A 461,373-nucleotide genomic window follows, 5' to 3' on the forward strand; every position below is an offset into this window, starting at 1 on the left:
AATAGATCGGCACACTGTGCGCGTTCCTCCCCCAATGTTGGAACACTTCGAGGGCTTTCCGGATTGCCGGACGAGTCCTTTTTTTTGTCCGGAATTTGTAGAAGGATCGGTTTTACATGCTCGCTCGCTGGTTGCCCGCCGCCATCAATACCCGCCCCACCGAATGGAGCCGCGCCGCGATCGGCATGGCGCTCGGCACGCTGTTCAGTGTGTGGTTGTGCGCGCAGGTATTTGGCCATGACGTCGCGTACCACTTGATCGGGCCGCTGGGTGCTTCGGCGGTGTTGCTGTTTGCTGTTTCGTCCGGTGCCCTCGCGCAGCCGTGGTCGATTCTCGGCGGTTACTTGTGTGCCGGCGTCGTCGCTTTGCTGGTGGCTCATGTACTCGGGCGAACTCTCGGCAGTGCGTGCCTGGCGGCGGGCATGGCGCTGATTCTGATGTGTTGGCTGCGTTGCCTGCATCCACCGGCGGGTGCGTTGGCGTTGACGTTGGTGCTGGCCGATCCCGCAACGATCGCCATGGACTGGAAAGCCATGGAACCGGTGATGCTCGGCGCGGCGTGCATGCTGCTGAGCGCGTTGGCCTACAACAATCTGACGCGGATTCGTTATCCGAAACGCCCGGCGGAACCGGCGCCATCGGTGGCCCCGGTGGACAACCAGGCGATCACCGCCGAAGACTTGAAGCTGGCGCTGGCCGACATGGAAGCCTTCATCGACATCACCCCCGAAGACCTCGAACAACTGATCCACGCCAGCGAACTGCACGCCAAGCGCCGCAGCATCACCGCAACCTTCACCTGACCCTTGTAGGAGCTGCCGAAGGCTGCGATCTTTTGACTTTGTTTTTCAAGATCAAAAGATCGCAGCCTTCGGCAGCTCCTACAGAAGTAATCGCGTTAAGGCAAAAACGCAGACAGCCCCTGCACATATCCCCGTTGTACATGGCAAATTTGCACTGTTACGATCCGGTAACGCTCGCGCGCGAGCTTCTCGAATAAAGACAATAAAAGCAGGGAGTTACTGATGACAGCTCAGGCTTCATCCCCGCGGACTCAGTCCATGGATGCCACGCAAAACGAAGTGCTGGCCGAAGTTCGCAACCACATCGGGCACCTGACCCTTAACCGCCCCGCCGGCCTCAACGCCATCACCCTCGACATGGTGCGCCTGCTGCAACAGCAGCTCGACGCTTGGGCGACCGATGCCGACGTCCACGCCGTTGTGTTACGCGGTGCCGGCGAAAAAGCCTTCTGCGCCGGCGGCGACATTCGTTCCCTGTACGACAGTTTCAAAAGCGGCGACACGCTGCACGAAGATTTCTTCGTCGAGGAATACGCCCTCGACCTGACGATTCATCACTACCGCAAACCGGTGCTGGCCTTGATGGACGGTTTTGTCCTCGGCGGCGGCATGGGCCTGGTGCAAGGCGCGGATCTGCGCGTGGTCACCGAGAAGAGCCGTCTGGCGATGCCGGAAGTGGCGATCGGTTATTTCCCGGACGTCGGCGGCAGCTATTTCCTGTCTCGGATTCCCGGTGAACTGGGGATTTATCTGGGCGTCAGCGGCGTGCAGATTCGCGCCGCCGATGCGCTGTATTGCGGCTTGGCTGACTGGTATCTGGACAGCAGCAAACTCGCACTCCTCGACGAAAAACTCGACGCGATGGAATGGCAGGACACGCCGCTCAAATCGCTGCAAAACCTGCTGGCCAAACACGGCGTGCAAACCCTGCCCGACGCACCGCTCGAAAAACTTCGCCCAGCGATCGATCACTTCTTTGCCCTGCCCGACGTGCCGAGCATGGTCGAGCAATTGCGCGCGGTGACCGTAGCCGACAGCCATGAATGGGCAACCACCACGGCTGATCTGCTGGAAACCCGCTCGCCGCTGGCCATGGCCGTCACCCTGGAAATGCTCCGTCGTGGTCGCCACCTCAGCCTGGAAAATTGCTTCGCCCTGGAGCTGCATCTCGATCGCCAATGGTTCGCTCGCGGCGACCTGATTGAAGGCGTACGCGCCCTGCTGATCGACAAAGACAAGTCACCACGCTGGAACCCGCCGACCCTCGCCGCGCTGAACGCTGCGCACGTCGCGAGTTTCTTTCACGGTTTTGATGAGAGCGGGAGCTGAGCCATGCACGATCTCGAACTGACTGAAGAACAAGTGATGATCCGCGACATGGCCCGCGATTTTGCCCGTGGCGAAATCGCGCCGCACGCACAAGCGTGGGAAAAGGCCGGCTGGATCGACGATGCGCTCGTGGCGAAGATGGGCGAGCTCGGTTTGCTCGGCATGGTGGTTCCCGAAGAATGGGGCGGCACCTACGTCGACTACGTCGCTTATGCCTTGGCGGTGGAAGAGATTTCTGCCGGTGACGGCGCGACCGGCGCATTCATGAGCATCCACAACTCGGTCGGCTGCGGCCCGGTGCTCAATTACGGCAGCGAAGCACAAAAGCAAACCTGGCTGGCGGATCTGGCCAGTGGCAAAACCATCGGCTGCTTCTGCCTGACCGAACCGCAGGCCGGCTCCGAAGCGCACAACCTGCGCACCCGCGCCGAACTGCGCGACGGCCAATGGGTGATCAACGGTTCCAAGCAATTTGTCAGCAACGGCAAGCGGGCGAAACTGGCGATTGTGTTTGCGGTGACGGATCCGGAGCTGGGCAAGAAAGGCATCTCGGCGTTTCTGGTGCCGACCGATACCGCTGGTTTTATCGTGGATCGCACTGAACACAAGATGGGCATTCGTGCGTCGGACACCTGCGCGGTGACGCTGAATAATTGCAGCATTCCCGAGGCCAATCTGCTCGGTGAGCGTGGCAAAGGTCTGGCGATTGCCCTGTCCAACCTTGAGGGTGGACGTATCGGCATCGCGGCTCAGGCATTGGGCATTGCGCGTGCGGCGTTTGAAGCGGCGTTGGCCTATTCGAAGGATCGCGTGCAGTTCGACAAGCCGATCATCGAACACCAGAGCATCGCCAATATGCTTGCGGACATGCACATGCAGATCAACGCGGCACGGCTGCTGATCTTGCACGCGGCGAGATTGCGTTCGGCTGGGAAACCGTGTTTATCAGAGGCTTCGCAGGCCAAGTTGTTTGCTTCGGAAATGGCCGAGAAGGTCTGTTCGTCGGCGATTCAGATTCATGGCGGGTATGGGTATCTGGAAGATTATCCGGTCGAGAAGTACTACCGTGATGCGCGGATTACCCAGATTTATGAAGGGTCGAGCGAGATTCAGCGGATGGTGATTGCGCGGGATTTGAAGAACTATCAGCTTTAACGGCAAAAGATCGCAGCCTTCGGCAGCTCCTACATTGGAACGCGTTTCCTGTAGGAGCTGCCGAAGGCTGCGATCTTTTGATCCTGCACTCAAATACAGCGTTACTTGCCCTGGAACTCCGGCGCACGCTTGGCCACAAACGCCGCCATCCCTTCTTTCTGATCCTGCGTCGCAAACGCCGCATGGAACACCCGACGCTCAAAACGCACGCCTTCCGTCAGGTTCACTTCAAACGCACGGTTGACACTCTCCTTGATCATCATCGCAATCGGCAACGACTTGCTGGCAATCACCGCAGCGACTTTCAGCGCTTCATCCAGCAGCTCATCACTCGGCACAATCCGCGCGACAATCCCGCAACGCTCCGCTTCCACCGCATCAATCAAGCGCCCGCTCAAGCACATCTCCATGGCCTTGGCCTTGCCGACTGCGCGGGTCAAACGCTGGGTGCCGCCCATGCCCGGCAGCACGCCGAGGTTGATTTCCGGTTGACCGAACTTGGCGTTGTCGCCTGCCAGAATGAAGTCGCACATCAGCGCCAGTTCACAGCCACCGCCGAGGGCAAAACCGTTCACCGCAGCGATGATCGGCTTGCGGCGGTTGGCCACGCGATCGCTGTCGCTGAACAGGTCGTCCATATAGATCTGCGGGTAGGTCAGCTCAGCCATTTCCTTGATGTCGGCACCGGCGGCGAAAGCCTTTTTCGAACCGGTGATAACGATGCAACCGATGTTCGCGTCCGCTTCCAGCGTATCCAGCGCCTGGTTCACTTCGCTGACCAGTTGCGCGTTCAGGGCGTTCAGCGCCTGCGGACGGTTGAGGGTAATCAGGCCAACGCGGCCGTGGTTTTCCAGCAGAATCGTTTCGTAGCTCATACATAACTCCTCAATTCATTCCCTGTGTAGGAGCTGCCGCAGGCTGCGATCTTTTGACTTTGGTTTTCAAGATCAAAAGATCGCAGCCTCGTTGCACTCGTCAGCTCCTACACACGGGGTGGGGTTTATAGGTTACGCGAGATGACCATGCGCTGAATGTCGCTGGTGCCTTCGTAGATCTGGCAGACGCGCACGTCGCGGTAGATACGTTCCAGCGGGAAGTCGTTGAGATAACCGTAACCGCCGAGGGTTTGCAATGCCATCGAGCAGACCTTCTCGGCCATTTCCGAGGCGAACAGTTTGGCCATCGACGCCTCGACCAGTGCCGGCTGGCCGCTGTCACGCAGGGCCGCCGCGTAATGCACCATCTGCCGGGCGACGGCAATTTGCGTGGCCATGTCGGCGAGGCGGAACGCGACGGCTTGATGTCCGATGATCGGCTTGCCGAAGGTGTCACGCTCGCGGGCGTAATCACGCGCGGCTTCAAATGCGGCACGGGCCATGCCCACCGATTGCGAAGCGATGCCAACGCGACCGCCCTCAAGATTGGCCAAGGCGATTTTGTAGCCCTCGCCCTCCTCGCCCAAACGGTTGGCCACCGGCACTTTCACGTCTTCGAAAAGAATCTGGCAGGTGTCGGAGGCGTGCTGGCCGAGCTTGTCTTCGACCCGCGCGACTTTGTAACCCGGCGAATCGGTCGGCACGATAAACGCGCTGATGCCGCGCTTGCCAGCGCTCGGATCGGTCACCGCAAAGACTATGACGATCCCGGCGTTTTGCCCCGAAGTGATGAACTGTTTACAGCCGTTCAGCACGTAGTGATCGCCGTCCAGACGCGCGCGGGTTTTCAGGCTGCTGGCGTCGGAACCGGCTTGCGGTTCGGTCAACGCGAATGCACCGAGCATGGCGCCGCTGGCCAGCGGCTTGAGAAAACGCTCGCGCTGATCGTCGTTGCCGAACTTGAGGATCGGCACGCAGCCGACGGAGTTGTGCACACTCATGATCGTCGAGCAGGCACCGTCACCGGCAGCGATTTCTTCCAGGGCCATGGCGTAGGCCAGGTAGCCGGTGTCGCAACCGCCCCACTGCTCCGGCACGAGCATGCCGAAGAAGCCAAGCTCGGCCATTTCGCCGATGGCTTCCTTGGGGAAACGGTGTTCGCGATCCCACTCGGCGGCGAACGGCTTGAGGCGTTCCTCGGCGAACTGCCGGGCCATGTCGCGGATCTGGGTCTGGTCTTCGTTGGGAATCATGGTGAATCCTTAAATCCGGGTTTCCACAATCCCTTGTAGGAGCTGCCGCAGGCTGCGATCTTTTGATCTTGCTTTTGTTTTCCAAAAATCAAAGTCAAAAGATCGCAGCCTGCGGCAGCTCCTACAGGGGTGGTGTGTTTAGTAGAGGCATTCCACGGCCATGGCCGTGGCTTCGCCGCCGCCGATGCAGATCGCAGCGATACCGCGCTTGAGGTTTCGCTGGCGCAGGGCCGAGAGCAACGTCACCAGAATCCGCGCACCGGAAGCACCGATCGGATGGCCCAGCGCACACGCACCGCCATGCACATTCAACTTGTCATGCGGGATTTCCAGGTGCGTCATCGCCGCCATGCCAACCACGGCAAACGCTTCGTTCACTTCGAACAAATCGACATCACCCAGCGACCAACCGGTCTTCTTGATCAACTTCTTGATCGCCCCAATCGGCGCCACCGGGTACAAGCCGGGGGTGTCGGCGAATGCAGCATGACCATGAATCACCGCCAGCGGTTTCAACCCCAGTTTCTGCGCTTGCGATTGACGCATCAGCACCAACGCCGCCGCGCCATCAGAAATCGAACTGGAATTCGCCGCCGTCACCGTGCCACCTTCGCGGAACGCCGGTTTCAGCGAGGCGATCTTGTCGAGTTTGGCTTTCGGTGGCTGCTCGTCGTTGCTGATCAGCACCTGCTCTTTGCCGACGGTCACGGTCAGAGGGACGATTTCGTCCTTGAAGCTGCCGTCCTGAATCGCCTGTTGCGCGCGAGTGGTCGAGGCGATGGCAAAAGCGTCCTGCGCCTCGCGACTGAAGTTATTGGTCTCGGCGCAATCCTCAGCAAAGGTGCCCATCAGACGACCTTTGTCGTAAGCGTCTTCGAGGCCGTCGAGGAACATCGAGTCGAGCACACGACCATGGCCCATGCGGTAGCCGGCGCGAGCGCGATCCAGCAGATACGGCGAGTTGGACATGCTCTCCATGCCACCCGCAATCACCACATCGACACTGCCGGCGACCAGCATGTCGTGAGCGAGAATCGTGGTCTCCATGCCCGAACCGCACATCTTGTTGACGGTGGTGCAACGGGTCGACTTGTCCAGCCCGGCGCCCAGCGCAGCCTGACGCGCGGGCGCCTGACCGAGGCCGGCCGGCAACACGCAACCGAACAGCACTTCATCAACCGAATCACTGGCGACACCGGCGCGTTCAACCGCAGCCTTGATCGCCGCCGCACCGAGTTGCGGCGCGGTGAGGCTTTTCAGTTCGCCCTGAAAACCGCCCATTGGCGTACGCACAGCGCTGACGATAACAATCGGATCGTTGGAAATAGTCATGACAAATCCCCCTTACTTGGCGGCCATGCGCAAGGCGCCGTCGAGACGGATCACCTCGCCGTTGAGCATGCTGTTTTCGATGATATGCCGAACCAGTGCAGCGTATTCGGCAGGCTTGCCCAGACGCGGCGGGAACGGTACGCCGGCGGCCAGCGAGTCGCGGACTTCCGGGGTCATGCCGGCCATCATCGGGGTTTCGAAAATGCCCGGGGCGATGGTCATCACGCGGATGCCGAAGCGCGCCAGTTCACGGGCGGCGGGCAGAGTCAGACTGGCGATTGCGCCCTTCGATGCGGCGTAAGCTGCCTGACCGATCTGGCCGTCGAACGCTGCGACCGAGGCGGTGTTGATGATCACGCCGCGTTCGCCGTCAGCGTTTGCCTCGGATTCGGCAATCGCCGCAGCGGCCAGACGCAGCATGTTGAAGCTACCGATCAGGTTGACGTTGATCACTTGCGCGAAGCTGCTCAACGCATGCGGGCCGTTCTTGCCGAGGATTTTCTCGCCACGGACGATGCCAGCGCAGTTGACCAGACCATTGAGACTGCCAAATGCGGCGACGGTCGCTTGCACGGCGGCTTCGGCAGCGGCTTCGTTGCAGATGTCGGCAACAACACTTTGTGCGCCGAGTCGCTGAGCCTGTGCGGCCACCGCTTCGGCGTTCATGTCCACCAGCATCACTTTGGCGCCGGCATCCACCAGCAATTCAGCGGTGGCCGCGCCTAGGCCAGACGCACCGCCGGTGACGATAAAAACCTTGTTCTCGATCTGCATGACTGTCTTTCCTGATTCAAGCTGAAACGTTATGCGCCGCGACCTCTTGAGCCTTGGCGATTTCCTGGTTGCGCAAGATAAAGCGCTGCAATTTGCCGCTCGGAGTCTTGGGCAATTCGCTGACAAATTCGATTTCACGCGGGTACGAATGCGCGGCGAGACGTTTACGCACGTGTTGCCGCAGTTCCTCGGCCAGCTCTGGCGCGGCACGGTATTGCGCACTCAGCACGACAAAGGCTTTGACCAGCTCGGTGCGCTCCGGATCGGGTTTGCCGACCACCGCCGCTTCGACCACCGCCGGGTGTTCGATCAACGCGCTTTCAACGTCGAACGGGCCGACGCGATAACCAGAAGTGGTGATCACATCATCGCTGCGACCGACGAAACTGATGCTGCCGTCCGGGTTCCATTCCACGGTGTCGCCGCTCAAGTAGTAATCGCCGACGAAGGCCTTGGTCGGCGCGCCTTCGTAGCCACCGAACCAGCACATCGGTGATTGCGGACGGTCGATGGCGAGGATGCCGGGCTGGCCGACACCGAGTTCGTGGTACTGATCATCGAGCACAACAATGCGATGGCCCGGCGAGGCGAAACCGGCAGCGCCTATGTGTACCGCGTGGTCGAGGCCGTGGTGATTGCACAACACCATGCCCAATTCGGTCTGGCCGTAGTGATCGTGAATAACCACGCCGAGGTTGTCGGCGAACCAGCGGATCACCTCCGGGTTCAGCGGCTCGCCGGCGCTACTGACAATGCGCAATTTGCCTTTGATCGACTTGGCGAATTCGTCACCGCCAGCAATCAGCAGACGATAGGCCGTCGGCGAACCGGTGAGGTTGGTGATGCTGTATTTATTGATCACCCGGCAGGTGCTTTCGAGGGTGAACGGGCCATCGTAAAAGGTGATCGGGTGGCCCATCGACAATGGGCCGGTGACGCCGAAATAAATGCCGTAGGCCCAGCCCGGATCGGCAACGTTCCAGAACGCATCTTCCGGGCGCAGATCGACGGCATCGCGGGTGTAGCTCTGGAACGCGACGATGGCTTTGAGCGGTACTGAGAGTGCTTTCGACGGGCCGGTGGTGCCCGAAGTGAACATCAGCAGAAACGGGTCTTCGCCGGTCAGCAGCACTGGCTCGCAGAGGTTGGAATAATTGGCGAGTTCGGCCCAAAAACTGAAATCGCCACGGACGATGCCCTGGCCTTTGGCGCCGCCGACGGTGACCAGGGTTGGGCAATCGGCGACTTCAGCGAGTTTCGGACGGTTGACCGCATCGGTGACCACGACTTTGGCCCCGGAGCTGTTCAGGCGATGTTCGAGGGCTTTCGGGCCGAACGCGGTGAACAGCGGTTGATAGACCGCGCCGATGCGCCAAGTGGCGAGCACGGTGATGAGCAATTCGATGTTGCGCGGCAGCAGGCCGGCGACCTTGTCACCCTTTTGCACGCCCTGAGCGAGAAGGAAATTGGCGAAACGCGCAGCTTTGTCCTGCAGGTCGCTGAAGGTGTATGTCGCACTGGCGCCGTCGCGGCCTTCCCAGAACAGCGCAATGCGCCCGGGCAAGGCGTGGCGGTCGCAGCATTCGACGCAGGCGTTGAGCGCCTCCAGCGTACCGCTGAGCGCGGCATCCACGGTGTGCTGATAGTTGAACTGTGCGGTGGCAGACAAGTAATCGCGCATTGCCAGAATCCCTCTGTGTTTTTATTAGGCTGGGAACCGTAAACAACAGAGGGATAGTCGCGCTGTGCGGGGGTTGGGGCAATGGTCAAAGCCATCAAAGTGGCTGACTGGTTTGGCCAAGACAGCTCAACATCGCCCTCCCTGTAGGAGCTGCCGAAGGCTGCGATCTTTTGACGTTTATTTTTTTAGAACAGGATCAAAAGATCGCAGCCTTCGGCAGCTCCTACAGGGGAGTGCCTTTCAAATGTAGGAGTGAGCCTGCTCGCGATAGGGCCGGGTCAGACAACCTCATTGATGATTAGCGTCCGATAGTGCCCCGGATTCGACCCCGACCATTTACGAAACGCCTTATAAAACGAACTCGCATCGGCAAACCCCAACCGACTCGCAATCTCGACAAAACTGATCGAAGGCTCCGCCAGCCAGACAATCGCCAATTCCTTGCGCACGCTGTCCTTGAGCCCCTGATACGTCTGCCCTTCCTCGGCCAGTCTTCGGCGCAAGGTCGAGGCCGACATGCACAATTGCTGCGCCAGGGCCTCGGTTTCCGGCCACTGCTCGGCCGGCAACTCTCGCAAATCCTGCTTGATCCGACTCGCAAGACTCTCCGGGTCGCGGTACTTCACCAGAATGTTCGCCGGCGCATGGGCCAGAAAGCGTTTCAACTCTTCGGCAGACCGCTTGATCGGCAGATCGAGGCAATCCGCCGAGAAGATCATCCGCGTGCGCGGTCGATCGAAACGCAGGTTCTCGGAAAACATCACCCGATAGTCATCGGTGAAATCCGGCTCAGCGCAACGCAATTCGATCGCCAGAATCGGAATCCGCCGCCCCGCCAGCCAACAGGCGACGCCGTGGACGATCATCCAGTAAGTGAAATAGGTGAAGGCGCGACGCGGTTCGGGGTCATCCTCAAGCAGAACGATTTCGGCGAGGCTCTGCTGATGCACCAACTGCGCCGGCATGCGCTCCAGCATCAGCGAGAGAAAACTCAAACCCGTACTCAAACCCGCGGCAAGCGTGGGTTGCGCCATGGCGCTGCGGCAGAGGAACTCCAGACTGCCGGACTTGAGCCGGCGCGGATCCATGCCGAAGAATTCGTCGTCACCGCGCCGGGCCAGCAGACGCCAGAGTTTGGCGTATTGCGAGGCTGGCACCCGACCGTTGTCGGTTTGCAGCAGCGACGGATCAATCCCGACTTTGTTCAAGACTTCGTCCGTGGCCACGCCCGGGGCACAACTTTGCAGCAGCGCTTCACGCACCAGTTGAACGGCGATGGTGTCTTTTTCCGACATGGAGCGCGCGTATTCCTGTTGTTTTTTCGATGACACGCATCTTACCTCAGGCCACACGAAACCCTATGTAGGAGCTGCCGAAGGCTGCGATCTTTTGATTTTCAAAACCAAGATCAAAAGATCGCAGCCTTCGGCAGCTCCTACAAAGTTCCGGTGTCACCCGCATGAGAATGGTTGTTCTTTACTTTGTTCAGCTTCTGTTCAGGTTTGTGTCAATGATTGTCATGTGAGAATGGTTGTCATTATGTTACAACTTGTAACCCCTCAGAATGATTCGTTGGACACCTAATGCTCGTTCCTTTTCTGATCATGCTGCGCGAAGGCATCGAAGCCGCGCTGATCGTTGGCATCATCGCCAGTTACCTCCAGCAAACCGGCCGTGGCCAGTGGATGCCTGCCGTGTGGATCGGCGTTTTCCTCGCCGCCGCCCTCGCCCTGCTGGTCGGTGGCGGTCTGGAGCTGGTCAGCGCCGAATTCCCGCAAAAGCAGCAGGAACTGTTTGAAGGCATCGTCGGGCTGGTCGCCGTGGGGATTCTCAGTTCGATGGTGTTCTGGATGCGCAAAGTCGCGCGTTCAATCAAGCATTCGCTGCAAGCTTCGCTTGATCACGCGCTGACTTCTTCCAAGCATCAGGTCATTGCACTGATCGCCATGGTCTTCTTTGCCGTGGCCCGCGAAGGTCTGGAAACGGTGTTCTTCCTGCTCGCGGTGTTCCAGCAAAGCGAAGGCCCGGGCGCGCCGATCGGTGCCCTGCTCGGCCTGATCCTGGCGATCATCGTTGGCTTCCTGATCTACAGCGGCAGCATGCGCCTCAATCTTTCCGCATTCTTCAAGTGGACCGGCCTGTTCATTCTGGTGGTCGCCGCCGGGATTCTCGCCAACTCGGTGCAGGCGCTGCATGAAGCTGGGCTGTGGAACCACCTGCAAACCGTGCTGTTCGACTTCAGCGCGACGCTGCCGATGGATGGCCCGCTGGGCTCGGTGCTGGCCGGCATGTTCGGTTACCAGGATGCACCGACCATCAGCACCCTCGGTGCCTATGTGATTTATCTAGTAGTGGCGCTGGTGATGTTCTTTCTCCCCGCGCCCAAACCCGCCGCGCAATCGTCTTCCGTTTCCAGCCAATAAGGGCATTCATGTCAAAGCCTAATACTCCTCAGGCCTCCCCTCCCCGCGCCTTGCGTTGGGCGGTGGCCGGTTCGGTGGTCATCATGATCGCCGCCGGTGGCCTGTTCTGGTACGCCTCGAAAATGGCTGCGGCCAAGCGTCAGCACAATCACGATGAAGTGGTGGTGAACATCCATCCGGGCAGTTGCGAGCCGAATGCGCTGACCGTGCCGGCCGGTCGCGCCAGCTTCCGTATCGTCAACCGCTCCGACCGCGCGGTGGAATGGGAAATCCTCGACGGCGTGCTGGTTGTCGAAGAGCGCGAGAACATCGCGCCCGGCCTGAGCCAGGTGATCAACGCCAATCTGCAACCGGGCGATTACGCGATCACCTGCGGGCTGCTGAGCAACCCGCGCGGCACCTTGCACGTCACGCCGACTGCCGCCTCTGATGCGGCCGCGAAAGCCAAGCCGTCGATGGTGGCTTTCGTTGGGCCGCTGTCGGAATTTCGTGTGTACCTGGCCAGCCAGAGCAGCGTGCTGATCAAAGCCGTGACCGCGCTCAATCAAGCGATTGAAAGCGGTGATTTGAGTCAGGCTCAGGCGTTGTACCTGCCGGCCCGTGCGGCTTATCAGCGTCTGGCCCCGGCCGCTCAACGCCTGGCCGAACTGGACAACAGCATCAACGCCCGCGCCGATTATTTCGAAAAACGCGAACAGGATCCGGCCTTCGTCGGCTTCCATCGCCTCGAATTCGGCCTGTTCCAACAGCGCAAACTCGATGAACTGGCGCCGATTGGCCAACGTCTGCTCAGCGACGTCACCACGCTCAAACAGCAACTGCTCGCGCAATCGCTGCCACCGGAGCAACTGGTGAACATCGTCGTGCGCAACCTCAACACCTTGGCCGACGTGCGCGCCGCCAGCGGTGAAGAGGAACGCTACAGCCACAGCGATCTCAACGGTTTTGCCGCTAATGCTGAAACCGCGCACAAAGTCGTCGATCTGCTGCGGCCAATGCTGAGCAAGTCAGCCGCTGACCTGCTGCCGAAAATCGACAAGGCACTGACGGACTTCGACACACAACTCAACAGCTACAAGATCAAGGACGGCTACGCCAGCTACGACTCCGTCAGCGGCGAACAACGCAAGCAGATCGCCGACAAGGCCCAGGCTCTGGCCGACGCGCTTGATGGCATTGATCCCGCCCTCGGCCTCTCCGGCCTGTAAGCAGAAGACGAATTCGCGATGAAAGATTTGGAACCTCTCAACCTGCAACGTCGCCGTGTCCTGATGGGCATGGGCGCCGCCGGTGTCGCCCTCGCCGGATCAGCCCTGAGCTGCCCGGCCATGGCCGCCGCGCCGGCGCAAGTCACCGAAGCACCGAGCAGCGACAAAACCGAAGACCGCCACGATTTTCACGGCGTCCACCAGACCGGCATCGTCACCCCGCGCCCGGCGTCGGGCATGCTCGTTTCGTTCGACGTGTTGGCCAGTGATCGTGAAGACCTTGAGCGACTGTTTCGCACCCTCAACGAGCGCATCGCCTTCCTGATGAAGGGCGGCCCGGTTGAGCAAATCGATCCGAAGTTGCCGCCACCGGACTCCGGCATCCTCGGTCCGAACGTGACGCCGGACAACCTGACCATCACCGTTTCCGTCGGCGAATCGCTGTTCGACGAGCGCTTCGGTCTGGCCGACGCCAAGCCCAAGCGCCTGCAACGCATGGTCGGTTTCCCCAACGATGCGCTGGAGGCCGATTGCTGCCACGGCGACCTGAGTTTGCAGTTCTGCTCCAACACCACCGACACCAACATTCACGCCCTGCGCGACATCGTCAAAAACCTGCCCGACTTGCTGCTGGTGCGCTGGAAACAGGAAGGCAGCGTGCCGCCGCAAGCCCCGGCGAAACCCGGTGTGCCGGCGCAATCGGCGCGTAACTTTCTTGGTTTTCGCGACGGCTCGGCCAACCCGAATTCCAACGATGCGAAAGCCATGGACAACATCGTCTGGGTGCAACCGGGCAGCGATGAGCCGGCCTGGGCTGCGCATGGTAGCTACCAAGCGGTGCGGATCATTCGCAACTTTGTCGAGCGTTGGGATCGCACGCCGCTGCAGGAACAGGAAAGCATCCTCGGGCGGGTAAAAACCTCCGGCGCGCCTATCGGTGGCAAACACGAAACTGAAGTCCCGGACTATCACAAAGACCCGGAAGGCAAGCTGACCAAGCTCGACGCGCACATTCGCCTGGCCAACCCGCGCACCGCTGCGAGCCAGGCCAACCTGATCCTGCGTCGGCCGTTCAACTATTCCAACGGCGTCAACAAGAACGGCCAGCTCGACATGGGCCTGCTGTTCATCTGTTACCAGGCTGATCTGGAAAAAGGCTTTATCACCGTGCAGACCCGCCTCAACGGCGAACCGCTTGAGGAATACCTCAAACCGGTCGGCGGCGGTTACTTCTTCACCCTGCCGGGTGTCACGGGCGACAAGGATTTCATCGGTCGCTCGCTGCTCAACGCCACACAACCCAAAACCGCTGCCTAAAAACAACATTCAACACTGGAGCCGCCCCATGAAGAAGACGCCACTCGCGTTATTGCTGACCCTTGGTTTGCTCAACACCCCGCTGTCGGCGTTCGCCGCGATAGCGCCGCTGGATCTGGTCGGGCCGGTGTCGGACTACAAGATTTACGTCACCGAGCAACTCGATGAGCTGGGCAGCCACACGCAACAATTCACCGATGCGGTGAAGAAAGGCGACCTGGCCACCGCGCAAAAGCTCTACGCCCCGACCCGCGTTTACTACGAGTCGATCGAGCCGATTGCCGAGCTGTTCAGTGACCTCGATGCGTCCATCGATTCGCGCGTCGACGACCACGAGAAAGGCGTGAAGGCTGATGACTTCACCGGGTTTCACCGCATCGAGTACACGCTGTTCTCGGAGAAAAGCACCCAGGGCCTGAACGAGCTGGCAGACAAGCTCAACAGCGACGTCAAAGACCTGCAAACCCGCGTCGCCGGCCTGACCTTCCCGCCTGAGAAAGTCGTGGGTGGCGCTGCTGCGTTGCTGGAAGAAGTCGCTGCAACCAAGATTTCCGGCGAAGAAGATCGTTACAGCCACACCGACCTGTATGACTTCCAGGGCAACATCGACGGCGCGAAGAAAATTGTCGATTTGTTCCGTCCGCAGATCGAGAAGCAGGACAATGCGTTCATCGCGAAGGTCGACAAGAACTTCGCCACGGTTGACAAGATTCTGGCCAAGTACAAGACCAAGGATGGTGGGTTTGAGACGTATGACAAGGTGAAGGATAACGATCGTAAAGCGCTGGTCGGGCCGGTGAATACGTTGGCGGAAGACCTGTCCACGTTGCGTGGGAAGTTGGGTCTCAACTGACAGATTTGATTTGTTGGCAGAAAAGATCGCAGCCTTCGGCAGCTCCTACATTGGGCGGTGTACACCCTGTAGGAGCTGCCGGAGGCTGCGATCTTTTGCTTTTAACCGTCAGAGAATCCGGTACAGCAACCGCTCAATCCGTACCCGACTCACGCGCTTGAGAAACTTCGCCACCGCGCCCGGATACTCCGGCAACGTCTCAAGATTCTGAAAGCTGTCAATCCGCGTGGTATGGCGGAAAATCTCTTCCAGCTCCTTCGCTCGTGGTTCCAGCCATTCGCCTTTCGGATCTTCAATCAGCAGCGCGTTTTCCAGATCCAGACGGAACGCTCGCGGGTTGAGGTTATTGCCCGTCAACAACGTATAACGCTGATCGACCCACATGCCCTTGAGGTGATAGGTGTTGTCGCCATCACGCCACAAGTGCAAGTTCAATTGGCCGCTGTCGATATTGCGCTGATGCCGTTTGGCAAAGCGGCGCAGGCTGATCTCGTACAGATACGGCAGCGCGGCGATGACCTTGAACGGCTCGCTCGGCGGAATGTAGAAATCGTTGGCGGTTTTGTCGCCGACGACGATGTCGATCTTCACGCCACGGGCCAATGCGCGGTTGATCTCGCGGATCACGCCCAGCGGCAAGTTGAAGTACGGCGTGCAGATGGTCAGCTGTTTTTGCGCGCTGGCAATCAGTTCGAGAATCGCCCGGTTCAGCGGGTTGTTCTTGCCGACGCCGAGCAACGGTGTCACCGACAGACCGTCTCTGGCGGTGCTGCCAGTGGCCGTGTCGTACGTTGCATATTTGAGGCGGCTGCGCAGATCACCGATGTCGTTGCGCAGGCTGCGCGTAGTCGGCAGGTTCGGCAGGTCGAGGCGATGCACGGCTTTGGATTCGATCAGGCCGTGCTTGACCAGATGATGCATCGAGTCCGCCAGTTCGTGGCTTTGCAGCACGTGATAACGGTCAAACCGGTACTTATCGAACTTGTGCAGGTAAACGTTGTTCAGGCTCGCACCGCTGTAGACCACGCAATCGTCGATCACGAAGCCCTTCAAATGCAGCACGCCGAACAGTTCGCGGGTCTGCACCGGCACGCCGTACACCGGCACTTCGCTCTGGTGCGTACGGGTCATTTCCTGGTACCACGCGGAATTGCCCGGCTGCTTGCCGGCACCGATCAGCCCGCGCTGCGCGCGCAGCCAGTCGACGACCACGGCGATTTCCAGCTCAGGACGTTTGAGCTTGGCGGCGTGGAGAGCATCGAGAATTTCCTGACCGGCTTCGTCTTGCTGCAGATACAGCGCAACGATGTAGATGCGCTGGGTCGCCGCAGCGATTTTTTCCAGCAGGCAACGACGGAACTCGGCGGCGCCGGACAGAATGGTCACGGCCTCGGCGGTCAGCGGGAAGCTGCGCAGTTTAGGCAGCAAGGAACGTTTGAAAAGCAACGGCATAGGGCTCGCAATGGGTCGAATCCGAAGAACCCGAGAGCTTACACCATCGCATCCTTCGGGTCTTGTTAGAGCCCTCAAACAGATCAAAAGATCGCAGCCTTCGGCAGCTCCTACATTGGCCCGTGTAGGAGCTGCCGAAGGCTGCGATCTTTTGATCTTAAAAAACAATTGCAAAAGGAGAACGCCCGTTCTACTGTCGGCCACATGAACGAACTAATCAATACCGAAACCCGCGACATCATCCTCGACGTCACCGAAAAACTGATCTACAAAAGTGGCATCGCTGCCACCAGCATGGATCTCCTGGTGAAAACCGCCGGCGTCTCGAGAAAAAGCATCTACCGTTATTTTGCGGACAAAGACCAACTGGTCGCCGCCGCTCTGCAACGCCGCGACATTCGCTGGATGCACTGGTACCGAAACGCCGTTGATCAAGCCGAAACCCCGGCCGATCGCCTGCTCAACCTGTTTACCGTGCTCAAGGAGTGGTTCGCCTCGGAAGGTTTCCGTGGTTGCGCCTTCATCAACACCAGCGGCGAAACCGGTGATCCACAGAATCCGGTGCGTCTGATCGCCAAGGAACACAAACAGAAGCTGCTCGACTACGTGGTTGAGCTATGTACCGAACAGGGCGTCGCGGATCCGCAGCAACTGGCCAGACAGCTGCTGATCCTGATTGATGGCGCCATTACCGTCGCGCGGGTGATGGGCGATCACAGTGCCGCCGATAACGCGCAAAACATGGCGCGAAAGTTGTTGGATCTGTAATGCCTTTATAAGCCGGACTTGTTGTTAAACCGCAAACCCTATCGGGAGTCTGATATGTCTACTGCAGCGCAAGTACGTCCGCCATTGCCACCCTTCAACCGCGAGTCGGCGATCGAGAAAGTGCGTCTGGCCGAAGATGGCTGGAATTCCCGCGATCCGGAAAAGGTTTCGCTGGCCTACACCCTCGACACCAAATGGCGCAACCGCGCCGAGTTCGCCGACAACCGCGAAGCAGCCAAAGCCTTCCTGACGCGCAAGTGGGCGAAAGAGCTGGATTACCGCTTGATCAAAGAACTCTGGGCCTACTCCGACACGCGCATCGCGGTGCGTTACGCCTATGAATGGCACGACGATTCGGGCAACTGGTTCCGTTCTTACGGCAACGAGAACTGGGAGTTTGATGAGCAAGGCCTGATGTTCCAGCGCTATGCGTGCATCAATGACCTGCCGATCAAAGAGAGCGAACGCAAATTCCACTGGCCACTGGGCCGCCGCCCGGATGATCACCCAAGCCTTTCCGACCTGGGCCTGTAACAATCTTCCCTGTAGGAGCTGCCGAAGGCTGCGATCTTTTGATCTTGATCCTAAAAGCAACATCAAAAGATCGCAGCCTTCGGCAGCTCCTACAAGGGGATGTGCTGCGGTCAGGCAACGGCGGCGGTCTTCTCGGCCTCAAGTTCGCGCACTAGCGGCAACACCCGCTCACCGAAATATTCCACTTCTTCCTGAAAGTGCAGAAACCCCGCCACCACCAGATCCACACCCACCGCTTTCAACGCTACGATCCGCTCGGCGATCTGTAACGGCGTACCAATCAAATTGGTCTTGAAGCCATCGTTGTACTGCACCAGATCCTCAAAGGTTGATTTCGCCCAGTTGCCTTCACCCTCCGGCGACGCGCTGCCCGCCTGTTTCGCCGCATCGCCAAACGCGTTCACCGCTTCCGGATCGGCCTGATCGATGATCTGCGCCAAAACAGCTCGCGCTTCTTCTTCGGTGTCGCGGGCAATCACGAACGCATTGACGCCAATCTTCACCGCATGATTATTTGCCGCTGACTTGGCACGAATATCGTCAACCTGCGCCTTGATCCCTTCGACGCTGTTGCCGTTGGTGAAATACCAGTCCGACACCCGCGCGGCCATGTCTCGCGCGGCGCGGGAACTGCCGCCCTGAAAGATTTCCGGCCGCCCAAGCGGTTTCGGTTTCAGGCTGTAATGGTCGAAACGGTAGAAGTCGCCGCGAAAGGTGAAGTTGTCCTGACTCCATACACCGCGCAGGCAGCGAATGAATTCTTCGGAACGGCGATAACGCTCGTCGTGCTCCAGCCAGTGCTCGCCAATCGCCTGAAACTCGCCTTTGAACCAGCCGCTGACGATGTTCACCGCGATGCGGCCGTTGGTGAGTTGATCGATGGTCGCCAGTTGCTTCGCCGCGAGCGCCGGTTGCCACGGGCCGGGCAGGAGCGCGGCGATGACTTTGAGCTTGGTCGTCGCGGCCAGCAGTGCATGACTGAACGCAACCGATTCATGCTGAAACTCGGCGCCGTAACCGGCGGTGAAGCGGATCTGCGTCAGCGCGTATTCAAACCCGGCGGCTTCGGCGATCTGCGCGAGTTTGCGGTTGTAGTCGATGCCCCAATCGGTGCGCTGTTCGATCTTGCTGACCACCAGCCCACCGCTGACGTTTGGCACCCAGTAGGCAAATTTGACGGGTTGCTGGCTCATTGGCGTGTCCTCGGGATGTTTTGGGAGATGGGAGAGGTAGAGCAGCAAGTGTGCCAGCCTGAAAATGCCCGGTTTTGTTGGGTTTTTCAGTTGTGCAGATGTTTTGTGGAAGGGGATTTGTTGGTGGGTTGTTGTGTGGCCAACAGTTGGTTTGGGGCCGGCATGAAGAATGCCTTCGCGAGCAGGCTCGCTCCCACAGGGTGGAGTGCATTTCAAAATGTGGGAGCGAGCCTGCTCGCGAAGGCGTCCGATGGGTCGCAGCAACACTTGGAAATGAGTAACATAACCGCCCTCCCCGCAGCTCCCGTTCTGCGCCCTGCCGAATAAGCCGATTCCATGCCTTTCGAACTCAGCGTTGACCTCACCACCCTGGCGATTCTCGCCCTTGTCGCTTTCGTTGCCGGTTTCATCGACGCCATCGCCGGCGGTGGCGGTCTGTTGACCACACCCGCGTTGCTCACCGCTGGCCTGCCGCCGCACCTGGTGTTGGGCACCAACAAACTCAGTTCAACGTTCGGCTCGGCGACCGCCAGTTTCACCTTCTACCGCCGCAAGTTGTTCCATCCACGGCAATGGGTTCACGCCATTGTCGGCACACTGGTCGGCGCATTGACCGGTGCCGTCGTCGCCCATTACCTGCCGGCTGAATGGCTGAACAAGATGCTCCCGGTGATCGTCTTCGCTTGCGGCCTGTACCTGTTGTTCGGCGGCACGCCAAAAGCACCGCTGGACAGCGACGCGCCGATCAAAAAGAAATGGCAATCGACCCAAGGCTTCAGCCTCGGTTTCTACGACGGTGTCGCCGGCCCCGGTACCGGCGCGTTCTGGACGGTGAGCAGCCTGCTGCTGTACCCCATCGATCTGGTCAAGGCCAGCGGCGTGGCGCGCAGCATGAACTTCGTCAGCAACATTGCGGCGCTGTCGGTGTTCGTGTTTTCCGGGCAGGTGGACTGGATCATCGGCCTAAGCATGGGCCTGTCGGTGATGGTCGGCGCGTTCTTTGGCGCGCGCACCGCGATCAGCGGCGGCGCCAAGTTCATTCGCCCGGTGTTCATCACCGTGGTGCTGGGTCTGACCGTGCGCCTAGCCTGGCAGCACTGGTTCAGCGTGGCCTAAGCGCCGCGCCACGTAGACGTCGATCAGGTAACGGGCAATCGACTTGGACGCCGGCAACGGCGGCAGGTCGTGCACGTTGAACCACTGGGCGTCTTCGATCTCGTCTTCCTGACAGACAATCTCGCCCCCCGCGTATTCGGCATGGAAGCCGAGCATCATCGAATGCGGGAACGGCCAGCACTGGCTGCCCAGGTATTGGATGTTCTTCACCTCGATCTGCACTTCTTCGCGCACTTCCCGAATCAGGCATTCCTCCGCCGACTCGCCCGGCTCGGCAAACCCGGCCAGCGTGCTGTAGACCCCGCTGACGAAACGCGGTGAGCGCGCCAGCAGAATCTCGTCGCCGCGAGTGATCAGCACAATCATGCTCGGCGAAATACGCGGATAGCTGCGCAGATCGCATGGCTGGCAATACATCGCCCGCTCGCGCGGCACCTGCGTCATTGCCTGTCCGCAGTTTCCGCAGAATCGATGCTCGCGCGCCCAAGTGCCAATCTGCGCGGCGTAACCGAGCACTTTGTAAATCGTGTGATCACCCTCGAGCATGAACGCCCGCAGACCTTTCCAGATGCACCCCGGCACCTCGCTGGCGCTGCGCAACTCCAACAGATACACCGGCTCGCCGTCGAGATGGCCAATGCCGTGCTCGGTGAGGACTGACAAGTCCTGACGCTTGAGCCATTCCCGGGGGAACAGCGCGCCGTTGTCATCGAACAGAAAGCCTTCCGGGCTGCGCGCGACGGCCCAGCCGCCCGGTTGATCGGTGTCGAGTACTGCAGTGGTCCAGCGAGCTGTCATGGTTTCTCAGTCCAGGAATTCGGGTTTCTGTTTGCTCATATGGGCGGCCATGGCCACGCGCAAGTCGGTGGATTGCAGCATGGCGGCATTCCAGGTGGCAACGTATTCAAGGCCGTCGTCGATGCGATGGTCGCGCATGTAGCTGATCATTTCCTTGGTGCCGGTGACCGCAATCGGCGACTTCGAGGCGATTTCGCGAGCGATGTCGAGCACGCCTTCGAGCAGCGCGTCTTTATCGCTGTAAACGCGATTGACCAGGCCAATGCTGCGCGCCTCTTCTGCGCCGAAGGTGCGACCGGTGTAAGCCAGCTCACGCAGCATGCCGTCACCGATGATTCGTGGCAACCGTTGCAAAGTGCCAACATCGGCGGCCATGCCGATATCGATTTCCTTGATTGAGAACTGCGCGTCTTCGGCGGCGTAACGCATGTCGCAGGCAGCGATCAGGTCGATCGCACCGCCCAGGCAGTAACCCTGAATCGCCGCGAGCACCGGTTTGCGGCAATTGTCGACGGCGTTGAACGAGGCTTGCAGGGTGAGGATCTTGCGCCGCAGCAGGCGCGCGTTACGGCCGACGTCCTTGCCCAGTTCATTGGCGACGCCGGCGAGCATCATCAAATCGATGCCCGAGGAGAAATGTTTACCGTTGCCGCTGAGCACCACCACGCGCACTTCGTCGGTGTCGTCGATCCACTGGAAGATCTCGACGATCTCGCTCCAGAACGCCGCGTTCATCGAGTTGATCTTTTCCGGGCGATTGATCTGCACATGGGCGATGTTGTCGGCCAGTTCGACGCTGAAGGCGGAGTATTGAGTCATGGCAGTGATCCTTTACCGGGCAGAAAATGAGGCCCGAACTATAACAAGGCATCACGGTGGCGGTTCGGACAAATGCGGGACTGACTTGAAGAGATGTACTGCAACCCTCCACCCCGTAGGAGCTGCCGCAGGCTGCGATCTTTTGATGTTGTTTTTTAAAAGACAGGATCAAAAGATCGCAGCCTGCGGCAGCTCCTACGGGGACTTGCGTGTCACGAAGGCTGCGGTTTCGTAGGGAACCGTCACCACATCCCGGCCCCGCAGCTCCGGCTCAGACTGGATCAACGCGCGAATTTGCTCATCCACCGTCGCCCGCTGCGCCTCTGGCAGCGAGGCAATAAAACTGGTCGAACGCACCCGGTTGAACAGCACATCCTCCGCCGACCCGGTATGCCCATTGTGAAACTGCTGCACCTGCAACGGCCCAAACGCCGGATGCGGAAATGCTTTGCGCCATTCACCGGTGTAGTAACGCGGCGTATCGCCCTCCAGCGCATTGACGATCGCGTCCAGCTTCGGCACCCAACTGACTCGCGTATCACGCAGGTTCCAGATCAACCCGAGCCTGCCGCCGGGCTTAAGTACCCGAGCGATTTCCGTCAGCGCCTCTGCACTGGCAAACCAATGAAACGCCTGCGCACAGACCACCACATCCACCGAGGCATCCGGCAACGGCAAATCCGTCGCCGTGCCGTGTACAGCCAGCACCTGCGGCCAGGCATCGGCGAGTTTTTCCAGCATCTGCGCCACCGGTTCAACGGCAATCACCTGCGCGCCCGTCGCTAGCAACCGGCCAGTGAACTTGCCGGTACCAGCGCCCAGATCGATCACGGTTTGGTGATTATCCAGCCCCAACGTTGCGCTCAGCCAGTCGCTGACTTGAGGCGGGTAATCCGGGCGTCCTTTGACGTAGGTATCGGCAGCGGTTTTGTAGCCGCCAGTGGCGTGATGGAGCTGATCGTTCATGGCAGTTCCCCTATATGGCAGAGCTTCGGATCAACGGCAGACGCTCACGAGCATAGCGCCGGAATTTGTGCCTCACTTGAACAGTCACTGACAAAGCAATGAATAAAATTTCACGCTGTGGTGTTCAAAGTGAAACATAACCTCCTGTGGAGCCTTGCCCATGACTATCCGTTCCGTTATGTTCGCCGCCCCGTTGCTGCTGGTCGCCGCGATGTCCAGCCATTTGGCCTTCGCCAACGGTGATGAAGACGAGCCGGTGAAGAAGCCCGAATGCCCGAAAGGCCAGGTCTGGGACAGCAAGTCGCAGAAATGCGCGCTGCAAACCAGCAGCCTGTTGCCGGACGCCGATCGCACCGACTACGCCTATCGACTGGCCAAGGACGGGCGCTACGAAGAAGCGCTGGCACTGCTCGACACACTGCAACAACCGAACACCGCCAAAGCCCTCAACTATCGCGGTTACGCCACGCGCAAACTGGGGCGCACCGACGAAGGCATCGGCTATTACCTGCAATCGGTGAAACTCGATCCGCAGTACGCGCAAGTGCGCGAATACCTCGGCGAAGCCTATGTGATCAAAGGCCGCGTCGACCTGGCGCAAGAACAGTTGCAGCAGATCAAATCGATTTGCGGCACGTCCTGCGAGGAATATCAGGATCTGGCGCAAGCCATCAACGACTCATCAAAAACCTGACCTATCACAGCGGAGGCCATCATCGTCAGCGATCAGGCATTCAGAGCGGAACTCGGACAGCATCTGGCGCGATTGTGGCGCTACGGTTTGCTGCTGTCGCGCAATCGGCATGTCGCCGAGGATCTGGTGCAGGCGACGTGTGTGCGGGCACTGGAGCGTTCTGCTCAATACGCGGCGGGCACGCGCATGGATCGCTGGCTGCTGAGCATTCTGCATTCGATCTGGCTGAATGAAGTGCGCGCGCGTCGGGTGCGCAACGGCGCCGGTCAGGTCGATGCCGATGGTCAACTGGCGTTTGATGGCGAGTACGCGGCGCAGACGCATGTGATGGCTGCGCAAGTGATCCGCCGCGTTGATGCGTTGCCCGAAACCCAGCGCGAAACCGTGTATCTGGCCTACGTTGAAGGCTTGTCTTACCGCGAAGTCGCCGAGATCCTGCAAGTGCCGATTGGCACCGTGATGAGCCGCCTCGCCAACGCGCGGCTGAAACTCGCCGAATATCCGCCGCTGCAAGCCGTACCGAAAGCCACCGAAGGAGATCGCCCATGAACACGCCTTCGGATGAGCAACTCGTCGCCTACCTGGACGATGAACTCGATGCGGACTACCGGCGCCAACTCGACGACGCCATCGCTGATGACCCGCTGCTAAATCTGCGCGTGCAATGGCTCGCGCGCAGCAATCTGCCGTACAAAAACGCCTACGACGAACTCGCACAACAAGCACCGACGGAGCGTTTGCAGGCGCGGCTTGATGCGATCGCGTCGCCAGAACGTCCGGGAATAAGTCGACGCTGGTTCATCGGCGCGGCGGCGGCAGCGCTTGTCGGCGCAGGCGTACTGGCCGACCGCTTGGTGCTCGGTTGGCAAGCGAAGCAATCGCACAACTGGCGTGAATTGGTCAGTGACTACATGGCGCTGTACGTGCCGCAAACGCTCGCGCACTTGCCTACCGACGACGCCACGCAACGGGCGCAACTGCAGACCGTGGACAAGCGATTAGGTCTGAGCCTTTCAACGGCAAAACTGAAACTGCCAGGTGCCGAATTCAGGCGTGCGCAAGTGCTCGAATACGACGGCGTGCCGATCGCGCAGATCGTCTATCTTGACGCCAAATACGGGCCGCTGGCGCTGTGCGTGACGCGATCGAACAGCGGCAGTCGGCCAATCGCCCAGGAACACCGGCACAACATGAACGTCGTCTATTGGACCGAACGCGAACATGCCTGGATGCTCATCGGTTACAACCCCCCCTCCGAGCTGGCAGGGATGGCCAAGTCACTGATCAGTACTCGACTCTAATGTTGTCGAGGCTGAACCAGTCTCCGGTCGGACAGGTAATCTTGATGAACTTGATTCCCGCTGCGGCTAACGAAACCCCTACCGGAGTGCTGTATGAATCCCCCAGGAATTGGCTGCCGAGCAACGCTCCGTCAGCGGCGAAATATTCCGCAAAGCTGTCACCGAAGTTGACACTCACATGATAGAAGCCGATTTTTGAACAGGCCTTTTTCAATTCCAGTTCTACGACGACCGGTTTCGGCCCAAACGCATCGCGACCAATGCTCAGCACTTGGCCTTCGATCTGGCCGAGGAATGATTCGCCGATGTCGCAACGCTGCATGATTGCGCATTCGCCGTCGCCTGACTGGAAGGTGAATTTGAGGTTGGACGTTTCCATGACGCCTCCCTCTTTCACCGCTTGCGGGCTGGCGCTGGTGAAATCCTCCAGCAGCGTGGCGGGAGAGTCGAAGACTTTGTAGTCGATCGTCTTGTACGTCACGGCCGCACTCTCGTCCTTGCTTCCGTCGAAAGACACCTTCAACTCCAGCGTGACCGCACTGCCCGGTTTGAATCTCTCAAGCTCTGCGCGGGGCAACGTATTGTCCAGACCTACAAGCACTTCGGGCGCCGTCACAGGTGCACCGTTGGCAATCAGGATTTCGTACGGCGAACAGCTGCGATCAATGCCGATCAGGCGAAACCAGCGTAATTGGCCGGCCGCCATCGCTGCCCACGGCTTACAGACCGCCTGAGCGGGGCCGATGAAGGCCCCCATGTCCAGCGTGTCACCCAAGGCTTGGGCGATGCGAGGTACTGGCAACTGCCAGTGGCCGTGCGCGATTGGCTGCACGATGACATCAGCGGCGACTGATGGTTGTGAACCTCCAGCGCGCAACAATTCCCAGTACAGCTTGACGGTTCTACCGTGATTGGCAGCCAGTACTGCGGGCTTGAGCAAAAAGTTGGCACGCTTGTTTTTATTGAAGCCGATGGGTGCAAATACCGGAGAACCCAGCAGCGGCCTTCCCTCGACCACCAAGCGCGCCTGATCTCCGTCCTGTGCATCCGGGTAGTCCACGCGCGCAGTAACGCCGTCCGGAAATGCCAGCGGTTCAATTTCGCTGCCGGCGCCGACCAGCGTTGGCGGTTTCAGTTCAGAGGCCGCTGAGCCGGTGATGCTGACCGTCAGCGCTTCTGAACGATCCAGCAAGACACCGCCGCTCATCCGTGTGTAGTGAAAAATCGCTTTGCCGCCTGCAGCAGCGGCGAAATGCGCATGAGGTACCGGGATTGAATACATGAACGGCGTGTTTTTGATTTTCTCGATCAGGGTCAAGGCATCTTCGCCACCACCAGCGGTACGGAAGATGCAGCGCAGATGGATTTCATCGTCCTTCAACCAACTGCGCGGCACATAAACCTGCGCAGTGGCCGGATTGCCGTCCAGCTTGCTCAAATCAATTGTGTCCGGATCATCCTCGGCATCGTTCGGATCTTCACTGACAATTGGTGGGTCGTACCAATTGCCCGTGAGATTCACATAGATATGTTGCACCGCTGAATCGGGATTGTTGGTGTCCGGGCCGTTCCCGGCACAGTCGTACACGGTGTAACTCAGCGGAAAATCCCGATGATCGCCCGCTGCAATGAACGTTGCTTCATCGATGGTCATTGCCAATGGCAGGCCGCTGTCGGCCTCCGCCTGATTCACTGCGTGTTTCAAAACCACCCCGTTGCAATCGAGCAGGATCGTATCGAACGGCCTCATCAGCGGATAAAAAACACTTACGTTGACGCCATCGCGCGCTCGGTCGGCGTTCACCCCTTCATCGCGGATGGACTGCGCGATCTCCAGTGCCAGCTCCGAGTGCCCCTCGTTACCCGGATCGAAATCCACACCGCCTGGGCGCTTGCTGTGAAACCAAAGCAGCAATGGATGCGAAGTTTCGTGCTCCACACCGGCCCGCTCAAAGCCGTATTCAAGCGTATTGACCCCGTCCTTCCAGAGCTTTGCCGGCACAAACAGGGTCGCCTGCTGACTCTCCTCGCCTGCCGTAATGATTTTTTTATCAGCCACCGCGCCGTTCAGGCGCAACAGCAGCGAGTCATCCGCCGCCGTGCTCAACGATGGTTGAATGAATACCTTCACGCCTTCGGGATTGAGCTGAGTCAGCGCCAGTTGCACCGCGCCATCGACCGGTTGCGGTGCAGTTACCGGTTCTTTCATACCGGGAACACTAGGCTTGTCGAGAGTAGGCGCGGCCATCGGCTTCAGTCCTTTGCGAGGAGACGGGATTGATCAGGGCAGTAACCTGTCCCTTTCATCAAATCCCCTAACACCAAAGGGCGCAACTGTCAGATCTAACAGGGGTGTTTAAAAACCCAGCGGTCAACCGCCGGAAAAAATCACGTCAGCGACGGCAACCAAAGTCGAAAGCGAGCGCCACCTAAAGGCGAAGCCTCTACCGTCAGAGAACCGCCCTGCGCTTCCAGTGCCCGGCGACTGATTGCCAGTCCGAGACCAAATCCGCCCGTAGCGCGATCACGACTGCGGTCAAGGCGATAGAACGGCTCGAAAATCCGCTCACGCTCGTCATCCGGAATCCCGATACCGTCATCGTCGACCCAGATTTCACAACCTTCATCCTTGACCTGCACGCCAATCTGAATACGTTTCTCGCAATAACGCATGGCGTTGCGCAGCAGGTTCTGGATCGCCCTGGCAGTCAGGCGCGGGTCCAGCGCAAAGCGCTCAAGCTGCCCGTGCAACAGCACATCGATGACGATTTCCGGCGATTCCAGTTCCTCATCGACACTGCCCAAAATACTGTCGATAAACTCATCCAGCGAGACTTCGACCTGTTCCGGCAACTGCGCCGGGTTCTGCAAGCGGCTGTAGGAGAGCAACTCCAGCACCAGTTCATCGAGTTCACGAATGTGCGCGACCAGCCCTTGCAGACGTTCGCGGCTGGCGGCCGGCAGATCATCGGACAAGGCCAACGCAAGGCCGAAATCCAGACGCGTCAACGGTGTGCGCAGTTCGTGGGATACAGCGTTGAGCAGGTCACGTTGCTGATTGAGCAGGTTCTCTATGTCGCCGGCCATGGTGTCGAACACATTGGCGAGGCTGCCAATGTTCGAGCTACGGGCGATCTTCGTACGTTCGCTCAAATGGCCCTTGCCGAAACGTTCGGCGGTGCCCTTGAGGCGCTCGAGATCGCGCCAGTGCGGGCGCAACCAGAGCAACAGGCATGCGAGCAACGACGCACCGATCAGCACGTTGATGCTCCAGTACAACAAGTTGACGTCCATCGGATCCGGCGGCACCACCATTTGCACCGCAACGTCGTCATTGAGCGGCGCCACCGCCAGCGTGCGCCAGCCCCAATCACCGATGCGCACGACGTTTTCGCCACGGCGCAGGCGTTCCTGCTCGATGGCGGTGAAGTCGGCGCTGTCGATACGGGCGAGGACGATGTGCAGCGGCTGAAAGTCTTTGTCCATCGACTGCGCCAGCGCCGGCCACTGATCTTGCGGTACGGCGCGGAACTGCTTGGTGATCAGCGATTGCAGGCCACGGGAATAATCGAGGTTGTAGGTGACAAAGCGTTCGCGGAACGCCATCACCACCAGATCCGGCACCAGATAAATCGCTGCGCTGTACGAGATGATCGTCACCAGATACAGGCGAAACAGGATGCGAAACATCAGCTCAGCATTCCCATTCCGAACGGCTGAACAGGTAACCCTTGCCCCACACGGTTTTGATCTTGCGCGCCTCGCCGGCGTGGTCATCGAACTTGCGACGCAACTTGGAAATCGCCACGTCCACCGAGCGATCGGTGCCGTTGAATTCGATGCCGCGCAGGCGTTGCAGAATCTGATCACGGCTGAGCACTTCGCCGGCATGTCGGGCCAACACCACCAACAGGTTGTATTCGCCGCTGGACAGTTCCACCGGTTGATCGCGCCAGGTCACCGTGCGCTCGGACAGGTCGATGCACAGGTTGCCCATGAGGATGCGGTCGTTGGCGGTCACCGGTTCGCCGAGGCTGCTGCGCCGTAACAACGTACGGACGCGGGCGAGCAAGACGCGCGGCTCGCAGGGTTTGGTGACGTAGTCGTCGGCGCCCATTTCCAGACCGAGCACTTGATCGTGGCTGTCATCGCGCGCGGTGAGCATCAGGATCGGCAGCGTCGCCGAGTCGGCGCGCAGCAGGCGACAGACCTGTAAGCCATCAAGCCCCGGCAGCATCAGGTCGAGAATCACCAGATCCGGCGGATTGATCCGCGCCCGTTCACGCACGTGATCGCCACGGCCGATGACGCTGACGCTGTAGCCATTGCGTTCGAGGTAGCTGGAAATCAGTTCGGCGAGGGCGGTGTCGTCTTCGACCAGGAGGATGTTGGGCATGGGTGTTCCAGAAAAGTGCTGTGGCGACTGATAAATCCCAATCGCGAGCAGGCTCACTCCTACAAGTGATTTGTGGTCAACACAGAACAGTGTAGGAGTGAGCCTGCTCGCGATGGCGGTTCATCTGTCGCAATAAATTTCAAGGGCTAAAGGATATACGCCCTCACCCGTCCCTGAGCAAAACCCTTACACAATTTCACACAGCGCCTACAAAGCTTCACCGCTACTCTCGGCGACTGTCCGTAGGATGCGGGCATCAATATTGGGGGTAGTACATGTCGAACAAACTGCTGGCCGGGCTCGGCCTGATCGCATTCGCGCTGACGCTGAGCGCGTGTGATTCATCTTCGAACGCCGAAGAACAGGCGCCGCCGGCCACGGTGCGCATCGAAACCCTTGAAGCCCGCCCGTTGACGCTGAGCAGCGAACTCAGTGGCCGCATCGCCGCGCCGCGTATCGCCGAGGTGCGTGCACGGGTGGCTGGAGTGGTGCTGGAGCGCACCTTCCGCGAAGGCAGCGACGTGAAAAAAGGTCAGGTGCTGTTCCGCATCGACCCGGCGCCGTTCAAGGCTGACCTCGACAGCGCCGAAGCCGCGCTGCGCAAGGCCGAGGCCAATGCGTTTCAGGCCAAGTTGCAGGAACAGCGTTATGCACAGCTGATCGGCGACAAGGCCATCAGTGCTCAGGATTACGACAACGCCCGAGCCACCGCTCGCCAAACCGCCGCGGACGTCGCGGCCAACAAGGCTGCCGTGGAACGAGCGAAGCTGAGTCTGGGTTACGCCACCGTCACTGCGCCGATCTCCGGTCGTATTGGTCGGGCGCTGGTGACGGAAGGCGCGCTGGTCGGGCAGAACGAAACTACGCCATTGGCGCTGATTCAGCAGCTCAATCCGATTCACGCCGACGTCACTCAGTCGACCCGTGAACTCAATGAACTGCGCCGTGCGTTTCGCTCCGGGCAATTGCAGCAGGTCGGTCAGGATCAGGTCAAAGCCACGCTGATTCAGGACGACGGCAGTCTTTATCCGCTGCCGGGCAAATTGCTGTTTGCCGACATCACCGTCGACCCGGGCACTGGCCAGATCATCCTGCGCAGCGAATTCCCTAACCCGGATCTCGATTTGCTGCCGGGCAGTTTTGTCCGCGTGCGTCTGGAGCAGGCAACCATTGCCAATGGCCTGACCGTGCCGCAACGCGCGGTGCAACGTGACAGCGCCGGTATCGCTCAGGTGCTGACGGTTGACGAGCAAATGCGCGTCGCCTTGCAACCGGTGCAACTGGGCGCGGTGCAGAACGATCGCTGGATCGTCACCGGCGGCCTCAAGCCTGGCGACCGCATCGTAGTCGAAGGCCTGCAGCACGCCCGTCCCGGCGAGAAAGTGCAGATCGACGACACCCCTCTTCCACTTGCCCAGACCTCTGGTCAGTAAGCAGGACGCTTTTATATGCCGCAGTTCTTTATCGACCGCCCGGTGTTTGCCTGGGTGGTCGCGTTGTTCATCCTCTTGGCCGGCGCGCTGGCCATCCCGCAATTACCGGTGGCGCAGTACCCCGACGTCGCGCCGCCACAGATCGAAATCTATGCCGTGTACCCCGGCGCCTCGGCGCAGACCGTCGATGAAAGCGTGGTCAGCCTGATCGAAGAAGAACTCAACGGTGCCGATCACCTGTTGTACTTCGAATCGCAAAGCAGCCTCGGCAGCGCGACGATCAAAGCCACGTTCCAGCCGGGGACTAATCCCGAGCTGGCACAGGTTGATGTGCAAAACCGTCTGAAAGTGGTCGAGTCGCGTCTGCCGCAAGCGGTGAATCAGCAAGGCTTGCAGGTGGAGAAGGTTTCCTCAGGCTTCCTGCTGTTGATCACCCTGACGTCCAGCGACGGCAAGCTCGATGACGTAGCGCTCAGCGATTATCTGGCGCGCAACGTGATGAACGAGATCAAGCGTCTGGACGGCGTCGGCAAGGCGCAGCTGTACGGCGCCGAACGAGCCATGCGCATCTGGGTCGATCCGCAGAAACTGATCGGCTTCAACCTGACCCCAGCGGACGTCAACGCCGCGATCACCGCGCAAAACGCTCAGGTCTCCGCTGGCAGCATTGGTGATTTGCCGAACCCGTCGAGCCAGGAAATCACCGCGACGATTCTGGTCAAAGGCCAGTTGTCGACCCCGGAAGAATTCGCCGACATAGTGCTCAAGGCCAATCCGGACGGTTCGACCGTGCGCATCGGCGATGTGGCGCGAGTTGAAATCGGCAGTCAGGAATACCAGTTCGGCACGCGCCTCAATGGCAAACCGTCCACCGCTGTCGGCGTGCAGTTGTCGCCGGGCGCCAATGCACTCGCCACCGCAACCCTGGTGCGGGCGAAAATGGATGAACTGTCGCGCTACTTCCCGGCCGGCGTTGAATACAAGATTCCCTACGACACGTCGCCATTCGTGAAAGTCTCGATCACCAAAGTGGTTTACACCTTGGGCGAGGCGATGCTGCTGGTGTTTGCGGTGATGTTCCTGTTTCTGCAAAACATCCGCTACACGCTGATCCCGACGCTGGTGGTGCCGGTGGCGCTGATGGGTACCTTCGCGACCATGTTGGCGCTGGGTTTCTCGATCAACGTACTGACCATGTTCGGCATGGTGCTGGCCATCGGCATTCTGGTCGACGATGCCATTGTGGTGGTGGAGAACGTCGAGCGGATCATGGCAACCGAGGGTTTATCGCCCAAGGAAGCCACACGCAAAGCGATGACGCAGATCACCGGCGCGATCATCGGCATTACGCTGGTGCTGGTCGCTGTGTTTATTCCGATGGCGTTTATGCAGGGCTCGGTCGGGGTGATTTACCAGCAGTTCTCGCTGTCGATGGCGACCTCGATTCTGTTCTCGGCGTTTCTTGCCCTGACCCTGACCCCGGCGCTGTGCGCGACCTTGCTCAAGCCGATTGCCAAGGGCGAGCATCACGAGAAAAGCGGCTTCTTCGGCTGGTTCAACCGCCGTTTCGAGCAACTGACCGAGCGTTATCAGGGCTGGGTCGGCTATGCGCTCAAACGTACCGGTCGTTATCTGTTGATTTATGTAGTGCTGCTGGTGGGTCTGGGCCTGTGCTTTATGCGCCTGCCCTCCTCGTTCCTGCCGGTTGAGGATCAGGGCTACACCATCACTGACATCCAACTGCCGCCGGGCGCGACCAAAAACCGTACGGTGCAAGTGGCCGAGCAGTTCGAGGCGCACAACGCCGGCGAGCCGGGGATCAGCGACAGCGTGGTGATTCTCGGCTTCAGTTTCTCCGGTAGCGGGCAGAACGCCGCGTTGGCGTTCAGCACGCTGAAGGACTGGTCTGAGCGTGGCAGCGATGACTCGGCCAGTTCGATTGCCGACCGCGCCAACGCCGCCCTTAGCCAGATCAAGGATGCGATGGCGTTTGCCGTGTTGCCGCCGCCAATCGATGGCCTGGGCACCTCCAGCGGCTTCGAATTCCGCCTGCAGGATCGCGGCGGTCTCGGCCACGCGACGTTGATGCAGGCGCGGACAGAGTTGCTCGCCGCAGCGGAAAAAAGCCCGGTGTTGATGAACGTACGCGAAAGCGCATTGGCTGAAGCGCCGCAAGTACAGCTTGAAGTCGACCGTAAACAGGCGAATGCCTTGGGTGTGTCGTTTGCGGATATCGGCAACGTGCTGTCCACGGCTGTCGGTTCCTCGTACATCAACGATTTCCCCAACCAGGGTCGTATGCAGCGTGTGGTGGTACAGGCCGAAGGTGATCAACGCAGTCAGGTCGATGATTTGCTGAAAATGCACGTGCGCAACAACGCCGGAAAAATGGTGCCATTGTCGGCATTCGTCCAGGCCAAATGGATTCAGGGCCCGGCGCAGTTGACGCGTTACAACGGTTATCCGGCGATTGCGATTTCCGGCGAACCGACACCGGGGCACAGCACCGGTGAGGCCATGGCTGAGATTGAGCGCCTGGTCGCGCAAGGGCCGAAAGGCTTGGGACAGGAGTGGACGGGGCTGTCGTTGCAGGAACGCTTGTCTGGCAGTCAGGCGCCGATACTGCTCGGGTTGTCGCTGCTGATTGTGTTCCTGTGTCTGGCGGCGCTTTACGAGAGCTGGTCGATTCCGACCTCGGTGCTGCTCGTCGTGCCGCTTGGTGTACTCGGCGCGGTACTGGCGGTGACCTTACGGGGCATGCCCAACGATGTGTTCTTCAAGGTCGGGCTGATCACCATTATTGGTCTGTCGGCGAAGAACGCGATCCTGATCATCGAGTTCGCCAAGAGCCTGTACGACGAGGGGCATGACCTGATCGACGCGACGTTGCAGGCGGCACGCCTGCGTCTGCGGCCGATTGTGATGACATCGCTAGCGTTCATTCTCGGTGTAGTGCCGTTGGCGATAGCGACCGGCGCCAGTTCGGCGAGTCAGCAGGCGATCGGGACGGGTGTGATTGGCGGGATGATCACGGCGACGTTGGCGGTGATTTTCGTACCGGTGTTTTTTGTTGTGGTGATGAAGTTGGTCAAACGACCTCACGCCAGCAAAAAATAAGTTTCCGCCCGCGAGGTTATAACCGATTCAAAGGCAAATCTACTGTCAAGTCTGACAGTAGATTTGCCTGCTCTGGCGGGAGAATCTGAAGGGGATCCAACAAACCATTCAGTGTTCTGCAAAGGGAAGATGCCATGAGTAACGGGAAAAACGATAAAAAAGTGACGGGGAAACTTAAGGCTGAAATCAAGACCTCAAGCCGGTCATACGCATTCAACTCCCAAGATGTCACCACTAATCAGAGTGGAGGCACGTTTTACTATCAGGCCTTTCACTTCTTCTGGGATCCGAGCGATCTTGTCCAGGTCAATATTTCGTTCCCCGAGACCACCAAAGCCGGTAAGTATCTGCTGAATGGCAAATCAGGCATTTACATGTCTTTCGCAACGTCGTCTGAAAATAGCTTGGGCCCTTATAAAGCCGTCAGTGGCGAGATCGATATCAAGGAGGATCCAACCGCGAGCACATTGAAAGCAGTTTTCGAATTCAAGGGTGTTACCCCCGAAGGTAAGGAAGCCACCATCGACAAAGGTGATGTATCGATTGGCGCGTGATTAATGCAGGAGCTGCCGCAGGCTGCGATATTTTGATCTTTAGAACCAAAGTCAAAAGATCGCAGCCTGCGGCAGCTCCTACAAAAGCCCTCTGGCGTGCGCTATGGTGCTGGGACAGTTCGCTAACGTGAGTCCTCATGCGCTTTCTTGCCCGCACCCACCCTCGCCTGTCCGCCGCCGCACTGGTCGGTCTCGCTACCGGACTTCTGGCCCCCGCCGATTCCATCGTCAGTAAAATCCTCATTGGCTGGAACGCCGGGGTCTGGACGTACCTGATTTTGATGTTGTGGCTGACAATCCGTGCGAAAGCGCCTGACGTCCAGCGCATCGCCGAAGTCGAAGACGAGAACGCCGCGCTGGTGTTGTTCGTCGTGTGTATCGCCGCCATGGCCAGCCTTGCCACCATCACCTTCGAACTGGCCGGCAGCAAGGATCTGGAAACCAACCGCAAGTTAATTCACTACGCCTTCACCGCGCTAACGGTGATCGGTTCGTGGCTGCTGATCGGGGTGATTTTCTGTGTGCATTACGCGCGCCTGTATTACACCTGCAAAGACAAAGAGCCGGCGCTGCGCTTCGCCGAAGGGCTGACCACGCCCAATTATTGGGATTTTTTGTACTTTTCCTTCACCATCGGCGTCGCGGTACAAACGTCTGACGTGGGCGTGGCGACCCGGCAACTGCGCAAGATCGTGCTGTTGCAATCGTTGCTCGGATTTGTGTTCAACACGGCGATTCTGGGTTTCTCGATCAACATTGCTGCCGGCCTGTTCGGTTGAGCGCTGCACAAATCTTCTAGGCGACTCGCCAACAGCAGCGCTAAATTGCCCGAAACTTTGCCTGACAGGTGCGGCATGGACTCTCAAAACTGGATCGATCTGGCCCAGGATGCCGACACCGGCATCGAGACCCTGCGCGCGCATTTCAAGGGCCATGCCTACGATCCGCATTGGCACGACAGCTATCTGGTCGGCATCACCGAACAAGGCGTGCAGCAATTCAACTGCCGCCGCACCAAACACCAGAGCACGCCGGGCAAAGTGTTTCTGCTGGAGCCGGGCGATATCCATGACGGCGACGCGCCCACCGAGGGCGGCTTCACCTATCGCATGCTGTATCTCGATCCGGTGTGGATCGAACGCGAACTTGGCGCCCTGTTCGAAGATGCTCCGCTCAACAGCCAGTTGAGTTTCGCCAATACCTTGATCACCGATCCGCAACTGATGCTGGCCACGCAAATGGCCTTCCAGACGCTGCACGGTGGCGAACTGAAAATTGTCCGCCAGACTGCGCTGGACAATCTGCTCGGCCAACTCACCCGCCATTTGCACTGGCGCACGCGTTACGGCGCTGACCCACGCTTGCCGCTGGTGGCGCAAAAGGCTCGCGACTATTTGCATGCCCATGCGCATCAGGACATTGGCCTGGAGCAAGTGGCGGCCGCTATCGGTGTTGACCGCTTTCGCCTGACCCGCGCCTTCAAGGCTGCGTATGGACTGGCGCCCCACGCCTATCTGGTGCAACTGCGCCTGGCGAAGGCACGGCGCCTGCTAGCCAGCGGCGAACAACCGGCTGCGGTGGCGGTGGAACTGGGTTTTTCTGATCAAAGCCATCTCGGTCGCTGGTTCGTGCGCGCCTACGGCCTGACCCCGGCGATGTATCGCAATCGCTGCTCAAATCTTCCAGACATGGCACCGGGCAAGCACTGAAGATCGGCTTATCGATCTTCAACGGAGTTTGCCTGCGATGCTCTCTACTTTCCCGACGTTACTGCCGTTTTTGCTGTTCGCGTTTGTCGCCTCGATTACCCCCGGCCCGACCAATATTCTGGTGCTGAGCAACAGCGCCCGTTACGGTCTCGTTGCCGTATTGCCAATCATTTTCGGCGCCTGTGCGGCGGCGGCGTTGCTGGTGTTGGTGGTCGGCAGTGGCGCCGGTTCGGCGTTGACTGAATTACCCGGCGTACAGAAAGCCATGCAGTGGATCGGAGTGGCCTGGCTGAGTTACTTGGCCTGGCAGATATTTCGTGCGCCCGCCGCCGAACTGAATACACAACAAACAGGGGCTCGATTAGGGCTGGCGGGAGCGGCCAGTTTGCAATTGATCAATCCGAAGACCTGGATGATGGCATTGGCCGTGGTCAGCGTTTTTGCCGACAACGATGAAGCCCGATTGGCGCATGTGGTGATCCTGTCACTGGTGTTTTTCCTGATCTCGCTTCCTTGTTTGGGCATCTGGGCGCTGCTCGGCGCCGGCTCTGCGCGATGGTTGCGCTCACCGCGCGCGTTGCAACGATTCAACCGTTTGATGGCGGTTCTGCTGCTCTGTTCGGCATGGCTGAGCGTGTTGATTTAAGCCGCTCGTCGGTGCTCATACACCGCGCGGCGATCATTTACTTGACGGACGATTTGATTCTGGTGTTTCCTGAAACCGGTTTCAGCGCCTCTCACAGCGACTGAACCTATAAATCCAATAACAAGGTTTCAGACCGTGAACGACTTTTCCGCCGCCCAGCGCAGCCGCGTGACCATGCTTGATGTTGCCGAACGCGCTGGCGTTTCCAAGGCCAGTGTCTCGCGCTTCATTGGCGAAGATCGCGCCCTGCTCTCCGATGCCATTGCCCTGCGCATCGAACAGGCAATCGCCGAACTCGGCTATCGCCCGAATCAAATGGCACGCGGCCTGAAACGTGGACGCACGCGCCTGATCGGCATGCTCGTCGCCGATATCCGCAACCCTTATTCAATTGCCGTGATGCACGGGGTGGAAACCGCCTGCCGTGCGCACGGCTACAGCCTGGTGGTGTGCAACACCGACCGCGATGACGAGCAGGAACGCCAGCACTTGGCGCTGCTGCGCTCGTACAACATCGAAGGCTTGATCGTGAACACCCTGGGTCATCATCGCGACGAATTGCACGAACTGCACCGTGAAATGCCGATGGTGCTGGTGGATCGCAAAGTCGATGGGCTCGACAGCGACATGGTCGGGCTGAACAACCCGCACGCCGTGGAAATGGCCCTCACCCACCTTGAGCAACGCGGCTATCAAGAGGTGCTGCTGGTGACTGAGCCGTACGACGGCACCAGTTCGCGGATCGAGCGAGTCAGCAGTTTTCAGCAACAGATCGCCCAGCGCTCGAAGCTGAATGGCGCAGTGCTGGAGACCTCCGACGACCTTGCCGCCGAACTGCAAACCTTTTTGAAAACTTCATCTGCCGGCCCTAAAGCGCTGTTCTGCGCCAATGGCGTGGCGGCGTTGGCCAGCACACGCGCGTTGAAGGAAATCGGCTGCCGCTTGTTTGAGGATGTCGGGCTCATCGCGCTGGATGATCTGGATTGGTATCCATTGGTGGGCAGCGGAATTACCGCGCTGGCCCAGCCCACTGAAGAGATTGGCGCGCGGGCGTTTGACTGTTTGCTCAAGCGCTTGCGTGGGGATGATGCGGCGGCGCGGGTGCTGGATTTTGCGCCGGTGCTGGTTGAGCGTGGGTCGACCCGTGGGAACGGTGTTGTTTGATCTGACGCCTTCGCGAGCAAGCTTGGCTCCTACAAAAGCGGGCTGTATCCCCCGTAGGAGCAAATCTTGCTCGCGAAGAGGCCCTATAAAACACCACAAATCCACCTGATATTTTTTTGAACAAAAATGAAACCGGTTTCAGAGGTCAATAACAATGAATAAACCCGCCGTTTCCATCAGCCTGTCCAGCTACGGTGCCGAGCTCGTGCGCCAGCGCGGACAAGACTTTTTCATCGACGTTCTGGCCGCCGCCGGTGCCGATCGCATCGAGTGGCGCGAGGAGTTGCTCACCCGCGAAATCCCCGCGCAACTCGCCGAAGCCACTCAGGTTCTAGGCCTGCAAAGCATCTATTCCTCGCCGACCGAACTGTGGCTCGCCGGCCACGCGCAGCCCAACCCGGAGCTGATCAACGCGCTGCAACACGCCGAAGCGTTCGGTTCGAAATGGCTGAAGGTCTCCCTCGGCTACTTTACCGACACCAACGACCTGCAAGCCTTGGCCCAGCGTCTGCAACAGAGTCCGGTGCAACTGCTGGTCGAGAACGATCAAACCCTGCACGGCGGTCGCATCGAGCCGTTTCAACGTTTTTTCACCGCCGTCGAACAGCACAACCTGCCGATCAAGATGACCTTCGACATCGGCAACTGGCAGTGGCAAGACCAGTCCGCCGCCAGCGCCGCGCGTCTGCTCGGGCGCCACGTCGGTTACGTGCATTGCAAAGCCGTGGCCCGCCGCGCCGACGGCAAACTGGTCGCCGTGCCGCCCGCCGCCACCGACCTGCACGTGTGGGAACAACTGCTGCGGCACATGGCCCAAGGCGTTATGCGCGCCGCTGAATACCCGCTGCAAGGCGAAGACCTGGTGCAACTGACCACTGAACACGTCGCCGCCCTCGCCCGCCTCGGCCAATCCCGTCTGGAGCCTGCTCATGTCTGAGATCGATATTCTCTCGTTCGGCGAAACCATGGCGATGCTGGTCGCCGAGCAGAGCGGTGATCTGGCCACCGTCGAACAGTTTCACAAGCGCATTGCCGGCGCCGACAGTAACGTCGCCATCGGCCTGTCGCGGCTGGGTTTCAACGTCGCGTGGCTGAGCCGTGTCGGCAGTGATTCGCTCGGTCGCTTCGTGGTGCAGACGCTGGCCAGTGAAGGTCTGGATTGCAGCCATGTCGCGGTCGATCCACAGCACGTGACCGGATTTCAGTTCAAGTCGCGCAGTGACGATGGCAGCGATCCGCAGGTCGAGTACTTCCGTCGCGGTTCGGCGGCCAGTCACTTATCGCCGCGTTCGATCAACGAAACGCTGCTCAGTGCCCGCCATCTGCACGCCACCGGCATTCCGCCAGCGCTGTCCGCCACGGCACGGGAAATGTCCTTCGAACTGATGACGCGCATGCGCAATGCCGGGCGCAGCGTGTCGTTCGATCCCAATTTGCGCCCAAGCCTGTGGGCCAGCGAGCGCGAGATGATCAGCGAGATCAACCGCCTCGCCGCCCTCGCCCACTGGGTGCTGCCGGGGTTGAGTGAAGGTCGTTTGCTCACCGGGTTTGATGATCCGGCGGACATTGCCGCGTTCTATCTCGATCAGGGTGCAGAAGCTGTAGCGATCAAACTCGGCCCGCAGGGTGCCTATTACCGCACGCAGCAGACTCAGGGTTTTGTCGACGGTGTGCCGGTGGCGCAGGTGGTCGATACGGTCGGCGCCGGTGACGGTTTTGCGGTCGGGATGATCAGCGCTTTGCTCGAGCATCAGAGTTTTGCCGAGGCCGTGCAGCGGGCGAACTGGATTGGCAGTCGAGCGGTGCAGAGTCGCGGGGATATGGAGGGTTTGCCGACTCGCCTTGAATTATCCGTTGAATTTGAAACCGCTAATCGCGAGCAAGCTTTGCTCCTACAAGGGTAAGGCGTGCGTTCGCCTTTGTAGGAGCAGAGCTTGCTCGCGAGGGCGTCGGTTGACTCACCACACATTTTGATCCGTTACCTGCTGCGACAAAAACAACAAGCTCAGGAGCAACGCCATGAAAACCGCAACCCTCGCCGCCCGCCGCTGGTGGTACATCATGCCCATCGTGTTCATCACCTACAGCCTGGCGTACCTCGATCGCGCCAACTACGGTTTCGCCGCTGCTTCGGGCATGGCCGCTGACTTGATGATCACCCCGGGCCTGTCCTCCCTGCTCGGGGCACTGTTCTTCCTCGGCTACTTTTTCTTCCAGGTGCCGGGCGCGATCTACGCGCAAAAACACAGCGTGAAGAAGCTGATTTTCGTCAGCCTGATCCTCTGGGGCGGCCTCGCCACGTTGACCGGTGTGGTCTCCAACGCTTACTGGCTGATCGTCATCCGCTTCATGCTCGGCGTGGTCGAAGCCGCCGTCATGCCGGCGATGCTGGTCTACCTGTGCCACTGGTTCACCCGTGCCGAACGCTCGCGCGCCAACACCTTTCTGATCCTCGGCAACCCGGTGACCATGCTGTGGATGTCGGTGGTGTCGGGCTATCTGGTGCAGCATTTCAGCTGGCGCTGGATGTTCATCATTGAAGGTCTGCCGGCGGTGCTTTGGGCATTTATCTGGTGGCGTCTGGCCGATGATCGTCCGTCCCAGGCCAAGTGGCTCAGCGACGAGGAAAAGCACGACCTCGAAAGCGCCCTCGCCGCCGAACAGGTCGGCATTAAGGCGGTGAAGAATTACGCCGAAGCGTTCCGTTCGCCGAAAGTCATCATTCTCGCGCTGCAGTTTTTCTGCTGGAGCATTGGCGTCTACGGTTTTGTGTTGTGGCTGCCGTCGATCCTTAAGGCTGGCGCAGAAATGGACATGATCGAGGCCGGCTGGCTGTCGGCGCTGCCATATCTGGCCGCGGTGATCGGCATGCTGGTGGTGTCGTGGGGTTCGGACAAACTGCAAAAGCGCAAACGCTTCGTCTGGCCGCCGCTGCTGATTGCCTCCATTGCGTTCTACGGTTCCTACGCCTTGGGCGCGGAACATTTCTGGTGGTCGTACACGTTGCTGGTGATCGCCGGCGCCTGCATGTACGCGCCTTACGGGCCTTTCTTCGCGATCGTTCCAGAGATTCTGCCGGCCAATGTCGCGGGCGGCGCGATGGCGTTGATCAACAGCATGGGTGCGCTCGGCTCGTTCGGCGGCTCGTACCTGGTCGGTTATCTGAACAGCTCCACCGGTTCGCCCGGCGCCTCGTATTTGTTGATGAGCGGCGCGTTGCTGCTGTCGGTGGTGCTGACGATTTTCCTCAAGCCCGGCGCCAGTGATCGCGTCGTCGCCAAAGCCGTGGCCACGCGCGCCGTGCCGGCTCACTCCTGAAGAGATTTCTGCCATGAAAAAACACGTCGTGTTGTACAAAAAACTGTCGCCCGCGCTGATGGCGCGCCTGCAAGGGCAGTGCGAAGTGACGCTGATCAACAGCCTCGATGCCGACGGCCTCATGCAATTGCGCGATGCCCTGCCCCGCGCCCAGGGTTTGCTCGGCGCCAGTCTGAAACTGGATGCGGCGCTGCTTGATCTGGCGCCGCAACTGGAGGCCATCGCCAGTGTTTCGGTGGGCGTCGACAACTACGACATCGACTACCTGAGCCAACGAAAGATCCTGCTGACCAACACCCCGGATGTCCTCACCGAAACCACCGCCGACACCGGTTTCGCCCTGATCCTCGCCGCTGCTCGCCGTGTGGTGGAACTGGCGAACATGGTCCGCAGCAGTCAATGGAGCCGCAACATCGGCCCGGCGCATTTCGGCACCGATGTGCATGGCAAGACGCTGGGGATTATCGGCATGGGCCGCATCGGTGAAGCGTTGGCACAGCGCGGGCATTTCGGGTTTGGCATGCCGGTGATCTATCACAGCAATTCGCGTAAACCGGCGGTTGAGGCGCGATTTGCTGCGCAGTATCGAAGCCTTGAAGACTTGTTGCAGCAGGCCGATTTCATTTGCCTGACCTTGCCGCTGACGGCGCAGACCGAAGGTTTGATCGGTGCTGAGCAATTTGTATTGATGCGGCCAGAGAGCATTTTCATCAACATCTCGCGGGGCAAGGTGGTTGATGAGACGGCGATGATTGATGCGCTGCGTAACAACCGTATTCGTGCGGCGGGACTGGATGTGTTTGAGCGAGAGCCGCTCAATCATGATTCGCCGTTGTTGCAGCTCAGCAACGTGGTGGCGACGCCGCACATGGGTTCGGCCACGCATGAAACGCGCGAAGCGATGGCGCGGTGTGCGGTGGAGAATCTGCTCGCGGCATTGGCTGGGCAGAAACCGGCGAATCTGGTGAATCCAACTGCCTGGCAGGGCTGAGGTTTTGTAGCGCTTTCAAAGCCGCCTTCGCGAGCAAGCTCTGCTCCTACAAAAGCAGATCAGCATTGCACCTGTAGGAGCAAAGCTTGCTCGCGAAGAGGCCGGTGAAAGCAACACAAATCCATCAGGCACTGCGTACCTGTAAAAGCTGCGCCGCACACAACGCAATCCGCGCACAGGCATCCGCCAGTTTCACCCGATCGACCACCAACCCAATGCGAATATGCCCCGCCGCACTCGGCCCGAACGCTTCACCGGCCAACACCGAAACCCCATAACCTTCGAGCAACTGCGAAGCAAACGCCTGCGCACCCAATCCGGTCTGGCGCACATCGACCATCACAAACATCCCGCCATCCGGCCGGATCGGGTGCAAACCCGGGCATCCGCGCAAGCGATCGCAGACCAGATCCCGGCGCAAACGATATTCCTCGCGCATCTGCGTCACCTCCGGCAGATCCGTCGCCAACGCCACTTCTGCGGCTTTCTGCACAAAGTCCGGCAGCCCGAACAACATGCTCAACGACAAATTGACCAAATGCTCGGCCAACGACTTAGGCCCGATCGTCCAACCGATGCGCCACCCGGTCATGGCATGGGATTTCGACAGACTATTGATCGTCGCCGTGCGCTCAGCCATGCCCGGCAAACTCGCCGGGCTGACGTGCTGTCCTTCATAGAGCAGATCGCTGTAAACCTCGTCGCTAATCAGCCACAGATCATGACGAATACACAGCGCCGCCAGTTCCTGCCAGATCAGCAATGACAGGCTCGCGCCGCTGGGATTGTTCGGACTGTTGAGCAACATGGCGCGGGTTTTCGGCGTGATACGCGCAGCGACATCGGCAGGATCCACGCGAAAACCGTTCTCCGGCCGCACCGGCACCGGCACGACTTTCGCCCCGCAAGCACCAAACACCCCTTCGTAAGTCACGTACATCGGCTCAGCGACAATCACCTCGTCGCCGTGATCCAGCAGACATTGCGCCACCGAATACACCGCACATTGCGCACCGGGCATGACAATCACATGGTCGGCATCGACGGCCTGACCACTGCGCCGCCGATGCCGCTCGGCAATCAACTTGCGCAACGCCGTACGGCCACGCACTTCGGAATAATGCGTGTCGCCGGCCAACAAACTGTCGATGGCACCGTGAATGATCGGCAGCGGCGTATCGAAATCCGGATCCCCCACACTCAACAACAAAACATCGACCCCCTCGGCGCGCAGCTCCAGCGCGCGGTCGTGAATCTGCCAGGCAGCGGCTCCTTCCCCGGCGATTCGTTGGGTCAAGGCTGAATAGCGCATGTACGTCTCCTGATGGCGCGGATTCCAGCCTTCACCCTATCTCAAATCACAAAACGCGCCACCATCGCATTCAAATCCACCGCCAGACGCGACAATTCGTGCGTCGCGGCGCTGGTCTGGTTGGCCCCGGCTGCCGATTGCGTGGCGAGGTCGCGGATGTTGACCAGGTTGCGATCGACTTCGCGCGAGACTTGCGCCTGTTCTTCCGAGGCGCTGGCGATGACCAGATTGCGCTCGTTGATCTGGTGGATCGACTGGGTGATTTGCTCGAGTGCCACACCGGCGGCGCGGGCCATTTCCAGGGTGGATTGGGTACGCTGGTTGCTTTGCTGCATCGACGAGACCGCTTCACCGGTGCCGTTCTGGATACCGGCGACCATTTTTTCGATTTCCTGGGTCGACTGCGCGGTGCGATGGGCCAAAGCGCGGACTTCGTCGGCCACCACGGCAAAACCACGGCCTGCTTCACCGGCTCGTGCCGCCTCGATCGCCGCGTTGAGCGCGAGCAGGTTGGTCTGTTCGGCGATGGCGCGGATCACGTCGAGCACTTTGCCGATGTCGCGTCCTTGCGTGGCCAAGCCTTCGATCATGTGCGCGGTGTTCTGCACGTCGTGGGTCATGGTCTGAATCGCGTCGACGGTTTTCACCACTTGATCGCGACCTTCGCGGGCGGCTTGCGTCGACTGGTTCGAGGCTTCGGAGGTCGAGACGGCATTGCGCGCGACTTCTTCGACGGCGGCGGTCATTTCGTTGACAGCGGTGGCGGCTTGCTCGATTTCGTTGTTTTGCTGCTGCAGGCCACGGGAGGCTTCTTCGGTGACGGCGCTGAGTTCTTCGGCGGCCGCACCCAGTTGCGTGGCGGATCCGGCGATTTGTTCGATGGTTTTGCGCAGGTTGGTCTGCATCGACGCCAGGGCCTGAAGCAGACGCGCCGGTTCGTCGTTGCCGTCGACTTCGATGGTTTTGCTGAGGTTACCGTCGGCAATGGTTTGCGCGGCGAGTACGGCGCGATTCAGCGGAGTGACGATGCTGCGGGTCAGCAACAGCGCCAGTAGTACCGTGGCAAGGGAGGCAACCACCGCGACGATAATGATGCCGGTGATGGCGCTGTCGTAATATTTGCCTGCTTGGCTGGACGCAGTTTTCGCGTCAGTGGCGTTGATTGCGATCAGTTTGTTGAGCTGCTCGCCCATCTGGTCGGTGCCGTCCTTGATCCGCGTGTTGATCAGGGTGCGCATCTCATCAACCTTGTCTTGACGCGACAGCTCCATCATCTGATTTTGCGCTTGCATGTAATTGTCGAGCGTCGCGGCGAACGCCTTGTACTGCGCGAGCTCTTCACCGCCGGCCGGCAATGCGGCATAGCTGGCCTGAGCGCTGCGAACCTTGTCGACGAGCACGCCGATTCGCGTTTGCGCTTCCTGCAAACTCGCCGGCTCACGATTAACCAACACCCGAAACGACAAAATGCGCAGGCGCAGGACGTTCTCGGTCACGACGCCGAGATAACCGACGCTGGGCAGTTGGTTGGTTTCCATGTCGATGGAGGCTTGGCGGATGGTGGTCATGCGATTGACGGCGAACACGCCGAGCACGATCACCAACAAAGCGATAAAAGCAAAACCGAGGAAAGCACGCGGGGCAATGTTCAGGTTACGCAAGGACATAGTTGGACTCTCGGATGATAGAAGCGACGAGCGTCCATGCCCTGATCACTGGCCCGTGGGGTGGGCTTCAGTCCGGCGTCACTGTTTTAGAATGCTTGTGCTCGCCTGATTGCTGTATCGGCCAGGCTTGAGGAAGGTTGCGGGTAAAGCACAAATATTTTTCAGGGTGTTACAGCAATGAAACACCAATGCAACCCTTGTGGCGAGGGGATTTATCCCCGTTGGGCTGCGAAGCGGCCCCCAGCAATCTGTCAGGTAAACCGCGCCTACAGGTATTGCGACTGCTGCGCAGCCGAACGGGGATAAATCCCCTCGCCACAGGGGTTCTCTTTGCGGTTTAGAAATTACGGTGAGCCATCTGCCAGACGCGCGCGATATCGGTGGCACGTTCACGCAGCAAACGCGGCGCTTCGGCACACGCCTGCTCCAGCGTCATCGGGCCGCTGGTCACGGCAAATGCGGCATCGATGCCGTGACCGTAGAGTTCCTGATAGCCCTCGCCCAAGGTGCCAGCGATCACGATCACCGGTACGCTGTGCTGCTTGGCAATCCGCGCCACGCCAAACGGGGTTTTGCCGCGCAAGGTCTGCGCATCGAAACGCCCTTCCCCGGTGATCACCAGATCCGCACCTTTCACTGCTTCGGCGAGACCAACCAGTTCGGCCACCACCTCCACGCCTGCCTGAAACTGCGCACCAAGAAACGCCTTGGCGGCGAAACCCAATCCACCCGCTGCGCCGCTACCCGGCTCATCACGAACGTCTTTGCCCAATGCCTGCGAGCACAATTCGGCGAAATGGCCGAGGGCCAGATCCAGTTGCTGAACCTGCGCCGGCGAAGCACCTTTCTGCGGGCCGAAAATCGCCGAGGCACCGTGCGGGCCGCACAGCGGATTGTTCACGTCGGCGGCAATGTCGAAACGCACAGCGGCCAGACGCGGATCGAGGTCACTCAGATCCAGTCGCGCCAGTTGCGCCAAAGCCAAACCGCCCGGCACCAATGCTTGTCCTTGCGAATTGAGCAATTTCACGCCCAACGCCTGCATCGCCCCAGCACCCGCGTCATTGGTCGCACTGCCGCCAATCGCCAGAATCACCCGTTGCGCGCCGGCATCCAGCGCGGCACGAATCAATTCACCGGTGCCGAACGTGCTGCTGATGCACGCATCGCGCTGCCCCGGCGGCACCAATTGCAAACCACTGGCCTCGGCCATTTCGATAATCGCGGTGTGGTTGTGCGGCAACCAGCCCCACGCCGCCTCAACCGGCGCGCCCAGCGGGCCACGCACGCGGGTGCGGCGCAGTTCGCCTTCGCAGGCCGCAAGAATCGACTCGACCGTGCCTTCGCCACCGTCGGCCATCGGGCATTTGACCAAAGTGGCTTGCGGCCAGACTTGCGCCAGGCCAAGGGCAATGGCCTCGGCGACGCCTTGGGCACTCAGGCTGTCCTTGAACGAGTCGGGGGCGATGACGATCTTCATGCGAATTCTCCAGTTCCAATGCCCCTCATGCTGCCAGTCGGCATGCGCATTGACGCCTGTCCGCTGCACAAGTGGCGCGGGCGTTTATTGTTCATTTTCACAAAAGCAGGTTGCATACGCCCGTGTAGGAGCTGCCGCAGGCTGCGATCTTTTGATTTTGCTTTTAAAAGATCGCAGCCTGCGGCAGCTCCTACAGAGGGTTTGAGTCAGTCTGGGGAAGCAGCTGCACCCCAAGATAAAGCGCCAACATCCCATCCAGCCGCAGCGGATCAACCCCACTGAGCTCGGCAATCCGCTCCATTCGATATCGCAGACTATTGCGATGAATCCCCAGCGCATCCGCACAAGCCTGACTCTGGCCGTCGTGCTCGCACCAACTGCGCAGCGTCGCCAATAACTGGCCGTTAGCGTCCTTGGCGATGACCTTGCGCAGCGGTTTGAGCAACTCATCCAGTGCATCATCGTTGCGGTGCCGCCACAACATCACCGGCAATCGATAACGATTGAGCGTCAGCAAACGCGAGTGCGGCAACACCTCGCGACCATAAGCCAGCAAATCTCCCACGCGACGATAACAACGCCGCAATCCGCCAAGGCCGTCCGCCTGCCCGCCGACCGCAATGCGCAACACCTTCCAGCCGAGGCCATCGAGTTTTTCCAGCAAGCGATCATGCTCGACGTTCTGGCTCGCCGGCCGACACCACAGCAACGAGGTCTTCGCCGAACTCACGCACCAACTGTCCGGATAGCGCGAGGTCAGCCACGCGCTCAGCGCCTCGACCGTCTGCCCCGGCCCATGCTCCAGACCCAATTCGAACAGATACGGTATCCGCGTCAATTGCGGTTTGAGCCCCAGTTGCTGCGCTTCATCGACCAGGCGCGGCGAATCCCCCGCCTCACTCAACAGCAACGCCAGCAGATCATCACAACGCTGACGCCGCCATTGCTGCTCGGCCTGCTGATTGCGCTGGCCGACGAGCATTTCCGCGGTCATGCGCACCAACTCGGCGTAAGTGCGCAGCAATTCCGGCTCGCCGGTGATGCCGAGCACGCCGATCAAACGTTGATCGAGCAGCAGCGGCAGGTTGATCCCCGGCTGCACGCCCTTGAGATGCACCGCCGTCTGCGCATCGATTTCGACCACACGACCGTTGGCCAACACCAGTTGCGCACCCTCGTGACGAGTGTTGATGCGCTCCGGTTCGCCACTGCCCAGAATCAGACCCTGGCTGTCCATGACATTGACGTTGTAGGGCAAAATGGCCATGGCCCGGTCGACGATGTCCTGGGCAAGGTCGTGATCGAGTTCGAACATAACGGCGGCAATCCTTATTTTCTGGCACTGACAGTTGTTCAGCCGCACAGGGTCTGGCGGCAAACCCTGTGCTCAGGCACAAAGACAATCCGGCCACAGGTGACCGAGACTCTCGGGGCGATCAACGTTAACCTGTGCATCGCAAAAAATCATAATAAAGAGAGAGCCGCTATGTCGCACAGCGCCGCAGCTACCCAGACCAAAGACGACGATAAAAATGCCGTTTATAAACGCATCACCCTGCGTTTAATCCCCTTCATCTTCATCTGCTACTTGTTCAACTACCTCGACCGGGTCAACGTTGGATTTGCCAAACTGCAGATGCTCGACGCTCTGAAATTCAGCGAAACCGTATACGGCCTCGGTGCCGGTATTTTCTTCATCGGCTACGTGCTGTGCGGCGTGCCGAGCAACCTGGCGTTGACCAAGTTCGGTCCGCGGCGCTGGATTGCGGTGATGATGATCACCTGGGGCACGCTGTCGACCTGCCTGTTGTTCGTCACCACACCTACCGAGTTCTACACCCTGCGCCTGTTTACCGGTGCGGCCGAAGCCGGGTTCTTCCCGGGCGTCGTGCTGTATCTCTCGCAGTGGTTCCCGACGTTCCGTCGCGGCCGGATCATGGCGCTGTTCATGTCGGCTATCCCGGTTTCCGGTTTGCTCGGCAGCCCTTTTTCCGGCTGGATTCTCAACCACTTCGCCGCCGGCCAAGGTGGTCTGGCCGGCTGGCAGTGGATGTTCCTGCTGCAAGGCATTCCAACCGTGGTGCTCGGCGCCCTCGCCTATTTCCTGCTGAGCGACAGCTTCGCCAACGCCAAGTGGCTGACCCCGCATGAGCGCGCAGTGCTTGAGGCGGATCAGGCTGAAGATCTGGCGAACAAGCCGAAGACCACGTCCGACTCGTTGCTCGCAGTGTTCAAGAACCCGGCGATCTGGGCCTTCGGCCTGATCTACTTCTGCATCCAGAGCGGCGTGTACGCGATCAACTTCTGGCTGCCATCGATCATCAAAAACCTTGGCTTCAGCGATAACCTGGTGATCGGCTGGTTGAGCGCGATCCCGTATCTGCTAGCAGCGGTGTTCATGCTGGTGGTCGGTCGCTCGGCGGACTTGCGCAAAGAACGTCGCTGGCACTTGGTGGTGCCAATGCTGATGGGCGCGATCGGTCTGGTGATTGCGGTGAATTTCGCGGCTAACCCGGCGATTGCGATTCTTGGTCTGACCATTGCGACCATGGGCGCGCTGACCGGTTTGCCGATGTTCTGGCCGGTGCCGACAGCGATGCTGAGCGCAGGTGCTGCTGCCGGTGGTCTGGCGTTGATCAACTCGATGGGGCAAATGGCTGGGTTCCTCAGCCCGTACCTGGTGGGTTGGGTCAAGGACAGCACCGGTTCGACCGATGCGGCGCTGTATCTGCTGGCGGGTGTGATTGTCGGCGGGAGTTTGCTGGCGTTGCGCATGACGCGGACGTTGCGGGCTTAAATAGCAGCAAAGGTCAAAAGATCGCAGCCTGCGGCAGCTCCTGCCTTGGAATACATTTCCTGTAGGAGCTGTCGCAGGCTGCGATCTTTTTGCGTTTAACGAGCACAACAATTCACTTTGCCCCGCACCACGCTTCTGGTATTTGATTAACGCTTTCCCACCGATAAAAGGATGTCGGCATGAGCTATCGCACACTGGGTCACTCGGGGTTAAAGGTGTCCACCCTCACCCTCGGCACGATGATGTTTGGCGAACAAACCAGCGCCGAAGATTCGTTGCGAATCATCGACAAGGCCTGGGATCAGGGCATCAACTTCATCGACACCGCCGACGTTTACACCCAGGGCCGTTCGGAAGAAATCGTCGGCGAAGCGATTGCCCGTCATCGCCATGACTGGGTGCTGGCGACCAAGGTCGGATTCGGCCCGGTGGACGGCGTGCCGAACCGCAGCGGTTTGAGCCGCAAACATATTTTCAATGGAATTGATGCGAGCCTGACGCGGCTCGGCACCGACTACCTCGACATCTATTACCTGCACCGCGAAGACCACGACACGCCGCTGGAAGTGACCGTTTCAGCGATTGGCGATCTGATTCGTCAAGGCAAGATTCGCTACTGGGGCCTGTCGAACTACCGTGGCTGGCGGATTGCCGAGGTGATTCGCATCGCCGACCAACTCGGCGTTGATCGCCCGGTGATCAGCCAACCGCTGTACAACATCGTCAATCGCCAGGCCGAAACCGAGCAAATCACTGCCGCGCAAACTTACGGCCTCGGCGTGGTGCCTTACAGCCCGCTCGCCCGTGGCGTGCTCAGCGGCAAGTACGCGCCGGACGTAACGCCAGACGCCAACAGCCGCGCCGGGCGTCAGGACAAACGCATTCTGGAAACCGAATGGCGCGTGGAATCGTTGCGTATTGCTCAACAAATTCAGCAGTACACAGAACAGCGTGGCGTCGGCATGGTTGAGTTTGCGATTGCCTGGGTGTTGAACAACAGTGCAGTGACCTCGGCGATTGTCGGGCCTCGGACTGAAGAGCAATGGGATGCGTACACCAAGGCGCAGGCGGTGAAGATTACGGCCGAGGATGAAGCATTTATCGATTCGCTGGTGACACCGGGACATGCGTCGACACCGGGCTTCAACGATGTGAGCCATTTTGTGTCTGGCCGTAAACCCCACACAACCTGACGCCCCCGTGCAGGAGCTGCCGCAGGCTGCGATCTTTTGATCTTTAAAAAGCAAAATCAAAAGATCGCAGCCTTCGGCAGCTCCTACAATTACTCATCTGTATGTGTTGAAAATAATGACCATCCGGCCAATATTCAGCACAAAAACCACGTATCCTTCGCGCCCCGTTTGATCACCCACCCGCGAGGACAGTTTGTCTAAAGGTATCGCTTTATCGGTTTCGGCCTCGGTGCTGTTTGCCGTCATGTATTACTACACCTCGCTGCTCACCCCGTTGAGTGGCGTGGAAATCTTTGGCTGGCGGATGCTGCTCACTGTGCCGTGCATGACCGTGTTCATGCTGGTGTCCGGTGAATGGCGGCGTGTGCTGGAGCTGGTTCGGCTGATGGCCGCGAAGCCAAAGTTGATCGCCGGACTGATCGTCTCGGCCGCCCTGCTCGGCGTGCAACTGTGGCTGTTCATGTGGGCGCCGCTCAACGGCTACAGCCTCGATGTCTCGCTGGGCTACTTCCTGCTGCCGCTGGCGATGGTGCTGACCGGGCGCATTGCCTACGGCGAAAGCCTGTCGTACCTGCAAAAGATTGCGGTGTTCTTCGCCAGTCTCGGCGTGTTGAACGAGTTGTATCAGGTCGGCGGGTTTTCCTGGGCGACGCTGGTGGTCGTGATCGGCTATCCGCTGTACTTCGTGCTGCGCAAATACCTGAAGACCGATCACCTCGGTGGTTTGTGGGTCGACATGACGCTCATGCTGCCAATTGCCTACTGGTTTGTGCAGGGTGGCGAGCAAGGTTTCGGCGTGTTCGATCAATACCCGGGGCTGATGTGGCTGATTCCGCTGCTCGGTTTGATCAGCGCGTCGGCGTTGGTGGTGTACATCATTGCCAGCCGTTTGCTGCCGTTCAGTCTGTTTGGATTGTTGAGTTACGTTGAGCCGGTGTTGTTGCTCGGCGTGGCGTTGTTGCTGGGTGAGAGCATCAAGTCGGGGGAATGGCTGACGTACATTCCGATCTGGCTGGCGGTGATTGTGCTGGTGTTCGAAGGCTTCAAACACCTGATGCGTCAACGCCGTCCTTAAAAGCAAAAGATCGCAGCCTTCGGCAGCTCCTACAGGGAAAATGCATTCCAAATGTAGGAGCTGCCGAAGGCTCGGGCCGCGATCGGACGATCTTTTGATCTTAAAAAAATCCCGGCCCTGCATCTCTGCAGGCCGGGATTTTTCATTTCGTCAGCGGATTACTCAGTCGCAAGCACACCACGACGCACCTGATCACGCTCGATCGATTCGAACAGCGCCTTGAAGTTACCTTCGCCGAAACCATCATCGCCTTTACGCTGAATGAATTCGAAGAACACCGGGCCCATCAGGGTTTCCGAGAAGATCTGCAGCAGCAGACGCTTGTCGCCCTGATCCGACGCGCCATCGAGCAGAATGCCGCGCGATTGCAGTTGATCAACCGGCTCACCGTGGTTCGGCAGACGGCCTTCGAGCATTTCGTAATACGTTTCCGGTGGCGCGGTCATGAAGCGCATGCCGATCTTCTTCAACTGATCCCAGGTCTTGATCAGGTCATCAGTGAGGAACGCCACGTGTTGAATGCCCTCGCCGTTGAACTGCATCAGGAACTCTTCGATCTGCCCGGCGCCCTTGGACGACTCTTCGTTCAGCGGGATACGGATCATGCCGTCTGGTGCGGTCATCGCTTTCGAGGTCAGGCCGGTGTATTCGCCCTTGATGTCGAAGTAACGGATCTCACGGAAGTTGAACAGCTTCTCGTAGAAATTCGCCCAGTAAGCCATGCGACCGCGATACACGTTGTGCGTCAGGTGGTCGATGATCTTCAGGCCAGCGCCAACCGGGTTGCGATCAACGCCTTCGATAAACACGAAGTCGATGTCATAGATCGAGCTGCCTTCGCCAAAACGATCGATCAGGTACAGCGGCGCGCCGCCAATGCCTTTGATCGCCGGCAGGTTCAGCTCCATCGGACCGGTTTCGATGTGGATCGGCTGAGCGCCGAGTTCCAGTGCGCGGTTGTAGGCTTTTTGCGAGTCTTTAACGCGGAACGCCATGCCGCAAACGGACGGGCCGTGCTCGGCCGCGAAGTACGAAGCAACGCTGTTGGGTTCGTTGTTGAGGATCAGGTTGATCGCGCCCTGACGATACAGGTGCACGTTTTTCGAACGGTGGGTGGCGACTTTGGTGAAGCCCATGATCTCGAAGATCGGCTCCAGCGTGCCCGGCACCGGCGATGCGAGCTCGATGAATTCAAAGCCCATCAGGCCCATTGGGTTTTCGTATAAATCTGCCATGGTGACGCCTCATCATTTCTTATCAATTAACCAGAGTTATTTGTCAGTCATGCGAGGTCGGTGGGTGGCGCACAGGAGATGCCGCGCACACTGCGGGCGAGGAAGTCACCGTAGATCAGTTGAAACCCGAATATCTTCATTGTCGACCCAAGGCTCTTGCGGGCGAGGCTTCTGCTGCCAGAAGACGATTATTATTGTATGCGTAACCCGATTCTACACAGCGTAAATGGGCTTGTCTGCCCTCCCTATAAAATCCGCTTTTTTGCGCCCGGCGCAAGGGGTTTGTTGCACAGGTTGATCGGGCTCAACCTTGCGCGGCACCGGGGCCGAACAGCGCCGGCCCTGTTGATTCGCCGTGTCGGGTCGACGGAAAAGAGCCGCAGATGCCGTATCATTGCTGCCCCTTGATGCTCACCGAAGCGTTTGTTCGACGCTGGCGTGGTTTTTACCCAATTGGCAACACATATGCATCACCGATGAGCGGCGCAAGCGCAATCCGCCATCTATCATCCCTTCTGCCTGATCTCTTTTTCGGCGGCGCACGGTTGCCCGGCCTACATTCAAGAGCTCCACTTTTACGCGACAGGAAGCGCCCATGCCGTTAACCGTCAGACCCCGCCGCAAACGCAGCACGCGCCTTATCGTGACGCTGCTCAGCGGTTTGCTTCCCGTGATTCTGGGCAGCGTGATTCTTTACATGCAGGCCGAACGCACGTTGCAGCAGAGCACGGCGCACACGGCCGAAGAAGCGTTGCGTCAGTTTGACCTGATGCTTGATAACACTGCGCAAGCGGCGCGACAGCTGCTGCCATTGGCCGGGCAACCGTGCAAGTCGGTCACGCTGGCGTTGCGCGAGCAAGTCACCCGCCGGCCTTTCGTGCGCTCCACCAATCTGGTGTGGGACGACAATCTTTATTGCAGTTCGCTGTTCGGTGAGTTCAGTGAACCCGTCAATGCGGGCGATTACGCGCAGGGCAAATTGTGGTTGATGAATGGCAACCCGGTGACGCCCAACACCGCCCTGCTGATTTATCGCCTCAGTGAAGGACGCGGCGGCGCCTTGACCACCCTCGACGGTTACCACTTGAGCAATGTGCTGCGCCTCATTGGTCGGGACACGTTGTTGTTGCTGCAAGTCGGCGATAACTGGCTGTCCGCCGACGGCAAAACCCATCAGGGCGCACTGCCGGAATTGCCGGTCGCGCAAAGCATGCGTGACTCTGCTCACTATGCTTTCAGTGTGAGTGCAGGATTCCCCGAAGGTGAAACCTGGCGTTACATGAGCGATGAATATCCACCGTTGTTCAGCCTGCTGATCTTTTTCGGCGTGGTCTCCGGCGCGATTGGCCACATCGTGCAGAAGCGCTCGATCTCGCCTAGCCACGAAATGTTACGTGCGCTGGAGGCCGGTGAGTTCATTCCGTACTTTCAACCCGTGGTATATGGCGACAGTAAAAAATGGACCGGCACTGAGATGCTGATGCGCTGGAACCATCCCAAAGAGGGGCTGGTGCGGCCTGATCTGTTTATTCCGTTCGCCGAGCATTCCGGACTGATCGTGCCGATGACCCGCGCGCTAATGCAGCAGACTGCCGCCCTCCTCGGCCCTTTGTCGTCGACGTTTGTCGCGCCATTTCACATTGGCATCAACATCACCGCCAATCATTGCCAGGATCTGGAACTGGTCGAGGATTGCCGCGAGTTTCTTTCGGCATTCACTGCGGGCAGCATCACGCTCGTGCTTGAGTTGACCGAGCGCGAACTGATCGAGCCCACCGATATCACTCGACAGCTGTTCGAGCAATTGCACACCCTCGGCGTGAAAATCGCCATCGATGACTTCGGTACCGGGCACTCGAGCCTCGGTTACCTGCGCAAATTCAATGTCGACTACCTGAAGATCGATCAGAGCTTCGTCGCCATGATCGGTATTGATGCGCTGTCGCGGCATATTCTCGATTTCATCATCGAACTCTCTGCCAAGCTCGATCTGGGTATTGTTGCCGAAGGCGTCGAAACGCAAGCGCAGGCCGATTACCTGACCGCACATAACGTTAACTTCCAGCAGGGTTATCTGTACGGCAAACCCATGCCGGCTGCCGACTTCATTAGTGCATTAACTCATCATTAACTAAATGGGCTTAAGCCGGGTGCGCCGACCGCGCGCACCAAATTGATACAAAAGATCGCTGTTGTTACATGAAGACAACAACAGGATTTACTCTTGACGCATTAACAACTACAATTTTTGTTGCCTGTGCAGAATTGGCAGGTGAGCCATTATCACCGAGTCGCTACAAGGCTCTTGGCTTATAGCTTTGTTTGCGGTTGGTATCAGCCAAATACATTATTGGAGTAAAGATATTGTCCAGACTCGCTGAATTTCGTGCAGCTGAAAAGGCCCTTCAGGAACAGCTCAAGCAGCTGGAATCGCTGAAGAACGATGCCGGGCTCAAGAAAGAAATCGAATTCGAAGAAAAGCTCCAGGGGCTGATGAAAACCTACGGCAAAGGCCTGAAGGACATCATCTCCATTCTCGATCCGAACCCGTCAAAATCCGGCCTGCAAACATCCGCAGCCCCTAAGACCCGCCGCGCACGGGTGGTCAAGGTTTATCAGAACCCGCACACCGGCGAACTGATCGAGACCAAGGGCGGCAACCACCGCGGCCTGAAAGCCTGGAAAGAACAATACGGTGCAGCCACCGTTGATTCCTGGTTGCGCGGTTAATCTCACGCCAACACAAAAGCCCTGCAGAAGCAGGGCTTTTTTTTTGACGATATCTAACAAATGCAACGAATGTCGCCAAGCAAGTTGCGATTGCCGTGTAACGCGCACGAGTCATTTGCATCTATTGTTTCTTGGCTGAATGTTGCGAACGCTGCCGAAATTAACTTTCGGCTTAATGCCTTTGGGTATCTAGCACAGAACGGCGAATTAAAGTTTCAGGCTGTTTCGAGCCGCCGCTATTTCCTCAGCGCTTGCCTTATAAACCTCAGCCTGCCCCGCGTAAGAAAGAACATAAGCCTTTTCCGCATCGACCGCAGCGACCAAAGTTTGCGACAGCACATGACGACCGTTTTCAGTCACCGTACACGTCGTTTCAAGTGCACTCAACGAGCCTAGATTCGCTGGATGCACGCGGTTGCAAACACTTTGATAGCCGCTCTGAAAAAAGTCCTTCTGTATCGACTTGCGCATTTCCAGCAACACGCCTTGCAGGTTGACCTGATGACCGGTCTCGACTGGCGTCATGGTCAGCTCCATCACCATCACCTGATTGCCGTCGGCGTCATTTTTGACTGCGCGCTGACGTGAAACCTGCGGCGCGGCGTCCGTCAGCGTTTGCACCTCCCAGCCCGCGGGCCAGGTGATGCTCGGCGCATCGGCCAATGCTGCAGCGCTGATCAAGGCTACGCCGAAGAAAACCAACAGGGATTTGCACGGTCGGATCATTACCAAAGGCACTCAAAAGTTGAACCACAAAGTCTGAGGCCCGCCCGCACACAGGGCAAGCCCGCGCTTTGGGTTTGGCGATGCCGTTTGGCATGCGTATCATTGCGCCCATTCACTCGCCCATTGTTATTGGAGGGCCCATGAGCCTGCACGAACTGAACACTTTCCCCGGCGTCACCGCCACGCCAGACAGCGCAACCCGCAACTTCGTTTTCAACCACACCATGCTGCGTGTGAAAGACATCACCAAGTCTTTGGACTTTTACACCCGCATGCTGGGTTTCTCGCTGGTTGAAAAGCGCGATTTCCCGGAAGCCGAGTTCAGCCTGTACTTCCTCGCACTGGTCGATAAAGCCCAGATCCCGGCCGACGCAGCTGCTCGCACCGAGTGGATGAAGTCGATTCCGGGCATTCTGGAGCTGACGCACAACCATGGCACTGAAAACGATGCCGACTTCGCTTACCACAACGGCAACACCGATCCGCGTGGCTTTGGCCACATCTGCATTTCGGTGCCGGATATCGTCGCTGCTTGTGCACGGTTTGAAGAGCTGGGTTGTGATTTCCAGAAACGTTTGACCGATGGCCGCATGAAGAGCCTGGCGTTTATCAAGGATCCGGATGGCTACTGGGTTGAGATCATTCAGCCTGCGCCGTTGTAATCGCTGAAGAGCCCCTCACCCTAACCCTCTCCCAAAGGGAGAGGGAACTGATTGGGGGATATTGCAGGGTTACGCCGACTTGAACGATTGGTGTTGAATCCATAATCGACTGGGTTCTTCAGGTCGATGTACCTCTTAATACACCTCGGTCGGCTCCCTCTCCCTAGGGAGAGGGCGGGGGTGAGGGGCCAGATTTCACGCATAACAAAAACCCCATGATCACTCATGGGGTTTTTCATTTCTGGCTTTGCAGTTACGCCGGCGCCGAAGTCCGGATCAGGTGATCAAACGCACTCAGCGAAGCCTTCGCGCCCTCGCCCACCGCAATCACGATCTGCTTGTACGGCACAGTCGTCACGTCACCCGCTGCAAAGATTCCCGGGATAGAAGTCTCGCCACGGTTATCGACAATGATCTCGCCACGCGGCGACAGTTCGATGGTGCCTTTGAGCCAATCAGTGTTCGGCAACAAACCGATCTGCACAAAGATCCCTTCCAGCTGGACCGTGCGCAGTTCATCACTGTTGCGATCCTTGTAGCGCAAGCCGTTGACCTTCTGCCCGTCGCCCGTCACTTCAGTGGTTTGCGCACTGGTGATCACGGTGACGTTCTTCAGGCTGTGCAATTTGCGCTGCAATACCGCATCGGCGCGCAACTGGACGTCGAACTCCAGCAGCGTGACGTGAGCAACGATACCGGCCAGGTCGATCGCCGCTTCAACACCGGAGTTACCGCCGCCAATCACCGCGACACGCTTGCCTTTAAACAGCGGGCCGTCGCAGTGCGGGCAGTACGCCACGCCTTTGTTGCGGTAATCCTGCTCACCGGGCACGTTCATTTCACGCCACCGCGCACCGGTCGCCAGAATCACGCTCTTGGCTTTGAGGGTCGCGCCGCTGGCGAAGTGGACTTCATGCAACTCGCCGTTTTTGCCAGGGATCAGCTTGTCGGCACGCTGCAGGTTCATGATGTCGACGTCGTATTGTTTGACGTGTTCTTCCAGCGCCGTGGCCAGTTTCGGCCCTTCGGTTTCCTGTACGGAAATGAAGTTCTCGATGGCCATGGTGTCGAGCACCTGCCCGCCGAAGCGCTCAGCGGCGACGCCGGTGCGGATGCCTTTACGAGCGGCATAAATCGCTGCCGAAGCACCGGCCGGTCCACCGCCGACGACCAACACATCAAAAGCTTCTTTGGCGCTGATTTTTTCGGCCTGACGTTCAATGGCCCCGGTGTCGAGTTTGGCGAGAATCTCCTCCAGGCCCATGCGGCCCTGGCCGAAGTTTTCGCCGTTCAAGTAGATGCTCGGCACGGCCATGATCTTGCGATCGTTGACTTCATCCTGGAACAACGCGCCGTCGATGGCGACGTGGCGGATGTTCGGGTTTAGCACGGCCATCAGGTTCAGCGCCTGAACAACATCCGGGCAGTTCTGGCAGGACAGCGAGAAGTAAGTCTCGAAGCTGAACTCGCCTTTAAGCGAGCGAATCTGCTCGATCACTTCAACGCTGGCCTTCGATGGATGGCCGCCGACTTGCAGCAGGGCCAGCACCAGCGAAGTAAATTCGTGGCCCATCGGGATGCCGGCGAAACGCAGACTGATGTCGGCGCCCGGGCGGTTGATCGAGAACGATGGCTTGCGTGCATCGTCACCGCTGTCGATCAAAGTAATTTGGCTCGAAAGACTGGCAACGTCTTTCAGCAGTTCCAGCATTTCACGGGATTTCGCACCGTCGTCGAGGGAAGCAACGATCTCGATCGGTTGGGTGACCCGTTCCAGGTACGATTTCAACTGGGCTTTAAGATTGGCGTCCAACATACGGGCGATTTCCTTTATTTGAGGCGAAAAAAAGCCCGAGCGAATCTCGCCCGGGCATTTTTTTGGGCGGTGCAGCGTACTTAAGAAGGTGCGGCGTACCGCCCTGAGTTGCGTGTCACAGACTTAGATCTTGCCGACCAGGTCCAGGGACGGAGCCAGAGTGGCCTCGCCTTCTTTCCACTTGGCTGGGCAAACTTCGCCTGGGTGAGCAGCAACGTACTGAGCAGCCTTGATTTTGCGCAGCAGCTCGGAAGCGTCACGGCCAACGCCGCCATCGTTCAGTTCAACGATTTTGATCTGGCCTTCAGGGTTGATCACGAAGGTGCCACGGTCAGCCAGGCCAACTTCTTCGATCAGCACGTCGAAGTTGCGGGAGATGGCGTGGGTCGGGTCGCCGATCATGGTGTATTCGATTTTGCCGATGGCTGGCGAAGTGTTGTGCCAGGCAGCGTGGGCAAAGTGGGTGTCAGTGGAAACGCTGTAGATTTCTACGCCGAGTTTCTGGAAGGCAGCGTAGTTGTCCGCCAGGTCTTCCAGCTCGGTTGGGCAAACGAAGGTGAAGTCGGCTGGGTAGAAGAACACGACCGACCACTTACCTTTCAGGTCAGCGTCCGACACTTGAACGAAGTCGCCGTTTTTGAACGCGGTAGCTTTGAACGGTTTTACTTGGCTGTTGATGATAGGCATTGATGACTCTCCGTCAGGGTTGTGAATTCGATGGGAGAATCCTAACCACTCGCTCGACGGATGGCTCATTGGCAAACCTGATGCTGCTGATATGTTTTGGCTATTAGGCAACTGTATTAATAGAAGAAATGGATATCTAGGCGGGCACGTCGGTAATCCGCGCCATTCCTTGAAACGGGCTGACCTCGACATAACGCATCGCAGACTTCATGTCCTTCCAACCGACGTAGCTCATTAACGATTTCAAATCCCAACCACTTTGATGCGCCCAGGTGGCGAAGCCGCGCCGCAGGGAATGGCTGGTGTAGTTTTCGGCAGCGATCCCGGCACGCTGCAAGGCCTGGCGCAGTAAAGGGATGATGCTGTTGGCATGCAGGCCCTCCTCGTTCAGATTGCCCCAGCGGTCAATGCTGCGAAAAACCGGGCCGCGCACCAGCGCTGCTTCGGTGATCCAGTCGATGTAGGCCTGAACCGGGCACAGCTTTAACAGCGCCGGCGCTTGATAAGTCTGCCCGAGGTTTTCCCGATCGCCCTTACTGCGTGGCACATAAAGGGTGATGCCTTTGCCGGCATGCGCTTGCACATGTTCAATCTGCAAGCGGCACAGCTCATCGCTGCGGAAGCCCCGCCAGAATCCCAGAAGAATCAGGGCGCGGTCGCGGTAAGCCTTGAGCAGCGCCGGGCGATCCTGCTGTTCTTTAGCGGTTTGCACTTCGTGCTCCAGCCAATCGATGACGCGCTGCAAATCCTGCAACTGCAACGGCTCGGCCTGCTTCTCCTGTGCCGGGTGCAGGGCGCGAATGCCTTTGAACACCTGGCGCACCACCGGCGCCTTGGTCGGATCAGCAAAGCCCTGACTGTTATGCCACTGCGCCAACGCTGACAGACGCAGCTTCAGCGTATTGATCGATAACTCCCCAGCATGCGCCACCAGATACCGCGCGACGCTATCAGCCGTGGCTGGCAGGAACCCGCCCCACTTCACTTCGAAATGTTCAATGGCTGCACGATAGCTTCGGCGCGTGTTGTCACGGGTGGCGGCTTGCAGATAGCGATCCAGATCGCTCATGGGCTGTTTTCTCGCTGGCGTACTGATTCAAGGATGCAGATGTGCATTTTGCCGCCTGACACTGGGTAATACCAGTATATCCCGCGTCTTTAATATCAATGATTTAACTTTATTTTCGGCATGGTACACTGCGTACTTAGGTGGCATGTACCACAGTATGAAACCGTAGGAGTTCACATGGCCCGTGGCGGCATTACCAAAGCACTGGTGCAGATCGCGCGCACAGCGATTCTGGCTCGCGGAGAACACCCGAGCATCGATGCAGTACGCATTGAAATGGGCAACACCGGCTCGAAAACCACGATCCATCGCTATTTGAAAGAGCTGGATGATGGCGCTCAGCCGACTGAAGCATCAGCAGAACCTATCGACGATGAGTTGACCGCCCTCGTCTCCCGCCTAGCTCAGCGCCTGAAAGAACAGGCGCAAGAGCCCATCGAACAAGCTCGCGAGCAGTTCGAGGAACAGCGCGAGGCATTGGAATCGGAGTTGAAGCAGGTTCGTCAGGCGCTGGAAAAAATCGAGCATGAGCACGACATCCAAGGCGCAGCACTGGCGCGAGAATCCGAAGCGCTGAACAACACGCGCTCGATGCTGCAGACCGAACAAACCCGTAATGCCGGTTTGAATCAGGCCTTGGCCGACTTTGAATTGCGCCTGCAGGACAAGGACGAGCAGATTCGCTCGCTGGAAGAAAAGCACCTGCATGCTCGCGACGCACTTGAGCATTACCGCAACGCCACCAAAGAGCAGCGCGAGCAGGAACAGAGCCGCCACGAAAGCCAGGTGCAGCAGATTCAGGCAGAACTGCGCCAGGCACAGCAAAGCGCACTGGTGCGTCAGGACGAGATCACGCAACTGCATCGCGATAACGAGCGCTTGCTCACGGAAAGCCGTGGCACCCAGCGCGAATTGAGCCTTACACAGGATCAGCTCAAGCAAAGCAATCAGCGTCAGGATCAGTTACTGGAACAAGCGACGCGCGTGGATAGCGAACGCACCCTCCTCCAGGAACGTTTGCGCGTGGCCACACTGGAAAGTCAGACACTCAAACAGAACGTCGAAGAGCAGGCGCTCCTCAATCAGTCACTGGAAAAGGAATTAAGCAAAACGCAGGCGAGCCTGGAAGAAAGCCAGCGTCTGGCGGCTACCGTTGCGGCAGCGCCAGACTCGGCCAAACCGAAGGACGCTTAAGCGCCGACCGGTGTACGCATGGTGACAAACTCTTCGGCGGCCGTCGGATGTACCCCGATCGTGTCGTCGAAGTCGCGCTTGGTCGCGCCTGCCTTCAGCGCAATCGCCAGGCCTTGGACGATTTCGCCAGCGTCCGGGCCAACCATGTGGCAGCCGAGGACTTTGTCGGTCTTGCCGTCCACCACCAGCTTCATCAGCGTCTTCTCCTGACATTCAGTCAAGGTCAGCTTCATCGGGCGGAAGCGGCTCTCGAACACCACAACATCGTGGCCAGCCTCGCGCGCTTCCTCTTCGGTCAACCCGACCGTGCCAATGTTCGGCAGGCTGAACACCGCCGTCGGGATCATCTTGTAATCCACCGGACGATATTGCTCAGGCTTGAACAGACGACGCGCTACGGCCATGCCTTCCGCCAATGCCACTGGCGTCAGCTGCACTCGACCGATAACGTCGCCCAGCGCCAGAATGGACGGCTCAGTAGTCTGGTACTGATCATCGACTTTGATGAAGCCTTTGTCGGTGAGCTGCACATCGGTGTTTTCCAGTCCGAGATTGTCGAGCATCGGACGGCGACCGGTCGCATAGAAAATGCAATCCGCCTCCAGCTCGCGACCATCCTTGAGGGTGGCTTTGAGGCTGCCATCGGCCTGTTTATCGATGCGCGCAATGTCGGCATTGAATTGCAGATCCAGACCGCGCTTGGTCAGCTCTTCCTGCAAATGTTTGCGCACCGAACCATCGAAACCGCGCAGGAACAGATCACCGCGATACAGCAGCGTGGTGTTCGCGCCGAGGCCGTGGAAAATCCCGGCGAACTCAACTGCGATGTAACCACCACCCACCACTAGCACACGCTTAGGCAGCTCTTTGAGAAAGAACGCCTCGTTGGAACCAATCGCGTGTTCGTGCCCCGGAATTTGCGGAATCTGCGGCCAGCCGCCGGTGGCGATCAGAATGTTGTTCGCGGTAAAGCGTTCGCCATTGACCTCGACTTCATGAGGCCCAACGATCTTGGCGTGCGCCTCATGCAAGGTCACACCGCTGTTGACCAGCAAGTTACGATAAATGCCATTGAGGCGATTGATCTCGCGATCCTTGTTGGCGATCAGCGTCGCCCAATCGAAGTTCGCTTCGCCAAGGCTCCAGCCAAAACCGGATGCTTGCTCAAAGTCTTCAGCGAAATGCGCGCCGTACACCAACAGCTTTTTCGGCACACAGCCGACGTTGACGCAGGTGCCACCCAGATAACGGCTCTCGGCCACCGCCACTTTCGCGCCGAAACCGGCTGCAAAACGCGCAGCGCGCACACCGCCGGAACCGGCACCAATCACATAAAGGTCAAAATCGTAGGCCATTTCTATCTCCTCGGCAGGCGACCAGCATACCTGCCGACGCTCATTGAGCAAGTCTCCAACGGATTTGCCGTGCATTAGCAACGCCAAGACTCCTCCACCGCCTTAGCTTCAGGTATCCGCAAGGTGCGCCAGGTGATCAGCATCGCAACGAGCGCCAGGCCGAAAGCGGCCCATGACACCAGCCCCACACCACCCTCAAACGCCAACGCCGCTTGCGACATCAGCGTCTGCGCTTGCTCTGCGGATAACCCGGCGGCGACAGAAAATGCGCCGGAGAGCGTCTCGCTCGCCAACATAAACTGAATGTCGTTCAAGAAGGCCGGCATTTGCAAAGCGCCGCGATAGTAGGCCGTGACCAGACCGCCAAGCAGTGTAGTGCCCAGCACGACGCCCACTTCATACGCGGTCTCACTGATTGCGGAGGCTGCGCCTGCCTTCGCCGGCGGCGCGGCAGACAAAATCACATCGTTGGTCACCGTGGTAATCGCGCCCACCCCGATATTTAGCAAGGCGAACGCTGCCACCCATACCGCCAGACTGCCGCCCATGCTCGCAACCAACAGAAACGCCGCGCCGGCGAATCCAGTCAGGATTGGAATCAGGACATGCACAGGCACACGTTTCGCAATCGGCACGACAGCCATCCCGACGATGATCGCCATGATTTGCCCGGGCACGAGCGCCAGACTCGCACTCAGCGGCGACATCTGCAGAACGATCTGCAAGTACTGAGTGGTGAAGAAAACAAAACCTACAAGAAAAGCGAGGCTCATCAGATTGATCAGAATTGAGCTGCCGAAAGCGCCATTGCGAAACAGGCTCAAGTCCATCAACGGCTCAGCAAGGCGCGACTGACGCCGCACGAACATCCAGCCTGCTAACAGTCCAATCAGAAACGTGATCAACACGACCTCGTCGATACCGTCACTGGCGCCACGCTTGACGCTGTAAACAATAGCTCCCAACGCGACCATCGATTGCACAATGCTCACCGGATCCAGCGGCCCTGACGCATCCCGCTCCGACTCAGGCAGAAACAGCGGCCCCAAAACCAATAACGGTATCAGCACAGGCACCGCCAATAGAAAAATGGCGCCCCAATCAAAGAACTCCAGCAGCACCCCGCCGACCAAAGGCCCTAACGCCGAACCCACCGTCAACGTTGTCGCCCAGATCGCCACGGCCAGTCGGCGCTCGTCGCGATCTTCAAACACCCAGCGTATCAACGCTAAAGTCGAGGGCATCAGCATTGCGCCGAAAATCCCCATACAGGCACGCCCGATGATCAGTTGCATGGCTGTTTCGGAGTAGGCAGTCAAAACAGAAACGACAGCAAAACCGAAGGATCCCGCGAGCAGTAATTTTCGATGCCCGATCCGGTCACCCAAGCTGCCCATCGATACCAGCAAACCTGCCAGCACCAACGAGTAGGCATCGATCATCCACAATTGCTGACTAGCGGTTGGGTGCAACGCTGCGGCGATTTTTGGCAGTGCGAATCCCAACACCGTGTTGTCAACGGTCACCAGCAACACTGGCAGCATCAGAACGGCAAGACTCAACCAGCGCGTTTTACTTGCAGGCTTTGCTATCAACACCACGAGCAACTCTCCTTATTGCCAAAAATGATTCCACGGCAATGCCGTGAAACGCCTCAACTGCACTCATCCCTGGCAAGAGCCCGTCAGTTCAGCAGTGAATACACCTTCTGACAAACGCTCATTTGTTTCAGTTTGCATCCCAAGGACGAGGTCAGAGACCGTGTCTTTTTTCGGCGCAAAAAAAACGCCCCGAACCAGTCGGGGCGTTTTTTGGCCTTCACACAAATGACATCGTGCGAAGGTGCTACAAACGGATCAAGCGCTCTTAGTAAGCCTTGCCAGTCTTGTAGAAGTTCTCGAAGCAGAAGTTGGTCGCTTCGATGTAGCCTTCAGCACCACCGCAGTCGAAACGCTTGCCTTTGAACTTGTAGGCCATGACGCAGCCGTTCTGGGCTTGTTTCATCAGGGCGTCGGTGATCTGGATCTCGCCGCCTTTGCCTGGCTCGGTTTGTTCGATCAGGTCGAAGATGTCCGGGGTCAGGATGTAACGACCAATGATCGCCAGGTTGGACGGCGCGTCTTCCGGCTTTGGCTTCTCGACCATGCTGTGAACGCGGTAAATGTCGTCGCGAATCATCTCGCCAGCGATCACGCCATACTTGCTGGTTTCCTGCGGGTCGACTTCCTGGATCGCGATGATCGAGCAGCGGAACTGCTTGTACAGTTTGACCATCTGGGTCAGGACGCCGTCACCATCGAGGTTGACGCACAGGTCGTCCGCCAGTACCACGGCGAACGGTTCATCACCGATCAGCGGACGGCCAGTCAGGATCGCGTGGCCCAGACCTTTCATTTCGGTTTGACGGGTGTAGGAGAACGAGCACTCGTCGAGCAGCTTGCGGATACCGACCAGGTATTTCTCTTTGTCGGTGCCTTTGATCTGGTTTTCCAGTTCGTAGCTGATGTCGAAGTGGTCTTCCAGAGCGCGTTTGCCACGACCGGTGACGATGGAGATTTCCGTCAGACCAGCGTCCAGAGCTTCTTCAACGCCGTACTGGATCAGTGGCTTGTTTACCACCGGCAGCATTTCTTTAGGCATGGCTTTAGTCGCTGGCAGGAAGCGAGTACCGTAACCGGCTGCTGGGAACAAGCATTTCTTGATCATATAAGTCCTTGAAAAGGCTGTGTGTACGAGTTTCGGCGCAGTCTAATCAGACGGCGTGCACCTTACAATGCCCCGCGCTGGCTAACCGATGCCATCATAGAGAAATATTCTGGCGGATAGTTCCGCGGGCATCATCGAGCAGCGAAATCAGCGTAGCTCAAAGAATCTACCACCATACGCGCATCATCACCCAGCGCCAGCATTTGCCGGTATCATGGCGCCTTTGAAACAGCGAACGAGACAGATAGATGGCCGAACCAAAAATCATCAACGGGTACACCGTCGGCAAGGGCAAAGATGGCCAATGGCACATTACTGCCACCAATGGCGAGGATGTTTCCGGGCCGCTACCTACCGAAGCAATGGCGATTGAGGTGGCCTCGGTGCTCGACTACACCCCTCCTGCGCCTAAGCGTCGCGGCAAAAATCAAGACTGATTGACCGCGTTACGCCATAAGCCCTGCCAATACGCAGGGCTTTTTTGTGTCCACGTGCAAACAAGTGGCCAATCGCTATAACCTTTTCACGCCGGCGCTGTCAGAGCGTCTAGTCCCCCTACTCGCTGAAGACGACACCTATGAACATAAACAAATTTTTGCCACTGATTGCAGTACTGGCATTGGCCGGCTGCGCCACCTCTGAGCCGACGTATCTGAAAACCGGTGAACAGGGCTTGACCATTGATTGCTCCGGCGAAGCCAATTCCTGGGCCACTTGCTATGAAAAGGCTGACGCCTCCTGCGCTGGCACCGGCTACCGCATCGTTGGCACCGACGGCACACCGCAGCCAAAAGAGAGCGACAAAACGCTGGGCGTTGACGTCGGCAACTACAAAACCCGCAGCGTCGTGGTGGTCTGCAAATAATCGCTACATGTGAATTTCGGCGAACTTGATCCCGAGGCCGCGCACGACTTCGATCAAGTCATCGAGTTTGCTGAACGATTCGACTTCGTCGTTATCGTCGACCAGAAAATAGCTACGACCGGCGCTTTTCTTGAAAAAGACAATCCATTCACCCGAGTTCGCCGGGTTCTGGATGACATGGGTGGCAGAGATAAGGCCCTCTGCATGGCGCTCCCGCACTTGCTCTCGCTTCATCGCGACTCCAGAAATGAAAATGCCGCCACAGCATGACTGTGGCGGCATTGATGCTGATGACGGTTAGTCTATCAGCCAGAGATGCAAGCGTTGGCCGCGTTACGCACATCGCGAGGGCGTACCGGCACATTGGACATGCGCTCGTGCAGCTTGATGCTGCTGCCGCCGGAGCGGTCTTCGATGTCGAACACCGCCGCCGCGCCAGTGGAAAGTTTGCCGGGGACGATCACTTCGACACCGTCCTTCTTCGGTTGAACCTGCAATGCACCACGGCTGTCAGCCAGTTTTTCTGCCAGGCACTGCGCATACTCATGGGGCTTCTTGCCAGAGATCACGACCATGGTCGGCAACGTTTCATTGATTTCGGCAACATTCGCGCAACCACCCAAAGCCAAAACCAACGGCAGACACACCACACCCCACTTCATACAAATCCTCCTTTAAAGACCGTCCGACAGCACAAATGCCGTTTTTCTCCGAGGTCTTCTGCATTTAACCTGCATCCAATCGCGAATATCTGTTCAAAATTGTCAAACCAACGCCCGACGGCCAGATAATAACCCGTGCGGGCTGATAAACTGCGCCCAATCGACAAGCTATCGTTTTGATTTTGTAGAAAAAGCCCTTCTGGAGGCGCCCATGAAATTTATTCACCAGCGCGAGCACCTCAACGAAGACGACATCGTCGTCATCCAGTGCTCGCAAACCTGCAACATCCGTCTGATGAACGACGCCAACTTCCGCAGCTTCAAGAACGGCGGTCGTCACACCTACCACGGCGGCGCTTTCGACACGTTTCCGGCCCGCATCACCGCACCGAGCACCGGTTTCTGGAACATCACCATCGACACCGTCAACCGTCGGCCGATCAGCGTGACCCGCAAGCCGACCCTGACGCACTCGATCAAGATCATCCGCCGCTCCAGCACCAAACTGAGCTGAGCCGATCCCGCCAACGCACACAGGTAAGCATGAACGTGGCCCAAACGACCAAATACGTCATCAAGTACAAACTCAATGGCGAACGCCGCTTTGAGTTCGCGCAGTTGGAAAACGGTACCGCCGAAGAAGCCAAGGCTGCACTCGATGCCCTGCATGACAGCGAAGATGTGATCAGCGAAATCAGCGTCAGCAAAGCGTTGTAAGGCGCCGCTGCGAATTCGACCGCAAGCGGCGGAGTGTTCTGCCGCAGGGATGTGTCTAGCCTGATCACCTCGACTTTGCGTCCAGGAATCAGCATGCCAATGTCCCCTGCCCGACTGAATTCGCTCGACTGGTCAGCGCTGGAGCAGCAACTGGATCAGGATGGTTTTGTCATCATCCGCTCCCTGCTGCTTGGCCAGACGTGTGATCGTTTGAGTGACTTGTACCCGCAGACCGAACCGTTCCGTTCGCAGGTCATCATGGCCCGCCACGGCTTCGGTCGCGGCGAATATAAATACTTCCGCTATCCGTTGCCCACAGCCGTAGAACGGCTGCGCACAGCGTTGTATCCGTACCTCGCGCAGCTAGCGAATCGCTGGCAGGCGCGCATGAATCTGCCCGAGCGTTTTCCGACGACGCACGCTGAATTTATTCAGCAATGTCACGCCGCCGAACAGACGCGCCCTACTCCGCTGTTACTGCGCTATGGCCCGCAGGACTACAATTGTCTGCATCAGGACGTGTACGGCGAACGGTTATTTCCGCTGCAAGTGGCGATTCTTCTGTCAGAGCCTGGCGAAGATTTCACCGGCGGCGAGTTTGTTTTGACCGAACAGCGGCCACGCATGCAATCACGCGTTCACGTCATGGATCTGAAAAAAGGCGACGCCTTGATCTTCGCGGTGAACCAACGACCGGTCAAAGGCGTACGCGGCGACTATCGGGTGACCATGCGTCACGGCGTCAGTCGCCTGCACAGTGGAAATCGGCATACCCTAGGCATCATCTTTCACGACGCATTGTGAACACCATGCAACCGAGCAACTTCGACCTGTTCGCTGACAACGAACCGCAACAACAGCCTCGCGCAGACCAGATCGGTGAACAATCGTGGGTGCTGAGGGGTTTCGCGCTGCCTGTTGTCGATCAACTTCTACCGGCACTGGAAAACGTACTTGAAGCAGCGCCATTGCGCAGCATGATGACGCCGGGCGGATTCAGCATGTCCGTCGGCACCAGCAGTTGTGGCGCTTTGGGCTGGATCACCGACCGCAGTGGCTACCGTTACTCCAGCATCGACCCGCTTAGTGGAGCGCCATGGCCAGCAATGCCAGAGGCCTTTGCTGAATTGGCCCATTCAGCCGCCACCCAAGCCGGTTTTCCTGATTTTGTGGCAGATTCCTGCCTGATCAATCGCTATATCCCCGGCGCCAAAATGTCTTTGCATCAGGACAAAGACGAAAATGCCTACGCCGCGCCGATCGTTTCTCTGTCACTGGGTTTACCGGCGATGTTCCTGTTCGGCGGTTTTGCCCGCAGCGACAAGACCCAACGTGTTCCGTTGCTGCACGGCGACATGGTGATTTGGGGCGGCGTCGATCGGCTGCGCTTTCATGGCGTGTTACCGATCAAACAGGGTCGTCATCCGCAACTCGGTGAGCAGCGGATCAACCTGACCTTCCGCGTAGCCGGATAAGCTTAAGAGTTTGACCGCAAGGCCCGGAGTGTTGTCCTCGCCGGCGCTGGATAACCTGAATCAAACAGGCCAACGGATTAACCTTCATGAAAACGCTTTCGACCCACCTCAACATCGAAAACGATCCACGCTGGGCCGCCGTGGTTGCCCGCGACCCACGGGCGGACGGGCAGTTTGTCTACGCAGTGAAAACCACCGGCATCTATTGCCGCCCGAGTAGCCTGGCGCGCCTTCCAAAACCACAGAATGTGGAGTTTTTCGACAGCGCTGCCGAGGCTGAAGCGGCGGGTTATCGGCCGAGTAAGCGCGCCGGTAAAGATCAGACGGAGGTCAACGCTCAACACGCGATGACGGTGGCGCAAGCCTGTCGGCAGATTGAGTCGTCTGAAACGTTACCGACGCTGAATGACCTCGCGGAAACAGCAGGCTTGAGTCCGTTTCATTTCCACCGCGTGTTCAAAGCTTCTACCGGACTCACTCCGAAAGGTTACGCCGCCGCGCATCGCTCGCGCAGGGTGCGTGAACGCTTGGCGGACGGCGGCTCGGTGACCGATGCGCTGTATGACGCAGGCTTTAATTCCAATAGTCGTTTCTATGAATCGGCCAATCAGGTGCTCGGCATGAAGCCCGGAGATTACCGCGCTGCCGGGCAGAACAACGATATCCGCTTCGCTGTCGGCGAATGCTCGCTCGGGGCAATTCTGGTGGCGCAGAGTGATCGTGGGGTTTGCGCGATTCTGCTGGGGGACGATCCGCACCAATTGGTGTGTGATTTGCAGGATCAGTTTCGCCGCGCCAATCTGATTGGTGCCGATAGCGATTTTGAGCAGTTGATCGCAAAAGTCGTGGGGTTTATTGAAGCGCCGGCCATTGGCCTCGACTTGCCGCTGGACGTCAGAGGCACGGCGTTTCAGGAGCGAGTCTGGCAAGCGCTGCGGGAAATTCCTGCGGGCAGCACTGCCAGTTATTCCGAAATTGCCCTGCGCATCGGCGCGCCAACCTCGATGCGCGCGGTGGCTCAGGCCTGTGGTGCGAACCGGTTGGCGGTAGCGATCCCCTGTCACCGTGTGGTGCGCAGCGACGGTAACCTTTCCGGTTACCGTTGGGGCGTCGAACGTAAGCGCCTGTTACTGGATCGCGAAACGCAGGCCTAGCGTCGGCTGATTATCAGCGATTGACGTCGACCACAACCCGGCCACGAATGCGCCCGGCAAGCAACTCAGGCGCAGCATTAATCGCCTCGCTTAAAGCGATTTCATGGCTGATCAGGGGCAACAAGGCGAAATCCAGATCTTTGGCCAGACGTTCCCAAGCCTGCACGCGACGGGCCTTGGGTTGAGTCACGCTGTTGACGCCCGCGAGGGTCACACCGCGCAAAATGAACGGTGCAACCGAGCCCGGGAAGTCCATGCCCTGCGCCAATCCACACGCGGCAACGGTGCCTTCGGAACGCGTACTGGCGCAGGCGTTGGCCAATGTATGGCTGCCGACCGAATCGATCACCGCCGCCCAGCGCTCCTTCGCCAATGGCTTACCCGGTTCGGACAGGGTTGCACGATCAATGATTTCGCTGGCGCCGAGTTGCTTCAAGTATTCGTGCTCAGAAGCCCGGCCCGTAGACGCCACCACGCGATAACCCAGCGTGTTGAGTAGAGCAATGGCAAAGCTGCCGACGCCGCCATTGGCGCCAGTCACCAGCACCTCGCCTTGCTCCGGGGTCACGCCATTATGCTCGAGAGCGAGAATGCACAGCATCGCCGTGTAACCCGCCGTGCCAATGGCCATGGCTTGTGCAGCGGTGAAGGCTTCGGGCAACGGAATCAGCCAATCGCCATTGAGTCGCGCTTTCTGCGCCAGACCACCCCAATGGGATTCGCCGACGCCCCAGCCGTTGAGCAACACCTTGTCGCCCACTTTATAGTCGGGATGCGAACTGGCTTCGACGGTGCCCGCAAGGTCAATCCCCGGCACCATCGGAAACTTGCGCACCACCGGGCTGCTGCCGGTAATTGCCAGGCCGTCCTTGAAGTTCAGCGTGCTGTAGGCCACCTGCACCGTGACATCGCCGTCGGGCAATTGATCTTCATTGAGTTGCTGCAGGTCGGCGCGGTAACCGCTGTCGTCTTTGTTGATCACAATGGCGTTGAACATGAGTGCCCTCGCATAGCTGGATGTTGAGATGTCGTGCCTTGAAATACCACATCGCAACACGTTGCCACACTCGACTTTGTGCCTGGCTTAAATTTCATCGGGTAATTTCATTGTCGGCGTCTATGCTCTTTCGACTACCCTGCTGATCTTGGCCAAGCCCTCTAGAATCACCTTGTCGATGGAGTTGACGATGTCTCACCCGCGTTCTCTTGTAGTGATGCTGATGCTCAGTCTGCTGGCATTTGGCAATGCGTGGGCGGCGCCTGCCCCGGCTGCTGATGCGGCAACATCTGCAGCACCGAGTGAGCCGGCGTGGCCACAAGTCATTACCAGCGGCAAATCGAAATTGACTGTGTACCAACCGCAACTCGACAGTTGGGACGGTTACACGCTCAACGCTCGCGCCGCTGTCGAAGCTACCGGCGCTGATGGCAAATCCACTTACGGCATCGTCGAGTTCAGCGCCCACACCCTGGTCGACAAGGCCACCCGCTGGGTCGCGCTCGATCAATACAAAATCATCAAAGCCGATTTCCCGGCCGATGCCAGTCAAGCAGACACTTGGGCGGCAACGCTGCAAAAAGACGCCGACAAGCGCAAGAAAACCATTTCCCTTGATCAGCTCGAAGCCGCTGTCGGCGTATTGTCGGCAGAACAGAAGGCAGACAGCGCTCCGCTGGAAAACACCCCGCCGACCATCATCAGTTCCGACGTCCCGGCGATGCTGGTGTACATCGACGGTGATGCGGCGTATCGGCCGGTGGAAGGCACGTCGCTGCAACGAGTGATCAATACTCGCCCGCTGCTGCTCAAGGACGAACAAGGCAAACACTATCTGCACGTGTTTGATGGCTGGATGGTCGCAGACCAGATCAACGGTGATTACACACGTCTGGCAAAACCGCCCGCCGATCTGGAAAAAGCCAAACAGGCCGCCATCAAAAGCCGTCAGGTCGATCTGCTGACTGGGCAAAGTGATCCGAAAGACAAGATCCCCAGCCTGGCCAAACCGCCGCAGCCAAAGATCTTCATTGCGACCACGCCTACCGAGTTACTAGTAACTGATGGCGCGCCGCAATGGCTGCCGATTCAGGGCACCGGCCTGCTCTACGTCAGTAATACCACCGGGCATATCTTCAAGGAAATCGGCGATCAGAACAGTTATGTGTTGATCTCCGGGCGCTGGTTTCGCGCCAGCGACATGAAGGGCCCATGGACGTTTACCCCGGCGGATAAACTGCCGGCAGACTTCGCCAACATTCCCGACGACAGCCCGAAAGAGAACGTCAAAGCCTCGGTCGCCGGCACTCCGCAGGCGAAAGAAGCGGCGATTGCCGCGACCATTCCGCAGACCTCGGCGATCAAGAAAAGCGCGGTGAAAATGACCGCACCGCAGTTCGATGGCGAGCCGCAGCTCAAAGCGATCAACACCACGCCGTTGCAATATGTAGTCAACAGCGCCACACCGATCATCCGGGTCGACAACAACAGTTGGTACGCCGTGGAAAACGGCATCTGGTTTACCGCCACGTCGGTGAACGGCCCGTGGGTCGTGGCCAGCTCGGTGCCGGCGGTGATCTATTCGATTCCGCCGAGTTCGCCGATGCATTACCTGACTTACGTGAAAGTCTATGAGTCCAGCGGTGATACCGTGGTGGTCGGTTATACCCCGGGTTATCAGGGCTCCAATATTGATCCGGTGACCAACGTCGTGGTTTACGGCACCGGTTACCCGTACACGCCGTGGGTCGGTAGCGTCTGGTACGGGCCGCCGGTGACTTACGGTTTCGGCGTCGCGATCCGCTACACCCCGTGGACTGGATGGACATTCGGATACGGTTTCGGCTGGAGTTGGGGCGGCAGCACCGTGGCGATGGGCTGGGGCTGGGGCGCTTATCCGTGGTGGGGAAATTACGGTTGGGGTTACGCCTGGGGCCCGCGCTTGTATCCAGCGCCACTGGCCTGGGGCGGCGCTGCTTATGGTTATCGTGGCGGCGCAGTGGCGTGGGGCCCGGGCGGATGGGCCGGCACCACCGGCAATATCTATCATCAGTGGGGTGACCGCGCGACGGTCAGCCGCTACGGCGCCGGTTACAACGCCTGGACCGGCAATCGCTGGGCAGGTCAGGTCGGCTCCTCCTACAACTCGCGCACCGGTGTGGCGGCCGCCGGTCAACGCGGCGCGGTACACAACGTCTACAACGGCAATTACGCGGCCGGCCGCAGCGGTGCAGTCGTCGGGCCGAATGGCGGCGCTATCGCCGGCGCGCGCCTGACAGAGGGCAATACGCGCACCGGTACGCAGGTCACTGCCAATCGCGGCGCGGTATACAACCCTAATACCGGCAAGACCACCCAATATGGCGCTATCCACGGCCGCAACGGTGGCGCCGCGCAGGTCGGCAACAACGTTTATGCCGGGCGCGACGGCAACGTCTACAAAAAAACCGACAGTGGCTGGCAATCGATGGTCGGTGGTGGTGGCAGCACACGCGCGGCGCCGCTGAACAACAACCCACAGCTGCAAAATCTAAATCGCGATTCCGCTGCGCGTAATTTCGGCAACCAGCGCACCAACAACTTCCACAACTCCTCGCAATTCATGAATCACTCCTTCGGTGGTGGTGGAGGCGGCGGATTCCATCGACGTTAACGGCTTGTGAATTTCGGACTGGCCCTGAGTCCGGTTTTGCTGTTAAAAAACCGGCTCAGCCGTCCCTGCCCGTTTCAACGTTCGGAGTACCGCTTTCATGAGCCAATGGCCAGACACCCGCATTCTTGACCTGTTCGGCATCGAGTTGCCGATCATCCAGGGCCCGATGGCCGGCGCCACGAACTCGTCGATGGTGATTGCCGTGTGCAACGCTGGAGGCTTGGGTTCGATGCCCGCCGCGATGTTGAGCATCGAGCAGTTGCGTGAAGAACTAAAAACGATCCGCGAGCACACCGACAAACCTTTCAACGTGAATTTCTTCTGCCATCAGCCACCGGCAGCCGATGAACAGCGCGCGCGTGATTGGAAGAATTTGCTGGAGCCTTATTACCGCGAACTGGGCGTCGACTTTGATGCACCGACGCCGGTGTCCAACCGGGCGCCGTTTGATGCGCCCGCTTGCGAGGTGCTGGAAGAGTTCCGTCCTGAGGTGGTGAGTTTCCACTTCGGTCTGCCGGAAAAATCTCTGTTGGATCGGGTCAAGGCCACAGGCGCGAAAATCATCTCCTCGGCCACCACCGTCGATGAAGCCGTGTGGCTGGAGCAAAACGGCTGCGACGCGATCATTGCCATGGGCTATGAAGCCGGCGGCCATCGCGGGATGTTTCTCAGCGATGACCTGAGCAGTCAGGTCGGCACTTTTGCTTTGGTACCGCAGGTGGTTGACGCGGTGAAGGTTCCGGTGATTGCGGCCGGTGCGATTGCCGATGCTCGCGGGGTCGCAGCGGCGCTCATGCTCGGTGCGTCAGCGGTGCAGGTCGGCACGGCGTATCTGTTTACCCCGGAAGCGAAAGTCAGTGCCTCACATCACAAGGCTTTGCGTACAGCCAAGGAAAGTGAGACGGCCGTCACCAACATTTTCACTGGGCGCCCGGCGCGTGGGATTCTCAACCGTGTGATGCGCGAACTCGGGCCGATGTCGGCGAAGGCGCCGGCCTTTCCGTTAGCCGGTGGCGCGCTGATGCCGCTGCGAGCGAAGGATGATGCGCAGTTTGCCAATCTTTGGGCGGGTCAGGCGTTTACGCTGGGACGGGATGTCAGTAGTGCGGAATTGACGAGGCAGTTGGCTGAGGGGGCGTTGGCGAAACTTGTGAGGTAGCGGACGGATTTCGCAGCAATTGGAAAGAGGGCGTGCTGCGCGCGCCAACGGGGATAAATCCCCTCGCCACAGGGGAGTGTTTCGCTATATATTTCGCTATATAGCGAAACCACCCTCGCATCGGCGCAGTCCACCTCCAACAATAACTGCCCTCTGCACTTGCCAACAACGGAGCTGTTACATGACCACTCGTGCCTCACGTTTTGCCCCAAATTGCCTGGCCGCTTTGCTGGCGACCTTCGCCATCGGCGCCGCTCAGGCTGATGAAGTGCAAGTGGCAGTTGCTGCCAACTTCACTGCACCGATTCAAGCCATCGCGGCAGATTTCGAAAAAGACACCGGGCACAAACTGGTCGCAGCCTACGGCGCCACTGGCCAGTTCTATACCCAGATCAAGAACGGCGCGCCGTTCGAAGTGTTCCTCTCGGCCGACGACACTACCCCGGAAAAACTCGAGAAGGAAGGCGATACCGTTAAAGGCTCGCGCTTCACCTACGCCATCGGCACCCTGGCGCTGTGGTCGGCAAAAGAAGGCTATGTCGATGGCAAAGGCGACGTGCTGAAGAAGAACGAATACCAGCACCTCTCCATCGCCAACCCGAAAGCCGCGCCTTACGGCTTGGCCGCCACCCAGGTACTGGAAAAACTGAAACTGACCGAAGCCACCAAAGCCAAAATCGTTGAAGGCCAGAACATCACTCAGGCCTACCAGTTCGTTTCCACCGGCAACGCTGAGCTGGGCTTTGTAGCGCTGTCGCAGATCTACAAGGACGGCAAAGTCAGCAGCGGTTCGGCGTGGATCGTTCCAGCCAGCATGCACGACCCGATCAAACAGGACGCCGTAATCCTCAACAAAGGCAAAGATAATGCCGCCGCCAAAGCGCTGGTTGAATACCTCAAAGGCCCGAAAGCCTCTGCGGTGATCAAGTCTTACGGCTACCAGCTCTAAATGTCGCTGACGAGTGCCGATTTCGCGGCGATCTGGCTGACCCTGAAGCTGGCGTCCCTGACCACCGCGATCCTGCTGGTTGTCGGCACTCCGATTGCCCTGTGGTTGTCGCGCACCCAATCGTGGTTGCGCGGCCCGATCGGGGCGATCGTTGCCCTGCCCCTCGTGCTGCCGCCGACCGTCATTGGTTTTTATCTGTTGCTGATGATGGGGCCGCACGGTTTCCTCGGCCAGTTCACCCAATGGCTCGGGCTTGGCACGTTGACGTTCAGCTTCACCGGACTGGTGATTGGCTCGGTGATCTATTCCATGCCGTTCGTGGTGCAACCGTTGCAAAACGCGTTCTCGGCGATTGGCACCCGCCCATTGGAAGTGGCGGCGACCTTGCGCGCCAATCCGTGGGACACATTTTTCAGCGTGATTTTGCCCTTGGCCCGCCCCGGTTTTATTACGGCAGCGATCCTCGGTTTCGCGCACACCGTCGGTGAATTCGGCGTCGTGCTGATGATCGGCGGCAACATTCCTGACAAGACCCGCGTGGTCTCGGTGCAAATCTACGACCACGTTGAGGCCATGGAATACGCGCAGGCCCATTGGCTCGCCGGTGCCATGCTGGTGTTCTCATTCCTGGTGCTGCTGGCGCTCTATTCCAGCCGCAAAACCCGCGCAGGCTGGAGCTGATCGATGATCGAAGCACGTCTGAAAATCGCTTATTCGGGCTTCAGCCTGGATGTCCATCTGCATTTGCCGGGGCGCGGTGTTTCCGCGTTATACGGACATTCCGGCTCGGGCAAAACCACCTGCCTGCGCTGCATTGCCGGCCTGGAGCGCGCCGAGCAAGGCTTCGTGCAAATCAACGACGAAATCTGGCAGGACAGCGACAACGGCATTTTCGTCCCGCCGCATAAACGCGCGTTGGGTTATGTGTTTCAGGAAGCCAGTCTGTTTCCGCATCTGTCGGTGCTGGCCAACCTGCAATTCGGCCTCAAACGCATCGCCAAATCGCAGCGCCGGGTTGATCTGGCACAAGCCACCGAACTGCTCGGCATCGGCCACTTGCTCGAACGCCATCCGCAGCATTTGTCCGGCGGTGAACGCCAGCGTGTCGGCATCGCCCGCGCACTGCTGACCAGCCCGAAACTGTTGCTGATGGACGAACCCCTCGCCGCCCTCGACAGCCAGCGCAAAAGCGAAATCCTGCCTTATCTGCAACGGTTGCATGACGAACTGGATATTCCGGTGCTGTACGTCAGCCACGCGCAGGACGAAGTCGCGCGACTGGCCGACCATCTGGTGTTGCTCAGCGACGGCAAAGCGCTGGCCAGCGGCCCGATTGGCGAAACCCTCGCGCGTCTGGATCTGCCGATGGCAATGGGTGATGACGCCGGGGTAATCATCGAAGGTCAGGTCAGCGCTTACGATGCGCAGTACCAACTGCTGAGCCTGCAACTGCCGGCCACGGACATGAGCATTCGCGTGACCCACGAGCCGATGGCCGTCGGTCAGGCCCTGCGCTGCAAAGTGCACGCGCGGGACATCAGTCTGGCGCTGCACAATGACGCCTCCAGCAGCATTCTCAATCGCTTGCCCGTCACGGTGGTCAGCGAACAAGCGGCGGACAATGCCGCTCATGTGCTGATTCGTCTCGATGCCGGCGGCACTCCGCTGCTCGCGCGCATCACCCGCTACTCGCGCGATCACTTGGACATCCATCCGGGCCAGCAACTCTGGGCGCAAATCAAGGCAGTTGCAGTGCTCGCATAAATCATTCGGCACCACGGCGAGAGCGCGCGGTCAATCGTTTTACAGACCGCCGCGCCACTTAAGGAAGTCGCCATGTCCGAAACCGAGCTGACCGATGCACTGCCATCCGACCTGCACTACGTCGATGACACGCAGCCCGGCATCACCCGCAAAAAACTGCGCGGCAAGTTCGCCTATTTCGAGCCGTCCGGTCAGCGCATTACCGACCCTGACGAAATCAAACGCATCAACGCCCTCGCGGTTCCTCCGGCCTATGTCGATGTGTGGATTTGCGCCGACCCGCGCGGTCATCTGCAAGCTACAGGCCGCGATGCCCGGGGTCGCAAGCAATATCGCTATCACGCTCGCTGGCGCGAAGTGCGCGATGCCGACAAATATTCGCGGCTGCGCGAGTTCGGTCTGGCGCTGCCGAAACTGCGCAAACAACTGGAAACACTACTGGCCGCGCCCGGTTTTAGCCGCGATAAGGTTATGGCCACGGTGATCACTCTGCTCGACGCCACGTTGATTCGCGTCGGCAACACGCAATACGCCCGCGACAATCGCTCTTACGGGCTGACCACCCTGCGCAGCCGCCATGTCGAAGTGAATGGCAGCGCGATCCTGTTTCAGTTTCGCGGCAAGAGCGGCATCGAACACCAGATCACCGTCAAGGATCGACGCCTCGCGCGGATTATCAAACGCTGCCTGGATCTCCCCGGACAGAATCTGTTTCAGTATCTGGACGAACATGGCGAGCGCCACACCGTCAGTTCTTCCGACGTCAACAACTACCTGCAAACCCTGACCGGCGCCGATTTCACCGCCAAGGATTACCGCACCTGGGCCGGCAGTGCCTTGGCCTTGGCGGTGTTGCGTGAACTGCAATGGGAGTCGGAAACCGAAGCCAAACGGCATGTGGTCGACATGGTCAAAGGCGTCGCCAAACAGTTGGGCAACACGCCAGCGGTGTGCCGCAAGTGCTACATCCACCCAGCGGTGGTGGAAAAATTCATGCTCGGCGCCCTCGCCGAACTACCGCGCCCACGCGTTCGAAAGGGTCTGCGCAGTGAAGAAGTGGCCCTGGCGATGTTTCTCGAACGGATGAGCGAGATGGCCGTCGCGCCTTGATCGTCCGGGCATCGTCGTCTAGGCTAGCCACCTTCCCCTCTTCAGGATGACCGCAGAAGTGAACAATCAGGCCTTCTAAAAATGCAATCGCGACAGTCGCCGCTTGGCGTTTGTCAGTCTTCACGACATTTTTTGGAGGTGCCGATGACTCACGTCTCGCGTACGCCTGCCCTCGTCTCGCTCAATCAGCTGAGTTTCCAATTCGCCAATGGCGAGACGATTTTCAACGCACTGAATCTGCAGTTCGATCATGTCCCGACCGCGATTGTCGGTCGCAACGGTGTCGGCAAAAGCCTGCTCGCGCGGCTGATTGCCGGGCAGCTACAGCCCACATCCGGGAGCGTTTCAAGCGCAGTGCCTGTGATGTACGTACCCCAAACATTTGTCGGCGCCCCTGGCCAAACGGTGGCGGACGCGACGGGGACAGCCCAAGTACTTGAAGCATTGCAGCGCCTCGACCATGGCAATGCTAGCGCCGACGATTTCGACATCATCGGCGATCGCTGGGATTTGCCGGAACGCTTACGGCAGATGCTTGATGAATCCGGACTCAGCGATATCGCTGATACCGACCTCACCGAAAACCTCAGCGGCGGCCAACAAGTCAGAATCGCCCTGATCAAAGCGCTGTTGAGCCAGGCGCAATTGCTGGTGCTGGATGAGCCAACCAATCATCTGGACAGCGCCGGTCGCCAATGGCTGCTGAGATCACTACAACACTGGCGCGGCGGACTGATTGTGGTCAGCCATGATCGACAGTTGCTGGAGCGGATGCAGCGGATCGTCGAACTGACGCCGTTGGGCGTAAATGTTTTCAGCGGCTCCTACTCAGCCTTTACCGAACAACGGCGTCTGCAACACGCAGCCGCTCAGGCGCAACTCGATCAAGCCAGAACCGAACGCCAGCGCGAGCGTTCCCGCCTGCAGCGCGAGCACGACACGATCCAGCGCCATGCCGCCAACAGCCGTCGCAATGCGCAAACCGCGAACGTCTCCAGCATCGAACGCGCCGGCATGAAAGGCGCGGCGCGGGACATCATGGGACATGTGCGCGTTGGCCATCAGGCGCGTAAATCCGATCTCGATAACCGCGTGAGTGAGGCGTTTACAAAGGTGCTGCCCGAAGACAGCGTGCTGATCAATCTTCCGGGCAGCGTGGTGCCGAACAGCCGCCAAGTCTGCACGCTCGTGGACGCGTGTCTGCCGTGGTTATCGCCGGCGAGCCGACTGAGTCTCACGATCCGGGGACCGATGCGCATCGCCGTCAGTGGCCCTAACGGCTGCGGTAAATCGACCCTTCTGAACATGCTCGCCGATGAACTGGAACCGGCCAGCGGTACCTGCACGACTCATGTACCGATGGCATTTCTCGATCAACAACTGCGTCTGCTTGATGACGGAAAATCCATTGTTGACCAGTTGCTGGCTCAGCAAACACCGTTGAGCGAAGGCAACCTGCGCAGTTATCTGGCGCACCTTCAACTAAATGCCCAGCGTGCGACGCAGCCCTGCGCTTTGCTCAGCGGCGGTGAACGCCTGAAGGCTGCACTGGCATTGGCGTTGTGGCGCCAGATTCCGGCGCAATTGCTCTTGCTAGATGAACCGACCAATCATCTGGATCTGGCCTCGGTGGAAGCTTTCGAACAGTCATTACAGAGTTTTCCCGGCGCCATTGTCGCGGTTTCCCACGACCAGACGTTTCTACAAGCGTTGAATCCAAGCCATCGGCTAACGTGGCAGCCAAGCGGTTGGCTGCTGCAACCGACGAGTTGAGCTGACTATTTTTTGCACGATTGCCACAGGCTTCTATAGTTGATCTGACACGAATCAGCTGCGGTGACGCCATGGAAGACATTTTCGTTGTGAAGCGTTGCAACAAGATCATCATTCATGGTCGTCGCGCCGAGGACAGCCAGCACGAACCCGCCGAAGCCATCGGCTGGTTTCGCATTTGCGATACACGCACAGGCGGTTTCATCGGCGATGGCTACGACCGGGAGGAAGACGCACGGCGCGAATGCCTGCGTCTCAACGCAGCGAGTTCGATATTGCCGGCTCGCGAATCGTCAGCCTGATGCTGATCATTTGCGGGTCTATACTGAAACCAGCTGAGGGAGCAGCGCCCCAACGGCATAAAGCTCGCAGTTCGCGGGCTTTTTGCTGCCGCTCAGCGGTTTCACCGAACGGAGGTGTTCCATGTCCGAAAAAGAGTCCATCACCACCCTCCTCACCCTGCTCGACGCCCGGCAGGCGCGCCTCGCGGCCGCTTGCAAAGAGATCGCCGACTGGGTTGATCATCAAGGCGGTCACCCCACCGCCCTGCGTATTCGCGATCGTCTGAATGACATCGAGAAAGACGCGCCGTTGATTCGCAACACGCTGTCGGCGCTCAGACCCATTGACCGGCCTCTGCCACGGTTTAGATAACAAACGCGAATAGCACGAACGCCCCGCTGCGACTTTCGATCGGGGCTCTAGAGCGGCGACAGCTGTGTTACCGAGGGATTATCTGTCCGGCGTTTATATTTTCCTCGTTGATTTGTTTATTTTCACAAAATCATCACATCTACGCGCTTACTGTGAAGTCACTCCTTTGGAGATCACACTTAACACCCGCCCGCATGCGGGTGTTTTTTTGCCTGAAATTTGGCTCGGCGAACACCTGCGGCTATCAGTGGTCACAATTTAGTACACGTCACAAAGGAGACGATTCATGGTTATCCATTTCAACGTCGATGGTCATTTAGCCTGCGGTCATAAGGGCAAACATCTCACTGCCAGCCGCGAACTCAATCGCGTGAAGTGCCGCAGCTGCCGTAATACCGATGCGTACAAGCAAGCCAGAAAAGATCAGCGTAACGCGGCTCGACGCGCAACACGCCAGGCCAAAACCACACACCACGCCGTCAACTGGCGGTCCTCATGGGTAGAGCGTTTGGCTGCGATGCCGGGGCGTCAACGCCTGCCTCGCGGCTTTGCCGGACAAGCCTTCGTTTAGTCCGCAATAAAAAATGGGCCGGCGAGTGCCGGCCCATTGCTTACTAGTTGTTGCCCTGAACATCCTTCACGGTCTTTAAAGCCCGATTCGTTAAATCAATACACTTCTGTTTGTCGCCTGCCTTTTGCGCGGCCTCGGCATCTTTACGGTCTTGCTGGATATTGCCCAAAGCAGGCTGTCCCATCACTGCCGTCTGTTTGAGGTCGTGCAGTTTCTGCAAGTTAATGGCGCACAAGTCATCAGCGGCAAACAGCGGTGTTGCAACAACCAAAGACGCGAAGAACAGACCTAATCGTTTCATGACGAATTCCACCTGTTTGGACTTGGGAATTTGACTATAGATGCTGAATTGAAAGAGCGACGGCCAAGGCACATGAAACGCTGAAACAAACAGCCGAACACTAATCCAGCGGCTTGCCGGCGGTCTCCTTGACCCTCATCAAACCGATCAAGGTCAGACCGACGCAGAACATCATGTACAGGGCTGGCGCGTTGTTATTGCCCGTCAGCCCGATAAGCCCGGTGGCAAAAAACTGCGCAAAGCCGCCAAAAACAGAGACGCCCAGGCAATAAATGATCGACAACCCGGTCGCACGAATCGCCCGTGGAAACAGCTCGGTCACCAGCACCAGTGTCGGCACGGTAATCAGCACCAACAGAAACGTGGTGACCAATGAAACGGCCAACAGTGTTATCAGCGTCGGGTACAGATTCATCAACATAAAGGCCGGATAAATCAGCAGCAGCATCGGAATGCAGCCCAGCGCAATCGTGCGCCGCCGACCGATGCGATCACTCAACCGCCCCGCCCAGATCGACAAGCTGATCTGCACCAGCGCGCCGAGACAGGCAGCCGTCGTGCCCATGGTCATCGGCAGATGCAGGACAGTCACGGTGTAGTTGGTCATGTAGTCGAGCACGATATAGCTGGATGCCGTGCTGCCGATCACCAACAACACACCGCTGACGACCGTGCGCCGATAGTCCCGGAAAATGACTCGCAGACTGGGCGTCGATTCACTGCCCTCTGGCGTTTCAGCGGCGGTTTCCTTCAAGTGACGGCGGATGTAGATGCCGACCGGGATCACCAACATCCCCAACACAAACGGCAGGCGCCAGCCCCAGCTTTCCAGTGCCTCAGCGCTCAAGAATGAGCTGAGCGCCAGTGCCACCAGCGCGCCGAGCATGAAGCTCAACCCCTGACTGAACAGCTGCCAACTGCCATAAAAGCCGCGACTGCGATCGTCAGCGTATTCCATCAACATCGCTGTGGAGGCGCCCACTTCGCCACCGATCGCAAAGCCCTGAACCAGCCGCGCCAGCACGATGATCACCGGCGCCGCGATGCCGATCTGCGCGTACGTCGGCGCAATCGCAAACATCAACGAACCCAGCGCCATCAGCCATAACGTCACCATCATTGCCGGTTTACGCCCAACGCGGTCGGCGTAGGCGCCCAGCACCAGACCACCAATCGGGCGCATGCCGAAGCCGACACCAAAGGTTGCCAGTGACAGCAGCAATTGTCCTAACGTGCTTTCGACCGGGAAAAACTGCCGACCAATGAGCGTGGCAAAGAAGCTGTAAACAGAAAAATCGTAGAACTCCAGCCCAGAGCCGATGGTGATCGCGGCAATGGCACGCGCGCCAAGCGGTTTTCGAACTGAAGAAGTCGCAGGTATTGCGCTGGAAACAGATGCAGACATCGGGTGAACTCCTCAAAGATCGATCACGAATCAGCGCAGAAAGGTTTCGACCAGGCGCACCCAATAGCTGGCCCCTGTCGCGAGGCATTGATCGTTGAAGTCGTAACCCGGGTTGTGCACCATGCAGCCACCCTCGCCATCCCCGTTGCCAATCAGCAGGTAGCAGCCGGGGCAGCGCTGCAACATGACGGCGAAATCTTCGCTGCCGGTCAGCGGTTGCAGATCGCGGATTAGCCCCTCCTCACCCAGCCAGTCCACGGCAACCTGTCGGGCAAATTCGGTGCTTTCGGCATGGTTGATCAACGGCGGAAAACGCTGGGCCTGATCGACGACGACTGTGGCACTCGCGCCGAAGCTTGTTGCCTGCGCTTCAGCCAGGTCGGTGATTCGTAAGATCAATTCGTCGCGGACTTCAGGTTTCAGTGCGCGCACGCTCAGTTGCAGTTCGGCGTGATCGGCAATGACGTTCGGGGCGATGCCGGCGTGGAAGGAGCCGACGGTGACCACGGCAGTGTCGAGCGGATTAACGTTGCGCGAGACGATGCTTTGCAGCGCCATGACAATTGCAGCGCCGACAAACAACGGATCAATGGCTTTGTGCGGCATCGCGCCATGCCCGCCAATACCGTCGACTCGAATGGTCACGGTATCGGTGGAGGCCATGAACGGCCCCGGTAAAAAACCGAGCTTGCCGACCGGCAGGCCCGGCATGTTGTGCATCGCAAACACTGCATCGCAGGGAAACAGTTCGAACAAGCCGTCATCCAACATGCGTTGCGCGCCGCCATCGCCCTCTTCTGCGGGCTGGAAAATCACTACCAGCGCGCCATCGAATTCGCGACTGTCGGCCAGATGTCTGGCAGCAGCGAGCAGCATCGCAGTATGACCGTCGTGCCCGCAGGCATGCATCACGCCATCGTGTCGGCTGGAATACGCCAGGCCCGTTTGCTCAACAATCGGCAAGGCGTCCATGTCGGCACGCAGGCCGATCATTTTACTACCGCTGCCGTTGCGCAACAGTCCAACGACGCCGGTGCCCGCCATGCCGCGATGCACCTGATAGCCCCATTCTTCAAGTTTTCCGGCAACGAGGTCGGCAGTGGCGAACTCCTCAAAGCTCAATTCTGGATGGGCATGAATGTGTTGCCGCAGCGCAATCATTTCTTCCTCGATCGCGCGGATACCGGGCAGCGCAGGCAAGTCGATCATCACGTACTCCTCATTTTTTAAAGTCTTGTTTTCGGGTGTTCCGCTGATAGGCTGCGATGCTAATCAGTTGGCGATGGCCGTGGCAGTCGCAAAAAGCGGGGGCTGAAACCCGCTGGTTTACACCTTTGACTGGGAGAAGTGATGAAGCTGCATCAATTGCGCGCGCTGGTGATGACCGCCGACTGCGGGAGCATTCGTGCTGCCGCGCGGCAACTGGGTGTCTCGCAGACCTCAGTCGCCAAAGCGTTGCGTGAGCTCGAAGAACACCTGCATTTGCCACTGCTGGTGCGCAATGCCAACGGTGTGGTGCTGACCCAATACGGACAGTCTCTACTGCAACATGCGCGGCAGATGCTCAGTCAACTGGAGCGCGCGCAACTGGAACTCGCGCATCTGAGCCACGAGGCGCAAGGCCAGTTAAGGTTGGGGATCTCGCCTTGGATGGGCATGACGTTATTGCCGGAAGTGGTGATGCTGTTTCGTCAACGCATGCCAAAAGTGCGTCTGGAGATTTTCGAGGGGTTGATGGCGGTGGCGCTGCCAAGATTGCGTGACGGCACGATGGAATTTGCGGTTGGCCTGGTCTCATCGCTGCTACCGCGACCGGAGTTCGTCAGCGACCCCCTCTTTGCCTATCAGATGGCGGTCGTTGCCCGCCGCGAGCATCCACGGCGGCACAGCCAATCCATTCATGAATTGCTCGATCTGGATTGGGTGGTGAACTACCCGGATGCCAGTCACGAAGGCCTGATGACCGAACTGTTCTGGCAACACGGTGCGCAGATCGATATGCAACACATCCATCGCGCGCACTCCCCTCAGCTGACGTTATCGATGATTGAGCAAACTGACATGCTCAGTTACTTCCCCGAGCCGATGTTAACCGTGCCGATGTATGGCGAGCGTGTCGCGCGACTGCCGCTGAAGGAAGCGTTTGCGACTGACACGATAGGCATCGTCACCACCCGCAATGTGCAGTTGGGCGTGGCCGCTCAGTGTTTTGTTGAATGCCTGACGCAGGTTATACGCCGTCGCGCGCGTTCGGCGCGCAAAGAGGATGTCCAGTTGTTCGATACGCTGGAATTGTTGATCTGAATACTCGGCGGGTTTTTCTGGGCACAAAAAAGGGCTTGCATGAGATATGTCATGCAAGCCCTTGATATTCATGGTGCCCGAAGCCGGAATCGAACCGGCACGCCCTTACGAGCGGGGGATTTTAAGTCCCATGCGTCTACCAGTTTCGCCATTCGGGCGGTAGCGCGGTGTTGCTGTCTCCGACTGTTCAGTCGCGATCCAGACAGGATGCAGGCTTGAACAGCCGAGCGGGAAATATATACATCACTCCCCGGTGAAGCAAGTTCGCATTGGCTGTTTTAAAGACTAAATCTTACAGCGCAGTGCAAATAAAAAAGCTCCGTAAATCATGGATCTACGGAGCTTGTTTATAGTGGAGGCCGAGGTCGGAATCGAACCGGCGTAGGTGGATTTGCAATCCACTGCATAACCATTTTGCTACTCGGCCTCAAAACGTTTGCTATCAGTAGCACAACAACAAACGCGTTTTAAACTTGGAGCGGGAAACGAGACTCGAACTCGCGACCCCGACCTTGGCAAGGTCGTGCTCTACCAACTGAGCTATTCCCGCTTGGTGATGCGCATTCTATAGAATTAAGAAGCTCCGTCAACCCCTTGATTCAAAAAAGTTTTATTTCTTTTCAACATCGGTCTTCAGATGCGGCCAGGCAGCGCGAAGGTATTGAACCATCGACCACAACGTCAGGCCTGCGGAGATCATCAACAGCGAATAACCCAGAATGACCCAAAAGGTAAAGTCCTTCGGATTGGCCAACAGGATCACCAGCGCGAGCATTTGTGCGGCGGTTTTCCATTTGCCGAGATTGGACACGGCGACATGCGCGCGAGCACCCAGCTCGGCCATCCACTCACGCAGTGCCGACACGACAATCTCGCGACCGATGATAACGGCGGCTGGCAGAGTCAACCACAGGTTGCCGTGTTCTTGCACCAACAACACCAATGCGACGGCGACCATCAGTTTGTCAGCAACCGGGTCGAGGAAGGCGCCGAATGGCGTGCTTTGCTCCAGGCGACGGGCCAGATAACCATCCAGCCAGTCCGTTGCAGCGGCAAAGGCAAACACCGAAGCGGACGCCATGTAGCTCCACTGATACGGCAAATAGAACAGCAAAATAAAGATCGGGATAAGCAGGACGCGTAGAACGGTAATCAGATTAGGGATATTCATCGGCACAACTGGCTACGAGGTGAGGGGGCATTCTACTCGCTATGCAGGTTCGCATAAATCGACTCTGCGAGCTTTTTACTGATCCCCGGGGCTTTGGCGATCTCTTCGATGCTGGCACGAGTCAGCTCCTGCAATCCACCAAAATGTTTGAGCAAATCTCGACGCCGGGTAGGCCCGACACCGGCAACGCCTTCCAGCGTTGAGGTACGCCGGGTTTTGCCGCGACGTGCGCGGTGCCCGGTAATTGCAAAACGGTGCGCTTCGTCACGGATCTGCTGGATCAGATGCAGCGCCGGCGAGTCGCCGCGCAGCGTGAACTCATGCGCCGCATCATTCAGATACAGAGTTTCGAAACCGGCCTTGCGCGTTGCGCCTTTTGCAACGCCAAGCAAGATCAGATCCGGCACAGCCAATTCGTTGAGCACGTCACGCGCCATCGACAACTGACCTTTGCCACCGTCCACTAGCAGAATGTCCGGCAGCTTGCCCTCGCCTTCCTTCAGCTTGCTGAAGCGTCGGGTCAAGGCCTGGTGCATGGCGGCGTAATCGTCGCCCGCTGTCACACCTTCGATGTTGTAGCGGCGGTAATCGGATTTGATCGCGCCTTCCGGGCCGAACACCACGCATGATGCGACGGTCGCTTCGCCACTGGAGTGACTGATGTCGTAGCACTCCAGACGTTGCGGAGGCTCGTCCAGATTCAGCACTTCGGCCAATGCTTCGAAACGCGCAGCGGTGTGTTGGCGGTTGGCCAGACGCGCACTCAGTGCCTGTTCGGCGTTGGTGACCGCCAACTGTTGCCAGCGCGCTCGCGTGCCACGTACCCGGTGACTGATGGCTAATTCACGCCCGCGCAATTTGTGAATGGCTTCGATCAGCGTCGGGAAGTCTTCGTGGACGACGTTGACGATCAACTCGCTAGGCAGATCGCGTTCCGGGCTGCTGATGAAATACTGCCCGAGAAACGCCGCCATGACCTCAGAGACGTCTTCTTCAATCCCGACTTGCGGGAAGAAATTCTTGCTGCCGAGCACGCGCCCGCCACGGACACTGATCAGATGCACGCAGGCACCGCCCGGATTGACGAACGCAGCAATGACGTCGATATCGCCCGTACCGCCTTCCATGCTCTGCTGATCCTGAACCCGGCGCAGCAAGGCGATCTGATCGCGCAATTCGGCGGCGCGCTCGAATTCGAGGTTGATCGCTGCCTCCTCCATCGCCGTCGACAGTTCATTGGTCAGCGCGTGGCTACGCCCTTCAAGGAACATCACCGAGTGACGCACGTCTTCGGCGTAGACCTCAGGCTCGACCAGGCCGACGCACGGCGCTTTGCAGCGTTTGATCTGATATTGCAGGCACGGACGGGTGCGGTTCTTGTAATAGCTGTCTTCGCACTGACGGACGAAAAAGGTCTTTTGCAACAGGCTGAGACTTTCGCGAATCGCCCCGGCGCTCGGATATGGCCCAAAGTATTTACCTTTGGCCTTTTTCGCGCCGCGATGAATGCTCAGACGCGGGAACTGGCCGTCCGACAAAAACACGTAGGGATAGGATTTATCGTCGCGCAACAGAATGTTGTACGGCGGCCGCCATTCCTTGATCAGCGTCTGCTCGAGTAGCAGCGCCTCGGTTTCGTTGGCGGTGATGGTCGTTTCGACCTGAGCGATACGCCCGACCAGCGCAGCGGTTTTCGGCGCCAGCCCGGTTTTGCGGAAATAACTGGCCAAACGCTTCTTGAGGTTCTTGGCCTTGCCGACATAGAGCAGGCGCGCATCGCTGTCGAACATGCGATAAACGCCGGGGCGCCCACTGACGGTGGAGAGAAAGGCGCCGGAATCGAATACTTCAGTCATGGTCAGGCGCTGGCATCGACCATGCCGTGTCGGACTGCCAGAAGGGTCAACTCAACATCGCTGCTGATCGAGAGCTTCTCGAAAATACGGTAACGGTAGGTGTTCACGGTTTTTGGCGACAGGCACAACTTGTCGGAAATGATCTGCACTTTCTGACAACCGACAATCATCAACGCTATCTGGATTTCGCGCTCGGACAAGGCATCGAACGGCGAGTCGTTGGTCGGCTGAAAGGATTTGATCGCGAGTTGCTGAGCGATCTGCGGGCTGATGTAGCGCTGACCGGCAAAGACCAGGCGAATGGCCTGAACCATCTCTGGCAATCCCGCGCCCTTGGTCAGGTAACCAGCGGCACCTGCTTGCAGCAACCGTGTCGGAAAGGGATCTTCTTCGCACACAGTGACGGCAACCACCTTGATATCCGGATGACTGCGCAGCAGCTTGCGGGTGGCTTCAAGGCCGCCGATGCCGGGCATCTTGACGTCCATCAGCACCACGTCGGGCTTCAACTCACGCGCCTTGATCAGGGACTCTTCCCCGGACTCGGCCTGGCCGACCACTTGCAGGCCATCGATATCGGCCAGCATCCGTGTAATGCCTGTACGAACGAGATCATGGTCATCGACCACTAGCACCCTAATCAAGCAGACACCTCGCGATATGGTCTTATTGGGATGCCCGACACCTTAGCAAAAAGAGCCAGACAGACCTAGCGGAAAGCCGCATTTAAAAAGTTTCAATTCATCTTTGAGGTCTTGCCAGCCGTGGCTTTCAGAGCACAGGCGTGCTCAAATCGAGCTGCATGCGCAGGAAACACTCGTCCTTTCCATGAAGCTGTAGTCCTTTTCGCTGATACAAATTTTTTGCCGGATTGTTTTCGAATACCGTCAGCCGCAAAGCCGTACGCTTCTCATGGCGAGCCATCTCGATAACCTGATCAATTGCCCAGGATCCCGCGCCCTGCCCCTGAAACGCTTCAGCCAGCTGCAATTCACGTATATACAGTGCCCGCGCATCGCGGCTCAGGCTGAGAAACCCCAGCGCTATATCATTGCGGGTGACCAGCCAGTTTTCGCGGCCCGTCCAGGCGACGTCAAAGGCTTCATCCTGCCAAAGCAGCTCATGTTGAATGTAGTACGGCAACATGTTCCTGCAGGTGAGATCGCGGGCGAACGCCAAGTCCTCAGACGTTGCACGACGTAACCGGAACGTCATCGTGGCAGATCCACTGCAACAACCCGCCCGCTCCATTCGCCATCATGACGCTGTGCGACTACCAGACAATCGCCCGCTCCAGCTGCCGAAGCCACAAGATCGCCAGTTTCTGACCAGATCGCACTGCGCCCCGCAGACTGCCAGCCGCCGGTGAGACCTCCGTGATTGGACATCAATACGGCCATTGAATGTTGACGAGCATAGCCCTGCAGCAACGCAGAATCTGGCTCGTAGCCTTTCTCGCTGATCAATACACCCGCCGCGTACAGATTGGCACCCTGGTCAGCGGCAGCGACCGCGTGGCTGGCGTGATTGAAATCAGCGCAAACCGCCAGCGCAACCTTATCGTCACCCATTCGCAGTGTTGCACCGCCGATGCCGGGGGCGAAAATCCGCTCCTCGCCCGTGTGCAAATGTTGTTTGCTGTAAACACCGAGGGATCCATCAGCCCCCAAGACCAACGCGCCAATCCATACCGCAGTTGGTTTGTCCGCCCGGATCGGCATCCCGACGACAGCGGTGATGCCCAGCGTTCGCGCCAGATCGCGTAACGGTTGAATGACCGCATCGTGCGGATCAATGGCCAACGCTGCTGCCGCCTCACCTTCATAACCGGTCAGCGACAACTCCGGAAAGACCAGCAACTCGACGCCCTGCTCCGCAGCCACTTCGATGAAGCAAAAATGGCGTTGGATATTCGCCGCAAGATCCCCCGCAATGGAGATGGATTGGGCAGCAGCAATAGTCAGCGTCGACATGGTTCATCCTTGGTTTCAGGCAAAACGCTGAGTTTGTCACAACTGTTGCTACGCTCAAGCGATAGGCAAATTGTTCTTCACGCCATAGCATTTTCTGATTGCTGAGGCGCATCGGCCTCTAGTAAGCTCGGCGCATTCATTGGAGACAGACCATGTTCAACGCCCTTCCACAGCTTCGTATCGTCAGCGCCCTGCGCTCGATGGCGGCTGCGTGGGCGAAAGACGTTTGTGCTCCGGTCAGCTTTTATTTTGGGTATTGGTTTAGCCACTAGCGCGCCTGATACCCAAACGGCGCCCATGTAAAACGGGTCGCCTACCAGAGATTTCTCAACCCCCGGTCGGCCTCCCGACCGGGGGTTTTGTTTTTTCTGGCCCCTGCTTTTTCAGCAACACACCAGACACTTTTGAGGATTTACCCATGAACTACGCCACTTATTACCGTTACGACACTTTTACCGCCTGGCGATTTACCAGCCTCCGCTCGGGACAGCCTGCCGCCTCCGATCGGTCACCCACCGGTGGCAAACGCACACACGTAGCCAATACGGCCAATTGTCGAACACCCCAGTAGGGCCGAGCGAGCGGGAAGCACCCGCCGCCAGCCCAGGAATTGTGAATATGAACTCGTCCGTTTCTGCTCTGCCACTGTCCAGCCTCAACTCTGCCAACGAAGCGCTGACCCTGCGTCTGCCCAGCTCGTTGCAACTCAAGCAGCAATTGCCCCTGAGCACCGCCTTGAGCCAGCAAGTCGCCGCCCACCGCCAGGCGGTACGCGCCATTCTCAACGGTGAAGACCAACGTTTACTGGTCATCGTCGGCCCTTGCTCAATTCATGATCCTCAGTCTGCCCTCGAATACGCCGACAAACTCGCCCGTCTTGCCGATCAAGCCAGCAACGAAATGCTCCTGGTGATGCGCGCTTACGTGGAAAAACCCCGTACTACAGTGGGCTGGAAAGGTCTCGCGTATGATCCGCACCTCGATGGCAGCGATGACATGGCGGCAGGCCTGAGCCTGTCGCGCGAACTGATGCTGGAAATGATTCGCCTCGGTTTGCCAGTCGCTACCGAACTGCTGCAACCCATGGCCGCCGGTTACTTCGATGACCTGCTGAGCTGGGTCGCCATTGGCGCGCGCACCACCGAATCGCAGATCCATCGCGAAATGGCCAGCGGTCTGGGCATGCCGGTCGGCTTCAAAAACGGTACCGACGGTGGCGCCGCAGTGGCCGTTGACGCCATGCGCTCAGCCGCACACCCGCATCGGCATTTCGGTGTCGACAGCCAAGGGCATCCGGCAATCATTCAAACGCCGGGCAATGCAGATACCCACTTGGTACTGCGCGGCGGCCACAAGGGGCCGAACTACGACCGCAACAGCGTAACCGCCATCAATGCCGAACTGACCCGACTGAAAATCCCCGGCCGGATCATGGTCGATTGCAGTCACGCGAACAGCGGCAAGGATCCTTCGCGTCAGCCCGCTGTTTTCAATGACGTGCTAGAACAGCGTCTACAAGGTGACCGCTCACTGATCGGCATGATGATCGAGTCGCATCTTTTCGAAGGTTGCCAGCCGCTGAGTCCTTCGATGCGCTACGGCGTTTCCATCACCGATGGTTGCCTGGGTTTCAACGCGACGGAGCACCTGCTTCTGGATGCTGCAAAGCGCTTGAGTGCTCAGCCGCGCACCTGATGACAACGCCCTCCGGGACTTTTCGCACCGGAGGGCAATCGTGTTACTCAACCCGTAGCAGCGTTATCGCAGAGGCCTGGCTGTCATCTTCCGAACGCTCTACTGAATAGGCGATGCGCACTGTCGAGCCCTGATGCTCACGCCAGAACCGGTGGGGCACGATAAACACCAACGGCTGCCCCGCTGACTCGCGGGTAATCTCACGCTCATCGCGATGATTGAAATAATCACCATCGCACTTGAGATAGACCAACTCACCCTCCTGAGCTTGGGCATTGCCGATCACAACGGTGATGCCATCCGTTGAGTCCACCACATCAAGCACGTCGTCCTGAGCTTCGAGGACATCAGGTGCCTCGAGCAAACCACGAATCAAAGGTGCGATGACAAAGGTTGCGATGTCGGAATCTCGCGGCTCGCCAGTTTTCGGTTCAACCCGATAACGCGCTGTCACTTCGCCGCCAAGATGTCCCGCAATAAGATCAGCACCAATCCAGAAAGACAGCGTATTGCCTACCGCCAACGACTGCAGGGTCAATGCATCGTTAAACACCTCCGGCAGAACAGCGCCTTGCCAGGTCAACAACACTCTGTCGCCTTCGGCCATACGTGAATACGGTCGAAGGCTGATGCAGGTGCCTTCGCTGAGTCGCTCAGGATCAAGGATTGCGCCAACCGCTTCTTCGACATAGGGCGCAAGCAACCTCGGGCGAACATCGCCGACATCCAGTTGCAACCTGGCAGACGTGACCGGTTGCGCTTGTTTGGCACTGTAAAGCGTCCAGTAGATTTCCAGCGAGCCACCATCCAGCGCCGCGACATGCACGCCTTTGATGACGAATACGATTTCCTTGCCGACCTGTGCTTCGCTGACGAAACGAGCACATTCATGCTGATAGGTGAACCCATCGATATCGAGCCCTTCCCAGCGCAACAGCACTTTTTCGCCGCACGCCATGTTCGGGTAAGGCGGGATCCGGACGATGGCCCTCTTCAGGGACGGGTCAAGTACGGCTTGTGTCATCGAATCAAGATTCGGTGCGGGCAATGCAAGCACTGCCTCGGCATCCAGGGTATTGCCCGCTCGAAAGCAGAACTCCAGCGACGTTTCATCCGCTTTGAAACTCAGCGCGCCCTGTTTATCCAGTGCAACCCAGCGCTGCTGAAAAGTGCCGGGGTTCTGCGCTGACGCGACTGACAGATGTGCTTCTTGCGTAGTCATGGGTGCCTCCATTCCTTGGATTAAACGCTGTCGTCAATGACTGCGTTGACTGCCCCTATTTAACGCGCTCAATCATTCAATGGATATCAGCCGATTGCCTTTAAGCACGGAGGCAAAGGCATCACGCAAAGTAGGCAAGCCGCAAAAAAAACCAACACGCCGTCCGATAGACGTCCAAAGAATAGGAGCTGGATTTCAGCACTTTCCGAAGTTTCGTACAGCTTCTAGTCCAGATTCCAACGACAACCGAGGCTTATTCGTACTTCGCTAACAGAATGACTGTTTTAGAGTGGCACGCAGATTTCACCCAGAACCTCTGCGAAAAGGTAGTCAACATGCAACGGAATGCTACAACTCAGTACCCGATCCTGCTGGTACATGGCCTGTTCGGATTCGAGCGTATTGGCTCCTTCGAACTCTTCCACGACGTCAAGAAAGCACTTCAGGCTGTCGGCTGCCGAGTGTTTGTGCCGCATCTTTCAGCCACCCATGACAACGAAATGCGCGGTGAACAATTGTTGCAGCAAATCGACCGGGTGCTCAGGGGTACCGATTCGAGCAAAGTCAATCTGATCGGACATAGTCAGGGCGCACTCGCCGCCCGATACGCTGCGGCGCTTGCCCCACACGCCGTCGCTTCCGTGACATCGGTGAGTGGCCCCAACCAGGGTTCGGAATTGGCCGATGTGTTGCGTGAAGCACTGATTCCCGGGCAACTGCCAGAAAAAGTCGCGCAGACCGTCGTCACCTTGTTTGCCGATTTTTTGTCGGTGCTCAGTGGCCGCATAGCCATGCCGCAGAATGCGATCGCGGCGCTTGGCGCCTTGACGACGCAAGGCGTTGGCCGCTTCAACGAAAAATATCCTCAGGGCCTGCCCGACAGTTGGGGCGGCCAAGGGCAAGAGTCGGTCAATGATGTTCGTTACTATTCCTGGAGCGGCACGTTGCCGGATCACAGTCAGCCAACGCTCGATCCGGTGGAGCACATCTGCCGAAACCTGGCCAGATACTTCAAAAAAGACGCTGGGCAAAACGACGGATTTGTCGGCCGCTACAGTTCTCACCTGGGGAAAGTGATCCGTTCGGACTACCCGTTCGACCATCTGTCCATTCTGCGTAGCGCAAGCGCCTTGCGCGCAGTATCACCCGATCCGATCGAACTCTACGTGGCGCATGCCCGCCGCCTGCAGGCAGCTAACCTGTGAAGTTGCCGCGTCACGCAAACGGAACTTTGCCGAGAAATCGCCCACTGAATCCGGTAGGCTCCGCACTTTACTGATATTGATTGGAGATTTTCCCCATGGCTAAAGCCACTGCCCGTCACATCCTTGTTGCCAGCGAAGACAAGTGCAACGAACTCAAAGCCCAGATCGAAGCCGGTGCTGATTTCGCCGAAGTGGCCAAGGCCAACTCCACCTGCCCTTCCAGCCGTCAGGGCGGCGACCTCGGTTCGTTCGGTCCTGGCCAGATGGTCAAGGAATTCGACACCGTAGTATTCAGCGCACCGGTCAACACCGTGCAAGGCCCGGTGAAAACCCAGTTCGGTTATCACCTGCTGGAAGTGACCAGCCGTCAGGACTGATCCTTCGCATTGAATGAAACATAACGGCCCGCCTTTTGGTGGGCCGTTGTGTTTCAGTTACACGATACGGCTGGCGAGCCGCGCGCCGCTCGCGTACAAATTACGCTTATCGATCACCCGGCTCTAAGGCTGACAATGCGACTGGCTTTCCCCACATTGATGTTCACTGCCGTGACGCTGCTGTTGAGCGCCGTTGGTGTGAGCGCGGCACCGCAACATGCATTGACTGTTTATGGCGAGCCGGCGAAGTATCCCGCCGGTTTCAGCCACTTCGACTACGCCAATCCGCAGGCGCCCAAGGGCGGAACGATGCGCCGCTCGGCGATTGAAATCGGCCACTTCGACCATGTCCTTCCTTATATAGACAAAGGCATCGGCGTCACCCAGATCGACGGCATGCTCTATTCGCCGCTGGCGCAGCGCTCAATGGATGAGCCTTACACCGTCTACGGCCTCGTCGCGCAAAAAATCGAGCGCGCTGACGATGGGTTGTCCTTGCGCTTTTTCATCAACCCCAAAGCGCGTTTCGCCGACGGTACGCCGATCACCGCCGAGGACGTGCGCTTCACCTACGATTTGTTGATGACCCAAGGCAGCCTGCGCTATCGCACGCAATTCGCCGACGTCAAAGGCGTCGAAATCGAAGCGCCGCTGACGGTGCGATTCGATTTCAAGAGCAATGAAAACCGCACTCTGCCACTGGATATCGCGACCCTGCCGGTGTTTCCCGAGCATTGGTGGAAGACCCGTGACTTCGCTGGCGGTGGCGGCTATGAAGCGCCATTGGGCAGCGGCCCGTATCGCGTCGGCAAGGTCGACTCCGGACGCAGCATCACTTTTGAACGCAATGCCAACTGGTGGGGCAAGGATCTGCCGGTCAGCCGCGGCTTGTACAACTTCGATCACTTCAGCATCGAGTATTTCGGCGACACCGACGTCGCCCGCCAGGTGCTGCGCGGTGGCGCTTATGACTATAACCGCGAGTTCTCGGCCACCGGTTACTCGATCGGTTACGACAGCCCGGCATTGAGTGACGGGCGCCTGCAAAAGGCTCATTTGGCCACTGAGGCGCCGCAATCCGCGCAAGGTTTCGTCTTCAACCTGCAAAAGCCGATGTTCCAGGATCGTCGCGTGCGTCAGGCATTGGCCATGCTCTGGGATTTCGAGTGGAGCAACCGGCAGATGATGCGCAACCTGTACATCCGCCAGCAAAGCTACTTTTCCAACACTGAGCTCGCGGCGTCAAAACTGCCCGATGCGCAGGAGCTGCAGATCCTTGAACCGCTGCGTGGCCAGGTGCCTGACGAAGTCTTCAATCAAGTGTTCGAGGCGCCGAAAACCGACGGCAGCGGGATGATCCGCGATAAACAGCTGCAAGCCTTGCAACTGCTGGAACAGGCTGGCTGGAAACCGGATGGCGACCAGTTGGTCAACACCGAAGGCGAGCCACTGAGCTTCACGTTTCTGGTCAGCCAGAACGGCATGGATCGCTTGCTGCTGCCTTATAAACGCACGCTGAAACAAATCGGCATCGACCTCAACATCCGCCGCATCGATTCCTCGCAATACGTCAATCGCCTGATGAGCCGCGACTACGACATGATCGTCACTGGCTACCCGGTGAGCACTTCCCCCGGCGGCGAGCTGCTCAACTATTTCGGCTCGGCCTCGGCCAACGATCCCGGCGCCAACAATTACATGGTGCTGAAAAATCCGGCCGTCGATACGCTGATCAACGGCCTGATCCGCGCCTCGACACAATCCGACATGCTGCATTACGCCCACGCACTGGATCGGGTGCTGCAATGGAATTACTACTGGATTCCCAACTATTACCCGCCTGGCACCTCGACGGTCTGGTGGAACCGCTTCGGCATGCCGGCGGTGCAAGCGAGCAATGACGAAGCGATCGAGAGTTGGTGGGAAATCAGCAGCACACCGCTGACCAACCAACAGATGACGGCCGAGAAAATCGGACGTGGCAAACCCGGAGGGCCGCACTGATGTGGGGTTACATACTGCGGCGTCTGCTGCTGATCATTCCGACACTGGTGATCATTCTGCTGGTCAACTTCGTGATCATTCAGGCCGCGCCCGGTGGCCCGGTGGAACAGGCCATCGCTCACTTGCAAGGCATCGGCGGCGGCAATGTCGGTGGTGGTGCCAGTGAAGCCATTAGCAGTACATCGCGCGCCAGTCGCGGCCTCGACCCGCAACTGATCAAGGACATCGAAAAACAGTACGGCTTCGACAAACCCGCGCATGAACGGCTGTGGCTGATGCTGAAGAATTACGCGCAACTGGACTTCGGCAAGAGCTTCTTTCGCGGCGCCACGGTGACCGACCTCATCCTCGAAAAAATGCCGGTGACCATTTCCCTAGGGCTTTGGGCGACGCTGATCACCTATCTGGTATCGATTCCGCTGGGCATCCGCAAAGCCGTGCACCACGGCAGTCATTTCGATATCTGGAGCAGCACTGCAATCATCATTGGTTACGCGATGCCGGCGTTCCTCTTTGCGATGTTCCTGATCGTGGTGTTTGCCGGCGGCACTTCGCTGAACTGGTTCCCGGTGCGCGGTCTGGTCTCGGACAACTTCGAATCGCTGTCGACACTCGGCAAGATCACTGACTACTTCTGGCATCTTGTGCTGCCAGTGACGGCGCTGGTGATCGGCGGATTCGCCACGCTGACGATTCTGACCAAAAACTCGTTCCTCAACGAAATCACTCGCCAGTACGTGGTGACTGCCCGGGCCAAAGGCTTGAGCGAGCGACGCGTGCTCTATGGGCATGTGTTTCGTAACGCGATGCTGCTGGTGGTATCAGGCATTCCTCAAGCGTTCATCAGCGTGTTCTTCGCCGGTTCGTTGTTGATCGAAGTGATCTTCTCCCTCGACGGTCTCGGGCGCATGAGCTACGAAGCGGCCGTATCCCGCGACTATCCAGTGGTATTCGGTTCGCTGTTCATCTTCACCCTGTTTGGCCTCCTGATAAAACTGATTGGCGACCTCTGCTACACGCTGGTGGATCCGCGCATCGACTTCGCCGCGAGGAACGCCTGATGTTCAAGTTTTCGCCGTTGGGCCGTCGCCGCTTCGAGCGTTTCAAGAGAAACCGTCGGGGCTGGTGGTCGTTGTGGTTGTTTATCGGTCTGTTTGCGCTGACGTTGGGCGGCGAGTTGATCGCCAACGACAAACCGCTGATGGTCAGCTATCAGGGTGAATGGTACTTCCCGGTGTTCAAGCGTCACACAGAGCAGGAATTTGGCGGGCAACTACCGTTTCAGGCCGATTATCGTAGCGAGTATGTGCAGAATCTGATCCGCAAGGACGGTGGCTGGCTGCTATTCCCGCCGATTCCGTTCAGCGATGACACGCCCAATTACGACCTCAACAAACCGGCGCCGAGCCCACCCACCACCGTGAACTGGCTGGGCACCGACGATCAGGCGCGGGACGTACTGGCCCGAGTGATTTTCGGCGCCCGCGTGTCGATCCTGTTTGCGTTGATGCTGACGTTTGTCAGTGCGCTGATCGGCATTGCGGCCGGTGCGCTGCAAGGCTATTACGGCGGCTGGGTCGACTTGATCGGGCAACGCCTGCTGGAAGTCTGGTCGGGATTACCGGTGTTGTATCTGCTGATCATCCTCTCCGGTTTCGTTGAGCCGAATTTCTGGTGGCTGCTGGGGATCATGGCGCTGTTTTCCTGGTTGGCGCTGGTCGATGTAGTGCGCGCCGAGTTTCTGCGTGGGCGCAATCTGGAATACGTCAAAGCCGCGCGGGCCTTGGGGCTGACTGATCGCAAAGTGATTGTCCGGCACATCCTGCCCAACGCGATGAACGCCACGTTGAGTTATCTGCCGTTTATTCTGACCGGTGCAATTTCTACCCTCACCGCGCTGGATTTTCTCGGTTTTGGCATGCCCGCCGGCAGCGCCTCACTGGGTGAACTGATCGGTCAGGGCAAACAGAATCTGCAGGCGCCATGGTTAGGTTTGACGGCGTTTTTCACCTTGGCACTGATTCTGTCGTTGCTGGTGTTTATCGGCGAAGCGTTGCGAGACGCCTTCGACCCACGCTCTTGAAGCAGAGATTGACGATGACTGACAACCTGATCGAAATCCGCGACCTCAACGTCGCCTTCAATGGCCAGACCGTGGTGCGCAACCTGTGTCTGGACATTCGCCCCGGCGAGTGTCTGGCGCTGGTCGGCGAATCGGGTTCGGGCAAATCGGTGACCGCGCATTCGATCCTGCAATTGCTGCCCGAGTGTGATGCCCGCACTACCGGCAGCATTCGTTATCGCGGCCAGGAACTGGTCGGCGCTGACCCCAAGGTCTTGCGTGAACTGCGCGGCAATCGCATTGCGATGATTTTCCAAGAGCCGATGACTTCGCTCAATCCACTGCACACCATCGAAAAACAGATCGGCGAAACCCTGCTGCTGCACCGTGGCCTCGGCGGCAAACAGGCGCAGTCGCGCATTCTGGAATTGCTGCAACTGGTTGGCATCAAAAAGCCTGAAGAACGCCTCAAGGCTTATCCGCATCAATTGTCTGGCGGGCAACGCCAGCGGGTGATGATCGCCATGGCACTGGCGTGCGAACCGGAACTGCTGATCGCCGACGAACCGACGACGGCGCTGGACGTGACGGTGCAGCGCAAGATCCTGCTGCTGCTCAAATCCCTGCAACAACGCCTCGGCATGTCGCTGCTGTTGATCAGCCACGATCTGAATCTGGTGCGCAGCATCGCCCAGCGGGTTTGCGTGATGAAGGCCGGGGAAATTGTCGAGCAGGCGCCGTGCGAGATTTTGTTTACCGAACCGAAGCATCCGTACAGCTGCGTCTTGCTCAACGCCGAGCCCGAGGGCGAAGCGCTGCCCCGCGATGAGCGCGAGAACGTGCTGGAAGTCGAGGATCTGCGGGTCGATTTTGCCTTGGGCGGCGGTCTGTTTCAGCGCAAGCAGTATTTGCGCGCAGTGGACGGCATCAGCCTGACCATTCAGCGTGGCAAAACCCTGGGCATCGTCGGCGAGTCCGGTTCGGGCAAATCAACGCTGGGTCAGGCGATTCTGCGTTTGCTCGACTCCAAAGGCAGCATCCGTTTTCAGGGCGAAGCGCTCGACGGGCTCAACCAGAAGCAACTGCGGCCATGGCGGCGGCAGATGCAGGTGGTGTTTCAGGATCCGTTCGGCAGCCTCAGCCCGCGCATGTCCGTGGCGCAGATCATCAGCGAAGGTCTGGAGGTGCATTGCGAATCCACCGCCGATGAATGCGATGCGCAAGTGATCCGTGTGCTCAAGGAAGTCGGTCTCGACCCGGAAAGCCGTCATCGTTACCCTCATGAGTTTTCCGGTGGTCAGCGTCAGCGTATTGCCATCGCGCGGGCGCTGGTGCTTAAACCGGCGCTGATTTTACTGGATGAACCGACATCGGCGCTGGATCGCACCGTGCAGAAACAGGTGGTCGCCCTCCTCCGCGATTTGCAGGAAAAGCACGGTTTGACCTATTTGTTCATCAGCCATGATCTGGCGGTGGTGCGCGCCTTGGCGCACGACATGATCGTGATCAAGGACGGCAAAGTGGTCGAGCGTGGCGCCAGTCATGAAGTGTTTGATTCACCGCAGCATCCGTATACCAAAGAGCTGTTGGCGGCGGCGCATCCGGGGTAGGCATTTCTCTGTTAGACCGCATCGCGGCATTCGCGAGCAAGCCCGCTCCCACATTTGCAATGCATTCCCCCTGTGGGAGCGGGCTTGCTCGCGATAGGGCCGCCACTGGCAATACATAATCAGGATCAGCTCTCAGATGAACACCACCGAAAGCCTCAAGGACTACCAACGCGTGCGCACGCTGGCGATCCGCTCGTTGTTCGAGATCATCGAGCAGTCCAGCGAAGGCACGGTGATCGTCGATCGTGATGCCAATATCGTCTGGATGAATGAGCGTTACGCGCGCCGATTTGGCCTCGACTCCGCTGAAGGCGCCATCGGCAAGCCCTGCGAAAGCGTGATCCCCGGCAGCCTGCTGCGTGAAGTGGTGCGCACCGGGAGGCCGATCCTGCTCGACATGCAAGACACGCCAAAAGAACCGTTGGTGGTGATGCGCCTGCCGATCCATGACGACGCCGGCACCGTCATTGGCGCCATCGGTTTCGCCCTGTTCGACGAGTTGCGCACGCTATCGCCGATGCTCAAGCGCTACCTGAGCATGCAGGAAGAATTGGCCTCGACCCGTTCACTGCTGCGCGCACGGCAGACTAAATACAACTTCGCCCACTTCATCGGTACCAGCGCCGCCAGCCTTGAAGTCAAACGCCGCGCACGTCGCAGCGCGAGTGCCGAGTCGCCGGTGTTGCTGCTCGGTGAAACCGGCACCGGCAAAGAGTTGTTGGCGCAGGCGATTCACAGTGCTTCGCCGCGTGCGCACAAGGCGTTCGTCAGCATCAACAGCGCGGCGATTCCTGAAGCGCTGCTGGAAGCGGAATTCTTCGGCACAGCGCCGGGCGCGTTCACCGGCGCCGACCGCAAGGGCCGCACCGGCAAATTGCAAATCGCCCAGGGCGGCACGTTGTTTCTTGACGAGATCGGCGACATGCCGCTGCCGCTGCAAAGCAAACTGCTGCGGGTTTTGCAGGAAAAGGAGTTTGAGCCGGTGGGCTCGAACGAGGTGATTCAAAGCGATGTGAGAGTGATAGCTGCTACTTCGACCGATTTGCAAGCGGCGATCAAACGCGGCGAGTTCCGTGCCGATTTGTATTACCGCCTCAATGTCCTGCCGATTCAAGTGCCGCCGTTGCGTGAGCGTCTTGATGATTTGCCGGCGCTCAGTGAGGCGATTCTGGAGGAGTTGCGCAGTCAGCATGAGCTGCACCGCGATGCGCTGGATCTGCTTGGGCAGCATGCCTGGCCGGGGAATATTCGCGAGTTGCGCAACGTGCTCGAGCGCGCGGCGTTGCTCAGTGATGACTTGATGCTGACGGAGAGTGACATTCGTGCAGCAATCGGGCCGCTGAGCCCGGTTGAGCGTGCGTCGGCGCCCACACTTGAAGCGCCAAGTGAGGAGACATTCGCTCAAGCGCGGGAGCGGTTTGACCGGCAACTGATTGAGGCCGCCCTTGCGCAATGTGCGGGGAAAGTGCCGGAGGCGGCGGCTCGGCTCGGGCTTGGGCGGTCGACGTTGTATAAGAAAATGGTGGCGCTGGGGATTGCTTAGTCTCCCAATAGAGACACTGTCTCCTTTTTTGGATGCGTTATTTTAAGATCAAAAGATCGCAGCCTTCGGCAGCTCCTACACTAGAAGATGGGTTTTCTCTGTAGGAGCTGCCGAAGGCTGCGATCTTTTTCGATCTAGAGTTCTCAATATCGAGACTGATCATCCGCAAAATTCAAAGCGACTTAGATTTAATCCATATATTTCAAAGACTTAGTTATCTGGCACGCATCTAGCTATACCCTCTCCCACACCGCATCACCCACAAAAATAACAACTCCGGAGAGACACACCATGAGTGTGATCATTGCCTTGGCAGCCCTCACGCTGCTGATGCTCGCCGCTTACCGTGGCTACAGCGTTATCCTTTTTGCCCCGATCGCCGCGCTCGGCGCCGTCCTGCTCACCGACCCGTCCGCCGTCGCCCCTGCGTTCACCGGGGTGTTCATGGAGAAAATGGTCGGGTTCATCAAACTCTATTTCCCTGTATTTTTGCTCGGCGCCGTGTTCGGCAAGCTGATCGAACTCTCGGGGTTCTCGCGCTCGATCGTCGCCGCCGCGATCAAGCTCCTCGGCACCAAACAGGCGATGCTGGTCATCGTGCTGGTCTGCGCCCTGCTCACTTACGGCGGCGTTTCGCTGTTCGTGGTGGTGTTTGCCGTCTACCCGTTTGCGGCGGAGATGTTCCGCCAGAGCAATATTCCCAAACGGCTGATTCCGGCAACCATCGCCCTCGGCGCGTTTTCCTTCACCATGGACGCCCTGCCCGGCACCCCGCAAATCCAGAACATCATCCCCAGCACCTTCTTCAACACCACCGCGTGGGCCGCGCCCTGGCTGGGTCTGATCGGTACGATTTTCGTGTTCTGCGCCGGCATGCTGTTTCTGCAGCGTCAGCGCAACAAGGCGCAACGGGCTGGCGAAGGTTACGGCACCGAACTGCGTAACGAACCGGAGACTGCTGAGGATCTGAAGCTGCCTAATCCGTGGATCGCGCTGTCGCCGCTGCTCGCGGTGGGCATCATGAACCTGCTGTTCACCCAGTGGATTCCGCAGTGGTACGGCAAAACCCACAGCCTCGCGTTGCCGGGGATGGCCACGCCGGTCACCACCGAAATCGCCAAATTGACGGCGATCTGGGCGGTTCAGGCCGCATTGCTGGTTGGCATTCTGATGGTGCTCGCCTTCGGCTTTAAAGCGATTCGCAGCAAACTTGCCGAAGGCAGCAAAAGTGCGGTCAGCGGTGCGTTACTGGCGGCGATGAACACTGCTTCGGAATACGGCTTTGGTGCGGTGATCGCGTCCCTGCCTGGTTTTCTGGTGCTGGCGGACTGGCTCAAAGGCATTCCCAATCCGCTGGTCAATGAAGCGATTACCGTGACCCTGCTGGCCGGCATCACCGGCTCCGCCTCGGGCGGCATGAGCATTGCGCTGGCGGCGATGTCCGAGCAATTTATCGCAGCGGCGCATGCGGCGAATATTCCGCTGGAAGTGCTGCACCGCGTGGCCGCGATGGCCAGTGGCGGCATGGACACGCTGCCGCACAACGGCGCGGTGATCACACTTTTGGCGGTCACCGGCCTGACCCACCGTGAAGCCTATAAAGACATTTTCTGTATTACGCTGATCAAGACCCTCGCGGTTTTCGTAGTGATCGGCACTTTCTACGCCACTGGCATTGTGTGAGGTATTCATGACCACTCTTACGGGCAAGACCGCACTGGTTACCGGTTCCACCAGCGGCATCGGGCTGGGCATCGCGCTGAGCCTGGCCAAGGCCGGCGCCAATCTGATTCTCAACGGTTTCGGTGATGCCTCCGCCGTGATTGCCGAAGTCGGCCAGTTCGGCGGCAAGGTCGGCCATCACCCCGCCGATGTCAGCGACCCGGCGCAGATCGCCGACATGATCGCCTACGCCGAGCGCGAGTTCGGTGGCGTGGACATTCTGGTCAACAATGCCGGCATCCAGCATGTCGCGGCGGTAGAAGAGTTTCCGGTGGAGCGCTGGGATTCGATTATTGCGATCAATCTGTCGTCGGTATTTCACAGCACTCGCCTGAGTTTGCCGGGCATGCGCACCAAGGGTTGGGGCCGGATCATCAACATTGCGTCCGTGCACGGCCAGGTCGGCTCGACCGGCAAAGCGGCGTATGTTGCGGCCAAGCATGGCGTGATTGGTTTGACCAAAGTGGTCGGCCTGGAAACCGCGACCAGTAACGTCACCTGCAACGCGATCTGCCCTGGCTGGGTGTTGACGCCGCTGGTGCAGAAGCAGATCGATGATCGAGCAGCCAAGGGTGTTGAACCGCAGCAAGCACAGCACGATTTGCTGGCTGAGAAACAGCCGTCACTGGAGTTTGTGACGCCGCAGCATCTGGGGGAATTGGTGCTGTTTTTGTGCAGTGAGGCAGGCAGCCAGGTACGTGGGGCGGCATGGAATATTGATGGTGGCTGGCTAGCGCAGTGACGCTGTAGGAGTGAGCCTGCTCGCGATGGCAGTGTCTCAGTCGACAAATGTGTGACTGCGATTGAGCCATCGCGAGCAGGCTCACTCCTACAGTTAGCGGTCTATTACCTGAACATCGTTTGCGAACACGAAAACAAGAGACAATCCATGTCCGACATCCTCTGGCAACCCGACGCTACCCGTATCGCCAAATCGCGGATGGACACCTTCCGCCGCTCGATCAATCAACGTCATGGCTTGCACCTCGACAGCTACGCCGATCTGCACCAATGGAGCGTCGAGCAGCGCGCAGAATTCTGGCAAGCCATCGTTGATTTCTTTGATATCCGCTTCCATACGCAACCTGATGCGGTGCTGCGTGAAGGCGCAAAAATGCCCGGCGCGGAATGGTTTCCGGGCGCCACATTGAATTTCGCCGAACACCTGCTGCGCCGTCGCGACGATGCCGTCGCCGTTGTTGCGGTGGCTGAAAATGGCCAGCGTGAACAACTGACCTGGGCAGAACTGGCCCAACAGGTCGCAGGATTTCAAGCCAGCCTGCAAGCCGCCGGGGTCGTCAGCGGCGATCGTGTTGCCGCGTGTATGCCCAACACCTGGCAGACGCTGGTGGCGATGTTGGCCACCACCAGTCTCGGTGCCATCTGGTCGTGCTCGTCGCCCGATTTCGGTACCCATGGCGTGATTGATCGTTTCGGGCAGATTGAACCGAAAGTATTGATCACCTGCGCGGGCTACCGATATGCCGGTAACGACATCGACCAGACCTCCAAGCTCAATGAAATCCTCGAACAGTTGCCGACGTTGCAACAGTTGATTGTCGTACCGTACGCGCGGCCACATGCCCGCGCCGAGGATTACCAAACGCTGGCGAACGTCTCGCTATGGGATGACTTTTACGTGACTGGCGGCGAGCCGCTTTTTATACCGGTGCCTTTCGCCCATCCGCTCTACGTGTTGTATTCCAGCGGCACCACCGGTGTGCCGAAATGCATCATCCACGGTACCGGCGGCGTTTTGCTGCAACACGTTAAAGAACATGGCCTGCATGTCGATCTAGGTTCCGGCGACCGTTTGTTCTACTACACGACTTGCGGCTGGATGATGTGGAACTGGCTGGTGTCCGCGCTGGCGGTCGGCAGCGCGGTGGTGTTGTACGACGGCTCACCGTTCCACTCCGACAACGAACGGATGCTGGATCTGATCGACGATGAGCGCATCAGCGTGTTCGGCACCAGCCCGAAATTCCTCGCTACTCTGGAAAGCAGCGGCGTCAAACCCCGCGAAAGTCACGACTTGAGCAGCCTGAAAACGCTGCTGTGTACCGGCTCGGCGTTGGCGCCGCGCAGCTACGAATTCGTCTACCGCGACGTCAAAGCCGATGTGTGCCTGAGTTCGATGTCCGGTGGCACCGACATCGTTTCATGCTTCGTCAACGGCAATCCGATGTCACCGGTGCGCCGTGGCGAAATGATGGGCAAAAGTCTGGGTATGGCGGTCGAGGTGTGGAATGACGATGGCCAAGCGGTCATCGGTGAGAAAGGTGAGCTGGTATGTACCCGGCATTTCCCCGCGATGCCCATTGGGCTGTGGAATGATGTGAATGGCGAAAAGTTCCGGCAATCGTATTTTGAGCTGTTTCCCGGCGTGTGGGCACAGGGCGATTACGCCGAAGAACTGGCCCATGGCGCGATGCTGATTCACGGCCGCTCCGACGCCGTGCTCAATCCTGGCGGCGTGCGTATCGGCACGGCCGAGATCTACCGTCAGGTGGAGAAAGTCGCGCAAATACTCGACAGCGTGGTCATCGGCCAGCAATGGCAGGACGATGTTCGCGTGGTGTTGTTTGTCCGGTTGCAAGATGGCGTTGCCCTTGATGAGGCATTACAACGGCAGATCCGCGAAGTCATTCGTGGCAACACTACGCCTCGGCATGTGCCGGCAAAAATCATCGCCGTCACCGACATTCCGCGCACCATCAGCGGCAAGATTGTCGAGTTGGCTGTGCGGAACGTCGTGCACGGCCGACCGGTGAAAAATACTGACGCTCTGGCCAATCCCGAAGCCCTTGCGCAGTTTCGCAATTGCCCTGAATTGGCCGAGTGACATTCGACAGATCAATCTTCCACCGCTGTACTGCAGCGGCTTGGGTTGATTCAATCGATGTTCAGGTTTATCAGCACTGGGGTATCAATGGCCCGACCTTCGTATTTGCCCATCACCTTAACCATGAGGTGAATATTATCTTTGGCCTGCGCTTCATGGGTGACGAGTTGACTGAGCAGTGCAGTCGCCACGGCATAGGAGTCAGCGTTGGACGCGGCGCGCTGTTTATCAAAGTAACTACTCGAATCGAGGCTTTTTATCAGGAAACCCTTGGCGAGATTCAGCAAGGGGGCGACATCGACTGTTTGCTGATTCGAAGCGCCCGTCAATGCCCAAGCGGCATCGGGCATGGTCAGTTCTGTTTTGAACATTTCGTGTATCAGATCATCGGCTACTTCGCCGAAACGTGACTTGGCCGAAGTGAATCGCTCGACCAGATTCTGTGTATCGACCGTGAAGAGCGCTTGAGTCCTTGGACGATCAGCGCTCTTCCACTTTCGATAATCATCGCGACTCAACTCAATGATGCTTCTGCCGGTGGCGTCGTTTTTCAAAATGAAGTTCTCAACTATCGTAACGCCGAAATTCAGTTTGGCAGCTTGCAGTACAACCTCCATTTTCTCTCGTGTTGATCCTGAGCCGCCTATTAACAGGTTGATCGTCAGTTCGGTTTCCCGATTGAAATAAGGCATCGCCAATGCCCTGAGCGCATGGTCAACCTTGCGATTGGCTACCGGCAAACTTCGCTGAATGATCTGCCGGGAAAAACCTTTAGGTAGCGACCTGCGCAGTTTGGGTAGTGCGCGTACTTGTGTTACCGCAAAATCAGCCAAACGCTTGCCCCAGGCTCTACCGGACTGATTGATGGCGTACCAACCACCATTCTGGCGAACGGCACACACGCTCAATGTATGTGAGCCACCTTCAATCGGACGCCAAGTCCCCACATGAAAATCGGCCCTGCGGGAAGCCTGGATCAAGTCCACAGAACGGGCTTTGCCTGTTAATCGGCGCATTTGAAAGGTTGCACCTTCGATCAATTTCAGCCCTGGCGTTCCGAGACGCTGTACTCCCTTGAGCGCAAATCTCATGCCTTTGTATGCCGCCGTGGGCAGACCATCGATAGGGTTGAAGACCGAGATCGTCAATTTCATCGCAAGCCGAGCAAGCCTGGCAATTTTTAAACTTAGAGGTACAACTTTAGTACCGATGTGCACCGCTTTTCCCGGTACCCCCATTAAAACCGCGACAATCCCGACGAGATCAAGCGCGCACCCCCACAGCCCCTCTTCCAGTCTGTCTTTATCACCCGACCTGATATCTTCTATACACTTTTTAAACGGAATGGCTAAGTCAATAATGTACGCCAGCGCTTTCTCGCTTTTATCGCGCATTTGCTCGCGTTCAGTAAGCTCGGTTGCTGCGATGCCAATCTCGGTAATACTGGCAATCGGATGGTGGCGGGTGAGAAACTCTGCAACCTCATGAATATGCGGATTGATGAAGCATTGAAAGTTACTGGCTTTTGTCTTGCCTGGATTAACGGGCGCCGCAAGCACACCCAGCTTATCAAGAATAGTGTCAACGTAAGGTTTGGCCACGGGAGCCGTGCCCTTTGTATAGCAATCTAAATCGATCGGGTTCTTGTAGAAACCGGCGGCGGGTAAGTAAGCTTTCAAGTCTCCCTTGAAATCAATTCGAGATGGGATATTCATCAACCCACTGCGCAATATCAGCGATCCCAACTCCTTATTAAGGCGACATGTCCCCTTCAAATAATACATTTCATAGCAAAGTAATTCGCCATCACCAAAAGGCGCGCACATGACGACGGCGTATCTACCTGTCGCCTCATCTCTTTTGATCTGCTTCTCCATCCACTTGGGCTTGCTGACGTTACCACCAATCAGGCCGTTACTTTTTTCAAATATCTTTTCGCTGACAGATACTCGCACTGTAAAAAAAGTAATCTCGCTCGCCTCAAAAACGCCACGATGTTCTATGGGAATTTTTGATACGGCGAGTTTTATATTACCGATCATCGCCTTGCGAAGATTGCTCTCATACTGAATAACGGCGCGTTCAAACACAGGCTGATTGGGCTCCAGCCATTTCAAGTCTGGATAGGTGTCGTATAGGCTGCCGGCTTCGCGCCAGTCCCATTCCCTGCCGGTCAACTCGCCCTCGATATGCAGATCGAGTATTGACATTTTGTAGGACGAGGAAAACTTATCCGTTTCGTGACGCAGTACTTTATGGTCCAGAAAGTAACAACCGGGCGCGGCTTTTTCCAAAGCGGCCAACGCGAGCTTTCGTCGACTCGGCAAGGATGTGGAGAACGTTCTGGCAGTGTGAGTCAGTGCTTCCATGAAATCTTCGTAAGCGGTTAAAGCGCGTTGCTGCGCTTCTTCGGGAAATTCTTCCAGTTCCTCAACGCTGATAACCTCATTGATCAAAGCCCAGTCGAATATCGAATCCATCGCAGCGATGCCCTGCAACTGGCCGAATTGCAGACTGATTGCGTCCATGTCCGAGAACATCATCACTTGCTCATAGGTCATGAACCGCGACGCGCCCTTGCAGTTGAGTTCTATCAGTGCGACGGCCTGAACAAATGTCAGCCAGTTAATCGAACCTACCGTCAGATCACGTGGCAGAAACTTCACCACAAAGCCAGGAGCTATAAAACCGAGCAGTAGATGGGCGGCTAACGGGCTCAGATCTTGAGAAACCCGACCACTCTTGATGAGGTAATTTTCGAAACCTTCGCGTACAAGCTCCATTGGCTGATCAGCAGCGATCGCGGGTGCATAAAGATTGTAGGTGCCGACGTGATTGCGCCGTTCGTGGCCGCCAATCAGAGGATCCAGATCAACGAGAATGGCCGTGACGAGCATCTGAGCCAAATCGGCGTCATGAACTGTTTCGCCGTCATCCGAACCGTACCAGCCCAACGCATCTATGTATTGCTGTGCGAGTTTTTTCGAGAACGGCTGGTTCAACACACACGTAAGGACTTCGTTCGCACTGTCCTCATTGATGTGCATAGGGGGATTAGGTCGGCCATTACGATACAAGGTTTCCAGTACGCCGAGGCCGTCCGGCAACAAATGCGCTGTCAGTGCGCGAATGTCTGCGTACTGCTGAGTCGTCAGCACTACTGAATTCTCATCATCCCCGGTAATAGGCTCCCAATAGTTGCCTAGCCCATCAACCTCTGGCCACTTCCACTTCAAGAAGAATAAAAGTTTTTTTACCTGCGCCACATTCTCCGGAAGGACGTGGCCATGAAATCTGATCCAATGCTCAAAACCAACCCTACCATTGAAACTGGCTTCACCGCCTATCGCTTCAATTGTTTCAACAAGAGCGTCCAATGCCTCTGAAAAGGTCGACGTCTTGTCGTAATAATCCTTTAGATTAAAATCATCCGCACCGATGATACCTATCAAGTCGCCTTTGCCATCCACTTTCACTCGATCAAACAACGTAGGAGTAGAAAACAAAGACTGAAACTCAACCGAGTAAATGATCTCGGTTAACATCTTGCTGACTGGCGAGTGCACGTACTCGAGTGACGACCCTGCTTCTAACCAGAACGTCAGTTTTTTGAGATTTACAGAATCATTTTCACTTCGCCCCTCAATGACACTCATCAGTTCGGCCGCCAACTTACTGCGTTCTCTCTCTTCAGCCCTCACTGACAATAAAAAATCCTCGGCGACGCCGTCCTTGCCAACTCTAACTTCCATACAAACTTCCAATCACAGATATCTATTAACGGAAGTTCATCCTACGTAAAATATAACGACCATCAAGAAACAATAAATTAAATAATATTTCAACCATTACGGCATCGACGCCAGCCTTTAGACCAGTCCCCACTCTTCGGGCGAAGCGTCACCCTCAATTGGCGAACCACTCTTGAATTTCAACTTCAACCTCAGATTATTATTTGAATCCGCATATTCCAACGCCTGCACTTCACCCAGAACACCTTCAACAACTAACTGATAGATTGCATCATCGAACGTTTGCATCCCTGAATCAGCGGATCGCTCCATGATAGTTTTAAGTTCACCCAGTTCATTGCGCCGAATCAGATCAGCGACCGTCGGCGTGCCAATCATTACTTCAACCGCCGCCCGCCGCTGCCCCTCTGACGTATTCACCAAACGCTGCGAAACCGACGCCTTCAGATTATTTGCCAGCGCCTGTAATAGTTGCGGCCTGCGCTCTTCGGGAAACATGTTCAGAATCCGCTCCAGCGCCTGATTGGCGTTGTGCGCATGCAACGTCGACAGCACCAGATGCCCGGTCTCGGCGAACGTCAGCGCATGCTCCATGGTTTCGCGATCATGTATTTCGCCGATGAGCACGACATCCGGGGCCTGACGCAGGGTGTTTTTCAGCGCCGCGTGAAAACTGCGAGTGTCGACCCCGACCTCACGCTGATTGATGATCGAGCGTTGATGGCGGTGGATGTACTCGATCGGATCCTCAATGGTGACGATATGCCCGGTGCTGTGACGGTTTCGGTGATCGATCAGCGCCGCAAGCGTGGTGGATTTTCCAGAGTCGGTCGCCCCGACAATCAATATCAGGCCTTGCTTGAGCATCACCGTCTCGAGTAACACCGCCGGTAACTTCAGATCTTCAAAGCGTGGAATGTCCAGTTTCACGTTTCGGATCACCAGCGAGACGTCGTTACGCTGTTTAAAGATGTTCACCCGGAAACGTCCGACGCCGGTACGCGAGATCGCCAGGTTCATTTCCAGATCCCGTTCGAACTCGCGGCGCTGCTCGGCGTCCATCAAAGAGGTGGCGATGGCAGCCACTTCACCGGGTTTGAACGGCTGATCGCTCAACGCGGTGAGTACGCCGTCGAAGCGTGCGCTGGGTGGCGCGCCCGTCGACAGAAACAGATCCGAGCCGTGTTTGCTGGCCAGTTGAGTTAACAGTGCATCGATTTCCATGGCAAAAAACACCCGCGAAGCATTGAATGATCGAAATGAGCCGCCGCGTGACGCGCCCGGCCCCATAGCGTCTACCGTTCTGCAAGCATAGTAGACGCCGCCTCACCGACCGAACCTCAGGATCCAACGATGAACGCTGTACCGAACACTGATGACGCCCAGGCTCTGATTGCCCGCACCGACTGGAGTCGCAGCCCGTTGGGCGCCGCTGGCACTTGGCCGCAGAGCCTGCGTACTGCGGTGGACATCGTGATTCACTCGCCCATGCCGATGTTGCTGCTGTGGGGCTCGCAACTGACGCAGATCTACAACAACGGCTTCGCGTTGCTCGCCGGCCACAAGCATCCGCACGCTTTCGGACAGCCTGCACACCAGATATGGCCGGAACTTAGAGAATTCACTGACCCGATTTACAGCGCCGTCCTACAAGGCCAGGTGCGCACCTACAGTGAAAGGCGTTTCACCTTGCAACGCGACGGGCAGGAATCCGACTTCTGGCTTGATCTGACGTACAGCCCTATCCGCGATGAAAATGCGCAGGTCGCCGGGATTCTGGTCACGGCCATCGAAACCAATGAACGTCGACGCATTGCCCTGGAACTGCAGCAACGCTCCGAACAAAGTTTGAAGGCCCAGCAGGAAACCGAAGAACGTCTGCAATTGGCCCTCGCTGCAACCGATGCGGTTGGCACGTGGGATTGGGACATTGGCGAGGATCGCTTTATTGCCGACGCGCATTTCGCGCAGTTGCATGGCGTCGACCCGGTACGTGCCAGTCAGTTGCCGATCAGCGAATACCTGCAAGGCGTGCACCCCGAAGACCGCGCGATGGTTGCCCGCAGCATCAAACATTGCATCACCCACGGCACCGAATACGCCGAGGAATACCGCCTGTTGCAACCCAACGGTGAGTTGCGCTGGGTGTTTGCCCGAGGCCGTTGCTACAAGGATCACCATGGCCGGCCCATGCGTTTTCTCGGGGCCGCGCTGGATCTGACCGAACGCAAACACACCGAACAGGCGCTGCGTCAGAGCCAGACCGAACTGCAACTGATCATGAACGCGATGCCGATCCTGATCAGCTATGTCGATCAGGAAGAACGTTTTCGCCTGAACAACGCCGCTTATCTGGACTGGTACGGGTTAACCCCGCAGGAGCTGTTCGGGCGCACCATTCGTGATGTTATCGGTGAAGAAGCGTATTTCCTGCGGGCGCCGTACATTGCTGAAGCACTGGCGGGCCGGTCGTGCTCGTTCAGCCTGTACACCTCCCATCGCGACGGCAGCACGCGCCACGCGCTGATGAATTACGTGCCGCGCCACGGGCCGGATGGCGCGGTCAACGGTTTCTATATTTTTGTGATTGATGAAACCGAGCGGAAAAAGACCGAAGAAGCGCTGCGCAATCTCAACGAAACGCTGGAGGAACGGGTCAGCGCCCGCACCGAGCAATTGGCGCAGGCCAACCAGCGTTTGCAAAACGAGATGTTCGAGCGTGAGCGTGCCGAAGATGCATTGCGTCACGCGCAGAAAATGGAAGCGGTCGGCCAGCTAACCGGCGGTATCGCCCACGACTTCAACAACATGTTGACCGGCATCATCGGCAGTCTCGACCTGATGCAGCGCTACATCGCCAACGGTCGTGCCGACGAGATTGGTCGTTTTACCGAAGCGGCCGTGTCCTCGGCGAATCGAGCGGCAGCGCTGACCCATCGGTTGCTGGCGTTCTCCCGGCGTCAGTCGCTGGATCGCAAGAAACTGGATGTCAACGAACTAGTGCATTCGCTTGAAGACCTGATTCGCCGCACCAAAGGCGATCCGATCGAGCTCGAATTGCGTCTGACCGACAATGCCTGGCCGGTCAGCACCGATGTCAGCCAATTGGAAAACGCCCTGCTCAATCTGGTGATCAACGCCCGCGATGCGATGCCCGAGGGCGGCAAACTGCTGATCGAGACGGCCAACGTTTACCTCGATGGCAGCGACATCACCACGCTGGAACCGGTCAAGGCTGGCGATTATTTGATGCTCGCGGTCAGCGACAACGGCACCGGCATGACGCCATCCGTGCGCTCAAAAGCGTTCGATCCGTTTTTCACCACCAAACCGATTGGTCAGGGCACGGGGTTGGGGCTGTCGATGATTTACGGGTTTGCCCAGCAATCGGGCGGCCATGTCAGCCTCGACAGCGTGCCGGGTCAAGGCACGTGCGTGCGTTTGTATCTGCCTCGACTGAAAACGCCTGAACTGCAGGCCGCCGAGGTTGAACCGGTGAGTGTTACGCCCCCCACGGCCAGCGGCGAGACCGTGATGGTGGTCGAGGATGACCCGGCGGTGCGCATGCTGGTGCTCGATCTATTGAAAGAGTTGGGTTATCGCGGGTATGAAGCGCAAGACGCGACGTCCGCCCTGCCCTTGCTGGAATCCGACGCACGCATTGACCTGCTGGTGACCGATGTCGGCCTGCCGGGCATGAACGGTCGACAACTGGCGGAGATTGCCCGTCAGCATCGCCCCGGGCTGAAGGTGTTGTTCATGACCGGTTACGCGCAAAAAGCCGCTGAACGTCAGGGCTTTCTTGAGGACGGTATGGACATGGTCGCCAAACCGTTTGCGTTGCAACTGCTGGCCAGCAAGATCCGCACGATGCTCAGCCAAACTCCGTGACTTGAGGCATAATCCGCGCCCCGCCGTCACCCCGTTATCAGGTACCGCACGATGAAAGCCCAAGCCCGCCACATTCTGGTGAAAACTGCCGAAGAGGCCGAACAGCTCAAACAACGCATCGCCAAGGGTGAAGCGTTTGATGTGCTGGCGAAAAAATTCTCGACCTGCCCGTCCGGCAAGCGCGGCGGGGATCTGGGGGAAGTGCGGCCGGGGCAGATGGTTGGCGCGATTGACGCGGTGATCTTCAAGAAGCCGCTGCGCACGGTGCATGGGCCGATCAAGAGCAAGTTCGGGTATCACTTGGTGCAGGTTTTTTACCGCGATTGATCAATTCTCGTAGGAGCTGCCGAAGGCTGCGATCTGTTGATCTTGCTTGCCAGTCAAAAATCAAAAGATCGCAGCCTTCGGCAGCTCCTACAGGGGATGTGTTTCAGTCTTTGGGAATCAGTGCACCTGGAACTTGAATGACTCGGCTTGCCAATTGATGCCCGGCCCGCGCGGCCTCTTCAGGACTGTCGCCCATCAACCGCGCCGCCAGATACGCCGCACTGAACGAATCCCCCGCCGCCGTCGTATCAACGACTTTCTCGACTTTCTGCGCCGGCACTTCAAACACCTCGCCCTCGCAGCGAATCAGGCACGCTTCAGCGCCCCGTTTGAGCACCACTTCCGGCGTACCGATTTGCGCGTACGTGGCGAACACCTCATCGCAATCAGCAAAACCAAACAGCGCCTGTTCGTCATCCACCGTCAGCAAGGCCAGGTCAACGTACGGCAGGACACTGCGATACGCCGCGCGTGCAGCGTCCACCGACGTCCATAAACGTGGACGGTAGTTGTTGTCGAAAACGATCCGCGCATCACGTTGGCGGGCTTCGATCAGGGTCTGGATGAGTTTCTCGCGCCCTTGCGCACCGAGCACGGCCAGGGTGATGCCGCTGAAATACAACACGTCGTAATCCGGCAGCGCGGCCAGAATCGGCTCCGCGGCCGGCGTGGTGAAGCAATCGCGGACGGCCGCTTCGTTGCGCCAGTAGAGGAAACGACGTTCGCCATTGGCGTCGGTCTGGATGCAATACAGGCCCGGCAAACGACCGGGCAGACGTTGCACCATGCCCAGGCCAATGCCTTCGTCTGTCCAGATCTGGCACATGGCGTCGCTGAAGCTGTCATCGCCGAGCGCGGTGACGTAGTCGACTTGCGCTTTGTCGCCCATGGCTCGGGACAGGTAGACAGCGGTGTTCAAGGTGTCGCCGCCGAAGCTTTGCTGGAGGCTGCCGTCGGCGCGTTGTTGGAGTTCGATCATGCATTCGCCGATCAGGGCGATGCGTGGGGTGTTGGGGCCCAGGGGGCTTAGGGTGTTCATTGGGTGGTGTCTCTTGATTCGATGGTGTCTAGGCCGGCCTCTTCGCGAGCAGGCTCGCTCCCACAGTTAGAATGCATTCCAAAAAGTGGGAGCGAGCCTGCTCGCGAATGGCCGCGACGCGGTCTCAAGCCTTAGAAACAGGTCTCCATGCTCTCGATCACCGTCAACTGCTCATCCACCAGCGACCCGGTGCGCCACTTGTCGAACGTCAGGCACGGGTGCGAGGTGCCGAAAGAAATGATGTCGCCGACGCGCAGTTCAACGCCCGGCGCTACGGTCATGAAGGCGTGCTGATCCATCACCGCCGTCACCTTGCACGCACCGACATCATCGCCCACTGCCGGCACAATTCCAGCCTTGTAACGCAGCAACGGCACCGGTAGACCGGCGTCATAAGCCACATCACGCTTGCCCAGCGCGATCACCGCAAAACCCGGCTCCGGCAGCGATTGTACGTGCGCCCAGACTTCCAGCGCCGGGCGCAGGCCTTCGTGCAAATCACTGCGACGATCGAGCACGCAGCACTGCGCTTCTTTATAGATGCCGTGGTCATGCGCGACGTAACTGCCCGGGCGCAACACGCTGAGGAAACGTCCGGCAGCGTTCTGCGCTTCGAACGACTCAGCGATCAAGTCGTACCACGCCGAACCCGAGGCAGTGATGATCGGCTGCGGAATCGCGAACGCACCGCTGTCCTGTAACTGCACCGCCAAACGCACCAGCGACGCGGCAAACTCACGAATGCCGCTGACCGCGTGATCACCGTGAATCACCCCTTCGTAACCTTCGATGCCGGTCAGGGCCAGCGCCGGTTGCGCATTGATCGCCTTGGCCAGCTCGATCACTTCCTGCTCGCTGCGGCAGCCGCAACGGCCACCGACCACGCCGTACTCGATCATCACGTTCAACTTCACGCCGCGCGAGGCGAAGTAGGCGCCGAGATCGGCGACGTTGTCCGGATGATCGACCATGCAGTAGAAATCGAACGACGGATCGGCCAGCAGATCAGCAATCAGCGCCATGTTCGGTGTGCCGACCAACTGGTTGGCCATCAGCACCCGGCGCACGCCGTGGGTGTAAGCGGCACGGGTCTGGGTCGCGCTGGCGAGGGTGATGCCCCATGCGCCGGCGTCGAGCTGACGCTTGAACAGCGCCGGGGTCATGCTGGTTTTGCCGTGGGGCGCGAGTACGGCGCCGCTGTCGCTGACGAACTTCTGCATCCAGCGAATGTTGTGTTCCAGCGCTTCGCGGTGCAGCACCAGCGCGGGCAGGCTGACGTCACGCGCCAGATGGGCACCGATGGCCGCATCACCTTTATCTACAGCAGAATTGATGACAGTCGTCATGGTCGAACTCCTCACATTCGCGGCCGCAGGCGGCCGCGTTTATTCGTTGATTCGTCGGGCGAGGCTGTTAGCGCTCTCGATCAGCACCCGGCGATAGTCGTTGTAATTGTTTTTCGCATCGGCCCGAGGGGCGACGATGCACAGCGTACAAATCGCCACGCCTTGCGGGTCTTTGACGGGCGCGGCGAAGCAATGGGTGAAGGTGTCGGCAACGCTGTCGAAAGAGAAGAATCCGTCGATACCGGCCTGACGGATTTGCGCCAGAAACAGCTCCATCGACAAACGCTCGCCGTCGGGCAGGATGTAATCGTCTTCGTCGATCAGGTCGCGGATTTGCTGATCGCTTAAATGCGCGAGCAGCAGACGGCCGGAAGCCGTCCATGGGATGGGCGCGTTTTCACCGATGTCAGAGGAAATACGGAAATGTCGCTCGCCCTCCTTCATCAATGCCACGGTGTACTTGCGGCCGTTGAGCAGGCACATCTGCGCGGTTTCATGGGTCTGACTGACGATCTCCTGCAAGGCGTGATCGGCCTCGCGACTGAGGTCGAAATGACGCAAATGCGCCTGGCCGAGGAAGTACAGCTGCCGGCCGAGATAGACGTGACCGTCCTTGCCCACCGGTTCCAGAATCCGCCGCTCGAGTAACGAGGCAACCAGTTCGTAGACCGTGGATTTCGGGCTGCCGATGCCGTTGGCGATGTCATTCGGGCGCAGCGGCTGGCCGATTTCCTTGAGGAAATCGAGGATATCGAACGCCCGATCCAGACCGCGGGCCCGGCGTTTGATGGTGTCTTCGGTCATTTCAGTGGGTTCCCATTCAAAGTCGCCGGGAGTTTACCGCTAATGATCGTTCCCATGCTCCGCGTGGGAATGAAGCCCCGGACGCTCTGCGTCCCTTGGAACGCGGAGCGTTCCGTGAGGCATTCCCACGCAGAGCGTGGGAACGATCATGGCGTTGATCAGGCCTTTTTCTTGTACGCAATGCAGTCGATCTCGACCTTGCAATCAACCATCATGCTCGCCTGCACACAGGCCCGCGCCGGGGCGTGCTCAGGCTTGAAGTACTCACCAAAGACCTTGTTGAAACTGCTGAAATCCCGTGGATCGTCCAGCCACACGCCGGCGCGCACGACATCTTCCAGGCCATAACCGGCCTCTTCGAGAATCGCGATCAGGTTCTTCATGGTCTGGTGAGTCTGCTCGACGATGCCGCCAACAATAATCTCGCCATCCACCGCCGGCACCTGGCCGGACACGTGCAGCCAGCCATCGGCTTCAACGGCGCGGGCGAATGGGCGTGGCTGGCCACCAGCGGCGGTGCTGCCGGTGCCGTATCGAGTAATGCTCATGGGTGTTTCTCCTGGTTACAAAAGTGAAGATTTAAAACCGCGTGCTTTTCAGAAACTCAGCCAGACGCGGCGATTGCGGGCGTTCGAACAGCTCCTTGGGAGGCCCCTGCTCTTCGATTCGCCCCTGATTCATGAATACGATTTTGTCCGAGACCTCGAAGGCAAAACGCATTTCATGGGTCACCAGCAACATGGTCATGCCGTCCTCGGCCAGGCCCTTGATCACGTTGAGCACTTCGCCGACCAGTTCCGGGTCGAGGGCTGAGGTGACTTCGTCAAACAGCATAAGGCTTGGGTTCATCGCAATGGCCCGGGCGATCGCCACACGTTGTTGCTGACCGCCGGACAACTGGCCGGGAAAGTGATTGCGCCGCTCCAGCAAGCCAACGCGCTCAAGCCATTTCTCGGCGAGTACCACTGCTTCGTCCTTGTGCATCTTCTTGACCTTGAGCAAGCCAAGGGTGACGTTCTGCAGTGCAGTCAAATGCGGAAACAGGTTGAATTGCTGGAACGCCATGCCGGTCATCGCACGATGACGAGCGATGACTTTTTCCGCGTGACGCACGCGTTTGCCGTTGCTTTCGTCATAACCGATCGACTCACCGTCGAGCAGGATCTGCCCGCCCTGAAACTCTTCGAGCATGTTCACGCAACGCAGCAGCGTGGTTTTGCCCGAACCGCTGGAGCCGATCAGCGTGACCACGTTGCCGCGCTGCATGCTCAGGTCGACACCCTTGAGCACTTCGACCGCGCCGTATTGTTTGTGCAGGCCACGAATATCCAGCAGCGGCTGGCCGTTCTGAAGGTTGGAAACTGGAGCTTCAATCATGGCAAGGCCACCCGCTTTTCAATGTGCCGGCCGAGTAACTCGATGCCGTAGTTGATGACGAAGAACAGAAAACCGGCGAACAGGTAAAACTCCAGGGTCATAAACGTCCGGGCGATGACCTGTTGCGTGCTGAGCAGCAACTCAGCAACGCCGATGACCGAGAGCAAGGTCGACGCCTTAACGATTTCCGTGGACGAGTTGACCCAGGTCGGCAGGATCTGCCGCAATGCCTGAGGCAACAATACGTAGGCAAGGGACTGATAAAACGTCAGACCAATCGCCTGACTCGCTTCCATCTGCCCACGGGGCAACGCTTGCAGCGCACCGCGAACAATTTCGGCAACGTGCGAGCCGCAAAACAGCGTCAGGCCCAACGCACCGGCCTGAAATGCACTGATCTGCCAACCCAGCGCCGGCGCCATGTAGAAGCAGGCCAGCACCAGCACAAACACCGGCGTGCCGCGAATCAGATCGACATAGAAACGGAACGGTGCGCGCATCCAGAACTTGCCGTACGTCAGCACCAGACCGGTGACAACGCCGAGCATCGTGCCGAACAAAATCGCCAGCGCCGACACCTGCACGCTGGTCAGAAAGCCCTGCAGCAACGTCTCGCGGGCAATCCACAACTCGTGTAACCAACTGGGAGATTCGTACATCGCAGCCTCCTATCGGCGAATCGCCAGACGCTGCTCGATGTAACGCAGCAGCATGGCAATGAGGTAACAGGCCGCGACATACAACGCCGTCGTCACTAGCCAGGTTTCGATCACCCGGTAGCTTTCGACGTTGATCTTGCGCGCGTAATAGGTCAGCTCCGGCACCGCAATCGCAGCGGCCAGCGAGGTGTCCTTGAACAGTGAAATGAAGTTGTTCGACAGCGCCGGCAAGACATTGCGCAGCATGACCGGCACGGTGACGTAGGCCTTGACCTGCCACTCACCGAGACCAATCGCCAACCCCGCTTCGCGCTGCCCCTTGGGAATGCTCAGCAAGCCACCACGGAACACCTCGGTCAGATAGGCCCCGGCATACAACGAGAGCGTGATGATGAACGACGGGATCTTGTCCAGACGGATCCCGAGGCTCGGCAGTGCGAAGTAGATCAACAGAATCAACACCAGAATCGGCGTGTTGCGCACCACCGTGACGTACACCGAAGCCAGCACCCGCAAGGCGCGATGCTTTGACAGCAGCGCGAACGCCATCAGCAGGCCGATCACGCAGCCGATGGCGATCGACACCAGCGCCAGTTCGAGGCCCAGACCGAGCCCCGCGAGCAAGGTGTCGAAATCGCGCCACACGGCGGCAAAGTTCAACTGATAGTTCATGGTCAGCAGTACCTTGAGCGGGGCGACGTGCATCGCCCCACTCTTCCTTCAGCAATTTGGAAACGTCGCGAGCGAAGAAAAGACAAGGCGAAAACAGGCGAAAAAGCGGAGTTGACGTCAGTCAATGAGCATTTTGAGGCTGTTTTCAACGCAGTATTTTCGAGCGCAGCAGTTTTCATTTGAATTCGACGGGGAAACCGATCGCTGGGGACGGCAGATCGACACCGAACCACTGCTTGAACGACGCCGCGTAAGTCGGGAATTCAACGCCGGTCATCGCTTCATGCAACGTGGTGTTGACGAAGTTCAGCCAGTCCTGATCGCCACGTTTGACGGCGCAGGCGTAGGTTTGCGGGCTCCACGCGTAGGTCGGGCTGCGGTAGCGGCCAGGGTTCTGCACCATCAGGTATTTGACCGAAGACTGGTCGGTGGCGGCGGCATCGGCGCGGCCGGAGTTCACCGCGTGATACATCAGATCGACGCTGTCGTACTGATCGACCTTGGCTTTGGGCAGCGCCTGGTGCACCAATTCTTCGGCGTAGACGTTTTGCAGCACGGCCACGGTCACGCTGTCGCCAGCGCCTTGCAGGTCTTCAATTTCCTTGTACTTGCTGTTGTTCGGCAACAACAGGCCAACACCTTCGCGGTAGTACGGCAGCGTGAACGCCACTTGCTGCGCGCGGCTGGCAGTCACGGTGATGAACTGGCAGCTCATGTCGACCTTGTCGGTGAGCAGATTGGGAATACGCGCATCGGATGACTGCACCACGAACTCGACTTTGCTCGGGTCGTTGAAAAGACCTTTGGCCACCATCCTGGCGATGTCGATATCAAATCCCTGCAACTTGCCGTCCGCGCCCTGAAAGTGCCACGGCGCATTGGTGCTGCCGGTGCCCACGATCAACTTGCCCCGGGCGAGAACACTGTCGAGCTTGCTGTCGGCCGCCTGGGCCAGCCCCATGACGGTGGATGAAGCTGCAAGAACAAAAACACACGCTTTGAACAAGGAAGGACGGCGATGCATGGCAAGCACTCCAGATTTGTGTTTATTCCGCTATACCGGAATACGGTTTGTTACTACGGAATAGACAGCAGAAAGTGTGCCACAGGAATCACGAGGAATCTGCAATGGATTGAAATGTTTTTTGAATCAAAGGGATGGGTGAAGTGTGGGGCGTGAAGTTATCAAAGCGATTTGATTGTCAGCGCTACCGTTGGCTACGAGGCGCGGGTAGCAGGTTCCCAATGTATATGGCGGTCTGACTAAGTTGCGCCAAATCTTGACATCCAGCGCACCAATTCTGTGCACGCCTTGGGAACTTTTCCTGAAAGTGCCACCTAAGAGCCATCAACCGATGGCACTTTCGTTCTACATGATCGGTATCAATCAAGCGTCGAACCGGATTGGACAAGCTTCCATCCGGCTGCTTTCCTTTATTTCTCAGTAAGAGAACACACGCTGCAGGCCATCTGGTCACAGCGTTGCCATGTCCCAGGAGGGGTCAATGTCTTTTAAAGTCATGATGGTTTTCGGTACGCGCCCGGAGGCCATAAAAATGGCCCCGCTTGCTCGGGTTTTGCGCCGGTGGCCAGACATCCAACTGAACATCTGCTCCACCGGCCAGCATCGCGAGATGCTCACGCAGGTGCTGGACGCCTTTGAGCTGACGGTCGATGAAGACCTGCAAGTGATGACGCAAGGCCAAACCCTCAACGGCTTGTCCCAACATCTATTAGCTCAGCTCGATCAAGCTTACGAGCGGGTCAAACCTGACATCGTATTGGTACACGGCGACACCACCACGAGCTTCATCGCCGCCCTCGCCGCGTTCAATCGACAACTGCCGATCGGCCACGTCGAAGCGGGCCTGCGTACCGGCAATCTGCGCGCGCCGTGGCCGGAAGAGGCCAACCGCCGCTTGACCGGCGTCATTGCCGATCTGCATTTTCCGCCAACGTCCAAATCTGCGGCCAATCTGCTGCGCGAAGGCGTGCCTGAGGAAAACATCGAAATCACCGGCAACACCGTCATCGATGCCTTGCTGTGGATGCGCAAACACCAAGAGCAAACTCAGTGGCATCCCGCCGCCGATTCGCCGCTGGCCGTACTCGATGATCAGCGCCGGATGATCCTGGTCACCAGCCACCGTCGGGAAAATCTCGGCGGTGGTTTCAACAACATCTGTCTGGCCTTGGCTGAGTTGGCCGAGCGCTACCCGGATGTGCAATTTGTCTACCCAGTACACCTCAACCCGCTCGTACAAGAAGTGGTGTACGGCATGCTCGCCAACAAACCCAACATCTATCTGGTTCCTCCACAGGACTACCCGAACTTCGTCTGGCTGATGGGCCACGCACATTTCATCCTCACGGATTCCGGCGGCGTACAGGAAGAAGCGCCGGCGATTGGCAAGCCATTGCTGGTACTGCGCGATGTCACTGAGCGCCCCTCCGTACTGGAAAGCGGCACGATGTTGCTGGTCGGCACCGACAAGGCACGCATCATCAACGAAGCTTCGCGGTTGCTTGATGACGAAGAGACCTACACCCGCATGAGCCGGGTGCACTTTCCTTACGGCGATGGTCACGCCAGCGAATTGATCGCCACCCGCCTCCACGCCTGGTTGAGCGCTCGCTCGACGGCGGGTGACGGGGTATGAGTCTGGGTTGGGTCGATTTTTTTGCGTATGTGCTGTTTGGTCTCAAATATGTGGCGATTGCCCTCGCCCTGCTGATGTTCTTCCTCGGTCTCGATGACCTGTTCATCGACCTTGTGTACTGGAGTCGCAAGCTGATCCGGCGCTGGCGGATCTACGATAAATTCGAACGCGCCGACGAGCAGCGGCTGTACGCGATTGCCGAAAAACCGCTGGCGATCATGGTGCCGGCGTGGAATGAAGTCGGTGTGGTCGGCGAAATGGCCCGCCTGGCGGCCTCGACCATCGATTACGAGAACTACCAGATTTTTGTCGGCACCTACCCCAACGACGCCGAGACCCAAGCGGACGTCGACGCGGTCTGCCAGCACTATCCCAACGTGCACAAAGTGGTTTGCGCCCGCCCCGGACCGACCAGCAAGGCCGACTGTCTGAACAACATCATCGACGCCATTCTGCGTTTCGAGAGCGAGGCGAAAATCCAGTTCGCCGGGTTCATCCTGCATGACGCCGAAGACGTGATTTCACCGATGGAGTTGCGTCTCTACAACTATCTGCTGCCCAACAAGGATCTGATCCAGATCCCGGTTTATCCGTACGCACCGGAATGGAAAGGCTTCACCGCCGGCCACTATGTCGACGAGTTCGCCGAAAACCACGGCAAGGACGTTATCGTTCGCGAAGCCCTGACCGGTCAGGTGCCGAGCGCGGGTGTCGGTACGTGCTTCAGCCGCAAAGCGATCAGCGCCCTGCTCGAAGACGGCGACGGCATTGCCTTCGATGTTCAGAGTCTCACCGAGGACTACGACATCGGTTTCCGCCTCAAACAAAAAGGCATGAAGTGCATTTTCGCCCGTTACTCGGTGAGCGATCCGAAACTGGCGCTGGAGCAGCCTTGGGCGTTCGGCATGAACCGCGAATTTTCCCAAGTTATCTGCGTCCGTGAGCATTTCCCGCGCGACTTGCAGCACGCGATCCGGCAGAAATCGCGCTGGATTGTCGGCATCGTGTTTCAAGGCACCAAAAACCTCGGCTGGAGCACCGGCCTGCTCAACTATTTCCTGTGGCGCGATCGCCGCGGCCTGATCGCCTACATGCTGAGCTTTCTGGTCAATCTGTTGTTCGCAGTGCTGCTGGTCATGTGGTTGGTCACGGTGATTTCTCCGGACTCCTGGCGCTACCCGTCGATTCTTTCCGACAGTTCAATACTACCGGTGCTGCTCTGGCTTAACGGTTTCATGCTGCTCAATCGTCTGTTCCAGCGCGGCTGGTTCGTGACCCGCTATTACGGTCTGGTTGAAGGCCTGCTGTCGGCGCCACGGATGATGTGGAGCAACTTCGTCAACTTCTTCGCCAACCTCCGCGCGCTACGCCAGGTCATGGAAATGGGCGATTCGCGGCGCGTGGCCTGGGACAAGACCACCCACGAATTCCCTGCGCTGACCAAGGCACAACGCGTACCGCTGGGGCATCGTCTGGTCGAGAAAGGCTTGATCACCGAAGAGCAACTGGAAGCCGCCATCACCAGTCCGGTTCGTCGCCGACTCGGTCGGGAATTGTTACTGCGTGGGTACATCGACAGCACGCAACTGGTGCAGGCACTGGCCGAGCAGCTTGATCTGGAATGGGCGCCACTCAACCCGTTCAAACTCGATAAGCGCCTGATTGATGCCTTGCCGCGCCGCATCGCCTCGCACTACGGCGTTCTGCCCGTGGCCGAGGAAGGCGAAACACTGGTGCTTGCCTCCGAAGGCCCGGTCAGTCAGGTCTCCCTCGGCGCCATCAGCCGACAATTAAAGCGTCCGGTGCGTAGCCGTCTGGCACCGCAAGGCCGTGTGACTCTGGGGATTCGTTACTGGTACGCCAGCCCCCGTCAGAATGAGGAAGTGCGTCATATGCTCCAAGTGCTTGAACGTCATCAGGACGATGAAGCCTTGCTGGAACGCGTCAGCCGCCATCAGGTGTTGCTGGGCAACCTGTTGCAGGTTCGCGGCATGGTGCCGCCCACTCTGTTCAATCAAGCGCTGATTGATTTCGATGCGGAAAACATGTCGCTCGGCGAGCACCTGATCGACCGCGGCATGATCACCCGCGAAGTACTCGAACAGGCGCTGGCGGATCAGACGAGTGAACAGCAAGCGGCTTACCGCATTGTCCGGGAGGTCGCATGAAGCCTGTTTACCGTCATTCCCTGATGATGGCGAGCCTGTTGCTTGGGTTGAGTACCGCGTACCCACTGCAAGCCGCACCATTGAGCGAGTTCGAACAGTTCCGCAGTTATCCCTATATGGATCGCAGTTACCGCGAGGCGAAAAAAGGTAACTGGAAAGAAGTCGAACGGCTGATGCGGCACCTGCTGGAAAAGGTGCCGAAAAACGATGAGGCGCGTGCCATGCTGGTTGAGTCGCTGGCCAAACAGCGGCGCTATCAGGACGCCGTTCAAGCGTTGCCGAACGATAACAGCGAGGCAGTTCTCGATTTGCGCCTGACCTGGATCGAACAGGATCCACCGACCAGCACTCAAGTCGAACAATGGATGGCCACCAGCAGCCTCAACGACCGTGTGCGGTTGTGGCAGGCCTACAGCTTGAGTCTGGCGAAATTCGGCGGTGCCGCCAAAGCCCACGACTGGCTGGCACATTTGGCGCCCAAGGGTGACGACAATATTCTGCGTCTGGCGCGCTCGAACTGGTCCGAGCAATTGCGTGACTGGAGCGGCACCATCGAAGAACTCGCGCCGCTGGTGGCGCGTCAACAACTCGATACCGAAGGCTGGCAACGGCTGGCCAATGCCTACGTGCAACGCCTTGATGAGCAACCGCTGCAACAACTGCTGCAACAGGCGCCAAGCCCTGAAGCGGCGCGCAAAGTTCGACTGGCGATGGTCGATCGCGCCATCGCCATGGGCCACGATCAGCAGGCTCAGCGCTGGCTGCAATCATTGCCGGCGTCGGATCTGGCCGATCCGTTACAACGTCAGCGGCTGTGGGAGCTGGCGCGGCAGACTGATGATGTGCCGACTGTCCAGCGTCTCAGCAACGACTTGCAGCGCCCTTGCCTGGAAACCGTCGACTGGCTGTCGCGGCACGATCCGGAAGCTGCACGGGTGCAACTGCGTGGTTGTCAGCCAACAGATGATCCCCAGGCCTGGCTGGTTCTGGCGCAACGTCTGCAAGCCACCGACCTGTTGCAAAGTACACAACTGCCGCAGCCCTGGGACAGCCAGCGGCAAGCGCAACTGCTCTATGTCTGGCAGGAACAGGGTGAGAGCAGCAAGGTCATGGTCTGGCTCGCCGGTCAGACGCAAACCCCTGCGGTGGTCAAACGCCGCGCGGAGCTGGCGCAGCGCATGGGGCGCCGCACTGAAGAACAGACCTTGTGGGAATACCATTACCGCCAGACCGGCGATCTGGCCTCACTGAATCAGGCCAGTTTTCTCGCGTTCAATAGCGGCGATCGCGCGCACGCACAGCAATTGCTGGAAAACGCTTACGACCGTCATGGCGGACGTCTGCCGGCCACCGCGCTGCAGCGTCTCGCCGGGATCTACGCCTCTTTGACAGAGGTCACGCCGGCCCAGCAGCAACGCATGGCTTCGTTGATCGATCGTGTCGACGGCGCCACTCGCGGGCAATTGCTCGCACAACTGGCAGAAAAAGGTCAGTGCCATGTCGTGCAGCAGGCCATCGGCAGTCACCCCCAAGCAATTGGCGACTTCCGCGCCCTCGGCCGTTGTGCGATGCCCGATCGACCCGGCGAAGCCGTCGTTTATTACCAGCAAGCCGAGAAACTTGGAGACCGCAGCAGTCGTTTGCCTTTGGCCTATGCGCTCGAAGCTGCCGGCGATTCCGCCGGTGCCTTGGCGATCTGGCGCAACATCCCCGCTGCGGAGCTCACAGACAACGCACGTCTGACCGCCAGCCGCAGTGCGCTGAATGCCGGCGACGCCCAAACCGCCGAGCGCTTCTGGCAACAGAGCAACACTCGCGGGGCTAACGAATGGGCGCTAGGCGCGGCGATTGCCGATGCTCGCGGCGCGCATGTACAGGCGCTGGAACGCCAACGCCAGGCCCTATTAAAAGCACCGGATGCCGGGCACTTTTATGCCGCCTCGGTCACCGCACAAAAGGCTGGTGATTTGTCACAAAGCACCGCATGGCTGGCCGAAGCCGTGCGCCGCGATCCGGAAAACCCACGCTACCGCGCCGATTACGGCATGCGTTTGTCGGGCGCACAAACCCGTGAAGAGCGCGCCAGTGCAATCCCCTATCTGCAACAGGCGACCCGCGACTTCCCAGAGGATTATCGTCTGGGCGAAACCCTGGCCTGGCGCTACGACGAAGTCGAGGACAGCGCCTCCGCGCGCAAGGAATTGCGTCGCGTGATCGACCTCGAACAGAACCCGGTTGCGGCGGACGATGAAGACGGCAGCATGGAGGCTCGTCGCTATCGTCAGCGCCGTGCTCATGAGGCCTTGTCCCGGCGGGATAACTTCACGATTGCCAGTACCTGGTCGCCGGCTGGGGTATCGACCAACGACTTTTTACGCGCCGACGATAACGAAGGCAGCAAACGTGTTGCGCAGTCGCAAAACGTGCAGGTCGCCATGTGGGATCACGCGCTCGGTGAGGAACCAAGCCGCGCCGGCAGTACGTTGTCGGTTTATGGCCGTGCTTTACTGGGCGGCATCGGTCGCTCCAGTTACGCGGAGTCCTTCGCAACCGGCGTGGGCTTGCGCTACAAGCCGTGGGGCACGGCCAACATCAACTTCTACGCCGAAATCTACAAGCAGACCGGTGTCAGCGATGACGGCAGCAACGGCATGCGTCTGGGCGAATTGTTCAATCCCGGTAAAGTCTGGGATCAAGGGCATGACTACGACCGCTATGGTCGAACCAGCACCGACTACCTGCTACGCGCCACCGCCTCGTTCCTTGATCAGGGCAAGTACCGCAACGATTGGCGCGTCGACGAAAGTGAATGGGATGAACGCTTCCTCTACCTCGACGCCGCCTGGTGGACCAAGGCCGGCGATCACCAATGGTTATCGCGTTTCCAGCAAGGCCATACGTGGAAACTGCCGTTCAATGGCGCACAAACGATCATGCCGTACGGATTTCTCGAATTCGCCAGCCAGGATCCGAGCAACGACTGGCGTCAGGATTTGCGCACCGGCGTCGGTTTGCGCTGGCAATGGTGGTACGACGATGACCGCTACAACGCCTACCGCTCGAAACTGACGGTGCGTACCGAATATCAACAGTCGCTGGGCGGCAATTTGTATGAAGGCGGCAACGGTGTGCTGCTGGGCGTGGAGTGGAATTTCTGATGGCTCGCTGGATAATGTTTTTCTGCTTGTTGCTTAGCGCCGTCGCTGTGCGTGCTGATGAGCGTGTGTTCTATCAACCGCTTAATGTCGATGCCAGTCTCAGCCAGACGCAATGGCAAAAAATCTGGCAAGACAGCGCAAAGCAAGGCACGCGGACGCTGATCGTGCAATGGACTGCGTATGGTGACTCTGACTTCGGTGGTGCCAATGGCTGGCTCGCCAACAGTTTGAAACTGGCGCAGCGGCAAGGCTTGCAGCTGGTACTCGGATTGAAAATGGATCCGGCCTACTACCAGCGCATTGATGAACTCGACAGCGCCGGCCTCACCACGTATTGGCAGGCGCAACTGGGCCAGACACTGGCGCAGCAGCAAAAGCTGCGCAAGGACTGGAAGTTGCCGGTAACGGGTTGGTACCTGCCACTGGAGCTCGACGACTTGCACTTTCTCGCCGCAGAACGCCGGGCGACGTTGCAACGCCAACTGACGGATCTGGCGGGCAAACTGGATGCTCCCCTGCACATCAGCGCATTCAGTGCCGGCAAACTCGCGCCGTCGGTCAATGGAAAGTGGTTGGGCGATCTGGCGGCTGCCGGAATTCAGGTCTGGTGGCAGGACGGTGCGGGTACCGGGCGCCTGGCCCCGTTGGTACGCACCGGTTATGCCGGCGAACTACCCTGCTCGGTGGGTATCGTGCGTGAGGCGTTCCGGCAGGTCAGCCGCGATGGTCAGCCATTTCGTGCCGAGCCCAGCGCACCTGACGTGACATCTACCGGTTGTCATCCAAACGCCGTATTTTCCCTGCGTTACCGCCCATGGGGCCAGGTGATCCTCGACAACCAGCGCAAACATCAGGGTATCGATGTACAAAATCATTGAAGACGAAGTGCTGAAAAAAACCGCGCCGGCGGCAGTGCGCGCCGAGTTCGTCCAGCACGAATTCGAGCGCCTCCACCGGTTCAGCGTGTTGATCTTCCTCACCAGCACGTTCATGTGGCTGGTGTTTGATCTGATCGTCAGCTTCCTCGGCGGCCAGGGCTTCACCTGGCGTTCAATGGTTTTCCTATTGCTGTTTTCGATTCTGACCGTCGTGCTGGGGTTCACCCGCAAGGCGCGTCATTTTGATGTGCTGACCGTGCTCTTCGTGCTCGGTCTCACTGTTGGCGTCCGGCTCATTGTCTACGGTGTACCGGACATTGTGCAGAGTTCCTGGCTGGTGCTTGCCGCCGCCAGCATGCTCTACAGCATCTCGGTACTGCCCTTAAGTCGCGTGGCGTTTTTCGTCGTGCAACTGATCATCTGGTCGTTGCTCAACCCGTTTATCAATACCAGCATCAGCCTCTTCGAATTGCGAGGGGTCATGACGGCTTGCTACAGCGTGTTTCTGTGTGCACTGACCATCTACACCTTTCTCAAACTGCGCGAGGCCAAGCTCTACAACTACATCATGTCGCAGTTGCTGCTGGATCAGGCCTACAACGATACCCTCACTGAAATCCCCAACCGCCGTTCCTTCATGACCCTCGCGGAAAAACACCTGCAAACGGTTCCGCGCGAACACGATCATTACTTATTGATGATCGACATCGATAACTTCAAGAAAGTGAATGACACCTATGGGCACGACATCGGCGATGAAGTGCTCAAGCGCGTTGCCGCCGACATCAAAATGGTGATGAACGCGCATGACTTTGCTCGATTGGGTGGCGAGGAGTTTGCGATTTATCTGACCGATGTTGGCCGGGAGGATGCCGAAGCACTGGCCGGGGAATTGTGCAGACTCGTGCGCGAACAACCGACGAAGTATCCGGTGACCATCAGCATCGGCGTAACCCGGGTCGAAGAACACGACACCCTGACTCAGGCGTTGATCAAGGCGGATGATGCGTTGTACGAATCGAAGCATTCGGGGAAGGATCGCTACACTTTTCATCGCTGATAAGTGCGTTATCGCTAAGACCAACTTCGCGAGCAAGCCCGCTCCCACACTTGAAATGCATTCCAATTGTGGGAGCGGGCTTGCTCGCGAAGGGGCCAGTAAGACCAGCAAATCAATCAGTCATTTTTTATCAGCAACACCCGCGTCACCCGCCGCTCTTCAACCGCCACCACCGTCATCTGCCAGCCTTCGTATTCCAGACGATCGCCCACCATCGGCAAGCGATCCAGCAAACTCATCACCAGACCGGCCAGCGTTTGATAATCCTCGGTGGGCTCAGCGCCAAACCCGGTGCGCTGCCGCACCCGTGTCAGGTTCAGCGCACCGCTGACCATAAACCCACCCTGCTCTTCAACCACGTCGGGGCCTTCAACTTCACTGGCGTCGGGTAATTCACCGGCAATCGACTCAAGGATGTCGGTCATGGTCAAGATACCGACAAAATCACCGAATTCATTGACCACAAACGCGATGTGGGTCGACGCGGCACGCATTTGCTCCAATGCGTTGAGAATCGAATAGCTCTCGAGCAGATTGATCGACTTGCGCGCCAGGTGCTCCAGATTCGGCTCCTCACCGGCCAGATACTCTTTGAGCAATTCTTTCTTGTGCACGAAGCCCAGGGGTTCATCCACCGCGCCATCGCGAATCAACGGCAATCGCGAGTAGGACGAATGCATCAATCGTGTACGAATCGCTTCGGCATCGTCGGCCAGGTCGATGTAGTCGACATCGGCGCGCACAGTCATCAGGGCACGAATCGGACGCTCAGCCAATTGCAGAACGCCGCTGATCATCACGCGCTCGCGGCGGTCGAACAGTTCCGTACTCGGCGCTTCGCCGTTGTCGAGCAGGTCAGAAATCTCCTCGCCCACTTCCTCCACTGCCAGTTTGCGCCCGCCCAGCAGACGCATCACCGCGTGGGCCGTGCGCTCACGCATCGGACGCAAGCCCTGCATCGAGCGTTTGCGACGGGCACGGGCAATCTGGTTGAACACTTCAATCAGAATCGAGAAGCCGATGGCTGCGTACAGATAGCCTTTCGGGATGTGGAAACCCAGGCCTTCGGCGGTCAGGGCGAAACCGATCATCATCAAGAAGCCCAGACACAACATGATCACCGTCGGGTGCGCATTGACGAAGCGTGTCAGCGGCTTGCTCGCGACAATCATCAGACCGATGGAGATGATCACCGCGATCATCATCACCGCCAGTTCATCGACCATGCCGACAGCGGTAATCACCGCGTCCAGCGAGAACACGGCGTCGAGCACCACGATCTGCGCGACGATCGGCCAGAACAACGCATAAGCGGTGTTAGAGGTGCGTTCGCCGACATGACCTTCCAACCGTTCGTGCAACTCCATGGTGGCTTTGAACAGCAGGAACACACCACCAAACAACATGATCAGGTCGCGACCGGAGAAGCTCTTGTCGAACACCTCAAACAGCGGCTGCGTCAGGGTTACCAGCCAGGAAATACTCGCCAACAGGCCCAGGCGCATGATCAGCGCCAGCGACAGGCCGATGATTCGCGCGCGGTCACGCTGATGCGGCGGCAGTTTGTCCGCCAGAATCGCGATGAACACCAGGTTGTCGATGCCGAGCACCAGTTCCAGCACGATCAAAGTCAACAAGCCTAACCAGGCCGTGGGATCCGCTAACCATTCCATAAAATATCTCGATCTCTCTTCAGTAAATTCAGGCTGCCGGACACGACGAAGTGCAACGCGATAGCTCTGAAGCTGCGTTGTCTACGATAGTCGGGTGTCGGAAAACCGGATGCTGCGAGTGCGTCAAGACCGCGCCGTGGCGCATGGGAAACGGATAACTGGGAGGCTCCGAGAGGGTGTTCATGCAAATCCTGAAAGAAAAAAGGCCTTGAAGCGTACAGGCAGAAGCGGGCCTTTCCCCAGTCGCAAATTATTTCAAAATCTGTAAAGCACAGCTTTGATGGGCTGCCGAAGCCTCTCCGGCAGCCGATGGAGTCCACTGATAAACCTAGTGTCCGGCCAGCCGCTGCAGCTGTTCCAAAGTGTGTGTCTCCAGGGGAATGCCGTACTTGAGCGACTTCTCACGTTGCAAATGCCGACGATCACCCGGCAGACGCTTGAGCCCGACGCCGTGCATTTGCCGCACCAGTTCATGGCTGCGCTCGGCAAAACTCTGGCCCGACGCCTTGGAGGGATCAATCACGATCAGCAACTGACCGGTCCATGGCGTTTTCGCGCCGGGATGATTCTTCCAGTCGAACTCGAACGAGAAGTTTCCACCGGTGAGTGCCGCCGCGAGCAACTCGACCATCATCGACAGCGCCGAGCCCTTGTGCCCGCCAAACGGCAACAGCGCGCCACCTTCCAGAATGGCTTTGGGATCTTGCGTCGGCTGACCAAGGCTATCGACGCCCATTCCCGGCGGCAGGCGTTCGCCGTTACGCGCGGCAATCTGCACGTCGCCGTGCGCAATGGCACTGGTGGCCAGATCGAAAACGATCGGCGCCGCCCCGGCTTGTGGCGCGGCGAAAGCAATCGGATTGGTACCGAACAATGGCCGATCGGCGCCGTGCGGCACCACGCACGTCATGCTGTTAACCACGCTCAGGGCGACCAGGCCCTCCTCGGCGAACGGCTCAACGTCCGGCCACAGTGCCGCGAAGTGATGGGAATTGCGGATCGCCAGCGCCGCGATCCCGGCGCTGCGTGCTTTCTCAATCAGTAGCGGACGGGCCGCCGCCAACGCTGGCTGGGCAAACCCGTTTCCGGCATCAACCCGCACAAATCCGGCAGCGACATCCTCCACCAGCGGCACAGCCTGCCCGTTGACCCAGCCACTTTGCAGGGTCGACACATAACCGGGGATACGGAACACGCCGTGACTGTGCGCCCCGTCACGCTCGGCGCCGGCACAGTTAGCGGCCAGTGATCGAGCGACCTGCGCAGAGGTGCCGTGGCGCAAAAAAATCGTTTCAAGCAGTTGCGTCAGTTCTTCGAGCGACAGCGTGGATAAAACAGCAGCAGACACATGATCGGATGGCGCAGACATCTGAAGCTCCAGATTAATTATTGGAGGGAACAACAGCGTACGAATTCGCGAATCGATTAATCACGCCTGTAAGGCAGCGTGTCAACCCTTGCCGAGGGCAACGGCGTCACAGACTGGCACACTCTCGGGCACTGGGTGCGGTAACTATGTACCGCACGCATCTCTCTTTCGCCCCATAACCTAGCGACTCTATCTTCCGGCGCTACCGATGCGCCCTGTCGAGACTCGCGCATGTCCGCACCTTTTTCCCCGTTGTTGTTTCCAGAAACCTTGAAGTCTCCCGGCCTCTGGGCTGAGTTGGGCCGAACCCACGGTTTGTCGAGCAAGGATTTCGACTGGCTGGCCCATATTGAACTGGCTACTCAGGCGTTGCGCAGTGAACAAGTGCCGCCGATGCTGGCCCAGCGCATTTTGCTCAACACTGACGAATCCCCCGCCGAACCCTTGGTGGGCAGTTTTATTCTTGGCGCCACACCGAACGACCGCGGCGAGATTCTCTACACCCCTTACGAAGGCATCAAAAAACACTACAGTCGCGCCGATCTCGTCGAGCAATTGGAAAAACGCCTGAATTCCTCCGGCGACGCCGAACGGTTGTTGGCTTTTTTACCGATATCCCGGCGCAAACGCCTACTGGATTCAGCGGCCATCCGGGTCACCTTCGAAACCATTTCTGGCGATGTATTCGATGATCAGCAGGCCTTGATTCGACAGGCGCAACGCGTGAACGCTGAAGCCATGCTTGTCGAGTTGCAACAGTTACCCTCACTCAACGCATTGCTTGAACAGGTCATGGATGGATTGCTTGGAAACGCTTTTCCCGGCCTGCAACATCGCCTTACACGTGTGAGTTTTTATCTCAATCCCGACAACGATCAAACCCGACACTGGCTGGACTCCATGAGCCTGAACGACGCCGTGTTGATGTATTACCGCAATCAATGCTGGCCGGCCGGCCAGTTGCACGAATTTTCCAACCCGGCCATGACGCCGCGATCCGGGGATGAAGCGCTCTGGGAGAACGCCGTACTCAGCGCTTCAAGAAAATTGGCCGCGTTGTTGTTTGCGCAACTCGAAGCTTACTGGCAGGCCCCTTGCGCCGACGGCTCTACCCGTCGCGACTTTTTCGCTCAAGCGCTGGATGATCAGGCACGGGCCGAACTGCTGCTCAAACGCGAAACCAATATTATCGGTGCCGCGCAATTCGTCACGCTGCACCAAATGATCGAGCCGCTGCCTTCCGCCTCTCGGCTGCCGACCATCGAAACGGTGCGGATGTGGGAATACCAGGCCAATTACGTGGAGCTGGCGGGCTCGTTGATGATCAGCCACGACCACGCTTATCTCTACACCCCTACACAGGGCTTGCAGGTGCTCAAGGACTACCTCGATCTCAAGGAGACCTTGCTGAGGAAATTCAGGAGCGTCGGACACGAAGATGAACTGTACGGCCTGTTGAATCTGGAGGAACGCAACCGTTTCATCGGCTACGACCGCCCGCAAGTGACAGGGGAAATCGTTTCCGGCGAGATCTTCAAAGTGCTGTTCGAGTTGATCATCACCAAACAACGGCAGAACATTGATTACGCCTTGCAGGTGTTTCGCCACAGCGATGGTGCCGTTGACATACATGCGCTGGCCGACAAGGCGCTGGACATTCGCACGATGCTCCACGAGCAGTTACTGAACTTCGACGCCGACGAGCGCTGGAGTACCCGCCCGGCATTGTTCGGGCGCGAACAGCCTTCGTGGGTATTAGCCGACAAAACCAGACTGGCAATCAAGTCATTCGCCGACGTCAAAGCGCCCATCGTTGTCGAGTTCGCGGCGCAACCACTCACGTCAGCAACGTCGCAGCGCAATTACCTTGAGCAAATGAAACCGAGGCTGGCCCATGCCCTGTTCGTAGGTATTTGTGGCGAAGCGCGCATGCGGGTGATTTACGGCACGCTCCAGAAAGCACAGAGGGCGATAGTCGATACCGTTTTTGATGCCGACCAGCCGACACGCAGCAACCGTCGTCCACTGAATGGCTTTCGCCCCGATGCATGGTCGCTGACAGTGAATTGCTCCGGAGAGACAAAACCACTGCCCCTCGATCAATGTGTGTTGCTGACGGAACGCGGCGGTCTCGATACAGAACACTCCGGACGCGTGATCTTGTGGACACCTGCCTGGGGACTGGAAGCGTTTGACGACATCCTCCGCGCCCGACAAGCGCTGAACTTCCGGCTTCTCGACAGCGTTCAACGGCTTCCTCTGTTGGAAAACCTTCGTCCGTCACAACAACTGCTCCACCGCCGGTATTCGTTAGGCTCGTTGCAACTGATCGAGGGCAATGTGCTGGAGACCTGCATGCAATCGGCCATTGATCACTATCTGGCTCGTTGCGAACAATTACGTGTACGCCTGAAGGATTCCGCTCGACTGACAAAGGCTCTGTCTTTGCTCAGCAAAGCACCGCTGGAAACCAACTTGCAACGCGCCGCGGATGTTGCCCAAGCCATCAGGCAGCAGCAATTGCTGCCGGCCTGGCTAGGCATGGCGCCGCTTGCCGAGCAACAGCTGCACTTCGAGTTATTGGAGCAGTGGCGCAATAGCGTGACGGACGACAAGGATTATCTGCACGGCATTCCTTCTCTGTCGAACTACGTAGAGGCAACGCTGAAAACTTTGCTCGACGCGCAATTCCCCGGCAGCCACCTTGAGCCGCAACGAATAGAAATCAAGCCCAGTCTGGCGCTCGCCGGACCTGCGCAAAGCCTGCCCGAGTTCGCGCTCAATCACATCAATATCGCCCAGGGCACCGGCTTCAGCGTGGCCTCGAAAACCAGTCGAGCCCTACCGCCAGGACTCGATCAATCCGTCGTCAAAAAAATGCTGGCGTCGCTGAAGATTCCGAGCGCCTACGCAAAAACCGTTACTGATGCCCTCGCGCAAGACGTTCGCAAACAGCGTTTTCTCCGCCAGCTACCTTGGCAATTGTTGCAACACGCGCATGCTCTGAAGCTGCAGCAACGCTTGTCTGACAAAGCTTTCAACCTGGTAACGCAAGTTCTGGACATGCCGGACGGCAAGGCCCGCGCAACCGTAGAAGGCGCACACGCAACTATTTCCCCGTTGTCGCTGATCAAGACGCCACGAGCTATACCCGTTGAAATACCAGGCATGTATGTCATCGGCGCAAACGATAGTCTGCGAGTGCTCTATGCACCCTATGACGAGGAGGTGTTTCGAGAGTTTGCAACAGACAGCGACCTGATCGCCGCGCTGAATACACCGGGTAGCCTGCAAAATCAGCTTATTCGACGCGCACCCGAAAACCAGCAAGCGTCCCTGCACGGACTGCTGCACTCGAGCATTGGCGAAGTCAGTGAAATGACATTGGCGATGAGTCCGCTCACCGGCAATATTCTGCACCATCTCTACGACGACAACACTTCGCTGCTGCCCCACCTGCTCGCGAGCCAATTGAAAAGTACCGCGCAATCTGATTGGGAGGCTGCAAAAAAACTCTTCAGTGGGGGTATCAAACTGATTTCCACCATCCTCCCGGGCAAGCTCGCCTACCTCTCCTTTCTGTGGCGAAGCTACAACGACTTCAAGGAATCGGCAGAGGATTTACAGGATCACCATTGGAATCGCGCGGTACACGCATTTATTGCAGGCGCACTGCAAATGGTCAGCATGGGACGCTTGTCGATCGAGACGTCTGCAGAATCGACGGCCGTGCCCGACGAATCAGTGCCGGCGGCACCGCACCTTGATCGGATTAAACCCACCGCACCATCGCGCACCGAACTGCACCCTTTTGAAACCAACGCAGTTGCCCTGAAAGACCTCAGCCACCAACTCGACACCGGTACTTACTTCAACACCACGGACAAGCGCACCTACGCGGCTGTCGCGGGTAAGGTTTATTGCGTGGACAAACCCGGCCCGGTTTGGCAGTTGCTGAATGAGCAGACCCACGGGCCATCGCTCATAAAAATCGGCACTCAGCTGATTCTCGACCCTGACCGGCACACCGTCCATTACGGCAAGGCGATGTCCAAGATGTACAACCGCTTCGCCGCCGACCGCGAACGCCGGCTGGTACTGAACATCGAGGCACTCGGCATGGAGGCCATCCGCAGCAAACACCCGGACAAAGCGCGGATGCTGGTGCAGGCCATCGATATGGCCCGCTATTACGCATTCAACAGCTTGCATAATCTGGCACAACTGCGCAGTGCACCGGTCGGCACCCGACTCGATCGCTTCCTCAAGCAGTTCTTTGATGTGAGTCAGATCGACGACACGCTGATCAACAAAATAAAACAGGCGATCGTCCCGGTGTGCACGGCGCTGGTAGATCCGAGTGAGGACTTGATGAACACCGACCGCTTCGTCATTGGTTCGAACAAATACCCCGGCGCCAACCTGATTGCCTTCGTCCTGGATGAGGATGAGCAACGCAAGGTGCACTTCACCGAAAAATTCTTCTCCCAGCAACTGGACTGGTACAAATCTTCTCTGACCGAACCCTTTAATGTCGACGGGCATGCCCAGGCGTCCGTGCTGATTCATGAATTTGCCCATCAAATCTGCAACGCCGTAGACATTGCCTCGCTGGAAGCCCGCCGGCCCTTCAGCGATTTGATCGAGACCCTTACCGGCCAAGGCATCGCGATGAAAAACACTCAGCAGACGTTCCAGCGTCAAGCGCTGTCGTTGGCCACCCCGCGACAAGAGCTGTTTTCGCGCTGGAGCGATAAGCAACAAGCCTGGATTGGCTTCGATCAACTGCCTCACATGACGAACGTCAGCCGACAGATACTCGACGCCACGCTGAGCCCCACGCTGAACGACGCACGCAATGCCTTCCTCGATCAACAAACGCCACATCCGCGCATTGAGACTATTTTGCGCAATGCCGACTCGATTGCTTTCCTGATCGGCGAGATGGGCCGGCAATTGGATCCGGCACCAGTCATTGCGCCGTAATCAGGCAAAAAAATGCGCAGGCCAGGCCTGCGCATGATTGAGACAGAGAGCTGTGACGTCAGTCTTTCTGATCCCGCAAGACATTGCCCGAAGCACCGTCGATGCGGAACTCGTACACAACGCCGTCGGCTTTACGCCCTTCGCCTTTCCAGTAACCGTTGTTGTCGGCTTCGATTTCGTAAACCTCTACGTAACCGGCTTTGGTTTTGACGATTTCGATGGCTTTCTCAATGGTGATCCAGCCTGCACCGGGCTTGTCTGCCAGCGCGGCGCCAGCGCTGAGCAAACTGGTGGTGGCAATCAGGGCGGCAAAAGTTTTTTTGATCATTTTTTCACTCCATTTGTGGATAGTGCGCGAGGGTGTCCTGTTTTTTTGGGCGCCCCAGGGAAAAATAAGTTCCACTTTGATGGGTAATTGCCATGACGGATGTTCTCGGCAACTGATCGTCAAGGTTAGAATGTGCGAAATCAGGACGAGTCAATGACCCAAGACACCCTCTCGGAAGCCGAATACGATGCGATCACCGATGCCGCCGCGCATTGGTGCATGCGTGTGCACGCGGCTGATTGCACGGACGAAGAGCGACGCGCGTTCGAACAATGGCTCGATGCTCACCCGCTGCATGCGTTCGAATATGAAGCGATGCTGGAAATCTGGGACGTTGCCGAACATCTGCCGCGCCCCGAAGTTGACGTTGTCGTGCCGATCAGCCGCTCGCCGGCACGCTCGTGGCGACACTACGCGGTAGCCGCTGGTGTTTGCGCCGTCGCATTACCGCTGGCTGCAGTCGCTGGCTGGAACCTTGGCTGGTTGCCCAACAGCTATCAGCATTTCGCCGCCACCGACAACGTACGTCAGGTCACGCTGGGTGATGGCAGCCAGCTCGAACTGAATCTGAACACCGAGCTGACCTTCAGTAATTACAAGGACGAGCGCCGCGTCACCCTGGAAAAAGGTGAAGCGTTCTTCACCGTCAGCCATGACATGAGCCACCCGTTTGTCGTGCGTGCAGGCGAAGGCAGGATTCGTGTAACGGGCACACGTTTCAACGTCTGGATGTATGAAGACCAAGTGCGGGTCAACCTGATTGAAGGTTCAGTGCTGGTGACCAGCAACACTGCATTGTCGGGTGATGGTTTGCGTCTCGGGCCGTCGATGCAGGCTCGCTACAAGCATGGTGATTACATGCCGCAGATCAGCCAGACCTACCCCAATGACAGCGCTTTGGCCTGGCGCAGCGGCAAACTGGTACTCGACAATCTGTCGCTCAACGACGCACTGCCGCTGATCAATCGATATCTGGACAAACCGTTGATGCTCAACGATAACGCGACCGGTGCGATTCGCGTGGGGGGCATTTACAACATCAAAGAGATGCACAATCTGCCAAGCACTCTGCCCAAAGTGCTGCCGGTTTATCTGTCGCGTAACAAGGATGGCGACCCGGTGATCAACTCGCTGCCACAACAACCGCCAAAAAGCTGAAGGCCGCGCCCCTTGCGGGATGCGGCCTCCATTTTTAAAGTCGCAATAGCCGTTTTTACTGCGTTGCCACTTTTCCAGTCTTATCCAGTGCTTCGCGGATGGTCTGTACCTGATACTGCGGATCCGTCTGAATCTGCTGTTCGGTAAACGGCAGGACGCTCCATTGTTTCTTCGAGAACGCTTCAGTCTGATCCCGCGAATACTTCGATGCCGGATCACTGGACAACGAGAACGCCAACAGTCCTTGCGCGTGCGGGCCCTTTTCATCGAACGTGACCACTTGCAGGTAGCTGGTGCCGCTGACCACTTCCAGTTTGCCGTCCTCACGCGGCACGCTCTGAATCGCGTTATAGATCCCCAAAGTACCCGGCCCGCCATGAATCGGCGTCTGTTGCCCGCCACTGCTGACCACCTGAATATCACCCCAGCGAGCGTCAGACTTGAGGCCCATTTTTGCGCTTAATGCGACCGACGCCAACATGGCCTCGCGAAGCGCTTTGGCCACCGCTGGCTGCTCAATAGCCAGACCACGTGGCGTGTTTTGCGCATCCTTTGGATCGAACGCCACCCGCCAGATATCCGGAGATTCTTGCAAGGCTTGCATGATGCTCTGGAAGTGCACCAGGCCCAGACCCGAATCCAGATTGGCCCGGCCGTCCCACACTTTCAGGCTGGCACACAGCGGTTTCAGCGCAGCAGCGTCAGTACCTGTTTCATTGGCGCAGAATTTCAGCAGATCCGGCACAACCTGATCCGCCAAATACACTTGATCGTCCATCACCATGTGCTGGAGATCCTTCACCGCCAGGGTAGCGTTTTTGCTCAGGCTGGCGAGACGATTCAGGGCGAAGCGCGAGCGCAGCCCCAACGGTTGACCCTCCTGACTGATCAGCGGCGAGAACCCGGTCAAGGGTTGCGCCGGATTCGCCAGCCAGGCGGAATCATTGGAATGCTGTACGAAATCCTTGCGCAGTAATTGCGGCAGCTGGCTGGAGGCAAAAATACCTTTCTGCGCGGCTGCCGGATCAATGTCCCAGGCGCAAGCGCTGTTCGAGCCGTCCAGAATGATCATCTGCAAACCAATGCGTGGATCGCTGCATTTGGCCAGTTTATCGGCACTGACGTTGGGCACCACCGACAGGTTCATGTATAGCGTCTGTCCCTTGTCATCCACGGCCAGGGTATTAACCCAGGGAATGCCTTGAATTTTGTGCACCGAATCCTGCAAATCCTTGAGGCTGGCAGCCTGATTCATTGCGTACCACTGTTTGAGTACGCGATCGTTCTCAAGGTTGGCGTCGCGCAAACTGTACGCGTATTGATTATCCCAATCGAGCTTGCCCGGCCACTGCACCACCGGGCCGAACTGCGAGCTGTAAATGTCTCGCGATACCGGCACGACCTGGCCGTCCGCCTGCTTGACCTGCACCGTTACGGTCTGCTTGCTCATTGGCAGTGATTTGCCATCAAGCATGTAGTGCGTCGGATCTTTCGGATCGAGTGGCAGGCGGTAGAGCGTGAAGTGTTTCGACGAGTCAACCGTGTGCGTCCACGCCAAGTGCTGGTTGAAACCGATGTTGATCATTGGCAGGCCCGGCAGCGCAGCCCCCATAACGTCGAGTTTGCCGGGGATGGTCAGGTGCATCTGATAGAAACGCATGCCGCCGACCCAAGGAAAATGCGGGTTGGCCAGCAACATGCCGCGACCATTAAATGAACGTTCGCTGCCAACGGCCACCGCGTTGCTGCCGCGATCCAGGGCGAAACGTTGCTGGCGCACGCCGGCCATTTGATAAGCGTGATGATCGTGCTCGATCCGGGCAGTGGCCTGTGGCGGTGTCGCACCCGCCAGTGCTTCGGCGAATTGACCAACGCCACCTTCAACCAGCAGACGCCGCGTCAACTTGACCAAATCTTCAGCGGCAATGTCGCGCACCCATTCGCCTTGGCATTGCTGCGTCAGGCCTTGCTGGCGACGTTCGGCAAGATATTTGTTGTAGCCGGCGGCGTAACCTTCGACCAGATCCTGCACTTGGGAAGTCTGTGCCTGCCAAAAACCATTGACCGCTTCAGGCGTGTTCAGCCAATTGAAAAACACATCGCTGACGCGATTTTCGCGCTCTTCCACAGTGAACTGATCCGGGCCGAAATAGCGTGAGCGCTGACCGTTGACCGTGACGATCTCGTTGGCCAGCAGACAGAGGTTGTCTTGCGCGTAGACGTAGCCGATGCCAAAACCCAAACCGCGTTCGTTGTCAGCGCGAATGTGCGGCACGCCAAAAGCGGTACGCCGAATATCGGCGCTGGCCTCAGTGGCGGGACTGAGTGCATGGGCGGAAAAACTTAGCCCGAAAGCCATACCGGCAAGGGTCAGTCCAAATAACTGCCTGGAAATAATCACGCTCGCTCCTGATCGAAATGCCGAAGAGCGCAGGCGTGCCTGGCCTGAAAGGACGGGCACGCCTGCGCTCTGAAAACACCCACGCGTCCACGCGCAATGAGCCTTTGCAAGTAACGAAGCCGAGAAAAAAAATTTAGGCCGCCGAACAGCGATCTGAAGCCGTAATTACGGAGAAAAGACGAATTTCCGACAAAATTTCTACATTTTTTCTTTCATGATTTCTCGTGCTGATTCGTCTTGTTTAGAGAGAGCACAAAAACCTTTCCCGATCTGGCCCTGCAAAGGAGTAATCGCATGTACAACTCGCAACTACCATCGGACGGTAGCCAGGCGCCACAAGGGGCTTCCATGAGCTCCCTGGCGAGCGATTTCGGGCAGCGTGCCGACCGTCACGGCAACGAACGGATCCGCCTGCTACTGAAAAGTTTTGGTCTGCGCACCAGTCTGATCCGCCTGAAAGTTATCGACGCCCTGCTGGTCGCGGCACAAAGCAAACGTCGTCTGGGCGTTCGCGGCGTCCACAGCCAATTGCTGGATCTGGACATTCCGCTGTCATTTCTCAGCGTCCGCGAAGTCCTTAAACGCTTGTGCGCCGAAGGTGTCATCACCTTCAACGCCGACAAGAGTTACAGCCTGCATCCACAAGCTGCGGCCGTCCTCAACGAGTAACCCGTACAGCGATCGCCGTCAGGATTTGACCTTGCGGCGCATCACGGCGTTGATAATCACCACGATCACCGCCACGGCGATGGCAATGTACTGAAACATCTTTTCAGTGATCATCCCGGCGTTTTGCGCCCAGGACAGGCCGAGCATGATCGCCAGTACCGACACGGCAATCAGAATCGAATAAATCAAACGTTGCTTATGGGTCATTGCGGTTTCCTGAAACTTTGAAATGTATCCGGTTTGTATCTGTTTGCATGCCATGCGCTTACCGTTTCACGGGGATGCGCCGCTGCAATCGGGGTCTCATGTTACAGCCGATGAAGAGTTTTGGCTTCATGACGGCGTAACCATGAGGATTTTTGAAATGCTGCGTCGAATCACCTGGCTGATTCCCGTTCTTGCCCTGCTGACCCTGAGTGGCTGCATCATCTTCCCCCACGGCGGCTGGCACGACGATCACCATCGTTACTACCAGGGTGGCCCTGGTTATTATCAACATCGCTAGAACAGGATTGTTCGCCCTGCCCGCGCTTCTCTGAATGACCGCGACAGGGAAATCACCCAGCCGATCCACTGCACACAATGCCCGCATTCAAGCGGGCATTTTTGTGTGCGCCGATCCGCCAGTCCAGCGCTTAAACAAGCCGCAAGCATTTGAAATCTAATGTCGCAGCAAACCGTTAGGCCACCGGATGGCGCGCGCCTAGGATTTGAGAATCTTTTTCGACTCGCAAACAAGGATGTTTATGCAGAGGACACTTATCAGGATCCACCGTCGACAGGCCATCGGATTTTGTCTGGCCATAATGGCGTTTGAATTGCTGACCTACATGGCCAGCGACATGATCATGCCGGCCATGCTGACGGTAGTGACGGAGCTGGATGCCGATGTGCGTCACGTGCCAAACGCCTTCAATCTGTACCTGATTGGCGGTGTCTGCCTGCAATGGCTGATCGGGCCATTGTCGGATCAATGCGGGCGGCGACCGATGCTGCTGCTGGGTTGCGCACTGTTTGCTATTTCCTGCGCGGTTGCCTTCATAACCGACAGCATCGAAATGTTCAATCTGCTGCGCGTGCTGCAGGGCATGGGTTTGGGGTTTGTGGTGGCCGTCAGTTATCCGGCCCTTCAGGAAGTTTTCTGCGAGGCGGACGCCGTGCGCCTGATGGCATTACTCGGCAATGTGGCGCTGTTGTCGCCCTTACTCGGGCCGCTGCTGGGCAGCCTGCTGCTGGAATGGGTGAACTGGCGCGAGCTGTTTCTGGGACTCGCGGTGGCGGCTGGCGTGGTCTGGGTCGGGCTATTTATCTGCATGCCCGAAACCGTGGGCATTGTGCGCCGTGACGGACAGGCGCTACGCCCGGTGGCCTTCTCTTGGCGACAGACCCGCCAGCGCTATCTGGCCCTGCTGGCCAATCGCAGGTTCCTCGCTGCAAGTCTGGCGCTAGGCCTGATGAGCCTGCCGTTGATTGCCTGGATTGGCCTTGCCCCCTTGTTACTGATCCAGCTGCTGGGCCTGACTTCGGTTGAATATGGCCTTTGGCAAATCCCGATTTTCTCAGCAGTTATCGTCGGCAACCTGATGCTTGATCGTTTATTACTGACGCACTCGATACCCGAACTGATAGGCCTGGCACTCTGGCCTTTCAGTCTTGGATTGCTGGCTCTGGGCGTGTGCGCAGTGATTGGCACAACCATCACCCCGGTGATTGCCAGCCTGGCGCTGTACGCCATCGGGTTGGGCATGAGCAATGCCGCTTTGTATCGAATGGCACTGTTTGCCAGTGATGACAGCAAGGGGCTGGTGTCCGCCATGATCGGCATGATTTCGATCACCGTGATGGGCATCGGCGGCTCGCTGATTGCTGCTGGCGGCGGTGGCTCACGCGTTGAATTCTTCGCACTCTGGTCAGCCTTCGGCGGCCTGCTGTGTTTGCCTTTTCTCCACGGTTTTTTACAAGGCGCGAAAACCGCGCCACCTCCACCTCAATAAAGGATTATTGATGACTCATCTGCCCTATAGCGACGCGCTGTGCGCGTTGCCGCAGCCCTATTGTCGGACCTCGGCCCCCGCAGGACTGTTCGATCAAGCCATGGCCGAGACCAGTCGTTTTCATTGCCGGCACACCCCCGGTTACGAGCACTGGCTGAACAGTCATGGAATAAATGTGCATGACCTCGACAGCCTGGACGACTGGTCAACATTGCCGCCGATCTTCGCCAGTTTTTTCAAGCGTCACCTGCTGCTCAGCAGCACCGGTGAGCACGCACTGGAACTGACGTCCTCGGGCACCAGCGGCGAACAAAGCCGTATGCGCTATGACACACGCAGCATGGCTGGCGCCCAGTTCATGGTCGAACGAATATTCGATCATTACGGCTGGAACACTCCCGAAACCCCATGCAACTACCTGCTTCTGAGCTACGAGCCAAAAGATCGCATTACCTTGGGGACCGCTTACACCGATCAGTTTCTCTGCCGTTTTGCGCCAAAAAATCGCGTGATCTACGCCCTTCGCAATACGGGCGACGGTCATCAGTTCGATGTATTTGGTGTGATCGCTGCTCTGCAATCCTTCGCTGAAGAAGGCGTGCCGGTGAGGATATTCGGCTTTCCCGCATTTCTCTGGCAGGCCCTGCAGCGAATGCAGGCGACCGGTGTAGCGGATTTACAGTTACCGCCGAATTCGCTGGTGTTTTTCGGGGGTGGCTGGAAAACCCAGGCCGCGCAGAAAATCCCAAAAGCGCAGTTATATGCGCAAATCCACCGGCAACTGGGGATTGAGCCGTCGAATTGTCGCGATGGTTATGGAGCCGTCGAGCACGCAGTGCCTTACGTCGAATGCGCTGAGCATCACTTTCATGTGCCGGTGTATTCACGCGTCTACATACGCGATCCCGGTGACTTTCGCGTGTTGCCCTATGGCAGGCAAGGCTTGTTGGGATTCGTCTCGCCCTACATCTCGTCGAGTCCTGCGCATGCGGTAGTGATGAGTGACCTGGCCACGTTACACCCCGGCGAAAGCTGCAACTGCGGCCTGGAAAGTGACTGGTTTGAACTGCATGGCCGCGCCGGCACCAGTGCCGGACGCAGTTGCGCCATGGCCGCCGCCGAACTGCTGGGGGATCACTGACATGTTTTTGATTAATGGACAGCTGAATCCCCAACGTAGCCTCGATGACGCACTGCACACTCTTTATGCGGATCTGCCACAGCGCTTGAGCATGCCCTTGCGCGCAGAAACGGTGATCAGCGCAGCAATCCGGTTCGCCGAACAATTGCGCGACGGCAGCACACTCGCGCTCGACGCCGAGCAATGCCAAGCGTTGATCAACTTCTGCCAGGACGATGCTTTACGCCACAAACTTGCGCGCGAACTCGGCGATCAACCAACCTCACTGCGGCGTATTGATTACCGTCAGCCACCTTTCGAAAGCTGGCGCGCATTGGGACTGGTCGTGCACATCACGCCGGGCAACGCGCCGTTGCTGGCATTCTGCGCGGTGCTTGAAGGTTTGCTGGCCGGCAACGTCAATTGGCTGCGCCCCAGCAGCAGCGATCAAGGATTGACCGCGCGTCTGCTTCAAGCGCTGGTGCAATGCGATGCCAGCGGACAACTCGCCGGCTACATCGCCGTATTACCGGTGGCCACTGCGCACATCGGTCAGCTGTGCAAAAAGGCCAACGGCGTCGCCGCCTGGGGTGGAGAGTCCGCGTTGCGGGCCATCCGCCAACAGCTGCCGCCCGGTTGTCGCTGGATCGATTGGGGACATCGCATCAGCTTCGTTTACATGACACCGGAGGCGGCATCAGCGCAGGCGCTGGATGCCGTGGTCGATGAGGTCTGTCGTCTGGATCAGCAGGCGTGCTCCAGCCCGCAATGGCTGCTGGTGGACAGCGATGACCCTTCGGCACTGCGCGACATCGCTGACAAAGTGGCCGAGGCCTTTGAACGTCGCGCCGGGCAATGGCCAGCGTTGCAACCCACGCTGCAAGAAGCCTCGCAAATCACCACCCAAACGCAGATGACCCGCTTGGCGCAGAGTTTTGCCGGGCAGATGGGGCACGTCTGGAGCGGATCGGGCTGGCGTGTGATTTGGGCGCATACCCGCCAATTGAGCCCCTCACCGTTGTTTCGCAGCTTGCTGCTCTTCCCGGTGCCTCGCGCGCGAATCAGTGAAACCTTGCTGAATTGGCGAAACGTCCTGCAAAGCTGCGCGCTGGTGTGCGAGGACAGCCAAATCAGTGAGCTGACGCAAACGCTGATCAGCGCCGGCGTCACCCGTCTGGCGCCGGTCAATGCCATTCACGACGGCTATGACGGTGAACCCCACGACGGCGTCTATGCGCTGCAACGGCTTAGCCGTCGAGTGTCGGTCAGCCTGTCCGCAACCACACTGCCGACCCATGCAACCCTTGACCCACTGCCACTGGCGCCCGTCCGCAACGGTCAGCCGATCATGAGTAAAGACGCCTTCGTCTCGCACCCCATCAATCCGGCAGCGCAACTGTATTTTCGCTCCGGCGGCAGCAGCGGCCTGCCGGCGTTGGCGGGTTTCAGCTACCGCGACTTCGAGCGGCAGATGCGGGCAACGGCCGATGGACTATTTGCGGCTGGTCTGGATCCGCGCCGTGACCGGGTCATGAATCTGTTCTTCAGTGGGGGGTTGTACGGGGGGTTCTTCAGCTTCGCCAAAGTACTTGAGCTGCTCGACGTTAGCCACCTGCCGATGGGGGCCCCCGCTGATGATGAATACGCTGAAATCGCGCAACTGATCGTCGATCAACGCGTCAACGTGCTGATTGGCATGCCGAGCACCCTGCACCGCTTGTTCCTTAAAGAGAAAGAGCGACTGCAAGCGTACGGCAACATCGAAAAAGTCTTTCTCGGAGGTGAGCACGTCAGTGAGCAAAGTCGCGATCTGCTGCAAAGTTGCGGCGTTTCCCACATCCGTTCGGCCATCTATGGCAGCGTTGACGCGGGCCCGCTCGGCCACGCATGCCAGGCGACCGGCGATGGCGTGTTCCATCTGCTAAGCGATATCCAGCACCTGGAAATTATCGGGTTCGATGACGACGTCGCGGTGAGCGGTGATGGCGTCGGCCGACTGATCTTTACCTCAACCGCCCGGGAGGGCCAGTTCGTCGAGCGTTATGACATCGGCGACAGTGGTCGCTGGGTGCCCGGGCATTGTGCTTGCGGGCTGCTCTCGCCGCGTTTCGAACTGTTGCAACGCCACGGAAAACTGATTCGTATCGGCACCGATTTCATTTCCCTGAGCGAACTGGCCGAGCGCCTGCAAAGCCCTTTCCAACTGTTGCTTGACCACGCACCCGACGGCGTCGAACGCATGCGCCTGCGCTCGGAACTCTCATCAGAGGAGGCCCTGACCCGCCTGGCCAGCTATTTGACGCTCGCGACCGTCGTGCAGAGCGGATTGGTGGTGCTCGAAGTTGAAGCCTGTTCCGTCGAACACTTCACTCGCCACAAACACAGCGGCAAGACGCCGATATTCATCGACTCACGGCGTTAACAGCCGACTTATTACAAGAGAAAACACCGTGAAAACTATTCATCAACTCAACGAGCTGATCACCTACGCTCGTCAACACTCGGGTTTTTACACAGAAACGCTGGGCCCTGTTAATCAACCGATCACGGCTTTGGCCCAACTGCCACTGACCGATCCAGTCGACTACTGGGATCAAAGTCATGACCTTGATCGTTGGCCTGTGCTGACAGGTTCACCGAGTCAGGCGCTGGTGTTCAAAACAGGCGGCTCGACCAGCGCAGGCAAGTTGTCCGTTTACAGCCGCAGGGAATGGCACGCGCTCGTCAGAGACTGACGTCATAGCCTGACAACGCAATTCAAGCCCGACGATCGCGTGGCCAATCTGTTTTTCGCCGGCGACTTGTATGCCAGCTTTCTGTTTATTCATGACGCGCTCGCGCATGTCGAAACGTCGATTACCGAATTCCCTTTCACCGGCGACGTCGATTCCAGTGTATTGGCCGAAGCGATCGTTCAGCATCGGATCAATGTTCTGGCGGGAGTGCCTGCGCACTTGTTGGCATTTGCCGCCTGGCTGAGCCGTCATGGGCAGATTCTGCAGGGCGTCGAGACAATCCTTTACGGCGGCGAAAGCTTATTTGCTTCGCAGCGGCAGGTACTCGGCCAAGTTTTCCCCAACGCCCGCATCACCTCCATTGGCTACGCCAGCGTCGATGCCGGTTTTATCGGCGCCAGTACACTGGACTGTGATGACGGCGAGCATCGAATGCAGGACGAGCACGCCATTATCGAGATCATTGACGAGGTGTCCGGAGCGGTGATTGATGACTGTGATCAGCCGGGACTGTTAGTGCTCACAAACCTGAATCGAACCTTGATGCCGCTGGTTCGCTACCCGGTCGGCGATCGCGCCTGCTGGCGTGAGCCCGCCGGCACCGCCCGGCGTAAATTTGCCCTAAAAGGACGCAGCGCCAGCAGCCAACGGGTGCGCGTGGGCCTGCTTTCGCTGATTCCGAGCGAAATCGGCGCCATCGTCCAGCACACCGTTGGCAGTGACGACTGGCAACTGATGATCGAACAGACAGCGCACAAGGATGTATTGAGCCTGAAGTGGCAACCGACCACCCCGCCGCCGTCCGATGAGAACGCTTGCCGGCAACTTGAATCGCGCTTGGTCGAGTGCTATCCGCTGATCAAAAAACTGCAGGCTGACCAATTGCTGGAACTGCGCATTCAGCGTTGCACATCCGAAGACCTGCAACGTCATCCGCGCTCCGGAAAATGCTTGCGCATACTCGATCGGCGCGTGTACTCGCCCCCTGCTGCGGGGCTTACGTGATGGAAACACTGATTTTACGCAACTACCGCAATTCCGACGCAACGGCGGTCAGCCAACTGTTCAGGCAGGTCTACGGTGATCACTATGTGCAACCGCATGTGTACCTGCCGCACATGATTAGCCAGAACCACGCGGATCATCGATGGCATTCGCTGGTTGCCGAAGTCGATGAACAGATCCTCGGCCACGCCACACTGTTTCGCGAAACCGCCTCGCACAGCGCCGAACTGGCGCTGAGCGTCGTCCACCCGCAAACCCGTGGCCAACAAATCGCCACGCGTCTGGGCGAGCAGTTACTGACTCATGCGCAGGCGTTGGGGTGTCGCAATGTCACGATCAAGCAAGTCACCCATCACCCCTACACGCAGCGGATGGCCGCCAGCCTTGGCTTTCATAACACCGGGCTGCTGCCGGACTACGTACCCTCGCCGTTCGGCGCCAGCACGCCGGAATCGATTGTCATTGGTTGCCGGGTCATTCCAGGCTATCAACAACCGTTGCCGAGCCAACGCTGGCCCACCCGTTGCGCGGCATTCATGCTCCACCTCAGCAACGTGTTCGGTGTCCATGATCAAACGCCTCGCTGGAGCGGCGTACCGGTTCAACTGGAAAAGCAGGCGAACCGTTACGACATGCTCGTGAAAAAGATCGATCCGGGCTTGATCAGGCAGTTGCGAGAGTTGCCAGCGCATTGGCTGGTGTCGATAAAGCTCAGACTGTCCAGGCACTTTGCCGTGGATCTGAGCCGGCTCGCCGATATCGGTTTTGTCTTTACGGGACTGGCGCCGGGGCACGGCAACTACGAGGGATGGTTGGCGTTGTTTCATCGGGGAATGTGTCAGCGGACGCTGCATCTCCACTGTCCGCACATGCAACGCTTGCACGAATTGACGCAAACGCAGGCAGCCACACAGATTGATCGTTAGCGGGAGCGATGACCTGTGGTCTGATGAAAACTCAGCAGACCACAGGATTGCGGCGTTTAGGCCTTGGCTTTAACACCCTTGTCCGAAGGCGGCAAAGGGGCGTTACCGTCACCATAGGTCTTCAGATTCTGCAGCACGTAGATGGCTTTCTTGAATTCGGGGATCAAGCTCTTCCCGTAGAAATTGCCATTAAGGCTGTTGCTCTGGATGGTGTCCAGTTGGGTCGCGAAATACTCCAGCGCATTGAAGCGCGCGTCAGGGTCTTTCTGCACGCCGAAACGGTCGAACTTATCGCCAGCATTGAGCAGTGTGATGGAGGTGACTTCAGAAATCAGTCCCCGGCCACGCAAGAACTCACTCAGGTTGCCCAATTGCTTGACCGACACGTTGGCCGGGTCAAAACCCTTGATCTGTTTGCGCAGGCCTTGCTTGTCCATTTCGGCCACATTCAAAGCGTTGGGATCGTTGCCGACCAAAGTGAGCATCTGCTGCACCTTGACGCTCTGAGCCACTTGTTTCTTCGCACCCGTGTCGCGAACCAGAATGCCGGCCTTGCTCTGCCAGGTACCGGTAATGCCGATAGTCATGCGAAAACTCCTTGAAAAACGGCCATGAAATGTCCTTGTTGAGCGACTTGTATGCCCGAGAGTATCGGCCGGCACACCAGTGACTCCAACTTATTTATGGTCTTTTTACACATTTCGTACATTTCAGATACAAATCTGCAAAGCCACCTAAATAAAGGCTTACAGCGATACTGTTAAAGCGCCGAGAATAGATTTACAGTACTAATGAACAGGCTGGTTAGTTTGAATGTATCAATGCCGATACGTGCCTTTTATCGACAATTCGAAATCCAGTACGAAAGTACCTAAAGCTTCCCTTTGCCGCGACGATACGTAGGGATACCCGCACTGTTTCGAATCCCCGCGCCATAACGACAATCGCAGCTCAAGGACCGGTTTCCATGCCCGCATTCCGCACCATTCAGGCTCGCTACACGCTGTTTCTGGTTCTGTTCATCCTGCTGTTGTCAGTGCTGACCGTGGTCGGTATCAGCCAACTGGTTGCGCCCAAACTGCGGCACACCGAAGAGCAAGTCGTGCTCAATCGCATTGCCGAAGTTGCTGAACAGATTCAGGGCGAATTGAACAAGGTTCAGGCACAGCAACGCAGCATCACTCAAACCATCCCACTACTCGACAGCGCGGCAATCGACACCGTGTTGCCGGGGCTGGTTGACCAGTACGGCGAATTGAAAGTCTTCGGCGGCGGTATCTGGCCGCTGCCCGGCCAACGTGAAGCCGGACGCAACAAGTTCAGCACTTTCTGGCACCGCGACGCCTCGGGAAAACTGGCGGTAAACACCTTCTGGAACAGCGACGCCGCGCCCAATTACTACGACCAGAGCTGGTACAAGGGCGGCATGCAAACCCCGCGCGGCCAGTGCGCCTGGGCCGCTGCCTATAAAGACGACGCCAGTGCCGAACCGCGCACCAATTGCGCCATGGCCATCCAGAAAAACGGCGTAGCGTGGGGCGTGTCGACCATCGACGTGACCCTCGGCTTTTTCAATGATCTGGTGGCGCGCAAGGAAAAAGACCTCAACGCCGAAATGCTCATCGTCGAGGCAGACGGCAAGATCATCAGCAACAGCTCGCGAATCAGCGGCCCGATCGTGCTGAAGAACATCAGCGAGCTGGCGGGCAACCTGCCGTTCGCCAAGCAGGTCAACGCTGGTCTGCAAAACCGCGAGCAATCGCAACGCATCGAGTTCGACAACAACGGTCAGGACAGCACCTTCTTTATGCGTCCGATCGAAGGCACGCCGTGGTTCCTCGCCACCGCCCTGCCGACCAAAATGCTTACCGCCCAGCGTGATGACGTGCTCAGCACCTTGAGCCTGTTGCAGATTCCGTTGGTGATTCTGTTGGTGCTGCTGCAGGTCTACGCGATTCGGCAGTTGATCTCGCGCATGAAAGCGTTGAAGGCCAACATTGATTTGCTTTCCAGCGGCGATGCCGACCTGACCAAGCGCATCACCATTCGCGCCGAAGATGAACTCGGCGCGATCGGCCATTCGATCAACACGTTTATCGCGTATCTGCAAAACATGATCGGCGAAGTGACCCACGCCACCGGTGCCATGGCCTCGAGCCTCGACAACCTGCAACGCACCTCGGCGCACACCAGTCAGATTCTGTTGCGCCATGCCTCGGAAACCGATCAGACGGTTACCGCGATCACCGAAATGAGCTCGACCGCAGAAAGCGTCGCGCAAAATGCCGCTGAAACCGCCGCGTTCACCCAAAAAGCCAACGAAAACGCCGACCGCTCGCGGGTGGTGGTCGGTGAAGCGACCAACAGCGTTGTAGCGCTGATCGACGAAGTAGCCAGCGCTACCCACAAAGTTGAAAACATGCAGCAGGACGCTCAACGCATCACCGAGATTCTTGGGGTGATTGGCGCGATTGCCGGCCAGACCAACCTGTTGGCGCTTAACGCTGCGATCGAGGCCGCTCGCGCCGGGGAACAGGGTCGTGGTTTTGCCGTGGTGGCTGACGAAGTCCGCGCCCTCGCCGCTCGCACTCAGGCCAGCACCTCGGAAATCAACGAAATGTTGACCCGCCTTACACAAGGCGTGAGCTCGTCGGTGGCGGCGATGGAAAACACCCAGGCCAGTTGCCAGTCGGCGGCCGACGCCACGGCGCGGGTCAACACCGGTCTGGATGAGATGGCCGGTTCGGTCAGCCACATCAACAGCCTCAGCACGCAAATCGCCACCGCCGCCGAACAGCAAAGCGCCGTAACCGAAGAGATCAACCGCAGCATGGTGCAAATCCGCCATATGGTTGAGGAACTGGTACACAGCGGCCAGGCCAGCGAGTTGAATACCCAGCAATTGCTGGAGGCTAACAGCCGGGTGAGTGCGATCATGGGGCGCTTTAAAGTCAGCTGAACCACCAAAGTGACACCCCTGTAGGAGCTGCCGCAGGCTGCGATCTTGTGATTTGGCTTTTAAGGGGCATCAAAAGATCGCAGCCTTCGGCAGCACCTACAGGAAGCGAGGCGTTCCGGTCTTGTAGCAACTGGAAACACTCCGTTGAAGCCAGGCAGGAAAAACCGGTCAAAATACGTTCTTTTTTGACCGCCACTCGACTCGAGAACCTGTCATGCGAACCTCTCTGCGTCTGCTCACCCTGAGCGCTCTGTTCATTTCCTCTCTGGCTCAAGCCGCCGATCTGATCCCGATCGAGGTTCACCGCGACGCCAATTGCGGCTGCTGCAAGAAGTGGATCAGCCACCTCGAAGCCAACGGCTTTAAAGTTGAAGACCATGTCGAGAGCGACATGAGCAGCTTCAAACAACAACACGGCGTGCCACCGCGTCTGGCGTCGTGCCACACCGCGATCATCAATGGCAAATTCGTCGAAGGCCATGTGCCGGCCGATCAAGTGCTGGCCCTGAGCAAGCGCGATGATCTGCTCGGTGTAGCCGCGCCTGGCATGCCGATGGGCTCGCCGGGCATGGAAATGGATGGCATGAGCGATGCTTATCAAGTGATCGGTTTGAAGAAGAACGGCGCTGACGTCGTGGTGGCGGACTACCCGGCGCATTGATGGGTGCAGCATACGTCGGGCTGTTCTTTGCCGCGTTCGGTGCGGCAACGTTATTGCCGTTACAGTCCGAGGCGTTACTGGTCGGGTTGATCGTCAGCGAGCGCTACTGGCTGTGGGGGTTGTTGGCGGTAGCGACGCTGGGCAATGTGCTCGGCTCGCTGGTCAATTGGTGGCTGGGGCGCGGGATCGAGCGCTTTCAGGAGCGCCGCTGGTTTCCGGTCAGCGCCAAACACATGGCCACTGCGCGCAAGCACTATGAGCGTTACGGCCATTGGTCGTTGCTGCTCAGTTGGTTACCGATTATCGGTGACCCACTGACCCTGATCGCCGGCGTCATGCGCGAACCCCTCGGGCGTTTTCTGCTGATCGTCACACTCGCCAAAGGTGCGCGCTATGGCGTGCTGGCCCTGCTGACCCTCGGCTGGCTCGGTTGAACCATCAGCCGCCGACATTGCCTGTGTGTTTAACGTCGCCGTAATGCGGCCATTCCAGCATCGGCCGATTTCCATGGAGTTTGTCCCTATGTCCAACTCGTTAAACCGCTGGTTGCCCGGCCTGTTTCTCAGCGCCGCCCTGCCCTTGTTTGCGCATGCCGCCACTGAAACCGCGCCCGCCGAAGGCCCGGCGTATGGCCCGGAACTGCAGGGCTTCGAATACCCTTACACGCTTAAACACTTCGCCTTCCAGTCCCAGGGCAAATCCCTGCAAATGGGTTACATGGACGTCGCCGCTCACGGCAAGGCCAATGGCCGCACCGTGGTGTTGATGCACGGCAAGAATTTTTGCGGCGCGACCTGGGACAGTTCGATCAAAGCCCTGAGCGAGGCCGGTTACCGGGTGATCGCGCCGGATCAGATTGGTTTCTGCTCCTCCAGCAAACCCGACAACTATCAGTACAGCTTCCAGCAACTGGCGACCAACACCCAGCAACTGCTGAAAGCGCTGGGCATCCAGAAAGCCACGCTGCTCGGCCACTCCACCGGCGGCATGCTGGCCACGCGTTATGCGCTGCTGTTCCCGGAGCAGGTCGATCAACTGGCGCTGGTCAACCCGATCGGTCTGGAAGACTGGAAAGCCCTTGGCGTGCCCTACCGCAGCGTCGATCAGTGGTATGAGCGCGAACTGAAAGTCACTGCCCAAGGCATTCGCGATTACGAACGCACGACTTATTACGATGGCCGCTGGAAGCCTGAATTCGATCGCTGGGTCGACATGCTCGCCGGCCTGAGCAAAGGCCCGGGCAAGACCCAAGTCGCGTGGAATTCGGCGCTGATCTACGACATGATTTTCACCCAGCCGGTGTACTACGAGTTCAAGAACCTGAAAATGCCGACGCTGTTGTTGATCGGTACCTCCGACACCACGGCCATCGGCAAAGACATTGCGCCACCCGAAGTGAAGGCGAAGATCGGTCACTACGACGTGCTCGGCAAACAAGTGGCGAAACTGATCCCGCAGTCGACGCTGGTGGAATTCCCCGGCATGGGCCACGCACCACAAATGGAAGAACCCGAGCAGTTCCACAAAGCGCTGCTGGGCTGGCTGAGCAAAACCAATCCCGTTCATTGATGAGGTAAGGCTGATGGCGGTGCAGATTGCGGTAATCGATGACTGGCAAGACGTGGCCCGCGACGTGGTTGACTGGTCTGTGCTGGACGGCATCGGCGCAGTCACGTTTGAACATGATTACCCGGCGGAGAACGCCACTTTGGCGCAACGTCTGGGCCGCTATCAGGTGATTTGCGTGATGCGCGAGCGCACGCGTTTCGATGAGGATTTGCTCAAGCGTCTGCCCAATCTGAAGCTGCTGGTCACCGGCGGCATGCGCAATGCGGCGCTGGACATGCCAGCGGCAGCCAAACTCGGGATCAAGGTGTGTGGCACCGACAGTTACAAACACGCAGCACCGGAACTGACTTGGGCGCTGATTATGGCCGCCACACGCAATCTGGTGAACGAAGCCAATTCGCTGCGCGCCGGGCAGTGGCAGCAGGGTTTGGGTGGCGATCTGCATGGCAAGACGCTGGGCATTCTCGGCCTCGGCAGCATTGGCCAGCGTGTCGCCCAGTTTGGTCAGGTGTTTGGCATGCGCGTGATTGCCTGGAGCGAGAATCTCACGGCTGAGCGGGCGGAACAGGTCGGCGTGACGTACGTCAGCAAGCAAGCGCTGTTCGAGCAGGCGGATGTGTTGTCGGTGCATCTGGTGCTCAGCGAGCGCAGTCGCGGCTTGGTCGATGCGCAGGCGCTGGGCTGGATGAAACCGACGGCGCTGCTGGTGAACACCGCGCGCGGGCCGATTGTTGATGAAGCGGCGCTGATCAAGGCGTTGCAGAAACAGCAGATCGCCGGGGCGGCGCTGGATGTGTACGAACAGGAGCCGTTGCCGGACATGCACCCGTTTCGCACGTTGGACAATGTGCTGGCGACGCCGCATGTCGGGTACGTGAGTCGGCAGAATTATGAGCAGTTCTTTTCGCAGATGATCGAGGATATTCAGCGCTGGGCTGCGGGCAATCCCATCCGCCCGCTGAATTAACCTCCCCAGGTAGGAGCTGCCGAAGGCTGCGATCTTTCGATCTTGATCTCAAACGACAACATCAAAAGATCGCAGCCTTCGGCAGCTCCTACACTTGGTTTATGTGCAGCCCATCAACAAACTGCCCGCACCACAACAGTGCAACCCCATCCTTCTCCAGCACAAAATTGTGACTGTTCAGTCACCGTTTTAGCCCCGCGCCTCAAAAAAACCTGCACTTCGTCGGTGCGTTTACCCCTGAAAACTCCGGTTACCGATTAAAGCAAACCGATTGTCGAACAATTTACCCATTTGCCCTCGCCCGCTCTAGGATCTGGCCTAGACTGGTTTTCGGGGCACGAAACCGGTTGGTCACATTCCGGAAAAAAAGTCGAAACTTTTGCACGACGCGGCGGGTCATCACAAAGGTAGGGCCGAAGCGGCTGGTGCAATCCTTGCAATAGCCCAAACACCCATTCTGCTTGCGCGTGTTGGGTAGCGTTTGCTCACCGATGCGTGGCGCGTTTGCGCTTGCCGTACGTAGGAGCTGCCGAAGGCTGCGATCTTTTGATCCTTTAAAAGCCAATGATCGCAGCCTTCGGCGGCTCCTACAGAGAGAACACAAGAATCAGATCAACAACACGGGAGATTCATATGATCAGTGCGGCATTGGATATTCAGGGAGAGCGTGCTCACCAATCGATGGGTGAATCGAGCACCATCAGCGTTCCCGGCAGCCGACAGATCAACGTCCCCGGCACCAAAACGCTGACGCCAGTAGCAAGTCAGAATCCCAACAAGAAGAAAGTGTTGTTCGTGACCTCGGAAATCGCCGACCTGGTGAAAACCGGCGGTCTGGGTGACGTGTCTGCCGCCCTGCCCCGTGCCATGGCCCATTTGCACGATGTGCGCGTGTTGATCCCCGGTTACCCGCAAGTCATGCACAGCGAGAACCCGATCCACATCATCGGCGAACTCGGCGGTCATGCTGCGCTGCCTCCATGCAAGATCGGGCGCATGGACATGCCTGACGGTCTGGTGATCTACGTGTTGATCTGCCCGGAACTGTACGAGCGCGAAGGCTCGCCGTATGGCGCCAACAACGGTCGCGACTGGCCGGACAACCATATCCGCTTCGCCCGCCTCGGTCTGGCCGCTGCCGACATCGCCGCCAACCTCGCACAAATCCACTGGTGCCCGGATCTGGTGCACGCCCACGACTGGCCGGCTGGTCTGGCCCCTGCTTATATGCACTGGCGCGGGCAGCGCACGCCGACCCTGTTCACCATTCACAACCTCGCGTATCAAGGCGTGACCAGCCTCGGCTCCTGCCCGGAACTGGGCATTCCCAACCATGCCCTGCAACAGGAAGGCATGGAGTTTTACGGCAAGATGTCGTTTCTCAAGGCTGGCATGGCCTACTCGAGCCACATCACCACGGTCAGTGCCACCTACGCGCAGGAAATCACCACCCCGGATTTCGGCTGCGGCCTCGACGGTTTTCTTGCCGCCAAGACCCAGCAAGGTTTGCTCAGCGGTATCCCTAACGGTATCGATGAGAGCTGGGACGCCGCCACGGATCCGCACCTGTTCGCGCCGTTCGCCATTGGTGACTGGGAAGGCAAAGCCGTCAACGCCGCCCACGTCCGCGAACTGTTTGAACTGAATGACTCCGAAGGCCCGCTGTTCGCAGTGGTGTCACGGCTGGTGTATCAGAAAGGTCTGGATCTGACTGAAGCGGTATCCGAGTACATCGTGCAGAACGGCGGCCAGATCGCAATCATCGGTCGTGGCGAGCCGGAAGAAGAGCAAGCCATGCGCGAACTGGCCCTGCGCTTCCCGGGCCAGATCGGTGTGCGCATTGGCTTCAACGAAACCGACGCCCGTCGCATGTTCGCCGGCAGCGATTTTCTGTTGATGCCTTCGCGTTATGAACCCTGCGGTCTGAGCCAGATGTACGCCCAGCGCTTCGGCTCATTGCCGGTCGCGCGCAACACCGGCGGGCTGGCCGACACCATTGAAAATGGCATTACCGGTTTCCTCTTCGACGAATCCACTGTTGAAAGCTATCAAGAAGCCTTGAGCCGTGCGTTCAAAGTCTTCGCCTATCCTGATTTGCTCAATGCCATGCGTTGCCGGGCAATGGCGGCACCGTTCAACTGGTGCAAAGCGGTTGAACCGTACGCCGAACTCTACGAACAACTGGTGGCCAAGGCCTTGGGTAAAGCAATCCACAAGTAACCGATCCACAAGGAACAAGGAGGTTGTAAACGATGCCGTTCCGGTCTATTGAAACCTGGCCCCACGGCGCGATCATGCTGGATGCCGAGCACACGCAATTTGCGCTGTGGGCGCCGGATGCGTTTTACGTCAGTGTCGAACTCGAAGACGGTCAGTCCCTGCCAATGCTGCCTCAGGCAGACGGCTGGTTTGTGATCAAGGCACGCTGTGCGGCGGGTACCCGCTACCGCTACAACATCGACGGCGAACTGGAGGTGCCCGACCCGGCCTCCCGCGCGCAGGACGGTGGCCTCGACCGCCACAGCGTGGTGGTCGATCCGCTGGCCTATCAATGGCGACACAGTGCCTGGCACGGTCGCCCGTGGAGTGAAGCAGTGATCTACGAGTTGCACGTCGGTGCGCTCGGTGGTTTCGCTGAAGTCGAACAACATCTGGCGCGCCTCGCAGGTTTGGGCATTACCGCCATCGAACTGATGCCGCTGGCGCAATTCCCCGGCGAGCGCAATTGGGGTTACGACGGGGTTCTGCCCTACGCCCCGCAAGCCTCCTACGGCACCCCGGAACAACTCAAGCATTTGATTGACAGCGCCCACGGTCACGGGCTGGCGGTGATTCTCGACGTGGTCTATAACCACTTCGGCCCCGACGGCAACTACCTGCACCGCTACGCCAAAGGCTTTTTCCGTGAGGACAAACACACGCCATGGGGGGCGGCGATCGATTTCCGCCGCAGCGAAGTGCGCGAGTTCTTTATCGAAAACGCCCTGATGTGGTTGCTCGAATACCGCTTCGACGGTTTACGCCTCGATGCAGTGCATGCCATCGAAGACCCGGATTTCCTCACGGAAATGGCCCAACGCATCCGCGCGCAGATCGACCCTACCCGCCATGTCTGGCTGACCGTTGAAAACGAACTCAACCAATCCAGCCTGCTCGAATACGACTACGACGCGCAGTGGAATGACGACGGCCACAACGCCCTGCATGTTTTGCTCACCGGTGAAACCGACGCCTATTACGCCGACTACGCCGCGCAACCCACCGAGCAATTGGTGCGGTGCCTGAGTCAGGGTTTTGTCTTCCAGGGCCACATCACCCGCCATGGCGAGCCGCGCGGCGAACCCAGCGAACACCTGCCGTCCACCGCGTTCGTGCTGTTCCTGCAAAACCACGATCAGATCGGTAACCGCGCATTCGGCGAACGCCTGCATCATCTGGCCGACCCGCGCGCCGTGCAGGCTGCGACCGTGCTGTTGCTGCTGTCCCCGATGATTCCGCTGATGTTCATGGGCGATGAATTTGCCGCCGAACAGCCCTTCCAGTTTTTCACCAGCCACCATGGCGAACTGGCCGAACTGGTGCGCGAAGGCCGACGCAATGAATTCGCCGCGTTCAGCGCCTTCGCCGATCCGCACAAACGCGAGCAAATCCCCGACCCAAATGCCGAAAAAACCTTCCACGATTCGCAGCCAAGGCTGATCGGCAATGGCAGCGTCAAACAGCAGGAAACCCTCGCGCTGTACCAAAAGCTGCTGCAATTTCGCCATCAATACATCATTCCGCATCTGTCCGGCACCCAGGCACTCGGCGCGCACATGCTCGGTCACGCGGCGGTCAGTGCACGCTGGCGATTGGGCAATGGCAGTGAGCTGCGAATTGACCTGAACCTCAGCGACACGCCAGTGGTCAACCCACCACAGACCGAGGCCGTGTGGTTGTTTCAACAGCCACCCACCGTCGATCTATCGGAATCGGGCCAACTGCCCGCGTATTGCGCGCTTGTCAGCCTCACGGCCGCAACCCCTTTGCAACCTCTGGATGGAGAGCGCCTATGAGCGATGCGCAACTGGAAATTCTTGCCAGCCGAGCCGGCCTTGCCGTCGACTGGATCGACGCCAACGGCCGCCCGCAAAAAGTCGCCCCGGCGGTGCTGCGTAATGTCCTGATCGGCCTCGGCCACCCGGCCAGCACCGCGCAGGAAATCGACGCCAGCCTGCTCGAATTGCAAGCCGTGCAACAAGACCGTCATTTGCCGCCGCTGCTGACCAGCGATGTCGGCGTCGGCGTCGATCTGGCGCGTTACTTCGCGCCGGAGACCCCGTGCGAAATCGTTCTTGAAGACGGCTCGCGACTGAACCTGAAACTTGACTCCGAGGCAGTGCTGCCCGGTCTGGTGCCGGTCGGTTATCAGCAGGTGCACATCGCCGATCAATTTTTCACCCTCGCCGTCGCGCCGGAACGCTGCTTCAGCGTCGGTGATGCGGTGGACAATCCGATCCCCCGCGCCTGGGGCCTGAGCGTGCAGCTATATTCGCTGCGGCGCTCCGGCGATGGCGGTTTCGGTGATACTCAAGCGCTGGAAGAACTGGCGCGAGTCGCTGGCGAACGCGGTGCCGAAGCCTTGGCGATCAGCCCGTTGCACGCGATGTTCAGCGCCGACACCGGCCGCTACAGCCCTTATTCGCCGTCCAGTCGCTTGTTCCTCAATCCTCTGTACGCCGCGCCCGGTGCGATTCTCGGCGAACGCGCCCTGCGTGATGCCATCGACGCCACCGGCCTGGCCGAGCAGTTTGCGCAACTGGAAGACTTGAAACTGGTCGACTGGCCCGCCGCCGCAGATGCCAAGCAGAAACTGCTGCAAGCGTTGTACGAAGGCTTCGTTGCTGGCGATCACCCGTTGCACCCGGACTTCGCCAGTTTTCGTCACGCCGGTGGCGAAGCGCTGGAAAACCATTGCCGCTTCGAAGCGATTCAGGAAATGCGCGCCGCCCGTGGCGAGAACCTCGACTGGCGGCAATGGCCGGAACACTGGCACGACCCACGCGGCGCCGCGCTTGAAGCGTTCGCCGAAGAATATGCCGATCGCATCGGCTACTTCGCCTTCTGCCAATGGCTGATCCATCGCTGCCTCGAGCGTGCGCAAACCGCCGCTCGCAGCGCCGGCATGGGCATCGGCCTGATCGCTGATCTGGCAGTGGGTGCCGATGGCGCCGGCAGTCAGGCCTGGAGTTTTCAGGATGAGTTGCTCGCCTCGCTGACCGTCGGTGCGCCGCCGGACATTCTCAATCGCTCCGGGCAAGGCTGGGGGATTTCCGCGTTTTCGCCGGAAGGTCTGATTCGCAACGGCTTCCGCGCCTTTATCGACATGCTCCGCGCCAACTTCGCCCATGCCGGCGGTTTGCGCATCGACCACGTCATGGGCCTGCAACGTTTATGGGTGATCCCTAACGGCTCGGCACCGGCGGATGGCGCTTACCTGTATTACCCGGTGGATGACTTGCTGCGTTTGCTGACGCTGGAGTCCCATCGTCATCAAGCCATCGTTCTTGGCGAAGACCTCGGCACCGTGCCCGACGGTCTGCGCGAAAAACTCATCGCCCGCTCGATGCTCGGCATGCGCGTGCTGCTGTTCGAACAGGACAATACGCATTTCAAACCGATTCTCGACTGGCCGGATAACGCGCTGGCGACCACCAGCACCCACGATCTGCCCACCCTGAATGGCTGGTGGCATGGCCGTGATATCGACTGGAATGCACGCCTTGGATTTGTCGATGCCAACGGCGAAATCGAATGGCGCCAGCATCGTCAACGTGAACGCGAAGGCTTGCGCAGCGCACTGAGCCAGGATCCGCAGAACTTCCGCGAAGAATCCCACGAGGCCGATCAAGTCGTTGATGCCGCCGTACGCTTCCTCGGCCACACCCGTGCGCCGCTGGTATTGCTGCCGCTAGAAGATGCGCTGGGCATCAACGAACAGGCGAACCTGCCCGGCACCATCGATACCCACCCTAACTGGTCGCGTCGCTTGCCCGGCCCCAGCGAAGCGTTGCTCGACGGCGTCGATGCTGCACGACGTCTGGAGCTGCTGGCTTGCGCGCGTCTTCAGGCTGCCGAGCGTGACCAATGAACCAAACGCTTATCCAGCCACTGCGCGCGACGTTGCGCCTGCAATTCCATAAAGGTTTTACCCTCGAACAAGCGGTGCCACTGGTGCCGTACTTCGCTCAACTGGGCATCAGCCACATTTACGCCTCGCCGTTGCTCGCCGCCCGCGCCGGTTCGATGCATGGCTATGACGTGGTCGACCCGACGCAAGTCAACCCGGAACTCGGTGGCGAGCCGGCCCTGCGGCGTCTGGTCAGCACCCTGCGCGAACACAACATGGGGCTGATCCTCGACATCGTTTCCAACCACATGGCCGTCGGCGGTAACGACAACCCGTGGTGGCTGGACTTGCTGGAATGGGGACGACTGAGCCCGTATGGCGAGTTTTTCGATATTCAATGGCATTCGCCCGATCCGCTGATGGAAGGCCAGTTGTTGCTGCCGTTCCTCGGCAGTGACTACGGCGTGGCCTTGCAGGACGGCACGTTGAAGCTGCATTTCAACGCGCAGACTGGCAGCTTTTTCGTCGAGCATTACGACCATCACTTCCCGATCTGCCCGAATGATTACGGCGAGATTCTCAAGCACGAAGAAACGCTGAAGCCCCTCGCTGACCGTTTCAGTGCGCTGAGTTACCAGACCGACGCGCATTCGCTGGCGGTTCCACTCAAGGAAGAATTGCGGCAACTGGCGAGCGATACGCAGGTGCTGCAAGCGATTGAAAACAACCTCAAGCATTACGACTCGACCACCGAGGAAGGTTTCCACGCGCTGCATCAATTGCTCGAGCGGCAGAGCTATCGCCTGGCCAGTTGGCGCACCGCCGCGGATGACATCAATTGGCGGCGCTTCTTCGACATCAATGAACTCGGTGGTTTGCGCGTCGAGCGTCCGGCGGTGTTTGAAGCGACTCACGGCAAAATCTTCCAGTTGGTCGCTGAAGGTCTGGTCGACGGCTTGCGTATCGACCACATCGACGGCCTCGCCGATCCGCGGGGTTACTGCCGTAAATTGCGTCGGCGTCTTGACCTGATCGCGCTGGATCGACACCTGCCGATCTACGTCGAGAAGATCCTCGGCGCCGGCGAAACCCTGCACCGCGACTGGGCAGTGGACGGCACCACCGGCTACGAATTCATGAATCAACTGTCGCTGCTGCAACACGATCCGGACGGCGAACATGTGCTCGGTGAGCTCTGGCAACGCCGCACGGAACGCCCCGCCGCGTTTATTGAAGAGGCGCAATTGGCGCGTCAGCAGATCCTCAACGGTTCACTGGCCAGCGATTGCGAAAGCGTTGCGCAGGCCTTGCTGCAAGTCGCCCGCGACGACCTGATGACCCGCGACCTGACCCTCGGCGCCATCCGCCGCGTATTGCAGGCGCTGATCATACATTTCCCGGTGTACCGCACTTACATCAGCGCGACGGGCCGCTCGGCGCAGGACGATGTGTTTTTCCAGCAAGCCATGGACGGTGCGCGGCCAACGCTCAGCGAAGCCGACTGGCCGGTGCTCGATTGCGTGGCGGCATGGCTTGGTGGCACACCGTGGCGGCGCAAACCGCTTGGCCGTTCGCGGAAAATCCTCAAGCACGCCTGCGTACGCTTTCAACAACTGACATCGCCGGCAGCGGCGAAAGCCGTGGAAGACACCGCGCTGTATCGCTCGGCAGTGCTGCTGTCGCGCAATGACGTCGGCTACAACACCGAACAATTCAGCGCGCCGGTCAGTGATTTCCACGAGGTCAATCAGCGGCGTCTCGCCGAATTCCCCGACAACCTGCTCGCCACCGCGACCCACGATCACAAACGTGGCGAAGACACCCGCGCACGTCTGGCAGTGCTCAGCGAACGCAGTCACTGGTACGCCGAGCAAATCGAATTGTGGCGCGCCCTCGCCCGCCCGGTTCGTGTTGACGATCAAGTGCCGTCGGCCGGTGATGAGTTGATCCTCTATCAAGCCTTGCTCGGTAGCTGGCCGCTGGATTTGCGCGACGACGATCACGCTGGGTTCGCCGACTACGCCAAGCGCATCTGGCAGTGGCAACAGAAAGCCCTGCGCGAAGCCAAGTTGCAAAGCAGTTGGAGCGCGCCGAACGAAGCCTATGAAAATGCGACCCAGGCCTTCACCGAAAAACTCCTGACCGGTGAAGACGGCGAGTTGCTGCGTGCGGCGCTGGCCAAGACGGTCAGCAGTATCGCTGCTGCCGGCGCGCTCAATGGTTTGGCGCAAACCTTGCTGCGCATGAGCGTGCCGGGGGTGCCGGACCTGTATCAAGGCAACGAGTTCTGGGACTTCAGCCTGGTCGATCCGGACAATCGCCGGCCGGTGGATTACGCCGCTCGCGAGCAGGCCCTGCAGGAGCAACTGCCACCTGCGGAACTGCTGACGCACTGGCGTGACGGGCGCATCAAGCAAGCCTTGATTGCGCAGGTGCTGAACTTGCGCGCCGAGCATGCCGGGCTGTTTCGGCATGGCTCGTACCAGTCCCTGGAGGTGCTGGGCGAGCAGGCGCACAACGTGCTCGCGTTTGCCCGCGAACACGAGGGGAAACACGCCATCGTGATCGTGCCGATCCGTTGCGCGACGCTGCTGGAAAACAGTGCTGTACCTCAGGTCGATGCGCTTCGCTGGGGCGATACCCGGGTGGTTTTACCGTTCGACGCCTCTGACACAAACCTGAAGGGACTTTTTCAAAGCAGCGCAGTCACAAAAAACAGGGAGCTGAAAATCAGCGACGCGCTGGGGGATGTCCCGGTCAATCTCTTTATCCAACACTTAACGTAAGCATGAGTTCAGTTCAGGAGCATTGCGATGAGTACCGACGATAAACGCATTCGCGAATTCGCCTATCAAATCTGGGAATCGGAAGGGAAACCTGAAGGTCATGAGGAGCGCCACTGGGAGATGGCGCGCAAACTGGCTGAAGCTGAAGCCTTGGCACCGAAGAAAGCCCCGAAAGCGGCGGGCAGCAAATCCGCTGGCAAGGACGCTGAAGTGAAAGCACCTGCTGCCAAACCGAAGGCAGCGGCCAAGGCCAAGCCAAGCAGCGCCGCCAAGGTGATTCCACCCGGCGAAAAACCCGCCGAGAAAAAGCCACGAGCGCCGCGCAAGCCTTCGGCGATCTAACGCTTTACCGACGATTGAATTGAACTGAATGACCGTGTGGCGGGCTTGCTCGCCACCGAGGACGCGTTCGTCCTCAAGAAATACACAAAATCCCTTGTTTAAACCGGCTTCTGTGGTGAATGGATTTTTGTGGCGAGGGGATTTATCCCCGTTGGGTTGCGAAGCAGCCCCAAATGCTGCACTTGCGGAGTGTCAGACATACCGCGTGCAATGGTTTTGCGACTGCTGCGCAGCCGAACGGGGATAAATCCCCTCGCCACAAAATCTCGCTCCTACCGGGAACCGGTTTCAACTGAACTGTCCCCGTTTTTTGCAGGAGCAATCATGACCCGTCCAAAAAAAGCCGAGCCCGCCGCGCACGCTGAGCCTTCGAGAATTCGTGAAGGCCTGCCCTTCCCGCTCGGTGCGACCTGGGATGGTCTGGGGGTGAACTTTGCGCTGTTCTCCGCCAACGCCACCAAGGTCGAACTGTGCATTTTCGACGATGCCGGCGAAGTCGAACTCGAACGCATCGAACTGCCGGAATACACCGACGAGATTTACCACGGCTACTTGCCCGATGCGCACCCGGGGCTGATCTACGGCTACCGCGTTTACGGCCCGTACGATCCAGCCAACGGCCACCGCTTCAACCACAACAAACTGCTCATCGACCCGTACGCCAAGCAACTGGTCGGCGAACTGAAATGGTCGGAAGCGCTGTTCGGCTACACCATTGGCCACCCAGACGCCGACCTCAGTTTTGACGAACGCGATAGCGCGCCGTTCGTGCCCAAGTGCAAAGTCATCGACCCGGCACACACCTGGGGTAACGACCAGCGTGTCAGTGTGCCGTGGGACAAAACCATCATTTACGAAACCCACGTGCGCGGCATCAGCATGCGTCACCCCTCGGTGCCGGAAAACGTGCGAGGCACCTTCGCCGGTCTGATGAATGACGATGTGCTCAAGCACATTCGCAGCGTCGGTGTTTCGTCGGTCGAGCTGCTGCCGATTCACGCCTTCGTCAACGACCAGCACCTGCTGCAAAAAGGCATGACCAACTACTGGGGCTACAACAGCATCGCGTTTTTCGCCCCGGATCCGCGTTATCTCGCCAGCGGCAAGATCGCCGAATTCAAGGAGATGGTTGCGCACCTGCACGAGGCCAATCTCGAAGTGATTCTCGACGTGGTCTACAACCACACCGCTGAAGGCAACGAACAGGGCCCGACCCTGTCGATGCGCGGGATCGACAACGCCTCGTACTACCGCTTGATGCCCGATGACAAACGCTACTACATCAACGATTCCGGCACCGGCAACACACTGGATTTGAGCCATCCGTGCGTTTTGCAAATGGTCACCGATTCGCTGCGTTACTGGGCCACGGAAATGCACGTCGACGGTTTCCGCTTCGACCTGGCGACGATTCTTGGCCGTTATCACGATGGTTTCGACGAACGTCACAGCTTCCTCGTGGCCTGCCGTCAGGATCCGGTGCTGCGTCAGGTGAAAATGATCGCCGAGCCGTGGGACTGCGGCCCCGGTGGCTATCAGGTCGGCAACTTCCCGCCGGGCTGGGTCGAGTGGAACGACAAGTTCCGCGACACCGTGCGGGCCTTCTGGAAAGGTGATGACGGCCAGGTTGCCGATTTCGCCAGTCGCATGACCGCGTCCGGCGAGATGTTCAACCAGCGCGGACGTCGGCCGTATTCGTCGGTGAACTTCATTACCGCGCACGACGGCTTCACCCTCAACGATCTGGTCTCGTACAACGACAAGCACAACGAAGCCAACGACGAGAACAATCAGGACGGCAGCAACAACAACCTGTCGTGGAACCACGGCGTTGAAGGTCCGACCGACGACCCGGAAATCAATGAACTGCGCCATCGGCAGATGCGCAATTTCTTCGCCACGCTGCTGCTGTCGCAAGGCACGCCGATGATCGTCGCCGGCGACGAATTCGCCCGCACGCAAGATGGCAACAACAACGCGTATTGCCAGGACAGCGAGATTGGTTGGGTCAACTGGGATCTGAGCGAAGACGGCAAAGGCTTGCTGAAATTCGTCAAACGCCTGATCAAGCTGCGCCTGGCTTATCCGATTCTGCGTCGCGGACGTTTCCTGGTCGGCGAGTACAACGAGGACATCGGCGTCAAAGACGTCACCTGGCTGGCACCGGACGCCACCGAGATGACCACCGAGCACTGGCACGATGCACACAATCGTTGCCTCGGCATGCTGCTTGATGGCCGCGCACAGGAAACCGGGATCCGCCGCAAAGGCGCGGATGCGACCTTGTTGTTGGTGGTCAACGCGCACCATGACATCGTCAACTTCACCTTGCCGGAAGTGCCGGACGGCGGTTTCTGGACGTGCATGATCGACACCAATCAGCCTTCGATTCGTGGCCAGGAGCGCTTCGATTTCGGCCATGAATATTCAGTGACCGGCCGTTCGTTGCTGCTGTTTGAACTGCAACACGAAGAAGAAGATTGATATGGATCTGCACTGTTATCTCGCCCGCAAACCGCCGGATTATGCCGACACCCACGCCCTCGGCCAGTGCCTGCGAGCGATGGTTGAGGCCGGGCTTGACCGCTTGCCGTTACCCGGCAGCGGTCTGACGCTGGAGCGCTTTCAGCATTTAGCCGCTGTCGGCGGGCATGATCTGGGTTTATGCAAGCTCTATGAGGGGCACACCGATGCACTGGCGATCATCGAACAACTCGGTGGTACGCCGACGCCCGGCAGCACGTGGGGCATGTGGGCAGCGGAACCGCCGCAAGCCCGGGTGAAAGTCAGTCCGGCCGGGCATATGGTCGCGTTGAATGGACGCAAGGCCTGGTGTTCCGGCGCGGCGGTACTCAGTCATGCGCTACTGACGGCGTGGGACGCCGATGATCAACAGCAATTGGTCGCGGTGGCGCTCGATCAACCGGGCGTGACGGTCACTGATGAAGGCTGGCGCGCCGTGGGCATGGGCGCGACTGGCAGCGTCGAAGTGTTGTTCGATGGCGCTGAAGGTCAGGCCATCGGCAATCCCGGCGACTACTTGCAACGGCCGGGTTTCTGGCAGGGCGGCATTGGTATTGCCGCCTGTTGGTACGGCGCGGCGCAGCAGATTGCCGAGCAGTTGCGCAAGCAGTGTGGTCAGCGTGAAGAACCACATGCCCTCGCCCATCTCGGCGCCGTTGACAGTGCCTTGCAAGCGGCGGCGGATGTTTTGCGCTTCAGCGCTTTGCATATTGATGCAAACCCTGAAGATAACGCCGAACTGCTCGCCCGTCGCGCCCGCGCGGTGGTCGAGCAGTCTGCCGAACAGGTGATCCGTGAAGTCGGCCGGGCAATGGGCGCCGGGCCTTATTGCAAGGATCGCCACTTCGCCCGACTGATCGCTGACCTGCCGGTGTTTCTGCGGCAAAGCCATGCCGAGCGCGACCTCGCCGCCCTCGGCCAACTGATTGCCCAACAACCCGATGAGGTCTGGTCGCTATGAGAGCCAATCCAATCGTCGGCCAAGGAACGACCCTGCATCAATGGCAAGGCTCGCGGCATTTGGCGGAGCTGCAAAGCATCGACGTGCTGAGCCTGGTACCACCCGGATCGCGCGCGGTGATTATTGCACCGCACCCGGACGATGAAGTGCTGGGTTGCGGCGGTTTGCTGCAACTGCTCGCCGCTGCCGGGCGCCCGTTGCAACTGATTTCGGTCACCGACGGCAGCGCCAGTCATCCCGGTTCCGAACGCTGGCCGGTTGAACGCTTGAGCGTGATTCGGCCGCAAGAATCCGCTGAAGCGCTGCGCCGCCTCGGCCTGCCAATGCATCGGTTGAAATGGTTGCGCGGTGGGTTCACCGATACTCAAGTGGCTGCTCAGGAACAGCAATTGCGCGCGTTCATCGAAAGCCATCTGCGCCCCAACGACGTTGTGTTTACCACGTGGCGCGAAGACGGCCATTGCGATCACGAAGCCGTCGGCCGTGCCAGTGCCGAAGCCGCGCGTCAGGTCGGCGCAACCTGCCATGAGCTGCCGGTGTGGACGTGGCACTGGGCAACCCCCGAAGACGCCTTCGTGCCGTGGCAACGTGCGCGCAAGATTCTCCTGACGCCGGCGCACGTCGCGCGCAAACGCCACGCGGTGCACGCTTTTGCCAGTCAATTGGAAGGCGACGCACAAGCCGGGCTCGCACCGGTGTTGGCGCCATACGTGATCGATCGCCTGCTGCAGCCTTTTGAAGTGGTGTTTTTATGAGTGTCGATGATCGCTATTTCGACGGCCTGTTCGCCGGCAGCGACGACCCTTGGGCGTTTCGCGAGCGCTGGTACGAGCAGCGCAAACGCGCGATCACCCTCGCCGCCCTGCCGCGTCCGCACTACCGGGCGATCTTTGAACCGGGCTGCGCCAACGGTGAATTGAGCGCTGAACTGGCGAGTCGCTGCGACCGACTGTTGTGCTGTGACACGGCGGATGCAGCAGTGCGTTTGGCGACAACCCGATTGAGTCTGTTCGACCACGCTGAAGTTCGTCAAAGTCGCCTGCCGGGGGACTGGCCGGAGGAAAAATTCGACCTGATTGTATTTAGCGAAATCGGCTACTACCTCGACCGCGATGATCTGACAGCCGTTGCCCAACGCATGGGCCAGTCCTTGGCTGCAGACGGGCAAGTGCTCGCCTGTCACTGGCGCCCGCCGATTGACGACTGCCCGTTGAATGCGCGGCAGGTGCACGATTTGCTCCACGAACATTTGCACCTGCCACGCCTGGTTTTACATCAGGAAGCGGACTTCATTCTGGAAGTGTGGAGCCGCGAACCGCGCTCGGTGGCAACGCTGGAGGGCTTGCGATGATTGGCATCCTGATTCCGGCGCACAACGAGGAAGACTTGCTCGACGAGTGCCTGAGCGCCGCCTTACGCGCCAGCAAACACGGACTGCTCGCCGGCGAACGGGTCGACGTATTGGTGGTACTCGACAGTTGCACCGACCGCTCGGAACAGATTGTCAGCAAATATCCAGTTTTGAGCTTGAATATAAAAGCGCGCAATGTAGGTCAGGCGCGAGCGACCGGTGCGCGGATGTTGCTGGAGCGAGGGGCGCGGTGGATATCCTGCTCCGATGCCGACAGTCGGGTGGCTGACGACTGGCTGGTGGCGCAACTTGGATTAGGCGCCGATGCTGTGTGCGGCACGGTGACGGTTGAGCGCTGGCACGAGTCGCTCGACGAGGCGGCGCAGATTCGTTATCACAGCCACTATCGGGCGGGTGAGGGCCATCGGCATATCCATGGCGCCAACCTCGGCATCAGTGCTGACGCATACCGTTTGGCCGGTGGTTTCGAACCGCTGGCCTGTGATGAAGATGTACAACTGGTGCGGCAACTGGAGCTGACCGGCGCCAATATTGCGTGGAGTCATCGGCCATTGGTGCACACCAGCGCGCGGCTCGACAGCCGAGCACACGGCGGGTTTGGTGACTATTTGCGGGATTTGGTACAGATAGGCTAAAAAAAAGCGTATCAGTTTGCGAGGTTTCGAGACGAATCGTTGTTCATGAGCAATACTCTGTTGCGCGGCAATCCAGGGTTCGGAGCGTCGTGTAGCAATCAACCAGCCTTCAAGCGTCGGACACGTTGAGCAACGTTGCCAGGCGCACGACTGAGGGCGAAACCAACAAGGACGTCGCAACATGAAACCGTTATCCCTCAGTGAAAGCAGTTCGACCGCACAGATCTGGAACAGCGCCCCGCAACTCGACAATATTCCCGTAATCAATACCAGAAGCCTGGTGCCCGCTGGTGCGCGCGCTGTGATCATCGCCCCGCATCCGGGGGATGAAGTGGTGATGTGCGGCGGCCTGCTGCAATTGTTTTCCGGCCTGGGTCATCCATTGCAATTGCTCTCGATTACCGACGGCAGCGCCAGTCACCCTGGCTCGCGACAGTGGTCGGAAAAGCGCTTGAGCGTGTTTCGTCCGCAAGAAAGCGTTGAAGCCCTGCGCCGCCTCGGCCTGCCGATGCACAGCCTGAAGTGGGTGCGCGGCGGATTTACCCACAACGCCCTGCTCGACCAGGAACGCCAACTGACGGAGTTCATCAGCCGCTACCTGCGCCCTGGCGATGTGGTGTTCAGCACCTGGCGCGGCGATGGCATTGACGATCATGAAGCGGTTGGCCGCGCCGCCGCTGAAGCGGCAGAACAGGCCGGGGCGACCTTTCACGATGTGCCGGTCTGGGCCTGGCACTGGCCCGAGCGCGAACAGAAACTGATTCCCTGGGAGCGCGCGCGCAAGTTAAGGCTCGACACCTGGACAGTCGCGCGAAAAAGCCACGCCACCCACGCCTATGCCAGCCAACTCAAGGGCGAACCGGCAATCGGCATCGCGCCAATGCTGCCGCCAGTGATCCTTGAGCGGATGCGCCTGCCGTATGAAATCGTGTTTGTCTAATGCGCACGCGGTATGCCTGCCACGACGATGCTGAACGGGCCGACGCCTTCGCGAGCAAGCTTTGCTCCTACATTTTGATCTCCACCCGACACAAATCCTGCACGCCCTGTAGGAGCAAAGCTTGCTCGCGAAAGCGGTATGCCAGGCAACGCAGATATTGATGGGTGTTCAAAGGAACTGCCGCCCCCACGCATCAGTCGCATGAATAGGCAGTCAGGATTCAGAGGAGTGAACGTGTCCAGCGATCTCAAGCGTCATGTGGTCGACGCGCCAGTCATTCATCGCTTGCGCGTGCTGACGGTGAATACGCACAAGGGTTTTACCGCGCTGAATCGGCGTTTCATTCTGCCGGAGTTGCGTGAAGCGGTGCGCAGCACCTCGGCGGATCTGGTGTTTTTGCAGGAAGTGGTCGGCGAACACGAGCGCCATTCCAGTCGCTACAACGAATGGCCGCAGACCTCGCAGTATGAATTTCTCGCCGACAGCATGTGGAGCGACTTTGCCTACGGGCGCAACGCGGTCTATCCCGACGGCCACCACGGCAATGCGTTGCTGTCGAAATACCCGATCCGCGAATACCGCAATCTCGATGTTTCAATCACCGGCCCCGAACGCCGAGGGCTGTTGCACTGTGTGCTCGATGTCCCGGGCCATGCGGAAGTACACGCGATCTGCGTGCATTTGAGCCTGCTCGAAAGCCATCGCCAATTACAGCTGCAACTCCTCTGTCAGTTGCTCGAATCGTTGCCCGAAGATGCACCGGTGATTATCGCCGGCGATTTCAATGACTGGCAGCTCCAAGGCAACGCCGCCCTCGCCCGCCGCGATTACCTGCACGAGGCCTTCGAACGTCATCACGGGCGCCCGGCCAAGACCTATCCGGCGCGATTCCCGTTGCTGCGCCTCGACCGGATCTACCTGCGCAATGCCAGCAGCCATGACCCGCGAATCCTCGGCAACAAGCCGTGGACACATCTGTCCGATCACTTGCCGCTCGCCGTTGAAGTGCATCTGTAATCCTATGCCTGCGGGCTAAAACGTCTACGCCGCAGGTTTTGCGGCGTTCTTCCCAATAAACAACACCTTAGATATGTTCAGAAAAACAGACAGTTGCGTCGTCTGATATCTCTCATACCACTCATCGCGCAGTTTCTTGACGCAAGCCCCTCAGTCTTCTTAGCTCAACCTTACTACCCCCGGAAACACTGTCCGGGGCGAGCCTTCGGACACTCGCGAAATCGAGCGGCCACGGTTCGCCCCGCTCCATTCGGTCGCCCCTCGTTCGGGGTAGGAGAGACGCCACGTAGAGACAGCGCATGCGATAGCAAGGTAGACCTCCATGAAAACTTCATTCACCTCAGCAGAGATCAAAGTTACTTTTTGCACAGTGTCGAGTTCTATCTTGCTGTGTTCATCCATGGAGGCGCAGGCCGGCCCTGCGGCGGATGAGACGGCGGCGTGGTATCGCCAGGATGTTCCGGTGATAACCTTGCCCGCGACGGTGATCACCCCGGATCGACAACGTTTCAGTCCACGCCCGGATGTGCAGGGCGCCAAGCTGATCACCGAAGACATTTCCCCTTCTGCCTGGGATCAGCTCTACGGCAAAAGCGCCCGACAGGCGCAAATCGATGTGCAATCGGCAGGTTTCGCGATGCCCGGCAGCGGCGACCTGAAAGGCCCGGCGGTGCTGACCCTGCAAAGCGGCAGCGGCCATACGCAAACCATCGGTCTGATCGGCGGGGTCAACCAGATTCAAGGCAACGGCAATGGTTTAATCACCAGCCGCGCCCTCGCCGACCCGACTACTGACACCCTCAACCTGCAAGGCCAGAGCCTCGGCGCCTATTACAGCCTGACCGGGCCGCAAGGCTGGCACGTTGATCTGACGGCCAGCGGTGGCCGGGTCAACGGCTTTAGCCGCAACGAACAAGGCGCACGGCAGTTGACCGAGGGCAGCGCGATGACCTTTTCCGTTGAGGGTGGCTACCCGATCGGTCTCAGCGAAAACTGGGTGGTCGAACCGCAGGCACAACTGATCAACCAGCGCATCACCCTCGACACGCCGTATGCCGGCAATGGCAACGCTTCATCCAGCGACATAACGTCGTGGAGCGGCCGGGTCGGCGCACGGTTGAAAGGCAGTTACGATTTGAGCGGTCTGCCAGTCGAGCCGTATGTGCGCACCAACCTGTGGCACACGGTGTACACCGGCAACACGGTGACGCTGGATCAGGTCGACAAGATCAGCAGCAGCCGCAATTCCTCGTTTGTAGAATTGGGCTTGGGCCTGGTGGCGCGGGTGACGCCGTCGGTGAGTTTGTATGTGAGCGCGGATTACAGCAGTGATGTGGATGACAATGATCTGAACGGGATTATTGGTAGCTTGGGGGTGCGGATGCGGTGGTAATACCGAATTTTGGGGGCGCCTGAACTGGCGCCATCGCGAGCAGGCTCACTCCTATAGGGGAACGCGTTCCAAATGTAGGAGTGAGCCTGCTCGCGAAGGCCGCGACGCGGCTCCGGATCAACCCTCCGGTTTAAGGATCAACACCGCCAACGGCGGCAGGATCAGACGCGTGGGTGAGTGTTCGGGTTGAGAGTGATGGTGTTTGCGCCGACGTCTTCGCGAGCAGGCTCGCTCCTACAGGGGAACGCGTTCCAAATGTAGGAGTGAGCCTGCTCGCGAAGGCCGCGACGCGGCTCCGGATCAACCCTCCGGTTTAAGGATCAACACCGCCAACGGCGGCAGGATCAGACGCGTGGGTGAGTGTTCGGGTTGAGAGTGATGGTGTTTGCGCCGACGTCTTCGCGAGCAGGCTCGCTCCTACAGGGGAACGCGTTCCAAATGTAGGAGTGAGCCTGCTCGCGAAGGCCGCGACGCGGCTCCGGATCAACCCTCCGGTTTAAGGATCAACACCGCCAACGGCGGCAGGTTCAATTCCAGTGACATCGACTGCCCATGGCTCGGCACTTCTTCGGTAAACGCCCCGCCACCATTGCCGTAATTGGAACCCGCATACGTGTCAGCATCACTGTTGAGCAACTCCGTCCAGCGCCCGGCAAACGGCACGCCGACCCGATACGCCTGACGCGGCACCGGCGTGAAGTTCGCCACCACCAGCACCGGTTTACCGTCCTTGCTCCAGCGCAACCAGGCATAAACACTGTTGATCGCATCATCACCAATCAACCACTGGAAACCCTGCGGCGCATCGTCCTGATCGTGCAGCGCCGGCTCTTCGCGGTACAGCCGATTAAGGTCACCAACCAGTTTCTGCACGCCTTTGTGCTCGGAATACTGCAGCAGATACCAATCCAGCTGCTGATCGTGATTCCACTCGCGCCACTGACCAAACTCGCAGCCCATGAACAGCAGCTTCTTGCCCGGATGCGTCCACATGAAACTCAGATAAGCACGCAGATTCGCAAATTTCTGCCAGCGATCGCCGGGCATCTTGTCGATCAGCGAATGTTTGCCGTGCACCACTTCATCGTGGGAGATCGGCAGGATAAAACGTTCGGACCACGCGTAAACCAGACCGAAACTCAGCTCATTGTGATGATGCGCGCGGTACACCGGATCCTGCTGAATGTAATGCAGCGAATCGTGCATCCAGCCCATGTTCCATTTGTAGGCAAAGCCCAAGCCGCCCTGCTGCGTGCTCTGGCTGACGCCCGGCCACGCTGTCGATTCTTCGGCGATCACCAGCGCACCCGGTGCTTCCAGCTCAACCACGTCGTTCAAATGACGGAGGAAGTCGATGGCTTCCAGATTCTCGCGACCACCGTGACGGTTCGGCACCCATTCGCCAGCCTTGCGCGAATAGTCGCGATACAGCATCGAAGCCACCGCATCTACGCGCAGACCGTCAATGTGGAAATGCTTCAGCCAATGCAACGCCGAGGCGAGCATGTAGCCATGCACTTCAGTGCGCCCGAGGTTGTAAATCAGCGTGTCCCAATCCTGATGGAAACCTTCCAGCGGATTGCCGTATTCGTACAGCGCGGTGCCGTCGAACTGCGCCAGACCGTGGGTATCGGTAGGGAAATGCGCCGGCACCCAGTCGAGGATCACGCCGATATCCGCCTGGTGGCAGGCGTTGACGAAGTCGCCGAACTGTTCCGGCGTGCCGTAGCGCGCACTCGGGGCGAATTGCGAGAGCAACTGATAGCCCCAGGAACCACCGAACGGGTGCTCCATGATTGGCATCAATTCGATGTGGGTGAAGCCAAGTTCTTTCACGTACGGAATCAGCCGCTCAGCCAGTTCCGGCCAGGTGTACTGGCGCGCGACTTCGCCAAGATCATCCAGTTCACATTGCCACGAACCGGCGTGCAGCTCGTAAATCGACAGTGGCGCTGAATGTTTTTGCCGATCATGACGGCTGTTCATCCAGTCCTGATCCTGCCAATTGACTTGCAGCGGCGCGGCGACTTTCGACGCAGTGTCGGGCGGCAGGCTGGTAGCCAGCGCCATCGGGTCAGCCTTGAGCGGCAGAATCCCGTGCGCGCCGAGAATCTCGTATTTGTACAACTCGCCCGCTTGCAGGCGCGGGATAAACAACTCCCAGACCCCGGACGGATGGCGCAAACGCATCGGATGACGACGGCCATCCCAGACGTTGAAGTCACCGACCACCGAAACGCGTCGTGCATTCGGCGCCCACACGGCAAAGCGCACGCCGTCGACACCATCAACGCTTGTCAGTTGCGCACCGAGGCAGCTACTGAGGTCGCGGTGATTGCCCTCGGCGAATAGATACAAATCCATTTCACCGAGTAACTGGCCGAAGCTGTACGGATCTTCCGCCACTTGCTCGCCACCGGCCCAACGCGTGCGCAACTGATACGGTCGCGCCTGATCGAAATGGCCGACAAACAGCCCCGGTGTTTCGGTCTGTTCCAGCGGCCCGCGTTCTTCGCCGGAGTCCTTGTCCAGCACGACAACGCTCAATGCACCGGGTAAATACGCACGGATAAACTGCCCGCCGGCGCCATCGCCGTGGGGCCCCAGAATCGAAAACGGATCGTGATGTTCAGCACGTACCAGCGCGTCGATGTCCTTCGCCGCCGGCAACAATGCTTCTTTCTGACCCTGTTCCTTGTTCGAGAAACTCATGACTACTCTCCACCAAGATCGGAAAAGGGTTTAAGCCCTGTCAATAACCCATACAAACCGTGCAACGGCACGGGCAGCCACGTCGGGCGATTTTCGGCTTCATAGGCCACTTCATAGGCCGCCTTCTCCAGACCGAACAATGCCAGCGCAGCGTCGGCCCCTTCAGGATCTTGCCAAGCATGATCAAGACTAGCTGCCGCTCGGCGATATGCCTGAACAAATGCCGCTCGCGCTTCATTCAAATAACGTTGCGCGACACGACGACGTGCGTCTTCAGACTCCGCGCCGTGATCAACGTTCTGCACATTGATGGTCATCGCCGCGGCGTAATCGAACGAACGCAGCACGCCGCTGACATCTTTGTACGGACTGTGTTTGCCACGGCGTTCGCTCAATGGCCGCGCCGGTTCGCCTTCGAAGTCGATCAGATAGGCATCGCCCTTGATCACCAGCACCTGGCCCAAATGCAGGTCGCCGTGCACGCGAATCTGCAAGCCGCCGACAGCCTTTTTCGCCAGATCCTGGACGTGGGCCAGAATGGTTTTCTTCTCGTCGAGCAAGCGTTTGACCAGTTGCTGATCCGCCGCGCTGAGTTCGCCCTGATGTTGCTTGAGCAGTTTCAGCGCGTGCTCGACTTGCGCGGCGATATCTTTGCCCGTGGCCTGCGCATCCTTGGCCGTCGACACCTGCGGCGCAAAATCGACGTTGTCAGTCGGCGCGGCGAGCACTTTGTGCATCTCGCCCAAACGCTGCCCGAGCATGCCGGCAAAATCCTTCAACTCGCCGAGTGCGTTGTAATGCTGTTCCTGCTCGGACATGGCATCGGCGAGTTCGTCGCGCAGCGCCCGTTCGAGGTTGTTCTGCGTCCATTCCCAGGCATCGCCCTGATTGCTCAGATAGCCTTGGGCGATCATCAACAGATTGTCTTGACCCTTGGCGTCGCGGCGAATCACCGAGCCAAGCAGCGGCGAGATATTTTCGAAACCGGCCTCGGTCAGGTACGCGCTCATCTCTAGTTCCGGGTGCACGCCCGAAGCGACTTTGCGGATCAGTTTCAGCACCAGGCTGTTGCCGATCACCACCGAACTGTTCGATTGCTCCGCCGACAGGTAGCGCACTTCCGACTCGACACCGAGGCCGAGTTTTTCCAGTTGCGCCGTTGGTGCGAAGCGAATTTCACCCTCGCTCGATTCGAGCACGGTGTTGTTCTGCATGCCCTGCAGCACTGCGCGAATAAACGCTTCGAGGCTGAACGCATCGGTGATCAAGCCGACCTGACGCACGCGTCGGACGCGCGCCAACGCCAGTTGCTGCGGCAGTGCCGGGCCGACCTGATCTTCAGCAATGAAACCGAACGGCAGTTGATAACGGCTGGTCTGGCCAGCGCTGGTGACCTCGATTTCACTGAGCAACACCGGATGCTGGGCATCGCCAAAGCGCACGCCGTAAGCCATTTGCACGTTGTCGATGGCCGCGCCTTTGCCGGCGAACCAGCGACGATTTTGCAGCCAGTTCGGCAGGATGTTTTGCTCCAGCGTCGCGCGGGATGGCGCTTCCAGCAGTTCTTCCATGCGTTTTTTCAGCACCAGCGTGGTGAAGTCCGGCAGGCTCTGCGCGGGCTCGACGTGCCAGCTCGGCATCTGGTTTTCCGAGGCCAAGGCAAACCAGTAGAAGCCGTACGGCGCGAGGGTCAGGAGGAAATTCAACTGACCAATCGGCGGAAACGCGTTACCGCCCAACATTTCCACCGGCACCATGCCGACGTACGCCGACAAATCCAGTTCCGCCGCTTGCGCACTGCGCGAGACGTTGGCCACACACAGAATGATTTCGTGCTTGCCGTCGGCATCGGTGAATTCACGGGTGTAAGCGAGAATGCGGCGGTTGCTCGGCGAGAGCATCTTCAGCGTGCCGCGACCGAAGGCTTTCGACTGTTTGCGCACGGCAAGCATGCGCCGCGTCCAGTTGAGCAACGAATGCGGATCGCCGGCCTGGGTTTCGACGTTGACCGACAGATAACCGTACTGCGGATCCATGATCGGCGGCAGCACCAGACTGGCCGGGTCGGCGCGGGAGAAACCGCCGTTACGGTCGATCGACCATTGCATCGGCGTACGCACACCGTCGCGGTCGCCCAGATAGATGTTGTCGCCCATGCCGATTTCATCGCCGTAATACAGAGTCGGCGTGCCCGGCATCGACAGCAGCAGGCTGTTGAGCAGTTCGACGCGACGACGATCGCGTTCCATCAACGGCGCCAGACGTCGACGAATACCAAGGTTGATCCGCGCGCGACGGTCAGCGGCGTAGTAATTCCACAGGTAGTCACGTTCTTTGTCGGTGACCATTTCCAGGGTCAGTTCATCGTGGTTGCGCAGGAAAATCGCCCATTGGCAGTTCGCCGGAATTTCCGGGGTCTGACGCAAAATATCGGTGATCGGGAAACGGTCTTCCTGGGCCAGCGCCATGTACATGCGCGGCATCAGCGGGAAATGAAAGGCCATGTGGCATTCGTCGCCATTCAGGCCTTTGGCGTCGGTATCGCCGAAATACAGCTGCGTGTCTTCCGGCCACTGGTTGGCTTCGGCGAGCAGCATGCGGTCGGGGTAATTGGCGTCGATCTCTGCGCGAATCTGCTTTAGAACGTCGTGGGTCTCAGGGAGGTTTTCGTTGTTGGTGCCGTCGCGCTCGATCAGGTACGGAATGGCGTCGAGGCGCAGACCGTCGATACCCATGTCCAGCCAGTAACGCATCACCGAGAGCACGGCTTTCATCACTTGCGGGTTATCAAAATTCAGGTCGGGCTGGTGCGAATAGAAGCGGTGCCAAAAGTATTGGCCGGCGACCGGATCCCACGTCCAGTTGGACTTTTCGGTGTCGAGGAAAATGATCCGCGTGCCGTCGTATTTCTGATCGTCATCCGACCACACGTAAAAGTCGCGCGCCGCCGAGCCGGGTTTGGCTTTGCGGGCACGCTGGAACCACGGGTGCTGGTCGGAGGTGTGGTTGATGACCAGCTCGGTGATTACTCGCAAGCCGCGTTTGTGCGCCTCGGCGATAAAGCGCTTGGCGTCGGCCATGGTGCCGTAATCGCTGTGCACGCCACGGTATTCGGCGATGTCGTAGCCATCATCGCGACGTGGCGACGGGTAGAACGGCAGCAGCCAGATAGTGTTGACGCCGAGTTCGGCAATGTAATCGAGTTTGGCGATCAGGCCGGGAAAGTCGCCAATCCCGTCGTTGTTAGAGTCGAAAAACGATTTGACGTGAACCTGGTAAATCACCGCATCCTTGTACCAGAGCGGGTCTTTGATGAAGGTGGCTGCACTGGGTTTCTTCGCCATGTGAAACTCCTGCTGAATTCTTTAGCAACGCCCCACGATGATCGTTCCCACGCTCTGCGTGGGAATGCCGCCATGGACGCTTTGCGTCCAATTTTGGGACGCGGAGCGTCCCGGGATACATTCCCACGCAGAGCGTGGGAACGATCATTACGTATCAAATAGCGGTAATCCGCCAAATCCCGAACGGCTGGTACGCCGGGTCAATCCGCATGAACTGGTATTTGCCATGCCAGTCCCAGCGATGCCCGTTCATCAAATCCTCACCGTGAGTCGTCGCGTCGTCCGGCAGGCCCATTTCCCACAACGGCAGTTCGAAATTCGCTTCCTGCACGTTATGCGGATCGAGGCTGACCGCCACCAGAATGAAGTTGCTGCCATCGGCGCTGCGCTTGCCGAAATAGAGAATATTGTCGTTCCAGGCGTTGTAGACCTTCAGCCCCAAATGCGTGTGCAGCGCCGGGTTCTGCCGGCGGATGCGGTTGAGCTGGGCGATCTCGGCAATGATGTTGCCGGGCGCGGTGAAGTCGCGGACGCGGATCTCGTACTTCTCCGAATCGAGGTACTCCTCTTTACCCGGCACCGGCGCCGCTTCGCACAGTTCGTAACCCGAATACATGCCCCACAGGCCCGAGCCCATGGTCGCCAGCGCCGCGCGGATCAAGAACCCCGGACGCCCGGACTCATGCAGGAACGCCGGGTTGATGTCGGGCGTGTTGACGAAGAAATTCGGCCGGTAGCACTCGCGCCACGGCGATTCATTCAGCTCGGTGAGGTACGTGGCCAACTCAGCCTTGGTGTTGCGCCAGGTGAAATAGGTGTAACTCTGCGTGTACCCGACCTTGCCCAGCCGCGCCATCATCGCCGGCGTGGTGAACGCCTCGGCGAGGAAGATCACTTCCGGGTGCAGCGCCCGCACATCGGCAATCAGCCACTGCCAGAACGGCAGCGGTTTGGTGTGCGGGTTGTCGACGCGGAAAATCTTCACGCCTTCATTGACCCAACCGACGACGATGTCGCGTAACTCGACCCACAGACTCGGAATCGCGTCCGGCGCGTAGAAATCGACGTTGACGATGTCCTGATATTTCTTCGGCGGGTTTTCCGCGTATTTGATCGTGCCGTCCGGGCGCCAGTTGAACCAACCCGGATGCTGCTTGAGCCACGGGTGATCCTGCGAGCACTGAATGGCGAAATCGAGGGCTATTTCCAAACCATGATCAGCGGCGGCTGCAACCAGTCGACGGAAATCTTCACGGGTGCCGAGCTGCGAGTGAATCGCCTCGTGACCGCCCTCCTCGCTGCCAATCGCGTACGGACTGCCCGGATCATCCGGCCCCGCCGTCAGCGAGTTATTGCGGCCCTTGCGATGCGCGCGGCCAATCGGGTGGATCGGCGTGAAGTACAACACGTCGAAACCCATGTCCTGAATCATCGGCAAGCGCGAGTGCACGTCATTAAAGGTGCCGTGACGTTTGGGGTCGTCGGTGATCGAGCGCGGAAACAGCTCGTACCAACTGGCAAACTCGGCCAGTTCGCGTTCGACGTCCATCGGGAATTCAGCGCTGACGCTCAGGTAGGCGCGGTGATCGGCCTCGGCCATCAATTGCGCACTGCGCGAGTGCAGAAACAGCGCGACCTGCTCGGTTTCGAGCAGCCCGGACAGTTCATGGTGCAGCGCAGCGAGCTGTTCGCTGAGCTGACCTTCGCTGCGTTCGGCAGCTTGTTGCACCATCGTCCGGCCTTCCTGCAACTCCAGCGAGACCGGTACAGCGGCGGTGTGTTTCTTTTCCAGTTCGTACTGGAAACTGGCGAAATGATCGATCCACGCTTCGATGCAATAGAGGAAACGGCCCTGATGCTCGGGGCGGAACTGACCCTTCCAGCCATTGTTGCCCTGGTCGGACATGACCTCGCTTTGCCAGGTCTCCTCGCCTTCCTCGCGCCAGCGAATGCGCACCGCCAACTTGTCGTGACCGTCGGCGAAGACTTTGCTGGTGACCACCACTTCACGGCCGGCAATCGACTTCACGGCGAACTGCCCGCCATCGAGGGTCGGCATGGTGTCTTCAATGGCGATGCGTGGCAGCAACAAAGCCTGCGACAGCGGAATGTGCGGGTTGTAGCTTAGTTCTGAAGGGTTTTCAGCAGTCATTGAGCATCTCTCCTTAACGCCCAAAGGACGCTCTTGTGCCGGTTCAGCGTTCGCAATCGAGCGCCCGTCCGGAATGAACTCACTTAGGTTCCGAGCGACCGGTGCCGGGAAAAGTTCAGATGAAATTGCCGTTACAGAAAAGCGGATCGAATTCGCCACGAGGTGGTCAATCCACTTAAGCACTTCTCACGCCATGTGCCACACGGAGGTCTACTGATGAACATCCCGATCCCGGCCGAAACGCCTGATCCGAACATCGACAAACCCACTCTTCCGGAAACCGAACCGCAACCGATTCCAGAGCAAGAGCCGCCAGGCACCACGCCTCCACCTAAGGAAGAACCGCCAACGACGATGCCGCCCGTGATCGTCTGATATCCCCTGACATCACCCCTGTAGGAGCTGCCGAAGGCTGCGATCTTTTGATTTTTTCTTTGAGGATCAAAAGATCGCAGCCTTCGGCAGCTCCTACAGGAATTTGTGGTTAGAGCAGATCGTTTTTCTGCTCATCCTTTTCAAACAAACGCACGATCCGTGGCATCACGCTGAAAATCCCCAGCGCCAGCAAAGTACTCAGCAGCGCCGTCGCCTCCTTGCCCAACCCCGCCGCCACCCCAATCGCCGCCGTCATCCACAGCCCCGCTGCCGTAGTCAGGCCTTTGACGTGACCTTCATCACCTTCCTTGTTCTTCAAAATCGTGCCCGCACCAAGGAAGCCGATCCCGGCGATAACCCCCTGCAGCACCCGGCTCATCGCATCGGACTCCGCCCCTGACGTCTGCGGCACCAGCACAAACAGCGCCGCCCCCAACGCTACCAACATGTGCGTGCGCACCCCGGCCGCCTTGCCTTTATGCTCGCGTTCGAAACCGAGAATTCCGCCCAATACCGCCGCCATCACCAGCCGCACGGTGATTCGCGTGAGCTGCGACGCGTCACCAATGTCGGCAAATTCCGCTTGCAGCGTCACCCACACTTCATGCCACCAGGCGTTCATCGTGCCGTCCTTTTTATGAGTCGATAGATGATGGACAGCGGCGACCATTAATCGGTTGCGCCGAACGATCGGCAAAGCGTGCGCCCTAACGTTTCAGACACCCCCGGAAAAAGGACAGCCCCATGCCCCTGCGCGTCGATGAATCCAATCCCGAGCAAAAAGTGTGTTTCTTTACCGTCGAACATGGCGAGGAAATTCGCATCTGCGACACACTGGAAGTCAAAACGGACAGTGAAAAAGCCATGTCTTTCGTTGAGATAGAAGGCAAGCGCGTGTACATCACCGAAGCAGAAGCCGACGCCTTGACCGTAGCAGGTGCCAAGGACGGTCGTAAGCACCTCAAGGCTGACGAGAGTGATTCGGTGATTTGACTGACCTTGGTCAACACCCGGCGCAGACGCCTGCGATAGGCGTTTGCGCCTTTGCCTGCGGGCTGCTTCAAGTTGTCGCAGGACATGTCCAAAAGCGCATCTGATACGCTTTTTATTGAAATACCTGAGTCTGTTATGCAAACAGATCGACGCCCATAGTTCGCAGGCCTGATGGAGGCTGATGAGCGAACGACCATGAGCGAACAAATCCCCGTCCGAACCGTAGAAGCATCTCCAACCATAAAAAGCATTCCCGCACGCCCAATGAAGGCGACGGCAAAATCCAGCGACAATCAAATCTACACCCGCAGCTTCACCGGCCTGTTCCGCACCTTGCGTATGAGCGGCGCGGGGTTTCTGTTTTTGTTGTTTTTCGGCACGGTGTGGCTGAACTGGAGCGGGCGTCAGGCCGTGCTCTGGGATCTGTCGGAAAGCAAATTCCACATCTTCGGCGCGACCTTCTGGCCACAGGATTTCATCTTGCTGTCGGCACTGCTGATCATCGCCGCGTTCGGCCTGTTCGCCATCACCGTGTTTGCCGGCCGGGTCTGGTGCGGTTACACCTGCCCGCAGAGCTCGTGGACGTGGATTTTCATGTGGTGCGAGAAGATCACTGAAGGCGAACGCAACCAGCGGATCAAACTGCAAGCGGCGCCGTGGAGCCTGAACAAACTGGCGCGCCGTGCCGCCAAACACACTTTGTGGCTGGCGATCAGCGTGCTGACCGGGCTGACTTTTGTCGGCTACTTCACGCCGATTCGTCCGCTCGCTGAAGAGTTGCTGACGTTGCATATCGGCGGGGTCAGTCTGTTCTGGGTGCTGTTCTTTACCGCCGCCACCTACATCAACGCCGGCTGGCTGCGCGAAGCGGTGTGCATGCACATGTGCCCGTATGCGCGATTCCAGAGCGTGATGTTCGACAAAGACACCCTGACGATTGCCTACGACGTGGCGCGCGGCGAAAACCGTGGCCCGCGCAAACGCGCTGTGAAACCCGCCGAGGCCGGTTTGGGCGACTGCATCGACTGCCAACTGTGTGTGCAGGTATGTCCGACCGGCATCGACATCCGCGACGGCTTGCAGATGGAATGCATCGGTTGCGCGGCGTGTATCGACGCCTGTGATTCGATCATGGACAAAATGAATTACCCGCGCGGGTTGATTCGCTATAGCTCGGAACGTGAACTGCAGGGCGGTAAAACCCACCTGCTGCGGCCTCGGCTGATCGGTTACACGGTGGTGTTGCTGCTGATGATCGGCGCACTCGCCCTGGCGTTGGTCGAACGGCCGATGGTTTCGCTGGACGTCACCAAGGATCGCGGGCTGTTCCGGGAGAACGCTCAAGGTCAGATCGAAAACATCTACAGTCTCAAAGTCATCAACAAAACCCAGCAGCGTCAGGTTTACAATCTGAGCCTTTTGGATGGCGACGGCTTTCAGTTGCAGGGTAAGACCGAATTGAGCCTGGCGCCCGGGGAGATTGTCGATGTGCCGGTGTCGGTGGCGATGACCACGGAACGGCCCGCGAGTAGTTCGCAGACGTTGAATTTCAAAGTGAGTGACAGCGATGAGCCTGAGGTTTACAGCGTGGCGAAGAGCCGGTTTGTGGCGCCGATGAATCGCTAAGCCTTTGCAATTTCGGCCCCTCACCCCAGCCCTCTCCCGGAGGTAGAGGGAGCCGACCGAGGTGTCTGGCGTTACACATCGACCTGAAAGACCTGGTCGATTATGGATTCAGCAAAGCAATTCCAGGTCGGTGCAATTCGCCAGCATCCCCCAATCAGTCCCCTCTCCCTCCGGGAGAGGGCTAGGGTGAGGGGCTTTTCCCCTGACACCCATCAATCAACAAGCACCAAGGCTCCTCGATGAAACGCTACGAAAAATTCGCCGACGACATCGCTGAACTGATCCGCTCCGGCGTCCTCGGCCCCGGCCAGCGCGTGCCCTCGGTGCGCTACGCCAGCCAGACCTACGGCGTCAGCCCCTCCACCGTGTTCCAGGCCTACTACCTGCTCGAGCGCCGAGGCCTGATCCGCGCCCGCCCCCGTTCCGGCTACTTCGTCAACGCCCACGCGCCGAGCCCGTTCTCGGAGCCGGTGATCAGCCATCAGGTCAACGAATCCACCGAAGTCGACGTCAGTGAACTGGTGTTCTCGGTACTCGATTCGATCAAAGATCCAAACACCGTGCCCTTCGGCTCAGCCTTCCCCAGCCCGACCCTGTTCCCCCTGCAACGCCTGTCCCGGTCGCTGGCCAGCGCCGCGCGGGAGATGGATCCGCGCATGGTCGTCACCGACATGTCGCCCGGCAACCCGCAACTGCGCCGCCAGATCGCCCTGCGTTACATGGTCGGCGGGCTGATGCTGCCGATGGAAGAACTGCTGATCACCAACGGCGCCCTCGAAGCGCTGAACCTGTGCCTGCAAGCGGTGACCGAACCCGGCGATCTGGTGGCCATCGAAGCGCCAGCGTTCTATGCAAGCCTGCAAGTACTTGAACGCCTGAAACTCAAAGCCGTGGAAATCCCCGTGCACCCGCGCGACGGCATCGACCTCAACGTGCTCGCGCAGACGCTCGAACGTCACCCGATCAAAGCCTGCTGGTGCATGACCAGTTTCCAGAACCCGATGGGCGCAACCATGCCCGAGGCAAAAAAGCAGGAACTGGTCGAACTGCTGCGCCACCACCAAGTGCCGCTCATTGAGGACGACGTCTACGCCGAACTCTATTACGGCCAGCAAGCGCCGAAACCGGCGAAAGCCTTCGACACCGAAGGTCTGGTCATGCATTGCGGCTCGTTCGCCAAAAGCCTCGCCCCCGGTTACCGCATCGGCTGGGTCGCTGCCGGGCGCTACGCGCAGAAAATCGAACGGCTGAAGCTGATGACCTCGCTGTGCGCCTCGATGCCCGCGCAAGCGGCGATTGCCGACTACTTGCAACACGGTGGCTACGACCGTCATCTGCGCAAACTGCGCTACGCCCTCGAAGAACAACAGAGCGCCATGCTCGCCGCCATCGCTCGTTACTTCCCGGCCCAGACACGCGTCAGCCAACCCGCCGGCGGCTACTTTTTGTGGCTGGAGCTGCCAGAGCAGATGGATTCGTTGAAGTTGTTTCAGATGGCGCTGGCACAAGGCATCAGCATCGCCCCAGGGCCGATTTTTTCGCCGACGCAACGCTTCAGAAATTGCATCCGCCTGAACTATGGCAGCCCGTGGACGGAGGATTCGGAGAAGGCGATGGAGACGTTGGGGCGGATTGTGCGGTCGTTCTGACAGGTTGATGTTGCCGCGATTTTTGCTATCGCCAGCAGGCTAGCTCCCACAGTGGATTGCGTTGAAACACATTTGTGTGAACAACCACAAACCCTGTGGGAGCTAGCCTGCTAGCGATGAGGCCCAACCAGACAACTCAATTTTCTGGTTTAACGCCCACCACCCAAATCAACAAACGTCCCCGTCGCATACGAAGCCTTGTCCGACAACAACCAGACAATCGCCTCCGCCACCTCATCCGGCCGCCCCCCACGGGCCATCGGAATCGCTGACTCAAGCTTGCTGACCCGATCCGGATCGCCGCTCAGTGCGTGGAAATCGGTGTAGATGTAACCCGGGCGCACCGCGTTAACGCGAATCCCCTCGCCCGCGACTTCCTTGGACAGGCCGATGGTGAACGTATCGAGCGCGCCTTTGGAGGCGGCGTAATCGACGTACTCATTCGGCGAGCCCAGACGCGCCGCCACCGACGAGACGTTGACGATGCTGCCGCCCTGGCCGCCATGTTTTGGCGACATGCGCAGGATCGCGTGCTTGGCACAGAGGATCGGTGCCAAAACATTGGTTTTCATGATTTTGAGGATGCGGAATTCGGACATTTCGTCGACCCGCGATTTGTGCCCGACGGTGCCGGCATTGTTCACCAGGGCGGTGACCCGGCCCAGTTCGGTGTCGACGCGCTGAAACAACGCAACCACTTCGTCTTCGATGCTGACGTCGGCGCGAACCGCAATGGCTTGTGCGCCCAGTGCACGGACTTGCTCCAGCACGCTATGCGCGGCCTGTTCATCCGACTGGTAGTTGATGCAGATCCGATAGCCTTGTTCGGCCGCCAACAACGCCGTAGCAGCGCCAATCCCGCGCCCGCCACCGGTGATCACAATGACTTTATCCATGCTGGCCCTTCCCCCGAATGCACCCATAACAGTCGGGGGAAAGAATAACCGCCATTGCCGGGTTTTGCATGGGTTGTGTTGGGGGCAGACCCTTCACCCCTGTGAACACAATTAACAGTGAACACAGTCATCCTGAAAACACACATCCCCTCACCACAAGGAATCTCAGACTTCAGCGAGTTGTTCGCCGCGCACGATGTCCTGCATAAACCGCTCGGCCGGCATCGGATGCCCGAGCAGATACCCTTGCAACGAATCACAACCCAACTGCGTCAGAAAATCCTGCTGCACGCCGGTTTCCACGCCTTCAGCAACAATGCGCAAACCCAGCGCCTGGCCCAGCGCGACAATCGCCGAAACGATCGCCGCATCATCGCTGTCATGCTCCAGATCACGCACAAACCCACGATCAATCTTCAGTTCATTGGCCGGCAGACGCTTGAGGTACATCAGGCTCGAATAACCGGTACCAAAGTCGTCGATCGACAAATCGACGCCCATGTCTGACAACTCCTGCAACACCGTCATGCTCGCATCGGCGTCGCTCATGGCGGTGGTTTCGGTGATTTCCAGGGTCAGGCTGTTGGCCGGCAGACGATGAGTCGCTAACGCTTTGGCCACGCTCTGCACCAAACCGGCATGACAGAATTGCAACGCCGACAGGTTCACGGCGATGCGCCAGTCGGTGTAACCGAGCACGTACCACTCGCGCATCTGGCGGCAGGCTTCATTGAGCACCCACTCGCCGATCGGAATGATCAGGCCGGTTTTTTCCGCCAGATCAATAAACTTGTCCGGCATCAGCATGCCGTGCAGCGGATGCTCCCAGCGCAGCAGCGCCTCGGCACCGACCGGGCGACCGTTGGCTGCGTCGAATTTAGGTTGGTAATGCAGGCTGAACTGGCTGTGTTCCAGTGCCGCACGCAAATCCTGCAGCAGTTGCAGCTGCTTGCGCGCGTTGCTGTTCATCGACGCGTCGAAGAAGCTGTAACCGTTTTTGCCGCCACCTTTGGCGTGGTACATCGCCGCGTCGGCGTTCATCAGCAGTTCTTGCGTGGTCTGGCCATTGCCCGGATACAGGGCGATGCCGACGCTGGCAGAGATCTGCAAATCGTGTTCAGCCACGCGGAACGAACGGGCGATAAGGCCAACCTGACGCGCCGCCAGGCTCAATGCATCGTTCGTTTCGGCGAGGCGCACCAGCAAAACGAATTCGTCGCCGCCGATCCGCGCGAGGGTGTCCTGGCTGCGCAGATCTTCGCGCAGGCGTTGCGCCACTTCGCGCAGCAACTGGTCGCCCATGTGATGGCCGAACGCATCGTTGACCGGTTTGAAGCCATCCAGATCGATGAACATCAAGGCGAAACAGCCGCCCTGTTCATGCACCTTTTTCATCGCCTGATTGATGCGGTCATCGAGCAACATGCGGTTCGGCAAACCGGTCAGCGTGTCGTGCAGGGCCAGTTGCGTCAGTTCGCGGTTGGCTGCGGTCAGCGAGTGCGCCAGATCAGCGGTGCGCGCTTCGAGGCGGGCATCAAGAATCGAGGTGAGCAAGGCGATCGACAGCACCGCCAACGTGGTGATTAGCACCAGACTGTCGAGGCCATTGCCCTTCAGGCCATCGATGGTCGCGCCGCAGAAGCTGCCGTCAGGAAACTTCGCAGCGGCCATGCCAGTGTAGTGCATGCCGACAATGGCGATGCCCATGATCACCGCCGCGCCGCCGCGAATCAGCCGTACATACGGCGAATGCTGGCGCAGGCGAAAGGCAATCCACAGTGCGGCGGCCGAGGCGCCGACCGCGATCAGCAACGACGCGCTGAACAGTGTCGGGTCGTAATCGATGCCTGGGGTCATGCGCATCGCGGCCATGCCGGTGTAATGCATGGTGCTGATACCGGCGCCCATGATCAGCGCACCGAAGGCCAGTTGCCAGATTGGTAGCTTCGGCTGACTGACCAGCCATAACGCAAAGCCGCACGACAGCACGGCGATCAGCAGCGACAGCGCGGTGATGCCAATGTCGTAACCCAGATCAATCGGCAGTTTGAAGGCGAGCATGCCAATGAAGTGCATCGACCAGACGCCGACCCCCATGGCCAATGCGCCACCCGCCGTCCAGAAATGCACGGCGCGGCCCTTGGCCGTGGCAATGCGCCCGCTGAGATCGAGCGCGGTGTACGAGGCGAGAATCGCCACGCACAACGAGATGAGTACGAGGGTGGAGGAATAGCTACCAGTGAGCATGAAAGTTCTCGTGACCACCCAAACCGTACTGCGTCCATTCTCGGCTGGGCAAATGCGGCGATTGTACTGATTGCGCGGAAGAACGCACTGACAAAGTAAGCAAATTGCCATCAAGCCGATGAAACGCTTGTTTGATCGTCCTACAAAGCTCTGGAAAGCACCTCTTACCCTGTAGGAGCTGCCGAAGGCTGCGATCTTTTGACACTGTTTAAAGATCAAAAGATCGCAGCCTTCGGCAGCTCCTACAGGGGGGGAAAGCGCCTTATTGGGTGTCGGTTACATCCAGTTGGCCGTCCCAGCCACCGCCCAGCGCGGCGATCAGTTGCACGCTGGCGATCAGGCGGCTTTGCAGGATGTTCAGCACGCTGCGTTCGTTGCTCAGCGCCGTGGCTTGCACCACCACGACGTCGATATAGGCGATTAGCCCGGCCTTGTACTGGTTTTCCGTCAGGCGCAGAGAGTCGCGCGCCGCATCCAGCGCTTCCTGGCGCACGGCGGCTTCGTCCTGATACACCTTGAGCTGCACCAGATAGTTTTCCACTTCGCGGAAACCGTCGAGCACGGTCTGGCGGTATTTGGCCACAGTCTGATCGTATACAGCTTCAGTGCGATCGACTTCGGCGGAACGGATACCGCCGTCAAACAGTGGCAGATCCAGTTTCGGCCCGACCGACCAGAAGCGGTTCGGCAAGCTGACCAGGTCTTGCGAGGTACTGCTGCTGTAACCACCGCTCAGACTCAGCGACAGATCCGGGTAATACGCCGCTTTCGCCACGCCAATATTCGCGTTGGCCGCAATCACAGAGCGTTCGGCCGAGGCGATGTCCGGGCGGCGTTCCAGCAGTTGCGACGGCAAGCTCAACGGCACTTGCGGCAGGTTCGGGATGTTCTGGGTTTCGGCAATATTGAAATCGGCCGGCGCCTGCCCGATCAGCACGGCAATAGCGTTTTCGAATTGCGCGCGTTGCCAGATCAGATCGACCAGATCGGCCTGAGTGCTTTTCAGCTGGGTTTGCGCCTGCGCCACCGCGTCACGTCCGGACACACCGGCGCGATACTGGTTCTGGGTCATTTTCAGCGAACGCTCATACGCCGCCACCGTGGCTTCGAGCAAACGTTTCTGCTGATCGATCACGCGTAATTGCAGGTAGTTCTGCACCAGTTCCGACTGCTGGCTCAGGCGCATCGCCGCCAGATCGGCGTAACTCGCCTGAGCGCTGGCCTGATCGGCCTCAAGGCCACGGCGCAGTTTGCCCCAGATATCGGCTTCCCAACTGACGCCCAACTGCGCGTTGTAAGTGTCGCGGATACCGCTGGAAGAACTGCTCAAACTCGAACTGCTGCTGCCGGTGCCCTGACTGGAGCGGGTTTTGCCCACGCTCAGGTCAACACTCGGATAGAACGCGCCGCGCGCACTGCGCACCAACGCCTGCGCCTGACGGAACTGGGCTTCCGATTGCGCAACCGTCTGGTTGGAGCTGTTGAGCTTTTCGATCAGGCCGTTGAGCTGCCGATCGCCGTACAGCTCCCACCAGGCGCCACGGGCCAGCGAGTCGCTCGGATTGGCCTGACGCCAGCCTTCGGCTTCTTTGTACTGAGCGATTTCGGCGGTCTGCGGGCGCTGGTAGTCCGGGCCGACAGCGCAGGCACTGAGCATCGCCACGCACAGCGACAGGCTCAATAGACGCGAGCCGCGCACAGTGGCCATATGTATAAGCGAACGATCAGTCATAGCGGAGTTTCCAGAGCGGCGTCAGTACGCACGCCACGCCATTTGTTGAAACGATGGCGCAGCTTGTCGAGATAGAGGTAAACCACAGGTGTGGTGTAAAGCGTCAGCACCTGGCTGAAAACCAGCCCGCCGATGATGGTCAGGCCCAGTGGCTGGCGCATTTCCGCACCTTCCGCGCGGCTGAGCAGCAACGGCAAGGCGCCGAGAATCGCTGCCAGCGTGGTCATCAAAATCGGCCGCAGACGTTGCAGGCAAGCACTGCGGATCGACTCCAGTGGAGACATGCCTTGGTGGCGTTCGAGTTGCAGCGCCAGGTCGATCATCAGAATCGCGTTTTTCTTTACCACGCCAATCAACAGGAACAGGCCGAGCAGCGAGATCAGGCTGAACTCGCCACCCAGCGCATAGATCGACAGCAACGCGCCGACCCCGGCCGACGGCAACGTCGACAGAATCGTCAGCGGGTGAATGTAGCTTTCATACAGCACACCCAACACCAGATACACCGCGAGCAACGCGCCAAGAATCATGAACGGCTGGCTCTTCTGCGTGGCGGCGAAAGCATCGGCGGTACCGGCCATTTTTGCGATCACGTCTTCTGGCAAGCCAAGTTTGGCAATCGCCCGTTCGATGGCGGCACTGCCCTGCTCCACCGTCACGCCTTCGGCCATGTCGAAGGAAATATCCTCGGAGGCGAACTGCCCTTCGTGGCTGACGCGGTCGTCTTCCAGACTGCTTTCATAGTGGGCAAAGGTCGACAACGGTACGCGCGCACCGTCGGCAGTAATCACCTGCACTTGCTTGAGCGTCACCGGATCCTGCGCATATTTCGGATTGACCTCCATCACCACCTGATACTGGTTGAGGCTGTCGTAGATCGTCGAAATCTGCCGCTGGCTGTAGGCGTTGTTCAGCACCGAAGTGACCATGTCCATGTCGATGCCCAGACGCTTGGCCTGATCACGGTCGACAATCAGCGTCACCTGTTGCGCGCCCCGGCCTTCGCGGGCATCAATGGCGGTCAACTCTGGCAGCGCACGCAACGCGGTCACCACTTTCGGGTACCACTCGCGCAGCGAACCGAGGTCTGCACTTTGCAGGATGTAACTGTACTGCGAGGTTGTCTGTTCGCGGCCACCGCCGAACTGCAGATCCTGATCCGCCATCAGCATCAATTGCGCGCCAGCCACCTTGGGCATTTCCTTGCGTAGCCGCTCAATGACTTTCTGCGCCGATATTTGACGATCCTTGATCGGTTTCAAACGCACGAGCATAAAGGCGTTGTTGGTGCCGTTGGTGCCGCCGATAAACCCGGCAACACTTTCCACCGCTTCGTCCTTGAGCACAGCACGACGGAAGGTCTCCATTTTCGGCTGCATAACGCTGAACGACAGACCATCGTCACCGCGCACGAAACCGATCAACTGGCCGGTGTCCTGCTGCGGCATGAAGGTTTTCGGCACGACCACATACAAGGCAACGTTGACGCCGACCGTGATCAACAGACTGAGCAAGGTCAGGCGGCGATGACGCAGCACCCAATCGAGGCTGGTAGCGTATTTGCCAACCATCCAGTCATTGGTGCGGCGACTGAAGCGTTGCAGACGGTTTTCCTGCCCCGGCGTGTGCGGCTTGAGCCAGCGCGCGCAGAGCATCGGCGTCAGCGTCAGGGACACCACCAGCGATACCACAATCGACGCCGCCAGGGTGATGGAGAATTCGCGGAACAGGCTCTCGATGATCCCGCCCATAAACAGGATCGACAGGAACACCGCCACCAGCGAGACGTTCATCGACAGCAAGGTAAAACCGACTTCCTTGGCCCCGAGGTAAGCAGCCTCCATCGGTTTGACGCCTTCGTCGATGTGCCGGGAAATGTTCTCCAGCACCACGATGGCGTCGTCCACCACCAGACCGGTGGCCAGAATCAGCGCCATCAGCGACAGGTTGTTCAGCGAGAATCCATAGAGGTACATCACCGCAAAGGTGCCGACCAGCGACACCGGTACCGCCAACGTCGGGATCAGCGAGGCGCGGAAGTTACCGAGGAACAGGAACACCACCAGAATCACCAGCGCCACAGCGATCAGCAGGGTCATTTCCGCTTCGTGCAACGTCGCCTTAATGACCGGCGAGCGATCCATCGCCAGATTAAGCTTCACGCTGGCTGGCAATACCGCTTGCAGTGCCGGCAGTTGCGCCTTGATTTCGTTGACCGTCTCGATGATGTTGGCGCCTGCCTGACGGTTGATCACCAGCAACACCGCGGCGTCATCGTTGAAGAAACCGCTGTTGTAGCGGTCTTCGACACCGTCGCTGACTTTGGCCACGTCTTTGAGGCGCAATGCGGCGCCATCGGCGTAGTGGATGATCAGCGACTCGTAATCCTTGGCTTTCTCCAGTTGATCGTTGGCCTGGATCTGCCACAACCGCTGGCCGTCCTCGACCGAACCTTTGGGCCGGCGTACGTTGGCGTCAGCAATGGTTTTACGCACGTCATCCAGCGCCACGCCGTACTGATTCAGCGCCTGCGGTTCGAGTTCGATGCGCACTGCCGGCAACGAACTGCCGCCGATCTGCACTTCGCCGACGCCCTGCACCTGCGACAGGCTCTGCGACAAAATCGTCGAGGCCAAATCGTAAAGCTGACCTTTTTCCAGCACCTCCGAGGTCAGCGACAGCACCATGATCGGCGCCTGCGACGGGTTGACCTTTTTATAGGTCGGCATGCTGCGCATCCCGCTCGGCAACAGATTGCGCGAGGCGTTGATCGCCGCCTGCACTTCCCGCGCCGCACCGTTGATGTCGCGGTCGAGGTCAAATTGCAGAATGACCCGCGTCGAACCCTGGCTGGAGCGGCTGCTCATGGTGTTGACGCCGGCGATGGCGCCAAATGAGCGCTCCAGCGGCGTGGCCACGGTGGACGCCATGACCTCCGGACTGGCACCGGGCAGGCTGGCCTGCACGACAATCACCGGGAAATCCATTTGCGGCAGCGGCGCCACCGGTAGCAGGCCGAAGCTGACACCGCCCAGCAGCATGATCGCCAGGCTCAGCAGCATGGTCGCGACCGGGCGCTTGATGAAAGGACCGGACAGATTCATTGACCGCAATCCCCAGCATCACCGCACACCCCTGTAGGAGTGAGCCTGCTCGCGATAGCAATTTGTCTGCTCACATAAATGTTGGATGTGCCGGCCTCATCGCGAGCAGGCTCACTCCTACATGGGGAATGCGTGCAGACAGTCATACCGGCACCTCTGCGCTGTCGGCATTGGTTTTGCCAAACCGGCGACCGAGGCGGTCGAAGTACAGGTAGATCACGGGCGTGGTGAACAACGTCAGTACCTGGCTCACCAGCAACCCGCCAACCATCACCAGACCCAGCGGCTGACGCAATTCCGCGCCAGAGCCGGTGGCGAGCATCAGCGGCACCGCGCCGAACAGCGCCGCCAGCGTGGTCATCAGAATCGGCCGGAAACGCAGCAGTGCGGCTTGATAGATCGCCTGCTCGGGCGCCATGCCCTGATTGCGTTCGGCATCAAGGGCGAAGTCGATCATCATGATCGCGTTTTTCTTCACGATACCGATCAGCAAGATGATGCCGATGATCGCGATCATCCCCAGATCATTGCCGCTGAGCAGCAGTGCCAGCAAGGCACCGACCGCCGCCGACGGCAAGGTCGAGAGAATGGTGATCGGGTGGATGTAGCTCTCGTAGAGCACGCCGAGCACGATGTACATGGTCACCACCGCCGCCAGAATCAGCAGCAAGGTACTCGACAGCGACGCCTGAAATGCTTCGGCCGCGCCCTGGAACTGCGTCTGCACGCCGACCGGCATACCGATGTCTTTCTGCACTTGATCAATGATGTCCACCGCATGCCCCAGCGCCACGCCCGGGGCGAGGTTGAACGACATCATCACTGCCGGGAACTGGCCGATGTGGGTGATCGCCAGTTGTGCCTGACGCTCCTCGACGTGGGCCAGACTCGACAGGCGCACCTGCGCGCCATCCGTGGTTTTCACGTGGATCTGGTCCAGTGCCTGCGGGCCGATTTTCTCGCCGGACTGCGCTTGCAGCACCACGCGGTATTGGCTGGCCTGGGTGTAGATGGTCGAAATCTGCCGCTGACCGAACGCGTCGTACAGTGCATCGGTGATATTCGCCACCGACACACCCAGGCGCGAGGCCGCATCGCGGTCAATCACTAGATACACCTGCAAGCCTTTGTCCTGCAAATCACTAGCAACGTCGGTCAGTTCCGGACGTTGCGCCAGTGCCTCGACCAGACGCCCGCTCCATTCACTGAGCAACTCCGAGTCTGGCGACGACATGCTGAACTGGTATTGCGTGCGGCTGACGCGGTCTTCGATAGTCAGATCCTGCACCGGCTGCATAAACAGACGGATGCCGACCAGTTTGTCCAGGTTCGGCTGCAGGCGGGCAATCACTTCTGTGGCGGTGAGATCCCGTTGATTGTGCGGCTTGAGGTTGATCAGCAAGCGGCCGCTGTTGAGCGTCGAGTTGTCGCCATCGACACCGATGTACGACGACAGGCTTTGTACCGCCGGGTCTTCAAGAATGATCTTCGCCAGTTCTTGCTGGCGCTCGCCCATGGCGGCGAAGGAAATCGACTGCGGCGCCTCGGAAATGCCCTGAATCACCCCGGTGTCCTGCACCGGAAAGAAGCCTTTCGGCACGATCATGTAAAGGAACACGGTCAACGCCAAAGTGCCGATAGCGACCAGCAAGGTCAGCGGTTGGTGCTTGAGCACCCAACGCAGCATCCGCCCGTACTCGGCGATCATCCAGTCGATCACCGCGCCACTGGCGCGGTAGAAGCGGCCCTGCTCATGTTCTTCCGGTTCACGCTTGAGCAACCGCGCGCACATCATCGGCGTCAGGGTCAGCGAGACCACCAGCGAAATCAGGATTGCCACTGCCAGGGTGATGGCGAATTCGCGGAACAAGCGCCCGACCACATCCGCCATGAACAGCAGCGGAATCAGTACCGCGATCAACGAAAGGGTCAGGGAAATCAAGGTGAAGCCAATCTGCTTGGCGCCCTTGAGCGCTGCCTGCATGGGGCTGTCGCCCTCCTCGATAAATCGGGAGATGTTTTCCAGCATGACGATGGCATCGTCGACCACAAAACCGGTGGCGATGGTTAAGGCCATCAGCGTCAGGTTGTTGACCGAGAATCCCGCGAGGTACATCACACCGAAGGTGCCGATCAGCGACAGCGGCACCGCCACCGACGGAATGATCGTGGCGCTGGCACGACGCAAGAACAGGAACGTGACCATGACCACCAGCGCGATGGCGATCAGCAGTTCGTGCTGAACATCGGTTACCGAGGCGCGAATGGTTTGCGTACGGTCGGTCAATACCGTGACATCGAGGCCGGCCGGCAGGTTGTCGGTGATGCTTGGCAGCAGCGCCTTGATCCGGTCGACCACTTCAATGACGTTGGCGCCCGGCTGACGCTGAATGTTCAGCAACACTGCCTGATTCTGGTTGGCCCACGCGGCGAGGCGTTCGTTCTCGGCGCCATCGACGATTTCCGCAACGTCCTTGAGCCGCAACGGCGCGCCGTTTTTATAGGCGAGGATCAGGTTGGCGTAGTCCTTGGGCGACGTCAGCTGGTCGTTGGCGTCGAGCATCGACACCCGGGTCGGGCCGTCGAAGTTACCTTTCGGCTGGTTGACGTTGGAGGCACCGATCAAAGTGCGCACGTCAGACAGGTTGAGGCTGTTGGCCGCCAAGGCTTCGGGGTTGACCTTGATCCGTACCGCCTGACGCTGACCGCCAGCAATGCTGACCATGCCGACGCCGCTGATCTGGGCGATTTTCTGCGCCATGCGCGTATCGACCAGATCATTGAGTTTGGGCAACAACATGGTTTTCGAGGTGATGGCCAGGGTCAGCACCGGGGTGTCTGCCGGGTTGACCTTGTTGTACACCGGCGGTGCCGGCAAGTCGGTCGGCAGCAGATTGGTCGCGGCGTTGATCGCGGCCTGCACCTGTTGTTCGGCAACATCCATGTTGATGTCGAGGCTGAAACGCAAGGTCAGCACCGACGCGCCGCCGGAGCTGGTCGAGGCCATTTGCGTCAGACCCGGCATCTGCCCGAACTGGCGTTCAAGTGGCGCGGTCACGGCGCTGGTCATTACGTCCGGGCTGGCGCCGGGATACAGGGTCATGACGCGGATGGTCGGGTAATCGACCTGCGGCAACGCCGAGACCGGCAGCAGGCGATAAGCGATCAGGCCGGCCAGAACAATGGCCAGCATGCTCAGGGTGGTGGCTACCGGACGGAGGATGAACAGCCGCGAAATGTTCATGCGCCCTTCTTGGCCTTGTCAGTCACGGCAGCGTCTGGCGCGGCGGCAGCGGATTTGCCCTGTAAGTGCTCGGTTGGGGTGGTCGGCACGGCATTGCTGTCGTTGACCACTTCCACTTCACTGCCCTCTTTCAAGCGGTCGGTGCCTTCCAGCACCACACGGTCGCCGGCGGCCAGGCCTTCGGTGATCACGGTGTTATTGCCATCGCTGGCACCGATTTTCAGTTGGCGGATGGTGACTTTCTTGTCACCGTCGAGCGCATAAACAAAGGTGCCGTTGGTGCCGAACTGGATCGCAGCAGAAGGCGCCAGTACCACGCCTTTGAGGGTGTCGGCCAGCAAGTGCACGTTGACGAACTGATTCGGAAACAGCGCTTGATCGCGGTTGTCGTAACGGGCCTTGAATTTCAGGGTGCCAGTGGCAACGTCGATCTGGTTGTCGAGGCTTTGCAATACGCCAGTGGCTTGCAGTTTGGTGTCGCCACGATCCCACGCTTCGGCCGGCAGTTTGGCGCCGCTGCGGTAGCGGGCGAGGACGGTTTCGAGGCTGTTTTCCGGCAGCGTGAAGGCGACGCTGATCGGTTGGGTCTGGGTAATCACCGCGAGGAACGTAGTGTCGTTGGCCGCCACGAGGTTGCCGACGTCGACCTGACGCAGACCGACGCGACCGGCAATCGGTGCACGGATCTTGGTGAATTCAAGATTGAGCTTGGCGTCGTTGACCGCCGCCTGATTGGTTTTTACCGTGCCCAGATACTGGCCGAGCAGCGCTTCGGCGGTGTCCAGTGTCTGCTTGGCAATACTGTCTTCCTTGAAAAGACCGCGATAACGCTCGACGTCGACCTGAGCGTTCTTCAATTGCGCCTGATTCTGCAACAAGGTGCCCTCAGCCTGCAGTAACGCATTCTGGTAAGGACGCGGATCGATCTCTGCCAGCAGGTCGCCCGCCTTGACCATCTGCCCTTCTTCGAAATTGATCTTCACCAATTCGCCGCCCACCCGGCTGCGCACATTGATGGTGTTGAGCGCCGTTACCGTGCCCAGCGCTTTGTAATACAGCGGAAAGTCACCGGTAACCGCCGGCGCCACGCGCACCGGAATCGGCCCGGTGCCGCCGCCGAAGCCTGGCCTCATCATCCCCGAACGCCCGGCATGACCGGCCGCCGCCTTATCACCGCCCTCCTTGTGGGCTGAACCGGCCGGCCAGAATTTCCAGCACAGGACAGCGATAACCAACAAGACAAGCAGGCTGATCAGCCAGCGACGGGTGTTGCGGGGGGACGATTGCATGGAGTGATTAACCATTGGGCGCGTGGGCTTCTTTTACGGGAGGCTGAACGATAAGCACTGGTGACGATTAAGCAAAGCAGCTTTACCGGCAATTTACCTTCATCTTACGTTTCAAGGTGTGAGGCAAAACACTGATACACAAATGAAAACGGCCTGGACAGAGCCAGGCCGTTAACAATTGTAAAGCGCAGTGGCAGAGCTTACTTCAGGACGGCCAGAGCAGCGTCGTAGTTCGGCTCTTCAGCGATTTCCTTGACCAGTTCGCTGTGCAGCACGTTGTCGTTCTCGTCCAGCACCACAACGGCACGGGCAGTCAGACCTTTCAGCGGGCCGTCAGCAATGGCCACGCCATAGTTTTCGATGAACTCGGCACCGCGCAGGGTCGACAGGTTCTGTACGTTTTCCAGACCTTCGGCGCCGCAGAAGCGTGCTTGAGCGAACGGCAGGTCTGCGGAGATGCACAGCACCACAGTGTTGGCGACTTCGTTGGCCTGAGCGTTGAACTTGCGTACGGAAGTGGCGCAGGTCGGGGTGTCAACGCTTGGGAAGATGTTGAGGACTTTGCGCTTGCCGGCGAAGTCTTTCAGGGTGACGTCGGACAGATTGCCGGCAACCAGGGAAAAGGCTGGCGCCTTGGAACCGGCTTGTGGCAACTGGCCGTTGACTTGAACCGGATTGCCTTTAAGGGTGACTTGAGCCATGACTTGAGTCCTTCTAACGTTGTGGTTGGAGAGCATGCAAGAAGCGGAAGTTAACCACGAAATTGTCCGACGACCTATGCCCAAAATGAAATTGTCAGGTGCAGGCGCACGAAATTGTATACAACCCGAGATCCCGGTAGGAGCTGCCGAAGGCTGCGATCTTTTGATCCTCGAAACAAAATCAAAAGATCGCAGCGTGCCGCAGCTCCTACACGGGGATGCGGGCGATCCTGATTTTTTTCAACCATGCTGTCGATTCATGTCCGGCCCGTTCGATTAAGCAGTGAACCCCACACTTTTCGGAGTAACCGCCATGCGATTCATGATCCTCGTAAAAGCCAGCGCCGATTCGGAAGCCGGCGTCATGCCCAGTGAAGAACTGCTCACCGCGATGGGCAATTTCAACGAGGAACTGGCCAAGGCCGGCATCCTTGTCGAAGCGGACGGTTTACACCCGAGTAGCAAAGGCGCCCGTGTGCGCTTCTCCGGCGACAAACGTACGGTGACTGATGGCCCTTTCATCGAAACCAAGGAATTGGTCGCCGGGTATTGGATCTGGGACGTTAAATCCAAGGAAGAAGCCATTGAGTGGGTCAAGCGCTGCCCGAACCCTATGCCGGGCACCGATTCCGACATCGAGATTCGCCAGATATTTTCCGCTGAAGACTTTGGCGCAGAATTCACTCCTGAGGCTCGCGCCCAAGAAGAGCGCATCCGCGACCAAGCAAAGAAAAACAGCTAAACCCCTCACGCCCCCTGTAGGAGCTGCCGAAGGCTGCGATCTTTTGATCTTGCCCGTAAAAACAAGATCAAAAGATCGCAGCCTTCGGCAGCTCCTACCAGTACACAACCGAATAGTGAACAAGTACACAAAACCAAAGAATTAATACATTCGACTGGCAGACTTTGGATAAGCTGCTAGCGTAAACAAGACGTGTCCTAGAGGCTTGAAAAGAAAGGGATTACGCCGTACGGCCGACAAGTGCCGAGTTGTCCATTGAGCCACCAGGGAATCGGGGATGAAGTTCAATCGAGTGGGGAAGACTCTTTTTCTGGCAAGTTCGCTGGCGGCTATGCCGTTCGCGCAAGCAGACAACGCCGAAGACTCCAATAAAAGTAACAACCCGCTGAACGTGGCGCCGGGCGCCAACCTGCAGGACTACTACACCCCCAAACTCTACGACAGCAACGCTCATACCAATGACGTCCTGCTGCGCGGCACGTTGCCGATCGCCCCGAACGACTTTATCGGTGTGCCACAACTGGTACGCGCGACGCTGCCCATCAGCACCCGCCCCGATCCGCATAACGGTTACAGCACCGGCATGGGCGATCTGAACCTGTTCGACATCTTTATTCTGAAAACCGAAGGCGTGCAGTTGGGCATTGGCCCGCTGATCACCGCGCCGACCGCCGAACAGGACGAGCTCGGCACCGGCAAATGGCAAGGGGGCCTCGCGGCTGTCGCGATCGACGCCTCCCCGCGCGGATTGCTCGGCGCACTGGTGCAGTATCAAAGTTCCTTCGCTGGCGACAGCGACCGCGCCCACGTTGAAAGCGCGACCATGCAGCCGTTCATCATCCATAACCTGGAAAAAGGCTGGTACCTGCGCTCCACCGGCACCTGGACGTTCGACCTGAAAAACGACACCCACTACATCCCGCTCGGCCTGGGTGTGGGCAAAGCCTGGAAGTCCGGCAGCAACATCGTCAACGCCTTCATCGAACCGCAGTGGACCGTCGACCGCAAAGGCGACGGCCTGCCGCAATTCGTTGTGTATACCGGCATTAACTTGACCTTCGGCAAGTAAGGAAGACGCTATGCAGGTTACCCTCAAGGCCGCCGGCTACAGCTTGATGACGATGTTTGTCAGCTGTGGCGTCGGCGCCCAGGAATCCATCGCCAGCCCGCAAACAGATCGGAGCGCTATCTATGCAGCGACCGAGCGCCCGGCGGCGCCTCTATTCGAATATTTATACAGCCAGAACTTTAAGCGGAGTCGTTGATGGTCAAGCCTTACGTTGTGCGCCCGTTACTGGCGCTGTGCATGATCGGCAGTCCGCTGCTGTACGCCGCCGAGGGCGGTGTTGGCCGGCCAATTACTGGTCAACAGGTGTTTTCCAACGCCGGTATCGTGCCGCCTGAGCCGGGCTGGGTCATGTCGTTGACCAGCATTTGGTACGACGGCTCGCTAAAAGGCAGCAACGGTGCGCCGATTTCCGGCGCGGTCAGTGGCGGGATCGACATGAAAGTGTCGTACACCATGGCCAACTTCACCCACGTCTGGGACACCGGCAAAGGTCGCTGGAACTACGCCTCGGCCGTTGGCATTCCCGTGCAGTACACCGACATCAAAGCCAGCATCACCGGCCCGCGCGGGCGCACGCTGGGTGACAGCGACTCCGGCACCCAATTCGCCGACGCCCTGATCACGCCGATCGCCGCCGGTTACCACTTCGACGAGTTGAACCACATCTCGTTGTCCCTGCCGATCTACGTGCCGACCGGTGCCTATAACGACGATCGACTGGCCAACCCGGGGCAGAACAATTACACGTTCATGCCGACCGTGGCGTTCACCCACCTCGACGGCAAGGGTGGCGAGCTGACGCTGTCCAGCGGTCTGGAGTTCTACACCGAGAACGACGCCACCGATTATCGCAACGGCAACATCTTCACCCTCGACGCCCTGTGGACCCACGGTTTCGGCAATGGCTGGAGCGCCGGCGTTGCAGCGGGTTATATCCAGCAACTGACCGACGACAAAGGCCAGACTGCCGATACGTTCAACGGTTATCGCGGTCGTTCCGTTGGCGCCGGCCCGGTGGTGGGCTGGTCGGGTAAATTTGCCGACGCCCAAGCCAATATCAGCGCCCGTTGGGTACCGGAGTTCGACACCAAAAATCGTCCTGAAGGCAACGGCTTCAGCGTCAACATGACCCTGGCATTTTTCTAGACCCGGACACAAAGGACTGCCCCATGACTGCACTTACCGACCTCAATGCCCTGCAAGCCAGCATCGCCGAATCGGTGCTCGGTCAGGATCAAGTGATTCGGCAGATCCTGCTGGGCCTGTTGGCCAACGGCCATTTACTGTTGGAAAGTCTGCCGGGGCTGGCCAAGACGCGTACGGTCAAGGCGCTGGCCAAACACCTCGACGCGAAGATGAGCCGTATCCAGTTCACCCCGGATTTGCTGCCGTCGGACATCACCGGTGCCGAAGTGCTGCATCAGGTTGAAGGCAAAAACGAGATCCGTTTCCAACCCGGCCCGCTGTTCGGCAACCTGATTCTTGCTGACGAAATCAACCGTGCCCCGGCCAAGGTTCAGGCGGCGCTGCTGGAAGCGATGGAAGAACGCCAGATCACCGTGGCCGGCACCAGCCATCCGTTGCCGGATTTGTTCATCGTGGTCGCCACGCAAAACCCGATCGAACAGGAAGGCACGTATCCGCTGCCGGAAGCACAGATGGATCGTTTCCTGATGAAAGTGCTGCTCGATTATCCGAGCGCCGACAACGAAAGCCAGGTGCTGCGCCTGCTGCGCGCCGAAGAATTCGCACAAGGCGCCAACACCGCGCCGAGCAAGGGTTTCAGCCTGTCGCAGGAGGTGATTTTCGCGGCACGCAAGGAAGTCAGCGCGGTGCATGTGTCACCGGCCATCGACAGTTATCTGATCGACATCATCAACGCCACGCGCCATCCCGCCGACTACGACGAAGACCTCGCGCGCTGGATTTCGATTGGTGCCAGCCCGCGTGGCGGCATTGGTCTGGATCGTTGCGCCCGCGCCGATGCATGGCTGCAGGGGCAGGATTTTGTTTCGCCGGACAATGTGCGCGCGGTGGTGCACCCGGTGCTGCGTCATCGTTTGCAATTGAGCTATGACGCGGTGGCTGACGGCGTCAATGCCGATCAAGTGCTCGATCGGATTCTCGATAAAGTAGCGATTCCGGCCTGATGTCAAATACGAAGAGCAGCGACGGCCTGGTCTATGTTTCTCTCGCGCAATTGATGGCGCTGGAGTTCAAGGCCCGTGACCTGAGTTTTCTCGCGCGTCAGCCGCAAGGCAGCATCCTTGCCGGCAACCATGCCTCGCGCCTGCGTGGCCGTGGCTTGAATTTCGATGAACTGCGCCGCTACCAGCCGGGCGACGACCTGCGTCACCTCGACTGGCGTGCTTCGCTGCGCACCGGCAAACCGGTGGTGCGCACTTTTACTGAAGAGCGTGATCGTCCGGCGTTGATCGTGGTTGATCAGCGCATGTCGATGTTTTTCGGTTCGCAACGCAGCTTCAAATCCGCTCTCGCCGCCGAACTCGGCGCATTGGCCGCGTGGATGGTGTTCAACGCCGGCGACCGGGTTGGTGGGCTGGTGTTCAACGATCAACGTATCGACAGCATCGCGCCGTTGCGCAGCCGTAAACGCGTTGAAGCGCTGCTCAGCCGCATCGCCGAACAGAATCAGGCGCTTGACGCGGCTAACCCGGATGCCGAAGGTGAAGACCAGCTCGACAAAGTCTTGCAGCGTTGCCTGGCGCTGGCCGGTCACGACCATTTGATCTGTATCGTCAGCGACTTCGCCGGGGCCGGCGAACGTACGTTGCAACTGATGCGTCAACTGTCGGCACACAACGACGTGATCGCCCTACAAGTCTACGATCCGCTGGCATTGAAGCTGCCGAACAATGGCCGCCTGCTGATTACCCAAGGCCAGTTGCAGGTCGAACTGGCCATCGAAAAACGCAATGTGCATCAACCGCTGGGGGATTTTCTCGGTGGTCGCTTGAAGGACGTCGCCACCCTGCTACGCCGCAGTCAGGTGCCGCTGATGATGTTCAGCACCGCCGAAGAAGCCCACGCGCAACTGCGTGCCGAACTGGGCAAAAGCGCCGGGGCACGGCGATGAATCCGAATATCCCGAGCATCGATCAACTCAAAGAGTTGGCCCCGCCCGCGCCGGTCAGTTATGCGCCGCAAACGTGGGGCTGGTGGGTGTTGCTTGGGCTGCTGATCGTATTGGCAATCGTGATTGGCGTGCGCTGTTACCTGCAATGGCGCCGCGATGAATACCGTCGTGAAGGGTTGGCGCGACTGGCACAACTGCGTAGCCGCAGTGACGACCTCAATGCGTTGCGCGAACTGCCCGAGCTGCTCAAGCGAGTGGCGCTCTCGATGCCCACTCAATCGCGACATTGGAATACAACCCCTGTGGGAGCGAGCCTGCTCGCGAAGGCGTCCGTTCAGTCGACATCTAAGGTGCATGAGAGGGCCTCTTCGCGAGCAGGCTCGCTCCCACAGAAGGTTGCGGCGCTTGGTAAAGAGGATTGGCAGCGCTTCTTGCAAGCGCACAGCAAGAAGCCGCTCCCGGCCGATTTCAGCGCACAACTCGCGCAACTCGCCTACGCCCCCGACGACACCCTGCGCGCCCTCCCCACGCCGCAGCGTCAGGCGTTGTTCGACACGTGTCAGGACTGGGTGGAGCATCATCATGTGGCAGCTTGATTACCCATGGTTGTTGCTTCTGCTGCCGCTACCGTGGCTGGCTTACCGCTACCTGCCCGCTTACAACGAAGCGCGCAGCGCCGTGCGCGTACCGTTTTTTGCGGCGATGAGCCGCGCTGTCGGCGAAGCGCCCACCCATGCCGGCACTCGGCGCAACGTCTGGCAATTACTCTTGAACCTGTTGGTCTGGGCGCTGATTTTGCTCGCCGTGGCACGTCCGGTGTTCGTTGAAAAACCCATCGAACGCCAGCAACCGGTGCGCGACCTGATGCTCGCCATCGACATCTCGCAGTCGATGGAAACCGAAGACTTCACCAACGCCAACGGCGAAAAAATCAATCGCCTCGCCGCCGTCAAAGAAGTGGTGCAAGGCTTTATCGACAAGCGCAAAGACGACCGCCTCGGCCTGATCGTCTTCGGCAGCGGCGCTTATCCGCAGGCACCGCTGACCCTCGATCATGCGAGTCTGTCGCTGTTACTGGCCGACACCGGCATCGGCATGGCCGGGCCGAACACCGCGATCGGCGATGCCATCGGCCTCAGCCTGAAGCTGTTGGATAAAGCCCATGAGCAGGAAAAAGTGCTGATTCTGCTCACCGATGGCAACGACACCAGCAGCGCGATCACTCCCGATCACGCCGCCGAAATGGCCGCCAACAAAGGCGTGATCATCCACACCATCGGCATCGGCGACCCGAGTGCTTCGGGCGAGGCCAAGGTCAATCTGCCGGGTCTGGAGCAGATCGCGAAAACCACCGGCGGCCAGTTCTTCCGCGCTGAAGACCGCTCCGCGCTGGATCAGGTTTACAGCACCCTCGACCGCCTCACGCCGCATCAGGTGAAAACCCTCAGTCATCAGCCGCAACGCGAGTTGTTCTATTGGCCGCTGGGGGCGGCGATGTTGTTGCTGGGCCTGTATCACCTCGGCGCGCTGCTGTGGCCTCGGCTGTCATTCGCCCGTCAGCGGCAGGAGGTCTGAGATGGACATCAACCTCAGCGACTTCCATTTCCTGCGCCCGTTCTGGCTCCTGCTCGCGCTGTTCGGTGCGTTGTTGCCGTTGATCTGGCGCCGCAGCCGTGATCTGCAGCGACGACTGCGCGGCAACATCGCCGAGCATTTGCTGCCGCACCTGTTGATCACGCCACAAGACAACCAACGCCTGCGCCCGGTGCATCTGCTCTGTGCGCTGTTGATTCTCGGCGCCATCGCGGCGGCCGGGCCGACCTGGGAGCAGGATCGCCCGGACTTTCTCGAAAACCGTGCGCCGCTGATCGTCGCTGTCGATCTGTCACCGTCGATGGACGCCAGCGATGTGCAACCGACGCGACTGGAAGCGGCCAAGCACAAACTGCATGACCTGATTCAGCGTCGCGCCGGTGCCCGTACGGCACTGATCGCCTACGCCGGCAGCGCGCACCTGGTGTTGCCGCCGACCGACGACCCCGCCCTGCTCGACTCATTTATTCAGGCGTTGGGCACCGGGTTGATCGACAAACCGGGGAAAAACGTCGCCGCGGTGATTGAGCAGGCGAAACGCTTGCTCAGCGCAGAAAAGACGCCGGGCAGCCTGCTGCTGATCACCGATGGCGCCGATACCGCGCAACTTGATGGCCTCGACAAGCAGCTGAGCGGCAGTCAGTTGCAAGTGTTAGTGCTGGCGGTGGGCAGCGAGGACGGCGGCATGATCCACGACGCCAGCGGGCAGCCGCGCACCGATGCCAACGGGCGCCCGGAACTGGGCAGCTTTGATCAAGCGGCAATCAAACAATTGGCTTCTGCTGTCGACGCGCCCCTCGGCAGCCTGACCCTGAATGACGATGATCTGGACTGGATCGAACTGCACGCGCAACAGCACTTCCAAAGCGCCAGCGCCGAACAGCGTGAATTGCACTGGAAAGACGCCGGTTATTGGCTGTGCTGGCCGTTGCTGTTGCTGGCATTTTTCGGCGTGCGCAAAGGCTGGAGCGTGAATTGGATGGCGGCGTTGCTGCTGGCCGTGGGGCTGGGTGGGATACCGGCTCCGGCGCAAGCGAATGCACTGACCGACGCCTTCTTCACTCGCGATCAGCAAGGTCGCTGGGCCTTTGAGCACGGGCACCTGCCTCAGGCAGCGGCGCTGTTTGTCGATCCGTACTGGAAAGGCGTCGCGGCGTATCACGCGTCTGACTATGACTTGGCGCTGGCGACTTTCGCGCGGCTGGACACGCCACAGGCGTACTTCTATCTGGGCAATATTTACGTGCGCCGTTTCAAGTTTGATGAGGCGATCGCCGCGTATACCCAAGCCTTGAAACTGCAGCCGCAATTCCCGGAGGCCACGGCCAATCTGGCGTTGGCGCAGGCGTTGCTCAAAGACACCGAAAGTGCCGAGAAAAACGCCCCTGAGACCAAACCGGATGAAGTGAAATTCGACAAGGCGAAGGGCAAGGGGCAGAGCAAGAAGGTCGAATCGGAGCAAGCTGCGTCGGATGCGCTGTGGTTGCAGAACCTGACGACATCGCCGGCGAAGTTTCTCAAGCAGAAATTCAGCTTGCAGGATCAGGCGGGGGTTAAGCCATGAATCTCCGGAACCGAGTTGCGGCCATCGCGAGCAGGCTCACTCCTACATTGATTTTGTGTACGGCAAAGATCCCCTGTAGGAGTGAGCCTGCTCGCGATGGGGCCAGAGCAATCACTTCAAAACTCAGCATTTTGTTCCTGACAGGCCTGCTGAGCCTCAATGCCCTCGCCGCTGCCCCACAACTCAAAGTCCAGGCCCATCTGCAACCCGCCGAAGGCGCCATGGTCGGTGGCCTGATCGAGCTGCAAGTCGACGTCCTCACCGACACCTGGTTCACCAGCGCCGCCACCCTGCCCGATCTCAAACTCGACGGCGCTCTGGTCATGCCCCCGGACGGTCAGGCACAGCACCTGAACCAGACCATCGACGGCCAATCCTTCAACGGTTTGCGCTACACCTACCTGATCACACCCAACGTCGCGCGATCGTTCGATATCCCGGCCCTCACCGTCAGCGCCACTCCCGGCCAGGCTGAAAGCGAAATCAGCGCACACAGCGAACCGCTGCAATTCAGCGCCGCCCGGCCGCCCGGTTTCAACCCCGGGGAAACGCCACTGGTTGCCACCGGACTGACCTTCAGCCAGAACGTGATCAACTCGGCCACACCACTGAAAGTCGGCGACAGCATTACCCGGCAACTCACCTTGAAGGCCGATGGCGCACTGGCCATGTCCTTGCCGATCCCGGCACTGGGCGATATCGACGGCCTCAGCCGCTATGCGAAAACCCCGCAAGTCACCAGCCTCGATGACGGCCGTGGCGACATTCTCGGCGGCCAGCGCATCGACAGCGTCACCTATCGCATCGACCGCGCCGGTTCGCACACACTGCCGGCCATCGAAGTGAAATGGTGGGACGCGAGCAGCAATCAAACGCGCACCGCGCAAGTGCCGGCAGTGACGTTCGCTGCCGCCGCCAACAGCGCCTACAAACCTGTGTTCTCCATCGCCGAAGACCTCAAGCAACTCGGCCAGAATCGCCTGCGGTTCTCCACACAATGGCTGATCTGGCTCGTGGCGCTCATCGCGATTATCGGCCTCGGCTACCTGAGCCGCCCGGCCATGACTCGCGGCTACCGCACCCTGCAAGCGCGCAAACAAGCGCGGCACGCAGCGTGGTTGCAGTCAGCCGATTACGCCTGGCAACAAATCAATCCGCAACTTGAAGCCAAACCAGCGCAACTCAGTGCGCTGTATCTGTGGCTGCGCCGCAGTCGAATGGGTCTGAAGCTCGTCGATGCCGGCCCGCGCCTGCAAGGCCTGTTGCGCGGGCTTTACGGTCGCGAACCGGCCACCGAGCAGACACTTGTCCAACTGCGCCAATCGTTGACTACGCTTCACAGTCAGGCCGAACAGCAGCAGGCGAAACCGGCCTCGGCGCTGCGCCCGCTCAACCCTGTACACGAGAAGGATTTCCCATGACGCACCCGTTGCTGCACCGCCAACGTTTTGGCCTGGCTCTGCTGTTCGGTCTGGCCCTGCCGCTGCTGGCCCAGGCCCATGAGCCGCTGCCTTCGTGGAACGACGGCCCGGCGAAGAAAAGCATCATCGAATTCGTGCAGACCGTGACCGATCAGACGAGCAAGGACTTCGTCAAACCCGCCGACCGCATCGCCGTGTTCGATAACGACGGCACGCTGTGGAGCGAGCAACCGGCGTACTTCGAATTGCTGTTCGCTTTCGACGAGGTCAAGCGCACCGCCGATCAGCACCCGGAATGGAAAACCACGCAGCCATTCAAAGCGGTGATCGAAAACGACCACAAGGCCCTCGCGGCGTCAGGCATGGAAGGCCTGCTGAAAATCGTCGGCGCCACCCACAGCGGCATGACCACCGAAGCGTTTGATGATTACGCGAAAACCTGGCTGAGCCAGGCCCGCCATCCGAAAACCGGCAAGCCGTACACCGAGATGATCTTCCAGCCGATGCTGGAAATGCTCGACTACCTGCGCAGCCAGGACTTCAAGACCTACATCGTCTCCGGCGGCGACACCGGTTTCATGCGCGCCTTCGCCGAGAAGGTTTACGGCATTCCGCCGGAACAGGTGATCGGCACCACATTTGTCACTTCTTTCGAATACAAGGATGGCAAGGCCTCGATCGTGCGCACGCCAAAACTGGCGCACAACGACGACGGCCCGGGCAAACCGGAAAGCATTGATGCGGTGATCGGCAAGCGGCCGATTCTCGCCTTCGGCAACTCCGACGGCGACCTGCAAATGCTGCAGTGGACGGCCGCGGGTACCGGCAAACGTTTCATGGGTTTGGTGCACCACACCGACGCCAAGCGCGAGTGGGCCTACGACCGCAAATCAGACATCGGCAAGCTCGACAAAGCTCTCGATGAAGCAAATTCCCGCGGCTGGACCGTGGTGGACATGGCGACCGAATGGCGCCGGATCTACCCGTTCGATCCGCCGGTAAACGAGCAGGTGCAATAAAAAAAGCGTGCTGCAGGACTGCAATAAACGTTATCAGCAATAAATGACCCCCCGCGAAAAGGAGCAAGTCAGATGACTCGCATACGCAAGTGGCTACCGAAATTCGCCTTGGTTGCGACCTCGGTGATGGCGCTGTCGGCAACCGCCACAGCGGCTGAAAAACCCAACATCCTGGTGATCTTCGGCGACGACATCGGCCAGACCAACATCAGTGCCTATTCGATGGGTGTTGTCGGTTACAAAACCCCGAACATCGACCGGATTGCCAAAGAAGGCATGATGTTCACCGACTACTACGCGGAGAACAGTTGCACCGCGGGTCGATCCTCGTTCATCACCGGTCAGACGCCACTGCGTACCGGTCTGTCGAAAGTCGGCATCCCCGGCGCTCCGGTAGGCCTGCAAAAGCGTGATATCACCATTGCTCAGGCACTCAAGTCTCAGGGTTATGCGACCGGTCAATTCGGCAAGAACCACTTGGGCGACAAGGATGAATACCTGCCGACCAACCACGGTTTCGACGAGTTCTTCGGCAACCTGTATCACCTCAACGCTGAAGAAGAACCCGAACGTCCGTACTGGCCAAAAGAAGATGCCGATTTCGTCAAGGCTGTTTCCCCTCGTGGTGTGATCCACAGCTTCGCCGACGGCAAGATCGAAGACACCGGCGCGCTGACCACCAAGCGCATGGAAACCATCGACGACGAAACCACCGCGGCGGCGCAAGCGTTCATCGAGAAGCAGGCCAAAGCGGACAAACCGTTCTTCGTCTGGATGAACACTACGCGCATGCACTTGTTCACCCACGTGCGTGATTCGATGAAGGGCCAGAGCGGCATGCCCGGCAACGAATATGCGGACGGCATGATCGAGCACGACGGCGATGTCGGCAAACTGCTGAAAACCCTCGATGACCTGAAAATCACCGACAACACCATCGTCGTCTACACTACCGACAACGGCCCTAACCAGTTCTCCTGGCCGGACGCGGCGACCACGCCGTTCCGCAACGAGAAGAACTCCAACTGGGAAGGCGCGTACCGCGTGCCTGCGATGATCCGCTGGCCGGGCAAGATCAAACCGGGTGAAGTTTCCAACGAGCTGTTCTCGGGTCTTGACTGGTTTCCGACACTGCTCGCCGCCGCAGGTGATACCGATGTCGCCAACAAGCTGCTCAAAGGCTGGGCGCCGACTTCCGGCGGCACCAGCTTCAAAGTGCACCTGGACGGTTTCAACCAACTGCCGTACCTGACCGGCCAGACCCCGAAGAGCGAGCGTAAGGAGTTCTACTACTTCAACGACGACGGCGTGCTGGTGTCGATGCGTTTCGGCAACTGGAAAGCCGTGTTCTGCGAACAGCGTGCACCGGGTGGTTTCAAAGTCTGGAGCGAACCGTTCGTGTGCCTGCGCGTACCGAAAATCTTCAACCTGCGCATGGACCCGTATGAACGTGCCGATATCGTTTCCGACCAGTACTACGACTGGACGACCAAAAACGTTTATCTGACCGAAATGGCGGTGATGAAATCCGCTGCATTCCTGCAGACCTTCATCGAGTATCCACCAAGCCAGAAACCGGCCAGCTTCAGTGTTGACCAGATCCGTGCTGCGGTAGATGCGAAAATCGCTGAAAAAATGAAAGCTGCACAGTAAGACCGCAAGACTGGCGCCCGCCCTTACCGGCGGGCGGACTTATTTTTAGTCGGATATACCCCTTGTAGGAGCTGCCGAAGGCTGCGATCTTTTGATCTCAATTGATAAACATACAGATCAAAAGATCGCAGCCTTCGGCAGCTCCTACAGGGAGCAGGCCCGATCATTTGTATTGATCGTTCCCACGCTCTGCGTGGTAGCGCATCCCGGGATGCTCTGCGTCCCATGCCAAAGCGGACGCGGAGCGTCCAGTGAGGCATTCCCACGCAGAGCGTGGGAACGATCAGCACAGTCGCCGTTTTTATCGAATTGAAATAAGGCAATCCGCATGTCCTCACGTATCGCCAGCAAGCCGTCGGCCATACCCGCCTCGCACACCGCCTCCCCTTCACTGCTGATCCCCGCCCTGCTGCTGTGCATCTCCGGCGCCGCAGCACTGGTCTATCAGGTGCTGTGGATCAAGCAACTGTCGCTGGTGGTCGGCGTCGAGGTGTATGCGATCACCACGGGCATCAGCGCATTCTTCGCCGGTCTGGCCATCGGTGGCTGGCTGTTCGGACGCTGGGCGGATCGCTTGCAGCAACCGGTGCTGCTGTATGCCGGGCTGGAAGTACTGGTGGCGATATTGGGCGTTGGCGCGACCGTGGCCATGAGCATGGCGGCCAGTCCGTTCGCCTGGCTGCAGGATCACGTCGGTGTGTTCGCGTGGTTGCTGCCGTTCGCCCTCGTGGGCATTCCGGCGGTGTTGATGGGCGGCACGCTGCCGGTGCTGGTGCGTTCGCTCGCGGCTGATCCGGGCAAGGCTGGCGGTCAGTTGTACGCAGCGAACACCTTGGGCGCGATTGTCGGCACGTTGCTCGCCGCGTTCTTTTTGATCGCCACCCTCGGTGTACGGGGCAGCTCGCTGGCCGCAGCGATGCTCAATCTGTTGGCGGCGGCTGGCGCCTTGTGGTTCGCCCGTCAGCATCCGGCACCGATTGTCACGCCGATCCATCACCATCCGGAGAAAGCGGCGGATCGCACGGCGCTGTGGCTGTATTCCATCGCCGGCGGTGTGGCGCTGGGTTATGAAGTGGTCTGGTCGCAATCGATCGTGCAATTCATGAGCACCCGCACCTATGCGTTTGCCGTGGTGTTGGCGACGTACCTGACCGGCCTGTTTATCGGCAGCGCCCTGCTCGCCCGTCGCGTTGATCGCATTCGCGATCCGTGGGGCGTGTTCGGCTTACTGATCGCCGGCGCCGGCCTGATCGCGCTGCTGGAAATCGCCCTGCTCGGTCGTTGGCTGATTTACGCCCAGACCCAGACCGAGATGTGGTTGCTGAGTCTGGGCGCCAGTGAGCTGGTCGGCATGAGTGCTCGCTTTGCCGTCGCGGCGTTGAGCATTGTGTTTGTGCCGACATTGCTGCTGGGGGCGGCGTTTCCCTTGGCGCTGCGTTTGAGTGTCGGCCATGAGCGCGTCGGTCGCGATGTCGGAGCAGTGGTGGCGTTCAATACCTTGGGCGGGATTGTCGGGGTGATGCTCTGCGGCTTCCTGCTCATTCCGCTGCTGGGGCTGGTGCGCACGCTGGGCCTGCTGGCGATCATCGCGGCGGGCATCGGCTACTTCGCCGTGCGCAAGGGCCATGGTGTGAAGAAAGGCCGGCGTCAGGCAGTGGTCGCACTGAGCCTGGTCTCGGTCGCATTGGCGGTGCTTACGCCCGTCGACAAAATCGCCGGCCTGCTGCCCGGCGCACGCAACGGTACGTTGGCGTTTTACGAAGAAGGTCGTGGCGGCACGGTCGCGGTGGTCGCTCAAGGACGGGGCGAGAACAATTTCCATCGTCTGTACATTCAGGGCGTCTCTAACACTGGCGATGCCATGCCGTCGCTGCGTTACATGCGCATTCAGGCGCTGCTACCGCTATTGATCCACAACGGCGAACCGCGCTCGACCCTGGTGATCGGTTTCGGCACCGGCATCACTGCGGGCGCCATGCTGCGCTATCCGGGGCTGGAGCATCGCGTGGTCGCCGAGTTGCTGCCGTCGGTGGTGAAAGCGGCGCCGTTGTTCAAGGGCAACTTCAATGCTGCCAGTGATCCGGGTGTGGAAGTGCGTCTGCGTGATGGTCGTCAGGAATTGCTGCGCAGTGCGCAGACCTACGACCTGGTCACACTGGAGCCGCCACCGCCCTCCGCGGCCGGCGTGGTCAATCTGTACTCGCGCGACTTCTACCAATTGGCCGCGAGTCGTCTGCAGAAAAACGGCATCGTCGCGCAATGGCTGCCGCTGCCGACGCAAAACATCGATGACTCGCGCTCGCTGGTGCGCAGCTTCCTTGATGTGTTCCCGTATGCCTCGTTGTGGACCAGCGAATTCCACGAGATGTTATTGGTGGGTTCGATGGAGCCGATGGAGCTGGACGCCGCGAAAATCACCGAACGTTTCCAGCAGGACAGTGTGCGCAGCACCTTGCAGGATGTCGGCATTGGTTCAGCGGCGGCGTTGCTTGCGACGTGGGTGACCGATCGCGCCGGCCTTGAGCGCTTTGCCGCCGATGCACCGGCGGTGACCGATGATCAGCCGCGCATTGAATACGCGCCATGGGTGCGCAGCAAGGAAATCACTCGCGTGTTGCCGGCGCTGCTGGATCTGTATCAGCCACCGCCACTGATGAATGCTGATGCCGCTTTCACTGAGCGCATGGAAACCCATCGTCAACGGCTGATGCAGTTCTACCGTGCGAGCCTGCATGCGTATGACGGCGATCGGGATGCGTGGGGGCGGGACATGCGCGAGGTGATGCAGTGGGATGGCGCGAATCCGTATTACCGCTGGTTTACCGGGCAGTAATGCTGCCGAATGTAGGAGCTGCTGAAGGCTGCGATCTTTTGATCTTGCTGTTTATAAGATCAAAAGATCGCAGCCTTCGGCAGCTCCTACAAGGTTTTGCGGTTACTTGGATTCGGATTTCAGTTTCAGATAGGTCTGGTGCATATCAGACGCCCAGCCATCGATCACGGCTTTAACGTCTTCGGCCTTCAGCGCCTGGGAATCATTCTCCAGCGGTTTGCCAGTGCCTTTGCGCACAACTTGCGCCACGACCTTATTGCTGGCGCCGTCCATGAACACCGCTTCAGTGGCCAGGGTGGTTTCCTGATCACGGATGCCGGTGGCCGTGCTGACCGCCGCGGCTACCAAAGCAATCGGGATCACTTCATACGCGTGCAGCCCTTCGGTTTTGCTGCTGACGGCGGTGATGGCCGGACGCAGTACGATCACACCCGGCCCAGGCCCGGTGGCCAGTGGCAGCGATTTGCCCAGCTCACGCTTGAGCGCCTGATCGTAATAGCTGGTGATGCCATTGAGGGTTTGCTGAGAGATTTTTGCGGTCGGTTGCGGCTTCGGATAGAGCTGGCTTGGTTCGACATAAACGCTGGTGAATTTATTGATGTCGAGTTTCGGATCCATCCAGCGCATCACCTCGGCACCCGACGGTGACTTGGCTTCCTTGAGCTGACTGTAATCCTTGAGAAACCCGGAGTACTCATCTGGAGCGACGGTTTTGCTCGAGCAACCCACCACGCCAAGGGTGGCGATGCACAGCGTGCCCATCATTACTGCTAGCTTCATGCTGTAACTCCTGTCAGAAAGCCGAAAGATTTGCATAAGGGGAGTTACAGGTATAGCTAAAACCTCAACTTTTGCGATGTAAAAGCAGAAAATTCACACAAGGCTGCGCGCCCGATCACAATGGTCATTTGACAGACGCCGGCCATCCGGCAAAGCTGCACCGAGCTTGAATGCACACCAGACGGTAAATGCACCTGGACCACGGAAGTCGTAATGCCCAAGCATAAAAATAAAGCGGTACAACCTGACCCTGATTCGTCTCAATCTTCACTTTCTCGTTACCTGTTCCCTGTCTCCATCGGCGTGCTGCTGACGGCCGTGGCGGGGATCGGCTGGTTTCTGTTCAGCCCTGCGCCCGTTACCGCACCGCTCACGGTGCCCCCGATCAGTGCGCCGACGCCCGTGCCTGCCGCGCCCAAGCCGCAAGTGGTCGCACTGAAACCGGCGAGCATGGTCGACGAGCAACAATGCCAAGGCTGCCACACCGAGCAAGTCAAAGACTGGCAAGGCTCGCACCACCAATTGGCGATGCAACCGGCGAACGCCGAGACCATGCTCGGTGACTTCAATAACGTCACGTTCAAGGCTGAAAAAGAGACCACGAAGTTCACCCGCAAGGGCGACGAGTTCTGGGTCAATACGCCCGGCATCGACGGCAAGAACGCCGATTTCAAAGTGGCCTACACCTTCGGCATCGCGCCGCTGCAGCAGTACCTGATCGAGGTTGGCGAAGGCCGTTTGCAGGCGCTTGGCGTGGCCTGGGATACCCAGAAAAACCGCTGGTTTCATCTCTATCCCGGCCAAGGCGTGAACTTCAAGAATCCGCTGCATTGGAGCAAGCCGAGCCAGAACGCCAACTTCATGTGCGTCGAGTGCCACACCACCGGTTTCAAGCGCAACTTCGATGCCGCCAGCAATACCTTTAACAGTCAGTGGAACAGCCTCGGCGTCGGTTGTCAGGCCTGCCATGGCCCGGCCTCCAATCACCTGGAATGGACGCAGAAAAAGGGCGACCTGATCCATCAAGGTTTCGACGTCGACCTCAAGGACAAGAATGCCACGGTCGAGATCGAAACCTGCGCCCGTTGCCATGCGCGTCGTGCGCCGCTGGGCGATGGCTACACCGTCGGCAAACGCCTGATGGACGATTACCTGCCGAGCACCCTCACCCGCGAGCTGTATGCGCTGGACGGCAAGATCAAGGACGAGGTGTTCGAACACGGCTCGTTCCTGCAAAGCAAAATGTTCGACAAAGGTGTGCGTTGCAGCAATTGCCACAACCCGCACAGCAACGAACTGAAAGCACCAGGCAACGCGGTGTGCCTGCAATGCCACAACACCGCCGGCAAAACCTCGATTGAAGGGGTCGACGGCAAAGGCCTGCAAGCGAAGAATTACGACTCCATCGAACACACGCGCCACACCATGGGTCAGCCGGGTTCGCAGTGCGTGGATTGCCACATGCCCGGCAAGTTCTACATGGGCAACGACTTCCGTCATGACCACAGCTTCAGCATTCCCAACCCGGAACGCGCGCAGAAGCTCGGCACGCCGGACGCGTGTCTGACCTGCCATCAAGGCAAGGCTGGCGATAAGGTCACCGCGCAGTTCAAGCTGTGGAGCGCTTCCACCGCGCCGCAAGCACCGCGTTATGACGAAAGCCTGTGGCTGATCCGCAATGGCCAACCGGGCGCCGCCGACGCGCTGTTTACGCAACTGCAACGCAGCAATCTGCCGGCAATCCAGCGCGCCACCCTGCTGGCGGAACTGCCGCTGTATCCAAGCGAACAGGCGTTGAAACTGGCCACGCAGGATCTGAAAAATCCTGAGCCGCAAGTGCGTGAAAGCGCAGCGCGGGCAATCAGTGCGTTTCTGCCTCCGCCTGAACGTGCGCCATTGTTGTCGCCACTGTTGGGCGATCCGGTGAAAGCGGTACGCATTGTGGTCGCGCGGGATTTGCTCAGCGTCGCTCGCAGCAGCGGTCTCGGTGCGGCGCAAGCCAACTGGGAAGCCGCGATTGGCGAGTACGAGACGGTGCAGAAGAGTCTGCTGGAACGCGCCGAAGCGAACCTCAATCTGGCCATGCTCTATCAGGCCAGTGGGCGCAGTTCGGAAGTTGAAGCGTTGCTGCGAGATGCGCTCAAGCGTGATCCGGACTTCTACCCGGCGCTGGTAACTCTGGTGCAATGGCTGGAGGCCAGCGGCCGCAGTCAGGAAGCGCAGACGCTGCTCGACGACAGCATCAAGGAACACCCGGACGCGGCGCTGTTGCAGCACACTCGGGGCTTGTCATTGATCCGCGCCGGCAAGACGACTGAAGCGATGGTTGCGCTGCACAAAGCTGCGCAACTGGAGCCGCAGAACGCCCAGTACGGTTATGTACTGGCGGTGGCGTTGCACGAGGGCGGCAAGGTTGATGAGGCTTGCGCGATTCTCGAAGGTTTGCTGAAGGTACAACCAGCGAATCGTAATGCGCGGCTGTCGTTGATCCAGTACTACCTCGACAGCGGCCAGGAGCCCAAGGCGCAGGTGTTGTTGCAGGGGTGGAAGAAGATGAATATGGGGGATCCGGCGTTGAAATAACTGGCTTGTGATTCTCCTTGTAGGAGCTGCCGAAGGCTGCGATCTTTGATCTTGGTTTTTAAGATCAAAAGATCGCAGCCTTCGGCAGCTCCGACAGGGGGGCATCAAAAAAAGGGGGTTACCAGGATGAGCTCTCACCACTCCTCAACGCCATCTCCCGCCGACTACTCGCCCGCATCGCCTTGATCAGCGACACCGTGCCCACCAGCAATATCGCCGCACCAAACACAAAGTCGATGTTGTACAACTGAAAGTCCTGCACCGGCCCGACCAGCACCACCCGCACCACGGCAATCCCCACCAGCGTGGCCAGAAAATCGATACCCGGTTCGTCGCGATAAAACACCAGCATCAGCGGCAGGCATAACACCAGCAACATCAACAACACCACGACTTTGAACGAGTCCTTACGCTCAACGCTAAAGGCACATTCGTGCGCCCCGTAAGCCTTGTAATCCTCGTCGCGGATCAGCGAGTTTTTCTCGTTGATGTAGTCGACGCGGTTGTACTTCTGGATTGGCGTGAAGGTGTTGGACATTTCCATCAGCGTGGTGATGTTCCTGAAACGCAGGTCGATGCGCTCGCTGCCCTTGAGGTAATAGAGCACCGGTTTGTAGCCATAGCGATAGGTGTCAAACGGGAACGCGGCGACCTGGCCCTGAACGCCGATCGGACGAGGTTCCAGTTCGGCGTAAGCGCTTTTGTTGGAGGAGGCGAGGTTGCGACTGAGCGGCTGAACCTTGACTTGCTCAAGGAAAATCGGTGTCGCGCCGAAGGTCCACTGTAACGGTTCCATTCTCAGGCGCAGCTCATTGCGACCGAGGTCGTAGCGATTGAACGTGCGCTCGGAAACCACCAATGAGCCGCCGACCATGAACTCGCCGCGCAGGTTATTGGTGACGCGCAAGGTCAGTTGATCCTTGCCCAGCAACGCCGCTTGCGTGGACGGTGGCGTGCCGCACCACGCGGTGCTTTCGCCGACACCGCCGAGCTGGCCGTTGCGGTTTTCCTTGAACACATAGAAGTAACTGGCCCACAGCGTCAGCATCAACAGCACCGCTGTGAGACCCAAAATCTTTTTGCCCACACTCACAAACCCGACTCCCTTCATCGATTCCATCGTCCAGCCGAATCCCGCTGGCGGGCGGGACTTTAACAAAATGCCATCATCGACCCAAGGAAATATCCCCGATGGCAGAGGCCCGTAAGGGTTTCCCCCACATCCAAAAATATTGGAATGGGCGCCGGAGATCCCTTGTAGGAGCTGAGCTTGCTCGCGAAGGCGGCGTGTCAGGCACTAACAGTTTGACTGGTATACCGCTTTCGCGAGCAAGCTCGGCTCCTACAGAACATCTACACGTTACAGATTCGGAAAAAACCAAAAAAACCATATCAGACCGCGTCAGATAGCCGCAGGCAAAGCCAAAATCTGATCCGCACAAATCAACAATTCCTGAGCCTGTTTTGTTTTCCACGGTGTTCCTACAGTGCAGCCCATGCCAGACCGGGTGGCCTGGCAAGACTTTGCAACCGTGGATGAACTGACCATGAGCACAGCAATAATCGGACAGGCTTATAACTACAAGGTCGTCCGCCAATTCGTCATTGCGACCATTTTCTGGGGTGTCGTAGGGATGGCGATGGGGGTATGGATCGCCTCTCAATTGGTATGGCCGGACATGAATCTGGACTTGCCGTGGACCACCTTCGGCCGCTTGCGACCGTTGCACACCAGCCTGGTGATTTTCGGCTTCGCCGGCAGCGCGCAATTCGCCGCCAGTTACTACGCAGTACAGCGCACCTGCCAGGTGAGGCTGTACTCGGACACCCTCGCAGCGTTCACTTTCTGGGGCTGGCAATCGGTGATCGTGATCATGCTGATCACCCTGCCGCTGGGCTACACCACCACCAAGGAATACGCCGAAATAGAATTTTCCGGCGCGGTGTGGATGGCCGTGGTCTGGGTCGCCTACGCCGTGGTGTTCTTCACCACCGTGGTGCAGCGCAAAACCAAACACATTTACGTCGGCAACTGGTTTTTCGGCGCGTTCATTCTGGTGATTGCGATGCTGCACGTGGTCAATCACCTGTCGATTCCGGTCGACTGGTTCAAGTCGTATCCGGTGTATTCCGGGGCCACCGACGCGATGGTGCAGTGGTGGTACGGGCACAACGCGGTGGGTTTTTTCCTCACCACCGGTTTCCTCGGGATGATGTATTACTTCGTGCCGAAACAGGTCAATCGGCCGGTGTATTCGTATCGGTTGTCGATCGTGCACTTCTGGGCATTGATCACCCTGTACATCTGGGCCGGCCCGCACCACTTGCACTACACCGCGCTGCCGGACTGGGCGCAGTCACTCGGCATGGCCATGTCGCTGATCCTGCTCGCGCCGAGCTGGGGCGGGATGATCAACGGCATGATGACGCTCTCCGGCGCCTGGCATAAATTGCGCACCGACCCGATTCTGCGCTTTCTCGTGCTGTCGCTGGCGTTCTACGGCATGTCGACGTTCGAAGGGCCGATGATGGCGATCAAAACCGTCAACGCCCTCTCCCACTACACCGACTGGACCATCGGCCACGTTCACGCCGGGGCGTTGGGCTGGGTGGCGATGATCACCTTCGGCGCGACCTACCACATGGTGCCGAAAGTCTTCGGCCGCGAGCAGATGTACAGCACGCCGCTGATCAACCTGCACTTCTGGCTGGCGACGATTGGCACGGTGCTGTACATCGCCTCGATGTGGGTCAACGGCATCACTCAGGGCCTGATGTGGCGGGCGATCAACGAGGACGGCACGCTGACGTACTCGTTTGTCGAAGCGCTGCAGGCCAGTCACCCTGGGTTCATCGTGCGTTTTGCCGGCGGGGTGTTTTTTCTTAGCGGGATGTTGCTGATGGCTTACAACGTCTGGCGTACGGTGCGCGTGGCTGATGTGGCACTGGCTCAGCGTGAAGCGCAGATTGCATGAGCCTGGGAGGCTGTCATGATCGAGGTGTTTTTTGATGGGCTGGGCGTGGTGTTTTTGTGGCTGGCGGTGGAGTACTGCTTGCGACGGGAGACGGCGGAGAGTCTGGATGAGGCGAGTATGGTGCCGTTTGCTGATGATCCGGAGGTGGCGCGGCGGGTTGAGTTGGCTACCGGGAAAAGCGTGAAAGCGGTGGCGCCGGAAGCGCTAAAACCGGGTTGGATCAACCTCGATATGTAAATCCCGGCCCCTGTAGGAGCTGCCGAAGGCTGCGATCTTTTGACTTTGGATTTTTAGAAGCAAGATCAACAGATCGCAGCCTTCGGCAGCTCCTACAAAGGCGCGTGCGATCAGCCGCGTTCGCGGGGGATAAGGCTCTGCAATTGCAACGCCAAAAAATTCGCATCAAACACAAACGTGTCCGGATCCTTCAAACCATTGGTCTTGCGCCACTGCCACTCGCCGCCCGGCAGCCCCACCAACGAAATACTGCCGTAACGCGCCGCCGTCAGCCCCATCACCGCCAGCGAAATCTGCCCGGCGCTGCCCATCACATCGGGCACAAACTCCACCGGTTTGCCGGCAATCACGATGCTCAGTTTCTCGGTCTTGAACGTCGAGGTCTCGACCGGCGTACTCGGGCCGAACGCAACGTACGCCTCACGGCTGACTTCCAGCAGATTCGGCGCCTGCACCGGCTCCAGCCATCGCTGAATATCGCCGAACAGCCCTTCGATCCGGCTCGCCCAGACCTGCGACTGCGTTTCGAACAGTTGCTTTTTATGCGCTTCGCTTTCGGCGTAATGACGAAGCATCTCGCCCAGTTGCTGTACGTCGCTCATTGCTGTGTGCCTCGGAAAGGATCCTGCGATGTTCGATAGTGGCAGATCGAAGCCCCGGTGTACGGTAAATCGCCTGCGGTTTTGCAACACACCGTGACACTTGCGTGAAAGATCAGCAGTACAGTCAATTGCTGCTGGCATCAGGCCTTGAAGAAAAGGACACTCGGGGAAAACACAGATCATTGATCGAGGAATTTCAATGCGCACCATCGGCCTGATCGGCGGTATGAGCTGGGAGTCCAGCGCCGAATATTATCGACTCATCAACCAACAGGTTCGCGACCGGCTCGGGCCACTGCGTTCGGCGCAAATATTGATGTACAGCGTCGACTTTGGCCCGGTCGAACAAGCCCAGCACGCCGGGCGCTGGGACGATGCGGCGGCGATTCTGGTGGACGCCGCACGCAGGCTCGAAGCCGGCGGCGCTGATTGCGTGGTGCTGTGTACCAACACCATGCACAAGGTCGCCGAGCAGATTCAGGCAGCGATCAACATTCCGTTTTTGCACATCGCCGAACCGGCAGCCCAGGCGGCGCTGGCAATTGATGCGCACACCGTTGGCCTGCTCGGCACGGCGTTCACCATGGAACAGGATTTCCTCAAGCAGCGCCTGATCGCTCAGGGTTTGAAGGTTCTGGTGCCGGACGAAGCCGAGCGCAAGGACGTGCACCGGATCATCTACGACGAACTGTGTGTCGGCGTGATCAGCGAAGCCTCGCGGCAGACCTACCAAAAAGTTATTGAATCCCTGACCGCACGCGGCGCGCAGGCGATCATCCTCGGCTGCACCGAAATCGGTATGTTGGTCAAACCCGAACACAGCGCCCTGCCCCTGCTCGACACCACCGAACTGCATGCGCAGTCGGCTGTGGCGTTCGCACTGGGCGACTGAGTCAGATTTTAGTGCTGCGTCGCAGACGGGCCATGCTCAGGGTGTCGACCCATTGCCCGTCACGCACCGCGTAATCGCGGAACAGCCCTTCATCCTCGAACCCGAACTTGCGGTAGAGGCTGATCGCCGCTTCGTTGTCGGCATACACCGAAAGCTCGACGCGGTGCAGGTTCATCCAGTTGTCGGCGACGTCCAGTGCCGCCGTCAACAATTTCGACCCAACACCCTTGCCCTGCCACGCCACCGCAACGGCCATGCCGAAACTGCCGGCATGCGCCCGGCGAATCCGTGAAAACGCTTCCAGCCCGAGATTGCCGATCACCACACCTTCATGCAGCGCCACCAGCTTCACCGCCCGATCGTTTTCCGCCTGCAACCGCTGACGCCAGACTTCGGTGGATTGAAACGGCATCTGCAACACCTGCCGCGCGACGGCCGGGTCGTTGTAGAGCGCAGTGATGCCCTCAATGTGGGCTTCGCTGGAGCGTTCGATATGGATGTCGTCAGGCATGGCAGATCCGTCCGTGATCTCTATGTGGCCGTCCACTCTAAACCGACAACGCCCTCATCCGCCACAGACAAACCCGTGTAGGAGCTGCCGAAGGCTGCGATCTCTTGATCTTGATCTTAAAAACCAGGATCAAAAGATCGCAGCCTTCGGCAGCTCCTACAGGGGGATTGTGTTAGGTCAGGGCGACTTCTTCTTGCTCGGCGACGGCGACGGTTGCCGGGGTGGCTTGCGCGGTCTGGCTGAAATCGCGCAGATAGACGATGAATTCCTGCAACAGGCGATCCCACAATTCGAGGTTGCCGCGCAGGTGATCGTTGCTGACCCCGGCGCCGACCACCACGTCCATTTCCATCACCAGAAATTCGCCCTGCAACGACAACCGCGCAAAACGCCGAGTGGCGTTCCAGCGTTCCGCGACGCCGGCCGGCAGCTCACCTTGCACGCGCAATGCGCAACTGAAGGTGAAGTCGACGTAGCTGCCCTGCTCCGCCGCCGGATTGCCGAAACGCACGGCGTAGCCAATGCCCTGGCTGGCGCTGAGTAGCTGGACGATGCCGTTCTGTTCGGTCTGGTTGACGCGATAACCGGCCGCTTGCAGCACGTCGGTCAAGGATTGCGGGGACACCTGGGTGATCAATTGAGTCATTGGATCTTCCTTGTTCTTCAGATTGAGACGCCATGCTTGTGCTGATTTGGTCATGGCGTTTTCAAGCGTAGACCGTTCTGCCGGGTTGGCATGGAGAATCAAAATCAAAAGATCGCAGCCTTCGGCAGCTCCTACAGGGGAATACCGCCCAATGTAGGAGCTGCCGAAGGCTGCGATCTTTTGCTTCAGGAATAGACCGGCCAGGTGTCGACGATTTTGCTGCCGCGCACCGCCAGCAGGTCGCCAAATTGCAGCAGCACGGCTTCAGTCTGGGTCGGGCGCAGGAACACTTGATCCTCCACGTTCAGGCCGACAGCGCTGGAGCCGTTGACCATTTCCTGATTCGAGCTGCGCCCGTATACCGTGTTGCTCTGCAAACCCTGCGGCGATTCGAATTCGGCCATCCAGTTGCCGCCGTAGATGAAAAAGGTCTCGCGCTGATTCGCGTCCCACCAAGAAAACAGCCGCGACTTGTCGTCCAGCGCCGGGATGTTCACCGCGCCGGTGCTTTTCAACACCGGCGTGGCGATATAGGTCGCAGGTACATGCTCGGTCAGCGACGGCAAATCGTAGTGCGTCGGCTTGAGCATCGCCGTGCCCACCGACACTTCCGTGCTGAGTTGCTCGTTTTCATGCATGCGATAACTCGGGCTACCGGCAGTGTTCAGGCACAAACCTTCGTGCCACAAACCGGGAAACTGCTGTCGAGTGAAATCAACGCAGCGCTGATAAATCACCATGACCTTGGCGAACAATTCCTCGGGCGAACCGAGTATCCCCGGCACGCCCATGCCCACGAACGGGTCGTAGCCCATAAACCCGGCAAACTGCAGATGCTGCGGGTTGGCGCTGATCAGGGTGAGCATTTGCCCCAGCACATTCACATCGCTGACCCCGCCACGATGCAGGCCAACATCCAGCTCGATGTTGATGCGCATCCGCGTGCCCAATCCCTGCGCGAGTTGCAGGTATTGCTGCAATCGTTCAGGGCCGTCGAGCAGCCATTGCAACTGCTTCGACGGATCAAACGGGCCTTTGTGGGTTTGGTAAAACAACTCGGCTGAACGTACCGGCAACGGCTTGCCGAGCAAAATATCCGACTGCGGAAACGTCACCGCATCGTGATTTAGAAACGGCTGATGAAACGACATCAAACGCTGTGTCCCCGCGCGTTGCGCGATGTAACTCAGCAGCCCCGGCGACGGCAGTGATTTCTCGACCAGGCGCAACTGTTTGCCGCCGCGCTTCACCGACTGCATGACCACGTCGATGTTGTGATCGAGTCGATCCAGATCGATCAGAAGCACCGGCCGCATCGGGCCTTTATCTTTCAACTCGCGATTGAGCGCACGAAAATAATCGGTGTACGGCCCGCCGCGATCGCCCGGCCGCAACCACGCGCCAACCCCGAGCAGCAAGGCGCCGACGCCCAATGTACCGAGCAGGAAGTTACGTCGATTAACCGCCATCAGCTCACCCCCAAAATAGATGACAGATGCGCGTTCAAGAACCGCCCGCTCGGATCCAGCGCCTGGCGCACATCGACAAATTCGCGCCAGCGCGGGTACAGCGGTTGCAGGTTTTTCGCGTTGAGCGTGTGCAATTTGCCCCAGTGCGGGCGGCCGTTGTACTTCCAGAAAATCGGCTCGACCGCCGCAAAAAAGTTGTGATGATCCATCTGGTAATGCTGGTGCACCGAGATCGAACAGCTGTCGCGGCCCTCGAACATGCTCAGCGGAATGTCGTCGGCTTTGACGTAGCGGTACTCGATGGGAAACCAAGTGCGCAGATCCTTGTCCTGAATCAGCTTGAGAATCTCGCGCAGGCAGGCCGGGCCGTGTTCGGCGGGCACCGAATATTCCATCTCGTTGAAGCGCACGGTGCGCACGTTGGCGTAGATGTCGAACGAGTCGCCGATGCGATCATCGAAACTCGCCAAATGGCGCAGGCTGTTGAGCATGGTGCGGCGCAGGTCGGGGAAGTCGCTGGCGTATTTGTCGATCTTCTCGATCAGGGTGACGAACTCGTTGCCGCCCTCTTCTTCCGGCGGGATGGGCGGCGTGGCCGGCTCGTCGGTTTCGTTGAGGGCGATGGACAAGGCGTAGTCGGAGTGGGTGACGACGAGCATTTCCCAGTGCTGGTTTTCGCTGGTGTTCTTGTCGATGTCTTCCAGCAGCTCTTCGGTCTTGGCGATCCATTGGCGTTCGCGCAGGCGATAAGCCGGACGGTTTTGCAGACGAATTTTGGTCGCCACGCCGAGGGCGCCGAGGGAGACCCGCGCCGCGTTGAACACCTCGGGATGACGCTGACTGTCGCAATCGAGCACCTCGCCGCTGGCCGTCACCAACTGCATGCCGCAGACGTGGGCCGAGTAGGACTGGAAGTTTTTGCCGGTGCCGTGGGTCGAGGTGGAGATCGCGCCGGCGAGGGTCTGGTAGTCGATGTCGGCCATGTTTTGCAGGGCCTGGCCGATGTCTTTTAACGGTACGCCCATGCGCGACATTGGTGTGCCGGCGGCGAATTCCGCCTGTAAGGTTTTTGCATCGTGATCGAGCAGGCCGTTGAAGTAGCTCAGCGACAGCAGCGTGCCGTCGGTGGGCACCAGAGCGCTGAAGGAATGTGCCGAACCGACCGGGCGGATCTTGCCTTGGGCCTGTTTGATCACACTTGTCAGTTCGTCGAGATTCTTCGGCGCAAGGCGCGCCGCCGGCAAGCAACTCTGCCCGCCCGACCAGTTGCGCCACGGAATCAGCCGTGGCGCGCGCATCAATTGGCCGAGAGCCGGATTGCTCGCCAACGCGCTGAACGCGCCGATGATGCTTGCCCGTTGCAATAACTGGCGCCGTGTCAGATCCATCGTCATGCCGGGCACCTTATTGTGGGAGCGGCTGGTCGGCCATGAAGCCGATCAATTGCAGAAATTGTTCTTCGCTGCACTCGACGCACTGACCCATCGGCGGCATGCCGTTGTAGCCGTTGATGGCGTGGTCGAGCAGCGTGTCGGCGCCTTGCTGGATGCGCGGTTCCCAGGCTTTGCGATCACCCGTGAGCGGCGCGTTGGCGGCGGGATTGGCGTGGCAGAGCTGGCAACTGTTGGCGTAGATCTGCGCCAGTGCCGGGTCTTTGGGCATGGCGTTGTTGGCGGTGGTGGTCGGAGGTTTGGGGTCTTCGCCGCAGCCACACAGCGCCACGGATAAAGTCAGCAGTAATGTGATGGGAATTGCCCGCATGACGATCCTCAAGGGTGGCATCGCTTATTGTTGTGATCACACCTTAAGGCAGGCGCGCCAGCGGGTTGAGGGCATTGCGGGACAGTGAGGGGGGCAAACGGGGCCAGCCGAATCCGACATATCCCCCTGTTGATGATCGTTCCCACGCTCAGCGTGGGAACGATCAGATCAAAAGATCGCAGCCTTCGGCAGCTCCTACAGGGATACTGTGTGGCCACCCCTTCTGTTCTGCGGTCTGATGATCGTTCCCACGCTCTGCGTGGGAATGCAGCCCCGGACGCTCTGCGTCCGATTGGAACGCAAAGCCTCCCTTGAGGCATTCCCACGCAGAGCATGGGAACGATCAGATCAAAAGATCGCAGCCTTCGGCAGCTCCTACAGGGGGGGCTATGGGGCCACCCCTTCTGTTCTGGGGGTTTGGGTGACATTCGGGTGACATTTGCGGGTTTAAAATTCAGGGCATTCAGGCGTATAACCGTTACAGACTTTCAAATTGGTACGCGGGGTAGCGACATGACCACAGCAAACATCCTTGGCAATCTGTTCCCTTCTGTCAGCGACATCCCGGAAAAATATCGCCTCGACGGTCAGGTCGAGCAACGTGAATATCTGGTCGACGGCCAGTTGCGCCGTTGGGACGGCCCGCTCGCCACGGTGCGCAGCCCGGTGTATCTGCACGGTGACAATGGCGACGAACAAGTCATCCTCGGCAGCACGCCGTTGCTTGATGCCGACACCGCCCTCACCGCCCTCGACGCCGCCGTGCGTGCCTACGACCGTGGCCAGGGCCTGTGGCCGACCATGCGCGTGGCCGAACGCATTCAGCACGTCGAAGCCTTCCTCGGCCGCATGCGCCAACAGCGCGATGCCGTGGTGAAACTGCTGATGTGGGAGATCGGCAAGAACCTCAAGGACTCGGAAAAAGAGTTCGACCGTACTTGCGATTACATCGTCGACACCATCAACGCGCTCAAGGAACTCGACCGCCGCTCCAGCCGTTTCGAGCTGGAACAGGACACCCTCGGCCAGATCCGCCGCGTTCCATTGGGCGTCGCGCTGTGCATGGGCCCTTACAACTATCCGCTGAACGAGACCTTCACCACGCTGATCCCGGCGCTGATCATGGGCAACACCGTGGTGTTCAAACCGGCCAAGCTCGGCGTCCTGCTGATCCGCCCTCTGCTTGAAGCCTTCCGCGACAGCTTCCCGACCGGCGTGATCAACGTGATCTACGGCAGCGGCCGCGAAACGGTCAGCGCGCTGATGGCCAGCGGCAAGATCGATATTTTCGCCTTCATCGGCACCAACAAAGCCGCCAGCGACCTGAAAAAACTGCACCCAAAACCACACCGCTTGCGCGCCGCCTTGGGTCTGGACGCGAAGAACCCGGGCATCGTCTTGCCGGAAGTCGATCTGGACAATGCCGTCAGCGAAGCCGTCACCGGTTCGCTGTCGTTCAACGGCCAGCGCTGCACCGCACTGAAAATCCTCTTCGTCCATGAAGACGTGGTCGACAGCTTCATCGAGAAATTCAACGCCAAACTGGCCACGCTGAAACCGGGCATGCCGTGGGACAGCGGTGTGTCGCTGACGCCGCTGCCGGAGGCTGGCAAAGTCGATTATCTGCACGGTCTGGTGGCCGACGCGCAGAGCAAAGGCGCGCAAGTGGTCAACCCCAATGGCGGCGAATCCCGCGAGTCGTTCTTCTACCCGGCGGTGCTTTACCCGGTGAACCCGCAGATGCGCGTTTATCAGGAAGAGCAGTTCGGCCCGGTGGTGCCGATCGTGCCGTACCGTCACCTCGATACGGTGATCGATTACGTGCTGGAGTCGGATTTCGGCCAGCAGCTGAGCATCTTCGGCACCAACCCGGTGGCGGTCGGCCGACTGGTCGACACCTTTGCCAATCAGGTCGGGCGGATCAACCTCAACGCGCAATGCCAGCGTGGCCCGGACACTTATCCGTTCAACGGGCGCAAAAACTCGGCTGAAGGGACGTTGTCGGTGCACGACGCCTTGCGGGTGTTTTCGATCCGCACGCTGGTGGCGACCAAGTTCCAGGACAGCAACAAGGATCTGATCAGCGAAATCATTCGTGGCCGCGATTCGAGTTTCCTGACCACGGACTACATCTTCTAAGCGGATTGGGAAGTCATCAGCTTCTCGTCTAAATCCACAAAGCCCCCGGCATTTCAGTGTCTACACTGATTCCAGCGCTGCACTGGATACCGGGAGCTGGACATGCTTGATTACGTCGCGTTGGGTCTGTTGGTGTTTGTCGGTCTCGTGCTGTTCTACGGGATCATCGTGCTGCATGACATTCCGTACGAAATTGCCGTTCACCGTAATCACCCGCATCAGGATGCGATCCATGCCACGGGCTGGGTCAGCCTGTTCACCCTGCATGCGCTGTGGCCGTTTCTGTGGATCTGGGCGATGGCGTATCGCGAGGATCGCGGTTGGGGTTTCGGTGACGGCAAACCGGTGCAGAACCATGTGCTGCGGCTGGAGCAGCAAGTCATAGAGCTGCAAGGTCGCATTGAGCGGCTTGAGGCGCAGTCACCGCGCTCTGATAAAGAGGGGAACTGAGCATGGATCTGCTGCTCATCCTCACGTACGCCGCATTCTGTGTCGCGCTGTTCAAGATCTTCCGCATCCCGCTGAATAAATGGACGGTGCCCACCGCCGTGTTGGGCGGAATTCTGATCATCGGTGCGCTGATTTTCACCATGAACTACAACCACCCCTACTCCGAGGTGGCGCGTTCCTACTTCGTTTCTGTGCCAGTGATTCCCATCGTCAGCGGCCAGGTGATCGAAGTACCGGTGCACGGCAACGAGCCGCTGGAAAAAGGCGATGTGCTGTTTCGCATCGATCCGACGCCGTTTGAAAACCGGGTGAAATCGCTGAAGGCGCAACTGGTCGCGGCCAAGGGCGATCGTTATCGCATCACCGAATTGATCCGCCGTAACTTCGGCACTCAGCGCGAACTGGATGCCGCCATCTCACGCACCGATGACCTGCAGGCGCAACTCGACAACGCCCAGTTCGAGCTGGACAACACCACCGTTCGCGCGCCGAGCAAAGGTTTCGTCACCCACGTTTCGTTGCGTCCGGGGATGATGGCGAGCAAGTTGCCGCTGCGCCCGTCCATGGTGTTTATTCCCGAAGAAGGCCAGTATTTTGCTGCGTGGATGCGTCAGAACAGCCTGCTGCGTCTGACCGTCGGCGACGAGGCAGAAGTCGCCTTCGACGGCATTCCCGGCAAGGTCTTCGAAGGTCGGGTGAAAAGCGTCATCGGCGTGATTGCCGAAGGACAGATTCAACCGTCCGGCACGTTGATCGGCTACACCGGTTCACCGCCGGCCGGGCGAGTGCCGGTGATCATTGAGATCACCGATCCGGACTACGCCCAGTACGCCAAACAGATGCCCGGCGGCGCTTACGGTCAGGCGGCGCTGTACAGTCAGCACTTTCATCACATCGGCGCGATGCGCAAAATTCTCCTGCGCATGGCGGCCTGGATGAATTACATTTTCCCTTTCCATTGATCTGAAAAACACTGACGAGAGGTTCGCACTGAGTACTCACAGCACCCATCGACTGCCACCGCTATTGCGCCGAATCCTGCGACCGTTGCTCGATCCATACCGGCGCTACCGCCACGCCCGACTGATCCACGCCGTGCGTGTTGCCCTCGGTTTGTTGGCGACGATTCTGCTGACCACCGGCATCAATCTGCCCCACGGCGAGTGGGCTTCGGTGACCATGCTGGTGGTAATTGGCGGCTTGCAACACCACGGTAACATCGGCAAAAAAGCCGCCGAACGCGCCACCGGCACGTTGATCGGCGCCGCCGTAGGCTTGGTTCTCGTGGCGCAACAGGCGTGGCTCGGCATGCCGTGGCTGACGTACTTTGCGATGGCGGTGGTCTGCGGATTCTTCTCCTATCACGCCATCGGCAAGGGGGGTTACACCGCCCTGCTCTCGGCGATCACGGTGTTTATTGTCGCCGGGCATGGCGACAATCCGATCACCGACGGCTTGTGGCGCGGCGTCGATATTCTGATCGGCATCGCCCTCGCCCTGGCCTTTTCCTTCGCGTTGCCGCTGTACGCCGTGTACTCGTGGCGCTACAACCTCGCTGATGCGCTGCGCGATTGCGCCACGGTGTATGGACGGATCATCAGCGGCCAACCGGTCAGCGCCGATGAACATCTGAAACTGATGGGCCGTTTGAGCGCGGTGATGGTGCAACTGCGCTCGCTGATGCCGTCCGTGTCCAAGGAAGTGAAGATCTCCATGACCGAACTGGATGCGATCCAGCGCAACCTGCGCATGTGCATCAGCACCCTGGAAATCCTCGGCAACACCCGCCCGGACGCTAACGACCCCGAGGCCATGGCGCATCTGCAATCAGCGCTGAAGGCCGAACACCGGCAGATTCGGGTGCAATTGATCGGCATGGCGCGGGCGTTGAAAACCGGCGCAAGCCAACGTCTCGATCGACCTGTGGAGTTGCCGGACGCCGGCCTGGACGCACCGGTTTACAGTGCGCTGGACGGTTATCGCTTATTGACCCGACAGCTTGCTGCGAACATCGGCGACATGCGTCAGCGGCTAGCGAAAACCGCGCCGCGCTGGAACATCTGAAGCGCGGCGAATTTTCCCATGTAACAACGCGGACATGATCACTACAATGCGCCATCGCAAAGTACGTGAATGGATGCGCACATGCAGTTCAGGGAAAACATCAATGCTTTGAGGGCACTCGCCGTTTTGTCGGTGGTGCTCTTTCACTTCAACGTCCTCGGTTTCGATGGCGGCTTTGCCGGGGTTGACGTGTTTTTCGTGATCTCCGGTTTTCTCATGACCGGAATCATCTTCAGCGGCCTGCAACAACAAAAGTTTTCCCTGCTCGGCTTCTACGCCTCCAGAGCCCGACGGATCATCCCGGCGCTGGCGACGCTGTGCGTGGCGCTACTGATCTTCGGCTACGTGTATTTGCCGCTCGATGACTTCCGCGAATCGATCCGCACGATCAAAAGCAGTCTGCTGTTCAGCTCGAACTTCTTGTTCGCTAAAGACGGCAACTACTTCGACGCGCCGTTGCATGAAAACTGGTTGCTGCACACCTGGTCGCTCTCAGTCGAATGGCAGTTCTACATGCTCTACCCCGTGCTGGTGATGGGGCTGTACAAATTCTTCGGTTCGCAAAAGACCCGCTATGCGCTGCTCGCACTGGCGGTGATCTCATTCGCCGCATCGGTAGTGGTGACCGAGAAAAATCCGACCTTTGCCTTCTATATGCTGCCCACCCGCGCGTGGGAAATGATTGCCGGCGGACTGGTCTTTCTGTTTCCGCTGCGGCTCAGCCAGCGTAATGGCTTGCTCAGCGAAGCGTTTGGCTTGATCGCGATTTTGATCAGCGTTCTGGGCTTTTCCGAAAACGATCTCTGGCCAGGTTATCTGGCGCTGCTGCCGGTGCTGGGGACGATGCTGGTGATTTACGGCAATACGCATTCGCTGTTCAGCCGCAACAAGGCGCTGCAATTTACCGGAAGCATTTCCTACTCCGTTTACCTCTGGCACTGGCCGCTGGTGGTGCTGCTGTATCTGTGCGGTTTGCTCAGCAGTTGGCCGCACATGCTGGGCGGCATTGTTCTGTCGTTCGTGCTCGGTGCGCTGTCATTCCGATACGTGGAATCGAAAACCCGCAAGATCACCACGCCGCCGCGCACGCTGTTCAAGTTCGCCGCGCTGACGGTGGCGGTCATTGCCGTGGCGTCGGTGACCTCGTCGCTAGTAAAGAAGTATCCCGCTGCGCGGTTTGCATTCGTCGACCTCGGACAACCGCAATACGCCAGCAAACTCTACCCAAAAGCGTGCTACCCCAACGCCTACGACGCGGCGGACTGCAAGCTGGGCACCGGGGACGTTTCAGTGATTTTGTTCGGCGACAGTCATGCCGAATCGACCGCCGCTGCGGTGCAGATAAACAATCCGCACGCCGCGCTATCGTGGTCACGCGGTGGCTGTCCTCAACTGCAGAACTTCGAAATGCACGACAAGGATCTTCAAGCCAAGTGCCAAGCCTTCAACCATGAAAAGCTGCAGATCTTGAAGGATTCATACAAGGGCGTTCCGGTGGTGCTGTTCAGTCGGGCCGCGCTGTATTCCGATCCCGGCCGGGGCAACAGCTATCGCATTCACTTCCCTGACAGCCCCAAAGGTGAATCGGCCTTCATCGACGAATACGTGGCCGAGTACAGCAAAACCGTGTGTGCGATCGCGCAAAACCATCCGGTGTATATCGTCCGGCCGATCCCGGAAATGCCCTTCAGCGTATATAAAGGCCTGAACCTCAATCAGCGGATTTTCCAGCAGACCGCCGATATCTCAGTGTCTTTGGTCGACTATCAAAAACGCAACAGGATCGCCAATTTCACCATCGAAGCCGCTGCGAAACAGTGCAACGCAACAGTGATCGACCCGACGCCATTGCTGTGCCCCGACGGCAATTGCATGGGTTCGCTGAATGGCGAGCCGCTGTACTTTGATGACAATCATCTGGTCGATGCCGGCAATCAGCTGTTGAAAGGCGCGTTCAAAGATTTAATCAAAGCCATTTAAGGCCGTGCAGCGACACCGGTTCTGAACTTGAAACCCCAGCCCTGCTGCATGCCCGCTGCCGCCAGCAGAATCGCCGCCACGCCCAGCCATTGCAGCGGTTGCAGTCGATGACCGAAGGCAAACCAATCGACGAAAATCGCCGCAATCGGATAGATGAACGACAGCGCACCGGTCAGTGCGGTCGGCAGTTTCTGGATCGCGCCGTAGAGCAGCACGTACATCAGACCGGTGTGGACGATGCCCAGCGTGATCAGACTGGCCCACGCACTCGGCGCTTGCGGCAGCGCGGAGAAATGCGCGAACGGTGCGAGCAAGAGTACGCCGGTGCAGACCTGGATCAGCGCGATCAGATGCGGCGGTGTGCCGGTCAGGCGTTTGATGATCAGCGCGGCTATCGCGTAAAGAAACGCCGCGCCCAGCGCCAGGGCAATGCCCATCAGGTAATCGTTTCCGCTCTCGCCCTGCGTACCGTGGGCGCTGACAATCGCCAGCATCCCCATAAATGAAATCGCCAGCCAGAACAGTTTCTGCAGGGTGATTTTTTCGCCGAGAAACAGCGCCGCCAACCCCACCAACATGAATGGCTGCACGTTGTACACCGCCGTGCCGATGGCAATTGAGGCTTTCGAATACGAGGCGAACAACAGCAGCCAGTTGCCAACAATCGCCACACCGCTGAGCACCGCCAGCAAGAATGTGGTGCGAGTGAGGATGCCCGGGCGCAGAAAGCCGAACGCAGCGCAAATCAGCAACAAGGTGCCAGCGCCGAACACGCAGCGCCAGAACACCACGTCCAGCACCGGTTGCCCGGAGACCAACACGAACCAGCCGATGGTTCCGGATATCAGCATGGCGGCGGTCATTTCAAATGAGCCGCGGCGGATTGTTGTGTCCATCATTTATCTCCTGTCTTTGTGACAAAAGTATGCCAAGCGGACAGCGGCTCTCTCCAGAGCAAAAGACAGGCTAAACTGCGAATCTGCCTTTTTTATCGCGGGTGATTTTCTGAAATCGCCTAATCCGGGAGGAGCTACATGACTGACGATATCGACCAGATTCTGATTAGCGCATTGATGGAAGACTCGCGCCGCTCGCTCAAGGCATTGGCGCAGATCAGCGGATTGTCGTCACCCAGCGTGGCCGAGCGCTTGAAGCGTCTGGAAGAACGCGGCGTACTCAAGGGCTACACCGTCGAGATCGATCCGAAATGCTTCGGCTATCAACTGCAAGCCATCGTCCGCGTGCGCCCGTTGCCGGGGCAGTTGCAGGAAGTCGAGCGGCAGATCATGTCGATCCCCGAATTCACCGAATGCGACAAGGTGACGGGCGAAGACTGCTTTATCGCCCGCCTGCATGTGCGCTCGATGGAAGAACTGGACACCCTCCTCGACCGCCTCAATACGCTGGCGGAAACCAACACCGCGATCGTCAAGAAAACTCCGGTCAAGCGCCGTCTGCCACCGATGGCGTGAGTGCTTTTTCAGCACGTTCGGCGTAGATTGAGTTTTTTCCGGCGAAGGATTGGCGGTAATGAAAACTCAGGTCATGTTGATTGCAGCGGTGCTGCTCAGTGGTTGCGGGACAGTGCAAACGGTCGTGCGCAGCGATCAAGCCGCGGCCAAGAGTCTCAAGGACGAAAAAACCTACTGCGGCGCCGTGCCCCGAATCTACAGCGGCGTGACCTACGACTTCTGCCTGATGCATGCGGAAGTGAAAGACGGTGTCGACACCTTCGACTACAACAATGCCAACCCCGGCGTGCTGATCGATGCAGCGGCGTCCGGCGTCCTCGATACGCTGTTGCTGCCTTACACCATCTATAAACAGCACACAGACGGCAGCATTATTATCAATTGATCCCGTAAGCTTTCCTGCAGACAACAAAAAACCCGCCGAGGCGGGTTTTTCGTTTTCTAACGACAGCGATCAGTCGTCGCGGCTCATGATGCCGAAGATCTGCAACAAGCTGATGAACAGGTTGTAGATCGATACATACAGGCTGATGGTCGCCATGATGTAGTTACGCTCGCCGCCATGGATGATGGCGCTGGTCTGGAACAGAATGCAGACCGACGAGAACAGCACGAAACCTGCGCTGATCGCCAGTTGCAGGCCGCTGATCTGGAAGAAGAAGCTAGCCAGCGTTGCGCCCAGCAGGACAAAGAAACCAGCGGTGATGAAGCCACCGAGGAAGCTCATGTCCTTACGAGTGATCAACACGTAAGCCGACAGACCACCGAAGACCAGTGCGGTCATGGCGAATGCCGAGCTGACCACTTCAGCGCCGCCCTGCATGCCCAGGTAACGGTTGAGGATCGGGCCGAGCAGGAAACCCATGAAACCGGTCAAGGCAAACGCCGACACCAGGCCCCACGCGGAGTCGCGGAGTTTGTTAGTGAGGAAGAACAGCCCGTAAAAGCCGATCAGCACCACGAAAATGTTCGGGTAGCCAACGCGCATCTGCTGCGCAACGAAAGCCATCACGCCGCTGAATGCTAGGGTCAGAGCCAGTAGGCCGTAAGTGTTGCGCAGGACGCGGCTAACCTCTAGCTGCTCAGCCTGCACGCCGTTATTAACTGCGTAATCCTGTTCGCGCATGGCGACACTCCTGTTGGTTTGAAACGTTCAGTCGCAAAGATCATAACAGACGCTCTGTAACAAGCCATGCAGAGAGTTTGACAGTGTGTTTCATTCAGGTATTATGGCGCCCGCAACGCAACGGAGGTGTGGCCGAGTGGTTTAAGGCAACGGTCTTGAAAACCGTCGACTGTAACAGGTCCATGAGTTCGAATCCCATCGCCTCCGCCATATTTGGTACCGACAAAGCCCTGATTATTCAGGGCTTTGTCGTTTCTGGCGTCTGAGAATTGCGCGCAGTGCCTCACCTACCGCGTGATCGCCGCAGGTGAGGCATGCCCCCCCACGGCACGCTAAAACCCTTGCAATAAAACACGCTCCCCAAGACGTCCTGATTGATTGCCTCCAGCGAAAACAAACGCTGAACGCAGGCATTTACCTGAGGCCTATCGCCTGAGTAGAATGCGAGTCATTATCAATCATGTACTTTCCGGGATGCCGATGAGCAGCGACGACACACTAGGCACTGCAGATCTAGCGCTGCTCTATCGCACCCACCACTCGTGGTTACATGGCTGGTTGAGCCGACGCATTGGTTGTCGCGATAACGCCGCAGACCTGGCGCAAGACACCTTTGTGCGTCTGCTCAAATCCCGGCAATCAAGCCCCTTGCGCGAACCCCGTGCCTATCTGAGCAGCATTGCCCGCGGGCTGATGATTGATCAGTATCGTCGTCGCGAACTCGAACGTGCTTACCTGGAAAGCGTCGCGTTGCTGCCTCAACACGAGGTGCCCTCGGAAGAAAGCCGACTGCTCATTCTGGATTCGCTCGAGCGCATCGACCGCATGCTCGACATGCTCAAACCGCGAGTTCGCCAGGCGTTTTTATTTGCCCGGCTCGACGGTTTGACCTGTGCGCAAATAGCCGAAAAACTCGGCGTTTCCCGGGCGACGGTGGAGCGCGACCTGGCCACCGCGCTGCAACACTGCTATCGGTTGCGTTATGTCGAGGCATGAGTCGCAGGCGCTGGATCCGGCCGTTGTAGACCAGGCCATCCACTGGCAGGTGCGTCTGCGCTTCAACAAGGCAGATGAGCAAACGCAGCGCACTTTTGAGCTTTGGCTGCAGCAGCGTCCGGAGCATCGATTGGCGTGGCAGCGTGTGGAATCGCTTGGGGATGAGTTCGCGAGCATGCCGCCGCAATTGGCCCGACAAACCCTTGATGGTTCCCGCCATGGCCTGCGCCGACGGGAAAGCCTGAAGCTATTAGGCCTTTTTGCCACGGTTGGCGCCGCCGCCTGGCTCGGCCGGGATTACACACCCGTACCGGCCATGCTTGCGCAGCAACGCAGCAGCACCGGCGAGCAGCGCCGCGTGCAACTCGATGACGGCAGCCTTGTCCAGCTCAATAGCGACAGCGCTGTCGACAGTGATTTCGACGCCCAGCGACGTCTGCTCATTCTGCGGCGTGGTGAGGTCATCGTGAATGTCGGCGCGGATGAACACGCGGCGCACGCGCGTCCCTTTTGGGTACAAACACGCGACGGAATCATGCGCGCGCAGAGTCCCCGCTTCCTGGCGCGGGAACGTGACGACGGCACCTTGCTCGCGGTTCAGGGAGGCACCGTCACGGTATTTCCTGGCGCCAGTCAAACCCTGGCCGCCAGCAGTAGCCGCAGTGCCCAGACCGCCAATCAGCTGCTGTTCACATCAAGGGGCGCCCGTGAGTACAGGGACAATGGCCTGGATGTCTGGGGCTGGAATGACGGGGTGATCAGCGCACGCAATATGCGCCTTGGTGATTTTATCGCGGAGTTATCGCGCTACCGCCCCGGCGTATTGCGCTGCGCCGAAGAGGTTGCCGACCTTCGGGTTTCCGGCACTTTTCAGCTCGCCGACAACGATCAGGTACTGACACTGGTCGCGCAGTCGCTGCATTTGCGCGTTGATTATCGGACGCGCTATTGGGTGACGTTGACCGCTGCCAGTTGAATAAGCTTCTTTTGTCTTATTTAGCAAAAATAATGAGGTAGTTTCTCATTCTCGTTCGACTTGTAAGGAAGGCCGACTTACAGGCCAATCTGTCGATACCCTTCCTTGGAGCGAGAAAATGAGTTCGTCCGCGGTCACACAGCGCCATCCACTGAGCCACGCCGTACACGGTGTGATTCTGGGTTTGATGGTCAGCAGCTACGCCCTGCCGTCGCTGGCGCAATCTTCGAGCGCCGAACAGCGCAAACAGGTTCAGCAGTGGAATATTGCTGCCGGCCCACTGGCGCCGGCGCTTGACCGCTTTGCGCGCGAGGCTGGCATCAGTCTTTCCTACGATGCCTCGAGCGTTGCGAATCGCACAACGGCAGGCGTGAACGGCACGCTGGATACGTCGACCGCACTGTCCACGTTGTTGCAGGGAAGCGAATTGCAGATCGAGCAGCAAGGCCCGTCCGCTTACCTGCTGACACCTCAACCAGCGCCTGCCGGCCCACTTGAACTCGACGCAACGGGTATCGAGGACTACCGCCTCGCCCCCCTCATCATCAATGCCAAGGTCAGGGTCAGTGCCGACGACGACGCCAACTCGGTGGTCGCCAAGGAACTCTGGGTTGGCGGCAAAGTGGCCACCAGCATTCTCAATACACCGGCATCGGTATCGGTGGTTACCAACAAGGAAATGGAACAGCGCAGCGTCAGCACCACGGAAGAGGCGCTGCAATACACACCGGGCGTGATCACTGACTTCTACGGCACGGATGACCGCAACGACTATTTCCAGATCCGCGGTTTCCAGGCCACCACCTACCGTGACGGCTTGACCCTGAGTTCGATGCGCGGCGTGCGCGAAGATCCATTCGCTTATGAGCGCATCGAAATTCTGCGCGGCGCCAACTCCACCCTGTTCGGCCCGGCCGATCCCGGAGGCTCGGTAAACTTCGTGACCAAACAGCCGCGCTTCGAGCAGTTCGGCCAAGGCTATGTGACCTACGGTTCGTTTGACCATGTCGAGACAGGCATCGATGTCGGCGATGCGCTGAACGACGAAAAAACCCTGGCTGGCCGCTTTACTGCCAAAGGCCAGAACAGCGACCGCGAGTACGACCACTCGCAGGACGACAACCAGTTGTTTATGGGTGGCCTCACGTGGGCACCGACGGATTACACGTCGGCGACGATGATTCTGGACTACCTGAAAACCGAAAGTTCGCCCAACAGTGGCGGCTATCCGCTGGACAAGGAATACGACCGCAGCAAGTTCTATGGCGAGCCCAGCTACAACTTTCACGATGTCGAGCGCACCAGCCTCAGCGGTAACATCACCCATGACTTCGACAACGGTTTCGTGCTGCGCAGCAACCTGCGTTACAGCAAGTTGACCGATGATTTCGGCTACGTTTACCTCAGCGACAGCGCCGCACGGGTCGGCACCACCGTTGACCGCTATCAGTTTGGAACGGACACCGAAGCCGACCAGTTCAACGGCAATCTGATGCTGCAATACGATGCCCGCTTCGAGAACATCGACAGCAGCAGCCTGGTGGGCGTGGAGTACCTCGATTCGACCACCAAGGAAAGCTCGGTCTACGCCCCGACGACCTCGATTGACATTGCAAACCCGGTGTTTACCGGCGTGTCACGCTCAATCGCGCCGTACGCTGTGAACAAGCGAGACGCGACCACCAAAGCCGTATTCCTGCAGCAGAACCTGTCGTTCTACGAGCGTTTCATCGTCACCGGGGGCGTGCGCAACGACTCGATGGATCTGACCAGCAAAGGCCTGGAATCGACTGAGAAAGACACCTTTTCCGAAACCTCTTACCGAGGTGCATTGACCTACATCGTCAACGATGAGGTGTCGACCTATGTGAGCATGGTGGAGTCCGTCTCGCCGCCGCAGGTTGGTGTCACACCGCAGACCGGCAGGCAGTACGAGATAGGCGTGAAGTATGCGCCGATGGGGATGGACGCCCTGTTCTCCGCAGCCGTTTATGACCTGACCCAGGAAAACGTCACCATCGCCGTGGTGCTGCCGAGCGGCATCATTGAGCAACAGACGGTAGGCGAATCGCGTGCGCGCGGTCTCGACCTGGAGGCCAAGGCGCAGGTGACGCAGAACCTGAGCCTGATCGGTGGTTATTCCTATATGGAGTCCGAGGTACAGCGCGGTTCGTTGTACGACGGCAGCTCCCTGAAGGGCAATGAATTCGCCACGGCACCCAAGCATTCCGCTTCGCTCTGGAGTTATTACGACGTCCCCGCCACGGATGTCAGCGTTGGCTTGGGTGCGCGCTACGTCGGCTCGTATTACTTCGACGCCGCCAACTCAGGCAAAAGCGATGGCACCACGCTGTTCGACGCCGCGTTCAACTACAAAATCGCCAAGGGCACCGACCTTGCGGTGAACCTCAGCAACCTGCTGGATGAGCAGCACGTGGTCGGTTCCGGCACCGCGAACTTCTACAACCCGGGCCGTGAGATTACCGCCAAAGTGAGTTACAAGTGGTAAGCCGGTAGGCAGGCCTTCTTCGCACATTGGAAGCGGTACCCGCTGTACGGCGGGTACCGTCAACCTCGATACACACTAGCTTGATGACCTGCATGATAATCCTCACCCGCCACCGCGCGCAGATAGGCTTCATCTGCATCCCTTCGCAGGTCGCACCATTCGGTCAGCGTTAACATGCCCAACCGATCCATCTCGTCGGACTGGCGCAACAGTTCGTCGTGCCAGGCATCGGGGCAGTCCATGCGCAGTGCTCGATTTTCCGACATCCGATGCCAGGCATCCAAAGCAAGCAGTCTTGCTTCTTGCTCAGTCGTCAGCTGATTTCTGAAAACATTCATTGCATGCCCCCCCGAACATTTCCCGGTTGAGCAGGCTGTTTTGAAATAGGTTCAAAAGGGCTGACGAAGCACCGTCTTGCGCAAAGTTCGAATCACTCGTGATGGCGCCTGAACGCCCTCTAGTCAGGGTTGGGTCAGCGCCGCTGCACTTGCTTTCGAGCGCCAGGTAAACGCCAGCACCATCAGCAGGCCCAGACTCGCCATCGCTGCACCGGCCAGAGAGATCGCCGGATAACCCAGCCCGGCATTGATCACCGCGCCGCCCAGCGCCGCACCAATCGCGTTACCAAAATTGAAGGCACCGATGTTGACCGCCGAAGCCAGATTGGGCGCGTCTTTGGCCGCTTCCATGACGCGCATCTGCAGCGGTGGTACCAGGGCGAAGCTGGCGATACCCCAGATCAAAATGGCCACCGCGGCCGGCAAAGGCCAGCGCATCAGGACGGTAAACGCCAGCAAGATCACAATCAGCACGCTCAGCGAAACGATCAGGGTGCGATCGATCGAACGATCCGCAGCCTTGCCGCCCCACATGTTGCCCAGCGTCAGGCCCACACCGAATAGCACCAGCATGGCGGTGATGTACGCGGAGGACGCGTGGGTCTCGCTGCTGAGGATCGGTGCAATGTAGGTGAAGACCGTAAACATCGCACTCGAGCCGACGACAGTCAGGGCCAACGCGCCCAACACCGGGCCTCGGCCCAGCACGCGTATTTCAGCCAGTACGCCCACGCTTTGCGGTGCGCGCAGATTGGGCAGCGCGAACCACAACGCCGCCATGGTCACCACGCCAAGGCCGGTAATGCCCCAAAATGCAGTGCGCCAGCCGAACAGCTCGCCAAACCACGCGGCCAGCGGCACACCGCCGATGGTCGCCAAAGTCAGGCCCATGAACATTGCCGCGACCGCCCCGGCACGTTTCTCCGGCGCGACCACGCTGGCAGCGACGACGGAGCCGACGCCAAAGAACGCTCCGTGATTCAGTGAGGTCACCACCCGGGCGATCATGAGGCTGTAGTAGTCGGTCGCCAGCGCTGACATCAGATTACCCAAGGTAAAAATCGCCATAAGGCCGATCAGCAACGTTCGCCGCGGAATTTTGCCGGTGGTGAGGATCATCAACGGCGCGCCGAGCAGTACGCCCAACGCGTAAGCACTGACCAGCAGGCCTGCGGCGGGAATTGACACGCCGAGATCCGCAGCAATGCCCGGCAGCATGCCCATCGGGGCGAACTCGGTAACGCCGATGCCAAAGGCACCAATGGCGAGTGCAACAAGGGGTGGATTGATACGCATGGAAAGGCTCCTTATCTATGCCGCCAATGCTACGATCCAGGCGTTTGAGGCGGTAGATAGCGATTTCGGCAATCACCTTTGCGTAAGAGGCACAAATGGACGTCAATGGCAGGTCAGGTGAAATGAGCGTGTTCGTCACCGTGGCGCAGGAAGGCAGCCTTTCGGCGGCGGCGCGCGCATTGGGGCTGACGCCCTCGGCAGTCAGCCGGATCATCGCGCGTGCCGAACAGCGTCTGGGCACTCGCCTGTTGTTGCGCACCACGCGAGCGATCACCTTCACCGCTGAGGGCGAAGCATTCTTGCGGGGCGCCCGACGTATTCTGGCGGACATGGACGAGGTTGAAGACGCCATCGCCGATCAAGGCGTACCCAAGGGCCGATTGCGCGTCAGCGCGGCGCTTGGCCATGGTCGGCTGGCTATCGTGCCGTTGGTGGCCGCGTTCAGCGCGCAGTACCCGAACATCGTCGTCGACCTCACGCTCGGCGACGAAGTGGTCGACATCCTCGCTGGCCAGGCCGACGTGGCGGTGCGCTTTGGCCATCTGCCCGACAGCCCGCTGACCGCGCGCAGGATCGGCACGACCGGCCAAGTGGTGGTCGCATCGCCCGCCTATCTGCAGCGCCACGGCACCCCTCAAGAACCGCAAGACCTGCTCCGTCACAACTGCCTGCGCTTCAACTTTCGCCGTGCCGAACCCAACTGGCCGTTTATGCGCGACGGCCGCGAGTTTTCCTTGAAAGTCAGCGGCAACATCGAATGCAGCAGTGGCGAAGCACTGGCACAACTCGCCCGAGTCGGTGCCGGCATTGCGCGCATCGGCGAGTTCAGCGTCAGCGAGGATCTGCAGCGCGGCGACCTCATACCGCTACTGGAAACCTGGAACCCCGGCGATCAGGAACCTATTCATGCGGTGTTCGTTGGTGGCTCGACAATGCCGGCGCGAGTGCGCTTGTTCGTCGACTTTTTGCTGGAGCATCACCGGATGTAGGCAGTGGCCATCGTTCGATGCTCAGGCGGCGGATCTGCCGTAACTCACCTGCGTCCTAACGTCGCAGCAAACAGCTATTGGCAAATCCTGCACAAGCCTTAGAATCCCGCGCTCTCAAACAGTCACCCGAGTCGGTGGCTGAAAGCTTCGCTGTTAAAAATCACGTACCAGAATGGCTGGCCACACTTGCTCAAGTGCGGCCGATTGAATTGCCCTGCCCGTTCGGCGGGCGCTTGCACAACACACTTCGGTTTGGCATTGCCCTGCGCAGAGACGCACGTTCCGCTGCCCGATCCCTTGAGGTTTCTATGTCTCCGCGTTTGCTGGCCATGGCGCTGGCGCCCCTGCTCGGGCTGTTCATTATTGCCTTGGGCAACGGATTTCTGTCTTCCCTGACCACCCTTCGCCTGGACGCCGCCGGTGCGTCGGCGACGATGATCGGTGTCGTGTCATCGGCCTATTTCATCGGTCTGACCTTGGGCGCCTTGTTCAACGACCGCCTGATTCTGCGCATCGGCCATATCCGTGCCTACGGCAGCTTTGCCTCGCTGATCGCCGTGACCATCCTCATGCAAGGATTGTTCTATGACACTTGGGGCTGGTTCGCCCTGCGCCTGATCAATGGCTGGGCCACAGTCGGCGTGTTTCTGGTGATCGAGAGTTGGCTGCTGCTGGCGGGTGACGCGAAGATTCGCGGACGCTTGCTCGCGCTGTACATGATCGTCTTGTACGGCGCTGGCGTGCTGGGCCAGGCAACGCTGGGCAAGATCACGGGTTTGAGCGACAGCGCACCGTTCATGGTTGCCGGCATGCTCGCATCGCTGTCGGTGCTGCCAATCGTGATCCTGCCGCGCGTGTCGCCCCTGCTCGATCAGGTCGAGCCGCTCAAGCCGCGACAACTGTTGGGCGTGACGCCGACCGGGCTGGTCGGGTGTTTCGGCTCGGGCGTGAGCATCGCGGCGATTTACACGTTGCTGCCGCTGTACCTGCAACGCATGGGTCTGAACGTGGGTGAAGTCGGCAGCATGATGGCCTGGACGATCCTTGGCGCCATGCTTCTGCAATACCCGGTCGGACGCTGGTCTGACCGTCAGGATCGCCTTCAGGTGCTGACCCTTCTGACCGTGGCGTGCACGGTGTTGTCGCTGGTGATCGTCTGGCTGCCGTTGTCGTCGACGATGCTCGCGGTGATGCTGTTTTTGCTCGGCGGCGGCGTGTTTGCGCTGTATCCGGTTGCCGTCAGTCATGCCGCCGACCGCGCCCCGGCGGAAGCGTTGGTGCCGATGATTCAGGGTTTGCTGCTGATCAACTCTTTGGGCTCGGCGATCAGTCCGATGATGATCTCGCCAGTGATGAACTCGTTCGGCGCAAACGGTCTGTTCTGGGTCTTCGCCCTGGTCAATCTGTGCATGGTCACGTTCTTTTTCTGGCGACGCGGCAAACGCCCGGTTCCGGCCAACCCCGCGCCTTTCGCAGCCGCAGCGACTTTCTCGCCGACAGGCGCGGAATTGCGCGTGACCGAAGATTTGCGCCAAGCGGTGCAAGAGCACCCGCCCATGGTCGATGCATTGAGCGGCGAGCCGGCGCCGCAGTGCGAAACGCGCTGAGTCCCACGCCAGTGCGGACGCTGGCGGCCCGCGCCTAAGCATCAATCCCCCAGATCATCCCAATAAGGCGGAGTGCCGATCGCTTTGATGAAGTACTCCCACACCACGCGAACCTTCTGGGAGCGCATGCGATTCTCCGGGGACAGCAAATGGATCGGGCTAGGCGTTGGCTCCACCGATCCTTGCCAATCCGGTAACAGCCGAATGAGCTGCTGGCTCTCGAAACTCTCGCGGCTAAACAGCCAGGACGGAAAGAACACGATCCCCCTGCCCGCCAGCGCCGCTTCCACCAAGACCTGACCATTGTTACTTCGAAGCGGCCCCTGCACGTCGATGATCTCGGCCTTGTCGCTGCCAGGCTTTGTGAAATACCAGCGCTGCGCCCCGCCCGTGCCCTTGTAAACCAGACAGGCGTGATGCCGCAGATCCGCTGGCGACGCGGGTTTGCCGTGCTTCGCGATGTACTGCGCACTGGCGCAAAGGACGTATTGCTGATCGCAGATTTTGCGGCCGATCAACCCGGAGTCGCCCAAGTGTCCGACCCGGAAGATGATGTCGACGCCCTCCTGCACCGGGTCGATAAAGGCATCGGTGACGGTCAGCTCGACCGTCAATTCGGGATACTGGTCATACAGACCGTTCAACAGTTTGACGATGTGCAGGCTGCCGAACGCGACCGGTGCGTTAATCCGTACCAGTCCACGAACCTCGCCACCCTTGCCGGTGATTTCCTCATCAGCGGCATCAAGCAGTTCGAGCACTTCGCGGATTTGCTGGTAGTAGCGCTCGCCCGCGTCCGTCAGTTTCACTGCGCGGGTGTTTCGATACAAAAGTTGCTGACCGACCTCTCGCTCCAACGCCGCGATGAAGCGAGAAACGGAGGACGCCGGTACGCGAAAGTGCCGAGCCGTCGCCGAGAAACTTCCAGTCACGGCGACCATGGCAAAGTACCGGTGCGCTTTGAGGTGCATAAAAAGTCCGATCATCAAGAACAGTTGATGGGCACTACAGCAGAACTTCGTCTGCTTGTCCCGCCGCGAGATTCTTTCAGGCCTGTTTGCACCGGACACGAAAAAGCAGCCGCCCCGAATAACGGTGGCGGCTGCCAATGCGTCAGCGGCTACTTAGCCTTTATAAGGCGGGTAATCGACATAACCCTCGGCGCCACCGCCATAGAAGGTTTCGCGCTTGGCTTCGCTCAGCGGCCAGTCGTTCTGCAGCCGCGCCACCAGATCAGGGTTGCTGATGTAAACGGTGCCGAACGCGGCGAGGTCGATGATGCCGTCATTGATCAGGTCATCCGCACGCTGGCGCGACATGCCGCCCGCCAGAATCAACGCGGTGTCAGGCAGTTTCGACTGAATGGTCGACAGCAAATCGAGGAATGTTTCCTTCGGCCCGCCACCACCGCCCTCGGTACCCGGAGCCGGAAACCCGGACTGATCCATCACATGAACGTAGGCCAATTGCCGCGCGCCAATCTCGGCTGCCAACGCGGTGTAGGTTTCATCGATCTGCTCATACAACGGCATGTCGAACAGCTGACCATATGGCGAAATACGGATGCCCACCCGAGCCGCGCCAATGCGTGCGACCACGGCATCGATTACTTCCAGAGTGAAGCGCAGACGGTTTTCCAGGCGATCCGCCGAGTACTGATCGGTTCGATCATTGACCAGCGGGTTCATGAACTGCTCGAACAGATAGCCATTGGCACCGTGAATTTCCACGCCATCAAAACCCGCCTCGATCGCGTTTTGCGCAGCCTGGGCGAACTCACCGATGATCCGCGACACCTCGGCCGTTTCCAGTTGGCGTGGCGCCGGTGGCTGTACCAGCGCCGGCTTGCCGTCAGCGTCGTAACCAAACGCAGTCGCGCCGACCGCTTGCTTCGACGTGGCGCTCACTGGCAATTTTCCACCTTCCTGGATCGACGGGTGCGAAACGCGACCGACATGCCAGAGCTGCGCAAACATCTTGCCGCCCACCGCATGCACCGAGTCGGTGGTGAGGCGCCAACCGGCGATCTGCTCGGCTGTGAAGATGCCGGGGTTGAACAGATAGCCCTGCCCCTCACGGGAAATCGGCGTGCCTTCGCTGACGATCAAACCGGCGGTAGCGCGTTGTGCGTAATACAACGCGATGCGTTCATCGGCAGCATCATGGGGTGCGCGCGAGCGGGTCAGCGGCGCCATGACAATACGGTTTTTCAGCGTGGTGTCGCCCAGCGCGAATTCGTTGAAGAGTTTGGACATTGGAGTTTCCGAAGTAGATCGAATGTGGCGACCATCAGCGGGAGCGACAGGTTGACGGTGCGAACTGTCTCGAACTCGCGCCAAAGGCCCTGAGTTGCAACGATGGATCGATGCTAACTTCTGAGCCTGACGGCAACAATCCGCCGAAATCGCAAATGACTATTGCTTTTTCAGCAACGGGATTCTGCTTTCTCTTCGGAATTTATAGAGGGTTGTTGCTGGTGCGAGAGAGATAAAGCAAATGGGCGGCTACTTGAGCCGCCCATTTGAGGGTCAGGCCTGAATCCATTTCAGGAAAGGCACGGTTGGTCTCTCCGCAAATGACTGAAAAACTTGTCCTGCTTGTATCGCAATGGTTGGATAGGCCCGCAGGACGAGGAAACATGTTTGTCGTAGCCGCTTTTTTCTGCGGCTGGAATCAGTGAACAGGTTGATCAATGCCGAAGAAAACGCCACCGAATAAAGAAGCCGCCACCGCTACAGAGATTGAGAGATCGATCCAGGCCTTGAACAAAATGGCTGAACGGCTCTGGGGCGATGGTCGCGAAGCTGAGGCCAAAGCTTTGCTGGATGCGCTTGATGCATTGAACCGCGCACTCGACCGGATCCGCATTGGCGAGAGTCGCCGGGTGGTTACGCTGCATTGAAGATTGGCCGACGCTGGCTGCTTACATGCAGCGCATCGCCGCTCGACCGAGTGTCCTTGCAGCCCTCGCGGCTGAGGCGGCGACGCAGCCGGTCTGATCCCTAAGGTTTCACCGCAGCCGTTGCCGCCTCATCGATAAACGCCGCCACTTCAGCAGCACGCGAGGCCAGCGAGGCATGGCTGGCATCCAGTGTGATGATCTTTTTCGCACCGAGTTTTGCCGACATCTGCCGCTGATTGTCGGGGTGGATCATGTGGTCTTCGGTGGAGATCTGATACCACGACGGCTTGTTCTTCCATGCCGGATTGCTGATCGTGTCGCCGAAGGTGCTGGCCAACGGGGCCTTCTGTGCGACGGCCATGACCAGTGCTTCATCGGCGCTGAGATCCTGGCAAAAACTTTCGTGGAATTTATCGGCTTTGAGCCAGAGGAAACCGTCGCTGTCCGGCGCAAGATTCGGTGCGGCGGCCGGCAGGTGTTGCTGGGTCAGACCGCCGGGGCTTTCGCCGGCATCCGGGGCGAACGCGGCGATGTACACCAGGCCGACGATGTTCGGCTGATTACCCGCCTCGGTGATCACCGCGCCGCCGTAAGAGTGGCCGACCAGCAAAACCGGGCCGCTTTGTTGCGCGATCATTTTGCGCGTGCGTTCGGCGTCGTCGGCGAGGGATGTCAGTGGCATTTCCACCGCGTGAAGATCGGTGTAACCCTTGCGCGCCAGTTCGAGGATGACTTTGCCCCAATGCGCGGCGCCGCCCCAGAATCCGTGAACCAGCACAATCGTCGGTTTGTTGCTCATGGCCCTGCTCCTGTCTGAGAAGAGAAGATCGTTTGCCAATACCGCGCGAAAGTATGGTGCCGAATGCCGAAACGGGCCATGTCGGTGACGAATCTGTAAACTGGCGCGATTCTTAGTCGCTCACACAAGGGATCACCCATGGCCAACCAAGACATCATCTTCACTCCCGATCCGGACGCGGACTCCATTTCCTCGGACGTGACCACGTTCAACGGGATCATGATGTCCACGCAGATTCCGACCCGTGCCGATGGCAGCCTGGAACTCGGCGATATCACCCTGCAAAGCGAATGCACCCTGCAAGCGCTGAAGGTTGCGCTGGAACGTGCGGGCAGCTCGATGGATCGCGTGATGCACCTGACCATCTACCTCACCGACATGGCCGATCGCGCCGCGTTTAACGAAGTTTACAAACGCTACTTCGCCAAGCCATGGCCTGTGCGCGCTGCCGTTGGCGTTGCGTCCCTGGCCGTCGAAGGCATGCGCGTAGAAGTCACCGCCATGGCCGCCAAGGCCTGATTTTCACCCCAGCCTTGCGCCGAACCAACTGACGCCTTCGCGAGCAAGCTCGCTCCCACAGGTTTCTTTGTCGCCCACCTATTCGGCGACCACCGCCCAACCCTGTGGGAGCGAGCTTGCTCGCGAAGGCGTCTGGTCAGGCGACATCTTTATTGAATGCACCACCGCTTTCGCGAGCAGGCTCACTCCTACAGGTTTCTATGTCGCCCGCCTATTCGGCGACCACCGCTGGATCCCTGTGGGAGCGGGCTTGCTCGCGAAGGCGTCTGGTCAGGCGACATCTTTATTGAATGCACCACCGCTTTCGCGAGCAGGCTCACTCCTACAGGTTTGTGTGTCGCCCACTTATTTGGCGACCACCGCTGGATCCTGTAGGAGCTGCGGCACGCTGCGATCTTTTGATCTTGATCTGAAAAGGTCAAAAGATCGCAGCGTGCCGCAGCTCCTGCAAGGGCCCGGTGCCATCGGGCAGCACGGGCGTGCCGGGCGCGCGTTTCGGGGGTAGAATGCGCGCCTAACCGTGACAGCCTGACTAAAAAAACTATGTCCTTGCCCAAGCATCATCTGGAATTGCTCAGCCCTGCCCGCGATGTCGCCATCGCCCGTGAGGCGATCCTGCACGGCGCCGATGCCGTGTACATCGGCGGCCCGAGCTTCGGTGCGCGCCACAACGCCTGCAACGAAGTCGGTGAAATCGCCGAGCTGGTCGAATTCGCCCGCCGTTACCACGCGCGCATTTTCACCACCATCAACACCATCCTGCACGACAACGAACTGGAACCGGCCCGCAAGCTGATCCATCAGTTGTACGACGCCGGTGTCGACGCGCTGATCGTTCAGGATCTGGGTGTGATGGAGCTGGACATTCCGCCGATCGAGCTGCACGCCTCGACCCAGACCGACATCCGCACCCTTGAGCGAGCGAAGTTCCTCGATCAGGCCGGCTTCTCGCAACTGGTATTGGCCCGTGAGCTGAACCTGCAAGAAATCCGCGCAATCGCCGACGAAACCGACGCTGCCATCGAATTCTTCATCCATGGCGCGTTGTGCGTAGCCTTCTCCGGCCAATGCAACATCTCCCACGCGCAAACCGGGCGCAGCGCCAACCGTGGCGACTGCTCGCAAGCCTGCCGTTTGCCGTACACCCTGAAAGATGAAAAGGGTGGCGTGATCGCCTACGAAAAACACCTGCTGTCGATGAAAGACAACAACCAGAGCGCCAACATCCGCGCGCTGGTCGAGGCCGGTGTGCGTTCGTTCAAGATCGAAGGTCGCTACAAGGACATGGGCTATGTGAAAAACATCACCGCCTACTACCGCCAGCGCCTCGACGACGTACTCGAAGACCGCCCGGATCTGGCCCGCGCTTCCAGCGGCCGCACCGCGCACTTCTTCCTGCCTGACCCGGAAAAAACCTTCCACCGTGGCAGCACCGATTACTTCGTAACCGATCGCAAGATCGACATCGGCGCCTTCGACTCGCCGACCTTCACCGGCCTGCCGGTGGGCACCGTCGAGAAAGTCGGCAAACGCGACATGCAGGTCATCACCCAGGAGCCACTGTCCAACGGCGACGGTTTGAACGTGCTGGTGAAACGCGAAGTGGTCGGTTTCCGCGCCAACATCGCTGAAGCCAAAGGCGAGTTCGAAGAGGACGGCGAGAAGCGCTACCGCTACCGCGTCGAGCCGAACGAAATGCCCGAAGGCCTGTTCAAGCTGCGCCCGAATCACCCGCTCAATCGCAACCTCGACCACAACTGGCAACAGGCGCTGCAAAAGACCTCGTCCGAACGTCGCGTCGCCCTGAGCTGGGTCGCACGTCTGCGTGAAGATCAGCTGGAAGTCACCGCCACCAGTGAAGAAGGCATCAGCGCCAGCATTACCCTGCCCGGCCCGTTCGGTGTGGCCAACAAGCCTGAGCAAGCGCTGGAACAGTTGCGCGATCTGCTCGGCCAACTCGGCACCACGCAGTACCACGCGACCGACATCAAACTGGATGCGCCACAGGCGTTCTTCATTCCTAACTCGCAGCTCAAAGCCCTGCGCCGTGAAGTGATCGAGAACCTGACCGCCGCGCGAGTCGCCGCTCACCCGCGCGGCGGCCGTAAAGCCGAAACCAGCCCACCGCCGGTGTACCCGGATTCGCACCTGACCTTCCTCGCCAACGTCTACAACCAGAAGGCGCGCGACTTCTACCACCGTCACGGCGTGAAGCTGATCGACGCCGCGTATGAAGCACACGAAGAGCCTGGCGAAGTGCCGGTGATGATCACCAAGCACTGCCTGCGTTTCTCCTTCAACCTGTGCCCGAAACAGGCGAAGGGCGTGACTGGCGTGCGCACCAAAGTCGCGCCGATGCAGTTGATCCATGGCGATGAGGTGCTGACGCTGAAGTTCGATTGCAAGCCCTGCGAGATGCACATCATCGGCAAGATGAAAGGCCACATCCTCAACCTGCCGCAACCGGGCAGCGTGGTCGGCCACATCAGCCCCGAAGACCTGATGAAAACCATTCCGCGCGCACCGCACTGAGTGGACGGCGTACGCGGTGCTTCGGCGCCGCGCACGCCTGTATCACCAAGCCTGGCCAAATCGCAGGCATAAAAAAACGCCAACTTCTTGCGAAGTTGGCGTTTTTTCGAATATGGCAGGGGCGGCTGGATTCGAACCAACGCATGGCAGGATCAAAACCTGCTGCCTTACCGCTTGGCGACGCCCCTACTGCTCTTTCCAGCTACTTCGTTAGGTTCGCTGTGAGAACGGGGCGCAATTTACCAAGGTTTGTGAGGTTTGGGAAGCACGAAGTGAAATATTTTTTGTTTTAAAACAGAGACTTCCAAAACGCGCCTATTTCACCAGACGCTTTTCCTTTGAAGGCCGGTAACCAAAGAACGCGCTGTAGCACTTACTGAAATGGCTCGGCGAGACAAAACCGCAGGCCACCAATACCTCAACCTGCGACAACTCGGTGTGCTGCAACAAACGCCGCGCTTCGGTAATCCGCAGTTCCAGGTAATAGCGTTGCGGTGTGGTGCCCAGTTGTTCCTTGAACAATCGCTCCAGTTGCCGACGCGAGCGCCCGGCGTACACCGCCAGTTGTTCCAGCTCCAGCGGCTCTTCCAGATTGGCGTCCATCAGCTTCACCACTTCACGCAGCGGCGCACTGACGCAGATGTTCTCGTCAGGCTTGATCCGCCGGTAGCGCGATTCCTCAAACGCCAGAATGTCTTCGATGCCTTCGACCAGCGCCTTGCCGTGCAGGCTTTTGATCCAGTCCAGCGCCATGTGAAACGCCCCGGACGGGCTAGACGCCGTGAGCCGATCGCGATCGATCACATACGGTTCGCTGCTGACGTGGGTGGCTTTGGCGATTTCGGTCAGTGCCGGGCGATGCTCCGGGTGGATCGCGCAACGATAGCCATCGAGCAAACCCGCGCGGCCGAGAAACCACGAACCATTCCACAAACCGGCGAGACTGACGCCCCGCTCCGCCGCCGCTTTGAGCAGATGAATAAATTCATCACTCGCGCGCAGTTCGGTGCGATAACCGCCGCACACCACCAGCAGATCCAGCACTTCAAGCGCTGCCAAATCAAGACGTGCATCGGGCCGAATCACCAGCCCCAGATCACTGACCACTTCGCCGTCGCCCAAGCCGAACGTGCGCGAGGCAAACAGTCCCGGGCGTAGCAGATTGGTGGTCACAACCGTGTCCAGCGCCTGGGTAAATGCCGGCAACGAAAAGTGTTCAAGCAGCAGAAAACCGGTACGGGTCAGGCGCGGGCTATCAGCGCTTTGCTCATTCAGATAGCGGAGGTTTTTCCCCTTCATGCCTCCGCTGAATTGGCGTCGTTCGATCAAGTTTTGTTCCATCGGTCATGTTGTTATGCGCCGATAGTTGGCTTGATCCGCCAAAGAGTCAATCACGCCTGTGGTTGATGGCTGGTTACGCAGTGAATCCCGCCGCCACCGGCCGCGATGGCATCGATGTTCAGTTGCACGATGTCGCGATCCGGGTACAGCGCGGACAGCAGATCGAAGGCCTTCTTGTCCGCCGCTTTGTCGCCGAATTCCGGGGCGATGATCGCGCCGTTGATCACGAAGTAGTTGATGTAGCCGGCAGCGAAGTCCGGGTTGTTTTTGCTGAACTTGCTTTTGCGCGGATTGAGTGGCGGCGAAATCGTGTGGATCTGCAATTTGCGCCCGTCGGCATCGGTGGCGCTCTTGAGAATTTCCAGGTGCGCCAGCGTGACCTTGTGATCGTAGGATTCAGGATCGGTGTCGAGGTTGGCGATCACCACACCGGGCTTGATGAAGCGCGCGTAGAAATCGACGTGAGCATCGGTGATGTCCTTGCCCTTGACCCCCGGCAGCCAGATGATTTTGCGCAGGCCCAGACGCTCTTTCAGTTCCGCTTCGACGTCGGCCTTGCTCCAGTCCGGATTGCGATTGCGGTTGATCCAGCTGCTCTCGGTCATGATTCCGGTGCCGTGGCCATCGACTTCGATAGCACCGCCCTCGCCCGTCAACTCACTGCGGATATAGGTCGCTTGTGCGCCGTTGGACACGAGCGCGGCGATTTTCGCGTCTTTGCTGTGCTGCTGTTTATCGCCCCAACCGTTGAAGTTGAAATCCACCGCGCCCAATCCGCCCTCGTCGTCGATGACAAAGTTGGCGCCGATGTCGCGCATCCAGATGTCGTCCAGCGCCGTGGTGACGTAGGTGATGTTGCGGGTGCCACAAAATTCTTCGGCAATGCTGCGCTCGTTCTGGCGGCAAAACACTGTGACCGGCTCATATTTGGCGATGGCACGGGCGATGCGACCGAAGGCTTCCTGGACGTCTTCGGTGAAGTCTTCCCAGATCGCGTCCTGCGCGCCGAAAGCGATGTAGGCGCGTTCGTGCTTGTCGCCTTCGTCGGGCATGAACCAGCGCCCCTGAGCGGCCGCAAGCACCTTGCCCGGCGACAGACCGAAGCCCATGAACGCAGCGCCCACACCGGCAGCAACGGTGACTTGTTTGATGAACTCACGACGAGTCGACATGCAGTGTATTCCTGTAAAAACCAGGGCCGGCAATGCGCCGGCCGTGGATCATTGGCCAGTGGCCGTTTTGAATTTAGTCCAGGTACGCATGCGTGCGCGCATGTCGGCCTGAGGGATGTCTTTGCCCGGGATCAAACGCGCGTAGGTCGCTTCGTCGAGGTAGATGTCCGGGTTGTCGCGCATACTTGCATCGACACTCGCCCGCGCCTTGGCGTTGGACGTCGGGTAACCAGTGAAATTGCTGATCGCCGCCATGTTCGCCGGGCGCATGACAAAGTTGATAAACGCGTAGGCGTATTCCGGGTGTCTGGCGTCGACCGGAATGGCCATGGTGTCCATCCACACCGTGGTGCCCTCGCGAGGTACGCGGTACTGAAACTTCGTGTGCTTGCCGGCGCTGTCCGAGGTGCGCTGGGCTTGAGTCATGTCGCCGCTGTAACCCAGCGACAGGCACAGGTTGCCGTTGACCAGATCGGTCACCGGTTGCGACTGGAATTTGCGAATGTACGGCCGCAGTTTCATCAGCAATTCACTGGCTGCAGCCAGATCCTCCGCTTTGCCGCTGCGCGGATCGCGACCGAGGTAGTTGAGCACCACCGCCAGCGCTTCGTCCGGCGAGTCGATCATCGAGATTCCGCAGTCGGCAAACTTCGCCGCCAGTTCCGGTTTGAACAACATGTCGAGGCTGTTGACCGGCGCATCAGCCATGCGCTTTTTGATCTGTTCTTCGTTGTAGGTCAGGCCGATGGTGCCCCAGGTATACGGCACCGTAGCTTTGCTGGAGTGCTCGTAGTGGCTGCGCAGTTTCTGCAAACCGGGTTCGATGTCGGCCAGTTCCGTCAGCTTCGCTTGATCCAGCGGCATCAGGCTGCCGGCGCGCATCAAGCGCTCGGCCACAGTGTCGCCGGGGAAAATCAAGTCGTAACCGCTGCCACCGGAAAGCATCTTCGCTTCCAGGGTTTCGCTGCCGTCCATGACGTCGTAAATCACCTTGATCCCGGTCTCGGCGGTAAAGCGGCTCAGCGTGTCTTCGGCAAAATAATCGGCCCAGTTGTAGAGGCGCAGGGTTTTGTCTTCGGCGTGCAGCGACGGCATCACGCAGATCAGCGCCAGGCCCATCGCGCCGAGCAATCGTTTGTGGTGGGTAACCATGTCAAACCCCTTGAGTGTTCCAGCGTGCATGAAGGTGGCGACCGTCCTGACTCAGCAGCGGCCCATACATATCCGGACGACGATCGCGGTAGATGCCCCAGCTCAAACGTTCTTCACGCATGGCCGCCAGATCGACGCTTTGCACTAGCACACCGGTGCTGTCACGGTCGGCTGTGGCGAGTAACTGGCCCTTGTGATCGCTGATGAACGAGGAACCGTAGAAGCTCATTTGCAGGCTCGAATCGGTGGTCGCGGTTTCGCGCCCGACGCGGTTCGACGCCACCACCGGCAGCAGATTGGCAGCGGCGTGACCACGCATGGTCATCTGCCAATGGTCCCGGGAATCCAGCGCCGCGCAGCCCGGTTCCGAACCAATGGCGGTCGGATACAGCAGCACCTCAGCCCCCATCAACGCCAGGCAACGCGCGGTTTCCGGGAACCACTGATCCCAGCAGATGCCAACACCGAGACGACCGAACGCGGTGTTCCAGACTTTGAAACCGGTGTCGCCGGGGCTGAAATATTCCTTCTCCTGATAGCCGATGGCGTTGGGAATGTGCGTCTTGCGATACACGCCCAACAAACGCCCGTCGGCATCGGCCACGCTCAACGAATTGAAGTAGGCGTTGCCGGCCTTCTCGAACCAGCTCAGCGGCAACACCACGCCCAACTCGCGGGCCAGTGCGGCGAAACGTGCGAGCACGCGGCTGTCGCGATACTCCTCGGTCAACGCCATGTGTTTGTGGCTTTGTTCGATGCAGAAGTACGGCGTGGCGAACAGTTCCTGCAAGAGGATCACTTGCGCGCCCTGCTTCGCCGCGTCGCGGACGAGTTGCTCGGCGCGATCAAGGTTGCCGGGTAAATCCCAGGTGCACGGCATCTGGGTGGTGGCAATGGTCAGAATCGTCATGGTCTCAACCTCTAACCGGCCAGGCTGGCTGCTGCTGAGTGATGCAATGCACACCGCCACCGCCGTGCGCCAGATGGTTGATCTGCACCGGCACCACTTCGCGCCCGGGGAAGGCTTTTTCCAGCACGTTCGCCGCGACGTTGTCCGCCTCGATGCCATAGGCCGGCATGATGATCGCGCCGTTGGCGATGTAGAAATTGGTGTAAGAGGCGCAGAACACTTCCGCTTCGGTGTCGACTGCATCGGTGGCTTCGAACAGTTCGATCAGCTCGAATTTGCGTCCTTGCGCATCGGTGGCCAGCTCGAGCGCTCGACGGTTTTCCCGCGCCACTTCGGCGTACACCGACGATTGATCGTGCGTCGCATCGACCAGCAACACACCGGGACGGGCAAAGGCGCAGACGCCGTCAACGTGGCCATCGGTCATGTCGCCGGTGACGTAATCCGGATCGCCCGGCAGCCAGATGGTTTTCTTCACGCCGAGCAGGCGGCTGAAGATCTCTTCCATCTCGGCTTTGCTCATGCCCGGGTTGCGATTGGGGTTGAGCAGCACCGATTCGGTGGTGATCAGCGTGCCTTGGCCATCGACATGAATCGCCCCGCCTTCGTTGCTCAGCGGCGTGCCGAAGCATTCCAGACCGAGGTGATTGAGCGCGCGGCGCGCCAGGCTTTCGTCCAGATCGTGCGCCGACTTGCCGCCCCAGGCGTTGAAGCGCCAGCTCACGCCAGCCAGGCCTTGCTGCGGGTGGCAGACAAACGTCGGGCCGGAGTCGCGGCACCAACTGTCATTCACCGCCAACGGGATCAGTTCGATGTTCGGCCCGCACAAGGCTTTGGCGCTGGCAATGGCCGATGGATCGACCACCAGTTTCACCGGTTCAAACCGGGCGATGGCATTGGCGACGCGAGCGAAATCTTCCTGCACCTGCGCCAGCGTCACGCGCCAACCGGATTCCCACAACGTCTGGTTGTGCGGCCAGACCATCCACGTCGCGGCATGAGTCACCCACTCTGCCGGCATCATCCAGGCGCTGTTTTTATTGTCGTTGTGCTGCATGATAAGCCTCGTTAGTTAAGCCACTGTGTTCAATGCGCTTATGCTACGGGCCGTAAAATCGGCAAACAAACGATGGATTTAGCAGACAACTGATTAGCGGAGCTTATCGATATGCTTAAACACTGGCCGCCGCTCAGCTCCCTGCGCGGCTTCGAAGCGGCCGCTCGACTGGGCAGTTTTCACAAGGCCGCTGAAGAGCTGAGCCTGACGCAGTCGGCGATCAGCCAGCAGATCCGCAGCCTTGAGGCGTATCTGGAGCAGCCGCTGTTTTTTCGCAGCGGACGCAGCGTGGCGCTGACCGATGCCGGCCACGATTTGCTCAGCACCACCCAGGCGATGCTGCAGCAATTGGCGGTGGGGATTCGGCGTTTGGGCCAGTATCAAAAGCCCAACCAACTGGTGCTCAACACCACGCCGGCGTTTGCCCGGCACTGGTTGTTGCCGCGCCTGGCGGATTTCCGCGCGCTGTACCCTGAGGTTGATCTGTGGATCTACAGCACCGACGAAGTGCCGGACATGGCCACGCAAACCATCGACCTGGCGGTGCGCGACGACATCAGTTCACAGGCTGAATGCAGCTTCAAAGTGCTGCACGCCGATCGCCTCTATCCGGCGTGTCATCCGAGCGTTTTGGCGCTGCCGGCGCCACAGCGCACGACGTTGCATGGCGAGCGGGAAATGGATTGGAGCCATTGGGCGGTCGAGGCCGGAATCGATGTCGGCCAGCAGGATCAGGGCCTGAACTTCTCCGATCCGGGATTACTGCTGGACGCCGCGTGTACGGGTCTGGGCATCGCGCTGGTGAGTCAATTGCTCAGCCGTCAGGCGCGGGCTGACGGCGTATTGCAGCCGCTGGTGGAAGACACCATTCGTGGGCCGAACTGGGCGTTGCTGACCCACCGCGACAGTGAACAGGATCCGATGGCACGCAGCTTCAGCGAATGGTTGATTCATAACCTCAGCGCTGAATAACCGGTGCGTGCTGCGCCAAGACCTCAACCACCCAGTCGATGAAAACGCGTAATTTTAGACTGACGTGGCGGTTTGGCGGGTACGCCACGTAAAGCGGCATCGGCTCGAGCTGCCAGTTTTCGAACAACGGCACCAGTTCGCCCCGCGCTTCATGCTCGCTGGACATGTATGTGGGCAGCCACAGCACGCCCATGCCGGCCAGCCCGGCCGCGAGATAGGCGTTGCCGTCGTCGACCGCCAACACGTGGCGACCTCTGATGTGCAGATTTTCGCTGGCATTGTGCAGGGCGTACGGCACTGGTTTGCCGGTGCGCGCCCAGAGAAAACCAACCACGCGGTGATGGGAATCTTCCAGTTCTCGCGGGTGATGTGGCGTGCCTGAACGAGCCAGATAAGCCGGTGCGGCAAACACGCCCAATCGCAGATCGGCGACCTTGCGCGCCATCAATGACTGATCCAGCAACTCGCCGCCACGCACCACGCAATCGACGTTCTCATCAATGATGTCGACAATGCGGTCACTGACGCCCATATCGATCTGAATATCCGGATAGCGCGCGTGAAATTCTGGCAGCGCAGGAATCAGGATCAACCGCGCCAGCGGGCTCGGCACATCCACTCGCAATCGTCCCTTCGGCAATGCCGCCACGCCCGGCAGACTGCTTTCGGCATCGTCCATATCGGCGAGCAGCTTGATCACGCGTTCGTAATACGCCGCGCCATCGGCGGTGACGTTGACCTTGCGCGTGGTGCGATTGAGTAATTTCACCCGCAATCGTGCTTCCAGTTGCTGCACCAGTTGCGTCACGGTGGTCTTGCTCATGTGCAGGGTTTCGGCGGCTTTGGTGAAACTCCCCGCCTCGACCACTCGGGCAAACGCCTGCATTGCGTCAAATCGATCCAAGGTTCGTGCCTCGATTGTTTGGGATTCACAAACAGTGAACGCCAAGCTTGCGCGTTTATCGCCCGCCTGCAAATACCTACAGTGGCTTCATCAACTCACCGATGGAGACACCCCATGACTCAGCGCGATGTCGTTTTCCCGGCCGCACGCCGTACCCTTTATGAGCGCAATCGCTACTCGCCAGCGATTCGCTCCAACGGTTTTCTATTTGTTTCGGGGCAAGTCGGCAGCACCGACGACGGTAAGCCGGAGCCGGATCTGCAGAACCAGGTACGACAGGCATTCAGCAACCTGAACGCGATCCTCAGCGAGGCCGGTTGCAGCTTCGAAGATGTGGTCGACGTGACGATCTTCATCGTCGATCCGCACAGCAAATTCGAGACGATCTGGAATGTTGTGCTCACCGAATTCTGGGGCGATGCGCCGCATCCGACGGTAACCGCAGTGGGTGTGACGTGGCTGTATGGCTTTGATTTTGAGATCAAGGTGATTGCCAAACTGCCGTAGGCGATTTCCGGTCGTTCATACAACTTTGTTGCGTCCACTCTGCTTGGCGGCGTAAAGGCGTTCATCTGCGAGTTTCAACACGCTTGGCGATGTCGCAGTGTCTGCATCGCGGCACGCCACACCGATGGACATCGTCAACTTGCCCACCTGCGGCACCTCGGTTTCTGCGAGGTGCGCGCGGACTCTTTCGGCAATCATCCGCGCGGTCTCCAGCGGGGTATCCGGAAGAATCAGTGCGAACTCCTCACCACCGGAGCGGCACGCCCAGTCACCCGAGCGCGAGTTCTGTTTGAGGATGTCGGCAACGCTTCGCAGGGCCACGTCGCCGGCGTCATGTCCAAAGGTGTCGTTGACGCGTTTGAAATGATCGATATCCAGCGCCAGCACGGAATACCCCTGCCCGGCCTGATCCAGCAGGTTCAGCGCAGCGTCCATGGCGCGACGATTGGCCAGGCCTGTGAGGGGATCACTTTGCGCTTCATGACTGAGCTGACCGAGTTTCTGATGGAGCAATTGCACCCCGGCCAGCATCGCCTGACGGATTGCAGCGGCGTCGCGGTACCAGGCATGCACCCGGTTCAAGCGCTCCGTGGTGTCAGGCGCGGCCAACTGGTCGGCGGCCGCCGACAATTGCCGCAAGGGTCGGGCGATCAGCGCTGTTCCAGCGAGGATTAGGGCCAGCCCGAGCAAACCCGCCGGTATCATCCCCACAACCATATCGCGCATCAGCTGTACCAACGGCGCCAGGCTGCGTTCGCGAGGTTGCTGGACCACCACAGCCCAATTGGCTTCCGGCACACGGGCGTAGCCGGCCAGCATCGGCACACCGCGGTAGTTGTCGCCTTGCAAGGTGCCGTTTTCACCACGCAACGCGGCGTCCACCGTCAGGCTCCAGCCCAGCACTTCGCCGATCCGCTTCGAGTCAGGGTGATACAACAGCCGCCGATTACCGTCAGCGACGAAAGCGAAGGTGCCGTCGTGATGAAAATGACGACTGATCACCGTGTGAAACGCGCTTTGCTCAAGCAAGTAAACAGAGCCGCCCACCACACCGAGAAATGCACCTGACGGGCTGAAAACCGGTTGCGAAACAAACACCACCAGATTGCCCGCCGAGGAAACGTACACCTCGCTGACCAAGGGTCGACGCTCTTTGAGGGCTTGCTGGATACCCTGCGATTGCAGCGTGGCACCGACGATCTGCAAGCTGTCCGGATATGCCTGAAGCACTTGCCCGTTCGCATCGAGAATCGTCACCGAGTTGAAATCGGTGTCCTGCGCCTGCAAGCGCATGGCTTCTTTGCGCAATGCCCCAGGCTCATCCCAGTGATCGCCCAGCACCGTCGCGCTGTAACTCAAATGATTGTGCGCGGCGCCGAGAAACTCGCCGATGCTCGAAGCTACTTTCGCCGCGTAGGCGCCATTGGCTTCCAGCGTCGCGTGAATCAATGCGTCGCGCTGTACGCGATAGGCGACATAGAGGCTGTTGCACAGCGTCGCGACGACCGACAGCAGGACAAAAAGCAGTATCAGTCCGCGCAGGTCGATTGGCAGCGGTCTGGAAAGCTTCATTCCGCCACCCACTGCGTGGATATCAACATTGGGGCATTGAGCGATGTGGATAACAGTAGATCCATGAACAAGACTTTTGCTGAGGGGAGCGAAACAGGAAACCGTCGCTGCCACGTTGGGAATGTCATGGAGGATAGGCAGAGACCTTGCCTTTGTCACAGCCCGGAATAGTGCGGTAACAGTTTCTCGGGGGTGAGTAATAAACAACCCTGTGGTGAGGGGATTTATCCCCTCACCACAGGGAGTAGCGTTTATCGTCCATAAATATTCCGACACACCCATTCGTTTGCCATTTCTGAGGTCGTCTGTTTGCATGCTGTACGGAATCAGCACTTGGATCATGGAGACGATCGATGAATATTTTGGTGGTGGGTGCGAGTAAAGGTTTAGGCAGAGCTTTTATAGAGGGGTTGGGCAACGCGGGAGACACGTTGATCGGCGTTTCCCGCTCGCGCCCAGACGGTTTGCCAGCGGATGCCGAGCGATCTGTACGCTGGGTAGAAGCCGATCTGATGAACCCGGCCAAGGCTGCGCAGGAGATTGAAAAAGCGGTAAAGGCCGACGGGCTGGATACGCTGATTTACAACCTCGGCATCTGGGAAGAGTTTGCCTTCGACAGCGCGTACGACTTTGTCGAAAGCGCAGACGACGAAGTGCAGGCCATCGTCAACTGCAACATCACCTCAACCATTTTGCTGATCAAACGTCTGCTGCCCCTTCTGCTAAAAAGTCCCCATCCCAGAATCATCCTCACCGGTTCGACCTCGGGTCTGCCACAGAGCGGGCGTCCGGAAGTCGCTTTCGGCGCATCCAAATTCGCCCTGCGCGGGATCGCCGAGACCCTGCGCGAAGGCTATAGAGAGCAACGTCTGGCAGTGACCTGCCTGAATCTCGGCTATCTGAATACCGAAGATCTACTGAGCATACCGATTAACGTCGCGACGCAGCGTGGTGAGGGACATTTGATTCCCGTACACGATGTCGTCGAGGTGGTGCGCATGATCCTTAGTTTGTCTCCGGCCAGCTACGTCAGGGAACTGACCTTGCCGGCGATCCTCGACGAACGTTTCTGAGCGCGTCGCCCCGATGGCGCTGGCCTTTGCACGCGTGAGTACGTATAACCTCGCCGATTCGTCTACCCTCACGTAGCGCCCTCTTTCAGCTCTTCACATCTTTTGCCGCTCATGAAACGGAGATTTCCATGCTCAAACGAACCCTGGCATTGACCGCCGGCCTGGCCCTGTCCCTTTCTACGTTGATGGCTCAAGCCGCTGACGTTTTGCGCGTCAGCGCGATTCCCGATGAAGCGCCGACTGAACTGCTGCGCAAGTTCGAACCGCTGGGGGCTTATCTGGAGCAGCAAATTGGCATGAAAGTGCAGTTTGTGCCGGTGGCCGATTACCCGGCCGTGGTTGAAGCGCTCGCTACCGATCGCCTCGATATGGCCTGGCTGGGCGGTTTCACCTTCGTTCAGGCACGTTTGAAGACCGACGCCACCACGCCGGTGATCCCGTTGGTGCAGCGTGAACAGGATGCGCAGTTCACCAGTAAATTCATCACCGCTGACCCTAACGTGCACAGCCTCGCCGACCTGAAAGGCAAGACCTTCGCCTTCGGTTCGGTGTCGTCGACCTCTGGCAGCCTGATGCCGCGTTACTTCATGCTGAAAAACGACGGCATCAAGCCGGAAGCGTATTTCAGCCGCGTTGCCTACTCCGGCGCTCACGACGCCACCGTGGCCTGGGTACAGGCCGGCAAGGTTGACGCCGGTGTGCTGAACGCCAGCGTCTGGCAAAAACTGGTAGACGCCGGCAAGGTCGACACCAACAAGGTAAAAGTCTTCGCCACCACCCCGACCTACTTCGATTACAACTGGACCGTGCGCGGCACCCTTGATCCAGCACTCGCGGCGAAGATCAAAAAAGCCTTCCTTGATCTCGACCCGGCCAACCCGGAGCAGAAGAAAATTCTGGATCTACAAGCCGCCAGCCGCTTCATCGACACCAAGCCTGAAAACTACAAGGGCATCGAGGAAGCCGCCCGCGCCGCCGAACTGCTGAAATGACCTTAAGCCTCAAACAGGGCAGCCTGCGCCACGCCAATGGCGTCGATGCCCTGCGCGGTATCGACTTGCAGATTGGCGTTGGCGAACAGGTTGCGATCATCGGCCCGTCCGGGGCTGGCAAGTCGAGTCTGCTTAATCTGCTGGCCACCGCGTTGCGGCCCAGCAGCGGTGAAATCGAAGTACTTGGCGAGCGCGCCTGGCACTTGTCTGCCCGCCAACGTCAACGCCTGCGCGCACGCATCGGCCTGGTGCATCAGGCACCGCCGCTGCCGCCGCGTCAGCGCGTGGTCACGGCGGTACTGGCCGGCAAGCTCGGCCAGTGGAGTCTGGGCAAAAGTCTCTTGAACCTGCTGCATCCACTGGATGTGGCCGGTGCGCGTGCGGCATTGGCGCGACTGGATCTGGGCGACAAGCTGTTTGCCCATTGCCAACAATTGTCTGGCGGTCAGTTGCAGCGCGTCGGCATTGCTCGTGTGCTGTATCAAGCGCCAGAGATTTTGCTGGCCGATGAACCGGTGTCGGCGATGGATCCGGTGATGGCCGGGCATACCTTGTCGATCCTTTCGCGCCATGCCCGTGAGCACAACGTCACACTGATCGCGAGCCTGCATGCGGTCGATCTGGCGTTGTCGCACTTCCCACGGGTCATCGGTTTGCGCGAAGGGCAGATTCTGTTCGACAGCCCGTCCGATCAAGTCAGCCCGGACATGCTCGACGCGCTGTACGCCAACGAAAAACTGCAATCGCCGACCGCTGTGGCCGTGCCTTTGACTGTGCAGATTCCACGATGCTGAAAGCCGATTCACGCGATCCCGCTGCATGGCCACGGTTGCTATTGAGCTTGCTGGCCATTGCTTTGTTGTGGCCGGGGATTCAACTCAGCGAGCTGGATCTGAGTGTGCTATTGCCCGGCAGCCAGAATGAAATGGGCCAGTTTGTCGCGCAATTCTGGCCGCCAGCGCACGACGAAGCCTTTCTGCAAATCCTGCTTAAAGCCACCCTGCAAACCCTGGCCATTGCCACTGCCGGTATGGCTTTGGCGTTGCTGCTGGCGGTACCTGCCGGTTTGATTGCCAGTCGCGCCCTGTCACTGTCCGCCGCCTCTCGCGGTGGCGTGCCGAGTCGTTTGGGACGTTTGCTGCGCTGGCCGGTTCGCGGGTTGCTGATTTTCCTGCGCAGCGTGCCGGAAATTGTCTGGGCACTGCTGTTCGTGCGTGCGGTCGGCCTCGGCCCGGCAGCGGGCGTGCTGGCGATTGCCATTACCTACAGCGGCATGCTCGGCAAGGTCTACGCGGAGATTTTCGAATCCACCGACCAACGCCCGGCGCATGCGTTGTTGCAGGCTGGCAGCGGCCGACTGGCGGCATTCGCTTACGGCACGCTGCCCAATGTCGGCGCGGAGCTGCTCTCGTACACCGTGTATCGGTGGGAATGCGCGATCCGTGCTTCGGTGGTGATGGGGTTCGTCGGCGCGGGGGGCCTGGGTCAGCAAATCGATCTGTCGATCCGCATGTTCGCTGGCGGTGAAGTCGCCAGCATGTTGCTGACGTTCCTGCTGCTGGTGCTGGCCGCCGATCAACTCAGCCGCTTGCTGCGCTGGAGACTGGCATGAATCGCCTGATCAATTTGCTGCTGATCGCCGTTATCGGGGTTGCAGTGATTGCGTCCTTCGCCTATTTGGGTCTGGATCTGGGTGAACTGGGCAGCGCCACCAGCCTGAAGCAGATGGGCGCTTACGTGCAGCGTTTTCTCAGCCCGGATTTGAGCGCGGGTTACCTGAAAGCAATCTTCCACGGTTCGATGGAAACGCTGGCCATGTCCGCTGTCGGCACGCTATTGGCAGCAGTTGTTGGCATTGTTCTGGCGCTGCCGGCGGCGGGACGTTTCGGCTGGCCGCTGCAAAGCGTTGCGCGCCTGCTGCTGAATGCCTTGCGGGCGATTCCGGAACTGGTCTGGGCGGCGCTGATGGTGCTCGCTGCCGGCCTTGGCCCGAATGCCGGCGCCCTCGCCCTCGCCTTACACACCACGGGAGTACTCGGCCGGTTGTTCGCCGAAGCGCTGGAAAATACGCCGCCGCAACCGGCCGAGGCCATCCGTTTGCAGGGCGGCAATCCGATCCTCGCCTTCTGCTACGGCACCCTGCCCAATCTGGCGCCGCAACTGCTCGCCTACATCCTCTATCGCTGGGAAAACAACATTCGCATGGCCAGCGTGCTAGGTTTTGTCGGTGCTGGCGGTCTCGGCCAGATGCTCTACGTGAGCCTCAGCCTGTTTCAGGAAGCGCAGGCCAGCACGGTGATTCTGGCGATGCTGGTACTGGTGTTCCTGGTGGACTGGTTGAGTGCGTGGAGTCGCCAGCGCTGGGTCAAAGCATAAGTGCCGATGCTGGCGAGTGGATATCTGCCAGAAGCTGATTATGCTTCAGGAAAGCGTGCACACCTGCCCGACGGCAAACTGTGCACGCTTTACGCATCAGCGCTTCAGGCATCTGCCACAAGGCCAGGGTGAGATAAGCGGTATTGGGGGACTCCGGCCTACAACAATAAGCACGACGGAGAACACCCATGGCCACGACTTACACAACATCCACCGGCAGTCCACCGCGCAGCGGCGGCATCACCAAGGAGGAACGCAAAGTCATCTTTGCCTCCTCGCTGGGCACCGTTTTCGAGTGGTACGACTTTTACCTCTACGGCTCACTGGCGGCGATCATCGCCAAGCACTTCTTTGCCGGCGTCAACGAAACCACTGCGTTCATCTTTGCCCTGCTGGCATTTGCGGCAGGCTTTGCGGTGCGGCCGTTCGGCGCGATTGTGTTCGGCCGGCTCGGCGACATGATCGGGCGCAAACATACGTTTCTGATCACCATCGTCATCATGGGCGTCTCGACTGCGATTGTCGGTTTGCTGCCCGGTTACGCGACCATTGGCGTCGCTGCACCGGTGATTCTGATTACCCTTCGACTGCTGCAAGGTCTGGCGCTGGGCGGTGAATATGGCGGCGCGGCGACTTACGTGGCCGAACACGCGCCACGCAATAGACGCGGTTTCTTCACCTCGTGGATTCAAACCACCGCGACCCTCGGCCTGTTTCTGTCGCTGCTGGTGATACTCGCCTGCCGCACCGCGCTGGGCACTGAAGCGTTTGAAGAGTGGGGCTGGCGGATTCCGTTTCTGCTGTCGATCCTCCTGCTGATCGTCTCGGTGTACATCCGCCTGCAACTGAGCGAGTCGCCGGTGTTCCAGAAAATGAAGGACGAAGGCAAAGCGTCAAAAGCGCCGCTGACCGAGTCCTTTGCCCGTTGGGACAACCTCAAAGTGGTGATCATGTCGTTGCTCGGCGGCACGGCCGGGCAAGCGGTGGTCTGGTACACCGGGCAGTTCTATGCGCTGTTTTTCCTGTTGCAAACGCTGAAGATCGACCCGCAAACCGCCAACCTGCTGATCGCCGGATCACTGTTGATCGGTACGCCGTTCTTCGTGATTTTCGGCAGCCTGTCCGACCGCATCGGGCGCAAGCCGATCATCATGGTCGGCTGCATTCTGGCGGCGCTGACCTACTTCCCGATCTTTCATGCGCTGACCCAGTACGGCAATCCTGATGTGTTCATCGCTCAGGAGAAAAACCCGGTCAAGGTGATCGCCAACCCCGACCAGTGTTCGTTCCAGTTCGATCCGGTGGGCAAGGCTAAATTCACCAGTTCCTGTGACCTGGCCAAGACGCTGTTGGCAAAACGGGCGATTCCGTATGAGAACGTCACCGCCGAACCCGGCACCGTGGCGCAGGTGCGTATTGGCGACAAAGTCGTCGAGAGTTTCGACGGCAGCGCCCTGCCCGCCGCCGACTTCAAAACCCGCAATGATGCCTTCACCGCGACCCTTGGCACTGCTCTGAAAGAAGCCGGTTATCCAGAGAAAGCCGACCCGGCAAAAACCAATTACCCGATGGTGCTGCTGTTGCTGACCATTTTGGTGATCTACGTGACCATGGTGTATGGGCCGATCGCGGCGTGGCTGGTGGAGCTGTTCCCGACGCGCATTCGCTACACCTCGATGTCGCTGCCGTATCACATCGGTAACGGCTGGTTCGGCGGGTTCCTGCCGACGGTGGCCTTCGCGATGGTCGCGGCCACCGGGGATATCTACTACGGCTTGTGGTACCCGATCGTGATTGCGGTGATGACCGCAGTACTGGGTACGTTCTTCCTGCCGGAAACCAAGGATCGCGACATTCTCAAAGACTGACCCGCCCTCCTCTGTGGAGCTGCCGCAGGCTGCGATCTTTTGATTGTGTTTTTTAAGGTCAAAAGATCGCAGCCTGCGGCAGCTCCTACAGGAGTGTTGCGGTGTCAGAACGGGCCCTGGGTGACCACGCGGGTGTCGATGATCTGCTGCAATGCTTGAATTCGCTGCTGATAAACGTCGGTGAGGCATTTCACATCAGCGGCGCATTTGCCACGGGTTTTCAGCCACGCCTGTTGCTCGTCAATCAAGGCACCACGGCCGCCCATCGGCAGAAACCGGCGATCCAGTTTGTAGAGCAGCGCCATGCTCACGTCCATGTCGTTGAGCGCACGGTTGGCGCACACCGCTTTTTCATCAGCAGCCTTGGCGCGGTCGCAGTCGAAACTGGCGGCGTAAGCAGCATGGCCGATGATCAGGGCAGACAAGCCGAACAAGGTTGAAAGTAGAGTTTTGTTGCGCATGGGTTGAGTCATCCAGACAGCGATTGATACCTCTTGGGCTAATGCATGAGCGCAAAGTTTCTGAACGCCTGCCAAACCACCGCCTCCAATGTTTACACCACTGGAGGTCAACACCATGAACAGCAACGACGACAAAACCCCGAACGCCCCACCTACCGACACGTCCGGCAAACCGGTGAACGTGGTTGAGCGTGATCTTGAAGACCACGATGACGACACCAAAGGCGTGGATGAGGTGATTACGCCTTCGTCTACCCGAGTGAAAGAGCAGGATGCCGAGACGCTGCAGCGCAAGGTCGATGAGATAGAGCGCAAAGTGGCGGATGGCAACTGAGGTTTGCTGCTTGACAGATAACCTTTTGGCGAGGGGACTTATCCCCGTTGGAGTGCGCAGCGCTCCCTGCTTATCAAAGAGGGGCCGCTGCGCGACCCAACGGAGATAAATCCCCTCGCCACAAATCAGCTTGAGCGGCGGTTTTAACGAAATTTTCATACCCAACCGCCTAAGATTCCGCACCTCGTTGGGGAGTAGCCTGTTTCCGTGCACTGCGGAAGCGTTCGTATCAACATTCTCGGCAACATGCCGTGGTGCGGACACCTTTTGGTTGGTGAGACCGACGACACATCCATGCCTAAAGTCGGGCGTGTGGTTGTGTCGTTGACTCATAGCCCGACTGGAAGTATTCCCGTGAATCCTGTTTCCCTCATTTTCCTTGCCCTGGCCATGTCCACGGATGCGTTTGCAGCCGCCATCGGCAAGGGCTCCAGCCTGCATAAACCGCGTCTCACGGAAGCCCTGCGTACCGGTCTGATCTTCGGCGTGATCGAAGCCATCACCCCCATTATCGGCTGGCTGATCGGCCAGGCCGCGAGCCAATGGGTTGCCGAATGGGATCACTGGATCGCCTTCACCCTGCTGGTGGTTCTCGGCCTGCACATGATCTACAACGGTCTGAAGCATGAAGAAGAGGAAGATGAAAAACCGGGTTCGCACTCCTTCCTGATTCTCGCCGTCACCGCGTTTGCCACCAGCATCGACGCCCTTGCCGTGGGCGTTGGCCTGGCGTTTGTCGACGTGAATATCTGGGTGGCTGCGGCGGCGATCGGTCTGGCGACCATGACCATGGTGACCATCGGCGTCATGCTCGGCCGGGTGTTGGGCTCTATGGTTGGCAAACGTGCTGAAATCGTTGGCGGTGTGGTGCTGATGATCGTCGGTGCGACGATTTTGTATGAGCATCTCGCGGTCTGAGATTAGCCGTTAGACAGCGCCGTCAGTGCCAACGCGTTGCCTAGCGCGGCCCCGCTGGCGGTATTGTCGAAAATGCACCAGGTCGTCGCGCCATGCGCATCGGCGGCCTGCAATACGCTAGCGAGGCTCTCTAAACAGGAGTCATCGTAGGCACTGTGGTAAATGCGCGGCGAACCGTGCAGGCGCCAATACCGCGTCCCTTGCCAGCCAAACGCGGAAGAATCACTGCTGATGCGCGACGGATCGACCACAGCCTGAGCGATACGGTAAGCGATCAGCAATGATTCGGCAGCCATCCACGACTCATGACGCGGCTCCAGCACCACGTCGCCGTCGAAACGCTGGCGCAACGCACTGAAAAACGCTTCGGCACTGACCGCATCAAATGCCAGTGACGGCGGCAATTGCAGCAGCAAACAGCCCAAGCGATCAGCCAAACCGCTGCACTGCGCCAGGAACTCATCGAGTTCTTCGTCGCAATCCAACAATCGGCGTTCATGGCTGATCTGCTGGGGCATTTTTACTGAAAAGCGAAACCCTTCCGGCACTGAATCCGCCCAACGTTCATAGGTTGAGCGGCGATGTGGGCGGTAAAACGAGCTGTTGATTTCCGCACAGTTGAGCCGCGCCGCATAGCGTTGCAAATGCGTGCCCTCCTCCGCAAATGCCGGCCAATGCTCACGCCCGAGACTCCAGCCGGCACACCCAATGAAAATCAAACATCACCTCCTACCACGACACTCCCATGTAGGAGCTGCCGCAGGCTGCGATCTTTTGATCTTATAAACAACCTCAAAAGATCGCAGCCTTCGGCAGCTCCTACAGGGGGACGTTATTTTTTGCTGGGGAGAACTGAGCTCAGAACCTGCTTGGCGGTTTGCACAAGTATCCCCGCCTCGTCCGGATCGCCCTTGAGCAACGTCGTGGCGAATTTCTTCGCTTGTTCAAGCTTGATGTGCGGCGGCAGCGGCGCCACGTTCGGGTCGGTTTTGAACTCAATGAGCACCGGCACATCGGAAGCAAAAGCCTGTTCCCATGCGCCCGCTACGTCCTCTTCGCGATCAACGAAAATCCCTTTCAGGCCGATGGAAATCGCGAACAGGTGATACGGCACATCGGGAATGTTCTGCGACGCCTCGAACTTCGGATCGCCCTCCATCACCCGCTGTTCCCACGTCACTTGATTGAGATCCTCGTTATTGAACACCGCGCAAATCCATTTGGGGCTCTTCCACTGCCGCCAGTATTTGGCGACGGTGATCAGCTCGGCCATGTTGTTCATCTGCATCGCACCATCGCCCACCAGCGCAATCACCGAGCGTTCGGGATAGGCGAATTTAGCCGCAATCGCATAAGGCACAGCGGCGCCCATCGAGGCCAGCCCGCCGGACAACGAACACATCATGCCGCGACGGATTTTCAGGTCGCGCGCAAACCAATTGGCGCACGAACCGGAGTCGCTGGTGATGATCGCTTCATCCGGCACTCGCGGTGACAATTCATACACCACCCGCTGCGGATTGATCGGCTTGGCCTTGGCCATCGCGCGTTTTTCCAGGGTTTTCTCCCAGCTACCGCGCCAGCCTTCGACTTTCTTGCGCCACTTGCCCGAGGTTTTTTGTTCGAGCAACGGCAACAACGCCGCGAGGGTTTCCGCTGCGTCGCCGACCAGATTGACCTCCATCGGATAACGCAGGCTGAGCATGTCGGGTTGCAGATCGATCTGCACACCGCGCGCCTGACCTTCTTTAGGCAAAAACTCCGAATACGGGAAGCCCGAACCGATCATCAGCAAGGTGTCGCACTCGGTCATCAACTTGTAACTCGGCTCGGTGCCAAGCAGGCCGATGCTGCCAGTTACCCACGGCAAATCATCCGGAAGCACCGCTTTCCCGAGCAGCGCCTTGGCCACGCCGGCGCCAAGTTTTTCGGCAATGGCAATCACTTCATCGGTCGCCTGCAATGCGCCGGCACCAACCAGAATCGCGACCTTCTCGCCTGCGTTCAAAACGTCTGCCGCACGCTGCAAATCTTCGTCATAGGGCAGCACTTTCGGCTTGGTGTAACCGACGCCGGAATGCGCGGTGCCGTGCGCGCGGGCCGGTGCCTGGTACTCAAGATCCTGCAAATCATTGGGCAGAATCAGCGCCGTCACCCGACGTTCGCCAACCGCCGTACGCACCGCCCGGTCGAGTAAATGCCGCACCTGCGATGGCGCCGAAGCCTGCTGCACAAACGCGCCGGCGACGTCCTTGAACATCGACACCAGATCCAGTTCTTGCTGATAGTGACTACCCAACGCCGTGCGCGCCTGCTGACCGACGATGGCCAGCACCGGCATGTGATCCATCCGCGCGTCGTAAAGCCCGGTGATCAAATGCGAAGCCCCGGGGCCGGACGTGGCAATGCATACGCCCAGCTCGCCAGTGAATTTCGCGTGGGCCGAGGCCATGAACGCGGCCATTTCCTCATGCCGCGCCTGCACAAATTCAATCTTGCCTTTAGCTCGATCGAGCGCGCCGAACACGCCATTGATGCCGTCGCCCGGATAACCAAAAATCCGCGTGACGCCCCATTGGCTGAGCCGCTCAACCAGAAAATCGCCTACTGTCGTTGTCATCTCGATCCTCGTCTTTTCGCCGGTGTAAGGGTCTGGACAGTTGGGCGGATGGCGAAGTTTCGATTGATTAACGGGATACAGTTTCGTGTTTGCGATCAAAACCGCCGGGGCGGCACAATGTGCGTCTGCGTTTTTGATCTCAGGGATGAATGCAATGGACTTACCCCGTAACTGGCACCGGCGCTTTGCCGAGGCCACCGTCGAACAACAAACCATTGGCGAATCCCGTGCCGACGTTTGGCGCATTGCGTCTGCGAATTCAGCACCGCTGTTTGTGAAGTCCGAGCACGTCATGCACTGGGGCGAATTGCCCGGCGAGGTCGCGCGGCTGCGCTGGATGGCAAGCCAGAATCTGCCCGCGCCACGCGTGCTCGACACTGCCACCGAATCGGATAAAAACTGGCTATTGATGACGGCCGTGCCCGGGCGTGATCTGGCTAGCAGCCCGCACCTTGCGCCGCAGCAGATCGTCACACTTGTCGCCAACGCTTTGCGTGAACTGCATGAGGTTGCAATCGATACCTGCCCGTTCGATCACAGCCTCGACCCGAAAATAAAACTGGCTCGTGAGCACGTGAATGCCGGGTTGATCGATGAAGAGGATTTCGACGATTCGCGCCTCGGTCGATCTGCTGAAGATGTCTTCCAACAGATGCTTGCGGATCGCCCGGATCACGAAGATCAGGTGGTGACTCACGGCGATGCGTGCCTGCCCAACTTCCTCGCTGACAACGGTCAGTTCAGCGGTTTTGTCGACTGCGGCCGATTGGGTGTGGCGGATCGTTATCAGGATCTGGCGTTGGCCGCTCATAGCATCACGCACAACCTCGGCGAGGCGTGGGTGCCGGTGTTTTTCGAGGTTTACGGCGTGCAGCCGGATCAGCGACGGATTGCCTTTTATCAGTTGCTTGATGAGTTTTTCTGAGGCGAATGCACCCTTTCGCTGTCACTGAAGATAACCGTGAGGCCCTTCGCGAGCAGGCTCGCTCCCACATTTAATAGCATTCCAAAGTGGGAGCGAGCCTGCTCGCGAAGAGGGAGCATCAGATTACTGATCTGTTGACTGACACACCGCGATCGCCAGCAGGCTCCCACATTGGGTTTTGCATGTATTCAGTTATAAAGGTTGTGGACCGAATAAACCTGTAGGAGCTGTCGAGTGAAACGAGGCTGCGATCTTTTGATCTGCCGTTGAAAATGTCAAAAGATCGCAGCCTGCGGCAGCTCCTACAAGACGCCATCGCGACCGGCACAGTATTCGAGCTCAACGATGCGGATGCACGGTCATCGCGACCAGTTTGATCACGATCGGCCGCACCACGAGGATGCACAGAAACGCCACCGGCATCGCCAGCTTGTAGGCGTGCAGCGCATTACTCAGGTAGTCGTTATCAATGCCTGAATTGGCGGCGGTAATCACCAGCGACATCAGAAAAGCCATGATGGTCGCCATGTACAACGCAAACACATACGGCGTCGCTCGCGCCGAAAGCTTGCGGCGACTGACATAAACGGCTTCTGCATTGCTTCTTTGATTCATAGGGCTTTCCATCCATTGACAGGGAGCGGGCACGTTAGCAAAGCCCTGGCCCCTCAACTAGACGGCCAAATGCAGGTGCTTTATAAAGCAGAACTTACGAATCAATCCCTTCCGGCAGGCCATCGATGAATCTGTTAGCGGCGATTGCCAGTTTTATCAAAGTGGTCGAATCCGGCTCTATCGTCGGCGCCGCCAAGGCGTTGGGCGTCAGTGCCGCAGCGGTCAGCCAGACCATCAATCGCCTGGAAACACACCTTGGTGTGCGTCTTTTGCAACGCACTACCCGGCGCATGGCACTCACCGAAAACGGCGCGGTGTACTACGAAAAGGTCAAGCGGATTGCGGCGGATCTGGAGTCCGCGCAAAGTTCGATCAATCGCGAAGACAGCGAACTGCAAGGTCGCTTGAGCATCGCCTCGACCTCGGCGTTCGGCCGGCATGTGCTGGCGCCGCTGATTGCCGGTTTCGCCGCGCAACATCCGCGCCTGCTGATCGAGCTGTCGACCACCGACGGCAAGATCAATCACATCCAGGACGGCATCGATCTGAGCTTGCGGATCAAGCCGCAACTAGAGGACGGCATCGTCGCGCGCAAGATCGTGTCCCTGCCCTTCATCATGTGCGCCGCGCCGGCTTATTTGCAGCGCGCCGGCTGGCCGCAATCGCCTGACGATCTGCAAAACCATGCGTGCCTGGCGTTTCGTTACCCCTTGGACGGGCGCTTTCTGCGCTGGAGTTTTATCCGCGATGGCCAGCGTTACGATGCCGATATCAACGCGACCGCGATCAGCGACGACATCGACGCGCTGACGCAAATGGCAATCCACGGCGCCGGCATCACCCGACTGGCGGAGTTCGTCGCGGCTCCGTATCTGCAAAACGGCCAGCTGCTGCCGTTGTTTGCACAACGCGACGACGCAACTTGTGCGGTTGTCGAGCCCATGGAGATTTTCGCCTGCGTGCAGGAGCGCGCGGCGATGACGGCCAAAGTCAGAGCGTTTATCGAATATTTGACCGAGCACCTGAAGCAGCGCTGGCCGATGGATTTTTGATACAAGTCGAACTCGCCCAAACGCGCGGAATCAGGCACAGTCGCGCCTCGGTGATCGCTGTACATCCTTCTTGGAGAACCAAAACAATAATGCTCACACCTTCACCCCAAACCTTCCGCGGCAGTTGCCTCTGCGGGGCCGTCAAATACCAGATCCGCTCACGGCCAAAAGCGCTTTCGCACTGCCATTGCAGCCAATGCCGCAAAAGCCACGGCGCAGCATTTGCCAGCTACGGCAGCGTGATGCGCGGCAATCTGGAATTGTTGCAGGGCGGTGATGACCTCAAGTCCTACCAGTCTTCTGAATCGGTGGTGCGCCAGTTCTGCTCGCACTGCGGCTCGTCGATGTTCTGGTCGCGGGCACAGGGTGAATTTGCCGAGTGGGTTTCGGTGGCACTGGGCACGCTGGATACGCACTTCACCTCGGACAATCAGAAGCACGTCGAGCTGACGTCTAAGGCGTCGTGGTACGAGATGGCGGATCAGCGGCCGAAGAGCCGCGCGTGAAGAGGGTAAACGGTGGTCGGGTTGATGCGACGGTTTCAGACGCCCGACGATCTGCTTAACTGAGTGGTTGCAGTTCTTCATTAACGGAGGCCAGCCATGAAATTCAGTCATTCACTCACCGCACTGTTGGTAGTCGCCAGCCTGTTCGGTTGCGCCTCTGAATCCAAGCCCGGCGCAAACGTGACGCTCACCGCCACTCGCCAAAACAGCGGGCAGATCGGCAACGTCACGCTCGCCGACTGGGGCAAGGAAACTGGCTTCAGCTTCTTCATCAGCGGCGCACCCAACGGGGCTTCCCTGCCCTTGCGTCTGTACACCTTCGTCAACAAAGGCAGCTGCGCACAGCCTGGGCCCTTGGCGTATGCGATGAACGACAAGGTCAACACCGAACGCCAACCGGTGCGTGGTTGGGCCTTCTCAAGAAGCGCGCCGGTGCCGTTGTCGACGTTGCTGGCCGGTGAGTATTACGTGGTGGTGCGCACGGCCGCGACTGATGGGAATGTCGATATTTTCTGCGGCGATATCCGCCACTAATTGAAGCTGTGTCTGACAGACCGCCTTCGCGAGCAAGCCCGCTTGTATGGTAGGACTCGAAGGGGTGGGTGGGACCAAAAGCCAGCTTCTGACTGTTAGCCCAGTACAGACTGTGGGAGACATCGGCCCCACCCCTTCCACCAAAGCGCCGATAAAGAATGCTTCGTTCTCTTCAGCGACGATAGAAACAAGCCTGCGCCTCTTGGTGAAACCCTTCGAGTGGAAAAACCTTACAGCGGGAGTGCGAAACATGGCAATGGAAGTGAACCAATTTATTGTCGGTATCGATGTTGCGAAGGCCGAACTGGTCGTTCATTTCCAGGACAGCGGCACGCAGATGTCGCTTACCAATACCAAGCCTGAAATCAAGAAATGGCTGAGGCAGCAACCCGCCAATACTGCCTTGTGCGTTGAAGCCACCAATGTCTTGTATGGTAGGACTCGAAGGGGTGGGTGGGACCAAAAGCCAGCTTCTGACTGTTAGCCCAGTACAGACTGTGGGAGACATCGGCCCCACCCCTTCCACCAAAGCGCCGATAAAGAATGCTTCGTTCTCTTCAGCGACGATAGAAACAAGCCTGCGCCTCTTGGTGAAACCCTTCGAGTGGAAAAACCTTACAGCGGGAGTGCGAAACATGGCAATGGAAGTGAACCAATTTATTGTCGGTATCGATGTTGCGAAGGCCGAACTGGTCGTTCATTTCCAGGACAGCGGCACGCAGATGTCGCTTACCAATACCAAGCCTGAAATCAAGAAATGGCTGAGGCAGCAACCCGCCAATACTGCCTTGTGCGTTGAAGCCACCAATGTCTTGTATGGTAGGACTCGAAGGGGTGGGTGGGACCAAAAGCCAGCTTCTGACTGTTAGCCCAGTACAGACTGTGGGAGACATCGGCCCCACCCCTTCCACCAAAGCGCCGATAAAGAATGCTTCGTTCTCTTCAGCGACGATAGAAACAAGCCTGCGCCTCTTGGTGAAACCCTTCGAGTGGAAAAACCTTACAGCGGGAGTGCGAAACATGGCAATGGAAGTGAACCAATTTATTGTCGGTATCGATGTTGCGAAGGCCGAACTGGTCGTTCATTTCCAGGACAGCGGCACGCAGATGTCGCTTACCAATACCAAGCCTGAAATCAAGAAATGGCTGAGGCAGCAACCCGCCAATACTGCCTTGTGCGTTGAAGCCACCAATGTCTATCACTTGGACGTGGTGGAGATGGCTTATGAAAAAGGCTTCAAAGTCTATGTTGTTGATGGTTTTCAGCTTAGCAATTACCGAAAAAGTATCGGCGGTCGGGTTAAGACTGACTCGAGCGATGCCGCTTTACTCGCTCGTTATTTGGAGCGAGAAGGCCGGGAGCTGCGCGCTTGGACTCCGCCACCAGCAGTGTATGGCAAGCTTCAAAGCCTCCTGCGCCGCAGGGCTGCGCTGGTCACAATGCGTACGGCTCTAAACCAGAGCTGGAGCAATGAAAAGCTACTGAAAACCGCCTTCAAGAGTTTCACCAAGCAAATAGACAGGTTGGATCTGCTGGTTCAAAAGAAACTCAAGGAGTTGCTCAAAGAGGCAGGATTACTTGAGCAGGTAGCTCGCTGCCAAGCCATCGAAGGGATCGGTTTTTTGACAGCCACAGCCTTGGTGATGGCGTTTATCCGAGGTGAGTTCAAGAGCAGTGATGCTTACATCGCTTTCATTGGCATGGACTTGAGAATTTCTGACTCTGGGGAAAAAACCGGACGTCGTCGTTTGACCAAGCGAGGCTGCTCGGAAATTCGCAGGCTTTTGCACAACGCCTCCATGTCCGCCAGCCGCACAGCGGCCTGGAAGGAAACCTATGAGCATCATCGAAACAAGGGCAAAGCCACCACTGAAGCGCTGGTGATTTTGTCACGTAAACTCGCGCGTATTGCATACGCGCTGCTGAAGAGCGAGAAAGCATACGTCAGCAAAACTGCCTAAAAAACGTTGTTCGCAACCATAGAATCTCCCACAGTTTGCTTTGGGTGTTTTCAGTGAGGGAGGATGTATTTTTCGATGGCTTGGGCGACGCCGTCTTCGGTGTTGGGGGCGGTGACTACGTCGGCTTGGCGCTTTACCGCGTCCTCAGCCTGGCCCATGGCAATCGATAATCCGGCGCAATGGAACATCGCCGGGTCGTTGCCGCCGTCACCGATCGCGGCGGTCTGTTCCAGCGGGATGCCCAGGTGCTCGGCAATCGTCGTCAGTGCGGTGCCTTTGTTGGCTTCCAGCGCGGTCACGTCGAGGTACACCGGTTGTGAACGCGAGACTTGCGCCATGCCGTTGACCTTCGGTATCAAGCGCGCTTCCAGTTCGATCAGCAGTTCAGTGTTGTTGCTGGTCGCGACGATCTTATCGATGCGCTCCAGATACGGCTCGAAACTCTCAACCACCACCGGCGGATAGCCGAGCCCATGCTGTTCGCGCGGCACCATCGGCCCGTGCGGATCCTTCAGCAGCCAGTCGCCGCCGCTGAACACCCAGATTTCCACGTCCGGTTGATCGGCGAACGTCGCCAGTGCAATCAGCGCGGTGGTGGCCGGCAGGTAATGTGCGGCCAGCAAACTGCCGTCCGGATTGACGATGGTGCCGCCATTGAATGCCGCCGTCGGCAGATCAACGCCCAAAGCTTCGATCTGCTGCAACATGGCTTTCGGTGGACGCCCGGTGGCGAGGCTGAACAACACGCCCGCCTCACGCAAGGCACGAACCGCATCAATGGTGCGCTGGCTCAGCGTGTGATCGGGCAGCAACAGCGTGCCGTCCATGTCACTGAGCAGAAAACGGATGGGTTGTTTCGGCAGGTCACTCATCCGAGGCCATGCCAGACGCGACCATCGCGAGTCAGCAAGTCTTCGGCGGCTTGCGGGCCATCGTCACCGGCAGCATAAGTCTGCACGCTCGCGTCCTGTTGCCAGGCATCGAGGAACGGTTGCACGGCGCGCCAGCCGTTCTCGATGTTGTCGGCGCGCTGAAACAGCGTCTGATCGCCGGTCAGGCAGTCGTAGATCAGGGTTTCGTAACCCGTCGACGGCTGCATCTCGAAGAAATCCTTGTAGGCAAACCCCAACTCGATATTGGCCATGTTCAGCGCCGGCCCCGGCCGTTTCGCCAGCAGGTCGAACCACATGCCTTCGTTGGGCTGGATCTGGATGCGCAGGTAAGTCGGCTGCAACTCGTCGACTTCGGTGTCACGGAACTGCGCATAAGGCGCCGGTTTGAAGCAGATGACGATCTCGGTGTCGCGCACGCTCATGCGCTTGCCGGTGCGCAGATAGAACGGCACGCCGACCCAGCGCCAGTTATCGATCATCACCTTCAGCGCCACGTAGGTTTCGGTGCTGCTGTCCGGCGCGACGTTGGGCTCCTGGCGATAGCCGTTCAAGGCTTTGCCGTCGACTTCGCCGGCGCTGTACTGGCCGCGAACCGAGTTGGCGCGCGCCTCTTCGGTCGTCCACGGACGAATCGCGCCAACCACTTTGGCCTTCTCGCCGCGCACCGCGTCAGCGCCAAACGCCGCCGGCGGTTCCATGGCAACCATGGCCAGCAACTGGAACAGGTGATTGGGCACCATGTCGCGCAGCGCACCGGTGTGTTCGTAAAAACTGCCACGGGTTTCAACACCGACGGTTTCCGCCGCAGTGATCTGCACGTGGTCGATGTAATGGTTGTTCCAGAACGCTTCGAACAGGCTGTTGGAGAACCGGCTGACCAGAATGTTCTGCACGGTTTCCTTGCCAAGATAATGGTCGATCCGATAGATCTGCTTCTCGGACATCACCTTGAGCAAACAGGCGTTGAGCGCTTCGGCGGTGTGCAGATCGGAGCCGAACGGCTTCTCGATCACCACCCTTCTGAACGCTTCAGGCGTTTCTTCCAGCAGTTTCGCGGCGCCCAGTCGGCGCACCACTTCACTGAAGAAACGTGGCGCGGTGGCCAGATAGAACACCGCATTGCCAGTGCCGCTGTCGGCGATTTTCGCCGCCAGCGCGGAATAGGTGCTGTCGTCCAGGAAGTCGCCCTGGACGTAGCTGATACCTTTGGCGAGCTTGGCCCACAAGGCCGGATCAAGCATCTGATCGCCCTTGCCGACCTTCGCCGCCACTTCGGTACGGATGAAGTCTTCGAGCTTTTGCGCGAAGGCTTCATCGGTAATGGCGTTGTGGTCAACGCCGACGATCCGCAGATTCTCGTCAAGCAGGCCGTCGCGACTGAGGTTGTACAGCGCCGGCATCAGCAAGCGCTTGACCAGGTCGCCGTGGGCACCGAACAGGAACAGCGTGGTCGGTGGAGCGGGTTCTGCCTTGGATTTCTTGCGGATCGTATGACTCATTTCTTCGGTGTCTCCACATGGCCGCCGAAGCCGAAGCGTTGGGCCGAAAGAATCTTGTCGCCAAATGTACCCTGACCGCGCGAGCGATAGCGCGAAAACAGCGAGTTGGACAGCACCGGTACCGGCACCGCTTGTTCCATGGCCGCTTCGATGGTCCATTGACCTTCGCCGCTGTCCGCTACCGAACCGGAGAAGCCGTCGAGTTTCGGATCGCTGGCCAGCGCATCAGCCGTCAGATCGAGCAACCACGAGGACACCACGCTGCCACGACGCCAGACTTCGGCGATGTCAGCCACGTTCAGATCAAAACGCTGATCTTCCGGCAGGCGCTCGCTGGATTTGGTCTTGAGGATGTCGAAGCCCTCAGCGAACGCGGCCATCATGCCGTACTCGATGCCGTTGTGAATCATCTTCACGAAGTGGCCGGCACCGGCAGGACCGGCATGGATGTAGCCGTGTTCGGCGCGGTGGTCATCGGACTTGCGATCCTTGGTGCGCGGGATATCACCCATGCCCGGAGCCAGTGCAGCGAACAGCGGGTCGAGGCGCTGCACGGTTTCAGCATCGCCGCCGATCATCATGCAATAGCCGCGCTCCAGGCCCCAGACGCCGCCCGAGGTACCGACGTCGATGTAGTGCAGGCCCTTCTCGTTCAGGGCCTTGGCCCGGCGAATGTCATCCTTATAGTTGGTGTTGCCGCCGTCGATGATGGTATCGCCGGCCTCCAGCAGTGTGCTCAGGGTGTTGATGGTGTCTTCGGTCGGCGCGCCGGCCGGCAGCATGACCCAGACCGCACGCGGTTTGGCCAGACCGGCAACCAGTGCCGGCAAGTCGGCGACGCCCGTGGAGCCCTCGGCGACCAGGTTATCGATGAAAGCGGTATTGCGGTCGTAAACAACGGTGGTGTGACCGTTGAGCATCAGACGCCGCGCAATATTGCCGCCCATGCGGCCCAGTCCAATAATCCCGAGTTGCATGTGCTGATGCTCCTTACTACAAATAAATGTGTGTCATTGGTTATAGCCCAACGCGACTGATAGGAGGTTAGTCCAGAGCGTTGCGATGAAGTTTCCGGGCATTGTGCCCGATCCAGACTGATAACGCCCCGAAACGTGGCGAAGACACACCGACCATGAAAAATAAAAAAGTTCCATTCACAGGCAAAAGAAATCAAAATTGGCGCCGATAGTAAGTCACTGCCCCAAAACGGGGGTGGTTTACAGTTGAGACACGCCATTTGCGAGGTGAGCAATGGGCACAGTACACACAGCAATGCCGCCACAAACCCTGTACGTGACAATCCGTCGCGATGAATTGCGCCAGTTGAAAGACGAGCGCGACCAATTGAAACAGGAGCTGGCGCAGCTGCGCGCGCTGACTCAGGGCCCCGCCTCCAAGCCGCGGCCGGTTGTCCTTCGCGCGCCCAAAGCTTGATCCCCGCCTCTTTCGGGAACGGCCTGTGTCGTTCCCGACATGATTCACTTCCTGTTGTAACTCGCAACTAACAAAGTTTTCACATTGCCTTGCCCATACTCCGGCGCATTCTGGCCGGGCGTTCGCGTTCGGCCTCCGTTCGTCGGTTTCATGCTCTCGTTTCATGAAGCGTTCCGGCGGTGGTTGTGAAACAGAGCTGGAGTGCTGAATGGCATTGTTCAAACGCAGCAAAACGACTGCGACAGGTTTTGACTGGGCCGGTTTTCTCTGGCTGTTCGTTTTCTTCTGGTACTTCTCGGGTATTACCCAGCTGCTGATCCAGTTGACCGGCACTTCAGGCTTCACCGGTTTCCGTCAGGCGTTTGTGATGAGCGCCATCTGGCTGGCGCCGATGCTGCTGTTCCCCAAGCGCACGAAACTGATTGCCGCCGTGATCGGCGTGGTGCTGTGGGCCTGCTCGATGGCCAGCCTCGGTTACTTCTTCATCTATCAGCAAGAATTCTCGCAAAGCGTCATCTTCATCATGTTCGAGTCGAACATCTCTGAAGCGGGCGAGTACATGACCCAGTACTTTGCCTGGTGGATGGTGCCGGCGTTCCTTGCTCACACCTTGTTCGCCTACTTCCTGTGGACGCGTCTGCGCCCGGTGTACATGCCGCGTGGCCGTGCCTACGTGGCTGCCGCCGCGATCGTGATTGCAGTGGCTGGCTACCCGCTGATCAAGCAAACCATGCGCACCGGCAGCTTTACTGAAGGCTTCGAGAAGTTCGAAACCCGCATCGAGCCGGCCGTGCCGTGGCAGATGGCCGTGGCCTATCACCGCTACGTCAACACCCTCGCCGACATGCAGGACATGCTGCACAGCGCGAGCAAGATTCCGCCGCTGAAAAACCTGCAGGACGCGTCGGCCAATCAGCCTGCGACCCTGGTGCTGGTGATCGGTGAGTCGACCAACCGTCAGCGCATGAGCCTTTACGGCTACCCGCGCAAGACCACGCCGGAACTGGACAAGCTCAAAGACCAGCTCGCGGTGTTCGACAACGTCATCACCCCGCGCCCTTACACCATCGAAGCCTTGCAGCAAGTGCTGACCTTCGCTGATGAAGAGAATCCGGATCTGTACCTGTCGACGCCGTCGCTGGTCAGCATGATGAAACAGGCTGGTTACAAGACCTTCTGGATCACCAACCAGCAGACCATGACCAAGCGCAACACCATGCTTACGACCTTTTCCGAACAGGCCGACGAGCAGGTGTACCTGAACAACAACCGCAACCAGAACGCCGCGCAGTACGACGGCGACGTGATCGAGCCGTTCAACAAGGCCCTGACCGATCCGGCACCGCGCAAGTTGATCGTCGTGCATTTGCTCGGCACGCACATGAGCTACCAGTACCGTTATCCACCGAGCTTCGACAAGTTTCAAGATCGCACCGGCGTACCGGCCGGCGTGCGTGACGATCAGGTGCCGACTTACAACAGCTACGACAACGCCGTGTTGTACAACGACTTTGTGGTGTCGAGCCTGATCAAGGACTACGCCAAGTCCGATCCGAACGGATTCCTGCTGTACCTCTCCGACCACGGTGAAGACGTGTTCGACTCGGTCGGCCACACCACGTTGGGCCGTAACGAGAACAAACCGACAGCGCCGATGTACACCATTCCGTTCATGGCGTGGGCATCGCCAAAGTGGCGTGAAAACCACAACTGGAACTTCGCCGCTGATCTGGATCGGCCGTACAGCAGTTCGCACCTGATTCACACCTGGGCGGACATGGCCGGTTTGAGTTCCGATGAGCTGGATCGCAGCAAGAGCCTGGTCAGTGACAGCTTCAAGCCGCGTCCTTTATTGATCGGCAACCCGTATGAGAAGCAGCAACGTGCCTTGATCGACTTCAGTCTGATGAAGCCGAAAAAACCTGCAGAGGCACCACCCGAAGTGGCGCAACAGCAATAACGTAAAGGGGCCAAAAAGGCCCCTTTTTCATGCCCACCATTCCCCTGTAGGAGCTGCCGAAGGCTGCGATCTTTTGATCTTGTCTTTTAAAAACAAAGCCAAAAGATCGCAGCCTTCGGCAGCTCCTACGGGGTTTTGAAACATCTTCAAATAACAATATTTCTTGTTTGTTACTAAATCGCATCCGCCCTCTTCGTCTTTGAACCAAAGGATATTTCCCCTCGAAGACAAGGAGTCGGCTGCGATGTTCGCGCCCATCACCCGTTCCATGACCCTCACCCTCGGCCTCTGCGGTGTTGCACTGAGCCCTGACTTGCTGGCCGAAACAGACGTTGAAAAACAGCCAGAGCCAGCCTCTACGGCGCTCGAACTGGCGTCGACCAACGTTACCGCCCAAGGTTTGGGCACCACCACCGAAAACACCGATGCCTACACCACCGGCGCCATGAGCACCGCGACCCGGCTGAACCTGTCGATCAAGGAAACCCCGCAATCGGTGTCCGTGGTCACGCGTCAGCAAATGGACGATTTCAAACTCGGTACCTTGTCCGAAGCCATGAGCCAGACCACGGGTATCGTCGTGCAGCACAACGATTCGGATCGGGTCGGTTATTCGTCGCGCGGCTACTCGATCAACAATTTCCAGATCGACGGGATGCTCAACACCTTCGACCGGATGAAGACCGATGCCGACACCATCATCTACGACCGCATCGAAGTGGTACGCGGCGCTACCGGCCTGACCACGGGCGCTGGCGACCCTTCGGCGACGATCAACATGGTGCGCAAACGCCCGACCGCTCAATGGCAGGCGCTGGCCGGGGTCAGCGGCGGCAGTTATGACGATTACTACAGCTACGTCGACGTTGGCGGGCCGCTGGCGTTCGATGGTCGTTTGCGCGGGCGCACGGTGCTGGCGTATCGCGACAGCCAGTCGTTCCGCGACAGCTACGCCCTGCAACGAGAAGTCGGCTACGGCATTCTCGAGGCGGATCTGACTGACTCCACCGTGTTGGCAGTGGGTTATGACTATCAGGACAAACAGGTTCAGGGCACCTCGTGGGGCACCCTGCCGTACTGGAATGCCGATGGCACCAAGGCCGGGCTCGGTCGTTCGACCAACATGGCGACGTCATGGAGTTCGTGGCCGCTGCGCGATAAAACCGCGTTCGCCACGCTGGATCAGCAACTGGCGGGCGGCTGGCGCCTGAAAGCCGCCTATACCCACCGCGACAGCGATGTCGACGGCAAGGTTTATTACGGCGGCACCGGGTTCCCGGAAGCCGATCGCAGCGGCATGTACGCCTACCGGGGCCATATGCTCAGCAATCAGAAAATGAATGTGTACGACTTCAATCTGTCCGGCCCGTACAGCCTGCTCGGCCGTGAGCACGAAATGATGCTCGGTTACGGCGAGGCGAATCACCGTTCGTATTCCCCGTCCATCGTCGCGGGCGCGGTGCCTGCGGGTTATGACAGCATTCGTGACTGGAAATACATGGGCGATATCGCCAAGTTCTCCGACACCGTTACCGGCCGCACCGGCTCGCGCAGCAGCACCCGCCAGAAGGCCGGCTACATCGCCACGCGCCTGAGCCTGACCGATGAACTGCACGCGGTGATCGGCAGCCGCTACGGCAGTTGGGAAGGCAAAAAGGACGATCGTTACTATGACGAGAACCTGCAACTGACCAGCGTCGACAGCACCACTCAGCGCCAGAACGACATCTGGACGCCGTACGCCGGTCTGCTCTACGACCTGACGCCGGAATACACCGTCTACGCCAGTTACACCGATATTTTCAAACCGCAGAGTTACCGCGACAGCAGCCGCAACTACCTGGATCCGGTGGTGGGCAGTAACTACGAAGTCGGCCTCAAGGGCAGTCTGCTGGAAGAACGCCTCAACGTCGCGACAGCGGTGTTCTGGAGCAAGCAAGACAACGTGGCCGAACTCGACGATTCGGTACCACCGGATCCGGCTAGCGGCGAAGAGTTTTATAAGTCTGGCGGCAAGGGCAACAAGGTCAACGGTTTCGAAGCGGAAGTGTCTGGCGAAGTGATGACTGGCTGGAACATGACGGCAGGTTACACCTATACCCATTCGGTCAATGGCGATAAACAGCGCACCAATACCAGTTCGCCGTTGAACATGCTGCGCGTATCGACGGCGTACCGATTGCCGGGTGATTGGCAGGCACTAACGGTGGGCGGTGCGGTGAATTGGCAGAGTGCGATGTTCGACTACGCTGATCGACCGGTCGGGCGTGAGGCGAATGGTGATTTCATTACAGAGAACACCAAGATTCATCAAGGTGCTTACACCGTGGTCAAGTTGATGTCGCGTTATCAATTCGACGAGCACGTGTCGGCGTCGCTGAACGTCGACAACCTGTTTGACGAGAAGTATTACGACAATGTCGGCTTCTACAACGGCGTTTTCTGGGGTGATCCGCGCACGGTGACGCTGAGTCTGGACTGGAAGCTTTAGTCCCTCCCCTGTCCGAGTAGTGCAGGGTTTATCGGTGGTGAGGGGATTTATCTGTGGCGAGGGGATTTATCCCCGATGGCCTGCGCAGCAGGCCCCCTTCTCTTTCAGATCAAAAGAGGGGCCGCTGCGCGCCCCATCGGGGATAAATCCCCTCGCCACAGATAAATCCCCTCGCCACAAGTATTAGGGTGTTAACCCCGAGTTAATTCCTGAAGAACACACTCGCTTTCGAGTTCTGCTTCATGGACGAACGGCTCCGACTTGTTCAGTAGGAGGCACCATGAAAACCACGACTGTAATGCTTGCCGGGCTGCTAGCCCTTGGCTCTGCCAGCGCTTTTGCCGAAGGGGGCGCCGAACGCATGCGCTACTACTTCAACAACTTTCCCGTTCACCACGCGCAAAGCGAACAGGTGAGCGACGCCAAGACCAAAGAACTGCGGGTTCCCGACGACCAGACGGCCCAAGTGACCGAGTCTTATCGCAACTGAATCACCGATGGACCTGCGTGGACTGTGCTCCGGTCACCGCAGATGACAGTTGGGCGCCCTGTTGGGGCGCCTTTTTTTATGCCTGCAAATCCTTGATCCAGAACAGCATGCGGCCGTGCTCCGGGTTGAACATTCCCGGGGCAAAACCGAATTTGCGGTAGGAACCCTGGGCAACGTCGTTGCCTTCGAGCACTTCAAGGGTGATCTTGCAGCAGCCGCGCTGACGGGCGATTTCCTCGACCTTGCGCAGCATCTTCTGGCTTAAGCCCATGCCGCGAAACCTGTTCACCACGGCCACATCGTGAACGTTGACCAGTGGCCGGCAGGCGAACGTCGAAAAGCCTTCAAAGCAGTTCACCAAACCGGCCGGCTCACCGCCAACGAACGCCAGCACACTGAACGCGTGCGCTCGGCGCGCGAGCTCTTCCGGCAGGCGTTGCAGCAGCTCGGGGGCAATCGAATGACCGCCGCCCATGGGATCTTCTGCATAGTTGTTGAGTACCACGCCGATGGCCTCGGCATGCACTGGATTGGTGTAGCTGGCCTGAAGTACAAGAATTTCTGCGGAATCCATTTCCATCCCCAAACACACAACCCCGGCGCGCAAAGTGCGCACTGATAGGCTGCCTGACCTTAGCGCGAGCACGGTGTTGTCGACAAGATCAAAAGATCGCAGCCTTCGGCAGCTCCTACATGGATCCCATTCCCCTGTAGGAGCTGCCGAAGGCTGCGATCTTTTGCTTTTGAAAAATCAATGCCCCCAAATCAGCTCTTCCGTCCAGCCGAGTTCGGCGAAGTCTTCAGCCCGCAACCCGGCCTCTCCCCCGCAGAAAAACTCGTCCAGTTGCGGCGGCTTCACCGAGGTAGCGCTGAGCATTGCGTGCACCTGCCCACGATGATGAATCTGATGTTCAAACAGATGCGAAAGCATGCGCAATCGGCTGTCATGTTGCGGCGTGTCGCGGGCGATGGTGACGATTCGGCTCAGATCGACATCGCGCATCTGCTCGCAATAGGCGATCAGCCGACGATCCACATGCGCCTGTTCTTCGCGCAGGGGCGCAGCCTCGGTAAACGGCTCGTCCTGATTGAAAAACACGTAGCAATCCGGATGCGGCTCGGCTCCGCGCAACTCGCGCTCCAGCGCCTCGACATAGAACCAGTCGCAAGTGAGGATGTGATTGAGGGTTAGACGAATACTGGGGAAAAAACTGATGCGCGGCGCGGCGAGATCCGCGCCATCGAGCTGCATCCAGGCCTTGGCCAGACGATGGTTCGCCCAAGCATTTTGATAGGCCATGGTCAGCAAATGATGGGACAGCGGCTGGGTCATGTTGGCGCCCTCTTCACTCACGCTTCGGCAAAGCGCTGCAATTGCATCTCCTGCAAACGGCTGAGGGTGCGACGGAACGGGAATTCCAGATAACCCTCGGTGTACAGCGCATCCATTGGCACTTGCGCCTCAATGTACAGCGGCACCTTGCGGTCGTAGCACTCGTCGACCAGGGCGATGAAGCGCCGTACACCGTCGTCATGCACCGACAACTGCGGCAACTCGCGATCCCCCGCCGCCACGCGCTCGGCGTTGTCCTCGGTGCCACGGGCAATGCGCCCTTCGCGTTTCTGCGCGCTGAGGTTGGGCACCTCGCTCAACAGAATAGACTGGTAGGCATCACACAGCGCGATGAAATCCATGGCGGCGAACGGTTGCTCGCAGAGATCGGCGTAGCGACACCAGAGCACCGTCGCACTGGCCTGCACTACGTTCAACACGCGGTGGCCGACCGACACAGGCTCAGCGCTGGCGGGTTGCCCGGCGTTCAGTGTCTGAAACACCTCATCCAGCGCGCTGCCCTGCTCCGGCGTAGCGACGAAGTAACGCTGCAGCCCGGTGCCGGGGTGCAGACGATGGTCTTCGGCGCCGTTCACCGGCACCACCTGCATGTGCGCCTTGATCGAAGCGATTGCCGGCGTGAAGCGGTCACGGTTGAAGCCATCGGCGTACAGATCATCCGGCGGCAGGTTGGACGTGCAGACCACCACCACGCCTTCGTCGAACATCACCTGAAACAGCCGACCGAGAATGATCGCGTCACCAATGTCGTTGACGAACAGTTCGTCGAAACACAGCACCCGCACTTCGGCTGCCAGTTCCTTGGCCAGCGCGCGCAACGGGTCGGCGATACCGGTCAACTGGAACGAACGCTGATGCACCCAGCCCATGAAATGATGGAAATGTTGCCGCCGCGCCGGCACCCGCAGGCTCTGATAGAACTGATCCATCAACCACGTTTTGCCCCGCCCGACCGGGCCCCACAAATAAACGCCAGTGACCGAACGGGCCCCGGCGTGCAGAGCTTCGTGGCATTTTTGCAACGCCCAGACGGCGTGCTCCTGAGCTTCATCCTGGATGAAGCCCTTGTGCTCGATGGCGTGTTGCCAGGCGCTGAGGGGGGAGTCGAAAGTCATGCGCGGGAGTATGCCACGACCGCCTTAAAAACGGACTAATCGCCGTTACCCAACCAGGCTTGAGAGCACTGCAAAACCCTGTAGGAGCCGAGCTTGCTCGCGAAGGCGGCGTATCAGTAGACACATGAATTGACTGCTCCACCGCCTTCGCGAGCAAGCTCGGCTCCTACAAATACGAGGGTACCGTTCAGCGGAGTGCGTCTTGACAGTGGAATATTACCAGCATCATATTGGCGTCATATTTAAACCGCAATCTTACTGAATCGGATCGGGAGCATTGCCATGCACTACAAGGTTTTTGGCCGTAAAACCGGCTTGCGCGTATCGGAACTGGCGCTGGGCGCCGGCAACTTTGGCACCGGTTGGGGGCATGGCGCAGAGCGTGACGAAGCCAAACGCATTTTCGACGGTTACCTCGAGGCCGGCGGCAATTTCATCGACACCGCCAATGGTTATCAGGGCGGGCAATCGGAGTCGATGCTCAGCGAGTTCATCGCCCCGGAACGCGATCGACTGGTCATCGCCACCAAATACAGCATGGGCACCACGCCGGCGGCCAGTATTTCCCACACCGGCAACAGCCGCAAAAACATGGTGCGCGCCGTCGAAGAAAGCCTGAAGCGCTTGAAGACCGATCACATCGATCTGTTCTGGGCGCACATCAGCGATGGCGTCACGCCGATGGAAGAGATCCTGCGCGGCTTCGACGATCTGGTGCGCGCCGGCAAGATTCACTACGCCGGTTTGTCGAACTTCCCGGCCTGGCGCATCGCTCGCGCCGACGTGCTGGCAGAGGTGCGCGGGTTCGCGCCGATTGCTGCCATTCAAGTCGAGTACAGCCTCGCCGAACGCACCGCCGAACGGGAATTACTGCCGATGGCCGAAGCCCTCGGACTGGCCGCAACTCTCTGGTCGCCATTGGGCGGCGGCTTCCTCACCGGCAAGTATCGCGGCAACGATGACAACAACCGCGCAGCCAAACTCGGCATGCTGGTGCATGCGGAAAAAAGCGCGCGGGAAACGGCTTTGCTTGATGCCTTGCTTGCGGTTGCCAGTGAGATCGGCGTTAGCCCCACTCACGTCGCGATTGCCTGGCTGCGCGAAAAAGCCAAGCGCTCGACCACGGCGCTGATCCCGATTCTGGGTTCGCGTACCCGTGAACAACTGGATGCGACGTTGGGGGCGCTAGCGGTGCAACTGAGCGATGAACAACTGGCGCGGCTGGATGGTGTGAGTAGCGTGCCGGCGGGCGTGCCGTTCGAGACGATTGCCAGTTCAGCACCCCGCTACACCGGGCCGGAGACGCTGGATCGGCCAATCATTCCAGTGGCCTGACACCCGCAACGCGACACACCCTTGTAGGAGCAGAGCTCGCTCGCGAAGGCGGTGGTTCAGTCAACTCATGCATCGACTGATACGCCGCTTTCGCGAGCAAGCTCTGCTCCTACACAGGCAATTGCGGTTATAGGTCGACTTTGTGTTTGGCGGCGTAGAGGCAAAGCATTTCCATGGCCAATGTGGCGGCGGCCAGTGAAGTGACTTCGGCGTGGTCGTAGGCCGGGGCCACTTCGACGACGTCCATGCCCACCAGGTTGATCCCGCGCAAACCGCCAAGAATCTCCAGCGCCTGCACCGTGCTCAAACCGCCGCACACCGGCGTACCTGTGCCAGGCGCAAATGCCGGGTCGAGGCAGTCGATGTCGAACGTCAAATACACCGGGTTATCGCCCACCCTTGCGCGGATCGCTTCGACAATCGCCTCGCAACCGCGCCGATGCACTTGCCGCGCATCAAGCACCTGAAACCCCATGTTGTCGTCATTGGTGGTGCGCAAACCGATCTGCACCGAACGCGCCGGGTCTACCAGACCTTCCTTCGCGGCGTGCCAGAACATGGTGCCGTGATCGACGCGTTTGCCCTCCTCGTCCGGCCAGGTGTCGCTGTGCGCATCGAAGTGGATCAGCGACAGCGTGCCGTGCTTACGCGCATGGGCTTTAATCAGCGGATAGCTGACGAAATGGTCGCCGCCGAACGTCAGCATGGCCGCACCGGATTCAAGAATCTGCTCGGCATGCGCTTCAATGCTTTCCGGGATGCTGTGCGGCGAGCCGTAATCGAAATCGCAGTCACCGTAATCGACCACTGCCAGATGATCGAACGGGTCGAACGTCCACGGCCAGTGGCGTTCCCAGGCAATCCCGGTAGATGCCGCACGAATCCCGCGCGGCCCGAAACGTGCGCCTGGGCGGTTGCTGGTGGCGGTGTCGAACGGCACACCGCTGACCGCCACATCAACACCGCGCAGGTCACGGCTGTAACGCCGGCGCATAAAACTGGTGATACCGGCGTAAGTGCTTTCGGCAGAGGTGCCATACAGGCTGTCGCGCGTCAGGGCTTGGTCGTTGAGCATCGGCACGTCCATTGGGGTGCTCCTTATTTTTTTGTCGTTACTGGTGGCTACGGAAAGTGGTCCACAGACGCGTGCGCTGACGCATGTCTTTGAGGCTCATGCTGCGGTCGGCGTAGAGCAGCTCGCGCACATTGGCCGGCGGATAGATGTCCGGATCGTTGCGTACCGCTTCATCCACCAGCGGAGTCGCTGCCTGGTTGGCGGTGGCAAAAAACAGCGTGTTGGTCAGCTCGGCGACCGAGTCAGGCCGCAGCATGAATTCGATGAACGCCCGCGCAGCTTCAGGGTGAGGCGCGTCCTTGGGGATGGCCAGGTTGTCTTGCCAGATCAACGTGCCCTCCTTGGGAATGCGGTAAGCGACTTCGAACGGCTTGTTGGCCTTGTGCGCCTGATCCGCCGCCATGCTCGCGTCACCGTTGTAGGTCAGCGCGAGGCAGACCGTGCCGTTGGCCAGATCGCTGATCTGCCGACCCGTGGCGACATACAGCACCGACGGTTGCAGTTTTTGCAGCAGCGCTTCGGCGGCGGCCAGATCAGTTTTGTCGGTGCTGTACGGATCTTTGCCGAGGTAGTGCAGCGCGAGGCCGATGACTTCCTGCGGTGAATCAAGAATCGCGATGCCGCAGTCTTTGAGCTTGGCGGCGTACTCCGGTTTGAACAGTAGATCGAGGCTGTTCAACGGCACGTCCGGCAAGCGTTTTTTCACCGCTTCGACGTTCATGCCCAACCCCAGCGTGCCCCAGGTGTAAGGCACGGCATAACGATTGCCGGGGTCGACCGCCGCCAGTTTCGTCAACAAATCCGCATCGAGATTGGCGTAGCCCTTGAGCCCTTCGTGAGAAATTTCCTTCAGCGCCCCCGCGGCCAATCCACGGGCCAGCACGCTGGACGACGGCACCACCACGTCATAACCGCTGCCGCCGGTGAGCAGTTTGGTCTCGAGCACTTCGGAGGTATCGAACGTGTCGTAACGCACGTGAATGCCAGTTTCCTGCTCGAAACGCTGCAGGGTTCGCGGCGGTACGTAATCGGCCCAACTGTAGAGGTTGAGGGTCTTGTCCTCGGCTTGAGCCATGCTGACAACGGTAAACAGCAACGCGGGGAAACACAGCTTGAACATGGGAGCCATGACGCACACCTGACCGAGGGAAGTGGTTGCAGCGTGCGCCGTCGGATACATTAGAAAAATACCTGAATAGTTATCCTGACTTTATTGCGGAGTAATGTGATGCTCGGTCAGCTCCACGATGTCGATTTGCAGCTGCTGCGCCTGTTTGTCAGCGTGGTCGAGTGCGGCGGTTTCAGTGCGGCGCAGGGTGAGTTGGGGCTCAGCCAGTCGAGCATCAGCCAGCAAATGGCCAAGCTCGAAACCCGCCTCGGTTATCGTCTTTGCAGCCGTGGCAAGGGCGGCTTCAGCGTGACGCCCAAGGGCGAGCAACTGCTGATCGCCGCGCGCACGCTGTTTGAATCTATCGAGACGTTTCGCCATCAATCCAACGGCGTCGCCGGGCGATTGATTGGTGAAGTGCGGCTGGGTATTTCTGAAGCGGTCGATCAATCGGTGCTGCAACGGGTGGCCGAGGCCATTCGGCGCTTTCGCGAGCGTGATGAGTCGGTGCGCATCGAAGTGATCAGCGCGATGCCCGGCGAGATGGAGCGCTTGTTGTTGCGGCAGCGGCTGGATCTGGCGATCGGATATTTTTCCCAGGTGCAAAGTGCGTTCGACTATCACGAGTTGTTCAGCGAAACCCAGCATTTGTATTGCGCGGCGGGGCATCCACTGTTCACCGACGATGCGCCCAGCGATGCGGCACTGGCGGCGTGCGATCGGGTCGATCATCCGTACCGGTTTCTGCGCAGTGACGAGCCGTTTCAGGGCAAGGTGTGTTCGGCCAGATCGGAGCAGGTTGAGGGCACGCTGGCATTTATTTTGTCGGGCAAGCATGTGGGGTATTTGCCGGATCATTATGCGCGGGGTTTGCAGGACAAGGGTTTATTGCGACCGGTGCGTGAGGGTGAGTTGAGTTTCGATGTGGCGTTTCACCTGGCGCGGCACCGGGCGCAAGTGCCGGGGGATGCGCAGAAAGCCTTCGAAGAAGACCTATTGGCTGCCTTCAACCCCCTGTAGGAGCTGCCGAAGGCTGCGATCTTTTGACTTTGCCATTCAAGATCAAAAGATCGCAGCCTCGTTTCACTCGACAGCTCCTACAGGGATTTGGCTACAACACCCAATAAAACCTGACCTTTCAGGCAATTTTTGCTCGTTGCCCTCGCCGCGCTCTTGCGGCATCCTGCGCCTCCATTTTCTGACCCGGCCCCGCCTCGCGGCGCATAAATCACCATGACCGCCTCTGAAAAAGCCCCGCGCAACAACGACTTGATCTACGGTCTCAACGACCGTCCGCACCTCACCGCCACCGTGTTCGCCGCGCTGCAACACGTGCTGGCGAGCTTCGTCGGCATCATCACGCCAACCCTGATCATGGGCGGCGCCCTCGGTCTGCAAAGCGAAATTCCGTACCTGATCAGCATGGCGCTGTTCGTCTCCGGCCTCGGCACGTTCGTTCAGGCCAAGCGTTTCGGCCCGGTCGGTTCCGGATTGCTGTGTCTGCAAGGCACCAGTTTCTCGTTTATCAGCGTGATTCTCAGCGCCGGCTTCATGGTCAAGGCGCGCGGTGGTGGCACCGATGAAATCCTCTCGACGATCTTCGGCGTGTGCTTCTTCGCCGCGTTCATCGAGGTCGCGCTCAGCCAGTTCATCGGCAAATTGCGCATGTTGATCACCCCGGTGGTCACCGGCACCATCATCACTTTGATGGGCCTGTCGTTGGTCAAAGTGGCGATGACCGACATTGCCGGCGGTTTCGGCGCGGCGGACTTGGGCGCGTCCAGCCATCTGTTTCTGGCCGCACTGGTGATCGGCACCATCGTCGTGTTGAACCGCGTTGACGTGCCGTTCCTGCGCCTCGGCGCGATCGTTATCGGCCTGACCCTCGGTTACTTCGTTGCATGGCTGATGGGCACCGTCGATTTCGCTTCGATGCCCGAAGTGCCGCTGGTCAGCGTGCCGGTGCCGTTCAAGTACGGTTTCAATTTCGACTGGGTCGCGTTTGTGCCGATCGCGGTGATTTTCCTGGTGTCGCCGCTCGAAGCTGCGGGCGACTTGACCGCCAACTCGATGATCTCGCGCCAACCGGTCAAAGGCCCGCTGTACATCCGCCGGATCAAGTCCGGCCTGCTCGCCGATGGCCTCAACTCGGCCATGGCGGCGGTGTTCAACAGCATGCCGATGGTGACCTTCGCGCAGAACAACGGCGTGATCCAGCTCACCGGCGTCGCCAGCCGCTATGTCGCCTTCTTCATCGCCGGTCTGCTGGTGCTGCTCGGGCTGTTCCCGATGATCGGCGCGGTGCTGCAATTGATGCCAAAACCGGTGCTCGGCGGCGCTGAACTGGTGATGTTCGGCACCGTTGCCGTGGCCGGGATCAAGATCCTCGCCGAAGCCGGCCTGCACCGTCGCAACATGCTTATCGTGGCGATTTCCCTCGGCATGGGCCTGGGCATTGCCGCTGTGCCGGAGGTGCTGCGCGAACTGCCGCAAGCGCTGCGCAACATCTTCGAATCGCCAATCACCGTCGGTGCGTTGTGCGCTATCGTGCTGAACGTCTTCCTGCCGGAAGAATTCATCGAACTGGAAGAAGACGATTTCGACCCGGAAGCTTCTATTCTTCAGGTCATGGAAAACCCGGACATGCCGTCCAAAGCTGAACCTGGCCAACCGGCGGCTGTCGCACAGTTGAACCGCTGACGTCCGGCCTTTAACAGAAAGGGCTGCACCGGCAACGGTTCAGCCCTTTTTTGTTGAGAGACCGTTTATGCGCCGCGTCCACGCCCTCATTCTGTCGTTACTGTTGCTGTCCCTCAGTGCCTGCGCGCTGTTTCCCAACCGAGATCCGGTAAACATCAACGTGGTCGGCCTCGAACCGTTGCCGAGCCAAGATCTGGAAGTGCGCTTCGCGATCAAGATCCGCGTGCAGAACCCCAACGAAACCGCCATCGACTACAACGGCATCGCCCTCGATCTGGAAGTCAACGGCCATTCGCTGGCCTCGGGCGTGAGCGATCAGAGCGGCACGATTCCGCGCTTCTCCGAAACCATCGTCAGCGTGCCGGTGAGCATTTCCGCGTTCTCGGTACTGCGCCAAACCCTCGGCCTCAGCCAGACGCAAACCCTCGACAATCTGCCGTACGTGCTGCGCGGCAAACTCGCCGGCGGCTTGTTCGGCACCATGCGTTTTGTCGACAGCGGCAAGCTGAGTTTGCCAAAAGCCACTGCCGCGACCTGGTAAAGATGGGTTAGCCTTGGGCGTTCATTGGAAATGCTCAAGGAGGCGGCACGACTATGGAAGAGATACCGACGTTGTACACCGAACGGCTGATCCTGCGCCCGCTGGAACTGGCCGACGCTGATGCCGTGCAGCAGCAATTTGCGCACTGGGAAGTGGTGCGTTACCTGAACGCCCTCGTCCCTTGGCCCTACCCCGCCGACGGCGCCCTCACCTACCTGCGCGACATTGCATTGCCGGCGATGGCCGCTGGCAAGGAGTGGCATTGGTCGCTGCGGCTGAAATCGGCACCTGAACAATTGATCGGCAACATCAGCCTGATGGATGAGCAGGACAACAACCGTGGACTCTGGCTCGCGCCGGCATGGCACGGTCAAGGCCTGATGACCGAAGCCTGCGCCGCCGTCACCGATTATTGGTTCGAAACCCTTGATCGCCCGATCCTGCGGGTGCCGAAAGCGGCGCCTAATATCGCCTCGCGCCGGCTCTCCGAACGCAGCGGCATGCGCCTGATCGGCAGCGATGAAGGCGACTTCGTCAGCGGCCGCTGGCCCCGGGATCTTTGGGAAATCAACCGCGAAGAATGGCTGAGTCAACGCTGAGGAGCTCCCCATGCTTATTGTGTTCAGCGGTTTGCCCGGCACCGGCAAAACGACCCTCGCCAAATCTGTCGCGACGCGGTTAAAAGCCACGTACCTGAGGATTGATACGATTGAACAAGCGATCCGTAACGCCGACGTCCTCGCAGGCGATGTCGGCCGCAGTGGTTATTTTGTTGCGCTTGAACTGGCGCTGGGCAATCTTCGACCGGGTCACACTGTCATCGTCGACTGCGTCAATCCTGTGGCTGAAAGCAGACAAGCGTGGGCCGATGTTGCCGCCTGTGCTGACGCTGCGCTGCTGAATATCGAAGTGATCTGCTCAGACCTGCAAGAGCACCGTCGGCGCGTTGAACAGCGGCAGTCAGATGTTCCGGGGTTGATCCCACCCTCGTGGCAATCGGTGCTTGATCATGACTATGAACCCTGGTCGCCAGCACCGCTCACGGTTGATACGGCGCAACTGAGCATCGATCAAGCCGTCGAACTCATCTTGCTCAACGGGGCTGTGCAAGGTGTGTCTCCCGATTAGCGAAGTTCGTGCAGACGTGTGGTATTAATTCATAAATTTCCAGCAAGGCTGCTTGTTCATGAATCACCGCAATGTGCGCATCGTCGCCCAGCATCTGCTCTCGGACAACTGGTACATCCTGAAGAAGATCGATTTCGAACTGCAACGCCGTGACGGCAGTTGGCAGGCACTCACCCGCGAGGTCTACGATCGCGGCAATGGTGCCACGATCGGTCTCTATAATTTGGCTAAGCGCACCGTCATTCTCATTCGTCAGTTCCGCATCCCGACGTTCGTCAATGGCCATGACGGCTACCTGATCGAAACCGCTGCCGGTTTGCTGGATGACGCCAGCCCTGAAGAGCGCGTGCGCCTTGAAGCCGAAGAAGAAACCGGCTATCGCGTGCAATCGGTGCGCAAGGTCTACGAAGCGTTCATGAGCCCCGGCTCGGTGACTGAACGCCTGCATTTTTTTGTCGGTGAGTATCAGCCGCAGGATCGCATCAGCGATGGCGGTGGTCTGGCCGAGGAAGGCGAAGACATCGAGGTACTGGAGTTGCCGTTTGCCGAAGCACTGGCGATGGTTGATGACGGGCGGATCATGGATGGCAAGACCATCATGCTTTTGCAGTACCTCAAGCAAGTGATGCCGACGTCGCTGGCACGGACGATTGTGGTGTGTGGTTCAGATGATCGGGTAGCGCTGGCCACTGGTAGCAAGTTGCTGCAGGCCGGGCATTTTCCGTTGGTGGCGTCGACAGGGTTCGGTGGCGAGGTTTATCGCGACTATGCGAAGGCGCTGTTGCAGCGCTGCGATGGGGTTTTGCATGTTGGTGGTACCGCCGGGAGCGCCGATCTGATCGAAGAACTGGCTGTGCAACTGGGGCTGCCGATTTATCGCGCCCTCGACGACATACTGGTTGCTAAACAGTAGGTTTGTGGTGGCGCGGCCGGCCTCTTCGCGAGCAAGCCCGCTCCCACAGGGGATCTGCGTCAAACGCGGATTTTGAGCCCGACACGAAACCCATGTAGGAGCGGGCTTGCTCGCGAAGGGGCCCGCCCGTTCACCCTCAAAACATCTGAAAACGCTCCACTCAAGGAAGACACTATTGAAAAAAGCTCTGGGCAACCTGCTGAGTAACCGTATTAATGGCCCAACCCTTTAACGAAACGCGCAGCAGTGCCTGGTCGGTGTTGGCAATCTTCTTGCGCCTCGGCTTGACCTCATTCGGGGGCCCCATCGCGCATTTGGGTTACTTCCACCATGAGTTCGTCACAAAACGACACTGGCTGAGTGAACGCAGTTATGCCGATCTGGTAGCGCTCTGCCAGTTTCTGCCAGAACCGGCCAGTAGTCAGGTGGGCATCGCATTGGGCATGTCCCGCGCTGGCTATCGCGGAGCGCTGGCGGCGTGGGCCGGCTTCACGTTGCCGTCGGCCGTTCTTCTGATTTTGTTCGCCTTGGGTGTTTCCCGTTATGCCGACGCGCTTGGGCCCGGCGCCCTTCACGGCCTCAAAGTGGTCGCTGTCGCGGTCGTTGCCCAAGCGGTCTGGGGCATGGCGAAAAACCTCTGCCCTGATTTCACGCGCATCGCTCTCATGGTTATTGCTGCGTGTGGCGCCCTGCTTGAACCGTCTGCGTGGGGACAGGTCAGCGTGATCGTCATTGCCGGAATTGCCGGTGTGATGCTGTGCAAACCCGGGCCAAGCGATGCGCACGATTCACTGCGAATTCCGATCAGCCGCAAGTCTGGCGCATTCTGGCTGTCGCTGTTTTTTGCACTGCTGCTGGGCCTGCCACTGTTAGCCGGACTGACCGCTGACAGAAGCGTGGCAATGATCGACGCCTTCTACCGTACCGGCTCTCTGGTATTCGGCGGCGGGCACGTGGTTTTGCCGCTACTGCAAGCCGAGGTGGTGCCGCCCGGCTGGGTCAGTAATGAAACCTTTCTTGCCGGTTATGGGGCTGCTCAGGCGGTTCCAGGCCCATTGTTTACGTTCGCAGCGTTTCTGGGAGCGTCGATGAACCAGGCACCGTCCGGCTGGACAGGCGGCCTGCTTTGCTTGCTGGCGATCTTCGCCCCGTCCTTTTTATTGATCGCAGGGGTTTTGCCTTTTTGGGAGCGCTTGCGACGCAGCGTGCGCACGCGGGCTGCGCTTGCCGGGATCAATGCGGCGGTGGTCGGCTTGCTGTTGACGGCGCTGTACGACCCCGTCTGGACGAACGCCATTTTCACGCTTGAAGACTTCGGACTGGCGCTGGCAGCCCTGATCGCGTTGATGTTTTGGCGGCTTCCCGCGTGGCTGGTCGTGATCGGCAGCGGTGTTGTCGGCGGGTTGATGAGCACCACTTTGTGAGCGCCGTCGAAAGAACGGAAAACTAATCCGTGCCTTTTTCCTTGGAATCCGCCAACCCGCCCTCATAACTACGCAGACACCAATGCCCTCAAGAGGAAGCACTGACATGACCACTCAAACCGAAACTGCCCTTCTCGCCGGCGGCTGCTTCTGGGGCATGCAGGATCTGCTGCGGCGTTATCCGGGCGTGTTGCAAACGCGGGTCGGTTACACCGGCGGCGACGTGCCGAATGCCACTTACCGCAATCACGGCAACCACGCCGAAGCCATCGAGATCGTCTTCGATCCGGCGGTGATCAGCTATCGGCAGATTCTTGAATTCTTCTTCCAGATCCACGACCCGAGCACGCCGAACCGTCAGGGTAACGACCTCGGCCCGAGCTATCGTTCGGCGATCTATTACCTCAACGAAGCACAACGCGACACTGCCGAAGACACCGCGGCCGACGTCGACGCATCTAAACTGTGGCCGGGCCGCGTCGTTACTGAAATCGAACCGGCGGGGCCATTCTGGGAGGCGGAACCTGAGCATCAGGATTACCTCGAACGTATCCCGAATGGCTACACCTGCCACTTCATCCGGCCGAACTGGAAACTGCCAAAGCGCGCCTGAGGGTCAGCGCAACGGGCATCTCCATTAGGCGCCACACTGCGTCGGGGTCGAAATCAGTCATCGGTAAATGACGGCTTCCGACCCTGATGCAGTCTTAAAGTGGCAAAATCGCCGCATATTTATCGTTTCGGAAACCACCATGCTTCGCGCTTTTGAAAAAAGACTCGACCCCTTCCCGCCAGACGAAGTACCGCCACCACCCGCAGGTCTGGCGCGGTTCCTTTGGGCCTGCACACGCGGCGCGCGCGGCTATATCCTGCTGTTTGCGCTGCTCAGTGCCGCGGTGTCGATCTACGAAGCGTGGCTGTTTTCGTTCCTCGGTCAGGTCGTCGATCTGCTCTCGACCTGGAAGGCTGGTGGCGACGCCGGCGCACAGGAGACCCGCGTGTTGTGGGGCATGGGCATCGTCATGGTGGCGAGCATAGGCCTGGTCGCGCTGCGCACGATGGTGCAGCACCAGATTCTGGCGATCAATTTGCCGCTGCGCCTGCGTTGGGATTTCCACCGGCTAATGCTGCGGCAGAGCCTTTCGTTCTTTTCCGATGAGTTCTCCGGCCGGGTCACCACTAAGGTGATGCAGACCGCGCTGGCGGTGCGTGACGTGCTGTTCACCCTGATCGAAATCCTTCCCGGCATCGGCGTGTATTTCATCGCGATCATCGCGCTGGCCGGCGGGTTTGCGCTGAAACTGATGCTGCCGTTCGTTGGCTGGATCGCGTTGTTTGGCCTGGCCATGGTCTATTTCGTCCCGCGTCTGGGCAAAGTCGGTCAGGAACAGGCACATGCACGCTCGTCGATGACCGGCCGTATTTCCGACGCCTACACCAACATCACCACGGTCAAACTGTTCTCCCACTCCAACCGTGAAGCGCACTTCGCGCGCGCGGCGATGGAAGATTTCAAACAGACCGGTTTTCGTCAGATGCGCCTGGTCAGCCAGTTCGAGATCGTCAACCAGGCATTGGTCGTCGGCCTGATCATGAGCGCCGGCGGCTATGCGCTGTGGTTGTGGCATTTGGGCGAAATCGGCACCGGTGCCGTGGCGGCGATCATCGCGATGGCCTTGCGCATCAACGGCATGTCGCACTGGATCATGTGGCAGATGACCGCGTTGTTCGAAAGCATCGGCACCGTGCAGGACGGCATGGCGACCTTCACGCGCAGCCCTAAAGTGCAGGATGCGCCGGACGCGAAGGGTTTGGTCACCTCCGGCGGCGCGGTCACGTTCGACAACGTCAGCTTCAACTACAACGGTGAACGCCAAGTGCTCGATGGCCTGAGCCTGAACATTCGTCCGGGCGAAAAAATCGGTCTGGTCGGTCGCTCCGGCGCCGGTAAATCCACGCTGATCAACTTGCTGCTGCGCTTCTATGATGTCGACAAAGGCCAGATCCGCATCGACGGGCAAGACATCGCGCACGTCACGCAGGACAGCCTGCGCAGCGCCATCGGCATGGTCACGCAGGACACATCCCTGCTGCACCGCTCGATTCGCGACAACATCGCCTATGGCCGCCCCGATGCCACCGATGCGCAAGTTCGCACTGCCGCCGCCAACGCGCAGGCCGATGAGTTCATCAGTCAACTGAGCGATCGCCAGGGTCACAGCGGCTACGACACCCTGGTCGGTGAGCGTGGCATCAAGCTGTCTGGCGGCCAGCGTCAACGCGTAGCGATTGCCCGAGTGATGCTCAAGAACGCGCCGATCCTGCTACTCGACGAAGCCACCAGCGCGCTGGACTCGGAAGTCGAAGTGGCGATTCAGGAAAGCCTCGACAAAATGATGGAAGGCAAAACCGTCATCGCCATCGCCCACCGACTGTCGACCATTGCGGCGATGGATCGACTGATCGTCATGGACGATGGGCGCATCATCGAACAAGGCACCCACACCGAACTGCTGGCCAAAAACGGCATCTATGCGCGGCTTTGGCACCATCAGAGCGGCGGGTTCCTCGGTGAGGATCAAGGGATTGCCGAGGCCATGGATCAGGATTAAGCGTGAATGGCCCGTAGCCGACAAACGCTACGGGCCACTGTAATGAATGAGCAACGCGATAAACGCCACGAACGGCGCGAACAAAATCACCCCGCCCACCGCGAGCGCCCAGCCCCAGGCAAAACCGCTCTCGCCCTTGAAGCGGCCACCGCTGAGCAATCTCAGCACAAACACGCCGATGCGATGGGCTATCAAATCCAGGATGAAGTCCATTTTATCCTCGTGCGGCCACCGCACGCTGTTGTGAAATAGGCATCAGCACCGGATCGCTGTCTTCGGTATGCGAATAAACAAACCAGCGGTCAGGCGGATCGTGAAGAATTCGGTGGACTTCAAACGGTCTTTTTCCACCTTTGGTTCGGTAGCCCAACCGGGTGTGATCTTTGTGGATCTGCACATTCTCAATACCGCGCTGCGCTATGGTTTTGCTAAATTCTTCGTCGATTCGTTTTCTATTACGGCGCTGGTGATTGACGTGCGCGCGGTATATCGCCAGGCACAACACGCTGAACGTCAGACTGAGGCGCCAGAGCCAGAGCGGGCTCCCGATAGGTTTATGCATTGTGCTTAGCAATCCCAAACAATATCCCTGCGCTGAGCGTAGCTGACCCGCCAGTGCTTGAACCGCAGACAATTCCAAACTTTTCGCCACGCCAGGCGTCTTCTCTCTAACACGGCCAACTCGGCCCTCCTCCCCTAACCAGCTGATCACAGCTAAGGACTGGCGATGACTCTGTTCATTTTTCTACTGGCCTGCGCGGCGGCGGCGACTACCGGCGTGATTTTCAAACCGGGCGAATGGTATGCGTCGCTGAACAAACCGCGTTTCACCCCGCCCAACTGGGCATTCCCGCTGGCATGGACGGTGATTTATCTGTTGCTGGCCTGGGCCGGTTATCGCTTGACGCTGATTCCTGGCAGTCAGGTGGTTCTCGCTTTGTGGGCGGCGCAGATCGCGCTGAATACGCTGTGGACGCCGGTGTTCTTTGGCGCGCATCAGGTGTTAGCGGCGATGGTGATTCTGGCGTTGCTGTGGCTCGTGGTGGCGGTAATGGTGGTGATGGCGCTGCGGCTGGATGTGATCACTGGTTTGATTCTGTTTCCGTACCTCGTGTGGTTGTGCGTGGCGGCGGCGCTGAATTTCTCCATTCTGCGTAATAACCGTTGATGGGCAGCTTAAGGTCGACCCGAAAAGCACCGTGGCCGCAGGGCGAGCGGGAGTTGGCGGAGGTGCACGCCTTTAATAAAAAACTCGCCTGGTTGCCGCGTTTTCGCATTCGTAATCGGCTTACGCCGAGGCTGATTCAGGGGCTGCTGCGGGTGAGTCAGGTCGGGGGCGGTGCTGCTAAATTGCGCGAGCATGGGCTTACCGCTGAGCGAAAGCTGATTGAGGGCGGCAGCGTAGCGGTGCCGGTTCGGATCATCCGCCCCAAAGGCCAGCCGAAAGGTGTGGTGCTGGATTTTCATGGCGGCGGTTGGGTCATCGGCAACGCGCAGATGAACGACAACTTCAACATCGCCATGGTCAACACCTGCGACGTCGCGGTGGTGTCGGTCGATTATCGTCTGGCCGTGTCGACGCCGATTGAAGGCCTGCTCGAGGACTGTCTAAATGCCGCACGCTGGTTGCTCAATGAGGACGAGTTTGCCGACCTGCCGGTTATCGTCGTCGGCGAATCGGCGGGCGGTCATCTGGCGGCAGCGACTTTGCTGGCACTGAAACAGTCACCGCCACTGCTGCAACGAATCTGCGGGGCGCTGTTGTACTACGGCGTTTATGACCTGACGGGAACGCCGAGTGTGCGCAATGCGCGGGCAGATACTCTGGTGCTGGACGGGCCGGGGATGGTTGAAGCGCTGCGCATGCTGACGCCGGACATGACCGATGAACAACGCCGTCAGCCGCCACGTTCACCGCTCTACGGCGATTTCAGCGGCATGCCGCCGGCGTTGCTGTTTGCCGGTGAACTGGATCCTCTGCGTGACGACACGCTCCACATCGCCGAGCGCTGGATGAAATACGCACCGGTCGAGGTGTACCTGCTGCCTTCCTCGCCGCACGGTTTCATTCACTTTCCGACAGCGTTTGCGCAGAGTGTGCTGGCGTACAGTCGTGAGTGGATCACGGCGCGGATCGCGGATGGCGCCGCCGATGTAGAGGGCATCGCAAGCTATCCCGCGACACAACGAACAACACCGTAATTGTGGCGAGGGAGCTTGCTCCCGCTGGACTGCGCAGCAGACTCCTGCTCTTCGGAATTGAAAAGCGAGGGCCGCTACGCGCCCCAGCGGGAGCAAGCTCCCTCGCCACAGGTAATGTTTCATCAATAGATTCAGGTGCCGCTTTTAACTTTGCTCCACACCCGCGTACGCACCCGTTCGATCTTCAGCGGCAATGGCTGCGAAGGAAACAGCGTCGCCAGTGTTGCGGCTGGCGGATAGATGTCCGGATTGTTCCGCAGGTTCTCATTGACGAAGGCCAGCGCCGTTTTGTTGCCATTCGGATAGCTCAGGTAGTTCGTGCTTTTCGCAATGACCTCGGGGCGCAGCATGTAATTGATGAATTGCATGCCCTGCTCCGGGTGCGGCGCGTCTTTGAGCAGGACGAGGTTTTCAATCCACACCGACGAGCCTTCGCGCGGAATGCGATAGGCCAGTTGTCGGCCATTCTTCGCCCGCTCGGCACTGGTTTTCGCGTCGTACACGCCGCCCGACCAGGCGACCACCGCGCAGATGTTGCCGTTGGCCAGATCGGTGATGAAGCGTGACGAGTCGAAATAGGTGATGTAAGGGCGGATTTTCAGCAGCAGCGCTTCGGCTTTTTCGTAGTCGGCGGGGTTGGTGCTGTCCGGCGGCAGGCCGAGGTAGTGCAAGGTGATCGGGATGATCTCGCTCGGCGAGTCGAGCATCGCCACGCCGCACTGACTGAGCTTCTTGATGTTTTCTTCCTTGAAGATCAGATCCCAGGAATCCGCTGGCGTCTCGTCACCGAAGATTTTCTTCACCTGATCGACGTCATAACCAATTCCCGTGGTGCCCCACAGATACGGGATCGAGTAGCGGTTGCCGGGATCGTTTTGCGCGACCTTGGCGAGAATGTCCGGATCAAGGTTCACGCGATTGCTCAACTGACTGTTGTCGAGTTCCTTCAAGACGCCGGCCTTGATCAGGTTGGGCAATGCGCTGTTGGTCACCACAGCCACGTCGTAGCCGCTGCGGCCGACCATCAATTTGCTCTGCATGACGTCGGCGCTGTCGAAGGTGTCGAGCAGCATTGGCGTGCCGGTCTCTTTCTCGAAGTCTTTTGGCGCTTCCGGCGCGATGAAGTCGTACCAGTTGTAGAAGTTCACCGTGGGGCCCTGCGCCGAACTGACGGCCGCCACCAAGCCGCAAACGGTGAACACGCCAAGGTGCAGCAAACGCTTGAGTTTCATAGGAGCTCCTGGGGAATCGGCCAGCGCTTGGCCGTTCGCCGCGACATTGTTGTTATGGATAGCGCAAGGTTCAGGGGATCAGCAGCTCGCGGCGACCGTCCGGGTGTTCGGTGATGTCAGCGGAGAGTTTCAAACGTTTCTCGGCGCGATAATCGTAGAGCGCGCGGGCCGGGGCGATGCGCGTCATGTCCAGTTCGATGACATGCCGGCATTCCTCCGCGCCGGCTTCAAACAGACGCTGGCCGAACGGATCGACGACGGTGCTGCCGCCGGCAAACACTTCGCCAACGCCATCACCGACGCGATTGACCATGGCGGCGAACAGCTGATTTTCCTGCGCCCGAGCGGCGACGGCGGTGTGGTGAACGTAGCCGTAGGGCTGCATGTTGCCGTCGGTGATCAGGATCAGTTCGGCGCCGAGCGCGGCCAGTGCGCAGGCGCTTTCCGGGAACTCGATGTCGTAGCAAATCAACAAACCGATGCGCACTCCGCGCCATCGCACGGTGGCGAAGCGGTCGCCGGGCAACACCAGTTCAGGCTCGCCAACCCATAGATGGGTTTTGCGATAACTCAGGGCAATGCCTTCTGGGGTAATGAACAGCGTGGTGTTGTAGAGGCGCTCGCCGTCGCGTTCGATCAGGCCAACGACCACCGCGATATCGCGTTCGCGGGCGGTGGTGCAAATCGTCTGCACGCTTGGCCCGCTGAGGTTTTCAGCGAGTTGGGCAATGTTGTCATGGCCAAGAAAACCGGTGAGGTACGCCTCGGGAAACACCACGATGTCGGTGCCCGGCTGGCAGTCGGCGATCGTTTGCAAAATGCGTTGCAGATTGTGCGCGACATCGCTATCGCGTCCTGCCAGCTGTACGAGTTCTAGTTTCATTGTCAGACCTTTCGGAATATAGCGTCCTGGCCAGGAAGCAAGGCTTTGTCAAAGGTGCGACCAGTATGCGGATCGTGGCGAAACTTCCTATCACGCTGAGGGAGTACCCCCAAAGGGTTAGATGCCGATCCATGTAGGAGCTGCCGAAGGCTGCGATCTTTTGATTCACCCAACACCCGGCTATGATCCGACGTGCCCCTCTGCCAAGAATCAGCCCCTATGCCTGCCACACAAACCCGCCCTACCCCCGCGCCCTTGCTGCAACCCGGTGAAACCGTGGTGCTGTTCGATGGCGTGTGCAAACTGTGCAACGGCTGGGCGCGTTTCTTGATTCGTCATGATCAGCAACGCCGCGTGCGGCTGGCGGCGGTGCAATCGCCCGAGGGTCAGGCGCTGCTGGCGTGGGCGGGTTTGCCGATTGATCAGTTCGACACCATGGCGGTGATTCGTGACCGGCATTACTGGGAGCGTTCGGAGGCCTTTTTCGAAGTCATCAGCCAGTTGCCCGGGCGCTGGCAACCGCTAAGGCTGTTGCGCATCTTCCCGCGTGCGTTACGCGATTGGGCCTACGACCGCATCGCGCGCAATCGCTATCGACTGTTCGGCAAGTACGACACCTGCCTGTTGCCCAGTGCCGATCACGAACGGCGTTTTCTCAAAGCCTTCAACGCAGGCGTAACCCACCGCATCGCGTTATCGAAGGATATTCAAAAGCCTTATTAACCCGCACAAACCTTGGTTTCTGCCGCTGAGCCGCTATACCCAGTGACTCATGTCACGACAAGGATCAATACCATGGAAGATTTCACCGCCAGCAACCCCGATTACGACAAGCACGTGCCCGCCGCTGTGCTCAGCATGCCGGCGGCGAAACTGCTGGGTTTTCACTTCAACTACCTCAAACCCGGTCACTGCGAAATCGAGCAGCCGACGCGCAAAGAACTCACCCAGCACAACGGCTTTTTCCAGGGCGGAATCATCGGTGCGCTGGCGGACTTTGCCGGCGGTTCGGCGGCGGGCACCTTGCTGCCGCCGGGCTGGATCAACATGACCACGGATTTTACGGTCAAGTTGATCGCCCCGGCCGACGGCGAAAAACTGCTCGCCCGAGGGCGGGTGATCAATGCGTCGAACAACACCACCGTGGCGGCGGCTGATCTGTTTGCCGTCAAGGATGGCAAGGAAACGCTTTGCGCCACGGCGCTGGTGACCATGCGCAATCTGCCGTACAAGGGCTGATCACAGCGCCCGTGCCGCCAGATGCGGTCTAGGCTCGGCACCTCTGTGGCAGGTCTACCGCTTTCGCGAGCAAGCTCAGCTCCTACAGTTTTGTGGTGTAGCCGGATTTTGTGAACGACGCAGCCCGGTGTGGGAGCCGGGCTTGCCCGCGATGACGGCGGCAGGCTCGACACCTCCGTGGCAGACACACCGCTTTCGCGAGCAAGCTCTGCTCCTACAGTTTTGTGGTGGAGCCGGACTTTGTGTACGACGCAGCCCCCCGTGGGAGCCGGGCTTGCCCGCGAAGACGGAGGCAGGCTCGACACCTCCGTGGCAGACACACCGCTTTCGCGAGCAAGCTCAGCTCCTACCGTTATGTGGTGGAGCCGGACTTTGTGTACGACGCAGCCCCCTGTGGGAGCCGGGCTTGCCCGCGATGACGGCGGCAGGCTCAACACCTCCGTGGCAGACACACCGCTTTCGCGAGCAAGCTCAGCTCCTACAGTTTTGTGAAGCAGCCCGACTTTGCGTACGACGCAGGATCCTGTGGGAGCCGGGCTTGCCCGCGATGACGGCGGCAGGCTCGACACCTCCGTGGCAGACACACCGCTTTCGCGAGCAAGCTCAGCTCCTACAGTTATGTGGTGTAGCCGGACTTTGTGTACGACGATAAACCCTGTGGGAGCCGGGCTTGCCCGCGAAGACGGAGGCAGGTTCCGCATCTCTGTGGCAGGTCTACCGCTTTCGCGAGCAAGCTCGGCTCCTACAGTTTTGTGGTGTAGCCGGACTTTGTGTACGACGATAAACCCTGTGGGAGCCGGGCTTGCCCGCGAAGACGGAGGCAGGTTCCGCATCTCTGTGGCAGGTCTACCGCTTTCGCGAGCAAGCTCGGCTCCTACAGTTTTGTGGTGTAGGCGGATTTTGTGTACGACGCAGCCCCCTGTGGGAGCCGGGCTTGCCCGCGATGACGGCGGCAGGCTCGACACCTCCGTGGCAGACACACCGCTTTCGCGAGCAAGCTCAGCTCCTACCGTTATGTGGTGGAGCCGGACTTTGTGTACGACGCAGCCCCTGTGGGAGCCGGGCTTGCCCGCGAAGACGGAGGCAGGTACGGCATCTCTGTGGCAGGTACACCGCTTTCGCGAGCAAGCTCGGCTCCTACAGTTTTGTGAAGCAGCCCGACTTTGTGTACGACGCAGGATCCTGTGGGAGCCGGGCTTGCCCGCGAAGGCGGCGGCAGGTTCGACACCTCCGTGGCAGACACACCGCTTTCGCGAGCAAGCTCGGCTCCTACAGTTATGTGATGTAGGCGGATTTTGTGTACGACGCAGCACCCTGTGGGAGCCGGGCTTGCCCGCGAAGGCGAAAGCACATTCAGCATCATTGTTGCAGGACGACCGCTTTCGCGAGCAAGCCCGCCCCCACAGTAGGTGCACCCTAAAAATTAATCTTGAACCCCAGCATCGCGTCATACCCATGACTGTCGCCATCAAACCCTTGGCGATACCCCGCCGAAGCGGTAAACGTCGTGCGCCGATTCGCCTGATAATCCACCCCGACATTCACTTCGCCCCAGGTGCCCTGAATATCCGACTCGAACGGGATGTAACCCGTCTCCGAGGAAAACTCGGTTTTCGGCTGCCCTTTGAATTCGTGCCACACACTCGGACGAATCCACGCATTGGTGCGTCGTGCGCTTTTGTCGACGCCCTCGGTGTCCCAATCCTTGGCGATGCGCACACCCGCGCGGCCAATCAATGAGTCGACGTCGCGGAAGCGGATTTTTGCGCCGGCGTCGTCGCTGCTATCGAGGTCGACGTAGCTGTAGATCGCCTGCAATTGCGGTTCGATGTACCAGTTTTTGTCGAACTCATACGGGTAGCCGTTCTCCAGCGAAGCGGTGTAGCCCCAGCCACGGGTTTTCAGTTTCGGCAGGTTGCTCGGTTTGGCTTCGACGTCGAAGCGATTGACCTGGAATACGCCATCCAGATACCAACCGGACGGGCCGAAGTGCGTCCAGTAGGCGCCCAAACCATAAGCACGCAAGGTGTCTTCCCCGGCGTTGCGACGGGTGTAATGGCTGACGCCCGCGTCGATGGTGCCCGCCGACAATGAGATGCCGGCCTGCTCATGACTGCCGTCAGTTCTGACCTTGCGATAGAGGTCAGTGCCGACCTGAAATGCTGTCAGGTCATAGTTATATTCCGGTGTGTTGCCCAGGGCGTTTTTGCGATCGCCATCCTGCTTGCCGCTGCGATAAATCACCCGGCCCCAGCCCATGGACGGTGTCGTCGTCGATTCATCTTCCTTGGGCAGTGGATCGCCGGCGTTCAGGCGTTCTTCGCCCACGCGCTCGTGCAGGGTGTCGACCATCGTCCGCCCGTAAACCAGCGCCAATGCGGGTACCGCGCCGTACAGGGAGACTTCCGGACGATAGTTAGGCACGGGAGCAGGCGCAGGCGTTGGATCGGGGTCTGGCGTCGGGTCGGGATCGGGATCGGGCGTTGGATCCGGGGCCGGCGGTGTCGGCGGCGGTACTGGCGGCGTCGGAGGCGTCGGAGGCGCAGGCGGCTCTGGCGGCCCATCCGGCACGGGCGCATCGGAACGCAGAAACCAGCTGTTGCGCGCACTGCCATCATCGCCGCCCTGCTGCAGGCGATACTCATACGGCCCGGCGACCACGCGGCTCGCCAGGCGAAACGCATTGGCATCACCGGCCCCGGCGCTGTTGTTGAGCGCCTCGACCACGGCGATACCGTTGCCCTGCGTCACCGCACCCTGCCCGCCGACATTGCGCACCGCAAGCCCCGTGGCGCCGCCACTGCCGGTGGCGGTCGAATCGACCACCAACATGTCAGAACGGCTGTTGGCGCCGCCCGCATTGAGCGTGGTGTTGAGCAGCAAGCGGCCGCCATTGGACACAAACACCCCGCCGCCACTGGTGCCAGCGGTTGATGCGCCGCTGATCAACAACACATTGCCCACCGTGTTGCCGGCGCCCGGAAGATCGAGGGTGCCGCTGTTGGTGAAGCGATTAACGCCAAGCAACTGCCCCTGCACCGCACCGCCCGCAGTCGGCGTGTTGAACGTCTGTCCAAACGGCAGATACGCACCACTGCTATTGAAATTAACGATGCCGTTTGCCGGTTGCTCTGCCAGACGGATCACGCCGCTGTTGTCGATACTGTTGGCGCCCGAAGTACCGAGGTTGCTGGCCGCCACACCCCACGTGACCCGCGTGCCGCTGCCGGTTGAATCGGTAAAATTGCGCAGCGTCCAGGTGCCGCTGTTGGCCACCGTGCTCGCCGCACTCACAGCGTTCACCGAGCCGGTCATCTGCCCAATGTTGTCGAGGGTAAATGTCGTGCCGGGCGTGGTCGCATCGCCACGCACCGCGACATCGCTGAGCGCTCCGATCACGCCTGTATTGTTCAGCGATTGCGTCGCACCACCCAAGGCGATACCGCTGCTGTCGGCCCAGCCCCCCTGAATCGTTGCGCTGTTGCTGACGTTGGCAACGCCGCCCTCGGTCAACGCGGCGATGCCCGATGAATTCGTCCCTCGCGAGGTGATCGCTCCGCTGTTCGTGACCGAAACATTCGCCGCACCCGACGCTTCAGCCAGAATCCCCTGACTGTTGCTGGCGCCCTGCGTTTGAATCGAGCCGGTGTTGATGATGGTTTGCGTACCATCGCCGGACAAGGTGCGAATGCCACGCTGCTGATCACCGCGAGCGATCAGTTGCCCGCTATTGCTGATATTCACCGTGCCCGCGCCCGTGCCGCCGTTGAACGCGCTACCGGCCAGAATCGCCGCGCCAGCCCCGTTGACGTCAATCAGCGTGCCGGTGAACACCGCGCTGACATTTCCGCCCAGCGTCAGCGCCTGCAAACCAAAGGAGCCAATGCCACTGCCGTCGCCCGTCCCCGCGTCGGAGTGCGTGATGATCGTGCCGCTGGCACTGATGTCGACCGTACCCGTTGGCGCTTGCGTGGTAGCGTAAATACCGTTGGCATTGCTGTTGAACGTCTCGATGCGATCGCCGGCATAGTTGACCCGGACGTTGCCTCCCGTGGAATCCACCCGAATGCCGCCCGCGCCGAAACCGCTGGCGGTGATGTTGCCGGAGTAATCGATCAGCACATTATTCTGTTCGGCGCTGACGATGATGCCGTAAGCGCGATTGGTGCTCTGCGCGCCGAGCACGGTGAGATCGCCGTTGCCCGTGACGGTGACATCGCCGGTACCGCGCTTGATGATATAGATCGCCCGCGCACCGACATTACTGGCGATGTTGCCGACGTTGATCGACGCATTGTTCTCGATGCTGATCGAACCCAGCCCACCAGTATTGTCGTTGGCGTAAATCCCGTGGCCACCGCCGCCAGTGGTAGTGATGGCGCCGTTGTTGACGACATTGATACTGCCAACGGTCGAAATCGCACGAATGCCGAAGCCGTTGAGGCCGTCGGTATTGATCGTGCCACTGTTGCTCAGAAGCGTATTGCCAGCGCCGCCTTCAGTGAAGATGCCGAAGGCGTTCATGCCCAGTCCCTGAACACTGGCCGCATTCACCACGGTGGTGTTGCCATTGATCGCGCGGGTATGCACCCCGGCGTGGTTGCCGACGCCAGCGGTCGGCAAGGTGTCGTCGATGATCGGCAGACCGGCCGACAGCGCATCGTCGTTGTTCACCAGAATGTTCACCCCGGCACCGACGTTGACGTTGTTGTCGCCGCTGCCCGTGGCCTTCGTCCAGATTCCGTTACCGCCCAGTAGGGTGATCTGCCCATTGCCCTGGTGGCTGACATTGATCGCCCCGCCGCCGCTGCCGTTGACGTCGATGCCGTCATGCTCGTTGCCGACGACCGTGTTGAGGATGTTCAGGGTGGTGCCGGACGTCACCGTGACCGTCGAAGAACCCGCGCCGGCATTGGTGATCGCCAGCGCATCGAGGCCGCTGCCGCCGATGTTGACGGTATTGGTGTCGCCATCGACGGTCAGCGTCGCGTTGCCGGTCGTGCCGATGACATTGGAAAACACTGCGTTGGCGGCGGTCTGTGGTGTGCTGTTGACGGTCGTGCCGCTGAGGCTGAGCGCCGAGTTGCTGTTGTTGCCGCGAACGAGCACGGAAGAGCCGGCCGTGGTGGTGATGCTCGTGCCCGCTTGCGTGCTGATCGTGGCGTCGATACCGGCAGCCGGCGTGCAGGTTTGCGAGACGTTATAGGCGCCAGCAGCCAGCGGCCCACAGGCGGCGTAAGCATCGGTCAAGGTCAGGGCATTGGCCATGGCAATTAGCAAGGCACTGCGAAGAAAGTGCGGGGCATGCCCGCTGAATGGATGCACACAAGCGCTTTGCATGAAAACCTCCTTGTCCAGCGTTTTCCCCCGTGGCAGGCGACTGACGGCACCACCGGAGTCTTGCGTGGTAAATACAGCTTTAAACCTTAGTAGCTATTTCGAAAGATGGCGGAAAACCCGTGGCCTGCGCAGTGTTTCTGCACGGCTTTATCCATTCAGCTGAGTTTTTGATCCACAGCAATATTTGCCCGCCAGCGCCGCCGTAATCTGTCTTTGCTGGAAGACAGCCGTGCTGTGCGCACGTCACAGGCCTTGGGCCAAGGTGGCGACAAATGAATAAAAAACGCATCGTCTGGGGGAGCATTCTCCTGGGGTTTCCGTGTGTCTTGCTTCCCGTATTGTTGATGGGCTATCTGGCTTGGGTGCTCAATCTGCACGCCGCGCAACAACGTCTGGAAACCCTCGCGGCCGTCGCCTCCAGTCGGGCCAGCGGCACGTTCAACGAAGCCGCCAGCGCCCTCAAAACTATCGCCGGCTCAAGCCTGGCGCCCTGCACACCCGAGAGCATCGATGAGATGCGCCTGCTGACCATCAACACCTTTTCAGTGAAGTCGGTCGGTTATGTCGAGCAAGAGATTTACGCCTGCGGTTCCTGGGGCCCGGTCGGACACCACGCAACGCCATGGCCGGAGGACTTCACCACCACCGACGGCGTGCGCGTGTCGCTCGGTGTGCAGTCACGCATCGTCCCGGCCAAGCCGATGATGGCGCTGCAATACGCGGCGTTCAATGTGCTGGTCGACCCCGCACAATTTCTTCATGTGATGCTCGAAGAGGATATGCACCTGACGGTCGGCACCGCTGCCGGCCAGTTGGTCAGCGCCTCGCGACCGGGAGCGGAGCATTTTCTCAGCCGCGTGCACTCGGGTTCGCATTCGGCTCTGGACGGAGGTTACCTCTACACCCTCGTGCATAGCGGTGACTGGGTGGCGATTGCCGCGATCTCCCGGCATGAGTTGATGCAGGGGCTGGTTCGCCGGGAAATGCTGCTGTTGCCCATCGGCGGTTTGCTCGCCGGCCTGCTGGTGTTGCTGATTGTGCGCCGCACACGCCAACGCCTGTCGCCGCTGGCCGAGCTGAAACTGGCGGTGCGTAATCGCGAATTCGTCGTTCACTATCAACCGATTGTCAGCCTCAGCGATGGCGCCTGTGTCGGTGCCGAAGCCCTGGTGCGCTGGCAGCATCCCGACGGTTCGATGGTCTCCCCCGACGCGTTCATTCCGCTGGCCGAACGCAGTGGCCTGATTCTGCCAATCACCGATCAAGTCATCGATTCGGTGATGCGCGACCTCGGCCCCTTGCTGGTCAAGGAGCGCGGCCTGCACGTGGCGATCAACCTCGCAGCCAGGGACGTCAGCAGCGGGCGCTTCCTGCCCGGCCTGGAGGCTGCATTGCACAAGGCCGGTGTGCAGCAGAATCAGATCTGGCTGGAGGCCACCGAACGCGGTTTCCTCGACATCGACGCCGCCCGCGCCACGGTCAATCACGCCCGCGAGCTGGGTTATCTGGCCGCGATCGACGACTTCGGCACCGGATTCTCCAGCCTGCAACACCTGCAACGGCTGCCGCTGGACGTGCTGAAAATCGACAAATCGTTTGTCGACAACATTGAACAGGATGCAGCGACCGGATCGGTCACCGGCCACATCATTGAGATGGCCAAGAGTCTGCAATTGAAGATCGTCGCCGAAGGCATCGAAACCGAGGCACAACGGGATTACTTGCGCGCCAATGGTGTGCACTTCGGTCAGGGCTGGCTGTTTGGCAAAGCGATGCCGGTCGAGGATTTTTTGCGCTTTCAACACGCGCGGGCAAACGTGGTCAGCGACCACGCTGCGCTGGAGTCGACCGTGTGAACAGGCATTCCACAAAATAAATGAACCCAACGCACCTCTTGCCACCTAACGCATAGACCATCAGGAGGTAGCCAATGCATATCGAAACCGTGTGGATCGTACTGGCGGCAGTTCTTCTGCTTATCGAGCTTTGGGCCATCAATCGGGTGCGCAAAAGCGAGGGGAAATCGAGTACCAAGGGCGTGTGGATCGTGCTGATCGTGTTTGTGCCGTTGTTCGGTTTGATTGCCTGGGCGTTGGCGGGGCCCAAGCACATTACCCATGGCGCGACCTCTAATTCCAGCCGCTAAACCGATAGAGGGTGAGGGAGATTGCTCCCTCACCCATCGGGTTCATTTACTGTCTTCAGGCTTGTCCTGCTGTATTTGCAATGACGCTTTGCTCTTGTCGCCTTCCTTGTTGGGAGCATCGTTGGAACCCTCGTAACAACCTTGCAGCAGCATCACGCTGCAGATCCCCAGACACGCGCAGATTTTCTTCATGATCGTCTCCTGAACAATGGATTTGCCATCGCCGCGAATTGGCGAGCGATGCGTTGCCTCTGTGGGTGGACGCTACAATCACCCATCAGTTCGAACTTTTTTCGCTGCGTACAGGGACGTTGAAATGGGTAATGGAGCAGGCAAACGCATTGTGGTGATTGGCGCGGGCCGCGTATCGGCGGCACTTGAGGCGTGCCGCCCCGATCGGTTCTGCCGCTCAAGCTAACAGTTGAGTGATCCAGCGAACTTGTCGGGCGGTGTCCTGCACTTTCGCCTCGGGCACTGCATCGCGGGCGTGGGCGAACTGAGCCAGTGTCTTCTGTTTGTACTCCAACTTGCGCTGCCATTTGCTCAGAAATGCCGCGCTGCGGGCGCGCATTTGCAGTGGGCCGAAATACAGTTCTTCGTCGGTGTAAGCCACTGGCCCAGCGCGTTCGGCGACGATGATTTCGTAGTAGAAACGGTTTTCGTGCAGCAGCTCTTCACAGCGGATGGTGTAGCCGTTGTCCATCAACCACTGACGCAGCGGCTGCTCGCCGCCGTTGGGTTGCAGGATCAGGCGCTCATCGCCGCTCAGATGCGCTTTACCGCTGTCGAGGATGTCGCGAATCGTCTCGCCGCCCATGCCGCAAATCGTCAGCGCAGTGATCGCGTCGCCCGGTTTGATCGCCGCCAGACCGTTGGCATGGCGCACGGTGATGTGTTGCTCAAGATCGTTTTCGCGCACGGTGCGTTCAGCGGCGCGAAAAGGCCTCAACGCGACCTCGCCCGCTACCGCCGAGGTGATCGCGCCACGGCGCATCAACGCCACCGGCAAATAGCCGTGATCAGAGCCGATATCGGCCAGGCGTGCGCCCGCCGGTATGTGCGCAGCCACACGTTCCAGGCGTTGGGACAAGGTGTTGTGGTTCAACAAAAGACTCCTTCGAGCGACGGCTTTTGGCGGTGTGCGACCCTTCGCGAAGGTGTGGCGGCCAGTCAAACGGCGGAGTTTGCCCAACGGTTGCGGACATCTCAAGCAAATCGTCTGGCGGTTGCGCCGCAGGTGCCGGTGGTTCGGCTGTGTCGGAAGCGGCGGATTTCGCGGTGGCCCGACTGTCCCCTTCGCGAGCAGGCTCACTCCTACAGGGGAACGCATTTCAAACTGTAGGAGTGAGCCTGCTCGCGATAGCTTTTTCAGCCGCGCCGCATCAACCCGCCGGCACCTCAAGCCCGACCTTCACCCGATCCAGCGCCACAATGGTTTTGAACCACGTTACGTTGGTGTTCTCGGCAAACAATCGCCGCGCCAGCGCCTGATATTCCTGCATGCTGGCGACCGTCAGTACCAGCACGAAATCCACCTCGCCGGTGACGTAATAGCACCGCTGAACCTCGGGCACCCGGAAGTGCGCCTTCATTGCCTCCAGCGCCTCAATGCTGGTGCGCTCTGCCATCACCTCGACAATGATGGTGATCGGTCGACCCACCGCATTCGGATCGACAACCGCGACATTGCCGGTGATCACGCCCGCCTCTTCCATCCGCTTGATGCGGCGCTGAACCGCCGCCGTGGACAAATTGACCTGCTCGGCCATCAGGCGCAGCGGCATGGCGTTGTCGCGCTGGACGAGTTCGAGGATGGCGCGGTCGAATTTATCCAGTGATTCGGGTACGGCGGGCATTTTGGCCATGAGTCATCCGTGAGAAATTTTCTCGAAAACTAGCAGAAAACTGCGCACCTTTATCCAGTCGCGCGAAATATTATCTTGCTCGCAGTCGGCATTCGCCGGCTGATCAAGAACTTGCACAGGGTAATGTTGGCCATGGACGCACTGTTTCATCTCTCCCCTGTTTTGCTGGTGACCGCCATGTTGGTCGTGCTGCGCCGGCCTCCGGTTCAGGCCGCTGTCGCTGGCACGCTGCTGGTGATGGTGCTCTGGATTGCAGGCGCAGCTGATGCCTGGCAATCGAGCAGCCTGCTGGCCGCCGCTCAAGACACCGCCGTGTTGTTCGCCAGCACTGCATTCGTGATTGTGCCGGGGCTGGCGTTTGTGATGGTGATCGAACGGCTGGGCGTCAATTTTGCCGTCAGCCAATGGGTGCGTTCGCTGGGACTGGGGCGCGGCGATCAAGTGGTGTTTATCGTGCTCGGGCTGGCGCCATTGCTGGAGGCGATGACCGGTTTTGGTGTGTCGCTGATTGCGACGGTGCCGCTGCTGTTAAGTCTATTCGAACGCCGGGTTGCCTTGCGCATTGCGCTTACCGGGATGGCGATCATGCCGTGGGGCACATTGGGCCTGGCCTCGGTGATTGGCGCTTCGCTGGCGCATCTGGATGCCGCCATGCTAGCGCAAACGTCGGCGCTGACCAGTGCGCTGGTTTTCCTCGGATTGGCGGCGTTGGCGTTGTATCTGGCGGGTGCGCGGCAATGGCAGGAATGGCGGGCGCTGGGCGCGTTTTGGTTGATCTTCATCAGCGTGTTGTATGGCACCAGTCGCTGGCTGGGGCCGGAAGTCGCCGGTGTTGCCGCAGGTCTGGTGACGGCGACCGCTGCACTGTCCGCCGGCCTATGGCGACGGTCTCGCAACACGAGCGAACGCGATGAGCTGCATTGGCCACGTCAGGCCTGGCCGTATCTGTTGTTGATCGTCAGCATCGTCGCGTTGAAAGTGTTGTGGGCAATCACTGATTGGCAAAATCACTGGGTGGTGCAAGGTGCTCAGATCAGCTGGAAACCACTGGCGTCACCCGGTGTGGCGCTGATTCTGGTGTTGATCGGGTTAGGCTTTCACACGCGAAAGACCGTTACCGACAGCGGCATGCTGAGCGGATTGGCTGCGCGCGCCAAACGGCCGTTGCTGACGATTTTCTTCTTTCTGGCGATGTCGCAGATGATGGTCAAAGCGGGTTTTCTCGCGGGCCTGATGCAATTGCTCTCAGGTCTATCGCCCAGCGCCGCGACCTCGCTGGTTGCACTGCTGGGTGCGCTGTCAGGCTACATGACCGGGTCGAACGTCGGCGGCAACGCGATCTTCATGCCCGCCATCGCGATGCTGCCCGAGTCTTCGCGCTTGTTGTTGGCAGCGGTACAAAACAGCGCGGCCGGGCATGCGGCATTGGGCTCGCTGTCGATCGTCATGTTGATTTTGGGGTTAGCCAAAACACAGGCCAAAGAAGAGAGTGAACTGGTCAGGTTTGGCTTTGCGCTGGTGTGTCTGAATACCGCGCTGGTCGCTTTGGCTGCCGGGGTGTTGAGTGTGTGGATTGGATAGCGATTCGAGATAGACTCGCGCCGAAATATTCAACGAAACGGAATTCAACTCATGTTCAAACGCAACACGCTCGTCCCGGAATTGATGGTCACCGACCTTCCGGACAGCCTGAATTTCTGGGTGTCTTGCCTGGGGTTCACCATCGCCTACCAGCGCCCGGAAGACGGCTTTGCGTATCTGGATCTCAATGGCGCCCAAGTCATGCTGGAGCAAGTCGATCCGCAGGCGGGTCAATGGCTGACCGCGCCGTTGAGCAAGCCGTTTGGCAGAGGTATCAACTTGCAGATTGATGTTGTGGCGGTCGCCCCCGTCATCGAGAAACTGGGTCATGCCGGGTTTGCGCTGTACCGGGAATGCCAGGACACCTGGTACCGGGCGGCGGATGTGGAGGTGGGTCAGCGCGAGTTTATTGTTCAGGATCCGGATGGGTATCTGGTGAGGCTGGTGGAGCGGTTGGGTGAGCGGGCAGTTTGAACGCAGGTACCTCAATCAACGCTGATCCCTTGTAGGAGCCGAGCTTGCTCGCGAAGGCGGCGTAACTGTCGATAGAAATGTTGAATGTGCCGGCCTCTTCGCGAGCAAGCTCGGCTCCCACAGGATAGGTGATCAACAATGCTGTCCCGTTCACTTCCGCGATCCGAGTTCAGGTGCTGATGATGCCTAGAGTACAGACTGTAACCATTGATTTGAGTGAAGTGACGAGTTCGGCCGAACTTCACGCGTTGCTGCGCGAAAGCCTGGGTTTCCCTGATTGGTACGGCTGTAACTGGGATGCTTTCTGGGACGCGATCACCGGGCTGGTTGAAATGCCTGTCAATTTGCGGATCTCAGGCTGGCAGAGGTTTTCCAGCCGTTTGCCCAGGGATGCGCAGCTGATGCAAATATGCCTTGAGCAGATGACGGCCGAGTTCCCGGAGCAGGCCGCCACTGTCGTGTTTGACTAAAGTACGGCCTGCCCCCCATCTCCCCTCGCTAATCAAAAGCCCCGTTGAGGACTTCGTAGATGAGACCCGTCGCCAACGCGACGAGAATCAGATCCGTGCCCGCTTGCTGCCATTCATAGCCGTCGCAATGCGGCAGATGGCCGACGAGGCGTCCATCCAGTTTCTTCGCGATCCCCGGTGGCAGGGGCTTGCCGCGTGCGAGGTTTTTCTGGATCCCGGGCGGCAACGACGGCCCCGGGCTCCAGTAATCGCGATAGCCACCGACAATGCCGAGCACGTTGCCGCGGTCGATGCTTGGGCCATTGCCCCAGTCGCCACCGGACTTCTTGCCCTTGTTGCCGTGACCGTCCTGTCCACCCTGGTTCTGCACGTTTTGCGAGTTGCCTTTACCGTTGCCCTGGCCCTTTCCGTTCCCGGGATCGGCCAGCGCGGCGGTAGAACCGACAATCAGCGCGACGCATGAAAACGCTGCAATCGTTGAGCGTAATCTGAACATGAGAGGTACCTTCATGGTTGCGTGCTCCTGTGAATTCCGGACGCTGCACGTTCAGCTTAGATGATTGAACGGGCACAAGTTCAGGAGGCGACTGCACAGCGGTTTGACGTCTAGAACCAGCGTCTGGCTGTCGGTTAAAAACCCTCCTGCCGCCATGGATCCGTCTACGCTAACTCCATTCCCCCAACAGCGCCCCCGCATCCGGAGCCACCGCCATGATCCGTCCCTTGCTGACCGCCCTCACCCTGCTCGCGCTGAGCCTCCCAGCCCACGCCGACATCACGCCATTCCCCGCAGGCTTCAAGACGCAGGACATCAAGGTCGAAGGCGCGACGATGCACGTTCGGGTCGGCGGCAAAGGCCCGGCGGTGGTGCTGTTGCATGGTTTTGGCGATACCGGCGACATGTGGGCGCCGCTGGCAACGGATCTGGCGCGCGATCACACGGTGGTGGTGCCGGATCTGCGGGGCATGGGTTTGTCGTCGATCCCCGAGGGCGGTTATGACAAGAAGACACAGGCCGGCGACATTCGCGGCGTGTTGAGCGCGCTGAAGATCGAACACTCAGTGGTCATCGGCCATGACATCGGCACGATGGTCGCGTTTGCCTACGCCGCACGCTATCCGCAGCTCACCGATCGTTTGGTGGTGATGGATGCGCCCGTGCCGGGCATTACGCCATGGAACGACATCGTGCGTTCGCCGATGCTTTGGCACTTCGATTTTGGTGGCAAGGACATGGAGCGCTTGGTGGCTGGCCGCGAGCGCATCTACCTTGACCGCTTCTGGAATGAGTTCGCCGGCAACCCGGCCAAGGTCGATGAACAAACCCGTCAGCACTACGCCAAACTCTACGCGCGCCCCGGCGCCATGCACGCCGCTTTCGCGCAATTTCGCAGCATTCGTCAGGATGCCCTCGACAACGAGCCGGTGCTGCACAAGCACTTGAGCATGCCGGTGCTGGCGGTGGGCGGCGAGAAATCCTTCGGCAACAACGAGGCGATCGTCATGCGCAATGCCGCTGACAACGTCACGGAAGTGGTGATTCCAGCGGCAGGTCATTGGCTGATGGAAGAGGCACCGGTGCCGACGATTAAAGCCGTTCGGGACTTTATATCGCTGTGACCCCAGTTGTTGATTGCCTGGACTCGATCCATAGGTCAGGATTCACCCCTTTTCCAGCGGAGAGCAAACGTGGAGCGTCTATTCGTTTATGGAACCCTGGGCCCGGGGCGACCGAATGAGCATGTCATGCTGAAGATCGGCGGTGTCTGGGAAACTGCCACGCTCAAAGGCCGTTTGGCCGAAGCCGGTTGGGGTGCGGAATTGGGTTATCCCGGCCTGATCATTGCCGACGATGGCGACGACATTGCCGGCTATGTGTTCTCTTCCGAGCATTTTGCCGAGCACTGGGCTGCGCTTGACGAATTCGAAGGTTCTGAATACCAACGCCTGCTGACGCAGGTGACTCTGGCAGACGGCTCAACCATCGACGCTTACGTGTACGCTCTTCGCTAGTTGCTATTGCGCCTTTAAAACCGAGTAAAACCGATGAACCGTCAAAAGAAACTCAAACAGTTGTTCAAGGAAAAGGCCAAAAAGGCCAGCGCCAAACTGGCGCCGAAAAAGCCGAAATACATCAGCAAGGCTGATCGCCTGAAGCTGGACGCCGAGGCCGCTGCAACCCCAAGCGAAACCGCCGAAAGCTGATCCCCGCGTTTCAGGCCCGATTGCAGTGTTGCACCGCACACTGCAATCGGCGCTGCCCTCATCGCGATTGATTGACCACGCGAATCTGCGTCAACCCTACCCGCTCGGCCTGCTCCAGAATTTCTTCCGGGGTCGCGTCTGCCGTGGGCATCAGCAAGCCGTTTTCGGCATCGCCCAAATGCAACTCCAATAGATGCATGGCCGCTTCATGCTCGGCCAGATGGGTGTCTTTGAGTTCGAAGGTGTGGCTACGCGGCTTGCCGTTAAACAGGTATTCCAGGGTATAGGTGTGCATGCGGATATCCGTCAGTGGTTGAATGGACGACTTAATATCCTGACGAGCCGGTCAGCTTTTAGTTCAACCAAATCACGATAAAGCCCCTTGTGGCGAGGGGATTTATCCCCGTCGGGGCGCGCAGCACCCCCTCTCTTAAACGCCCAAAGGCAACGGCCGATCCTGCACCACCCGCTTCATCACCAACGTCGATGTCAGCCGCTGCACATTGGGCAACGTCGACAGGCTCTCGTCGTACAAACGCTGAAACGCCGGCAGATCCTCAGTGATGACGTGCAGCAAATAATCCGGCTCACCAAACAGCCGTTGCGCATCCACCACATGTGGAATCTCCACCAACGCCGTCTCAAACGCTTCGACAGCCTGACGATTGCCCTCGCGCAGGGTGACGAACACCATCGCGGAAAAGTTGAGGCCCAGCGCAGCAGGATCGAGTTGCGCGCGATAACCCAGCAACACCCCCGACTCCTCCAACGCCCGCACGCGGCGATGACAGGGTGAAAGGCTCAACCCGACGCGATCCGCCAGTTCAGTCACCGACAACCGACCATCCTTTTGCAGCTCAGCAAGAATATTGCGATCAATTCTGTCCACTCAGTAAAACCTTCCAATTTTCGACGCCACAACGATCATCTTTGAAAGAATATTCTAGCCGGTTTTCATTATTCTTCCTTGGCACAAAACACTGTTCAGGAAGCAACGATGATCAAAACCACCCCCAATCAACGACCCTGGGTGACGCCATGACCTTGAGCATGTTTGCCGCGTTCTGGGCGGTGTCGATTCTGTTTGTCATCACGCCAGGGGCCGATTGGGCGTACGCGATCTCCGCAGGCTTGAAGCATCGCGTCGTTCTGCCTGCCGTGGCGGGGCTGTTGTCCGGGCATTTGCTCGCAACCGTCATTGTCGCGGCGGGTGTCGGCACACTGGTCGCCAATCATCCTCTGGCCTTGTCGGTGCTGACGCTGGCCGGCGCCGGTTATCTGCTGTGGTTAGGCGCCAATCTGCTTGCCCGCCCTCCCACGCCGCACGCTGATGCAAGCCAGAGCGCTGATTCGTGGGCGCGCTGGGCCTTCAAGGGCTTTTGTGTCAGTGGGTTGAATCCGAAAGTGTTCCTGCTGTTTCTCGCGCTGCTGCCGCAATTCACCAGCACCGCCGCAGCTTGGCCAGTGCCTGCGCAGATGATCGCGCTCGGGCTGGTGCACACCGTCAGTTGCGGAGTGATTTATCTGCTGGTGGGTTTCAGTTCGCAAGTCGTGCTTCAGGCCCGTCCGGCCGCCGCACGCGTGGTCAGTCGCTTGTCCGGGGCGATCATGATCGTGATCGCGCTGGTGCTGCTGATTGAACAACTGCGTGCCTGACCTATCCTTTGAGCCAATGCCTATTCAAGGAAGCCTATGAAAACGCCGAGAGAACGTGCCGCCGAGGGCCTGAAGGTCGGAGACAGTTTCAGCGTTGTCCGCTGTTTCTCCTACGACGATATCCAGCAATTTGCGCAGATCTCGCGGGATTACAACCCGGTGCACTGCGACGCTGAATACGCGCAATTACGCCGGTTCAAGGCGCCCGTCGCCCACGGCCTGCTGACGGCCAGCCTGATGACCGAGATTGGCGGGCAGATTGGCTGGCTGGCCAGTGGCATGAGTTTCGAATTCAAGCGCCCGGTGTACGCCGAAGAACAGATCACCTGCCAGTGGTTGATCACCGACATTGCTGAGCGCGGGCACGCGAGAGCCGAGGTCAGCGTCGTCAATGGCGAAGGCGTCACTGTACTGCTGGCGACAACCACCGGTGTGTTGCCCGGCGCGCCGGAGCGGGAATGCCTGAAGCGCATGTTGGCAGAAGGTGATCCAAGCAACCGCTCGCGCCAGACCCGATGATCGAGCTCAACGAGGTTCCTGCATCGGACAACCATTGTGCTCCGCGCGAAACTCGGCCGACATTTCATAGGCCGGTTTACGTACCCGCATGACTCCGCCCAACGGCCGATGCGCAGCCAAACCATGCCACGGGCTGAACGACATACCGTCGTCAATTGCTTCGACGTTGTCGCTGGCCCAGGCGTCCTGCGCATCGACTTCGATTCGCGCGACGGTGAGGTAAGGGCTGAGTTTCTCCGGCCACTCGACCGAGGCGTCTTCGATCGGCATTTTCTCAAGGTCTGTGGCCAGTTGTACCCGCACTTCCCACACCCCCGAGTTCTGCGCGAAATACGCTTTGACCGCTGCGCGCAGGCCATTGGGGTTGTCGGCAAAGTCGACGTGCTGATGAGTCAACGCCGTCAGTGAGGGAGAAATCGGCACGACTGCAATTTTTGCGTAGTACGCGCCATACAGTAATGGCGCGACCGTGCTGAAACTCTCGCCGAGAATGTGAGTTTGCGGGTGGCCGCCGAGACTCTTCAGCGTGCCACTTTCGCCGCCGGCTGACTCAATCGCCGCCTCAACACCGCGCAGTAATGCAGAAAACGCTTTCTTCAGACCGGGCGCTTTATCGGTCGTCTTCGCCAGCAACTTCAGTGATTTAAGAAATGCTTTGGGCGTGGCCGACGTAAAGGCTTTGGCGTTGATCATCACAAAATCCTGCGTCACCACCCCATCGCTGCCCGGCAGCCGTGGGCCGTCCACGCCAATGATCTTCAGCGCCAACCCGCGCGGGGTCGACACCTTGTCATCAAGAATGTCGCCCGGATTGGTTGAGAAACGCAAAACCACCGGCAACGTTCCCGGCGTCGCAAAGGCGCCTTGAGCAAGTTCGGCCGGAAGATTATCGAGCACCGTGATCCGCCCGCGCAGCACGCCATGGGCCTTGGCGTGAACGCTGCGCGCGGCGTGTCCATTGTCCTTGAACGTAGTTTCCATGATGGCATGCAGCGCTTTGTTCAGTTCCTCGCTGGTCTGTGCCTCGTCGTCGGGGATCTGCTCGAAAGCAGGCTCGAATGGCAACGGCCTGGCGGCAATGCTCACTACTGGAAGGTCATTCATGGAAGGTCTCTCCGCTCGATCGAATAGCGAAAAACGCCGGCCGTGTTACAGCTGGCGAAGGCAACGCGTGGAGCGTCAAGCCGTTGGTTTGAGTACCACTTTTGTCCAGCCGTTATCACGCGCATCGAAGTGCTTGTACGTTAGCCAGACGACGGAAAAATTCGTCGGCGCAGACTTATCTGTCAGGGGAGCAAGAACGTATGTTCAATCGAGTGAGCGGCAAGACGACGGACGGTCAGCGACGATACTGAACGTCGAAAACAATGAATTATTTGAGGATGGTGCTTTCTATTTCCGCGCTCGCTGCCCGGTTCAAAAAAGCACTGCGGCGGCTTCGCGCATAAAAATCTCGACGGTCTTGGGCCCGATCCCTTCGAATTCACCCAGACGTTTTTCGAAGGCCTGACGATCGGCGCTCGCCTCAACGATGTTGCCGATCTTGCCGTCGTATTCGGCGTTGAGCTTGTGCGCCAATGCCAGCAACCGCGATGCCGTTGATTCGTCGTAACGCACGTAGTGAGCCTGGCCGAGCATCACCACCAATTGTCGATGGCTGCAGTGCGCCAGTTTCTGCGGGGTATCGCGCTGGTGCTGCTCAACGATCACCTGATAGGCCTTGGCAGCGATAGCGCCCTGAATCCTCTTGCCCATCAAGAAACTGGCGAGCAGCCATTTGAACAGGGCCGTTTCTTCACCACCCTGCAGGTCGATGTTCAACTCGTGTGCGCTGATTGCTTTGTTCACCTGTCCGGCCCTTTGCGATATGTCTCAGTCAGCATCTAGACCCGACACGACTGCGAACGATCCAGTGGCGAGAATCGGTGAAGGAACCCTTATTCGTGCAGGACACCTAAGGTTTAACTACAGGAAGGTGGTCAAGCCCAAATGCATAAACCGTAGTGTGCCAGGAGGATATTTTGGCTGATCTGGATTGGGTGCAATGGCCAGCGATGGTTGTGACCGTTCTCGCCGCATGGCTGATCGGGTCGCAGCGTCCGGCAAGGCGAATGTTCGGCTTTGTCTGCTTTAGCCTGAGCAACGTGTTGTGGGTGATTTGGGGCGCCTACGCCGGGGCGTACGCGTTGATCGTCTTGCAGATTTGTCTGTTTCTGATGAACCTGCGCGGACTGAGGAAAAACGCGAAGGGCAAGGAAGCCGAACCCCCTCAAGACTGACGGTGGCCGTCGAAATTCTTCTTGAAGCCTCGGGCATTCATCCCCAAAAGGATGCACTCAAGGAGGATCAGCGCGTAGGCGTCGGCGTGCAGCCCCCAAATCACCCAGAGCGCATTGCTGAGGATGAATCCCCAGAAAGCGATCATTCGCCGGTAGGCTCGTTGCGATCCGATAAACCAGGCAGAGGCTACCGTAATGACCATGGCCGGCCACTGCATCCAATCGATGTACTGCAATTTCCGCTCCCGCCTACATTCGCGTCAAAGAGAAACACCGGTACTGACTTGTTGATCAAGCGCAGGCACGGCCAGTGACGTACTCAAATTGGCCAGGTACTCACCAAATCCGCCGCGACATTTGTAATCCTTGCGGGCGCTGGTGATCACCGGGTTCGTCGCTGTCCAGACGATATGAGCACCAATCCGCGTGAGATCACCCACCAGATGGACGTCTTCGTGGGCAGTGAGATGCTGGAACCCGCCCGCATTTCGGTAGGCCTCGGCACTCAAACCGAGATTGGCACCGTGGATGTGCCGATGGTTTTCGATGAACTGATAATGCTCCAGGTACTTTGAGCGAACCGACTCACCGTGCTCGTTCCAGCTGTCCACCTCGACGGTGCCACAGACGGCATCGGCCTTGAATTCAATCTGCCGTGCCAGCCAATCAGCGGGCACGGCGGTGTCGGCATCGGTGAAGGCAAGCCATTTCGCGCCAGCGGCCAGCAAGTGCTCTGCGCCGGTGGCTCGCGCCTTTCCCACGTTCTGAAAAGACGCCACGATCGTGCTCACGCCCAGCGCTGAAACGATCCGCCCGGTGTGGTCGGTGCAATCGTCGAGGACGACCACTACCGAAACCGACTGGCCCGCCAATGCAGGATGTTGCGCCGCGAACAGAACCGACTCAAGACAGGCCCTGATATGGCGCTCTTCATTATGTGCAGGGATCACGACACCGATCATTAACGCTACCTCCGGCTATCAGAGTTACAGGCTCCTGCAGTCGACCGGTGGCTAAGCCATTAGGTTTAAAAAATCGCACAAGTGGCCGCGTCGGCGACCGCCAGTCATTTGTGTCCCTGAATCTATGAACTTACGTTCGCCGTTCCTCCTCTCCCACTTACCATCCAGCTGAAGCGGGTAAGACGTCATGAGAGCACTCACTTATCACGGCGCGCACAGCGTCAAGGTCGACACGGTTCCTGATCCGGTTATCGAGCAAAGCGACGACATCATCCTGCGCGTGACCGCGACAGCGATCTGCGGCTCCGACCTGCATCTGTATCGCGGCAAAATTCCCACCGTCGAGCACGGCGATATTTTCGGCCATGAGTTCATGGGCATCGTTGAAGAGACGGGGTCAGCGGTGACTGCCGTGCAGCCGGGCGACCGCGTGGTAATTCCTTTTGTGATTGCCTGTGGCAGCTGCTTTTTCTGTCAGATGGATCTGTTCGCCGCTTGCGAAACCACCAACACCGGCCGTGGCGCGATCCTCAATAAAAAAGCCATTCCTTCCGGAGCGGCGCTGTTTGGATACAGCCACATGTACGGTGGCGTGCCCGGCGGCCAGGCAGAATACGTGCGCGTCCCCAAAGCCAACACCGGGCCGTTCAAGGTGCCGGGCACCCTGTCGGACGAGAAGGTTTTGTTCCTTTCCGACATCTTGCCCACCGCTTGGCAGGCGGTCACCAATGCAGACATCGGACCGGGTTCGAGCCTGGCGATCTATGGCGCCGGCCCGGTGGGTCTGTTGAGCGCGGCGTGTGCGCGGATGTTGGGCGCCGAGCAGATTTTCATGGTCGATCACCACCCCTATCGCCTCGCCTATGCGCAGAAAACCTATGGCGTGATCCCGATCAATTTTGATGAGGACGATGACCCCGCCGACACCATCATCCGCCAGACCAAGGGCATGCGTGGCGTTGACGGCGCCGTGGATGCGGTGGGTTTTGAAGCGAAAGGCAGCACCACCGAAACCGTCCTCGCCACCCTCAAACTCGAAGGCAGCAGCGGCAAAGCCTTGCGCCAGTGCATCGCCGCCGTTCGACGCGGCGGCATTGTCAGTGTCCCGGGCGTTTACTCAGGGTTCATTCATGGCTTTCTGTTCGGCGACGCGTTCGATAAAGGCCTGACCTTCAAGATGGGCCAGACCCACGTTCATCGTTTCCTCCCGGAACTGCTCGGGCACATCGAAACCGGCCGGCTCTCCCCCGATGTGATCATCAGCCATCGCATGTCGCTCGAACAGGCTGCCGAGGGCTACAGGATTTTCGATAAACGTGAGGAGGATTGCCGCAAGGTCATTCTGACGCCAGGCGACAGCCACATTGCCTTGCCCGAGCTCGATGACGGCGTTGCGGTTCTGGCTACGTAAGCTTCATTCAGCGGCTAAAAAAGGAGCAGAGGATTCAGAGTTTTTGCGAGTCCTCTGGTTCCTTTTTTTAAGCAGTTTGCGTTGATTTCGCGGCGCTGTTATCCGCGTCGTTCGCATCGTAAAAATTCTTGGAATTTTTTTCTCTCGACACCACTCATTGGCGTATGAGCGTAAGGAGTAACTCATGAGCCAGACAGACATTTTCGTCATTGAATACAAGCTTCACGGGCATCCGAAGTCTTTCGTCATACGCGCGAAAACCATGCGCAATGCCGATGCCTGGCATTGGGCGAGTTGTGATGCCGGCATCGCGCCGATTCCGAAACCGGGCAAGCCGCCATTGAAAGTCGTATCCAAGCCTCAGGCCGAGCGATTCGGCGTCACGGAGGTGAAGTGGCGTGAAACGGCGACCGTGGACTGGACAGAGGCTTGAGCTTAATGCGGCAGACCAGAGAGGTGGACTGCGATGCTTAAACAAATCGGCAACACAAACATCCGCGTCGATCACCGCGCCAGCTGCCACTGTGGCGCGGTGATTCTTGATCTGCACTTGCCTGACGGTCTCCCGGCCCCGCACCGTTGCGATTGTTCGTTTTGCAAACGCAAAGGCGCGGTCGTGGCAGCGGTTCCGGCAGCGGACTTAAAGGTGATCCGGGGCGAATCGGCGCTCCGGATCTACCAGTTCGGCAAGCATGTAGCCGAGCATTTTTTCTGTGGCAACTGCGGGATCTACACGCACCATCGACGCAGCACCAACCCGCAAGAGTTCGGCTTCAATGTCGGCTGCCTCGAAGGGGTCAACCCTTACGACCTGGACGATGTGCCTGTTGCCGAGGGTGGGGTTTGGCAAACATCTTGATTGGAAGCGAAGAAGGATGGTACTCATCGGTCGGTCGAGAACCAGAATGGAATCTCACCCTGAGGACATACGGACATGAGCGCACAAAAAATATTAGTCACGGGTGCTGCCGGCAAGATCGGCAGCGCCTTCTACAAAGCGTATGGCGATGAACTGGTTCTGCGCTTAGCCGATATAGACGTATCAAAACTTGCCGATTCCAGCGAACGTTTCGCCCTCGACATCACCGATTTATCCCGTTGCCATGAAGCCTGCGAAGGCATCGACACCGTCATTCACCTGGCGGCCGATCCGAATCCGGACGCGGATTTCATGACCTCCGTCCTGCCGGTGAATATCGTCGGCACTTACAACATGCTGCTCGCCGCGAAGACGCAAGGCTGCAAGCGCTTCATCTTCGCCAGCAGCGCTCAGGCCATCGAAGGCTACCCCAAGGATGTACAAGTCCACGAAAGCATGGCGCCCCGGCCCGGCAATCTTTACGGGGTCGGTAAAGCGTTCGGCGAAGCACTGGCATCGCTGCATGCCAACGACGGTGCGATGACCACCGTCGCCGTGCGCATTGCCAACGTAAACGAGTTTCACCCGGGTGAAGCGCACAGCCACAGGGACGTTGCGGCGTTTATCAGTGTGCGGGATGTCGTCGCGTTGCTGCGCGATTGCGTGGATGCCGAGCTGAACGGATTCCACGTTGTCCATGGCGTTTCGGACAATCGATACAAGCGCCTTTCGATTGATGAAACGCGAAAAGTCGTCGGCTATGCGCCGCTGGATGATGCCTTCAAGATTCTTGAGGGCAAATAACGCGCGTTAACCCAATGCCGTATCGAGAAACATCATCACTCCAAAACCGAGCATCAATCCAAGGGTCGCGGGTGTCTCGTGACCATTGCGATGGGTCTCCGGAATGACCTCATGGGACACCACAAAAATCATCGCGCCAGCCGCCAGACCAAGAGCGATCGGATACCCCAACGCGAAGCTGCTGGAAACGCCCAAACCGACGATGGCGCCGATGGCGCCGATGGGTTCCATCAGACCTGAAGCGACGGCAATCAGCGCCGCACGCAATGCCGAGAGCCCCGTTACACGCAGTGCCAGCGCAACCGCCAGCCCCTCGGGAATATCCTGAATGGCGATGGCGGTTGTCAGCGGCAACCCCACCTGCATGTCGCCGTTGGCAAAACTCACACCAATCGCCATGCCTTCCGGCAGGTTGTGCAGAGTGATTGCCAATACAAATAGCCAGACTCGATTGATGCGCTTCGCTTCAGGCCCGCGCCGACCGCTTTTTTCGTGTTCGTGCGGCACGAAGCGATCCAGCCCGACCATCAGCGCCACGCCTAGCGCCAACCCGGCCACCACTACACAAGCCGCCAGCAACTGATTGCCGCACAAGGCCTGTGCCGCTTCGATGCCCGGCAGAATCAGCGAAAAAGAACTGGCGGCAAGCATCATGCCGGCCGCGAACCCAAGCATGATGTCTTGCGTACGCGCAGCAATGTCGCGCAACGCTATCGCTACCACCGCCCCTAATGCGGTGGCGCTAAATCCGGACAGTCCGCCCAGAAAAGCAAAATAAAGATTCGCCTTGTTGGCGCCGACAAATGCGCCATAACCGCTGACCATCAACAAAACAGCCACACACGCCAGCGATAGCCAGAAGGCGCGACCTCCCCAGCCAGCGTTTGTGAGATGGCTAAACCAGTTTCGAGAAGACGTTTCAGAAGGCGTTGCAGGTTCGGACATCATTCCCACCATTCAATGTGTTTTCACTGATCAAGCGACGATCATTGGCCCCAGCAAGGAGGCCCATTGCGGGCCTCCGGTTCTCCGCGATCAGGAGGTGCCCAAGCCTTGGGAAAGGTCGGCGGACGGGGCCGGCGACGTTGCAGTCGAGGAGTCTGAACGGGCGGCGACAGCCTCTTGTTCAGTGGTTTTCGTCACGGTATCGCGAACCGCTTCGTAGCCTTCCTGCGCCTGCTTTTTGACTTTATCGACCAGCCCGGCGCTGGTGCGCCCCATCATGCGCTGCTCGGTGCTGGTGGTTGGCAACGCGGCACCGAGCAAGGCGCCCAGTGCGATGCCGGCGGCGGCGACTACCAAGGGTTGTTCCTTGAGCAATTGATTGAACTGCTGACCCAATACCTGTGAGTTGCGCGCTAACCGATCACCGGCATCGTGCATCGCATGGCTGAGGTTATCACTGGCGGCACCGACGTTGTCGCCCAAGTGCGCGGCTTTGCCTTTCAGCGATTGGTAACCTTCTTTCAGCGAATCGGCCGTCTGGTGCAAATGGTCGCGCGCACTGTCGATACCGTCCGCCAAACCATCCGCCCATTCCCCGGCCCTGTCCTGATCGGGCCCGGTTCGATAGACCGGTTGCGGCACCGGCGGCCGGTTCTGGCTCATCATCAGCCACAGCAGACCCACCGAGGTCAGCACCGCAGGCACGGGGTTGTTGCGCACGCTGGTGCCGAGGTTAGTGATAAACGTCGAGCCATTGTTTTGCATCAGGCCCCAGGCCTGGTCGAACATCTGACCGGGGGTGAACTTGCTTTCCAGCTGGTCGACGATGTTGCCGATGCTGGCGCGCTGCGCGTCGATTTCCCGTTCGATCTGCTCGGGACTTTTTTGCGATTCGATATCCAGTTCAGTGTTCATGAGACTTTCCTCCGCAGCGCTTCCTGATCTTTGTTCAGAGCGTCCAGCGTCCGGTCAGGTTTGAAATGGGACGGCTCGAATTGTTTTTTGCCGGTTTGCAACATGGCGAAGCCGATGATCATCACCACAACACCGACGATCAACGCTGCCAGCCACGGCGCCATGAACAGGCTCAAAGCGTAGACCGCCGACATCAGCAGGATGATGAAACCCGCCAGAAAAACGATTGCACCGCCCGCCACTGCTGCAATGCCGGCCTTCAGCGTGGTGAGGCTGGTTTGCAGTTCGGCCTTGGCCAAGGCCAGTTCCTTGGTGAATAACGCGGGCACTTCGCGGGACAGCTGTCGAAGCAGACCGACGACTGAAGCGTCGTCAGGTTGCGCAAGAGGTCTTGTGCCCGGCAGATCCGGATCGTCTCTGTTCATCACAGTTCTCCTTTCGCGACTGGCGCAACGGGGGTCGGTGCGGGCGACGTTTCATAAGGCCGATGGGCGCCATAACCGTCTGATGGCGGCATGGAGGAACTGCCTGCTGCCGGATCGTGTTGGGCGCTGACGGTGACCGCCGCGTCCGTGCCGGCCTTGAGGAATCGCGATAATCCGAACCCCACGGCAATGCTCCCGGCAATGAACAGCGCGGGATTGCTGCGCGCCAGATCCGCCGCATCGTGCAAGAGCTGTTCGGCACTTTTGCCGCGAAGATTGCCGGCCAGCCCCGTCATCGACTCCGCCATGTCGCTGAGGTAGTCGGACATGCCCAGTGAGTCCTTGTCCTCCAGTTCCGACACAAAGCTTTTCGCACCTTGCGCCAATGCCTCGATCTGATCGGCGGCGGTGTCGCGATATTGGCCAAACTGCGCATCGGCTTGATGCCTTGCGCCGCCCAACGCCTCGGTGACCTCTTCCTTTAAATGCTCAAAGTCATGCTCAGGCTTGCTGCCTGCCGGATCGCCGGTCTGAGATCCTGCTCTGCTGTCTGAAGTATTCATGTCGTCCCTCGCCTTCTGAATGAAAACGTTTAACGGGACTGCGCAGCAAGGATTGCCCTGAGCCCCTCACTGCAGAGGACGGGGGAGTTTGGCGCAGAGTTCAAAGAGGATGATGGGCGACCTGCAAGAAGGTTTTCCAGCAGCGACGGTCGCGCGCAAACATGGCGACGAGCGGTCTAAATGTAAAAAAGAATTTCAAGAACTGACTGTGGTCAGACTCGTTACATTCAACGAGAGCTCGCACTCATGACTTTTGCACGTTTCTGCCAGGGCCTATCAAACTGGGCCGGCAGCTCGAAAACTTTTCTCCTCGCGATCGTCTTGATTGGGGTTTGGGGACTGACCGGGCCGTACTTTCACTACAACGATACGTGGCAACTGATCATCAATACGTCGACCACCATCATCACCTTCCTGATGGTGTTTCTGATCCAGAACACACAAAACCGCGACAACGACATTTTGCACCTGAAGATTGATGAACTGATTCGCGCGACCACGGCGGCGCAGAATGCGACGTTGGGGCTGGATAAAATGGGTTCACGGGATCTGCGCAAACTGCGTGATCGCTATAGCTCGCTGGGTGAGCGTCACCAGGTCAATCTCGATCCTGAAGCGCATGAAGCGTTTGTAGATGGGGTGCCAGTTTCATCGACGACTGCCGAAGCGGAACGAGTGGATTTGCAACGCTGAATTGCCCGCGGAGCAAAAAATCTGTGGGAGCAGAGCTTGCTCGCGAAAGCGGTGTGTCATTCAACAATGCACTGGTTGAAATTACGCCTTCGCGAGCAGGCTCGCTCCCACAGGTATCTTTGGCGTATTCGGGTTTTTGTGTACGGCAGAAAACTTGTAGGAGCAGAGCTTGCTCGCGAAAGCGGTGTGTCATTCAACAATGCACTGGCTGAAATTACGCCTTCGCGAGCAGGCTCGCTCCCACAAGGATTTGGGGTGTGCTCGGGACTTTTTGTAAGGCAGAAAACTTGTAGGAGCAGAGCTTGCTCGCGAAGGCGGTGGGTCATTCAACTATGCATTGCCTGAGCTGACGCCTTCGCGAGCAAGCTCAGCTCCTACAGGGATTTGGGGCGTGCCCAAGGCTGTGTGAGCGACAAAGAAACCTGTGGGAGCGAGCCTGCTCGCGAAAGCGGTGGGTCATTCAGCTATGCATTGCCTGGGCTGACGCCTTCGCGAGCAAGCTCAGATCCTACAGGGATTTGGGGCGTGCCCAAGGTTTTGTGCGCGACAAAGAAACCTGTGGGAGCGAGCTTGCTCGCGAAAGTGGTGGGTCATTCAACAATGCATTGACTGGGCTGACGCCTTCGCGAGCAGGCTCGCTCCCACAGGGGGGTTGGGGTGTGCCGGGGGATTTGTGTACGGCAGAAAACTTGTAGGAGCAGAGCTTGCTCGCGAAAGCGGTGGGTCATTCAACTATGCATTGCCTGAGCTGACGCCTTCGCGAGCAAGCTCAGCTCCTACAGGGGTTTGGGGCGTGCCCGGGGTTTTGTGAGCGACAAAGAAACCTGTGGGAGCAGAGCTTGCTCGCGAAAGCGGTGGGTCATTCAACAATGCATTGACTGGGCTGACGCCTTCGCGAGCAGGCTCAGCTCCTAAAGGGATTTGGGGTGTGCCCAAGGTTTTGTGAGCGACAAAGAAACCTGTGGGAGCGAGCCTGCTCGCGAAAGCGGTGGGTCATTCAACAATGCATTGACTGGGCTGACGCCTTCGCGAGCAAGCTCAGCTCCTACAGGAGGGCTGGGGTGTGCTCCGGAATTTTGTGCGCGACAAAGAAACCTGTGGGAGCGAGCCTGCTCGCGAAAGCGGTGGGTTATTCAACAATGCATTGACTGGGCTGACGCCTTCGCGAGCAAGCTCGCTCCCACAGGTGGGTTGGGGCGTGCCGGGGGATTTGTGTATGGCAGAAAACTTGTAGGAGCAGAGCTTGCTCGCGAAGGCGGTGGGTCATTCAACTATGCATTGCCTGAGCTGACGCCTTCGCGAGCAGGCTCACTCCTACAGGGATTTGGGGCGTGCCGGGGGTTTCGTGTACGGCAGAAAACTTGTAGGAGCAGAGCTTGCTCGCGAAGGCGGTGGGTCATTTAACACTGCACTGACTGGGCTGACGCTTTCGCGAGCAAGCTCGGCTCCTACAGTGAACAACGGGTGTCTGAGGGGGATTTGGCTCGGCATAGTTTTTATGCCTGAAAGGCATTGCTGTCCCAAGCTATGCGCTGTCGCTCATATGCCCAAAGCGACTAACCAGCACATTTTTAATTATTTTATTTCTACGTGTGTACGCCGCTATACCTGCGCCTTCGATCCGGCACCTCGCTGGAATTTGCAGGAGCATCCGTGTGAGTCGAACGACGTCGTTTAGCAGAATTTCCCTTCCGAAAGCCGCGCTTACCCTCGCCGCTTTACTCGTTTCCAGTCTGACGCTGGCGGATACGGTCAAGGAAATCCGTATCGCCGTGCCTGACATCAGCGCCGGGCCGACGCCCAGCGGCGCCGGGATTGTCGATGTGTTACGCGACCGACAAACCCTGGAAAAGGAGTTCGAAAAGGACGGCATCAAGATCCGTTGGGACTTCTTCAAAGGCGCGGGGCCGGCGATCAATGAGGCCTTGGCCAACAACCAGGAAGACTTCGCTTACCTCGGCGACTTGCCGGCGATCATCGGCAAGGCCGGTGGCCTCGACACGCGTTTGCTCAGTGCGACGGCCCGTGACGTCAAACTCTATCTCGCCGTACAGCCGGGCTCGGGCATCACCACCCTCGAAGCGCTGAAAGGCAAACGCGTCGCTATCTTCCGAGGCACCGCCACGCAACTTTCGTTTGCCTCGGCACTCGCGCACCAAGGCTTGAAAGAGAGCGACTACAAAGTCGTCAACCTCGACTACAACGCCGCCAACGCGGCACTCGCCGCCAAGCAAATCGACGCGACCTGGTCCGGCGCCGGCGTGATTGCGCTGAAGGCACGCGGCCTCGCTGAATTGCCGCTGACCACCGTCGACCTCGATGGCGCCGGCAGCATGCAAGCCGTGCTGTTAGGCCGTGGCGCCTTTGTCGACGCACATCCAGAACTGGTCGCGCGCCTGATCAAGGCGCAACAGCCCGCCATCACTTGGCTGCGCAACGACGACCACAAACAGGACTACATCAACCTGGTTTCAAAACTCGCCAGCTTCCCCGCAGACATCCTCACCACCGATGCCAAAGACCAATCGCTGGTAAAGATTTTCGCCCCGCAGCTCGACGCGCCGTTCCTCGATAACTTGCAGCGCAGCGTCGATCTGGCGCTCCAGGCGAAACTGATCCGCAAAGGTTTTGAAGTGAAAACCTGGGCCGAGCCGCGCTTCATCGAGGCTGCCCTGCAACACACCGACACCGCTTCGCAAACCCCACAAGCCAGCCGCTAAAACAAGGACTCTCCATGACCACGTTGTTCATTTTCCCCGGTGCCTGCTCGTTCGCTGCCCATGTCGTGATCCACGAATTGCAACTGCCCATCAGCGTCGAGCGCGTGATCCTCGGCGACCCGAACTCGCCGTATCGCCAGATCAACCCGACCGGTCGCGTGCCGGCGCTGTTGCTGGATAACCAGACGCTGCTCACCGAAAACACCGCGATCCTGCCGTACCTCGCCGACCTCAAACCCGGCACAGCATTATTCGCACCGGCAGGTTCGGTCGAGCGCGCGCAGATTCAAGGCTGGCTCGGTAACGTGGCGACCGAGATCCACGTCGGCGCGTTTCGCCCGATTAATCGCCCAGAGCGTTACAGCGCTGACGAAAGCGCATTCCCCGGCATTCGCCAACGTGCGCTGGAACAACTGAGCAACGCACTGAAACCGATCGAAGCACGACTGGCGCAAACCGAGTATCTGGTCGGTGATCGTTTCACCGTGGCGGACGCCTACCTCGGCGTCTTCCTTGGCTGGAGCGCCCGCGTTGGTGTGCTCAACGATTTCCCTGCGCTGCAGGCCGCACTCGGTCGCTTCCGCGCGCGGGAATCAGTGGTGCAGACCTTGGCCGCCGAAGGCCTCGCCTGAATCACCCCGAGGACGGATAACCGAATACGCCGGAGAACCACCATGCCAAGCACCGATACCATTGCCACCTGGGCCCAAGTCATCGCCCGCACGCTGGAAGCACAGGGCATCGACGCCGCCCCGCTGCTGAGCGAGGCCGGTATCAGCCGTTGTCATCTGCATGACCCTGATCAGCGCATCGCCCTCCCCGCCATGAGCGCATTCTGGCGGGCGGCGCGGCGCATCAGTGCTGACGAATGCTTCGGCCTGCAAGTGGCGCAGTACAGTTATCCGACCGATTTTCACGGGTTGTTTTTCGCCGCGCAAAGCAGTTCGACGGTGATTGAAGCGTTGCAACGGGGCGTGCGTTACGCCCCGGTGATCACCACGTCGGCGGCAATGAGTCTGGTGCGCGGGCCGCACACCACGCGCATGGTTTACGGCGTGGCCGACGGCGCGGAGGTGGAGCAGATCGCCACCGAAGCATCGATTGCTTGCGCGGTGCGCTTCACCCGGCAAACCTGGGTGGATTTGCCGATCGTGCACGGCGTACGCCTGGCCCGCCCTGCCCCACAAGATCCGCTGCGCTGGACACGTTTGCTCGGTTGCCCGATCCGCTTCGACGCCGGCGAAAATGCCATCGAATACAGCAACCGCTGGCTGGATGCGCCGCTGACCACGGCCAATCACGCCGTGGCCCAAGGACTCGATGGCGTGCTCAACGACTACCTCGAACGGCAACGACGCCTGAATCTGCCGGAGCGGGTTCGCGCGGCGATTATTCGTTACTTGCCTCTGGGTGAAGTTCAGCAAAGTCGTGTCGCCGACGAGCTCGGCATGAGCGTGCGCAATCTGCATCGGCACTTGCTCAAACACGACAGCAGTTTCAAGGCGTTGCTCGACGATTGCCGGCGACAACTGGCGTTCAGTTACCTGCGCCAGACCGACTGTTCAATCAACGAAATCTGCTATCGACTGGGCTTCAATGAGCCGAGCAGTTTCAATCGCGCGTTCCGTCGCTGGACCGGCGAAAGTCCCGGCAAATGGCGGCGTGATGATGTGCCGTTGCAACCTCAACGTTACGTGCCACGGCCCATTGTTTTCGCGGCTGAGCGAGCATTGTCGATCGCGGTTTGAGTCACTTGTCTGCGGCGGACCATAGGTTGTCCGCGCAGGCCCCTTTTCTCTCCTTCACACGCTCTAGCATGGCACTCCTAACGAGCCCGACCGATTGCGTCGCGCGGCAAAAAAAGGAGCTCTGCGTCCATGCTTTTACGTTACTCGGCCACCACGGCCCATCGCCTCAAGCCCCTGAGCTTTTCCTTATGGCTGGCGCTGCCCGGTGTCCTCTGCTCGACCCAGAGCTTCGCCGCCGATGAGCCCGAAGCGTCCACACCGACGGCAACTCAGGCCGACAACTCGGCGCCGCGGCTTGAACAGGTCACCGTGACCGCGCGCCGTCGCGAAGAACAGTCGCAAGACGTACCGACGCCGATCACCACCCTCAGCGGCGCCAACCTGGAAACCCAGCGCATCTACAAGATTCAGGATCTGCAACAGGCCTTGCCGAGCGTCAACGTTGCATATGTCCATGCGCGGGTTTCCAGTTTTGCCGTGCGCGGGATCGGCAACAACCCGGCCAGCGATGGCCTCGAAGGCAGCGCCGGGATTTATCTGGATAACGTCTATCTCGGCCGCCCCGGCATGGCCGCGTTCGACATGCTCGACGTCGAGCAACTGGAATTGCTGCGCGGGCCGCAAGGCACGTTGTTCGGCAAAAACACCACGGCGGGCGTGCTCAACATCACCACCCGTGGCCCGACATTCACCCCCGAGCGCAGCCTCGAAGTGTCCGGTGGGCAGGACGGCTACTTTCAAGGCAAAGGCACGGTGTCCGGGCCGTTGACCGACACCCTCGCCGGTCGCCTGTCGTTCTATCGCACCCGCGATGACGGCTACCTGAACAATCGCCACGACGACCGCACACTGCTCGGTGGCGAGCGCGAAGGCTTGCGCGGGCAATTGCTGTTCAAACCCAACGACGATTTCAGCCTGCGCTGGATCAACGAATACAACAGCGAAAACTCCAGCAGCGGCAGCAGCGTGATTTACGGTGCGGGGCCCGTGTTCTGGCGCCGTGCGGCACTGGTCGGGGCGAATCCGCAGGTGGGCGAGAGCAACATCGATGGCCGCCAGAACGTCAGCGTGCACCAGAATGCGAGCTCCGTTGAAGCCAACTGGAACCTTGCCGGCGGCTACACGCTGACCTCGATCAGTGCTTATCGCAGCTGGCACTTCAACCCGGCCAACGACGCCGACCAACTGGAAGTCCCGGTGATCAACGACTTCGGCTACGAAGTCCACGACCGGCAGTTCTCGCAGGAAGTGCGTCTGGCTTCGCCTAAAGGCGAGTTCTTTGATTACGTGGTTGGCGCCTACGCGTTCAAGCAAGACCTCGGCAACCGCATCTTCACCGACCTCGGGCCGCTGGCGGATCTCAACCTGATCGGCGCCAATCTCAATGCACTCAACAACGTCAACAGCAAGGTCAACGGCAAGATCGACACCGAGAGCTACGCGCTGTTTGCCCAAGGCACCTGGCACCTGACCCAGCGCCTCGATTTCAGCGCCGGCATCCGTGGCACTTACGAAGAAAAAGAAGCCAACGTTAAGCGCTTCGCCCCTGAGGGTGGCGGCACGCCAGTGGTGATCCCGGGCGTGGTCGATGGCAACGCGATCCGCGCCGGCCAGGTCGGCGCCTACGACACCGGCGACCTGCACCTGTACAACGCCGCACCGTCGTTTCTGGCCAGCTTGAGCTACCACTTCAGCGACGATGTGTTGGGCTACACCTCGTTGTCCCACGGCGAAAAATCCGGCGGTGTAAACCTTGCGGTCGGCTCGGCTCCGAGCGCTGGCGCTGAGTCATTGCTGGTCGGCCCCGAGCGGGCGAACGACGCGGAACTGGGGATCAAAAGTCAGCTGTTCGACCAGCGTTTGCAACTCAACGCGAACGTATTCTGGACGGGCGTGAACGGCTATCAAGCCACCACTTACTACCAGCCGCCGGGCTCGTTGACCGGTTACCAATTGCTGACCAACGCCGGCACCGTGCGCTCACGTGGACTCGAATTTGAGGCCACCACCGTGCCGGTTCGCGGACTGACGTTGAACGTCAACGGCTCGTTCAACGACGTCACCTATCTGTCGTTCAAAGACGCGCCCTGCCCCTCGGAAAACCCCGGCCAGACCAACTGCGACCTCAGCGGCCAGCGTGTGGCCGGCGCCTCGCGCTGGATCGGCAACATCAACGGCGAATACAAGTGGCCGCGCATTGACCGCATCGAACCTTACGCCACCGGCAGCTATGCCTATCGCTCCGAGAGCGAAGGCACCCTCGACAACTCCGACCTGGCGAAGATCGACGGCTACGGCCTCGCCAACTTCTCGGTCGGCGCGCGCATGGACTACGGCGACGGTTTGCTGGACGCCTCGCTGTGGGTGAAAAACGCCTTCGATCGTGAGTATTACCTGGCTGTTGGCAGTGGTTCCAACGGTCTTTACACCGCCTCGCCAGGCCAGCCGCGCACTGCCGGCCTGACCTTGCGCTATGACTTCTGAGGACACTATGACAACAGCAAAAATGAGCCTGGGCGCGTTTCTCATGAGCAGCGGCCATCACCTCGCCGCCTGGCGCCACCCGCGTGCCTGGGCCGGCGGCGGACTGGATTTCCAGCACTTCAAAAAACTCGCCACCACCGCCGAACGCGGCAAGTTCGATGCGATATTTTTCGCCGACAACCTGGCCTTGATGGGCTCGCCGGAACTGGGCCAGTTCACCACCGCTGGCGATGTCTTCGATCCACTGGTGCTGCTCTCGGGTCTGGCAGCGGTGACCGAGCGCATCGGCCTGGTGTCGACGGTCTCTACCAGCTACAACGAACCTTATTTACTGGCGCGCAAGTTCGCCTCCCTCGATCACTTGAGCGGCGGGCGCAGTGGCTGGAATCTGGTGACCTCGGCGACCGATCTGGAGGCGCTGAATTTTGGCCGCGACAAGCATTTCGAGCACGGCGACCGTTATCAGCGCGCTGAAGAATTCATCGATGTCGTCACCGGCCTGTGGGACAGCTTTGAAGATGACGCTTTCATCCGCGACAAAACCAGCGGCGTGTTTTTCCAGCCGGACAAACTCCATGTACTCAATCACCACGGCGAAAACTACCGGGTGCGCGGGCCGCTGAACATTCCGCGCACGCCACAGGGTTACCCGGTGCTGATTCAGGCCGGCTCCTCGGAACCGGGCAAGGCCTTGGCCGCGCGCACCGCTGAAGTGGTGTTCACCGCACAACAGACCCTGAGCAACGCCCAAGCCTTTTACGCCGACGTCAAAGGTCGCCTCGCCGGCTACGGCCGCCGTCCTGAGCAGTTGAAAGTCATGCCGGGGATCTCGCCGGTGATTGGCCGCACGCAAAGTGAAGCGGAAGACAAATACCAACAGTTGCAGGATCTGGTCGAGCCACGGGTTGGACTGGCGATGCTCGCGGGCATGGCCGGTGGTTTCGACCTGTCGGAATATGATCTGGACGGCCCGTTGCCAGAGCTGCCGCAGAGCAATTCAATGCAGAGCCGCCAGGCCTTGTTCATCGATCTGGCGCGCCGGGAAAACCTGACGATTCGCCAGTTGTACCTGAAAGTCGCTGGCGCGCGCGGTCATCACACCGTGATCGGCACGCCGAAAACCATCGCCGACACCCTTGAAGAATGGTTCGTCGGCCAGGCTGCCGACGGCTTCAACATCATGCCGCCGTTCCTGCCGGAAGGTCTGGATGACTTCGTTGACGGCGTAGTGCCGTTGCTGCAACAGCGCGGGTTGTTCCGCACTGAGTACAGCGGCAGCACGCTGCGGGATCATCTGGGATTGCAGCGGCCGGGTAATCGTTACCAGCGTTAAGCCGGTAGCGATGGCTCCATGAAAAATCCGTGGAATGGATCTTTCGTTGCACAACGATAGCCCTAGACTGGTTTCTTTCTCAGGACTCACCTGACAAGGAAACCCGTCCAGTGCGCGACTTTGATAACCAACCCGATTTAAGCGGGAACACACTGCAACTGCGACCACTCGCCGACAGTGATTTTGAAGGCATGCTGCTGGCGGCGAGTGACCCGTTGATCTGGGCCGGCCACCCGGCCACGGATCGCTATCAACGACAGGTCTTCGTGCCCTACTTCGCCGCGCGTCTGGCCAGCGGCAAAGCCCTCGCCGTGATCGAGATTGCCTCCGGGCAGATCGTCGGCATGTCGAGCTACTACTCGCCGCCCGACAAGCCTGACGCAATCGCCATCGGTTACACCTTTCTGACGCGGGCGAAATGGGGCGGGCTGGCCAATCGCGAGCTAAAGCGATTGATGCTGGAGCATGCGTTCAAGGCGTATGACACCGTCTACTTCCACGTCGCGCCTAATAATCTTCGTTCGCAAAACGCCATGCTCAAGCTGGGCGCAACGCATTTGTATGACGCCGAACTGGATCTGTCTGGAGTGCCTGCGATGTGCAAATGTTATGGGCTTTCCAGCACGCAATGGGGCTAGCCTGCGCTTTGCCAATCAACGACGGCTGATCACGGTCAGTCGTTCTTCTCTGCTCCCTTCTCCAAACATATGAAATTCCAGAACCCAGCCTACAAACATATGAATTTTTATCGATGTTTGCCTGGCTTAAGCTCCCTTCACTCCTCATGAAGGAGGCCGTTTCGTCGGTACGCCTGAGACAAGGCGATCCTAAAAATAATGTGTCTGCCGACCAAGGAATTTCTTATGTCCGCCCTGCTCGCACGCTGCCGTGCCTGTCATTGCGCGCTCTCCAGCGCCAGCGCTTCAATGGGAGGCCGACAATGACCTCGCCTCTTTCCCGCCCAAACGCCGACGAATCGTTGCTGCACAGCCAGGGCTATGCCCAGGAACTGCATCGCGGTCTGTCATTGTGGTCTTCATTTTCTGTCGGGTTCGCTACCGTTTCGCCGGTGGTGGGCATTTATTCGGTGATGTCATTGGGCGCGATGAACGCCGGGCCGTCCTGGGTCTGGATCGTTCCGCTGTGCCTGGCGCTGCAGTTTCTGGTGGCGCTGGTCTATGCCGAACTGGCCTCGCAATACCCGCTCGCCGGCGGTTGCTATCAATGGGTTCGGCGACTGGCGGGCGATCGCTGGGCGTGGTTCACCGGGTTCATGTATCTGGCCTCGGCATTGGCTTCCTTGACCACTGTCGCTTACTTGGGCGGTTTCTGGTTGTGGCTGTTTTTTACCGGCGCGCCGCCATCGGCGAATGCCCAAGTGTTCAGCGGCGCCGTGCTGTTGCTGCTCGGTTTGGGGGTGAACCTGTTCGGCATCAACCCGCTGAAGTACTTCGTCAACGCCGGGATCATTGCCGAGGCGATCGCCTCCATCGGCATCGGCGTGTTGTTGCTGTTGTTCTTCCGTAACCATTCGCTGTCGCTGGTGTTTGATGGACTGACCTCCAGTCAGGGTGGCGACGGCTCGTACCTGCCAGGATTTCTGACGGCGATGGCGGTCGGTGGCTGGGCCTTCCTCGGGTTCGACGCCTGCTCGCAGGTGTCCGAAGAAACTGCCGATGCGCGGACGTCGACGCCACGGGCGATTTTGCGCTCGATGATTCTGGTCGGCCTCACCGTGATGCTCACCGCATTCGCCGTGACGCTGTCGTTTACCGACACCGCAGGCATGGTCTCCGGGCAAATCGTCGACCCGGTGACACCTGCTGTCGTTGATGCCTTCGGTAGCTGGTCGGAACGACCTTTCGTGGGCATCGTGTTGGTGGCGTTCATCGCCTGCATCGTCTCGGTGCAGACCTACATCGGTCGCGCCGTGTTCGGCATGGCGCGAGACTCGATGCTCCCGGCGTCGGCCCTGTTGCGCAAAGTCGACAAGCGCAAAGTGCCTTTCGCGGCGATGGTTTTCAGCACCTGTTTCGCCAGTCTCGGTCTAGCGCTCGGCCTCAACGCAACGGCCGTCGGCACGTTGATCGCCTTCGGCAGCGGCGGCTTTTTCATGGTGTTCCTGATTGTCGTCAGCTGCGCCCTGCTTGCTCGTCTGCGCGGCCAATGGAAACCCGAACCCGGGACTTTCAGCCTTGGTCGCTGGGGTCTGCCGGTCAATCTTGCGGCGTTCTTCTGGCTGGTGTTTGAAAGCATCAACGTCGCTTGGCCACGGGAGTCGCTGGCGCCACCGGGTGCGCCATGGTTTCAGGTGTGGGCGGTGATTCTGGTGTTCTCGATCCTCGCGCTGCTGGGCCTGATCTACCTGTTCCGCGCCAAGCCTTATCTGCGCAGCAGCCTGCAACTGCGCACCGAATAACCCCCCGCCTTGTCATGCGGGGCCCTTGCGCCCCGCGAATCTGGAGTTCAGATGTCTTCTCTTCATTACTGGAATTACCCCACCGAAATTTTCTGCGGGCCCGGCGCGCTGGATGTGTTGGCCGAACGCTGCAAATTGTTGGGAATGCGCAATCCGCTGCTGGTCACCGATCCGGGGATGCTGGCGCTGGAACCTATGGCGCTGATCAAAGCGCATTTGCAGCACGCCGATATTGCCTTCGCGGTGTTCAGCGACATCGACAGCAACCCGAGCCTGAATGACGTCGCCCGAGGCGTGGCCGCTTTCAAGGCTGGCCGGCATGATTCGCTGATTGCTCTGGGCGGCGGCAGCGCGATGGACGCCGCCAAGGGCATCAGCCTGGCATCCGTCGATGCTCAAGGCCTCGAGCAATATCAATGGTCGAATGTCATAGCCAGCTATCCAACATTGGCGGACTTTCCGCACCTCGATCTGCCACGTCTGATCGCGCTGCCCACCACGGCGGGCACGGGTTCGGAGCTTGGTCGCGAAGCGGTGTTGACCCTCAGCGAAGAAAACATCAAGCGTGTGGTCAGCCACCCGGAATTACTGCCGGCCTGCGTGATCCTCGACCCGGTGCTGACCCGTGGCCTGCCCGCCGCACTGACCGCCGCCACCGGCATGGACGCGTTGACCCATCACATCGAAGCTTTCTGCTCGCCGCTGTATCACCCGATGTCCTCCGGTGTCGCGGTGGAAGGTATTCGTTTGATTCAGCAGCACTTGTGCAACGCACATCGCGATGGCCAGAACATGGTTGCCCGCGAAGGCATGTTGATCGCTTCGGCCATGGCCGCGGTGGCGTTTCAGAAAGGTTTGGGCGGCGTGCATGCCCTCGCCCATCCGCTGGGCGCGCGTTATCACAAACACCACGGGTTGCTGAATGCGATCCTGCTGCCCTACGTGTTGGTCGCCAACCGTCAGGCAATCAGCCAGGACATCGCGCGACTGGCCCGCTATCTGGAGTTGCCGCAGCCTGATTTCGACGGTTTTCTCGATTGGGTCTTGCAGCTGCGCGAGCAGTTAGGGATCGCCCACAGCCTGGGCGAGATGGGTCTGGACACCGACGCGGCGGATTGGGTTGGCGAACAGGCGCTGGCCGATGTTTCTTCATCCGACACCAACGCCTGTGTCCTCAGTGCCGCCGACTACACGCAAATCTTCCGCAACGCCGTGCAAGGCGTGCTGCCGAGATAAAACTCACAAACCGTGCTCAGCCAGCAGATCTGCGATAAAGGCACGCACGGCCTCGCTTTGCGGGTGCCCGACGTGGGTGATCATGCTGTGCTGCACGTCATAACGCAGCGTCTGCGGGTGCAGCGCGCGCATCTTGCCGCTCTGTAACCATGGCCGCGCGTAGTGCGCAGGCAAATAGCCCAGATGCGTCCCGGCGAGCACGCCGTGGGCCACCGCCTCCATGTGGTGCGCGGTGGCTGAAGCGCGATCCGGCGCAATGGGCAGCACTTGATCGGCCGGCAAGAAACCATGGCAAATCCAGTCACTGGCCTTGAGCTGTTCCAGCGTCGGCGCCTCGACGGCGAACAGCGGATGCGCCTGCCCGCAGAAGATACCGATCTCCTCGCTGTACAGCGGTTGGTAATTCAAGGTCGGTAGCGGACGGCTGAAATAGGAAATGGCGACGTCCAGTTGCCCGTCGATCACTGCGCGTTCGAGCTCTATCGGCGAGTTCACGAAGATATGCAGGTGCATGTCGTGTTCGCGCTGATAAAACCGTGCAATGGCCGCGTCGATGCGCGCGGTCGGCAGGGTCGCGATATTGTCCGCCAGCCCCAGATACAGATCCCCGACCAGACGCCCGGATAAATCCTGCGCCTCATCACGGAAGGCATCCACCGCACCAAACAGCGCCGCTGACGCTTTGAGAATCCGCTGACCTTTTTCGGTCAAGCGAAAGCCGCCCTTGCCGCGCTCGCAAATCCGGTAGCCCAAACGTTTTTCCAGACTGGAAATATGCGTGCTGATGTTCGACTGACTCATGTTCAGCTCAGCTTGCGCAGCGGTGAAACCACCGCACTTCACCACGATGGCGAAAATCCGCAGCAGGCGTAAATCCATGTCCGTAATGTTTCTGATCACCGGGGTGTCCTGTTCAACGATTTCTTGCGACGTTGCGGGGATCAAGTTTCCATTGCGACGGGCGCCGTCGGCAAGCGTATTGAGGGCATGAGGACGCTGAGGCTCCCATGCCGCTCAAGAACTTCTCAAATCATTGCTTGTGCAAACCCCCCGGCTTCCACACTTTGTCGAAGAACGCTTTGGTCGGGCCGTACAGGCGCAGAATCACGAAATAGCCTTCGCCCGGAAGGGTTTTGATCCAGTTTTTACCGGCGCCGGGTGAGTCCGGGCCGAAATGCACATCGATCGAACCATCGGCATTGGCGACCGGTTTGTCCATAGTATTGATCGATGGAAACGGCTGGCCGTTGTCCAGGCCGGACGCGGTGATCGAGTCGTACGCGGTGACCGACCAGAACAGTGCTGCGGGAATACCTTTGGGCAGGTTCAGCGTGTAGCTGTTGCTGCCGGAGAGGAATTCACCCTTGGCATCGACGAACGTGGCCGGGTACTTGGCGCCGACGTTTTCCATGTTCACGGCCATGCCCGGGCTGGCTGAATAGGCGTTGGTGAAAAAGCCGGTGCGCGGGTCGATGTAGTTGAACGTGTCGGCGGTAAACGTGGCGTTACCGGGGAATACGTTCAACCACTTGCGATCCGGGTACCACGTGCCGTTGGCGACAATCGTCTGCGGCGTGTAAGAGATCGCATGGCCGATCTTGCTGGCGGTTTTCGCCGCTTTGTCGAGCAGGTCACGGGAGGCCTTGTCGGGCTGGAACGGCTTGCCCTTGATGATGCCCAGTGCGGCGAGCATGCCACGCATTTCCATGTCCTGCGGGTCGACGTATTCGTGTTCGATAAACCGCGACAGCATGTCGAAAGCGCTGCCATCGGTGGGGTACAGCATGTTGACCGGGGTGTTCGAGGCGTTGGGGAACACCATCGCTTTGGCCGTGGCCTGTTTACCCAACGGATAGATGCGGGTTTTCTCCATGACCGCGACCGGCGCATCGAGCTGTTTAGGATCTTTGAAGAAGCCACGCCAGAACACGAACACGCCGTACGTTCGCGAGCGATACGTCAGATAGCCCGGCGGTACCTCGCCTTTATAGTCCGGCGGCAGCACCAGGTATTTGGCGCCCTGCCCTTTGTCCGGGCCCGGCAGACCGACGTCGCCACACCACTGACGGCCTTCAATCTCGCCCTCGGAGCAAATCGGCCGCTGAAAGAAGTCATCCAGAATGCCCTGCAAACCCGGCGGCACTTCGATCACCATCGGGCCGTCCTGCTTGAGATCCAGATAGCCCATGGCGTAGATCACGTCGGAGTTGGGCGTGGTCACGCGGGTCTTGGCGTTGAGGCGATCCTTCCAGATCGGCAGCACGTTGTAACCGGCGCCGAAAGCTTTCTCCGAGCCCTCTTTCATGGCGTACATGTTCAACGCCGGCAGAGCCCAGATGTACGACTGTACGGCGCGCTGGAAGAGCAATTCGTTTTGCAGTTGCGCCACGCCTTCGAGCGTCGGGTAACCGCCATTGAAAGGCAGGTCGGCCAATTGCTCGTAATGGCTGGCGGCGTGGGCGCTGGCGCTGATCGATGCGGCCAGGCTCAGCGCTGTCAGTGATTTTGCAAACGTGTTCATCGTAAACGTCCCTGTCTCGTTCAATTGGCTTTGACAACAGCGGGCGGCACCCATTGGCCGTTCAGCGCAGCCGGCTCAGGCCAGTACGCGCGAATGTAGAGCGAGAAATCCGCACCTTCAGGCGTCGGCAGCCAGTTGCTTTCTTTATCTTTGCCCGGCGAGTCGCTCTGCACGTAAATCGTTAGCGAGCCGTCAGCATTGGCTTGCAGGGATTTGTTTTTGGTGCCGATGGAATAGCGCTTGAGGTCGTTCGGCGAGAAGAAGTGTTGTTCGTTGTACAGGGTCAGCGACCAGAAGCCTTTGACCGGTGGCAGTTGCCCTTTGGCGAAGGTCACGGTGTAGCCGTTTTGCCCGTTGAGGCGCGTGCCGGTCTTGTCCAGATCCTGATAGAAGTACTTGGTTTCTTTCTGCTGGTTGACGAAGATATTCGAGCGCGCGACGGCGGTACGGCTGAAATAGTCGGTGCCGAACGCCGCGCCGTTGCTGATGGTGCTCCAGTGATCCGGCAATTGCAGGCCGTAGTTACGGAACTGCAACAGCGGGTCGATCACTTCGCTGTCGGCTTTTTTCGCTTCATCGATCATCGCGGCTTTGAGCTGAGGATCGGCCTTGGCAATGGCGGCCAGTGCGGCCATTTGTGCATAGCGAGCTTCTTCGCCCGGCAACGGTTTGGCGTCCTTGAGCAGCGCGGGCAACTCGTCGAAGAACTTCTCTGGCATCACCCATTTGGTTTCGCCACTGCCGGCGGCCTGCGCCGGGAATTTCGGCAGTTTTGCCCAATCGCGGTGTTTGACCTTACCGTCGAATTGCGACAGCGGGTACATGTCGACGCCCGACAACGATGGCTGAATGGCCGCGCGATCGACAGCGCTATCGTCCTGGAACACCCGGGGAATCACGAATCCGGTGTTGGTGCGCGAGCGGAAGACCTTGGTGATCCCGGCCGGGACTTCGCCCTTCCAGTCAGGGCCCACCAGCAGGTAGAAACCGGGCTTGGTGTCATACATCTTGCCGAGCTCGGCAAAGCTGTCGGAACGTAAATCCACCACTTGGTACACCCAGAAACGGCTGCCGAAATCCGGCACCTGCAACACCACCGGTTCCAGATCCAGCGCGATGCTGCCCGCGCCGTAAACCACGTCCTGATTTGGGCACGCCACCAGGCGCTCGGCGGGATCGATGTAATCGCTGAGCATCGACAGTCGATTGATCGGCGCGACCGGAACAATTCCGCCCATCAAGCCAGGTTCAGGCAGATCCTTGAACGCTTGGCGACGGTTGAAAATATTGGCCATCGGCCAACCCCAGAAATACGCCTCACGGGCCATCATGCGCACGTATGGCTCGGTGACCTTGGTGTTGGCGACCGGGCCGCTGACGGAGCCTTCGCTCGCGAAACTTTGCGGGGCCAGAACACAGGTGGTGGCCAGCGCCCCCATCAAGCTCAGCGCGAACAGATTGAGGCGTTGCGGCAGTTGAGTCATAAAGCATCCTTACTTGCGGGAATCACCCTTTGCAGGTGAGTCGCAGGGAAGATAGCGCAAGTCTGCCGAGGTGGTCACTGAATGTTTGGGCTGCGCGCAGCAGGCCCTGATCCGCAGCCCTCAACGTTTTGAAATGACACTTTTCATGTACTGATTCAAATCACGAAAATCCTCAACACTCCAGGCATGCGGCGGCACTTTCACGCCGTTCTCACGCAACGTTCTTGGGATCAAATCTCCGTTGGGACGCAGGATGATTGACGACACAATGACGCCCGGGTAATCGCTCAGCCGTTGCTTGAAAGCGGCTGTTGTCAGATCCGGCGTCGGCGGATTGCTTTTATGCGCCAGCGGCCCTGTACCTTTGATATCAGCGCCGTGACACATCGCGCAGCGCTGCACGAAGAGGTTTTTTCCGTTGCTGTCGCCCGCCAGAGACGGCGATGTTTGAGCCAGCGATAAAACGCTCAGCGCAGCGATGAAGACTGATTTCATGTCCATATGCCCGTGTTCCATCCATTGAATCTATAGCGAAGTAGACGCTACGCGCCTTGTTGACCTACATAGCGCGGCAGCTCGATCGCGTCTGCTTTCGGTGAAAGAATTTTGCCAAATACCGTCTTGAAACCCGGTGCGGTGGCCAGCCTTAATACCGCGTGACCGAGGCCGATGCCAAGCCGCGAATGTGGCGAGGCCAGTCGGGGCGCGAACTTGGGCACGCTTTGCGCCTGATTGACGTAGGGGCGCATCAGTTTTTCGTAGGCCGCGAACGCTTGGGCATGATCGTCGTGACGACTCAGTTCGCCCGGATCAGCGCCTCAATGCCCATGCACTGAACCACCGTACGACCGGCGCCGCGCACATCGATCGTCTGCCCGCCATCGCGAAACTCGGGCGCCTTCTCGACCACGGTGACGTCCATGCCATAGCGCGCCAGCCAATAAGTCAGCGCGGGCCCGGCGATACTGGCGCCGGTCACAAGAACTTTTTTGCGCTTTCATCGGGCGTCCTGAGTTGCAGAAGTGGGGTCAGTGGTGCCGGCGCGGCCAGTTCAGTTGGCGGCAGCGGGCCATCGGTAATCAAGTGTTCCAGCGCCGCAACGTCGGTCTGATTGACGCCCAACGCAGTGCCGAGATTGGTCGCGGCTTTGCACGTCAGAATGGCGATTTGTTGTAGCTGCTGGCCGACGACATCGCTGGCAATTTGCAGGCTGCGTGGATCTTCGACTGGCGTTGAGGGTGCGCTCATGCGTAATCCTGTCCGGAATTCAGAGCTGATCGTGACGAGTCGCGGACGTTAACCTATAGCTAACTTGCTTAGCTACTTTCCAAATTCATCGAGGATTCAAGCCGCGCTACCCTGATATCCTGCTCGCCGTCAGCCGCCGCATGGCTGGATAAGACGGACTATCGAACAGTATGCACGGAGGAAAAATTGCGGATCTACATTACAGGTGCTTCGTGCGCAGGCGTGTCGACCTTGGGTGCCAACCTCGCGCCCTCGCTCGATTTAAAACATGTCGATGTCGATGATTTTTACTGGGCGCCCACCAACCCGCCATTCACAACAAAGCGGCCGCCTGAAGAACGCGTTTCGTTGATGCAGCAGGAGCTGGGCGCCGACAACTGGGTGCTGACCGGCTCTTGTATGGGCTGGGGCGATGCGCTGATCACCCACGCTGATTTGATCGTCTTCATTGTGACACCAACGCCTGTTCGCCTTGAGCGTCTGGCCGCGCGTGAAAGGGAGCGATTTGGCGACCGGATCGCCCCAGGGGGCGACATGCATGAGATACATGTGGCTTTCCGAGAATGGGCTTCGCAGTATGAAGATCCGAATTTTTCAGGGCGTAATCGAGCGTGGCATGAGGCGTGGTTAAGCGGGCAAACGATTCCGGTTTTACGGGTTGATGGGGCGCGTGGTGCGGATGAAATGGTGGCGGATGTTTTGGGGCATTGTCGCCGCTAGCAATTCGGCCAGAAACGTCACTCCAATCGGCTCGGTCAGGGAAGAATCCCATTGAGCAACTACGGCTGTTCTTAACACTCAGTCTGCTAAAAGAGTGAAGTACTCCACGACAAAGTAGCCGACCTGATAGATCAGGGTAAACAGCGCAAGTGTCAGCTGCACTCGCCGCCGTCTCTGTGTGATGCCAATCAACACGATGCCGAGCATGATGACGGTGTGGGCGGTATACGCCGCTCCGAGCGTATGCCAGCGGGCGTTGCCTTTGAGGGAGGTGTCGATGAGATCCATGGCCGTGATAAGCGCGATGAGCCCGAAGAACCAGGCACGTCGCTCGAGCAGATAGTTTTCGTAGCTGCCGAACTCTCTCACGTCTGACGGAAACAGCATCGTCGACACCATGAAATAAAGGGCGCAATAGCAAACAATGAAAAAGTAGGACTCGAACGTCCACACCGGCACCTGCGTAAGACGAAACTCCCACCACCAGAACGTCATGATTGAAATGAGCGCCCAGACCACCCAGCTCATGTGTATCCACGACCATCCAAATTGGCGCGGGTGCTCGATGATCGAAGCGATCCCCTTGAGTAACGTCGTTATACCCAGCCCCAGGATGATGCTGAGGACGATACGGATATGCGAGTAAATCTGGTCTGGGGTCATCTCACTGCGCCGGATTTCAAGCGGCCCTACGTGACTTGATCGTTGATTTCCGGGGTTTCCAGGAAATAAACCACTCAGGTCAGGTTCCGCCTGCACCAATGGGTTGCAATCGCAAGCCTGCGATCGCTGCTGCACGACGATCGCAATGGCCTGAACGGTCTTAGCGTAGGTGGACATCAATGATGTATGCGGCTTTTTGCAGATAATTTTGTCATCCATCCAATCTGAAGCCCCCTGGACACACAAACCACAGAGCGCTAGCGTCAGCTTATTCAACTCAAGAGCCCCGCCATGGACGTCATTGCTAACTATTCAAACAACGCCGAGAACGCGCTGATTGCGCGCGGTTGCATGAAGATCAATCTGCAGATCGTCAGCGCTAATGCGAGCGTGGCGGCTTTTTATGAAGCGTTGGGTTATTCGATCGAACCGCGCATCAGCATGGGCAAGAAGATTGAAGCGAATATCGTGATGTCGGGAGAGGCATAAGTTGAGTACACGGCAGATGGAAATTGCCCCGGGCTTTATCGTTCATGAAACCGAGCACTGGATCATCAACCATCATCTGGCGAGCGCCCTCCCCGGTTATCTGATGTTGGGCACCAAGGTCGCAACCACTTCGCTGGCAGATTTATCGCCGGATGCCTTGGCCGAAATGGGCGGTCTGCTCGCCAAGACTCAGCAGGTCATGGAGCAACGGTTGAAGCCCAAGCACCTCTATATCGGGCGCTTTGGTCATCAACCGGGCCTGCCCATTCACTTCCATTTCATTCCGGTTTATCACTGGGTTGAGGAGCTGTTCTGGAAGGATGAGCGTTACCGGTTGCTGGAAAACTTTGCCTACGCTGAAAACGCTCTTTCGGCGACTGATGGTGCCGAGTTGACGTTGTTTATCTGGCGGGAGTTCGGGGAGAGCCCATCGCCGCCAGAGACTCAGGGCATGACGATCGAAGAATCGATCAAGGCGCTGCGTGCTGCGTTTTCATGACTCACCCGTCTGAAACCGTTTACGCAGCAAATTGATCACCAACAGCACACCCGCCGCCATCCCCTGCGAGCCGCACATCAGTCCGAGAATGTGATCGTCAAACAGCCACCAGGCGAACGCGCCGAAGAACAGCGTCAGCAACAGCCCAAACACCAATAACGTCAAATGCCGCACGCTCGGAATGTCTTCCAGCACGTCTGCAAAAATGCTCCAGCAGGCCCACTGCATAAACAGCAACAGCGTCACCCACGGCAGTGTCTGTAGAAAAGCGCTCGGCGGCAGCGAAGTGACAAAGCTGAACGGCACGGCGAACACGAAAAACAGTGTTGCGGCGATCGTCGTGCAGGTGGGCACGGTATAGGCCGGCAGGGCGATGACCAGTTGCATCAACTTGAGGGCTTGCAGTCGAGTGATCAATTCTCGCGCTCCTGCGGGTCGTCTCGGCCGAGTCCGGTGGCCGGTTGAGTGACTATAGATCAGCCGCTGCGCCACGCAAAAACTGCACTTAAACCGCCTTACACGTCAGCCAGGCACCCCAGAAAAGACTGCTGAAAAACCGCGTTGCTTGACCAAAACCCGCCTCATGCAGCAATGTCTGAACCGCTACCTCGGAATGCGGCGGATCGGCCCCCTGCAGAATTTTTCCGAGTTTTGCTTGCACCTCATCGGCACTCGCGCCCTGCTGCCGCCAGCGCTGGCCCCATGCTTGCAGCAACAACGGTTGGCTCGCATAGGCGTAATGATTACCCGCCAGAATCAGCGGTGCGCCGGGTTTCAGGCGCGCTTGGATGGATTGCAGAATCTCGCGTTTGGGTTCGTCGCCATTGAGGTGATGAAGCACGCCGATCAGAGTCGCGGCATCGAAGTTTTGATCCGCCGGCAAGTCATTGATCTCACCGAGATGCACCTCCGTTCTGTGCAGAAAATCATTGGCCTGCAGCTGTTGCACGGCGGCGTCCAGCATCGGCTCGGAAGGATCGACTGCAGTGAAATGCCAGTCCGGCTCCAGTGCCGCCATCGCAATGATTTCCTGTGCGGTACCGCCAGCGCCGACCACCAGAATTTTCGCCGGGCGTGATTGGCCAAGACTGGCGGCCAGCATGCACGCCGCCAGATCATGACAGGCGTCATAACCGGCCAGTGCGATGCGGCTTTGTTGGGCGTATTCATTGGCGCGGGAGTTGTCGAATTTTTCAGCTGAGGATGATTTCACTGGCAGGTCTCCATGTCCTTTTTCAGCAAATTACGCCGGCCAGGGTGACAAGAGAAATTCAATGATTTCATGCACTGCATTCCCAACGGGAATGCAGTGTTCAAACGTTAAGACCAGAACCCCTTATGTGGCTCGGCCGCCTCCCCCTCCAGCATCGGCCCGAACACACTGACCTTGCGCTGCCCCTTGGCAAACACTTCGCGGCACGGCAGCGAGAACGTCGGGTTCTCCGGATGGTCACCCGTCAGTCCCAATAACGCGTGCTCCGATAATGCATAAACCACACGGCCGATGCCCGTCCAATACACCGCGCCAGCGCACATGCAGCAAGGTTCGGCGCTGGTGTATAGCGTGCACAGTTCCAGCTCTTGCGGCGTCAGCAATTTGGCCGCCGCAGCCGCCGCAACCAGTTCTGCATGCTGAGTCGGATCGCCTTCCGGCGGCATCGAGTTGTTCCCCGCTTCGACGATCACTTTGCCGTTGCGGTCGGCGACCAACGCAGCAAACGGGTGGCGGCCACGCTGTTTCGAGGCCTCGGACAAGGCGATGGTCTGGCGCAGCAACGCCAGATCGAGATCGCTGACGCCTGCTGGAATGAGCTGAGTGAATTGATTCATGGGTAACTCCTGGGCAGTGGAAAACAAAAGTCAGTCGGCCAATTCAGCCGATGCAGCGCCGATGGTTTCGGTCGATTTTTTTTCATTGTTGAGCAGAATATTGAGCACGATGGCGGTGATTGCACCGAGGAAAATGCCGCTGTCGAGCACCAGTTTCAGCGTCGGGCCGACGTGTTCGAACAGCGCCGGAAAAGACATCGGCAGCACGCCGACACTCACCGACACGGCGACGATGATGCCGTTGCGAGTGCCCTCGAATTGCACCCGCGACAGCTCCTGAATACCCGCCACAGTGGTCATGCCGAACATCACGATCGCGCAGCCACCGAGCACCGGCGTCGGCACCGCCGCGATCAACGCGCCGAGCTTCGGGAACAAGCCCATCAGCACCATGATTGCCCCGGCCGCCGCGACGACGAAGCGGCTCTTCACGTTGGAAAGCGCAATCAAACCGGTGTTTTGCGTGAAGGCGTTGTACGGAAAACTGTTGAACAAGCCGCCGAGCATGGTTGACAAACCATCGGCGCGGAACGCGTTGCCGAGGGTCTGCTGTGTGGTTGGTTTGCCGGTCAATTTGCCGATCGCCAGGCAGTTGCCGGTGGTCTCGGCCATGATCACCAGCATCGCCAGAGTCATGATCAGAATCGGCACCGGCGAGAATTCCGGCGCACCAAATGCCATCGGCGCACTCAGCTCAAACCACGCCGCTTCGCTCACCTTACTGAAGTGGGTCATGCCGCACGCCGCCGCGATCAGGCTGCCGACGAACAAGCCGATCAGCACGCTGAGGTTGCCGAGGAATCCCTTGAATTTGGCGTAGATCACCAGCGTCACGCTGACCGTGGCCAGGCCCAGCAACAGATTGGCGGGGTTGCCGAAATCCGCTGAATCAGGATTGCCACCGCCCAACCAGATCGCCGCCGCTGGCATCAGCGAGATACCGATAATGGTGATCAAACTGCCAATCACCACCGGAGGAAAGAAGCGCAGCAATCGGCTGAACACCGGCGCCAGCGCGATGGTAATAAACCCCGCCGCGATCACCGCACCGAAAATCTGACTGAGCCCGAACTCCTTGCCGATCATGATCATCGGCGCCAGCGCAATAAACGAGCAGCCCTGAATCAGCGGCAAACGCGCGCCGAATTTCCAGAAACCCAAAGTTTGAATCAACGTCGCCACACCGGAGGTCAGCAGGTTGGCGTTGATCAGCAACACGACCTGCGCCGAGGTCAGCCCCATTGCGCTGCCGAGAATCAGCGGCACCGCCACCGCCCCCGCGTACATCACCAAAACATGCTGCAAGCCAAACGTGAACAACTGTCGCAGCGGCAAAACCTCGTCCACCGGATGAATGCGCTGTGTGGTCATTTCACACGCTCCTGAAGGTGCGGCATCTGTTGAGATCGCGGGCATTCTCAGGGGCGTTTGAAGGGTAGAACCGCCCCGGAGATCGTTTGACGCGGGGCCATAGTTGAACGTTTATAGCGATGAAACAAATTAGCAACCATCGCTTTTTTCGATGGCGCGAACGCGGCGAAATCGGTTATTGATGACGCAGTTTCACCCCTCTTCTTCGACCCGGGAGTTCACTGCTTGCGCTTCTCACTCGATCAACTGTTGATGTTCGTCCAAGTGGTCAAAAGCGGTTCGTTCTCCGCCGCCGGGCGCAAGCTGGGCAAGACGCAATCGACCATCAGCGCGGCGATTGCCAACCTCGAAACCGATCTCGGCGTCGACCTGTTCGACCGCAGCAACCGCAGCCCCACCCTCACCGCCAGCGGCCACAAACTGCTGATCCAGGCCGAAGCCGTGCTCGAACGCTGCATGACCTTCGAAGCCCACGCCGACTGCCTCTCGGACAACGTCGAACCCAGCCTGACACTGGCAATCGAAACACCGTACGGCCCGATCATGCCGGTACTCAAAGCCTTCGAGCAGACCTTCCCCTTCGTTGACCTGATCATCCGCCACCCGGTGCACGGCGACGTCAGCGAACTGGTCAGCAGCGGCCAAGCCGTGCTCGGCGTCGCCTTCTCCCAACCGGGCTACCCAGAGGAACTGGCGTTCCAGCAACTGGGCAAACTGATCATGCTGCACGTCTGCCACCCGGATCACCCGCTGGCGCAACTCGACAACGTCACCTTCGACGACCTGCACGTCCACCGCCGCCTCGCCTTCAGCGCCCACGCAAGCAAACTGCCGAGCAGCGAATACCTGCGCTCGACGCAGTTGTGGCAAGCGGAAAGTTATCTGGCACTCCTGGAAATGGTGCGCGCCGGACTCGGCTGGGCCACCCTGCCCCGGCAGCTGATTCAACGTGAACTGGCCAAAGGTGAATTGGTCGAGTTGCAGCTCACGGCGTATCCGCATACGGACTGGCAGATTGGCGTGGATTTGCTCTGGGCGCGGCAACGTCCGCTGGGCAAAGCGGAGCGTTGGCTGAAGGAGAAATTGCAGGGGAACAAGGTGTATGAGCTGGATCGGAATGGGCAGATTACGACGCTTTGACGGGGTTGTGGGTGCGGCTGAGTAGGAGTGTGTTTAACGTTTTTCGCGTTGTGTTTAAGGACACTTGGCGTTACGCCCGAAAGGCTACAACAACTTGCGCCTTTGCCTACGACTACGCCAGAATCCGCCGGCTTGTGCGCCTGGAGCGCGGGTTCTATCGTGGGTCGGTCACTGAACACAGTGATCGGGTTTGGTAGCCCGCTACTTCACATGGCGTATTGCGTCACCTTACGCGGATGCTTTCTCGCATCTGCTTGATGGTGGCCATGCGCAGGGCGTCTTCGGGCGCGCCGGTTTTTTCCATGTGGGCCGGTCTACCAACCTTCGTATGGCCGCCACCCCTCGTTTGGTAGCGAGAGTGATGGCTCCTCTAAACACACGTGGAGTTTCATCAATGTTCAAACCAACACCAAACCCACCGCAAACCGATTCGGTCTCACCTTACGAATCGCTCGATTCAAGAAAGCTTCACGACGCGGCTGAACGTGCGCTCGATCATTACCTCAACCCGACTGCGGCGATCATGGCTGCGCCGTATCAGGCGAGCACGATGTTTCTGGTCAACCCGGAAACGGATACGGAGTCATTACTGGTTAACGCATCCGAATCACTCGCCTCAGCCTCCATCATGCTGGGTGATGTCGCGGGGTTGGTAGATGGCCCGATTCGCAGGACGTTGCTGGGCATTGCGCAGGTGGTGATGCTTGGAGAATTGGCGGTGAATCGGGCGTTGGACAGGGTTGAAGTTACGGACTGAGTAACTCGTTCAGTGGCGACTTGCCGTCGCCACTTCAAGCCTTTTTAGCCGTGATACCGATCGTCATTTGAGTTCATACAGTCAAGCTACACATCCAACGTCTTCGACATGATGATCGTGCGCTCGGACTCGTGAAATGCGTCTCGGATTTTTATAAAGCCTAGCGAAGCATAAAAGCTCTCAGCCGTGATCGAAGAAGGGACACGCAGCAGGTTGCGCCCTTCAGCAATGGCGCTTGATTGAATGCTTTTCATCAGCTGTCTCCCGATGCCCTTCCCTTGATAAGCCGGCTCGACAAACACACTTCGAACAACGTCCTGATCAAGACTGGCCGTTGCAACAATACGATTTTCAAGTAGGGCGACGAACACCTGACGCTGCGTCATCAAACAGAGGATTGCTTGTGGAGAAAAGCTTCGCTCCACTTGGTTGATGATTTCGGCTGAATAGTCCTGAGCATTGGACTCGCGAAGGGTACCAATGATGACTTGGCTGATGGCGGCAGCGTCCGCTTTCATTGCGATTCGAATCAGGCACTCCATTCAAGCAACTCCTTCCGTGATGTCTTGATACTTGTGAGTATCCCCCCCATTGCCCATATTCGCCACGTAGTTGCGTAAAAGCCAAAACCAAGCACTAACATCTGCGAATGACGGGGAACTATTGACGTCCACCAATAGACTGAGGTGCTATTGCGACCATAATGCAACCGTCGCAAGCAAACAGATTTCTACAATAAATGGAGCACACAATGGGCCGGGCACGCGATGAGTTTGAATTCTGGTGGGGTACGTCCGGGTCGTGGGTGGAACCACCGAATGTGCGCCGGAGCGGCACCAGCGGCGTCCAACTGATCGTTCACGATAACAGGACGTTCTTCGTGAAGCGTCAGACCGGTCACCTGTTTCGCAGTCTCCGCTACCCCACTGGACGGCCCACCGCTCTGCGCGAAGGTATTGCCCTTTCCAGGCTCGAGGAACTGGGCGTGAACGCGCCACGGCCGGTGTTTTACGGTGCGAGAAAAGTCCAAGGCACTTGGCAAGGTGTTTTAGTTACCGAAGACCTCGGTGGCTTCATCGATCTGGATACCTGGTATAGCCAAGGCGCTGCAAGCATGTTGACGACAGAGCAGCATCAGCGACTTTTTGAACGTTTAGCGCAAATGCTGGCGCGGATGCACTCAGGCAAATGGCAGCACGGTTGCATGCGTTCCAAGCACATTTTTATCAAGGCATCGATTACCGACGCAGACTTCGACTTCGAACTGGCGCTGCTCGACCTGGAGAAGTCTCGCGGTCGTGTTACGGCAATGGGTGCGGCGCGTCACGATATTCCTCAACTCAGACGGCATTCTTTCTGGGATGAGTCGCAGTGGCAGCATTTCCTTTCCTACTACGAGCAAGCCATCGGCAGAACCATGTAAGCAGGCGCGTTTGTAGCCTTCAGCAGGCGAACCCATTGCAACTCTCGTCGGGGCTGCAACAACCTTGAGAACGAGGTTCGCTTTGGCAGGAAGAAAAGCTGGCAGCCAAATTTGGCTGTCAGCGACTGGCTGCTTTCGGCCAATAGCTGCCTGTCGTCACAAGCCGAAATCGCCCCATAGCGGCCGTTTGCGGAAAGTGGCTCACCGTCATGAGCAGTCTACCCGGCAGAAGCGACCCGGGGATCTTCATCATTAGCAAACCAGGATAGGTGCGCCGCGTCCAACAGCTTGGTTAACAGGATGACCTATGTCGTGCCCAGAGGTCCTGAACTAAGATGGTCGGATATCCGCTCTGTTTGGACGAGGATACCTGTAATCACTTAGCGGGGAGACATGCATTCGCTACCCACCCTAGGTCAATGGAGCAGACGTGCAGGTGAGACGATATTGGGACCCCCTGCTACCCGACTGAGCAATTCCAGTCGGGCAACCTCGAATTTATTCCATATCACCCGATCGGCAAACTTGGGTAGCGAGATGGCTTCTCCAGAATCAAAATCCTCTAGCGCGGCATCCACAATGGCCACTGCGCCTTGATATTGGGTTTGCTGTGAACCTGCATACAAAATTGCTTGAACGCGTACTGCGACTTTATTGAAATGCTGCCGCAGCGCGTGGGATAGCGAGAGTAAAAAAGCGCTGTTCGCCGACTCAATGGCAGCACCGGAACTCGCCTCGAACACGGGCACCAGATTGATAACCGTTCCGGCGCCCCTCTTTACGAAACCATTTGCCAATGCGTAGAACAAGCGTACGGGAGCAGTGATCCCCAAGGCGATTGTGGCCCCTATCTCATTTTCCTCAGTGATGTCGTGATGGTTGATGAGCAATGTGATACTGGCGTCCTGGCTTAACAAGGTCTCGATGCGGACAACTTCGGCGGACACTGCCAAATCAGCATTCAGCACTTCCACCGATCGTCCGCTGGAGTCAGTGAGCGCTGCAGCAAGCGTCATTAATTGCGGCCGATCCACCGCGATTAAAATCAAGTCGTAGCCCCGTTGAGTCAGTCGGTGGGCGAAAGCTATGCCTATTGCTGTACCAGCGCCCGTTATAACGGCCGTGCCTTTATGAGTCATGCGGTTTGCTCCAAAGGCGGTGCATGAAATAGGGCCAGAGTAGTGAACGCCCGTATGTCGGTAAAGGCCGTAAAACCATCATTTTCGGCCTTGGTCTGGTCAAGTTTATGGCCGGAAATGTTGGCATTCCGAAGTTCCTCGTAGCTCAGTATCGGTCTTACTGAATTTATCCGGCGCAAAACGCTAACCCCCTCGAAATCGCGGTTCTGCTTGCAGTCCCACGATTTTCGCGCATGCTTACGTTTCGCCTGTCACCAGACATTCATGCGTCAAGCCAGTGTTCAACTGGGCGAACGGGAGTTTTTATGCAAAGTGTGGCGTTAATCGTACGGCCCGATTTTCAAGTGATGAGCCTTGCTGCGCTTTCAGCTTTCGAGTTTGCCAACCTGGCCGCGGGTGAAAAACTCTACGACATCAGTGTGCTATCCGAGCATGGTGGCTTGGTCGCCAGCTCCCTGTTCACGTCGGTTGATACTCAGCAGTTCAACAAGACTGATTTCGATACCGTCTTGATCAGTGGTGCAATGGATCGCAGTTCGGCGTCGGACGGTATTCACTCCTTTCTGGTTGAAGCCAATGCACATTCACGGCGGGTAGGCGCTTTGTGCGTCGGTGCTTTCGCGCTTGCCGAGTCCGGATTGCTCGATGGCCGTCGAGCCACAGTGCACTGGGCTCGCGCCAAGGAAATGCGCGATAGATTCCCCGCAATTAAGGTAGAAGAAGATCGCATCTTCATCATCGATGGCAAGATCTGGACCTCGGCAGGCATGACCGCTGCGCTCGATTTAACCATCGGTATGGTCGAGAAGGATTACGGTGCCGCGCTGGCCCGGACCGTCTCGCAGCGGCTGGTGCTATACCATCGCCGCGCGGGTGGGCAGTCCCAGCATTCGGCGATGCTGGAACTGAGTCCGAGCTCCGACCGCATTCAGCAATCGCTGGACTTCGCTCGAAAAAACCTGCGCCGCGACCTTTCCGTAGAAGACCTGGCGGATGCAGCGTGCCTGAGCCCTCGGCAGTTCAGTCGAAGCTTTCGCGAGCAGACCGGAAGCTCACCCGCCAAGGCCATTGAGAATCTACGTCTGGAGGCCGCCCGATTGATGATCGAACAGGGACGACTAACGCTTGAGGCGGTGGCCTCGGAGACCGGCTTTGGCGACCGTGAACGCATGCGCCGGGCCTTTCTGCGCGTGTATGGTCAATCCCCGCAATCGTTGCGCCGGACCTTCGGTTCCAACGCTGAGGTATAAGCTTCTATTTTTCGCAGCAGAATAACGGCGGCCATTGGCCGCCGTTATTCATTCTTGGAACGCTACTTTTTGAGCGTGTAGATTATTTAATTTGAAGGTTGAAGTTGCGGTGCAGGTCGGCGGCCGGATGTATAGGCCAAGGCCAAGGCCGTTGCTGCGCAGAGGGCACTGACAAAGCCAAGGTTGGCCAATGAGCTGTAGTGCAATGTCAGAGAGCCGAGACCCGCCCCCAGTGAGAAACCGAGGTACATGAAGGAGGCGTTGAGCGACAACACCACTGGCGCGCTCGCAACGCCAGCCACGCCGACCAGCGTGGTTTGCTGTGCAGGATAAAAAGCCCAGTGCGCCACGCCCCAGGCAGCGATGGCGAGGACAATCGGCACAATGACAAACTGTTTGCCGATAAAGTGCGGCGCCAGCGACACGACGACGAATGCGGTAGTGGATGTCGCCAACGCTGGCAGGATCACTGCGCGCGGACCTCTTCGGTCTACCGCCCGGCCGCTGATGGCCAGGCCGATTGCGGCTGAAACACCCCAGCCAAATAGCACGAAACCTATTGCCGGGCCATTTATAAGGGTGGTGGCCTCCAAAAGCGGAGCGAGATAGGTGTAAGTGGTGTAGCTCGCCATCGCCCACAACGTAGTGATCAGCAACGTATGCAATACCGCAGGCTGAGCCGCAGTGGAAATTCGCTGGCGCAGGCTGGCAGTAGCGAGTCCGGTTCCTATCTCGCGTGGAAGGCCTATCAGCAAACCGGCAACGGCCAACGCGGCAATGATCGCGACGCTGCCGAACGTGGCGCGCCAACCCATTGCCGCCCCCAGTACAGTGCCCGCCGGAACACCCAAGGCAATGGCAAGCGACAGGCCACCGTTGACGATAGCGATGGCGCGGCCACGCTGTTCGGGCGGCACGACCACACTGGCCAGTGCGTTCGCACCGGGTACATACACTGCCGCCGCGAGTGCCAGCACCACTCTCGCGGCCATCAACGACCAATAGCCACTGGCCGTGAAGGCCAGCAGATTGGCCAGCGCAAATAACGCCATGGCACCGATCAGCAGCCTGCGCCGGTTGAGATTCCCCGTCAGTGCAGCCAGCACCGGAGAGCTCAGTGCATAGGCAAGAGCAAATACTGTGACCAACTGGCCCGCCATGGAAACGCTAACGTCAAGATCCTTCGCCATGCCGGGAAGCAGGCCCGCGATCATGAAGCTTTCGGTACCGACGGCGAACGTGCCTAACGCCAGCCAATACAGCGGCCGGTTGCTTTTGATGTATTGGGTTGAGTTCATGGTATTCCAGCTGTGAAAAAGTGATGGCGCCCTGTAGATCGCGTGTACACATAAAAAAGCCCCCGCGAGGGGGCTTCGTTTGGTCTCTGCGCTAAAGCAAATCGAGCTCGGCGAAAGACGTTACGCAGTCGCTTCTTCTTTATAGAACGCGTAGTCGGTGTAACCCACTTCGGTACCGCCAAAGAAGGTCGGACGGTCATACGCGTTCAGCGGCAGGTTGTGGCGCAGGCGCTCCGGCAAGTCCGGGTTGGCGATGAAGTGGCGACCGAAGGCCACCAGGTCGGCGTCGCCCGCCTGAAGGATGGCCTCGGCGGATTTGCCGTCAAAGCCACCGGCAGCAATGATCACGCCTTTGTAGTGTTTGCGCATCAGTTGGGCTGCGACCGGCGCCGGGTCGGCATTCTCGTCCTCGATGTTGCCCAGGATGCGCGGCTCGATCAGGTGCAGGTAAGCCAGGTTCAGCGGCGCCAGTTGTTGCGCGACGTAGGTGAACAGGCCTTCTGGATCGCTGTCGCCCATGTCACCCCAAGTGCCGCTCGGGCCGACACGTACTGCCACCCGGTCACTGCCCCACACCGAAATCAGCGCGTTGGTCACTTCCAGCAGAAAGCGTGCGCGGTTTTCGAACGAGCCGCCGTAAATGTCAGTGCGCTTGTTGCTGTTGTCCTGCAGGAACTGGTCGATCAAATAACCGTTGGCACCATGCAGTTCCACGCCGTCAAAACCGGCTTTCACGCCACGTTCGGCAGCAGTGCGGAAGCTTTCCACCAGGCCTGAGATGTCTTCGATGGTCAGGGCACGGTTCGGGGTATTGGGTACCCAACCTTCGGTGGTGTAAGCAACGCCGCCATGCAGGACTTCCGATGGGCCGACGGGGATGCTGCCTGCAGGCTGCACGTCGACATTGGATTGGCGACCGGCATGATAAAGCTGCAGAAAGATCTTGCCGCCTTTAGCGTGCACGGCGTCAGTGACGTGTTTCCAGCCCACAATCTGGCTGTCGTCGAACAGGCCAGGTGCGCCGAGATAGCCGTTGCCGTTTGGCGCGGCAATTGTGGCTTCACCGATCAGCAAACCGCCCTCGGAAGTGCGCTGGGCGTAGTACTCGGCCATCAGGGCGCCAGGACGAGCGCCCTCTTCGGCACGCATGCGGGTCAGCGGTGCCAATACAATGCGGTGGGCGAAGGTGAACCGCCCGACTTTTACTGGGGAATGAAGTTTGGACATGGTTGCCTCGATTGAAGTGTATGTGTAGAACCATTGGATATTCGCCCGGGTCGATAGCCATGTGGGCTTTCGGGGGGCGGGGCGCTTGGCATCAGTAAAGGTGATTTTCCGGAGTGAATAAATGGGCCGCGTTTCCCATCACTTCGGACTTTTTGGCTGTAATGCTGGCAATCATGGAGATCGAACTGTCGATGTCCGGATAACGGCGCCCGCACTCATGCGAGCGCCGCAAGGTGCTCACTGGGCGTAGAGTGCCAATAGCTGAGCATTGAACTCAGTGACAAAGGCGTGTTCATCCGCCCCCGCATTAGCGCGCAATGGCTTGGCCCGCTCGACCAGAATTTCCACCGCGTCCGTGCCCAGCACCGCTATCGTCTCGGCAATAAACTCATCCAATGGCATCGCCAATTCCGCTTCGGAGCTATCCATCAGCTCAGTACGTACCCATGGCGGCGCGATTTCCAGCACCTTGACCGAGGTATCGCGCAGCATGAAGCGCTGAGACAGTGCATAAGAGTGCAGCGCGGCCTTGGTGGCGCTGTACACCGCCGTCAGCGCCATGGGCACGAAACCGAGTACTGAAGAGGTGTACGCCACATAGGCGTCATCGGCCTTCTTGAGGTGCTCGATCAGCGCCGAAGTCATGCGGATGGGGCCCATCAGATTGGTGGTAATGGTCGACGCCAGCAATTCGTCATCCACTTGGCCGGCCGCGGTGTCCGGCAACATGATCCCGGCGTTATTGATCAGCACATTGAGCTGCGGGAATTCGTTGATCAACTGTTTCGCGACCGCGGTAATACTGGCTGGATCGGTGATATCCAATTCGACCGCGTGCATGCCCGGGTTGGCCGCAACGACGGCTTCCAGATGGCCCTTGCGCCGACCTGAGATAATTACCTGGTTTCCCAGTTTGTGCAGTGCTTCGGCCAACCCACGGCCGATGCCAGAGCCGCCGCCGGTAATGAAGATGGTGTTTTGAGTGAGTTTCATGGGTGAGTCCTCTGAGATTACAGAAATGCAAAGCGTGAACAATGGAGGGAAAATATCGGTTACTTGGCGGCGCGAATGATCAGGTCGGCGACAACCGTAGGTTTGGAAATCATTGAGCAATGGCCCGCATTGACATGGTCGCTGACGGCGCCAATCTTCTTCACCATCAGCTCTTGAAGTGCCGGTGCTATGGCGTTATCAAGGGTCGCCACCAGATACCAGCTGGGCTTGTCCTGCCAGGCGGCTTGAGTGAGTGGTGCGGTGAGTGCCGCTACAGCGGTCGGACGCTGGTTTTCAAACAGCTGACGCTTCTCCTGCGCACTCAAATCCTGAGCAAAGCCTTCATGGACACCCTCGTAAGTGAGGCTCGACGAACCCGCCTGATCTATGCGGATCTCGGCACTCATCAGCGACGGCTCGGCCAATGCGGTCAGCCCCAAAGCTGATTCGCCAATGTCAGGGGTAAAGGCGTTGATATAGACGAGGCCCGCCACCTTGGCGTGAACACCTGCCTCGCTGATGACCGCACCGCCATAGGAATGGCCCACCAGCAACACCGGTCCTGGAGCGGCGGCGATGGCCTGGGACACGACGTCCGCATCTGCTGCCAGCGACGTCAGCGGCAGGTTGACCGTGGTCGTACTCAGGCCGGCGGCTTCGATCAAGGCGCGCGATTTGTTCCAGCTGGTGCTGTCGGCCCAGGCACCGTGTACAAGAATGACGTGTTCGATAGTGCTCATGCCTTCTCCTGATTTCGGGTAGACGGGCGGGTTGCCCGTGCTGTGAATTCAGGGTCTATGCTAGGCGCGAGCTAAGAAGCAGATGGGTCGAAATACCGACGTTTCGGGACATCTCACTGGTTGCAGCATTGGCATACTCTGCAGAGAGTGCAGCCAGCATTAAGGCAACTTTCTGCACAGTGGTCACTCTTGGTTTGAATGATCATCTGCAGGTGGCTTTATCCCTTGTCGATTGGGCCATCAGTTCAGGTTCATGAAGGTTACCGGCACCCATGAATAGCCTGTGTCTTCCTTGCGCAGGCGCCCAAAGCCAGGGAACGGCATATGAGCACCACCGACCAGGGTTTTGCCCTCTGCCAACTTCACGAAAAGGTCTTCGCGGGTCTTGATTGCGGTCGGTCCGTCAGCGTCGAACGCGATACCCACTTCGGGATGTGGCATTTGCACAGAGACGACGTGGGCAACGTCGCCCCAGATCAGCAGCGATTGGCCCTTGGACGAAACCCTGTAGCCCACATGCCCAGGCGTATGCCCCGGGATGGCAACGGGAGTAATGCCCGACACGATTTCATCCATGCCCTGCAATGGCTTCCATTTCCCAGCCGCCAGATAAGGCGCAGCAGCAGCCTGGGCAATCTGGAAGAATATTTTTGCGCCCTCCGGCGCTTTTTCCGCAATGTCCTTCGACAGCCAGAAGTCACTCTCGGTCTTCATCATGGAAATCTGTGCCTTCGAGAACACGCGCTGGCCTTTGGCGTCGTAGATTCCGCCAATGTGGTCGGCGTGCATATGGGTCAGCAACACCAGGTCGATTTGTGCGGGTTTGTAGCCAGCAGCCTTCAGGTTGTCAGTGAGCTTGCCAAGTGACGGCCCTCCCCAATGGCCTCCGGTGCCCGTGTCGATGAGGATGAGTTTTGAACCCGTATTAATGAGATAGCCCGTTACCGAACCGGACACCTTTTGCGGATCATCGAAAAACGATCGCAGCAGCAGCGACTGGATGAGAGCCGGGTCGCCGCTCAGTAGCGATGAATCAATACTGATGCCGCCATCGAAGAGTGCGGTGACCTCGAAATCGCCCATCATCATGCGATAGAAGCCCGGGACTTGCTTGTGTTGCATAGGCGCTGCGGCCTGAACCGGCTCGACTGCGAAAAGTCCTGCGCCGATAGCCAGCGTTACTGCAAAGGCGGCGCGAGAAGCTAGCGTGGAGAGTTTCATTCCCATTCCTTTTCGTTGGTAGAGGAGCACTGCAAAGGGACTAAGCCAACCGGCAACTCCCACTAGCGACCTACGGTACTGGCTGTTGATCTTAGTTCAGCATTCGAGAGGTCGTATTAAAAACGCGGCCAACGCCAACGCCTCGCTCCCTATTACTTCCCTTTCCAATTTCCCCGCCCGCCTCTACTCTGCCTGAACCCTTTCCCAGCACCGAGCACACCTCAAATGATGGACAGCCTCAGCGGCATCACGGCCTTCATTCAAGTCGCCGAAACCCGCAGCTTTACCGAAGCCGGTCGCTTGCTGGAGATCTCCTCCTCCGCCGTCGGCAAGAGCGTGGCGCGCATGGAAGAACGCCTGGGGGTGCGGCTGTTCCATCGCAGCACCCGCAGTGTCACCCTGACCACCGAAGGCGAGCTGTTCCTGGACCGCTGCAAACGCATCCTCAGCGAAGTGGAAGCGGCAGAAATGGAATTGCTGGAACTGTCCGCCACCCCGCGCGGCAAGGTACGCATCAGCGTGCCGATCCAGAACGTGTTGATCATGCCGGTACTGGCCGGGTTCATGCGTGCCTACCCGGACATCGAGCTGGACGTGGACATGTCCGACCGCATGGTGGACGTGATCGAGGAAGGGTTCGACGCGGTGATCCGCACGGGCGCGCCGCAGGATTCGCGGCTGATGGCGCGCAAGCTGGGGGGTTATCAATTGCAATTGGTGGCATCGCCAGCGTATCTGGAGCGCCATGGCGATCCGACACACCCGGACGATTTGATCCGCCACGTGTGCCTGCTGCACAAGTTTCCGGCCACCGGGATGATCGAGCGTTGGCCGCTGCGCGTCGACGATACGCACATCGAGCCGAACCTGACGCGAGCATTGACCTGCACCACGATGGACCCGCTGACGTACCTGGCGATCGATGGGGTGGGGATTGCCTGCCTACCGGATTTTTCAATCCGTCAGCCGTTGGCCGATGGCAGGCTGAAAGTGGTGTTGGCGGACTACACCGACCACACTGGCAACCTGTGGATGCTCTGGCCTGCGTCGAAGCAGACCGCACCAAGGTTGCGAGTGTTGATCGATTTTTTCAAAGACAACATCTTGAAGGTTTGAATCAGCGTTGCAGTGCCTCGGCAATCGGCGCTTTGCCGAGACCGAAACTGAGCATCACCGCCAAACCGAGCACACCAATGGCGGCGCCCAGCCACAACGCTGAAGACACGCCCGCGTGATCAACCATCAAGCCGCCAAACAGCGAACCCGAAGCAATCGCCACCTGAAACGTGGTCACCAACATGGCGGAACTGGCTTCCGGCAATTGCGGCGACGTCAGTTGCATCCAACTGCTCACGCCCAGCGGAATTGCGCCGTAGGCAACACCCCACACCAGCACCGCCAACGTCACGCCCCAACCCTGCAACCCGGGCAAGGCCAATTGCGCGATCACCATCAGCAGCACCACGGCGCCCAGCGACGCACGCAAGTGCGTGGTGATGCTACCGGCCATGGCGAAGTTCGCCAACATGCCGACCAGGCCAAAGCCCAACAGAATCGAAGTGATCGCACTCGGCGAGAAACCCGCGTCATGCCCAAGGAACGGCGCAATGTAGGTGTACGCCGTGAAATGCGCCGCCACCACCGTACCGAGCAACAGCATGCTGCGGCGGGCATTGCTGCGTGACACAAATGCCACGAGCGCGCGCCACTTCAAGCCTTCACTGGAAGGCAATGACGGCAAGGTCAACGCTTGCGCAATCAGCGCCAGCAACGCGAGCCCTGCGGTCACGGCAAACGACATCCGCCACGAAAACAGCGTGCTGACAAACGTACCAAACGGCACGCCGAACACCGTCGCCAAGGTAATCCCGGCAAAGATCAGTGCCGTCGCTTTCGCCGCTTTTGACTCGCTGACCAACCGCCCGGCAGCCGCAATCGCCACCGCCCAGAAACCACCCAGCGCCACCCCCAACAAGCCGCGCCCCAACAACATGATCGGCAATGACGGTGCCACCGCCGAAACGACGTTGGACGCCACCAGCAACAGGGTCAACAGCAGCAACAGGTGTCGCCGATTCATGCGCCCAGCGCCCAGCATGATCGCCGGCGCCGACACGGCCGCTACCATGCCCGGCACGGTCACCATCAACCCAGCCACACCATCGGTGATGCCCAGGCTATTGGCAATTTGCGGCAAGACGCCGACCGGCAGGTATTCGGTGGTGACAAAGGCAAAAGCGCCCAGGGCCACCGCGTACACCGACAGCCAGTCGCGCCAGGAGGACGGCTCTGCTGGCGCGAGCGCAGCGGGGGCCGGTGATGCAGACAGATCGTTCATGGCAAAGCTCCACAGTAATGAGTGGCGCCATGCTAGGTATCTGATCACTGCGGAAAAACAGTGCGCAGCTCCGATCACTGTGGATCAATCGTTCCGCAATCGAACAGGCGTGCCGCCATTAGCGCCTTTCCTGTCCGCAGTGTTCGGCCCTTTGGCCGGTTTTTCCGCGGGGCTGCGCTCCCTAGACTTCACCTCGTCAGCCAAACCCTACGAGGACATTCCCATGACAACTGCACACTCCCCTATTCGCGTCGGCATCATCGGCGTTGGCAACTGGGCTCGCCACGGCCACCTGCGCGTGCTTAATCTGCTGCCGCAATATCACCTGCAAGCGGTGTACAGCGAACGCCGTGAACGCGCCGAAGCCGCGGCCAGCGAGTACGCCATCAGCCAGGTCGCCGACTCGGTCGACGCGTTAGTCAATAACCCTGAAGTCGATCTGGTCGTGGTGCTCAACACCGCCCCGCAACACGAAAAAACCGTGCGCGCCGCCATCGCTGCCGGCAAAGACGTCTACTGCGAATGGCCGTTGACCACCACCACCGCAGACTCCGAACAATTGCTGCACCTGGCCAAAGACGCCGGCGTGCGTCACATCGTCGGCTTGCAACGCCGCCACGCGCCGCACAACCGCTACCTGCAAGACCTGCTGCAACAAGGCTACGTCGGCAAGGTGCGGTCCGTGCGGATGCACGTCAGCATGAATTACTTCCAGGCCTTGCGCCCCAACGCCCTGCGCTGGACCGCCCCCGAGGAAAACTTCTCCAGCGTCATCGCCATCTACGCTGGACACTTCCTCGACATGCTCTTCACCGCCACCGGCTGGCCAGTGAGCGTCTCGGGGCTGATGGTCAACCAGTTCCCGAAAGTGACCATCAAGGAAACCGGCGAAGTGCTGGACAGCACCGCCCCCGACCAGCTCGTGCTCAGCGGCATGCTCGAAGACGGCGCCGTCATTTCGATCCACATCGAAGGCGGCAAACGCAACGGCTCAGGCGTGCAGATCGACATCACCGGCGACCAGGGGGATCTGAAAATCACCAACCGTTCGGCGTTTGGCGATGTCGGCGACGACTATGTCGTCGAGGGCGCGCATGGCGATAACCTGACGCTGGAAGTGTTGCCCGTGCCTGAGAATTATCAGCGCCTGCCGGCCTCGTCATTGCCGTCAGCCGTGCTTGAACTGGCAGAGCTCTATCACGTGTATGCGCAGGATGTTGCCGAAGGCACCCATGCGGCGGCGACGTTCAGCGATGCATTGCGCCTGCATCAGTTGCTGGATGCGGCAAAAAGCGGGACTCAAACTCCCCTGAAACGGATCGTGTGACGACTCATGCTTGTGAAATACCTCGATATTGAACTATCGAGAATGAAACCTCGTTGGCGCAGCCGGGGCGGACACATGCCCGCCCCGAAGCGCCATTTAATCTCAGAGGCCATAATTGGATCGTCGCAGCCCGCCCTTTTACTCAATTGAATCCGGGAAACGTGCGCCGAACATCGGTAGGCCGCTGGCAGAACTGACTGTGGTCGCCTCGTCCTGGAGCACGTCCCAGTGTTCGACCAGAATGCCATTTTCGAGACGCACGATGTCTACTGCGATGAGCGCAGTCGGACTACCGTTTCCAGAGAAACGGCCATGAACCATCACTTTGTCATCCTCTGCCATTATGACGCTGGGTTCATACATCAGTGTATTGGGCAGACTTTTGATCAAGTCAAATAAACCCTGCCGTCCTTGAGGGATAAGCGCACTGTGCTGAATATAGTCCGCTGACCAATAGTCCTCGGCTGCATCGTAGTCACGTTGATTGAATAAAGCATCGAAAGCTTTAAGTACGATAGATTTGTTTTTTTCTTCAATATTCATAGTTGCTCCTGATTGTATGTTGAGCTTAGGGAAATAGAACGCAGGCCATGCGAGTCCTAATGGACAGTTAAAACGACAGGGTTGGCCTCTAGAGCGCTTTCAAATTCCGTCAAGTCCGGTTGTGAAAGAGCGAACAAAGGACAACGCATCAGAGTTCCGCACGCTGTAGGCAATACATCCTAGTCCTGAGGATTTAACCGTATAAGCCGAAAAACCGACATTTCATGCCAAACCGTTCACTCTGACCGAAGACTTTCTATACACAAGTCGTCGTTGTTAAGCATGAGGAGCAACGGTAGATCTGAGTCCACGGCAGGCGCTTAGCCGCCTTTCATAGCTTACGAGTATTGGTTAAAGGCTTCCTCGTGATCGTGCGCGTGTACGAAACGACAAAGGCGTTGTTCAAAAACGCCTGAAATCTCGATGATTTGCAGAAACAAAAACGGGGGAGGTCATACTGCGACATTTCCGCGTTCATAGCCCGCTATCGGACGACCTTTGCTGCCAGCCAAGGGGCGATTTTTCAGGACTTCGCGACAAGCAGGAAATCGGCCATAAGCAGCCATTCGCGAAGGGCAGCTATGGGTCGATTTCTGTCTCATGCGATGGGTCGAGACTACCCCGCCGTCCCGCAATTTTTTCTTTAGATGACCACACGAAAATCTGCCTCGCCAGTCGAGACCGCACAAGACACCCTGTCTTGAAATGTTTTCTGCACAGGGTTTCGATATGTTGACTGGAAAAGCAGCACTGATCACTGGCGGTTCTTCAGGAATTGGCCTGGCTACGGCTCAGCGGATGATCGCGTACGGCGCGAAGGTCGCTATCACCGGGCAGAATATGAATCGCTTGATGGAAGCCGCCAGCGGTCTTGGCTCTGGGGTTATTGCTATCCAGGCCGACGTCAGCATTCAGGCCGATATGCAACGGGTTCGCCAACAGGTTGAACAGGCGTTCGGCGGTCTGGATATTCTGTTCGCCAACGCAGGGGTCGCTTATGGAACGCCTTTGGCAGCAACAGATGACGCCATGATCGACCATCTGCTGGGCGTAAACGTCAAAGGTGTGTACTTCACCGTGCAGGCGCTGGTGCCGGTGATGCCCAAAGGCAGCAGCATCATCCTTAACACCTCCTGGCTAAACCAGATTGGCGCGCCCGGTAGATCGCTACTCTCCGCGTCCAAAGCCGCTGTGCGGTCATTCGCTCGCACGTTATCAGCAGAATTGCTGGATCAACAGATTCGAGTCAATGCTGTCAGCCCAGGTTCGGTTATCACACCGCTGTATCGCCAATCAGGTCAAACCGAGGAATACTTTGCCGAGTACGTTGCGAAAACGGGAAGCCAGGCGCCTGTCGGGAGAATGGCCCAAGCTGACGAAATAGCAGAAGTTGTGTGTTTTCTCGCCAGCGACCATTCTCGCTACATGCTGGGGGCTGAAATGGTGGTCGACGGCGGGCGCGCGGAGTTATAAGCCATGCAATTGAACACTGATCTCGATCATCGCACGCTGGTGCATGGGGCACTCCTGCCGTGGGTGCCCTCTCCCTCCTCCGGCGTTGAGCGACGCATGCTCTATCGTGTCGGAGGAGAAAAGGCCCGAGCAACCTCGCTAGTAAAGTACGCAGCCGGAAGCGTGTTCCCTGTACATAGCCACCCCGGTGGCGAAGAGTTCTTCGTTCTTGAAGGCACGTTCCAGGACGAGAGAGGCGATTACCCTGCCGGTACTTACGTTCGCAACCCTCCAGGTAGCCGGCACGCCCCACGCTCCGACCAGGGCTGCGTGATATTTGTGAGGCTGCAACAGTTCGATCCGCAAGATACCCAGGAATGCGTTGTGCAGTCTGAGCGCGAAGATGACACGTCATCTGCACAGTTGCTGTTCTGTAGCACTAGCGAGCAAGTCAAGCTTGAGCGATTGGAGGCTGGCGCATTGCTGTCTTTAGCCAACCCTTACGGGATGGAAGTTCTGGTACTGGCCGGATCCATCGTTGAAGGCAAGGATCTGCTTGAGCGAATGACTTGGCTTCGCCTGCCCAGAGGCATGCCCCTGCAAGCGCAAGCCGGGCAAGCCGGCACACGTTTGTGGATCAAGCGATGCACTGCGCCTTGATCCTGCTCAAGCGTCGGCTTCGCTGATCAACCAGTCGCGGAACGCCTTGATCTTCGCCAACTCCGCCACTTCTGGACGGTGAACCACGTAATAGGCAAATGCGAGCGGACAAGTGGTTTCACCGAAGGGGCGGATCAGCCGCCCCGCCGCCAAATCCTCGCGCACCATCACACTGCGCCCCAGCGCCAATCCCTGCCCGTCAACCGCTGCTTGCAAGACCGCCGCCGAGTTATTGATGCGCAGGCCATGATCGGCATTGATATCCGCGTAGCCTGCGGCGTCGAGCCAGGTACGCCAAGTGGGATAGGCAAGATCAACTGCCATCGACAGATCATGGATCAATGTCGCTTCGGCAAGCTTCCCTTTCGGCAGCCGCCCTTTCTTGAGCAACGAATAACCCGGCGCGCACACCGGGTACATTTCTTCATCCATCAACTTGGTGGCCGTCAATCCGGGCCACTGTCCGGCGCCATAGCGAACGCCAATGTCCACACCCTGGGCGACGAAGTCCACCGGGCGCAGGTTGGTATCCAGCAGGACATCGGTTTGCGGATGAGCCAGCTGGAAACGCTCGATACGGGGTAGCAGCCACTTCGCCGCAAACGCCGGACTGACGGTTACGGTCAGGCCAGTGTTAAGCGATCCCTCTTTCAAACGCTCCAACCCTGCGCGCAAGCGATCAAAACCCTCGCGTATATCTGGCAGCGCCTCCCTCGCCACATCGGTCGGAACCAGACGCGTAGAGCCGCTCGATGCGCGATGGAACAACGTCACGCCAAGCCAGGCTTCAAGGGTGCGCACCTGCTGCCCTACCGCTGCCGAGGTGACATGCAACTCCGTCGCCGCGGCTGAAAAACTCTGGTGACGAGCGGCGGCTTCAAAAGCTCGCAGTGCATTGAGATAGGTTGGCGTAGTCATATGGAAAAGAATTTCTTTAATGATTGGAAAAATCTTCTGATTTGTCGCCATTGCGAGCTGAGCGAAGAATAGCAGCCATGCCGAAGCATTACAGCCAACAGGCCCGGTGACCGAGTCGACCCGTTGATTCCGGCGACTCCCTATCTCTAGCAAAAGGAACACAATGATGAAAAGATTTTCTTCCAAAGTAGCTATCGTTACCGGCGGCGGTTCAGGTATCGGTAAAGAGGTCGCAGCGCGGTTGGTTGCCGAAGGCGCCAGCGTAGTGATTACCGGGCGTGATGCTGCGAAACTCGAAAAAGCCGCCGCGCAGATCGACCCGACCGGCACCCATGTGCGCACGCTCGCTGCCGATATCTCCCAGCCTGCCACTGCCCAGGCACTCGTCGCGTTGGCAACTGCCGAATTCGGTGGCGTCGATATCCTGATCAACAATGCGGGAATTTTTAATCCTAAACCCTTCCTGGAAGTGGGCGAGCAGGAATACGACGGCTTCGTCGACATCATCCTCAAGGGCAAATTTTTCATGGCCCAGGCGGCGGCGAAGGCCATGCAACAACGCGGCGGCGGAGCCATCGTACAGACTGGCTCGCTGTGGGCCATTCAAGCCATCGGTGCCACGCCGTCGGCTGCTTACTCAGCGGCGAACGCTGGCGTTCACGCGCTGACGCGTAATCTGGCCATCGAGTTGGCGGCGAGCAACATCCGCATCAACACCGTTGCCCCCGCCGTGGTGGAGACACCGGTCTACAACACCTTCATGGACAAAGATCAGGTTGCAGCCGTGCTACCGACTTTTAATGCCTTCCACCCTTTGGGGCGTAACGGCCAGCCAGCGGATGTGGCCGAGGCGATGTTGTTTCTCGCCTCAGAACAGGCTTCGTGGATCACCGGCACCTTGTTGCCAGTCGATGGCGGTGTGACTGCCGGCCGAATCTAAAGGAGCGAGCCATGATGATGGATTGGAATGATTATCGGGAAACACTCCTGAGCCGCGTTGGCGATCTTGCCAAGCTTTCGCCGGATACGGTTCGGGGCCTGCAAGTGCTGGACGGTGCCGGGGCAAAAACCGGTCATCTCGATGCCAAGACTCACGAACTGATCGCCCTGGCGGTCGCCGTCACTACCCGCTGCGATGGCTGCATCGCGGTGCATACCAAGGCGGCGGCAAAACACGGTGCTACGCGCGAAGAGATCGCCGAGGCGCTGGGCGTTGCTATCGCCCTCAATGCTGGAGCGGCCGTCACCTATTCGGCACGGGTGCTGGACGCCTACGCAGCACTCGAAGACAAGTGATCAACTGCTGACAAGCCTGCCCGCAGGATCAAGCAATTGGCCTGCGGGTTTTCGTTTCGAGGAACACCATGAACACGGTCAAGGTAGCAATCATAGGCGGCGGTCTCAGCGGCCTTTACACGGCGTACCTGTTGTCGCAAATGAACGTGGAGTACCAACTGTTTGAGGCTCGTGACCGGCTCGGTGGCCGAATTTTATCGACGCCTGGCCCGGGGCCAAGGCATGACTTGGGTCCCGCATGGATGTGGCCCGACTTCCAGCCGCGCATGGCTGCGCTGGTAGAAGAGCTTGAGATTGCCACCTTCGCGCAACATACAGAGGGCGCTACTCTATTGGAGCGCTCACCCCAGCAGCCGCCAAGACGTATGGTTGGTTGGGAATCGGGAAACACGTCTATGCGCATCCACAGCGGCGTGCAGCAAATAATAGACGCGCTCGCCACTAAAGTGCCTGCTGAGCACATTCTCCTGAACTGCCGGATTACCAAGGTGACGCTGCGGAACTCCAGTGCCTTTTTAAAGGCATCCGATGAACCGTCATCTTTGGAAAACGTTGAGTTCACCCATGTCATCAGTGCAATGCCGTTGCGACTGTTGGCTCAGAGCATTGAATTCGATCCGCCAGTTGCGGCCTCGCGGATGACCCAGTGGGCTGAGACCCCGACCTGGATGGCACCGCACGCCAAATATGTCGCGCTGTACCCAGCGCCATTCTGGAGGGCCGCGGGTCTATCAGGAACGGCTCAAAGCCATATCGGCCCGATGGTGGAAATTCATGACGCCTGCGACCCAGCAGGCAGCGCCGCGTTGTTCGGGTTTATTGGCTTACCTGCATCTGCCAGAAAAACGATGGATCAAGGCGCGCTGCTTGAAGCCTGTAATCAACAAATGGGCCGGCTGTTTGGCACCGATGCTACCACTCCTCTGGCTCACTACATCAAAGACTGGGCATGGGATGAATTAACTGCCGCAGACGGGGATCGTTTGGCAACGGAGGCGCATCACTCCGGGCGCACCGACACTGCAACCAAAGATATCTGGTCGGATGTGCTTCTGGTATCAGGTACTGAGGCTTCGCTGGAGCACAATGGCTACATGGAAGGCGCACTGGATGCAGCTCAGGTGGTGATTAGCAGGTTGCATTAGATTGAAAATAGGAACTGGTGAGCTAGTTGGCAAGTGGCGGCGTTCACTTTCGTGTTGCGCTATTCAGCGTTGTAGCCCCGCCGCGAAGAAGTGCCCTAGCTGGCGACACCTAAGGATCCTGCTCGACTACAGAAAGCAATCTGTCAGAAGCAGACTTCTAGAGTACCCACCTTACGCGCTGAAGGCGCAGGATGGGACTGGTCTGTCAGCGCCGGTAGGCCGCGGCAGGATGGTCATCGCGAACCAGCGACTCTCCTGGTTTATACAGTCGCTCGCGCAATGTCGTGGAGTCGTCGTAATCCTTCCAGTAACGACCGCGTTGTTGCAGTTCCGGAACCACCAAATCGATAAACTCCTCGAATGTGCCCGGCGTCACCGCATACGCCAGATTGAACCCATCGATATCGGCTTCATCCATCCACTGCTCAAGCTCATCAGCCACGGTGCTCGGCGACCCAACAATCACCGGCCCCATGGCGCCGATGCCGACATAGCGCACGACTTCATCCGGCGTCCAGGTACGGTTCGGGTCAGCCTTGGAGAAAATCTCCAGTGCAAAGCGCGCCGAGTCCGTGTCGACATATTGCAGTGGCTGGTGCGGGTCCAACTGCGAGAGGTCTATACCAGTAATACCGGCATAGAAGGCCAGCCCGCTTTCCAGATCCACCCATTTCAACAACTCTTCGTAGCGCGCCTGGGCCTGCGCATCGGTCGGCGCGACGATGGTGGTGATTTCGGTAAAGATTTTCACGCTCTGCGGGTCGCGGCCCTGCTCGCGGGCGATCCGGCGGATGTCGTCGACATAACCGCGCAGGATTTTTGCCGTGGGCGCCACGGTAAATACCGCTTCAGCATGGCGGGCGGCAAACGCGCGGCCAGTGCCCGACGTGCCAGCCTGCCATATGACGGGCGTGCGCTGCGGCGAGGGCTCGGACAAATGCAACCCGGGTACCGAAAAGAAACGGCCCTTGTGCCCGATTTCATGCACCTTGGCAGGGTCGGCATAAATCCGCGAGGCGGTGTCATCGACTACCGCATCCGATTCCCACGAGCCTTCCCACAATTTGTAGCAAACCTGCATAAACTCTTCGGCGCGTTCATAGCGCTGATCGTGGGGCATCTGCCGGTCCAGTCCAAGGTTGCGGGCGGCGCCTTCCAGGTAGGAGGTCACCACATTCCAGGCGATACGACCCTTGGTGAAGTGATCCAGAGTGCTGAAACGTCTAGCTAGCGCGTAAGGCTGCTCATAGGTGGAGGACACCGTGATGCCAAAACCCAGCTTGCTGGTGGCGGCGGCCATGGCTGACACCTGCATCATCGGATCATGTACTGGAATCTGCATGGCGCGGCGAATGGAGGCATCTGCCGAGCCTTGGTAGGTGTCGTACACCCCCAGCACGTCGGCGATAAACAGGCTGTCGAACTTGCCGCGCTCTAATAGCTTGGCCAACTCGATCCAGTAATCGAGTTCTTTGTAGCGCCGGGACTGATCCTCTGGGTGCGCCCACAGGCCAGGCGATTGGTGAGTGATACACGACATATCAAAAGCGTTGACTCGAATACGTTTGCTCATGCTAATCCCGACTAAACCAAAACTTGGAAATCAGCAGCACTACGCAAGTACCGTGCCTGGCCAAGAGGCCTGTAGTAGCGGGGCTTTTAAAGTGAGGTAAACAGCCTTGGCTGTCTATTACCTAACAGAATGTTACTTAGCTGTTGGCTGAGCAACATTCTGTTAGGCAATAGCGATGTACGTGAACGGTTTTTTACCGGTGGTATGTGCCTTGGCGCTGCCGATATCAGTTACGACCAGCCATCACGCCGCCGCCCGCTTTTGGCCGACTCTGCCGTTGCTCACTGGCAGCAATGGGTCGAAAGCCGTCAGTCGCGAACGTCCGCTTCTGGCCGAAAGCAGTCACTCATCAACGACCGCTTTTGCCACAGAAAATCATCTTGAAACTCGAAATACGCACCCCGTCGATCTTGAAAACTCGCACTACGAATCTGACGGCTTACGCGATAAACGGTACCCCTACCCGGCAATTGCTTGACTCAGATTAATGCACGGACAAATGCGCATTGACCTGCTCAGGTCGGGCCAACAAACTTTCCTGCTCATTTGAAAAGTTTGAGGTGAGTGCGATGCGCAAATCATTATCGGTTGCAGCATTAAGTCTGTTTGTTGCTCATTACGCCGTCGCCGGTGAAACCACCAACACAGCACTGGGCGGAGGTCTCGGTGGTGCGCTTGGAAGTGTTGTCGGTCAGTCGGTCGGGGGAAGCACTGGCGCGTTAATCGGTGCCGGGGTTGGCGGTGCAACCGGGGGTGCAATCAGTGCAAAAAGCGGCAAGAAAACTGAAGCCGCGATTGGCGGCGGGATTGGCGCCGCTGGTGGCCAGGTCGTTGGCGCCAGTCTGGGCGGATCAACAGGCGGTCTGATCGGCGCGGGATTGGGCGGCGCAGCCGGCGGTGCAGTGGGCAATAACCTGGCTGACGATAACGACCACCACTCCGGTCATGACCACAAGCACAAGAATAAACACAGTCACAAACATTGAAACTGAGAACCTGATCTTCTCCTGCCGGCAGCCTGTCGCGACGCGTCAATAAAATTTGAACCGCTTCAGAACGCACTCGCCTAATGATCAGCTTGTGAGTATTCCCACAGGCAATGTGCCAATACCGGCATGCTCCGAGAGGTGATCAACGTGGCTAAAGACGAGAAGAAAAGCAAAGGTGAAGCTTCCAAGGCCAGCAAGGACTTGAAAGACAAGAAGTCGTCACCGGAAAAGAAATCAGCGGCAGCCTCGGCGCTTTCGAAATCTTCCGATAAGAAAGACAAGAAAAAAGACGCCGAACCGAAAAAAGCCGATAAGAAGGCCGATAAGAAAGCCACCAAGAAAGCTGATAGCAAGCCTGAAAAGGCCAAGAAATCAGAGAAGGCCGACAAATCGGCGAAGAAGAAAAAGTAACCTCTGCTATCGGCTAGGGCGCTACGCCCTAGCCTCTTCCCTTCTTACAAATCTTTATTGATGTCTGGTGGCAGCGGGCCGAGGAACATTCTCTTCAATCGATCACGACCCAATGCGCGCGTCAGTTCTGAAAATACGCAATACACGAAGATCAAAGTAATCAGCAGAATCTGCACTGCCCAGAATTGTGGCCAGTTCATCGAAGTCCACAACGTGGCGTTCGCGTCCATGAAGCTGTGTGCCTCTTTCCAGAACTCATACAGCCGCTCCAGATAATGAACGACCAGCGCCACCAGCGCGTACATAAGCGTTTTCCAGGTGACGTTCCAGATCAGCGGCTTTTCCGGAAAGCGATTAATGAACGGCAGCATGTCCGCGACCAGCACGGATTTGCCGAGCACCAGCGACGCGATCAGGATTGACGTGGAGACCGGCATCGAAACGCCTGTGCCTTTCATCATCAGCGTACGGATGAGGGCGACGATGTGCAGAATGATGAAGAAAAACACGGTCGGCGGAATGGCCTTCATGACTTCGTGCTTGATCGTGTGGAGTACGGCTTTCATTTCGATCCCCTGAGCGAGTACAGCACAGCGCTTGGTGTTTAATGATCGAACGAGCTTAGTCGAAAATTACGGGTTGCCCTCCCCCTGCGCTTTCCGGGCGTCATAACAGGCTAGCCACTGCCCCGCTCTGCCTTGTCAGAGCAGGCGGGCACGGGATAAGTGACTGCAACGTTTTACTCGGCCAGCGGTAACCGCAACCGGCTTCGATGGGACAACCCTGCGTGCAAGGTGAATGCAACGATCACCGTAGCGGGCGCGGAAAAGCTGCTGAAGCCGCCGCCGGAAAACATCAACGCAAGACCTAATGCTGTCGCGCCAAACCAGGCCGTCAAGCCTACCGGATTGAACTCGCCCACCCGATCGAGCGCTGCCACGTCACTGCGTCCGTAGATAATTTGCGCCAACGCCACTCCCACCCAGGCCACGACGAAAATCCCCTGATAGGCCAGCGCCTTGAGGAGGTAGGCAAACACGTCCGCCAGCATCAAGCCGTAGACGATCACCCCCACCGCTACGGCCCACATCAGGTACGAACCGCGAAGGCCAAATCGACCAAAGAACGCCTGCATATTCAACGTCGCCAGGTAGTAATTGGCGGTGTTGATCCGGGTTTGCGTGGCCCAGACAAACAGCAATCCCCACAGGCCCATCAACTGCAAAATCGCCATCACCACCGAGACTTCGTTCAACGCGCCTTCGTGGGGAATGCTGCTGACCAGATAAATGCCTGCCGCGCCGTTGAGCAGGAACGTCACCGCGTAGAACGGCATGCCGAAGTTCCAGCGACCGTGGTATCTGGCGTCTTCAGGTTTGCCGAAACGCGCATAGTCGAAGGTGAACAGCATCAACACCCAGACGCCCATGTAGGCGACAAAACAATCCCACCAGCCGAAGGCATCAGGCGTTGCCGGGCCGAAGTCCAGCCATTGCGGCTGGTAGCCATAACGGCTGATGGATAGCCCGACCGCGACCAGCAATCCACCGAGGTACACCGGCAGCAAAACGCCGTTGAGCTTGTCCAGCCAGTGCTGCACGCTGCCCAGGATCATCGGCACGCTGTACAGAACCACCGCCAGTGCCGCCAGCGGATAGACCAGTTCCGGGTACAGGTGATTGAGCGCAACAGCGATCACCGAACCTTCGAACACCGCGTAATAGATCGCGGTCGAGAAGAAAATCAGCGTCGCCAGGCATGCTCCGGTGCTGCCGAACAATAGTCGTGAAAACAACGCCACCGACAATCCGCTGCGAATCGCATAGCGGCTGAGCACGCTGTTGACCAGGCCATAACAGATTACCGACAGCACCATGCCGATCAGCGCATTGCGCGCACCGAAGGACAACGCCAAAGAAGCGCCCACCACGATGTAAAACATCGCACTGCACACCGCCCACCAGGCCATCGTCAGGGACAGTCGCCCCATGCGTGCTTCGGCGGGAACGGGATGATGCGCCGGGTCTTGCCCGGTTTGATTCGATTGCGATAAAGCAGCCATGTGCGTGAACTCCAAAACCAGTCGAAGGTTGAAGCGCGGGCAGCCGTCACCGCACCGAAGTGCGGCGTTGGCGTACCGTATGGCATGACCCGCGCTTGACGGCGGGCAGAATCAGGAAGGGAACAGCTTGCTCAGGCAGCTGAGCTTTTTCTTATAGGAACGTCGCGCTTCCAGCGCCTCTTCGAGGGTCACCGCGACAAAGCGGGCCTTCTGGTTGGGTTGCATCTGGCCGATCAGATCGAGGTCGGCGCTGATCACCGTACCAACCATTGCGTAGCCGCCACCGGACACCGCATCACGATGCAACACGATGGGTTCGAGCCCGGCGGGCACCTGAATCGAGCCGATCGGATAGCAACTGTCGACGATGTTCGACGGATCGGAACCGGCGCCGAACGGCTGCTCGCGGGGCTGAAAGCTCAGCGCGCTGCCGCCCTTGTAGCGATAGCCGATGCGGTCGGCTTCCGAACCGACCGTCCACGGCTCGGCAAAAAAGCTCTTCGCCGCCGATTCAGTCAAGCGGTGGTAGTACAAACCGGGCACCACCCGCAGAGTGATTTCGCCACCCAGTGATTGCCGTAACGCCATGGGCAAACTGGCCCCGGCGCGGCTTTTGCCACTGGCAATGCCGACGGGCAATTCGTCACCCGCGATCAGACGTCGCCCCTGAAAACCGCCGAGCGCGCCCAGCGCATAGGTGGAGCGACTGCCGAGTACCACTGGCACATCAATACCGCCGGCCACCGCCACGTAAGCGCGGGCACCCGCCTTGGGAAAGTCAAAGCGCAGCACTTGCCCGGCCTTCACGGTGAAGGCGGTGTCGTGGTGCATTTCCACGCCATCGACCCGGGGCGTCATGTGCGCGCCGCTGACCGCCACCAATGCGTCCTGTTGAAACTCCAGCTCGGGCCCGAGCAAGGTGCATTCCAGCGCCGCCAAACCGGGCGGGTTGCCGACCAATTGATTGGCCGCGCTCAAGGCGTACTGATCGAGCGCGCCGGACGGCGGAATGCCCAAATGGTAATAACCTTCGCGGCCCAAGTCTTGTACCGAAGTGGCGAGGCCGGGTTTGAGAACCTTGATCATGCCAATACCTCCTGCAGCGACTTGGGATAGCCAACGGGGTCGGCGAGGAACGCGTCCAGCGAAAATTCCACCGGCCGAATCCGCAGATCAAAGCTTCCGGCGTCCACTTCTGCCACCGCGGAGTCGTAGGCTTTTCGATCCATCGGCTTGAATTGCACGATGTCGCCTGGACGGAAAAACACCATGTGTTCTTTCAGGTACGCGAGGTGTTGTTGCGGGTCGTAGATCGGCGCGGGGGTGACGCCAAACATCTGATAACCGCCGGCGCCGCGCACCGAATAAATGCAACCAAAGCAACCGCCGTGGCCCAGGGTCAATTTCGGTGTATCGGTGCGCGGGCGCAGGTACTTGGGCACCTGCAACTGACGCTCACGCTCGACCATCTGAAACATGAAGGGCAGCCCGGCAACGAAGCCGACCATCGAGACAAACCACGGCGCGCCGCTGTGGGCCGCGATGAAGGCATCGACGTCGGCCAGTCCGTTGATGCGGGCAGCGTATTCAAGATCCGTGGCGCTCGGGTCTTGATGACGGTCGCGAAAACGCATCAGGGTTTCGTGAGTCCAGGGATCGTTGTAGAGCACCGGAATCTCGATAATCCGCGTCTGCAATGTGCGCTCGGCGACAGCCCCGGCCTCGGCGATTTTTACCGCTTCGAGCAAGGTGTGAGGGGCGATGCGATCCGGGTCGAAACGAATCTGGAATGACGCGTTAGCCAGGCAGATATCGAGCACGCCATCCAGCGCCAGCCGTTCCACAGCGCGGGTGACGGCCAGACCTTTGAAGAACGCGTCCAGAGACATGCTGTCACTGACTTCGGCAAACAAATGCTCATCGGCGCCAAAGCTGTATCGGATGGGCGTACTCATGCTTCACCTCCGCTGCGGCGCTCGGCCAGCCAGGTTTCCAGGGTGCCGGTGTGAAAGTCGGCGCTGTGCAGCCACGGTTGCTCGAGCAATTCAGCGTGCAACGCCAAGGTGTTGGCCATGCCGGTGAGCGTGGTGTTCGCTACCGCCACTTGCGCGCGGGCCAGCGCTTCGGCGCGATCGGCACCATGAACAATCAGTTTCGCCAGCAGCGAGTCATAGTACGGCGGCACCCGGTAGCCTTGATACAGATGCGTATCGACGCGAATGCCCTCGCCGCTCGGCCAGATCAGTTCTTCGACCAGACCTGGACTCGGGAAAAAATCCCGCGCCGGATCTTCAGCGTTCAAGCGCATTTGCAGGGCGGCGCCGTTGAGTCGGATGTCGCTTTGCTGGAAACCCAGCGGCTCGCCGCCAGCGATGCGTAACATGGCTTGAACCAGATCGATACCGGTGATCAGTTCGCTGACCGGGTGCTCGACCTGAATCCGCGTATTCATCTCGATAAAGAAGAACTCGCCAGAGACGTCGTCATACAGGTATTCCAGCGTGCCGGCGCCCTTGTAGCCCAACGATTCGGTCAGACGCACAGCGCTTTCGCAGAGGGTGTCCCGTTGCTGTTGGTTGAGGACTGGCGACGGCGCTTCTTCGAAGATTTTCTGCCGCCGACGTTGCAGCGAGCACTCGCGCTCAAACAAATGCACGGCGTGCTGACCGTCGCCCAATACCTGCACTTCAATGTGCCGGGCCCGGCTGATAAACCGCTCCAGATACACTGCGCCATTGCCAAACGCCGCTTGGGCTTCGCGCTGGGAGCGGGGAAATTCTTCGCTCAGTTGCTCGGCGTTTTCCGCCAGACGAATACCGCGCCCGCCCCCACCGGCCGACGCTTTGATCAATAACGGGTAACCCACGGACTCAGCAGCCTTGAGTGCCGACTCGACGTCAAACAGTTCACCCGGCGAACCCGGCACCACCGGTACGCCAGCGGCTTGTGCGGTACGCCGCGCCTCGGCTTTATCGCCCATACGCCGGATCGTCTGCGCGCTTGGGCCGACGAAAATGGCGCCAGCCGCCACCACCGCTTCGGCGAAATCGGCGTTCTCTGAAAGGAAGCCGTAGCCGGGATGCACGGCATTGGCGCCCGTGGCTTTCAGGGCGCCGAGCAAGGCCTCGACGTTGAGATAACTTTTATCGGCACGGGCCGGGCCAAGAATGTGGATCTCATCGGCCATGCGCGCGGCCTGGGAATCGACGTCCGCCTCGCTGCACGCAGCAACGGTGGGAATGCCCAGTTCTTTGGCGGCGCGGATAATCCGCACGGCGATTTCGCCACGATTGGCGACCAACAGTTTATGAATGGTTTGAGTCATGATCGCGCCCTCACTCGTCGTCGAGTGTTGCGACGACTTGACCCGGTTCCACCGGATCACCGTCTTCTACCAAAAAGGCACTGAGGCGACCAGCCGTCCCGGCGGTCAGTTCGGAGAACTGCTTCATGACCTCGATCAGGCCAATGACCGTGTCAGCGCCGACCTGTGCGCCGACCTCGACGAAGTTCGCCGATTCCGGGGTGGCTTTGCGGTAGAAGGTCCCCGGCAACGGGGTGATGACTGTGTGTTCGGCCATGTCTGTTCCTTTTGGAATAGTTGTAGAAAGGCAGGCAAAAGTGAATCGTTGGGCAAACCCTCGCGTCTCTGTGCGAGGTGTTTGCGTCAGGTCTCAGCGCGGTGCGCGAACCGTTATGCCCGCGCCATCCAGCGCGCGACGCGTGGCTTCGACCAACGCCAGAGCTCCCGGCGTGTCGCTGTGCAAACAGATGGAATCAAACTCAATGGCGAGGTCTTCGCCCTCGACAGTGCGCACCACGCCTTGCTGGCAAGCACGCAGCACGCGTTCAGCGACGTGGGCCGGGTCGTAAGCCTGCACGTTGCGGGTGAACACGATGGAGCCACTGAGGTCGTATTCGCGGTCGGCGTAGAACTCGCGAATCACTGGTTGGCCGAGCTCTGTGGCAACCCGCCAGATCACCGAATCGGGCATGCAATACAACAGCAATTCCGGCTCCAGACGCTGGAGATTTTCCACCAGCAAACGGGCGGCCTCCTCGTCCCGCGCCAAGTGCATGTAGAGCGCGCCGTGGGGTTTGATGTGCTGCAGGGCCACGCCTTGAACCCGGGCGAGTTCACGCAGGGCGCCCAACTGATAGAGCATGTCGTCGACCAGTTCCTGGGCCGGCGCATTGATGTGCCGACGGCCAAAACCGACCAGGTCGCGAAACCCCGGATGCGCACCGATGGCTACGCCCAGACGCTTGGCCTGCTCGACGGTGCGGCGCATGGTGGAAGGGTCGCCGGCATGAAAACCGGTGGCGATGTTGGCCGAACTGATAAAGCCCATCAGCTCATTATCGACACCATCGCCGATGGTCCACGGGCCAAACCCTTCGCCCATGTCAGAGTTGAAATCTACTGCCTGCATAGCACCTGCTCCCGACGCTTGTGACTTCATGCAGGTCAAGTTAGATTCCCGCTACCCCCTTGGGAAGATCTATTAATAGATAGGTTATCTTCTGAAAAACAGATACCCCGTCACTCGGAGTACCCATGTCACTGACCCTGCGCCAAGTCCGTTATTTCGTCGCCACCGCCGAGATCGGGCAAATTTCCCAAGCCGCGATTCATTTGAATATTTCCCAGTCGGCCGTGACGACGGCGATCAAAGAACTGGAAAGCATCCTCGGCACGCTGTTGTTCCAGCGCTCGGCCCAAGGCATGAGCCTGACCGACGCCGGTCGGCACTTTTTGAATCGGGCTTACGTGATTTTGCGCAGCGTCGATGACGCATTGAACAGCCCGTTGCCGGACATCCGCGCCAGCGGTGTATTGCGCCTGGCGGCGAGTTACACGGTGATCGGATACTTCCTGCCACACCATCTGCAACGGCTTGAGCACTGGCATCCAGACGTGGCCATCGAAGTCCACGAACAGGAGCGGCAAGCGATCGAACAAGGCTTGCTGGAAGGTCGTTTTGACATGGCCGTGGTGCTCACCGCCAACCTCACCCACCCGGACATCGTCTCGGAAATACTCTTCAACTCCGAACGCCGGTTATGGCTGCCCAGCCACCATCCGCTGTGCGAACGCTCGGCAGTCAGCCTCGCCGACGTTGCGAAAGAACCCTACATTCTGCTGACCGTCGACGAAGCCGAACATAGTGCCAAGCGCTACTGGGAACAAGCGCATCAGCAACCCAACGTGCGAGTGCGCACCAGTTCAGTCGAAGCGGTGCGCAGCATGGTCGCCAATGGCAGCGGCGTGGCAATCCTCTCGGATTTGGTACACCGCCCCTGGTCACTGGAAGGCAAACGCATTGAAACCCTGACCGTCACCGACAAAGTGACGCCGATGAGTGTCGGGCTGGCCTGGCATCGCGAACGCGAATTCAGCCCGGCGATGCAGGCGTTTCGTAACTATTTCCACGATGCATTTCTGGCGCCGCAACAGCTGTCTGCGCGACGGTGACAGCAGTGAAAAAAGTGGCTCACAAGGTCGCGTTATATCGACCCTTGGCCAGACGCTTTTGCCAATCGCCGCCCTGAGCGTTTTCGCACTCCTGCTCAGAATCAAAGCGAACATTGCGATCTGTCAGTTTCAGCTCAATACCCGCTTCATCCAGCGCAATAGCCGTCAGTTCAAAGATCCGTGCTTTTGCGTCAACCTCGGCGAGCTTTCTGTCGGCCAGGGTTTCGAACACCCAGATGATTTTCAGTGTTTCAGCCAGTGCATTCAGGTCAGCCGTGTGGGTGAGCCAGGTGAAGCCTTTGATTTCACTTTTTGCCGTTTCGCACGCTTCGGTCAGCGTGGTGATCAGCCGGCGTTCTATTCGCGCTAGTTCACGTTTTCCTGCGGGCATTGCAAGTTCCTTGGCAGATCATTAAAGGGGCGTAGGCGCACTCTGGCATTTTCGGCTGAACACCGCCATCCAGACCAACCCTGCTAATCTGTTCCCTATGAAAATTGCCATCATTTCCGACACTCACGGCCTCCTGCGCCCCGAAGCGTTAACCGCGATCGAAAGCGTCGAACTGATCCTCCACGGCGGCGACATCGGCGGCGCTGACATCCTCAGCCAACTGGCGCAAATCGCCCCGGTTCACGCCGTGCGCGGCAACAACGACTTGAACCTGGCTTGGGCCACCGACCTTCCCGATCACCTCACCCTCAACCTCAATGGCTGGCCAGCGCTGCTGACCCACGACATCGCCGACGTCCCCGCCCTGCTCGACAGCCGCACCCGCCTCATCATCACCGGCCATTCCCACAAACCCTTGATCGAGTGGCGCGGCGATCGGCTGTACTTGAATCCGGGCAGCGCTGGGCGGCGGCGTTTCAAACTGCCGGTCACCCTCGCCCTGCTCGACATCCACGCACAAGCTCTGGAACCGCAATTAATCCACCTCCTGCCCTGAAACTTTTTCACTCCAATCGGCCTGATCACCTAACCTCTTAGACTGTGTGTTCATCGAGAGTCGGTCTGTCCCATGCGCAACACGTTGAAGTCGTTGTTTCTCATCGCATTCATGCTGCTCACCGCCGGCAGTCCATCGCTGTGGGCCGCCGATCTGCCAGCACCTGCCGCGACCGCCGCCACGCCGCTTCCGGTCATTTCGCAAAGTGACCTGCAAGCCCTGCAACAACGCCTCGATGGCCTGAAACAGCAAATCTCCGCCGCGAACAATTACAACCAACTCGAAGGCCCACAGGATCGGGTGCAGGCATTCATTCTGGACGTCGATAAATTGTCGGCGGCGTTGTTACCGCAACAGGCGCAACTGACCGTGCAACTGGGCGTTTTGGGCGCAGCGCCGGACACCGAGATCGCCGCCGAGCAAGCGGATATCGTCGCGCAGCGAGCGACGCTGACGGAGCAAAAAAACAAAGTCGACGGCACGCTGAAAAGTCTGGCGGCGCTGAAGCAAAGTGCGGCGGATCTGATCACGCAGATCGCCGGCATCCGCCGCACATTGCTTGAAAGCGAGTTGACGCTCGGCACCCTGAGTGTGTTGAACCCGGACTTCTGGGCACCGCTGGTCAATCCTTCGCGGGATGATCGGCAGCGTTTCAGTTTTTTCGTTGATCAAGTTTCTGACACCTGGGCGACGGTGTGGGCGCCGGGGCGGTATTTTTATACGCTGGTGCTGCTCGCGCTGGCACTGGTGGTGTGGACGTTCGGCCGTCGTCTGGCCGAGCGCGGCTTGACCTGGGTTTGCATCCACCGCATGCCGGAAGGTCGTTTGCGCCGCAGTGCGCTGGCGTTTGCTTCGGCGCTGGCGACGATTGCGACCACCGCCCTCGCCCTGCATCTGCTGTATTACGCGCTCACCCGTCACGCGCCGCTGACGCCGGTGCTGTCGACGTTTTCCGAGGAATTCGAGAAGGCTGTGTACGCCTGCGTACTGATTACCGGGTTGAGCCGTGCGCTGTTGTCGATCGATCATCCATCGTGGCGCTTGCCGGCCATTCATGATCAGGTCGCGCAGGCACTGAAGCGCTTTCCACGCATTCTTTCCGGCACATTGCTGGTGCTGGTGACGCTGGTGCAGGTGTGCAACGCCACCGGCATGAGCAGTCAGATCGTTCTGACCGGGCGCGGCGTGACATCGATTGTGGTCATGGTGATTGTGGTGACACTGCTGCTGCGCGTCGGCAAGGTGCGCAAAGCGTTGGTCGCCGCCAATGACACGCAAGCGAACAGTACGTTCGCCGGGGTGATGTACACCATCGCCAGTATTTCGATGTTCGTCTCGGCGATTGCGCTGCTCACCGGTTACGTATCGCTGGCCCGTTTCATCACCTATGAAGTGGTCTGGGCCTACATTGTGCTGTCGGGTTTTTACTTGCTGATTCAGGTGATCAAGGACGGCTGCGAATACGCGTTCTCGCCCAAGCATGCGAGCGGCAAGGCGCTCAAACAGTTGCTGGGAATAGGCGATCGGCGCCTCGATCAGATCTCGATTCTATTGTCCGGTTTCAGCCGCGCGGCGCTGTTGCTGCTGGCGGTGATCGCCTTGTTTGTCGGTGGCATCGGCACCACGCTCGGGCAGTTGGCGACCAACATCATGGCGATCCTCGGCGGTGCCGGGTTGCGCAAGTTCAACATCGTCCCTTCGCATTTGCTTAACGCGGTACTCGCGCTGTTGATCGGTATCTGGCTGATCCGCGCCCTGAGCCGGTGGCTCGACAATGAATTCCTGCCCAAGACCGACATGGATCCAGGGATGTGTGCGTCACTGAGCACGCTGTTTTCCAACATCGGTTACGCGTTCGTGATTCTGCTGACGCTGTCGTCGTTGGGCGTGCAGTGGACGAACCTGGCGTGGATCGTCAGTGCGCTGTCGGTGGGTATTGGTTTCGGTTTGCAGGAGATCGTGAAGAACTTTGTTTCCGGTCTGATTCTGCTGACCGAGCGGCCGGTGAAGGTGGGCGATTTGATCAGCATCAGCGGCGTCGAGGGTGATATCCGCCGGATCAACGTGCGCGCCACCGAAATTCAGCTCAGCGATCGCTCGATTGTGATCGTGCCGAACTCGCAGTTGATCTCGCAGAATCTGCGCAACGTCACGCTGGGTGGTAGCGCTCAGGGTGTCGCGTCGCTGGAGTTGGTTTTTCCGCTGGATATCGATCCTGAAGCAGTGAAGGATCTGCTGCTGAACACGTACCACGAGAACGAAACCATCCTCGAAAAACCGGCGTCGTTTGTGCGCTTCAGCAAGTTGTCGCCGGACGGGATTACGCTGACGGTGACCGGTTATGTCGGCAGCCCGAGGATTGTCGGGGTGACCAAGAGTGATCTTTTGTTCGAGATTCTCAAACGGCTGGGAGCGGCCGGGATTGCGTTGGCATCGCCCCCACCCTGATGCCCCTGTAGATACTCTGTTTACGGTCAAGCTTTTGCGAGGTCTTTTGCGCTAAAAAGCTTGGCCGTATCGAAATCTTCTCCGGCTTGCATGCAAGCCCACAGACCGGTCAGGTATTTGCGCATGACGGCGACGATCGCCTGCATCTTTCTCTTTCCTCGCCCGATCAGCGCTTCGTAAAAGGCTTTCACGTTGCTGTCGCAACGAATGGCGGTCAGCGCTGGCATATACATCGCTGAGCGTAGGTAGGCGTTTCCGCCCTTACTTATCCGCCCAGGTTTATCGATGCTGGTACCTGATTGCGTAAGCCGCACATCGAGTCCTGCATGTCGGCTGACCTGCGCGGATTTAAGCGTCACCGGCAAGGTCGTCAATTCAGCCAGTGCCGCAAATACTGAAATTTCGCCCATCCCCGGCGCTGCGATCATGTGCCCGAACTGGGCGCTTAACGTCGGGCAATTGTCGATCAGTGCCCGGCCTGCGAGCCTGAAACGCTCGATTCGCTTGTCGAAGGCCTCAATGGCTTCTTCTTCGTCTTCAATCAACATCGTCAGGGTTGTTTGAGTAGCCTTCAGCGCATGCAGCTCGTTCTTGGCTCGGGTGCGATGACATGTCAGACGATTGATATGCCTTCCGATAGCCCGCAACTCCAGCTGTATGGCTGTAGGTGGAGTCCACAATCTTGGGCTCATGCGCTCGCCGTATTCAGCTAGCAATTGGGCATCGATTGCATCGGTTTTGCTGTTTTTCAGCATCAGCTTGGCGAAGTTATGAAAGCTCTTCGGATTGATAACCGAAACGGGCAAACCCGCCGCAGCGAGCTCCATGGCCAAATCCAGGTAATAGATGCCGGTGGCTTCCATCACCACGGATAAAGGCTTGAGTTCGAGCAACTTGTTGATCGCCGCCTTACGCCCTGCGGGTGTTTGGTCGATGTTGCAGGCGCCTGCAAAACGACCGTCGTTACGCCAACCCATGGCGGTCGTGCGAGACCCCACATCCAAACCGACATGCATGCTCATGCTTTCAACTCCGAGTGAACTGGGTTAAAAATGCTTCCTGGTTCCCCTGACCTCGAACTTCATGCCACTGCAACCTTGTAATGCGAAGTCCGACTCGTCGGCTTCTCGATACTCTTCGTGGTGGGCAATGAGGCGGGGGGACCTCTCTACAGACAAGGTCAGGAGCAAGTCCTGCCTTTAGGAGCGATCGGTCTCCCCCAGAAAAACATCTTCGTATGTCCGCACCAGTGAGCCTAGATCTCAATTGACTGGTGTGAGGGCAACATACAAGGAGCTGCGGAACGCTGCGATCTTTTGATCTTGTCTTGTAAAAAAAACACGATCAAAAGATCGCAGCCTCGTTTCACTCGACAGCTCCTACAGGCTTTCGGATCGTTCGTTGCGCAGCGACCCAAGGGTTATTCCGGAAGCGCCTATCAGCCTGCTTTTTAGGTCTTTATTGGTGATGAAACGGCGACCTTATACTCGCCGGGTTCGCCCAATCATCAATAAGGATGTTCCATGCCTCAACGTCTTTTACTGGCGGCACTGTTCGTCGCAGTCGCCGGTTGCGCCAGCCCTCCTCCTGCGTCCGTTCACACCCACGATCCTGCCAGTTCAACCCTGCAAGGCGATGCCTCACGGCCGGCGCAGGCGCAGTGGTTGCGCACTGAGTTGTACTTCTCGGTGGGATCGATCGATCGCAAGGAAGGCGCGGTCAGCCCGGCGCGCTGGCGCGAGTTTCTCGACAAGGAAGTGACGCCGCGGTTTCCGGATGGGTTCACGGTACTTGATGCTTATGGGCAGTGGAGCGATAAAGGCGCGAAGGAGCCGGAGCGTTTGAGCACTAAAGTCATTGTGATTTTGCATGAGAACAGTGCGAAACGTAGCAGCGATATCGAGGCGATTCGGTTGGCGTATAAGCATATTACCGGGGATTTGTCGGTGCTGCGGTTGTCGCAGCCGGCGGAGGTGTCGTTTTAAGAGCCCCTCACCCTAGCCCTCTCCCCGAGGGAGAGGGGACTGATTGGGGGATATTTGAGGGGTTCGCCGACTTGGACTTGCGTTGCCGAATCCATAATCGACTTGGTCTTTCAGGTCGATGTATCACTCAAGACACCTAGGTCGGCCCCCTCTCCCTTCGGGAGAGGGCTGGGGTGAGGGTTTGCCGTTAAGCGACTCAACCCGGCCAAAACCACCACGCCAGCCAAAAGAACGCCAATCCCCAAAAACGCCCCATACCCGACCACCGTCACGCTGGAATACAGCATGTACAGGCACAACCCAAAAAACAGCAACGGCAACAGCGGATACAACGGCACCCGCACCGGCCTCGCCACCTCAGGAAACCGCCGCCGCAATATGATCAACGCGACACTGCTCAAACTCAAAAACAACCAATACACCGGGGTCAAATACTCGACCATGGTGTTAAACCCGCTCTGAGTAAAACTGCCGAACATCACCAGCAACAACGCCACCGCGCCCTCCGCCAGCAACGCTTTGCGCGGTACGCCATGGCGATCATCCCAATCACCAAAACTGCGCAACTGCGGTACATCGCGAGCCGCAGCGTAAGTGGTGCGCGCGCCGACCAACAACGTCGAATTGATCGTGGCGATCGCCGCAATCCCCACCATCAGCAGAATCAGCATGACCCCGGGCGCGCCAAAAGCGCGGTTGAGCAGTTCAACTGCCGGCGCATTACTCGCCGCCAATCCGGCAAATCCCAGCCCCTGAACAAACGCCCAATTCAGCGCCAGATAGATAATCATCAACACCGTCAGCGCACCAATCATGGCGATGAAAATCCCTCGCCGACCATCGCGCACTTCCGCCGATAACGTCGCCGCATCACTCCAGCCGCCGAACGCCAGAAACACAAAAATCATCGCCGCCGAAAACCCGGCCATGCCGGTATTTTCCGGCAATACCGCCGAGCTTAGCGCCGGCGGTTCAACCCCTTGCCACGCCAGAAAAACACCCGCACTGGCGATGCTCAAAAAGCCCAACGCGAGCAAGCCAACCAGCAATGTCTGCGTGATGAAACCGATGTGCTTGCCCGTCAGATTCAGCAGCACCAACGCCGCGATCACCGCCCCGGCAAACAGCCCCGATCCGAACTGTCCCAGCGGCACCACCGCATTCATGTAATCGGCAAACATAAACGCCGACAACGCAATCCACCCGGTGTGCATCACCGAAAACCGCGACCACGCGAACAGAAACCCCATGCGCTCGCCATACGCCGTGCGCAGAAAATGGTAGTCGCCGCCGGGATGCGGAAACGCTGTGGCCATTTCCGCAAAGCACAGCGCGCCGATCATCGACGTCACGCCGCCAAGCACCCACACCAGGTAGAAGTGCTCGGGCCCGACATTGAGCGCCACGGTCGGCGCGGTTTTCAGGATGTCGGTGGTGATCACCATGCCCAGCGTAATCAGCAGCGCCTGGAACACCGGCAGATGCCGCCCCGGCCCGGCGTTAGAAACCATAGGTGGCGCGAGCGTAGTAGTAAGCGCCGTTGGTGCCGATTGGTGAGAGCACGTCGTACGGCAAGTTGCCGCCGTAGTTGATCGCCGAGCCGGAGCGTTCCGGGTAGTTGTCGGTGAGGTTATTGCCACCGACGGCGATGTTGAATTTCGGGGTGAATTTGTAGGCCACCTCGGCGTCCAGTTGCCACACCGCGCCGTAGGTCTGCTCCGGTTGCGAATCACCGAAATCAAACACACGAGTAGTCTCACCCTGACGGGTCAAACGCCCGAGCAAGCCCCAATGTTCGCTGGCCCAGTTGGCGGAAAAGATGAAGCGATCCTTCGGCGCGGCGTCGGTCAAGGTGTTGGTTTCTTCGACGCCGACCAGCGCGTCATTGCCGATGCCTAGCGCGGTCAGTTGCGACGGCGTGCCTTTGGTGCTGGTGACTTTGGTGTGGTTGTAGGTGTACGCGGTGGTCAGGCCGAGTTGCCCTTCGTAGAACGGCTGATGATAGTTGAGCACCAATTCGGCGCCGTGGGTGCTGGTGTCGGCGGCGTTGGTGAAGAAGTTGACGTCATGTATGCCGGCCACGCCGAAGTTGTCATTGATGTAATTTTCCAGCGCATCGCTGCCGATGCGTTGCGACAGGGTGATGCGGTCTTTGACGTCGATGCGGAACACGTCCAGCGACGCATCGAAGCGTTCGTTCAACTGGAACGTCAGGCCGAGGCTGAAGTTTTTCGAGGTTTCCGGATCAAGTTTTTCTGCGCCCAATGCACGGGCGATCGGGTCGTTGACGGAGAGCACGCGAATGTCGGTCAGCGTGCCGCCGTCGCCGAAGTTGCTGGTGGTGTTCTGGAAACCGCTCTGCGCCAGAGACGGCGCGCGGAAGTTGTTCGACACCGCGCCGCGCACCGCCCACTGCTCGGTGAGTTTGTAGCGGCCACTGAGTTTGCCGGTGAGTTTGCTGCCGGCGTCGTCGTAATGCTCCCAGCGCGTGGCGGCGTCGACGAAGAAACGGTCGGTGAGATCGCCGGACAACTCGGCGTAAGTACCGAACACATTGCGATCCAGATCCGACTCTTCACTCGGGCGCAGTCCATTGGCGCCATCGGCTCCGGAGCCGACATAGGAAGCCGCGTCACCGGCGTAAGTCAGGTAGTTTTCGTAGCGGTATTCGCCGCCGACGGCCAACACAAATGAGCGTTCGCCGAGGCGCAGTTCGCGAGTGAAATCGAGGTTGGTCGTGGTCTGGCGCAACTCGTAATCGCCGGTATCGAACTCGGTGGGAGAGTCTTCACCGAGACTGACGTTGAGCGTACGCCGCGTCGATCCATCGAAGCGATTGCGGCCATGGGTGACGCTGCTGTCGAAGTCCCAGTCGTCGCCGATCATGCCTTTGAAACCGGCGGTGGCCGAGACGTCCTTGTTGTCGCCGAGCGATTGCGGCAGGTAGCCGTTGGGGTAGAACTGCGGCTGCTCGTACGGGTAGCGATAGAATTCGGCGCCGGTGGTGTGGCGCTGGTTGTAGGTGCCGAAGCTGTAAGCCTTGCCGCCGGCCAGCGGCAGTTCGCTGTTGAACCACAGGTTGACGTCGCGGGCGATGCCGTCGCCCATCACGTAGTTGCGCTGGTTGGGGATGTCGTCGAAGCCGTCGAAACCGGCGCGATTGGTCGGGTTGCGATCCTTGTACTCGGTGCCGCCGCGAATGAAGCCGCCCTCCTCGCCGAGGCGCGTGCCGATCTTGGCGGTGGTCACGCTGTTCTGGCCGTCGGTGGTGGTTTTGCCAATCGCGTCCTGATGGGTGTGATAGGCGCCGTAGCTCGTCGTCACTTCGCCGCCCTCGGGGGCGTCGTCGAGGATGATGTTGATCACCCCGGCAATCGCATCGGAGCCGTATTGCGCACCGGCGCCATCGCGCAGCACTTCGATGCGTTTGATCGCGCTGATCGGGATTGAGTTGAAATCCACCGGCGCCGTGCCGCGACCGATTTTCGAGGAGTCGTTGACCACCGCCGAAGTGTGCCGGCGTTTGCCGTTGACCAACACCAGCACCTGATCCGGGCTCATGCCGCGCAGTTGGGCGGCGCGTACATGGTCGGCACCGCCGGAGTTGGACTGGCGCGGCAGGCTGAACGATGGCAACAGCGTCTGCAACGCTGCGCCCAATTCGCCATCCGCCGCGCCGGCGGCTTTCAGGTCATCAGCGGTGAGCACGTCGACCGGCACTGGCGAATCCAGCACGGTGCGCGATGTGCCACGAGTGCCGGTCACCAATACGGTATCGAGTTTGGCTTCATCGTCAGCTTGCGCGGGAAGTTGCCAGATGGACGTGAGCACAGCAGCAGCGAGTAATGAACGCGAACGGTAATACATGCAACAGCTCCTTGAATCGCAGCTAATACCCGGCCCTGCCAACCAAAAGTCGTCGGCAATCAGTGCACGGCAATGTCTGCTGTAGTTTTATAAAACAGGAAGGCAGCGAAGGCTGTTAGATCGGAAAGTGCAAATAGAACGCAGGATCCCCAAAAGTAAGCTTTTCCCCTTGGAGGCCGATGCTAGACGAGCGGAGGGCTGTGGCAAAAGAACCAATAACGCTTAGGTTATATCGGCTTGGCGGAGTGTGCTTAGAGCAACATAAGTGTTGCCCAGGCAACACTAAATCCAACTAACAACAACTAACCTACCGAAACCTTGTAGGAGCAGAGCTTGCTCGCGAAGAGGCCACTCCTGCCAACATATTCTTTGAATGAGCCACCGCTTTCGCGAGCAAGCTTTGCTCCTACAGTTTTAACGGTGGCGAGCAATTAATCACTCGGGGTTTGCCGAAAACTCACCGCCAGGCGATTCCAGCTGTTGATCGTGGTCACGGCCATGGTCAGGTCGACCAGTTCCGCTTCGTTAAACTGCTCGCGCGCCTGTTGATACACGTCATCCGGCACATGGCTTTCCGCCAACAAGGTCACCGCCTCCGCCCAGACCAGTGCCGCGCGTTCACGAGGATTGAAAAACCCGCTGTCACGCCACACTGCAATCGCATACAACCGCCGGTCACTCTCCCCCGCTCGCCGGGCTTCGACCGAATGCATATCCGTGCAAAACGCACAGCCGTTAAGTTGCGAGGCGCGGATCTTGATCAGTTGCAGCAACGGCTGTTCGATGCTCAAGTTGCTGGTCAGCGCCTCCATGGCAATCATCGCTTTCATCGCTTTGGGTGAGGCGCTGTAGTAATCCAGACGCGGGGACATGGCTTGATCTCGGCAGGCGCAATAAAGACTTCAAAGTAAGCGCCAAGAGGTTAGCGTTACAGCCCCAATTCCACGGAAAAGTGCCACACCAATAGCGCGCTAAACACAAATCCCCTGTAGGAGCTGCCGAAGGCTGCGATCTCTTGATCTTAAAAAGCAACATCAAGAGATCGCAGCCTTCGGCAGCTCCTACAGGGGTTTATGCCAATTTCGGGTATTTGTGCTGCGCAACTTCTGCCAATCGCCCAACAGCGCTAATCTGGCGGGCACTTCACATTGCCTCGGAGCCACGTCGGTATGGAACTTCATGTCGTGATCAACGGCCGCAAGGATCTCGCCGGTCAGTTGTACCAACAGCTGCGCGGCGCCATCGAATCCGGGCGTCTGGCCGCTGGCACGCAATTGCCGCCCAGCCGCTTGCTCGCCGAGCAACTGGGGATCTCGCGCAAAACCATCTCCGACACCTACGCGCAACTGACCTACGAAAACTTCCTCACCGGCGTGATCGGCAAAGGCACCTACGTCAACGCGCGCCCGGCGCAGGTTCAGCGCAAGCAAAGTCACAGCGAATTGGCCAGTGCCGAGGTGATCGAGAGCTGGCGCAATCTGCCGGTATTTCTGCGGCACCCGACACTGGAAGGTTCGCTGCGTTACGACTTCATTGGCGGCGCCACCAGCAAGGGCCAGTTTCCGCAGGATGACTGGCGTCGGTGCGTCGCCCATGCGATGCGGCAGATGGCGCAGTCGAAAGGCTTTTACAGCGTTGCCGAAGGTTTGCCGTCGCTGCGCAACGCGATTGCCCGACACATCGCATTTTCTCGTGGGGTGAACTGTCAGGACGAAGACATCGTGGTCTGCAACGGCGCGCAACAGGCGCTGGATCTGATCGCTCGCGTGCTGCTGCGTCCTGGCAGTCTGGTGGCGATGGAAGACCCGGGCTATCCGCCAGCTCGCCTGCTGTTCGGCACGCACGGGGCCACCGTGGTCGGTATTCCAGTGGATGCCGAGGGCATTCAGGTCGAACACATTCCCGAAGGCACGCGGCTGATTTACGTGACGCCGTCGCACCAGTTTCCGTTGGGCATGCCGATGAGTCAGGCGCGCCGCGAAGCCTTGCTGGTGCGTGCGCATGAGCTCGGCGCAATCATCATTGAGGATGACTACGACAGCGAGTTTCGCTACGAAGGCCGGCCCACTGATTCGCTGTACAACCTCGACCAGCGCGGTCTCGTCGCCTATGTCGGCACCTTCTCGAAAACCTTGCTGCCCGAGTTGCGCCTGGGCTACGGAATTCTGCCGCCGGCGATCCTCGAAGCGGTGATCCGCGCCAAGCAGCTCACCGATTTGCACGCGTCCACCCTGCCGCAATGGGCGCTGGCCAAGTTCATCGCCGAGGGCTGTTTGCTCAAGCATATTCGCCGCTGCCACACGATTTATGCGCAGCGCCGCGAACGGATTCTGGCGCGCATGGCCAGCGATCTGTCGCCTTGGCTTGATGCGGTGCCGGCCAGTGCCGGATTCCACATGGCGGTGTTTTGCAAAGTGCCGATCGACCTGCCGCTGGTGATCGAACTGGCGAAAAAGGTCGAAGTCGGTCTCTACGCCATCAATGGCTTTTATTACCAGCAGACGCCGCGTGATGGTTTGTACTTTGGCTTCGGCGCGATTGATACCCTGGACATTGATATCGCCCTCGATCGCCTGCGCGACATTCTCCAGCAAGTCGCCTGAGCGATTGGCCTAACGGATTAACCGCCGATTGGTTATTGGTGATCGGCGGGTGCAGGCCTATTCTGCACAGGCGTTATCCCTCAATGAGCAGGATTCGTCCGGCCTGATTCAGGAGTGTGAGCAATGTCCAACGAAGTGATCAACACGGTGCAAGTGCAGGCTGCTGCCGGCCGCTCTGACGAGCTGGGCAAGCAACTGCAAAGGATCGTCGAAACCCTGCGCGAAACGCCGGGCTGCGATTCCTACCTGGTCGACCGCTGCCCCGAGGACAGCCACCGCTGGACGGTCAGTGCGCGCTGGCAGTCGGAAGCGGCGATGCAGGCGCATTTCAACCGGCCTGAAGCGCAGGGGTTTATAGACTTGATTGATAGCCGGCTGGCCAATAGTGTGGACTTCAACAGCTTTCCCATTGTTTAGAAAATCAAAAGATCGCGGCCTTCGGCAGCTCCTACATTGGAATTCGTTCACTGTAGGAGCTGCCGAAGGCTGCGATCTTTGCTTTTTGTGCAAACCGTAATTGGTCACCCAATCTTCCCGAATATTGGCCGTTTGCTTGCCCCGCCCCTCGGACTACTGTGATTACCAACCACCCCCCAACCGGTAATCCACCATGAAAACCCTGCACCTTGTCGCTGCCGCCCTCGCCCTGGCCCTCTCCACCTCGGCCTTCGCCCACGACCCCTCGGAAAAAGTCACCGTACTGCAAGACCAGATGCTGAAAAACGCCCCCGGCAAAAAAGCCATGATGATCGAAGTCGACTACAAACCCGGCCAGTCTTCCATCGCTCACAAACACGACGGCACCGCGATGGCCTACGTGCTCGAAGGCGAAGTGATCTCTCAGGTGAAGGGCGAACAGGCGATCACCTACAAGAAAGGTCAGTTCTGGTACGAGCCCGCCGGTTCCGAGCATTTGGTCTCGAAAAACGCCAGCCAAACCAAGCCAGCCAAGTTGCTGGTGTTCATGGTGCTGTCCCCGGATGAGCAAGTGCTGATTCCGCTGAAAAACTGATGGTTGTTTAGCCAGCCATAAATAAAAAGGTGCAAATTGCCGATTTGCGCCTTTTTATATCCCGATGCAATTAACCGGATCGGGTTACAGCAAATAAAACTATTCAATACAAAACCAGACAGCAAATTGTCAGCTTATTTGCCGCGCGACGGGGGTAGTCTGAATTAACTGCCGTCATTGACGGCAACTTTAAACTTTCCGACTGATGTTGTTTCACGGGAGAAACACCATGAAACTTGCGTTCACCAGTATGTTGGCAATATCGGTTTTAGCCCTCTCCGCCTGTTCAGTGCCGACGGCGCCAAAAGCAGTCTCGTCTCTCGATACCCTGCTGCCGCATCCAACAGGTCGCAGTAGCGCCACTCAGGTAAAAAGCGGTCCCGGCGTATCGCTCGGCGTGGTCTACAGCCCAAGCACCCAGAGCAACCGCGAATACCTGCGCGACTATCAAGCCAACGCCGGCACCGGTTTCGGCCAGAGCCTGCTGGTCCAGCCGATCCACGACGCCTACGTCGCCAGCTCGAAACCGGACATGGCGGTGGAATGGGTCAACGCCTCCCTGCAACGCCAGTTCGGTTCAGTGACGGTGTATCCGGACATGCAAAGCTTGCGTGCAGCCAAACCGGATGTCACCGCAATCGTCGACACTCACAGCCAGCTGATCACCTCGCGCAGCTCGGATATCAAGGCTGATGTCAGTGCCGATTTTTATGATGCGGGATTGAACTACATCGGCACGGCGAAAGGTTCAGAAGCGAAAGAACTGACCCCGGTGTGGGCGGACTTCAAACGCTCGGAAGAGATTGTTGCCGATATTAACCAGCAGCAGGACGTGCAAGTTCGGGCGCTGCAAAAGTTTGACCAATCGCTCAACAATTTAGTCGCACGGCCTGCGGATAAAGTGTCGATGCTTGATACTAAACAAGATCAGAAGTTGTATTGAATGTAAGAGGCTCTTCGCGAGCAAGCCCGCTCCCACGGGTTTTGTGGAACTCCGATCCCTGTAGGAGCTGCCGAAGGCTGCGATCTTTTGATCCTGATCTTTTAAAGGCAAAAGATCGCAGCCTTCGGCAGCTCCTACACTGGTCGGTACCAATCCATGAGACACAAAAAAGCCCCGGCATCTCACGATACCGGGGCTTTTTCATTCAGCGCTTACTTATGCCGTTTCAAGCTCGGCATTCGCTGTCGCTGCAGGCACTACTGCTTGCCCGCTCAACGCCAGATCCAGCAGTTCACGGTTGGCCACCGCGTACATGGCGTAGTCCGTGCCGCTCGCAGCGCGGATTTCCACCAGCATGGCGCGCCAGCGCGAGATCATGCTTTCGTGTTGCTCCATCCACAGCGCCAGACGTGCTTCCACGTCCAGTGTGCCGTCGCCCTGTTGCAGGACGGAGATGGTGATCGCACGTTGCTGCCAGTCGACATCATCACGGAACGCTTCACGGGCCAGGGCTTGCCAGTTGTTTTCAACCGGCAGCGCGCTGATCTGTTGCAGGTACCAGGTGATGTCCAGCGCACTGCCCACGGCGAAGTAGGCTTTCGCCACTTCGGCAGGGTTCTGGCCAGTCACGTCGGAGGCTTCGATGATTGGCAGCAAGGTGTACAGGTGCGAGGTGCCCGCAACCATACGCGCCAGCAATTCCGGCACACCGGCTTCGACGTACGCCTGATAACGCGCCTGCCAGTTTTCACGGATTTCGCCGCTCAGCAGTTCGTCGAGTTTCAGGCCCAGCTCTTTCAGGTGCGGACCGAAATGCGCGACGTCACGGGCAGCGTTCTGCTCGTTGCGACGGGCACGCAGGAACCAGCGTGTAGCACGGCGGCCCAGACGCATCAGCTCGTCCATCAGCTCCAGCTGAACGTCAGCGGCAACCTGATAGTCCAGCGCTTCGATCTGACGGAACCAGTGCGGGAGGTGGAAGATGTCGCGCACGATCACATAAGCGCCAGCGACGTTCGCCGGGCTCATGCCGGTCGACTCTTTGAGTCGTTGAACGAAGGTGATGCCCATGTGGTTGACCAGGTCGTTGGCGATCTGGGTGCTGACGATCTCGCGCTTCAGACGGTGACGACGCATGGCTTCGGAGAACTTGCTGACCAGGGTCGGCGGGAACGCCGTTTCCATGTCGCGGGTCAGGTAATCGTCGTCCGGCACCAAGGAGCCCAACAGCTGCTCCTTGAGATCGATTTTGCTGTACGAGATCAGCACCGACAGCTCAGGACGGGTCAGACCGTGGCCTTCAGCAATGCGCTCGGCCAGTTGCTCTTCGGTCGGCAGGAACTCGATGGCACGGTCCAGCTTGCCACGACCTTCCAGATCGCCCATCAGACGCTTGTACTCAGCGATGCGCGCATAAGCACGACGCGCCGCCAGCGACAGCGCCTGAGTCTGCTTGTAGTTGTTGCCCAGCACCAGATTGCCGACTTCGTCGGTCATGCTCGCCAGCAACTGGTTGCGTTGCTTGTCGGTCATGTCACCGGCCTGAACCACTTCGTTCAGCAGGATCTTGATGTTCACTTCGTGGTCGGAGCAGTCCACGCCACCGGCGTTGTCGATGAAGTCGGTGTTGGAACCGCCGCCATTCAGACCGAATTCGACACGACCCAATTGGGTCATGCCGAGGTTACCGCCCTCGCCCACGACTTTGCAGCGCAGCTCGTTGCCGTTTACGCGCAATGCATCGTTGGCCTTGTCGCCGACATCGGCGTGGCTTTCAGTGCTGGCCTTGACGTAAGTGCCGATACCGCCGTTCCACAGCAGATCCACCGGCGCCTTGAGCAAGGCATTCAGCAGTTCAGTCGGGGTCAGCTTGTCAGCCTTGATGTCGAAGCGTTCCTGCATCTGCGGGGAAATTGCGATGCTCTTCGCGCTGCGCGAGAAGATACCGCCACCCTCGGACATGATGCTGGTGTCGTAGTCGGTCCAGGCCGAACGCGGCAGGTCGAACATGCGCTGACGCTCGACGAAGCTGGTCGCCGGGTTCGGGTTTGGATCGATGAAAATGTGCAGGTGGTTGAAGGCAGCAACCAGTTGCAGCTTGTCGGACATCAACAGGCCGTTACCGAACACGTCACCGGCCATGTCGCCGACGCCGACAACAGTGATGCTGTCTTCTTGAACATTGATGCCGCGCTCGCGGAAGTGACGTTGTACGCCGACCCACGCGCCTTTGGCGGTAATGCCCATTTTCTTGTGGTCGTAACCGGCCGAACCACCGGACGCAAACGCGTCACCCAGCCAGAAGCCGTAATCGATGGCGATGCCGTTGGCGATGTCGGAGAAGGTCGCAGTGCCCTTGTCCGCCGCCACTACCAGGTACGGGTCGTCATCGTCGTGGCGCACCACGTTCAATGGCGGCACCAGCGCGCCGTCTTTCAGGTTGTCGGTGATGTCCAACAGACCGGAAATGAAGATGCGGTAGCAGGCGATGCCCTCAGCCGCGATCTCGTCACGGCTGCCGCCCAGAGGCAGGCGGCGCGGCAGGAAGCCGCCCTTCGCGCCCACTGGCACGATGACCGAGTTCTTCACTTGTTGAGCTTTTACCAGGCCAAGAACTTCGGTGCGGAAGTCTTCTTCACGGTCGGACCAGCGCAGACCGCCACGGGCGACGTTACCGAAGCGTAGGTGCACGCCTTCAACGCGTGGCGAGTAGACGAAGATTTCGAACTTCGGCACTGGCTTCGGCAGTTCAGGGATCGCGTGCGGGTTGAACTTGAAGCTGAAGTACGACTTGTTCTGGCCGTTGGCATCAGTCTGATAGAAGTTGGTACGCAGGGTCGCTTTGATCAGGTCGAGGTAACGACGCAGGATGCGGTCTTCGTTGAGCACCTGAACGTCGTCCAGTGCCGTCAGAATCGCTTGTTCCAGACGCTGTTGCTTGTCTTCCAGATCGTCGTCGCTGAGCTTGCGCGCCAGATAGAAGCGGGTCTTGAACAACCGGGTCAACTCGCGAGCGATGTCGGTGTGGTTGTTCAGGGTGCTGGCGATGTAACCCAGATCGAAGCCCAGACGAATCTGCTTCAGGTAACGGGCGTAAGCGCGCAGCAGTGCGACGTCGCGCCAAGGCAGGCCGGCGGTCAGCACCAGACGGTTGAACGCATCGTTCTCGGCTTCGCCCCGGACGATGTGGACAAAGGCGTCCTGCAGGGTGTCGTTGAGTTGCTGGATGTCGAGATCCAGACCTTCAGCGGCAGTGAACGCGAAGTCGTGAATCCAGAACTCGCGGCCATTGGTGTGACGCAGACGGTACGGGAATTCACCCAGCACGCGCAGGCCGAGGTTTTCCAGAATCGGCAGCACGTCGGACAGCGCCAGCGGCGTGTCGGCGTGGTACAGCTTGCAATGCAGCTCGCGTTGGCCGGAGACCTGGCCCAGCGGCTGATAGAAGCTCATCACCAGCGGATTTTTTTCGTTGAGGCTCAGCAGGTGCTGCATGTCGACCACGGCCGAATGCGCAGCGAAACGCTCGCGGTAACCGGCCGGGAAGCCTTTCGGGAAGTCCGCCAGCACGTTGGTGCCGTGGGCTTCGCCGAAGCTTTCGACGGTCAGTGCGGCGTAGTCGTCCTGCCAGCTGCGGCAAGCCTGCACCACTTCTTTTTCCAGCAGCAGCGGATCGATGTCGAGACGGTTTTTCGGGTCGACACGCAGGATCAGCTGAACGCGAGCCAGCACGGACTCGGAGAAGAACGTCCAGAATTCGCAGTCGGAAGCCTTCAGGCGCTCCATCAGCACTTGCTGGATCTTCTGGCGAACTTCGGTGGAATAGATGTCGCGCGGCACGTAGGCCAGGCAGTAGCAGAAACGACCGTACGGGTCTTTGCGCAGGAACACGCGGATCTTGTTGCGTTCCTGGATCTGCACGATCGACATCACGGTGCTGAACAGCTCGTCGACCGGGGTCTGGAACAGGTCATCACGCGGCAGCACTTCGAGTACCTGCGCCAGTTCCTTGCCCAAGTGAGCCTTGGACTGGAAGCCGGAGCGGTGTTCGATTTCGGCGACCTTGCGGCGGATGAACGGGATGACCCGCACGCTCTCGCCATACACCGACGAGGTGTACAGGCCCATGAAACGGTGTTCTTTGATGACTTTGCCGTCGGCGTCGATTTCACGGATCGACACGTAATCCGGGTAAGCCGGACGGTGCACACGGCTCGGGTGCGCAGCCTTGGCGAACGACAGCAGGGTCGGTTCGCGCAGGTAGTTCACCGCGTAGTCTTCGATGCGCAGGTCGTCGTAGGTCAGGCCGGTGCGCAGCAGTTTGGTCAGGCCAAGGAAGGAGTTCTGGTCGTACTCGATGTGGCCGCCATCGGCTTGATCGGTGACCACGAACTCTTCGTAGCCAAGGAAGGTGAAGTGGTTGCCCACCAGCCATTCCAGGAAGCTTTTGATTTCGTTCTTTTCTTCGGCATCGACGGCGAACGCGCTGTTGTCGAGTTTGGTGAGGATTTCCTGCACCTTGGCTTTCATCGGCTCAAAATCGGCGACCGCAACGCGGACTTCACCGAGAACCTGTTCCAGCTCTTTGCTCAGCACATTCAGTTCGGCCGCGTTGGCGCAGCGGTCGATTTCCAGGTACATCAACGACTCTTGCAGAATGCCGTCGCCCTGGGTGCCTTTCGGCAGGATTTCCAGCAACTCGCCCTTGCTGCCACGACGCACGCTGAGCACGGTGGTTTGCAGGGTGTGGATGCTGTAGCCGCGACGGTTCAGTTCGGTACGAACCGAGTCGACGAGGAATGGCAGGTCGTGGTGCAGGACTTCGACCGCGGTGTGGGTCGACTGCCAGCCATGACGCTCGTAATCGGGGTTGTAAACGCGCACTTGTGGTTGCGCGTGATCGAAGCGCTCAAGCAGGCGCCACGCAGAGAGAGTACAGCCAGCGAGGTCGGAGAGGCGACGTTGAGTCAGCTCGTCCAGAGAAATGATGCCGAAGAATTGTTCAGCGAACAGCGCCACTTGTGGCAGTGCCTGTTCACTGATGTGCTGCGCCAGTGCCGCTTGCAGTTGGTGCTGGAAGTCGGCTTTGCTGGCTGCGGTGAAGAACGCCATCTGTGGTACTCCGCTTAAGCTTGTTATTGATGGAAAGCGTCGCGTGCAACACCCCTTTCGGGGCTTGTGTCGCCCTGTTCCTGATTCTCGGGCAGAGGAAACAGGGGGACAGGTGGGTGAAGCTGGACGAGACACTCAGGTCACATTCACCTTCCATTGAATGGGCATCTGCAAAAGCGACTGCCAGGCTTGCCGACAATGCCTTTACGGGTGCTCATCCGTTGCGCAGCTTAATGGCTGCGACAATGTGTCTGCTTGCGGTGCTGCGACATATTCGTTCATAGGCAGGTAAATGAAGGCTTTCGCACCGGTAAACACTAGCAGCCGTGGCGGAAAACGACGGGGGGAATGCCCGGTTTTACGGGACATTCGTGCCAATCGCTGCCCCGTGGCGGCTACATATCCAGAAACGAAAACCCTCACGGCCGTTCTATCGACCCTGAGCGTGGCATCCGGTTCAGCACTGGCTTTTGACACGGATCAGTCCGGCAACTCTTCGTAGGCCCGGAATTTGCTCACGGTGGCGCAGTCGTAGCACTGCATCTGCAGGGTCAATTTGTCCATGCTGGCGTCGACATTGCTGGAGTCGCACTCGCGGCAGAACAACTGCGGATAGTCGACCTGTGGCGCGGCGACCGGCGAGCCGGTGAGAAACCGAGGCACAAATTCGTCTCGCCAGAACAGCCCCGGCGACTTGGCAAAACCGGCACCACTGTCTTTGAGCACGACGTCGTAAAGCAGGCGGGTCATGGCCGGCTGCGGCACGCGCGTATCGCGGTAGCTGTCCTTGCGCCAGTTCTCCGCCAACGCGAGCTGCGCGGTGCTCTGCATGTTGCGCGGAATGGTGTTGGAGGCGTGAGTGCGACCCTTGGAGTTGCCGGTGGCATAGAAATGCGCAGCGCTTTTCACCGCGACTCTGGCGAAGTAGTAAATCTGACTGACCGAGAAGTTCTGCAGCAACGTGCCGATCACCGAGTCGGCGCGGGCTTCGGCGGTGAACGCCATGCCGACCATATTGGCCTGCAGGTGAACGTATTGAATGGATTCCTCCCGCGCGAGCCTGAAGATCAATGCGTACAACTCACGCTTCCAAACCGGCAGCACAGGCCCGGACAACTCTTCGTACAGGGCCAGATAGAGCATATCGCGCGTGCAGCGCACGCCTTCGTCCAGCGCGACGTTGGCCCGCCAGTAAACGGCCGAATACGTGCCGATGCTGAACTCGTCGGCCCGATTGAACGCCCGAATGTCCGATGCCGTATCGACTTGCAAGGCGCCCGCCTCGTGCAGACCTTTCACCAGTTCTTCACTGAAAGCGTCGGTGGACGTGAGCTTTTCCCCTCTGATTTCAGCATCAAGCGCGGCAATGCGCTCGCCTGCGCCTTGGCCGCCGTCATCCAGTAACGCCAGCAGAGCAACTTTTTGCTGGAATCCAAGACTGGCAAAGGGTACCGGTGGGCTTGGCGTACCGTAGCGCGCGGCCAGATCACTGCGGTCACGTTCGGCCTGATCGGCGAGTTGCTGTTTGCGCAGCCGGACACAGGCATCACAACCACACACGCTGCGCCGCGAGCCCGCACCGGCGGTGAAGTATTGATGCTCGCAATTCACACATTTGTAAGCACTGCGCAGGGAAACCGGGGTGCCACGGGAGGGGCGGTGCATCCACATCGGCAATTCACAATACGGGCATGTCAGGTCAGCACTGACGATCGGCGGCAGCACTTTCAACACACTGCGTACGGTATCCGGCAGTTTGTACTCGGCGATCAGGTCGGCGGTTTTTTCGCCGTTGAGGTAGCGCTGGTAAAGCTGTTCCACCTGCTCCTCGGACAGATGACTGATTTCTTGCGCCCATTGGAAATATCGCTTCATCAAAAGACATCCTTTTTTGCATGTTGGCCATCGCACTCCGTTGCGTTCGAACAGCAAAATCTGACGGCAAACATCCGCCAAAACAAGCGAAAAGGCCTCCAATTCACGCTATTTTTATTCTTCTCAAAAACCCTACGAGGCCAGCGGATTTTTCTTACTCGACTCTGGGAATAGTCTTTAAGAACAGCCCTGCACTCGACGATGTTTCAGCAGAATTTCCCTCAGGCTGGCAAAATCGCACTTTTTGCGCACTGTCCACCGCGTTAGCCCCCCAGGAATTCCCCATGCAAATGACCACCGCCCTATTGATCGTCAACCCATGCGACGACGAAGAAGACAACATGGCCATGCTCTGCTGCCACAGCGACAAGGGCGACATGTTTCTGATGAGCCGCTATCCGGACGAGGACGAGCTGGAAATCACCCTGGACGGCGAGCCATCGACGCTGGACGGCGTGAAGGTCACGTTGAGCTCAACGCTGTTGAAGATTGAAATCGGCGCGGCGGATGCTGATGCGTTGAATGGGGATGATGTGCTGGAGATCAGCTTTAACCCGGATATGGTTGATCTGGATGAGGTTGTCGAGACCCTGAAAAACATCCTCGACGGGACTGGCACCTTCATCAACGAGGCTTGATGGTGCTTCAACCGGCCCCTTCGCGAGCAGGCTCGCTCCCACATTGACGGATGTACGCCGCTCAAAATGTGGGAGCGAGCCTGCTCGCGAAGGCGTCCGAAAGAACACTACCCCTCCCCGGCACTACAAAAATCCAACAATTCCCCCAGTCATTTCCCGCACTTTGCGAAAAATGCCGTTAGTCGCCACCCCCCGCGATGGATTAAAGTAACGCCCCCAGCCCCGGCGTTATCCGAACGCCCGTGGCCACCCCTTTCCAGGAACAGTCACCGATGGAACATCGTGAAGCGCTGCTGGCGCTGCGAACCTTTCTTTCAACGCAGATTCTCGGCCAGGAAAAACTCATCGAGCGTTTGCTCATCGCCCTGCTCGCCGACGGCCATATGCTGGTCGAGGGCGCCCCGGGTCTGGCCAAGACCAAAGCGATCAAAGAACTCGCCGAGGGCATCGAAGCCCAGTTCCATCGCATCCAGTTCACCCCTGATCTGCTGCCCGCCGACATCACCGGCACCGAGATCTATCGCCCGGAAACCGGCAGTTTCGTGTTCCAGCAAGGGCCGATCTTCCACAATTTGGTGCTGGCGGACGAAATCAACCGCGCGCCGGCCAAGGTGCAATCGGCGCTGCTCGAAGCCATGGCCGAGCGTCAGGTTAGCGTCGGCCGCAGCACCTACGAGCTGTCGCCGCTGTTTCTGGTGATGGCCACGCAGAACCCGATCGAGCAGGAAGGTACCTATCCGCTGCCGGAAGCCCAGCTCGACCGCTTCCTGATGCACGTAAAAATCGGTTTTCCGGATGCCGCCGTCGAACGCCGCATCCTCCAACAGGCCCGTGGCGAAGCGCTGAATGGCGAGACCAAGCCCGAGCGCCGGGTCAGCCAGCAGGCGATCTTCGCCGCGCGCAAGGAAATCCTTGGCTTGTACATGGCCGACGCCGTGGAGGAATACCTGGTGCAACTGGTCATGGCCACGCGTACGCCGGCCAAGTTCGATCCGGAGATGGCCGAGTGGATCGCTTACGGCGCCAGCCCACGCGGCTCGATTGCTCTTGACCGCTGCGCCCGCGCCCACGCCTGGCTGGCCGGTCGCGACTTCGTCAGCCCGGAAGACATTCAAGCGGTGCTGTTCGACGTGTTGCGTCACCGCATCATCTTGTCGTTTGAAGCCGAAGCCGCCGGCATCGATCAGGATCGGGTGGTGCAGCGGATTCTCGACGTCGTAGCCGTCGCTTGACCCCCATGAACGCCCCCCAGCCTTCCCAACCGGGCATCCGCGTCAGCCTCGCCGAGCTGATCGAGATGCGTCACCGGGTGCGCGAAGTGCAGCTGTTTTCCACGCCGAGCCAGCGCAGCCCGCTGATCGGCCTGCATCACTCGAAATTCCGTGGTCGCGGTGTCGACTTCGATCAAGTGCGCGTGTATCAGGCCGGCGACGACGTGCGCACCATCGACTGGCGCGTCACCGCTCGCACGCAAGAGCCGCACACCAAGCTGTTCCATGAAGAACGCGAACGGCCGATTTTCATTATGGTCGAGCAAAGCACGCGGCTGTTTTTCGGCTCCGGGCTGATGTTCAAATCGGTGTTGGCCGCACAAGTCGCGGCGCTGATCGGCTGGGCCGCGCTCGGCCACAACGACCGGGTCGGCGGGCTGGTGTTCGGCGACAACGAGCACTACGAAATCAAGCCTCGGCGCAGCAAGCAGAGCCTGCTGCAATTGCTCAATCGTTTGGTCAAGGTCAATCAATCGCTGCACAGCGAACGTGAGCCGGATCGCGATGCCTTCGGCGTGGCCCTGCGCCGCGCCCGGGAAGTGCTGCGCCCCGGCAGTCTGGCCATTGTGATTTGCGATGAGCGCGCGCTGTCCGACAGCGCCGAGCAACAACTGAGCTTGTTGGCGCGTCATTGCGACCTGTTGATGCTGCCGATTTCCGATCCACTCGATCACGCCCTCCCCGCCGCCGGCCTTTTACGATTCGCCGAACGTGGCGCCCAGCTTGAGCTCGACACGCTGAATTTTGATTTGCGCCAAACCTATCGCGCCCAAGCCGAAGCCCGTATCGCTCGCTGGGAATTGCTCGCGCAGAAGTTGCGGGTGCTGCTGATGCCGTTGAGCACGCAGAGTGAAATGGTCGAGCAGATGCGCGAATTCCTCAATCCGCAGCGTCCGGGGAAAGGTCGATGAACGAACTCGACCAATTGCAGCCACTGATCTCGCCGCCGCCGGTTGCCTTTTGGCCTCCGGCGCCGGGCTGGTGGTTATTGCTGCTGTTATTGCCGCTGCTCGGTTACGCCGTATGGCGCCTGCGCCGTTTCATTCCCATGAAGAAACGCCCGATCGTGCGCGCTGAACAGCCACTCGATCCGGTGCGCGTCGCTGCCCTCGCAGAACTGGCGCAGATGCCCAAACCCTACGACGGCGCCCCGGCCGGCGCGTGGCTGCAACAGGTCAATGGCCTGCTCAAACGCCTGTGCCGCAACCACTATCCCTACAGCCAGAGCCACACCCTTAATGGCCGAAAATGGCTGGCATTCCTCGACAACCGTTGCCCCGCCGCTGGCCTGACGCGCTGGATGGTGCTGGTCGAAGGCGCGTACAAACCGGAATGCAAACTCGACGACAAAGCCATTGCCGGCCTGACGCAAGCCGTCGACACGTGGATTCGCAAACATGTTTGAGTTCGCCTGGCCGTGGATTTTTCTGCTGTTACCGCTGCCGTGGTTGATGCGCCTCGTGCTGCCGGTAGCGGACAGCGGCGAACCGGCGCTGAAAGTCAGCTTTCTGTCCGACCTCGAAGGCCTCGCCCGCCGTCGTGCCCGCGCCCATTTGCCTGCGTGGCGCCAGCAAGCGCCGTTCATGTTGTTGTGGTTGCTACTGCTGACTGCCGCTGCGCGCCCGCAATGGCTCGGCGAACCGTTGCCAATTGCCGCCAGTGGTCGAGACTTGTTGGTGGCGGTGGACGTGTCCGGCTCGATGGATTTCCCCGACATGCAGTGGCAGGACGAAGAAGTCAGTCGCCTGTCGTTGGTGCAGCATCTGCTCGGTGATTTTCTTGAAAGCCGTGACGGCGACCGGGTCGGCCTGATCCTGTTCGGCAGTCAGGCCTACCTGCAAGCACCGCTGACCTTTGACCGCCACACCGTGCGCGTCTGGCTCGATGAGGCGCGCATCGGCATTGCCGGCAAAAACACCGCCATCGGCGACGCCATCGGTCTGGGCCTGAAACGCCTGCGCATGCGTCCGGCACAAAGCCGTGTGCTGATTCTGGTCACCGACGGCGCCAACAATGGCGGCGAAATCGATCCGTTGACGGCGGCGAAACTGGCGGCCAGCGAAGGCGTGAAGATTTACCCGATCGGCATCGGCGCCAATCCTGAGGACAGCGGTTCGACCGGCCTGCTCGGCGTCAATCCAAGCCTGGATCTCGACGAGCCGGCGCTCAAGGAAATCGCCGAAGTCACCGGCGGGCAATACTTCCGCGCGCATGATGGCCAGGAACTGCAAGCGATCAAGGACACCCTCGACCAGCTCGAACCGGTGACCCAACAACCGACCCAGGCACGTCCGGCACAAGCGTTGTATCACTGGCCGCTGGCGTTGGCGCTGTGGTTGAGCCTGTTGTTGGTCGCACGCGAATTGTGGCCGGACAACCCGCTGCAACGCCTGTTCAACAAGGAGCTTAATCTGCAAAGTCCGCTGCCTGACTGGCGCGAGCGTCTCAAACGCCTGCGTCTGCGGAGGCGCCGATGATTGCCCTCTGGCCGCACTGGTTCCGTCCGTGGTGGTTGCTGCTGTTGCCGCTGCTCGGCTGGCTGATCTGGCAACTCTGGCACCGGCAAAAACGCGCCGGACGCTGGCAGATGATTCTGCCGCCGGCGTTCCACGCCACCCTGCTCAGTGGCGGCAGCGGTCGCGACAGCAAACTGCCGTGGGTGGCCCTTGGCGTGGCGTGGCTGCTGACGATTCTGGCGTTGCTCGGGCCGAGCTGGGAGCGCGTCGAACAGACCAGCCAAAAACCCGCCGATCCGTTGGTGATCGTGCTGGAACTGACTCCGGAGATGCTCGCCACCGACTCACCACCGACGCGACTGGAACAAGCGCGGCGCAAGGTGTTCGACCTGTTGCAGGCCCGCAGCGATGCGCAGACCGCGATCGTCGTTTACGCCGGCAGCGCCCACACGCTGGTGCCGCTGTCGGATGATCTGGCGACCAGTCGCAATCTGCTCGACGCGCTGAAACCGTCGCTGATGCCAGAAAGCGGCCATCGCGCCGATCTCGCTGTCGCTAAAGCGCTGGACTTGCTCAAACAAGGTGCACTCGGCCAAGGGCGGATTCTGCTGGTCGGCTCGTCGCTGAGCGAAGATGAACGGCAAGGCATTCGCCGTGCGCTCAACGGGCAATCGGCGCAGCTGTTGATGCTCGGCATCGGCACCGCCGAAGGTGCGCCGATTGCGCAGGAGGACGGCAGTTTCCTCAAGGACGAGCAAGGCGCGATTCGCGTGCCGCAACTTGATAGCCCAGGCCTGGCGGCGTTCATCGATAGCGTCGGCGGTGACTACCATGCGGCGCGTCTGGATGAAGCCGATCTCGGCGCGCTCGGCCTGCTCAACGGCCCGCGCAGTTTGCGCAGCGATGGCCAGACCGTGCGCCTCGACACGTGGGCCGACCAGGGTTATTGGTTGCTGCTGCCACTGCTGCTGCTCGCGGCCTGTGCCGGGCGGCGTGGCTGGCTGTTTTGCCTGCCGCTGCTGTTCTGCCTGCCGCAGCCGAGCTACGCTTTTGACTTCGAAGACTTGTGGCTGCGCCCCGACCAGCAAGGCCTGCACTTGCTCAAACAGAAACGTCCCGCCGAAGCCGCAGAACATTTTGACGATCACCAGTGGCAAGGGGTGGCGTTGTACGAGGCTGGCGACTACAGTGGCGCCGCCCAGCGCTTTGCCGAAGGCAGCGATGCCCGCGCCCACTACAATCGTGGCAACGCTTTGGCGAAAAGCGGTGAGCTGGACGCGGCGATCGACGCCTATGAACAGGCGCTGGAGCTGCAACCGGATCTGCGTCCGGCGCTGACCAACAAGGCGCTGGTGGAAAATCTGCTGAAGCAGAAAAACACCCCGCCACCGGTCGAACCGGAAAGCCAGCAGCCCGAACAGAATCTGCCGGGCGGTGAACCTCCGCCACCCACCGCGCCGCCACCAGCGGTGAAAAGCGAAACCCAGAGTGAGGCGCAATCCGGCGAGTCTGCCAGTGAACCGCCGCCAACCACACCGCCGCAGCCTGGCCCGAATGAGGTGCCGGGCAGCAACGATGAGGAAGAGGAAACCAACACCGTGCCGACGCTGCGCCCGACCGAGGACAACCTCGAAGGCGAGCAACGTCAGGCACTGGAACAATGGCTGGGCAAGATCCCGGACGATCCGGGCGAACTGCTGCGGCGCAAATTCTGGTACGAACAGCAACAACATCAGGATCAGGAAAACACTCGATGACCCGCTTCACCGCTCTCTTGCTGCCCCTGCTGCTCTGCACGACCGCCAACGCGGCCGAGCTGATCGCCAGTGTGGATCGCAGTCGCCTGAATTCCGGCGAGACGGTCGAGCTCACCCTCGAAATCAGCGACGTCACCCAGTTCGGCAAACCCGACCTGACCCCGCTGGAGCCGCTGTTCGAAGTGCGCGGCACGCGGCAGGTCAATCAGCTCAATACTCTCAACGGCGACAACCGCGCGACCACACGCTGGATCATTACGCTGCTGCCCAAAGAAAACGGTAGCGTGGTGATTCCCTCGCTGCAAATGGGCGAGGTGCAGAGCCAGCCGATCACCGTGCAAGTGGTCGAAAGCGACACCCGCGAAGACAAGAACAGCCTTGATCCGGTGTTTATCGAAGCGAGTCTCGATCAGTCCAGCGTGTATGTGCAGGCGCAGGCGATCCTCACCGTGCGCGTCTATCACTCGGTTTCGCTGTATGACGACAGCAGCCTGTCGCCGCTGCAAATCGTCGATGCGCGGGTTGAGCAGCTCGGCGACACGCGCACCTACGAGAAAGACATCAACGGTGTGCGCCACGGCGTCATCGAAATGCGCTACGCAATTTATCCGCAACACAGCGGTTTGCTGACGATCACTCCGCAGACTTTCAGCGCCACGCTGGTCGACACGCAACCGGCCCAGGACACCAGCCCACAGGGGCCGAAGCCGGGCAAACTGATGCGCGTCACCTCTTCGGAAATCCCGCTGACGGTCAAGCCCAAACCGCTGACTTATCCTGCGGATGCGCCATGGCTGCCGGCACGCAGCCTGAGCTTGAGCGAGAGCTGGAACCCGGAGCCGGAACACACGCAAATCGGTGATTCGCTGACCCGCAGCCTGACCCTGAAAGTCGAAGGTCTGGCCGCTTCGCAATTGCCCGCCCTGCCCGCCACCGACGTCAATGGCCTGCGCCGCTACCCCGATCAACCGGTGCTGAGCAATCAAAGCAGCGACCGTGGCCTGATCGGTAGCCGTGAAGAACGCGAAGCGCTGGTGCCGAGCCGCAGCGGCTCGATTGATCTGCCGACGGTGGACGTGGTGTGGTGGAACACCTTCGAAGATCATTTGGAACACAGCAGCCTGCCGGCGCGCACCCTGCAAGTCGCCAATAACCCGAGCCTGCAAGTCGACACGCCGACGGGCAATCTGCAACCGGGGATTGTCGATAACGACACGCTGTGGTGGTGGAAACTCAGCACGCTGATACTGGCCTGCACCACCCTGCTCGGCTTTGGTCTGTGGTGGCGAGCGCGCTGGCAGCCGGCGATCCTGCGCGCTGCGCAAACCGGCCCGAGCCCGCGCACGTTGCTCGACGACATCAAACGCGCGAGCCAGGCCAATGATCCGCAGGCAACGCGGCAAGCGCTGGATGCGTGGGCGCGTCAGCAGCCGGAAACACTGGCGGACATGGCGGCGCGGTTTGTGCCGTTGTCGGATGCGCTGGATGGGCTCAATGGCGCCTTGTATAGCGAAACCGGGCAGCATTGGCAGGGCGAGGATTTGTGGCGGGCAATCCGCACGATTCCCACCGCCGAGCGCGTGCACGACCCGGTGGGCGACAGCGGCTTGCCACCGCTCTACCCGAAGTAAAAGATCAAAAGATCGCAGCCTGCGGCAGCTCCTACATTTGGGAATGCATTCGCAGGCTTTTGATTTTTGTGGTGAGGGGATTTAGCGAAACGTCGCACCGCCCCGATGGGCTGCGAAGCGGCCCCAAATTCCGCAACTCAAATATGCCTGACACACCGCAGGAGTTCGTGCGGGTATTGCGCGGTGCATCATCACTCACAGGCGCCAATCACTGCCCCTGCGCTCCATCCGGGCCATTTCGATTGATCCTCTGCGAAAGGAGCCTTTAATAGGCTCACCGCCAAAGAAGTGTGAAGTGCTCTCCGCCTCGTAACGCCGTTTAACAAGTGAGTCATGCACTACTTCATTCTCATGCGGTGATACCGAACTCTGTTGGCTGGGCCGCACATTGATGAGGAAATCAATCTGGCCCCCCTCTCCTTTCACTCTTTCAACACTGATGGCTTCAAGACCGAAGTCTTCCATGATGCGCTGGGTGCTTTTACCGTTAGGCGTTTGCGTTAAAAAGTCATTCATCAGAGTTGTTGAGTTATTAGCAGGGTCACTGGTGCGACTGAGAGCCGAGTAGTTCATGACGTTTTCCCTTTTTATGACGGAGGGAAGACGTCCATAAAACCCACGTTCTGTGGAAATCAACTCGTATTGGTAACGAGCAACATCACTGGCGTAAAACCGTGGATGAGTAACGAGCTTCGATGTGTCCCCGGCCGGTGGAGTGGTCTTGTAGTTCTGCTTGAAAATCCAGGTGTCTTCGCGAAATTCGTTAATAAACCAGCTCTCGTATTGATTGCCACCGACCTCATTCAGGTAGGTTGAGCTGACTTCATGGGAGCCCTTTTCAATCGCGTCGGTAATGAAGTTTTCTCTGATAAAAAGCTGAGTACTTCTACTGCGCTCGTTTCGTTCAAGCCGCTGCTTCAAATCAGGCTGCCAGAAAGACAGACTTTCAGTTCCGGGCGAGACAGGCATGAGGCCTTGCCTGTCGACCATTGAGACAGGACGGTTTCCGGTCATTTGGTAAAGGTTCTGTCCGTAAACAGTGCCCGCCGGATCAGGGTTTATCCATCGACATAACCAAGGTGCGTAATACCTGAAGCCGTAGTAATAGAGCCCCGTTGCATCCCGCTCTTTATCTGAGTAACGGATCGTTTTGTGGTACGCGTCCGTGTCTGATCGACTTGCATGCCACGCTGTTCCACCGAACGGGTAGTAACGTTCTTGAGTGACCAAACCAGCCTGCTCGTCAAGTTCAAGAACACCTGAGCCGAGATTATCCTTCAGACCATAAAGCAGCGAAACATCGCAATCACGCGAGGCTGACGCTGCTAAACAGCTCCTTACTCGAACACGAAACAACCCCAAATCAATATCGACGATGCGCAACTTACCCACGGAGCCCTGATGAATTTCCAGCCCTGGCAGGTACAACGCCTGTCTGAAGATCGTTCGCGTATGCGCTTTGCTGGAGCGCTCCTTTCGGACGCGACGACCAAAACCGTCATAAACATATCGCTCATCATCGTCCGTACCTGATTTGCGCGAGACCATCGTCACGCGACTTAGTTGGTTGCGGTGACTCCAGCTCATGTACTGTCCTCGCCACAGCACTCGTTGATTGCCGTTGGCATCAAAGCCATTCGCGATGCTCTGCTCGTCTGGAAGACCCCCATCTTCGTGTGGCCCCAAGCTTCGATTGCTGAATTCGGACACCGCCATTCTGATTGTCGGCGCACCATCATGATGACGAGCCAAGAGATTGCCGGCGGCGTCGTAGTCGAAAGTCTGAATATAGTTGCGCAAACGCTCAGCATTGATGGGCGTACGTTGACGACAAGGCAAACAAGGCCCGTAGACAGGCGGTGCGATTTCTCTGCCCGAACCCTCAATGAGCTGATAGAGGCTGTCATACCGGTATCGGCTGACAGAGTTTATGCGTTGATTTTTATGATAACGAACCGGAAGGATTTTATCCTCGACGCTAAGGACATTGCCCACCGCATCATAGGTGTAAATCTGATCCTGCAAGAGTGTTGAGCCAGGATGCATAACAGCGAGCCTTCGAAGACGCCCGCTGCTCCCCTCATGTTCAGCCACTATTGTCACGCCGTTGCCCAGTTGCTCACTCTCAACCTGCCCGGAGGCGTTGCAGCGAATGTCACTGACCAGTCGATACGCTGGTTGACCGGTGCCGGCCATCAATAAACAGGCTGCTTTTATTTGCCCGGACAATGAGTGATCAAAGCTGCGGCTATTACCTGAAGCATCCATACGTAGCCGCATTTCCCCCAGCGCATTGAACGAGCTGGTTGTAACAAAACATTCTTTCAGCAGCAGTTTATTGCGCAGTTCAAAATCCAAAGGCCAATCGGGGGCATCAAGACCGCAGAGGAACTGCCTTGTCTCGCCCATCAGTGAGCCATCCATTGAATATTGAAATTCGTGTAACGCTCCTGCCAGATCATCCTGACGTATCAAGTGACCTGCATGATTAGCGCCCATCGAGGCACTGGCCGCTGCATAGGTAAAACGCTCGACATACTTCAACACTTCCCCTGTCATGCCTTCTTGCACAGCGACTGTGCGTTGCAGTTGATCGTAATGATTTGTTCGCTCGCAGCCGCGTCCGTCCCAACGCTTGTGCTCTACCTTTGCCTCACTAAGTAATGACACCCGCCAACCAGCGTCGGCACTTTCATTCAATAAGGTATTGCCCGATAGACTGTGTCCCGTCGTGGAGGTCTTTTCCTTTCCAGCACTCATCGAATGTCGAGGATCCCAACTGGCGACCTGACGACCTGACAAATCGTAGTTGAATCGCGTCACTCGTTCAGCTGCCAACTGGCCGGGCTCTGAACGGCAATAGGCAACTTCGCGAAGACATAGACCACGCGGATCGACGGCCTTCAGTGCAGGGGTTGCATGGCATACAGAGAGACTGTTCATCCGTCGGATATACCACGAGAAATGAAGCTCAACTACTGTCAGAAATTACAGGTAGTTTGTGGTGTAGGGTTTTATCTCATCACCACGACATCCCGTGCGCAGACTGCGCGGCGCAATAAACTGTAAACTCTCCCCCTCTTTCGCCGCCTCTTCATTCCCGCGCGGCCATCATCTCTTTTTGTTGCGGAGTCCGCCTTGCGTCTGTTTCACACCTCCGACTGGCACCTTGGGCAAAACCTGCATGGTCAGGAGCGCGATTTCGAGCACGCCTGTTTTCTCGAATGGCTGCTGCGCCAGCTGAAACTGACGCAGCCGGATGTGCTGCTGATTGCCGGTGACATCTTTGACACGGTCAATCCGCCGGTCAAAGCCCAGGAATGCCTCTACGATTTCATCGTCAACGCCCACGAGCAGCAGCCGTTGCTGACCATCGTGATGATTGCCGGCAACCACGATTCCGGCTCGCGCATCGAACTGCCCGCGCCGTTGATGCGCCGCTTGCGCACCCATGCGCTGGGTCGCGTGCTGTGGCTGGATGACGGCCAGCTCGATTCCGAACGTCTGCTGCTGCCATTGCCGAACGCCAAAGGCGAAATCGCCGCGTGGTGCCTGGCGCTGCCGTTCCTGCGCCCGGCGGAAGTGACCGGCGCGCATCTGGGCGACAACTATTTGCGTGGCATCGGTCAGGTGCATGAATGGCTGATCGAAGCCGCCAACGCCAAGCGCCAACCGGGTCAGGCGCTGATCGCCATCAGCCACGCGCACATGGCCGGTGGCTCGGTCTCGGAGGACTCCGAGCGCAGCCTGATCATCGGTAACGCCGAAGCCCTGCCTGCCAGCCTGTTCGGGCCGAGCATCAGCTACGTCGCCCTCGGCCATTTGCACAAGCCGCAGAAGGTCAACGGTGAGGAGCGCATTCGCTACAGCGGTTCGCCGATCCCGTTGTCGTTCTCGGAGATCGGTTATCAGCACCAGATCCTCGACGTCACCCTCGACGGCGAAACCCTGGTCAGCGTCGAGCCGAAACTGATTCCGCGTTCGGTCAACCTGCAACGCATTGGCCCGGCACCGCTGGCCGAGATTCTGCTACAACTGGCCGACCTGCCGAACATCGACCTGCTCGCTGAAACCCAGCGCCAGCCGTGGCTGGAAGTGCGTGTGACCCTCGACGAGCCGCAGCCGGATCTGCGCCATCAAGTGGAAAACGCTCTGCAAGGCAAAGCCGTGCGCCTGGTGCGCATCGCTGCTGAATACGCCGGCAAGCGTGGCGCTGACGGCGAGGAGGATGGCACCGCGCTCATCGAACTCGATCAACTCACCCCGCAGGAATTGTTCAGCCGCGCCTGGCTCGACAACTACGGCAACGAGGTCGATGAACAAACGCTGAAGGACTTCGCCGAACTGCTGCAAGACGTGCAACTGGAGGGCGAGCAGCCATGAAAATTCTCGCCATTCGTTTGAAAAACCTCGCTTCGCTGGCCGGGCCGTTCGAGATCGATTTCACCGCTGAACCGCTGGCCAGTGCCGGTTTGTTCGCGATCACCGGGCCGACCGGCGCCGGTAAAAGTACCCTGCTCGACGCCTTGTGCCTGGCGCTGTTCGGCGCTGTTCCGCGCCTGAACAACACCGGCCGCGACGCCAAAGTGCCCGATGCTGATGGCGAGATCGCCACGGGTGACCCGCGCACACTGCTGCGTCGCGGCACCGGTGAAGGTTATGCGGAAGTGGATTTCGTCGGTGTTGATGGCCGTCGCTATCGGGCGCGCTGGGAAGCCAACCGCGCTCGCGAGAAGGCCGGCGGCAAGTTGCAGGCCAGTCGTCAGAGCCTGCGCGACATCGATCAGGATCAACTGCTCGCCAGCCAGAAAGGCGAATACAAAACCCAACTGGAGGCCGCACTGGGCCTGAACTTCGAACAGTTCACCCGCGCCGTGCTGCTGGCGCAGAGCGAGTTCAGCGCGTTCCTCAAAGCGGACGACAACGACCGTAGCGAACTGCTGGAAAAACTCACCGACACCGCGCTGTATACCCGCCTCGGCCGTCGCGCATTCGACAAGACCAAAGAGGCCCGCGAAGCGCACAAGCTGTTGCAGGATCAGGCCACTGGCGTCACTCCCCTCGCCCCCGAAGCGCGCGCCGAACTGGATGAGCGTTTCAACGCTGCACAGCAGCAACTCAAGTTGCAGCAGGCGCAATTGAAGCAACTGGAGCAGCAACACAGTTGGCTCAAGGATTTGCGGCTGTTGCAGGACGCGCAGCAAGCCGCCAGCGAGCAATTGCACAGCGCCCAGCAACAATCGGAAGCGCTGGCCGGCGAACGCATCAAGCTGACGCGTCTGGAACAACTCGGCCCGCAACGGCACCAGTTCGCCCGCAAAACCGAACTCGATGCGCTGCTGACGCCGTTGGCCGCGCAGATTGCCGAGCACACCCGCCAGCACGCCGAACTGACTGAACGTCAGACGCAACTTGAGCAGAATCTTGAGACAGCCAAAGTCGCACTGACCGAGGCGCAGCAACGCCAATCTGAAAACGCGCCGTTGTTGCGTCAGGCCTTCGAAGAGCAAAGCACCCTCGCCCGTCTGGCCAAAGATGTGGCCGCGAGCGCTGAGGCCAAAGCCACTGCGCAACAGGCCTGCACCGACGGCCAGAGCGCCATTCAAGCCTTGCAGGAAAAGCAGGGCCAGGTTGCCGAACGCTTGCAGCGCATCGCCGCTGAGCTGGAACAAAGTGCTCATCTGGCGCCATTGAGCGACGCGTGGAATGCCTATCGCGATCGTCTCCAGCAGTTGATGCTGATCGGCAATCGCCTGAACAAAGGTCAGGCCGAACTGGCTAACCTCGAACAAAACGCCACACGTAGCGCTGAAGAATTTGCCAGCCAGAAGCAACAACTCGAAGTGCTGTTCAAAGAGGCAGGCGCCGAACCGGATGCCGTCGCCGAGCAGATCGGCATTCTCGGCACGCTGTTGCAGGACAACCGCAAACAACTGCGCGCTTTCGAAGACCTGTCGCGCTTGTGGGCCAGCCAACAGGATCTGGACAAGCGCGGCGCCGAGTTGCAACAACGTCAGCTCAGCGCCCAGCAAGAGCGTGAGCGCCTGACCCAGGACGGCGTCAAAACCAAAGCCGAACTGACCGTCGCCGAACAAACCCTCAACGTCACCCGCGAACTGCTTGAACGCCAGCGTCTGGCGCGCAGTGCCAGTGTCGAAGAGTTGCGCGCGCAGTTGCAGGACGATCAACCGTGCCCGGTGTGTGGCAGCAATGAGCACCCGTATCACCAGCCGGAAGCGCTGCTGCAAAGCCTCGGTCGCCACGATGAAAGCGAACAGGCCAACGCTCAGCTAGTCGTCGATCAGTTCAAGGAAAAACTCAGTGAACTGCGCGCCGACGTCGGCGCTGTCATTGCTCAGCAGAAAGAACTGCTGCAACAACAGGAGCAACTGGCGAATCAGCAACAGGCCCTCGCGCCGAGCCTCGATGCGCACCCGCTGTCTGCTCAGTTGCTCAATCAGGACGCCGACAAACGCGACGCCTGGCTCATCCGCCAGAACGAGCAGTTGAACCAGAGCATCACTCAGGACGAACGGCGCCAGAGCGCCCTGCTCACCCTGCAACAGGATGCGGCGCGGTTGACTCAACAATTGCGTCAGGCGGAAACCGCGCATCAGCAAGCCGCGCAACACCTGAGCAATCAACAGCGCGAACTGAGCAGCGACCGTCAACGCCTCGATGAAGAACTGACGGCGTTCGGCCCTCTGCTGCCGGCCGAGACCCTTGAAGCCCTGCGCCTGGAGCCGGCGGCGACGTTTGTACAACTCGACCGGCAGATCGCCGAGCGTCTGACGCAACTCGATCAGCAAAAGGAAGAACTGAGCGAACAGCAGCTACGGCAGCAGACGCTGGAGAAAGAACAGGATCGTCAGCAAACCCGCGCACAGCAGGCACAAACCGCTGAACAGCAGTTCAACGCGCTGGCCGAGCAACAGCAACTGTGCCAGCAGAAACTGGCGCAATTGCTCGGCGAGCACAGCAGCGCCGAACAGTGGCAGCAGCAACTGGAACAGGCTGTGGAGCAAGCGCGCGCCGCCGAAACCAGTACCGCGCAAGAACTGCAAAGTGTGCGCACGCAGCTTGTGCAGATCGTCGCCGAACTCAAAGCGCAGCAACAACGTTTGCAGGCTCTGGAAAGCGAAGACACGGATCTGGCCAGCAAGATTGCCGACTGGCGCGCGCGTCATCCTGAGCTGGATGACGGTGGCCTTGAAGATCTGTTGCGGGTTGACGACGCGCAACTCGCTGAACTGCGCCAACGCTTGCAGCAAAACGAAAAAGCCATCGAGCAAGCGAAAGTGCTGTTGCAGGAACGTGACGAGCGCTTAGCCGCGCATCAAGCCCAGCACAACGGCAATCTTGATGCCGAGCAACTCGCCACGGCCCTGACGAATTTACAAAACCAGTTCAACGTCAGCGAGCAGCAATGCGCTGAACTGCGTGCAGAACAGGTCGAGGATCAGCGCCGGCAGAATGCCAATCAGGCCTTGGCGCAGCAGATTGCTGATGCCTACACCGAGTATCAGCGCTGGGCGCGGCTCAGTGCGCTGATTGGCTCGGCCACCGGCGATACGTTCCGCAAGATCGCCCAGGCCTACAACCTCGATTTGCTGGTGCATCACGCCAACGTGCAACTGCGCCAACTGGTCAAACGCTATCGTCTGAAACGCGGCGGCAGCATGCTCGGCTTGTTGGTGATGGACACCGAAATGGGCGATGAACTGCGCTCGGTGCATTCGTTGTCTGGCGGCGAGACGTTCCTGGTATCGCTGGCGTTGGCGCTGGGTCTGGCGTCGATGGCGTCGAGCACGCTGAAAATCGAATCGCTGTTTATCGACGAAGGTTTTGGCAGCCTCGATCCGGAGTCGCTGCAACTGGCGATGGATGCGCTGGACGGTTTGCAGGCGCAGGGCCGTAAGGTCGCGGTGATTTCCCATGTACAGGAAATGCACGAACGGATTCCGGTGCAGATTCAGGTGCAGCGTCAGGGCAATGGTTTGAGCACCCTGGAGGTGAAATGAACACGCTGTATTCCTTCCGCCGCTGCCCGTACGCGATGCGTGCGCGGATGGCCCTGCGTTATTCGGGCGTGCCGGTGGAGATTGTCGAGGTCAGCCTTAAAGCCAAACCGGCGGAGATGCTGGCGATCTCGCCGAAGGGCACGGTGCCGGTGCTGGATGCGGATGGTCGGGTGATTGATGAGAGCCTGGAAATCATGCGCTGGGCGCTGGCGCAGAATGATCCGCAGGGTTGGTTGCTTGACGGCGATTCGCGGATTGCCGAGTTGATCGAGGCGAATGATCAGGGGTTCAAGGTTGATTTGAATCGCTACAAGTATGCCGAGCGGTATCCGGAACAGCCAATGGAGGTTTATCGGGCTCAGGGCGCGGTGTTTTTGCAGCGGTTGGAGGGGTTGTTGCAGGATCGCGATTATTTGCTGGCTGATCATCCGAGCCTGGCGGATATCGCCCTGCTGCCGTTTGTTCGGCAGTTCGCGCATGTCGATCGCGAGTGGTTTGCGCAGACGCCTTACCCGCGTCTGCAGGCTTGGTTGCAAAACTTCCTCGAGTCCGACCTCTTCACCTCGATCATGAAGAAGTAACCCTCAACTTCCTGCCTGATTGATCATTCCCACGCAGAGCGTGGGAACGATCAACCCTGTGGTGAGGGGATTTATTGTGGTGTCTAGGCAAGCGCATTGCACATCCCAAGCGCCATGCAATCCACTTCGAAAGGCCCAAGGAAATCCGCCGAAACCTTCACCGGCGGATTCCCCGCCATCAGCCCCAGCGTATTCGCCCGTTCGATGTTGTGCGCAATGCTGTGATTGGCCTCTATGGCCCGCGCCAACCCGCCCACCGAACCCTGACCCATCCCTAATAACGAAGCGCCGTTAGTCATGACCGCCAGACTGGCGATGACCCAAAGTCTGTAGCCTTTCATGCGCCGCCGACTCCTGCGAGTTCAGCCCGGTCGACCATCACGCTCTGCGAGCGGACTTCGAACTGGATGCCAGGATGGGAGACGTCTATCGGTGCGTCGAAGCTGTGTTCCATCTGCGAGGCGATGCTGACGACCAGTACAACGGCCAGGTAAAGACCGATGGCCAGGTAGGCGCCGCGTTTGGCTGAAGTTATGATTGCGCTGGCCATGGTGTTCTCCCGTGGGCATGTTTCGATGGCCACAGAATCGATCAAAACAGCACGGGCAACCACTCAGGGTTTTCCATAGTGAACATCAGCTGCGTTGATTATTTAGCCGGTCTATTTGCGCGTTTGAGAAAACCTATGACCGTGCTTCACGCACACGGGGGCGACGGTCTTTACGGATCGTTCCCACGCTCTGCGTGGGAACGATCAACACGCGCACAAACATGTAGGAGCTGCCGAAGGCTGCGATCTTTTGACGTTTAAGATCAAAAGATCGCAGCCTTCGGCAGCTCCTACAGGAGATCGTGTGAATCCCCCGAATGGTGCGGAGGCAGAATGGGACTTTCAGTGTTGGGCTTTGTGATCCAGAGCAGCGTAGAAGTTGGCGCTCTGTTGCAGGTATTTTTGGGTGTAGCTCTGGGTGTGGGATTTTTTGCTGTTGATTTCAACGTTGGCGCTGGCTGGCAGCACAACGGTGGCGGAGATGGCGGAAGCGGCGATAACGGAGAAGAGATTGAAGTTCATGGCGGTAACCCTCGTGTTCGGTTGGCTTGCTTGCCCGGTTGGGCTGTGAAGCAAACTTAACGCTCGACGGTTACTCGCCTGAAATGCTTTGTAGCATTACCGAATATCAGCGCGATTGATACAAAGAGACAGGCCCCGTAAACCGGGGCCTGTGGCTTATTGTCGCACCATAAACTTCAGGTCGCTCGGGGCGTCCATTGGCAGTTTCTGCACGGTTTTGCCGAGCAGACCGGTCTTGCTGTCGCGTTCAACGACAACAATCTGGTTGCTTTTCTGGTTGGCGATCAGCAGGAACTTGCCGCTCGGATCGAGGCTGAATTCGCGCGGATGATCACCTTCAACCGAACGCTTTTGCAGCTCTTTGAGCTGAGCGGTCGCCGGATCGATGCTGAACACCACCATCTGATTCGCGGTGCCACGGTTGCTGACATAGAGGAACTTGCCGTCCGCCGAGGTGTGCAGCGCCGCGCCGGCCTTGTCCGAGGTCGGTTGACCGGCGGCCAGATCGACCAGTTGGGTTTGCTTCAGCACGCCATCGTTGTAATCGAACACCGCGACCTGCGCACTCATTTCCATGGTCAGCCAGGCATGTTTGCCGTCAGCGCTGAACAGCAAATGACGTGGGCCACTGCCGGCTGGCATGGCGACGAACGCGGTTTTCGCCGGGGTCAGCGGCAGATCAGGGTTGGCTTTCGGGTCGAATTGGTAGATGAAGACCTTGTCGGCGCCCAAGTCATTGGAGAACACGTAACGACCGTCCGGCGAGGAAATCGTCGAGTGCACGTGGTTCGAGGCCTGACGCTCAGGGTTGACCCGGCTCGCCGGGTGCGCGCTCATTTGCACTACCGGTTTCAGCTTGCCGTCAGCACCGACGGGCAACACCGCCAGGGTTCCGCCCGGATCTTCCACCACCGAATAGTTGCTGACGAACAGGTGGCTGGCGTCGCCGCTGAGGCTCGAATGGGTCGGCTCGTTGCCCAGGCTCTGTACTTGATTGATCAGGGTCAGGGCGTGGGTTTTCGGATCGATCGAATAGCTGCTGACGCGGCCGACCGGGTCTTTCTGGCCCGGGCCGTTTTCATTGACCACGAACAGGCGATGCTGGTCTTTGGACAGGGTCAGCCACGATGGGTTTTCGCTCTTCACCACTTGCAGCGGCTTGGCGTCGATCTGGCCAGTGGCGCTGTCGAAATTCATTCGATAGATGCCCTGGCTGGTGCCGGCGGTGTAAGAACCGACCAGCAATTGAAAGCTTTCTGCCGATGCCGTGGACAGGCCCATGGCACCTACGCTGCCGGCCATCAGCAGCGGCCAGAATTTACGCATTTTCATCAGTGTCATCCTCATCATCGCTGCTGCTGACGACATCGCCATGGCACACCAGGCGGTGTTCGCCGATCGCTTTGGTTTCATTGAAATAGCCGACGATCAGCCAGCTCTGCAGCGAGTCATCGAACGTGGCCGCTGCAACTTGAGCCGGGGTGAATTGCCAATGCTTGACCGCTCGGCCATCGATGCATTCGATGTGCAGATTGTCGTCTTCGTCGAGGGCGAATTCGAAGGCATGCAGGCCGTCGATTTCGACCATGCCGCAGTGTTCGAGGGCGTTGAGAAGGGTTTGGGCAGTCATGGCAATCAAGTCTTTCAGGGGGAAACCGGCAATGATAGCTCAAGAAGCACACTCCCCCTGTAGGAGCTGCCGAAGGCTGCGATCTTTTGATGTTGTTTTTTGAAATCAAGATCAAAAGATCTCAGCCTTCGGCAGCTCCTACAGGGGTGGTATGTCAGAGGGCTTCGCGGCTTGGTTTGCCGTCAACCAGGCGCTGGATGCGCAGCGGGTTGGCGTTTTTCAGTGGCTCCGGCAACAAGCTGTCCGGGTAGTTCTGGAAGCACACCGGGCGCAGGAAGCGGTCGATCGCCAGCGTGCCGACCGAGGTGCCGCGTGCATCGGAGGTGGCCGGATACGGCCCGCCGTGCACCATCGAATCGCACACCTCAACGCCAGTTGGATAGCCGTTAAGCAAGATCCGCCCGACCTTCTGCTCCAGCAGCGGCGTCAGTTCAGCGAAGCGCTCGAAGTCCGCCAATTCACCAATAATCGTCGCCGTCAGTTGACCGTGCAGACCCTGCAACGCCGCGCTGAGTTGCGCCTTGTCCGCCACTTCAACAATCACCGTAGTCGGGCCGAACACTTCTTCCTGCAGGACTTCGTCGCCCTCGATCAACAGGCTGACGTCAGCCTTGAACAACTGCGGCTGCGCCTGATTGCCCTGCTGCGGATTGCCGGCCAGATGTTCGATGCCGGGATGCGCCAGCAGCTTCTGCAAGCCTTTGCCGTAGCTGCCGAGGGTGCCCGCGTTGAGCATGGTTTGCGCCGGTTGATCACCGATCAAACCAGAAACCTGCTGCACAAACGCACTGAACTCTGGCGAACGAATGCCGATCACCAAGCCAGGATTGGTGCAGAACTGGCCGCAGCCTTGCACCACCGAAGCGGTCAAATCGCGGGCGATGGTTTCGGATCGCTCGGCCAATGCCTGCGGCAAAACGATCACCGGATTGATGCTCGACATCTCGGCGAACACCGGGATCGGTTGCGGGCGCGCCGCCGCCATGTCGCACAGCGCACGACCGCCCTTCAGCGAACCGGTGAAACCGACCGCCTGAATCGCCGGGTGCTTGACCAGCCATTCGCCAACGCCACCGCCGTAGATCATGTTGAACACACCGGCCGGCATCGCAGTTTTTTCGGCGGCGCGAATCAGCGCATCAGCAACCATCTCTGCTGTCGCCATGTGGCCGCTGTGGGCCTTGAACACCACCGGGCAACCGGCGGCGAGCGCTGAAGCGGTGTCGCCGCCGGCAGTGGAAAATGCCAGCGGGAAATTGCTCGCACCGAACACTGCTACTGGGCCGAGGCCGATGCGGTACTGACGCAAATCCGGGCGTGGCAATGGCTGACGATCCGGCAGCGGCAAATCAATCCGTGCGCCATAGAAATCACCACGGCGCAGCACTTTGGCGAACAGACGCATCTGTCCGCTGGTGCGTCCGCGCTCACCCTGAATACGCCCGGCCGGCAATGCGGTTTCGCGGCAGACCACGGCGACGAAATCATCGCCGAGGGCATCCAGTTCATCAGCGATCGCATCGAGAAACTGCGCGCGGCGCTCAGCGCTAAGGCTGCGATACGCCGGGTAGGCGGCAGCGGCAGCCTTGGCCGCAGCGCCGACTTCTTCCAGCGTGGCCTGAATGAAATCGTGGGGCAGTTGTTCGCCCGTGGTGGCGTCGACCGATTGCAGTTTTACGTCGCCAGCGGCACTGCGCTGACCGCCGATGTAGTTGTGACCGAGAATCTGAGTCATGGGATCTCCTTAAAGGGTGCCGATGCTGTCCGGTTCAAACGCCGCTGGTACCGGGACGATGCCGTTGACCAGCGGTGCGCCGAATTCGGCCTGGCTGATTTCGAAGACGTCACCCGGTTGGGTGCGAATCCCATCGGCAAACGACAGAGTCGCGGTGCCGAAGAAATGAATGTGCACGTCGCCGGGACGCAGGAACTGGCTGTACTTGAAGTGGTGGTATTCGAGGTTGGCGAGGCTGTGGCACATGTTCGCCTCGCCGCTGAGAAACTCGTTCTGCCAGAGCACTTCGCCGTCGCGCAGGATGCGGCTGGTGCCTGCCAGATGTTGAGGCAATTCACCGGTGCGAAGTTCCGGGCCATAGCTGCAACTGCGCAGTTTCGAGTGCGCGAGGTACAGGTAATTCTTGCGTTCCATGATGTGGTCGGAGAACTCGTTGCCGACCGCGAAACCGAGGCGATACGGCTTGCCGTCATTGCCGATGATGTACAGCCCGGCCATCTCAGGTTCTTCGCCCGCGTCTTCGGCAAATGGCGGTACCGGGAACGGTTGGCCCGGGCGCACGACGATGCTGCCGTCGCCTTTGTAGAACCATTCCGGTTGCACACCGGCCTGCCCCGCCGCCGGTTTGCCGCCCTCCACGCCCCATTTGAAGATGCGCATGGTGTCGGTCATCGTCGCTTCGTCGCCGGCCTGCTGGTGCATTTTGTCGCGGGCCGAGGCGCTGCCGAGGTGAGTCAGGCCGGTGCCGCTGATCAACATGTGCGCTGGATCCGGGTGATCAAGTGGCGGCAGGATGCGCAGTTGCGACAGCAGTTCGGCGTAGTCGTGGCTTATGCCGAGGCCGAGGGTTTGCACTTGCTGCTCGAGGGTGTTGCCGGCCTCGATGGCGGCGAGCGCCAGATCGCGCACGCTGCGGGCGTCCTGTACTTCGCGCACCACACCGTTGTCGACCACGCCGACACGGCGTTCGCGGTTGCTTAATTCGAATTGAACCAGATGCATGTTCTTCTCCTATTCCCTCAAAAACACCGCCGTTCCCCTGTGGGAGCGAGCCTGCTCGCGAAAGCGGTGTGTCAGTCGCCTCAAATGTTGAATGTACCTGCCTCTTCGCGAGCAGGCTCGCTCCCACAAGGGGCCAGCGTTTGGCTGTCAGGTGCGGGTAGCGCCTCGTGCGCTGGCGGCGAACTGGTCAACCGGCAGCACGTGTTTGCGCTCGAGCACGCGGTAGACAACGCCCGTCAGGATCAGGCCGAACACCATCACCCCCGAGAGGAAATACAGGCCGGAGCCGAGGTTGCCGGTGTATTCCTTCAACGCCCCAATCACAAACGGCCCGATGTACCCGCCGAGATTCCCCACCGAGTTAATCAACGCAATCCCCGCCGCCGCACTCGCGCCGGCAAAGAACCGCCCCGGCAAGGTCCAGAACACCGCCGTGCAGGAAAACAGCGCAAACGCCACCAGACACAGCGCCGCCAGTTGCGCCACCGGCAAGGTCAGCCACGCGCTGAGGAACAGGCCAATCGCACCCAGCACATAAAGCACGGCGAGATGCCCGTAGCGATCATTCAAACGGTCAGAACTGCGCGGCACGATCAGCAAGCCGATGATCCCGAAGATGTACGGCACCGATGACACAAACCCCGTCACCAGATCGCTGCCGCCAAACTGTTTGATCAACGTCGGCAACCACAGACCCAAGCCATAAATGCTCAACGTTACCGGCAGGTAAAACAGCGCCAGCAGCAACACGCGCTTGTCTTTCAGTGCATGCAGCGGATTGCCGTGGCGGGTCTGGCCGTATGCCTGCAGATCCCTTTTCAGTTCACCGGTCAGCCAGTCTTTTTCCGCCTGATCCATCCACTTCACTTGTTGCGGGCCGTCCGGCAACCAGCGCAACACCGGCCAGGTCAGCAAAATCGCCGGCGTGCCGATGACAATGAACAGCCACTGCCAGCCATGCAGGCCCAACACACCGTCCATGCCGAGCAAACCGCCGGACACCGGTCCGGTGATCATCATTGCGATCGGTTGCGAAAGGATGAACAGCCCGAGAATCTTGCCGCGATGGCGCACCGGGAACCATTGGGTGATGTAGTAGAGAACACCCGGGAAGAAGCCCGCCTCGGCCGCGCCGAGCAGAAAGCGCATCACGTAGAAACTGTGCGGGCCCTGGACGAAGGCCATGCCGATGGTGATCGCGCCCCAGGTGATCATGATTCGCGCGAACCAGCGGCGTGCGCCGAAGCGTTCGAGCATCAGGTTGCTGGGGATTTCGAGAAGGAAGTAGCCAATGAAGAACAGCCCGGCGCCGAGGCCGTAAGCCGCATCGCCGATGCCAATGTCGGCGCCCATGTGCAGCTTGGCGAAGCCGACGGCGGAGCGATCCACATAGGCGATCAGGTACAGCAGGATCAGGAAGGGAATCAGTTTCAGCGTAATGCGCCGGATTAGCCGCAGTTCCTGGCTCATGAGATCGGTCTCCGATTGTTGTTTTTATAGAACCTCGGGGGACGCCTCTCGCGGAAAACCGCCAGGGCCATCCCTCCGTCGAAAACGACTATATAGTAATACTAATTCACCAACAACACTTCCAAACCTAGGATTTTGCGCTTAGATTAGGCCGTAGCTGGAACACTATAGTCATACAATAAGAGAATCGATCATGTCTGATAAGAAACCCACCCTGCGCTCCGCCCAATGGTTTGGCACGGCCGACAAGAACGGCTTCATGTACCGCAGCTGGATGAAGAATCAGGGCATCGCCGACCACCAGTTCCACGGCAAGCCGATCATCGGCATCTGCAACACCTGGTCGGAACTGACCCCGTGCAACGCGCACTTCCGCCAGATTGCGGAGCACGTCAAACGCGGGGTGATCGAGGCCGGTGGTTTTCCGGTGGAATTCCCGGTGTTCTCCAACGGCGAATCGAACCTGCGCCCGACCGCCATGCTCACCCGCAACCTGGCGAGCATGGACGTTGAAGAAGCGATTCGCGGCAACCCGATTGACGGCGTGGTGCTGCTGACCGGATGCGACAAAACTACTCCAGCGCTGCTGATGGGCGCGGCCAGTTGCGACGTGCCAGCCATCGTCGTCACCGGCGGGCCGATGTTGAACGGCAAGCACAAGGGCAAGGACATCGGCTCGGGCACGGTGGTCTGGCAGCTCAGCGAACAGGTCAAGGCTGGCACCATTACCATCGACGATTTCCTTGCGGCCGAGGGCGGCATGTCGCGTTCGGCGGGTACCTGCAACACCATGGGCACCGCGTCGACCATGGCCTGCATGGCTGAAGCACTCGGCACTTCGCTGCCGCACAACGCGGCGATTCCGGCGGTGGATGCGCGACGTTATGTGTTGGCGCACATGTCCGGCATGCGCGCGGTGGAGATGGTTCGCGAAGATTTGAAGCTGTCGAAAATTCTGACCAAAGAAGCCTTTGAAAACGCTATCCGGGTGAACGCGGCCATCGGCGGTTCGACCAACGCGGTGATTCACTTGAAAGCCATCGCCGGGCGCATCGGCGTCGAGCTGGATCTGGATGACTGGACGCGCATGGGTCGCGGCATGCCGACCATCGTTGACCTGCAACCGTCCGGGCGTTTCCTGATGGAAGAGTTTTATTACGCCGGTGGTTTGCCGGCGGTGTTGCGTCGCCTTGGAGAAGCCCATCTGATTCCTCATCCGAGTGCGTTGACCGTCAACGGCAAATCCATTGGCGAGAACACCAAGGACGCGCCGATCTATGGCGAAGACGAAGTGATCCGTACCCTCGACAACCCGATTCGCGCCGACGGCGGCATTTGTGTGTTGCGCGGTAATTTGGCGCCGCTGGGTGCGGTGCTCAAACCATCTGCCGCGACCCCAGAATTGATGCAGCATCGCGGTCGCGCGGTGGTGTTCGAGAACTTTGATATGTACAAGGCGCGGATCAACGATCCGGAACTGGATGTCGATAAAGATTCGATTCTGGTGATGAAGAACTGCGGGCCGAAGGGTTATCCGGGCATGGCTGAAGTGGGCAACATGGGCTTGCCGGCCAAGCTGTTGGCGCAGGGTGTGACCGACATGGTGCGCATTTCCGATGCACGGATGAGCGGCACGGCGTACGGCACGGTGGTTTTGCACGTGGCGCCGGAAGCGGCGGCTGGCGGGCCTTTGGCGACGGTGAAGGAAGGCGACTGGATCGAGCTGGATTGCGCCACCGGGCGCTTGCACCTGGATATTCCGGATGCTGAACTGGCGGCGCGTATGGCGGATCTGCAGCCACCGCAGCAATTGTTGGTGGGCGGTTATCGTCAGTTGTACATCGACCATGTGTTGCAGGCGGATCAGGGGTGTGACTTTGACTTCCTGGTGGGTTGCCGTGGGGCTGAAGTGCCGCGTCATTCCCACTAAGAGCAAAAGATCGCAGCCTGCGGCAGCTCCTACCTTGGAATGCATTTCCACTGTGGGAGCGAGCCTGCTCGCGAAGAGGGAGTGTCAGTCGACATCTATTTGACTGATATGCCGCCTTCGCGAGCAGGCTCGCTCCCACATTTGGCTGTGTGTCTGCCTCAAGTTTGTCTGGTGCCTGCTATGATGCGCGGCATCTCCATCGCTCAGGATCGCGCCGTTCCCCATGGATTACCGCAAACCCTCCGACCGCAAAAGCATGCACTCGCGCATCGTCCAGGAACTGGGCATGCAGATCGTCTCCGGACGCTTCAAGCCCGACGACAAACTGCCCGCCGAAGCCTTGCTCTGCGAAGAGTACGCGGTCAGCCGTCCGGTGTTGCGTGAAGCCACGCGAGTGCTGGTGGCCAAGGGTCTGGTGTATTCCAGGCCGCGTGTGGGCACGGTGGTCAAGGCACGCCGCGAGTGGCACATGCTCGACCCGGACGTGCTGCACTGGCTGATGCAAAGCAGCCCGCAGAATGAGTTCTTCAATGTGCTGACCAGTGTGCGCAGCATTATTGAGCCGGCGGCAGCCGCCCTCGCCGCTCAGCATGCGACCGAGGCGGATATTGCTTCGATTGGTGAAGCGTATCAGCGCATGGAAGCGGCGCCGACGCCGGAAGCGCTGTTGCAGCCGGATCTGGATTTCCATAGCCGGATTGCCGATGCGACGCACAATGATTTGCTGGCGAATCTGTGCAACATGTTGTCGGTGGCGATTGCCGAGGCGTTGAAGCATTCGAATCAGCGGCCGAATTTGCATGAATTGGCGTTGCCGCGGCATAAGGCGATTTTGACGGCGATCGAGAACCGTGATGCGCTGGGGGCTCGGCATGCGACGTTGGTGCAGCTGGATGATGCGCGTAGTGCTTTGAGTGTTGTGCTTGGCGCTGAACTCTCCTAAGGCTGGAGACCGCCTACCCTCACCCTAGCCCTCTCCCAGAGGTAGAGGGAACCGATTGGGGGATATTCGAGATTTACGCCGACTTGAACGATCTGCTGTGAATCCATAATTGGCTGGGATCTCAAGTCGAACGATTTGCTTTGACTCCATAATCGACTCGGTATTTCAGGTCGATGGATCAAGCCGCACACCTCGGTCAGTCCCCTCTCCCTCGGGGAGAGGGTTAGGGTGAGGGGCTCTTGATCTTGAGCCACAAAAAAAGCCGCAACCCTAAGGTTGCGGCTTTGTCGTTTCAGCCCTTCAGATCAATGCGCAAACAGCGAATTACCCTTCTGCCCCGCCAGTTTCTCCGGCTTGATCAGGAACTTCGCCAGTGCCGGCAGCAGCCACAGCGCACCGAACATGTTCCACAGCAACATGAAGGTCAGCATCAGGCCCATGTCGGCCTGGAACTTGATCGCCGAGAAGATCCACGTGCACACGCCGATCGCCAGGCACAAACCGGTGAACAGCACCGCTTTACCGGTAGATTTCAGCGTCTGGTAATAGGCTTCCTGCAGCGGCAGCCCCGCACGCAGGAAACTCTCCAGTCGGCTGTAGATGTAGATGCCGTAGTCGACGCCAATCCCCACGCCCAGCGCCACCACCGGCAGCGTCGCGACTTTCACGCCGATGCCCATGAACGCCATCAGCGCGTTGCCGAGTACCGAGGTCAGCACCAGCGGCAGGACGATGCACAGGGTCGCCGCCCACGAACGGAAGGTGATCATGCACATCACCGCCACGCAGATGTACACCAGAATCAGGATGGTCAGTTCAGCCTGTTTGATGACTTCGTTGGTGGCCGCTTCGATCCCGGCGTTACCGGCCGCGAGGATGAATTCCAGGCCGTCCTTGTTGTTGTCCTTGGCGAATTCCTGCACGGCAGCCACCGCCCGATCGAGGGTCTCAGCCTTGTGATCGTTGAGGAAGATCAGCACCGGCGCCAGCGAGCAGCTGTTGTTGTACAGGCCGTCGGCGCGGGCAATCGAGTTGTTCAGCACGTCGGGGTTACGCGACAGGGTTTCCCATTTCAGGTTGCCCTCGTTCATGCCCTTGATCATCTGCTTGGACACGGTCACCAGGGAGATCGCCGACTGCACGCCCTCGGTGTTCTGCATCTTCCACATCAGCTCGTCGATCGGCGCCATGGCTTCGTAGCGTGAGCAGCCTTCAGCCTTGGTCTTGACCATCACCACCAGCACGTCGGAACTGGTCGAGTAGTTGTTGATGATGAAATTGTTGTCCTTGTTGTAGCGCGAGTCCGGACGCAGTTCCGGTGCGCCCTGGTCGAGGTCACCGATTTTCAGGTTCTGGCTGTACCAGAGGCCGCCACCGAAAGCGATCAGCGCCAGCACTACCGAGATGCGTGCAACTTTCGGGTTAGCGAAGTTCGACAGCAGACGCCAGAAAGGGTGTTCGCGGTTTGCGTCTTTCTTGCTTTTGGCAATCGCACGCTTACTGATGCCGACATAGGAAATGGCCACCGGCAGCAGGATCAGGTTGGTGAACACGATTACCGCGACGCCGATGGACGCGCCGATCGCCAGTTCACGGATCACGCCGATATCGATGATCAGCAGCGTGATGAAGCCCACCGCATCCGCGAGAATCGCGATCATCCCCGGCAGGAACAGTTGCCGGAAGGTGCGTCGCGCAGCAGTCAGGGCGTTATCGGCCTCACTGGATTGCAGGGCGATACCGTTGATCTTCTGCACGCCGTGGGAGATACCGATGGCGAAGATCAGGAACGGCACCAGCATCGAATACGGATCGAGCCCGAAGCCAAAGAAGTGCATCAAACCAAGCTGCCAGACCACCGCCACCAGCGTCGTACTCAGTACCGCGATGGTGCTGCGCACGCAGTTGGTGAACCACAGCAGCAGGATCAGGGTGATGACGAACGCGATGCCGAAGAACAGCACCACCATCACCAGACCGTCGATCAGGTCACCAACCTTCTTGGCGAAACCGACGATGTGGATCTTGATGTTGGGGTTCTGTGCTTCGAATTTGGTGCGGATCTTGTCTTCCAGTTCATGGGAGAACTGGCGGTAGTCCAGCGCGAGCAGCTTGCCCTGATCCTGCGGATCCGGGTACGACTCGAGCAGCGGGATATCGACGATGCTCGACTTGAAGTCGTTGGACACCAGACGCCCGACCTGGCCGGACTTGAGCACGTTGTTGCGCAGCAGATCGAGACTGTCCTGCGAGCCGTTGTAGCTCTGCGGGATCACTTCACCGCCGGCAAAACCCTCTTCGGTCACTTCTGTCCAGCGTACGCTCGGGCTCCACAGCGACTTCAGGCCGGAACGGTCAACGCCGGAAATGTAGAACACCTCGTCGTTGATCTGGCGCAGGGTCTCCATGTATTCCTTGGAGAAGATGTCGCCGTCAGTCGCTTCGACCGAAATGCGCACGGTGTTGCCGAGGTTCGCCAGGTCGTTGCGGTGCTCCATCATCTTCTCGATGAACGGATGCTTGAGCGGGATCATTTTTTCGAAACTGGTCGACGGCCGGATCAGCGTCGCCTGCCAGAACAGGAAAATGCTCACCACCAGACAGATCAGAATCACTGCCGGGCGGTTGTTGAAGATCAGGCGCTCAAGGAACGTCGCCTTTTCCTGCTGAGGAGTGATCAAGGAAGTCATAGCCCCGCCTTCTTATTATTAACTTCGGCGCCGTTTGGCTGAGTGGTGTGAACGCCACCCTGCCCGGTCAGAATCAGGTTGCCGTCGCCGGCCGCGGTGACGGAAGACAGCGAGATGCGATCCGGACGGTTGAAGACGCTGAACGTTTCGCCGTTGTCGCTGCTGCTGACCACCGAGCCGCCGTTACCGACGATGACGATCGAGCCGTCAGGCAGCAAAGTTGCGCCGGACAGACCGAATTCCAGAGCACCGCGCGCGGCCTTCAGTTCGACCTGCTCCCAAGTGCTGCCGAAATCGCTGGAGCGATAGAGGTTGCCGCGCAAGCCGTAGGCCAGCAGGGTTTGCGCCTGGGCCGTGCCGATCACGCCGAACAGCGAGCCTTCGTACGGGCCTTCGAGTTTTTCCCAGGTCTGGCCCCAGTCGGCGGAGCGGAACATGCTGCCCGACTCGCCGACGATGAACAGGCCGGCGTCTTTCACCGCCGCGATGGCGTTGAGGTGGAACTGGTCTTCGTTGTCGAGGCGGTCGCTGACGTCTTCCCAGTGTTTGCCACCGTCGGTGGTTTCCATCAGCGAACCGTAAGCGCCCACGGCAAAGCCGCTGTTGACGTCCTTGAACCAGACGTCGAGCAGCGGCGATTCACGTTTGAGGTCTTCGAATTGCTTGGTCCAGGTCAGACCGCCGTCTTCGCTGGCGAGGATTTGCGCGTCGTGGCCGACCGCCCAGCCGTGTTTGTCATCGGCAAAATACGCGGAAGTCAGCAGTTGCCGGCTCGGCACTTTGGCCTGCTTCCAGGTTTTGCCCTGGTCATCGGAATAGACGATGTGCCCGCGATCCCCGACCGCGACCAGACGCGCACCGGCGTGGACGACATCAAGAATCAGGCTTTTCGCGGCTTTGCTGGATTCGGTGGCATAGACCACGTCGGCCGGGGCCTCAGCGGCAATCACGGGTGCTGACAACGTGGCAAAGCCCAGCAGAGAGAGTGCTGTGGCCAGCAACGCGGTGTTGCGTAACGCCGGCGGGCGGCAACGACTCATAGACCTTCCCCTATTTATTATTGTTAGGCCATTTGGCCTTCAAGGGCGCCGCAAGTGTGCTCCGGTGTTGGCAGATCAGAAACATAGTCCTGAAACCCGCAATCCAGAGCCACTTCGGAAGCTGGCTCATCCTATCGGGCTTTAGAAACGTCTGACAATCGGCGCCACGTTATCTTTTGTTAACCGCGCGGGCTGAACGCATCCCCCTGTAGGAGCTGACGAGTGAAACGAGGCTGCGATCTTTTGATCCTGGCCTTTAAAAGTCAAAAGATCGCAGCGTGCCGCAGCTCCTACAGGGATTTTGCGTTGTTATGACGGAGGATTCGTCGGATGGATGAAGGGAATCTTGTTAGGGGGACTTGCACGATCGGTATTATGGTATACCATCAGACGCACAGACACTCTAAATCCCCCCTACGGAGCAGCTCATGAGTTTCGAAATTCGCAAGATCGTCAGCTATGTCGAAGAAACCTTCATCGAAGGCGGCAAAGCCACTGACAAGCCAGTGACCATGGTCGGCCTCGCCGTGGTGATGAAAAACCCTTGGGTGGGCAACGGTTTCGTCGAAGACCTCAAACCGCAGATCCGCGCCAACTGCTCCGACCTCGGTGCGCTGATGGTCGAGCGTCTGGTCGGCATCATCGGCGGTGCGGAGAAGATCGAGGCTTACGGCAAAGCCGCCGTGGTCGGTGCTGATGGCGAGATCGAACACGCCTCCGCCGTAATCCACACCCTGCGCTTCGGCAACCACTACCGCGAAGCCGTCAACGCCAAAAGCTACCTGAGCTTCACCAACAAGCGCGGCGGCCCGGGCACTTCGATTCAGATCCCGATGATGCACAAGGACGACGAAGGTCAGCGTTCGCACTACATCACCCTGGAAATGCAGATCGAAGACGCGCCGCGTGCCGACGAAATCGTTGTCGTGCTGGGTTGCGCCGACGGTGGTCGCCTGCACCCGCGCATCGGTAACCGCTACATCGATCTGGAAGAACTGGCCGCCGAAAAAGCCCAGTAATCACAATAAAAAGGCATTGCAGGAGCGCTCCATGATTCGGCTCACCGCTGAACTCACCCCGGCTGGCACCAGTTACCTGGCGACCGGCCAAGGCCAGCCCGTGGTTTTGATCCACGGCGTGGGCCTGAATAAAGAAATGTGGGGCGGCCAAATTGTCGGCCTGTCCAGCCAATACCGGGTGATCGCCTACGACATGCTCGGCCATGGCGCGAGCCCGCGACCGGCCAGTGGCACCAACCTGCTCGGTTACGCCGACCAGTTGCTGGAGTTGCTCGATCACCTGAATCTGCCACAGGCAGCGGTGATCGGCTTCTCCATGGGCGGTCTGGTCGCGCGGGCCTTTGCCCTGCATTACCCGGAGCGCCTGCAAAGCCTGGTGGTGTTGAACAGCGTGTTCAACCGCAGCGAAGAACAGCGTGCCGGCGTCATCGCTCGCACCGCGCAAGCAGCCGAGCACGGCCCGGACGCCAATGCCGAAGCGGCGCTGTCGCGCTGGTTCAGCCGCGAGTATCAGGCAGCCAACCCGGCGCAGATCGCGGCGATCCGTCAGACCCTCGCCGGTAATGATCCGCAAGGCTACCTGACCACTTATGAATTGTTCGCCACCCAAGACATGTACCGCGTTGACGACTTGGGCAGTATTCAGGCGCCGACGCTGATCGCCACCGGCGAACTCGACCCGGGTTCGACCCCGGAAATGGCAGAGCAACTGGCCCGACGCATCCCCGGTGCGAAGGTTGCCGTGCTGGCCGAGCAACGGCATATGATGCCCGTAGAGTCGCCGCGTCTGGTCAATCAGACGCTGCTGGAATTTCTCCAATTCGCACACTCCCGACAAAACCCTATACAGGGGATCGTTGCATGACACTCGCACGCTTCCAGATGTGCATCGGCGGAGAATGGGTCGACGCCCTCTCCGGCAAGACTTTCGAAAGCCTCAACCCGGCCTCCGCGCAAGCCTGGGCAGAATTGCCTGACGCTGATGAAGCGGACGTCGAACGCGCCGTGCAAGCGGCACAAACTGCTTTCGACAGCCCGGCCTGGCGCGGCCTGACCGCCACCGCACGGGGCAAACTGCTACGCCGTCTCGGTGACTTGATCGCCGAAAATAAAGAACAACTGGCGCAGCTGGAAAGCCGCGACAACGGCAAACTGATCCGCGAGACCCGTGGCCAGGTCAGCTATCTGCCCGAATTTTTCCACTACACAGCCGGTCTTGCCGACAAGCTCGAAGGCGGCACGCTGCCGCTGGATAAGCCCGATCTGTTCGCCTACACGGTGCACGAAGCGATGGGTGTGGTCGCGGCGATCATTCCGTGGAACAGCCCGCTGTATCTGACCGCGATCAAACTGGCCCCGGCCCTCGCCGCTGGCAACACGATTGTAATCAAACCGTCCGAGCACGCCTCGGCGACGATTCTGGAACTGGCGCGTCTGGCCCTCGAAGCCGGGATTCCGCCGGGTGTGGTCAACGTCGTCACCGGTTACGGCCCGAGCACCGGCGCCGCCCTCACCCGCCATCCGCTGATCCGCAAAATCGCCTTCACCGGCGGCGCGGCGACGGCACGGCATGTGGTGCGCAGCAGCGCCGAGAACTTCGCCAAGCTGTCGCTGGAACTGGGTGGCAAGTCGCCGAACATCATTTTCGCCGACGCCGATCTCGACAGCGCGATCAACGGCGCGATTGCCGGGATTTATGCGGCGTCCGGGCAGAGTTGCGTGTCTGGCTCACGCCTTTTGGTGCAGGACGAAATCTACGACGAATTCGTCAATCGCCTGGTCGAACGCGCCCAGCGCATTCGCATCGGCAACCCGCAGGAAGACGCCAGTGAAATGGGGCCGATGGCCACCGCGCAGCAACTGGCGGTGGTTGAAGGTCTGGTCGCTGATGCAATCGCCGAGGGCGCGCGGTTGCGCACTGGCGGCAAGCGGCCGACCGATCTCGGTGACGGCTGGTTCTACGAGCCAACGCTGTTCGAATGCGATCGCAATTCGATGAAGATCATGCAGGAAGAAGTCTTTGGCCCGGTGGCTTCGGTCATTCGCTTTAAAGATGAAGCCGAGGCGCTGGCCATCGCCAACGACTCGCAGTTCGGCCTCGCGGCGGGCATCTGGACGCGTGATTTGGGCCGGGCGCATCGCCTTGCTCGTGATGTGCGCTCGGGGATTATCTGGGTCAACACTTACCGCGCGGTGTCGGCGATGGCGCCGATCGGCGGTTTCAAGAACAGTGGCTATGGACGCGAAAGCGGCATCGATTCGGTGCTGGCCTACACCGAACTGAAAACGGTGTGGATCAACTTGTCTCAGGCGCCAATGCCTGATCCGTTTGTGATGCGCTAGGAGTCCTGCGAAATGATCGAACCCGGCATTTACAAAGACGTCATGAGCTCGTTTCCGTCCGGCGTCACGGTGGTTACCACTGTTGACCCGGAGGGCGGCATTGTCGGCATCACCGCCAGCGCTTTTAGCGCGCTGTCGATTGACCCGGCGCTGGTGCTGTTCTGCCCTAACTACGCCTCCGACACTTATCCGATCCTGCGTGACAGCAAGAAGTTTGCGATTCATTTGCTGTCGGCTGACCAGACGGCTGAGGCCTATGCCTTTGCCGGTAAAGGCAAGGACAAGGCGGCCGGTATCGAGTGGCATTTGAGCGAACTCGGTAACCCGATTCTCGCCAAAGCCACGGCGATCATCGAGTGCGAGTTGTGGCGTGAATATGACGGCGGCGATCACGCGATCATCGTTGGCGCGGTGAAGAATCTGATCCTGCCCGCGCAACCGGTGACACCGATGATCTACCACAAAGGCAAGCTCGGCCCGTTGCCGACCCTGGCCTGATTGCCAGACACGATTCCCTGTAGGAGCTGCCGAAGGCTGCGATCTTTTGACTTTGATTTTCAAGAGCAAGATCAAAAGATCGCAGCCTTCGGCAGCTCCTACAGGGGAATTGGGTGATGGGAGGAATGATGAGTAACGAGAAATATGAAAAAGGCCTGAAGATCCGCACTCAGGTGCTGGGCGAAGCCTATGTGCAGCGTTCGATAGACAACGCCGACGACTTCACCCGCCCGCTGCAGGAAATGGTCACCGAATACTGCTGGGGCCATGTCTGGGGTCGTGAAGGTTTGTCGCTCAAGGAGCGCAGCATGATCAACCTGGCAATGATCTCGGCGCTCAACCGTCCGCACGAACTCAAGCTGCATGTGCGTGGCGCCTTGCGTAACGGCCTGAGTCGTGAGCAAATACGCGAAATTCTGCTTCAGGTCGGCATTTATTGCGGCGTTCCGGCAGCCGTGGACAGTTTCCGGCTGGCCCGTGAAGCCTTCGCCGAAGCCGACGCCGAAGCCCCAGTTAACCCCTCGGCTGTTTAGATGCCCGTCTGGCATGGACAGCCAACCGAAAGAGCGGATCCCATGAAACGCCAGCCACTCGACGACAGCTTCAAGGTCAATCGCAACCCCGTTACCCTGCGCGAAATCGTGCTGGATAAACTGCGTAGCGCGATCATGAATTTCCAGCTCATGCCCGGTGATCGTCTGGTCGAGCGCGATCTGTGCGATCGCCTTGGCGTCAGCCGCACCTCCGTGCGCGAGGCCTTGCGTCACCTGGAATCCGAAGGTCTGGTTGAGTTTGCCGATGCCAAAGGCCCGCGCGTGGCGATCATCACCCTCGCCGATGCCGTCGACATCTACGAACTGCGTTGCGTACTCGAAGGTTTGATCGTGCAGCTGTTCACCCTGCGCGCCAAAGCCAAGGACATCAAAGCCCTGGAAAAAGCCCTCGACGAGAACCGCAAGGCCCTCAAGGACGGCGAACTGCAACAGGTGATCGACTCGGTGCAAGGTTTCTACGACGTGCTGCTCGAAGGCTCGGGCAATCATGTCGCGGCCACTCAGTTGCGGCAGTTGCAGGCGCGCATCAGCTACCTGCGCGCGACTTCGGTTTCCCAGGAAAACCGGCGCGGCGCGAGTAATCAGGAAATGGAAAAAATGGTCGAGGCGATCAAGAGCGGCGATCCGCTGGTGGCGCATCAAGCCTGTGTTGATCACGTTCGCGCTGCCGCTGCGGTAGCGCTCGACTATCTCAAGCGCAAGCAGGAAGAGACCGGCTCTGTCGTTAAAGGCACGCCGGCGATGACCCTGCCTATCGCATTGAAAGAACCGCGTATAGGTCACTGATATGTTCAGCCCGAGCTATTGCCCGAAATGCGGTGGCCCTGACCTCGGTCAGCAGATACCGGCGGGCGATACGCACGAGCGCCTGATGTGTCGCGGCTGCGGCTACATCCACTACGTCAATCCGAAGATCATTGCCGGCTGCATCATCGAGCAGGACGGCAAATATCTGCTGTGCCAACGGGCGATCCCGCCGCGCCCGGGCACCTGGACGCTGCCGGCCGGTTTCATGGAAAGCGGCGAGACCACTGAGCAAGCTGCCATTCGCGAAGTCTGGGAAGAAAGCGGCGTGCGCGCGGAAATCGTTTCGCCGTACTCGATTTTCAGCGTGCCGAAGATCAGCGAGGTGTACATCATCTTCCGCGCGATCGCGCTGGAGATTACCGGGCAGTACGGACTGGAGACCATGGATTACAAGTTCTTCGCGCCGGAAGACATTCCGTGGGAGCAGATTTACTACCCGGCGATCCGGCAGATTCTCGAGCGCTATATCGAAGAGCGTCAGGCTGGGGTTTATGGGATCTATATGGGCAATGACGATAGCGGCAAGATCCACTTCATCCGCTGATCACATTGATCGTTCCCATGCTCCGCGTGGGAACGCCTCCTCGGACGCTCCGCGTTCGGCTCTAAAAGGGACGCGGAGCGTCCCGGGCTGCATTCCCACGCGGAGCGTGGGAACGATCAATCAAAAGATCGTAGCCTTCGGCAGCTCCTACAGGGGTTCACGGTGAGTCTTAAATTAGGGTGATGCCTTCGACGATGATGATCTCCGCCTTCGCCCATTCTTCGCGGTAACTTTTCGCCTCCTGATACGCCGCCGAGTGGTAGCACGCCACGGCTTTTTCGTAGCTTTCAAATTCAATCACCACGCTGCGCTGTGGCGTCTTGCGCCCTTCCATCGCTTCGCTGCGCCCGCCCCTCGCCAGAAATTTCGCGCCGAACGCTGCGAAAGCCGCCGGGGCGCGCTGGGTGTATTGGCTGTAGTGATCGGCATCGGCGATGTCCACATGAGCAATCCAGTACGCCTTCATAGTGACCTCTTTGTTGATTCTGTATTATGGTATACCAATATATTTCCAACGAACCCTGAGAGTCCAGCATGGCCTTCAACAGCATCGAAGAAATCATCGAAGATTATCGTCTCGGCAAAATGGTTTTGCTGGTCGATGACGAAGACCGCGAAAACGAAGGCGACCTGTTGCTGGCCGCCGACCGTTGCACGCCAGAAGCGATCAGCTTTATGGCCCGTGAAGCACGCGGGCTGATTTGCCTGACGCTGACCGACGACCACTGCCAGCGTTTGGGGCTGGAGCAAATGGTGCCGGCCAACGGCAGCGTGTTCAGCACCGCGTTTACCGTGTCGATTGAAGCGGCAGTTGGCGTGACCACCGGTATCTCGGCAGCGGATCGCGCCTGCACGGTTGCCGCCGCTGTCGCGCCGAATGCCCGCGCGGAAGACCTGGTGCAGCCGGGCCATATCTTCCCGCTGCGCGCCAAGGAAGGTGGCGTGCTGACCCGCGCCGGGCATACCGAAGCGGGTTGTGATCTGGCTCGCTTGGCCGGTTTCACCCCGGCTTCGGTGATTGTCGAAGTAATGAATGACGACGGCACCATGGCGCGGCGTCCCGATCTGGAGGTGTTTGCGCGCAAACACGGGATCAAGATCGGCACCATCGCCGACCTCATCCACTATCGCCTGAGCACCGAACACACCATCGAGCGGATTGGCGAACGTGAGCTGCCGACGGTGCATGGCACGTTCCGTTTGATCACCTTTGAGGATCGCATCGAGGGCGGCGTGCATATGGCGATGGTCATGGGCGATCTGCGCCGCGCAGAGCCGACGCTGGTGCGCGTGCATGTGATTGATCCGCTGCGGGATCTGGTTGGCGCGGAATACAGCGGGCCGGCGAACTGGACGTTGTGGGCGGCGTTGCAACGGGTCGCGGCTGAGGGGCATGGGGTTGTGGTGGTGTTGGCCAATCACGAGTCGTCGCAGGCGCTGCTGGAGCGCGTGCCGCAATTGACCCAGCCGCCGCGGCAGTTCAGTCGTTCGCAATCGCGGATTTATTCCGAGGTGGGGACTGGGGCGCAGATTTTGCAGAATCTGGGGGTGGGTAAGCTGCGTCACCTAGGCCCTCCTCTGAAATACGCCGGCCTGACCGGGTATGACCTGGAAGTCGTCGAAAGCATCCCCTTCACCGAATAACCCACGACGAACACAAATCCAAATGTAGGAGTGAGCCTGCTCGCGATAGCGGTGTGACATTCAACAATGATGTTGGCTGATACACCGCTATCGCGAGCAGGCTCACTCCTACAGGGGTTTTGCATTTCAGATTCATTTCTTCGAACCATAAAAAAGGACAGCCGCCAGATAACCGGTAAGGCAAAGTGCTTGCACAAAGTTTGGAATACCATAATATGATATTCCATAGACCGGACACTCCAACGAACGTCCATCTACTGCTCCCGATAGGCGGGCAACAACGCAAGCCCGCTCAAAAACACAACAATGAGGGCGTGAACATGGTGTTGAACAAAGCTGCAACCGCGATCCTTTTCGCGGGACTGCTCAGCGTCACCGGCCAGGCTGCAATGGCGGCCGACAGCGTGAACTTCGTCAGTTGGGGCGGAAGCACCCAGGACGCGCAGAAACAGGCCTGGGCCGATCCGTTCAGCAAGGCCAGCGGCATCACCGTCGTGCAGGACGGCCCGACCGACTACGGCAAACTCAAAGCCATGGTCGAGAGCGGCAACGTGCAGTGGGACGTGGTCGATGTCGAAGCCGATTTCGCCCTGCGCGCCGCCGCTGAAGGCCTGCTCGAACCCCTCGATTTCAAAGTGATTCAGCGCGACAAGATCGACCCGCGTTTCGTCAGCGACTACGGCGTCGGCTCGTTCTTCTTCTCCTTCGTCCTCGGTTACAACGAGGGCAAACTCGGCGCCAACAAGCCGCAGGACTGGAGCGCCCTGTTCGACACCAAGACCTACCCGGGCAAACGCGCCCTCTACAAATGGCCTAGTCCCGGCGTGCTCGAACTGGCACTGCTGGCCGATGGCGTACCTGCCGACAAGCTCTACCCGCTGGATCTCGATCGCGCCTTCAAGAAACTCGACACCATCAAGAAAGACATCGTCTGGTGGGGCGGCGGCGCGCAGTCGCAGCAACTGCTGGCGTCCGGTGAAGCGAGCATGGGCCAGTTCTGGAACGGTCGCATTCACGCCCTGCAAGAAGACGGCGCGCCGGTCGGCGTGAGCTGGAAACAGAACCTGGTCATGGCCGACATTCTGGTGATTCCAAAGGGCTCGAAAAACAAGGACGCAGCGATGAAGTTTCTCGCCAGCGCCAGCAGCGCCAAAGGCCAGGCCGACTTCTCCAACCTGACCGCCTACGCCCCGGTCAACCTCGACAGTGTGGAGCGTCTGGATTCGGCGCTGGCCCCCAACCTGCCGACTGCCTACGCTAAGGATCAGATCACTCTTGATTTCGCGTACTGGGCCAAAAACGGCCAGGCCATCGCGACACGGTGGAACGAATGGCTGGTCAAATGAAAATGGCGGCCACCGCGTCCCGTCCCTCCACTGCCACCGGCAGCGCCCAAAGCGCTGCCGGCTCGGCCCACGGAACACAGGCGGTTGCGATGCAGCAAGCCCCGTCCCTCAGACAACGCTGGCGCGGCGCCGGCAACCTCCTACCAGCGCTATTGTTCATCGGCCTGTTCTTTCTCGCGCCGTTGATTGGTCTGCTGCTGCGCGGCGTGCTCGAACCGACGCCAGGCCTCGGCAACTATGAACAACTGTTCGCCAACTCGGCCTATGCCCGAGTGCTGCTCAACACCTTTTCGGTGGCCGGGCTGGTGACGCTGTTCAGCCTGCTGCTGGGCTTTCCGCTGGCCTGGGCGATCACTCTGGTGCCGCGCGGCTGGGGGCGCTGGATCCTCAACATCGTGCTGCTGTCGATGTGGACCAGCCTGCTCGCCCGCACCTATTCGTGGCTGGTGCTGCTGCAAGCGTCGGGCGTGATCAACAAGGCGTTGATGGCGATGGGCATCATCGATCAGCCGCTGGAGATGGTGCACAACCTCACCGGCGTGGTGATCGGCATGAGCTACATCATGATTCCGTTCATCGTGCTGCCGTTGCAGGCGACCATGCAGGCCATCGACCCGATGATCCTGCAGGCCGGCTCGATCTGCGGCGCCAGTCCGTGGAGCAACTTCTTCCGGGTGTTCCTGCCGCTGTGCCGGCCGGGTCTGGCCTCCGGTGGTTTGATGGTGTTCGTCATGTCGCTCGGTTACTACGTCACCCCGGCGCTGCTCGGCGGGGCGCAGAACATGATGCTGCCGGAGTTCATCATTCAGCAGGTGCAATCGTTCCTCAACTGGGGCCTGGCCAGTGCCGGCGCCGCGTTGCTGATCGCGATCACTTTGGTGCTGTTCTACTTCTACCTGAAGCTTCAGCCGGAATCCCCGGTTGGCGCCAGTAACGCGAGGTAAGCCGACATGCTCCTGACCCCCAATGCGATGAGCCGGCGCATGCGCTTCGGCCTCTACGCCACCACCGGGCTGATCGGTTTGTTCCTGCTGTTGCCGATCGTGTTCATCGTGCTGCTGTCGTTCGGCTCCTCGCAGTGGCTGGTGTTTCCACCACCGGGCTGGACGCTGAAATGGTACGGCCAGTTCTTCTCCAATCCTGACTGGATGAACGCCGCAGCCGCCAGTCTCAAGGTCGCTGTGCTGACAACGATCTGCGCTGTGGCCCTCGGTTTGCCAACTGCGTTTGCACTGGTGCGCGGACGTTTTCCCGGCCGGGAAATGCTCTACGGTCTGTTCACCCTGCCGATGATCGTGCCGCTGGTGATCATCGCCGTGGCGGTGTACGCGCTGTTCCTCAAGCTCGGTTACACCGGAACCATGTTCGCCTTCGTGGTCAGCCATGTGATCGTCGCGCTGCCGTTCACCATCATCTCGATCATCAACTCGCTGAAACTGTTCGACCAGTCGATTGAAGACGCGGCGGTGATCTGCGGCGCGTCACGCCTGCAAGCGGTGTTCAAGGTGACGTTCCCGGCGATCCGCCCGGGCATGGTTGCCGGCGCCCTCTTCGCCTTCCTCGTTTCGTGGGACGAAGTGGTGCTCAGCGTGATGATGGCCAGCCCGACCCTGCAAACCCTTCCCGTGAAAATGTGGACCACCTTGCGCCAGGACCTGACGCCAGTGATCGCCGTCGCTTCGACGCTGCTGATCGGCTTGTCTGTTTTGGTCATGGTGATCGCCGCCGCATTGCGCCGGCGTAACGAAATCAGCGCCTGAGCGCCCAGGAGTACGACATGAGTGCCGTGATCAAAGACGCTTCCCAGCAGAACGACAAACCCCTGGTCAGCCTGCGCAACCTGAACAAACACTACGGCGACTTTGCCGCCGTCGACAACATCTCGCTGGACATCAAGGACGGTGAATTCCTCACTTTTCTCGGTTCCAGCGGCTCGGGCAAAAGCACCACGCTGTCGATGCTCGCCGGGTTTGAAACGCCGAGCAGCGGCGAGATCCTTGTCAACGGTGAATCGTTGGTCAATGTGCCGCCGCACAAGCGTGACATCGGCATGGTGTTTCAACGCTATTCGCTGTTCCCGCACCTGTCGGTGCGCGACAACATTGCGTTTCCTCTGGCGATTCGCAAACTAGCGGCCGCCGAACGTGAAAAGCGTGTCGATGCGATGCTGAAACTGGTGCAGCTTGAGCAATTCGCCCATCGCCGCCCTTCGCAACTGTCTGGCGGTCAGCAACAACGTGTCGCCATCGCCCGGGCGCTGGTTTACGAACCACGCATCCTGCTAATGGACGAACCGCTCGGCGCGTTGGATAAAAAGCTGCGCGAAGACTTGCAGGACGAACTGCGCCAATTGCATCGCCGTCTGGGCATCACCATCGTTTACGTGACCCACGATCAGGAAGAAGCCATGCGCTTGTCGCAACGCATCGCGATTTTCAGTCACGGCAAGATTGTTGGATTGGGCAGTGGTTATGACCTGTATCAGAATCCGCCGAATGCGTTTGTCGCGTCGTTCCTCGGTAACTCGAACTTCCTCAAGCTCAAGGCGCAGGGCAATGCGGCGGCTTCTTTTGAAGGGCAGTCATTATCGATTCGCCTGACCGCTGGGTTGCACACCGATCAGGATGTGTTGCTGATGGTGCGGCCGGAAAAAGCGCAGGCGTTGAGCGTGGCGCAAGCGATCAGCGAACCGTTGCCATCGGGTTGGAACGAGGTTTCAGCGAAGGTCGTAGAAGTGCTGTTTCTCGGCGAAAGCCAGACGTGCAGCGTGGTCACCTCCGGCGGAACCTCAATGACGGTGAAAGCATTGTCAGCCGCGGGCATGCCGCTTAAGGCCGGTGATCCGGTGCAAGTACGCTGGGCCACCGCCGATGCCTGCGTCTACACCGAATGGAGCGAAAGCGACCTCAACAAAGCCGCCGGCTCCCACTGAAATCCCCTGTAGGAGCTGCCGAAGGCTGCGATCTTTTGATCTTGCCGTTAAAAACAAGATCAAAAGATCGCAGCCTCGTTTCACTCGACAGCTCCTACAGGAATGCATTCCAAATGTGGGAGCGAGCCTGCTCGCGAATGCGGTGTGTCATTCAACGTTAAGGTTGACTGACACGGCCTCTTCGCGAGCAGGCTCGCTCCCACAGGGTCTGCCGTCATTTCAAGAATGTCCCCCTCAGGGCCACCCAAGCGTCGGGCTGCGGTGGCCCTTTTTTTGGTCTCAAGGCGCCACCGTCACATCGCCCTGCCCACTCTCGGCCAGCGCTGCAGCAACAAACCCTTCAGCCTTCTTGCGCTCAACGAACGCCCGCACATACGCCGCGCCGGCCCTGCGCCCACGGGGCACGGCCATGGCCTGGCGAATCGCCGTGAATGCACCGTCCAGCACGCGGTACCGCGCGTCGGCATCCGCGACTTCCTGCAAGGGCTGACGGACACCGGCGGCGGCATCCAGGTGTTGCTCGATAAACAGGTCAACGGCACCCGCCGAGGTTTCGGCACGCTCCAATTGTGCGTGCTGCAGCGTGCGACTGAGGAACAGGTCGTAGGCTGCGCCTTTGCCAACGGCCAATCGCAATCCTGGCTGATCGAGATCCTCGACGTTGCGATACGGGGCCTGCGCCTCGACCAGATAAGTCCCCTCAATAATCACGTAAGGCGCGCTGAACGCAATCTGAGCCTCGCGCACCGGCTCGATGGCGAGAAACGCCAGGTTCCACACGCCCTCCTCCAGCGCCGCGAAAACCTTGCCCGCCGCATCAAACGTACGCATCTCCAGCTCGACACCCAATTCGGCAGCCAGCGCTATCGCCAAAGCCACCGAAACACCCTGCGGCGCACCGTCCGCCCTGCGCTGCGCCAGCACCGGGTTGCCGAAGTTGATCGCGGCATGCAGCACCCCGTCAGGGGCGAGGTCGGCGAGTACAGCCGAGGTGATAGCACTCATGGTGTGGCTCCCATCGTCAATAGAAATAGAGGCTGAAGGCGCGCAGCCGGGTCAGGTTGCGTTCCTGAGCAACGGTGATGAAAACATCGAGGCTGGCGAAACTTATGTCGTGGTCTGGCAGGCTGCGGTTTAAACAATAACAACAGTTGAGGGATGAGATCCCTGCACACACCACATAATCTGTAGGAGCTGCCGAAGGCTGCGATCTTTTGATCTTGCTGTGAAAAAACAAGATCAAAAGATCGCAGCCTCGTTTCACTCGACAGCTCCTACAGGAATGCATTCCAACTGTGGGGGTTTTGTGGTGTTCAGGTGATTGGTGAGTAGCCTTCGATCTGATCCGGCCAGGCGGTGAGGATTTCGAAGCCGGTTTCGGTAACCGCCACCATATGCTCCCACTGCGCCGACAAAGATCCATCCTTGGTCAGCACCGTCCAGCCATCGGGCATGTTTTTCACATGACGCTTGCCGGCATTGAGCATCGGCTCCACGGTAAAAATCATCCCGGCCTTAAGCTTCATGCCCTGATTGGGAAAGCCGTAATGCAGAATCTGCGGCTCGTCGTGATAGACCTTGCCGATCCCGTGCCCGCAATACTCGCGCACGACGCTGAAGCCTTCCTTCTCCGCCAGGCTCTGGATCGCGTGGCCGATGTCGCCCAACGTCGCGCCCGGTTTCACCACGCGAATACCCGCGCACATCGCTTCGTAAGTGGTCTTGATCAAGTGCTGCGCCTCAGGCGTCGCCTCGCCTACCACGTACATGCGGCTGGTATCACCGAACCAGCCGTCCTTGATCACCGCGATGTCGAGGTTGACGATGTCGCCATCCTTCAACGGCGTCCCCGATGGAATGCCGTGGCACACCACGTCATTAACCGAGGCGCAGACGGTTTTCGGAAAGCCGTGATAGCCGACGTTGGCCGGCACCGCTTTCTGCACGTTGACGATGTAGTCGTTGCACAGCCGATCCAGTTCATCGGTGGTCACGCCGGCCTTGACGTGCGGCACCAGCATTGCCAGCACTTCAGCGGCGAGTTTGCCGGCAGCGCGGGATTGAGCGATGTCGGCCGGGGTGTTGATCTTGATCTGGTTTCTCATGCGCTGACGGCTTCCTGAGTCAGTTGTTGCAGATCCAGCCCGCCGTTCTGTTCGGCGCGGATCAGCAAGCGGCAAATGGCGCTGTGGTCGAGGTTGGGGTGCAGTTCGGCGAGCATGCCGATGCGCATCCAGTGCTCGGCTTGCGCGTTGATCGAGCGGCTGAGGGCGTTGCTGGAGATCCGCAGGTTCTCGTGCATGTCCTCTGAAATCTTTACGATGCCCATATATGAATCCGATACGATGTGTATATGGTTCGTATATTAGCCAAGCCTCGCCGAAGATTGCAAACCCTCAGCCAAGCGCCGCATCGAAAAACGACGAAATGAGCCGGCTGGAACGCCGTTCTGCCAAGCAATAAAGATACGTCTCGGTGAACAGCTCTTCGCCCTCGATTCTGATCGTGCGGATTTTTGGGTCGGCAATAAACTCCGCTTCCGACACCACACCCAATCCCAGCCCGCGCACCACCGCTTCACGCAACGCCTCACGACTGCCGATTTCCATGGCGATGCGCGGTTTTACCTGCGCCGCATTCAGCGCCTGCTCCAGCACCAGCCGCGTGGTCGAACCGGGCTCACGTTGCAGCAGCCGTTGCCCTTCCAGTTCTTCCAGGCGCACGCTGCCGCGATTGGCCAGCGGATGCTCATGGTGCGCGAACAAGATGATCGCGTGCCGCGCATAACGCACTGAACACAACGCCGGATTATCCTGACGCCCGGCCAGCACAGCGATGTCGGTGACGTAATTTTCCAGATCCGACAACACTTGCGCCGAGTTACCCACGCGGATCGACACGTCGATATTCGGATGCTGTTGCAGGTAACTGTCGACCATTTCGATCACATGAAACGGCCCCACCGCACCGACCTTGAGCTGGCCGCTGTCGAGCCGCCCGGAGTCGCGCAGCAGGTTGTGCGCTTCCAGTTCCAGCAAGGCCAGCCGTTGCGCGATCGGCAGCAGTTGCCGCCCGACATCCGACAATTCAATCCGCCGCCCACGCCGATGAAACAGTTCGACGTTGTGCTGTCGCTCCAGACTTTGCACCTGCGTGGTCAGTGTCGGTTGACTGAGCCCCGACGCCCGCGCCCCGGCACTGAAACTGCCGTGGCGGGCGACGGCGAGAAAGGCCCGCAATTTGGCGCTCGACATCCATAGACTCCATCAATAGTTAGCTGCGGTTTCGCATATTGAATTGATTGAATGACTGTCACGTGACAGACCTAGCCTGTGGCAACTCCCAACCACACCGTGGAATGCCATGAAAACAATTAACCAGTTTCTGCGTGCCGCCAGCCTTGCCGTACTTGCCCTGAGTGCCAGCCAGGTCTGGGCCAAGGACAAACTGACCATTGGCCTGATCCCTTCGGAAGACTCCCAGGCGATGATCGAATCGAGCAAACAAGTGCTCGACGATCTGCAAGCCAAAATCGGCATGCCGGTGGTGCCGTTCGTGGCCACCGATTACAACGGCATCATCGAAGCGCTGCGCTCGGGCAAACTCGACGTCGCCTACCTCGGCCCGTTCTCCTACGTGCTGGCGACCTCGGTGGCGGACGTCGAAGCGTTCTCCGTGGCGGTGACCAAGAAGACCGGCCAGAGCGCTTACAAAAGCGTGATTCTGGCGCGCAAGGACAGCGGCATTCATTCGCTGGCCGACCTCAAGGGCCATACATTCGCGTTCGTCGACCCAAGCTCGGCGTCCGGTCATTTGTTCCCGAAAGCAGGACTGGAGCAGGCCGGGTTTGTGCCGGACACTTTGTTCAAACGCGTGATTTTCTCTGGCTCCCACGACGCCAGCATCCTCGCGGTGGAGAACAAGAAAGTCGACGCCGCCGCCGTGGCTGACCGCATCTTTGCCAGCGCCGTGGCCAAAGGTGTGGTCAAGCAGGATGACTTCGAAATCGTCTGGAGTTCCAAGCCGATTCCCGAATCGCCGATGGTCTGGCGCAAGGCGCTTGACCCGGAGTTGAAGAAGAAAGTCGCCGACGCACTGGCCTCGATCAAGGACGTGCCGTGGGGTGACCAGGGTGTGCTCAATGGCTTCCAGCCCACCACCGACGCGTCCTATGACGTGGTGCGCGAAACCGCCAAGGTGCTCGATCTCGATTTGCGGAGCATGAAATGATCAGCATCCGCCAACTGAGCAAACACTACGGCAGCAACCCGGTGTTGCGCGGCATCGACCTTGACGTCGCTGCGGGCGAATTCGTCGTGGTGCTCGGTCAGTCCGGCGCCGGCAAATCGACCTTGCTGCGTTGCATCAATCGCCTGGCACAGGCCGACAGCGGCACGCTGAACGTGGCGGGCATTGATGCCCTCGCCTGCCCCGACACCAGCGTTTTGCGCCGTGAAGTGGCGATGATTTTTCAGCACCACAACGTCGTGCCGCGCCTCAGCGTATTGAAGAATGTGCTGACTGGGCGCCTCGGTTCCGTCGGCACCCTCGCCTCGATTCTGCAACTGTTTCGCCGTGACGATGTGGCGCTGGCGATGCAATGCCTGGAACGCGTCGAACTGGCGCACAAGGCCGGTGAGCGCACCGATTCATTGTCTGGCGGGCAGAAGCAACGCGTCGGTATTGCCCGCGCCTTGGCGCAACGGCCGCAGGTGATTCTGGCCGATGAACCGATCGCCAGCCTCGACCCGAAAACAGCACGGCTAGTGTTGCAGTACTTGCGCGATGCCACCCGCGAACTGGGCATCACCGTGCTGTGCAATCTTCATCAAGTCGAATATGCCCGCGAGTTCGGCGACCGCGTGGTCGGCCTCGCTCACGGCAGTCTGGTGTTCGATGGCAAAGCGTCGAGCATGACCGACGCCGATCTGGCGCGAATCTATCCGGGGCAATCGGCAGAACACTCCGTTGACGTCCCGGCGCCCACCCTGTCCTACCGCACCGCCTCGAGGGCCTGAGCATGCAATCGTCAAACTATCAGTGGGTCGGCGAACGGCCCCGTGGCACACGCGGTTGGCTGACCACCGCCGGCATCGTCCTGATCGTGCTGTGGACGCTGAACTGGAGCGCGCAAGGTGCGCAACTCAGCCTCGGTGAACTGGCAGCGGGATTGCCGCAGATTGGTGACTTTCTCTCGCGCACCTTTCCGCCGGATCTGAGCATCCTGCCGCGTCTGGTCGCGCCAGCGGTGGAGACTTTGCAGATCGCCATTTGGGGAACCCTGCTCGGCGTGATGCTGGCGATTCCGCTGTCGTTTCTCGCCGCGCGCAATCTGAGCCGCAATCGCTGGGTGTTTCACATCACCCGTCAGGCGCTGAATTTCACCCGCAGCATCAACGAACTGATCCTCGCGCTGATCTTCGTCTCGGCGGTCGGCCTCGGCCCGTTCCCCGGCGTCTTGGCGCTGGCGCTGCACGGTCTGGGCATGCTCGGCAAGTTCTTCGCCGAGAGCATCGAAGAGATCGATCAAGGCCCGATTGAAGCGCTGCAAGCCACCGGTGCGCGACCGTTGCAAGTGATCGTGTTTGGCGTTCTGCCGCAGGTGATCACGGCGTGGATTGCGGTGATTTTGTACCGCTTCGAAGTCAATCTGCGCTCGGCCACGGTGCTGGGCATGGTCGGCGCCGGCGGCCTGGGGTTCGAACTGGTAAGCAGCCTGAAGTTGTTCAAATACCCGGAAACCGCGACTTGCATCATCGTCATCACCTTCATGGTGATCGTCGCCGACACCCTCTCCAGTCGCCTGCGCGCGGCGATCCAGAGCGGTTCGGCGCACTGACATCGAACCGCTATCGGCTGAGCCGATTCAAACCTGCGAATTATCGATTTGAGCCGTTGTCGACGGGCGCTGAGTATGGCGCCACACGACAACAATAATAAGGATCCACCATGACTGCCCGCTTCCAGAACCCAGTTGATACCCGTTTCGGCTGGGGCAGCCTGCAAGACCTCGCTGCCATTACCGACCAGCAGACCGTGGCCCTCGTCACCTTCCCTGAGGCCCGTGGGCTGGGGCTGGTCGATCGCCTGCAAGCGTTGCTCGGTGAGCGTCTGGTCTACGTGTTCGAAGACGTTCAGCCCAATCCTGACGTCGCCCATCTGCGCAGCACTTATGAGCAGTTCTGGCAGCAGGCCGGTGATTGCGATGTGGTGCTCGCGGTCGGTGGTGGCAGCGCCATCGATACCGCCAAAGCGTTGATCGTCGGCACCGAGTCCGGGCATTTCGATGAGTTGTTGACCCTGCTGGCGACCGGCAAGGCGTTCACTCCCGCGCGTTGCAAACAGCTGATCGCCGCGCCGACCACCGCCGGCACCGGTAGCGAAGTCACGCCGTGGGCGACGATCTGGGACAGCGCCAGCCAGAAAAAATATTCGTTGCACCTCGACTGCACCTGGCCGCGCGTGGCGATCATCGATCCGCAACTGATGCTCACCGTGCCGGCCAGCGTCACCGTGTCCACCGGGCTCGATGCGTTGTCCCACGCGCTGGAAGCGATCTGGAACGTTAACGCCAACCCGGTTTCCGACACTTTCGCCATTTCTGCGATTGAAGACATTCTCGAATGCCTGCCGCGTCTGCAAAAAGATCTGTCGAACCAAGAGTTGCGCACACGCATGGCACTCGCCGCGCTCAAGGCCGGGCTGGCGTTTTCCAACACCAAAACCGCACTGGCGCATTCGATTTCCTACGAGATGACCCTGCGCCACGGCTTGCCCCACGGCATCGCCTGCTCCTTCACCCTGCCGCTGGTGCTCGGTCTGGCCTGGGGTCACGACGCGACGCGTGACCGCATCCTGCAACGGGTATTCGGCGAGGATCTGCTCACCGCGCAACAGCAATTGCGCGAGTTCCTCCACAGCCTCGGGGTGAAGACCGAGTTCGCCGATTACGGCGTCTCGGCCAAGGACGCCGAAGACATCATCCACCTCGCGATGCAGGGCGCGCGCGGCAAGAACTTCATCGGTTCGCAAGCTGCCTGACGCCCGACGCCACCCGATCCACCCAAGCACCGCCTGCGGCTCATAGCCGTGGTGATTTCCTGCCGCACCGAAAAAGAGTGCACCCGCCGACGACAAACGGCGGGAACCCACAACAATAAGGAAAAGATCATGAATCGTGCCGAAACAATGCCTGGTCTCGCCGTACGTTCTGCCTCGTTCCGGGTCGCGCAGTGGCGCATGCTGCTGGCGGCGATGTTCTGTTACCTGTTTTTCTACACCGGACGGCAGACCTTCGGTTTTGCCATTCCGGGGATTCAGGCCGAGTTCGGTTTGAGCAAAGAAACTCTCGGCTGGGCTTCTGCGGCGATGCTCTGGGCCTACGCCATTGGTCAGGCGATCAACGGCAACCTCGCCGATAAATTCGGTGGCCGGCGCATCATGACTCTCGGTGCGGTGTTGTCTTGCGCGGCAAACTGGGTGACCAGTTTTGCCGGCGGTTTCACCAGTCTGATCCTGCCGTGGGGCGTCAACGGATACTTTCAGGCCTTGGGCTGGGCGCCGGGCGGGCGGCTGATTGCCAATTGGTGGGCGGCCGGCGAACGCGGCAAGGTCTATGGCTTCTACACCTTCGCCGCCGGTTGCGCGTCGATTCTGTCGTACGTCACCTCCATCGTCGTGCTCGAAGTGCTACAACTGGAGTGGCGCTGGATCTTCCGTTTACCGGTACTGCTGATGCTCGCCGGCGGGATCATTTTCTATCTGGTTGCCCGCGAACGCCCGCAGGATCTGGGCTTCGAACCGGTAGGCGATACCGGCGTGGCCAACGCTGACGACAAACATCAGGAAGCCGCGCATGGCGAAGTCGAGACCTCGGCGCAACGCTATAAAGCCGTGTTGAAGAATCCGCGCCTGCTGATCGCCGCGCTGTCACTGGGCTTTCAGAACGCGGCGCGCTACGGCTTGATCGTCTGGGTGCCGGTGCACTTTCTCGGCGCCGACTGGAAAAGCGGTGACGGCATGATCGATCCGAAGTGGATCACCGTCGCCCTCCCCGTCGGCATGGCGGTTGGCGCGTTGAGCAATGGCTGGGTCTCGGACAAGCTGTTCGGTTCCAAGCGCTATCTGGCGATCATGCTCTACATGTTCCTTGGCGCCGCGACGAGTCTGTGGATGTGGAGCCTGCCGCCGCACAGCGTGATCGGCCTGGTCGCGTTGTTCCTTTGCGGCTTCTTCGTCTACGGCCCGGCGTCGAGTTTCTGGGCACTGTGTCCGGATCTGGTTGGTGCCAAACGCGCCGGCACCGCAACCGGGATCATGAACTTTTCGTCCTATCTGTTTGCCGGCCTCGCCGAGCCTTTGATCGGTCGTTTGCTTGACACCACGGCAAACACGTCTCTCATCTTCATAGTGGTCACCAGCGCCTGCCTGTGCAGCGCGGCCGTGGCATTGTTCATTCGACGCTGATGGGGCTTGCATGTACCAGTATCACAAGTGGTTGCGTTCGTTTCATGCGGTGGCGAAAACCGGCAGCTTCACCCTCGCGGCAGAGTACCTCAGCGTCGGTCAGCCGACCGTCAGCGAGCAGGTCAACGCGCTGGAGAAAACCTTCTCGGTCGAGCTGTTCCATCGGCGCGGGCGCTACATCGAGATGAGTTCCGCCGGGCACAAGCTCTACGCAATCACTCAAGGTCTATTCGGCCAGGAGGACGAAGCGGTGCAACTGCTGCAGAGTTTCAAGCAACGCAAGAACGGCATGCTGCGGCTCGGCGCGGTGTCGCCGCCGATTGCCATGAATCTGACCTACGAGCTGATGCAGCGGCACCCGGACATCGAACTGGAAACCTCGTTTTCCTCGGAAAAGGAAACCCTCGCGCGGCTGTTCAACTTCGATATCGACGTGGCGATTCTGGCGTTGTCGGAATTCGATGAGCGCTTCCACACCCGGTTGTATCACCGCTATCCGATTATTGCCGTGGTACGCGATGACCATCCGTGGGCCAGCCAGTCGCAGGTTCACATCAGCGAAATCAGCCGCGAGAAATGGGTGATGCGCGAGCAAAGTGCGCGCACCCGGCAACTGGTCGAAGAAAGCTGCAAGCGCCTCGACATCGACCTCAACCGCGTCATGCAACTGAACAGCCGCGAAGCCATCGTGCACGCGATCGTCAAAGGCATCGGCATCGGTTTCGTCTCGGCCGTCGAGTACGCCGAAACCCCGGGCACCACGCCGATCACCTTTGTCGATCACCCG

General features: G+C 59.0%; 416 protein-coding genes, 5 tRNA genes, 1 pseudogene and 1 riboswitch (1 of these 423 cut by a window edge). Of the genes and pseudogenes, 245 read left to right on the forward strand and 177 right to left on the reverse strand.

The window, feature by feature from the left end:
• The first annotated feature begins 116 nt into the window (after positions 1-116).
• From ACP3TY_RS11880 to ACP3TY_RS11890, 3 genes are all read left to right on the forward strand, one after another.
• A complete protein-coding gene (locus ACP3TY_RS11880) occupies positions 117-803 on the forward strand; it encodes an HPP family protein (RefSeq protein WP_426620057.1) in 687 nt (228 codons plus the stop codon).
• A gap of 222 nt (positions 804-1,025) precedes the next feature.
• The gene (locus ACP3TY_RS11885) at positions 1,026-2,132 is read left to right on the forward strand and encodes an enoyl-CoA hydratase/isomerase family protein (RefSeq protein WP_426620058.1); all 1,107 of its coding nucleotides are present in this window, start codon (positions 1,026-1,028) and stop codon (positions 2,130-2,132) included.
• Positions 2,133-2,135: 3 nt separating this feature from the next.
• The gene (locus ACP3TY_RS11890) at positions 2,136-3,287 is read left to right on the forward strand and encodes an acyl-CoA dehydrogenase family protein (RefSeq protein WP_282357726.1); all 1,152 of its coding nucleotides are present in this window, start codon (positions 2,136-2,138) and stop codon (positions 3,285-3,287) included.
• A gap of 101 nt (positions 3,288-3,388) precedes the next feature.
• Here the strand turns inward: ACP3TY_RS11890 and ACP3TY_RS11895 are convergent, their stop codons facing one another.
• The 6 genes from ACP3TY_RS11895 to ACP3TY_RS11920 form a co-directional block, all read right to left on the reverse strand.
• Entirely contained in the window at positions 3,389-4,162 is a 774-nt protein-coding gene (locus ACP3TY_RS11895) for an enoyl-CoA hydratase (RefSeq protein ID WP_426620059.1), read from the reverse strand.
• Between the two features lie 125 nt (positions 4,163-4,287).
• The gene (locus ACP3TY_RS11900; RefSeq protein ID WP_426620060.1) at positions 4,288-5,415 is read right to left on the reverse strand and encodes an acyl-CoA dehydrogenase; all 1,128 of its coding nucleotides are present in this window, start codon (positions 5,413-5,415) and stop codon (positions 4,288-4,290) included.
• A 138-nt stretch (positions 5,416-5,553) separates the two neighbouring features.
• Positions 5,554-6,747 carry an acetyl-CoA C-acyltransferase gene (locus ACP3TY_RS11905; RefSeq protein WP_426620061.1) on the reverse strand — a complete coding sequence of 398 codons (1,194 nt, stop codon included), beginning with the start codon at positions 6,745-6,747 and terminating at the stop codon, positions 5,554-5,556.
• Between the two features lie 12 nt (positions 6,748-6,759).
• Entirely contained in the window at positions 6,760-7,521 is a 762-nt protein-coding gene (locus tag ACP3TY_RS11910) for an SDR family NAD(P)-dependent oxidoreductase (RefSeq protein ID WP_426620062.1), read from the reverse strand.
• 16 nt (positions 7,522-7,537) lie between these two features.
• Positions 7,538-9,202, reverse strand: a complete 1,665-nt coding sequence (locus tag ACP3TY_RS11915) for an AMP-binding protein (RefSeq protein WP_426620063.1) — start codon at positions 9,200-9,202, stop codon at positions 7,538-7,540.
• Positions 9,203-9,480: 278 nt separating this feature from the next.
• Positions 9,481-10,497, reverse strand: a complete 1,017-nt coding sequence (locus ACP3TY_RS11920) for an AraC family transcriptional regulator (protein WP_426620468.1) — start codon at positions 10,495-10,497, stop codon at positions 9,481-9,483.
• A 288-nt stretch (positions 10,498-10,785) separates the two neighbouring features.
• Between ACP3TY_RS11920 and efeU the strand changes: the two genes are divergently transcribed.
• The 4 genes from efeU to efeO (ACP3TY_RS11940) are packed head-to-tail and all read left to right on the forward strand — an operon-like array spanning position 10,786 to position 15,003.
• Positions 10,786-11,625 (forward strand): iron uptake transporter permease EfeU, encoded by an 840-nt coding sequence (gene efeU, locus ACP3TY_RS11925; protein ID WP_426620064.1) that lies wholly within the window; start codon positions 10,786-10,788, stop codon positions 11,623-11,625.
• A gap of 8 nt (positions 11,626-11,633) precedes the next feature.
• A complete protein-coding gene (efeO, locus tag ACP3TY_RS11930) occupies positions 11,634-12,833 on the forward strand; it encodes an iron uptake system protein EfeO (protein WP_159812224.1) in 1,200 nt (399 codons plus the stop codon).
• Between the two features lie 18 nt (positions 12,834-12,851).
• A complete protein-coding gene (gene efeB, locus ACP3TY_RS11935) occupies positions 12,852-14,150 on the forward strand; it encodes an iron uptake transporter deferrochelatase/peroxidase subunit (RefSeq protein ID WP_282358849.1) in 1,299 nt (432 codons plus the stop codon).
• Positions 14,151-14,178: 28 nt separating this feature from the next.
• Positions 14,179-15,003 (forward strand): iron uptake system protein EfeO, encoded by an 825-nt coding sequence (efeO, locus tag ACP3TY_RS11940; RefSeq protein ID WP_426620065.1) that lies wholly within the window; start codon positions 14,179-14,181, stop codon positions 15,001-15,003.
• Between the two features lie 108 nt (positions 15,004-15,111).
• On the opposite strand, the gene pssA is transcribed toward efeO (ACP3TY_RS11940), so the two are convergent.
• Entirely contained in the window at positions 15,112-16,455 is a 1,344-nt protein-coding gene (pssA, locus tag ACP3TY_RS11945; protein WP_400644998.1) for a CDP-diacylglycerol--serine O-phosphatidyltransferase, read from the reverse strand.
• Between the two features lie 204 nt (positions 16,456-16,659).
• On the opposite strand from pssA, the gene ACP3TY_RS11950 reads away from it, so the two are divergent.
• Complete coding sequence (locus tag ACP3TY_RS11950) at positions 16,660-17,223, forward strand: TetR/AcrR family transcriptional regulator (RefSeq protein WP_426620066.1); 564 nt, start codon at positions 16,660-16,662, stop codon at positions 17,221-17,223.
• 54 nt (positions 17,224-17,277) lie between these two features.
• Entirely contained in the window at positions 17,278-17,757 is a 480-nt protein-coding gene (locus ACP3TY_RS11955) for a DUF1348 family protein (protein WP_426620067.1), read from the forward strand.
• 110 nt (positions 17,758-17,867) lie between these two features.
• Here the strand turns inward: ACP3TY_RS11955 and sfnG are convergent, their stop codons facing one another.
• Positions 17,868-18,950: a dimethylsulfone monooxygenase SfnG gene (gene sfnG / locus ACP3TY_RS11960; protein ID WP_426620068.1), complete on the reverse strand. Its 1,083-nt coding sequence runs from the start codon at positions 18,948-18,950 to the stop codon at positions 17,868-17,870.
• Positions 18,951-19,286: 336 nt separating this feature from the next.
• On the opposite strand from sfnG, the gene ACP3TY_RS11965 reads away from it, so the two are divergent.
• A complete protein-coding gene (locus tag ACP3TY_RS11965; RefSeq protein ID WP_053120291.1) occupies positions 19,287-20,066 on the forward strand; it encodes a TSUP family transporter in 780 nt (259 codons plus the stop codon).
• On the opposite strand, the gene nudC is transcribed toward ACP3TY_RS11965, so the two are convergent.
• From nudC to ACP3TY_RS11980, 3 genes are all read right to left on the reverse strand, one after another.
• Positions 20,034-20,864 carry an NAD(+) diphosphatase gene (nudC, locus tag ACP3TY_RS11970; protein ID WP_426620069.1) on the reverse strand — a complete coding sequence of 277 codons (831 nt, stop codon included), beginning with the start codon at positions 20,862-20,864 and terminating at the stop codon, positions 20,034-20,036. The genes ACP3TY_RS11965 and nudC overlap by 33 nt on opposite strands.
• Before the next feature lie 6 nt (positions 20,865-20,870).
• Complete coding sequence (locus ACP3TY_RS11975) at positions 20,871-21,683, reverse strand: crotonase/enoyl-CoA hydratase family protein (protein WP_426620070.1); 813 nt, start codon at positions 21,681-21,683, stop codon at positions 20,871-20,873.
• Positions 21,684-21,878: 195 nt separating this feature from the next.
• Positions 21,879-22,649 carry a class I SAM-dependent methyltransferase gene (locus tag ACP3TY_RS11980; RefSeq protein WP_426620071.1) on the reverse strand — a complete coding sequence of 257 codons (771 nt, stop codon included), beginning with the start codon at positions 22,647-22,649 and terminating at the stop codon, positions 21,879-21,881.
• A 160-nt stretch (positions 22,650-22,809) separates the two neighbouring features.
• Here ACP3TY_RS11980 and ACP3TY_RS11985 point away from each other — a divergent pair, with 160 nt between their 5' ends.
• From ACP3TY_RS11985 to ACP3TY_RS11995, 3 genes are all read left to right on the forward strand, one after another.
• The gene (locus tag ACP3TY_RS11985; RefSeq protein WP_426620072.1) at positions 22,810-23,343 is read left to right on the forward strand and encodes a tetratricopeptide repeat protein; all 534 of its coding nucleotides are present in this window, start codon (positions 22,810-22,812) and stop codon (positions 23,341-23,343) included.
• A 63-nt stretch (positions 23,344-23,406) separates the two neighbouring features.
• Entirely contained in the window at positions 23,407-23,892 is a 486-nt protein-coding gene (locus tag ACP3TY_RS11990; protein WP_426620470.1) for a sigma-70 family RNA polymerase sigma factor, read from the forward strand.
• Positions 23,889-24,644: an anti-sigma factor family protein gene (locus ACP3TY_RS11995; protein ID WP_426620073.1), complete on the forward strand. Its 756-nt coding sequence runs from the start codon at positions 23,889-23,891 to the stop codon at positions 24,642-24,644. The genes ACP3TY_RS11990 and ACP3TY_RS11995 overlap by 4 nt, the downstream gene beginning before the upstream one ends.
• On the opposite strand, the gene ACP3TY_RS12000 is transcribed toward ACP3TY_RS11995, so the two are convergent.
• The 3 genes from ACP3TY_RS12000 to ACP3TY_RS12010 all read right to left on the reverse strand — a co-directional run bounded on the left by ACP3TY_RS12000 (position 24,628) and on the right by ACP3TY_RS12010 (position 29,040).
• Positions 24,628-26,892: a hypothetical protein gene (locus ACP3TY_RS12000; RefSeq protein WP_426620074.1), complete on the reverse strand. Its 2,265-nt coding sequence runs from the start codon at positions 26,890-26,892 to the stop codon at positions 24,628-24,630. The two genes, ACP3TY_RS11995 and ACP3TY_RS12000, sit on opposite strands and share 17 nt — an antisense overlap.
• A gap of 140 nt (positions 26,893-27,032) precedes the next feature.
• On the reverse strand, positions 27,033-28,334 hold the full coding sequence (locus ACP3TY_RS12005) for an ATP-binding protein (RefSeq protein WP_426620075.1): 1,302 nt from the start codon (positions 28,332-28,334) through the stop codon (positions 27,033-27,035).
• Positions 28,335-28,338: 4 nt separating this feature from the next.
• Positions 28,339-29,040: a response regulator transcription factor gene (locus ACP3TY_RS12010; RefSeq protein WP_053120306.1), complete on the reverse strand. Its 702-nt coding sequence runs from the start codon at positions 29,038-29,040 to the stop codon at positions 28,339-28,341.
• Positions 29,041-29,315: 275 nt separating this feature from the next.
• Here ACP3TY_RS12010 and ACP3TY_RS12015 point away from each other — a divergent pair, with 275 nt between their 5' ends.
• The 11 genes from ACP3TY_RS12015 to ACP3TY_RS12065 all read left to right on the forward strand — a co-directional run bounded on the left by ACP3TY_RS12015 (position 29,316) and on the right by ACP3TY_RS12065 (position 41,972).
• Positions 29,316-30,473 carry an efflux RND transporter periplasmic adaptor subunit gene (locus ACP3TY_RS12015; protein ID WP_426620076.1) on the forward strand — a complete coding sequence of 386 codons (1,158 nt, stop codon included), beginning with the start codon at positions 29,316-29,318 and terminating at the stop codon, positions 30,471-30,473.
• A 15-nt stretch (positions 30,474-30,488) separates the two neighbouring features.
• On the forward strand, positions 30,489-33,590 hold the full coding sequence (locus tag ACP3TY_RS12020) for a multidrug efflux RND transporter permease subunit (RefSeq protein WP_401238082.1): 3,102 nt from the start codon (positions 30,489-30,491) through the stop codon (positions 33,588-33,590).
• Positions 33,591-33,724: 134 nt separating this feature from the next.
• Entirely contained in the window at positions 33,725-34,144 is a 420-nt protein-coding gene (locus ACP3TY_RS12025; protein WP_426620077.1) for a hypothetical protein, read from the forward strand.
• A gap of 137 nt (positions 34,145-34,281) precedes the next feature.
• Entirely contained in the window at positions 34,282-34,923 is a 642-nt protein-coding gene (locus ACP3TY_RS12030) for a DUF1345 domain-containing protein (protein ID WP_426620078.1), read from the forward strand.
• Between the two features lie 75 nt (positions 34,924-34,998).
• Positions 34,999-35,853, forward strand: a complete 855-nt coding sequence (locus tag ACP3TY_RS12035) for an AraC family ligand binding domain-containing protein (protein ID WP_426620079.1) — start codon at positions 34,999-35,001, stop codon at positions 35,851-35,853.
• 37 nt (positions 35,854-35,890) lie between these two features.
• Positions 35,891-36,499, forward strand: coding sequence for a LysE family translocator (locus ACP3TY_RS12040; RefSeq protein WP_426620080.1), 609 nt, complete (start codon positions 35,891-35,893; stop codon positions 36,497-36,499).
• 135 nt (positions 36,500-36,634) lie between these two features.
• A complete protein-coding gene (locus ACP3TY_RS12045) occupies positions 36,635-37,663 on the forward strand; it encodes a LacI family DNA-binding transcriptional regulator (RefSeq protein ID WP_426620082.1) in 1,029 nt (342 codons plus the stop codon).
• A gap of 154 nt (positions 37,664-37,817) precedes the next feature.
• Positions 37,818-38,600 (forward strand): sugar phosphate isomerase/epimerase family protein, encoded by a 783-nt coding sequence (locus ACP3TY_RS12050; RefSeq protein ID WP_426620083.1) that lies wholly within the window; start codon positions 37,818-37,820, stop codon positions 38,598-38,600.
• The gene (locus ACP3TY_RS12055; RefSeq protein ID WP_426620084.1) at positions 38,593-39,567 is read left to right on the forward strand and encodes a sugar kinase; all 975 of its coding nucleotides are present in this window, start codon (positions 38,593-38,595) and stop codon (positions 39,565-39,567) included. The genes ACP3TY_RS12050 and ACP3TY_RS12055 overlap by 8 nt, the downstream gene beginning before the upstream one ends.
• A 115-nt stretch (positions 39,568-39,682) precedes the next feature.
• On the forward strand, positions 39,683-40,981 hold the full coding sequence (locus tag ACP3TY_RS12060; protein ID WP_053120322.1) for an MFS transporter: 1,299 nt from the start codon (positions 39,683-39,685) through the stop codon (positions 40,979-40,981).
• A 13-nt stretch (positions 40,982-40,994) separates the two neighbouring features.
• Positions 40,995-41,972, forward strand: a complete 978-nt coding sequence (locus ACP3TY_RS12065) for a 2-hydroxyacid dehydrogenase (RefSeq protein ID WP_426620085.1) — start codon at positions 40,995-40,997, stop codon at positions 41,970-41,972.
• Positions 41,973-42,096: 124 nt separating this feature from the next.
• Here ACP3TY_RS12065 and ACP3TY_RS12070 read toward each other — a convergent pair whose 3' ends face one another.
• The 4 genes from ACP3TY_RS12070 to ACP3TY_RS12085 form a co-directional block, all read right to left on the reverse strand.
• The gene (locus ACP3TY_RS12070; protein WP_426620086.1) at positions 42,097-43,284 is read right to left on the reverse strand and encodes a pyridoxal phosphate-dependent aminotransferase; all 1,188 of its coding nucleotides are present in this window, start codon (positions 43,282-43,284) and stop codon (positions 42,097-42,099) included.
• 41 nt (positions 43,285-43,325) lie between these two features.
• Positions 43,326-44,951, reverse strand: a complete 1,626-nt coding sequence (locus ACP3TY_RS12075) for a methyl-accepting chemotaxis protein (RefSeq protein ID WP_053120330.1) — start codon at positions 44,949-44,951, stop codon at positions 43,326-43,328.
• 337 nt (positions 44,952-45,288) lie between these two features.
• Positions 45,289-46,431, reverse strand: a complete 1,143-nt coding sequence (locus tag ACP3TY_RS12080; RefSeq protein ID WP_426620087.1) for a glycerate kinase — start codon at positions 46,429-46,431, stop codon at positions 45,289-45,291.
• Positions 46,432-46,621: 190 nt separating this feature from the next.
• Positions 46,622-47,746, reverse strand: a complete 1,125-nt coding sequence (locus ACP3TY_RS12085) for a sugar diacid recognition domain-containing protein (RefSeq protein WP_159812346.1) — start codon at positions 47,744-47,746, stop codon at positions 46,622-46,624.
• Between the two features lie 171 nt (positions 47,747-47,917).
• On the opposite strand from ACP3TY_RS12085, the gene ACP3TY_RS12090 reads away from it, so the two are divergent.
• The 3 genes from ACP3TY_RS12090 to rarD all read left to right on the forward strand — a co-directional run bounded on the left by ACP3TY_RS12090 (position 47,918) and on the right by rarD (position 51,496).
• The gene (locus ACP3TY_RS12090) at positions 47,918-49,228 is read left to right on the forward strand and encodes an MFS transporter (protein ID WP_053120336.1); all 1,311 of its coding nucleotides are present in this window, start codon (positions 47,918-47,920) and stop codon (positions 49,226-49,228) included.
• Between the two features lie 179 nt (positions 49,229-49,407).
• Positions 49,408-50,421 (forward strand): aldo/keto reductase, encoded by a 1,014-nt coding sequence (locus ACP3TY_RS12095; RefSeq protein ID WP_426620088.1) that lies wholly within the window; start codon positions 49,408-49,410, stop codon positions 50,419-50,421.
• Between the two features lie 193 nt (positions 50,422-50,614).
• Entirely contained in the window at positions 50,615-51,496 is an 882-nt protein-coding gene (gene rarD, locus ACP3TY_RS12100) for an EamA family transporter RarD (RefSeq protein ID WP_212550961.1), read from the forward strand.
• A gap of 158 nt (positions 51,497-51,654) precedes the next feature.
• Here rarD and hppD read toward each other — a convergent pair whose 3' ends face one another.
• On the reverse strand, positions 51,655-52,731 hold the full coding sequence (hppD, locus tag ACP3TY_RS12105; protein ID WP_426620089.1) for a 4-hydroxyphenylpyruvate dioxygenase: 1,077 nt from the start codon (positions 52,729-52,731) through the stop codon (positions 51,655-51,657).
• Positions 52,732-53,326: 595 nt separating this feature from the next.
• Here hppD and ACP3TY_RS12110 point away from each other — a divergent pair.
• Positions 53,327-54,862: an EAL domain-containing protein gene (locus tag ACP3TY_RS12110; RefSeq protein ID WP_426620091.1), complete on the forward strand. Its 1,536-nt coding sequence runs from the start codon at positions 53,327-53,329 to the stop codon at positions 54,860-54,862.
• A gap of 233 nt (positions 54,863-55,095) precedes the next feature.
• Complete coding sequence (locus tag ACP3TY_RS12115) at positions 55,096-55,461, forward strand: histone-like nucleoid-structuring protein, MvaT/MvaU family (protein WP_053120358.1); 366 nt, start codon at positions 55,096-55,098, stop codon at positions 55,459-55,461.
• 207 nt (positions 55,462-55,668) lie between these two features.
• Here ACP3TY_RS12115 and ACP3TY_RS12120 read toward each other — a convergent pair whose 3' ends face one another.
• Positions 55,669-56,187 (reverse strand): DUF4946 domain-containing protein, encoded by a 519-nt coding sequence (locus tag ACP3TY_RS12120; RefSeq protein WP_426620092.1) that lies wholly within the window; start codon positions 56,185-56,187, stop codon positions 55,669-55,671.
• Positions 56,188-56,327: 140 nt separating this feature from the next.
• Here ACP3TY_RS12120 and gloA point away from each other — a divergent pair, with 140 nt between their 5' ends.
• Positions 56,328-56,849, forward strand: coding sequence for a lactoylglutathione lyase (gene gloA, locus ACP3TY_RS12125; protein WP_426620093.1), 522 nt, complete (start codon positions 56,328-56,330; stop codon positions 56,847-56,849).
• A 253-nt stretch (positions 56,850-57,102) separates the two neighbouring features.
• Here gloA and ahpF read toward each other — a convergent pair whose 3' ends face one another.
• The 3 genes from ahpF to ACP3TY_RS12140 all read right to left on the reverse strand — a co-directional run bounded on the left by ahpF (position 57,103) and on the right by ACP3TY_RS12140 (position 60,421).
• Positions 57,103-58,665 carry an alkyl hydroperoxide reductase subunit F gene (gene ahpF / locus ACP3TY_RS12130; protein WP_426620094.1) on the reverse strand — a complete coding sequence of 521 codons (1,563 nt, stop codon included), beginning with the start codon at positions 58,663-58,665 and terminating at the stop codon, positions 57,103-57,105.
• A gap of 123 nt (positions 58,666-58,788) precedes the next feature.
• Entirely contained in the window at positions 58,789-59,352 is a 564-nt protein-coding gene (ahpC, locus tag ACP3TY_RS12135) for an alkyl hydroperoxide reductase subunit C (protein ID WP_007912224.1), read from the reverse strand.
• Between the two features lie 136 nt (positions 59,353-59,488).
• Positions 59,489-60,421, reverse strand: a complete 933-nt coding sequence (locus ACP3TY_RS12140) for a site-specific integrase (RefSeq protein WP_400644935.1) — start codon at positions 60,419-60,421, stop codon at positions 59,489-59,491.
• 177 nt (positions 60,422-60,598) lie between these two features.
• Here ACP3TY_RS12140 and ACP3TY_RS12145 point away from each other — a divergent pair, with 177 nt between their 5' ends.
• Complete coding sequence (locus ACP3TY_RS12145; RefSeq protein WP_426620096.1) at positions 60,599-61,615, forward strand: DNA-binding protein; 1,017 nt, start codon at positions 60,599-60,601, stop codon at positions 61,613-61,615.
• On the opposite strand, the gene gorA is transcribed toward ACP3TY_RS12145, so the two are convergent.
• The 3 genes from gorA to galU all read right to left on the reverse strand — a co-directional run bounded on the left by gorA (position 61,612) and on the right by galU (position 65,676).
• Positions 61,612-62,970, reverse strand: coding sequence for a glutathione-disulfide reductase (gene gorA, locus ACP3TY_RS12150; protein WP_426620097.1), 1,359 nt, complete (start codon positions 62,968-62,970; stop codon positions 61,612-61,614). The two genes, ACP3TY_RS12145 and gorA, sit on opposite strands and share 4 nt — an antisense overlap.
• Before the next feature lie 74 nt (positions 62,971-63,044).
• Positions 63,045-64,571: an MFS transporter gene (locus ACP3TY_RS12155; protein WP_426620098.1), complete on the reverse strand. Its 1,527-nt coding sequence runs from the start codon at positions 64,569-64,571 to the stop codon at positions 63,045-63,047.
• Positions 64,572-64,836: 265 nt separating this feature from the next.
• Positions 64,837-65,676, reverse strand: coding sequence for a UTP--glucose-1-phosphate uridylyltransferase GalU (galU, locus tag ACP3TY_RS12160; protein WP_053120371.1), 840 nt, complete (start codon positions 65,674-65,676; stop codon positions 64,837-64,839).
• 248 nt (positions 65,677-65,924) lie between these two features.
• Here galU and ACP3TY_RS12165 point away from each other — a divergent pair, with 248 nt between their 5' ends.
• Both ACP3TY_RS12165 and ACP3TY_RS12170 read left to right on the forward strand, forming a co-directional pair.
• Positions 65,925-66,113, forward strand: coding sequence for a hypothetical protein (locus ACP3TY_RS12165; RefSeq protein WP_053120372.1), 189 nt, complete (start codon positions 65,925-65,927; stop codon positions 66,111-66,113).
• A 140-nt stretch (positions 66,114-66,253) separates the two neighbouring features.
• Entirely contained in the window at positions 66,254-66,541 is a 288-nt protein-coding gene (locus ACP3TY_RS12170; RefSeq protein ID WP_249342556.1) for a hypothetical protein, read from the forward strand.
• Positions 66,542-66,544: 3 nt separating this feature from the next.
• On the opposite strand, the gene ACP3TY_RS12175 is transcribed toward ACP3TY_RS12170, so the two are convergent.
• Together ACP3TY_RS12175 and ACP3TY_RS12180 are read right to left on the reverse strand one after the other, a co-directional pair.
• A complete protein-coding gene (locus ACP3TY_RS12175; RefSeq protein WP_053120375.1) occupies positions 66,545-66,775 on the reverse strand; it encodes a hypothetical protein in 231 nt (76 codons plus the stop codon).
• Positions 66,776-66,846: 71 nt separating this feature from the next.
• Positions 66,847-67,203: a hypothetical protein gene (locus tag ACP3TY_RS12180; protein WP_159812356.1), complete on the reverse strand. Its 357-nt coding sequence runs from the start codon at positions 67,201-67,203 to the stop codon at positions 66,847-66,849.
• A 211-nt stretch (positions 67,204-67,414) separates the two neighbouring features.
• Between ACP3TY_RS12180 and ACP3TY_RS12185 the strand changes: the two genes are divergently transcribed.
• The 5 genes from ACP3TY_RS12185 to ada all read left to right on the forward strand — a co-directional run bounded on the left by ACP3TY_RS12185 (position 67,415) and on the right by ada (position 70,549).
• A complete protein-coding gene (locus ACP3TY_RS12185) occupies positions 67,415-67,717 on the forward strand; it encodes a DUF1883 domain-containing protein (protein ID WP_007946189.1) in 303 nt (100 codons plus the stop codon).
• Between the two features lie 29 nt (positions 67,718-67,746).
• Complete coding sequence (locus tag ACP3TY_RS12190) at positions 67,747-67,920, forward strand: hypothetical protein (RefSeq protein WP_156316150.1); 174 nt, start codon at positions 67,747-67,749, stop codon at positions 67,918-67,920.
• A gap of 93 nt (positions 67,921-68,013) precedes the next feature.
• Positions 68,014-68,724 carry a 2OG-Fe(II) oxygenase gene (locus ACP3TY_RS12195; RefSeq protein WP_426620099.1) on the forward strand — a complete coding sequence of 237 codons (711 nt, stop codon included), beginning with the start codon at positions 68,014-68,016 and terminating at the stop codon, positions 68,722-68,724.
• Positions 68,725-68,729: 5 nt separating this feature from the next.
• Complete coding sequence (gene alkB / locus ACP3TY_RS12200) at positions 68,730-69,395, forward strand: DNA oxidative demethylase AlkB (protein WP_212550775.1); 666 nt, start codon at positions 68,730-68,732, stop codon at positions 69,393-69,395.
• 86 nt (positions 69,396-69,481) lie between these two features.
• Positions 69,482-70,549, forward strand: coding sequence for a bifunctional DNA-binding transcriptional regulator/O6-methylguanine-DNA methyltransferase Ada (ada, locus tag ACP3TY_RS12205; protein WP_426620100.1), 1,068 nt, complete (start codon positions 69,482-69,484; stop codon positions 70,547-70,549).
• A 13-nt stretch (positions 70,550-70,562) separates the two neighbouring features.
• On the opposite strand, the gene ACP3TY_RS12210 is transcribed toward ada, so the two are convergent.
• Positions 70,563-71,546 (reverse strand): MDR family oxidoreductase, encoded by a 984-nt coding sequence (locus ACP3TY_RS12210; RefSeq protein WP_053120380.1) that lies wholly within the window; start codon positions 71,544-71,546, stop codon positions 70,563-70,565.
• Between the two features lie 190 nt (positions 71,547-71,736).
• Between ACP3TY_RS12210 and ACP3TY_RS12215 the strand changes: the two genes are divergently transcribed.
• From ACP3TY_RS12215 to ACP3TY_RS12260, 10 genes are all read left to right on the forward strand, one after another.
• Positions 71,737-74,199, forward strand: coding sequence for an autotransporter (locus ACP3TY_RS12215; RefSeq protein ID WP_426620101.1), 2,463 nt, complete (start codon positions 71,737-71,739; stop codon positions 74,197-74,199).
• 97 nt (positions 74,200-74,296) lie between these two features.
• A complete protein-coding gene (locus tag ACP3TY_RS12220; RefSeq protein WP_426620102.1) occupies positions 74,297-75,358 on the forward strand; it encodes an NAD(P)H-dependent flavin oxidoreductase in 1,062 nt (353 codons plus the stop codon).
• 181 nt (positions 75,359-75,539) lie between these two features.
• On the forward strand, positions 75,540-76,307 hold the full coding sequence (modA, locus tag ACP3TY_RS12225; protein WP_426620103.1) for a molybdate ABC transporter substrate-binding protein: 768 nt from the start codon (positions 75,540-75,542) through the stop codon (positions 76,305-76,307).
• Positions 76,308-76,988: a molybdate ABC transporter permease subunit gene (gene modB / locus ACP3TY_RS12230; RefSeq protein ID WP_212550761.1), complete on the forward strand. Its 681-nt coding sequence runs from the start codon at positions 76,308-76,310 to the stop codon at positions 76,986-76,988.
• A gap of 3 nt (positions 76,989-76,991) precedes the next feature.
• On the forward strand, positions 76,992-78,071 hold the full coding sequence (modC, locus tag ACP3TY_RS12235; protein WP_426620104.1) for a molybdenum ABC transporter ATP-binding protein: 1,080 nt from the start codon (positions 76,992-76,994) through the stop codon (positions 78,069-78,071).
• A 72-nt stretch (positions 78,072-78,143) separates the two neighbouring features.
• Positions 78,144-79,181, forward strand: coding sequence for a DNA topoisomerase IB (locus ACP3TY_RS12240; protein WP_426620105.1), 1,038 nt, complete (start codon positions 78,144-78,146; stop codon positions 79,179-79,181).
• A 144-nt stretch (positions 79,182-79,325) separates the two neighbouring features.
• On the forward strand, positions 79,326-80,954 hold the full coding sequence (locus ACP3TY_RS12245) for an ABC-F family ATP-binding cassette domain-containing protein (protein WP_426620107.1): 1,629 nt from the start codon (positions 79,326-79,328) through the stop codon (positions 80,952-80,954).
• A gap of 71 nt (positions 80,955-81,025) precedes the next feature.
• The gene (locus ACP3TY_RS12250) at positions 81,026-81,256 is read left to right on the forward strand and encodes a hypothetical protein (protein WP_053120397.1); all 231 of its coding nucleotides are present in this window, start codon (positions 81,026-81,028) and stop codon (positions 81,254-81,256) included.
• A gap of 121 nt (positions 81,257-81,377) precedes the next feature.
• Positions 81,378-81,608 carry a hypothetical protein gene (locus ACP3TY_RS12255; protein ID WP_053120399.1) on the forward strand — a complete coding sequence of 77 codons (231 nt, stop codon included), beginning with the start codon at positions 81,378-81,380 and terminating at the stop codon, positions 81,606-81,608.
• Between the two features lie 286 nt (positions 81,609-81,894).
• Complete coding sequence (locus ACP3TY_RS12260; RefSeq protein ID WP_053120401.1) at positions 81,895-82,179, forward strand: hypothetical protein; 285 nt, start codon at positions 81,895-81,897, stop codon at positions 82,177-82,179.
• Positions 82,180-82,222: 43 nt separating this feature from the next.
• Here ACP3TY_RS12260 and ACP3TY_RS12265 read toward each other — a convergent pair whose 3' ends face one another.
• From ACP3TY_RS12265 to ACP3TY_RS12275, 3 genes are all read right to left on the reverse strand, one after another.
• Complete coding sequence (locus tag ACP3TY_RS12265) at positions 82,223-82,480, reverse strand: hypothetical protein (protein ID WP_053120488.1); 258 nt, start codon at positions 82,478-82,480, stop codon at positions 82,223-82,225.
• Positions 82,481-82,580: 100 nt separating this feature from the next.
• Entirely contained in the window at positions 82,581-83,885 is a 1,305-nt protein-coding gene (locus tag ACP3TY_RS12270; protein ID WP_426620108.1) for an MFS transporter, read from the reverse strand.
• Positions 83,886-83,915: 30 nt separating this feature from the next.
• A complete protein-coding gene (locus tag ACP3TY_RS12275; RefSeq protein WP_053120404.1) occupies positions 83,916-85,094 on the reverse strand; it encodes a M20 aminoacylase family protein in 1,179 nt (392 codons plus the stop codon).
• A 141-nt stretch (positions 85,095-85,235) separates the two neighbouring features.
• On the opposite strand from ACP3TY_RS12275, the gene ACP3TY_RS12280 reads away from it, so the two are divergent.
• Entirely contained in the window at positions 85,236-86,189 is a 954-nt protein-coding gene (locus tag ACP3TY_RS12280; RefSeq protein ID WP_426620109.1) for a LysR substrate-binding domain-containing protein, read from the forward strand.
• A gap of 71 nt (positions 86,190-86,260) precedes the next feature.
• Here the strand turns inward: ACP3TY_RS12280 and ACP3TY_RS12285 are convergent.
• From ACP3TY_RS12285 to ACP3TY_RS12320, 8 genes are all read right to left on the reverse strand, one after another.
• A tRNA-Leu gene (locus ACP3TY_RS12285) sits at positions 86,261-86,347 on the reverse strand.
• 195 nt (positions 86,348-86,542) lie between these two features.
• Positions 86,543-86,616 (reverse strand) — tRNA-Cys (locus tag ACP3TY_RS12290).
• Between the two features lie 47 nt (positions 86,617-86,663).
• Positions 86,664-86,739: transfer RNA gene (locus ACP3TY_RS12295), tRNA-Gly, on the reverse strand.
• 60 nt (positions 86,740-86,799) lie between these two features.
• Positions 86,800-87,360 carry a CDP-diacylglycerol--glycerol-3-phosphate 3-phosphatidyltransferase gene (gene pgsA, locus ACP3TY_RS12300; RefSeq protein ID WP_053120408.1) on the reverse strand — a complete coding sequence of 187 codons (561 nt, stop codon included), beginning with the start codon at positions 87,358-87,360 and terminating at the stop codon, positions 86,800-86,802.
• Between the two features lie 32 nt (positions 87,361-87,392).
• The gene (gene uvrC / locus ACP3TY_RS12305) at positions 87,393-89,216 is read right to left on the reverse strand and encodes an excinuclease ABC subunit UvrC (protein ID WP_053120410.1); all 1,824 of its coding nucleotides are present in this window, start codon (positions 89,214-89,216) and stop codon (positions 87,393-87,395) included.
• 2 nt (positions 89,217-89,218) lie between these two features.
• Positions 89,219-89,860, reverse strand: coding sequence for a response regulator transcription factor GacA (gacA, locus tag ACP3TY_RS12310; RefSeq protein ID WP_024012761.1), 642 nt, complete (start codon positions 89,858-89,860; stop codon positions 89,219-89,221).
• A gap of 127 nt (positions 89,861-89,987) precedes the next feature.
• Positions 89,988-90,431, reverse strand: a complete 444-nt coding sequence (locus tag ACP3TY_RS12315) for a GNAT family N-acetyltransferase (protein ID WP_426620110.1) — start codon at positions 90,429-90,431, stop codon at positions 89,988-89,990.
• Positions 90,428-91,189, reverse strand: a complete 762-nt coding sequence (locus tag ACP3TY_RS12320; protein WP_426620111.1) for a carbon-nitrogen hydrolase family protein — start codon at positions 91,187-91,189, stop codon at positions 90,428-90,430. The genes ACP3TY_RS12315 and ACP3TY_RS12320 overlap by 4 nt, the downstream gene beginning before the upstream one ends.
• A gap of 618 nt (positions 91,190-91,807) precedes the next feature.
• Here ACP3TY_RS12320 and ACP3TY_RS12325 point away from each other — a divergent pair.
• Entirely contained in the window at positions 91,808-92,884 is a 1,077-nt protein-coding gene (locus tag ACP3TY_RS12325) for a 3-deoxy-7-phosphoheptulonate synthase (protein WP_426620112.1), read from the forward strand.
• 43 nt (positions 92,885-92,927) lie between these two features.
• Here the strand turns inward: ACP3TY_RS12325 and ACP3TY_RS12330 are convergent, their stop codons facing one another.
• Complete coding sequence (locus ACP3TY_RS12330; RefSeq protein WP_426620113.1) at positions 92,928-94,106, reverse strand: hypothetical protein; 1,179 nt, start codon at positions 94,104-94,106, stop codon at positions 92,928-92,930.
• Positions 94,107-94,441: 335 nt separating this feature from the next.
• On the opposite strand from ACP3TY_RS12330, the gene ACP3TY_RS12335 reads away from it, so the two are divergent.
• The 10 genes from ACP3TY_RS12335 (at position 94,442) to ACP3TY_RS12380 (ending at position 107,474) form a co-directional block, all read left to right on the forward strand.
• Positions 94,442-95,311 (forward strand): lipase family alpha/beta hydrolase, encoded by an 870-nt coding sequence (locus tag ACP3TY_RS12335; RefSeq protein ID WP_426620114.1) that lies wholly within the window; start codon positions 94,442-94,444, stop codon positions 95,309-95,311.
• A 95-nt stretch (positions 95,312-95,406) separates the two neighbouring features.
• On the forward strand, positions 95,407-95,688 hold the full coding sequence (locus tag ACP3TY_RS12340) for a peptidylprolyl isomerase (RefSeq protein WP_053120421.1): 282 nt from the start codon (positions 95,407-95,409) through the stop codon (positions 95,686-95,688).
• A 135-nt stretch (positions 95,689-95,823) separates the two neighbouring features.
• On the forward strand, positions 95,824-97,692 hold the full coding sequence (locus ACP3TY_RS12345; protein ID WP_426620115.1) for an extracellular solute-binding protein: 1,869 nt from the start codon (positions 95,824-95,826) through the stop codon (positions 97,690-97,692).
• Positions 97,692-98,753 (forward strand): microcin C ABC transporter permease YejB, encoded by a 1,062-nt coding sequence (locus tag ACP3TY_RS12350; protein ID WP_053120425.1) that lies wholly within the window; start codon positions 97,692-97,694, stop codon positions 98,751-98,753. Before ACP3TY_RS12345 ends, ACP3TY_RS12350 begins: the two co-directional genes overlap by 1 nt.
• Positions 98,753-99,775, forward strand: coding sequence for an ABC transporter permease (locus ACP3TY_RS12355; RefSeq protein ID WP_053120427.1), 1,023 nt, complete (start codon positions 98,753-98,755; stop codon positions 99,773-99,775). Before ACP3TY_RS12350 ends, ACP3TY_RS12355 begins: the two co-directional genes overlap by 1 nt.
• Positions 99,776-99,789: 14 nt before the next feature.
• On the forward strand, positions 99,790-101,364 hold the full coding sequence (locus ACP3TY_RS12360) for an ABC transporter ATP-binding protein (protein ID WP_426620117.1): 1,575 nt from the start codon (positions 99,790-99,792) through the stop codon (positions 101,362-101,364).
• Positions 101,365-101,500: 136 nt separating this feature from the next.
• A complete protein-coding gene (locus ACP3TY_RS12365) occupies positions 101,501-102,907 on the forward strand; it encodes a sigma-54 interaction domain-containing protein (protein WP_426620119.1) in 1,407 nt (468 codons plus the stop codon).
• Between the two features lie 291 nt (positions 102,908-103,198).
• Complete coding sequence (locus tag ACP3TY_RS12370; protein WP_426620121.1) at positions 103,199-104,590, forward strand: GntP family permease; 1,392 nt, start codon at positions 103,199-103,201, stop codon at positions 104,588-104,590.
• A 7-nt stretch (positions 104,591-104,597) separates the two neighbouring features.
• Positions 104,598-105,371, forward strand: coding sequence for a 3-hydroxybutyrate dehydrogenase (gene hbdH / locus ACP3TY_RS12375; RefSeq protein ID WP_400751567.1), 774 nt, complete (start codon positions 104,598-104,600; stop codon positions 105,369-105,371).
• A 147-nt stretch (positions 105,372-105,518) separates the two neighbouring features.
• A complete protein-coding gene (locus ACP3TY_RS12380; RefSeq protein ID WP_426620122.1) occupies positions 105,519-107,474 on the forward strand; it encodes an acetoacetate--CoA ligase in 1,956 nt (651 codons plus the stop codon).
• Positions 107,475-107,524: 50 nt separating this feature from the next.
• Here ACP3TY_RS12380 and ACP3TY_RS12385 read toward each other — a convergent pair whose 3' ends face one another.
• Complete coding sequence (locus tag ACP3TY_RS12385; protein ID WP_426620123.1) at positions 107,525-111,226, reverse strand: hypothetical protein; 3,702 nt, start codon at positions 111,224-111,226, stop codon at positions 107,525-107,527.
• 117 nt (positions 111,227-111,343) lie between these two features.
• Entirely contained in the window at positions 111,344-112,450 is a 1,107-nt protein-coding gene (locus tag ACP3TY_RS12390) for a PilT/PilU family type 4a pilus ATPase (RefSeq protein ID WP_426620124.1), read from the reverse strand.
• A gap of 129 nt (positions 112,451-112,579) precedes the next feature.
• Between ACP3TY_RS12390 and ACP3TY_RS12395 the strand changes: the two genes are divergently transcribed.
• Both ACP3TY_RS12395 and ACP3TY_RS12400 read left to right on the forward strand, forming a co-directional pair.
• The gene (locus ACP3TY_RS12395; RefSeq protein WP_426620125.1) at positions 112,580-115,117 is read left to right on the forward strand and encodes a PAS domain S-box protein; all 2,538 of its coding nucleotides are present in this window, start codon (positions 112,580-112,582) and stop codon (positions 115,115-115,117) included.
• Between the two features lie 51 nt (positions 115,118-115,168).
• Positions 115,169-115,444, forward strand: coding sequence for a peptidylprolyl isomerase (locus tag ACP3TY_RS12400; protein ID WP_007912322.1), 276 nt, complete (start codon positions 115,169-115,171; stop codon positions 115,442-115,444).
• Between the two features lie 103 nt (positions 115,445-115,547).
• Here the strand turns inward: ACP3TY_RS12400 and ACP3TY_RS12405 are convergent, their stop codons facing one another.
• The 8 genes from ACP3TY_RS12405 to ACP3TY_RS12440 form a co-directional block, all read right to left on the reverse strand.
• Entirely contained in the window at positions 115,548-116,483 is a 936-nt protein-coding gene (locus ACP3TY_RS12405; RefSeq protein WP_426620127.1) for a sugar kinase, read from the reverse strand.
• Positions 116,484-116,614: 131 nt separating this feature from the next.
• Positions 116,615-117,829 (reverse strand): amino acid deaminase, encoded by a 1,215-nt coding sequence (locus tag ACP3TY_RS12410; protein WP_426620128.1) that lies wholly within the window; start codon positions 117,827-117,829, stop codon positions 116,615-116,617.
• Between the two features lie 39 nt (positions 117,830-117,868).
• Entirely contained in the window at positions 117,869-118,633 is a 765-nt protein-coding gene (locus ACP3TY_RS12415; protein ID WP_426620130.1) for an IclR family transcriptional regulator, read from the reverse strand.
• A gap of 158 nt (positions 118,634-118,791) precedes the next feature.
• Positions 118,792-119,181 (reverse strand): RidA family protein, encoded by a 390-nt coding sequence (locus tag ACP3TY_RS12420; protein WP_007912330.1) that lies wholly within the window; start codon positions 119,179-119,181, stop codon positions 118,792-118,794.
• A 31-nt stretch (positions 119,182-119,212) separates the two neighbouring features.
• Positions 119,213-120,010, reverse strand: coding sequence for an amino acid ABC transporter ATP-binding protein (locus ACP3TY_RS12425; RefSeq protein ID WP_053120511.1), 798 nt, complete (start codon positions 120,008-120,010; stop codon positions 119,213-119,215).
• Positions 120,007-120,669 (reverse strand): amino acid ABC transporter permease, encoded by a 663-nt coding sequence (locus ACP3TY_RS12430; protein ID WP_159812389.1) that lies wholly within the window; start codon positions 120,667-120,669, stop codon positions 120,007-120,009. The genes ACP3TY_RS12425 and ACP3TY_RS12430 overlap by 4 nt, the downstream gene beginning before the upstream one ends.
• Before the next feature lie 9 nt (positions 120,670-120,678).
• Entirely contained in the window at positions 120,679-121,341 is a 663-nt protein-coding gene (locus ACP3TY_RS12435; RefSeq protein WP_426620471.1) for an amino acid ABC transporter permease, read from the reverse strand.
• Positions 121,342-121,516: 175 nt separating this feature from the next.
• The gene (locus ACP3TY_RS12440; protein ID WP_426620132.1) at positions 121,517-122,365 is read right to left on the reverse strand and encodes a transporter substrate-binding domain-containing protein; all 849 of its coding nucleotides are present in this window, start codon (positions 122,363-122,365) and stop codon (positions 121,517-121,519) included.
• Between the two features lie 481 nt (positions 122,366-122,846).
• Between ACP3TY_RS12440 and wecB the strand changes: the two genes are divergently transcribed.
• Genes wecB through ACP3TY_RS12465 form a run of 5 tightly spaced genes read left to right on the forward strand, consistent with a single transcriptional unit; the run spans position 122,847 to position 131,265 of the window.
• Positions 122,847-124,001 (forward strand): non-hydrolyzing UDP-N-acetylglucosamine 2-epimerase, encoded by a 1,155-nt coding sequence (gene wecB / locus ACP3TY_RS12445; protein WP_426620133.1) that lies wholly within the window; start codon positions 122,847-122,849, stop codon positions 123,999-124,001.
• A complete protein-coding gene (nrfB, locus tag ACP3TY_RS12450) occupies positions 123,998-126,169 on the forward strand; it encodes a cyclic di-3',5'-guanylate-activated glycosyltransferase NrfB (RefSeq protein WP_426620134.1) in 2,172 nt (723 codons plus the stop codon). Before wecB ends, nrfB begins: the two co-directional genes overlap by 4 nt.
• Entirely contained in the window at positions 126,166-129,327 is a 3,162-nt protein-coding gene (locus ACP3TY_RS12455; RefSeq protein WP_426620136.1) for an NfrA family protein, read from the forward strand. The genes nrfB and ACP3TY_RS12455 overlap by 4 nt, the downstream gene beginning before the upstream one ends.
• Positions 129,327-130,205, forward strand: a complete 879-nt coding sequence (locus ACP3TY_RS12460; protein ID WP_426620137.1) for a DUF4434 family protein — start codon at positions 129,327-129,329, stop codon at positions 130,203-130,205. Before ACP3TY_RS12455 ends, ACP3TY_RS12460 begins: the two co-directional genes overlap by 1 nt.
• The gene (locus ACP3TY_RS12465; RefSeq protein WP_426620138.1) at positions 130,189-131,265 is read left to right on the forward strand and encodes a GGDEF domain-containing protein; all 1,077 of its coding nucleotides are present in this window, start codon (positions 130,189-130,191) and stop codon (positions 131,263-131,265) included. Before ACP3TY_RS12460 ends, ACP3TY_RS12465 begins: the two co-directional genes overlap by 17 nt.
• A gap of 116 nt (positions 131,266-131,381) precedes the next feature.
• On the opposite strand, the gene ACP3TY_RS12470 is transcribed toward ACP3TY_RS12465, so the two are convergent.
• A complete protein-coding gene (locus tag ACP3TY_RS12470) occupies positions 131,382-132,938 on the reverse strand; it encodes a TerC family protein (protein WP_159812392.1) in 1,557 nt (518 codons plus the stop codon).
• Positions 132,939-133,266: 328 nt separating this feature from the next.
• On the reverse strand, positions 133,267-134,307 hold the full coding sequence (locus ACP3TY_RS12475; RefSeq protein ID WP_426620140.1) for an Ldh family oxidoreductase: 1,041 nt from the start codon (positions 134,305-134,307) through the stop codon (positions 133,267-133,269).
• A 231-nt stretch (positions 134,308-134,538) separates the two neighbouring features.
• Between ACP3TY_RS12475 and ACP3TY_RS12480 the strand changes: the two genes are divergently transcribed.
• Positions 134,539-139,293, forward strand: coding sequence for a dermonecrotic toxin domain-containing protein (locus tag ACP3TY_RS12480; RefSeq protein WP_426620142.1), 4,755 nt, complete (start codon positions 134,539-134,541; stop codon positions 139,291-139,293).
• A 58-nt stretch (positions 139,294-139,351) separates the two neighbouring features.
• Here ACP3TY_RS12480 and ACP3TY_RS12485 read toward each other — a convergent pair whose 3' ends face one another.
• The gene (locus tag ACP3TY_RS12485; RefSeq protein WP_426620143.1) at positions 139,352-139,621 is read right to left on the reverse strand and encodes a PepSY domain-containing protein; all 270 of its coding nucleotides are present in this window, start codon (positions 139,619-139,621) and stop codon (positions 139,352-139,354) included.
• A 153-nt stretch (positions 139,622-139,774) separates the two neighbouring features.
• Between ACP3TY_RS12485 and ACP3TY_RS12490 the strand changes: the two genes are divergently transcribed.
• The gene (locus ACP3TY_RS12490; RefSeq protein ID WP_426620144.1) at positions 139,775-140,779 is read left to right on the forward strand and encodes a FecR family protein; all 1,005 of its coding nucleotides are present in this window, start codon (positions 139,775-139,777) and stop codon (positions 140,777-140,779) included.
• Positions 140,780-140,834: 55 nt separating this feature from the next.
• Here ACP3TY_RS12490 and ACP3TY_RS12495 read toward each other — a convergent pair whose 3' ends face one another.
• Entirely contained in the window at positions 140,835-143,180 is a 2,346-nt protein-coding gene (locus ACP3TY_RS12495; protein WP_426620146.1) for an acylase, read from the reverse strand.
• A 294-nt stretch (positions 143,181-143,474) separates the two neighbouring features.
• Between ACP3TY_RS12495 and ACP3TY_RS12500 the strand changes: the two genes are divergently transcribed.
• Positions 143,475-143,849: a fe2+ zn2+ uptake regulation protein gene (locus ACP3TY_RS12500; RefSeq protein WP_426620147.1), complete on the forward strand. Its 375-nt coding sequence runs from the start codon at positions 143,475-143,477 to the stop codon at positions 143,847-143,849.
• 18 nt (positions 143,850-143,867) lie between these two features.
• On the opposite strand, the gene ACP3TY_RS12505 is transcribed toward ACP3TY_RS12500, so the two are convergent.
• The gene (locus ACP3TY_RS12505; protein WP_053120542.1) at positions 143,868-144,056 is read right to left on the reverse strand and encodes a hypothetical protein; all 189 of its coding nucleotides are present in this window, start codon (positions 144,054-144,056) and stop codon (positions 143,868-143,870) included.
• Between the two features lie 157 nt (positions 144,057-144,213).
• Between ACP3TY_RS12505 and ACP3TY_RS12510 the strand changes: the two genes are divergently transcribed.
• The 6 genes and pseudogenes from ACP3TY_RS12510 to ACP3TY_RS12535 all read left to right on the forward strand — a co-directional run bounded on the left by ACP3TY_RS12510 (position 144,214) and on the right by ACP3TY_RS12535 (position 151,629).
• Complete coding sequence (locus tag ACP3TY_RS12510) at positions 144,214-144,354, forward strand: hypothetical protein (RefSeq protein WP_007918111.1); 141 nt, start codon at positions 144,214-144,216, stop codon at positions 144,352-144,354.
• A gap of 241 nt (positions 144,355-144,595) precedes the next feature.
• Positions 144,596-145,843, forward strand: coding sequence for an MFS transporter (locus ACP3TY_RS12515; protein WP_426620148.1), 1,248 nt, complete (start codon positions 144,596-144,598; stop codon positions 145,841-145,843).
• Positions 145,844-145,853: 10 nt separating this feature from the next.
• Complete coding sequence (locus ACP3TY_RS12520) at positions 145,854-146,984, forward strand: acyl-protein synthase (protein ID WP_426620149.1); 1,131 nt, start codon at positions 145,854-145,856, stop codon at positions 146,982-146,984.
• A 1-nt stretch (position 146,985) separates the two neighbouring features.
• The gene (locus tag ACP3TY_RS12525; protein WP_426620151.1) at positions 146,986-149,385 is read left to right on the forward strand and encodes an aldehyde dehydrogenase family protein; all 2,400 of its coding nucleotides are present in this window, start codon (positions 146,986-146,988) and stop codon (positions 149,383-149,385) included.
• A gap of 28 nt (positions 149,386-149,413) precedes the next feature.
• Positions 149,414-150,703 (forward strand): annotated as a pseudogene (locus tag ACP3TY_RS12530) (phenylacetate--CoA ligase family protein).
• Complete coding sequence (locus tag ACP3TY_RS12535; protein WP_426620152.1) at positions 150,703-151,629, forward strand: GNAT family N-acetyltransferase; 927 nt, start codon at positions 150,703-150,705, stop codon at positions 151,627-151,629. The pseudogene ACP3TY_RS12530 and the gene ACP3TY_RS12535 overlap by 1 nt, the downstream one beginning before the upstream one ends.
• Positions 151,630-151,685: 56 nt before the next feature.
• Here the strand turns inward: ACP3TY_RS12535 and ACP3TY_RS12540 are convergent, their stop codons facing one another.
• Positions 151,686-152,216, reverse strand: a complete 531-nt coding sequence (locus tag ACP3TY_RS12540) for a hypothetical protein (RefSeq protein ID WP_159812401.1) — start codon at positions 152,214-152,216, stop codon at positions 151,686-151,688.
• Positions 152,217-152,596: 380 nt separating this feature from the next.
• Here ACP3TY_RS12540 and ACP3TY_RS12545 point away from each other — a divergent pair, with 380 nt between their 5' ends.
• From ACP3TY_RS12545 to ACP3TY_RS12630, 18 genes are all read left to right on the forward strand, one after another.
• Positions 152,597-154,588 carry a methyl-accepting chemotaxis protein gene (locus ACP3TY_RS12545; RefSeq protein WP_426620154.1) on the forward strand — a complete coding sequence of 664 codons (1,992 nt, stop codon included), beginning with the start codon at positions 152,597-152,599 and terminating at the stop codon, positions 154,586-154,588.
• Positions 154,589-154,802: 214 nt separating this feature from the next.
• Positions 154,803-155,249, forward strand: a complete 447-nt coding sequence (locus tag ACP3TY_RS12550; protein WP_212550730.1) for a DUF411 domain-containing protein — start codon at positions 154,803-154,805, stop codon at positions 155,247-155,249.
• A complete protein-coding gene (locus ACP3TY_RS12555; protein WP_282358015.1) occupies positions 155,249-155,683 on the forward strand; it encodes a YqaA family protein in 435 nt (144 codons plus the stop codon). Before ACP3TY_RS12550 ends, ACP3TY_RS12555 begins: the two co-directional genes overlap by 1 nt.
• A gap of 88 nt (positions 155,684-155,771) precedes the next feature.
• Positions 155,772-156,818 (forward strand): alpha/beta fold hydrolase, encoded by a 1,047-nt coding sequence (locus ACP3TY_RS12560; protein WP_401238261.1) that lies wholly within the window; start codon positions 155,772-155,774, stop codon positions 156,816-156,818.
• 13 nt (positions 156,819-156,831) lie between these two features.
• Positions 156,832-157,785 (forward strand): D-2-hydroxyacid dehydrogenase family protein, encoded by a 954-nt coding sequence (locus tag ACP3TY_RS12565; protein ID WP_426620156.1) that lies wholly within the window; start codon positions 156,832-156,834, stop codon positions 157,783-157,785.
• Positions 157,786-158,418: 633 nt separating this feature from the next.
• Positions 158,419-160,005: a glycogen synthase GlgA gene (glgA, locus tag ACP3TY_RS12570; protein WP_212550726.1), complete on the forward strand. Its 1,587-nt coding sequence runs from the start codon at positions 158,419-158,421 to the stop codon at positions 160,003-160,005.
• 32 nt (positions 160,006-160,037) lie between these two features.
• A complete protein-coding gene (treZ, locus tag ACP3TY_RS12575; RefSeq protein WP_053120568.1) occupies positions 160,038-161,840 on the forward strand; it encodes a malto-oligosyltrehalose trehalohydrolase in 1,803 nt (600 codons plus the stop codon).
• On the forward strand, positions 161,837-163,915 hold the full coding sequence (malQ, locus tag ACP3TY_RS12580) for a 4-alpha-glucanotransferase (protein ID WP_400748432.1): 2,079 nt from the start codon (positions 161,837-161,839) through the stop codon (positions 163,913-163,915). Before treZ ends, malQ begins: the two co-directional genes overlap by 4 nt.
• Positions 163,912-166,680, forward strand: coding sequence for a malto-oligosyltrehalose synthase (locus ACP3TY_RS12585; protein WP_426620157.1), 2,769 nt, complete (start codon positions 163,912-163,914; stop codon positions 166,678-166,680). Before malQ ends, ACP3TY_RS12585 begins: the two co-directional genes overlap by 4 nt.
• 27 nt (positions 166,681-166,707) lie before the next feature.
• Positions 166,708-167,022 carry a DUF2934 domain-containing protein gene (locus ACP3TY_RS12590; RefSeq protein ID WP_159812410.1) on the forward strand — a complete coding sequence of 105 codons (315 nt, stop codon included), beginning with the start codon at positions 166,708-166,710 and terminating at the stop codon, positions 167,020-167,022.
• A gap of 324 nt (positions 167,023-167,346) precedes the next feature.
• On the forward strand, positions 167,347-169,506 hold the full coding sequence (glgX, locus tag ACP3TY_RS12595) for a glycogen debranching protein GlgX (RefSeq protein WP_159812411.1): 2,160 nt from the start codon (positions 167,347-167,349) through the stop codon (positions 169,504-169,506).
• Between the two features lies 1 nt (position 169,507).
• A complete protein-coding gene (locus ACP3TY_RS12600) occupies positions 169,508-170,506 on the forward strand; it encodes an acyl-CoA dehydrogenase (protein ID WP_426620159.1) in 999 nt (332 codons plus the stop codon).
• Positions 170,503-171,261, forward strand: coding sequence for a PIG-L deacetylase family protein (locus ACP3TY_RS12605; RefSeq protein ID WP_426620160.1), 759 nt, complete (start codon positions 170,503-170,505; stop codon positions 171,259-171,261). The genes ACP3TY_RS12600 and ACP3TY_RS12605 overlap by 4 nt, the downstream gene beginning before the upstream one ends.
• On the forward strand, positions 171,258-171,857 hold the full coding sequence (locus ACP3TY_RS12610) for an SAM-dependent methyltransferase (protein ID WP_426620161.1): 600 nt from the start codon (positions 171,258-171,260) through the stop codon (positions 171,855-171,857). The genes ACP3TY_RS12605 and ACP3TY_RS12610 overlap by 4 nt, the downstream gene beginning before the upstream one ends.
• On the forward strand, positions 171,854-172,513 hold the full coding sequence (locus ACP3TY_RS12615; protein ID WP_426620162.1) for a glycosyltransferase: 660 nt from the start codon (positions 171,854-171,856) through the stop codon (positions 172,511-172,513). The genes ACP3TY_RS12610 and ACP3TY_RS12615 overlap by 4 nt, the downstream gene beginning before the upstream one ends.
• 181 nt (positions 172,514-172,694) lie before the next feature.
• On the forward strand, positions 172,695-173,453 hold the full coding sequence (locus ACP3TY_RS12620; RefSeq protein ID WP_053120587.1) for a PIG-L deacetylase family protein: 759 nt from the start codon (positions 172,695-172,697) through the stop codon (positions 173,451-173,453).
• Positions 173,454-173,687: 234 nt separating this feature from the next.
• A complete protein-coding gene (locus ACP3TY_RS12625; protein WP_053120620.1) occupies positions 173,688-174,470 on the forward strand; it encodes an endonuclease/exonuclease/phosphatase family protein in 783 nt (260 codons plus the stop codon).
• Positions 174,471-174,792: 322 nt separating this feature from the next.
• Entirely contained in the window at positions 174,793-175,863 is a 1,071-nt protein-coding gene (locus tag ACP3TY_RS12630) for an autotransporter outer membrane beta-barrel domain-containing protein (protein WP_426620163.1), read from the forward strand.
• Between the two features lie 483 nt (positions 175,864-176,346).
• Here ACP3TY_RS12630 and glgB read toward each other — a convergent pair whose 3' ends face one another.
• The 3 genes from glgB to ACP3TY_RS12645 form a co-directional block, all read right to left on the reverse strand.
• A complete protein-coding gene (gene glgB, locus ACP3TY_RS12635; RefSeq protein WP_053120591.1) occupies positions 176,347-178,575 on the reverse strand; it encodes a 1,4-alpha-glucan branching protein GlgB in 2,229 nt (742 codons plus the stop codon).
• Positions 178,576-178,577: 2 nt separating this feature from the next.
• Positions 178,578-181,919 (reverse strand): maltose alpha-D-glucosyltransferase, encoded by a 3,342-nt coding sequence (gene treS / locus ACP3TY_RS12640; protein ID WP_426620165.1) that lies wholly within the window; start codon positions 181,917-181,919, stop codon positions 178,578-178,580.
• A gap of 154 nt (positions 181,920-182,073) precedes the next feature.
• A complete protein-coding gene (locus ACP3TY_RS12645) occupies positions 182,074-184,071 on the reverse strand; it encodes an alpha-1,4-glucan--maltose-1-phosphate maltosyltransferase (RefSeq protein WP_159812036.1) in 1,998 nt (665 codons plus the stop codon).
• A 216-nt stretch (positions 184,072-184,287) separates the two neighbouring features.
• On the opposite strand from ACP3TY_RS12645, the gene ACP3TY_RS12650 reads away from it, so the two are divergent.
• On the forward strand, positions 184,288-184,446 hold the full coding sequence (locus ACP3TY_RS12650) for a hypothetical protein (protein WP_003224520.1): 159 nt from the start codon (positions 184,288-184,290) through the stop codon (positions 184,444-184,446).
• A 109-nt stretch (positions 184,447-184,555) separates the two neighbouring features.
• Here the strand turns inward: ACP3TY_RS12650 and ACP3TY_RS12655 are convergent, their stop codons facing one another.
• Positions 184,556-185,068, reverse strand: coding sequence for an MgtC/SapB family protein (locus ACP3TY_RS12655; RefSeq protein WP_053120597.1), 513 nt, complete (start codon positions 185,066-185,068; stop codon positions 184,556-184,558).
• Between the two features lie 122 nt (positions 185,069-185,190).
• Here ACP3TY_RS12655 and ACP3TY_RS12660 point away from each other — a divergent pair, with 122 nt between their 5' ends.
• The 3 genes from ACP3TY_RS12660 to mapR all read left to right on the forward strand — a co-directional run bounded on the left by ACP3TY_RS12660 (position 185,191) and on the right by mapR (position 188,714).
• Positions 185,191-185,439 (forward strand): DUF3203 family protein, encoded by a 249-nt coding sequence (locus tag ACP3TY_RS12660; RefSeq protein WP_053120599.1) that lies wholly within the window; start codon positions 185,191-185,193, stop codon positions 185,437-185,439.
• Positions 185,440-185,634: 195 nt separating this feature from the next.
• On the forward strand, positions 185,635-187,065 hold the full coding sequence (gene ccoG, locus ACP3TY_RS12665; protein WP_426620167.1) for a cytochrome c oxidase accessory protein CcoG: 1,431 nt from the start codon (positions 185,635-185,637) through the stop codon (positions 187,063-187,065).
• 239 nt (positions 187,066-187,304) lie between these two features.
• Positions 187,305-188,714, forward strand: a complete 1,410-nt coding sequence (mapR, locus tag ACP3TY_RS12670) for a GntR family transcriptional regulator MpaR (RefSeq protein WP_212550714.1) — start codon at positions 187,305-187,307, stop codon at positions 188,712-188,714.
• 149 nt (positions 188,715-188,863) lie between these two features.
• Here the strand turns inward: mapR and ACP3TY_RS12675 are convergent, their stop codons facing one another.
• From ACP3TY_RS12675 to tpx, 7 genes are all read right to left on the reverse strand, one after another.
• Positions 188,864-189,610 carry an SDR family oxidoreductase gene (locus ACP3TY_RS12675; RefSeq protein ID WP_053120606.1) on the reverse strand — a complete coding sequence of 249 codons (747 nt, stop codon included), beginning with the start codon at positions 189,608-189,610 and terminating at the stop codon, positions 188,864-188,866.
• Between the two features lie 165 nt (positions 189,611-189,775).
• The gene (locus ACP3TY_RS12680; RefSeq protein WP_426620169.1) at positions 189,776-191,857 is read right to left on the reverse strand and encodes a putative bifunctional diguanylate cyclase/phosphodiesterase; all 2,082 of its coding nucleotides are present in this window, start codon (positions 191,855-191,857) and stop codon (positions 189,776-189,778) included.
• A gap of 262 nt (positions 191,858-192,119) precedes the next feature.
• Entirely contained in the window at positions 192,120-193,589 is a 1,470-nt protein-coding gene (locus ACP3TY_RS12685) for an efflux transporter outer membrane subunit (RefSeq protein WP_426620171.1), read from the reverse strand.
• A complete protein-coding gene (locus tag ACP3TY_RS12690; RefSeq protein ID WP_426620172.1) occupies positions 193,586-196,693 on the reverse strand; it encodes an efflux RND transporter permease subunit in 3,108 nt (1,035 codons plus the stop codon). Before ACP3TY_RS12690 ends, ACP3TY_RS12685 begins: the two co-directional genes overlap by 4 nt.
• A 142-nt stretch (positions 196,694-196,835) precedes the next feature.
• Positions 196,836-199,937 carry an MdtB/MuxB family multidrug efflux RND transporter permease subunit gene (locus ACP3TY_RS12695; protein WP_426620174.1) on the reverse strand — a complete coding sequence of 1,034 codons (3,102 nt, stop codon included), beginning with the start codon at positions 199,935-199,937 and terminating at the stop codon, positions 196,836-196,838.
• Positions 199,934-201,241, reverse strand: coding sequence for an MdtA/MuxA family multidrug efflux RND transporter periplasmic adaptor subunit (locus tag ACP3TY_RS12700; RefSeq protein WP_426620175.1), 1,308 nt, complete (start codon positions 201,239-201,241; stop codon positions 199,934-199,936). The genes ACP3TY_RS12695 and ACP3TY_RS12700 overlap by 4 nt, the downstream gene beginning before the upstream one ends.
• Positions 201,242-201,426: 185 nt before the next feature.
• On the reverse strand, positions 201,427-201,927 hold the full coding sequence (gene tpx / locus ACP3TY_RS12705; RefSeq protein ID WP_008086450.1) for a thiol peroxidase: 501 nt from the start codon (positions 201,925-201,927) through the stop codon (positions 201,427-201,429).
• Between the two features lie 313 nt (positions 201,928-202,240).
• Here tpx and ACP3TY_RS12710 point away from each other — a divergent pair, with 313 nt between their 5' ends.
• From ACP3TY_RS12710 to ACP3TY_RS12770, 13 genes are all read left to right on the forward strand, one after another.
• A complete protein-coding gene (locus ACP3TY_RS12710) occupies positions 202,241-202,669 on the forward strand; it encodes a YciI family protein (RefSeq protein WP_053120617.1) in 429 nt (142 codons plus the stop codon).
• A 277-nt stretch (positions 202,670-202,946) separates the two neighbouring features.
• The gene (locus ACP3TY_RS12715; protein WP_401238314.1) at positions 202,947-203,738 is read left to right on the forward strand and encodes a hypothetical protein; all 792 of its coding nucleotides are present in this window, start codon (positions 202,947-202,949) and stop codon (positions 203,736-203,738) included.
• 10 nt (positions 203,739-203,748) lie between these two features.
• Positions 203,749-203,934: a hypothetical protein gene (locus tag ACP3TY_RS12720; protein WP_053120624.1), complete on the forward strand. Its 186-nt coding sequence runs from the start codon at positions 203,749-203,751 to the stop codon at positions 203,932-203,934.
• Entirely contained in the window at positions 203,934-204,884 is a 951-nt protein-coding gene (locus ACP3TY_RS12725; RefSeq protein WP_053120626.1) for a SphA family protein, read from the forward strand. The genes ACP3TY_RS12720 and ACP3TY_RS12725 overlap by 1 nt, the downstream gene beginning before the upstream one ends.
• Before the next feature lie 23 nt (positions 204,885-204,907).
• On the forward strand, positions 204,908-205,888 hold the full coding sequence (locus ACP3TY_RS12730; RefSeq protein ID WP_159812048.1) for an AAA family ATPase: 981 nt from the start codon (positions 204,908-204,910) through the stop codon (positions 205,886-205,888).
• Positions 205,888-206,835 carry a DUF58 domain-containing protein gene (locus ACP3TY_RS12735; RefSeq protein ID WP_159812049.1) on the forward strand — a complete coding sequence of 316 codons (948 nt, stop codon included), beginning with the start codon at positions 205,888-205,890 and terminating at the stop codon, positions 206,833-206,835. Before ACP3TY_RS12730 ends, ACP3TY_RS12735 begins: the two co-directional genes overlap by 1 nt.
• Complete coding sequence (locus tag ACP3TY_RS12740) at positions 206,832-207,431, forward strand: DUF4381 domain-containing protein (protein WP_426620176.1); 600 nt, start codon at positions 206,832-206,834, stop codon at positions 207,429-207,431. Before ACP3TY_RS12735 ends, ACP3TY_RS12740 begins: the two co-directional genes overlap by 4 nt.
• Positions 207,418-208,410 (forward strand): vWA domain-containing protein, encoded by a 993-nt coding sequence (locus ACP3TY_RS12745; RefSeq protein WP_426620177.1) that lies wholly within the window; start codon positions 207,418-207,420, stop codon positions 208,408-208,410. Before ACP3TY_RS12740 ends, ACP3TY_RS12745 begins: the two co-directional genes overlap by 14 nt.
• Before the next feature lies 1 nt (position 208,411).
• A complete protein-coding gene (locus ACP3TY_RS12750; RefSeq protein WP_426620179.1) occupies positions 208,412-209,992 on the forward strand; it encodes a VWA domain-containing protein in 1,581 nt (526 codons plus the stop codon).
• Positions 209,989-211,413, forward strand: a complete 1,425-nt coding sequence (locus tag ACP3TY_RS12755) for a hypothetical protein (protein WP_426620181.1) — start codon at positions 209,989-209,991, stop codon at positions 211,411-211,413. The genes ACP3TY_RS12750 and ACP3TY_RS12755 overlap by 4 nt, the downstream gene beginning before the upstream one ends.
• The gene (locus tag ACP3TY_RS12760; RefSeq protein ID WP_426620183.1) at positions 211,410-212,432 is read left to right on the forward strand and encodes an HAD family hydrolase; all 1,023 of its coding nucleotides are present in this window, start codon (positions 211,410-211,412) and stop codon (positions 212,430-212,432) included. Before ACP3TY_RS12755 ends, ACP3TY_RS12760 begins: the two co-directional genes overlap by 4 nt.
• Positions 212,433-212,504: 72 nt before the next feature.
• Positions 212,505-214,085: an arylsulfatase gene (locus tag ACP3TY_RS12765; RefSeq protein WP_053120641.1), complete on the forward strand. Its 1,581-nt coding sequence runs from the start codon at positions 212,505-212,507 to the stop codon at positions 214,083-214,085.
• Between the two features lie 328 nt (positions 214,086-214,413).
• On the forward strand, positions 214,414-216,918 hold the full coding sequence (locus ACP3TY_RS12770; protein ID WP_426620184.1) for a fused MFS/spermidine synthase: 2,505 nt from the start codon (positions 214,414-214,416) through the stop codon (positions 216,916-216,918).
• 102 nt (positions 216,919-217,020) lie between these two features.
• Here the strand turns inward: ACP3TY_RS12770 and ACP3TY_RS12775 are convergent, their stop codons facing one another.
• Positions 217,021-217,698, reverse strand: coding sequence for a DUF3313 domain-containing protein (locus ACP3TY_RS12775; RefSeq protein WP_053120645.1), 678 nt, complete (start codon positions 217,696-217,698; stop codon positions 217,021-217,023).
• Between the two features lie 213 nt (positions 217,699-217,911).
• On the opposite strand from ACP3TY_RS12775, the gene ACP3TY_RS12780 reads away from it, so the two are divergent.
• Positions 217,912-220,281, forward strand: a complete 2,370-nt coding sequence (locus tag ACP3TY_RS12780; RefSeq protein ID WP_426620185.1) for a tetratricopeptide repeat protein — start codon at positions 217,912-217,914, stop codon at positions 220,279-220,281.
• 118 nt (positions 220,282-220,399) lie between these two features.
• Here ACP3TY_RS12780 and ACP3TY_RS12785 read toward each other — a convergent pair whose 3' ends face one another.
• Positions 220,400-221,374 (reverse strand): hypothetical protein, encoded by a 975-nt coding sequence (locus ACP3TY_RS12785; RefSeq protein WP_426620186.1) that lies wholly within the window; start codon positions 221,372-221,374, stop codon positions 220,400-220,402.
• A 454-nt stretch (positions 221,375-221,828) separates the two neighbouring features.
• Here ACP3TY_RS12785 and ccoN point away from each other — a divergent pair, with 454 nt between their 5' ends.
• Both ccoN and ACP3TY_RS12795 read left to right on the forward strand, forming a co-directional pair.
• A complete protein-coding gene (gene ccoN / locus ACP3TY_RS12790) occupies positions 221,829-223,256 on the forward strand; it encodes a cytochrome-c oxidase, cbb3-type subunit I (protein ID WP_053120937.1) in 1,428 nt (475 codons plus the stop codon).
• Between the two features lie 15 nt (positions 223,257-223,271).
• Entirely contained in the window at positions 223,272-223,493 is a 222-nt protein-coding gene (locus tag ACP3TY_RS12795) for a hypothetical protein (protein WP_053120649.1), read from the forward strand.
• A 110-nt stretch (positions 223,494-223,603) separates the two neighbouring features.
• On the opposite strand, the gene ACP3TY_RS12800 is transcribed toward ACP3TY_RS12795, so the two are convergent.
• A complete protein-coding gene (locus ACP3TY_RS12800; protein ID WP_053120651.1) occupies positions 223,604-224,095 on the reverse strand; it encodes a hypothetical protein in 492 nt (163 codons plus the stop codon).
• A gap of 199 nt (positions 224,096-224,294) precedes the next feature.
• On the opposite strand from ACP3TY_RS12800, the gene ACP3TY_RS12805 reads away from it, so the two are divergent.
• Positions 224,295-224,987 (forward strand): aspartate/glutamate racemase family protein, encoded by a 693-nt coding sequence (locus ACP3TY_RS12805; RefSeq protein WP_426620188.1) that lies wholly within the window; start codon positions 224,295-224,297, stop codon positions 224,985-224,987.
• A 1-nt stretch (position 224,988) separates the two neighbouring features.
• Here ACP3TY_RS12805 and ACP3TY_RS12810 read toward each other — a convergent pair whose 3' ends face one another.
• The 5 genes from ACP3TY_RS12810 to ACP3TY_RS12830 form a co-directional block, all read right to left on the reverse strand.
• Positions 224,989-225,498, reverse strand: a complete 510-nt coding sequence (locus tag ACP3TY_RS12810; protein ID WP_426620189.1) for a GNAT family N-acetyltransferase — start codon at positions 225,496-225,498, stop codon at positions 224,989-224,991.
• Between the two features lie 172 nt (positions 225,499-225,670).
• Positions 225,671-226,144 carry a YbjN domain-containing protein gene (locus ACP3TY_RS12815; protein ID WP_212550690.1) on the reverse strand — a complete coding sequence of 158 codons (474 nt, stop codon included), beginning with the start codon at positions 226,142-226,144 and terminating at the stop codon, positions 225,671-225,673.
• A gap of 185 nt (positions 226,145-226,329) precedes the next feature.
• Positions 226,330-227,538 (reverse strand): DSD1 family PLP-dependent enzyme, encoded by a 1,209-nt coding sequence (locus ACP3TY_RS12820; protein WP_426620472.1) that lies wholly within the window; start codon positions 227,536-227,538, stop codon positions 226,330-226,332.
• A 74-nt stretch (positions 227,539-227,612) separates the two neighbouring features.
• Positions 227,613-228,941 carry a D-arabinono-1,4-lactone oxidase gene (locus ACP3TY_RS12825; protein ID WP_426620473.1) on the reverse strand — a complete coding sequence of 443 codons (1,329 nt, stop codon included), beginning with the start codon at positions 228,939-228,941 and terminating at the stop codon, positions 227,613-227,615.
• 76 nt (positions 228,942-229,017) lie between these two features.
• Positions 229,018-229,374, reverse strand: coding sequence for a c-type cytochrome (locus tag ACP3TY_RS12830; RefSeq protein ID WP_426620190.1), 357 nt, complete (start codon positions 229,372-229,374; stop codon positions 229,018-229,020).
• A 513-nt stretch (positions 229,375-229,887) separates the two neighbouring features.
• On the opposite strand from ACP3TY_RS12830, the gene ACP3TY_RS12835 reads away from it, so the two are divergent.
• The 5 genes from ACP3TY_RS12835 to ACP3TY_RS12855 all read left to right on the forward strand — a co-directional run bounded on the left by ACP3TY_RS12835 (position 229,888) and on the right by ACP3TY_RS12855 (position 236,007).
• Positions 229,888-231,513: an NADP-dependent glyceraldehyde-3-phosphate dehydrogenase gene (locus ACP3TY_RS12835; RefSeq protein ID WP_426620192.1), complete on the forward strand. Its 1,626-nt coding sequence runs from the start codon at positions 229,888-229,890 to the stop codon at positions 231,511-231,513.
• A 102-nt stretch (positions 231,514-231,615) separates the two neighbouring features.
• Positions 231,616-231,963 (forward strand): DUF3302 domain-containing protein, encoded by a 348-nt coding sequence (locus ACP3TY_RS12840; RefSeq protein WP_053120668.1) that lies wholly within the window; start codon positions 231,616-231,618, stop codon positions 231,961-231,963.
• Between the two features lie 2 nt (positions 231,964-231,965).
• A complete protein-coding gene (locus ACP3TY_RS12845) occupies positions 231,966-232,925 on the forward strand; it encodes an HlyD family secretion protein (protein ID WP_053120670.1) in 960 nt (319 codons plus the stop codon).
• A gap of 52 nt (positions 232,926-232,977) precedes the next feature.
• Positions 232,978-234,027: an FUSC family protein gene (locus ACP3TY_RS12850; protein ID WP_426620474.1), complete on the forward strand. Its 1,050-nt coding sequence runs from the start codon at positions 232,978-232,980 to the stop codon at positions 234,025-234,027.
• Between the two features lie 81 nt (positions 234,028-234,108).
• Positions 234,109-236,007 carry an acyltransferase family protein gene (locus tag ACP3TY_RS12855; RefSeq protein WP_426620194.1) on the forward strand — a complete coding sequence of 633 codons (1,899 nt, stop codon included), beginning with the start codon at positions 234,109-234,111 and terminating at the stop codon, positions 236,005-236,007.
• Here the strand turns inward: ACP3TY_RS12855 and ACP3TY_RS12860 are convergent.
• Entirely contained in the window at positions 236,004-236,903 is a 900-nt protein-coding gene (locus tag ACP3TY_RS12860) for a DMT family transporter (RefSeq protein WP_426620195.1), read from the reverse strand. The two genes, ACP3TY_RS12855 and ACP3TY_RS12860, sit on opposite strands and share 4 nt — an antisense overlap.
• 138 nt (positions 236,904-237,041) lie before the next feature.
• On the opposite strand from ACP3TY_RS12860, the gene ACP3TY_RS12865 reads away from it, so the two are divergent.
• Together ACP3TY_RS12865 and ACP3TY_RS12870 are read left to right on the forward strand one after the other, a co-directional pair.
• Complete coding sequence (locus ACP3TY_RS12865; protein ID WP_426620197.1) at positions 237,042-237,479, forward strand: Lrp/AsnC family transcriptional regulator; 438 nt, start codon at positions 237,042-237,044, stop codon at positions 237,477-237,479.
• 58 nt (positions 237,480-237,537) lie between these two features.
• Entirely contained in the window at positions 237,538-237,864 is a 327-nt protein-coding gene (locus tag ACP3TY_RS12870) for a YceK/YidQ family lipoprotein (RefSeq protein ID WP_282355024.1), read from the forward strand.
• A 69-nt stretch (positions 237,865-237,933) separates the two neighbouring features.
• Here the strand turns inward: ACP3TY_RS12870 and ACP3TY_RS12875 are convergent, their stop codons facing one another.
• Positions 237,934-238,605, reverse strand: a complete 672-nt coding sequence (locus tag ACP3TY_RS12875; protein WP_053120677.1) for a Bax inhibitor-1/YccA family protein — start codon at positions 238,603-238,605, stop codon at positions 237,934-237,936.
• Positions 238,606-238,727: 122 nt separating this feature from the next.
• Between ACP3TY_RS12875 and ACP3TY_RS12880 the strand changes: the two genes are divergently transcribed.
• The 4 genes from ACP3TY_RS12880 to ACP3TY_RS12895 all read left to right on the forward strand — a co-directional run bounded on the left by ACP3TY_RS12880 (position 238,728) and on the right by ACP3TY_RS12895 (position 243,086).
• A tRNA-Ser gene (locus ACP3TY_RS12880) sits at positions 238,728-238,815 on the forward strand.
• Between the two features lie 270 nt (positions 238,816-239,085).
• A complete protein-coding gene (locus ACP3TY_RS12885; RefSeq protein ID WP_053120679.1) occupies positions 239,086-239,601 on the forward strand; it encodes a sigma-70 family RNA polymerase sigma factor in 516 nt (171 codons plus the stop codon).
• A complete protein-coding gene (locus tag ACP3TY_RS12890) occupies positions 239,588-240,577 on the forward strand; it encodes a FecR domain-containing protein (RefSeq protein ID WP_426620198.1) in 990 nt (329 codons plus the stop codon). Before ACP3TY_RS12885 ends, ACP3TY_RS12890 begins: the two co-directional genes overlap by 14 nt.
• Before the next feature lie 118 nt (positions 240,578-240,695).
• Complete coding sequence (locus ACP3TY_RS12895) at positions 240,696-243,086, forward strand: TonB-dependent siderophore receptor (protein WP_426620200.1); 2,391 nt, start codon at positions 240,696-240,698, stop codon at positions 243,084-243,086.
• Positions 243,087-243,145: 59 nt separating this feature from the next.
• Here the strand turns inward: ACP3TY_RS12895 and ACP3TY_RS12900 are convergent, their stop codons facing one another.
• Both ACP3TY_RS12900 and ACP3TY_RS12905 read right to left on the reverse strand, forming a co-directional pair.
• The gene (locus ACP3TY_RS12900) at positions 243,146-243,424 is read right to left on the reverse strand and encodes a hypothetical protein (RefSeq protein ID WP_159812071.1); all 279 of its coding nucleotides are present in this window, start codon (positions 243,422-243,424) and stop codon (positions 243,146-243,148) included.
• 123 nt (positions 243,425-243,547) lie between these two features.
• The gene (locus tag ACP3TY_RS12905; RefSeq protein WP_212550679.1) at positions 243,548-244,720 is read right to left on the reverse strand and encodes an MFS transporter; all 1,173 of its coding nucleotides are present in this window, start codon (positions 244,718-244,720) and stop codon (positions 243,548-243,550) included.
• Between the two features lie 95 nt (positions 244,721-244,815).
• On the opposite strand from ACP3TY_RS12905, the gene ACP3TY_RS12910 reads away from it, so the two are divergent.
• Both ACP3TY_RS12910 and ACP3TY_RS12915 read left to right on the forward strand, forming a co-directional pair.
• On the forward strand, positions 244,816-245,709 hold the full coding sequence (locus ACP3TY_RS12910; RefSeq protein WP_178124156.1) for a LysR family transcriptional regulator: 894 nt from the start codon (positions 244,816-244,818) through the stop codon (positions 245,707-245,709).
• Between the two features lie 308 nt (positions 245,710-246,017).
• Entirely contained in the window at positions 246,018-247,316 is a 1,299-nt protein-coding gene (locus ACP3TY_RS12915) for an MFS transporter (RefSeq protein WP_053120692.1), read from the forward strand.
• 41 nt (positions 247,317-247,357) lie between these two features.
• On the opposite strand, the gene ACP3TY_RS12920 is transcribed toward ACP3TY_RS12915, so the two are convergent.
• Together ACP3TY_RS12920 and ACP3TY_RS12925 are read right to left on the reverse strand one after the other, a co-directional pair.
• A complete protein-coding gene (locus tag ACP3TY_RS12920; RefSeq protein ID WP_426620475.1) occupies positions 247,358-248,302 on the reverse strand; it encodes a LysR substrate-binding domain-containing protein in 945 nt (314 codons plus the stop codon).
• Between the two features lie 138 nt (positions 248,303-248,440).
• Positions 248,441-249,571, reverse strand: coding sequence for an alkene reductase (locus tag ACP3TY_RS12925; RefSeq protein ID WP_426620201.1), 1,131 nt, complete (start codon positions 249,569-249,571; stop codon positions 248,441-248,443).
• A 437-nt stretch (positions 249,572-250,008) separates the two neighbouring features.
• On the opposite strand from ACP3TY_RS12925, the gene ACP3TY_RS12930 reads away from it, so the two are divergent.
• Complete coding sequence (locus tag ACP3TY_RS12930) at positions 250,009-250,218, forward strand: hypothetical protein (RefSeq protein ID WP_426620202.1); 210 nt, start codon at positions 250,009-250,011, stop codon at positions 250,216-250,218.
• A 100-nt stretch (positions 250,219-250,318) separates the two neighbouring features.
• On the opposite strand, the gene ACP3TY_RS12935 is transcribed toward ACP3TY_RS12930, so the two are convergent.
• The gene (locus ACP3TY_RS12935) at positions 250,319-251,017 is read right to left on the reverse strand and encodes an alpha/beta hydrolase (RefSeq protein ID WP_426620203.1); all 699 of its coding nucleotides are present in this window, start codon (positions 251,015-251,017) and stop codon (positions 250,319-250,321) included.
• Positions 251,018-251,155: 138 nt separating this feature from the next.
• Here ACP3TY_RS12935 and ACP3TY_RS12940 point away from each other — a divergent pair, with 138 nt between their 5' ends.
• Together ACP3TY_RS12940 and ACP3TY_RS12945 are read left to right on the forward strand one after the other, a co-directional pair.
• Positions 251,156-251,536, forward strand: coding sequence for a RidA family protein (locus ACP3TY_RS12940; RefSeq protein ID WP_053120702.1), 381 nt, complete (start codon positions 251,156-251,158; stop codon positions 251,534-251,536).
• Positions 251,537-252,079: 543 nt separating this feature from the next.
• Entirely contained in the window at positions 252,080-254,068 is a 1,989-nt protein-coding gene (locus tag ACP3TY_RS12945) for a peptidase U32 family protein (RefSeq protein WP_426620204.1), read from the forward strand.
• 113 nt (positions 254,069-254,181) lie between these two features.
• Here ACP3TY_RS12945 and ACP3TY_RS12950 read toward each other — a convergent pair.
• The 6 genes from ACP3TY_RS12950 to ACP3TY_RS12975 all read right to left on the reverse strand — a co-directional run bounded on the left by ACP3TY_RS12950 (position 254,182) and on the right by ACP3TY_RS12975 (position 259,700).
• A tRNA-Gln gene (locus ACP3TY_RS12950) sits at positions 254,182-254,256 on the reverse strand.
• A 127-nt stretch (positions 254,257-254,383) separates the two neighbouring features.
• Positions 254,384-255,409: a GlxA family transcriptional regulator gene (locus ACP3TY_RS12955; RefSeq protein WP_426620205.1), complete on the reverse strand. Its 1,026-nt coding sequence runs from the start codon at positions 255,407-255,409 to the stop codon at positions 254,384-254,386.
• A gap of 50 nt (positions 255,410-255,459) precedes the next feature.
• Positions 255,460-256,581 (reverse strand): agmatine deiminase family protein, encoded by a 1,122-nt coding sequence (locus ACP3TY_RS12960; RefSeq protein WP_426620207.1) that lies wholly within the window; start codon positions 256,579-256,581, stop codon positions 255,460-255,462.
• 48 nt (positions 256,582-256,629) lie between these two features.
• Positions 256,630-257,733 carry an extracellular solute-binding protein gene (locus ACP3TY_RS12965; RefSeq protein ID WP_426620208.1) on the reverse strand — a complete coding sequence of 368 codons (1,104 nt, stop codon included), beginning with the start codon at positions 257,731-257,733 and terminating at the stop codon, positions 256,630-256,632.
• A gap of 1 nt (position 257,734) precedes the next feature.
• Positions 257,735-258,643 (reverse strand): N-carbamoylputrescine amidase, encoded by a 909-nt coding sequence (gene aguB, locus ACP3TY_RS12970; protein ID WP_426620209.1) that lies wholly within the window; start codon positions 258,641-258,643, stop codon positions 257,735-257,737.
• 4 nt (positions 258,644-258,647) lie between these two features.
• Positions 258,648-259,700: an agmatine deiminase family protein gene (locus tag ACP3TY_RS12975; RefSeq protein WP_426620210.1), complete on the reverse strand. Its 1,053-nt coding sequence runs from the start codon at positions 259,698-259,700 to the stop codon at positions 258,648-258,650.
• Between the two features lie 111 nt (positions 259,701-259,811).
• Between ACP3TY_RS12975 and ACP3TY_RS12980 the strand changes: the two genes are divergently transcribed.
• The gene (locus ACP3TY_RS12980; RefSeq protein ID WP_426620211.1) at positions 259,812-260,672 is read left to right on the forward strand and encodes a LysR substrate-binding domain-containing protein; all 861 of its coding nucleotides are present in this window, start codon (positions 259,812-259,814) and stop codon (positions 260,670-260,672) included.
• On the opposite strand, the gene ACP3TY_RS12985 is transcribed toward ACP3TY_RS12980, so the two are convergent.
• On the reverse strand, positions 260,659-261,576 hold the full coding sequence (locus tag ACP3TY_RS12985) for a LysR substrate-binding domain-containing protein (RefSeq protein ID WP_426620212.1): 918 nt from the start codon (positions 261,574-261,576) through the stop codon (positions 260,659-260,661). The genes ACP3TY_RS12980 and ACP3TY_RS12985 overlap by 14 nt on opposite strands.
• Before the next feature lie 114 nt (positions 261,577-261,690).
• Between ACP3TY_RS12985 and ACP3TY_RS12990 the strand changes: the two genes are divergently transcribed.
• A complete protein-coding gene (locus ACP3TY_RS12990; RefSeq protein ID WP_426620214.1) occupies positions 261,691-262,083 on the forward strand; it encodes a RidA family protein in 393 nt (130 codons plus the stop codon).
• 15 nt (positions 262,084-262,098) lie between these two features.
• Here ACP3TY_RS12990 and ACP3TY_RS12995 read toward each other — a convergent pair whose 3' ends face one another.
• Positions 262,099-263,655, reverse strand: a complete 1,557-nt coding sequence (locus ACP3TY_RS12995; RefSeq protein WP_426620215.1) for a diguanylate cyclase — start codon at positions 263,653-263,655, stop codon at positions 262,099-262,101.
• Positions 263,656-264,008: 353 nt separating this feature from the next.
• Between ACP3TY_RS12995 and ACP3TY_RS13000 the strand changes: the two genes are divergently transcribed.
• The 6 genes from ACP3TY_RS13000 to ACP3TY_RS13025 all read left to right on the forward strand — a co-directional run bounded on the left by ACP3TY_RS13000 (position 264,009) and on the right by ACP3TY_RS13025 (position 269,964).
• A complete protein-coding gene (locus ACP3TY_RS13000; protein ID WP_401238457.1) occupies positions 264,009-264,728 on the forward strand; it encodes an SDR family oxidoreductase in 720 nt (239 codons plus the stop codon).
• Positions 264,729-264,856: 128 nt separating this feature from the next.
• Positions 264,857-265,720: a putative selenate ABC transporter substrate-binding protein gene (locus tag ACP3TY_RS13005; protein ID WP_053120727.1), complete on the forward strand. Its 864-nt coding sequence runs from the start codon at positions 264,857-264,859 to the stop codon at positions 265,718-265,720.
• Complete coding sequence (locus ACP3TY_RS13010; protein WP_426620216.1) at positions 265,717-266,514, forward strand: phosphonate ABC transporter ATP-binding protein; 798 nt, start codon at positions 265,717-265,719, stop codon at positions 266,512-266,514. The genes ACP3TY_RS13005 and ACP3TY_RS13010 overlap by 4 nt, the downstream gene beginning before the upstream one ends.
• A complete protein-coding gene (locus ACP3TY_RS13015) occupies positions 266,508-267,332 on the forward strand; it encodes a PhnE/PtxC family ABC transporter permease (protein ID WP_053120731.1) in 825 nt (274 codons plus the stop codon). The genes ACP3TY_RS13010 and ACP3TY_RS13015 overlap by 7 nt, the downstream gene beginning before the upstream one ends.
• Positions 267,329-268,096, forward strand: a complete 768-nt coding sequence (gene phnE, locus ACP3TY_RS13020; RefSeq protein WP_426620218.1) for a phosphonate ABC transporter, permease protein PhnE — start codon at positions 267,329-267,331, stop codon at positions 268,094-268,096. Before ACP3TY_RS13015 ends, phnE (ACP3TY_RS13020) begins: the two co-directional genes overlap by 4 nt.
• A gap of 188 nt (positions 268,097-268,284) precedes the next feature.
• A complete protein-coding gene (locus ACP3TY_RS13025; RefSeq protein ID WP_426620220.1) occupies positions 268,285-269,964 on the forward strand; it encodes an MFS transporter in 1,680 nt (559 codons plus the stop codon).
• Between the two features lie 104 nt (positions 269,965-270,068).
• Here the strand turns inward: ACP3TY_RS13025 and ACP3TY_RS13030 are convergent, their stop codons facing one another.
• Positions 270,069-270,425, reverse strand: a complete 357-nt coding sequence (locus ACP3TY_RS13030; protein WP_426620221.1) for a lysozyme inhibitor LprI family protein — start codon at positions 270,423-270,425, stop codon at positions 270,069-270,071.
• A gap of 115 nt (positions 270,426-270,540) precedes the next feature.
• Between ACP3TY_RS13030 and ACP3TY_RS13035 the strand changes: the two genes are divergently transcribed.
• Positions 270,541-270,759, forward strand: a complete 219-nt coding sequence (locus ACP3TY_RS13035) for a hypothetical protein (RefSeq protein ID WP_159812095.1) — start codon at positions 270,541-270,543, stop codon at positions 270,757-270,759.
• A gap of 177 nt (positions 270,760-270,936) precedes the next feature.
• Positions 270,937-271,107, forward strand: a riboswitch (yybP-ykoY riboswitch).
• A 6-nt stretch (positions 271,108-271,113) separates the two neighbouring features.
• A complete protein-coding gene (mntP, locus tag ACP3TY_RS13040; protein ID WP_159812097.1) occupies positions 271,114-271,677 on the forward strand; it encodes a manganese efflux pump MntP in 564 nt (187 codons plus the stop codon).
• Positions 271,678-271,679: 2 nt separating this feature from the next.
• On the opposite strand, the gene ACP3TY_RS13045 is transcribed toward mntP, so the two are convergent.
• Positions 271,680-272,396: a DUF72 domain-containing protein gene (locus ACP3TY_RS13045; RefSeq protein ID WP_426620222.1), complete on the reverse strand. Its 717-nt coding sequence runs from the start codon at positions 272,394-272,396 to the stop codon at positions 271,680-271,682.
• A gap of 113 nt (positions 272,397-272,509) precedes the next feature.
• Positions 272,510-274,297, reverse strand: a complete 1,788-nt coding sequence (locus tag ACP3TY_RS13050) for a thiamine pyrophosphate-requiring protein (protein WP_426620223.1) — start codon at positions 274,295-274,297, stop codon at positions 272,510-272,512.
• 154 nt (positions 274,298-274,451) lie between these two features.
• On the opposite strand from ACP3TY_RS13050, the gene ACP3TY_RS13055 reads away from it, so the two are divergent.
• A complete protein-coding gene (locus ACP3TY_RS13055; protein WP_426620224.1) occupies positions 274,452-275,222 on the forward strand; it encodes an APH(3')-II family aminoglycoside O-phosphotransferase in 771 nt (256 codons plus the stop codon).
• A 339-nt stretch (positions 275,223-275,561) separates the two neighbouring features.
• On the opposite strand, the gene ACP3TY_RS13060 is transcribed toward ACP3TY_RS13055, so the two are convergent.
• Positions 275,562-275,837: a DUF2798 domain-containing protein gene (locus ACP3TY_RS13060; protein ID WP_400644250.1), complete on the reverse strand. Its 276-nt coding sequence runs from the start codon at positions 275,835-275,837 to the stop codon at positions 275,562-275,564.
• A gap of 125 nt (positions 275,838-275,962) precedes the next feature.
• Between ACP3TY_RS13060 and ACP3TY_RS13065 the strand changes: the two genes are divergently transcribed.
• The 6 genes from ACP3TY_RS13065 to ACP3TY_RS13090 all read left to right on the forward strand — a co-directional run bounded on the left by ACP3TY_RS13065 (position 275,963) and on the right by ACP3TY_RS13090 (position 279,891).
• Positions 275,963-276,889 carry a LysR family transcriptional regulator gene (locus tag ACP3TY_RS13065; RefSeq protein WP_400644252.1) on the forward strand — a complete coding sequence of 309 codons (927 nt, stop codon included), beginning with the start codon at positions 275,963-275,965 and terminating at the stop codon, positions 276,887-276,889.
• An 89-nt stretch (positions 276,890-276,978) separates the two neighbouring features.
• On the forward strand, positions 276,979-277,395 hold the full coding sequence (locus ACP3TY_RS13070; protein ID WP_426620226.1) for a GFA family protein: 417 nt from the start codon (positions 276,979-276,981) through the stop codon (positions 277,393-277,395).
• A gap of 96 nt (positions 277,396-277,491) precedes the next feature.
• Positions 277,492-277,929 carry a hypothetical protein gene (locus tag ACP3TY_RS13075; RefSeq protein WP_426620227.1) on the forward strand — a complete coding sequence of 146 codons (438 nt, stop codon included), beginning with the start codon at positions 277,492-277,494 and terminating at the stop codon, positions 277,927-277,929.
• A gap of 250 nt (positions 277,930-278,179) precedes the next feature.
• Positions 278,180-278,413: a hypothetical protein gene (locus ACP3TY_RS13080; protein WP_426620228.1), complete on the forward strand. Its 234-nt coding sequence runs from the start codon at positions 278,180-278,182 to the stop codon at positions 278,411-278,413.
• Between the two features lie 151 nt (positions 278,414-278,564).
• On the forward strand, positions 278,565-278,798 hold the full coding sequence (locus tag ACP3TY_RS13085; protein ID WP_426620228.1) for a hypothetical protein: 234 nt from the start codon (positions 278,565-278,567) through the stop codon (positions 278,796-278,798).
• 151 nt (positions 278,799-278,949) lie between these two features.
• On the forward strand, positions 278,950-279,891 hold the full coding sequence (locus ACP3TY_RS13090; RefSeq protein WP_159815846.1) for an IS110 family transposase: 942 nt from the start codon (positions 278,950-278,952) through the stop codon (positions 279,889-279,891).
• Positions 279,892-279,941: 50 nt separating this feature from the next.
• Here ACP3TY_RS13090 and ACP3TY_RS13095 read toward each other — a convergent pair whose 3' ends face one another.
• Genes ACP3TY_RS13095 through gnd form a run of 3 tightly spaced genes read right to left on the reverse strand, consistent with a single transcriptional unit; the run spans position 279,942 to position 283,260 of the window.
• Positions 279,942-280,763, reverse strand: a complete 822-nt coding sequence (locus tag ACP3TY_RS13095; RefSeq protein WP_426620229.1) for an HAD family hydrolase — start codon at positions 280,761-280,763, stop codon at positions 279,942-279,944.
• A complete protein-coding gene (gene zwf, locus ACP3TY_RS13100; RefSeq protein WP_426620230.1) occupies positions 280,760-282,283 on the reverse strand; it encodes a glucose-6-phosphate dehydrogenase in 1,524 nt (507 codons plus the stop codon). The genes ACP3TY_RS13095 and zwf overlap by 4 nt, the downstream gene beginning before the upstream one ends.
• Entirely contained in the window at positions 282,280-283,260 is a 981-nt protein-coding gene (gene gnd / locus ACP3TY_RS13105) for a phosphogluconate dehydrogenase (NAD(+)-dependent, decarboxylating) (protein ID WP_401237708.1), read from the reverse strand. Before gnd ends, zwf begins: the two co-directional genes overlap by 4 nt.
• Before the next feature lie 274 nt (positions 283,261-283,534).
• Between gnd and ACP3TY_RS13110 the strand changes: the two genes are divergently transcribed.
• Together ACP3TY_RS13110 and ACP3TY_RS13115 are read left to right on the forward strand one after the other, a co-directional pair.
• Entirely contained in the window at positions 283,535-283,717 is a 183-nt protein-coding gene (locus tag ACP3TY_RS13110) for a DUF6026 family protein (protein WP_426620231.1), read from the forward strand.
• Between the two features lie 208 nt (positions 283,718-283,925).
• Entirely contained in the window at positions 283,926-285,677 is a 1,752-nt protein-coding gene (locus ACP3TY_RS13115) for a phosphoethanolamine transferase CptA (protein ID WP_426620232.1), read from the forward strand.
• Positions 285,678-285,704: 27 nt separating this feature from the next.
• Here the strand turns inward: ACP3TY_RS13115 and ACP3TY_RS13120 are convergent, their stop codons facing one another.
• Positions 285,705-285,935, reverse strand: coding sequence for a hypothetical protein (locus ACP3TY_RS13120; protein ID WP_426620234.1), 231 nt, complete (start codon positions 285,933-285,935; stop codon positions 285,705-285,707).
• Between ACP3TY_RS13120 and ACP3TY_RS13125 the strand changes: the two genes are divergently transcribed.
• On the forward strand, positions 285,922-288,168 hold the full coding sequence (locus ACP3TY_RS13125; RefSeq protein WP_426620235.1) for a TonB-dependent siderophore receptor: 2,247 nt from the start codon (positions 285,922-285,924) through the stop codon (positions 288,166-288,168). The two genes, ACP3TY_RS13120 and ACP3TY_RS13125, sit on opposite strands and share 14 nt — an antisense overlap.
• A gap of 280 nt (positions 288,169-288,448) precedes the next feature.
• Positions 288,449-288,658 carry a hypothetical protein gene (locus tag ACP3TY_RS13130; RefSeq protein WP_053119794.1) on the forward strand — a complete coding sequence of 70 codons (210 nt, stop codon included), beginning with the start codon at positions 288,449-288,451 and terminating at the stop codon, positions 288,656-288,658.
• A gap of 76 nt (positions 288,659-288,734) precedes the next feature.
• Here ACP3TY_RS13130 and ACP3TY_RS13135 read toward each other — a convergent pair whose 3' ends face one another.
• From ACP3TY_RS13135 to zapE, 3 genes are all read right to left on the reverse strand, one after another.
• Entirely contained in the window at positions 288,735-289,232 is a 498-nt protein-coding gene (locus ACP3TY_RS13135) for a GNAT family N-acetyltransferase (RefSeq protein ID WP_426620236.1), read from the reverse strand.
• A gap of 177 nt (positions 289,233-289,409) precedes the next feature.
• Positions 289,410-289,991, reverse strand: a complete 582-nt coding sequence (locus ACP3TY_RS13140; protein WP_426620237.1) for a DinB family protein — start codon at positions 289,989-289,991, stop codon at positions 289,410-289,412.
• Positions 289,992-290,008: 17 nt separating this feature from the next.
• The gene (gene zapE, locus ACP3TY_RS13145; protein WP_400748636.1) at positions 290,009-291,127 is read right to left on the reverse strand and encodes a cell division protein ZapE; all 1,119 of its coding nucleotides are present in this window, start codon (positions 291,125-291,127) and stop codon (positions 290,009-290,011) included.
• Between the two features lie 282 nt (positions 291,128-291,409).
• Here zapE and ACP3TY_RS13150 point away from each other — a divergent pair, with 282 nt between their 5' ends.
• The gene (locus ACP3TY_RS13150; protein ID WP_426620238.1) at positions 291,410-292,462 is read left to right on the forward strand and encodes an aldo/keto reductase; all 1,053 of its coding nucleotides are present in this window, start codon (positions 291,410-291,412) and stop codon (positions 292,460-292,462) included.
• A 127-nt stretch (positions 292,463-292,589) separates the two neighbouring features.
• Here ACP3TY_RS13150 and speB read toward each other — a convergent pair whose 3' ends face one another.
• Positions 292,590-293,549, reverse strand: a complete 960-nt coding sequence (gene speB, locus ACP3TY_RS13155) for an agmatinase (RefSeq protein ID WP_426620239.1) — start codon at positions 293,547-293,549, stop codon at positions 292,590-292,592.
• A gap of 25 nt (positions 293,550-293,574) precedes the next feature.
• Positions 293,575-294,666: a polyamine ABC transporter substrate-binding protein gene (locus ACP3TY_RS13160; RefSeq protein ID WP_426620240.1), complete on the reverse strand. Its 1,092-nt coding sequence runs from the start codon at positions 294,664-294,666 to the stop codon at positions 293,575-293,577.
• A 99-nt stretch (positions 294,667-294,765) separates the two neighbouring features.
• Here ACP3TY_RS13160 and ACP3TY_RS13165 point away from each other — a divergent pair, with 99 nt between their 5' ends.
• The 9 genes from ACP3TY_RS13165 (at position 294,766) to ACP3TY_RS13205 (ending at position 303,963) form a co-directional block, all read left to right on the forward strand.
• Positions 294,766-295,665, forward strand: a complete 900-nt coding sequence (locus ACP3TY_RS13165) for a LysR family transcriptional regulator (RefSeq protein ID WP_212546001.1) — start codon at positions 294,766-294,768, stop codon at positions 295,663-295,665.
• 213 nt (positions 295,666-295,878) lie between these two features.
• Positions 295,879-297,345, forward strand: coding sequence for a nucleobase:cation symporter-2 family protein (locus ACP3TY_RS13170; protein ID WP_426620241.1), 1,467 nt, complete (start codon positions 295,879-295,881; stop codon positions 297,343-297,345).
• A 67-nt stretch (positions 297,346-297,412) separates the two neighbouring features.
• A complete protein-coding gene (locus tag ACP3TY_RS13175; protein WP_426620242.1) occupies positions 297,413-297,886 on the forward strand; it encodes an LEA type 2 family protein in 474 nt (157 codons plus the stop codon).
• Positions 297,887-297,939: 53 nt separating this feature from the next.
• Entirely contained in the window at positions 297,940-298,485 is a 546-nt protein-coding gene (locus ACP3TY_RS13180; protein ID WP_426620243.1) for a GNAT family N-acetyltransferase, read from the forward strand.
• Positions 298,486-298,495: 10 nt separating this feature from the next.
• A complete protein-coding gene (locus ACP3TY_RS13185) occupies positions 298,496-299,014 on the forward strand; it encodes an AAA family ATPase (protein WP_426620245.1) in 519 nt (172 codons plus the stop codon).
• A gap of 58 nt (positions 299,015-299,072) precedes the next feature.
• Positions 299,073-299,927, forward strand: coding sequence for an NUDIX domain-containing protein (locus ACP3TY_RS13190; RefSeq protein WP_426620246.1), 855 nt, complete (start codon positions 299,073-299,075; stop codon positions 299,925-299,927).
• Positions 299,928-300,142: 215 nt separating this feature from the next.
• Positions 300,143-301,351, forward strand: a complete 1,209-nt coding sequence (chrA, locus tag ACP3TY_RS13195; RefSeq protein WP_426620247.1) for a chromate efflux transporter — start codon at positions 300,143-300,145, stop codon at positions 301,349-301,351.
• Positions 301,352-301,457: 106 nt separating this feature from the next.
• On the forward strand, positions 301,458-301,964 hold the full coding sequence (gene msrA, locus ACP3TY_RS13200) for a peptide-methionine (S)-S-oxide reductase MsrA (RefSeq protein ID WP_426620249.1): 507 nt from the start codon (positions 301,458-301,460) through the stop codon (positions 301,962-301,964).
• 139 nt (positions 301,965-302,103) lie between these two features.
• Entirely contained in the window at positions 302,104-303,963 is a 1,860-nt protein-coding gene (locus ACP3TY_RS13205) for an ABC transporter ATP-binding protein (protein WP_212546005.1), read from the forward strand.
• A 27-nt stretch (positions 303,964-303,990) separates the two neighbouring features.
• Here the strand turns inward: ACP3TY_RS13205 and ACP3TY_RS13210 are convergent, their stop codons facing one another.
• Complete coding sequence (locus ACP3TY_RS13210; RefSeq protein WP_426620250.1) at positions 303,991-304,176, reverse strand: hypothetical protein; 186 nt, start codon at positions 304,174-304,176, stop codon at positions 303,991-303,993.
• A 1-nt stretch (position 304,177) separates the two neighbouring features.
• Positions 304,178-304,525 (reverse strand): hypothetical protein, encoded by a 348-nt coding sequence (locus ACP3TY_RS13215; RefSeq protein WP_426620251.1) that lies wholly within the window; start codon positions 304,523-304,525, stop codon positions 304,178-304,180.
• A 165-nt stretch (positions 304,526-304,690) separates the two neighbouring features.
• Between ACP3TY_RS13215 and tspO the strand changes: the two genes are divergently transcribed.
• Positions 304,691-305,131, forward strand: coding sequence for a tryptophan-rich sensory protein TspO (gene tspO / locus ACP3TY_RS13220; protein WP_426620253.1), 441 nt, complete (start codon positions 304,691-304,693; stop codon positions 305,129-305,131).
• Complete coding sequence (locus ACP3TY_RS13225) at positions 305,131-306,165, forward strand: alpha/beta hydrolase (protein ID WP_426620254.1); 1,035 nt, start codon at positions 305,131-305,133, stop codon at positions 306,163-306,165. Before tspO ends, ACP3TY_RS13225 begins: the two co-directional genes overlap by 1 nt.
• 131 nt (positions 306,166-306,296) lie before the next feature.
• Here the strand turns inward: ACP3TY_RS13225 and ACP3TY_RS13230 are convergent, their stop codons facing one another.
• Both ACP3TY_RS13230 and ACP3TY_RS13235 read right to left on the reverse strand, forming a co-directional pair.
• The gene (locus tag ACP3TY_RS13230) at positions 306,297-307,397 is read right to left on the reverse strand and encodes a polyamine ABC transporter substrate-binding protein (protein WP_426620255.1); all 1,101 of its coding nucleotides are present in this window, start codon (positions 307,395-307,397) and stop codon (positions 306,297-306,299) included.
• Positions 307,398-307,467: 70 nt separating this feature from the next.
• Positions 307,468-308,280 carry a carbon-nitrogen hydrolase family protein gene (locus tag ACP3TY_RS13235; RefSeq protein WP_426620257.1) on the reverse strand — a complete coding sequence of 271 codons (813 nt, stop codon included), beginning with the start codon at positions 308,278-308,280 and terminating at the stop codon, positions 307,468-307,470.
• A gap of 219 nt (positions 308,281-308,499) precedes the next feature.
• On the opposite strand from ACP3TY_RS13235, the gene ACP3TY_RS13240 reads away from it, so the two are divergent.
• On the forward strand, positions 308,500-309,003 hold the full coding sequence (locus ACP3TY_RS13240; protein WP_426620258.1) for a thiol-disulfide oxidoreductase DCC family protein: 504 nt from the start codon (positions 308,500-308,502) through the stop codon (positions 309,001-309,003).
• A gap of 72 nt (positions 309,004-309,075) precedes the next feature.
• Positions 309,076-309,519, forward strand: coding sequence for a PaaI family thioesterase (locus ACP3TY_RS13245; RefSeq protein WP_053119755.1), 444 nt, complete (start codon positions 309,076-309,078; stop codon positions 309,517-309,519).
• A 1,416-nt stretch (positions 309,520-310,935) separates the two neighbouring features.
• On the opposite strand, the gene ACP3TY_RS13250 is transcribed toward ACP3TY_RS13245, so the two are convergent.
• The gene (locus ACP3TY_RS13250) at positions 310,936-314,859 is read right to left on the reverse strand and encodes an autotransporter outer membrane beta-barrel domain-containing protein (RefSeq protein WP_426620259.1); all 3,924 of its coding nucleotides are present in this window, start codon (positions 314,857-314,859) and stop codon (positions 310,936-310,938) included.
• A 272-nt stretch (positions 314,860-315,131) separates the two neighbouring features.
• On the opposite strand from ACP3TY_RS13250, the gene ACP3TY_RS13255 reads away from it, so the two are divergent.
• Together ACP3TY_RS13255 and ACP3TY_RS13260 are read left to right on the forward strand one after the other, a co-directional pair.
• Positions 315,132-316,715: an EAL domain-containing protein gene (locus ACP3TY_RS13255; protein ID WP_426620260.1), complete on the forward strand. Its 1,584-nt coding sequence runs from the start codon at positions 315,132-315,134 to the stop codon at positions 316,713-316,715.
• Positions 316,716-316,789: 74 nt separating this feature from the next.
• Positions 316,790-317,005, forward strand: a complete 216-nt coding sequence (locus ACP3TY_RS13260) for a PLD nuclease N-terminal domain-containing protein (RefSeq protein ID WP_053119696.1) — start codon at positions 316,790-316,792, stop codon at positions 317,003-317,005.
• A gap of 42 nt (positions 317,006-317,047) precedes the next feature.
• On the opposite strand, the gene ACP3TY_RS13265 is transcribed toward ACP3TY_RS13260, so the two are convergent.
• From ACP3TY_RS13265 to ACP3TY_RS13275, 3 genes are all read right to left on the reverse strand, one after another.
• Positions 317,048-317,197, reverse strand: coding sequence for a hypothetical protein (locus ACP3TY_RS13265; RefSeq protein WP_172680105.1), 150 nt, complete (start codon positions 317,195-317,197; stop codon positions 317,048-317,050).
• A 217-nt stretch (positions 317,198-317,414) separates the two neighbouring features.
• Positions 317,415-318,110, reverse strand: coding sequence for a tRNA (adenine(22)-N(1))-methyltransferase (locus ACP3TY_RS13270; protein WP_426620261.1), 696 nt, complete (start codon positions 318,108-318,110; stop codon positions 317,415-317,417).
• 277 nt (positions 318,111-318,387) lie between these two features.
• Positions 318,388-318,870, reverse strand: a complete 483-nt coding sequence (locus ACP3TY_RS13275; protein WP_426620263.1) for an Lrp/AsnC family transcriptional regulator — start codon at positions 318,868-318,870, stop codon at positions 318,388-318,390.
• Positions 318,871-319,002: 132 nt separating this feature from the next.
• Between ACP3TY_RS13275 and ACP3TY_RS13280 the strand changes: the two genes are divergently transcribed.
• From ACP3TY_RS13280 to ACP3TY_RS13290, 3 genes are all read left to right on the forward strand, one after another.
• Positions 319,003-320,451: an L-lactate permease gene (locus ACP3TY_RS13280; RefSeq protein ID WP_426620264.1), complete on the forward strand. Its 1,449-nt coding sequence runs from the start codon at positions 319,003-319,005 to the stop codon at positions 320,449-320,451.
• A gap of 51 nt (positions 320,452-320,502) precedes the next feature.
• A complete protein-coding gene (locus ACP3TY_RS13285; RefSeq protein WP_426620266.1) occupies positions 320,503-320,925 on the forward strand; it encodes a bleomycin resistance protein in 423 nt (140 codons plus the stop codon).
• A 182-nt stretch (positions 320,926-321,107) separates the two neighbouring features.
• Positions 321,108-321,395, forward strand: a complete 288-nt coding sequence (locus tag ACP3TY_RS13290; protein WP_426620477.1) for a barstar family protein — start codon at positions 321,108-321,110, stop codon at positions 321,393-321,395.
• Between the two features lie 28 nt (positions 321,396-321,423).
• On the opposite strand, the gene ACP3TY_RS13295 is transcribed toward ACP3TY_RS13290, so the two are convergent.
• A complete protein-coding gene (locus ACP3TY_RS13295; RefSeq protein WP_426620478.1) occupies positions 321,424-321,891 on the reverse strand; it encodes an anti-virulence regulator CigR family protein in 468 nt (155 codons plus the stop codon).
• Positions 321,892-322,106: 215 nt separating this feature from the next.
• On the opposite strand from ACP3TY_RS13295, the gene ACP3TY_RS13300 reads away from it, so the two are divergent.
• The 3 genes from ACP3TY_RS13300 to ACP3TY_RS13310 all read left to right on the forward strand — a co-directional run bounded on the left by ACP3TY_RS13300 (position 322,107) and on the right by ACP3TY_RS13310 (position 323,600).
• Complete coding sequence (locus ACP3TY_RS13300) at positions 322,107-323,015, forward strand: alpha/beta fold hydrolase (protein WP_426620267.1); 909 nt, start codon at positions 322,107-322,109, stop codon at positions 323,013-323,015.
• 69 nt (positions 323,016-323,084) lie between these two features.
• Positions 323,085-323,408 carry a gamma-glutamylcyclotransferase family protein gene (locus tag ACP3TY_RS13305; RefSeq protein WP_053119687.1) on the forward strand — a complete coding sequence of 108 codons (324 nt, stop codon included), beginning with the start codon at positions 323,085-323,087 and terminating at the stop codon, positions 323,406-323,408.
• Positions 323,409-323,441: 33 nt separating this feature from the next.
• Positions 323,442-323,600 carry a DUF2986 domain-containing protein gene (locus ACP3TY_RS13310; protein ID WP_159811403.1) on the forward strand — a complete coding sequence of 53 codons (159 nt, stop codon included), beginning with the start codon at positions 323,442-323,444 and terminating at the stop codon, positions 323,598-323,600.
• Positions 323,601-323,658: 58 nt separating this feature from the next.
• On the opposite strand, the gene ACP3TY_RS13315 is transcribed toward ACP3TY_RS13310, so the two are convergent.
• Together ACP3TY_RS13315 and ACP3TY_RS13320 are read right to left on the reverse strand one after the other, a co-directional pair.
• The gene (locus ACP3TY_RS13315; RefSeq protein ID WP_426620268.1) at positions 323,659-323,895 is read right to left on the reverse strand and encodes a hypothetical protein; all 237 of its coding nucleotides are present in this window, start codon (positions 323,893-323,895) and stop codon (positions 323,659-323,661) included.
• Positions 323,896-324,030: 135 nt separating this feature from the next.
• On the reverse strand, positions 324,031-324,489 hold the full coding sequence (locus ACP3TY_RS13320; protein WP_053119684.1) for an Lrp/AsnC family transcriptional regulator: 459 nt from the start codon (positions 324,487-324,489) through the stop codon (positions 324,031-324,033).
• Positions 324,490-324,638: 149 nt separating this feature from the next.
• Here ACP3TY_RS13320 and ACP3TY_RS13325 point away from each other — a divergent pair, with 149 nt between their 5' ends.
• Both ACP3TY_RS13325 and ACP3TY_RS13330 read left to right on the forward strand, forming a co-directional pair.
• The gene (locus tag ACP3TY_RS13325) at positions 324,639-325,256 is read left to right on the forward strand and encodes a LysE family translocator (RefSeq protein ID WP_426620269.1); all 618 of its coding nucleotides are present in this window, start codon (positions 324,639-324,641) and stop codon (positions 325,254-325,256) included.
• A 36-nt stretch (positions 325,257-325,292) separates the two neighbouring features.
• Positions 325,293-325,775 (forward strand): MaoC family dehydratase, encoded by a 483-nt coding sequence (locus ACP3TY_RS13330; RefSeq protein ID WP_053119680.1) that lies wholly within the window; start codon positions 325,293-325,295, stop codon positions 325,773-325,775.
• Positions 325,776-325,781: 6 nt separating this feature from the next.
• Here the strand turns inward: ACP3TY_RS13330 and ACP3TY_RS13335 are convergent, their stop codons facing one another.
• Together ACP3TY_RS13335 and ACP3TY_RS13340 are read right to left on the reverse strand one after the other, a co-directional pair.
• Positions 325,782-326,879, reverse strand: a complete 1,098-nt coding sequence (locus ACP3TY_RS13335; protein WP_426620271.1) for a catalase family protein — start codon at positions 326,877-326,879, stop codon at positions 325,782-325,784.
• Between the two features lie 312 nt (positions 326,880-327,191).
• Entirely contained in the window at positions 327,192-327,623 is a 432-nt protein-coding gene (locus ACP3TY_RS13340) for a DNA methylase (protein WP_053119676.1), read from the reverse strand.
• Between the two features lie 206 nt (positions 327,624-327,829).
• On the opposite strand from ACP3TY_RS13340, the gene ACP3TY_RS13345 reads away from it, so the two are divergent.
• Positions 327,830-328,054 carry a hypothetical protein gene (locus tag ACP3TY_RS13345; protein WP_426620479.1) on the forward strand — a complete coding sequence of 75 codons (225 nt, stop codon included), beginning with the start codon at positions 327,830-327,832 and terminating at the stop codon, positions 328,052-328,054.
• Here ACP3TY_RS13345 and ACP3TY_RS13350 read toward each other — a convergent pair.
• Both ACP3TY_RS13350 and ACP3TY_RS13355 read right to left on the reverse strand, forming a co-directional pair.
• A complete protein-coding gene (locus ACP3TY_RS13350) occupies positions 328,045-328,290 on the reverse strand; it encodes a hypothetical protein (RefSeq protein ID WP_053119674.1) in 246 nt (81 codons plus the stop codon). The genes ACP3TY_RS13345 and ACP3TY_RS13350 overlap by 10 nt on opposite strands.
• 24 nt (positions 328,291-328,314) lie before the next feature.
• Entirely contained in the window at positions 328,315-329,016 is a 702-nt protein-coding gene (locus ACP3TY_RS13355; protein ID WP_426620273.1) for a glycosyltransferase, read from the reverse strand.
• A 187-nt stretch (positions 329,017-329,203) separates the two neighbouring features.
• Here ACP3TY_RS13355 and ACP3TY_RS13360 point away from each other — a divergent pair, with 187 nt between their 5' ends.
• The 4 genes from ACP3TY_RS13360 to ACP3TY_RS13375 all read left to right on the forward strand — a co-directional run bounded on the left by ACP3TY_RS13360 (position 329,204) and on the right by ACP3TY_RS13375 (position 332,090).
• The gene (locus ACP3TY_RS13360; protein WP_053119670.1) at positions 329,204-330,427 is read left to right on the forward strand and encodes a zinc-dependent alcohol dehydrogenase; all 1,224 of its coding nucleotides are present in this window, start codon (positions 329,204-329,206) and stop codon (positions 330,425-330,427) included.
• A 184-nt stretch (positions 330,428-330,611) separates the two neighbouring features.
• The gene (locus ACP3TY_RS13365; RefSeq protein WP_426620274.1) at positions 330,612-330,860 is read left to right on the forward strand and encodes a DUF6555 family protein; all 249 of its coding nucleotides are present in this window, start codon (positions 330,612-330,614) and stop codon (positions 330,858-330,860) included.
• Between the two features lie 33 nt (positions 330,861-330,893).
• Entirely contained in the window at positions 330,894-331,286 is a 393-nt protein-coding gene (locus ACP3TY_RS13370) for a GFA family protein (RefSeq protein ID WP_426620275.1), read from the forward strand.
• Positions 331,287-331,361: 75 nt separating this feature from the next.
• On the forward strand, positions 331,362-332,090 hold the full coding sequence (locus tag ACP3TY_RS13375) for an NAD-dependent epimerase/dehydratase family protein (RefSeq protein ID WP_426620276.1): 729 nt from the start codon (positions 331,362-331,364) through the stop codon (positions 332,088-332,090).
• A gap of 6 nt (positions 332,091-332,096) precedes the next feature.
• Here the strand turns inward: ACP3TY_RS13375 and ACP3TY_RS13380 are convergent, their stop codons facing one another.
• From ACP3TY_RS13380 to ACP3TY_RS13395, 4 genes are all read right to left on the reverse strand, one after another.
• Entirely contained in the window at positions 332,097-333,035 is a 939-nt protein-coding gene (locus ACP3TY_RS13380; protein WP_426620277.1) for a ZIP family metal transporter, read from the reverse strand.
• Between the two features lie 90 nt (positions 333,036-333,125).
• Positions 333,126-333,950: a DUF3618 domain-containing protein gene (locus ACP3TY_RS13385; RefSeq protein WP_426620278.1), complete on the reverse strand. Its 825-nt coding sequence runs from the start codon at positions 333,948-333,950 to the stop codon at positions 333,126-333,128.
• Complete coding sequence (locus ACP3TY_RS13390) at positions 333,947-334,375, reverse strand: phage holin family protein (protein WP_159811416.1); 429 nt, start codon at positions 334,373-334,375, stop codon at positions 333,947-333,949. Before ACP3TY_RS13390 ends, ACP3TY_RS13385 begins: the two co-directional genes overlap by 4 nt.
• Entirely contained in the window at positions 334,375-334,938 is a 564-nt protein-coding gene (locus ACP3TY_RS13395) for a hypothetical protein (RefSeq protein ID WP_426620279.1), read from the reverse strand. Before ACP3TY_RS13395 ends, ACP3TY_RS13390 begins: the two co-directional genes overlap by 1 nt.
• Positions 334,939-335,184: 246 nt before the next feature.
• Here ACP3TY_RS13395 and ACP3TY_RS13400 point away from each other — a divergent pair, with 246 nt between their 5' ends.
• The 9 genes from ACP3TY_RS13400 to ACP3TY_RS13440 all read left to right on the forward strand — a co-directional run bounded on the left by ACP3TY_RS13400 (position 335,185) and on the right by ACP3TY_RS13440 (position 347,571).
• Complete coding sequence (locus ACP3TY_RS13400) at positions 335,185-335,631, forward strand: low affinity iron permease family protein (protein ID WP_401237645.1); 447 nt, start codon at positions 335,185-335,187, stop codon at positions 335,629-335,631.
• 1,682 nt (positions 335,632-337,313) lie between these two features.
• Positions 337,314-338,351, forward strand: a complete 1,038-nt coding sequence (locus tag ACP3TY_RS13405) for an ABC transporter substrate-binding protein (RefSeq protein ID WP_426620480.1) — start codon at positions 337,314-337,316, stop codon at positions 338,349-338,351.
• Between the two features lie 14 nt (positions 338,352-338,365).
• Positions 338,366-338,983: a glutathione S-transferase C-terminal domain-containing protein gene (locus ACP3TY_RS13410; RefSeq protein ID WP_426620281.1), complete on the forward strand. Its 618-nt coding sequence runs from the start codon at positions 338,366-338,368 to the stop codon at positions 338,981-338,983.
• Between the two features lie 42 nt (positions 338,984-339,025).
• Complete coding sequence (locus ACP3TY_RS13415; protein ID WP_426620282.1) at positions 339,026-340,099, forward strand: AraC family transcriptional regulator; 1,074 nt, start codon at positions 339,026-339,028, stop codon at positions 340,097-340,099.
• A gap of 129 nt (positions 340,100-340,228) precedes the next feature.
• Entirely contained in the window at positions 340,229-342,583 is a 2,355-nt protein-coding gene (locus ACP3TY_RS13420) for a TonB-dependent receptor (protein ID WP_426620283.1), read from the forward strand.
• Positions 342,584-342,590: 7 nt separating this feature from the next.
• Positions 342,591-343,916, forward strand: a complete 1,326-nt coding sequence (locus ACP3TY_RS13425; protein WP_400748733.1) for an LLM class flavin-dependent oxidoreductase — start codon at positions 342,591-342,593, stop codon at positions 343,914-343,916.
• A gap of 110 nt (positions 343,917-344,026) precedes the next feature.
• Positions 344,027-344,554, forward strand: coding sequence for a GNAT family N-acetyltransferase (locus ACP3TY_RS13430; protein WP_426620284.1), 528 nt, complete (start codon positions 344,027-344,029; stop codon positions 344,552-344,554).
• A gap of 302 nt (positions 344,555-344,856) precedes the next feature.
• Positions 344,857-346,335 carry an APC family permease gene (locus ACP3TY_RS13435; protein WP_426620285.1) on the forward strand — a complete coding sequence of 493 codons (1,479 nt, stop codon included), beginning with the start codon at positions 344,857-344,859 and terminating at the stop codon, positions 346,333-346,335.
• A 51-nt stretch (positions 346,336-346,386) separates the two neighbouring features.
• Positions 346,387-347,571 carry an iron-containing alcohol dehydrogenase gene (locus tag ACP3TY_RS13440; RefSeq protein ID WP_400748743.1) on the forward strand — a complete coding sequence of 395 codons (1,185 nt, stop codon included), beginning with the start codon at positions 346,387-346,389 and terminating at the stop codon, positions 347,569-347,571.
• Positions 347,572-347,574: 3 nt separating this feature from the next.
• Here the strand turns inward: ACP3TY_RS13440 and ACP3TY_RS13445 are convergent, their stop codons facing one another.
• The 7 genes from ACP3TY_RS13445 to ACP3TY_RS13475 all read right to left on the reverse strand — a co-directional run bounded on the left by ACP3TY_RS13445 (position 347,575) and on the right by ACP3TY_RS13475 (position 352,824).
• Complete coding sequence (locus ACP3TY_RS13445; protein WP_053120439.1) at positions 347,575-348,471, reverse strand: LysR family transcriptional regulator; 897 nt, start codon at positions 348,469-348,471, stop codon at positions 347,575-347,577.
• A 130-nt stretch (positions 348,472-348,601) separates the two neighbouring features.
• Positions 348,602-350,092, reverse strand: a complete 1,491-nt coding sequence (locus ACP3TY_RS13450; protein ID WP_426620286.1) for a DUF1254 domain-containing protein — start codon at positions 350,090-350,092, stop codon at positions 348,602-348,604.
• Between the two features lie 20 nt (positions 350,093-350,112).
• Positions 350,113-351,531, reverse strand: coding sequence for a DUF1254 domain-containing protein (locus ACP3TY_RS13455; protein ID WP_426620482.1), 1,419 nt, complete (start codon positions 351,529-351,531; stop codon positions 350,113-350,115).
• Positions 351,532-351,696: 165 nt separating this feature from the next.
• Positions 351,697-352,071 (reverse strand): cytochrome c, encoded by a 375-nt coding sequence (locus ACP3TY_RS13460; RefSeq protein WP_426620484.1) that lies wholly within the window; start codon positions 352,069-352,071, stop codon positions 351,697-351,699.
• A 47-nt stretch (positions 352,072-352,118) separates the two neighbouring features.
• Positions 352,119-352,325 (reverse strand): hypothetical protein, encoded by a 207-nt coding sequence (locus ACP3TY_RS13465; protein ID WP_426620287.1) that lies wholly within the window; start codon positions 352,323-352,325, stop codon positions 352,119-352,121.
• Between the two features lie 47 nt (positions 352,326-352,372).
• Complete coding sequence (locus ACP3TY_RS13470) at positions 352,373-352,555, reverse strand: hypothetical protein (protein ID WP_426620288.1); 183 nt, start codon at positions 352,553-352,555, stop codon at positions 352,373-352,375.
• Positions 352,552-352,824: a hypothetical protein gene (locus ACP3TY_RS13475; RefSeq protein ID WP_426620289.1), complete on the reverse strand. Its 273-nt coding sequence runs from the start codon at positions 352,822-352,824 to the stop codon at positions 352,552-352,554. The genes ACP3TY_RS13470 and ACP3TY_RS13475 overlap by 4 nt, the downstream gene beginning before the upstream one ends.
• A 186-nt stretch (positions 352,825-353,010) precedes the next feature.
• On the opposite strand from ACP3TY_RS13475, the gene ACP3TY_RS13480 reads away from it, so the two are divergent.
• Entirely contained in the window at positions 353,011-353,544 is a 534-nt protein-coding gene (locus ACP3TY_RS13480; RefSeq protein WP_426620290.1) for an adenylate kinase, read from the forward strand.
• Between the two features lie 78 nt (positions 353,545-353,622).
• Here ACP3TY_RS13480 and ACP3TY_RS13485 read toward each other — a convergent pair whose 3' ends face one another.
• A complete protein-coding gene (locus tag ACP3TY_RS13485; protein WP_426620291.1) occupies positions 353,623-354,426 on the reverse strand; it encodes a hypothetical protein in 804 nt (267 codons plus the stop codon).
• Between the two features lie 72 nt (positions 354,427-354,498).
• On the opposite strand from ACP3TY_RS13485, the gene ACP3TY_RS13490 reads away from it, so the two are divergent.
• Together ACP3TY_RS13490 and ACP3TY_RS13495 are read left to right on the forward strand one after the other, a co-directional pair.
• Positions 354,499-354,696, forward strand: coding sequence for a hypothetical protein (locus ACP3TY_RS13490; protein WP_426620292.1), 198 nt, complete (start codon positions 354,499-354,501; stop codon positions 354,694-354,696).
• A gap of 16 nt (positions 354,697-354,712) precedes the next feature.
• A complete protein-coding gene (locus ACP3TY_RS13495; protein ID WP_401239380.1) occupies positions 354,713-355,195 on the forward strand; it encodes an HIT family protein in 483 nt (160 codons plus the stop codon).
• Here the strand turns inward: ACP3TY_RS13495 and ACP3TY_RS13500 are convergent.
• The 4 genes from ACP3TY_RS13500 to ACP3TY_RS13515 form a co-directional block, all read right to left on the reverse strand.
• Positions 355,190-355,612 (reverse strand): hypothetical protein, encoded by a 423-nt coding sequence (locus tag ACP3TY_RS13500; RefSeq protein ID WP_426620293.1) that lies wholly within the window; start codon positions 355,610-355,612, stop codon positions 355,190-355,192. The two genes, ACP3TY_RS13495 and ACP3TY_RS13500, sit on opposite strands and share 6 nt — an antisense overlap.
• 88 nt (positions 355,613-355,700) lie before the next feature.
• The gene (locus tag ACP3TY_RS13505; protein ID WP_426620294.1) at positions 355,701-356,408 is read right to left on the reverse strand and encodes a class I SAM-dependent methyltransferase; all 708 of its coding nucleotides are present in this window, start codon (positions 356,406-356,408) and stop codon (positions 355,701-355,703) included.
• 107 nt (positions 356,409-356,515) lie between these two features.
• Positions 356,516-357,025, reverse strand: a complete 510-nt coding sequence (locus ACP3TY_RS13510; protein WP_282353458.1) for a nucleoside deaminase — start codon at positions 357,023-357,025, stop codon at positions 356,516-356,518.
• 30 nt (positions 357,026-357,055) lie between these two features.
• Positions 357,056-358,396, reverse strand: coding sequence for a nucleobase:cation symporter-2 family protein (locus ACP3TY_RS13515; RefSeq protein WP_159811435.1), 1,341 nt, complete (start codon positions 358,394-358,396; stop codon positions 357,056-357,058).
• Between the two features lie 225 nt (positions 358,397-358,621).
• On the opposite strand from ACP3TY_RS13515, the gene ACP3TY_RS13520 reads away from it, so the two are divergent.
• A complete protein-coding gene (locus ACP3TY_RS13520) occupies positions 358,622-359,536 on the forward strand; it encodes a LysR family transcriptional regulator (RefSeq protein WP_282353463.1) in 915 nt (304 codons plus the stop codon).
• Positions 359,537-359,930: 394 nt separating this feature from the next.
• Positions 359,931-360,293: a DUF6124 family protein gene (locus tag ACP3TY_RS13525; protein WP_426620296.1), complete on the forward strand. Its 363-nt coding sequence runs from the start codon at positions 359,931-359,933 to the stop codon at positions 360,291-360,293.
• An 86-nt stretch (positions 360,294-360,379) separates the two neighbouring features.
• Here ACP3TY_RS13525 and ACP3TY_RS13530 read toward each other — a convergent pair whose 3' ends face one another.
• Complete coding sequence (locus ACP3TY_RS13530; protein ID WP_426620297.1) at positions 360,380-360,835, reverse strand: GNAT family N-acetyltransferase; 456 nt, start codon at positions 360,833-360,835, stop codon at positions 360,380-360,382.
• Positions 360,836-361,044: 209 nt separating this feature from the next.
• Between ACP3TY_RS13530 and ACP3TY_RS13535 the strand changes: the two genes are divergently transcribed.
• On the forward strand, positions 361,045-361,716 hold the full coding sequence (locus tag ACP3TY_RS13535) for a lipopolysaccharide kinase InaA family protein (RefSeq protein WP_426620298.1): 672 nt from the start codon (positions 361,045-361,047) through the stop codon (positions 361,714-361,716).
• Between the two features lie 416 nt (positions 361,717-362,132).
• On the opposite strand, the gene ACP3TY_RS13540 is transcribed toward ACP3TY_RS13535, so the two are convergent.
• Positions 362,133-362,855: an SDR family NAD(P)-dependent oxidoreductase gene (locus tag ACP3TY_RS13540; RefSeq protein ID WP_212545920.1), complete on the reverse strand. Its 723-nt coding sequence runs from the start codon at positions 362,853-362,855 to the stop codon at positions 362,133-362,135.
• Positions 362,856-363,160: 305 nt separating this feature from the next.
• Between ACP3TY_RS13540 and ACP3TY_RS13545 the strand changes: the two genes are divergently transcribed.
• A complete protein-coding gene (locus ACP3TY_RS13545) occupies positions 363,161-364,105 on the forward strand; it encodes a GlxA family transcriptional regulator (protein WP_064118086.1) in 945 nt (314 codons plus the stop codon).
• Between the two features lie 86 nt (positions 364,106-364,191).
• On the opposite strand, the gene ACP3TY_RS13550 is transcribed toward ACP3TY_RS13545, so the two are convergent.
• The 5 genes from ACP3TY_RS13550 to ACP3TY_RS13570 form a co-directional block, all read right to left on the reverse strand.
• A complete protein-coding gene (locus tag ACP3TY_RS13550; RefSeq protein WP_212545921.1) occupies positions 364,192-365,403 on the reverse strand; it encodes an MFS transporter in 1,212 nt (403 codons plus the stop codon).
• A gap of 120 nt (positions 365,404-365,523) precedes the next feature.
• On the reverse strand, positions 365,524-366,630 hold the full coding sequence (locus ACP3TY_RS13555; RefSeq protein WP_426620300.1) for an alkene reductase: 1,107 nt from the start codon (positions 366,628-366,630) through the stop codon (positions 365,524-365,526).
• 237 nt (positions 366,631-366,867) lie between these two features.
• Complete coding sequence (locus ACP3TY_RS13560) at positions 366,868-367,623, reverse strand: SDR family oxidoreductase (RefSeq protein WP_062378588.1); 756 nt, start codon at positions 367,621-367,623, stop codon at positions 366,868-366,870.
• Positions 367,624-367,682: 59 nt separating this feature from the next.
• Entirely contained in the window at positions 367,683-368,363 is a 681-nt protein-coding gene (locus ACP3TY_RS13565; protein ID WP_212545923.1) for an alpha/beta hydrolase, read from the reverse strand.
• A gap of 240 nt (positions 368,364-368,603) precedes the next feature.
• A complete protein-coding gene (locus ACP3TY_RS13570) occupies positions 368,604-369,584 on the reverse strand; it encodes an MBL fold metallo-hydrolase (protein WP_212545924.1) in 981 nt (326 codons plus the stop codon).
• Between the two features lie 228 nt (positions 369,585-369,812).
• Here ACP3TY_RS13570 and ACP3TY_RS13575 point away from each other — a divergent pair, with 228 nt between their 5' ends.
• Positions 369,813-370,700 carry a LysR family transcriptional regulator gene (locus tag ACP3TY_RS13575; RefSeq protein WP_064118371.1) on the forward strand — a complete coding sequence of 296 codons (888 nt, stop codon included), beginning with the start codon at positions 369,813-369,815 and terminating at the stop codon, positions 370,698-370,700.
• Position 370,701: 1 nt separating this feature from the next.
• On the opposite strand, the gene ACP3TY_RS13580 is transcribed toward ACP3TY_RS13575, so the two are convergent.
• Positions 370,702-371,922, reverse strand: coding sequence for an MFS transporter (locus ACP3TY_RS13580; protein ID WP_400644453.1), 1,221 nt, complete (start codon positions 371,920-371,922; stop codon positions 370,702-370,704).
• 223 nt (positions 371,923-372,145) lie between these two features.
• On the opposite strand from ACP3TY_RS13580, the gene ACP3TY_RS13585 reads away from it, so the two are divergent.
• Positions 372,146-373,249, forward strand: coding sequence for a Gfo/Idh/MocA family protein (locus ACP3TY_RS13585; protein ID WP_400644456.1), 1,104 nt, complete (start codon positions 372,146-372,148; stop codon positions 373,247-373,249).
• Positions 373,250-373,387: 138 nt separating this feature from the next.
• On the opposite strand, the gene ACP3TY_RS13590 is transcribed toward ACP3TY_RS13585, so the two are convergent.
• A complete protein-coding gene (locus ACP3TY_RS13590; protein WP_212545925.1) occupies positions 373,388-373,792 on the reverse strand; it encodes a nuclear transport factor 2 family protein in 405 nt (134 codons plus the stop codon).
• A 729-nt stretch (positions 373,793-374,521) separates the two neighbouring features.
• Between ACP3TY_RS13590 and ACP3TY_RS13595 the strand changes: the two genes are divergently transcribed.
• Both ACP3TY_RS13595 and ACP3TY_RS13600 read left to right on the forward strand, forming a co-directional pair.
• Positions 374,522-375,265 (forward strand): SDR family oxidoreductase, encoded by a 744-nt coding sequence (locus tag ACP3TY_RS13595; RefSeq protein ID WP_064118370.1) that lies wholly within the window; start codon positions 374,522-374,524, stop codon positions 375,263-375,265.
• Positions 375,266-375,268: 3 nt separating this feature from the next.
• Positions 375,269-375,904 (forward strand): cupin domain-containing protein, encoded by a 636-nt coding sequence (locus ACP3TY_RS13600; protein ID WP_064118079.1) that lies wholly within the window; start codon positions 375,269-375,271, stop codon positions 375,902-375,904.
• Between the two features lie 6 nt (positions 375,905-375,910).
• Here the strand turns inward: ACP3TY_RS13600 and gcvA are convergent, their stop codons facing one another.
• On the reverse strand, positions 375,911-376,822 hold the full coding sequence (gene gcvA / locus ACP3TY_RS13605) for a transcriptional regulator GcvA (RefSeq protein ID WP_064118078.1): 912 nt from the start codon (positions 376,820-376,822) through the stop codon (positions 375,911-375,913).
• Between the two features lie 166 nt (positions 376,823-376,988).
• Between gcvA and ACP3TY_RS13610 the strand changes: the two genes are divergently transcribed.
• From ACP3TY_RS13610 to ACP3TY_RS13620, 3 genes are all read left to right on the forward strand, one after another.
• On the forward strand, positions 376,989-377,762 hold the full coding sequence (locus tag ACP3TY_RS13610) for an SDR family NAD(P)-dependent oxidoreductase (RefSeq protein WP_426620302.1): 774 nt from the start codon (positions 376,989-376,991) through the stop codon (positions 377,760-377,762).
• A 14-nt stretch (positions 377,763-377,776) separates the two neighbouring features.
• The gene (locus ACP3TY_RS13615; protein ID WP_064118369.1) at positions 377,777-378,118 is read left to right on the forward strand and encodes a carboxymuconolactone decarboxylase family protein; all 342 of its coding nucleotides are present in this window, start codon (positions 377,777-377,779) and stop codon (positions 378,116-378,118) included.
• A gap of 68 nt (positions 378,119-378,186) precedes the next feature.
• A complete protein-coding gene (locus tag ACP3TY_RS13620; protein ID WP_064118076.1) occupies positions 378,187-379,263 on the forward strand; it encodes a flavin monoamine oxidase family protein in 1,077 nt (358 codons plus the stop codon).
• Between the two features lie 205 nt (positions 379,264-379,468).
• Here the strand turns inward: ACP3TY_RS13620 and ACP3TY_RS13625 are convergent, their stop codons facing one another.
• Positions 379,469-380,836, reverse strand: a complete 1,368-nt coding sequence (locus tag ACP3TY_RS13625) for an LLM class flavin-dependent oxidoreductase (protein WP_064118075.1) — start codon at positions 380,834-380,836, stop codon at positions 379,469-379,471.
• A 175-nt stretch (positions 380,837-381,011) separates the two neighbouring features.
• On the opposite strand from ACP3TY_RS13625, the gene ACP3TY_RS13630 reads away from it, so the two are divergent.
• From ACP3TY_RS13630 to ACP3TY_RS13640, 3 genes are all read left to right on the forward strand, one after another.
• A complete protein-coding gene (locus ACP3TY_RS13630) occupies positions 381,012-381,314 on the forward strand; it encodes a hypothetical protein (RefSeq protein ID WP_426620303.1) in 303 nt (100 codons plus the stop codon).
• A 91-nt stretch (positions 381,315-381,405) separates the two neighbouring features.
• Positions 381,406-381,822 (forward strand): glycine zipper domain-containing protein, encoded by a 417-nt coding sequence (locus tag ACP3TY_RS13635; RefSeq protein ID WP_400644470.1) that lies wholly within the window; start codon positions 381,406-381,408, stop codon positions 381,820-381,822.
• A gap of 141 nt (positions 381,823-381,963) precedes the next feature.
• Positions 381,964-382,236, forward strand: coding sequence for a hypothetical protein (locus ACP3TY_RS13640; RefSeq protein ID WP_426620485.1), 273 nt, complete (start codon positions 381,964-381,966; stop codon positions 382,234-382,236).
• A 44-nt stretch (positions 382,237-382,280) separates the two neighbouring features.
• Here the strand turns inward: ACP3TY_RS13640 and ACP3TY_RS13645 are convergent, their stop codons facing one another.
• From ACP3TY_RS13645 to ACP3TY_RS13675, 7 genes are all read right to left on the reverse strand, one after another.
• A complete protein-coding gene (locus tag ACP3TY_RS13645; RefSeq protein ID WP_212546063.1) occupies positions 382,281-382,802 on the reverse strand; it encodes a hypothetical protein in 522 nt (173 codons plus the stop codon).
• Between the two features lie 173 nt (positions 382,803-382,975).
• Entirely contained in the window at positions 382,976-384,298 is a 1,323-nt protein-coding gene (locus tag ACP3TY_RS13650) for a purine-cytosine permease family protein (RefSeq protein ID WP_426620304.1), read from the reverse strand.
• A 111-nt stretch (positions 384,299-384,409) separates the two neighbouring features.
• The gene (locus tag ACP3TY_RS13655) at positions 384,410-385,384 is read right to left on the reverse strand and encodes a biotin-dependent carboxyltransferase family protein (protein WP_400644476.1); all 975 of its coding nucleotides are present in this window, start codon (positions 385,382-385,384) and stop codon (positions 384,410-384,412) included.
• Positions 385,381-386,253 (reverse strand): 5-oxoprolinase subunit B family protein, encoded by an 873-nt coding sequence (locus tag ACP3TY_RS13660; protein WP_426620306.1) that lies wholly within the window; start codon positions 386,251-386,253, stop codon positions 385,381-385,383. The genes ACP3TY_RS13655 and ACP3TY_RS13660 overlap by 4 nt, the downstream gene beginning before the upstream one ends.
• Complete coding sequence (locus ACP3TY_RS13665) at positions 386,250-387,623, reverse strand: acetyl-CoA carboxylase biotin carboxylase subunit (protein WP_426620308.1); 1,374 nt, start codon at positions 387,621-387,623, stop codon at positions 386,250-386,252. The genes ACP3TY_RS13660 and ACP3TY_RS13665 overlap by 4 nt, the downstream gene beginning before the upstream one ends.
• 10 nt (positions 387,624-387,633) lie before the next feature.
• Positions 387,634-387,879 (reverse strand): acetyl-CoA carboxylase, encoded by a 246-nt coding sequence (locus tag ACP3TY_RS13670; protein WP_212546068.1) that lies wholly within the window; start codon positions 387,877-387,879, stop codon positions 387,634-387,636.
• 93 nt (positions 387,880-387,972) lie between these two features.
• Entirely contained in the window at positions 387,973-388,731 is a 759-nt protein-coding gene (locus ACP3TY_RS13675; RefSeq protein ID WP_159811452.1) for a 5-oxoprolinase subunit PxpA, read from the reverse strand.
• A 125-nt stretch (positions 388,732-388,856) separates the two neighbouring features.
• On the opposite strand from ACP3TY_RS13675, the gene ACP3TY_RS13680 reads away from it, so the two are divergent.
• On the forward strand, positions 388,857-389,774 hold the full coding sequence (locus ACP3TY_RS13680) for a LysR family transcriptional regulator (RefSeq protein WP_212546070.1): 918 nt from the start codon (positions 388,857-388,859) through the stop codon (positions 389,772-389,774).
• 19 nt (positions 389,775-389,793) lie between these two features.
• On the opposite strand, the gene ACP3TY_RS13685 is transcribed toward ACP3TY_RS13680, so the two are convergent.
• Positions 389,794-390,165, reverse strand: a complete 372-nt coding sequence (locus tag ACP3TY_RS13685) for a hypothetical protein (protein ID WP_426620310.1) — start codon at positions 390,163-390,165, stop codon at positions 389,794-389,796.
• 97 nt (positions 390,166-390,262) lie between these two features.
• Between ACP3TY_RS13685 and ACP3TY_RS13690 the strand changes: the two genes are divergently transcribed.
• Together ACP3TY_RS13690 and ACP3TY_RS13695 are read left to right on the forward strand one after the other, a co-directional pair.
• Positions 390,263-390,721, forward strand: a complete 459-nt coding sequence (locus ACP3TY_RS13690; protein WP_426620311.1) for a metallophosphoesterase family protein — start codon at positions 390,263-390,265, stop codon at positions 390,719-390,721.
• Positions 390,722-390,793: 72 nt separating this feature from the next.
• The gene (locus ACP3TY_RS13695) at positions 390,794-393,169 is read left to right on the forward strand and encodes a DUF3772 domain-containing protein (RefSeq protein WP_426620312.1); all 2,376 of its coding nucleotides are present in this window, start codon (positions 390,794-390,796) and stop codon (positions 393,167-393,169) included.
• A 26-nt stretch (positions 393,170-393,195) separates the two neighbouring features.
• Here ACP3TY_RS13695 and ACP3TY_RS13700 read toward each other — a convergent pair whose 3' ends face one another.
• On the reverse strand, positions 393,196-394,191 hold the full coding sequence (locus tag ACP3TY_RS13700; RefSeq protein WP_426617800.1) for an IS110 family transposase: 996 nt from the start codon (positions 394,189-394,191) through the stop codon (positions 393,196-393,198).
• A 501-nt stretch (positions 394,192-394,692) separates the two neighbouring features.
• Between ACP3TY_RS13700 and ACP3TY_RS13705 the strand changes: the two genes are divergently transcribed.
• Complete coding sequence (locus tag ACP3TY_RS13705; protein ID WP_426620313.1) at positions 394,693-395,154, forward strand: DUF3574 domain-containing protein; 462 nt, start codon at positions 394,693-394,695, stop codon at positions 395,152-395,154.
• A gap of 110 nt (positions 395,155-395,264) precedes the next feature.
• Here ACP3TY_RS13705 and ACP3TY_RS13710 read toward each other — a convergent pair whose 3' ends face one another.
• From ACP3TY_RS13710 to ACP3TY_RS13720, 3 genes are all read right to left on the reverse strand, one after another.
• Entirely contained in the window at positions 395,265-396,665 is a 1,401-nt protein-coding gene (locus ACP3TY_RS13710) for an APC family permease (RefSeq protein WP_426620314.1), read from the reverse strand.
• Positions 396,655-399,021, reverse strand: coding sequence for a TonB-dependent receptor plug domain-containing protein (locus tag ACP3TY_RS13715; protein ID WP_053121115.1), 2,367 nt, complete (start codon positions 399,019-399,021; stop codon positions 396,655-396,657). The genes ACP3TY_RS13710 and ACP3TY_RS13715 overlap by 11 nt, the downstream gene beginning before the upstream one ends.
• 431 nt (positions 399,022-399,452) lie before the next feature.
• Positions 399,453-399,893 carry a carboxymuconolactone decarboxylase family protein gene (locus ACP3TY_RS13720; RefSeq protein ID WP_426620317.1) on the reverse strand — a complete coding sequence of 147 codons (441 nt, stop codon included), beginning with the start codon at positions 399,891-399,893 and terminating at the stop codon, positions 399,453-399,455.
• A gap of 297 nt (positions 399,894-400,190) precedes the next feature.
• Between ACP3TY_RS13720 and ACP3TY_RS13725 the strand changes: the two genes are divergently transcribed.
• The 4 genes from ACP3TY_RS13725 (at position 400,191) to ACP3TY_RS13740 (ending at position 403,579) form a co-directional block, all read left to right on the forward strand.
• Entirely contained in the window at positions 400,191-401,624 is a 1,434-nt protein-coding gene (locus tag ACP3TY_RS13725; RefSeq protein ID WP_426620318.1) for a PLP-dependent aminotransferase family protein, read from the forward strand.
• A 123-nt stretch (positions 401,625-401,747) separates the two neighbouring features.
• Complete coding sequence (locus ACP3TY_RS13730; RefSeq protein ID WP_053121122.1) at positions 401,748-402,041, forward strand: putative quinol monooxygenase; 294 nt, start codon at positions 401,748-401,750, stop codon at positions 402,039-402,041.
• Between the two features lie 193 nt (positions 402,042-402,234).
• Positions 402,235-402,636: a cupin domain-containing protein gene (locus tag ACP3TY_RS13735; protein ID WP_212546079.1), complete on the forward strand. Its 402-nt coding sequence runs from the start codon at positions 402,235-402,237 to the stop codon at positions 402,634-402,636.
• 229 nt (positions 402,637-402,865) lie between these two features.
• Positions 402,866-403,579, forward strand: a complete 714-nt coding sequence (locus ACP3TY_RS13740) for an ATPase (RefSeq protein ID WP_426620319.1) — start codon at positions 402,866-402,868, stop codon at positions 403,577-403,579.
• A gap of 216 nt (positions 403,580-403,795) precedes the next feature.
• Here ACP3TY_RS13740 and ACP3TY_RS13745 read toward each other — a convergent pair whose 3' ends face one another.
• On the reverse strand, positions 403,796-408,691 hold the full coding sequence (locus tag ACP3TY_RS13745; RefSeq protein WP_053121128.1) for an NAD-glutamate dehydrogenase: 4,896 nt from the start codon (positions 408,689-408,691) through the stop codon (positions 403,796-403,798).
• A gap of 480 nt (positions 408,692-409,171) precedes the next feature.
• Complete coding sequence (locus tag ACP3TY_RS13750; protein WP_426620320.1) at positions 409,172-410,566, reverse strand: hypothetical protein; 1,395 nt, start codon at positions 410,564-410,566, stop codon at positions 409,172-409,174.
• Positions 410,567-410,850: 284 nt separating this feature from the next.
• Here ACP3TY_RS13750 and ACP3TY_RS13755 point away from each other — a divergent pair, with 284 nt between their 5' ends.
• From ACP3TY_RS13755 to ACP3TY_RS13785, 7 genes are all read left to right on the forward strand, one after another.
• Complete coding sequence (locus ACP3TY_RS13755; protein WP_426620321.1) at positions 410,851-411,204, forward strand: hypothetical protein; 354 nt, start codon at positions 410,851-410,853, stop codon at positions 411,202-411,204.
• A 272-nt stretch (positions 411,205-411,476) separates the two neighbouring features.
• Positions 411,477-412,436, forward strand: a complete 960-nt coding sequence (locus tag ACP3TY_RS13760; RefSeq protein WP_003218556.1) for an AAA family ATPase — start codon at positions 411,477-411,479, stop codon at positions 412,434-412,436.
• Between the two features lie 5 nt (positions 412,437-412,441).
• The gene (locus tag ACP3TY_RS13765) at positions 412,442-413,386 is read left to right on the forward strand and encodes a DUF58 domain-containing protein (protein ID WP_053121134.1); all 945 of its coding nucleotides are present in this window, start codon (positions 412,442-412,444) and stop codon (positions 413,384-413,386) included.
• Positions 413,383-413,880 carry a DUF4381 domain-containing protein gene (locus ACP3TY_RS13770; RefSeq protein ID WP_400644505.1) on the forward strand — a complete coding sequence of 166 codons (498 nt, stop codon included), beginning with the start codon at positions 413,383-413,385 and terminating at the stop codon, positions 413,878-413,880. Before ACP3TY_RS13765 ends, ACP3TY_RS13770 begins: the two co-directional genes overlap by 4 nt.
• Positions 413,873-414,952: a vWA domain-containing protein gene (locus ACP3TY_RS13775; RefSeq protein WP_282358326.1), complete on the forward strand. Its 1,080-nt coding sequence runs from the start codon at positions 413,873-413,875 to the stop codon at positions 414,950-414,952. The genes ACP3TY_RS13770 and ACP3TY_RS13775 overlap by 8 nt, the downstream gene beginning before the upstream one ends.
• Complete coding sequence (locus tag ACP3TY_RS13780; protein ID WP_426620322.1) at positions 414,949-416,688, forward strand: tetratricopeptide repeat protein; 1,740 nt, start codon at positions 414,949-414,951, stop codon at positions 416,686-416,688. The genes ACP3TY_RS13775 and ACP3TY_RS13780 overlap by 4 nt, the downstream gene beginning before the upstream one ends.
• Positions 416,685-418,319: a BatD family protein gene (locus ACP3TY_RS13785; protein ID WP_159815089.1), complete on the forward strand. Its 1,635-nt coding sequence runs from the start codon at positions 416,685-416,687 to the stop codon at positions 418,317-418,319. The genes ACP3TY_RS13780 and ACP3TY_RS13785 overlap by 4 nt, the downstream gene beginning before the upstream one ends.
• Positions 418,320-418,514: 195 nt before the next feature.
• Here ACP3TY_RS13785 and ACP3TY_RS13790 read toward each other — a convergent pair whose 3' ends face one another.
• Positions 418,515-421,262, reverse strand: a complete 2,748-nt coding sequence (locus ACP3TY_RS13790; protein WP_426620323.1) for an RHS repeat domain-containing protein — start codon at positions 421,260-421,262, stop codon at positions 418,515-418,517.
• A 195-nt stretch (positions 421,263-421,457) separates the two neighbouring features.
• Between ACP3TY_RS13790 and ACP3TY_RS13795 the strand changes: the two genes are divergently transcribed.
• From ACP3TY_RS13795 to ACP3TY_RS13805, 3 genes are read left to right on the forward strand one after another with little or no spacing between them, the layout of a single operon-like run.
• A complete protein-coding gene (locus ACP3TY_RS13795; RefSeq protein WP_426620325.1) occupies positions 421,458-422,702 on the forward strand; it encodes an exonuclease SbcCD subunit D C-terminal domain-containing protein in 1,245 nt (414 codons plus the stop codon).
• A complete protein-coding gene (locus tag ACP3TY_RS13800) occupies positions 422,699-426,340 on the forward strand; it encodes an SbcC/MukB-like Walker B domain-containing protein (RefSeq protein WP_426620326.1) in 3,642 nt (1,213 codons plus the stop codon). The genes ACP3TY_RS13795 and ACP3TY_RS13800 overlap by 4 nt, the downstream gene beginning before the upstream one ends.
• The gene (locus ACP3TY_RS13805; protein ID WP_426620327.1) at positions 426,337-426,921 is read left to right on the forward strand and encodes a glutathione S-transferase; all 585 of its coding nucleotides are present in this window, start codon (positions 426,337-426,339) and stop codon (positions 426,919-426,921) included. Before ACP3TY_RS13800 ends, ACP3TY_RS13805 begins: the two co-directional genes overlap by 4 nt.
• An 83-nt stretch (positions 426,922-427,004) precedes the next feature.
• On the opposite strand, the gene ACP3TY_RS13810 is transcribed toward ACP3TY_RS13805, so the two are convergent.
• From ACP3TY_RS13810 to ACP3TY_RS13845, 8 genes are all read right to left on the reverse strand, one after another.
• A complete protein-coding gene (locus tag ACP3TY_RS13810; protein ID WP_212546087.1) occupies positions 427,005-427,262 on the reverse strand; it encodes a hypothetical protein in 258 nt (85 codons plus the stop codon).
• Positions 427,259-427,471, reverse strand: coding sequence for a hypothetical protein (locus ACP3TY_RS13815; RefSeq protein WP_400644520.1), 213 nt, complete (start codon positions 427,469-427,471; stop codon positions 427,259-427,261). The genes ACP3TY_RS13810 and ACP3TY_RS13815 overlap by 4 nt, the downstream gene beginning before the upstream one ends.
• A 342-nt stretch (positions 427,472-427,813) precedes the next feature.
• Complete coding sequence (locus tag ACP3TY_RS13820) at positions 427,814-427,993, reverse strand: hypothetical protein (RefSeq protein WP_007917967.1); 180 nt, start codon at positions 427,991-427,993, stop codon at positions 427,814-427,816.
• A 156-nt stretch (positions 427,994-428,149) separates the two neighbouring features.
• Positions 428,150-429,325 carry a lactonase family protein gene (locus ACP3TY_RS13825; protein WP_212546089.1) on the reverse strand — a complete coding sequence of 392 codons (1,176 nt, stop codon included), beginning with the start codon at positions 429,323-429,325 and terminating at the stop codon, positions 428,150-428,152.
• Entirely contained in the window at positions 429,312-429,623 is a 312-nt protein-coding gene (locus ACP3TY_RS13830; RefSeq protein WP_426620329.1) for a DUF5629 family protein, read from the reverse strand. The genes ACP3TY_RS13825 and ACP3TY_RS13830 overlap by 14 nt, the downstream gene beginning before the upstream one ends.
• Before the next feature lie 154 nt (positions 429,624-429,777).
• Positions 429,778-431,358: an aldehyde dehydrogenase (NADP(+)) gene (locus ACP3TY_RS13835; RefSeq protein WP_426620330.1), complete on the reverse strand. Its 1,581-nt coding sequence runs from the start codon at positions 431,356-431,358 to the stop codon at positions 429,778-429,780.
• Between the two features lie 9 nt (positions 431,359-431,367).
• Positions 431,368-432,360, reverse strand: a complete 993-nt coding sequence (gene araD1 / locus ACP3TY_RS13840) for an AraD1 family protein (protein ID WP_426620331.1) — start codon at positions 432,358-432,360, stop codon at positions 431,368-431,370.
• A gap of 147 nt (positions 432,361-432,507) precedes the next feature.
• Entirely contained in the window at positions 432,508-433,830 is a 1,323-nt protein-coding gene (locus ACP3TY_RS13845) for an MFS transporter (RefSeq protein ID WP_426620333.1), read from the reverse strand.
• A 193-nt stretch (positions 433,831-434,023) separates the two neighbouring features.
• Here ACP3TY_RS13845 and ACP3TY_RS13850 point away from each other — a divergent pair, with 193 nt between their 5' ends.
• Complete coding sequence (locus tag ACP3TY_RS13850; RefSeq protein ID WP_426620334.1) at positions 434,024-435,760, forward strand: IlvD/Edd family dehydratase; 1,737 nt, start codon at positions 434,024-434,026, stop codon at positions 435,758-435,760.
• A 223-nt stretch (positions 435,761-435,983) separates the two neighbouring features.
• A complete protein-coding gene (locus ACP3TY_RS13855; protein WP_212549333.1) occupies positions 435,984-436,703 on the forward strand; it encodes a FadR/GntR family transcriptional regulator in 720 nt (239 codons plus the stop codon).
• Positions 436,704-437,008: 305 nt separating this feature from the next.
• On the opposite strand, the gene ACP3TY_RS13860 is transcribed toward ACP3TY_RS13855, so the two are convergent.
• Positions 437,009-439,393 carry an efflux RND transporter permease subunit gene (locus ACP3TY_RS13860; RefSeq protein ID WP_053121170.1) on the reverse strand — a complete coding sequence of 795 codons (2,385 nt, stop codon included), beginning with the start codon at positions 439,391-439,393 and terminating at the stop codon, positions 437,009-437,011.
• Positions 439,390-440,433, reverse strand: a complete 1,044-nt coding sequence (locus ACP3TY_RS13865; RefSeq protein ID WP_426620336.1) for a WD40/YVTN/BNR-like repeat-containing protein — start codon at positions 440,431-440,433, stop codon at positions 439,390-439,392. The genes ACP3TY_RS13860 and ACP3TY_RS13865 overlap by 4 nt, the downstream gene beginning before the upstream one ends.
• A gap of 428 nt (positions 440,434-440,861) precedes the next feature.
• Here ACP3TY_RS13865 and ACP3TY_RS13870 point away from each other — a divergent pair, with 428 nt between their 5' ends.
• The 7 genes from ACP3TY_RS13870 to ACP3TY_RS13900 all read left to right on the forward strand — a co-directional run bounded on the left by ACP3TY_RS13870 (position 440,862) and on the right by ACP3TY_RS13900 (position 446,198).
• Positions 440,862-441,452 (forward strand): amino acid synthesis family protein, encoded by a 591-nt coding sequence (locus tag ACP3TY_RS13870; protein ID WP_007917992.1) that lies wholly within the window; start codon positions 440,862-440,864, stop codon positions 441,450-441,452.
• Positions 441,453-441,483: 31 nt separating this feature from the next.
• Positions 441,484-442,317 carry an alpha/beta fold hydrolase gene (locus ACP3TY_RS13875; RefSeq protein ID WP_426620338.1) on the forward strand — a complete coding sequence of 278 codons (834 nt, stop codon included), beginning with the start codon at positions 441,484-441,486 and terminating at the stop codon, positions 442,315-442,317.
• On the forward strand, positions 442,314-443,795 hold the full coding sequence (locus ACP3TY_RS13880; RefSeq protein WP_053121176.1) for an aldehyde dehydrogenase: 1,482 nt from the start codon (positions 442,314-442,316) through the stop codon (positions 443,793-443,795). The genes ACP3TY_RS13875 and ACP3TY_RS13880 overlap by 4 nt, the downstream gene beginning before the upstream one ends.
• A 12-nt stretch (positions 443,796-443,807) precedes the next feature.
• Positions 443,808-444,293, forward strand: a complete 486-nt coding sequence (locus tag ACP3TY_RS13885) for a flavin reductase family protein (RefSeq protein WP_053121178.1) — start codon at positions 443,808-443,810, stop codon at positions 444,291-444,293.
• A 128-nt stretch (positions 444,294-444,421) separates the two neighbouring features.
• Complete coding sequence (locus tag ACP3TY_RS13890; protein WP_053121180.1) at positions 444,422-444,826, forward strand: carboxymuconolactone decarboxylase family protein; 405 nt, start codon at positions 444,422-444,424, stop codon at positions 444,824-444,826.
• Between the two features lie 42 nt (positions 444,827-444,868).
• A complete protein-coding gene (locus tag ACP3TY_RS13895; protein WP_053121182.1) occupies positions 444,869-445,633 on the forward strand; it encodes a GntR family transcriptional regulator in 765 nt (254 codons plus the stop codon).
• A gap of 1 nt (position 445,634) precedes the next feature.
• Positions 445,635-446,198, forward strand: coding sequence for an NUDIX hydrolase (locus ACP3TY_RS13900; RefSeq protein ID WP_426620340.1), 564 nt, complete (start codon positions 445,635-445,637; stop codon positions 446,196-446,198).
• Between the two features lie 169 nt (positions 446,199-446,367).
• Here the strand turns inward: ACP3TY_RS13900 and ACP3TY_RS13905 are convergent, their stop codons facing one another.
• Positions 446,368-446,664, reverse strand: coding sequence for a DUF1330 domain-containing protein (locus ACP3TY_RS13905; protein WP_426620341.1), 297 nt, complete (start codon positions 446,662-446,664; stop codon positions 446,368-446,370).
• 68 nt (positions 446,665-446,732) lie between these two features.
• On the opposite strand from ACP3TY_RS13905, the gene ribBA reads away from it, so the two are divergent.
• The 5 genes from ribBA (at position 446,733) to ACP3TY_RS13930 (ending at position 452,120) form a co-directional block, all read left to right on the forward strand.
• Positions 446,733-447,842 carry a bifunctional 3,4-dihydroxy-2-butanone-4-phosphate synthase/GTP cyclohydrolase II gene (gene ribBA, locus ACP3TY_RS13910; protein WP_426620343.1) on the forward strand — a complete coding sequence of 370 codons (1,110 nt, stop codon included), beginning with the start codon at positions 446,733-446,735 and terminating at the stop codon, positions 447,840-447,842.
• A 320-nt stretch (positions 447,843-448,162) separates the two neighbouring features.
• Positions 448,163-449,188: an ABC transporter substrate-binding protein gene (locus ACP3TY_RS13915; RefSeq protein WP_212546097.1), complete on the forward strand. Its 1,026-nt coding sequence runs from the start codon at positions 448,163-448,165 to the stop codon at positions 449,186-449,188.
• Complete coding sequence (locus tag ACP3TY_RS13920; protein WP_400644704.1) at positions 449,185-450,132, forward strand: ABC transporter permease; 948 nt, start codon at positions 449,185-449,187, stop codon at positions 450,130-450,132. The genes ACP3TY_RS13915 and ACP3TY_RS13920 overlap by 4 nt, the downstream gene beginning before the upstream one ends.
• A gap of 6 nt (positions 450,133-450,138) precedes the next feature.
• Positions 450,139-450,948, forward strand: coding sequence for an ABC transporter permease (locus ACP3TY_RS13925; RefSeq protein ID WP_007918021.1), 810 nt, complete (start codon positions 450,139-450,141; stop codon positions 450,946-450,948).
• A gap of 17 nt (positions 450,949-450,965) precedes the next feature.
• Positions 450,966-452,120 (forward strand): ABC transporter ATP-binding protein, encoded by a 1,155-nt coding sequence (locus tag ACP3TY_RS13930; RefSeq protein WP_212549325.1) that lies wholly within the window; start codon positions 450,966-450,968, stop codon positions 452,118-452,120.
• Between the two features lie 279 nt (positions 452,121-452,399).
• On the opposite strand, the gene ACP3TY_RS13935 is transcribed toward ACP3TY_RS13930, so the two are convergent.
• From ACP3TY_RS13935 to ACP3TY_RS13955, 5 genes are all read right to left on the reverse strand, one after another.
• Complete coding sequence (locus ACP3TY_RS13935; protein WP_426620345.1) at positions 452,400-453,125, reverse strand: transporter substrate-binding domain-containing protein; 726 nt, start codon at positions 453,123-453,125, stop codon at positions 452,400-452,402.
• Between the two features lie 16 nt (positions 453,126-453,141).
• Complete coding sequence (locus ACP3TY_RS13940) at positions 453,142-453,384, reverse strand: hypothetical protein (RefSeq protein ID WP_426620347.1); 243 nt, start codon at positions 453,382-453,384, stop codon at positions 453,142-453,144.
• Positions 453,385-453,433: 49 nt separating this feature from the next.
• Positions 453,434-454,225 carry a type I methionyl aminopeptidase gene (map, locus tag ACP3TY_RS13945; RefSeq protein ID WP_400644559.1) on the reverse strand — a complete coding sequence of 264 codons (792 nt, stop codon included), beginning with the start codon at positions 454,223-454,225 and terminating at the stop codon, positions 453,434-453,436.
• The gene (locus ACP3TY_RS13950) at positions 454,222-454,449 is read right to left on the reverse strand and encodes a ParD-like family protein (RefSeq protein ID WP_007918027.1); all 228 of its coding nucleotides are present in this window, start codon (positions 454,447-454,449) and stop codon (positions 454,222-454,224) included. The genes map and ACP3TY_RS13950 overlap by 4 nt, the downstream gene beginning before the upstream one ends.
• A gap of 67 nt (positions 454,450-454,516) precedes the next feature.
• Positions 454,517-455,374: a LysR substrate-binding domain-containing protein gene (locus ACP3TY_RS13955; protein WP_426620350.1), complete on the reverse strand. Its 858-nt coding sequence runs from the start codon at positions 455,372-455,374 to the stop codon at positions 454,517-454,519.
• Between the two features lie 109 nt (positions 455,375-455,483).
• Here ACP3TY_RS13955 and phnD point away from each other — a divergent pair, with 109 nt between their 5' ends.
• The 6 genes from phnD to ACP3TY_RS13985 all read left to right on the forward strand — a co-directional run.
• Positions 455,484-456,350 carry a phosphonate ABC transporter substrate-binding protein gene (gene phnD / locus ACP3TY_RS13960; RefSeq protein ID WP_282357968.1) on the forward strand — a complete coding sequence of 289 codons (867 nt, stop codon included), beginning with the start codon at positions 455,484-455,486 and terminating at the stop codon, positions 456,348-456,350.
• Complete coding sequence (gene phnC, locus ACP3TY_RS13965; protein ID WP_426620351.1) at positions 456,347-457,138, forward strand: phosphonate ABC transporter ATP-binding protein; 792 nt, start codon at positions 456,347-456,349, stop codon at positions 457,136-457,138. The genes phnD and phnC overlap by 4 nt, the downstream gene beginning before the upstream one ends.
• Positions 457,139-457,140: 2 nt before the next feature.
• Positions 457,141-457,959 carry a phosphonate ABC transporter, permease protein PhnE gene (gene phnE / locus ACP3TY_RS13970; protein ID WP_426620352.1) on the forward strand — a complete coding sequence of 273 codons (819 nt, stop codon included), beginning with the start codon at positions 457,141-457,143 and terminating at the stop codon, positions 457,957-457,959.
• 110 nt (positions 457,960-458,069) lie between these two features.
• Complete coding sequence (gene psrA, locus ACP3TY_RS13975; protein ID WP_159814583.1) at positions 458,070-459,161, forward strand: iron-containing alcohol dehydrogenase PsrA; 1,092 nt, start codon at positions 458,070-458,072, stop codon at positions 459,159-459,161.
• 129 nt (positions 459,162-459,290) lie between these two features.
• Positions 459,291-460,586: an MFS transporter gene (locus tag ACP3TY_RS13980; RefSeq protein WP_064392989.1), complete on the forward strand. Its 1,296-nt coding sequence runs from the start codon at positions 459,291-459,293 to the stop codon at positions 460,584-460,586.
• A gap of 10 nt (positions 460,587-460,596) precedes the next feature.
• Positions 460,597-461,373, forward strand: the 5' portion of a protein-coding gene (locus ACP3TY_RS13985) for a LysR substrate-binding domain-containing protein (RefSeq protein WP_053121214.1). The gene runs 93 nt beyond the window's last position; 777 of the gene's 870 nt are visible here — the first part of the coding sequence; the start codon lies at positions 460,597-460,599; the stop codon falls past the right edge of the window.

The organism is Pseudomonas rustica, assembly GCF_049959085.1.
Classification (GTDB): Bacteria; Pseudomonadota; Gammaproteobacteria; order Pseudomonadales; family Pseudomonadaceae; genus Aquipseudomonas; species Aquipseudomonas rustica.

Coding starts and splice junctions, on each gene's coding strand:
- ACP3TY_RS11880 (WP_426620057.1), top strand. CDS start 117: ATGCTCGCTCGCTGGTTGCCCGCCGCCATCAATACCCGCCCCACCGAA.
- ACP3TY_RS11885 (WP_426620058.1), top strand. CDS start 1,026: ATGACAGCTCAGGCTTCATCCCCGCGGACTCAGTCCATGGATGCCACG.
- ACP3TY_RS11890 (WP_282357726.1), top strand. CDS start 2,136: ATGCACGATCTCGAACTGACTGAAGAACAAGTGATGATCCGCGACATG.
- ACP3TY_RS11895 (WP_426620059.1), bottom strand. CDS start 4,162: ATGAGCTACGAAACGATTCTGCTGGAAAACCACGGCCGCGTTGGCCTG.
- ACP3TY_RS11900 (WP_426620060.1), bottom strand. CDS start 5,415: ATGATTCCCAACGAAGACCAGACCCAGATCCGCGACATGGCCCGGCAG.
- ACP3TY_RS11905 (WP_426620061.1), bottom strand. CDS start 6,747: ATGACTATTTCCAACGATCCGATTGTTATCGTCAGCGCTGTGCGTACG.
- ACP3TY_RS11910 (WP_426620062.1), bottom strand. CDS start 7,521: ATGCAGATCGAGAACAAGGTTTTTATCGTCACCGGCGGTGCGTCTGGC.
- ACP3TY_RS11915 (WP_426620063.1), bottom strand. CDS start 9,202: ATGCGCGATTACTTGTCTGCCACCGCACAGTTCAACTATCAGCACACC.
- ACP3TY_RS11920 (WP_426620468.1), bottom strand. CDS start 10,497: ATGTCGGAAAAAGACACCATCGCCGTTCAACTGGTGCGTGAAGCGCTG.
- efeU (WP_426620064.1), top strand. CDS start 10,786: ATGCTCGTTCCTTTTCTGATCATGCTGCGCGAAGGCATCGAAGCCGCG.
- efeO (WP_159812224.1), top strand. CDS start 11,634: ATGTCAAAGCCTAATACTCCTCAGGCCTCCCCTCCCCGCGCCTTGCGT.
- efeB (WP_282358849.1), top strand. CDS start 12,852: ATGAAAGATTTGGAACCTCTCAACCTGCAACGTCGCCGTGTCCTGATG.
- efeO (WP_426620065.1), top strand. CDS start 14,179: ATGAAGAAGACGCCACTCGCGTTATTGCTGACCCTTGGTTTGCTCAAC.
- pssA (WP_400644998.1), bottom strand. CDS start 16,455: ATGCCGTTGCTTTTCAAACGTTCCTTGCTGCCTAAACTGCGCAGCTTC.
- ACP3TY_RS11950 (WP_426620066.1), top strand. CDS start 16,660: ATGAACGAACTAATCAATACCGAAACCCGCGACATCATCCTCGACGTC.
- ACP3TY_RS11955 (WP_426620067.1), top strand. CDS start 17,278: ATGTCTACTGCAGCGCAAGTACGTCCGCCATTGCCACCCTTCAACCGC.
- sfnG (WP_426620068.1), bottom strand. CDS start 18,950: ATGAGCCAGCAACCCGTCAAATTTGCCTACTGGGTGCCAAACGTCAGC.
- ACP3TY_RS11965 (WP_053120291.1), top strand. CDS start 19,287: ATGCCTTTCGAACTCAGCGTTGACCTCACCACCCTGGCGATTCTCGCC.
- nudC (WP_426620069.1), bottom strand. CDS start 20,864: ATGACAGCTCGCTGGACCACTGCAGTACTCGACACCGATCAACCGGGC.
- ACP3TY_RS11975 (WP_426620070.1), bottom strand. CDS start 21,683: ATGACTCAATACTCCGCCTTCAGCGTCGAACTGGCCGACAACATCGCC.
- ACP3TY_RS11980 (WP_426620071.1), bottom strand. CDS start 22,649: ATGAACGATCAGCTCCATCACGCCACTGGCGGCTACAAAACCGCTGCC.
- ACP3TY_RS11985 (WP_426620072.1), top strand. CDS start 22,810: ATGACTATCCGTTCCGTTATGTTCGCCGCCCCGTTGCTGCTGGTCGCC.
- ACP3TY_RS11995 (WP_426620073.1), top strand. CDS start 23,889: ATGAACACGCCTTCGGATGAGCAACTCGTCGCCTACCTGGACGATGAA.
- ACP3TY_RS12000 (WP_426620074.1), bottom strand. CDS start 26,892: ATGGCCGCGCCTACTCTCGACAAGCCTAGTGTTCCCGGTATGAAAGAA.
- ACP3TY_RS12005 (WP_426620075.1), bottom strand. CDS start 28,334: ATGTTTCGCATCCTGTTTCGCCTGTATCTGGTGACGATCATCTCGTAC.
- ACP3TY_RS12010 (WP_053120306.1), bottom strand. CDS start 29,040: ATGCCCAACATCCTCCTGGTCGAAGACGACACCGCCCTCGCCGAACTG.
- ACP3TY_RS12015 (WP_426620076.1), top strand. CDS start 29,316: ATGTCGAACAAACTGCTGGCCGGGCTCGGCCTGATCGCATTCGCGCTG.
- ACP3TY_RS12020 (WP_401238082.1), top strand. CDS start 30,489: ATGCCGCAGTTCTTTATCGACCGCCCGGTGTTTGCCTGGGTGGTCGCG.
- ACP3TY_RS12025 (WP_426620077.1), top strand. CDS start 33,725: ATGAGTAACGGGAAAAACGATAAAAAAGTGACGGGGAAACTTAAGGCT.
- ACP3TY_RS12030 (WP_426620078.1), top strand. CDS start 34,282: ATGCGCTTTCTTGCCCGCACCCACCCTCGCCTGTCCGCCGCCGCACTG.
- ACP3TY_RS12035 (WP_426620079.1), top strand. CDS start 34,999: ATGGACTCTCAAAACTGGATCGATCTGGCCCAGGATGCCGACACCGGC.
- ACP3TY_RS12040 (WP_426620080.1), top strand. CDS start 35,891: ATGCTCTCTACTTTCCCGACGTTACTGCCGTTTTTGCTGTTCGCGTTT.
- ACP3TY_RS12050 (WP_426620083.1), top strand. CDS start 37,818: ATGAATAAACCCGCCGTTTCCATCAGCCTGTCCAGCTACGGTGCCGAG.
- ACP3TY_RS12055 (WP_426620084.1), top strand. CDS start 38,593: ATGTCTGAGATCGATATTCTCTCGTTCGGCGAAACCATGGCGATGCTG.
- ACP3TY_RS12060 (WP_053120322.1), top strand. CDS start 39,683: ATGAAAACCGCAACCCTCGCCGCCCGCCGCTGGTGGTACATCATGCCC.
- ACP3TY_RS12065 (WP_426620085.1), top strand. CDS start 40,995: ATGAAAAAACACGTCGTGTTGTACAAAAAACTGTCGCCCGCGCTGATG.
- ACP3TY_RS12070 (WP_426620086.1), bottom strand. CDS start 43,284: ATGCGCTATTCAGCCTTGACCCAACGAATCGCCGGGGAAGGAGCCGCT.
- ACP3TY_RS12075 (WP_053120330.1), bottom strand. CDS start 44,951: ATGTCCTTGCGTAACCTGAACATTGCCCCGCGTGCTTTCCTCGGTTTT.
- ACP3TY_RS12080 (WP_426620087.1), bottom strand. CDS start 46,431: ATGAAGATCGTCATCGCCCCCGACTCGTTCAAGGACAGCCTGAGTGCC.
- ACP3TY_RS12085 (WP_159812346.1), bottom strand. CDS start 47,746: ATGTTCGAACTCGATCACGACCTTGCCCAGGACATCGTCGACCGGGCC.
- ACP3TY_RS12090 (WP_053120336.1), top strand. CDS start 47,918: ATGTCGCACAGCGCCGCAGCTACCCAGACCAAAGACGACGATAAAAAT.
- ACP3TY_RS12095 (WP_426620088.1), top strand. CDS start 49,408: ATGAGCTATCGCACACTGGGTCACTCGGGGTTAAAGGTGTCCACCCTC.
- hppD (WP_426620089.1), bottom strand. CDS start 52,731: ATGGCAGATTTATACGAAAACCCAATGGGCCTGATGGGCTTTGAATTC.
- ACP3TY_RS12110 (WP_426620091.1), top strand. CDS start 53,327: ATGCCGTTAACCGTCAGACCCCGCCGCAAACGCAGCACGCGCCTTATC.
- ACP3TY_RS12120 (WP_426620092.1), bottom strand. CDS start 56,187: ATGATCCGACCGTGCAAATCCCTGTTGGTTTTCTTCGGCGTAGCCTTG.
- gloA (WP_426620093.1), top strand. CDS start 56,328: ATGAGCCTGCACGAACTGAACACTTTCCCCGGCGTCACCGCCACGCCA.
- ahpF (WP_426620094.1), bottom strand. CDS start 58,665: ATGTTGGACGCCAATCTTAAAGCCCAGTTGAAATCGTACCTGGAACGG.
- ahpC (WP_007912224.1), bottom strand. CDS start 59,352: ATGCCTATCATCAACAGCCAAGTAAAACCGTTCAAAGCTACCGCGTTC.
- ACP3TY_RS12140 (WP_400644935.1), bottom strand. CDS start 60,421: ATGAGCGATCTGGATCGCTATCTGCAAGCCGCCACCCGTGACAACACG.
- ACP3TY_RS12145 (WP_426620096.1), top strand. CDS start 60,599: ATGGCCCGTGGCGGCATTACCAAAGCACTGGTGCAGATCGCGCGCACA.
- gorA (WP_426620097.1), bottom strand. CDS start 62,970: ATGGCCTACGATTTTGACCTTTATGTGATTGGTGCCGGTTCCGGCGGT.
- galU (WP_053120371.1), bottom strand. CDS start 65,676: ATGATCAAGAAATGCTTGTTCCCAGCAGCCGGTTACGGTACTCGCTTC.
- ACP3TY_RS12165 (WP_053120372.1), top strand. CDS start 65,925: ATGGCCGAACCAAAAATCATCAACGGGTACACCGTCGGCAAGGGCAAA.
- ACP3TY_RS12170 (WP_249342556.1), top strand. CDS start 66,254: ATGAACATAAACAAATTTTTGCCACTGATTGCAGTACTGGCATTGGCC.
- ACP3TY_RS12175 (WP_053120375.1), bottom strand. CDS start 66,775: ATGAAGCGAGAGCAAGTGCGGGAGCGCCATGCAGAGGGCCTTATCTCT.
- ACP3TY_RS12180 (WP_159812356.1), bottom strand. CDS start 67,203: ATGAAGTGGGGTGTGGTGTGTCTGCCGTTGGTTTTGGCTTTGGGTGGT.
- ACP3TY_RS12185 (WP_007946189.1), top strand. CDS start 67,415: ATGAAATTTATTCACCAGCGCGAGCACCTCAACGAAGACGACATCGTC.
- ACP3TY_RS12190 (WP_156316150.1), top strand. CDS start 67,747: ATGAACGTGGCCCAAACGACCAAATACGTCATCAAGTACAAACTCAAT.
- ACP3TY_RS12195 (WP_426620099.1), top strand. CDS start 68,014: ATGCCAATGTCCCCTGCCCGACTGAATTCGCTCGACTGGTCAGCGCTG.
- alkB (WP_212550775.1), top strand. CDS start 68,730: ATGCAACCGAGCAACTTCGACCTGTTCGCTGACAACGAACCGCAACAA.
- ada (WP_426620100.1), top strand. CDS start 69,482: ATGAAAACGCTTTCGACCCACCTCAACATCGAAAACGATCCACGCTGG.
- ACP3TY_RS12210 (WP_053120380.1), bottom strand. CDS start 71,546: ATGTTCAACGCCATTGTGATCAACAAAGACGACAGCGGTTACCGCGCC.
- ACP3TY_RS12215 (WP_426620101.1), top strand. CDS start 71,737: ATGTCTCACCCGCGTTCTCTTGTAGTGATGCTGATGCTCAGTCTGCTG.
- ACP3TY_RS12220 (WP_426620102.1), top strand. CDS start 74,297: ATGAGCCAATGGCCAGACACCCGCATTCTTGACCTGTTCGGCATCGAG.
- modA (WP_426620103.1), top strand. CDS start 75,540: ATGACCACTCGTGCCTCACGTTTTGCCCCAAATTGCCTGGCCGCTTTG.
- modB (WP_212550761.1), top strand. CDS start 76,308: ATGTCGCTGACGAGTGCCGATTTCGCGGCGATCTGGCTGACCCTGAAG.
- modC (WP_426620104.1), top strand. CDS start 76,992: ATGATCGAAGCACGTCTGAAAATCGCTTATTCGGGCTTCAGCCTGGAT.
- ACP3TY_RS12240 (WP_426620105.1), top strand. CDS start 78,144: ATGTCCGAAACCGAGCTGACCGATGCACTGCCATCCGACCTGCACTAC.
- ACP3TY_RS12245 (WP_426620107.1), top strand. CDS start 79,326: ATGACTCACGTCTCGCGTACGCCTGCCCTCGTCTCGCTCAATCAGCTG.
- ACP3TY_RS12250 (WP_053120397.1), top strand. CDS start 81,026: ATGGAAGACATTTTCGTTGTGAAGCGTTGCAACAAGATCATCATTCAT.
- ACP3TY_RS12255 (WP_053120399.1), top strand. CDS start 81,378: ATGTCCGAAAAAGAGTCCATCACCACCCTCCTCACCCTGCTCGACGCC.
- ACP3TY_RS12260 (WP_053120401.1), top strand. CDS start 81,895: ATGGTTATCCATTTCAACGTCGATGGTCATTTAGCCTGCGGTCATAAG.
- ACP3TY_RS12265 (WP_053120488.1), bottom strand. CDS start 82,480: ATGAAACGATTAGGTCTGTTCTTCGCGTCTTTGGTTGTTGCAACACCG.
- ACP3TY_RS12270 (WP_426620108.1), bottom strand. CDS start 83,885: ATGTCTGCATCTGTTTCCAGCGCAATACCTGCGACTTCTTCAGTTCGA.
- ACP3TY_RS12275 (WP_053120404.1), bottom strand. CDS start 85,094: ATGATCGACTTGCCTGCGCTGCCCGGTATCCGCGCGATCGAGGAAGAA.
- ACP3TY_RS12280 (WP_426620109.1), top strand. CDS start 85,236: ATGAAGCTGCATCAATTGCGCGCGCTGGTGATGACCGCCGACTGCGGG.
- pgsA (WP_053120408.1), bottom strand. CDS start 87,360: ATGAATATCCCTAATCTGATTACCGTTCTACGCGTCCTGCTTATCCCG.
- uvrC (WP_053120410.1), bottom strand. CDS start 89,216: ATGACTGAAGTATTCGATTCCGGCGCCTTTCTCTCCACCGTCAGTGGG.
- ACP3TY_RS12315 (WP_426620110.1), bottom strand. CDS start 90,431: ATGACGTTCCGGTTACGTCGTGCAACGTCTGAGGACTTGGCGTTCGCC.
- ACP3TY_RS12320 (WP_426620111.1), bottom strand. CDS start 91,189: ATGTCGACGCTGACTATTGCTGCTGCCCAATCCATCTCCATTGCGGGG.
- ACP3TY_RS12325 (WP_426620112.1), top strand. CDS start 91,808: ATGAACTCGTCCGTTTCTGCTCTGCCACTGTCCAGCCTCAACTCTGCC.
- ACP3TY_RS12330 (WP_426620113.1), bottom strand. CDS start 94,106: ATGACTACGCAAGAAGCACATCTGTCAGTCGCGTCAGCGCAGAACCCC.
- ACP3TY_RS12335 (WP_426620114.1), top strand. CDS start 94,442: ATGCAACGGAATGCTACAACTCAGTACCCGATCCTGCTGGTACATGGC.
- ACP3TY_RS12340 (WP_053120421.1), top strand. CDS start 95,407: ATGGCTAAAGCCACTGCCCGTCACATCCTTGTTGCCAGCGAAGACAAG.
- ACP3TY_RS12345 (WP_426620115.1), top strand. CDS start 95,824: ATGCGACTGGCTTTCCCCACATTGATGTTCACTGCCGTGACGCTGCTG.
- ACP3TY_RS12350 (WP_053120425.1), top strand. CDS start 97,692: ATGTGGGGTTACATACTGCGGCGTCTGCTGCTGATCATTCCGACACTG.
- ACP3TY_RS12355 (WP_053120427.1), top strand. CDS start 98,753: ATGTTCAAGTTTTCGCCGTTGGGCCGTCGCCGCTTCGAGCGTTTCAAG.
- ACP3TY_RS12360 (WP_426620117.1), top strand. CDS start 99,790: ATGACTGACAACCTGATCGAAATCCGCGACCTCAACGTCGCCTTCAAT.
- ACP3TY_RS12365 (WP_426620119.1), top strand. CDS start 101,501: ATGAACACCACCGAAAGCCTCAAGGACTACCAACGCGTGCGCACGCTG.
- ACP3TY_RS12370 (WP_426620121.1), top strand. CDS start 103,199: ATGAGTGTGATCATTGCCTTGGCAGCCCTCACGCTGCTGATGCTCGCC.
- hbdH (WP_400751567.1), top strand. CDS start 104,598: ATGACCACTCTTACGGGCAAGACCGCACTGGTTACCGGTTCCACCAGC.
- ACP3TY_RS12380 (WP_426620122.1), top strand. CDS start 105,519: ATGTCCGACATCCTCTGGCAACCCGACGCTACCCGTATCGCCAAATCG.
- ACP3TY_RS12385 (WP_426620123.1), bottom strand. CDS start 111,226: ATGGAAGTTAGAGTTGGCAAGGACGGCGTCGCCGAGGATTTTTTATTG.
- ACP3TY_RS12390 (WP_426620124.1), bottom strand. CDS start 112,450: ATGGAAATCGATGCACTGTTAACTCAACTGGCCAGCAAACACGGCTCG.
- ACP3TY_RS12395 (WP_426620125.1), top strand. CDS start 112,580: ATGAACGCTGTACCGAACACTGATGACGCCCAGGCTCTGATTGCCCGC.
- ACP3TY_RS12400 (WP_007912322.1), top strand. CDS start 115,169: ATGAAAGCCCAAGCCCGCCACATTCTGGTGAAAACTGCCGAAGAGGCC.
- ACP3TY_RS12405 (WP_426620127.1), bottom strand. CDS start 116,483: ATGAACACCCTAAGCCCCCTGGGCCCCAACACCCCACGCATCGCCCTG.
- ACP3TY_RS12410 (WP_426620128.1), bottom strand. CDS start 117,829: ATGACGACTGTCATCAATTCTGCTGTAGATAAAGGTGATGCGGCCATC.
- ACP3TY_RS12415 (WP_426620130.1), bottom strand. CDS start 118,633: ATGACCGAAGACACCATCAAACGCCGGGCCCGCGGTCTGGATCGGGCG.
- ACP3TY_RS12420 (WP_007912330.1), bottom strand. CDS start 119,181: ATGAGCATTACTCGATACGGCACCGGCAGCACCGCCGCTGGTGGCCAG.
- ACP3TY_RS12425 (WP_053120511.1), bottom strand. CDS start 120,010: ATGATTGAAGCTCCAGTTTCCAACCTTCAGAACGGCCAGCCGCTGCTG.
- ACP3TY_RS12430 (WP_159812389.1), bottom strand. CDS start 120,669: ATGTACGAATCTCCCAGTTGGTTACACGAGTTGTGGATTGCCCGCGAG.
- ACP3TY_RS12435 (WP_426620471.1), bottom strand. CDS start 121,341: ATGAACTATCAGTTGAACTTTGCCGCCGTGTGGCGCGATTTCGACACC.
- ACP3TY_RS12440 (WP_426620132.1), bottom strand. CDS start 122,365: ATGCATCGCCGTCCTTCCTTGTTCAAAGCGTGTGTTTTTGTTCTTGCA.
- wecB (WP_426620133.1), top strand. CDS start 122,847: ATGTCTTTTAAAGTCATGATGGTTTTCGGTACGCGCCCGGAGGCCATA.
- nrfB (WP_426620134.1), top strand. CDS start 123,998: ATGAGTCTGGGTTGGGTCGATTTTTTTGCGTATGTGCTGTTTGGTCTC.
- ACP3TY_RS12455 (WP_426620136.1), top strand. CDS start 126,166: ATGAAGCCTGTTTACCGTCATTCCCTGATGATGGCGAGCCTGTTGCTT.
- ACP3TY_RS12460 (WP_426620137.1), top strand. CDS start 129,327: ATGGCTCGCTGGATAATGTTTTTCTGCTTGTTGCTTAGCGCCGTCGCT.
- ACP3TY_RS12465 (WP_426620138.1), top strand. CDS start 130,189: ATGTACAAAATCATTGAAGACGAAGTGCTGAAAAAAACCGCGCCGGCG.
- ACP3TY_RS12470 (WP_159812392.1), bottom strand. CDS start 132,938: ATGGAATGGTTAGCGGATCCCACGGCCTGGTTAGGCTTGTTGACTTTG.
- ACP3TY_RS12475 (WP_426620140.1), bottom strand. CDS start 134,307: ATGTCTGCGCCATCCGATCATGTGTCTGCTGCTGTTTTATCCACGCTG.
- ACP3TY_RS12480 (WP_426620142.1), top strand. CDS start 134,539: ATGTCCGCACCTTTTTCCCCGTTGTTGTTTCCAGAAACCTTGAAGTCT.
- ACP3TY_RS12485 (WP_426620143.1), bottom strand. CDS start 139,621: ATGATCAAAAAAACTTTTGCCGCCCTGATTGCCACCACCAGTTTGCTC.
- ACP3TY_RS12490 (WP_426620144.1), top strand. CDS start 139,775: ATGACCCAAGACACCCTCTCGGAAGCCGAATACGATGCGATCACCGAT.
- ACP3TY_RS12500 (WP_426620147.1), top strand. CDS start 143,475: ATGTACAACTCGCAACTACCATCGGACGGTAGCCAGGCGCCACAAGGG.
- ACP3TY_RS12505 (WP_053120542.1), bottom strand. CDS start 144,056: ATGACCCATAAGCAACGTTTGATTTATTCGATTCTGATTGCCGTGTCG.
- ACP3TY_RS12510 (WP_007918111.1), top strand. CDS start 144,214: ATGCTGCGTCGAATCACCTGGCTGATTCCCGTTCTTGCCCTGCTGACC.
- ACP3TY_RS12515 (WP_426620148.1), top strand. CDS start 144,596: ATGCAGAGGACACTTATCAGGATCCACCGTCGACAGGCCATCGGATTT.
- ACP3TY_RS12520 (WP_426620149.1), top strand. CDS start 145,854: ATGACTCATCTGCCCTATAGCGACGCGCTGTGCGCGTTGCCGCAGCCC.
- ACP3TY_RS12525 (WP_426620151.1), top strand. CDS start 146,986: ATGTTTTTGATTAATGGACAGCTGAATCCCCAACGTAGCCTCGATGAC.
- ACP3TY_RS12535 (WP_426620152.1), top strand. CDS start 150,703: ATGGAAACACTGATTTTACGCAACTACCGCAATTCCGACGCAACGGCG.
- ACP3TY_RS12540 (WP_159812401.1), bottom strand. CDS start 152,216: ATGACTATCGGCATTACCGGTACCTGGCAGAGCAAGGCCGGCATTCTG.
- ACP3TY_RS12545 (WP_426620154.1), top strand. CDS start 152,597: ATGCCCGCATTCCGCACCATTCAGGCTCGCTACACGCTGTTTCTGGTT.
- ACP3TY_RS12550 (WP_212550730.1), top strand. CDS start 154,803: ATGCGAACCTCTCTGCGTCTGCTCACCCTGAGCGCTCTGTTCATTTCC.
- ACP3TY_RS12555 (WP_282358015.1), top strand. CDS start 155,249: ATGGGTGCAGCATACGTCGGGCTGTTCTTTGCCGCGTTCGGTGCGGCA.
- ACP3TY_RS12560 (WP_401238261.1), top strand. CDS start 155,772: ATGTCCAACTCGTTAAACCGCTGGTTGCCCGGCCTGTTTCTCAGCGCC.
- ACP3TY_RS12565 (WP_426620156.1), top strand. CDS start 156,832: ATGGCGGTGCAGATTGCGGTAATCGATGACTGGCAAGACGTGGCCCGC.
- glgA (WP_212550726.1), top strand. CDS start 158,419: ATGATCAGTGCGGCATTGGATATTCAGGGAGAGCGTGCTCACCAATCG.
- treZ (WP_053120568.1), top strand. CDS start 160,038: ATGCCGTTCCGGTCTATTGAAACCTGGCCCCACGGCGCGATCATGCTG.
- malQ (WP_400748432.1), top strand. CDS start 161,837: ATGAGCGATGCGCAACTGGAAATTCTTGCCAGCCGAGCCGGCCTTGCC.
- ACP3TY_RS12585 (WP_426620157.1), top strand. CDS start 163,912: ATGAACCAAACGCTTATCCAGCCACTGCGCGCGACGTTGCGCCTGCAA.
- ACP3TY_RS12590 (WP_159812410.1), top strand. CDS start 166,708: ATGAGTACCGACGATAAACGCATTCGCGAATTCGCCTATCAAATCTGG.
- glgX (WP_159812411.1), top strand. CDS start 167,347: ATGACCCGTCCAAAAAAAGCCGAGCCCGCCGCGCACGCTGAGCCTTCG.
- ACP3TY_RS12600 (WP_426620159.1), top strand. CDS start 169,508: ATGGATCTGCACTGTTATCTCGCCCGCAAACCGCCGGATTATGCCGAC.
- ACP3TY_RS12605 (WP_426620160.1), top strand. CDS start 170,503: ATGAGAGCCAATCCAATCGTCGGCCAAGGAACGACCCTGCATCAATGG.
- ACP3TY_RS12610 (WP_426620161.1), top strand. CDS start 171,258: ATGAGTGTCGATGATCGCTATTTCGACGGCCTGTTCGCCGGCAGCGAC.
- ACP3TY_RS12615 (WP_426620162.1), top strand. CDS start 171,854: ATGATTGGCATCCTGATTCCGGCGCACAACGAGGAAGACTTGCTCGAC.
- ACP3TY_RS12620 (WP_053120587.1), top strand. CDS start 172,695: ATGAAACCGTTATCCCTCAGTGAAAGCAGTTCGACCGCACAGATCTGG.
- ACP3TY_RS12630 (WP_426620163.1), top strand. CDS start 174,793: ATGAAAACTTCATTCACCTCAGCAGAGATCAAAGTTACTTTTTGCACA.
- glgB (WP_053120591.1), bottom strand. CDS start 178,575: ATGAGTTTCTCGAACAAGGAACAGGGTCAGAAAGAAGCATTGTTGCCG.
- treS (WP_426620165.1), bottom strand. CDS start 181,919: ATGGCGAAGAAACCCAGTGCAGCCACCTTCATCAAAGACCCGCTCTGG.
- ACP3TY_RS12645 (WP_159812036.1), bottom strand. CDS start 184,071: ATGACTGCTGAAAACCCTTCAGAACTAAGCTACAACCCGCACATTCCG.
- ACP3TY_RS12650 (WP_003224520.1), top strand. CDS start 184,288: ATGAACATCCCGATCCCGGCCGAAACGCCTGATCCGAACATCGACAAA.
- ACP3TY_RS12655 (WP_053120597.1), bottom strand. CDS start 185,068: ATGAACGCCTGGTGGCATGAAGTGTGGGTGACGCTGCAAGCGGAATTT.
- ACP3TY_RS12660 (WP_053120599.1), top strand. CDS start 185,191: ATGCCCCTGCGCGTCGATGAATCCAATCCCGAGCAAAAAGTGTGTTTC.
- ccoG (WP_426620167.1), top strand. CDS start 185,635: ATGAGCGAACAAATCCCCGTCCGAACCGTAGAAGCATCTCCAACCATA.
- mapR (WP_212550714.1), top strand. CDS start 187,305: ATGAAACGCTACGAAAAATTCGCCGACGACATCGCTGAACTGATCCGC.
- ACP3TY_RS12675 (WP_053120606.1), bottom strand. CDS start 189,610: ATGGATAAAGTCATTGTGATCACCGGTGGCGGGCGCGGGATTGGCGCT.
- ACP3TY_RS12680 (WP_426620169.1), bottom strand. CDS start 191,857: ATGCTCACTGGTAGCTATTCCTCCACCCTCGTACTCATCTCGTTGTGC.
- ACP3TY_RS12685 (WP_426620171.1), bottom strand. CDS start 193,589: ATGACTGATCGTTCGCTTATACATATGGCCACTGTGCGCGGCTCGCGT.
- ACP3TY_RS12690 (WP_426620172.1), bottom strand. CDS start 196,693: ATGAATCTGTCCGGTCCTTTCATCAAGCGCCCGGTCGCGACCATGCTG.
- ACP3TY_RS12695 (WP_426620174.1), bottom strand. CDS start 199,937: ATGAACATTTCGCGGCTGTTCATCCTCCGTCCGGTAGCCACCACCCTG.
- ACP3TY_RS12700 (WP_426620175.1), bottom strand. CDS start 201,241: ATGGTTAATCACTCCATGCAATCGTCCCCCCGCAACACCCGTCGCTGG.
- tpx (WP_008086450.1), bottom strand. CDS start 201,927: ATGGCTCAAGTCACCCTTAAAGGCAATCCGGTTCAAGTCAACGGCCAG.
- ACP3TY_RS12710 (WP_053120617.1), top strand. CDS start 202,241: ATGCGATTCATGATCCTCGTAAAAGCCAGCGCCGATTCGGAAGCCGGC.
- ACP3TY_RS12715 (WP_401238314.1), top strand. CDS start 202,947: ATGAAGTTCAATCGAGTGGGGAAGACTCTTTTTCTGGCAAGTTCGCTG.
- ACP3TY_RS12720 (WP_053120624.1), top strand. CDS start 203,749: ATGCAGGTTACCCTCAAGGCCGCCGGCTACAGCTTGATGACGATGTTT.
- ACP3TY_RS12725 (WP_053120626.1), top strand. CDS start 203,934: ATGGTCAAGCCTTACGTTGTGCGCCCGTTACTGGCGCTGTGCATGATC.
- ACP3TY_RS12730 (WP_159812048.1), top strand. CDS start 204,908: ATGACTGCACTTACCGACCTCAATGCCCTGCAAGCCAGCATCGCCGAA.
- ACP3TY_RS12735 (WP_159812049.1), top strand. CDS start 205,888: ATGTCAAATACGAAGAGCAGCGACGGCCTGGTCTATGTTTCTCTCGCG.
- ACP3TY_RS12740 (WP_426620176.1), top strand. CDS start 206,832: ATGAATCCGAATATCCCGAGCATCGATCAACTCAAAGAGTTGGCCCCG.
- ACP3TY_RS12745 (WP_426620177.1), top strand. CDS start 207,418: ATGTGGCAGCTTGATTACCCATGGTTGTTGCTTCTGCTGCCGCTACCG.
- ACP3TY_RS12750 (WP_426620179.1), top strand. CDS start 208,412: ATGGACATCAACCTCAGCGACTTCCATTTCCTGCGCCCGTTCTGGCTC.
- ACP3TY_RS12755 (WP_426620181.1), top strand. CDS start 209,989: ATGAATCTCCGGAACCGAGTTGCGGCCATCGCGAGCAGGCTCACTCCT.
- ACP3TY_RS12760 (WP_426620183.1), top strand. CDS start 211,410: ATGACGCACCCGTTGCTGCACCGCCAACGTTTTGGCCTGGCTCTGCTG.
- ACP3TY_RS12765 (WP_053120641.1), top strand. CDS start 212,505: ATGACTCGCATACGCAAGTGGCTACCGAAATTCGCCTTGGTTGCGACC.
- ACP3TY_RS12770 (WP_426620184.1), top strand. CDS start 214,414: ATGTCCTCACGTATCGCCAGCAAGCCGTCGGCCATACCCGCCTCGCAC.
- ACP3TY_RS12775 (WP_053120645.1), bottom strand. CDS start 217,698: ATGAAGCTAGCAGTAATGATGGGCACGCTGTGCATCGCCACCCTTGGC.
- ACP3TY_RS12780 (WP_426620185.1), top strand. CDS start 217,912: ATGCCCAAGCATAAAAATAAAGCGGTACAACCTGACCCTGATTCGTCT.
- ccoN (WP_053120937.1), top strand. CDS start 221,829: ATGAGCACAGCAATAATCGGACAGGCTTATAACTACAAGGTCGTCCGC.
- ACP3TY_RS12795 (WP_053120649.1), top strand. CDS start 223,272: ATGATCGAGGTGTTTTTTGATGGGCTGGGCGTGGTGTTTTTGTGGCTG.
- ACP3TY_RS12800 (WP_053120651.1), bottom strand. CDS start 224,095: ATGAGCGACGTACAGCAACTGGGCGAGATGCTTCGTCATTACGCCGAA.
- ACP3TY_RS12805 (WP_426620188.1), top strand. CDS start 224,295: ATGCGCACCATCGGCCTGATCGGCGGTATGAGCTGGGAGTCCAGCGCC.
- ACP3TY_RS12810 (WP_426620189.1), bottom strand. CDS start 225,498: ATGCCTGACGACATCCATATCGAACGCTCCAGCGAAGCCCACATTGAG.
- ACP3TY_RS12815 (WP_212550690.1), bottom strand. CDS start 226,144: ATGACTCAATTGATCACCCAGGTGTCCCCGCAATCCTTGACCGACGTG.
- ACP3TY_RS12830 (WP_426620190.1), bottom strand. CDS start 229,374: ATGCGGGCAATTCCCATCACATTACTGCTGACTTTATCCGTGGCGCTG.
- ACP3TY_RS12835 (WP_426620192.1), top strand. CDS start 229,888: ATGACCACAGCAAACATCCTTGGCAATCTGTTCCCTTCTGTCAGCGAC.
- ACP3TY_RS12840 (WP_053120668.1), top strand. CDS start 231,616: ATGCTTGATTACGTCGCGTTGGGTCTGTTGGTGTTTGTCGGTCTCGTG.
- ACP3TY_RS12845 (WP_053120670.1), top strand. CDS start 231,966: ATGGATCTGCTGCTCATCCTCACGTACGCCGCATTCTGTGTCGCGCTG.
- ACP3TY_RS12855 (WP_426620194.1), top strand. CDS start 234,109: ATGCAGTTCAGGGAAAACATCAATGCTTTGAGGGCACTCGCCGTTTTG.
- ACP3TY_RS12860 (WP_426620195.1), bottom strand. CDS start 236,903: ATGGACACAACAATCCGCCGCGGCTCATTTGAAATGACCGCCGCCATG.
- ACP3TY_RS12865 (WP_426620197.1), top strand. CDS start 237,042: ATGACTGACGATATCGACCAGATTCTGATTAGCGCATTGATGGAAGAC.
- ACP3TY_RS12870 (WP_282355024.1), top strand. CDS start 237,538: ATGAAAACTCAGGTCATGTTGATTGCAGCGGTGCTGCTCAGTGGTTGC.
- ACP3TY_RS12875 (WP_053120677.1), bottom strand. CDS start 238,605: ATGCGCGAACAGGATTACGCAGTTAATAACGGCGTGCAGGCTGAGCAG.
- ACP3TY_RS12885 (WP_053120679.1), top strand. CDS start 239,086: ATGAGCAGCGACGACACACTAGGCACTGCAGATCTAGCGCTGCTCTAT.
- ACP3TY_RS12890 (WP_426620198.1), top strand. CDS start 239,588: ATGTCGAGGCATGAGTCGCAGGCGCTGGATCCGGCCGTTGTAGACCAG.
- ACP3TY_RS12895 (WP_426620200.1), top strand. CDS start 240,696: ATGAGTTCGTCCGCGGTCACACAGCGCCATCCACTGAGCCACGCCGTA.
- ACP3TY_RS12900 (WP_159812071.1), bottom strand. CDS start 243,424: ATGAATGTTTTCAGAAATCAGCTGACGACTGAGCAAGAAGCAAGACTG.
- ACP3TY_RS12905 (WP_212550679.1), bottom strand. CDS start 244,720: ATGCGTATCAATCCACCCCTTGTTGCACTCGCCATTGGTGCCTTTGGC.
- ACP3TY_RS12910 (WP_178124156.1), top strand. CDS start 244,816: ATGGACGTCAATGGCAGGTCAGGTGAAATGAGCGTGTTCGTCACCGTG.
- ACP3TY_RS12915 (WP_053120692.1), top strand. CDS start 246,018: ATGTCTCCGCGTTTGCTGGCCATGGCGCTGGCGCCCCTGCTCGGGCTG.
- ACP3TY_RS12920 (WP_426620475.1), bottom strand. CDS start 248,302: ATGATCGGACTTTTTATGCACCTCAAAGCGCACCGGTACTTTGCCATG.
- ACP3TY_RS12925 (WP_426620201.1), bottom strand. CDS start 249,571: ATGTCCAAACTCTTCAACGAATTCGCGCTGGGCGACACCACGCTGAAA.
- ACP3TY_RS12930 (WP_426620202.1), top strand. CDS start 250,009: ATGCCGAAGAAAACGCCACCGAATAAAGAAGCCGCCACCGCTACAGAG.
- ACP3TY_RS12935 (WP_426620203.1), bottom strand. CDS start 251,017: ATGAGCAACAAACCGACGATTGTGCTGGTTCACGGATTCTGGGGCGGC.
- ACP3TY_RS12940 (WP_053120702.1), top strand. CDS start 251,156: ATGGCCAACCAAGACATCATCTTCACTCCCGATCCGGACGCGGACTCC.
- ACP3TY_RS12945 (WP_426620204.1), top strand. CDS start 252,080: ATGTCCTTGCCCAAGCATCATCTGGAATTGCTCAGCCCTGCCCGCGAT.
- ACP3TY_RS12955 (WP_426620205.1), bottom strand. CDS start 255,409: ATGGAACAAAACTTGATCGAACGACGCCAATTCAGCGGAGGCATGAAG.
- ACP3TY_RS12960 (WP_426620207.1), bottom strand. CDS start 256,581: ATGTCGACTCGTCGTGAGTTCATCAAACAAGTCACCGTTGCTGCCGGT.
- ACP3TY_RS12965 (WP_426620208.1), bottom strand. CDS start 257,733: ATGGTTACCCACCACAAACGATTGCTCGGCGCGATGGGCCTGGCGCTG.
- aguB (WP_426620209.1), bottom strand. CDS start 258,643: ATGACGATTCTGACCATTGCCACCACCCAGATGCCGTGCACCTGGGAT.
- ACP3TY_RS12975 (WP_426620210.1), bottom strand. CDS start 259,700: ATGCAGCACAACGACAATAAAAACAGCGCCTGGATGATGCCGGCAGAG.
- ACP3TY_RS12980 (WP_426620211.1), top strand. CDS start 259,812: ATGCTTAAACACTGGCCGCCGCTCAGCTCCCTGCGCGGCTTCGAAGCG.
- ACP3TY_RS12990 (WP_426620214.1), top strand. CDS start 261,691: ATGACTCAGCGCGATGTCGTTTTCCCGGCCGCACGCCGTACCCTTTAT.
- ACP3TY_RS12995 (WP_426620215.1), bottom strand. CDS start 263,655: ATGAAGCTTTCCAGACCGCTGCCAATCGACCTGCGCGGACTGATACTG.
- ACP3TY_RS13000 (WP_401238457.1), top strand. CDS start 264,009: ATGAATATTTTGGTGGTGGGTGCGAGTAAAGGTTTAGGCAGAGCTTTT.
- ACP3TY_RS13005 (WP_053120727.1), top strand. CDS start 264,857: ATGCTCAAACGAACCCTGGCATTGACCGCCGGCCTGGCCCTGTCCCTT.
- ACP3TY_RS13010 (WP_426620216.1), top strand. CDS start 265,717: ATGACCTTAAGCCTCAAACAGGGCAGCCTGCGCCACGCCAATGGCGTC.
- ACP3TY_RS13015 (WP_053120731.1), top strand. CDS start 266,508: ATGCTGAAAGCCGATTCACGCGATCCCGCTGCATGGCCACGGTTGCTA.
- phnE (WP_426620218.1), top strand. CDS start 267,329: ATGAATCGCCTGATCAATTTGCTGCTGATCGCCGTTATCGGGGTTGCA.
- ACP3TY_RS13025 (WP_426620220.1), top strand. CDS start 268,285: ATGGCCACGACTTACACAACATCCACCGGCAGTCCACCGCGCAGCGGC.
- ACP3TY_RS13030 (WP_426620221.1), bottom strand. CDS start 270,425: ATGCGCAACAAAACTCTACTTTCAACCTTGTTCGGCTTGTCTGCCCTG.
- ACP3TY_RS13035 (WP_159812095.1), top strand. CDS start 270,541: ATGAACAGCAACGACGACAAAACCCCGAACGCCCCACCTACCGACACG.
- ACP3TY_RS13050 (WP_426620223.1), bottom strand. CDS start 274,297: ATGACAACGACAGTAGGCGATTTTCTGGTTGAGCGGCTCAGCCAATGG.
- ACP3TY_RS13055 (WP_426620224.1), top strand. CDS start 274,452: ATGGACTTACCCCGTAACTGGCACCGGCGCTTTGCCGAGGCCACCGTC.
- ACP3TY_RS13060 (WP_400644250.1), bottom strand. CDS start 275,837: ATGAATCAAAGAAGCAATGCAGAAGCCGTTTATGTCAGTCGCCGCAAG.
- ACP3TY_RS13065 (WP_400644252.1), top strand. CDS start 275,963: ATGAATCTGTTAGCGGCGATTGCCAGTTTTATCAAAGTGGTCGAATCC.
- ACP3TY_RS13070 (WP_426620226.1), top strand. CDS start 276,979: ATGCTCACACCTTCACCCCAAACCTTCCGCGGCAGTTGCCTCTGCGGG.
- ACP3TY_RS13075 (WP_426620227.1), top strand. CDS start 277,492: ATGAAATTCAGTCATTCACTCACCGCACTGTTGGTAGTCGCCAGCCTG.
- ACP3TY_RS13080 (WP_426620228.1), top strand. CDS start 278,180: ATGGCAATGGAAGTGAACCAATTTATTGTCGGTATCGATGTTGCGAAG.
- ACP3TY_RS13085 (WP_426620228.1), top strand. CDS start 278,565: ATGGCAATGGAAGTGAACCAATTTATTGTCGGTATCGATGTTGCGAAG.
- ACP3TY_RS13090 (WP_159815846.1), top strand. CDS start 278,950: ATGGCAATGGAAGTGAACCAATTTATTGTCGGTATCGATGTTGCGAAG.
- ACP3TY_RS13095 (WP_426620229.1), bottom strand. CDS start 280,763: ATGAGTGACCTGCCGAAACAACCCATCCGTTTTCTGCTCAGTGACATG.
- zwf (WP_426620230.1), bottom strand. CDS start 282,283: ATGAGTCATACGATCCGCAAGAAATCCAAGGCAGAACCCGCTCCACCG.
- gnd (WP_401237708.1), bottom strand. CDS start 283,260: ATGCAACTCGGGATTATTGGACTGGGCCGCATGGGCGGCAATATTGCG.
- ACP3TY_RS13110 (WP_426620231.1), top strand. CDS start 283,535: ATGGGCACAGTACACACAGCAATGCCGCCACAAACCCTGTACGTGACA.
- ACP3TY_RS13115 (WP_426620232.1), top strand. CDS start 283,926: ATGGCATTGTTCAAACGCAGCAAAACGACTGCGACAGGTTTTGACTGG.
- ACP3TY_RS13125 (WP_426620235.1), top strand. CDS start 285,922: ATGTTCGCGCCCATCACCCGTTCCATGACCCTCACCCTCGGCCTCTGC.
- ACP3TY_RS13120 (WP_426620234.1), bottom strand. CDS start 285,935: ATGGGCGCGAACATCGCAGCCGACTCCTTGTCTTCGAGGGGAAATATC.
- ACP3TY_RS13130 (WP_053119794.1), top strand. CDS start 288,449: ATGAAAACCACGACTGTAATGCTTGCCGGGCTGCTAGCCCTTGGCTCT.
- ACP3TY_RS13135 (WP_426620236.1), bottom strand. CDS start 289,232: ATGGATTCCGCAGAAATTCTTGTACTTCAGGCCAGCTACACCAATCCA.
- ACP3TY_RS13140 (WP_426620237.1), bottom strand. CDS start 289,991: ATGACCCAGCCGCTGTCCCATCATTTGCTGACCATGGCCTATCAAAAT.
- zapE (WP_400748636.1), bottom strand. CDS start 291,127: ATGACTTTCGACTCCCCCCTCAGCGCCTGGCAACACGCCATCGAGCAC.
- ACP3TY_RS13150 (WP_426620238.1), top strand. CDS start 291,410: ATGCACTACAAGGTTTTTGGCCGTAAAACCGGCTTGCGCGTATCGGAA.
- speB (WP_426620239.1), bottom strand. CDS start 293,549: ATGGACGTGCCGATGCTCAACGACCAAGCCCTGACGCGCGACAGCCTG.
- ACP3TY_RS13160 (WP_426620240.1), bottom strand. CDS start 294,666: ATGGCTCCCATGTTCAAGCTGTGTTTCCCCGCGTTGCTGTTTACCGTT.
- ACP3TY_RS13165 (WP_212546001.1), top strand. CDS start 294,766: ATGCTCGGTCAGCTCCACGATGTCGATTTGCAGCTGCTGCGCCTGTTT.
- ACP3TY_RS13170 (WP_426620241.1), top strand. CDS start 295,879: ATGACCGCCTCTGAAAAAGCCCCGCGCAACAACGACTTGATCTACGGT.
- ACP3TY_RS13175 (WP_426620242.1), top strand. CDS start 297,413: ATGCGCCGCGTCCACGCCCTCATTCTGTCGTTACTGTTGCTGTCCCTC.
- ACP3TY_RS13180 (WP_426620243.1), top strand. CDS start 297,940: ATGGAAGAGATACCGACGTTGTACACCGAACGGCTGATCCTGCGCCCG.
- ACP3TY_RS13185 (WP_426620245.1), top strand. CDS start 298,496: ATGCTTATTGTGTTCAGCGGTTTGCCCGGCACCGGCAAAACGACCCTC.
- ACP3TY_RS13190 (WP_426620246.1), top strand. CDS start 299,073: ATGAATCACCGCAATGTGCGCATCGTCGCCCAGCATCTGCTCTCGGAC.
- chrA (WP_426620247.1), top strand. CDS start 300,143: ATGGCCCAACCCTTTAACGAAACGCGCAGCAGTGCCTGGTCGGTGTTG.
- msrA (WP_426620249.1), top strand. CDS start 301,458: ATGACCACTCAAACCGAAACTGCCCTTCTCGCCGGCGGCTGCTTCTGG.
- ACP3TY_RS13205 (WP_212546005.1), top strand. CDS start 302,104: ATGCTTCGCGCTTTTGAAAAAAGACTCGACCCCTTCCCGCCAGACGAA.
- ACP3TY_RS13210 (WP_426620250.1), bottom strand. CDS start 304,176: ATGGACTTCATCCTGGATTTGATAGCCCATCGCATCGGCGTGTTTGTG.
- ACP3TY_RS13215 (WP_426620251.1), bottom strand. CDS start 304,525: ATGCATAAACCTATCGGGAGCCCGCTCTGGCTCTGGCGCCTCAGTCTG.
- tspO (WP_426620253.1), top strand. CDS start 304,691: ATGACTCTGTTCATTTTTCTACTGGCCTGCGCGGCGGCGGCGACTACC.
- ACP3TY_RS13225 (WP_426620254.1), top strand. CDS start 305,131: ATGGGCAGCTTAAGGTCGACCCGAAAAGCACCGTGGCCGCAGGGCGAG.
- ACP3TY_RS13230 (WP_426620255.1), bottom strand. CDS start 307,397: ATGAAACTCAAGCGTTTGCTGCACCTTGGCGTGTTCACCGTTTGCGGC.
- ACP3TY_RS13235 (WP_426620257.1), bottom strand. CDS start 308,280: ATGAAACTAGAACTCGTACAGCTGGCAGGACGCGATAGCGATGTCGCG.
- ACP3TY_RS13240 (WP_426620258.1), top strand. CDS start 308,500: ATGCCTGCCACACAAACCCGCCCTACCCCCGCGCCCTTGCTGCAACCC.
- ACP3TY_RS13245 (WP_053119755.1), top strand. CDS start 309,076: ATGGAAGATTTCACCGCCAGCAACCCCGATTACGACAAGCACGTGCCC.
- ACP3TY_RS13250 (WP_426620259.1), bottom strand. CDS start 314,859: ATGCAAAGCGCTTGTGTGCATCCATTCAGCGGGCATGCCCCGCACTTT.
- ACP3TY_RS13255 (WP_426620260.1), top strand. CDS start 315,132: ATGAATAAAAAACGCATCGTCTGGGGGAGCATTCTCCTGGGGTTTCCG.
- ACP3TY_RS13260 (WP_053119696.1), top strand. CDS start 316,790: ATGCATATCGAAACCGTGTGGATCGTACTGGCGGCAGTTCTTCTGCTT.
- ACP3TY_RS13265 (WP_172680105.1), bottom strand. CDS start 317,197: ATGAAGAAAATCTGCGCGTGTCTGGGGATCTGCAGCGTGATGCTGCTG.
- ACP3TY_RS13275 (WP_426620263.1), bottom strand. CDS start 318,870: ATGGCCAAAATGCCCGCCGTACCCGAATCACTGGATAAATTCGACCGC.
- ACP3TY_RS13280 (WP_426620264.1), top strand. CDS start 319,003: ATGGACGCACTGTTTCATCTCTCCCCTGTTTTGCTGGTGACCGCCATG.
- ACP3TY_RS13285 (WP_426620266.1), top strand. CDS start 320,503: ATGTTCAAACGCAACACGCTCGTCCCGGAATTGATGGTCACCGACCTT.
- ACP3TY_RS13290 (WP_426620477.1), top strand. CDS start 321,108: ATGCCTAGAGTACAGACTGTAACCATTGATTTGAGTGAAGTGACGAGT.
- ACP3TY_RS13295 (WP_426620478.1), bottom strand. CDS start 321,891: ATGTTCAGATTACGCTCAACGATTGCAGCGTTTTCATGCGTCGCGCTG.
- ACP3TY_RS13300 (WP_426620267.1), top strand. CDS start 322,107: ATGATCCGTCCCTTGCTGACCGCCCTCACCCTGCTCGCGCTGAGCCTC.
- ACP3TY_RS13310 (WP_159811403.1), top strand. CDS start 323,442: ATGAACCGTCAAAAGAAACTCAAACAGTTGTTCAAGGAAAAGGCCAAA.
- ACP3TY_RS13315 (WP_426620268.1), bottom strand. CDS start 323,895: ATGCACACCTATACCCTGGAATACCTGTTTAACGGCAAGCCGCGTAGC.
- ACP3TY_RS13325 (WP_426620269.1), top strand. CDS start 324,639: ATGACCTTGAGCATGTTTGCCGCGTTCTGGGCGGTGTCGATTCTGTTT.
- ACP3TY_RS13330 (WP_053119680.1), top strand. CDS start 325,293: ATGAAAACGCCGAGAGAACGTGCCGCCGAGGGCCTGAAGGTCGGAGAC.
- ACP3TY_RS13335 (WP_426620271.1), bottom strand. CDS start 326,879: ATGAATGACCTTCCAGTAGTGAGCATTGCCGCCAGGCCGTTGCCATTC.
- ACP3TY_RS13345 (WP_426620479.1), top strand. CDS start 327,830: ATGGTTGTGACCGTTCTCGCCGCATGGCTGATCGGGTCGCAGCGTCCG.
- ACP3TY_RS13355 (WP_426620273.1), bottom strand. CDS start 329,016: ATGATCGGTGTCGTGATCCCTGCACATAATGAAGAGCGCCATATCAGG.
- ACP3TY_RS13360 (WP_053119670.1), top strand. CDS start 329,204: ATGAGAGCACTCACTTATCACGGCGCGCACAGCGTCAAGGTCGACACG.
- ACP3TY_RS13365 (WP_426620274.1), top strand. CDS start 330,612: ATGAGCCAGACAGACATTTTCGTCATTGAATACAAGCTTCACGGGCAT.
- ACP3TY_RS13370 (WP_426620275.1), top strand. CDS start 330,894: ATGCTTAAACAAATCGGCAACACAAACATCCGCGTCGATCACCGCGCC.
- ACP3TY_RS13375 (WP_426620276.1), top strand. CDS start 331,362: ATGAGCGCACAAAAAATATTAGTCACGGGTGCTGCCGGCAAGATCGGC.
- ACP3TY_RS13380 (WP_426620277.1), bottom strand. CDS start 333,035: ATGTCCGAACCTGCAACGCCTTCTGAAACGTCTTCTCGAAACTGGTTT.
- ACP3TY_RS13385 (WP_426620278.1), bottom strand. CDS start 333,950: ATGAACACTGAACTGGATATCGAATCGCAAAAAAGTCCCGAGCAGATC.
- ACP3TY_RS13390 (WP_159811416.1), bottom strand. CDS start 334,375: ATGAACAGAGACGATCCGGATCTGCCGGGCACAAGACCTCTTGCGCAA.
- ACP3TY_RS13395 (WP_426620279.1), bottom strand. CDS start 334,938: ATGAATACTTCAGACAGCAGAGCAGGATCTCAGACCGGCGATCCGGCA.
- ACP3TY_RS13400 (WP_401237645.1), top strand. CDS start 335,185: ATGACTTTTGCACGTTTCTGCCAGGGCCTATCAAACTGGGCCGGCAGC.
- ACP3TY_RS13410 (WP_426620281.1), top strand. CDS start 338,366: ATGACCACGTTGTTCATTTTCCCCGGTGCCTGCTCGTTCGCTGCCCAT.
- ACP3TY_RS13415 (WP_426620282.1), top strand. CDS start 339,026: ATGCCAAGCACCGATACCATTGCCACCTGGGCCCAAGTCATCGCCCGC.
- ACP3TY_RS13420 (WP_426620283.1), top strand. CDS start 340,229: ATGCTTTTACGTTACTCGGCCACCACGGCCCATCGCCTCAAGCCCCTG.
- ACP3TY_RS13425 (WP_400748733.1), top strand. CDS start 342,591: ATGACAACAGCAAAAATGAGCCTGGGCGCGTTTCTCATGAGCAGCGGC.
- ACP3TY_RS13435 (WP_426620285.1), top strand. CDS start 344,857: ATGACCTCGCCTCTTTCCCGCCCAAACGCCGACGAATCGTTGCTGCAC.
- ACP3TY_RS13440 (WP_400748743.1), top strand. CDS start 346,387: ATGTCTTCTCTTCATTACTGGAATTACCCCACCGAAATTTTCTGCGGG.
- ACP3TY_RS13450 (WP_426620286.1), bottom strand. CDS start 350,092: ATGAACACGTTTGCAAAATCACTGACAGCGCTGAGCCTGGCCGCATCG.
- ACP3TY_RS13455 (WP_426620482.1), bottom strand. CDS start 351,531: ATGGGGGCGCTGGCCACCACCTGTGTTCTGGCCCCGCAAAGTTTCGCG.
- ACP3TY_RS13460 (WP_426620484.1), bottom strand. CDS start 352,071: ATGAAATCAGTCTTCATCGCTGCGCTGAGCGTTTTATCGCTGGCTCAA.
- ACP3TY_RS13465 (WP_426620287.1), bottom strand. CDS start 352,325: ATGCGCCCCTACGTCAATCAGGCGCAAAGCGTGCCCAAGTTCGCGCCC.
- ACP3TY_RS13475 (WP_426620289.1), bottom strand. CDS start 352,824: ATGAGCGCACCCTCAACGCCAGTCGAAGATCCACGCAGCCTGCAAATT.
- ACP3TY_RS13485 (WP_426620291.1), bottom strand. CDS start 354,426: ATGGATGACAAAATTATCTGCAAAAAGCCGCATACATCATTGATGTCC.
- ACP3TY_RS13490 (WP_426620292.1), top strand. CDS start 354,499: ATGGACGTCATTGCTAACTATTCAAACAACGCCGAGAACGCGCTGATT.
- ACP3TY_RS13495 (WP_401239380.1), top strand. CDS start 354,713: ATGGAAATTGCCCCGGGCTTTATCGTTCATGAAACCGAGCACTGGATC.
- ACP3TY_RS13510 (WP_282353458.1), bottom strand. CDS start 357,025: ATGAATCAATTCACTCAGCTCATTCCAGCAGGCGTCAGCGATCTCGAT.
- ACP3TY_RS13515 (WP_159811435.1), bottom strand. CDS start 358,396: ATGACCACACAGCGCATTCATCCGGTGGACGAGGTTTTGCCGCTGCGA.
- ACP3TY_RS13525 (WP_426620296.1), top strand. CDS start 359,931: ATGTTCAAACCAACACCAAACCCACCGCAAACCGATTCGGTCTCACCT.
- ACP3TY_RS13530 (WP_426620297.1), bottom strand. CDS start 360,835: ATGGAGTGCCTGATTCGAATCGCAATGAAAGCGGACGCTGCCGCCATC.
- ACP3TY_RS13535 (WP_426620298.1), top strand. CDS start 361,045: ATGGGCCGGGCACGCGATGAGTTTGAATTCTGGTGGGGTACGTCCGGG.
- ACP3TY_RS13540 (WP_212545920.1), bottom strand. CDS start 362,855: ATGACTCATAAAGGCACGGCCGTTATAACGGGCGCTGGTACAGCAATA.
- ACP3TY_RS13545 (WP_064118086.1), top strand. CDS start 363,161: ATGCAAAGTGTGGCGTTAATCGTACGGCCCGATTTTCAAGTGATGAGC.
- ACP3TY_RS13550 (WP_212545921.1), bottom strand. CDS start 365,403: ATGAACTCAACCCAATACATCAAAAGCAACCGGCCGCTGTATTGGCTG.
- ACP3TY_RS13555 (WP_426620300.1), bottom strand. CDS start 366,630: ATGTCCAAACTTCATTCCCCAGTAAAAGTCGGGCGGTTCACCTTCGCC.
- ACP3TY_RS13560 (WP_062378588.1), bottom strand. CDS start 367,623: ATGAAACTCACTCAAAACACCATCTTCATTACCGGCGGCGGCTCTGGC.
- ACP3TY_RS13565 (WP_212545923.1), bottom strand. CDS start 368,363: ATGAGCACTATCGAACACGTCATTCTTGTACACGGTGCCTGGGCCGAC.
- ACP3TY_RS13570 (WP_212545924.1), bottom strand. CDS start 369,584: ATGAAACTCTCCACGCTAGCTTCTCGCGCCGCCTTTGCAGTAACGCTG.
- ACP3TY_RS13575 (WP_064118371.1), top strand. CDS start 369,813: ATGGACAGCCTCAGCGGCATCACGGCCTTCATTCAAGTCGCCGAAACC.
- ACP3TY_RS13580 (WP_400644453.1), bottom strand. CDS start 371,922: ATGAACGATCTGTCTGCATCACCGGCCCCCGCTGCGCTCGCGCCAGCA.
- ACP3TY_RS13585 (WP_400644456.1), top strand. CDS start 372,146: ATGACAACTGCACACTCCCCTATTCGCGTCGGCATCATCGGCGTTGGC.
- ACP3TY_RS13590 (WP_212545925.1), bottom strand. CDS start 373,792: ATGAATATTGAAGAAAAAAACAAATCTATCGTACTTAAAGCTTTCGAT.
- ACP3TY_RS13595 (WP_064118370.1), top strand. CDS start 374,522: ATGTTGACTGGAAAAGCAGCACTGATCACTGGCGGTTCTTCAGGAATT.
- ACP3TY_RS13600 (WP_064118079.1), top strand. CDS start 375,269: ATGCAATTGAACACTGATCTCGATCATCGCACGCTGGTGCATGGGGCA.
- gcvA (WP_064118078.1), bottom strand. CDS start 376,822: ATGACTACGCCAACCTATCTCAATGCACTGCGAGCTTTTGAAGCCGCC.
- ACP3TY_RS13610 (WP_426620302.1), top strand. CDS start 376,989: ATGAAAAGATTTTCTTCCAAAGTAGCTATCGTTACCGGCGGCGGTTCA.
- ACP3TY_RS13615 (WP_064118369.1), top strand. CDS start 377,777: ATGATGGATTGGAATGATTATCGGGAAACACTCCTGAGCCGCGTTGGC.
- ACP3TY_RS13620 (WP_064118076.1), top strand. CDS start 378,187: ATGAACACGGTCAAGGTAGCAATCATAGGCGGCGGTCTCAGCGGCCTT.
- ACP3TY_RS13625 (WP_064118075.1), bottom strand. CDS start 380,836: ATGAGCAAACGTATTCGAGTCAACGCTTTTGATATGTCGTGTATCACT.
- ACP3TY_RS13630 (WP_426620303.1), top strand. CDS start 381,012: ATGTACGTGAACGGTTTTTTACCGGTGGTATGTGCCTTGGCGCTGCCG.
- ACP3TY_RS13635 (WP_400644470.1), top strand. CDS start 381,406: ATGCGCAAATCATTATCGGTTGCAGCATTAAGTCTGTTTGTTGCTCAT.
- ACP3TY_RS13645 (WP_212546063.1), bottom strand. CDS start 382,802: ATGAAAGCCGTACTCCACACGATCAAGCACGAAGTCATGAAGGCCATT.
- ACP3TY_RS13650 (WP_426620304.1), bottom strand. CDS start 384,298: ATGGCTGCTTTATCGCAATCGAATCAAACCGGGCAAGACCCGGCGCAT.
- ACP3TY_RS13655 (WP_400644476.1), bottom strand. CDS start 385,384: ATGATCAAGGTTCTCAAACCCGGCCTCGCCACTTCGGTACAAGACTTG.
- ACP3TY_RS13660 (WP_426620306.1), bottom strand. CDS start 386,253: ATGAGTACGCCCATCCGATACAGCTTTGGCGCCGATGAGCATTTGTTT.
- ACP3TY_RS13665 (WP_426620308.1), bottom strand. CDS start 387,623: ATGACTCAAACCATTCATAAACTGTTGGTCGCCAATCGTGGCGAAATC.
- ACP3TY_RS13670 (WP_212546068.1), bottom strand. CDS start 387,879: ATGGCCGAACACACAGTCATCACCCCGTTGCCGGGGACCTTCTACCGC.
- ACP3TY_RS13675 (WP_159811452.1), bottom strand. CDS start 388,731: ATGCAGGCAGTAGATTTCAACTCTGACATGGGCGAAGGGTTTGGCCCG.
- ACP3TY_RS13680 (WP_212546070.1), top strand. CDS start 388,857: ATGTCACTGACCCTGCGCCAAGTCCGTTATTTCGTCGCCACCGCCGAG.
- ACP3TY_RS13685 (WP_426620310.1), bottom strand. CDS start 390,165: ATGCCCGCAGGAAAACGTGAACTAGCGCGAATAGAACGCCGGCTGATC.
- ACP3TY_RS13690 (WP_426620311.1), top strand. CDS start 390,263: ATGAAAATTGCCATCATTTCCGACACTCACGGCCTCCTGCGCCCCGAA.
- ACP3TY_RS13695 (WP_426620312.1), top strand. CDS start 390,794: ATGCGCAACACGTTGAAGTCGTTGTTTCTCATCGCATTCATGCTGCTC.
- ACP3TY_RS13700 (WP_426617800.1), bottom strand. CDS start 394,191: ATGAGCATGCATGTCGGTTTGGATGTGGGGTCTCGCACGACCGCCATG.
- ACP3TY_RS13705 (WP_426620313.1), top strand. CDS start 394,693: ATGCCTCAACGTCTTTTACTGGCGGCACTGTTCGTCGCAGTCGCCGGT.
- ACP3TY_RS13710 (WP_426620314.1), bottom strand. CDS start 396,665: ATGGTTTCTAACGCCGGGCCGGGGCGGCATCTGCCGGTGTTCCAGGCG.
- ACP3TY_RS13715 (WP_053121115.1), bottom strand. CDS start 399,021: ATGTATTACCGTTCGCGTTCATTACTCGCTGCTGCTGTGCTCACGTCC.
- ACP3TY_RS13720 (WP_426620317.1), bottom strand. CDS start 399,893: ATGTCCCCGCGTCTGGATTACTACAGCGCCTCACCCAAAGCGATGAAA.
- ACP3TY_RS13725 (WP_426620318.1), top strand. CDS start 400,191: ATGGAACTTCATGTCGTGATCAACGGCCGCAAGGATCTCGCCGGTCAG.
- ACP3TY_RS13730 (WP_053121122.1), top strand. CDS start 401,748: ATGTCCAACGAAGTGATCAACACGGTGCAAGTGCAGGCTGCTGCCGGC.
- ACP3TY_RS13735 (WP_212546079.1), top strand. CDS start 402,235: ATGAAAACCCTGCACCTTGTCGCTGCCGCCCTCGCCCTGGCCCTCTCC.
- ACP3TY_RS13740 (WP_426620319.1), top strand. CDS start 402,866: ATGAAACTTGCGTTCACCAGTATGTTGGCAATATCGGTTTTAGCCCTC.
- ACP3TY_RS13745 (WP_053121128.1), bottom strand. CDS start 408,691: ATGGCGTTCTTCACCGCAGCCAGCAAAGCCGACTTCCAGCACCAACTG.
- ACP3TY_RS13750 (WP_426620320.1), bottom strand. CDS start 410,566: ATGAAGCGATATTTCCAATGGGCGCAAGAAATCAGTCATCTGTCCGAG.
- ACP3TY_RS13755 (WP_426620321.1), top strand. CDS start 410,851: ATGCAAATGACCACCGCCCTATTGATCGTCAACCCATGCGACGACGAA.
- ACP3TY_RS13760 (WP_003218556.1), top strand. CDS start 411,477: ATGGAACATCGTGAAGCGCTGCTGGCGCTGCGAACCTTTCTTTCAACG.
- ACP3TY_RS13765 (WP_053121134.1), top strand. CDS start 412,442: ATGAACGCCCCCCAGCCTTCCCAACCGGGCATCCGCGTCAGCCTCGCC.
- ACP3TY_RS13770 (WP_400644505.1), top strand. CDS start 413,383: ATGAACGAACTCGACCAATTGCAGCCACTGATCTCGCCGCCGCCGGTT.
- ACP3TY_RS13775 (WP_282358326.1), top strand. CDS start 413,873: ATGTTTGAGTTCGCCTGGCCGTGGATTTTTCTGCTGTTACCGCTGCCG.
- ACP3TY_RS13780 (WP_426620322.1), top strand. CDS start 414,949: ATGATTGCCCTCTGGCCGCACTGGTTCCGTCCGTGGTGGTTGCTGCTG.
- ACP3TY_RS13785 (WP_159815089.1), top strand. CDS start 416,685: ATGACCCGCTTCACCGCTCTCTTGCTGCCCCTGCTGCTCTGCACGACC.
- ACP3TY_RS13790 (WP_426620323.1), bottom strand. CDS start 421,262: ATGAACAGTCTCTCTGTATGCCATGCAACCCCTGCACTGAAGGCCGTC.
- ACP3TY_RS13800 (WP_426620326.1), top strand. CDS start 422,699: ATGAAAATTCTCGCCATTCGTTTGAAAAACCTCGCTTCGCTGGCCGGG.
- ACP3TY_RS13805 (WP_426620327.1), top strand. CDS start 426,337: ATGAACACGCTGTATTCCTTCCGCCGCTGCCCGTACGCGATGCGTGCG.
- ACP3TY_RS13810 (WP_212546087.1), bottom strand. CDS start 427,262: ATGAAAGGCTACAGACTTTGGGTCATCGCCAGTCTGGCGGTCATGACT.
- ACP3TY_RS13815 (WP_400644520.1), bottom strand. CDS start 427,471: ATGGCCAGCGCAATCATAACTTCAGCCAAACGCGGCGCCTACCTGGCC.
- ACP3TY_RS13820 (WP_007917967.1), bottom strand. CDS start 427,993: ATGAACTTCAATCTCTTCTCCGTTATCGCCGCTTCCGCCATCTCCGCC.
- ACP3TY_RS13825 (WP_212546089.1), bottom strand. CDS start 429,325: ATGAAAATGCGTAAATTCTGGCCGCTGCTGATGGCCGGCAGCGTAGGT.
- ACP3TY_RS13830 (WP_426620329.1), bottom strand. CDS start 429,623: ATGACTGCCCAAACCCTTCTCAACGCCCTCGAACACTGCGGCATGGTC.
- ACP3TY_RS13835 (WP_426620330.1), bottom strand. CDS start 431,358: ATGACTCAGATTCTCGGTCACAACTACATCGGCGGTCAGCGCAGTGCC.
- araD1 (WP_426620331.1), bottom strand. CDS start 432,360: ATGCATCTGGTTCAATTCGAATTAAGCAACCGCGAACGCCGTGTCGGC.
- ACP3TY_RS13845 (WP_426620333.1), bottom strand. CDS start 433,830: ATGAGCCAGGAACTGCGGCTAATCCGGCGCATTACGCTGAAACTGATT.
- ACP3TY_RS13850 (WP_426620334.1), top strand. CDS start 434,024: ATGTCTGATAAGAAACCCACCCTGCGCTCCGCCCAATGGTTTGGCACG.
- ACP3TY_RS13855 (WP_212549333.1), top strand. CDS start 435,984: ATGGATTACCGCAAACCCTCCGACCGCAAAAGCATGCACTCGCGCATC.
- ACP3TY_RS13860 (WP_053121170.1), bottom strand. CDS start 439,393: ATGACTTCCTTGATCACTCCTCAGCAGGAAAAGGCGACGTTCCTTGAG.
- ACP3TY_RS13865 (WP_426620336.1), bottom strand. CDS start 440,433: ATGAGTCGTTGCCGCCCGCCGGCGTTACGCAACACCGCGTTGCTGGCC.
- ACP3TY_RS13870 (WP_007917992.1), top strand. CDS start 440,862: ATGAGTTTCGAAATTCGCAAGATCGTCAGCTATGTCGAAGAAACCTTC.
- ACP3TY_RS13875 (WP_426620338.1), top strand. CDS start 441,484: ATGATTCGGCTCACCGCTGAACTCACCCCGGCTGGCACCAGTTACCTG.
- ACP3TY_RS13880 (WP_053121176.1), top strand. CDS start 442,314: ATGACACTCGCACGCTTCCAGATGTGCATCGGCGGAGAATGGGTCGAC.
- ACP3TY_RS13885 (WP_053121178.1), top strand. CDS start 443,808: ATGATCGAACCCGGCATTTACAAAGACGTCATGAGCTCGTTTCCGTCC.
- ACP3TY_RS13890 (WP_053121180.1), top strand. CDS start 444,422: ATGAGTAACGAGAAATATGAAAAAGGCCTGAAGATCCGCACTCAGGTG.
- ACP3TY_RS13895 (WP_053121182.1), top strand. CDS start 444,869: ATGAAACGCCAGCCACTCGACGACAGCTTCAAGGTCAATCGCAACCCC.
- ACP3TY_RS13900 (WP_426620340.1), top strand. CDS start 445,635: ATGTTCAGCCCGAGCTATTGCCCGAAATGCGGTGGCCCTGACCTCGGT.
- ACP3TY_RS13905 (WP_426620341.1), bottom strand. CDS start 446,664: ATGAAGGCGTACTGGATTGCTCATGTGGACATCGCCGATGCCGATCAC.
- ribBA (WP_426620343.1), top strand. CDS start 446,733: ATGGCCTTCAACAGCATCGAAGAAATCATCGAAGATTATCGTCTCGGC.
- ACP3TY_RS13915 (WP_212546097.1), top strand. CDS start 448,163: ATGGTGTTGAACAAAGCTGCAACCGCGATCCTTTTCGCGGGACTGCTC.
- ACP3TY_RS13920 (WP_400644704.1), top strand. CDS start 449,185: ATGAAAATGGCGGCCACCGCGTCCCGTCCCTCCACTGCCACCGGCAGC.
- ACP3TY_RS13925 (WP_007918021.1), top strand. CDS start 450,139: ATGCTCCTGACCCCCAATGCGATGAGCCGGCGCATGCGCTTCGGCCTC.
- ACP3TY_RS13930 (WP_212549325.1), top strand. CDS start 450,966: ATGAGTGCCGTGATCAAAGACGCTTCCCAGCAGAACGACAAACCCCTG.
- ACP3TY_RS13935 (WP_426620345.1), bottom strand. CDS start 453,125: ATGAGTGCTATCACCTCGGCTGTACTCGCCGACCTCGCCCCTGACGGG.
- map (WP_400644559.1), bottom strand. CDS start 454,225: ATGAGAAACCAGATCAAGATCAACACCCCGGCCGACATCGCTCAATCC.
- ACP3TY_RS13950 (WP_007918027.1), bottom strand. CDS start 454,449: ATGGGCATCGTAAAGATTTCAGAGGACATGCACGAGAACCTGCGGATC.
- ACP3TY_RS13955 (WP_426620350.1), bottom strand. CDS start 455,374: ATGTCGAGCGCCAAATTGCGGGCCTTTCTCGCCGTCGCCCGCCACGGC.
- phnD (WP_282357968.1), top strand. CDS start 455,484: ATGAAAACAATTAACCAGTTTCTGCGTGCCGCCAGCCTTGCCGTACTT.
- phnC (WP_426620351.1), top strand. CDS start 456,347: ATGATCAGCATCCGCCAACTGAGCAAACACTACGGCAGCAACCCGGTG.
- phnE (WP_426620352.1), top strand. CDS start 457,141: ATGCAATCGTCAAACTATCAGTGGGTCGGCGAACGGCCCCGTGGCACA.
- psrA (WP_159814583.1), top strand. CDS start 458,070: ATGACTGCCCGCTTCCAGAACCCAGTTGATACCCGTTTCGGCTGGGGC.
- ACP3TY_RS13980 (WP_064392989.1), top strand. CDS start 459,291: ATGAATCGTGCCGAAACAATGCCTGGTCTCGCCGTACGTTCTGCCTCG.